This window comes from Nonomuraea fuscirosea, assembly GCF_035917475.1.
GTDB classification, from domain to species: domain Bacteria; phylum Actinomycetota; class Actinomycetes; order Streptosporangiales; family Streptosporangiaceae; genus Nonomuraea; species Nonomuraea fuscirosea.
In genome coordinates this window covers 3187606-3648978 of the sequence record NZ_CP109074.1, presented here as the reverse complement: position 1 = coordinate 3648978, position 461373 = coordinate 3187606, and the positions used below count along the sequence as shown (strand labels likewise).

Annotated in this window: 405 protein-coding genes and 16 pseudogenes (2 of these 421 cut by a window edge); 221 read left to right on the top strand and 200 right to left on the bottom strand. The window is 70.9% G+C overall.

Annotated features, from left to right (window positions below; genetic code table 11):
- Positions 1-825, top strand: partial view of an ATP-binding protein gene (locus OIE67_RS16475; RefSeq protein WP_326641182.1) — the final stretch only. 2436 nt of this gene lie to the left of the window's left edge; 825 of the gene's 3261 nt are visible here — the last part of the coding sequence; its start codon lies beyond the left edge, outside the window; the stop codon is at positions 823-825.
- A gap of 389 nt (positions 826-1214) precedes the next feature.
- On the top strand, positions 1215-1916 hold the full coding sequence (locus OIE67_RS16470; protein ID WP_326641180.1) for a hypothetical protein: 702 nt from the start codon (positions 1215-1217) through the stop codon (positions 1914-1916).
- Between the two features lie 75 nt (positions 1917-1991).
- On the opposite strand, the gene OIE67_RS16465 is transcribed toward OIE67_RS16470, so the two are convergent.
- On the bottom strand, positions 1992-2996 hold the full coding sequence (locus tag OIE67_RS16465) for a zinc-binding dehydrogenase (protein ID WP_326641178.1): 1005 nt from the start codon (positions 2994-2996) through the stop codon (positions 1992-1994).
- A gap of 345 nt (positions 2997-3341) precedes the next feature.
- On the opposite strand from OIE67_RS16465, the gene OIE67_RS16460 reads away from it, so the two are divergent.
- The 7 genes from OIE67_RS16460 to OIE67_RS16430 all read left to right on the top strand — a co-directional run bounded on the left by OIE67_RS16460 (position 3342) and on the right by OIE67_RS16430 (position 11842).
- On the top strand, positions 3342-6605 hold the full coding sequence (locus tag OIE67_RS16460) for an ATP-binding protein (RefSeq protein ID WP_326641176.1): 3264 nt from the start codon (positions 3342-3344) through the stop codon (positions 6603-6605).
- Between the two features lie 448 nt (positions 6606-7053).
- Positions 7054-7638, top strand: a complete 585-nt coding sequence (locus tag OIE67_RS16455; RefSeq protein ID WP_326641174.1) for a CHRD domain-containing protein — start codon at positions 7054-7056, stop codon at positions 7636-7638.
- Positions 7639-7776: 138 nt separating this feature from the next.
- On the top strand, positions 7777-9147 hold the full coding sequence (locus OIE67_RS16450; RefSeq protein ID WP_326641172.1) for a PepSY-associated TM helix domain-containing protein: 1371 nt from the start codon (positions 7777-7779) through the stop codon (positions 9145-9147).
- 83 nt (positions 9148-9230) lie between these two features.
- Complete coding sequence (locus OIE67_RS16445) at positions 9231-9659, top strand: MEKHLA domain-containing protein (protein ID WP_326641170.1); 429 nt, start codon at positions 9231-9233, stop codon at positions 9657-9659.
- A gap of 60 nt (positions 9660-9719) precedes the next feature.
- Positions 9720-9842 (top strand): hypothetical protein, encoded by a 123-nt coding sequence (locus tag OIE67_RS16440; protein WP_326641168.1) that lies wholly within the window; start codon positions 9720-9722, stop codon positions 9840-9842.
- A 164-nt stretch (positions 9843-10006) separates the two neighbouring features.
- Positions 10007-11242, top strand: coding sequence for an MFS transporter (locus OIE67_RS16435; RefSeq protein ID WP_326641166.1), 1236 nt, complete (start codon positions 10007-10009; stop codon positions 11240-11242).
- Positions 11243-11296: 54 nt separating this feature from the next.
- The gene (locus OIE67_RS16430) at positions 11297-11842 is read left to right on the top strand and encodes a peptidase inhibitor family I36 protein (RefSeq protein ID WP_326641163.1); all 546 of its coding nucleotides are present in this window, start codon (positions 11297-11299) and stop codon (positions 11840-11842) included.
- 76 nt (positions 11843-11918) lie between these two features.
- On the opposite strand, the gene OIE67_RS16425 is transcribed toward OIE67_RS16430, so the two are convergent.
- Entirely contained in the window at positions 11919-12464 is a 546-nt protein-coding gene (locus tag OIE67_RS16425; RefSeq protein WP_326641161.1) for a YbhB/YbcL family Raf kinase inhibitor-like protein, read from the bottom strand.
- A gap of 229 nt (positions 12465-12693) precedes the next feature.
- Between OIE67_RS16425 and OIE67_RS16420 the strand changes: the two genes are divergently transcribed.
- The 3 genes from OIE67_RS16420 to OIE67_RS16410 all read left to right on the top strand — a co-directional run bounded on the left by OIE67_RS16420 (position 12694) and on the right by OIE67_RS16410 (position 15874).
- Positions 12694-13761, top strand: coding sequence for an NAD(P)-dependent alcohol dehydrogenase (locus OIE67_RS16420; protein WP_326641159.1), 1068 nt, complete (start codon positions 12694-12696; stop codon positions 13759-13761).
- Positions 13762-14244: 483 nt separating this feature from the next.
- Positions 14245-15036: a hypothetical protein gene (locus OIE67_RS16415; RefSeq protein WP_326641157.1), complete on the top strand. Its 792-nt coding sequence runs from the start codon at positions 14245-14247 to the stop codon at positions 15034-15036.
- Between the two features lie 283 nt (positions 15037-15319).
- Positions 15320-15874 carry a DUF3307 domain-containing protein gene (locus OIE67_RS16410; RefSeq protein ID WP_326641155.1) on the top strand — a complete coding sequence of 185 codons (555 nt, stop codon included), beginning with the start codon at positions 15320-15322 and terminating at the stop codon, positions 15872-15874.
- Positions 15875-15950: 76 nt separating this feature from the next.
- Here OIE67_RS16410 and OIE67_RS16405 read toward each other — a convergent pair whose 3' ends face one another.
- Entirely contained in the window at positions 15951-16568 is a 618-nt protein-coding gene (locus tag OIE67_RS16405) for a GNAT family N-acetyltransferase (RefSeq protein WP_326641153.1), read from the bottom strand.
- A gap of 951 nt (positions 16569-17519) precedes the next feature.
- Between OIE67_RS16405 and OIE67_RS16400 the strand changes: the two genes are divergently transcribed.
- Both OIE67_RS16400 and OIE67_RS16395 read left to right on the top strand, forming a co-directional pair.
- Positions 17520-17930, top strand: coding sequence for a hypothetical protein (locus tag OIE67_RS16400; protein WP_326641151.1), 411 nt, complete (start codon positions 17520-17522; stop codon positions 17928-17930).
- Positions 17905-18051, top strand: coding sequence for a hypothetical protein (locus tag OIE67_RS16395; RefSeq protein ID WP_326641150.1), 147 nt, complete (start codon positions 17905-17907; stop codon positions 18049-18051). Before OIE67_RS16400 ends, OIE67_RS16395 begins: the two co-directional genes overlap by 26 nt.
- A gap of 70 nt (positions 18052-18121) precedes the next feature.
- Here OIE67_RS16395 and OIE67_RS16390 read toward each other — a convergent pair whose 3' ends face one another.
- The 3 genes from OIE67_RS16390 to OIE67_RS16380 all read right to left on the bottom strand — a co-directional run bounded on the left by OIE67_RS16390 (position 18122) and on the right by OIE67_RS16380 (position 21498).
- A complete protein-coding gene (locus OIE67_RS16390; protein ID WP_326641148.1) occupies positions 18122-18280 on the bottom strand; it encodes a hypothetical protein in 159 nt (52 codons plus the stop codon).
- Between the two features lie 27 nt (positions 18281-18307).
- A complete protein-coding gene (locus OIE67_RS16385) occupies positions 18308-19591 on the bottom strand; it encodes a CHRD domain-containing protein (RefSeq protein WP_326641145.1) in 1284 nt (427 codons plus the stop codon).
- 290 nt (positions 19592-19881) lie between these two features.
- Entirely contained in the window at positions 19882-21498 is a 1617-nt protein-coding gene (locus tag OIE67_RS16380; protein ID WP_326641143.1) for an FAD-dependent oxidoreductase, read from the bottom strand.
- A 363-nt stretch (positions 21499-21861) separates the two neighbouring features.
- On the opposite strand from OIE67_RS16380, the gene OIE67_RS16375 reads away from it, so the two are divergent.
- From OIE67_RS16375 to OIE67_RS16360, 4 genes are all read left to right on the top strand, one after another.
- On the top strand, positions 21862-22551 hold the full coding sequence (locus tag OIE67_RS16375) for a type 1 glutamine amidotransferase domain-containing protein (RefSeq protein ID WP_326641141.1): 690 nt from the start codon (positions 21862-21864) through the stop codon (positions 22549-22551).
- Positions 22552-22626: 75 nt separating this feature from the next.
- On the top strand, positions 22627-23061 hold the full coding sequence (locus OIE67_RS16370) for a VOC family protein (protein ID WP_326641139.1): 435 nt from the start codon (positions 22627-22629) through the stop codon (positions 23059-23061).
- A 555-nt stretch (positions 23062-23616) separates the two neighbouring features.
- Positions 23617-24459: a GNAT family N-acetyltransferase gene (locus OIE67_RS16365; protein ID WP_326641138.1), complete on the top strand. Its 843-nt coding sequence runs from the start codon at positions 23617-23619 to the stop codon at positions 24457-24459.
- 141 nt (positions 24460-24600) lie between these two features.
- Positions 24601-25572 carry an RNA polymerase sigma factor gene (locus OIE67_RS16360; protein WP_326641137.1) on the top strand — a complete coding sequence of 324 codons (972 nt, stop codon included), beginning with the start codon at positions 24601-24603 and terminating at the stop codon, positions 25570-25572.
- Between the two features lie 52 nt (positions 25573-25624).
- Here the strand turns inward: OIE67_RS16360 and OIE67_RS16355 are convergent, their stop codons facing one another.
- From OIE67_RS16355 to OIE67_RS16345, 3 genes are all read right to left on the bottom strand, one after another.
- Positions 25625-26059 carry an ester cyclase gene (locus OIE67_RS16355; protein WP_326641136.1) on the bottom strand — a complete coding sequence of 145 codons (435 nt, stop codon included), beginning with the start codon at positions 26057-26059 and terminating at the stop codon, positions 25625-25627.
- A 172-nt stretch (positions 26060-26231) separates the two neighbouring features.
- Positions 26232-26795: a YbhB/YbcL family Raf kinase inhibitor-like protein gene (locus tag OIE67_RS16350; protein WP_326641135.1), complete on the bottom strand. Its 564-nt coding sequence runs from the start codon at positions 26793-26795 to the stop codon at positions 26232-26234.
- Positions 26792-28186, bottom strand: a complete 1395-nt coding sequence (locus tag OIE67_RS16345) for an NADP-dependent succinic semialdehyde dehydrogenase (RefSeq protein WP_326641134.1) — start codon at positions 28184-28186, stop codon at positions 26792-26794. Before OIE67_RS16345 ends, OIE67_RS16350 begins: the two co-directional genes overlap by 4 nt.
- A 479-nt stretch (positions 28187-28665) precedes the next feature.
- On the opposite strand from OIE67_RS16345, the gene OIE67_RS16340 reads away from it, so the two are divergent.
- Together OIE67_RS16340 and OIE67_RS16335 are read left to right on the top strand one after the other, a co-directional pair.
- Positions 28666-29733: an NAD(P)-dependent alcohol dehydrogenase gene (locus tag OIE67_RS16340; protein WP_326641132.1), complete on the top strand. Its 1068-nt coding sequence runs from the start codon at positions 28666-28668 to the stop codon at positions 29731-29733.
- Between the two features lie 1071 nt (positions 29734-30804).
- Positions 30805-31869, top strand: a complete 1065-nt coding sequence (locus OIE67_RS16335) for a mannosyltransferase family protein (RefSeq protein WP_326641129.1) — start codon at positions 30805-30807, stop codon at positions 31867-31869.
- A gap of 67 nt (positions 31870-31936) precedes the next feature.
- Here OIE67_RS16335 and OIE67_RS16330 read toward each other — a convergent pair whose 3' ends face one another.
- From OIE67_RS16330 to OIE67_RS16320, 3 genes are all read right to left on the bottom strand, one after another.
- On the bottom strand, positions 31937-32332 hold the full coding sequence (locus OIE67_RS16330) for a hypothetical protein (RefSeq protein WP_326641128.1): 396 nt from the start codon (positions 32330-32332) through the stop codon (positions 31937-31939).
- 279 nt (positions 32333-32611) lie between these two features.
- Entirely contained in the window at positions 32612-33280 is a 669-nt protein-coding gene (locus OIE67_RS16325) for an IS3 family transposase (protein ID WP_326641126.1), read from the bottom strand.
- Between the two features lie 44 nt (positions 33281-33324).
- Positions 33325-34131, bottom strand: a complete 807-nt coding sequence (locus tag OIE67_RS16320; RefSeq protein ID WP_326641124.1) for a GNAT family N-acetyltransferase — start codon at positions 34129-34131, stop codon at positions 33325-33327.
- Positions 34132-34618: 487 nt separating this feature from the next.
- Between OIE67_RS16320 and OIE67_RS16315 the strand changes: the two genes are divergently transcribed.
- Together OIE67_RS16315 and OIE67_RS16310 are read left to right on the top strand one after the other, a co-directional pair.
- Entirely contained in the window at positions 34619-35140 is a 522-nt protein-coding gene (locus OIE67_RS16315; RefSeq protein ID WP_326641122.1) for a QcrA and Rieske domain-containing protein, read from the top strand.
- Positions 35141-35301: 161 nt separating this feature from the next.
- Positions 35302-35841 (top strand): fascin domain-containing protein, encoded by a 540-nt coding sequence (locus tag OIE67_RS16310; RefSeq protein WP_326641121.1) that lies wholly within the window; start codon positions 35302-35304, stop codon positions 35839-35841.
- Between the two features lie 60 nt (positions 35842-35901).
- On the opposite strand, the gene OIE67_RS16305 is transcribed toward OIE67_RS16310, so the two are convergent.
- From OIE67_RS16305 to OIE67_RS16290, 4 genes are read right to left on the bottom strand one after another with little or no spacing between them, the layout of a single operon-like run.
- Positions 35902-37275 carry an NAD(P)/FAD-dependent oxidoreductase gene (locus OIE67_RS16305; protein ID WP_326641119.1) on the bottom strand — a complete coding sequence of 458 codons (1374 nt, stop codon included), beginning with the start codon at positions 37273-37275 and terminating at the stop codon, positions 35902-35904.
- Positions 37272-38567, bottom strand: a complete 1296-nt coding sequence (locus tag OIE67_RS16300; protein ID WP_326641117.1) for an MFS transporter — start codon at positions 38565-38567, stop codon at positions 37272-37274. The genes OIE67_RS16305 and OIE67_RS16300 overlap by 4 nt, the downstream gene beginning before the upstream one ends.
- Positions 38564-40213: a hydantoinase B/oxoprolinase family protein gene (locus OIE67_RS16295; protein WP_326641115.1), complete on the bottom strand. Its 1650-nt coding sequence runs from the start codon at positions 40211-40213 to the stop codon at positions 38564-38566. Before OIE67_RS16295 ends, OIE67_RS16300 begins: the two co-directional genes overlap by 4 nt.
- Before the next feature lies 1 nt (position 40214).
- Positions 40215-42218 (bottom strand): hydantoinase/oxoprolinase family protein, encoded by a 2004-nt coding sequence (locus OIE67_RS16290; RefSeq protein ID WP_326641113.1) that lies wholly within the window; start codon positions 42216-42218, stop codon positions 40215-40217.
- 76 nt (positions 42219-42294) lie between these two features.
- Here OIE67_RS16290 and OIE67_RS16285 point away from each other — a divergent pair, with 76 nt between their 5' ends.
- Both OIE67_RS16285 and OIE67_RS16280 read left to right on the top strand, forming a co-directional pair.
- Positions 42295-44073: an ABC transporter substrate-binding protein gene (locus tag OIE67_RS16285; protein WP_326641111.1), complete on the top strand. Its 1779-nt coding sequence runs from the start codon at positions 42295-42297 to the stop codon at positions 44071-44073.
- 204 nt (positions 44074-44277) lie between these two features.
- Positions 44278-44922 (top strand): hemerythrin domain-containing protein, encoded by a 645-nt coding sequence (locus tag OIE67_RS16280; protein ID WP_326641109.1) that lies wholly within the window; start codon positions 44278-44280, stop codon positions 44920-44922.
- A 158-nt stretch (positions 44923-45080) separates the two neighbouring features.
- Here the strand turns inward: OIE67_RS16280 and OIE67_RS16275 are convergent, their stop codons facing one another.
- On the bottom strand, positions 45081-45500 hold the full coding sequence (locus tag OIE67_RS16275) for an ABC transporter permease (protein ID WP_326641107.1): 420 nt from the start codon (positions 45498-45500) through the stop codon (positions 45081-45083).
- A gap of 18 nt (positions 45501-45518) precedes the next feature.
- On the opposite strand from OIE67_RS16275, the gene OIE67_RS16270 reads away from it, so the two are divergent.
- Complete coding sequence (locus OIE67_RS16270) at positions 45519-45743, top strand: RidA family protein (protein WP_326641105.1); 225 nt, start codon at positions 45519-45521, stop codon at positions 45741-45743.
- A 267-nt stretch (positions 45744-46010) separates the two neighbouring features.
- Here the strand turns inward: OIE67_RS16270 and OIE67_RS16265 are convergent, their stop codons facing one another.
- A complete protein-coding gene (locus tag OIE67_RS16265; RefSeq protein ID WP_326641103.1) occupies positions 46011-46370 on the bottom strand; it encodes a CPBP family intramembrane glutamic endopeptidase in 360 nt (119 codons plus the stop codon).
- A 221-nt stretch (positions 46371-46591) separates the two neighbouring features.
- Between OIE67_RS16265 and OIE67_RS16260 the strand changes: the two genes are divergently transcribed.
- Genes OIE67_RS16260 through OIE67_RS16250 form a run of 3 tightly spaced genes read left to right on the top strand, consistent with a single transcriptional unit; the run spans position 46592 to position 49954 of the window.
- Positions 46592-48817, top strand: a complete 2226-nt coding sequence (locus OIE67_RS16260) for a hypothetical protein (protein ID WP_326641101.1) — start codon at positions 46592-46594, stop codon at positions 48815-48817.
- Between the two features lies 1 nt (position 48818).
- Positions 48819-49400, top strand: a complete 582-nt coding sequence (locus OIE67_RS16255; RefSeq protein ID WP_326641099.1) for a hypothetical protein — start codon at positions 48819-48821, stop codon at positions 49398-49400.
- A complete protein-coding gene (locus OIE67_RS16250) occupies positions 49397-49954 on the top strand; it encodes a hypothetical protein (RefSeq protein ID WP_326641097.1) in 558 nt (185 codons plus the stop codon). The genes OIE67_RS16255 and OIE67_RS16250 overlap by 4 nt, the downstream gene beginning before the upstream one ends.
- 104 nt (positions 49955-50058) lie before the next feature.
- Here OIE67_RS16250 and OIE67_RS16245 read toward each other — a convergent pair.
- Positions 50059-50803, bottom strand: a pseudogene (locus tag OIE67_RS16245) (globin domain-containing protein); the annotation flags it as partial.
- 657 nt (positions 50804-51460) lie between these two features.
- A complete protein-coding gene (locus OIE67_RS16240) occupies positions 51461-52447 on the bottom strand; it encodes an NAD-dependent epimerase/dehydratase family protein (RefSeq protein WP_326641095.1) in 987 nt (328 codons plus the stop codon).
- A 125-nt stretch (positions 52448-52572) separates the two neighbouring features.
- Here OIE67_RS16240 and OIE67_RS16235 point away from each other — a divergent pair, with 125 nt between their 5' ends.
- Together OIE67_RS16235 and OIE67_RS55750 are read left to right on the top strand one after the other, a co-directional pair.
- Entirely contained in the window at positions 52573-53016 is a 444-nt protein-coding gene (locus OIE67_RS16235) for a MarR family winged helix-turn-helix transcriptional regulator (RefSeq protein WP_326641093.1), read from the top strand.
- Positions 53017-53464: 448 nt separating this feature from the next.
- Positions 53465-53587 (top strand): annotated as a pseudogene (locus OIE67_RS55750) (IS982 family transposase); the annotation flags it as partial.
- 269 nt (positions 53588-53856) lie between these two features.
- Here the strand turns inward: OIE67_RS55750 and OIE67_RS16230 are convergent.
- On the bottom strand, positions 53857-55074 hold the full coding sequence (locus OIE67_RS16230) for a glycosyltransferase (protein ID WP_326641091.1): 1218 nt from the start codon (positions 55072-55074) through the stop codon (positions 53857-53859).
- On the bottom strand, positions 55071-55523 hold the full coding sequence (locus OIE67_RS16225; protein ID WP_106247049.1) for a GbsR/MarR family transcriptional regulator: 453 nt from the start codon (positions 55521-55523) through the stop codon (positions 55071-55073). Before OIE67_RS16225 ends, OIE67_RS16230 begins: the two co-directional genes overlap by 4 nt.
- A 408-nt stretch (positions 55524-55931) precedes the next feature.
- Between OIE67_RS16225 and OIE67_RS16220 the strand changes: the two genes are divergently transcribed.
- Positions 55932-57176 (top strand): cation:proton antiporter, encoded by a 1245-nt coding sequence (locus tag OIE67_RS16220; protein ID WP_326641088.1) that lies wholly within the window; start codon positions 55932-55934, stop codon positions 57174-57176.
- Positions 57173-58039 (top strand): alpha/beta fold hydrolase, encoded by an 867-nt coding sequence (locus tag OIE67_RS16215; RefSeq protein WP_326641084.1) that lies wholly within the window; start codon positions 57173-57175, stop codon positions 58037-58039. The genes OIE67_RS16220 and OIE67_RS16215 overlap by 4 nt, the downstream gene beginning before the upstream one ends.
- Positions 58040-58184: 145 nt before the next feature.
- Here OIE67_RS16215 and OIE67_RS16210 read toward each other — a convergent pair whose 3' ends face one another.
- Together OIE67_RS16210 and OIE67_RS16205 are read right to left on the bottom strand one after the other, a co-directional pair.
- The gene (locus tag OIE67_RS16210) at positions 58185-59273 is read right to left on the bottom strand and encodes an FAD-dependent monooxygenase (RefSeq protein WP_326641082.1); all 1089 of its coding nucleotides are present in this window, start codon (positions 59271-59273) and stop codon (positions 58185-58187) included.
- Positions 59270-59722, bottom strand: coding sequence for a GbsR/MarR family transcriptional regulator (locus tag OIE67_RS16205; protein WP_326641080.1), 453 nt, complete (start codon positions 59720-59722; stop codon positions 59270-59272). The genes OIE67_RS16210 and OIE67_RS16205 overlap by 4 nt, the downstream gene beginning before the upstream one ends.
- Before the next feature lie 189 nt (positions 59723-59911).
- On the opposite strand from OIE67_RS16205, the gene OIE67_RS16200 reads away from it, so the two are divergent.
- Entirely contained in the window at positions 59912-60070 is a 159-nt protein-coding gene (locus OIE67_RS16200) for a DUF998 domain-containing protein (protein WP_326641078.1), read from the top strand.
- A 151-nt stretch (positions 60071-60221) separates the two neighbouring features.
- Here OIE67_RS16200 and OIE67_RS16195 read toward each other — a convergent pair whose 3' ends face one another.
- The 3 genes from OIE67_RS16195 to OIE67_RS16185 all read right to left on the bottom strand — a co-directional run bounded on the left by OIE67_RS16195 (position 60222) and on the right by OIE67_RS16185 (position 62468).
- Positions 60222-60647, bottom strand: coding sequence for an STAS domain-containing protein (locus OIE67_RS16195; protein WP_326641077.1), 426 nt, complete (start codon positions 60645-60647; stop codon positions 60222-60224).
- Positions 60648-60738: 91 nt separating this feature from the next.
- The gene (locus OIE67_RS16190) at positions 60739-62028 is read right to left on the bottom strand and encodes an ArsB/NhaD family transporter (protein WP_326641075.1); all 1290 of its coding nucleotides are present in this window, start codon (positions 62026-62028) and stop codon (positions 60739-60741) included.
- A complete protein-coding gene (locus OIE67_RS16185; protein ID WP_106247039.1) occupies positions 62025-62468 on the bottom strand; it encodes a CBS domain-containing protein in 444 nt (147 codons plus the stop codon). The genes OIE67_RS16190 and OIE67_RS16185 overlap by 4 nt, the downstream gene beginning before the upstream one ends.
- Before the next feature lie 397 nt (positions 62469-62865).
- On the opposite strand from OIE67_RS16185, the gene OIE67_RS16180 reads away from it, so the two are divergent.
- Genes OIE67_RS16180 through OIE67_RS16170 form a run of 3 tightly spaced genes read left to right on the top strand, consistent with a single transcriptional unit; the run spans position 62866 to position 65959 of the window.
- The gene (locus tag OIE67_RS16180) at positions 62866-63528 is read left to right on the top strand and encodes a TetR/AcrR family transcriptional regulator (protein WP_326641071.1); all 663 of its coding nucleotides are present in this window, start codon (positions 62866-62868) and stop codon (positions 63526-63528) included.
- Complete coding sequence (locus OIE67_RS16175; protein WP_326641069.1) at positions 63525-64397, top strand: ABC transporter ATP-binding protein; 873 nt, start codon at positions 63525-63527, stop codon at positions 64395-64397. The genes OIE67_RS16180 and OIE67_RS16175 overlap by 4 nt, the downstream gene beginning before the upstream one ends.
- Positions 64394-65959 carry an ABC transporter permease gene (locus tag OIE67_RS16170; protein ID WP_326641067.1) on the top strand — a complete coding sequence of 522 codons (1566 nt, stop codon included), beginning with the start codon at positions 64394-64396 and terminating at the stop codon, positions 65957-65959. Before OIE67_RS16175 ends, OIE67_RS16170 begins: the two co-directional genes overlap by 4 nt.
- Positions 65960-66070: 111 nt before the next feature.
- Here OIE67_RS16170 and OIE67_RS16165 read toward each other — a convergent pair whose 3' ends face one another.
- From OIE67_RS16165 to OIE67_RS16155, 3 genes are all read right to left on the bottom strand, one after another.
- Entirely contained in the window at positions 66071-68503 is a 2433-nt protein-coding gene (locus OIE67_RS16165; RefSeq protein WP_326641065.1) for a PEP/pyruvate-binding domain-containing protein, read from the bottom strand.
- Positions 68504-68528: 25 nt separating this feature from the next.
- On the bottom strand, positions 68529-68975 hold the full coding sequence (locus OIE67_RS16160) for a hypothetical protein (protein ID WP_326641063.1): 447 nt from the start codon (positions 68973-68975) through the stop codon (positions 68529-68531).
- Between the two features lie 290 nt (positions 68976-69265).
- Positions 69266-70192 (bottom strand): AraC family transcriptional regulator, encoded by a 927-nt coding sequence (locus OIE67_RS16155; RefSeq protein WP_326641061.1) that lies wholly within the window; start codon positions 70190-70192, stop codon positions 69266-69268.
- Between the two features lie 141 nt (positions 70193-70333).
- On the opposite strand from OIE67_RS16155, the gene OIE67_RS16150 reads away from it, so the two are divergent.
- From OIE67_RS16150 to OIE67_RS16115, 8 genes and pseudogenes are all read left to right on the top strand, one after another.
- Positions 70334-71386, top strand: a complete 1053-nt coding sequence (locus OIE67_RS16150) for a saccharopine dehydrogenase family protein (RefSeq protein WP_326641059.1) — start codon at positions 70334-70336, stop codon at positions 71384-71386.
- A gap of 141 nt (positions 71387-71527) precedes the next feature.
- Positions 71528-71980 carry an NAD(P)/FAD-dependent oxidoreductase gene (locus OIE67_RS16145; protein ID WP_326641057.1) on the top strand — a complete coding sequence of 151 codons (453 nt, stop codon included), beginning with the start codon at positions 71528-71530 and terminating at the stop codon, positions 71978-71980.
- A 113-nt stretch (positions 71981-72093) separates the two neighbouring features.
- On the top strand, positions 72094-73239 hold the full coding sequence (locus OIE67_RS16140; RefSeq protein WP_326641056.1) for an FAD-dependent oxidoreductase: 1146 nt from the start codon (positions 72094-72096) through the stop codon (positions 73237-73239).
- A 5-nt stretch (positions 73240-73244) separates the two neighbouring features.
- Positions 73245-73847, top strand: coding sequence for a Rossmann-fold NAD(P)-binding domain-containing protein (locus tag OIE67_RS16135; protein WP_326641054.1), 603 nt, complete (start codon positions 73245-73247; stop codon positions 73845-73847).
- Between the two features lie 43 nt (positions 73848-73890).
- Positions 73891-74499: a TetR/AcrR family transcriptional regulator gene (locus OIE67_RS16130; protein WP_326641052.1), complete on the top strand. Its 609-nt coding sequence runs from the start codon at positions 73891-73893 to the stop codon at positions 74497-74499.
- Between the two features lie 492 nt (positions 74500-74991).
- The gene (locus OIE67_RS16125; protein ID WP_326641050.1) at positions 74992-76344 is read left to right on the top strand and encodes a TrkH family potassium uptake protein; all 1353 of its coding nucleotides are present in this window, start codon (positions 74992-74994) and stop codon (positions 76342-76344) included.
- Positions 76345-76522: 178 nt separating this feature from the next.
- Entirely contained in the window at positions 76523-77809 is a 1287-nt protein-coding gene (nhaA, locus tag OIE67_RS16120) for a Na+/H+ antiporter NhaA (RefSeq protein ID WP_326641048.1), read from the top strand.
- Positions 77791-78174 (top strand): annotated as a pseudogene (locus tag OIE67_RS16115) (ATP-binding cassette domain-containing protein); the annotation flags it as partial. The gene nhaA and the pseudogene OIE67_RS16115, both read left to right, overlap by 19 nt.
- Here OIE67_RS16115 and OIE67_RS16110 read toward each other — a convergent pair.
- Entirely contained in the window at positions 78123-78293 is a 171-nt protein-coding gene (locus OIE67_RS16110) for a hypothetical protein (RefSeq protein ID WP_326641046.1), read from the bottom strand. The pseudogene OIE67_RS16115 and the gene OIE67_RS16110 sit on opposite strands and share 52 nt — an antisense overlap.
- 6 nt (positions 78294-78299) lie before the next feature.
- Here OIE67_RS16110 and OIE67_RS16105 point away from each other — a divergent pair, with 6 nt between their 5' ends.
- The 4 genes and pseudogenes from OIE67_RS16105 to OIE67_RS16090 form a co-directional block, all read left to right on the top strand.
- Positions 78300-78695 (top strand): hypothetical protein, encoded by a 396-nt coding sequence (locus OIE67_RS16105; protein ID WP_326641044.1) that lies wholly within the window; start codon positions 78300-78302, stop codon positions 78693-78695.
- Between the two features lie 129 nt (positions 78696-78824).
- The gene (locus OIE67_RS16100) at positions 78825-79880 is read left to right on the top strand and encodes an FAD-dependent oxidoreductase (RefSeq protein ID WP_326641043.1); all 1056 of its coding nucleotides are present in this window, start codon (positions 78825-78827) and stop codon (positions 79878-79880) included.
- Positions 79877-80485, top strand: coding sequence for a TetR/AcrR family transcriptional regulator (locus OIE67_RS16095; protein WP_326641041.1), 609 nt, complete (start codon positions 79877-79879; stop codon positions 80483-80485). The genes OIE67_RS16100 and OIE67_RS16095 overlap by 4 nt, the downstream gene beginning before the upstream one ends.
- 809 nt (positions 80486-81294) lie before the next feature.
- Positions 81295-81630 (top strand): annotated as a pseudogene (locus tag OIE67_RS16090) (IS3 family transposase); the annotation flags it as partial.
- A gap of 18 nt (positions 81631-81648) precedes the next feature.
- Here the strand turns inward: OIE67_RS16090 and OIE67_RS16085 are convergent.
- The 3 genes from OIE67_RS16085 to OIE67_RS16075 form a co-directional block, all read right to left on the bottom strand.
- Positions 81649-82179 carry a hypothetical protein gene (locus tag OIE67_RS16085; protein ID WP_326641039.1) on the bottom strand — a complete coding sequence of 177 codons (531 nt, stop codon included), beginning with the start codon at positions 82177-82179 and terminating at the stop codon, positions 81649-81651.
- Positions 82176-82592: a hypothetical protein gene (locus OIE67_RS16080; RefSeq protein WP_326641037.1), complete on the bottom strand. Its 417-nt coding sequence runs from the start codon at positions 82590-82592 to the stop codon at positions 82176-82178. Before OIE67_RS16080 ends, OIE67_RS16085 begins: the two co-directional genes overlap by 4 nt.
- A 335-nt stretch (positions 82593-82927) precedes the next feature.
- A complete protein-coding gene (locus OIE67_RS16075; protein ID WP_326641036.1) occupies positions 82928-83395 on the bottom strand; it encodes a WD40 repeat domain-containing protein in 468 nt (155 codons plus the stop codon).
- A 375-nt stretch (positions 83396-83770) separates the two neighbouring features.
- On the opposite strand from OIE67_RS16075, the gene OIE67_RS16070 reads away from it, so the two are divergent.
- Positions 83771-83968: a hypothetical protein gene (locus OIE67_RS16070; RefSeq protein ID WP_326641034.1), complete on the top strand. Its 198-nt coding sequence runs from the start codon at positions 83771-83773 to the stop codon at positions 83966-83968.
- Between the two features lie 349 nt (positions 83969-84317).
- On the opposite strand, the gene OIE67_RS16065 is transcribed toward OIE67_RS16070, so the two are convergent.
- Complete coding sequence (locus tag OIE67_RS16065) at positions 84318-85037, bottom strand: hypothetical protein (protein ID WP_326641032.1); 720 nt, start codon at positions 85035-85037, stop codon at positions 84318-84320.
- 481 nt (positions 85038-85518) lie between these two features.
- Between OIE67_RS16065 and OIE67_RS16060 the strand changes: the two genes are divergently transcribed.
- On the top strand, positions 85519-87555 hold the full coding sequence (locus OIE67_RS16060) for a tetratricopeptide repeat protein (RefSeq protein WP_326645373.1): 2037 nt from the start codon (positions 85519-85521) through the stop codon (positions 87553-87555).
- 491 nt (positions 87556-88046) lie between these two features.
- Here the strand turns inward: OIE67_RS16060 and OIE67_RS16055 are convergent, their stop codons facing one another.
- The 5 genes from OIE67_RS16055 to OIE67_RS16035 form a co-directional block, all read right to left on the bottom strand.
- Complete coding sequence (locus tag OIE67_RS16055; protein WP_326641030.1) at positions 88047-89117, bottom strand: hypothetical protein; 1071 nt, start codon at positions 89115-89117, stop codon at positions 88047-88049.
- 283 nt (positions 89118-89400) lie between these two features.
- The gene (locus OIE67_RS16050; RefSeq protein WP_326641028.1) at positions 89401-89697 is read right to left on the bottom strand and encodes a hypothetical protein; all 297 of its coding nucleotides are present in this window, start codon (positions 89695-89697) and stop codon (positions 89401-89403) included.
- Between the two features lie 62 nt (positions 89698-89759).
- Positions 89760-90407: a site-specific integrase gene (locus tag OIE67_RS16045; protein ID WP_326641026.1), complete on the bottom strand. Its 648-nt coding sequence runs from the start codon at positions 90405-90407 to the stop codon at positions 89760-89762.
- Between the two features lie 411 nt (positions 90408-90818).
- Positions 90819-91160: a helix-turn-helix domain-containing protein gene (locus OIE67_RS16040; protein WP_326641024.1), complete on the bottom strand. Its 342-nt coding sequence runs from the start codon at positions 91158-91160 to the stop codon at positions 90819-90821.
- Positions 91157-92233, bottom strand: coding sequence for a tyrosine-type recombinase/integrase (locus OIE67_RS16035; protein ID WP_326641022.1), 1077 nt, complete (start codon positions 92231-92233; stop codon positions 91157-91159). Before OIE67_RS16035 ends, OIE67_RS16040 begins: the two co-directional genes overlap by 4 nt.
- A 233-nt stretch (positions 92234-92466) precedes the next feature.
- On the opposite strand from OIE67_RS16035, the gene OIE67_RS16030 reads away from it, so the two are divergent.
- The 5 genes and pseudogenes from OIE67_RS16030 to OIE67_RS16010 all read left to right on the top strand — a co-directional run.
- Positions 92467-93990 (top strand): ISL3 family transposase, encoded by a 1524-nt coding sequence (locus OIE67_RS16030; protein ID WP_456094160.1) that lies wholly within the window; start codon positions 92467-92469, stop codon positions 93988-93990.
- A 424-nt stretch (positions 93991-94414) separates the two neighbouring features.
- Positions 94415-94843 (top strand): hypothetical protein, encoded by a 429-nt coding sequence (locus OIE67_RS16025; protein WP_326641020.1) that lies wholly within the window; start codon positions 94415-94417, stop codon positions 94841-94843.
- Complete coding sequence (locus OIE67_RS16020; RefSeq protein WP_326641018.1) at positions 94840-97755, top strand: hypothetical protein; 2916 nt, start codon at positions 94840-94842, stop codon at positions 97753-97755. The genes OIE67_RS16025 and OIE67_RS16020 overlap by 4 nt, the downstream gene beginning before the upstream one ends.
- A 375-nt stretch (positions 97756-98130) precedes the next feature.
- Positions 98131-98967: pseudogene (locus OIE67_RS16015) on the top strand (IS5 family transposase); the annotation flags it as partial.
- Positions 98968-99425: 458 nt separating this feature from the next.
- Positions 99426-100262 (top strand): annotated as a pseudogene (locus tag OIE67_RS16010) (IS5 family transposase); the annotation flags it as partial.
- A gap of 501 nt (positions 100263-100763) precedes the next feature.
- Here the strand turns inward: OIE67_RS16010 and OIE67_RS16005 are convergent.
- From OIE67_RS16005 to OIE67_RS15995, 3 genes are all read right to left on the bottom strand, one after another.
- Positions 100764-101480 carry a hypothetical protein gene (locus tag OIE67_RS16005; protein ID WP_326641015.1) on the bottom strand — a complete coding sequence of 239 codons (717 nt, stop codon included), beginning with the start codon at positions 101478-101480 and terminating at the stop codon, positions 100764-100766.
- A gap of 258 nt (positions 101481-101738) precedes the next feature.
- Positions 101739-102617, bottom strand: a complete 879-nt coding sequence (locus OIE67_RS16000) for a pentapeptide repeat-containing protein (RefSeq protein ID WP_326641013.1) — start codon at positions 102615-102617, stop codon at positions 101739-101741.
- Positions 102604-103203, bottom strand: coding sequence for a type II toxin-antitoxin system Phd/YefM family antitoxin (locus tag OIE67_RS15995; RefSeq protein WP_326641011.1), 600 nt, complete (start codon positions 103201-103203; stop codon positions 102604-102606). Before OIE67_RS15995 ends, OIE67_RS16000 begins: the two co-directional genes overlap by 14 nt.
- A gap of 380 nt (positions 103204-103583) precedes the next feature.
- On the opposite strand from OIE67_RS15995, the gene OIE67_RS15990 reads away from it, so the two are divergent.
- The 4 genes from OIE67_RS15990 (at position 103584) to OIE67_RS15975 (ending at position 108417) form a co-directional block, all read left to right on the top strand.
- On the top strand, positions 103584-103898 hold the full coding sequence (locus OIE67_RS15990) for a hypothetical protein (RefSeq protein WP_326641009.1): 315 nt from the start codon (positions 103584-103586) through the stop codon (positions 103896-103898).
- A 661-nt stretch (positions 103899-104559) separates the two neighbouring features.
- Positions 104560-104724, top strand: coding sequence for a hypothetical protein (locus tag OIE67_RS15985; protein WP_326641008.1), 165 nt, complete (start codon positions 104560-104562; stop codon positions 104722-104724).
- Between the two features lie 96 nt (positions 104725-104820).
- The gene (locus tag OIE67_RS15980; RefSeq protein WP_326641007.1) at positions 104821-107526 is read left to right on the top strand and encodes an NACHT and WD40 repeat domain-containing protein; all 2706 of its coding nucleotides are present in this window, start codon (positions 104821-104823) and stop codon (positions 107524-107526) included.
- Positions 107527-107994: 468 nt separating this feature from the next.
- Complete coding sequence (locus tag OIE67_RS15975) at positions 107995-108417, top strand: WD40 repeat domain-containing protein (protein WP_326641004.1); 423 nt, start codon at positions 107995-107997, stop codon at positions 108415-108417.
- Positions 108418-108433: 16 nt separating this feature from the next.
- Here the strand turns inward: OIE67_RS15975 and OIE67_RS15970 are convergent, their stop codons facing one another.
- The gene (locus OIE67_RS15970) at positions 108434-108595 is read right to left on the bottom strand and encodes a hypothetical protein (RefSeq protein WP_326641002.1); all 162 of its coding nucleotides are present in this window, start codon (positions 108593-108595) and stop codon (positions 108434-108436) included.
- 256 nt (positions 108596-108851) lie between these two features.
- Between OIE67_RS15970 and OIE67_RS15965 the strand changes: the two genes are divergently transcribed.
- Complete coding sequence (locus tag OIE67_RS15965) at positions 108852-109355, top strand: hypothetical protein (RefSeq protein ID WP_326641000.1); 504 nt, start codon at positions 108852-108854, stop codon at positions 109353-109355.
- Here the strand turns inward: OIE67_RS15965 and OIE67_RS15960 are convergent.
- Positions 109303-110528, bottom strand: a protein-coding gene (locus tag OIE67_RS15960) for an IS3 family transposase (RefSeq protein ID WP_326645367.1) whose coding sequence is annotated in 2 segments (ribosomal slippage) — positions 109303-110216 and positions 110216-110528 — 1227 coding nt in all. Because the reading frame shifts where the segments join, the coding sequence is not laid out codon by codon here. The two genes, OIE67_RS15965 and OIE67_RS15960, sit on opposite strands and share 53 nt — an antisense overlap.
- A 63-nt stretch (positions 110529-110591) precedes the next feature.
- Between OIE67_RS15960 and OIE67_RS55455 the strand changes: the two are divergent.
- Both OIE67_RS55455 and istB read left to right on the top strand, forming a co-directional pair.
- Positions 110592-111311: pseudogene (locus OIE67_RS55455) on the top strand (Mu transposase domain-containing protein); the annotation flags it as partial.
- Positions 111312-111768: 457 nt separating this feature from the next.
- Positions 111769-112634, top strand: a pseudogene (gene istB, locus OIE67_RS15955) (IS21-like element helper ATPase IstB).
- A gap of 423 nt (positions 112635-113057) precedes the next feature.
- On the opposite strand, the gene OIE67_RS15950 reads toward istB, so the two are convergent.
- The 4 genes and pseudogenes from OIE67_RS15950 to OIE67_RS15935 form a co-directional block, all read right to left on the bottom strand.
- Positions 113058-114020, bottom strand: a complete 963-nt coding sequence (locus OIE67_RS15950) for a phosphotransferase (protein WP_326640998.1) — start codon at positions 114018-114020, stop codon at positions 113058-113060.
- Positions 114021-114335: 315 nt separating this feature from the next.
- A pseudogene (locus tag OIE67_RS15945) lies at positions 114336-114539 on the bottom strand (IS5-like element IS4811 family transposase); the annotation flags it as partial.
- Positions 114540-114663: 124 nt separating this feature from the next.
- Positions 114664-115134 carry a hypothetical protein gene (locus OIE67_RS15940; RefSeq protein WP_326640995.1) on the bottom strand — a complete coding sequence of 157 codons (471 nt, stop codon included), beginning with the start codon at positions 115132-115134 and terminating at the stop codon, positions 114664-114666.
- 331 nt (positions 115135-115465) lie between these two features.
- Positions 115466-116344, bottom strand: a complete 879-nt coding sequence (locus tag OIE67_RS15935) for a GNAT family N-acetyltransferase (RefSeq protein ID WP_326640993.1) — start codon at positions 116342-116344, stop codon at positions 115466-115468.
- 345 nt (positions 116345-116689) lie between these two features.
- Between OIE67_RS15935 and OIE67_RS15930 the strand changes: the two genes are divergently transcribed.
- From OIE67_RS15930 to OIE67_RS15920, 3 genes are all read left to right on the top strand, one after another.
- Positions 116690-116836, top strand: coding sequence for a hypothetical protein (locus OIE67_RS15930; RefSeq protein WP_326640992.1), 147 nt, complete (start codon positions 116690-116692; stop codon positions 116834-116836).
- 109 nt (positions 116837-116945) lie between these two features.
- Entirely contained in the window at positions 116946-117425 is a 480-nt protein-coding gene (locus OIE67_RS15925) for an RICIN domain-containing protein (protein ID WP_326640990.1), read from the top strand.
- 96 nt (positions 117426-117521) lie between these two features.
- On the top strand, positions 117522-117875 hold the full coding sequence (locus tag OIE67_RS15920) for a recombinase family protein (protein ID WP_326645365.1): 354 nt from the start codon (positions 117522-117524) through the stop codon (positions 117873-117875).
- Positions 117876-117910: 35 nt separating this feature from the next.
- Here OIE67_RS15920 and OIE67_RS55450 read toward each other — a convergent pair whose 3' ends face one another.
- Complete coding sequence (locus tag OIE67_RS55450) at positions 117911-118384, bottom strand: tetratricopeptide repeat protein (RefSeq protein WP_407674854.1); 474 nt, start codon at positions 118382-118384, stop codon at positions 117911-117913.
- Positions 118385-118443: 59 nt separating this feature from the next.
- Here OIE67_RS55450 and OIE67_RS15910 point away from each other — a divergent pair.
- Positions 118444-119945 (top strand): annotated as a pseudogene (locus tag OIE67_RS15910) (ISL3 family transposase).
- Between the two features lie 518 nt (positions 119946-120463).
- Here the strand turns inward: OIE67_RS15910 and OIE67_RS15905 are convergent.
- Complete coding sequence (locus tag OIE67_RS15905; protein ID WP_106247017.1) at positions 120464-121114, bottom strand: winged helix-turn-helix transcriptional regulator; 651 nt, start codon at positions 121112-121114, stop codon at positions 120464-120466.
- A gap of 85 nt (positions 121115-121199) precedes the next feature.
- Here OIE67_RS15905 and OIE67_RS15900 point away from each other — a divergent pair, with 85 nt between their 5' ends.
- The gene (locus OIE67_RS15900; protein WP_326640984.1) at positions 121200-121580 is read left to right on the top strand and encodes a nuclear transport factor 2 family protein; all 381 of its coding nucleotides are present in this window, start codon (positions 121200-121202) and stop codon (positions 121578-121580) included.
- A 244-nt stretch (positions 121581-121824) separates the two neighbouring features.
- On the opposite strand, the gene OIE67_RS15895 is transcribed toward OIE67_RS15900, so the two are convergent.
- From OIE67_RS15895 to OIE67_RS15885, 3 genes are all read right to left on the bottom strand, one after another.
- Positions 121825-122685, bottom strand: coding sequence for a cytochrome c biogenesis CcdA family protein (locus OIE67_RS15895; protein WP_326640982.1), 861 nt, complete (start codon positions 122683-122685; stop codon positions 121825-121827).
- Positions 122686-122693: 8 nt separating this feature from the next.
- A complete protein-coding gene (locus tag OIE67_RS15890) occupies positions 122694-123287 on the bottom strand; it encodes a redoxin domain-containing protein (RefSeq protein ID WP_326640980.1) in 594 nt (197 codons plus the stop codon).
- 95 nt (positions 123288-123382) lie between these two features.
- Positions 123383-123976 (bottom strand): DUF1707 SHOCT-like domain-containing protein, encoded by a 594-nt coding sequence (locus OIE67_RS15885; protein WP_326640978.1) that lies wholly within the window; start codon positions 123974-123976, stop codon positions 123383-123385.
- A gap of 109 nt (positions 123977-124085) precedes the next feature.
- Here OIE67_RS15885 and OIE67_RS15880 point away from each other — a divergent pair, with 109 nt between their 5' ends.
- From OIE67_RS15880 to OIE67_RS15830, 11 genes are all read left to right on the top strand, one after another.
- Complete coding sequence (locus OIE67_RS15880; protein ID WP_326640977.1) at positions 124086-124748, top strand: flavin reductase family protein; 663 nt, start codon at positions 124086-124088, stop codon at positions 124746-124748.
- Between the two features lie 346 nt (positions 124749-125094).
- On the top strand, positions 125095-126030 hold the full coding sequence (locus tag OIE67_RS15875) for an ABC transporter permease (protein WP_326640974.1): 936 nt from the start codon (positions 125095-125097) through the stop codon (positions 126028-126030).
- Positions 126027-126896: an ABC transporter permease gene (locus OIE67_RS15870; protein ID WP_326640972.1), complete on the top strand. Its 870-nt coding sequence runs from the start codon at positions 126027-126029 to the stop codon at positions 126894-126896. The genes OIE67_RS15875 and OIE67_RS15870 overlap by 4 nt, the downstream gene beginning before the upstream one ends.
- Positions 126893-127939 (top strand): ABC transporter ATP-binding protein, encoded by a 1047-nt coding sequence (locus tag OIE67_RS15865; RefSeq protein ID WP_326640970.1) that lies wholly within the window; start codon positions 126893-126895, stop codon positions 127937-127939. Before OIE67_RS15870 ends, OIE67_RS15865 begins: the two co-directional genes overlap by 4 nt.
- Positions 127932-128996, top strand: coding sequence for an ABC transporter ATP-binding protein (locus tag OIE67_RS15860; protein ID WP_326640968.1), 1065 nt, complete (start codon positions 127932-127934; stop codon positions 128994-128996). Before OIE67_RS15865 ends, OIE67_RS15860 begins: the two co-directional genes overlap by 8 nt.
- Positions 128993-131287: a CaiB/BaiF CoA transferase family protein gene (locus OIE67_RS15855; RefSeq protein ID WP_326640965.1), complete on the top strand. Its 2295-nt coding sequence runs from the start codon at positions 128993-128995 to the stop codon at positions 131285-131287. The genes OIE67_RS15860 and OIE67_RS15855 overlap by 4 nt, the downstream gene beginning before the upstream one ends.
- Positions 131288-131353: 66 nt before the next feature.
- On the top strand, positions 131354-132604 hold the full coding sequence (locus tag OIE67_RS15850; protein ID WP_326640963.1) for an amidohydrolase family protein: 1251 nt from the start codon (positions 131354-131356) through the stop codon (positions 132602-132604).
- Positions 132601-133653, top strand: a complete 1053-nt coding sequence (locus OIE67_RS15845) for a peptidyl-alpha-hydroxyglycine alpha-amidating lyase family protein (protein WP_326640961.1) — start codon at positions 132601-132603, stop codon at positions 133651-133653. The genes OIE67_RS15850 and OIE67_RS15845 overlap by 4 nt, the downstream gene beginning before the upstream one ends.
- Complete coding sequence (locus OIE67_RS15840; protein ID WP_326640959.1) at positions 133650-134876, top strand: cobalamin-independent methionine synthase II family protein; 1227 nt, start codon at positions 133650-133652, stop codon at positions 134874-134876. Before OIE67_RS15845 ends, OIE67_RS15840 begins: the two co-directional genes overlap by 4 nt.
- Positions 134877-135024: 148 nt before the next feature.
- Positions 135025-136575 carry an ABC transporter substrate-binding protein gene (locus OIE67_RS15835; RefSeq protein WP_326640957.1) on the top strand — a complete coding sequence of 517 codons (1551 nt, stop codon included), beginning with the start codon at positions 135025-135027 and terminating at the stop codon, positions 136573-136575.
- A gap of 13 nt (positions 136576-136588) precedes the next feature.
- A complete protein-coding gene (locus OIE67_RS15830; RefSeq protein ID WP_326640955.1) occupies positions 136589-137494 on the top strand; it encodes an SDR family NAD(P)-dependent oxidoreductase in 906 nt (301 codons plus the stop codon).
- Between the two features lie 49 nt (positions 137495-137543).
- On the opposite strand, the gene OIE67_RS15825 is transcribed toward OIE67_RS15830, so the two are convergent.
- The 6 genes from OIE67_RS15825 to OIE67_RS15800 are packed head-to-tail and all read right to left on the bottom strand — an operon-like array spanning position 137544 to position 142358.
- Positions 137544-138350, bottom strand: coding sequence for an amidohydrolase family protein (locus tag OIE67_RS15825; RefSeq protein WP_326645363.1), 807 nt, complete (start codon positions 138348-138350; stop codon positions 137544-137546).
- A complete protein-coding gene (locus OIE67_RS15820; RefSeq protein ID WP_326640953.1) occupies positions 138340-139329 on the bottom strand; it encodes an amidohydrolase family protein in 990 nt (329 codons plus the stop codon). Before OIE67_RS15820 ends, OIE67_RS15825 begins: the two co-directional genes overlap by 11 nt.
- Entirely contained in the window at positions 139326-139736 is a 411-nt protein-coding gene (locus OIE67_RS15815; RefSeq protein WP_106246991.1) for a lipocalin-like domain-containing protein, read from the bottom strand. The genes OIE67_RS15820 and OIE67_RS15815 overlap by 4 nt, the downstream gene beginning before the upstream one ends.
- The gene (locus tag OIE67_RS15810; RefSeq protein ID WP_326640950.1) at positions 139733-140494 is read right to left on the bottom strand and encodes an HpcH/HpaI aldolase family protein; all 762 of its coding nucleotides are present in this window, start codon (positions 140492-140494) and stop codon (positions 139733-139735) included. Before OIE67_RS15810 ends, OIE67_RS15815 begins: the two co-directional genes overlap by 4 nt.
- Before the next feature lie 2 nt (positions 140495-140496).
- The gene (locus OIE67_RS15805; RefSeq protein WP_326640949.1) at positions 140497-141429 is read right to left on the bottom strand and encodes a cupin domain-containing protein; all 933 of its coding nucleotides are present in this window, start codon (positions 141427-141429) and stop codon (positions 140497-140499) included.
- Positions 141430-141467: 38 nt separating this feature from the next.
- Complete coding sequence (locus OIE67_RS15800) at positions 141468-142358, bottom strand: DUF6282 family protein (protein WP_326640947.1); 891 nt, start codon at positions 142356-142358, stop codon at positions 141468-141470.
- Positions 142359-142493: 135 nt separating this feature from the next.
- Between OIE67_RS15800 and OIE67_RS15795 the strand changes: the two genes are divergently transcribed.
- The 5 genes from OIE67_RS15795 to OIE67_RS15775 are packed head-to-tail and all read left to right on the top strand — an operon-like array spanning position 142494 to position 147418.
- Complete coding sequence (locus tag OIE67_RS15795) at positions 142494-143288, top strand: CoA-transferase subunit beta (protein ID WP_326640945.1); 795 nt, start codon at positions 142494-142496, stop codon at positions 143286-143288.
- 2 nt (positions 143289-143290) lie between these two features.
- Positions 143291-144184, top strand: a complete 894-nt coding sequence (locus tag OIE67_RS15790) for an alpha/beta fold hydrolase (protein ID WP_326640943.1) — start codon at positions 143291-143293, stop codon at positions 144182-144184.
- Complete coding sequence (locus OIE67_RS15785) at positions 144184-144960, top strand: alpha/beta fold hydrolase (RefSeq protein WP_326640941.1); 777 nt, start codon at positions 144184-144186, stop codon at positions 144958-144960. The genes OIE67_RS15790 and OIE67_RS15785 overlap by 1 nt, the downstream gene beginning before the upstream one ends.
- 14 nt (positions 144961-144974) lie before the next feature.
- Positions 144975-146540: a class I adenylate-forming enzyme family protein gene (locus OIE67_RS15780; RefSeq protein WP_326640939.1), complete on the top strand. Its 1566-nt coding sequence runs from the start codon at positions 144975-144977 to the stop codon at positions 146538-146540.
- Positions 146537-147418 (top strand): CoA transferase subunit A, encoded by an 882-nt coding sequence (locus OIE67_RS15775; RefSeq protein ID WP_106246977.1) that lies wholly within the window; start codon positions 146537-146539, stop codon positions 147416-147418. The genes OIE67_RS15780 and OIE67_RS15775 overlap by 4 nt, the downstream gene beginning before the upstream one ends.
- 70 nt (positions 147419-147488) lie before the next feature.
- Here the strand turns inward: OIE67_RS15775 and OIE67_RS15770 are convergent, their stop codons facing one another.
- Positions 147489-148490 (bottom strand): aldo/keto reductase, encoded by a 1002-nt coding sequence (locus OIE67_RS15770; protein ID WP_326640935.1) that lies wholly within the window; start codon positions 148488-148490, stop codon positions 147489-147491.
- A 134-nt stretch (positions 148491-148624) separates the two neighbouring features.
- On the opposite strand from OIE67_RS15770, the gene OIE67_RS15765 reads away from it, so the two are divergent.
- The 11 genes from OIE67_RS15765 (at position 148625) to OIE67_RS15715 (ending at position 160114) form a co-directional block, all read left to right on the top strand.
- Positions 148625-150127, top strand: coding sequence for an aldehyde dehydrogenase family protein (locus OIE67_RS15765; protein WP_326640933.1), 1503 nt, complete (start codon positions 148625-148627; stop codon positions 150125-150127).
- A gap of 147 nt (positions 150128-150274) precedes the next feature.
- On the top strand, positions 150275-151360 hold the full coding sequence (locus OIE67_RS15760; protein ID WP_326640931.1) for a zinc-binding dehydrogenase: 1086 nt from the start codon (positions 150275-150277) through the stop codon (positions 151358-151360).
- 100 nt (positions 151361-151460) lie between these two features.
- Positions 151461-151964 (top strand): VOC family protein, encoded by a 504-nt coding sequence (locus OIE67_RS15755; protein WP_326640929.1) that lies wholly within the window; start codon positions 151461-151463, stop codon positions 151962-151964.
- Between the two features lie 52 nt (positions 151965-152016).
- The gene (locus tag OIE67_RS15750; protein WP_326640927.1) at positions 152017-153165 is read left to right on the top strand and encodes an alpha/beta hydrolase; all 1149 of its coding nucleotides are present in this window, start codon (positions 152017-152019) and stop codon (positions 153163-153165) included.
- A complete protein-coding gene (locus tag OIE67_RS15745) occupies positions 153162-154364 on the top strand; it encodes an FAD-dependent oxidoreductase (RefSeq protein WP_326640925.1) in 1203 nt (400 codons plus the stop codon). Before OIE67_RS15750 ends, OIE67_RS15745 begins: the two co-directional genes overlap by 4 nt.
- On the top strand, positions 154339-156069 hold the full coding sequence (locus OIE67_RS15740; protein ID WP_181308088.1) for an AMP-binding protein: 1731 nt from the start codon (positions 154339-154341) through the stop codon (positions 156067-156069). The genes OIE67_RS15745 and OIE67_RS15740 overlap by 26 nt, the downstream gene beginning before the upstream one ends.
- Positions 156066-156485 (top strand): FAS1-like dehydratase domain-containing protein, encoded by a 420-nt coding sequence (locus OIE67_RS15735; protein ID WP_326640921.1) that lies wholly within the window; start codon positions 156066-156068, stop codon positions 156483-156485. The genes OIE67_RS15740 and OIE67_RS15735 overlap by 4 nt, the downstream gene beginning before the upstream one ends.
- Complete coding sequence (locus OIE67_RS15730; RefSeq protein WP_326640918.1) at positions 156482-156895, top strand: MaoC/PaaZ C-terminal domain-containing protein; 414 nt, start codon at positions 156482-156484, stop codon at positions 156893-156895. Before OIE67_RS15735 ends, OIE67_RS15730 begins: the two co-directional genes overlap by 4 nt.
- A complete protein-coding gene (locus tag OIE67_RS15725; protein WP_326640916.1) occupies positions 156895-157785 on the top strand; it encodes an amidohydrolase family protein in 891 nt (296 codons plus the stop codon). Before OIE67_RS15730 ends, OIE67_RS15725 begins: the two co-directional genes overlap by 1 nt.
- Positions 157786-157815: 30 nt before the next feature.
- Positions 157816-159327 (top strand): FAD-dependent oxidoreductase, encoded by a 1512-nt coding sequence (locus tag OIE67_RS15720; protein ID WP_326640914.1) that lies wholly within the window; start codon positions 157816-157818, stop codon positions 159325-159327.
- A 79-nt stretch (positions 159328-159406) separates the two neighbouring features.
- Positions 159407-160114, top strand: a complete 708-nt coding sequence (locus OIE67_RS15715) for an IclR family transcriptional regulator (RefSeq protein WP_106246958.1) — start codon at positions 159407-159409, stop codon at positions 160112-160114.
- A gap of 173 nt (positions 160115-160287) precedes the next feature.
- Here the strand turns inward: OIE67_RS15715 and OIE67_RS15710 are convergent, their stop codons facing one another.
- Positions 160288-161097, bottom strand: coding sequence for an IclR family transcriptional regulator (locus OIE67_RS15710; protein ID WP_326640908.1), 810 nt, complete (start codon positions 161095-161097; stop codon positions 160288-160290).
- Between the two features lie 113 nt (positions 161098-161210).
- Here OIE67_RS15710 and OIE67_RS15705 point away from each other — a divergent pair, with 113 nt between their 5' ends.
- Both OIE67_RS15705 and OIE67_RS15700 read left to right on the top strand, forming a co-directional pair.
- Entirely contained in the window at positions 161211-162194 is a 984-nt protein-coding gene (locus OIE67_RS15705; protein ID WP_326640906.1) for an amidohydrolase family protein, read from the top strand.
- Positions 162195-162403: 209 nt separating this feature from the next.
- Entirely contained in the window at positions 162404-162988 is a 585-nt protein-coding gene (locus tag OIE67_RS15700; RefSeq protein ID WP_326640904.1) for a hypothetical protein, read from the top strand.
- Between the two features lie 122 nt (positions 162989-163110).
- On the opposite strand, the gene OIE67_RS15695 is transcribed toward OIE67_RS15700, so the two are convergent.
- Positions 163111-163911, bottom strand: a complete 801-nt coding sequence (locus OIE67_RS15695) for an alpha/beta fold hydrolase (RefSeq protein ID WP_326640901.1) — start codon at positions 163909-163911, stop codon at positions 163111-163113.
- 69 nt (positions 163912-163980) lie between these two features.
- Between OIE67_RS15695 and OIE67_RS15690 the strand changes: the two genes are divergently transcribed.
- Entirely contained in the window at positions 163981-164709 is a 729-nt protein-coding gene (locus OIE67_RS15690; RefSeq protein ID WP_326640899.1) for a winged helix-turn-helix transcriptional regulator, read from the top strand.
- Here the strand turns inward: OIE67_RS15690 and OIE67_RS15685 are convergent.
- On the bottom strand, positions 164626-165369 hold the full coding sequence (locus OIE67_RS15685) for an MBL fold metallo-hydrolase (protein WP_326640897.1): 744 nt from the start codon (positions 165367-165369) through the stop codon (positions 164626-164628). The genes OIE67_RS15690 and OIE67_RS15685 overlap by 84 nt on opposite strands.
- Positions 165370-165416: 47 nt before the next feature.
- Here OIE67_RS15685 and OIE67_RS15680 point away from each other — a divergent pair, with 47 nt between their 5' ends.
- On the top strand, positions 165417-165932 hold the full coding sequence (locus OIE67_RS15680) for an ArsR/SmtB family transcription factor (protein WP_326640895.1): 516 nt from the start codon (positions 165417-165419) through the stop codon (positions 165930-165932).
- Between the two features lie 177 nt (positions 165933-166109).
- Positions 166110-167324 carry an aminopeptidase gene (locus OIE67_RS15675; protein ID WP_326640893.1) on the top strand — a complete coding sequence of 405 codons (1215 nt, stop codon included), beginning with the start codon at positions 166110-166112 and terminating at the stop codon, positions 167322-167324.
- Between the two features lie 139 nt (positions 167325-167463).
- Here OIE67_RS15675 and OIE67_RS15670 read toward each other — a convergent pair whose 3' ends face one another.
- Entirely contained in the window at positions 167464-167766 is a 303-nt protein-coding gene (locus tag OIE67_RS15670) for a putative quinol monooxygenase (protein ID WP_326640891.1), read from the bottom strand.
- A gap of 126 nt (positions 167767-167892) precedes the next feature.
- Between OIE67_RS15670 and OIE67_RS15665 the strand changes: the two genes are divergently transcribed.
- The 9 genes from OIE67_RS15665 (at position 167893) to OIE67_RS15625 (ending at position 177722) form a co-directional block, all read left to right on the top strand.
- Positions 167893-169275: a glutamate decarboxylase gene (locus OIE67_RS15665; protein ID WP_326640889.1), complete on the top strand. Its 1383-nt coding sequence runs from the start codon at positions 167893-167895 to the stop codon at positions 169273-169275.
- A gap of 262 nt (positions 169276-169537) precedes the next feature.
- On the top strand, positions 169538-170083 hold the full coding sequence (locus OIE67_RS15660; RefSeq protein ID WP_326640887.1) for a methylenetetrahydrofolate reductase C-terminal domain-containing protein: 546 nt from the start codon (positions 169538-169540) through the stop codon (positions 170081-170083).
- Positions 170080-170991, top strand: a complete 912-nt coding sequence (locus OIE67_RS15655; protein WP_326640885.1) for a methylenetetrahydrofolate reductase — start codon at positions 170080-170082, stop codon at positions 170989-170991. Before OIE67_RS15660 ends, OIE67_RS15655 begins: the two co-directional genes overlap by 4 nt.
- Before the next feature lie 100 nt (positions 170992-171091).
- The gene (locus tag OIE67_RS15650; protein WP_326640883.1) at positions 171092-172519 is read left to right on the top strand and encodes an SAM-dependent methyltransferase; all 1428 of its coding nucleotides are present in this window, start codon (positions 171092-171094) and stop codon (positions 172517-172519) included.
- Positions 172519-173556: a uroporphyrinogen decarboxylase/cobalamine-independent methonine synthase family protein gene (locus OIE67_RS15645; RefSeq protein ID WP_326640881.1), complete on the top strand. Its 1038-nt coding sequence runs from the start codon at positions 172519-172521 to the stop codon at positions 173554-173556. Before OIE67_RS15650 ends, OIE67_RS15645 begins: the two co-directional genes overlap by 1 nt.
- 34 nt (positions 173557-173590) lie before the next feature.
- Positions 173591-174832 carry a methionine adenosyltransferase gene (metK, locus tag OIE67_RS15640; protein ID WP_326640880.1) on the top strand — a complete coding sequence of 414 codons (1242 nt, stop codon included), beginning with the start codon at positions 173591-173593 and terminating at the stop codon, positions 174830-174832.
- Positions 174829-175695, top strand: a complete 867-nt coding sequence (gene purU, locus OIE67_RS15635) for a formyltetrahydrofolate deformylase (protein ID WP_326640879.1) — start codon at positions 174829-174831, stop codon at positions 175693-175695. Before metK ends, purU begins: the two co-directional genes overlap by 4 nt.
- Before the next feature lie 72 nt (positions 175696-175767).
- Positions 175768-176709: a carbohydrate kinase family protein gene (locus tag OIE67_RS15630; RefSeq protein ID WP_407674897.1), complete on the top strand. Its 942-nt coding sequence runs from the start codon at positions 175768-175770 to the stop codon at positions 176707-176709.
- 110 nt (positions 176710-176819) lie between these two features.
- Positions 176820-177722: a VOC family protein gene (locus OIE67_RS15625; RefSeq protein ID WP_326640876.1), complete on the top strand. Its 903-nt coding sequence runs from the start codon at positions 176820-176822 to the stop codon at positions 177720-177722.
- Here the strand turns inward: OIE67_RS15625 and OIE67_RS15620 are convergent.
- Complete coding sequence (locus OIE67_RS15620; RefSeq protein ID WP_326640875.1) at positions 177712-179046, bottom strand: PucR family transcriptional regulator; 1335 nt, start codon at positions 179044-179046, stop codon at positions 177712-177714. The genes OIE67_RS15625 and OIE67_RS15620 overlap by 11 nt on opposite strands.
- A gap of 193 nt (positions 179047-179239) precedes the next feature.
- Between OIE67_RS15620 and OIE67_RS15615 the strand changes: the two are divergent.
- Positions 179240-179395, top strand: a pseudogene (locus OIE67_RS15615) (IS256 family transposase); the annotation flags it as partial.
- Between the two features lie 75 nt (positions 179396-179470).
- Positions 179471-180244, top strand: coding sequence for a class I SAM-dependent methyltransferase (locus tag OIE67_RS15610; RefSeq protein WP_326640873.1), 774 nt, complete (start codon positions 179471-179473; stop codon positions 180242-180244).
- Positions 180245-180401: 157 nt separating this feature from the next.
- On the opposite strand, the gene OIE67_RS15605 is transcribed toward OIE67_RS15610, so the two are convergent.
- Positions 180402-181244, bottom strand: a complete 843-nt coding sequence (locus tag OIE67_RS15605; protein WP_326640871.1) for a hypothetical protein — start codon at positions 181242-181244, stop codon at positions 180402-180404.
- Between the two features lie 480 nt (positions 181245-181724).
- A complete protein-coding gene (locus OIE67_RS15600) occupies positions 181725-182108 on the bottom strand; it encodes a hypothetical protein (protein WP_326640869.1) in 384 nt (127 codons plus the stop codon).
- An 80-nt stretch (positions 182109-182188) separates the two neighbouring features.
- Between OIE67_RS15600 and OIE67_RS15595 the strand changes: the two genes are divergently transcribed.
- Positions 182189-183385, top strand: a complete 1197-nt coding sequence (locus tag OIE67_RS15595; protein WP_407674852.1) for a sensor histidine kinase — start codon at positions 182189-182191, stop codon at positions 183383-183385.
- Positions 183349-184005: a response regulator transcription factor gene (locus OIE67_RS15590; RefSeq protein ID WP_326640865.1), complete on the top strand. Its 657-nt coding sequence runs from the start codon at positions 183349-183351 to the stop codon at positions 184003-184005. Before OIE67_RS15595 ends, OIE67_RS15590 begins: the two co-directional genes overlap by 37 nt.
- A gap of 121 nt (positions 184006-184126) precedes the next feature.
- Here OIE67_RS15590 and OIE67_RS15585 read toward each other — a convergent pair whose 3' ends face one another.
- The 6 genes from OIE67_RS15585 to OIE67_RS15560 form a co-directional block, all read right to left on the bottom strand.
- Positions 184127-185623, bottom strand: a complete 1497-nt coding sequence (locus OIE67_RS15585) for a hypothetical protein (RefSeq protein WP_326640863.1) — start codon at positions 185621-185623, stop codon at positions 184127-184129.
- A gap of 562 nt (positions 185624-186185) precedes the next feature.
- Positions 186186-186710, bottom strand: coding sequence for an SRPBCC domain-containing protein (locus OIE67_RS15580; RefSeq protein ID WP_326640861.1), 525 nt, complete (start codon positions 186708-186710; stop codon positions 186186-186188).
- A 36-nt stretch (positions 186711-186746) separates the two neighbouring features.
- Positions 186747-187475, bottom strand: coding sequence for an SDR family oxidoreductase (locus tag OIE67_RS15575; protein WP_326640859.1), 729 nt, complete (start codon positions 187473-187475; stop codon positions 186747-186749).
- Positions 187472-187966 (bottom strand): SRPBCC domain-containing protein, encoded by a 495-nt coding sequence (locus OIE67_RS15570; protein ID WP_326640857.1) that lies wholly within the window; start codon positions 187964-187966, stop codon positions 187472-187474. Before OIE67_RS15570 ends, OIE67_RS15575 begins: the two co-directional genes overlap by 4 nt.
- Before the next feature lie 39 nt (positions 187967-188005).
- Positions 188006-188587 (bottom strand): NADPH-dependent F420 reductase, encoded by a 582-nt coding sequence (locus OIE67_RS15565; RefSeq protein ID WP_326640855.1) that lies wholly within the window; start codon positions 188585-188587, stop codon positions 188006-188008.
- The gene (locus tag OIE67_RS15560; protein ID WP_326640853.1) at positions 188584-189516 is read right to left on the bottom strand and encodes an NAD-dependent epimerase/dehydratase family protein; all 933 of its coding nucleotides are present in this window, start codon (positions 189514-189516) and stop codon (positions 188584-188586) included. Before OIE67_RS15560 ends, OIE67_RS15565 begins: the two co-directional genes overlap by 4 nt.
- Positions 189517-189652: 136 nt before the next feature.
- Here OIE67_RS15560 and OIE67_RS15555 point away from each other — a divergent pair, with 136 nt between their 5' ends.
- Complete coding sequence (locus tag OIE67_RS15555) at positions 189653-190582, top strand: LysR family transcriptional regulator (protein ID WP_326640851.1); 930 nt, start codon at positions 189653-189655, stop codon at positions 190580-190582.
- Between the two features lie 180 nt (positions 190583-190762).
- Here OIE67_RS15555 and OIE67_RS15550 read toward each other — a convergent pair whose 3' ends face one another.
- Positions 190763-191401, bottom strand: coding sequence for a TetR/AcrR family transcriptional regulator C-terminal domain-containing protein (locus OIE67_RS15550; RefSeq protein ID WP_326640849.1), 639 nt, complete (start codon positions 191399-191401; stop codon positions 190763-190765).
- A 65-nt stretch (positions 191402-191466) separates the two neighbouring features.
- On the opposite strand from OIE67_RS15550, the gene OIE67_RS15545 reads away from it, so the two are divergent.
- The 5 genes from OIE67_RS15545 (at position 191467) to OIE67_RS15525 (ending at position 194713) form a co-directional block, all read left to right on the top strand.
- A complete protein-coding gene (locus OIE67_RS15545) occupies positions 191467-191802 on the top strand; it encodes a hypothetical protein (protein ID WP_326640847.1) in 336 nt (111 codons plus the stop codon).
- Between the two features lie 18 nt (positions 191803-191820).
- Positions 191821-193038, top strand: a complete 1218-nt coding sequence (locus tag OIE67_RS15540) for an FAD-dependent monooxygenase (RefSeq protein WP_326640845.1) — start codon at positions 191821-191823, stop codon at positions 193036-193038.
- 5 nt (positions 193039-193043) lie between these two features.
- A complete protein-coding gene (locus tag OIE67_RS15535; protein WP_326640842.1) occupies positions 193044-194234 on the top strand; it encodes an FAD-dependent monooxygenase in 1191 nt (396 codons plus the stop codon).
- Positions 194235-194295: 61 nt separating this feature from the next.
- Positions 194296-194466 carry a Glu/Leu/Phe/Val dehydrogenase dimerization domain-containing protein gene (locus tag OIE67_RS15530; protein WP_326640840.1) on the top strand — a complete coding sequence of 57 codons (171 nt, stop codon included), beginning with the start codon at positions 194296-194298 and terminating at the stop codon, positions 194464-194466.
- Between the two features lie 19 nt (positions 194467-194485).
- Entirely contained in the window at positions 194486-194713 is a 228-nt protein-coding gene (locus tag OIE67_RS15525; RefSeq protein WP_326640838.1) for a DUF2000 family protein, read from the top strand.
- A 24-nt stretch (positions 194714-194737) separates the two neighbouring features.
- On the opposite strand, the gene OIE67_RS15520 is transcribed toward OIE67_RS15525, so the two are convergent.
- Positions 194738-195586 carry an NAD(P)H-binding protein gene (locus OIE67_RS15520; RefSeq protein ID WP_326640836.1) on the bottom strand — a complete coding sequence of 283 codons (849 nt, stop codon included), beginning with the start codon at positions 195584-195586 and terminating at the stop codon, positions 194738-194740.
- On the bottom strand, positions 195583-196026 hold the full coding sequence (locus tag OIE67_RS15515) for a nuclear transport factor 2 family protein (protein WP_326640834.1): 444 nt from the start codon (positions 196024-196026) through the stop codon (positions 195583-195585). Before OIE67_RS15515 ends, OIE67_RS15520 begins: the two co-directional genes overlap by 4 nt.
- A gap of 129 nt (positions 196027-196155) precedes the next feature.
- On the opposite strand from OIE67_RS15515, the gene OIE67_RS15510 reads away from it, so the two are divergent.
- The 3 genes from OIE67_RS15510 to OIE67_RS15500 all read left to right on the top strand — a co-directional run bounded on the left by OIE67_RS15510 (position 196156) and on the right by OIE67_RS15500 (position 198221).
- Positions 196156-196974 carry a helix-turn-helix transcriptional regulator gene (locus OIE67_RS15510; protein WP_326640832.1) on the top strand — a complete coding sequence of 273 codons (819 nt, stop codon included), beginning with the start codon at positions 196156-196158 and terminating at the stop codon, positions 196972-196974.
- Between the two features lie 181 nt (positions 196975-197155).
- On the top strand, positions 197156-197701 hold the full coding sequence (locus OIE67_RS15505; protein WP_139630929.1) for a dihydrofolate reductase family protein: 546 nt from the start codon (positions 197156-197158) through the stop codon (positions 197699-197701).
- An 82-nt stretch (positions 197702-197783) separates the two neighbouring features.
- Positions 197784-198221 carry a hypothetical protein gene (locus OIE67_RS15500; protein ID WP_326640826.1) on the top strand — a complete coding sequence of 146 codons (438 nt, stop codon included), beginning with the start codon at positions 197784-197786 and terminating at the stop codon, positions 198219-198221.
- Between the two features lie 65 nt (positions 198222-198286).
- On the opposite strand, the gene OIE67_RS15495 is transcribed toward OIE67_RS15500, so the two are convergent.
- From OIE67_RS15495 to OIE67_RS15470, 6 genes are all read right to left on the bottom strand, one after another.
- A complete protein-coding gene (locus OIE67_RS15495; protein ID WP_326640824.1) occupies positions 198287-200791 on the bottom strand; it encodes a S8 family serine peptidase in 2505 nt (834 codons plus the stop codon).
- A 1-nt stretch (position 200792) separates the two neighbouring features.
- Complete coding sequence (locus OIE67_RS15490; RefSeq protein WP_326640822.1) at positions 200793-202022, bottom strand: beta propeller repeat protein; 1230 nt, start codon at positions 202020-202022, stop codon at positions 200793-200795.
- Between the two features lie 10 nt (positions 202023-202032).
- Entirely contained in the window at positions 202033-203235 is a 1203-nt protein-coding gene (locus OIE67_RS15485) for a S8/S53 family peptidase (protein ID WP_326640820.1), read from the bottom strand.
- Positions 203236-203249: 14 nt separating this feature from the next.
- Positions 203250-205652 (bottom strand): hypothetical protein, encoded by a 2403-nt coding sequence (locus OIE67_RS15480; protein ID WP_326640818.1) that lies wholly within the window; start codon positions 205650-205652, stop codon positions 203250-203252.
- A gap of 52 nt (positions 205653-205704) precedes the next feature.
- A complete protein-coding gene (locus OIE67_RS15475) occupies positions 205705-205893 on the bottom strand; it encodes a hypothetical protein (protein ID WP_326640816.1) in 189 nt (62 codons plus the stop codon).
- Between the two features lie 62 nt (positions 205894-205955).
- On the bottom strand, positions 205956-208883 hold the full coding sequence (locus OIE67_RS15470) for an ATP-binding protein (RefSeq protein WP_326640814.1): 2928 nt from the start codon (positions 208881-208883) through the stop codon (positions 205956-205958).
- 205 nt (positions 208884-209088) lie between these two features.
- Here OIE67_RS15470 and OIE67_RS15465 point away from each other — a divergent pair, with 205 nt between their 5' ends.
- The 3 genes from OIE67_RS15465 to OIE67_RS15455 all read left to right on the top strand — a co-directional run bounded on the left by OIE67_RS15465 (position 209089) and on the right by OIE67_RS15455 (position 211908).
- Positions 209089-209451, top strand: coding sequence for a DUF1622 domain-containing protein (locus tag OIE67_RS15465; RefSeq protein ID WP_326640812.1), 363 nt, complete (start codon positions 209089-209091; stop codon positions 209449-209451).
- A gap of 39 nt (positions 209452-209490) precedes the next feature.
- Positions 209491-210408 (top strand): NADP-dependent oxidoreductase, encoded by a 918-nt coding sequence (locus tag OIE67_RS15460; RefSeq protein ID WP_326640810.1) that lies wholly within the window; start codon positions 209491-209493, stop codon positions 210406-210408.
- 666 nt (positions 210409-211074) lie between these two features.
- A complete protein-coding gene (locus OIE67_RS15455; RefSeq protein ID WP_326640808.1) occupies positions 211075-211908 on the top strand; it encodes an SDR family NAD(P)-dependent oxidoreductase in 834 nt (277 codons plus the stop codon).
- Positions 211909-212615: 707 nt separating this feature from the next.
- Here the strand turns inward: OIE67_RS15455 and OIE67_RS15450 are convergent.
- The 6 genes and pseudogenes from OIE67_RS15450 to OIE67_RS15435 all read right to left on the bottom strand — a co-directional run bounded on the left by OIE67_RS15450 (position 212616) and on the right by OIE67_RS15435 (position 215635).
- Complete coding sequence (locus OIE67_RS15450; RefSeq protein WP_326640806.1) at positions 212616-213134, bottom strand: transposase; 519 nt, start codon at positions 213132-213134, stop codon at positions 212616-212618.
- Between the two features lie 7 nt (positions 213135-213141).
- Positions 213142-213267 (bottom strand): annotated as a pseudogene (locus OIE67_RS55445) (hypothetical protein); the annotation flags it as partial.
- 193 nt (positions 213268-213460) lie between these two features.
- Positions 213461-213715, bottom strand: a complete 255-nt coding sequence (locus OIE67_RS55440; protein ID WP_407674896.1) for a ThiF family adenylyltransferase — start codon at positions 213713-213715, stop codon at positions 213461-213463.
- A gap of 94 nt (positions 213716-213809) precedes the next feature.
- Positions 213810-214172 (bottom strand): annotated as a pseudogene (locus OIE67_RS55435) (FAD-dependent oxidoreductase); the annotation flags it as partial.
- A gap of 156 nt (positions 214173-214328) precedes the next feature.
- A complete protein-coding gene (locus OIE67_RS15440) occupies positions 214329-214529 on the bottom strand; it encodes a ferredoxin (RefSeq protein WP_219536478.1) in 201 nt (66 codons plus the stop codon).
- An 11-nt stretch (positions 214530-214540) separates the two neighbouring features.
- The gene (locus OIE67_RS15435; RefSeq protein WP_326640799.1) at positions 214541-215635 is read right to left on the bottom strand and encodes a cytochrome P450; all 1095 of its coding nucleotides are present in this window, start codon (positions 215633-215635) and stop codon (positions 214541-214543) included.
- A gap of 201 nt (positions 215636-215836) precedes the next feature.
- Here OIE67_RS15435 and OIE67_RS15430 point away from each other — a divergent pair, with 201 nt between their 5' ends.
- On the top strand, positions 215837-216502 hold the full coding sequence (locus tag OIE67_RS15430) for a TetR/AcrR family transcriptional regulator (protein WP_326640798.1): 666 nt from the start codon (positions 215837-215839) through the stop codon (positions 216500-216502).
- 177 nt (positions 216503-216679) lie between these two features.
- Here OIE67_RS15430 and OIE67_RS15425 read toward each other — a convergent pair whose 3' ends face one another.
- From OIE67_RS15425 to OIE67_RS15395, 7 genes are all read right to left on the bottom strand, one after another.
- Positions 216680-217474, bottom strand: a complete 795-nt coding sequence (locus OIE67_RS15425; protein WP_326640796.1) for an NUDIX domain-containing protein — start codon at positions 217472-217474, stop codon at positions 216680-216682.
- Positions 217475-217947: 473 nt separating this feature from the next.
- Positions 217948-218604 carry a TetR/AcrR family transcriptional regulator gene (locus OIE67_RS15420; protein WP_326640794.1) on the bottom strand — a complete coding sequence of 219 codons (657 nt, stop codon included), beginning with the start codon at positions 218602-218604 and terminating at the stop codon, positions 217948-217950.
- The gene (locus OIE67_RS15415) at positions 218601-220043 is read right to left on the bottom strand and encodes an N-acyl homoserine lactonase family protein (RefSeq protein WP_326640790.1); all 1443 of its coding nucleotides are present in this window, start codon (positions 220041-220043) and stop codon (positions 218601-218603) included. The genes OIE67_RS15420 and OIE67_RS15415 overlap by 4 nt, the downstream gene beginning before the upstream one ends.
- 529 nt (positions 220044-220572) lie before the next feature.
- Complete coding sequence (locus tag OIE67_RS15410; protein ID WP_326640788.1) at positions 220573-222144, bottom strand: multicopper oxidase family protein; 1572 nt, start codon at positions 222142-222144, stop codon at positions 220573-220575.
- A 7-nt stretch (positions 222145-222151) separates the two neighbouring features.
- On the bottom strand, positions 222152-222598 hold the full coding sequence (locus OIE67_RS15405) for a hypothetical protein (protein ID WP_326640786.1): 447 nt from the start codon (positions 222596-222598) through the stop codon (positions 222152-222154).
- 240 nt (positions 222599-222838) lie between these two features.
- Positions 222839-223468, bottom strand: a complete 630-nt coding sequence (locus OIE67_RS15400; protein ID WP_326640784.1) for an LUD domain-containing protein — start codon at positions 223466-223468, stop codon at positions 222839-222841.
- Between the two features lie 153 nt (positions 223469-223621).
- Positions 223622-224044: a YybH family protein gene (locus OIE67_RS15395; RefSeq protein ID WP_326640782.1), complete on the bottom strand. Its 423-nt coding sequence runs from the start codon at positions 224042-224044 to the stop codon at positions 223622-223624.
- Between the two features lie 132 nt (positions 224045-224176).
- On the opposite strand from OIE67_RS15395, the gene OIE67_RS15390 reads away from it, so the two are divergent.
- Positions 224177-225076, top strand: coding sequence for a LysR family transcriptional regulator (locus OIE67_RS15390; protein WP_326640780.1), 900 nt, complete (start codon positions 224177-224179; stop codon positions 225074-225076).
- Between the two features lie 462 nt (positions 225077-225538).
- On the opposite strand, the gene OIE67_RS15385 is transcribed toward OIE67_RS15390, so the two are convergent.
- Both OIE67_RS15385 and OIE67_RS15380 read right to left on the bottom strand, forming a co-directional pair.
- The gene (locus OIE67_RS15385) at positions 225539-226027 is read right to left on the bottom strand and encodes a MarR family winged helix-turn-helix transcriptional regulator (protein ID WP_326640778.1); all 489 of its coding nucleotides are present in this window, start codon (positions 226025-226027) and stop codon (positions 225539-225541) included.
- A gap of 273 nt (positions 226028-226300) precedes the next feature.
- Complete coding sequence (locus OIE67_RS15380; RefSeq protein WP_326640776.1) at positions 226301-226492, bottom strand: hypothetical protein; 192 nt, start codon at positions 226490-226492, stop codon at positions 226301-226303.
- Between the two features lie 7 nt (positions 226493-226499).
- Here OIE67_RS15380 and OIE67_RS15375 point away from each other — a divergent pair, with 7 nt between their 5' ends.
- Entirely contained in the window at positions 226500-226919 is a 420-nt protein-coding gene (locus OIE67_RS15375; protein WP_326640774.1) for a hypothetical protein, read from the top strand.
- A gap of 128 nt (positions 226920-227047) precedes the next feature.
- On the opposite strand, the gene OIE67_RS15370 is transcribed toward OIE67_RS15375, so the two are convergent.
- From OIE67_RS15370 to OIE67_RS15365, 3 genes and pseudogenes are all read right to left on the bottom strand, one after another.
- Entirely contained in the window at positions 227048-227302 is a 255-nt protein-coding gene (locus OIE67_RS15370; protein ID WP_326640772.1) for a hypothetical protein, read from the bottom strand.
- A gap of 5 nt (positions 227303-227307) precedes the next feature.
- Positions 227308-227487 (bottom strand): annotated as a pseudogene (locus tag OIE67_RS55745) (hypothetical protein); the annotation flags it as partial.
- Positions 227488-227762: pseudogene (locus tag OIE67_RS15365) on the bottom strand (ISAzo13 family transposase); the annotation flags it as partial.
- 294 nt (positions 227763-228056) lie between these two features.
- On the opposite strand from OIE67_RS15365, the gene OIE67_RS15360 reads away from it, so the two are divergent.
- On the top strand, positions 228057-229643 hold the full coding sequence (locus OIE67_RS15360; protein WP_326640769.1) for a (2,3-dihydroxybenzoyl)adenylate synthase: 1587 nt from the start codon (positions 228057-228059) through the stop codon (positions 229641-229643).
- Positions 229644-229658: 15 nt separating this feature from the next.
- Here OIE67_RS15360 and OIE67_RS15355 read toward each other — a convergent pair whose 3' ends face one another.
- The gene (locus tag OIE67_RS15355; protein ID WP_326640767.1) at positions 229659-230057 is read right to left on the bottom strand and encodes a hypothetical protein; all 399 of its coding nucleotides are present in this window, start codon (positions 230055-230057) and stop codon (positions 229659-229661) included.
- Positions 230054-232339 (bottom strand): excinuclease ABC subunit UvrA, encoded by a 2286-nt coding sequence (locus OIE67_RS15350; RefSeq protein WP_326640766.1) that lies wholly within the window; start codon positions 232337-232339, stop codon positions 230054-230056. Before OIE67_RS15350 ends, OIE67_RS15355 begins: the two co-directional genes overlap by 4 nt.
- A 372-nt stretch (positions 232340-232711) precedes the next feature.
- Between OIE67_RS15350 and OIE67_RS15345 the strand changes: the two genes are divergently transcribed.
- Genes OIE67_RS15345 through OIE67_RS15335 form a run of 3 tightly spaced genes read left to right on the top strand, consistent with a single transcriptional unit; the run spans position 232712 to position 236250 of the window.
- On the top strand, positions 232712-233836 hold the full coding sequence (locus OIE67_RS15345; RefSeq protein ID WP_326640764.1) for an acyltransferase family protein: 1125 nt from the start codon (positions 232712-232714) through the stop codon (positions 233834-233836).
- Positions 233837-233867: 31 nt separating this feature from the next.
- Positions 233868-235055 carry a cytochrome P450 gene (locus OIE67_RS15340; protein WP_326640762.1) on the top strand — a complete coding sequence of 396 codons (1188 nt, stop codon included), beginning with the start codon at positions 233868-233870 and terminating at the stop codon, positions 235053-235055.
- Between the two features lie 13 nt (positions 235056-235068).
- Positions 235069-236250: a cytochrome P450 gene (locus tag OIE67_RS15335; protein WP_326640760.1), complete on the top strand. Its 1182-nt coding sequence runs from the start codon at positions 235069-235071 to the stop codon at positions 236248-236250.
- A 3-nt stretch (positions 236251-236253) separates the two neighbouring features.
- On the opposite strand, the gene OIE67_RS15330 is transcribed toward OIE67_RS15335, so the two are convergent.
- The gene (locus tag OIE67_RS15330; RefSeq protein WP_326640759.1) at positions 236254-237033 is read right to left on the bottom strand and encodes an alpha/beta hydrolase; all 780 of its coding nucleotides are present in this window, start codon (positions 237031-237033) and stop codon (positions 236254-236256) included.
- 60 nt (positions 237034-237093) lie between these two features.
- Here OIE67_RS15330 and OIE67_RS15325 point away from each other — a divergent pair, with 60 nt between their 5' ends.
- Positions 237094-237597, top strand: a complete 504-nt coding sequence (locus OIE67_RS15325) for a helix-turn-helix domain-containing protein (RefSeq protein ID WP_326640757.1) — start codon at positions 237094-237096, stop codon at positions 237595-237597.
- On the opposite strand, the gene OIE67_RS15320 is transcribed toward OIE67_RS15325, so the two are convergent.
- The 3 genes from OIE67_RS15320 to OIE67_RS15310 are packed head-to-tail and all read right to left on the bottom strand — an operon-like array spanning position 237586 to position 240334.
- Entirely contained in the window at positions 237586-238830 is a 1245-nt protein-coding gene (locus tag OIE67_RS15320; protein ID WP_326640755.1) for a pyridoxal phosphate-dependent aminotransferase, read from the bottom strand. The two genes, OIE67_RS15325 and OIE67_RS15320, sit on opposite strands and share 12 nt — an antisense overlap.
- Positions 238831-238847: 17 nt before the next feature.
- On the bottom strand, positions 238848-239588 hold the full coding sequence (locus OIE67_RS15315; RefSeq protein WP_326640753.1) for an SDR family NAD(P)-dependent oxidoreductase: 741 nt from the start codon (positions 239586-239588) through the stop codon (positions 238848-238850).
- On the bottom strand, positions 239585-240334 hold the full coding sequence (locus tag OIE67_RS15310) for a thioesterase II family protein (protein ID WP_326640751.1): 750 nt from the start codon (positions 240332-240334) through the stop codon (positions 239585-239587). Before OIE67_RS15310 ends, OIE67_RS15315 begins: the two co-directional genes overlap by 4 nt.
- 160 nt (positions 240335-240494) lie before the next feature.
- Between OIE67_RS15310 and OIE67_RS15305 the strand changes: the two genes are divergently transcribed.
- Positions 240495-241700, top strand: coding sequence for a cytochrome P450 (locus OIE67_RS15305; RefSeq protein WP_326640749.1), 1206 nt, complete (start codon positions 240495-240497; stop codon positions 241698-241700).
- Positions 241701-241806: 106 nt separating this feature from the next.
- Here OIE67_RS15305 and OIE67_RS15300 read toward each other — a convergent pair whose 3' ends face one another.
- The 11 genes from OIE67_RS15300 to OIE67_RS15250 form a co-directional block, all read right to left on the bottom strand.
- Positions 241807-242250 carry a winged helix-turn-helix transcriptional regulator gene (locus OIE67_RS15300; protein WP_326640747.1) on the bottom strand — a complete coding sequence of 148 codons (444 nt, stop codon included), beginning with the start codon at positions 242248-242250 and terminating at the stop codon, positions 241807-241809.
- A 71-nt stretch (positions 242251-242321) separates the two neighbouring features.
- Positions 242322-242546 (bottom strand): MbtH family protein, encoded by a 225-nt coding sequence (locus tag OIE67_RS15295; RefSeq protein WP_326640746.1) that lies wholly within the window; start codon positions 242544-242546, stop codon positions 242322-242324.
- On the bottom strand, positions 242543-243826 hold the full coding sequence (locus OIE67_RS15290) for a lysine N(6)-hydroxylase/L-ornithine N(5)-oxygenase family protein (protein WP_326640744.1): 1284 nt from the start codon (positions 243824-243826) through the stop codon (positions 242543-242545). The genes OIE67_RS15295 and OIE67_RS15290 overlap by 4 nt, the downstream gene beginning before the upstream one ends.
- 2 nt (positions 243827-243828) lie before the next feature.
- On the bottom strand, positions 243829-252909 hold the full coding sequence (locus OIE67_RS15285) for a non-ribosomal peptide synthetase (protein ID WP_326640742.1): 9081 nt from the start codon (positions 252907-252909) through the stop codon (positions 243829-243831).
- A gap of 7 nt (positions 252910-252916) precedes the next feature.
- Positions 252917-263695 (bottom strand): non-ribosomal peptide synthetase, encoded by a 10779-nt coding sequence (locus OIE67_RS15280; protein ID WP_326640739.1) that lies wholly within the window; start codon positions 263693-263695, stop codon positions 252917-252919.
- A 55-nt stretch (positions 263696-263750) separates the two neighbouring features.
- Positions 263751-264785: a methyltransferase gene (locus tag OIE67_RS15275; RefSeq protein ID WP_326640737.1), complete on the bottom strand. Its 1035-nt coding sequence runs from the start codon at positions 264783-264785 to the stop codon at positions 263751-263753.
- Positions 264778-266034, bottom strand: a complete 1257-nt coding sequence (locus OIE67_RS15270) for a tryptophan 2,3-dioxygenase (RefSeq protein WP_326640735.1) — start codon at positions 266032-266034, stop codon at positions 264778-264780. Before OIE67_RS15270 ends, OIE67_RS15275 begins: the two co-directional genes overlap by 8 nt.
- 19 nt (positions 266035-266053) lie before the next feature.
- Positions 266054-266797, bottom strand: coding sequence for a tryptophan 2,3-dioxygenase family protein (locus tag OIE67_RS15265; RefSeq protein WP_326640733.1), 744 nt, complete (start codon positions 266795-266797; stop codon positions 266054-266056).
- Between the two features lie 118 nt (positions 266798-266915).
- A complete protein-coding gene (locus tag OIE67_RS15260) occupies positions 266916-268625 on the bottom strand; it encodes a non-ribosomal peptide synthetase (RefSeq protein ID WP_326640731.1) in 1710 nt (569 codons plus the stop codon).
- 39 nt (positions 268626-268664) lie between these two features.
- Complete coding sequence (locus OIE67_RS15255; RefSeq protein WP_326640729.1) at positions 268665-269375, bottom strand: FMN-binding negative transcriptional regulator; 711 nt, start codon at positions 269373-269375, stop codon at positions 268665-268667.
- A 17-nt stretch (positions 269376-269392) separates the two neighbouring features.
- On the bottom strand, positions 269393-270076 hold the full coding sequence (locus tag OIE67_RS15250; RefSeq protein WP_326640727.1) for an LmbU family transcriptional regulator: 684 nt from the start codon (positions 270074-270076) through the stop codon (positions 269393-269395).
- A gap of 181 nt (positions 270077-270257) precedes the next feature.
- Here OIE67_RS15250 and OIE67_RS15245 point away from each other — a divergent pair, with 181 nt between their 5' ends.
- Complete coding sequence (locus tag OIE67_RS15245; protein ID WP_326640725.1) at positions 270258-270899, top strand: TetR family transcriptional regulator; 642 nt, start codon at positions 270258-270260, stop codon at positions 270897-270899.
- Here the strand turns inward: OIE67_RS15245 and OIE67_RS15240 are convergent.
- A complete protein-coding gene (locus tag OIE67_RS15240; protein WP_326640723.1) occupies positions 270874-271497 on the bottom strand; it encodes a ScbR family autoregulator-binding transcription factor in 624 nt (207 codons plus the stop codon). The two genes, OIE67_RS15245 and OIE67_RS15240, sit on opposite strands and share 26 nt — an antisense overlap.
- A 188-nt stretch (positions 271498-271685) precedes the next feature.
- Here OIE67_RS15240 and OIE67_RS15235 point away from each other — a divergent pair, with 188 nt between their 5' ends.
- Together OIE67_RS15235 and OIE67_RS15230 are read left to right on the top strand one after the other, a co-directional pair.
- Positions 271686-272615, top strand: a complete 930-nt coding sequence (locus OIE67_RS15235) for a ScbA/BarX family gamma-butyrolactone biosynthesis protein (RefSeq protein ID WP_326640721.1) — start codon at positions 271686-271688, stop codon at positions 272613-272615.
- Between the two features lie 40 nt (positions 272616-272655).
- Complete coding sequence (locus OIE67_RS15230; protein WP_326640719.1) at positions 272656-273444, top strand: SDR family NAD(P)-dependent oxidoreductase; 789 nt, start codon at positions 272656-272658, stop codon at positions 273442-273444.
- On the opposite strand, the gene OIE67_RS15225 is transcribed toward OIE67_RS15230, so the two are convergent.
- Positions 273415-274194, bottom strand: a complete 780-nt coding sequence (locus OIE67_RS15225) for a MerR family transcriptional regulator (RefSeq protein WP_326640717.1) — start codon at positions 274192-274194, stop codon at positions 273415-273417. The two genes, OIE67_RS15230 and OIE67_RS15225, sit on opposite strands and share 30 nt — an antisense overlap.
- Before the next feature lie 159 nt (positions 274195-274353).
- On the opposite strand from OIE67_RS15225, the gene OIE67_RS15220 reads away from it, so the two are divergent.
- Complete coding sequence (locus OIE67_RS15220) at positions 274354-275223, top strand: ABC transporter ATP-binding protein (RefSeq protein WP_326645361.1); 870 nt, start codon at positions 274354-274356, stop codon at positions 275221-275223.
- Positions 275220-276104, top strand: coding sequence for an ABC transporter permease (locus OIE67_RS15215; RefSeq protein ID WP_326640715.1), 885 nt, complete (start codon positions 275220-275222; stop codon positions 276102-276104). Before OIE67_RS15220 ends, OIE67_RS15215 begins: the two co-directional genes overlap by 4 nt.
- 488 nt (positions 276105-276592) lie before the next feature.
- Here OIE67_RS15215 and OIE67_RS55430 read toward each other — a convergent pair.
- A pseudogene (locus OIE67_RS55430) lies at positions 276593-276853 on the bottom strand (peptidoglycan DD-metalloendopeptidase family protein); the annotation flags it as partial.
- A gap of 255 nt (positions 276854-277108) precedes the next feature.
- Between OIE67_RS55430 and OIE67_RS15210 the strand changes: the two are divergent.
- Together OIE67_RS15210 and OIE67_RS15205 are read left to right on the top strand one after the other, a co-directional pair.
- Positions 277109-277351 (top strand): hypothetical protein, encoded by a 243-nt coding sequence (locus tag OIE67_RS15210; RefSeq protein WP_326640713.1) that lies wholly within the window; start codon positions 277109-277111, stop codon positions 277349-277351.
- 134 nt (positions 277352-277485) lie between these two features.
- Positions 277486-279141: an acetolactate synthase large subunit gene (locus tag OIE67_RS15205; RefSeq protein ID WP_326640711.1), complete on the top strand. Its 1656-nt coding sequence runs from the start codon at positions 277486-277488 to the stop codon at positions 279139-279141.
- 85 nt (positions 279142-279226) lie between these two features.
- Here the strand turns inward: OIE67_RS15205 and OIE67_RS15200 are convergent, their stop codons facing one another.
- A complete protein-coding gene (locus OIE67_RS15200; protein WP_407674895.1) occupies positions 279227-280849 on the bottom strand; it encodes a SulP family inorganic anion transporter in 1623 nt (540 codons plus the stop codon).
- A 291-nt stretch (positions 280850-281140) separates the two neighbouring features.
- Positions 281141-281743 carry a TetR family transcriptional regulator gene (locus tag OIE67_RS15195; protein WP_326640707.1) on the bottom strand — a complete coding sequence of 201 codons (603 nt, stop codon included), beginning with the start codon at positions 281741-281743 and terminating at the stop codon, positions 281141-281143.
- Positions 281744-281808: 65 nt separating this feature from the next.
- Here OIE67_RS15195 and OIE67_RS15190 point away from each other — a divergent pair, with 65 nt between their 5' ends.
- From OIE67_RS15190 to OIE67_RS15170, 5 genes are all read left to right on the top strand, one after another.
- Positions 281809-283800: a HelD family protein gene (locus OIE67_RS15190; RefSeq protein WP_326640705.1), complete on the top strand. Its 1992-nt coding sequence runs from the start codon at positions 281809-281811 to the stop codon at positions 283798-283800.
- A gap of 84 nt (positions 283801-283884) precedes the next feature.
- Positions 283885-284214 carry a hypothetical protein gene (locus OIE67_RS15185; RefSeq protein WP_326640703.1) on the top strand — a complete coding sequence of 110 codons (330 nt, stop codon included), beginning with the start codon at positions 283885-283887 and terminating at the stop codon, positions 284212-284214.
- Positions 284215-284267: 53 nt separating this feature from the next.
- On the top strand, positions 284268-284864 hold the full coding sequence (locus OIE67_RS15180; protein WP_326640701.1) for an NUDIX hydrolase: 597 nt from the start codon (positions 284268-284270) through the stop codon (positions 284862-284864).
- 277 nt (positions 284865-285141) lie between these two features.
- Positions 285142-285801: a lysophospholipid acyltransferase family protein gene (locus OIE67_RS15175; RefSeq protein WP_326640698.1), complete on the top strand. Its 660-nt coding sequence runs from the start codon at positions 285142-285144 to the stop codon at positions 285799-285801.
- 49 nt (positions 285802-285850) lie between these two features.
- Positions 285851-287452 carry a penicillin-binding transpeptidase domain-containing protein gene (locus OIE67_RS15170; protein ID WP_326640696.1) on the top strand — a complete coding sequence of 534 codons (1602 nt, stop codon included), beginning with the start codon at positions 285851-285853 and terminating at the stop codon, positions 287450-287452.
- A gap of 3 nt (positions 287453-287455) precedes the next feature.
- On the opposite strand, the gene OIE67_RS15165 is transcribed toward OIE67_RS15170, so the two are convergent.
- From OIE67_RS15165 to OIE67_RS15140, 6 genes are all read right to left on the bottom strand, one after another.
- On the bottom strand, positions 287456-288316 hold the full coding sequence (locus tag OIE67_RS15165; RefSeq protein ID WP_326640694.1) for an alpha/beta fold hydrolase: 861 nt from the start codon (positions 288314-288316) through the stop codon (positions 287456-287458).
- 140 nt (positions 288317-288456) lie between these two features.
- Positions 288457-289104: a PadR family transcriptional regulator gene (locus tag OIE67_RS15160; RefSeq protein ID WP_326640692.1), complete on the bottom strand. Its 648-nt coding sequence runs from the start codon at positions 289102-289104 to the stop codon at positions 288457-288459.
- 88 nt (positions 289105-289192) lie between these two features.
- Positions 289193-290032, bottom strand: coding sequence for an alpha/beta fold hydrolase (locus OIE67_RS15155; protein ID WP_326640690.1), 840 nt, complete (start codon positions 290030-290032; stop codon positions 289193-289195).
- A gap of 51 nt (positions 290033-290083) precedes the next feature.
- On the bottom strand, positions 290084-290533 hold the full coding sequence (locus OIE67_RS15150; protein ID WP_326640688.1) for a hypothetical protein: 450 nt from the start codon (positions 290531-290533) through the stop codon (positions 290084-290086).
- A 186-nt stretch (positions 290534-290719) separates the two neighbouring features.
- Entirely contained in the window at positions 290720-291208 is a 489-nt protein-coding gene (locus OIE67_RS15145; protein ID WP_326640687.1) for a DinB family protein, read from the bottom strand.
- 26 nt (positions 291209-291234) lie between these two features.
- A complete protein-coding gene (locus OIE67_RS15140) occupies positions 291235-291861 on the bottom strand; it encodes a class I SAM-dependent methyltransferase (protein WP_326640684.1) in 627 nt (208 codons plus the stop codon).
- A gap of 130 nt (positions 291862-291991) precedes the next feature.
- Here OIE67_RS15140 and OIE67_RS15135 point away from each other — a divergent pair, with 130 nt between their 5' ends.
- Positions 291992-292591 (top strand): helix-turn-helix domain-containing protein, encoded by a 600-nt coding sequence (locus OIE67_RS15135; protein WP_326640682.1) that lies wholly within the window; start codon positions 291992-291994, stop codon positions 292589-292591.
- A 30-nt stretch (positions 292592-292621) separates the two neighbouring features.
- On the opposite strand, the gene OIE67_RS15130 is transcribed toward OIE67_RS15135, so the two are convergent.
- The 3 genes from OIE67_RS15130 to OIE67_RS15120 all read right to left on the bottom strand — a co-directional run bounded on the left by OIE67_RS15130 (position 292622) and on the right by OIE67_RS15120 (position 294947).
- Positions 292622-293092: an OsmC family protein gene (locus OIE67_RS15130; protein WP_326640680.1), complete on the bottom strand. Its 471-nt coding sequence runs from the start codon at positions 293090-293092 to the stop codon at positions 292622-292624.
- A gap of 217 nt (positions 293093-293309) precedes the next feature.
- Positions 293310-294140, bottom strand: coding sequence for an alpha/beta fold hydrolase (locus tag OIE67_RS15125; RefSeq protein ID WP_326640678.1), 831 nt, complete (start codon positions 294138-294140; stop codon positions 293310-293312).
- Positions 294141-294236: 96 nt separating this feature from the next.
- Positions 294237-294947, bottom strand: a complete 711-nt coding sequence (locus tag OIE67_RS15120) for a TetR/AcrR family transcriptional regulator (protein WP_326640675.1) — start codon at positions 294945-294947, stop codon at positions 294237-294239.
- A 170-nt stretch (positions 294948-295117) separates the two neighbouring features.
- Between OIE67_RS15120 and OIE67_RS15115 the strand changes: the two genes are divergently transcribed.
- The 3 genes from OIE67_RS15115 (at position 295118) to OIE67_RS15105 (ending at position 297190) form a co-directional block, all read left to right on the top strand.
- Positions 295118-295765, top strand: coding sequence for a dihydrofolate reductase family protein (locus OIE67_RS15115; protein ID WP_106251876.1), 648 nt, complete (start codon positions 295118-295120; stop codon positions 295763-295765).
- Between the two features lie 264 nt (positions 295766-296029).
- Positions 296030-296578: a dihydrofolate reductase family protein gene (locus OIE67_RS15110; RefSeq protein ID WP_326640672.1), complete on the top strand. Its 549-nt coding sequence runs from the start codon at positions 296030-296032 to the stop codon at positions 296576-296578.
- 159 nt (positions 296579-296737) lie between these two features.
- Positions 296738-297190: an SRPBCC family protein gene (locus OIE67_RS15105; protein ID WP_326640670.1), complete on the top strand. Its 453-nt coding sequence runs from the start codon at positions 296738-296740 to the stop codon at positions 297188-297190.
- Positions 297191-297436: 246 nt separating this feature from the next.
- Here OIE67_RS15105 and OIE67_RS15100 read toward each other — a convergent pair whose 3' ends face one another.
- Positions 297437-297718, bottom strand: a complete 282-nt coding sequence (locus OIE67_RS15100) for a DUF3040 domain-containing protein (protein ID WP_106251881.1) — start codon at positions 297716-297718, stop codon at positions 297437-297439.
- Between the two features lie 134 nt (positions 297719-297852).
- Between OIE67_RS15100 and OIE67_RS15095 the strand changes: the two genes are divergently transcribed.
- The 4 genes from OIE67_RS15095 (at position 297853) to OIE67_RS15080 (ending at position 304081) form a co-directional block, all read left to right on the top strand.
- Entirely contained in the window at positions 297853-298884 is a 1032-nt protein-coding gene (locus OIE67_RS15095) for an Rv2578c family radical SAM protein (protein WP_326640667.1), read from the top strand.
- Between the two features lie 251 nt (positions 298885-299135).
- Positions 299136-299258 (top strand): hypothetical protein, encoded by a 123-nt coding sequence (locus tag OIE67_RS15090; RefSeq protein ID WP_281262673.1) that lies wholly within the window; start codon positions 299136-299138, stop codon positions 299256-299258.
- Positions 299259-299353: 95 nt separating this feature from the next.
- Positions 299354-302464 carry a S41 family peptidase gene (locus OIE67_RS15085; protein ID WP_326640664.1) on the top strand — a complete coding sequence of 1037 codons (3111 nt, stop codon included), beginning with the start codon at positions 299354-299356 and terminating at the stop codon, positions 302462-302464.
- 159 nt (positions 302465-302623) lie between these two features.
- The gene (locus OIE67_RS15080; RefSeq protein ID WP_326640662.1) at positions 302624-304081 is read left to right on the top strand and encodes a glycosyltransferase family 4 protein; all 1458 of its coding nucleotides are present in this window, start codon (positions 302624-302626) and stop codon (positions 304079-304081) included.
- An 18-nt stretch (positions 304082-304099) separates the two neighbouring features.
- Here the strand turns inward: OIE67_RS15080 and OIE67_RS15075 are convergent, their stop codons facing one another.
- From OIE67_RS15075 to crcB (OIE67_RS15065), 3 genes are all read right to left on the bottom strand, one after another.
- The gene (locus OIE67_RS15075) at positions 304100-305020 is read right to left on the bottom strand and encodes a S1C family serine protease (protein ID WP_326640661.1); all 921 of its coding nucleotides are present in this window, start codon (positions 305018-305020) and stop codon (positions 304100-304102) included.
- Between the two features lie 145 nt (positions 305021-305165).
- Positions 305166-305525, bottom strand: coding sequence for a fluoride efflux transporter CrcB (crcB, locus tag OIE67_RS15070; RefSeq protein ID WP_106251885.1), 360 nt, complete (start codon positions 305523-305525; stop codon positions 305166-305168).
- Complete coding sequence (gene crcB, locus OIE67_RS15065; RefSeq protein ID WP_326640658.1) at positions 305522-305989, bottom strand: fluoride efflux transporter CrcB; 468 nt, start codon at positions 305987-305989, stop codon at positions 305522-305524. Before crcB (OIE67_RS15065) ends, crcB (OIE67_RS15070) begins: the two co-directional genes overlap by 4 nt.
- Positions 305990-306219: 230 nt before the next feature.
- Here crcB (OIE67_RS15065) and OIE67_RS15060 point away from each other — a divergent pair, with 230 nt between their 5' ends.
- Positions 306220-306933 (top strand): HNH endonuclease family protein, encoded by a 714-nt coding sequence (locus OIE67_RS15060; protein ID WP_326640656.1) that lies wholly within the window; start codon positions 306220-306222, stop codon positions 306931-306933.
- 10 nt (positions 306934-306943) lie between these two features.
- Here the strand turns inward: OIE67_RS15060 and OIE67_RS15055 are convergent, their stop codons facing one another.
- Positions 306944-307780, bottom strand: coding sequence for a GDSL-type esterase/lipase family protein (locus tag OIE67_RS15055; RefSeq protein WP_326640654.1), 837 nt, complete (start codon positions 307778-307780; stop codon positions 306944-306946).
- A gap of 218 nt (positions 307781-307998) precedes the next feature.
- Between OIE67_RS15055 and OIE67_RS15050 the strand changes: the two genes are divergently transcribed.
- Positions 307999-309228: an isochorismate synthase gene (locus OIE67_RS15050; RefSeq protein WP_326640652.1), complete on the top strand. Its 1230-nt coding sequence runs from the start codon at positions 307999-308001 to the stop codon at positions 309226-309228.
- A gap of 114 nt (positions 309229-309342) precedes the next feature.
- Here the strand turns inward: OIE67_RS15050 and OIE67_RS15045 are convergent, their stop codons facing one another.
- Positions 309343-309963, bottom strand: a complete 621-nt coding sequence (locus OIE67_RS15045) for a YigZ family protein (RefSeq protein ID WP_326640650.1) — start codon at positions 309961-309963, stop codon at positions 309343-309345.
- 81 nt (positions 309964-310044) lie between these two features.
- On the opposite strand from OIE67_RS15045, the gene OIE67_RS15040 reads away from it, so the two are divergent.
- The 3 genes from OIE67_RS15040 (at position 310045) to OIE67_RS15030 (ending at position 314134) form a co-directional block, all read left to right on the top strand.
- A complete protein-coding gene (locus OIE67_RS15040; protein WP_326640648.1) occupies positions 310045-310374 on the top strand; it encodes a hypothetical protein in 330 nt (109 codons plus the stop codon).
- Between the two features lie 110 nt (positions 310375-310484).
- Complete coding sequence (locus OIE67_RS15035) at positions 310485-312509, top strand: hydantoinase/oxoprolinase family protein (RefSeq protein WP_326640646.1); 2025 nt, start codon at positions 310485-310487, stop codon at positions 312507-312509.
- A complete protein-coding gene (locus tag OIE67_RS15030; protein WP_326640643.1) occupies positions 312506-314134 on the top strand; it encodes a hydantoinase B/oxoprolinase family protein in 1629 nt (542 codons plus the stop codon). The genes OIE67_RS15035 and OIE67_RS15030 overlap by 4 nt, the downstream gene beginning before the upstream one ends.
- On the opposite strand, the gene OIE67_RS15025 is transcribed toward OIE67_RS15030, so the two are convergent.
- Both OIE67_RS15025 and OIE67_RS15020 read right to left on the bottom strand, forming a co-directional pair.
- Positions 314124-315446 carry an MFS transporter gene (locus tag OIE67_RS15025; protein ID WP_326640642.1) on the bottom strand — a complete coding sequence of 441 codons (1323 nt, stop codon included), beginning with the start codon at positions 315444-315446 and terminating at the stop codon, positions 314124-314126. The genes OIE67_RS15030 and OIE67_RS15025 overlap by 11 nt on opposite strands.
- A complete protein-coding gene (locus tag OIE67_RS15020; protein ID WP_326640640.1) occupies positions 315443-316015 on the bottom strand; it encodes an ArsR/SmtB family transcription factor in 573 nt (190 codons plus the stop codon). Before OIE67_RS15020 ends, OIE67_RS15025 begins: the two co-directional genes overlap by 4 nt.
- A gap of 173 nt (positions 316016-316188) precedes the next feature.
- Between OIE67_RS15020 and OIE67_RS15015 the strand changes: the two genes are divergently transcribed.
- Positions 316189-317787: a glycoside hydrolase family 31 protein gene (locus OIE67_RS15015; RefSeq protein ID WP_326640638.1), complete on the top strand. Its 1599-nt coding sequence runs from the start codon at positions 316189-316191 to the stop codon at positions 317785-317787.
- Here the strand turns inward: OIE67_RS15015 and OIE67_RS15010 are convergent.
- The 5 genes from OIE67_RS15010 to OIE67_RS14990 form a co-directional block, all read right to left on the bottom strand.
- Positions 317729-318685 (bottom strand): hypothetical protein, encoded by a 957-nt coding sequence (locus OIE67_RS15010; protein ID WP_326640636.1) that lies wholly within the window; start codon positions 318683-318685, stop codon positions 317729-317731. The genes OIE67_RS15015 and OIE67_RS15010 overlap by 59 nt on opposite strands.
- Positions 318682-319287, bottom strand: a complete 606-nt coding sequence (locus OIE67_RS15005; protein ID WP_326640635.1) for a hypothetical protein — start codon at positions 319285-319287, stop codon at positions 318682-318684. Before OIE67_RS15005 ends, OIE67_RS15010 begins: the two co-directional genes overlap by 4 nt.
- A 3-nt stretch (positions 319288-319290) precedes the next feature.
- Positions 319291-320505 (bottom strand): macrolide family glycosyltransferase, encoded by a 1215-nt coding sequence (locus OIE67_RS15000; protein ID WP_326640633.1) that lies wholly within the window; start codon positions 320503-320505, stop codon positions 319291-319293.
- Positions 320502-321455, bottom strand: a complete 954-nt coding sequence (locus tag OIE67_RS14995) for a patatin-like phospholipase family protein (RefSeq protein ID WP_326640631.1) — start codon at positions 321453-321455, stop codon at positions 320502-320504. The genes OIE67_RS15000 and OIE67_RS14995 overlap by 4 nt, the downstream gene beginning before the upstream one ends.
- A gap of 249 nt (positions 321456-321704) precedes the next feature.
- Positions 321705-323546, bottom strand: a complete 1842-nt coding sequence (locus OIE67_RS14990) for a serine hydrolase domain-containing protein (protein WP_326640629.1) — start codon at positions 323544-323546, stop codon at positions 321705-321707.
- Positions 323547-323712: 166 nt separating this feature from the next.
- On the opposite strand from OIE67_RS14990, the gene OIE67_RS14985 reads away from it, so the two are divergent.
- On the top strand, positions 323713-325206 hold the full coding sequence (locus tag OIE67_RS14985) for a CehA/McbA family metallohydrolase domain-containing protein (RefSeq protein WP_326640627.1): 1494 nt from the start codon (positions 323713-323715) through the stop codon (positions 325204-325206).
- 132 nt (positions 325207-325338) lie between these two features.
- Here OIE67_RS14985 and OIE67_RS14980 read toward each other — a convergent pair whose 3' ends face one another.
- The 3 genes from OIE67_RS14980 to OIE67_RS14970 form a co-directional block, all read right to left on the bottom strand.
- Positions 325339-327921 carry an FtsX-like permease family protein gene (locus OIE67_RS14980; protein WP_326640625.1) on the bottom strand — a complete coding sequence of 861 codons (2583 nt, stop codon included), beginning with the start codon at positions 327919-327921 and terminating at the stop codon, positions 325339-325341.
- Positions 327918-331013, bottom strand: coding sequence for an ABC transporter permease (locus OIE67_RS14975; RefSeq protein WP_326640623.1), 3096 nt, complete (start codon positions 331011-331013; stop codon positions 327918-327920). Before OIE67_RS14975 ends, OIE67_RS14980 begins: the two co-directional genes overlap by 4 nt.
- Positions 331014-331192: 179 nt before the next feature.
- Positions 331193-331570: a MerR family transcriptional regulator gene (locus tag OIE67_RS14970; RefSeq protein WP_326640620.1), complete on the bottom strand. Its 378-nt coding sequence runs from the start codon at positions 331568-331570 to the stop codon at positions 331193-331195.
- A gap of 94 nt (positions 331571-331664) precedes the next feature.
- Here OIE67_RS14970 and OIE67_RS14965 point away from each other — a divergent pair, with 94 nt between their 5' ends.
- Positions 331665-332123: a hypothetical protein gene (locus tag OIE67_RS14965; RefSeq protein WP_326640618.1), complete on the top strand. Its 459-nt coding sequence runs from the start codon at positions 331665-331667 to the stop codon at positions 332121-332123.
- A gap of 23 nt (positions 332124-332146) precedes the next feature.
- Here the strand turns inward: OIE67_RS14965 and OIE67_RS14960 are convergent, their stop codons facing one another.
- A complete protein-coding gene (locus OIE67_RS14960; protein WP_326640616.1) occupies positions 332147-332803 on the bottom strand; it encodes a hypothetical protein in 657 nt (218 codons plus the stop codon).
- Between the two features lie 303 nt (positions 332804-333106).
- Between OIE67_RS14960 and OIE67_RS14955 the strand changes: the two genes are divergently transcribed.
- From OIE67_RS14955 to OIE67_RS14940, 4 genes are all read left to right on the top strand, one after another.
- Positions 333107-333469 carry a hypothetical protein gene (locus tag OIE67_RS14955; protein ID WP_326640614.1) on the top strand — a complete coding sequence of 121 codons (363 nt, stop codon included), beginning with the start codon at positions 333107-333109 and terminating at the stop codon, positions 333467-333469.
- A 26-nt stretch (positions 333470-333495) separates the two neighbouring features.
- Positions 333496-333900, top strand: a complete 405-nt coding sequence (locus tag OIE67_RS14950) for a helix-turn-helix domain-containing protein (protein WP_326640612.1) — start codon at positions 333496-333498, stop codon at positions 333898-333900.
- On the top strand, positions 333900-334373 hold the full coding sequence (locus OIE67_RS14945) for a DUF6941 family protein (protein ID WP_326640610.1): 474 nt from the start codon (positions 333900-333902) through the stop codon (positions 334371-334373). Before OIE67_RS14950 ends, OIE67_RS14945 begins: the two co-directional genes overlap by 1 nt.
- An 84-nt stretch (positions 334374-334457) precedes the next feature.
- Positions 334458-334790 (top strand): YnfA family protein, encoded by a 333-nt coding sequence (locus OIE67_RS14940; RefSeq protein WP_326640608.1) that lies wholly within the window; start codon positions 334458-334460, stop codon positions 334788-334790.
- Positions 334791-334844: 54 nt separating this feature from the next.
- On the opposite strand, the gene OIE67_RS14935 is transcribed toward OIE67_RS14940, so the two are convergent.
- The 8 genes from OIE67_RS14935 to OIE67_RS14900 all read right to left on the bottom strand — a co-directional run bounded on the left by OIE67_RS14935 (position 334845) and on the right by OIE67_RS14900 (position 347345).
- On the bottom strand, positions 334845-336764 hold the full coding sequence (locus OIE67_RS14935; protein WP_326640606.1) for a molybdopterin biosynthesis protein: 1920 nt from the start codon (positions 336762-336764) through the stop codon (positions 334845-334847).
- Entirely contained in the window at positions 336761-337981 is a 1221-nt protein-coding gene (locus OIE67_RS14930) for a molybdopterin molybdotransferase MoeA (RefSeq protein ID WP_326640604.1), read from the bottom strand. The genes OIE67_RS14935 and OIE67_RS14930 overlap by 4 nt, the downstream gene beginning before the upstream one ends.
- Entirely contained in the window at positions 337978-339723 is a 1746-nt protein-coding gene (locus tag OIE67_RS14925) for an NAD(P)H-dependent oxidoreductase subunit E (RefSeq protein WP_326640602.1), read from the bottom strand. The genes OIE67_RS14930 and OIE67_RS14925 overlap by 4 nt, the downstream gene beginning before the upstream one ends.
- Complete coding sequence (fdhF, locus tag OIE67_RS14920) at positions 339724-342699, bottom strand: formate dehydrogenase subunit alpha (RefSeq protein WP_326640600.1); 2976 nt, start codon at positions 342697-342699, stop codon at positions 339724-339726.
- A gap of 129 nt (positions 342700-342828) precedes the next feature.
- Positions 342829-344631, bottom strand: coding sequence for an aldehyde ferredoxin oxidoreductase family protein (locus OIE67_RS14915; protein WP_326640597.1), 1803 nt, complete (start codon positions 344629-344631; stop codon positions 342829-342831).
- Between the two features lie 68 nt (positions 344632-344699).
- On the bottom strand, positions 344700-345545 hold the full coding sequence (gene mobA, locus OIE67_RS14910) for a molybdenum cofactor guanylyltransferase (RefSeq protein ID WP_326640596.1): 846 nt from the start codon (positions 345543-345545) through the stop codon (positions 344700-344702).
- 117 nt (positions 345546-345662) lie between these two features.
- Positions 345663-346748 (bottom strand): hypothetical protein, encoded by a 1086-nt coding sequence (locus OIE67_RS14905; RefSeq protein ID WP_326640594.1) that lies wholly within the window; start codon positions 346746-346748, stop codon positions 345663-345665.
- A 3-nt stretch (positions 346749-346751) separates the two neighbouring features.
- On the bottom strand, positions 346752-347345 hold the full coding sequence (locus tag OIE67_RS14900) for an RNA polymerase sigma factor (protein WP_326640591.1): 594 nt from the start codon (positions 347343-347345) through the stop codon (positions 346752-346754).
- Between the two features lie 204 nt (positions 347346-347549).
- Here OIE67_RS14900 and OIE67_RS14895 point away from each other — a divergent pair, with 204 nt between their 5' ends.
- Entirely contained in the window at positions 347550-347798 is a 249-nt protein-coding gene (locus tag OIE67_RS14895; RefSeq protein ID WP_407674846.1) for a transposase family protein, read from the top strand.
- A 703-nt stretch (positions 347799-348501) separates the two neighbouring features.
- Here OIE67_RS14895 and OIE67_RS14890 read toward each other — a convergent pair.
- Complete coding sequence (locus OIE67_RS14890; protein ID WP_326640589.1) at positions 348502-349029, bottom strand: hypothetical protein; 528 nt, start codon at positions 349027-349029, stop codon at positions 348502-348504.
- Positions 349030-349063: 34 nt separating this feature from the next.
- Here OIE67_RS14890 and OIE67_RS14885 point away from each other — a divergent pair, with 34 nt between their 5' ends.
- Together OIE67_RS14885 and OIE67_RS14880 are read left to right on the top strand one after the other, a co-directional pair.
- Positions 349064-349882, top strand: coding sequence for a helix-turn-helix transcriptional regulator (locus tag OIE67_RS14885; RefSeq protein WP_326640588.1), 819 nt, complete (start codon positions 349064-349066; stop codon positions 349880-349882).
- Positions 349883-350041: 159 nt separating this feature from the next.
- A complete protein-coding gene (locus OIE67_RS14880) occupies positions 350042-350542 on the top strand; it encodes a hypothetical protein (RefSeq protein ID WP_326640586.1) in 501 nt (166 codons plus the stop codon).
- 215 nt (positions 350543-350757) lie between these two features.
- On the opposite strand, the gene OIE67_RS14875 is transcribed toward OIE67_RS14880, so the two are convergent.
- Positions 350758-351258, bottom strand: a complete 501-nt coding sequence (locus OIE67_RS14875; RefSeq protein WP_326640584.1) for a MarR family winged helix-turn-helix transcriptional regulator — start codon at positions 351256-351258, stop codon at positions 350758-350760.
- A 157-nt stretch (positions 351259-351415) separates the two neighbouring features.
- On the opposite strand from OIE67_RS14875, the gene OIE67_RS14870 reads away from it, so the two are divergent.
- On the top strand, positions 351416-352489 hold the full coding sequence (locus tag OIE67_RS14870) for a helix-turn-helix transcriptional regulator (protein WP_326640583.1): 1074 nt from the start codon (positions 351416-351418) through the stop codon (positions 352487-352489).
- A 148-nt stretch (positions 352490-352637) separates the two neighbouring features.
- Here the strand turns inward: OIE67_RS14870 and OIE67_RS14865 are convergent, their stop codons facing one another.
- Complete coding sequence (locus OIE67_RS14865) at positions 352638-353246, bottom strand: hypothetical protein (protein ID WP_326640581.1); 609 nt, start codon at positions 353244-353246, stop codon at positions 352638-352640.
- 159 nt (positions 353247-353405) lie between these two features.
- Here OIE67_RS14865 and OIE67_RS14860 point away from each other — a divergent pair, with 159 nt between their 5' ends.
- Positions 353406-353816 carry a hypothetical protein gene (locus OIE67_RS14860; RefSeq protein ID WP_326640579.1) on the top strand — a complete coding sequence of 137 codons (411 nt, stop codon included), beginning with the start codon at positions 353406-353408 and terminating at the stop codon, positions 353814-353816.
- A gap of 87 nt (positions 353817-353903) precedes the next feature.
- On the top strand, positions 353904-355742 hold the full coding sequence (locus tag OIE67_RS14855; protein WP_326640577.1) for an RIP homotypic interaction motif-containing protein: 1839 nt from the start codon (positions 353904-353906) through the stop codon (positions 355740-355742).
- A 181-nt stretch (positions 355743-355923) separates the two neighbouring features.
- On the opposite strand, the gene OIE67_RS14850 is transcribed toward OIE67_RS14855, so the two are convergent.
- The 4 genes from OIE67_RS14850 to OIE67_RS14835 all read right to left on the bottom strand — a co-directional run bounded on the left by OIE67_RS14850 (position 355924) and on the right by OIE67_RS14835 (position 364870).
- Positions 355924-361983 (bottom strand): RHS repeat-associated core domain-containing protein, encoded by a 6060-nt coding sequence (locus OIE67_RS14850; protein WP_326640575.1) that lies wholly within the window; start codon positions 361981-361983, stop codon positions 355924-355926.
- 580 nt (positions 361984-362563) lie between these two features.
- Positions 362564-363601 (bottom strand): LacI family DNA-binding transcriptional regulator, encoded by a 1038-nt coding sequence (locus OIE67_RS14845; protein WP_326640573.1) that lies wholly within the window; start codon positions 363599-363601, stop codon positions 362564-362566.
- 16 nt (positions 363602-363617) lie between these two features.
- On the bottom strand, positions 363618-363947 hold the full coding sequence (locus tag OIE67_RS14840; RefSeq protein WP_106251365.1) for a hypothetical protein: 330 nt from the start codon (positions 363945-363947) through the stop codon (positions 363618-363620).
- A 5-nt stretch (positions 363948-363952) separates the two neighbouring features.
- Complete coding sequence (locus tag OIE67_RS14835; protein WP_326640571.1) at positions 363953-364870, bottom strand: DUF6772 family protein; 918 nt, start codon at positions 364868-364870, stop codon at positions 363953-363955.
- Positions 364871-365024: 154 nt separating this feature from the next.
- Between OIE67_RS14835 and OIE67_RS14830 the strand changes: the two genes are divergently transcribed.
- Positions 365025-366329, top strand: coding sequence for an MFS transporter (locus OIE67_RS14830; protein ID WP_106251332.1), 1305 nt, complete (start codon positions 365025-365027; stop codon positions 366327-366329).
- A 6-nt stretch (positions 366330-366335) separates the two neighbouring features.
- Here the strand turns inward: OIE67_RS14830 and OIE67_RS14825 are convergent, their stop codons facing one another.
- A complete protein-coding gene (locus OIE67_RS14825) occupies positions 366336-366959 on the bottom strand; it encodes a TetR/AcrR family transcriptional regulator (RefSeq protein ID WP_326640568.1) in 624 nt (207 codons plus the stop codon).
- Between the two features lie 95 nt (positions 366960-367054).
- Between OIE67_RS14825 and OIE67_RS14820 the strand changes: the two genes are divergently transcribed.
- From OIE67_RS14820 to OIE67_RS14805, 4 genes are all read left to right on the top strand, one after another.
- Positions 367055-367963 (top strand): NmrA/HSCARG family protein, encoded by a 909-nt coding sequence (locus OIE67_RS14820; protein WP_326640566.1) that lies wholly within the window; start codon positions 367055-367057, stop codon positions 367961-367963.
- Between the two features lie 115 nt (positions 367964-368078).
- A complete protein-coding gene (locus OIE67_RS14815; RefSeq protein ID WP_326640564.1) occupies positions 368079-368378 on the top strand; it encodes a hypothetical protein in 300 nt (99 codons plus the stop codon).
- Positions 368379-368641: 263 nt separating this feature from the next.
- Positions 368642-369166, top strand: coding sequence for a zinc metalloprotease (locus tag OIE67_RS14810; protein ID WP_326640562.1), 525 nt, complete (start codon positions 368642-368644; stop codon positions 369164-369166).
- Between the two features lie 13 nt (positions 369167-369179).
- Positions 369180-369764 carry a hypothetical protein gene (locus OIE67_RS14805; RefSeq protein ID WP_326640560.1) on the top strand — a complete coding sequence of 195 codons (585 nt, stop codon included), beginning with the start codon at positions 369180-369182 and terminating at the stop codon, positions 369762-369764.
- A 47-nt stretch (positions 369765-369811) separates the two neighbouring features.
- Here the strand turns inward: OIE67_RS14805 and OIE67_RS14800 are convergent, their stop codons facing one another.
- The gene (locus OIE67_RS14800) at positions 369812-371467 is read right to left on the bottom strand and encodes a serine hydrolase (protein ID WP_326640558.1); all 1656 of its coding nucleotides are present in this window, start codon (positions 371465-371467) and stop codon (positions 369812-369814) included.
- A 220-nt stretch (positions 371468-371687) separates the two neighbouring features.
- Here OIE67_RS14800 and OIE67_RS14795 point away from each other — a divergent pair, with 220 nt between their 5' ends.
- The 12 genes from OIE67_RS14795 (at position 371688) to OIE67_RS14740 (ending at position 387157) form a co-directional block, all read left to right on the top strand.
- On the top strand, positions 371688-372647 hold the full coding sequence (locus tag OIE67_RS14795; RefSeq protein WP_326640556.1) for a helix-turn-helix domain-containing protein: 960 nt from the start codon (positions 371688-371690) through the stop codon (positions 372645-372647).
- Between the two features lie 810 nt (positions 372648-373457).
- Entirely contained in the window at positions 373458-374807 is a 1350-nt protein-coding gene (locus OIE67_RS14790; protein ID WP_326640554.1) for a sugar transferase, read from the top strand.
- Between the two features lie 2 nt (positions 374808-374809).
- A complete protein-coding gene (locus tag OIE67_RS14785; protein ID WP_326640552.1) occupies positions 374810-376093 on the top strand; it encodes an O-antigen ligase family protein in 1284 nt (427 codons plus the stop codon).
- Positions 376090-377622: a lipid II flippase MurJ gene (locus tag OIE67_RS14780; RefSeq protein ID WP_326640550.1), complete on the top strand. Its 1533-nt coding sequence runs from the start codon at positions 376090-376092 to the stop codon at positions 377620-377622. Before OIE67_RS14785 ends, OIE67_RS14780 begins: the two co-directional genes overlap by 4 nt.
- 5 nt (positions 377623-377627) lie before the next feature.
- Positions 377628-378320, top strand: a complete 693-nt coding sequence (locus OIE67_RS14775; RefSeq protein WP_326645357.1) for a polysaccharide deacetylase family protein — start codon at positions 377628-377630, stop codon at positions 378318-378320.
- Positions 378317-379417 (top strand): glycosyltransferase, encoded by a 1101-nt coding sequence (locus OIE67_RS14770; RefSeq protein WP_326640548.1) that lies wholly within the window; start codon positions 378317-378319, stop codon positions 379415-379417. Before OIE67_RS14775 ends, OIE67_RS14770 begins: the two co-directional genes overlap by 4 nt.
- Positions 379414-379989, top strand: coding sequence for a hypothetical protein (locus OIE67_RS14765; RefSeq protein ID WP_326640546.1), 576 nt, complete (start codon positions 379414-379416; stop codon positions 379987-379989). The genes OIE67_RS14770 and OIE67_RS14765 overlap by 4 nt, the downstream gene beginning before the upstream one ends.
- The gene (locus OIE67_RS14760; RefSeq protein WP_326640545.1) at positions 379986-381116 is read left to right on the top strand and encodes a GNAT family N-acetyltransferase; all 1131 of its coding nucleotides are present in this window, start codon (positions 379986-379988) and stop codon (positions 381114-381116) included. The genes OIE67_RS14765 and OIE67_RS14760 overlap by 4 nt, the downstream gene beginning before the upstream one ends.
- A complete protein-coding gene (locus OIE67_RS14755; RefSeq protein WP_326640542.1) occupies positions 381107-382309 on the top strand; it encodes a glycosyltransferase in 1203 nt (400 codons plus the stop codon). The genes OIE67_RS14760 and OIE67_RS14755 overlap by 10 nt, the downstream gene beginning before the upstream one ends.
- Before the next feature lie 1120 nt (positions 382310-383429).
- On the top strand, positions 383430-384620 hold the full coding sequence (locus OIE67_RS14750) for a carboxylate--amine ligase (RefSeq protein WP_326640540.1): 1191 nt from the start codon (positions 383430-383432) through the stop codon (positions 384618-384620).
- The gene (locus OIE67_RS14745; RefSeq protein WP_326640538.1) at positions 384605-385816 is read left to right on the top strand and encodes an NAD(P)-binding domain-containing protein; all 1212 of its coding nucleotides are present in this window, start codon (positions 384605-384607) and stop codon (positions 385814-385816) included. Before OIE67_RS14750 ends, OIE67_RS14745 begins: the two co-directional genes overlap by 16 nt.
- 21 nt (positions 385817-385837) lie before the next feature.
- Complete coding sequence (locus OIE67_RS14740) at positions 385838-387157, top strand: GEVED domain-containing protein (RefSeq protein WP_326640536.1); 1320 nt, start codon at positions 385838-385840, stop codon at positions 387155-387157.
- Positions 387158-387183: 26 nt separating this feature from the next.
- On the opposite strand, the gene OIE67_RS14735 is transcribed toward OIE67_RS14740, so the two are convergent.
- The gene (locus OIE67_RS14735; protein WP_326640534.1) at positions 387184-388071 is read right to left on the bottom strand and encodes a universal stress protein; all 888 of its coding nucleotides are present in this window, start codon (positions 388069-388071) and stop codon (positions 387184-387186) included.
- A 212-nt stretch (positions 388072-388283) separates the two neighbouring features.
- Here OIE67_RS14735 and OIE67_RS14730 point away from each other — a divergent pair, with 212 nt between their 5' ends.
- The 6 genes from OIE67_RS14730 to OIE67_RS14705 all read left to right on the top strand — a co-directional run bounded on the left by OIE67_RS14730 (position 388284) and on the right by OIE67_RS14705 (position 396248).
- Positions 388284-388883: a winged helix-turn-helix domain-containing protein gene (locus OIE67_RS14730; protein WP_326640532.1), complete on the top strand. Its 600-nt coding sequence runs from the start codon at positions 388284-388286 to the stop codon at positions 388881-388883.
- 172 nt (positions 388884-389055) lie between these two features.
- Positions 389056-390267 (top strand): MFS transporter, encoded by a 1212-nt coding sequence (locus tag OIE67_RS14725; protein WP_326640529.1) that lies wholly within the window; start codon positions 389056-389058, stop codon positions 390265-390267.
- A 149-nt stretch (positions 390268-390416) separates the two neighbouring features.
- Complete coding sequence (locus OIE67_RS14720; protein ID WP_326640527.1) at positions 390417-392420, top strand: sialidase family protein; 2004 nt, start codon at positions 390417-390419, stop codon at positions 392418-392420.
- 389 nt (positions 392421-392809) lie between these two features.
- Positions 392810-393511: a FadR/GntR family transcriptional regulator gene (locus OIE67_RS14715; protein ID WP_106251285.1), complete on the top strand. Its 702-nt coding sequence runs from the start codon at positions 392810-392812 to the stop codon at positions 393509-393511.
- A 137-nt stretch (positions 393512-393648) separates the two neighbouring features.
- Positions 393649-394431 carry an SDR family NAD(P)-dependent oxidoreductase gene (locus OIE67_RS14710; RefSeq protein WP_326640524.1) on the top strand — a complete coding sequence of 261 codons (783 nt, stop codon included), beginning with the start codon at positions 393649-393651 and terminating at the stop codon, positions 394429-394431.
- Between the two features lie 152 nt (positions 394432-394583).
- Positions 394584-396248 carry a serine/threonine-protein kinase gene (locus OIE67_RS14705; protein ID WP_326640522.1) on the top strand — a complete coding sequence of 555 codons (1665 nt, stop codon included), beginning with the start codon at positions 394584-394586 and terminating at the stop codon, positions 396246-396248.
- 72 nt (positions 396249-396320) lie between these two features.
- Here OIE67_RS14705 and OIE67_RS14700 read toward each other — a convergent pair whose 3' ends face one another.
- From OIE67_RS14700 to OIE67_RS14685, 4 genes are read right to left on the bottom strand one after another with little or no spacing between them, the layout of a single operon-like run.
- Positions 396321-397136 (bottom strand): carbohydrate ABC transporter permease, encoded by an 816-nt coding sequence (locus OIE67_RS14700; RefSeq protein WP_326640519.1) that lies wholly within the window; start codon positions 397134-397136, stop codon positions 396321-396323.
- The gene (locus tag OIE67_RS14695) at positions 397129-398007 is read right to left on the bottom strand and encodes a carbohydrate ABC transporter permease (protein ID WP_326640517.1); all 879 of its coding nucleotides are present in this window, start codon (positions 398005-398007) and stop codon (positions 397129-397131) included. The genes OIE67_RS14700 and OIE67_RS14695 overlap by 8 nt, the downstream gene beginning before the upstream one ends.
- A gap of 3 nt (positions 398008-398010) precedes the next feature.
- A complete protein-coding gene (locus OIE67_RS14690; RefSeq protein ID WP_106251277.1) occupies positions 398011-399255 on the bottom strand; it encodes an ABC transporter substrate-binding protein in 1245 nt (414 codons plus the stop codon).
- Between the two features lie 25 nt (positions 399256-399280).
- Positions 399281-400909, bottom strand: a complete 1629-nt coding sequence (locus OIE67_RS14685) for a beta-N-acetylhexosaminidase (protein ID WP_326640514.1) — start codon at positions 400907-400909, stop codon at positions 399281-399283.
- A gap of 214 nt (positions 400910-401123) precedes the next feature.
- Between OIE67_RS14685 and OIE67_RS14680 the strand changes: the two genes are divergently transcribed.
- Complete coding sequence (locus OIE67_RS14680; RefSeq protein ID WP_326640512.1) at positions 401124-402290, top strand: ROK family transcriptional regulator; 1167 nt, start codon at positions 401124-401126, stop codon at positions 402288-402290.
- Between the two features lie 121 nt (positions 402291-402411).
- Here OIE67_RS14680 and OIE67_RS14675 read toward each other — a convergent pair whose 3' ends face one another.
- Entirely contained in the window at positions 402412-402537 is a 126-nt protein-coding gene (locus OIE67_RS14675) for a hypothetical protein (protein WP_326640510.1), read from the bottom strand.
- A gap of 115 nt (positions 402538-402652) precedes the next feature.
- On the opposite strand from OIE67_RS14675, the gene OIE67_RS14670 reads away from it, so the two are divergent.
- From OIE67_RS14670 to OIE67_RS14660, 3 genes are all read left to right on the top strand, one after another.
- Complete coding sequence (locus OIE67_RS14670; RefSeq protein WP_326640508.1) at positions 402653-404128, top strand: discoidin domain-containing protein; 1476 nt, start codon at positions 402653-402655, stop codon at positions 404126-404128.
- A gap of 160 nt (positions 404129-404288) precedes the next feature.
- Positions 404289-405959, top strand: a complete 1671-nt coding sequence (gene ctaD / locus OIE67_RS14665; protein WP_326640506.1) for an aa3-type cytochrome oxidase subunit I — start codon at positions 404289-404291, stop codon at positions 405957-405959.
- Between the two features lie 117 nt (positions 405960-406076).
- Positions 406077-406823, top strand: coding sequence for a class I SAM-dependent methyltransferase (locus OIE67_RS14660; RefSeq protein WP_326640504.1), 747 nt, complete (start codon positions 406077-406079; stop codon positions 406821-406823).
- Positions 406824-406840: 17 nt separating this feature from the next.
- Here OIE67_RS14660 and OIE67_RS14655 read toward each other — a convergent pair whose 3' ends face one another.
- Together OIE67_RS14655 and OIE67_RS14650 are read right to left on the bottom strand one after the other, a co-directional pair.
- Positions 406841-407044 carry a MerR family DNA-binding transcriptional regulator gene (locus tag OIE67_RS14655; protein WP_326640502.1) on the bottom strand — a complete coding sequence of 68 codons (204 nt, stop codon included), beginning with the start codon at positions 407042-407044 and terminating at the stop codon, positions 406841-406843.
- A gap of 94 nt (positions 407045-407138) precedes the next feature.
- Positions 407139-408080: an oxidoreductase gene (locus tag OIE67_RS14650; RefSeq protein WP_326640500.1), complete on the bottom strand. Its 942-nt coding sequence runs from the start codon at positions 408078-408080 to the stop codon at positions 407139-407141.
- A gap of 96 nt (positions 408081-408176) precedes the next feature.
- Between OIE67_RS14650 and OIE67_RS14645 the strand changes: the two genes are divergently transcribed.
- From OIE67_RS14645 to OIE67_RS14635, 3 genes are all read left to right on the top strand, one after another.
- Positions 408177-408854 (top strand): DNA-binding response regulator, encoded by a 678-nt coding sequence (locus tag OIE67_RS14645; protein WP_326640498.1) that lies wholly within the window; start codon positions 408177-408179, stop codon positions 408852-408854.
- Between the two features lie 75 nt (positions 408855-408929).
- Entirely contained in the window at positions 408930-410333 is a 1404-nt protein-coding gene (locus tag OIE67_RS14640; RefSeq protein ID WP_326640496.1) for a hypothetical protein, read from the top strand.
- Between the two features lie 76 nt (positions 410334-410409).
- Positions 410410-411417 carry a MerR family transcriptional regulator gene (locus tag OIE67_RS14635; protein WP_326640494.1) on the top strand — a complete coding sequence of 336 codons (1008 nt, stop codon included), beginning with the start codon at positions 410410-410412 and terminating at the stop codon, positions 411415-411417.
- A gap of 14 nt (positions 411418-411431) precedes the next feature.
- Here OIE67_RS14635 and OIE67_RS14630 read toward each other — a convergent pair whose 3' ends face one another.
- Together OIE67_RS14630 and OIE67_RS14625 are read right to left on the bottom strand one after the other, a co-directional pair.
- A complete protein-coding gene (locus tag OIE67_RS14630) occupies positions 411432-411944 on the bottom strand; it encodes a GyrI-like domain-containing protein (RefSeq protein WP_326640492.1) in 513 nt (170 codons plus the stop codon).
- Positions 411941-412717 carry a MerR family transcriptional regulator gene (locus tag OIE67_RS14625; protein WP_326640490.1) on the bottom strand — a complete coding sequence of 259 codons (777 nt, stop codon included), beginning with the start codon at positions 412715-412717 and terminating at the stop codon, positions 411941-411943. Before OIE67_RS14625 ends, OIE67_RS14630 begins: the two co-directional genes overlap by 4 nt.
- A gap of 114 nt (positions 412718-412831) precedes the next feature.
- Here OIE67_RS14625 and OIE67_RS14620 point away from each other — a divergent pair, with 114 nt between their 5' ends.
- Entirely contained in the window at positions 412832-413551 is a 720-nt protein-coding gene (locus tag OIE67_RS14620; RefSeq protein ID WP_326640488.1) for a GntR family transcriptional regulator, read from the top strand.
- Here OIE67_RS14620 and OIE67_RS14615 read toward each other — a convergent pair.
- Entirely contained in the window at positions 413535-414182 is a 648-nt protein-coding gene (locus OIE67_RS14615) for an O-methyltransferase (protein ID WP_326640486.1), read from the bottom strand. The genes OIE67_RS14620 and OIE67_RS14615 overlap by 17 nt on opposite strands.
- A gap of 72 nt (positions 414183-414254) precedes the next feature.
- Here OIE67_RS14615 and OIE67_RS14610 point away from each other — a divergent pair, with 72 nt between their 5' ends.
- Positions 414255-414887, top strand: coding sequence for a TetR/AcrR family transcriptional regulator (locus OIE67_RS14610; protein WP_326640484.1), 633 nt, complete (start codon positions 414255-414257; stop codon positions 414885-414887).
- Between the two features lie 23 nt (positions 414888-414910).
- Here OIE67_RS14610 and OIE67_RS14605 read toward each other — a convergent pair whose 3' ends face one another.
- On the bottom strand, positions 414911-415582 hold the full coding sequence (locus tag OIE67_RS14605; protein ID WP_106251252.1) for a response regulator: 672 nt from the start codon (positions 415580-415582) through the stop codon (positions 414911-414913).
- The gene (locus tag OIE67_RS14600) at positions 415567-416685 is read right to left on the bottom strand and encodes a sensor histidine kinase (protein ID WP_326640482.1); all 1119 of its coding nucleotides are present in this window, start codon (positions 416683-416685) and stop codon (positions 415567-415569) included. The genes OIE67_RS14605 and OIE67_RS14600 overlap by 16 nt, the downstream gene beginning before the upstream one ends.
- A gap of 224 nt (positions 416686-416909) precedes the next feature.
- Between OIE67_RS14600 and OIE67_RS14595 the strand changes: the two genes are divergently transcribed.
- Entirely contained in the window at positions 416910-417935 is a 1026-nt protein-coding gene (locus OIE67_RS14595) for an ABC transporter ATP-binding protein (RefSeq protein WP_326640480.1), read from the top strand.
- The gene (locus tag OIE67_RS14590) at positions 417932-420175 is read left to right on the top strand and encodes an alpha/beta fold hydrolase (RefSeq protein ID WP_326640478.1); all 2244 of its coding nucleotides are present in this window, start codon (positions 417932-417934) and stop codon (positions 420173-420175) included. The genes OIE67_RS14595 and OIE67_RS14590 overlap by 4 nt, the downstream gene beginning before the upstream one ends.
- Before the next feature lie 218 nt (positions 420176-420393).
- On the opposite strand, the gene OIE67_RS14585 is transcribed toward OIE67_RS14590, so the two are convergent.
- Both OIE67_RS14585 and OIE67_RS14580 read right to left on the bottom strand, forming a co-directional pair.
- Positions 420394-421074: a response regulator transcription factor gene (locus OIE67_RS14585; protein ID WP_326640476.1), complete on the bottom strand. Its 681-nt coding sequence runs from the start codon at positions 421072-421074 to the stop codon at positions 420394-420396.
- A 149-nt stretch (positions 421075-421223) separates the two neighbouring features.
- Entirely contained in the window at positions 421224-422597 is a 1374-nt protein-coding gene (locus OIE67_RS14580; protein ID WP_326640474.1) for a sensor histidine kinase, read from the bottom strand.
- Between the two features lie 366 nt (positions 422598-422963).
- Here OIE67_RS14580 and OIE67_RS14575 point away from each other — a divergent pair, with 366 nt between their 5' ends.
- Positions 422964-423539, top strand: coding sequence for a dihydrofolate reductase family protein (locus OIE67_RS14575; protein ID WP_326640472.1), 576 nt, complete (start codon positions 422964-422966; stop codon positions 423537-423539).
- A 10-nt stretch (positions 423540-423549) separates the two neighbouring features.
- Positions 423550-424725 (top strand): acetate/propionate family kinase, encoded by a 1176-nt coding sequence (locus tag OIE67_RS14570; RefSeq protein WP_326640470.1) that lies wholly within the window; start codon positions 423550-423552, stop codon positions 424723-424725.
- A 62-nt stretch (positions 424726-424787) separates the two neighbouring features.
- Here OIE67_RS14570 and OIE67_RS14565 read toward each other — a convergent pair whose 3' ends face one another.
- Both OIE67_RS14565 and pta read right to left on the bottom strand, forming a co-directional pair.
- Entirely contained in the window at positions 424788-425234 is a 447-nt protein-coding gene (locus tag OIE67_RS14565) for a DoxX family protein (RefSeq protein ID WP_326640468.1), read from the bottom strand.
- 272 nt (positions 425235-425506) lie between these two features.
- On the bottom strand, positions 425507-427561 hold the full coding sequence (pta, locus tag OIE67_RS14560; RefSeq protein WP_326640466.1) for a phosphate acetyltransferase: 2055 nt from the start codon (positions 427559-427561) through the stop codon (positions 425507-425509).
- Positions 427562-427833: 272 nt separating this feature from the next.
- On the opposite strand from pta, the gene OIE67_RS14555 reads away from it, so the two are divergent.
- Positions 427834-429660 carry an adenylyl cyclase gene (locus OIE67_RS14555; RefSeq protein ID WP_326640464.1) on the top strand — a complete coding sequence of 609 codons (1827 nt, stop codon included), beginning with the start codon at positions 427834-427836 and terminating at the stop codon, positions 429658-429660.
- A 101-nt stretch (positions 429661-429761) separates the two neighbouring features.
- Here OIE67_RS14555 and OIE67_RS14550 read toward each other — a convergent pair whose 3' ends face one another.
- The 3 genes from OIE67_RS14550 to OIE67_RS14540 all read right to left on the bottom strand — a co-directional run bounded on the left by OIE67_RS14550 (position 429762) and on the right by OIE67_RS14540 (position 432069).
- Positions 429762-430088: a hypothetical protein gene (locus OIE67_RS14550; RefSeq protein WP_326640462.1), complete on the bottom strand. Its 327-nt coding sequence runs from the start codon at positions 430086-430088 to the stop codon at positions 429762-429764.
- 194 nt (positions 430089-430282) lie between these two features.
- On the bottom strand, positions 430283-430876 hold the full coding sequence (locus OIE67_RS14545; protein ID WP_326640460.1) for a CHRD domain-containing protein: 594 nt from the start codon (positions 430874-430876) through the stop codon (positions 430283-430285).
- Positions 430877-431019: 143 nt separating this feature from the next.
- The gene (locus OIE67_RS14540) at positions 431020-432069 is read right to left on the bottom strand and encodes an aldo/keto reductase (protein ID WP_326640458.1); all 1050 of its coding nucleotides are present in this window, start codon (positions 432067-432069) and stop codon (positions 431020-431022) included.
- Between the two features lie 48 nt (positions 432070-432117).
- Here OIE67_RS14540 and OIE67_RS14535 point away from each other — a divergent pair, with 48 nt between their 5' ends.
- Positions 432118-432513 carry a MerR family transcriptional regulator gene (locus tag OIE67_RS14535; protein ID WP_326640456.1) on the top strand — a complete coding sequence of 132 codons (396 nt, stop codon included), beginning with the start codon at positions 432118-432120 and terminating at the stop codon, positions 432511-432513.
- A gap of 71 nt (positions 432514-432584) precedes the next feature.
- Here OIE67_RS14535 and OIE67_RS14530 read toward each other — a convergent pair whose 3' ends face one another.
- Complete coding sequence (locus OIE67_RS14530; protein ID WP_326640454.1) at positions 432585-433769, bottom strand: RNA-guided endonuclease InsQ/TnpB family protein; 1185 nt, start codon at positions 433767-433769, stop codon at positions 432585-432587.
- A 176-nt stretch (positions 433770-433945) separates the two neighbouring features.
- Here OIE67_RS14530 and OIE67_RS14525 point away from each other — a divergent pair, with 176 nt between their 5' ends.
- Complete coding sequence (locus tag OIE67_RS14525) at positions 433946-434959, top strand: zinc-binding dehydrogenase (protein ID WP_326640452.1); 1014 nt, start codon at positions 433946-433948, stop codon at positions 434957-434959.
- Between the two features lie 29 nt (positions 434960-434988).
- Here the strand turns inward: OIE67_RS14525 and OIE67_RS14520 are convergent, their stop codons facing one another.
- Complete coding sequence (locus OIE67_RS14520; protein ID WP_326640450.1) at positions 434989-435141, bottom strand: adenine nucleotide alpha hydrolase family protein; 153 nt, start codon at positions 435139-435141, stop codon at positions 434989-434991.
- A gap of 109 nt (positions 435142-435250) precedes the next feature.
- A complete protein-coding gene (locus OIE67_RS14515) occupies positions 435251-435664 on the bottom strand; it encodes a universal stress protein (RefSeq protein WP_326640448.1) in 414 nt (137 codons plus the stop codon).
- Between the two features lie 311 nt (positions 435665-435975).
- Here OIE67_RS14515 and OIE67_RS14510 point away from each other — a divergent pair, with 311 nt between their 5' ends.
- Positions 435976-437427, top strand: coding sequence for a serine hydrolase domain-containing protein (locus OIE67_RS14510; RefSeq protein WP_326640446.1), 1452 nt, complete (start codon positions 435976-435978; stop codon positions 437425-437427).
- Between the two features lie 41 nt (positions 437428-437468).
- A complete protein-coding gene (locus OIE67_RS14505; protein ID WP_326640444.1) occupies positions 437469-438524 on the top strand; it encodes a glycoside hydrolase family 19 protein in 1056 nt (351 codons plus the stop codon).
- An 84-nt stretch (positions 438525-438608) separates the two neighbouring features.
- Here OIE67_RS14505 and OIE67_RS14500 read toward each other — a convergent pair whose 3' ends face one another.
- Positions 438609-439511, bottom strand: a complete 903-nt coding sequence (locus OIE67_RS14500; protein ID WP_326640442.1) for a tryptophan 2,3-dioxygenase — start codon at positions 439509-439511, stop codon at positions 438609-438611.
- A 167-nt stretch (positions 439512-439678) separates the two neighbouring features.
- Here OIE67_RS14500 and OIE67_RS14495 point away from each other — a divergent pair, with 167 nt between their 5' ends.
- Positions 439679-440110, top strand: coding sequence for an Lrp/AsnC family transcriptional regulator (locus tag OIE67_RS14495; RefSeq protein ID WP_219912400.1), 432 nt, complete (start codon positions 439679-439681; stop codon positions 440108-440110).
- Positions 440111-440149: 39 nt separating this feature from the next.
- Here the strand turns inward: OIE67_RS14495 and OIE67_RS14490 are convergent, their stop codons facing one another.
- The 4 genes from OIE67_RS14490 to OIE67_RS14475 all read right to left on the bottom strand — a co-directional run bounded on the left by OIE67_RS14490 (position 440150) and on the right by OIE67_RS14475 (position 444436).
- Positions 440150-440689: a DUF1062 domain-containing protein gene (locus OIE67_RS14490; protein ID WP_326640440.1), complete on the bottom strand. Its 540-nt coding sequence runs from the start codon at positions 440687-440689 to the stop codon at positions 440150-440152.
- A 324-nt stretch (positions 440690-441013) separates the two neighbouring features.
- Positions 441014-442363 (bottom strand): mannitol dehydrogenase family protein, encoded by a 1350-nt coding sequence (locus OIE67_RS14485; RefSeq protein ID WP_326640438.1) that lies wholly within the window; start codon positions 442361-442363, stop codon positions 441014-441016.
- Between the two features lie 52 nt (positions 442364-442415).
- On the bottom strand, positions 442416-443189 hold the full coding sequence (locus OIE67_RS14480) for a 6-phosphogluconolactonase (protein WP_326640437.1): 774 nt from the start codon (positions 443187-443189) through the stop codon (positions 442416-442418).
- Complete coding sequence (locus OIE67_RS14475) at positions 443186-444436, bottom strand: AGE family epimerase/isomerase (RefSeq protein ID WP_326640435.1); 1251 nt, start codon at positions 444434-444436, stop codon at positions 443186-443188. Before OIE67_RS14475 ends, OIE67_RS14480 begins: the two co-directional genes overlap by 4 nt.
- Positions 444437-444551: 115 nt before the next feature.
- Here OIE67_RS14475 and OIE67_RS14470 point away from each other — a divergent pair, with 115 nt between their 5' ends.
- From OIE67_RS14470 to OIE67_RS14450, 5 genes are all read left to right on the top strand, one after another.
- Positions 444552-445541: a LacI family DNA-binding transcriptional regulator gene (locus OIE67_RS14470; RefSeq protein WP_181308592.1), complete on the top strand. Its 990-nt coding sequence runs from the start codon at positions 444552-444554 to the stop codon at positions 445539-445541.
- A 64-nt stretch (positions 445542-445605) separates the two neighbouring features.
- The gene (locus OIE67_RS14465) at positions 445606-446388 is read left to right on the top strand and encodes a sugar isomerase domain-containing protein (RefSeq protein WP_326640429.1); all 783 of its coding nucleotides are present in this window, start codon (positions 445606-445608) and stop codon (positions 446386-446388) included.
- Entirely contained in the window at positions 446379-447629 is a 1251-nt protein-coding gene (locus OIE67_RS14460; protein WP_326640428.1) for a neutral/alkaline non-lysosomal ceramidase N-terminal domain-containing protein, read from the top strand. The genes OIE67_RS14465 and OIE67_RS14460 overlap by 10 nt, the downstream gene beginning before the upstream one ends.
- Positions 447626-448858, top strand: a complete 1233-nt coding sequence (locus tag OIE67_RS14455) for an N-acetylglucosamine-6-phosphate deacetylase (protein WP_326640426.1) — start codon at positions 447626-447628, stop codon at positions 448856-448858. The genes OIE67_RS14460 and OIE67_RS14455 overlap by 4 nt, the downstream gene beginning before the upstream one ends.
- Before the next feature lie 254 nt (positions 448859-449112).
- Entirely contained in the window at positions 449113-450603 is a 1491-nt protein-coding gene (locus OIE67_RS14450) for a sodium:solute symporter family protein (RefSeq protein ID WP_326640424.1), read from the top strand.
- 75 nt (positions 450604-450678) lie between these two features.
- Here the strand turns inward: OIE67_RS14450 and OIE67_RS14445 are convergent, their stop codons facing one another.
- Positions 450679-450876, bottom strand: coding sequence for a hypothetical protein (locus tag OIE67_RS14445; protein ID WP_326640422.1), 198 nt, complete (start codon positions 450874-450876; stop codon positions 450679-450681).
- Positions 450877-450951: 75 nt separating this feature from the next.
- Here OIE67_RS14445 and OIE67_RS14440 point away from each other — a divergent pair, with 75 nt between their 5' ends.
- On the top strand, positions 450952-451230 hold the full coding sequence (locus OIE67_RS14440; RefSeq protein WP_326640420.1) for a hypothetical protein: 279 nt from the start codon (positions 450952-450954) through the stop codon (positions 451228-451230).
- A gap of 847 nt (positions 451231-452077) precedes the next feature.
- On the opposite strand, the gene OIE67_RS14435 is transcribed toward OIE67_RS14440, so the two are convergent.
- Together OIE67_RS14435 and OIE67_RS14430 are read right to left on the bottom strand one after the other, a co-directional pair.
- A complete protein-coding gene (locus OIE67_RS14435; RefSeq protein WP_326640418.1) occupies positions 452078-452482 on the bottom strand; it encodes a hypothetical protein in 405 nt (134 codons plus the stop codon).
- Positions 452483-452634: 152 nt separating this feature from the next.
- Positions 452635-456240 carry an alpha-N-acetylglucosaminidase TIM-barrel domain-containing protein gene (locus OIE67_RS14430; protein ID WP_326640416.1) on the bottom strand — a complete coding sequence of 1202 codons (3606 nt, stop codon included), beginning with the start codon at positions 456238-456240 and terminating at the stop codon, positions 452635-452637.
- 131 nt (positions 456241-456371) lie between these two features.
- Between OIE67_RS14430 and OIE67_RS14425 the strand changes: the two genes are divergently transcribed.
- A complete protein-coding gene (locus tag OIE67_RS14425; RefSeq protein ID WP_326640414.1) occupies positions 456372-457562 on the top strand; it encodes an ROK family transcriptional regulator in 1191 nt (396 codons plus the stop codon).
- 122 nt (positions 457563-457684) lie between these two features.
- Here the strand turns inward: OIE67_RS14425 and OIE67_RS14420 are convergent, their stop codons facing one another.
- Complete coding sequence (locus OIE67_RS14420) at positions 457685-458047, bottom strand: peptidase inhibitor family I36 protein (RefSeq protein WP_326640412.1); 363 nt, start codon at positions 458045-458047, stop codon at positions 457685-457687.
- A gap of 286 nt (positions 458048-458333) precedes the next feature.
- Here OIE67_RS14420 and OIE67_RS14415 point away from each other — a divergent pair, with 286 nt between their 5' ends.
- Complete coding sequence (locus OIE67_RS14415) at positions 458334-459356, top strand: phosphotransferase family protein (protein WP_326640410.1); 1023 nt, start codon at positions 458334-458336, stop codon at positions 459354-459356.
- 10 nt (positions 459357-459366) lie between these two features.
- Here the strand turns inward: OIE67_RS14415 and OIE67_RS14410 are convergent, their stop codons facing one another.
- Together OIE67_RS14410 and OIE67_RS14405 are read right to left on the bottom strand one after the other, a co-directional pair.
- On the bottom strand, positions 459367-460212 hold the full coding sequence (locus tag OIE67_RS14410) for a metallophosphoesterase family protein (protein ID WP_326640408.1): 846 nt from the start codon (positions 460210-460212) through the stop codon (positions 459367-459369).
- Positions 460213-460257: 45 nt separating this feature from the next.
- Positions 460258-461373, bottom strand: the 3' portion of a protein-coding gene (locus tag OIE67_RS14405) for a PucR family transcriptional regulator (protein ID WP_326640406.1). The gene runs 375 nt beyond the window's last position; 1116 of the gene's 1491 nt are visible here — the last part of the coding sequence; its start codon lies beyond the right edge, outside the window; the stop codon is at positions 460258-460260.

Below are 461373 nucleotides of genomic sequence, written 5' to 3'. Positions count from 1 at the left end.
GCGTCCGCCGATCCGCTCGTACGCGCGTACGGCCTGCAGACGTGGGGACTGCAGCAGTTCACCGAGGGAGACAACGAGGAGGCGTTCCGCTGCCTGAGCGAGGCGGGCCGCATCCTGATGACCCGCGGCGGCCCGCGTGAGGAGGACCCCGTCTGGTACGACCTGAAACTGCTGATGATCGGAAAGCTCGCGGAGACGACCGCACTGCACGGAGACGTCGAAGGGGCGCGATCGTTGCTCACGATGCTGGAGGCCGCCGGCGACGACCCGTTCACCGTCACGGTGTGGGCCACCCACACGTCGAGGACGGAGGCGTTCATCGGCGACCCGGTCCGGGCCCTGCGCGCGGCCGAACGCGGGATCGCCGCGGATCCTCACTTCTCCTTCGTGTTCCTCGGCACCTACCAGCGGCTGGTCCGGTACTGGGCGCTGGCCAAGACCGGCCGGGATCCGGCCGGCGCGGCGGCGGAGGCCGAACGGCTCATCGCCACCAACCTGCTCGATCCACTGCGCGCGAGTGTCACGATCTTCATCGGACTCCTCTGTGAGATGTGGCTGACCGCAGGGGCGCTCGACCAGGCCGCCGCGGCCCTCGACCGGGCCGAGGACTGCCTCGGCCGCTATAACGAGGGCTTCGCGGAGGGCCTGCTCTTGCTGCTGCGGGCCCGGCTGCTGCAGGCGAACGGGAAACCCGTCGCCGAGGTCAAGGCGGTCGCCGACAGGTGCCGCAGACTGTCCGCCGAACGCGGCAACCACTTGTACGCGCGGCGCGCGGAAGAGTTTCTGGCCACCTTGGACCATCTGCCGAGCGGCGGTGCCGGATGAGTCTCGCGGTTTGAGGCTCGGAAATCGAACTTCCAGCATGGTCGGCGCATCTTGAGGGCCGGGGGATGATCACACGTCCCCCGCTCTCTCGTCCGCGTCCCGCGACGAGGCCGGCGAGCCATCACCGACACCATGGGAAGAAGACTCGTGATTGCCAGAGAACTCCTCCGCGCGCTCGGCATGAGCGACGCTACGAAGGGATGCTCCGGGCCCGCGCGAAGGACTTCGGCAAGCGGGATGCCTTCTCTTCGACCACGCTGGTCTTCCAGCACGGCGATTTCGAGAATGCCCGGCCGCCCGCCAGGAGCTGACCGCCGTCCGTGCCCAGGGCCTCCCGCGCCGCACCCCACCGGGAGGCCTTTCCCCTTGGCCGAACCTCGAGGAGAAACATGACGAGGCCCACGGCGGCCCGGTGGCTGTCCAGCCGCATCGCCATCGCGGCCAACTCCCGCCAGTTCGACGCACGCGTCAAGGCCTGCGTCGCGACCGCCGTCCGGGTGGACACGGAGGAGATCACCGTCCGGGAAGGCGGCGTCTGGGCCAGCCTGTATCGGCACCAGGTCCACCATCCCGGCGGGGACCACCTGACGTTCTGGGAGGTCGTCGACCGCTACACCGTTCCGCCTGAGAGGGAAACACTCCTGACACCAGGCGGCGTCGGCCAGACGGTACGCGTCTACACCTCTGGCACGACCGCGGCCGCCGTCTGGACGCGCATCCTGGCCGGGGTCGAGGGAGACTCCGACATCATGGCCGGCATCCTGCGGGAGTCATTGGCCGCGCGCGTGCGAAGGCTGGCGCCCTACCGCGACGACGCCGGTGTTCCCGATCGCATCCAGGACGGCGACGATCCACGTGATACCGGCCGGCAGGACGCTCTGGCCGAACTGGACGCGGCCCTGGAGGCCGAGCAGGCCACCGGCGAGGTCCCCAAAAGGCGGCTGCGCATGTACGCGGTGGCGATGTGGCGAGCCGGCAGACACAATGTCAAGGCCATCGCCGATCTCACCGGACTTGATCGATCTAACACGGTCTATCCCGCTCTGCGAGAGGCGGGTATCGACCCTGCGACCGACCGCATCCGCAACTGATCAGTGCTGAGGCCGGACGGCGTGCTCGGCCCCGGCACGACCGGTTTCGAGCCCGCCGGCCCGGCCTGTCGGTGGTCAGGGGCGCAGGATGAGACGGACCGGGTCGCCCTCCTTACGGGCCAGCCGGCCCAAGGCCACCGGAGCCTCCGCCAGCGGCAGAACGTCGCTGATGGACCCGGCCAGATCGAGCCGGCCGCGCACGCTGAGACCGATGAGCTGATGCAGGTGGTCCGGGTGGGAACCGTAGTGGCCGCGTACGGATTGGCCGAAGTAGGCCAGTGCGATGTCGTTGGGCACGGTCAGCGGCCCGTTGGCCAGGCCGACCACGATCAGCCGGCCGCCCTTGCCGAGGAGCAGCATGGCCTGCTCGCGAGCGGCGGCGACGCCGGCGAAGTCGAAGGCGGCATCCAGCCCCTGGCCGCCTGTCATGGTGCTGACGATCTCGCGCAGCCGGGGGTCGGCGGGGTCGAGGACGGCGTCGGCGCCGGCGCTGATCCCGCGCGCCCTGGCCGCCGGGAGGGGGTCGATGGCGATCACCGGGGCCGCGCCGATGAGGCGCAGCAGCTGCACCGCGTGGGCGCCGAGCCCGCCGATGCCCCAGACCGCCACCGCCTCGCCGGGCCGGACGGCCGCGGTGGCGCTGATGGCCGCCCAGGGGGTGGAGACCGCGTCGGGGATGATGCAGGCCTGCTCGAACGGCAGGCCGGCGGGGATGGGCGCCAGTGAGCGGGGAGTGGCCAGGGTGTACTCCGCGTAGCCGCCGTCGAAATCCACACCTCGGGTGCCGGATCCGTCGGCCTCACCGGCCTGCAGCACCACCCGATCCCCCACCGCCCAGCCGGTCACGCCCGCACCGAGGGCGTCGATGACGCCGGACACCTCGTGGCCGAGCGTCACCACATCGCCCTTCAGCAGCCTGGGCGTGAGCGTTCCATCGGTGAGGTGCACGTCGGACAGGCACACGCCGGCCGCACGCACCTCGACGCGGACCTGACCGCTGCCGGGCTCAGGCACCGGCACCTCCTCCATGCGTACCTCGCGGGAGGGGATGTGCAGCCGGGCTGCGAGCATCTCGGCCATGATCACCACCTTGGCTCCAGTCGAACCAGTCGGGACAGTCGGGACAGTCGGGACAGAGAACGGACGATCCAGGCATCCGGCGCGGCCGCCCGTCTTCTCGGCATCAGGATGCTTCGATCAGGCCGGAAGTTCGATTCTGCGAAGAGCCAGGTCCTGCGGATCCATCGCGGCCGTCCACCTTGGGCCGCGTTACCGGACCCGTGCGCATCGGCCTGCCGGCAATGGGGTGCGGCAGATTTCCTTGAAGGATTTCGGGCCGTAAACTCGTCCGCGCAGGGTTGGGTACGTGCGACCGTCTCCCGCACAGTCGATCCGCTGTCACATCAATCCAGGGGGTTGACCGGCATGCCTGTGCGAGACCACCCGACGCAGCCCGGCGGTTCGGCTCGGTCCGCATCCGGCAACCTGCTGCGGCTGCAGATTCTCGGGCCGTTGCGGCTCTGGCGTGACGGCGTGGAACTGGACGCAGGCCCCCGCCAGCAGGCTTACCTGCTCGCGTTGCTGCTGGCCCGGGAGGGGCGGCTGGTCAGCATGGGCGAGCTGGTCGATCTGATCTGGGACGACGACGCTCCGGCCAGCGCGGTCAACGTCATCCACAAGTACGTGGGCGCGTTGCGGCGGCTGCTGGAGCCCGCCCTGCCGATCCGCGGGACCGGCTCCTATCTGCGGCGCCGGAACAACGGCTATCTCTTCGTGGCCGGAACCGGCATGCTCGACCTGACCGTCTTCCGCGAGCGCGCCCACGCCGGCGAGGCTGCCCTCACGGAGCAGCGGCGAGAGGCGGCACTCGACTGCTATGTGGAGGCCATGGGGCTGTGGCAGGGCTCCGCGGGCGAGGGACTGGCCTACGGGCCCGCCGCCATGCCGATCTTCGCCGGGCTCTACAGCGAGTTCCTGTCCACCTGTACGGCGGCGGCGGAGCTGGCGGTGTCGCTGGGCCGGCCCGAACGCGTGCTGGCGCCGTTGCAGCTGGCCGCCTCGATGTCGCCGTTGCACGAGCCCGTGCACGCGAGCCTCATCTCCACCCTGGGCGCCGCCGGGCAGCAGGCGCAGGCGTTGTCGCTGTACCAGACGGTCCGTAACCGCCTGGCCGAGGAGCTCGGCATCGATCCCGGCCCGGCACTGCGGACCGCCCACCAGCACGTACTGAACGAGACCGTGGCGCCTGAGTCCGTCCGCATGACCGACGGCCAGCCTGCCGGGCAACCGCCCGCGTCCTGGCAGCCGGCTGCGGCCCCCGGGACGCAGCCCGCCACGGGTCTGGTCGGCCGGACCGAGGAACTCGCGGTGCTGCGGCGCGCGACCGAATCGGCGCTCGCCGGTGGCAGCGGGCTCGTCGTCGTGGACGGCGAGCCGGGGGTGGGCAAGACCCGCCTGCTGGAGGAGATCGCGGCCGAGGCGGAGGCGCGTGGCGCGCTCGTCGTGTGGGGTCGCTGCCTGGAAGGCGACGGGACGCCGTCGATGTGGCCGTGGGTGCAGGCGGTCGGCACGGTCCTGAACGCGCTGCCCGCCACCGCGCGGGACAAGTGGCTCGCCACCGAACTCAGCCGCCTCGTCGACCCCCATGACGACGGCTCCGCCGCACCGGCGATGCCGGACAGCGGCGCCCAGTTCCGCCAGTTCGAACGAGTCGCGGCCGCCGTCGGGGAGGCCTCGGCGCTGCGGCCGGCCCTGCTCCTGTTCGACGACCTCCAGTGGGCCGACGTCGCGTCGTTGCGGCTTTTCAGCCATCTGGCGACCCGGCTACCAGACCGCATCGCCCTCATCGGCGCGCTCCGCGATCACGCGCCCGCGCCCGGCACCCAGGTGTCGCGCCTGCTCGCCGCCGCGAGCCGGGTCCCCGGCCATCGCCGCATCCACCTCGGCCCTCTCAGCCCCGCCGAGGTGGCCGAGGTCGTCCGCGGCGAGACCAGTCAGTTCCCCGCCCCCGATGTCACACGCAGCATCCACGCCCGAACCGCGGGCAACCCGTTCTTCGTCCGGGAACTGTCGCGGCTGCTCGCTGACGGAGGCGTGCTCACGCAGGACGCCGTGGCCAGGGCGGGCGTGCCGTCGACGGTGCGTGACGTCGTCCGCGACCGGATGACCGGCCTCGACGAGGGCACTCAGCGCCTGCTCCAGGTCGCCGCGCTCATCGGCCGCGATGTCAGCCTCGCCCTGCTCGCTCGCGCGACCGGCCTCGACCTCCCGACCTGTCTCGACCGGCTCGAACCCTTGGAAGCGCTGGGCCTGCTCGGCCCGGCCGCCGACAACCCGTACGCGTTCCGCTTCACGCATGACCTGGTCCGCGAGTCGGTCGCCGAGACCACGCCGCTGTGGCGGACGCCCAGCTTGCATCTGAGCGTCGCCGACGCCCTGGAGCACTTCGACGTGGAGGGTGAGTCCGTCGCCGAGCGGCTCGCCTTCCATCTCTGGGCGGCCGGCCCGCTGGCGGACTCGGCGCGGACCGCGCACGCCATGGTGCGCGCCGGTCGCCGTGCGGCGGCCAAGTCCGCGTTCCAGGCCGCCGAGCGGCACCTGCGTCAAGCCGTGGAAGTCGCGCGGACGGCGGGTCTGGCGGAGGTGGAGCTGGCCGCGCTGTCGCAGCTCACCGCGGTTCTCGGAATGAGTTCGATGTACGGCAACCTCGTCCCCGAACTGCTGGAACGGGCCGAGCGACTGGCCCGTGACCTCGGCCAGGAGGTCGAGGCCACCGACTTCCTGTTCTCCCGCTGGGTGGTGCACCAGCAGGGCATCGAGCTCGATCGCAGCGGCCCGCTGGCGCGGCGGCTGCTCGACCAGGGCAGAGCCTCCAGCAATCCGATCGTGTACGCGTACGGTCTGGAGGCCTGGGGGCTGCACCAGTGGGACCTGGGCAATGCCGGCGAGTCCTTCCGCCTGCTGACCGAGGCCAATCGCGTCATGCTCCGCGACCTGGCCCGGCGTGAGGACAACCAGGTCCGCCACGACCTGCAGTTGCTCATGGCCGGCATGCTCGCGGAGATCTCCGCGCTGCACGGTGAGGTCGACGCGGCACGGGCGCTGTTCGACACCCTGGAGGCCGACGCGGGTGAGGAGCCCTACGCGGTCACGATCTGGTCCGCCATCGCCGTGCGGACCGCGGTGATCGTCGGCGACCCGGAGTGGGCGTTGCGCGCGGCTGATCGGGGGATCGCCGTGGATCCCGGCTTCTCCTTCGTCTTTCTCGGCACCTACCAGCGGCTGGCCCGGTGCTGGGCACTGGCCGTGACCGGCCGGGACCCGGCTGGAGCGGCCGCGGAGGCCGAGCGGCTCATCGGCGCGCACCTGCTCGACCCGCCTCGTTCGTGCGTCGCCACCTGGCACGGGCTGCTGGGCGAGATGTGGCTGGCAGCCGGAGCGCTCGCGGAGGCGGCCGCAGCCCTTGACCTGGCCGACCAGTGCCTCGACACCTACGGCCAGCGCTATCCGGAAGGTCTGCTCCTGCTCCTGCGCGCGAGAGTGCAGCAGGCGCTCGGCAAGCCCGTCGCGCTCGTCCGGGCCACCGCCGAAAGAGCCCGCGCGCTGTCCGCCGAGCGTGAGGCCCACCTGTTCGCCCGCCGCGCCGAGCTGTTCCTGGCGGAGCTCGGGGACGAGCCGCCTGCCCGTTGACCGCTTCGGGCCACCGCCAGGAGCGGCCTTGCCCGTGACGCGGACATGTGAGCTGAAGTGACTTCAGGGTGGCGGGGCGCTCGGAACCATGCCTCGCCAGGGCCCGGAAGCAGGGAATTCCCGCCGACAGGGTAAGACATTCCGTTGTGGAAGTGACCTCAGGACAGGCGTCCGAGAAATGGGGGAAATAAATTCCCTGACATCGGTAAGGGGTTTTTCCGGAGCTCCGGAAGAATGGTGCGAACAAAGATCGCCGATACTCGGCCGCTTTGATCAGCGGCGCATCCGATCATTGCGATCATGCATCTGAACTGCGGATTTGATGAAAGCGAAGACGGGTGTGGCATTCATCACACGCCTTACGTGAATTTATCCACAGAAACCCCACTAGTGTCCTTTCTACTGTCGTGAGTAACAACCAGATCCAAGGGACAGTCAGGAAAGGGTTATGATGAACATGTTTAAGCCGGTGAGCAGCGAGCGGATGTCGAGAGGCCGCAAGGTCGCTGGCGCGGTGGCGGCGGGATCCGTCGCGGCACTGGCTCTCGGCACCATGATCGCCGCACCCGCGGCCGCCGCTCCCCAGACCCCCCAGGCGGTTACGGCCACCTCCTCCTCGGCCGGCACCCACTCGGTCGCCTCGTTCAGGAAGTACTACTTCTCCGCCACGCTGTTCGGCAGGAACGAGGTGCCGGAGCGGGGCAAGAAGGTCAACGATCCGAACGGTGTGGCCGCGGCCAAGTTCCGGATCAGCGGAGACCGGTTCTACTTCTTCGTGCAGTGGCGTAACACCGGCAGGCCGACGGCCCTGCACATCCACCGCGGCAAGGCGGGCGTGAACGGCCCGGTGGTGATCGACCTGCTGTCCAACAGCCGACTGCGCGGCAACACCGCCTTCGGCTCGGTACGGGTCAAGAGCAGCCTCCTGCGCGACATCAAGGCCAACCCCAAGAAGTGGTACGCCAACCTCCACACCGCCCAGTTCCCCGACGGCGCCGTACGCGGCCAGCTCCACACCGGCAACCGCTGGTAGACCACCCACCCCTGCCGGGCATGCCACACCGACGACGGCATGCCCGGCCGGGCCATCCGCCGCGCGCCTTCGTCGCGCACGTGCCCCTACGTGCGTCCGAGTCAAACGGAGAACCGCTTCATGACTTCCCCTGCCGGCATGTCATCCCCGCCGGGGACGGCCGACGCGCCGCGACCGGCATCGCCACAGACGCGTGGACCGGCCTGGACGGACCTGCGTCCGCTGGTGCTGCGGCTGCACTTCTACGCTGGATTGCTCGTCGCGCCCTTCCTTCTGATCGCCGCCCTCACCGGCTTTCTGTACGCCGCCTCCCTCCAGATCGAGAAGGTCGTCTACGCGGACGAACTGACCGCGCCGGTCGGGCGAACGCCGCTGCCCCTGTCCCAGCAGGTCGCGGCCGCGCAAGCGGCTCAGCCCCGCGGCAAGGTCAGCGCCGTGCAACCGGCCGCCGAAGCGGGCCGCACCACCCGGGTCCTGTTCGACGCCCCCGGCCTGCCGGCCGGCACCAAATCGGCCGTCTTCGTCGATCCCTACACCGCGCGCATCCGCGGGACGCTGCCCAGCTACGGCAGCTCCGGCGCGCTTCCCGTACGGGCCTGGATCTCCGCTCTGCACCGCCACCTGCACCTCGGCGAGCCCGGACGCCTCTACAGCGAACTGGCGGCGAGCTGGCTCTGGGTCGTGGCACTGGGCGGCCTGCTGTTGTGGCTCACCAGGCGGCGGCGTCGTCGCCGCCAGGTGGTTCTTCCCGAACGCCGCACCAGCGGTGCCCGACGCGTCCTTTCCTGGCACGGCAGCATCGGCGTGTGGACCGTGCTGGGCCTGTTGCTGCTGTCGGCCACCGGCCTGACCTGGTCGACCTACGCCGGAGCGAACGTCGGCGCCGTACGCGCCGCTCTCGGCTGGCAGACCCCGGCGATCTCCACCGCTTCCGGGGAGCACGCCGCCCACCACCCTGGGGGCCACCTCCCGTCGGCCCCCGCGATCGGCGTGGATCACGTCGCGGAAACGGCCACGCGCGCGCGGCTGTCCGGACCGCTGGAGATCGCCTGGCCCGCCGCGGCCGGCGGTCCTTATCTGGTCAGCCAGATCGACAAACAGTGGCCCGTGCACCTGGACCAGATAGCGATCGACTCCGCCACCGGCCAGGTGACCGCGCGCCTGCCCTTCGCCGACTACCCGCTGGCCGCCAAGCTGACCCGCTGGGGTATCGACGCCCACATGGGGCTGCTGTTCGGTCTGCCCGGCCAGCTCCTGCTCATGGCGCTCGCGGCCGGCCTCATGACACTCATCGCGCTCGGATACCGTATGTGGTGGCGGCGACGACCGCACGGCGGCCTCCCCATGCCTCCCCCGCGCGGCGGATGGCGCCGCCTGCACTGGATCACCCTGACTCCCCTGGCGCTCCTGACCGTGATCGTCAGCGTCTTCCTGCCCCTGATGGGCATCTCCCTCGCCGCGTTCCTCATCCTCGACATCCTCCGGGGAAGACGCGTCAAGGCCGCCTGACGAGACGGACGACGCGCCCTCGCGGCTCCGGGCCGGTGGAGCTCCTGCTCATGCGGGAAATATCGACATAGAACGGTTTCGACGTGGATCATCACTTTTTCTCCCTGCTCGCGGACTGCCATCTGCGCTTCGTCGGCATCCCGCTCGCAGGCCCCGGCGCCACCGCACGCTGGTTGTACGAGGACGCGCCCTTCGGCGTCCTGGCTCATGACAGGGCGGACGATCCCCGCTTCACCTACGCCAACGTCACCGCCCAACGGTGCTTCGAGTACGACTGGGCCGAGTTCGTCGGCCTTCCGTCCCGGTTCTCGGCGGAGCCGGACCGGCGCGAGGACCGGCAGCGGCTCCTGGACGCCGTGCACGAGAAGAACTACGCGACCGGCTACCGCGGACAGCGCATCGCCAAGTCCGGCCGCCGGTTCTGGATCGAGGACGTCACGATGTGGAACCTGGTGGAAGATGGCGCGCTCGTCGGGCAGGCGGCCGTCTTCCCCCGCTGGCGTGACGCCTGATGACCCGGCCGGACTCCTGAGACCAGGTTCGCCGGCGAGCCGGCGGCGCTGGTCGAGAACATGTTCGCGAGCGTGTACGCCGCGCGGGGCGTGGGCGCGTCGGTCCCCCGCTCCGACCGCGCGACCGTACGCGGCTTCGACGCCGCCGGGCAGGCCGTCACGGTGGAGGCCACGCAAGCGTGAGGCCCGCTTCTGGGGACGCGCGGCCTGCCCAGAGGCGAGAGCCGGATTCACAGCGGCTTCACTCTTCTTCAACTCGGCCTCCGTAGCCTCGTGGGCCTGCGGATCCACGTGCCTTCCCACCGCAGCAACACCGTCCGCCCCCGGCGGCACCGAAAGGAGTGCTCGTGCTCACCAGCGCCTACCGAGCGCAGTGCGAGGCCGAGGAGGAGCGCCACACGCCTGAGTGCGCCACCAGGAGCACCAAGCTCACCCTGTTCGCACTCGCGCTCGGCACCTTCGCCATCGGCACGGGCGAGTTCGGCAGCAACGGCATCATCCAGCTCTTCGCCGCCGACATGAGCATCTCCATCCCGCAGGCGACGTACGCCGTGACCGCCTACGCGGTCGGGGTCATGATCGGATCCCCCGTGATCACGATCGCGGCCGCCCGGCTCAACCGCAAGCACCTGCTTCTCGGGCTCGTCGTGCTGTTCCTGCTCGGCAACCTGATGTCGGCGCTGTCGACGAACGTCGGCATGCTCATCGGAGCCCGCTTCATCACCGGCACCGTCCAAGGTGCCTACTTCGGCGCCGGCGCGGTCGTCGCCTCCTACGTCTACGGCCCGGGCAAGAGCGGAAGAGCCTTCGCGACCGTCATGGCCGGTCTGACGGTCGCGACGATCTTCGGTTCGCCCCTCGGCACCTTCGTCGGACAACAGGCCGGCTGGCAGGCCCTGTACGGCGTGGTCACCGGGATCGGATTGCTCGCCGGCCTGGCCATCCTGTCGTGGGTGCCGACCACTTCCGATCTCGACGGGGAACCTCTCTCCCATGAGCTGGGCGCCTTGCGCCGCCCCATGGTCTGGGTGATCATGGTCGTCGCCGCCCTCGGCATCTCGAGCATCTTCGCCGTCTACACCTTCATCGGGCCGTACATCACGGACGCGGCGATGGCCGACGACTCGCTGATCCCCATCGCTCTGGCGGTGTTCGGCCTCGGCATGGCGGCGGGCAACCAGGCCGGTGGGCGCCTCGCCGACCGCTACCCCCACCGGGGACTCGTGATCGGCTACTCCAGCGTCCTGCTGTTCCTGCTCGTGATCGTCATAGCGGGTGGGACGGTCTGGGTGCTCATGCCCGCGCTGTTCGGCGTCGGGGCGACCATGATGCTCGCCATCCCCACGATCCAGGTGCTGCTCACCACGTACGCCCCCGAGGCCCCCACTTTGATGGGCGCCCTCAATCTCGCCTCGCTCAATCTGGCCAACGCGCTGGGCGCCGTCGGCGGCTCGATCACCCTGGCCGTGGGCCTGGGCACCCTCTCGACGGCCTGGGCCGGGGTGGCGCTGACCGTCGCCGGTCTGCTCGTCTTCGCCGCCGTCGTCCCGCGAATGGCACCGCTCCGGCGCGGCCGTTCCTGACATCGTCGAGCAGGACGATCGTCAGTGCGCCCCCGTGGTACCTGGGCTTCCGGCTTGTTCGACGCATCTTGTGAGCGAGCAGGTGTCGCCGACTGCCGCCACCGCCCCGACCACGAAGGACATGATGATGACCACCACTGTCATCAGGCTGCTGACGCTCGGCGTGGCCGCCACCTCGAACGCGTTCCCAGGGGAAGGCGGACCGCCGTCAATGAGATCAGCTACGCGAACGGGAAGGTCGTCCACACCTTCGCCGCTCCGTCCGCCGACCGGCTCGACAAGAAAGCCTGGTGCAAGAAAGGCAGTTTCTGTTTCTGGGCCGGGGAGGACTTCACGACCGAGCCACCCCTGACGCAGATCGGGGTGTACCTGAAGTGCAACGAGTGGATGGACCTCGGCCGTCATGGCTTCAACGACATGATGTCGTTCGTCTGGAACAACACCGGCAGCCGGGTCAACCTCATCAACCATGACGACCGCGGCAAGCGCTCCAACGGCCACCGTTACGACAAGACTCTCGTCCGAGTTCAACAGGGCCAGGTGCTCGATTCGCTGGGCCGCTACAACGAGCAGGTCGACCACGTGAAGCGGTTCTGCTGACACCCGGAGGCCGGCCCGGACCGCTCCCGGTCAACGGACCATGCGGGACGGGAGTCCCACGCCTCGGCTGAAAGGCTCAGGCGGGGATTTCGGCGGTGGCCACCAGGATCGCCCGGCCCAGAACATGACTCGACATCACCCAGCCCAGCCACGCCGGCGTCGAACCAGCCGGCACACCGATGTCCTCGACATCAAGAGCATGCACCACCACGAAATAACGATCAGGCCCACTCCCCGCAGCCGGAGCCGCACCCATGAAACGCGCCTCACCCATGTCATTGCGCAACTGATAAGCCCCCTCAGGCAACCCCGACCCCCACTCATCCCCCGCCCCCTCCGGCAACCCCGACACACCACCCGCGACCCCCACCACCGCCCAATGCCAAAACCCCGAACCCGTCGGCGCATCCACATCCAGCACCGTCACCGCAAAACTCAACGACCCCTCCGGAGCCCCCCACCACGACAACTCCGGCGACACATCCCCACCACCCACACTCACATGCATCTGCGCCACCGGCCACGGATCACCATCACCCACCGTGCCACTCCTCACCCCGAACGCAGCCACACGCGGCAACCGCGCATACGGATCAGCACCCACCACGGCTCGAGTCACCATTTGTGGCCTCCCCCATCGGTCATCCCTTCCCAGGCTAAGGCCGCGGCTCGAACGGATTTCCACGGCGAGGTAATGGCTGTACCCCTTATGTACAGGTGAAGCTTGATACCAAAATCGAGCAAATGCGAGATTGCTTACCTTTTCCTCATGTTTATAGCGATTAGGGATACCTTGAGCCTGTACGCGAACTCCGTGTCTTGTGATCCGAACAGGATTGAGAGGAGGCGTCATGGACATGCGCGCAGCAAGGATGCACGGCTACAAGCAACCACTCCATATCGACGAGGTCCAGGTGCCCGAACCGGGCCCGGACGAAGTGCTGGTCAAGGTGCTGGCGTGCGGGATGTGCCGTAGCGACTACCAGCTCATCGACGGCTACTTCCCCCTCGATCTCACCTTCCCTTACATCCCTGGCCATGAGGTCGCGGGCGAGGTCGCCGAGCTGGGCTCGGACGTGCCCGGATCGACCGGCCTGTCCGAAGGGGACCGGGTGGTCGTCAACCCCGCCTGGGGCGACGGCACCTGCCGCCAGTGCCATGAGGGCAACGAACAACTCTGCACGGGAAGCGGCGGATGGATCGGCTTCGGCCCGCCCGGGGGATTCGCCGAGTACGTCACGGTCCCCAGCCGCCACCTCATCCGCATCGACGCGGACGCGGGGCTGGAGCCGCACCAGCTCGCACCTCTCGTGGACGCCGGGCTGACCCCCTATCGCGGTATGAAGAAGCTACGCGCGACCGGACGGCTCGGCCCAGGACGCACGGTCGTCGTCAGCGGCATCGGCGGGCTCGGAAGCTACGGCGTCCAGTACGCGAAGCTGCTCGGCGACGGCGCCACCGTGGTGGCCTTCGCCCGCAGCGACGACAAGCTCGACGTAGCCCGGCAGAACGGTGCCGACCACACCATCAACACCCGTGGCAAGACGCCCGACCAGATGCGGGCGGAGCTGAGGGAGCTGACCGGCCGGGGCGAGATCGACGGCGCCCTGGACTGCTCAGGAGCGCCGCAGTCCCTCGAGCTCAACGCCTCGCTCCTGGGAGCGGAAGGAGCTCTCGTGTCGGTCGGCCTGATGGGCACGAGCGTCGAATTTCCGATCTTCCTGTTCGTGTCCGGCGAACGGACGTTCTCGGGATCGTTCTGGGGCAACTACAACGACCTCACCGAGGTGCTCGCCCTCGCCGCCCAGGGCCGGGTCAAGCACACCGTCACACCGGTCGGGCTCGACGACATCAACGACCGCCTGGGCGCGCTCGGCCGGGGCGACGTGATCGGCCGCCAGGTCGTCGTCTTCGATTGACCATTCTCGTCGATGCCGATCAGGGTGCGGCCGGCGAACAGTCCACGCCGGCCCGCACCCCGCATCTAGAAAGACGCCGACGCGCACCGAAACAAAACAATTCCGTAACGGCGCTCCGGTCTTGAACCACCCACTCAGCGGACCGCCGTTCAGCGGACAAGAACTGTCCGGGCCTTTCACTTTTCCGGAATGCACGTCTCCCCGCGCGGGTGAAGTGTCCTCAGCGAAGGCATCCGCGCTGTCGGGGCAACTTCTCCTGTGTCAATGCTCGTCGGCGTCCGGTACCCGAAATTGTGTGAATAACCTGAACCCCGGGGCAGTGACGGCGAAGCCGAGCGCGTTTCCCCTCTCCTCCGACGGCCCGCAGGCGACCCGACAGCGGCCGACCAGGCCGGCTCTTGTGACGCTGCGGCCACGGCGGGCAGCGGCACGCCGTTCTGGCTGGACGAGCTGGGCATCGTGCCACCGGCCGAGGAGCGCGTCATGTTGGACGTACGGTACGGGACGCGTGAGTTCCGTCGCCGCCCCGGCGACCTCGACGGCGATCTGATCGTCGTCGTCGCCCCCACCCCTGGCAAGCCTCGCGGCGGAGTGGCACTGGCGATGGAGGACGACCGCTGGATCGTCACTCTGGTCGGCTACGGCCAGGCCCCGGACCCCAGCCTGGACGGGTTCGCCACGTTCGCGGCCGATCTGCCGGCACCCGATCTGCACCAGCTCGTCACCGCCGCCCAGCCCATCGGGGAGTTGCAGGTGTACCGGAACCCAGCCGGGATCAGGCGCCGCTACGAACAGCTGACCCGTTTCCCCGAGGGTCTGCTCGTGACAGGGGACGCCGTCTGCGCGTTCAATCCCAGGTACGGCCAGGGCATGACGGTCGCCGCGCTGGAGGCGCTGGAACTGCTGAAGCCCGACCTGCGACCCCTGCCGTTCTTCAAGCGGATCGCGAAGGTGGTGGACGGGCCGTGGCAGATCACCGTCGACGACGACGTTCGGCTGCATCACGCCACCAACGCCGTGAACCCGAAGAAACGCCTGCTCAACGCCTACCTGGAGCGTTTCCACACCGCCGCCGCTCGCGATCCGGAGCTGGCGTTGCGTTTCCAGCGGGTGGCCAACCTCTACGCCTCGCCGTCGTCGCTGATCACTCCCGGCTCGCTGGCCCGAGTGCTCCACAACGGCGCGCCGCCAGCGCTGGTGCCCGCGGCGGAGTCCGTTCCCGGAGGCGGGAGCGAACGCTCAACGAGGTTGCAACGATGGGTCCCTGGTATGTGAAAAAGTACATGGTCATCTTCGCCGGTACTCCGGCAGGCTGAGCCTGAGTCGGGGCCAGCGCCTCCCCTTCGTGCGAGCCTGTCCCTTCGGTCGTTCGGGGTCGGGGAACGCCTCGTGAAGATCGCTGTACTCCCCCGGAAGTGACGACCTGATCACGGGCCCGCAGGCCGCTCTGGTCCCTTGCCGTTGAGGGCTCGAGACTGGCCGGCCGAAGCTCAGCCTCTGGCGGAAGCGCGCAGCTGCCCCCTCCCTGTCTGCCAGGTACAAAGGAAAGGACCCCCCTGTGTCGGATGCCACCGCGGCCGCGTTCGCCGCCGTCATGTTCGCCGCTCTGTATGCGGGCCACCAGGTCGGTGATCATGTAGTGCAGAGCAGCGCTGTCGCGGCCGCCAAGAGCGTCCCGCATCCGGATGCGCTGGCCGCCGGAGTGCCGCCGTGGACCGGCTGGGGCGCCTGCTTACGGCACGTCGCCGGCTACGCCGCTACGCAGGCGGCGGCTCTGGCGCTGGTGTGCGTGGTGGTGCCGCTGGAGATCGTCAGCATGGCGACGGCGCTCGTGGTGTCGGCCAGCACACACGCCGTGATCGATCGCCGCTGGATCGTCCGCCGGTTGATCGAGCTGAAGAAGTGCCATGGCTGGGTGGAGGCGCCGTACGTGCTTGACCAGTCGCTGCACACGGGCGCGATGCTGATCGCGGTGGTGCTCTCGGTCGCGGTCAGCGACGTCACCGGACTGGTCATGGTCTCGGCAGGCGCGGGTGCGGTGGTGGGAGCCGCTCTGACGGTGGAGCGCCGCCTCGCGGCGCACACACGCGCCATGGACGCACTTTCCCGTTGAGCGGGCCTCACCCGGACGAAGCCGGGCGTCCTGGACCGTTCACGCCCGCGTCAGCTCACGTTCCTCGCGTACAGCCTCAGGCCCTGACGGTCAGCGGCAGGCGGGCTTCGATGACCCCGGGGTCGCCGGTGTAGCGAAGGGCGGCTCCGAGGCTGATCATGAGGCGGCGCATCCGCTCATTCTGCGCCATGATGCTGGCTCGGACCTCGGCCATGGCGCGCTCACGGGCGGTGTCGACGAGGGTGCGGGCGAGCTGGGCGCCCAGGCCGCGGCCCTGCCAGGCGTCCTCGACGAGCAAGGCGAGTTCGGCCGCGCCGGGTTCGGCGCAGTACATGAGGTTCGCCATGGCTCGCACCTGCCCGTCGTGGCAGGCCGCCACGGAGATGCCGCGACCGCGGTCACAGAGCCGGTCGAACATGCGCGGAGGCAGGCTCGGCATGGCGGAGAAGTAGCGGAAGCGGCGCGAGGCGGCAGAACACCGCTCGTGCAGGTTGTGGACCGCTTGGCGGAAGTGCGGCGTCAGAGCGTGGAGGTCAGCCTCGGTGCCGTCGGCCAGGCGCAGTGCGCAGTCGCCGACCGGCGTGTCGACCATGGGATGCGCGCTACGGACGACGGCTGGATCGATGCCGTCCGCCGGGGCGGAAGTGCCGGCCGCGAACTCGTCGTCGGTGGCGCGGAGGCGCATGAAGGGCATGAGGGCATTCCTTCGGTCGGTACTGCCGCAGTGAGAGACGTCCCAGACGTTAGAGCGGGCTGCCCGGCCGATCTACGCAGAAAGACGCATATGGTCTCATATGTGCTCAAACCAGCACTTTCCTGACCTCAGCGGCGTCGAGCGGCCCGGCTCAACTTCGTCCCATAGACGGACCGGCCCGGTACGTCCAGCCGCTCAAGCGTTGATCAGAAGGTTGCGCCCCTGCCGCGGTTTCCCTTGCTCAGCAGAGTGGCGGCCGGTTCGGGAACGCGGAGACGCCGTCAATCACGCTTCCGGCATCCGGCGGCGGCGCAGGATCGCAGCCCCCATCAAGGCGTCCCACCGAGCAAGCCCACGACCGGGACGTGGGAACGGCCGAAGTGGCGGCACCGGCCTGACGGTGTTCACCACGGTCCCACCTTCAGAGCCTTACGTGTCGTCTTGCCCGGACATGCCAGAGCCTAGCGTGGCCACACCGTCCTCCTGCAGGTGAAAGCACGTACAGACCCCTTTTCGGACGGTGATGTCGCCAGGGAACGCCCCCTGCGCGGGGCGCCTCCGGCGGTGCTCCGCACCCGGTCCGCAGACCCGCGCTCCACCGCTGCCGACCCCGATCCCGCAGGCCACCGGGGCGCGAGAAGGGGTCGCGGCAACAGAAGCCGGGCCTCCATCCGGCTCTCGGCGATGCGATCGTCGCGGTGTCCGTGGTCAGGACAGGGACGCTCGTCGCGGTGCCGACCTGGTCTTTCCCGCACCGGAGGGGCGACTGACCTTCCTTCATCCACCACGCCGGGCCTTCCTGGCCCCGCTCCGCCGCGCACCCCACCTCAGGAGTCCGGAACCCATGAGACTTTCATGCCCGCACGCCGTCATGCGCGTAGGCACCGTGTTCGCCAAGGCCGTGACCAGGGTTTCACCTCGGGCGAGCACGTTCGAGGCGGCCTGCGGCGCATGACGTTCCAGAACGAGGCCCGCGCCGCCTTCCGCCGCGGCGATCTCGCAGGTGTGCTGCGACTGGCGACGACAGAGGCGGAGCGGGCCCACCTCGAGGCGCGCAGGCGCCACCTCGCCAGCATCGACCTGTACGAGGCGCTGCGGCTGCCCGCGATGGTGATGGCCGAGCAGCACAAGCTGGCCCTGGCCGAGTTACGTCTCGGCAACCGTGATCGCGCCCGTGTCCTGCTGACTCACGTGCGTGACCAGGTGTTCCGCGAAGGCCACCGGTCCATGCTCCCCTACCTGGGGCTCGGCGCCTGTGCGCTGGCCTCGGCCGACGGCGATCACCAGCAGGCCGATGCTCGGCTTCACCTCCCGGGCCTACGACGCCGTCGGGCTGGTGCCCGACGCCGACGACGCCCGTGACCTCGCGGCGATCCGCGACCGCGCCGTCGCCGCCCTGGGGGAGGCGGGTCTGGCGGCGCATTGCGCGATCGGCGCCTCGTGGACGGCCGTCGACGCTTTCGGGCTCACCTGGGAGAGCTGAGCAGGGCCCCGCTCAGCCTCGGCTCCACTTCTGGGCGCGACGTCTCCGGGAAGCCGGATCGGGGGCGATGTCACACCTCGGGAGTGCACCCTCGCGTGGCGCCCTGTAGTGGCGGAGCCTCCTGGTCGGTGGCCGGTGAATCTTCGATCAGGGCGGTCGCGTACAGGAGACGGGCTCTGCGGAAGACCGCGACGGCGACCGTGGTGAGAAAGGTGACGCTGCTCCGCACAGAGGGCTCCTGGCATCGGGCGGAGCTTCAGCCGAGGAAGAGATAGTCGCTTCCGTAGGCGACCTTGACCTCGGAGCCGGGCTTGCACGCGCCGGTGGGAGCGACCCCGCCGACGGTGTTCAGGCGCAGAATCTGGGTGGCGTGCGCGAGCAGCCCGGTCTTCGCGCCCGCCTGGGTCGCGTCGAGGACGAGTTCGGGGATGTTGCCGTCGCCGTTCGGCGTCTTGGTGACGACCGTGCCGCGCACCGCGCTGCCGTCGGGGGCGATCCACTGCGGCGGACCGGCGGCCGGGGTCACGAACGAGTGGTCGATGCCACGCCGCAGCTTGGCCGTCACGCCGAGCTGGGTGAAGGCGAAGGATCCGGACGGCTGCCGGGTGCAGGAGTAGATCTGCGAGCCGCGCCGCACGTCGGCGGTGACGGCACGCGGATGCGTGAACTTCTGGTCGGACAGCTGGGCGCGGACCGCTCCACCGGTGAAGTCGGTCGTGTGCAGGTTCGTGTAGTAGCCGCCGGGTTTGTCGGTGATGCGCTTGGCGATCTTGCCGCTGAGTGGCGTCTCGCCGGCGACGCCGGTCAGGTTGGCCGGCAGGCTGCCCGCGAACAGGTCCGCGACCACCGGCCCGTTCTTGCCCGCCGTGCCCTTGTGCACGTGACCGTTGGTCACCGCGCCGAGCTTGGACCAGGAAGCGGTATAGGCGAGGGCGGAACCACTGCGGCGCAACCACCAGACGGCCTGACCGTCCTGGTCGCCGCGCTTCTTGCCGTCGTTCTCCTGGACCTCCTGAGCACCGCTCGCGCCGGCCGACAGCGTGGCCTGGTTGCTGCCGTGCAGTACCCCGCGCAGGTCGATCGGCTTGCTCAGCCGGTGGAACTGCCCACGCAGCGCACCCTTGGGGTGCTTCGCGTCGTGCAGGTTGGCGTAGAAGCCGTCGGGCCCAGCCAGCAGCGCGTTGACCACATCGGGCCCGGCCTTGACGGTACCGCTGACGCCGAGCACGCCCTTGGGCATCGGCGTGGTGATGAGGTTGAGCTTGATCTCGCCGTTGACGCCCTTGGCTCCCAGGTGGACATGAGCGGCGGTCGGCTTGCCGATCCTGTTCCATCGGATCGCGAACGTGATCTCGTCACCGCTGATCTTGAGGACGACCGTCGAGCGGCCGTCCTTGTCACCTGGCGTGCCCACTTCGCCGGCGCCGCGCAGCCCGGCGGCGAGATACACCTCGTCGCCGGATGCGTGCGCCGAAGCGGGAAGAGCGGACAGGGCAGAAGCCAGCAGAACACCTGGAACGACAACCTTGAAAATTGACATGCTGAAACCTCTCGAAAGACTGAATTAATCCGGTCAGCACCGAAAGACAGTACGCCCAGGACGCCGCGAGAGATCAGTCGAAACAGCCGGTAAAAATACACACAACGGCCGAGAGCAGCGGAGAATCCTCCGGCCGTGACCGGAAGGGCCGAGAATTGGGCATAGCGATCCTTCACGAGGCTTGAGCGCTACAAGTCAACCGCAGCGGCATCGTGAAACCCAGCACAACCGGGCTGTCCCCCGAAAACTCGGACGCCGGTGTCCACAGCCCTCTTTGAGAGGCCGCTACTTCAGCTGCCGAGGACGGTGTGGACGGAGGAGACGGCGCCCGCTCCTTCGCCGACCGCCGTGGCCACGCGCTTGGTCGAGCCTGAGCGGAGGTCTCCCACGGCGAAGACATGTGATGCGCTGGTCTGGAACGGCAGCCTGGTGTTGTGCCCGATCGCGGGCAGGCGGCTGTCGGTGAGGACGAAGCCGCCGGCGTCCTTGGTGACACCCTCCATCCACTCGGAGGCCGGCGCCGCCCCGATGAAGCAGAACAGTCCCCGGCAATCCAGCCGCTGCGAGCGGCCGCCGGCATTCGCGATGACGACCGACGTCAGCGCTTCGTCCCCGCCGAGTCGCCGCACCGTACTGCCGGTCCAGACGTGAATCCGCGGGTCGGCCAGGATGCGGTTGGCCAGGTATGCCGACATCTTCGCCCCCAGGTCGCCGGAACGCACCACCAGATGCACCGTGCAGCCGTGAGCGGCCAGCGACAGAGCCGCCTGCCCGGCCGAGTTGGCACCACCGACCACGGCCACCGGCTGCGAGTCGTACCGGCGCACCTCCAGCTCCGTCGCCGCATAGCGGATGCAGCCGCTCTCCTCGAAATCCGTCCACCGCGGGATCTCGAGGCGCCGGTAGTGTGCCCCGGTCGCGGCGATCACCGTAGAGGTCTCGATTCTGGAGCCGTCGGCGAGGAGCACGACCGGCCGCCGCTCCTCGGACAGGTCCAGCCCTGTGACCTTGCAGGGCGAGAAGATCTGCACACCGAACTTGAGTGCCTGAATCATCGCCAGCCGGGTCAGTTCCTCACCACTGACGCCCTGCGGGAAGCCCAGGTAGTTCTCGATCCGGGCGCTCGTCGCGGCCTGCCCGCCGAGCCCGCTGCCGTCCAGCAGCACGGTGGCCAGCCCTTCGGAGGCACCGTAGACGGCGGCGGCGAGGCCGGCCGGCCCGGCGCCGACCACCACGAGATCCGGGATGCACGCCGCAGGATGATAGGTCAGGCCGAGCGTCTCAGCCACCGTCCCTGGAGTGGCGCGGCGCAGCACCGTTCCGCCCGCCACCGCGACCGGAAGATCGTCCGTGGCCGCGCCGATCGATCTCATCAGCGCACGACCGGACAGCGACGTCGCATCGAGCCATGCATGCGGCAGCAGCATCTGCGTCACGAACGTTCGCAACCTGAGCGTCTCGGCAGCGTCAGGCTTGCCGACCACTTCCAGAGCGCTGCCGGCCGACGATCGCAGGAGATCACGCCGCGCCCGGAACGACTCGATCAGCACGTCCGCGATGTCGACCTGCTCGGCGAGAACCCGGCGCAACTCCGCCGCCGCGATCCGCACCACGGTCCCGGCCCTCACGACCCTGGCCGTCAGATAGACCTGCTGACCGGTGAGAAGATTCAGCTCGCCGAGGAACTCCCCCGGTTCCCGACGGTGGACCAGGTGTTCCGGCTCGACCACGGTGGCGTCCCTGAAGACGTCCACGGTCGCCGTCCGCAACAGGAAGAAGTCATAGGAACTGTCACCGGAGGCATACAGGTTCTGCCCCTCCTGGACCTCCTCCGGCTCGCCGTAGCGGGCGAGACGGTCCACCTGCTCCTCATCGAGGACGCGCGGGTTGCTGTCTTCGGTAGCCATGCCCGGCATGATAGGTCGCGCCGGTCGACGGCCACTTGACGGCGCACGGGTGACCCGACGATCTGCGGCCGGCCGCGTCCTTCGAGGTCAGACCCATCGAAGGGCGGTGGCCCCGCCTGCGCGCGCGGCCCATCCGTTCGCCCGCCACACCGGCGGGTTCCCGGCAGAACTCGGTAAGCGCCTGACCGGCCGTCGATCGTGTCGCCTCCAGGCATCAGACGCCGTGGAGTGACACCTCCACTCCGGGTCCATTCGCCGTCAACAGTGCTTTCAGTATTCGTCAAGAGTGCCCCCCGTACATTTCGGACAAGCGCGCGACGTCGGCGAACGAGAGTGTCCGCGAACGAGATGAGGAGCGAGATCGTGAAGGTTCTGATCGTGCTGACCTCGCACGACCAACTGGGGGACACGGGACGGAGAACCGGGTTCTGGCTGGAGGAACTGGCCGCGCCGTACTACCGGTTCAAGGACGCCGGGTGGGAGATCACGCTGGCCTCGCCGAAGGGCGGGCAGGCGCCACTCGATCCCAAGAGCAACGAGGAACAGTTCAAGACCGACCAGACGCGGCGGTTCGAGGCCGATGCTCAGGCCGAGGCGCAGCTGGCGGCGACAGTGCGGCTGGACACCGTGTCGGCCGATGATTTCGACACGGTGTTCTACCCCGGCGGGCATGGTCCGTTGTGGGATCTCGCCGAGGACGCGGTGTCGATCAGGCTGATCGAGCGGATCGCGGCGTCGGGCAAGCCGCTGGCGCTGGTGTGCCATGCGCCCGGAGTGTTGCGTCACGCGAGGAATCCGGACGGCAGCGCGCTGGTGGCCGGCCGGCGGGTGACCGGCTTCACCGACAGCGAGGAGGAGTTCATGGGCCTGACGAAGGTGGTGCCCTTCCTGGTGGAGGACGAGCTGATCGCCAAGGGCGCGGACTTCTCCAAAGCGGGCGACTTCGAGCCGTACGTGGTGACCGACGGACTGCTGATCACCGGGCAGAACCCGGCCTCCTCCGGCCCCGCCGCGACCGAGCTGGTCGCGCTGGCCGGCGACGGGGCGGCCTAGCGCGCCGATGCGCACTGTCCGGCCACGGCCGGCGGCACACCATCATCCACACCCACTCATGGACGAGGAACCCCAGTGAGCGACGCGATCGCACCCTCTTTCAGCGGCCTGCACCATGTCGCCTTCACCGTCCGGGACCTGCAGGCCAGCGTGGCCTGGTACCAGAAGGTCTTTCAGGCCGAGCTCGTGGACGGAACGCTCCCGCACTATGGCCGCGAATGGACCGGGTACGCCGAGCTCGTCATCGAGCCGCGCACCGGCCTGGCCATCGGACTGCATCACAACGCCGGCAACAAGGGCGAGGAGTTCGACGAGGTCCGCACCGGCCTCGACCACGTCTCCCTGCACGTGGAGGGGCGTGCGGGGCTGGTCGCGTGGTCGGACTGGCTCGACGGCCTCGGCATCGCGCACTCCGGCATCCAGAGCGTCAAGGAGCCCTTCGTGTACTCGGTCGTCGTCTTCCGGGACATCGACAACATCCAGCTGGAGGTCATGGCGGTCGGCGTCTGACTTCTGCCGTCACCTGATGCGAGCCGGCTCCCGCCTACCAGCGGAAGCCGGTTCGCGGTGTGCCGGACCGCCCGCCGGAGCCGCGGGGCACGCCGACGGTGATCGCCGTGAACGGCGTCCTGGAAGGCCCGGGTGGATGGCGGCTCAGCAGGGAAATGCGCTCCCATTCATTGGCCGATGGTGATCAGCGACTTCTGCGTAAAAATACTCGTACGACTCCCGTGTGATAAACGTCACGACGCCGGTCCGGCGAACCGAATCCGCTGTTGAGCCGGTTTACTGGCGATCGGCAACTCACCTGCCCTTACTGCTCGGCGTGCCGCGATAAGCCGGAACGGCGGCTCTGATCGTTTACTCGCGCCATTCACGACAGGGCGGCGATTTGCTTTTCGGGACGGCGCCGGGAAAGAATGTATCCGCCGGCCCGCATCAATAGCGACGCGGGCTGTGCCGACCTGCGGCTTCCGTCATTCCGACGTGACACCGCTGCGTTTCCCCTCATTATTCGGACCGAGCTGCTGTGCAGCCGTGGTCCAGCCTTGTCATGGAGAGTTCATGGTCACCTTCTTGCGTCCAGAGCCGTCCTGGGCCGAATGGTCCGAGGCCGAGGCCTTGTACCGGTTCGAGTCGAACGCGCCGGCCGAGGTGCGCGACGCCCTGGGCATCGAGTGCGCCCGGCTCGCGGGCGGAGTCCTCCTGTCGATGCGAGAAGATCCGGCGCGCTATTGGAGCAAGGCGCTGGGCTTCGGGTTCACCGGGCCGGTCACAGCCGATCTGATCGGCGAGGTCTGCGACTTCTACCGGGCGCGCGACGACTCCTCGGCCGTGCTGCAGCTCGCGCCCTCGGTGCTGCCTCCCGGCTGGGAGAAGATCTGCGCCGACCACGGCCTGTATCGGGGGACGTCCTCGGTGAAACTCGCTCGGGACCTGTCGCTCAGCGTGCCGGCCGCGTCCGCCGGTCCGCCGGTCGAGCGCGTGGACGCGCGCAGTGCGGAGGAATGGGCCACGATGCTGATGCGCGGGTTCGACATGGCCGAGAAGCCACTGGTGGCGATGACGGCCGCCTTCGCCGCGCGGCCCGACGTCCGCGCCTACGTGGTCCGGTACGGCGGAGAGGTGGTCGCGGCGGCCGGAATGTACATCGGCGGAGAGACGGCGCAACTCCTGGGTGCCGCCACGCTGCCGCCCTATCGAGGGCGCGGCGCCCAGAGCGCGATGCTGAGGATGCGCATCTCCGACGCCATCGCGGCCGGCTGCCGGGTGATCTTCACCGAGACCGGGGCCGAGGCACCGGGTACGCACAACTCGTCCCTGCACAACATGAAGAGGGCGGGGTTCGTACCCCTGTACGAGCGCGTCAACTGGGCAGTGAGCACGCGGTCCTCGACCGGGAGATAGGGCGCTCGGCGCCCGGAAGCGGCCTCGCGCCACGCGGATGCCGAGCATCACTCATGCCGGCCGCGCACAGATGGATCCCTGTGGCCGAGCTCGTCAACCGGCCGCGAATGAGTACTTCTCCGCACTCTGGAAGGAAGCTTGTTGAGTGGCCTGCGCGAGACCGTCACGGACGTCGACCTCGTCCACGAGGCTCAGGCCGGTGACGTCCATGCACTCGGCTTGTTGCTGGTCCGGCATCAGGCGGACATGCGAGCGGTGGCGTTGAGCATCCTCGGATGCGGTCCCGATGCCGAGGACGCTCTCCAGGACGCCATCATGATCGCGATGCGCCGTATCGGGGATCTGCGTGATCCTGCCGCCGTGGCACCGTGGTTGCGGGCGATCGTCCGCAACGCCTGCCGGATGCAGCTTCGCGCCGCGACACCGATACCGGTTGAGGATGTCGAGACACTGACTTTTCCTCGGGGGGAGCCCGACCCAGAGGAACTGCTGCACGGTCATGCCCTGCGGGACTGGGTCTGGCACGCCGTCGATGAGCTTTCGCCCCGTCTGCGCCTGGTGACGATGCTGCGTTACTTCACCGACGTCACCGCCTACGAGCACATCGCGCAGTTGTGCGATGTGCCGGTCGGCACCGTGCGCAGCCGGCTGAACCAGGCACGGACCAAGCTGTCGCAAGCGCTGCTGGCAACGGCGAACATGACTCACGACGACGTGGCCGTGCAGGAGAAGGTACGCCGCAGGCAGGCGGAGGAAACCCTGCGGGCCGCCCGGCACGGCTCCTTCGCACAGGCGCTGAAAGACCTCTGCTCGCCCGAGGTGGAGGTCACCACGATGAAGGGTAAGCGAGTTCAGGGCATCGACTGGCTGCTCGGCGCGATGAACCGCGACCTCGAGGCCGGCGTACGACAGAACTCCGCCAATGTGGTGGTCGGCCGCGATGTCGTCATCTGGGAGAACAGCCTCATCAGCCCACCCGACGATCCGTTCCACTGCCCACCGGCCGTCATCTGGGTGAACTTCCTCCAGGCGAACCGCGTGCGGGAGATCCGGCTGTTCCACCCGCACCGCGACGAGGACGCCGTCTGCCGATGCTGCCACGGCCGCCGGTGACGGCCACGGCGCGGATCACGGCCGTCCTGCCCCGCCCGGAGAGGGCACGGCACTAGGCCGGAATCTTCGTCCTGAACGGTATGCCGAGCTGGGCGTACAACTCCAGCTGGTCGTAGTAGTCACGGTCGGTGGTGATGAGGCCGTTCTCGATGCTGCACACCGCCACACCGCGCACCGCGATGTGCCGGCCCGTGGCCTGCAGCACGCTGCCGTCGGCGAGCAGGAAGGGCCCCTGGTGCGTGCCGGTGTACATGTACTCGGTGACGGCGGGATCGTCGAGCAACGGTTTGTTCCAGGCGGTGAACTTGATGTCGGGGAACCCTTCGAACAGATGCTCGTAGTACCAGCTGATCTGCTCTCTGCCCTCGGCCAGCCCCGTGGGTGAGACGAGGACGGCCCGCGGGGCGAAGCAGCGGACTATGCCAGGCACATCGTGCTGGTTGAAGGCGTCCACGACCGTGTCTTTGAGCTCCCGGGCACTGGTCATCAGCACCCACCCCCGTTCGCACTCCAGGCGTATATGCCCAGGTTAACAACCGGAATCGGGCAGAGAGAAGGCCGCCGTCCCCCGGCTGGCCACCCGTGCTGCGCTCACCGCGCCGGCCGCCGGGCGTCCTCGTCCAGCGACTCCGGCTTTCCGTCGGGCGCCGTCATGGCCCTCAGGTGCCGCCCTCCGCCTGGGCGGGGATTTCGGCGGTGGCCACCAGGATCGCCCGGCCCAGAACATGACTCGACATCACCCAGCCCAACCACGCCGGCGTCGAACCAGCCGGCACACCGATGTCCTCGACATCAAGAGCATGCACCACCACGAAATAACGATCAGGCCCACTCCCCGCAGCCGGAGCCGCACCCATGAAACGCGCCTCACCCATGTCATTGCGCAACTGATAAGCCCCCTCAGGCAACCCCGAACCCCACTCATCCCCCGCCCCCTCCGCCAACCCCGACACACCACCCGCGACCCCCACCACCGCCCAATGCCAAAACCCCGAACCCGTCGGCGCATCCACATCCAGCACCGTCACCGCAAAACTCAACGACCCCTCCGGAGCCCCCCACCACGACAACTCCGGCGACACATCCCCACCACCCACACTCACATGCATCTGCGCCACCGGCCACGGATCACCATCACCCACCGTGCCACTCCTCACCCCGAACGCAGCCACACGCGGCAACCGCGCATACGGATCAGCACCCACCACGGCTCGGACGTTCATGACGAGGCTCCTTCGTCGCCGATCCAGACGGTCTTGAGGTTGCAGAACTCCCTGATGCCATGGGCGGCGAGCTCGCGGCCGTAACCGGAGCGCTTGATCCCGCCGAACGGCAGTTCGGGGTAGGAGACCGTCTTGCCGTTGATGAAGACCTGGCCGGCCTCCAGGTCGGCGATGAACCGTTCCTGCTCGGCTTCGTCAGCGGTCCAGGCGTTGGAGCCCAGCCCGAAATCGGTGGCGTTGGCTATCTCCAGGGCATGGTCGATGTCGGCCGCCCGGTACAGCGAGGCGACGGGGCCGAAGACCTCCTCCAGGTAGATCCGCATGCCGGGGGTGATGTCGGCGATGACCGTCGGCGGGTAGAACCAGCCGGGGCCGTCGAGACGCCGTCCGCCGCACAGTACGCTCGCCCCGGCGGCGACGGCGTCGTCCACCAGTTCCTCGATGTCGGCCCGGCCCTGTTCGGTGGCCACCGGCCCGACGTCGGTGGACGCCTCGAACGGATCCCCGACCCGGAGATCGCGCATGCGGGAGACGAACTTCTCGGTGAAGGCGTCGTAGACGTCGGTGTGCACGATGAAGCGCTTGGCCGCGATGCACGACTGCCCGTTGTTCTGCACTCGCGCGTCCACCGCCGTCGCCACGGCGCGCTCCAGGTCCGCCGAAGGCATCACGACGAACGGATCGCTGCCACCCAGCTCCAGCACCGTGTGTTTGACCTCGTCGCCGCAGATCGCGGCGACGGAACGGCCGGCGGGCTCGCTTCCCGTCAGCGTCGCGGCGACCACGCGCGGATCACGCAGGATCGACTCCACCCTCCGCGAGGAGACGAGCAACGTCTGGAAGCAGCCTTCGGGGAAGCCGGCCCGGAGGAAGGCGCTCTCCAGGTACAGCGCGCACTGCGGGACGTTGGAGGCGTGCTTGAGCAGCCCGACGTTACCCGCCATCAGCGCCGGGGCGGCGAAGCGCATCACCTGCCACATCGGGAAGTTCCACGGCATGACCGCCAGCACCGGGCCCAGCGGCTGGTACCGGCCCAGGGCACGCGTCGCACCGACCCGCGACGGGTCGGCCAGTGGCTCATCGGCCAGGAATCCGGCCGCGTGCTCGGCGTAGTAGCGCATGCCATGAGCGCACTTGAGCGCCTCGTTCCTGGCCGCGGCCAGCGTCTTGCCCATTTCGGTGCTCATCAGCTCCGCCGCCAGGTCCGCTTCCTTCTCGAACAGGTCGGCGGCGGCGTACATGCACGCGGCCCGCTCCTCGAAGCCGGTGGTGCGGTACGTCCTCCATCGTTCGTCCGCGAGAGCGATCTTCTGCTCCAGCTCGGCCTCGCCGAGCTCCTCGAATGTCCTGACCGTCTCACCCGTCGCCGGGTTGACTGTGGCGATCGCCATGACATGGTCTCCTTTTCGCTCGCCGGCCCGAAGGACGTGCGACGGGCCATCGCCCCGGCACGTCTCGCACCGGGCGCCGGCGGCTCACCTGACGCTCCGACCCCCGTCGACGCCACCGGTCACGCCGCTCGTTTCGTGCCTGCACGTTGGCGCCTACCCGGTCCCCGCAGCCTCAGGCGTCGGCCGGGCGGCCACCTCGCTGATGTCCGCACTGTAAGGGGTCCGTACTTGACGACCAGTGAACGAAGGAAACCCGCCGCCCATCGCGACCGGGCGTCCCGGCGACCAAGCTGTTGAGGACGCCATCGCACCAACGATTTCGCGGTGAAACTTCTGGCCTTTACCCGGGAAACGGTGACCGCCAGGTTCGACGCTGCTGAATCGGCCGCGAAAACGGTTCAGTCAGCATCAACAAGCCTTCCACTTGCCGCGGTTAGCGTCACTCGACGACAGCGACGAACGAAGGACGAGGAGGCGTCATGAGGATGCGCGCGGCTCGAATGCACGGGTACAAGCAGCCGTTGCAGATCGATGAGGTTCCGATTCCTGAGCCGGGGCCGGGCGAGGTGCTCGTCAAAGTCGCGGCGACCGGCATGTGCCGCAGCGACTACCAGCTGCTGGACGGCTACTTCCCGGTGGAACTGGCCTTCCCCTACATCCCCGGCCATGAGGTCGCGGGCCACATCGCGCAGGTGGGTCCAGGTGTGCCGGCGTCGGCGGGCCTGGCAGAGGGCGACATGGTGGTGGTGGACCCGGCATGGGGAGATGGGACCTGCCGTCAATGTCACGAGGGCAACGAGCAGCTGTGCACGGGCAGCGGGGGGTGGATCGGGTTCGGTCCGCCCGGAGGGTTCGCGGAGTACGTCGCGGTGCCCAGCCGGCACGTGGTCGGTATCGGCGCCGGCGTCGATCTGGAGCCGCGGTATCTGGCGCCGCTGGTGGACGCTGGGGTGACCCCGTACCGGGGGATGAAGAAGCTCCAGGCCACCGGCCGGCTGGGGGCGGGGCGGACGGTGATCGTCAGCGGGATCGGCGGGCTGGGTAGTTACGGCGTGCAGTACGCGCGGTTGCTCGGGGGCGGTGCGACGGTGGTGGCCTTCGCCCGCAGCGAGGACAAACTCGCGGTGGCGCGGGAGAACGGCGCCGATCACACGATCAACACCCGGGGTAAGACCAGTGATCAGATCCGGGCCGAGCTCCGGGAGCTGACCGGCCGGGAGGAGGCCGATGGGGTACTGGACTGTTCGGGGGCTCCGGAGTCACTGGCGCTCAATGCCTCGCTGCTGGCGTACGAGGCGACCTTGGTGTCGGTGGGGCTGATGGGGCAGCGCGTGGAGCTGCCGTTGTTCCCGTTCGTGTCCGGCGAGCGCACGTTCACAGGATCGTTCTGGGGTAACTACAACGACCTCACCGAGGTCCTGGCCCTGGCCGGGCAGGGGCAGATCACGCATACGGTCACGCCGGTGCGGTTGGACGACATCAACGAGCGGCTGGATGCGCTGGCACGCGGCGATGTGATCGGCCGCCAGGTCGTCGTCTTCGACTGACACCCGCGGTGAACCGGCCGCCGCACCAGGACAGCCGCGCGGACCGCAGGCAGGCTGCGGCGTCATGGATCATGCCGGGCAGGTGCGTTGGCACCTGCCCGGCCGCTGCTGTGTCGGCGTCCGGTCCGCCTGGCCGGCTGTGGCCGGCCTGCCGGCGGCCGCTCTTGTGCATCCGGCCGCGCACCGCGCCGTCTTGAGCAGGCGGACGCTTCTGATGCGAACGGAGCCGTCGCGATCGTTCACCTTCCGCGTTTTTCTATGCGGCGCGACATTCATGATGTCGTTCGACCGGATGAATGGCCTCACGCCAGGCGTCCGGAGAATGGGGGAACAAATATATTTCGGGACCTGGCGAGGCGTGCGATATCGAGATCATTCACGCTGAGCGTCCTTGACGAATTGCTCAAGCAATGCCATCATCCCTGTTCAGGCTGCCAAGCGACCGAGGTCCGCTGACGATGAGCTGATACGAAAACGACCTCGCCCAAGCTTGTGACGGCTGTCACACACGTCATGTGATCAACTCGCGGAAATAGCGTTATGGCCATTCCTGCTGTCGGCGGCGACACGCATCGGCCCGAGCGATCCAGCGGGCAGCAGAAAGGGTTCAGGCCAACATGAAAAGCAATTGAGTGACGGGCGGGTTGTGTGACGGTGAGTGTCCCGATCCTCCTGAACAGCCCGCAACTCTCTTTCTCTTGACATTCGTGCACAAGGCATGATCAGCCCTTGGATCTGATTCCCGTCCCGGCTGCCGCATGTTCTTTTCCGTCATGCCCGCCACGAATGGAACGACCTCCGGACGGCCCTCGGCCCCGGCTTTCATGGACGGCTGCCTGACAGCGCCGAATCCTCCCGTCCCGAACAGCGCGGCGGGACATGCGTTCTGCAACGCGCCCGTTGTCGCCATGACCGCTGTCTTCGCGGATGAATCTCCCCTTGCGACCGCCAGAAAAGAAGGATGGCAGTGCACAGATATGAACAGCGGAACAACACGTGCGGCGCGCCACAATACGGTGGTCGAGCCTTAGAGGGTGCTCGCGGCCGGCGCACACCGACCTCCGCACTTTCATGATCACTCGTTCCGGACGGCTGGACGCGCTGCTGATCTGGTTCGGCCTGCACGCGGGGATCATGGTGACCACGCTGCTCGGGGTGGCACTCGCCGACTATCTCGGCAGGTGGCGCCAGTGGGACGTCGTGTTGTTCGCCACGATCGCCGAGCACGGTTACGACGGTGATCCCGCCAAGCCGCACGATCCCGGGCTGCCCGCGTTCTTCCCCGGGCTGCCGCTCCTGATGCGGCTGGTCCACCTCGTGGTTCCCGACTGGACGGCAGCAGGTTTGCTGATCTCGCTGGTGGCCGGGGCGGTGGCGGTGGTGGCACTGGCCCGGCTGGCCGAGGCCGAAGGCGCCTCGGGATGGATGGCGGTGGTGGCGCTGCTGCTCTTCCCGACGGCGGTGTTCCTGACGGCGGGCTACAGCGAGTCGCTCTTCCTCGCCTTCGCGATCCCCGCCTGGCTGGCCGCCAGGCATGGCCGCTGGCCACAGGCGGCGATGCTGGCCGCGGGAGCCTCATGCGTGCGCATCACCGGATTGTTCCTGGCAGCGGCCCTCGTCGTGGAGTTCTGTGTGCGCAAGGAACCGCTGCGGAAGACGGGGTGGCTGGTGCTGCCGCTGGTGCCGCTGGGGGCGTACTCGGCCTACCAGTACAGCAGGCTGAGTGACTGGCTGGCCTGGATGCACGCGCAGGAGGCCGGTTGGGGACGCCGCTTCACCTGGCCGTGGGAGGCGTGGGCGACGTCCTGGCGCGAGGCCATGGGGCACGGCGACTTCTCCGTGGGGTTCAGGATGGAGATCGTCGGCGCGGTGGTGTCGGTGTGCGTGACGGTCCTGCTGCTCGTGCTGCGCAGGTGGAGTGAGGCCGTGTACGCGGGGGCGCAGGCCACGGCTCTCCTCGTCTCCTCGTACTACCTGTCGGTCCCGCGTTCTCTGCTGCTCTGCTTCCCGCTCTGGCTGCTGGTGGCCAGGGTCGCGACCAGGCGACCGTGGGTGATGGCCTTGTACGCCCTGATCCTCGGACCGCTCATGCTGTTCCACGCCAGCCTCTTCCTCAACGGACGCTGGGCCGGCTGACCCCGCTGGTGGACGACAGCGGTAGGGACGTCGATATGTCGTGCGGGCCGCCGGCCGGTCGACCGCGTCAGGGCGTCACGGGCACGTCGCGAAGGGGCGGCGCGTCACCGATGGTGACGTCCATCGCGGTGACCTCAGGTCCGGGAGCGGGGAACGTGTACGTACGCACGCCGGTCTCGCCCACCTCAAGAGGCGGATCCTGCGTCCGGTGTGGCCGGTTCGCCGAGTCCGGGACGGTCAGGTAGCGCTTGCGCCCGGCATCGTCCAGGAGACTGATGGCCGAGGGACCGTCGCCGATGAACGTCTCCACCGAGACGCGCCCGTCCTGTTCGGAGTGCGGCGTGATCGACAACACCAGATCGAGCAGGTCGCCCCGGCGTCTGAGCGCCAGCACCCCGAATTCGGCGGTGTGCGCGACAGCCGCCTTCAACGTGACCCTCGCCGGCAGCTGGGGGGCCGTCACCGACCGGTGACTGGCGGAGCCCGGACTCCGCCGTGGTGGCGGCGATGCACGGCGGGGCACGGGTGGCGAGATGAGATGAGGAGCGATCACGGATGGATCGGCGCCTCTCCCGGGCACCGAACAGGACGTCAGCGTCAGGGGTAACACCGCTGCGGCGATCCATCTGCGAGCCGGCAAGGTTTCTCCTTCGAAGATCGATGACGTAAGCGTCTTGACCGTCACGCGGCCCGGCGACCGCCAGGCCGGTTCGGGTATCGCGTCCGGGCCAGGGCCGGCCGGTCAGCGCCGATCGGGAGTGTCAGCGCGGTTTTGTGCGGCTCCGTCCGCACGATCCTGGACGGCGTCCTGCCGACGCCTCTCCCGGCCCCGCGCACCCTGCAGCCCGGCTTCACGCATGAGCCGTGCGACGCGCTTGCGGTTGACCTCTTCCCCCAGGTCGACCCGCAGCCTGGCGTAGACGCGCGGCGAGCCGTAGCAGCCGTTGGAATCGGCATGTATCTGCCGGATCATCTTGGTGAGCTCTTTGTTACGCAGGGCACGCGCCGGCTCGGGACGCCCGAGCCAGTCGTAGTACCCCGAGGTCGACACATGGAGGAGCCGGCAGGCCACCGCGACCGGAACATGGCCGTCGGCGAGCTCGCGGATCAGCGAATAGAGCACCTTGGGAGAACACTTCCGTAAGGCGAGATGGACGGCCCGCTTGAGGACATCGTTCTCCGTCTGCAACTGCCTGGTGCGCCGGCGAAGGTCGGCGAGCTTCTTCCTGGTCGCGGTGGACAGTTGGTCACCGGCGCCGGATCTGGCGTCGGCGTCGTCCTGTTTCAGCCACGCATGCAGGCACGAGCGGCTGATGCCCAGATCTTTGGCGAGCTGAACGAGCGGTCTGTCGCCTCGCCGCGCGAGCTCGATCGCGCGGCGGCGAAGGTCGGGAGAGTGCGCAGGGGGCACGGACGACGTCCTTTCCTGGTGAACGAGCCGGCTGCTCAGCCGGTTCAGCCGAACGCCTCGACGCCGATGCGGCCCTGCTCCGCCCGGCTTGGCGATCGGACCAGGCGATCGGCGCCGTCAGATCGCCAGACCCAGTTCTCCCGCGTGTAGAGCGGCCGCATCCCCGCCCTGAGCATGTTGTTCAACGACGAGTTCGAGCCGCCTTCCGCGGGTTGGCCCGTCTCGGCGACGAGCCAGCGGCAGCCCGCCTTCACGGCCTCCTGGGCGCGTGCCGCCAGCAGGGCTGACTGCGCCCCGCGGTTGCGGTAGCCGGGGAGGGTCGCACCCGTGTTCAATGAGCCGACCTTGCCGTGCAGGAACAGGTTCGCGCCGGCCACCATCCGGTCACCGTCCCAGGCGGCGAAAGGGCGGAAGTCGGGATGTGCCGCCGCGGCCGCGATCATCTCGCCCATCCCCTGCTCCGGCATGCCGAAGCCACGAAGCACGACGGACGCCCATTCCCGGAGGTCGTCGAAGCCGACGGGTTCGACGCGCAGGGCGGTCCGCACACCGGCGGTGAAGAAGTCGATCGGACACCACAGCTTCACGATCTTCCCTTCCGGCCGCAAACCGTGCCGGGCGCGGAGGTCGTCCCAGTCCCGCGGCAGGACGGCGGGGGCGACCTGGATGACCGCCATCTTGCTGCCTTCGTCCTGGTAGAAGTCCAGGACACGATCGAGGAGCTCCCCGGTGACGGGTTCGTCGAAGCCGAACCCGAGCGCCTTGTTCCAGTAACCCGTCGGGTCGTTGCGCATCGCCAGGGCGACGCCTCCGCCGATATGGGTCGTCGCGATGCCGAGTTCGGCGCGCACCTGCGACGGAGCGCTCGACTCATATCGATACATGAACTCCGCCTCGACGCCTTCGGCGAGAGCAGTCTGTTCTGCGTGCCACATGTTCTTTCCTGCTGGTCCCCGCGTGACATCCCTTTTCCGGCGCCGCGGGTGCGGGCCGCCGAGGGATCTGACGCAGACAAGATGCGCTGATCAAGCGGAAAGTTCGATTTCCGCTCGATCAATCTGCGGGCTTTCCGCCGCGAGATTTCACCATGTTCGACCGCACGGAGAGCAGGTGATAAGTTCCCCCGGGAAGTCCCGGGACGTGTGGAAAAGTACATGGTCATCCTCACCGGGACTCCGGCAACCTCCTTCAGGTCCCGCTCAGAGGCCGCCTTCTGAGCGCTGCCCCGCGAGGGCCGAAACGACTATCTGACATTCCCCTGCTGTCACGGCACGCGGCTTCGGCGTGTGCCGCGATCGACGGCGCGGGAAACATCCGAAGGGCGAACGCATGTGCACGATGTCTGATCAGGGGTGCCCGGCGCACCGCGTCATGACCGATGCTCAGCCGGAGGACCGGAGCGCGGCAGGCTCGTCCCGCCGCGCCGCCATCGTGGGTGTGGGGGGCGCCGGTCTGATGACCGTCCTGGCCGCCTGCGCCGGCAGCGGCCAGACCAGCGCCGGCATCGGCTCCTCCGGCGCGCGGGCCTCCGCGCCCGCCGCCGGCGGCACCGGCACGCCCCCCGCCACGCGGGCGGGTACCGTCCTGGCCAAGACCACGGACATTCCCAAGGAGGGCGGCAAGGTCTTCCCGGACCAGAAGGTCGTCGTCGTCCAGCCGTCCGCCGGCGAGTTCCGGGCCTTCAGCGCCGTCTGCACCCACCAGGGGTGCACGGTGAGCGACGTCTCCTCCGGCATGATCAACTGTCCGTGTCACGGCAGCATGTTCTGGCTGGACGGCAAGGTCATGGGCGGTCCGGCGACCAAGCCGCTGCCCGAGGTGGCGATCAAGGTCGACGGCGACACCATCTCGCTGGTCTGAACACATCGAACCGCACCACGGTCGGCCTCCCGCGACCTCAGTCGATCACGCAGAGTGACCAGTCGAAACCGACTCTCGACGCCCTCGGTGGACGGGGCGCCTGCAGAGCTCTGCCATCAGCCGCCGCGGAAAGCGGCGCGCCATCACAGAAAGCAGGAAGCATGAACCTCGCACGTATCTCCCGCACGATCGGCATGACCGTGGCGGCCGGAGCGATCGCGCTGACCGCGGTGCCCGCGGCGAGCGCCGCCACCGCCGCCGCGCCCATCGGCTGTTTCAACGGCTGGATCGGCGCCTGGGCGAACAACCGTCTGGTCAGCGCCGAACTCGACTGGGAGGGCGCCGGCTACGGCGCGCTTCTCGCCCGGACGGCCACCGCCAAAGAGGGTGATTGGGAGCAGTTCGAGATCTGCCTGGGCAGCAAGTACGACACCATCCGCTCGTTGGCCTCGTCACGTTACGTGAGCGTCGAAGTGGACTACACGGGCTCCAAGAAGAGCATGCTCCGCGCACGCGCGACCGCCGTCGGCCCCTGGGAGAAGTTCGACGTCGTGTGCCGGACCAACTCCTACTGCACCATCAAGTCGCTGGAGAACAACAAGTACGTTTCCGTCACGGACTCCACCGTGCTCCGCGCGACTTCGACGTCGATCGTGTCCGACGCGAAGTTCGGCATCGAGCACCAGGACCAGATGGACTGAGAACCGGCCCTTTCGCCGGGGCAAGGCGGCTGACGTCCTGTCCCGGCGAAAGGAAAGGGGTCACTCGCGGCCGGCCACCCGGTCGGCCAGCCGGGCGATCGGCGCGGTGGTGACGCGGCCGCCCGTCGTCTCCTGCCTGTCCGCCTCCCGGTAGGCGGCGTACATGCCCTGCACCCCGAGCCAGCGCAGCGGTTCCGGCTCCCACTTCCTGACCGACCGGCCTACCCAGGGCAGGCCGGTCAGCTCACTCCGCCGTCCCAGGACGAGGTCGCGCAGCGTGCGACCGGCCAGGTTCGTCGTCGCCACCCCGTGGCCGACGTAGCCGCCCGCCCAGCCCAGCCCGGTCCGGAGATCCAGCCCCGCGGTGGAGCACCAGTCGCGCGGCACCCCGAGCACCCCTGACCAGGCGTGCGCGATCTCCGCCCTGGCCACGGCGGGGAACAGGCGGACGAGCGCCTCGCGCAACTGCCGCACGGTGGAGGCGTGGGTGCGCCCGTCGTGGTCCGTCCGCGACCCGAACCGGTAGGGCCGGCCGCGCCCCCCGATCGCGATCCTGCCGTCCGCGGTGCGCTGGGCGTAGATGTAGGCGTGGGACATGTCGCCGAGCAGTTCCGCCCCGCGCCAGCCGATCCGTTCCCACACCCGGTCGCCGAGCGGCTCGGTGACGATCAGCGAGGAGTTCATCGGCAGCCACGTGCGCCGCTCGCCGGGCAGGCCGGCGGTGAATCCCTCGGTCGCCCTGATCACGTACGCCGCCCGCACCGTCCCGTATGGCGTGACCGCCTGGTGCGGCGCGATGTCCGTCACCGGCGTGGACTCGTGGATCCGCACGCCGAGCCGCTCGACGGCGTGGGAGAGCCCCTGCACCAGCTTGGCGGGCTGGACACGTGCGCAATGAGGAGTGAAGGAGGCTCCGAGCGCGCCCGCGACCCCGATCCTGGCGACCGTCTGCTCGGCGTCGAGGAGCGTCACGTCGTCCGCCCACTCGCGGGCGGCGGCGACCTGGGCGCGCAACCGGGGAAGGTGGGCGGGGGCGTGCGCCACACGGAGCAGGCCGTCCTTGACGATGTCGGCCTCGATGCCCTCGGCCGCGGCGACCGCGATGATCTCGTCCACGCTGGCGTTCATGGCCTGTTGCAGGTCGATGACGCCCTGACGGCCGTGCGTGGCGGCGAAGCGGCGACGCGAGCCGGCCAGGGCCGCGGTGATCCAGCCGCCGTTGCGCCCGGACGCCCCGTAACCGGCGAACACGCGTTCCAGCACGACGATCCTGAGGCCGGGATCGGCCTGCTTCAGGTAGTAGGCGGTCCACAGGCCCGTGTAGCCGCCGCCGACGATGCACACGTCGGCTTCGAGGGAGCGTTCGAGCGGCGGGCGTCTGGCGGGCAGGCCGATCTCGCGGTACCAGTAGGAGACCTCGCCGTTCACCGTCACAGCGCCGCCGCCTGCGCGGCAGGCATCGCGGCGGCCTGCTCGCGCGCACGTCCGATGCGCAGGCAGATGAGGGTGAACGCGTAGAACACCGCGGTGACGAGGGCGACCGGCCAGTAGTGACCGCCGCTCCACCCCAGCGACGCCGTCGAGAACAGCGGCACCAGCCCGCCTCCGATCGCTCCGGCGAGCTGGTACGACAGGGACATTCCCGTGTACCGCACGCGCGGCGCGAAAAGCTGGGCCACGTACGCCGCTCCCACGGAGTAGGTGGCGGTCACGCCGACGAGCCCGACCCCGACCCCGACGCACAGCCACAGGGCGCTGCCGGTGCCGAACAACCAGAACGGCGGCACCGCCCACAGCAGCCCGGCGACCGCGCCCCAGGCGATGACCTTGCCCTTGCCGTACCTGTCGCCCATCGAGGCGAAGACGAACATCAGCGCCGCCTCCACCACCGCGGCCACGATCTGTCCCGCCAGCGCGGTCGACCTGGACAACCCGAGCTGGGTCGTGGTGTAGGCGAGCATGAACGTGGTGAGCACGTAGTAGGCGGCGAAACCGCCGACGAAGATGCCGAGGCCCACCACGATCTGCCGCCAGGACGTCCGCAGGCACTGCACGATCGGCAGGACGTCGGAACGCGGGGCGGAATGCTCGAAGTCCGGCGTCTCGGCGACCTTCATCCGTACCACGAAGCCCACCACGACCAGCACGATGGAGATCAGGAACGGCAGCCGCCAGCCCCACGCCGCGAACTGCTCGGCGCTCAGGGTGCCGTTCAGCACCGCGAACATGCTGGTGGCGAGGAGCAGTCCGACCGGTGAGCCGATCTGTGCGAACGCCCCAAAGAACGTGCGCCGCTCCCGCGGTGCGTGCTCGACGGAGAGCAGCGCCGCGCCGCCCCACTCGCCGCCGACAGCCATGCCCTGGACGAAGCGCAGCACGACCAGGAGCAGCGGAGCGAGGTTGCCGATGCTCGCGTGCGTGGGCACGAGGCCGACCAGGAAGGTGGCGATGCCCATCATGAGCAGCGTCCAGACCAGCGACTTCTTGCGCCCGATCCGATCGCCGAAGTGGCCGAACACGACGGCGCCGAGCGGCCTGGCGATGTAGCCGACGGCGTAGGTGGCGAACGCCGACAGCACGCCCGCGACGGGCGACAGGGTGGGGAAGAACAGCTGGTTGAAGACCAGGGCGGAGGCCGTCGTGTAGATGAAGAAGTCGTACCATTCGATGCTGGTGCCGAGCGCCGAGGCGAGCGCCACCCTGCGCATCTGCGGGGAGGTGGTCATCGGGGGGTCTCCTTCGTGGTCAGGCCGTCGCGCAGGTCGGCCTCGCGGTGTGCGTGCGGACGTTCGGCGGGTGAGCCGTAGCCCCCGCCGCCCCCGGTGCGCAGGCTGACCCGCTCGCCCGCGGCGAGGGTCACCGCGTCGATGTGGGACAGCCGCTGCACGGTTCCGTCGGACCGGGTGACCTCCAGGCCGCCGGTCGCGCCCTCCTCGCCGCCGAACAGGCCGCGGGCGCCGTAGCGGTGGCGATCGGAGTAGGCGGAGAAGGTCACGCCGTCCCTGGTGGCCTCGTACGTGCGGACGAAGCCGAGCCCCCCGCGCGTGCGGCCGTCCCCGCCGGAGCCGGGCAGCAGCGCGAACTCCGTCACCCGGAAGTGTGAGTAGTCGATCTCCAGTGCTTCGACGGGAGCGCTGGAGCAGTTGGAGATGGGATTGTCGAGGCCGTCGGCCCCGTCACCGGCCGGGCCCGCGCCCCACCCGCCGCCGAGTACCTCCATGACGACCGCGTACTCATGGTTGTCGGGATCGAGGTAACTGAGCGCCGCCGCGCTCGTGGTGTCGTAGCCGGTGGCGACGACCCGATCGGGCAGGGCCTCCGCGAGCGCCCTGATGACGGCGTCGAAGGCGCGGCTGGCCGGGGTGAGCCTGGCGCGCACCGCGGCGGGCGCGGCCGGGTTGAGAATGGACCCGTACGGGGCGGTGACCGTGATGGGCCGGTTGCAGCCCTCGTTGAAGGGGATGTCCTTGTCGCGCAGCAGGCCCCTGATCGCGCTCTGCACGGAGGAGACCGTGGAGGCGAACGGGCAGTTGACGTTCGCGGGGACCTGCGGGTCTGTTCCGGTGAAGTCGACCTCCAGGTCCGAGCCGCGCACCCGCACCGCGACTCTGACGTGGTGCCGGTCGCCGCCCCAGGTGGAGGCGTCGATGATCTCCTCGGCGGTGTAGTCGCCGTCGGGGATCTCGGCGATGGAGTCGCGTAGCCGTCGCTCGGCGTAGTTCTGCAGTTCGTCCATCACCGCGGCGGTCAGCTCGAAGCCGTGCCTGGTGACCAGCTCCCGCAACCGTTCCGCGGCCACGTTGCTCGCCGCGAACTGCGCGTTGAGGTCGCCGACGACCAGGTCGGGGACGCGGACGTTGAGGCGGAAGAGCTGCTCGACGAAGCCGCCGTGCCAGTCGCGTGAGACGGAGAACGGCCGGCCGGGCAGGCGCAGCCCCTCCTGGAAGATCTCCTTGGCGTTGACGGTCAGGCCGGGTTCGCCGCCGCCGATGTCCACGTGATGGGCGACGCTGGCGCCGAACCCGGCCAGCCTGCCCTGGTGGAAGATCGGGGTGAACAGGTAGATGTCCTGCAGGTGCTGGCCGCCGCGGAAGGGGTCGTTGTAGAGGATCGCGTCGTCGTCGGTGAGGGTGGCCGGGTCGATCTCGGCCAGCACGGCGGCGATCGCGTGGGAGATGCCCGCGGCCATGATGGGGATGGCCTCAGCCTGGCTGACCACGTTCCCGCGCGGGTCCACGAGCGCCACCGCGAAGTCGCGGGCTTCACGGACCACGGAGGAGAAGGCGGCGCGCCGCAGGTTCGCGGCCATCTCGCGGGGAATGGCCGCCAGGGCGGTGCCGACGATGTTCAGGGTCACGGGGTCGACGGGCATGTCAGGCTCCTCGAGTCAGCCGGAGGTTGGTGGCTTCGTCCACGGTGGCGGCCCAGCCGGGCGGCACGTAGGTGGTGGAGGTGTCCTCCTCGACCACCGCCGGTCCTTCGACGCTGAAGCCGGGCGGCAACGAGGCGCGCCACACGAAGGCGCACACGCGCTCCTCGCCGCCGATCACGACCGGCAGGGCCTCGTGCCGCTCGCCGGGTTCCACCGCGACGGCGGGCAGGCTCGTGTCGGTACGCGGCACCCGCAACGTCAGCCGGTAGGTCACTACCTGCACGGCTTTGTCCGGAGTGCTGTGCCCGTAGCGCTGCGCGTGCGTCTCGTGGAACAGCCGAGCCGCCTCCCGCGGGCTCACGCCGGACGGCACCGGCAGGGTGAGCTCGAATCCCTGCCCTCGGTAGCGCAGGTCCAGCTCCTGCTCGACGACCACGCCCTCCGGGCCCACACCCTGCTCGGCCAGTTCGGCCATGCCGTCGGCGAGCAGTTCGCCGAACACCTCGGCCAGCTCGCCGGGTGCCAGCCCGTCCAGCTCGTCGACCCGCGTCACCGCGAACCGGCGCTGGAAGTCGGAGCTGAGCAGGCCGTAGGCGGACATGAGGCCGGCGTGCGGGGGGACCAGCACGGTGGTGATGCCGAGTTCGTCGGCGACCGCCGCGGCGTGCAGCGGGCCGGCGCCGCCGTAGGCGACGAGGGTGTGCTCGCGCGGGTCGTGCCCGCGTTCGGTGGACACCAGGCGGATGGCGCCGGCCATGGCGACGTTCGCGATGCGGAAGATGTCCTCGGCGAGCTGGCCGGGCGTCCGTCCGAGCTCTGCCGCTGCGACACCCAGCGAGGAGAGCGCGGCCTCGCGGTCCAGGGTGTGCCGGCCGCCGAGGAAGTGGCCGGGGCGGATCAGGCCGCGCACCACGTTCGCGTCGGTCACCGTCGGTTCGGTGCCGCCACGGCCGTAGCAGGCGGGTCCCGGATCCGCTCCCGCGCTGCGCGGTCCCACCTGGAGCATGCCGCCGGGGTCGAGCGCCGCGATACTGCCGCCTCCTGCGCCCACGGTGGCGATGTCCACCATCGACAGCTTGACCGGGATTCTGTCGATCATCGACTCGGTGGTGATCTGTGGCCTGCCGCCGGTCACCAGGCAGACGTCCGTGCTGGTGCCGCCCATGTCCATGGTGACGATGTCGTCGATCCCGGCCGCCGTGGCGACCGCCACCGCCCCCGCCACGCCGGCCGCCGGGCCGGACAGCAGGACGTGGATCGGACGTCGCCGCACGTAAGCGGCAGGCACGACACCGCCGTTGGACTGCATCATCGACAACTCGCCCATGCCGCGCTCGGCCAGGGAACGTTCCAGGCGGCTGAGGTAGCCGTCGACGGTCGGCTTGACGAAGGCGTCCACCGTGGTGCTGCTGGCCCGCTCGTACTCGCGGAACTCGGCCACGACCTCGCTGGACAGCGACACGTCGAGCGCGGGTGCGATCTCGGAGACGATCTCGCGTACGCGCTGCTCGTTGGCCGGGTTGCGGTAGCTGTGCAGGAAGCACACCGCGATCGAGGTGACGCCGAGCGCCGCCAGCTCGGCGACCGCGTCACGTACCGCCCGCTCGTCGAGCGCGATGAGCGGCTTGCCGCCGGCGTCCAGTCTCTCGGGCACTTCGCGTACCAGCTCGCGGCGCACCAGGGGGCGCGGCTTGCGGTAGTGCAGGTCGTACATGACGTCGCGGTCGTGCCGCTGCAGTTCGAGCACGTCACGGAAGCCCTGGGTGACGATGAGGCCCAGGCGCGGGCCCTTGCGTTCGAGCACGGCGTTGGTCGCCACAGTGGACCCGTGCAACAGCGGCGCACTCCGCAGATCGACGGCCTGGAGAGCGCCGATCGCCTCCAGCACCGCGAGCGAGGGGTCGGAAGGAGTGGAGAACACCTTCCCCGTCGCCGCGAGCCGCCCGGAATCGTCCAGCAACACCAGGTCCGTGAAGGTGCCGCCGCACTCCACCCCGAGTCTCATCGCGTTCCTCTCTCTTGGATGGAGAAAAGGTGACACGGACCACCATCTGCGGCAATACGTCATTTACCCTATGGAGATGCCGCATCGACCGAGCTATGAGGAGGCGTCCGAGTGCCCGCCGGGCATGGCGCGCGTCTCCGCCGACGGCCAGGTCGAGCGCCTTGACCACGCCGGACCCGACCTGCGCGGCCGGCCGCTGCTGGCACGGGCCGCCACGGCACTGCTGCGGTCGGGCCGGGACGCGGTCACGTTCGTCGCGATCGAGCCGGGCGCCGGCCCTCCGGCCGCCGAGAGCGGTGAGGTCTGGTCGCACGTCTGCATGACGGTCACCCGGGAGACGGGCGACGTCGTGGTCACGGCGGCGCAGGTGAGGCCGCCGTACGGGCTGACGCCGCGCGAGCTGGACGTGCTGACGCTGCTGGCGGGCGGCCTGACGAACACCGCGGTCGCCCGGTACCTCGGCACCAGCCCGCGCACGGTGTCCAAGCAGGTGGAGAGCGTGCTGGCCAAGCTCGGGCAGGCCACGCGCAGCGGCGTGGCCGCCTTCGCCGTGGATCACGGGCTGCTCAGGCTGCCCGTTCCCGGACCGTGCCCCGAGCTGACGGCGCTGGCCGTGGGCGCGGTCGACCGGCTGATGCGTGAGCCCGGGCCGCTGCCCCGGTTCGCCACCGCCGGTGTCGCGCCGCGCAGATCCCCGACGCCCTACGAGATCGGGCTGCTGCTGCCGCTGGTGGGAGCGTCGAGCCAGGACGGCGAACAGATGCGGCGCGGCGCCGAACTGGCCGTCGAGGAGCTGAACGCGCGCGGCGGCGTCGCGGGCAGGCCGCTGCGCACGTACGTGAGCGCGGTGGACTCGCTCGACGCGGACTCGGCCGCCGCGGGGCTGGCGGAGCTGGCGGCCAGGCAGGTGCCGGCCATCGTCGGCGGCTACCTGCTGACCGACGAGCGCGCCTCCTACGAGCTCGCGGCCGACTACGGCGCTCCGTACCTGAACATCGGCACCAGCGACCTGCAGGCCGAGTGGGTGCGGGACGAACCGGGCAGATTCGGGCGGATCTTCCAGACCGGCCCCACCCGCGGCAACTACGGCAAGGGCTTCGCGCGCTTCCTGCGCGGAATGCGGCTGCGCAGGCGCAGCGTCGGGTTCGTGGAGACGACGATGCCCGACACCCAGACCTTCAGCGAGGAGACCGCCCGGCTGGTCGAGCGGGCGGGGCTGAGCATCGACTTCCTCATCCGGATGGAGCCGCCGTACGACGACTGGAGCCGGGTGCTGCGGGCGATCCGCGAGCACGCACCGGGCTCGGTGATGGTCACCCACCACCTGCCGGAGCAGGCGGCCGCGTTCCAGCGCGCGTTCGCGGAAGAGCCCGCGCCGACGCTGGTCTACATGGTGTACACGCCTGCCGTACCCCAGTACCTGGAACTCGCGGGCCAGGCGGCCGAGGGCGTGGTCTGGGCGACCGTCACCGGCCGGTACGGGGACAGCCGCGGGCGCGCGTTCGCCGAGCGCTTCGCCAGGCGGTACGGAGCGGCGCCCGGCAGGTCGGCGGCCAGCGTGGCCTACGACCAGATCAACCTGCTGGCTCTGGCCTGGTCGGCGCACGGACGCCCGCACGACTTCGGGCGCGTGGCCCGCAATCTGCGCACCATGGTCTACCGGGGAGTGAACGGCGCCTACGATCTCGACAGGGGCGGGCAGACCAGCGCGGCCTTTCCCGACGAGATTCCCGATCCCTCGCTCGGGCAGGCTCATCTGGTCTTCCAGATCCAGGACGGGCGGCATCGGGTCATCGCGCCGACACCGTACGCGGAGTCGACGTTCCGCCTCCCGCCGTGGATGCGCGCCGGCTAGCTTCTCGCGCCTTTCCGCGCGGGCCCACCGGGCCCAGCGAGGACAACATGCAGCCGAAATCGAACTTTCGGCCCTGTCACCGCATCTTGCTGTCCGGGAAGGTTGGGCCGATCCCGCTGCCGGGACGGTCGTGCCTGATCAGGACCACGGGAACAGCCGCGAAATGAGGTCGTAGTGAACCAGCCCATGGCTGACGTACGGGACATGTTCATGGTGCACACGATGATGCGCCGGGAGTTCGGGCTCCTTCCCCAGCTCGTACGCGAGGTGACCGCGGGCGACACGCATCGCTCGACGGTGGTGGGGAGACATGCCGCGCTGATGTGTGTCGTCCTGCATCTGCACCATGAGGGAGAGGACCTCATTCTCTGGCCGCTTCTGCTGGAGCGCGGTGGTGCGCAGGCCTCGATCTTCGTGCCGAAGGTGGAGGATCAGCACCACGGGATCGAGGCCGCCCTTGAGGAGGTGAAGAAGCTGTTGCCGGCGTGGACGGCCACGGCTCGCAACGGTGAGCGTCTCGCTGAGGCCTTCGAGGTGCTGCGCGACCGGCTGCTAGAGCACATGGCCGTGGAAGAAGAGGAGATCCTTCCGCTGGCCGCGAAAGTCGTCACCGCCGCGGAATGGGCCCAGCTCGGTGAGCACAGCCTGTCGAACAGCCCGAAGAAGGACCTGCCCCTCGTGTTCGGTATGGGCATGTACGAGGGTGATCCCGACGTGGTCAAGGAGGTGCTCTCTCATGCGCCGCCGGCGGCCCGGCTCATCATGCCGCTGCTCGCCCCACGCCTGTACGCTCGCCATGCCAAACGCCTCTACGGCACCGCCACCCCGCCCCGTGCGGGCCGGCAATGAGGCCGCCGCAGAGCGGGCGGGGTGGCGGTGCCGGCGTCGGCGAGGGCCAGGCCGATGACCTTGGTCACCATCGCGTCAGTCCGCTGCTCGCCGGACGGCCGTCCACCTGCCTCCCTTGAGGACCAGCACCGCCGCCGCGGCGAGCGTCCAGGCGGCGATCACGGCCGGGTCGGCCCACGGCCACGGCCGGCCGGGTCCAGCACGGCGAGCAGCCTGTGGGAGAGGTGCTTGAGCGGGAATTTGCGGACGAACGCCACCACCAGCGCGCCGAGCACCGTGAGGCACGCGACCCCGGCGACGATCGCGCCGAGCATCCCGGCGATCATGGCGGGCTCGATCCGCACCCCGCAGCCGAGAACGGCCACGGTGGCGAGCACGGCGGCGGTCGCCGAGGTGACCAGCAGCGCGGTGACGAGATTGCCCGCCTGGTAGGCCCAGGCGGGGAGCGGGGTTCCGGAGAGCCGTTCGAGCACGCCGCGTTCGCGGTCGCCGGCGGTTCGCTCGGCGAGGTTGACGTACGAGGCGACGCCCACGGTGTAGGTGATCATCGCGCCGAGCATGAACGCCGGCAGGCGCACGCCCGACCCCATGCCTGCATGGACAAGGTCCTGGACCACTACGGTGCCAGCCGGAATCAGATCGTCTCGCAGACTCTGTATGTGGTGAACCTGCGGCAGAACTTCGAGGTGACGGCGAGGGGGAACGTGGACTACTTCGGCGACCACCGCCCGGTCAGCACGATCGTGGGCGTCACCGGCCTGGGCTTCCCTGACCAGCTCATCGAGATCAGCTTCATCATCGACACGAAGCTGCCCGTCTGAGGCCCTGGCGCGGGTCCCATGAACATGTGCTCAGGCAGTATGAGGCGAGCTCGGCCTCCAGGTCGAGCACGCCGTAGAACTGCGGGTCACGCGGGAGCCCCACATCGCCGCGAGCCTGCGCCAGTCGTTCCTGCGAGATGACCTGCCTCCATGGCAGCCGCTGGAGCCGTCGCGGACACCGGTCGAACGTCACCATCTCTCAGGACTTGGGTCAGGACCAAGGTCTCGCGGCCGGCTCGGCTCAGGGGACGGCGTCGTGGCCGTGCGTCACTCTCTCATTTGAGGTGACCAGGCGCCTGCGGCCGGACCGTCCGGGCGCGCCCTGCCCGCCTTCCAGGTGACCGCGATGACGACGGCGCCCGCGGCCATGATGACCCGAGCCGCCACGGTGGCCAGTGACCACCAGGCGATCCACGACAGGGCCCGGTGCGCCTGGAGCAGGGCGGGCCAGTGCCAGACGGCCCACACCACGCCCACGATGAGGGTTGTTCCCAGCGCGCCGCACCGTTCTCGCAGTGCATCGACGGCGTAGGCGGACCAGCCGAGTTCCTCGCACAAGGCGCTCACGAAGAACGCGGCCGCCATCGCCAGTACCGGCACCAGAGCGAAGAACGCCACGCTACGCATGATTCACGGCTCCTCCACGGCGACACGACGGGCGAGCCGGCGGTGTGACGGGGTCGCGTAGGCCGGCGCGGGGGTCCACCAGGCAGACGGGCGGCGGCACCGACCAGACGCGACCCTCCCAAGATCCACATCCGCGCGACGGCTCTCCCGCCATGCCGTGGAGGAATAGCCGTTCTCGCATAAGGCGGGACGGGACGCGGCGGTTCTGCGACAGTCGCGGCGTGGACACCGCCGTGGAAATGGATGCCGGCACCCTGATGCGGCTACGGCGCGACGAGGTGTTGCGGTGGAGCTACGCGGCCGCGCTGCGCAACGTGCCGCAGCTGGCGACGCCCTCGGCGCTGGTGCTCCTGCCGATCGGCGTGGTCGCGCTGCTGTTCGTGATCCCGCCGGCCGGTGACTCTCTGGTGGTGGTCGACGGGCGGCCGGAGCTGGTCGGCCCCGCGTCCGTGCCGCTGCTGGTCTGGGGCGCCGCGGTGCTGGTGGCCTGGACAGCCGGGCAGGTCGTGGTGTTCCCCGCGACGGTGGTCCTCGCCGCGGGCGCTCTCACCGGCCGGCCGGTGTCCGTCGCCGCCGCGATGCGGGCCGCCGCACGGCGGCTGCCCGCCACGCTCGCCCTCGTCGGAGTGGCCATGGTCATGCTGGCGGCGATCCTGGCCGCGGGCTTCGGCATACTCACGGTGAAGGAGGACGCGTTCCCGTCGATCGTCGTGATGGCCGCCCTGGCGCTGCTCGCGGTGCCCGCCGTGCTGGCCGTGCCGGTCGTCGTACTGGAGGGCCGGTCCGCCGTACGGGGGGTCGGCCGAGCCTACCGGTTGGCAGCGCGGCGCTTCTCGAAGAGCGTGCTGACGGCGGTGTTCGGCGCGTGGGCCATTCCCGCGCTGGCCTCGTGGGCCGCGGACGCGGCGATCCCCTCGATTCCCGGCCCCGCCATGCCGATCCTGCTGGGGCTGGCCGGCTCCGTGCTCGCTCTGGTCGTCACGCCTTTGCAGGCGGCGGTGATCACTGGCGTGTTCCTTCATCTCACGGCGTTACGCTGCAACGAAGAGAGCGACCCGGAGATCACGTGTGTGCTGCGGAGTCTGCCCGCCGTCCCCGAACGCCCGCGTCGGCTGGTGCCGATGCTGGTCGCGTCCCTCGTTCCCGCTCTCCTGTACGGCGCCACCGTGCTGGTCAACCCGCTCGGCTGGCCGGAGGTCCGCAAGACGGTCGTGACGTGGTCGTGGAGACCCGGTCTCGTGGACGACGGCCGTGTCCGCCCGCACATGGGTGCCCTGCGCTCCGAGATCCTCTGGGGCCTGCACGCCTGGCCCGGATCGCACGTGACGGTGCTGATCCACGACCTTAACGCGCCGGCACTGCTCACCTGTGCCGATCCCGCATGTGAGAGTCCCACGTACGAGTACGCCGAGCCGAACACCCGCACCTTCCTGGCCCCCGCCACGGCGGGCGCCTGGCTGAGCGACGGGCGCTTGGCCATGACGCTGTGGCGGCGGATCGGCGCGCAGGAGCCGCCATCGCTTCAGCTCGAACTGCTGATCTGCGACGCTCGCGGATGCGCGCCCGCTTCAGATGGCACGGCCCTGGCGCGGCCGACCGGCCCTTTCCTCGACGGCGCGCTCATGGCGCTGGCCCCGCGCCCCGGCGGCGGCCTGGTCCTGGCCACGGCGGAAGAGGAGCCCGAGGACGAGGACTCGGACCGGCACCTGATCCGCCTCGTCTTCTGCCCGGACCTGACGTGCGCGCGCCCCTCCGCGAAGGAGATCGCGCGCATCGGCACGCATGGCGGCAGCGGCCGGCTGAACGACTACACCGTCGACGTACGACCGGACGGCCGGCCGATCGTCGCGCTGCTCAACGGCGCGACCGGCGCCCTCGACCTGCTGTCGTGTGAGGATCCCTCCTGCGACCGGCTGCGTTCGGCCCAGCCCGTGGCCCCGGGCCCAGAACGGAACATGAGCCAGTTCGACCGGCGGCCGGGTCTGACCATGGTGGTACGCCCGGACGGCCGGCCGTTGATCGCCTACCAGGACGGGGACGGCACCGTCAGGCTGCTCGACTGCCTCACCTGGGACTGCACGCGGACCGAAGAGGCCGCTCTGAGCGGGGCGGTCGACCAGCGAGCCACGCCGGCGCTGGTGCTGGACCGGTCGGGCCGGGCACTGGTGGCCTTCCACGACCGGGTACACGACCGGATCATGCTCGCGACGTGCGAGGGCGTCCGGTGCGTGAGCGCGCCGGTGAGCAGGACGCGGGAGGACACGTGGACCCGGCTGGCGATCACGCTCGACTCGCGGGGACGACCGATGATCGCCTGGGGAGACGGCAAGGGTGAGCTCCATGAGGGCGACTGGCAGTTGATGCTCGCCACGGTGACCCGCCCCTGCCGCTGCTCCCTCCCCCGGCCGCGCCCGCCCCAGCCGAACGCGACCGACCAGCCAGGCTGAGGTGATCGCCGGGCACCGCAGAAGATCCGCCCTCACCGCCGTTCTGCTGCTCGTACTGAGCGCCGCCTGCGCCTCCGCGCCACCGCCGCCGCCGCGGGACACGCGGCCGCTGGGGGACATGACCGCGAAGCCGCTGGCCTGCGACGGCCTGATCTCCGCCCGCGTCCTGCGCATCATCGTCGGGACACTCCCCATCCTGACGACCACTACCGGGCTGCCCGACAAGCGCCTGCCCAGAGGCCGCTACTACTCCTCGTGCAACGTCAAGGTGGACGACGCCCGCGAATGGGCTCTGGACGTCGGCCTGAGCGATCCGTTCCGGGGCACCCCTGAGGAACTGGCCGACACCATGGCCTTCGACAGGGGCCGTCCCCTGCCGGAAGAGCTCGGCCCCGGATACAGCGCCACCGTGCCCGAGGGGAAGGAACCGGCCTTCGCCTACGTGTACGGCTGGACACCCGGCCACGAACGGCTCCTGTCGATCCGGATCCTCCTGGGCGCGGCGCGCGACTCCGAGGCCGACGCCATCGAGCTGTTCCGCTACCTCAAACCGATCATGCTGAACCAGGAGAAGCCCAGATGACCGGGCCCGCCCGCGTGACGTTCCTCCTGCTGCTGACGGCGTGCCTGGCCGTTCCGCCGGCTTCGTCCCCTCCGCGCCCACCCCAGCGCCCCGTCGAGCCGCTGAACGTCCTCGGCGACGGGCCGAAGGTGTGCGACGTGATCTCGCGCCGGGCCGTCGAGCGGGTCCTGGGCCTGCGGTTCTTCGTCGTCCGCAGGACAGCCTGGAGCATCTACGACGACGACGTGACGTTCGCGTGCGCCGTTCACTCCCGGCCGGACAGCCCAGTCGTTCTGCGGATCGAGGTTCAGGACCCGTCCGGGCTCTCCCTGCGTGCATTGCGGGAAATCCAGGCCGGGCACGACCCCCTGCCCGAGGACGCGCTGCCGGGCTTCAGCGAGGACGACGGATCTCTCAGCGCGAGCGCCTGGACGTGGACGCCGAACGGCGGCCGGCTCCTCACCGTGTACCTGGCGGACGGCGATCCGGCAAGAGACTCCGCGGCCGACGCGGCGCAGTTCGCGCAGCAGCTCCAGCCTGTGCTCCTGCTGCGGTCACTGCGCGGCTCGCGATGACCGGGACGGGTGAGGGCACGGCACCGCGGCGCGCCGGTCATCATTCTCGGCCAGGAAGCGCCCGAGCAGGTGGCGCCTATTCGCCCTCAACGCATGGCTGGGCCCGGCGAGCGGTCGGCGTGCAGCAGCAGGACGCGGCGGCGTGAGCCGGTGACGGCCAGGTGATCGAGCATCGCCACGATCGGCGTGCAGCCGATGCCCGCCGACACGAGCATCAGCGGCGCGTCCCCGTCCTCCAGCGTCACGTCGCCGAACGGCGCCGACAGGGTCAGCTCATCGCCGGTCCGTACGATGGCGTGCAGCAGCGTGGACACCTCCCCGGCCGGATCACCGTCGAACCGCGTCCGGCGTCTCCTCTTTCCGGTCGGCCACCCGCCACTGCCGCCATGTGGCGCCGCTGCGCGCGCCGGCCTCGGCGTAGATGCGCGCTTCCTGCGCGATCAACGCCCCGGCCATCAGCCAGTACACCTCGTCCCAGGCCGCGGCGACCTCCGGGGTGACGGCCTCGCCCAGCACGTGGGCGATCGCCCCGAACAGGTACTTGTGCACGATCACGTACTGGTCGTCGGTGCCGCCGACGGCGGTGTGCTTGTGGACGATGCGGGCGAGCAACTCGTCGGGGCGCTCGTCCGGATGCTCGAGGAGCCTCGTGGCGAACACGGCGATGGATCCGGCCAGTGCCCGGCGCTGCTCACCGTTGGCCTGATTGCCGCGGTTGAACAGACCGTCGAGCAACTCGGGCCGCTCGGCGAACATCGTCTCGTAGAAACGCGCGGTGATGGCGTCGAGCGAGGCGCCGACGACCGGCAGCGTGGCACGGACGATCGCGGCTGAATCCGCGGACAACATGGAGGACCCCCTGGACAGGCGAGGGACATGAGGCCCACGCACTAGGCGGGCCGTGAATCAGGCTAGGAGCCCGAGCGTGTCCGTTCAGTAGGCCGAAGTAACTGCAGGGCCGAAAGTCCCTTATCGGACGTTTCCCTGTCGGCGCGGCATGGCCGCTCCGCTGAACGGTGAGGCATGAGGCAGGGCCCGGCACAGGGGACGGACGGCCATGCCATACGATCGCCAGCAACCTGGGCCGGGCCGGCGGCGTCAGCCGATGTCCGAGCAGCCCGGCCGGGTCGATCCCGACCGTGTGCCCGTCGCCGCCCGCCACGACGACCGAGATCCGGGCGGGGCGGTGCTCGGACACGTCGTCGAGCAGGCGCGGGATCTCCATCGGGATACCGGCGCCGATCAGCACGTAGTCGGCGCCGGCCAGCATCGCGCCGTACACGGCCGCCGGGGTGGCGAGCTGGATCTTCTCCAGGTAGTTCACCCCGACGGGGCCGTCGTGGCCCTCCTTGGCCAGGAAGACCTCGGCGAAGTTGGCCACCACGGCCAAAATGTCGCGTTCTGCCGTGTTCACGGCAGGGACCAAAGTCCCTTGCAGCGCGTCCGATGGACCGTTTCGCCACTTCGGCCGTCAGCGCCCGCAGCCCTGTGCCGCGCCCTCCCGGCTCAGGAGAAGCTCATCTCCGCCAGGCCCTTCTCCAAGGTCACGTCGGGTGAGTAGCCCAGCTCTGTCCGCGCGGCGGTGATGTCGTAGGAACGGTCCCGGCCGGTGAAGCTCACCAGCCAGTTCGTCAGTGGGGGCGCCGACTTGCGCCGCAGCAGGCGTGCCGTGCGGTCCAGCATCGCCGCCATGGGCGCCGCCATCGTCAGCGGGACGCTGCGGCTCCTGGACAGGTCCACGCCGCGGGTCGCCAGCAAGGGAGTGAGGAAGTCCCGGATGGGGATCGGCGTACCGTCCGTCACGTAGTAGACCCCGCCGTGGCGGCCCCGTGTGAGCGCGAGGATGGTGGCGCCGGCCAGGTTCTCGACGTGCACGAAGTCGACGATGTGCCGGCCGTGATCGATCCAGGCGAAGCGTCCTGCCTCGGCGACCTCGGCCATTTCGTCGATCGTCGTCATTCCGCGGCCCCAGATGAACGGCGGGCGGAGCACCACCAGCTCGGTGTTCCCGCCGCGGGCTTTTAGGAGCGCGCGCTCGGTGGCCAGCTTGACCCGGCTGTAGGCGATGTTCGGCCGGCCTTCGGGTGTCGACTCGTCGACGACGGGAAGACGCTGACTCCCTGTGGAGACGGACGCGGCACTGGTGAGCACGAAGCGTCGCACCCCGGCCGCGACGCTCGCGGCGTGCAGGGCGACCGTCGGCACGTGATTGGCGTGTTCGAAGAGCGAGTCGGGCCCCCAGAACTCCATGTGAGCCGCGACGTGCACGACCGCGTCGGCCTTCCGCAGCTCGGCGAGCCAGCCCGGCGCCGGGGAGTCCGTCCGGCGGAGGTCGTGCAGATCGCCGGGAACGGGCTCGGCTCCCGCCGCACGTACGCGCTGAATACTCCTGCCCGATCTGGCGAGTGCCAGGACCTCATGCCCTTCGGCGATGAGGCGGTGGACGAGAACGCCGCCGACGAAACCGCTGCCGCCGGTGATGAAGATCTTCATGCTCCCGCTCCTCGTGGTTGATGGCGCACCCCGCGCCAATACATTGGCATCGAATATTTTGATGTCGATGTATTGGCGTCAATGTAACCTCTCGTACGATGGGTGCGTCAAGCAGGAGGTGGGCGATGCCGAAGAGCGTGACCGCCGCACAGGTCGCCGACGAGTTCAGTCGTACGGCGAAGGTTCTCGTACGCCACTTCAACGAGCGGCTGGGCGAGCACGGGGTGTCGACGCCGAGGTCCCGCCTGGTGGTGGAGGTGGCACGTTCACAGCCTGTCCGTCTGACCGAACTCGCCCTCGCCGTCGGCATCGCCCAGGGGACCGCCTCCACCCTGGTCGACGCGCTCGTCCGCGACGGACTGCTCGAACGCCAGACCAGCGCGGGCGACCGCCGGTCCGTGCTCCTTCGCGTGACAGCGCAAGGGGCCGCACTGGCGCAGGACTGGACGGCCGGCTATGAACGCGCGGCGGAAGAGCTGTTCGAGCCGCTCACCGCCGAGCAGATGTCGACACTGGTCGACATCCTGCGGACTCTCAGCGCCGACGGGACGCCGGCCACCGGCGACTGACGAGCGAAGCCCCGCCGAGGCGAGACGACGGGACCGATGACGCGGATGTCGCGAAATCACGGAGCCGCGCGCGAAGTCCACGGCGAGCGGCCGGCCGGCGTACGCCGGCGGCTCGAAACCGGTCAGGTAGCGGAGCACCTCGAAGGCGCCGAACGCGCCCAGCAGCCCGGCCACAGGACCGATGCCGCGGTTGGGCCGCGGCAGGCGCTCACCCCGGGATGGATCGACCACACCGTTCCGGTGGTGACGGCCATACCTCCGCGGACGAAGGGCACCCCGGCGCGGACACAGGCCTCGTTCACCCACAGGTCGATCCGGTTCGGCCGGTCCACGCCCGAGGCGACCACTTCCGGGCCGGTACGGCGGATCAGCTCCGCGATGCCCGGCCAGGTGCGGGTCGTGTTGGTGAACCGCGCCGAGTTTGATGGAGGCTCTGGTGTGCTGTCTCGCGGCGGCCCGGATCGGTCATCTGTTCCCGCGGTTGCCCTCCCAGGCCGTCTGCAACCGGCAGCCGCGAGAGCTGGGCCCGCGGATGCCGGCGGCGGCCTTGTGGATGGCCCGCCAGGTCCCGGCCTGCCCTGTTCGTACCGCGACTCCGAGCGGCTGCCATCGTGAAGCGAGGCGCACAACTGGGACCACGGGACCACGTTGGTGGCGACGCGCTCGCGCCCGCCCGGAACTCCGGGTCAAAGCGCCGCCGCGTGACTGCTGCCACGACCGAACCTCTCCCGGTTCGGTCTCCACGCCATGAGGGTAAGGCCATGACCCGGTAATGCATCGGAGAGCCGATCCGACCTCCGGCAGCGCCGGCGCGACGATTCCGAGCGCTGGAACCCAGCCTCACGGCCGGGCCGCGTCCGCGCGAGTGATGCGGGTGACGGCGGCGGCGATGCCGTCCTCCGCTCGGATCGGTCTGGCGAGCGCGCGGGCGGCCGGTGCCAGCGCGACCGCCTTCTCGATCGCGGCGGCCAGCCGGTCAGGCGTGAGCCGGCCGGTGATGGGTGGCGGCGCGACGCCGAGGTGGTTCAGGCGTTCGGCCCAGAACGGCTGGTCGCCCAGGAAAGGACGCACCACCTGGGGGATCCCGGCGCGCAGCGCGGCGGCCACCGTGCCGATGCCACCGTGGTGTACGGCGACGGAGACGCGCGGGAGCAGCCAGGCGTGCGGAGCCTCCTCGACCACCAGGACGCCGTCCGGCTGTGAACCCGGTCGCAGGGCGCCCCAGCCGGTGGCGAGGATCGCGCGGTGCCCGCTGAGCCGGACGGCTTCCAGCACTGCGGAGGCCAGCGCCTCCGGGTCACCGCTGAAGGAACTGCCGAACCCGGCGTAGATCGGCGGGTCTCCGGCGTCGAGGAAGCGGGCCAGTCGCTCAGGCGGTTCCCAGTCGTCAGCGGGCATCGTCCAGAAGCCGGTGGGATGCGCCTGAGCGGGCCAGTCGGCGGGTGCCGGGAGCAGGTGCGGACTCCAGGCGTGCAGCACGCCGCCCTCCTCGACCAGGTCGGCAACCGGCGGGAACCTCCGGGGCAGGCCGAGGGCCTCGGCCCGCCAGTCCCGCACCGTGCCGCGGTAGGGCGCCTCGACGGCGGAGGAGACGCGCCAGCTCGCCCGGTTGAGCGCCCGCGGCACCCGTACCGGCAGGATGGGGGAAGGGAAGGCGGCGGTGGGCAGGTAGAGCGGCAGCAGCAGACCGGCCAGAGCTGGGACACCGAGCTTCTCGGCGACGTGGGGGCCGCCGAGCGACTTGGGGTGATAGACGACCACGTCGGCCTCGTGCGCGGTGAGCGCGGCCTGGTCGTCGAGCAGGCGACGCAGCATCGGCCTGACCGTGCGGGCGGCGGTGATGGCTGCCCGTACGCCCTGCCCCTGGACCTTGTCCTGCAGCGCGAGCATCTCGTCGTTCAGCGGCGCGAAGTCCACCCCGCGGGCGGCGGCGAGCGGCTCGAAGCGCCGGGGCGCCGCCAGGAGCGGCCGGTGCCCGGCGGCCAGCAGCCCGCAGGCCAGGGCGAGGTACGGCTGAACGTCGCCGCGACTGCCCGCAGTGATCAGTAACGGTCTCATCGCTGCTCCTTGAGCTCGTCCCACTCGTCCAGCAGACGAGGGAAGCGGTCCATCATGAACGCGTACATGTCGCGCATGAGCTCCAGCCGCCGCCGGCGCTCCGGGTCGTCGCCCACCGCGCGCAGCCCCTGCTCGGCCAGAGCCAGGAAGCCCTCGAACTCGGCCATCTTCGCGCGGAAGGCACGGGCGAAGACGTCCTCGGCCAGCCGGTAGCGGTCGCGCCGCTCGCCGCGCACCCGGAACCGCTCGATGAGGCCCGCCTGTTCGAGTTGCCGCAGCGCGACGCTCATGCTGCTCTTGGCCACGGCCAGCGCCTCGGTCAGCGCGGGCGCGTCGGCGCCGGAGGTGTCGGCGGTCAGCAACCAGCCCATGACGCGGCCCGAGGTGCGGCTCAGCCCGAGCCGCTCGTAGAAGAGCCCGGCGTTCTCTACAAACTCATCAACGCTCACCAGCCGAGCATATCGCTCTGTTCGGATAGTTCCGAACCAACCGTGTCATCGTTGAGTCCAGTACCCCGGCCGGACTGTCGAGGGATCGGCGTCCGGCCGGAGCGTTCAAGCGGTCGCTGTTTGGGCGGTGCTCGGCATCGTGGTGACGGCGGAGTCGGGCTGGAATGTCACCGACGCGGCTAGGAGTCTTTGCTCTCTTCGCCCGGTTCACTGCTCCGCCCAAGCTGAGTTGACAGCTCCTTCATTTCGAACTGTCGTATCTGGTCACCCTTGGGGAGCGACGAGCACCACCGTGATGGCAGCCCCTGCTAGGGTGGGGGCGGAGCGCCGGGAAGTCTGGTCGGCAAGATCGTGTGAGTCAACCGACTGGAAAGGCCGTTCCATGACGACCCCCATGTGGCACCTGTGATGGGTGTGCTGCTGACCGCGTTCGCAGGTGTGCTGCTGCTGGCGGTGCTGCTGTCCAGTCTGGCGCACCGGACCATCCTGTCCACCGCCGCGTTGTTCCTGGTGGCCGGGTTCGTGCTGGGTGACGGCGTGCTCGGTGTCATCTCGCTGCGGCCCGGTGACGACCTGGTGGCGACGCTGGCCGAGCTGGCGTTGTTCACCGTGCTGTTCACCGACGGCATGCGGGTCGGCTGGGCCGAGTTGCGCAGCGCCTGGCGGCTGCCCGGCCGGGCGCTCGGCTGGGGCCTGCCGCTGACCTTGGTCATCACCGCCGCCGGGGCGCACTACCTGCTCGGGCTGGGCTGGATCGAGTCGCTGCTGATCGGCGCCATCCTCGCGCCCACCGACCCGGTCTTCGCCGCCGCCCTGGTCGGCAACGAGAAGGTGCCGCCCCGGCTGCGGCAACTGCTCAACGTCGAATCCGGCGTCAACGACGGCCTGGCGCTGCCGTTCGTCATCCTCTTCCTCGCGGTCGCGGCCGGATCCGAGGACCTGCACCTGGGAGAGCTGGGCCTGGAGCTCGGGCTCGGCATCGTCATCGGGGTCGCCGTCCCGTGGGTGGCGATCAAGCTGGAGCGGACCCGCTGGTTCGCCGCCTCCACCGCCTACGAGCCGCTCAACGCCCTGGCCATCGGCCTGCTCGTGCTGGCCGTCGGCAAGGCCACGCACGGCAACCTGTTCCTGGCCGCGTTCTCCGCCGGGATCACCGTGGCCACCTTCGGGCCCCGGCAGCGCGAGTCGTTCGAACACTTCGGCGAGCTGATCGCCGAAGTGTTCAAACTCGCCGCGCTGCTCGTGTTCGGCGCTCTCATCACCCCCGCGCTGCTCGGCTCGGTCGGCTGGCAGGGATGGCTGTTCGCGGTGCTCGCGCTGATCGTGGCCCGCCCCGTCGCGATTTGGCTGTCGTTCCTGCGCTCAGGACTGGGCGTACGCGAGCAGGCGGCGGTGGCCTGGTTCGGGCCCAAGGGATTCGCCTCCGTGGTCTACGGGCTCCTGGTGCTCGGCTCCGGCATCGCCGCCGCCGTGCCGGTGTTCCAGCTCGTCGCCGTCACCATCGTGCTGTCGATCCTGCTGCACTCCTCCACCGACATCGTGGTCGCCCGCTGGTTCGACGACGAGCGGGATCTCCCGGCCTGGTACGGCACCGTCACCAGCAAGATCCGCCGGCGGGAACGACCTCCCCACCAACCCGAGAAGACACCGTGACGACCACTTCCCAAGCTTGTTCCGAGCGCGCCAGCGTCGTCGCCGAGCTGACGGCGGGGCCGGTGGAGTATCGCCTGGAGGGAGACGGGCCCAGGACGGTGGTGCTGTTCCACGGCGGTCACATGCGGGCGGGGCTGGCGTTAGGCGAGGAGGTCTACGCCGACGCCGGCTGCTCGGTGCTGGCCCCTTCGCGTCCCGGATACGGGCGGACGCCGCTGGCCACCGGCACCACGGCGGCCGGCTTCGCCGACGCCACCGCCCAGCTCTGCGAGGTTCTGGGGATCGACCGCCTCGCCGCGGTCGTGGGGATCTCGGCCGGTGGGCGCACCGCGCTGAGCCTGGCCGCCCGCCACCCGCACCTGGTCGAGCGGGTCATCCTGCAGAGCTCGGTCGGATTTCTGCCCTGGCCCGACCGGCTGACCCGGCTGGGCGGCCGGGCGGTTTTCGATGGGCGGGTGGAGGCCGGCACCTGGGCGATCCTGCGGCTCCTGCTCCGCGTGGCGCCCTCCTTGGGACTGCGTCTGCTTCTCCGTGACCTGTCGGTCCTGCCCGTGGGTCAGGTGCTGAGGAACTTGTCCGCCGCCGAGCGCAGCCTGCTCATCTGCCTGTTCGCCTCGATGCGATCGGGTCGCGGCTTCGTCGCCGACATGCTCCCCGTACCGGACTGCGCCGCGCAGGTCACCCAGCCCACACTGGTCATGGCGGCCCGCCACGATCGGTCGGTGCCCTTCACCCATGCCGAGTCCCTGGTCGCGACGATACCGAGCGCCGAACTGGTGGTCAGCCAGGCCGACAGCCATATGATCTGGTTCGGCCCCGGCTATTCGCGCCTCGCCGCGAGAATCGTTGCCTTCCTCGCCTGAGGTTGCGCCGGCGCCGTCATCTGCGAGGGCTCGTCGTATCAGGCGTGTGTGGTCGGCTCCGGCAGGCGCGGTGACCGCCACCGCCAGGTGGCGTTGCCGTCGGCCGCGATGCCGCGACGCCACACCGGTGCGGGCATGAGCCGGATCATGGCGGCCAGAGCCCGGTGCGCCGCCGCGGACGTGGTGCGGCGACCGTCCGCGCGGGCGCCGCGGGCGGTGGCCTGGGTACGGGGCCGGCGCTCGGTGTCGTAGCGGGCCAACGCGGCGTCGATGCCGGCCTCGGCGTGCAGGGCGGCGGCCAGCACGACCGCATCCTCGATGGACGGTCCGGCGCCCTGACCGCGGTGGGGCTCATCGCGTGGGCGGCATCGCCCAGCAGCGCCACCCGGCCGCGGACGTACGTGGGCAGCGGGTCCAGGTCGCGGATGTCGATGTGGATCACGGCCTCGTCCGGTGTGGCCGCGATCAGGCCGGGGATCGGCTGATGCCAGGCCGCCAGGCGGCCGGCCACCTCCGCCTTCTCCCGCGCGTGGCGCAGGTCCGGCCGGTCGGCGGTCGTGACGAAGGCCCAGTAGGTGCGGCCGCGGCTGATCGGGTGGATGAGGAAGTAGCCGTCTGAGCCCATGGTGACGCTGCCCGACAGTCCGTCGGGGGGCGTCGTGACGTCCTCCGCCGAGGCTCCCCAGCCGCTGGTCTCCGCGACGCCGAGCCAGGCGGTGCGGCCCAGGAAACGCGGGGCAGACGCGTCCGGCCACACCATGCGGCGTACGGCGCTGCGGATGCCGTCAGCGCCGATCACGAGGTCCGCGCCCGCCTCGCCGCCGTCCCAGGCGACCGTCACACCGCGGTCGTCCTGGCGCAGACCGGTGACCTCCGTGCCGGGATGGACCCAGCCGGCGGGCACCGCCTCCAGCAGCAGCCCGTGCAGGTCGGCGCGGTGGAAGGCGAGCAGCGGCGTCACGTCGCCCCGGCGGGCGCGCTGCAGGTAACGGCCGTCGGGCAGGCGCAGGTTGCCGGCCGAGTAGGAGGGCGCCCCCTTGGCACGCGCCTGCTCACCGACGCCGAGCTCGTCCAGGGCTCGCATCGCGTTCGGGGACTGCGACATGCCGGCGCCGATCTCACCCGGCGCGGAGGCGCGTTCCAGTACGGTGGCCCGCCAGCCGATCCGCCGCAGCGCCAGAGCGGCGGCCAGGCCGCCGATGCCGCCGCCCACCACGATCGCGTGCCCGTTCATGTCTCCTCCCCGGGAAGTGGCGCGTTCTGGAACACCTTGGCCATCCATTCGAAGGTGGTGTGCGCCTGGCGAATGCGTTCGGCCCGCTCGTCGTCCGGCCCGACCAGATCCAGGCCGTCGCGGGTGATGTCCAGGAACGAGGTGAGACCGGCGATCTGCTTACGCACCACCACCGTCCATGCGTCCCCGGCCATCCGGTAGTAGACGGTGCGCTCGCCCGGCCGGGTACGCCAGGCGAGGAAACCCATGCTGGACAGCAGCCGCAGGTTGGAGGTCAGCGAGGCGCGGCTGGCGCCGATGGCCTGGCTGATCTCTCCGGCGGACTGCTCCGGTGGATCACACACCATCAGCCAGCCGAGCACCCGCCCGGCGATCGGTGGCACCCCGTCGCGAGCCAGGTACATGGCCACCCGCTCCACCCATTCCAGCAGCGGATCCTGTTCCGTCATACCGCCAAACCCCCCTCTTACAGTAATTTCATCATAAGCTAAATAGATGTATCACATGCAAGGTGAGCCGGGAAGTCTGGTCGGCCCGCGGCGTTGGTCGCCACGGAGAAGTGGAGGGTTCACCGATGACCTCTCATGCTCTTGCGGCGCCGCTCGGCAGCGGCATCGTCGCCGGGGTGCTGACCCCGGTTGCTGCTCTGGGCCGACGGCGCCACCCGGCCCGCATACAGCCTGTGGCACCACGGCGCCAGCCAACTGGGCACCGGCGAGCGCGCCTGGTTGCAGACGATCAACTTCGTGCTCGGCGGCCTTCTGCCGCGTCGCCGTGCCTGGTTGCGGCGCACCTGATGGCACGCCACTTACTTGGGCGATCTCGCGAAGGTGGCGGAGAACCAGTGCCGGGTTGGCCGGGTGCAGGTCGTCGTCGTCAGTGGGGTGCAGGTCCTGACCAGTGGCCCGGCTCCGGATCATGACCCTGGTCACGTGCGGAGCCGGCGGATCAGCTGCTTGCGGTGCCGCCGGAAGCGTTCAGGCCGGAGAAGGCGTCACTGATCGTCGCCGCGCGCTCCAGGCCGTGGACATCTGCGTCGAGAAGGCGGTGGCCGCCGGCGATGACCAGCCGCCCGCCTGCTTCGCGCGCTCGATAGGTGGCGGTACGCAGAACGCCGAGCCCAGCCTCGTCCATCAGGGTGACCCCGCCGATGTCCATGATCACCTTTGGCGAGACGTGTGTGGCCAGCGTGCTGACGACGTACATCTGGAGCATGTCGACGGATGGGCCGGCAAGAAGGCCTTTCAGCTCGATCAGGAGGACATCCCCGCGGATGCGAACCCTGACGGAGAAGTCGTCCGAAGGGGAATTTGCGGGCTGGGGTGGGGCATCAGGCGGGCTTTCGGTCTGGCCGGAGTGCTCGTTGTCAGTCAACGATCTCACGCTCCTTCGGTGGCGAGCCGGACGGCAGTGCCAACGCCGGTATCGGCCGGTACCCGAGCGCCGGAGCCGAGGGACCGCAGCCTCACAGGTAGCGCAGCCACAGGTACGGCACGCACAACGCAATCGTCACCACGGTCACGACCAGGCCATAGCGGGTGAACTGCCAGAAGCTGATCGGGGTGCCGTTGCGGGCGGCGATGCCCAACACGACCACGTTGGCCGCCGCGCCCACCGCTGTGGCGTTGCCGCCGAGGTCGGCGCCGAAGGCCAGTGCCCACCAGAGCACCTGGGCGTGCTCATTGCCGCCGTTGGCCTGGACGAGCTCGGCGACGATAGGGCTCATGGTGGCCACGTACGGGATGTTGTCCACGATCGCCGACAACCCGCCCGATGCCCACAGCAACAGCATCGTGGCGAAGCCCAGCTGCCCCTGGGTGGCTTCGGCCGCCGCCTTGGCGATCTGCGGGATCACCCCCGTCTCCACCAGCGACCCGACCATGACGAACAGCCCGGCGAAGAACACCAGCGTCGGCCACTCGACTTCGCGGATCGCCTCCTCAGCGGTGACCCGGGTCGCGGCCACCAGCACCCCGGCACCCAGCACGGCGACCACCGACGGCTCGTAGTGCAGCACCGGGTGCAGCACGAACGCCGCCATGACCAGCGCCAGCACGGCCAGCGACTGCCACAGCAACCGGCGGTCGGCGATGGCCTCCCGCTCGTTCAGCGCCATGATCTCCGCTGCCCGTTCTGGGTCGTAGACGAAGAACTTGCGGAACAGGAAACGGCACATACCGACATATACGATCATCAGCACGACGACCATCGGCGCCATGTGCACGAGGAAGTCGTTGAAGCTCAGCCCGCCCCGGCTGGCGATGATGATGTTCGGCGGGTCGCCGACCAGGGTGGCGGCCCCGCCGATGTTCGAGGCCATCGCCTCGGCGATGAGGAACGGCGCCGCCGGCAGCGCCAGCCGCTCGCACACCAGGAACGTCACCGGCGCGATCAACAGCACCGTGGTGACGTTGTCCAGCAGCGCCGACGCCAAGGCAGTGATCACGACCAGCAAGACCATCAGCCGGTACGGCCGCCCCCTGGCGCGCTTGGCCGCCCAGATCGCCAGATATTCGAAAACGCCGGTCTGCTTGAGCACACCGACGATGACCATCATGCCGAGCAGCAGGAAGATGACGTTCCAGTCGATGCCGGTCTCTTCGGAGAAGAAGGCGGCCTCGGCGTCGGTGGCGTGGATCAGCAGCATGATCCCGGCCCCGCCGAGCGCTGCCGCGACGCGGTGGATCTTCTCGCTGGCGATCAGCGCGTAGGCGCCGAGAAAGACCGCCACCGCCGCCCAGGCAGTGACCGTCACGCGGACACCGCCCGGTCCAGCAGCGTCTGCAGGGTCACGGCGCCACGTAGCTGCCCGTCGTCCACCACGGCCACCAACGGGCTGCGCGTTCGGGCCATCAACGCAGCCATCTCGAGCAACGTGGCATCGGGATCGGTGATGGGAAGCTCACGAGGCCGGGGCGGCAGCGCGTCGCGCACCGTACGGTCGGCCAACGACCGCAGGAACCGGTCGGCGTGTTCCTCGTCCACCACCCGCGCAAGCGCAGGATCTTCCTGACAGTAGTCCGGCACCGCCAGGCGCAGCACCTGTGTGCCGGGCAGGACACTCAAGGGCAGCCCTTGTTCATCGACCACGATCAGCCCGGGCAGCCGCTGCTGGGCCAGCAGCCGAGCCGCCGCCGCGATGGATGTGTCCAGGGTAACGGTCGGAAAATCGGTGATCAGATCGCGCGCACGCATCAGGAAGCCTCGCTCGGGTACGACGACAGCAACTCGCCGACCAGACTTCCCGGCACACCTTCCGACAACGTATCAACAAAGATCCGAACCGGGCTGCTCGCCCTCGCCTCTGGCGGCCCGCGATGGCTTCGCTGCCGACAGAGATCCGCAGGTTCGACCGCTGACTTGTGGTGGACAAGGAGAACAACTCAGCCAGCCGGACAGGAACAGCGTGGGGCGCCACCGAACGCTGGGTGCACGTCCGCTCGATCTTCGGGCAGCAGCGTCCCATCCCCGGGAGCGGGAGACAGCCGCACCGCACCTGTTTCGGCCGGTCAGCTTTCCGGCCGAGCGTGACCAACACCAAGAATGCAATATAGACTTATGGTTAACCATATGTTCATATAGTATCCGGGTTATGCATTCAACGAGTGATCGGCCGCCCGAGGACCTGACCGCCCGCGCGCGGATCAGGGACGCGGCCTTGGCGGAATTCGCCGAGCGCGGTTTCAGGGGCGCCACGATCCAGGCCATCGCCGACGCCGCCGGCGTCTCGGTCGGCCTGGTGCAGCACCATTTCGGCTCCAAGGCGAGCCTGCGGGAGGCTTGCGACGCGCACGTCCGCGACACCGTGCTGGGCGCCGCCGGCCAGGTCCAGGACGGGGCGGACGTCACCCCCGAGTTCCTCCGGGGGATGTACCAGGCCAGCGAGCTCAGCGTCCGCTACCTCGCGCGCGCGCTCGTCGAGGGCTCCCCCATCGCAGCGGCGATGTTCGATGAAGGCGCCGAAGCCGCCGAACGGTTCCTGACCCAGAACTGGCCGGACGACTTCCCCGAGGACGAGTCGAAGGTCCGCGAAAGCGCCGCGGTCATGGCAGCGATGCACCTCAGCACGATCGTGCTTCACGAGCATCTGTCCCGGCGGTTCGGCACCGAAGTGCTGAGCCGGGCGAACCTCGCCCGGCTCAGCATGGCCATGACCGAGGTCTACACACACCTGGGCGAGTGGATCACCTCAGGGCCGGGAAGCCAGATCCGCCAGGCTGTCGCCGATCACCACGGCAAGGAGCACCCTCGATGACCGATGTGATCAGAATCCAAGGGCTGATCAAGAACTACGGCCGGATCCGCGCGCTGGACGGCCTGGACATGACCGTCCGGGAAGGAGAGGTCCACGGGTTCCTCGGCCCCAACGGCGCCGGCAAGACCACGACTCTGCGCATCCTGCTCGGCCTGCTGCGCAAGAACGGCGGCGACGTCCAGCTTCTGGGCGGCGACCCATGGTCACAAGCCGTCGAGCTGCACCAGCGGCTCGCCTACGTTCCCGGCGACGTCACCCTCTGGCCGAGCCTGTCCGGCGGCGAGGTGATCGACCTGCTCACCCGGCTGCGGGGCCGCACTGACGCCAAGCGGCGCGAGGAACTGATCGAACGGTTCGCCCTGGATCCACGCAAGAAGGCCCACACCTATTCCAAAGGCAACCGGCAGAAGATCGCGCTGATCGCCGCGCTCGCCTCCGACGTGGAGTTACTGCTGCTGGACGAACCGACCTCCGGACTCGACCCGCTGATGGAGGCGGTCTTCCGCGAGGTCATCACCGAGGAACGGCGCGTGGGCCGCACGGTGCTGCTCTCCAGCCACATCCTCGCCGAAGTCGAGATGCTGTGTGACCGGGTCAGCATCATCCGGGACGGCCGGATCGTGGAGGCCGGCACGCTCGCGCAGCTCCGCCATCTCACCCGCACCTCGGTCACCGCCGAACTCGCCAGAATCCCGGCAGACGGCCTGCCCGGTGCTCACAATCTCAGCATCGACGGTCATCGCGTGCGCTTCCAAGCCGACACCGCCCACATCGGGGACGTGCTGGCCCGGCTGACTGACTACGGCGTGCGCGACATCACCGCCCAGCCTCCCACTCTGGAAGAGCTGTTCATGAGGCGCTACCGATGAAGACCCTGCCACCGAACACTGCGGCGCTGATCCGGCTGATCCTGCGCCGCGACCGCGTCTGGCTACCCCTGTGGATCGGCTCGGTCGCCCTCTTCGTCGCCACCACGGTGGCCACTATCCAGCAGTTGCTCCCCACCGCGCAAGCACGCCTGCACTACGCGCGCGAGATCGCGGCCAACCCCGTCATCCTCCTGATGCAAGGGCCGGCCTACGGCGACAGCCTCGGCGCCGCCGCCGCCCAGCAGCGCGGCGCCGCCACCATGATCTTCGCCGCGCTGGCCAGCGTGATCCTCCTGGTCAAGCACACCCGCTCCGACGAGGAACAAGGACGGCAGGAACTCATCGGCTCGGCCGCCGTAGCCAGGCAGGCCCCGCTCACCGCCGCCCTCATCGTCGTGCTGGTCGCCAACGCCGTCCTGGCCGTACTCATCACCGTCGTCTGTGCCGGCGCCGGGCTACCCCTGTCCGGCTCCCTCGCCTGGGGGCTGCTGGCCGCCTCAGGCGGCTGGGTCGCCGCCGCGCTGGCTGCGGTGGCCGTACAGATCACCCAGAGTGCCCGAATCGGCGGATCCGTGGCCTTCACCGTGTTCTTCGTGGCCTACCTCCTCCGAGGCGTCAGCGACGTGGGCGGACCGGGCACCCAATGGCTGGGCTGGCTGCTGCCGACCGGATGGATCCTGCGCACGCACCCCTTCGGCGGCGAGCGATGGTGGGTGTTCCTCCTGGTCGCGGCATTCGCCGCGGCTTTGATCGGCGCCGCGTACGCACTGTCGGCCCGCCGCGACCTCGGCGCCGGCCTCGTGCCGCCACACCCCGGCCCCGCCCAGGCAGCCCACGGCCTGCGCGGGCCACTCAGCCTGGCCTGGCGGCTGCACCGGGGCACGGCCCTGGCCTGGATCGCGGGAGCCGCCTTCATCAGCGCGGCGATCGGGCTGGGCGGGCACAGCGCCATCGCGACGTTCGGTCAAAGCGGAGGACTGGACTTCTGGGCCGGACGGACAGGAACCGACGATCCCGCGGAGATCTTCTTCGAACTCATCGTCTACAAACTGGCGGTGTATTCGCTTTCCCTGTACGGGATCATGACGGTGCTGCGTCTGCGCAGTGACCAGGCCACAGAACTCTTCCTGTCCAGCCCGGTGAGCCGGGTCCGGTGGGTGGCCGGCCATCTGCTGTTCGCGGTGGCCGTGCCCGTCGCCGTCCTGATCACCGCCGGTCTCGGACTGGGCCTCGGCGACGGTGACTTCGCCGGCGGCCTGGCCATCACGACGGCCGTCCTGCCCGGTATCTGGGTCATGGTCGCCATCGCCGCGGCGGCATTCGGGTTGTTGCGGCGGGCAGGAACGGTCGTGGCATGGATCGCCCTGGCGCTGGCCGTCGCGGTGGAAGTCGGCTGGGAGGTCGGCCTGGTCGACGACACGTTCTTCTTGATCTCCCCGTTCGCGCACATTCATTACTCGGCCGATTTCGGGCTGGGCGCCTTGTCCGGGCTCACCCTGGTGGCGGCCGGCTTGGTGGCAGTGGGCCTGTACGGGCTTCGCCGCCGTGATCTGGCCCTGTGAACCCCCGTGGGCCGGGCGTGAACATCCGGCTCGGCTGTCAGTCGCGCGCCGTCGGCCGGCGACCTGCTGGAGGCACAGCACCACGCCGCCGCCCATGACACCCCGCGACGGTCATTCGGGTTCCACGCGCACGGTGCCCGCTGCGCCGTCGATCGTGATCAACTGCCCGGTCCTGATCTCGTGTGTGGCGTCGCGGACGCAGATGACGGCGGGGATCCCGTACTCGCGGGCCACCGTAGGGCCGTGCGCCACCGGGGAACCGGTTTCGGTCACCAGGCCGGCCGCGGTCATGAACAGCGGGGTCCACCCAGGATCGGTGGTGGGGGCGACCAGGATCTCCCCCGGTTCGATGCGCGCGCCGGCCGGGTCACGGATCACCCGCGCCCTGCCGGTCGCCTGCCCGGCGGCTCCGGACATGCCGGTCAGCACGCCGTCCTGGGCGGGCTCGGTGGGGGCGAGCGCCTCCAGGTCGGTCCCGTCGGACAGAAGCGCGCCGGGTACGGTGCGCCGGCGCAGCTCCCGTACATACTCGGCGCGCCGCATCGCGGCGACTTCCCGGTGGTCCGTGCCGCGAGCGGCGGCCCGCGCCTCCTCCAGCGTCAGGAACATGATGTCGTCGGCGCGCTCCAGCCGGCCACGGTCGGCCAGGTCCGCGCCGGCCAGGAGGAGTTGGCGCCGGCACGCCTGGATCACGGGCAGCCAGGCGAATTTCGCGATCTCCCGCAGGCCGGTGAGCTGTCGCGAGCGGCGCATGAAGAACGCCGCCAGCCGGCCGCGGATGGGGCGCCTGCGCCGTGCCCGCCGCGACAGCGTCTCTATCATTCGCTCCGCCCGGGCCGCCGCCGCCATGAACCGGACGTCGGGCGCCTGCTCGGGATCTTCGACGCGCAGATAGTTGGCGATGGTGGCGAACAGCGGCGCGGGGTCGTCGGCCCAGCGGGGCACGCCGACGTCGATCTCGGCCGCCGCGCGCATGCCGTACGCGGCCAGAAAGCCGCCCATCCCGATGTCGGGAAGCTCGCCGGCGAAGTACATGGCGGCGAGATCCTCCGGTGGGGTGCCGAGGAACAGGTCGCGGTGCTCGCGTGCCCGCACCGCCAGGCCCCACAGCTTGAGGTCCATCTGCGTGGTCACGTTGTACGGCATGCCGCCGAGGACCGTGTCGAGTTCCTCGTCCGTGGCAACGCCTTTGAGCAGCGCGGCCGGGAGCGTCCCGACGATCATGCCTGCCGTCAGCGGCCACACGATCCCGTGCATGTCGATGCTCATGACCGCCTTGTGGGAGTCCTCGACGACCCAGCGCAGCCGTTCGGCGGCCGTCGCGGACTCGCCGGGCGGGACGATCATCCGCTTGATCTCCGCGACGCCGCGGTGGGCGCGGGCTCGCGCGAGAGCCGGGTTGGACAGACTCGACACCACTCCGGCCAGCCCGGCGGGCACCATCCGCACCATGCCCTTGACCACGCTGCCGAGATGCAAGGGCAGGCCGGGCCGCGGCGCGAACCGCGGATCGTCGAGCATGCGCAGCACAGCGCCCTGCACCCTCGGTCCGTAGACCTCCAGGGAGGTCCCGAGGCGTTCGCGCATGGCTTTGCTGCGCAGGAAGTCGGTCACGTCGAAGTAGAGCCGGCCACCGATCGGCACCATCCGGGGCAGCGGGTCACGCCGGTCGACCTTGGCTCCCGCGGCCTGGAACCACACGCTACCGCCGGTCTTGAGCAGCGACACGCCCATCGGGGTGCACGGGCGGAGCATGCCTTGAATGTGGCCGAATTCCAGGTAGAGCCGTGTGTCTCCGGTGTCGGGCGGCAGCGGGAAGAGCGTGGTGATCGGCCGCGACTGCAGCAGCCACAGCGTGCCTTCGGCGTCGATCGCCCACTCGATGTCCTGCGGCGAGCCGAGATGCTCCTGCAGCCGCTGCCCGGCCGCACGCAACCCGCCGAGTTGCTCCGCGTTCAAGCACCCGCCGTCATCCGGTACGGCCGGTATCCGCTGGTCGAGCACGTAGTGGTCGGGCACGACGGTGCCTTCGACGATGGCGGTGCCCAGGCCAGGAGCCGCGTCGACGACCATCTCGGAGCGGCAGCCGGTGATCGGGTTGGCGGTGAACAGCACCCCGGCCGTGACCGGGTCGATCATCCGCTGCACCACCACGGCCATGGCCGCCTCGCCGATGCCCGCGGCGGCGCGGTAGGCGACGGCGCGCTCGGTGAACAGGGAGTCCCAGCAGCGGCGTACCGCGTCGATCAGGTCGCTGGGGCCTTCGACGTTGAGAAAGGTGTCCTGCTGGCCGGCGAAGCTGGCCTCCGGCAGGTCCTCGGCGGTGGCACTGGAGCGCACCGCCACCCGGCCCCCGCCGAGCCGCTCGTATGCCTCGACCAGCTCCTCTTCGGGCAGTTGCCCCGCCCGGTAGGCCTCGACGGTCAGGCAGAAGCCGTCGGGGACGCGCTCCCCCGCTCTGATCATCTTCCCGAGCCCGGCGGCCTTGCCGCCTACGAGGTCGAGCATGGAGCCATCTATGTCAGACAGCCGGATCAGTTTCATCGCGCCTTCTCCCCAACAACCGACATCATTCGCGAACCATGCCGACCAGGCTTCCCGGCGCTCCATTGCGGACGTTAGCACCGCCGAAGTTCGCACACCAGAGCAGCGCCGCACCACTCAGACAGGAAGTTCCTGGGCCCTCCAGGACATCGGACGAGCGGGGCAGCGGGCCCGGCCAGCCGGGCGAGGCCCGCTCTCCCGAAGGCCGGCAGGCGCTCGTGCACGCCTCAAGCACCCTGTTGAGGTGGGCGCGCAGTTCGGCGAGGGCGCGCCGGCGCTCTTCCGCCGAGCTCCGCCGCACCAGCACGCTGGTGCGGCTTTGGAAGAAGTCGTGGTCGTCGTAGGAACGCCGGGCAGTTCGCGAATGACCAGCGACGGTGCCGATCATGGAACGGCGGGCCGCAGCGTGGTCCGCGCCGTCCACGTTGATCGTCAAGGGCGGCCGGCTGCGGATCTGCCGCAGGGCCGCCATGTCGAGGGTGCGGAGCGGGAAGCCGTCCTTGCGCTTGTCGGAGGGGAAGCGGCCGTCGGCGAGGACGGTCCGGGACCTCCTCGTGTCCCGACCGCCGGGCCTCCGTTGCCCACCACGTGGTCACTGCTGAGCGGGACCTGCGCTTGTCGGCGCCGTTGATCGGCCGCGGCGCCACCTGCTTGACGCCGCCACCGTCACTGATCAGGACGGTCTTCGGGGGCAGCACGCGGAGGAAGCCCTTCCCGTCCAGTTCGGGTATCGGCCTGGTCGGCGGGCTCAGGATGCCCTCTTCAGCCGGCGTGGTGCCGGTAGCCGCCGGGCGGTAGCCCGTACTGCCGTTTGAAAGCATGGGTGAAGGTGTACTGCGAGCTGTAGCCGACCTGCTGGGCGATCGTGTGGACGGGGACGTCGGAGGTGCGCAGGAGCCGGGCCGCGGTGGTCATCCGCCACCATGTCAGGTAGGTGAGAGGTGGCCGGCCGACCAGCCGGGTGAACCTCCGGGCGAAGGCGGCGCGGGACAAGCGTGCCCGCGCGCCCAGCTCCACGACGGTCCATGGCCGGCCGGGGTCTCCGTGGATGGCACGGAGGGCGGCGGCGACGGCGGGATCATGCAGGGCCGCGGCCCAGCCGGTGGCGGAGTGGCCGGAGACGCGCTGTTCTTCGAACCATGCGCGCAGGATGTAGAGCAGGAGCAGATCCAGCAGGGTGAGCAGGACGGTGTCGGAGTCGGGGCGGGTGTCGCCTTCCAGCTCCACGCCGAGGAGCTCGACCGCGGCGCGAAGCTCTCTGTGCCGCCCTACCCGCGTCGGCAGGTGGATGACCTCGGGCAGGTCGTTCAGGAGCGGATGCGGCCCCAATCCGTCCAGGAGGTAGGCGCCGCAGAGCATGATCACCGTTGGCGGCCGGCCGGCTGCCGCTTCGCCGCCGCCGCCCTCGTGGACTTCGGTGAGCGTGGCCGGCGGCTCGCTCACCGGCGTGGTGGGGTCGTCGGCCAGACCGTGCGCGGATCCACGTGGCAGGAACGCCACGTCGCCCGGCCCGAGCGCGATCGGCTCACCCTGCGAGGGGAGCAGCCAGCACGTTCCCTGGAGAACGATGTGAAACCCGGCGGACGGCACCGGCGCGAACCGCTCGGCGAAGGGAGCGGACCTGGTCACCCGGCCCGAGTGGGGCCGACCGGTACGCGCCGCGCTCACCACATCAGACAGCACGTCCACGCAGCCAGCGTAACCAACGACGACCTTGCTGGGAGACGATGACGCAAACGCAAGAGCGGATCACGCATTCAATCGTCTTGCGTCGGCGCCGTACCGTGCTGGTTACTGAGCGACCGCGCAGCTCCATCATGAGGAGACGACATGAAGATCGCCGTTTATGGCGCGAGCGGATACCAGGGCAAGCTCGTGCTCACCGAACTGGCACGACGCGACATCGAGCCGGTCCTGGCCGGACGTGACCTCACGCGCCTGGAGCAGGCCGCCTCGGCGGCCGGCCTCCTCGACGCGGAACGCCGCGTGGCCGGCACCGGCGACCATGCGGCGCTGGTGCGCGCGTTCCGCGGCTGCGACGGCGTCATCAACTGCGCCGGACCCTTCACCTCCTCAGGTGAAGCCGTGGTCCGCGCCGCGATCGCCGCCGGCTGTCACTACGTCGACACCTCGGGCGAGCAGCTCTACATCAAGAAGATCTTCGACACCTTCGCCACGGAGGCGCAGAACGCCGGGGTCACCGTCGTACCCGCCGCCAATGACGGCTGCGTCCCGGTAGACCTCATGGCCCGCGTCCTGGCCGACCACCTCGGCTCGGTCGAAGAGATCATCACCACCCACGTGATCGTCGGGGGCGGCGGCATGTCGCGCGGCTCGCTGCGCTCGCTGGCCGAGACGATCGACGCCGTCAAGGCGGGAGGCCTGACCTACGACGACGGCGACTGGCGCCCCGGCATGCCCGCCCGCCGCACCGCGATCAGGCTGCCCGGACAGTCGGAGGCGACGCCGGTGATGGCCTTCCCCGTGCCGGAGGTGGTGACCATTCCCCGTCACATCCGCGTCCGGCATGTCGAGGGCCTGACCGAGGCGGCGCTCGGCGACCGGCTGAACATCCCGCTCACCCCGGAGATCATCGAAAGTCTGCCGGAAGGGCCTGAGGAGGACAGCCGCCGCAGCCAGCGCTTCACGTACGTGATCGACGCCTCCGGCACCGACGGCCGCCGCGCCCGCGGCATCGTCCAAGGCCCCGACACCTACGGCACCACCGCGGTGATCGCCGTCGAAGGCGCCCGCCGTCTCATCGTCGAGCCGGCCAAGCCGGGAGTACTCGCCCCCGCCCAGGCCTACCATCCGATCGCCTTCCTCGACGTTCTCATCTCGCATGGGATCCAGTGGATCACCGAGGATGCGTCGGCAACCTGACAATGATCCTCTCCGGTGACGATCTGTGACGGACGACCCAGCCAGCCACGGTGTGACCCATGCCACACGGCGTTCCTGTCAGCGATCGTGGCGCTGTGCCGCTCAACTCACCAGGAGCAAGTGACGCGACAGGAGCAACACATGAAGCACCGCATCGTCGTCCTCGGCGCCGGCTATGCCGGGGTCTACGTGGCCGGGAACCTGGCCCGCCGGCTCTCCGCGGCGGACGTGCAGATCACCGTGGTCAACGCCGTGCCGGACTTCGTCGAGCGGCTGCGGCTGCACCAAGTGGCAGCCGGCCGGTCAGTTGCGGCCCTGAGGCTCGACGCCGTCTTCGCGGGCACGGGGATCCGGCTGCGCGTGGCCCGGGTGAGCGCCGTCGACCCCGAGCGCCAGGTCGTCGCCGTGGCCGACGCCGAGGGCGGCGGCGAGCTCGGCTACGACACGCTGGTCTACGCGCGGGCCGGGTTCAAACCCACACCCGCCAAGCGGCGGTTGGCCGGCGGTACGTCCGCCGTCCACTACGCGCGCGTCAACGGCGCCCCAGCCCTCGTCTTCGTGGTCGGCGACCGCGCCTCTGCAACGCTCAGGTAGCGGGAAACAGCCCTGACCTCACCTGAACCGCAGGTCGAGCAGATCCCCGCGCCCCATTTGAAAACAAATCTACTATCTGTTTTTATGGACACAACGGAAGGGGGTACGCGGACATGCGTGCCATCATCATCGGAGCGGGAATCGCCGGACTCGCCGCGGCGCTGCGCCTGCATCAGGCCGGCTGGGACACCCTGGTGGTCGAGCGGGCCCCGGCGCGGCGCGGTGGCGGCTACGGGGTGACGTTCGGCGGCATCGGTCACGACGGGGCCGAGCGGATGGGCGTCCTGCCGGAGCTGAGGCGGCGCGCCTTCGTGACGCGCGAGCTGGTTTACCGCAGGCCCAGCGGCGAGCGCCGCTTCGCGCTCAGCGGCGAGACGATCGCGGCCACCATGGGCAAGAAGTCGTTCAACATCCTGCGCGGCGACATCGAGGGGGTGCTGTACGAGGCCGTCGCCGATCACGTGACCATCCGGTTCGGCACCACGATCACGGCCGTCGAGCAGGACGCGGACACGGTGCGAGTCTCGCTCGGCGATGGCGGCACCGAACGTGCCGACCTGCTCATCGGCGCCGACGGGCTGCACTCGGCGACGCGGGCCCTGGTGTTCGGCCCCGAGGAGGACTACCGGCTCGACCTGGGGCACCGGGTGGCGGTCTACATGCTGAAGGAGCGACCCGAGGGTCTGCCTGCCGAGACGACCGGCTCGATCAGCGCGGGCGGCCGTACGTTCGCGATGATGAGCGTCGGTGACGGCCGTACGGCCGCCTTCTTCGGCTACCGCACCGATGGCGGCCGGGCGGGGTCGTCGCTGGAGGAGCTGCGCACCATCTACGGCGACATGGGATGGCTCGTCCCCCAGGCGCTGGAAGGGCTTGAGACGGCCGAATCGGTCTACTTCGACAGCATCAGCCAGATGGTGGTGGATCGGTGGAGCAAGGGCAGGGTCGTGCTGCTCGGTGACGCGGCCTGGTGCGTGACACTGTTCGCCGGCTATGGCTCCTCGCTGGCTGTCGGCGGTGCCGACCGGCTGGGCGCGGCCCTGGCGCGGCACGGCGACGACGTCCTGGCCGCGCTGGCGGAGTGGGAGGCGGAGCTGAGGCCGGAGGCGGAGAAGAAGCAGCGGCTCGGCCGCCGGGTGAAGGGGGTCTACGCCCCGCGCAACCCGCTGCTGCTGGAGCTGACCCAGCTTCCGCTGCGGCTGTCGTCGTGGGGGCCGGTGCGCCGGCTGGTCGAGCGCAAGTTCCAGCTGGCGGGCTGATCGAGATGGCGATGCACGTACTGGTCATGGGCGGCACCCACCACGTGGGCCGCGCGCTGGTAGAGGCGGCGCGGCGACACCGTCACCACACTCAACCGCGGCGGCTCGAACGCGGCGGTCCCGTGCTCGCCCCCGGACCGGCCGGCGCGGCCCTGCAGTACATCGACGCCATCGACCTGGCGGCCTGGATGCTGGCGGCGGCAGAACGTGGCATCGGCGGGGCGTTCAACGTCGCCGGGCCGGCCGGGCACACCACGATCGGCGACCTGCTCACCACGGCCTCGCAGGTGATCGGCTCCGACGCCGAGCTGGTGTGGGCGCCCGCGGAGCTGCTGGAACGGGAGGGCTTCCCGTTCGGCATGGAGTTCGGGCTGCGCTACCCCGGCAACCCCTGCCCGACGGGCATCCACGACGCCGACGTCTCGGCCGCCCTGGCGGCGGGGCTCATCCTCCGGCCGCTGCGCGAGACCCTGGCCGACACGTCGGCCTGGCTGCGGCGCGAAGGCGATCCCGCCCCTCGCTCTGACGCTCCGTCCCCGGCCCAAGGGTTCGACCCGGCTCAGGAGCAGCACGTCCTGGAGCTGGTCCGTCCTCGCCGCACATCATGAAAACATCTGATCGACATGTTTCCACCTTCGGAAGGTGAACCTCATGCCTCCCGCCTTCTCGGCCGCGGAAAAGGCGCACATCACGCGGCTGCTCCTGGACAACGGGCTGCGCCTGTTCACCACGCAAGGGCTGCGCAAGACCTCCCTGGAGGATCTGGTCGCCGGGACCGGCATCGCCAAAAGCACCTTCTACGTCTTCTTCGACTCCAAGGAGGCGCTCTATCTGGAGCTGATGCTCGCCCAGATGGCCGAGGTCAAGAGCAGGGTCATCGACGGAGCATTGCGCAAGGAGCCCGGCACCCGCGCCGGGCTGCGCGCCTTCCTGCACGCCACACTGGCCGAGCTGGACGGCAACCCCCTCTACAGCAGACTGATGACCCACCCCGAGGAGATGGAGGCGGTGGCCAGGAAACTGGACCTCGAACGCGTCACCTCCGCCCCGGACAACCCGGTCACCGCCCTGGCGGCCTACCTGACCGAGCACAACGACGACCTCGCCGGCGACGACCCAGAGGTGATCGTCGGCGTATTGCAGGCCGTCCTCATGATGCCGCTGTACCGGGACCGGCTGGCCAGCCCCGAGCTGTACCCGAAGATCCTCGACCGGCTCGTCGACCTCGTCGCCACCGGCCTCACCCAGGTGAAGCAGTGACGAGGCCGTCGCCCGCCTCTGACAGAGATGATGGAGGTGAGCGTCTCCCGGCAGGGTTTGACCCAGCCTCCGACTGACTTCGGGTCCTTGAAGGGGATCTGTCGGCCCTGTCAGGAGACGCCCATGCACGCGTCACGGGCGCGCCGCACAGGTGCCTGGCGACACGTACGCCATGCGGACTCTGCGCCCAGGGGTTCCCAAAGCACTCGAAACCGCCTCGTCGTACTCCTCCCGAACCACTACCGGTGCCACGTGCCCGATCCCCGACGTACAGCTACCAGCCAAGCTGCTTACGCAAGCGGGAGATCGATCAGTGCACGCGCTCGGCACGGGCCGGCTTGTTCCGCTCGTGCGCCGCACTGCGCTACGGTATGGCCCGGAGTGCCGGGAAGTCTGGTCGGCGACGTCTATGGCCGCGCGACCGAACGGAACCTCCGCGATGGATGACGGCGTTGTCAGCCTGTCCGGCAAGCCGCAGCGCCGGGCGATCTCATGATGCGGCGCCGCCCGGCTGTGCCGGGCCGTGGCCGGCATCCGACCGTGGTCATCGCGGCCGGGTTCGGCTCGGCAGTGCTGATCGGGACACTTCTGCTCGGCACCCCGCTGGCCACCGCGGAAGGGGACAGCTCCCACTGGCTCACCGCGTTGTTCACCGCCACCTCCGCCGTCTGCGTGACCGGCCTGGTCGTGGTCGACACCGGGACGCACTGGTCGGTGTTCGGTGAAGTGGTGATCGTCCTGCTCATCCAAGCCGGCGGGCTGGGCATCATGACGCTCGCCACGCTGATCATGGTCATCGTCGCCCACCGCGTCGGCCTGCGGGCCAGGCTGTCCGCCCAGTTAGAGACCAAGTCGGTGGTCGCCGCCGATCTGCGTCACGTGCTGCGCAGGGTCGTGACGTTCAGCCTGATCTGCGAGGCGGCCATCGCCGCCGTTCTCGCCGTACGGTTCATCACCGGGTACGGCGAGCCGCTGGGCCGAGCCGTCTATCTCGGCATCTTCCACGGGGTATCGGCGTTCAACAATGCCGGCTTCGCGCTCTGGCCGGACAACCTGATGCGCTTCGTCACCGACCCGTGGATCTGCCTGACCATCGCCCTGGCGGTCATTGTCGGCGGCCTCGGCTATCCGGTCGTCTTCGAGCTGCTGCGCACCTGGCGATACCCGTGGCGCTGGTCTGTACTGACCCGCATCACTGTCGGATTGAGCGCCCTGCTCCTCGTCGTCGGCACCCTCGCGTTCCTGATGACCGAGTGGCGCAATCCGGGCACGATGGGCCCGCTGGACGACTCGGGCAAGCTGCTGGCCGCCTTCTTCGCCGCCGTCATGCCGCGCTCCGGCGGCTTCAACACCCTCGACATCAGCCAGATGTACCCCTCCTCCTGGCTGGTCACCGACGTGCTGATGTTCATCGGCGGCGGCAGCGCCGGAACCGCGGGCGGCATCAAGGTCACCACATTCGGCTTCCTGCTCTTCATCATCTGGTCCGAACTGCGCGGCGAGCATCAGGTCAACATCGGCCACCGGCGGCTGCCCTCCGCGACTCAACGTCAGGCACTGTCCATCGGCCTGCTAGGCATCATCCTGGTCACCCTCTCCACCTGGCTGTTGCTCATCATGACTCCACACGGCCTCGACCAGGTGCTGTTCGAGGTCATCTCCGCCTTCGCCACCAACGGCCTGTCCACCGGCATCACCGCTGACACCTCCCTGGCCGGGCACGTGCTGCTCAGTGTGCTGATGTACATCGGCCGCATCGGCCCGCTCACGCTGGGGTCGGCTCTCGCGCTGAAACAGCGCACCCGCCGTTACGAGCTGCCAGAGGAGAAGGTGATCCTTGGCTGACAGCCGACCAGCGGCCGGCCGAACATCCTGCTGCCCGTGACCGGGGCCACAGGGGGAGACGCGCAGACCGACAAAAAGGGATATTCGCTTACAGAAGTGAAATTCGGGTAGATTGGGGCGCGGTGTGCCGGGAAGCCTGGTCGGCTGTTCTGTCGCCGACCCTTCCTGGAGTCCCCCCTTGACCCAAGCACCGCCACGTGGTTTTCGCCTGTTCAGCCCCGGTTCCTGGAGTGAAGCCCGACGTGTCGTCGACATCCTGCGCGCCGAAACCGTCGGGGGCGCGCTGCTGCTCGCGGGCGCGCTGCTCGGCATGTTCTGGGCGAACTCGCCCTGGTCCGAAGCCTACGAAGGGCTACGCGCCGTCAAGATCGGCCCCGCCGCCCTGCACCTGGATCTGAGCCTGGCCACCTGGGCCGCGGACGGGATGCTGGCCGTCTTCTTCTTCGTGGCCGGCCTGGAGCTCAAGCGCGAGTTCGTCGCCGGAGACCTGCGCGATCCCCGGCGCGCCGCCATCCCGATCGCGGCCGCGGTCGCCGGGGTGCTCGTGCCCGCCGCCGTCTACCTGCTCATCACGAGCGGCGCCGAGGCGGAGGCCGCCAAGGGGTGGGCGGTGCCCACCGCCACCGACATCGCGTTCGCGCTGGCGGTGCTCGCGGTCATCGGCCGCCACCTGCCGGCCGCGTTGCGCACGTTCCTGCTCACTCTGGCCGTCGTCGACGACGTGCTCGCCATCGTGATCATCGCTCTCTTCTACACCGAGCATCTCGCGCCGCTCCCCCTGCTGGCCGCGTCTGCTCCGCTGGCCGTCTTCGCCTTCCTCGTACGGCGCGGGGTTCGTTCCTGGTGGCTCCTGCTGCCGCTGGCCGCGCTGGCATGGGGCCTGGTTCACGCGTCCGGCGTGCACGCCACCATCGCCGGAGTCCTGCTCGCCTTCACCGTTCCCGTCGCCGTGGGCAGGCGACCGGGTCCGGGCCTGGCCGAGCATTTCGAGCACCGGTTCCGGCCTCTGTCAGCGGGCGTGGCCGTGCCGGTGTTCGCGTTCCTGTCGGCGGGCGTGCCGCTCGGCGGGCTCGACGGCCTGGCCGAGGCGCTGACCGACCCTGTGGCCCTCGCCGTCGTGGCCGGACTCGTCATCGGCAAGCCCGTGGGGGTGATGGCGGCCACCTGGCTGATGGCCCGCTTCACCCGGGCCGACCTCGACGAGAACCTGGCCTGGGTGGACGTGCTCGGGCTGTCGATCCTGGCCGGCATCGGCTTCACCGTCTCCCTGCTGATCGGCGAGCTGGCCTTCGGCATCGGCAGCGAACGCGACGGCCTGACCAAGATCGCGGTGCTGACCGGCTCCCTCGCCGCGGCCCTCCTCGCCGCCGCGATCCTGCGCCTGCGCAACAACGCGTACCGCCGCATCGAGCAGGCCTCCTTGGTGGAAGCGGAAGGCTCCGTGCCCTGGACGGGCTCGGCCTGACCGTACGGACCGGCGAGGTGCACGGTTTCCTCGGCCCGAACGGCTCGGGCAAGACCACGACTCTGCGCATCCTCCTCGGTCTGCTGCGCGCCGACTCCGGTCACGCCGAACTGCTCGGCGGGCATCCGTGGCGGGACGCCGTCGAGTTGCACCGGCGGCTGGCGTACGTGCCAGGCGACGTCGTCCTGTGGCCCGCGCTGTCCGGCGGGGAGGCCATCGACCTGCTCGGCCGGTTGCGCGGCGGGCTCGACCGGCGGCGCAAGGCGGCGCTGCTGGAACGCTTCGACCTCGATCCCGGCAAGAAGGGCCGCGCCTACTCGAAGGGCAACCGGCAGAAGGTGGCCCTGATCGCCGCGCTCGCCAGCGCACCCCCGACGGTCTGACCGGCCTGGCCGGCGTGCACGACCTGATCGCCGACGGCCCGCGCGTACGTTTCCAGGCGGATGGCGAGGCCGTGGCTCGCCGGCGCTGGAGCCTGAGCCATCTGACCATGGCACTCGGCGGCAGCGCGGTGGTCCTCGCTTCGGGCGGGCTGGCCGCCGGGATCGCGCACGGTCTGCGAATCGGAGACCCGTTCGGGCAGGGTGGCCGCATGCTGGGCGCGGCCCTGGTCCAGGCCCCCACCACGTGGACGCCGGCGGGGATCGCGATGCTGCTGTTCGGGCTGCTGCCCCGGTTGACCGCGCTGGCGTGGGCCGCGCCGGTGGCCTTCGTGCTGCTCGGTCAGCTGGGCGAGTTGCTCCAGCTGGACGACTGGGTGCGAAGCCTGTCTCCCTTCGCCCACGTGCCGCGAACTCTGGGCGGGCCGATGGACCTGGGACCACTGCTCTGGCTCGGCATCGTCACGGCCGTACTCCTCCTGGCCGGAATGGCGACTTTTCAATGACGTGACGTGCGGGGCGGCTGAGGTGGCGCCGGCGGTGCCGGTGTGGTTGCGCCGCAGTCGCTGGACGCTCCTGCGGTCTGCGCGTTATATTGTTTACGATGCCGTTCCGTAAATAAAATGGAGTGCACCGTGGAACCTGACGTTCTCGTCGCCGGGGCCGGGCCGGTGGGGCTCGCCCTGGCATGCGCACTGCTCCAGCACGGCGTCTCAGTACGGGTGCTGGACCGGGCTCAGGCGCCGGCCACCACGTCGCGAGCCAACTTCGTCCACGCACGCGGCTCGGAGGTGCTCGACCGGCTGGATGCGCTCAGTGGCCTGCCCGAGGAGTCAGTGCGGGCCATGCCCATCACCAACTACGCCGGCGACCGCCCGATGATGCGCGTTCGCTTCGGCGATCCCGGCCTGCACACCGCCGCTCCCCCGATGATGATCTCCCAGGCCCGCGTCGAGGCGCGGTTGCGCGACCGGCTGGCCGAGCTGGGCGGGCGGCCGGAATGGGGCTGCGCCCTGGTGGGCGCCGGCCAGGACGCCGACGGCGTCACCGCCGCGCTGGGCGACGGCCGCACCGTGCGAGCGCGCTGGCTGGTCGGCTGCGACGGGACCGGCAGCACCGTACGCGAGCTCGCCGACATCGGCTTCCCCGGCGTCAAGGTCAGCGAGCGTTTCCTGATCGTGGACGCCCGCCTCGACACCACCCTCGACCGCTCCGGCGCCAGCGGCTGGGTGCATCCGGAGGGCATGCTGGGCGCCATGCCGATGCCCGGCGGCCAGTGGCGGCTGCTCGCCTACGACCCCGCCTTCCGGCAGGACAAACCCACCGAGGAGCAGATCGTCGAGCGGATGCGCCACATCCTGCCCGAACGCACCCACGGCCTCGGCGGCCGGCTGCTGGACGCGTCCTGGGCGTCGTTGTTCAGCGTGCACCGCCGCCTGGCCGACACCTACCGTCAGGGCCGGATCCTCCTGGCCGGTGACTCCGCGCACGCGCACGCCCCCTTCGGCGGGCAAGGCATGCTGACCGGCATCGGCGACGCGTCCCTGTTCGAGGCGGCCCGGCGGCGGCTCGGCGAGCACGTCGTCCACCTGCGCCCGGTGGACCCGCTGCCCGCTATGCTCGTACGCCCGGACGCCCACCTGGCCTGCACGGGCGACCCCACCCGTTGGCTGGACGGAGCACTCGCTTGACGGACCGCCGAGGACGCGGACGCCCCCGCGACCCCGAGACCGACGTCGCCATCCTGCGCGCCGCCCTCGACCTGTTCATCGAACGCGGCGTCGAAGGCACCAGCATGGAACAGATCGCCAAACGGGCCGGCGTCGGCAAGCTCACCGTCTACCGCCGCTGGAGCACCAAGGAGGAGCTGATCGCTCAGGCGGTCGAGCAGACGGTCAGCGCCGACCTGGTCCCCTCCCCCGACGACATCCAGGCACTCGACCCGCAGCAGATCATCGAAGGCGTCATCGAGGCGGCGGCGGAGATGACCGCGAGCCCGGCGTTCCGCGCACTGACCGCCCGGATGATGGGCTCGGCCGTCAGCCACCCCGAGCTGATGGCCGTCTACTGGAAGCACCACGTCCTGCCGCGCCGTGAGCTGGCCGCCGCCCTGCTGCGGCGCGCCCAGCAGGACGGCACCGTGGCCGCCGACGCCGACCTCGACGTGCTGATCGACATGATGGCCGGCGCGGTGACCTGGCGCGTTCTTCAGCCCGACCCGCCGGACGCCGCCGGCATGCTCGACTTCCTCAAGGCCGTCTACCGGCAGGCGGGACTCTACCGGCCCTCACCGTAACGGCGTGCGCGACCGCTCGCGACGAGCTCGGGACGCGGCCGCCATGGCGCCTTCTCGCGTCACTGGAAAGGTCGTTCTCGGCAGCGGATCCTGCAGGTGACGGTGCCGTACCAGGCCCACCTCTCGGGTCGGCCCGACCCGACACACGGTAGCTCTGCGTAGTCGACGGACCTCGCGGACATGCTGGGCCTCCTCGGACTCGCTCTGGTCGACACGCTCTAGGTAGGTCAGCCGGCCATCAGTCTTGATCAGGAGGTCGGTGTGGTCGGAGAGCTGCTGATAGAACTCGATCGGCCGCACTACCGCGCGTCAGACTCGGAGCCGGGTCGGTCCGTCGGAGCCGATGGTGCTGCGATCGGCGTAGGACCGGCCGTCTTCTACGACCGCGCCGAGACGGTACGGATCGAGCACGTGGTGCCCGACGACTGGCAGGAGGCGGTGGCCGGTGCGCGGGGTGATCACCCGGGGTCTGGTGCGAGGAATTCTGTGCCGGTGTCGTATCCGGGCTTCCACCGATCGTCTATGAAGTGAGGGCCAAGCCGACAACGGCATGTCGCAGTGGCGGCTCATGGTCAGGCGAGGTGAGCCCGAACGGGAATCTCGCGGGGCCCCGCCTGGCTCTCACCTCATCGACCGAGCCCGAAGGAACGCCTCATGCATCCCACCCTGAACACCATCGACATCGTGGTGTCCGACCTGGACGCCTCGATCGCCTTCTATGCCCGCCTGGGCATGGAGTTCAAGCTCGACGAGCACTCGTCCGAGCACGCCGGCTGTGACCTGCCGAACAGTGGTTCGCCGACCACGCCGGCAAGATCACTCACCATACGCATCTCAAGCAGTACACCTCGATCGCCTTCGGCCAGCAGTGCGAGCAGGCCGGAGTGCGCCCCTCGACAGGGCGGACCGGGACGTGCTTCGACAATGCGATCACCGAAAGCTTCTTCGCCTCGCTGGAGTGCGAACTCATCGACCGGCGCACCTTCCACACCAGGTCAGAAGCCTAACGGGCCGTCTTCAGCTATATCGAAGGATTCTACAATCCACGCCGCCGCCACTCCGCCAACAGCTACTTCAGCCCTGCCGAATATGAACGCCGACACGCGCTCAAGAACGCCCAAGATCTCGACTATGCTGCCGCGTAGTCGCAAGCCCTGATGTGTCTACTGAACCGGGGCAACTTCACGCCACGCGGTGGCCCGCCCGGCCAGCGCCTCCAACGACAGGACCGTGGCCAGTTCCGGCTGCAGCGCGACCGCCAGCCCCGCCAGGCCGCTCTCGATCGCCTGGGCGGAGTCGGCCGTGATCCACCACACCGGGTTCAGGCCTTCACCATCCGGCCTCACCGCCTGGGCGAGCGCGTAGTGCGCGGCCAGCGTGGACTTGCCCACCCCGCCCAGGCCATGCACCGCGGCCACCACCACCTCACCCCCGCCACGCAGCGCCGCCTCCAGTCGCGCCAGCTCCTCACCGCGACCGGCGAACGTGCGCGTGTGCCGAGGCAGATTCACCAGCCGCGACGCCGCAGCCACCTCGACCACCGGCCGCACCGCCGCCTCGGGCACCACCGTCTCGTTGATGAACTGGTCGCCCCCGGCCTGATAGGCACGGCCGTGGCCGAAGGTGGTGGCTTCCATCTGGATCTGCGGCTGCCGGGGGCCGGGATCGCCTGCGGCCGGCGGGGGCACGCTCATCGTTCGGTGATGGTCTGGTCCCGGCCGGACTGATACACGCGGCCCGACCCCGACGCCTCTGCCTGCATCTGCACGTTCGTCGCGTTCGCGCCGGTGGAGGTGATCCCGCTGTTGTCACCGCTGATCGCGATCGACCCGGGCCCGGAGGCGGACGCCGACGTGCCGAACGTCGCCACCAGCACCCGCAACTCGGCTTCCGCAGCCGGGTCGTCCTCCAGCAGGTCACTCAGCCGCAGCCGCCACGCCGCCTCCTGCTCGGCCCGGGCCTGCTCCAGCCCGGCACCGGTCCTGCCGGCGAGCTCCTGCCGCGAACGCTCCAGCCGCTGCACCGCGACCTCCCGCCGCTCGGGCCGGCCCCGGCTCAGCAGCCGGGCGAAACCCTGCTCGGCCGACGCCCACGCGTCGGTGGTCATCGCCGACACCAACGCCGTACCACCAGCCGCGGCCAACGCCGCTAACGCCTCCCCCAACATCCCCGCCCCTCCTCGGTCTCGCCCTCTGGCCCTGTGTCCGGGCTATCGCCACGAACACGTTCCGCATTACTCCGATAACCGACTGATCATGACCTGAGGTTCCCCAGCCTGCCACCGAAGGTCAGCGCGAATGCCTGACATCGCAGATATGCATGGGGAGCCACCGGCGTTGCGGCGAGCTTCCGCAGGGGCAACACCCCCGGTTATCGCAGATAGTGACTCACTATCTGCGATACCAAGGCCACTGGTCATGATGTCGCGACCTGGGCCGAAGATCAGCGAGGGACCGTTCTCCCCGGCCAGCTGCCGAGGTCCTCCAGCCGCACGATTCCGTCATCGTCGCCACTGCTGCGAAAGAAGCTCTTAGCAGGCCGCCCGCCGCATACGAGCGCTTTGCCGTCGGCGGTGAACACTACTGCGGTGAATTCTCCGGTGTTGTCGAGATTGGGCGGGTCACCGACCAGCTGTTGAGTGGCCGGATCCCACAACCGCACCGAGTAGTCGCCGCCTTGCTCTTCGAAGTATCCGCTGCTGGCCAGGAGTTTGCCGTCCGGGCTGAACGCCACCGCGTCGACGGATCGGGTGCTGGCCATCGGGTCACCGACCGGCTGACGGGTGGCCGGATCCCACAACCGCATCTGGCCCTGGTTGTCCTGGTTGCCGCCGCTACCGACGGCCAGGAGTTTGCCGTCTGAGCTGAACGCCACCGCGTTGACCGATTGGGTGCTGCGGAGTTTGCGCAACTCGCACGCGAACCTGCGCCGCCGGCCCGGCCCCTGACCCCTCCTCAGGACGCCCAGATTTTCCTCGGCGAGCGCGGATCGATTGTCTGGACTGATGAAAGAGGGGTGCCAGACAACTGTCCGGTCCCCAAGACTGAGGACCCGCCGGCGTCGCGGCGCCGCAGCGATGCCGACGCGGCCGCCGACCGGGGGCAGGGCTGTGACCTGCGTGTTCCGGCTCAGGCTGGAACAGGGTGACGGGCGTCGCCGCCGTGTTGTGCACTGGGATCTCCCAGCCGCGCAGCGGCGCAGGCGTCTCCTGGTGGTTGCCCTCAAGGGACGCGATCTGACGGACGCGGCGGGATATCACGCATCGGAAAAACGAGAGGTGACGGCATGACCAGTATGACACTCAGATGGGCCGCGATCGGGCTGCTGACCGCAGCCGGACTCGCCCTGGCCGTCGGCCCGGCAGCCGCCGACGAGCACTGGCCCAGGGGCGGCGGGGTCGCCCCGATGAGCGAAGACCCCTGGCCCAGGGGCAGCGGGGTCGCCCCGATGGGCGAAGAGCCCTGGCCCAGGGGCAGCGGGTAGTTCCCGGCTGAGTTCCTGGCCTCGGTCTTGATCACAGTCCGGAACCGGCCCAGCGAGGGGCTGTGGGCCTGGTGTGCGGGAAAGGTGAGCGGGCTCCGTCCTCGGGTGCTGCCCGGGGCGGGGCGCCGCTGGTAAGCGAGGCAGGCAGATGCTCCGCCCGTTCCAGGCCCGAGGGGGAGGAGGTGGCCAGCGCGGCGCGTGATCTGGCCATGTGCGCGTGGCTGAAGACACGCTTTCAGCGCCGACGGTGCAGCGGGGTGACGTTCGGCTTATGTGTGCTGGCCCCCATCTGAACCGACATAAGCGGAGGCTGTCTCCGTTTCGTAGATACCTTGGTCCATCCCCGTGATCATGGGCGGTTCGTCAGGGGCCGGGAGTCAGCTTTTGTCACGTCCCGGTGTGCGCCTGGCGGTCGAAGCGCGGCGGTCAGTGGCGTGGCTTCAGCCGGGTCGATGCCTCCGGGGTAGGAGTTGCCGAGCGCGACGACGACGTCCAGCACCGCCCCGTACAACCGACCGAACTCCCAGTGCCGATCGGCGAGTTGCCCGCCGGCCTCCAGTTCGCGCGCGAGCTCGGCGAGCTGCTTGCGCCACTCCTCCGCCGTCGCGGGCAGGCGCGGCACGGGCGCCTCCTGCTGCTGCGGTGCCGCCGCGGGCGCGGGTCGAGGTCGCAGGAATGAGCGCAGCGCGCGCTGCCCGCGGGCCCGGCGCGCCACGTTGATGAACTCCGCCGCCGCCTCCTCCATCGCCTCGCGCATAGCGAAGAGGGTGTCGGACAGCTCGCCGGAGTCGATGCCGTGCGCATCGCGCAGGCGGGCCAGGTCGGCCTGCATGCCGACCAACTCGATGCACGCCTCGCGCGCGTCGGCGGGCAGTTCGTCGCGCGCAGCCGCCAGCGCGGCGGCGCTCACGTACCCGGCCATCGTCTGCCGGTACCGGGTGGCGGCCTTCTCCAGCACGCCGTGCTCGGCTTCGGACAGGCGCAGGTTGACCCGCTTGACGCGCTGGCCCTGGCCGCGTTCGCGGGTCCGCCGGCGGCGTGCCGGGGGCAGTTGCTCGGCGTCGGCCATGCACGCCTCCCTTCGTTTGGGGAACCCAACGTACTATCTTGCTCCGTCGACCCCAGTGGGTTCAGCGTGAATGAACGTCTTCACGACGGAACCCACTGGACTTCGGCAGCTCATGATCAGGATCGGGTGGAGTTCAGCGTGGATGTTGGGCGTCCCGAGATGTCAGTGGGCGACGACACCGGATGACAGTCGGGACGACACGAGTTGTCAGTAGATCCGTCACTTCCCGTGGTGGATCTACGCGTCACCTTTGGGGCGTCATCGAACTCCACCAGATTCCACGGGCGTGATCATCTCTAGCATCAACTTCTGCACTCAGTTCCCGAAGGCCGGGAGTCACGGTTGAATGGCCGGTCTCGTTTGGGGCGATTCAGGATGGGAGTCTGGGTGGTCAAGGCTGCCAGACAGGGGAGCGGGTGGGCAGGTGAAGGGGAACCGGGTGGTGAGGGTCGGGTTCCTAGCTACGGCGGGAGTCTTGCTGGTGGCCGCGCCGTCGGTGCTGGCGGTGGCCGGGGTGAAGGACTGGCGATGGTTGACTCTGGTGGCGGTCGTCGGTCCGGTCGCAGCCCTGTTGTCGGGGGTATGGCAGGAGCGGTTCACAAGAGCCGTGCAGGTCCGAGACGAGCGAGCCTGGGAGTTGGCCGAAGGCAGTTACACATTGGGCGGGAAACTGCCACGGGTCCGGGACGTGGATCCGATCGTGCTCGGGGTGCATCCCGCACCGACGAGGGAACCGGGCCCTGGCCGTGATCGGGTTCCGGTTTACATCGATCGGGACACCGATCGCGGTTTGCGGGCGCGGCTGGGCGGGTCAGGATTTGTGCTGCTAGTGGGTGACTCCACGGCTGGGAAGTCGCGGGCGGCGTTCGAGGCGATCCGGGCAGTGCTCCCCGACCACATGTTGATCGTCCCGCTGGGCCGAGAAGCGGTATCAGCCGCAGTACGCGCCGCCGGGTCGGCGCGGCGGTGTGTACTGTGGCTGAACGATCTGGAGTTCTACCTCGGAGCGGGCGGCCTGTCGTACAAGCAGGTCGCCGAGATGCTCGCCGGAGAGGGGCACCACCGGGTGATCGTGGCGACGTTGCGGACCGCAGAAGAGGATCGACTCACCGCCGCAAGCGAAGAGGAAACGGCCCGGCAGCTTCAACGCGACACCCAAGCGGTACTCGATCTGGCTCACCGGATCTTTCTCGAACGACAGTTCACCGCAGCGGAGCGGACCAGGGCCGCAGAGGCGGCAGGAGCAGATCCCCGGATCGCTGACGCGCTCACCCATGCCGATACCTGGGGGATCGCCGAGTACCTGGCGTGTGGGCCGCGGCTGTTGCGGGAATGGGAGAACGCCTGGTCCCGGGGCGCGCATCCACGGGGAGCGGCGTTGATCGCCGCAGCCGTCGACCTGCGCCGCGCGGGCTACCTCTCGGGCGCGCCTAGGCCCCTGCTGGAGGAAGCGCACGCTGGCTACTTGGAGGCGCGTGGTGGGGCACGGTTACGCCCGGAATCCATGGACGAAGCCTGGCGGTGGGCCACCCAGGTTCGGCAGACAGGCAACCCCTTGCTCCAAAGCACCGGCGACGACGACCACGTCGAAGTGTTCGATTACCTCCTGGACGTCACCCAACGCCGCAGCCCGGCAGGGGATCACGTCCCCGCCGAAGTGATCACCGCCGCGCTCCGGTACGGCGATGCCGCCCAAGCCGCTGACCTCGCCACTACTGCCTATAACATGGGCCGTTATCAACTCGCCGCCACTGCCTACCAGTACGCCCTCAACGCCAATCTCGACCAGCACGGCCCCAAGCACCCCGATACCCTGACCAGCCGCAGTGACCTCGCCCTCGTGTTGTGGGCGTTGGGTCGGCCGGCGGAGGCAGAAGCCGAGAACCGGGCGGTCCTTAAAGTCCGGTCACAGCTGCTGGGTGCCGATCACCCCGGCACTCTGACCAGCCGCAGCAACCTGGCCCTGGTGCTTTGGGAGGTGGGCCGCTTGGCGGAGGCAGAGACTGAGAACCGGACAGTCCTGGAGGTTCAGAAGCGGCTGTTCGGGCCTGACCACCCCGACACCCTGACCAGCCGCCATAACCTCGCCAATGTACTGCGGGACCTTGGCCAGTGGATCGAGGCCGAGACTGAGAATCGGGTCGTCTTCGAAGCGCGGACGCGGCTGTTCGGGCCTGACCACCCCGATACCCTGACCAGCCGCGATAACCTCGCCTATGTGCTGCGGGACCTTGGCCAGTGGACGGAGGCCGAAGCTGAGCACCGCGCAGTCCTGGAGGCCCGGATGCGTCTGTTTGGGGCTGACCATCCCGACACCCTGACCAGCCGCAGCGATCATGCCGTTGTGCTGCGCGACCTGGGCCGACCAGCCGAGGCCGAAACTGAGCACCGCGCAGTCCTGGAGGCACGGACACGCCTCTTCGGCGCTGAAGCCCCCGACACCCTGACCAGCCGCAGCAACCTTGCCGCTGTGCTGCGCGACCTGGGCCGACCAGCCGAGGCCGACGAACTAGGCTGAACCGAACTGACAGCAGTCGCGGTGGCAACACCACCCATAGTGTGCCCCTTCCATCCGGCTGGTGGTACTGCGTGGAGGCTCTTCCACCGGCAGAACGCGGGCTGCCTACCAGGCGGTGACCGTCCACCTGCCCGCACTGGCCGATGTGGGTGTGCCGCCGAGGGGCGTGGCCTCTTCCGCGACGCGGCACAACTGCTCAAACACGCGACCGCCCGCGGCTACCCCCACTCCGCTCTCATCTACCACATCGCAAAGTTCACGCCGGCAGCCGCTACCCTGCCCGCTGGGTCGCAGCACACGTCAGCTTCGACGAACCGCTCGCGGTGAGCCAATTGCTGGTCTGGACTGCTACCGCGAGTTACTGACATCCCGTGTCGCGCCGACGGCAATCTCCTGTCGCTCAACAGTGGAGCGTCACGAGATGTCAGTGGGACACGGCACCGATGACAGTCCGCAGTAGGTGCAGGAGCCCCACCAGAGGATGACAGTGTTCAGGAAGCCAGCAAGTCCAGTGCGAAGCCGTAGCAGAAGATGAAGAGGCCTAGCCAGCGGAGCGAGATGCCAGGCTCCTTCCGATCAAACACCACCACGAAGAGCCCGGTTACCAACCGCAGCGGCAGGATCGGGAGCTCGGAGGGCACTCTCCTCCACCGTTCCTGCGGTATCAGATATGACAAGGACCCGACCATCAGCGCAGTCCCCAAGAGAAGCGTCCAGAGGTCGCCGCCAAAGTCAGGCGCGCCGACCGACAAGAAGAGTAGGCCGTAGCAGCCCAGCACAAAGATCCACTGCATCGACGACTGGAACCGACGTCTCCGTTTCCACCGTCCGGCAGCCTTCGGGTCGAGGCGCGTCTTCACGAAGGTTTTCACCTCGCGGAGCATGGTCTCGTAGTCAGCGTCGGGAGAGTCGTGCACCTTCCCGTAAAGCGCTTGGTAGTCCTCCACGCTGAAGGAGACTCCAAGAGGAACTTCGTCTACCATGTCCACCCGATAGGCCGGGCCGGGCATTGTTGTCTGGTGGCCGCTGAACGCGGGGCCGAGGATCCGATCACGTCGCATGATGTGATCTCGTAACCACTGCTCTTCGTCCAGGTGTTTGACCGGAAGGAACAGCCATTCCGTCCATGAGTTGACGACACTCGTCCATCCCCTCGCCCGCTTGCCCCCTTTGCGCAGGCGATCGGGCCCGAGTAGGTCGAGCACAACCAGCAGGCCCGCCACGAACTGCATGACTTTGCCGTATCGCCCCCACCAGAACATGCTGGTTGATCCCAGCAGCAGTTTCTCGGGCGACTTACCCTGCAGCCAGTCGCTCACAATCGCCCCGAGCCCGTTGGCGATGCCCAGAGCAATCAGGGTCGCGGTGACCAGAACGGCGAGTGCAAGCCACAGCCAGACGCGGCCCTTAGGGCTGAGGCTTCGTGCCCAGAAGATGAGGCCGCCAATGATGAAGAGGCCGGCTGGCCAGAGGATTAGCCAGCGATTTCCAAGGCTCTGGTAGGTCAGCGAGACGCTCATCACGAAAAGCGCTGGGATTACCACCCGAGAAAGGCTCGTCATGCAGGCATGGTGGCAGACGGCGAGTTCAAGCAGAAGCGTGTCGTACAGATGATCACTGTGCCCGTGACCGACGTCGCGGGCGTGCTCTTCGAGAGGCTATGGCCCGAAGCCGCATGATGCGGTTCTGGCGGTATGTGGCACAGAATCTGGCCGTCGGCGCGGCGGCTAGCCTGCACGCCGGACTGTGGTGCTTCCTGGGCGTGGGATGACCTGGATGATCGACGATGATGAGTTACGGACATCCCTGCTACTTTCCTCCGGCGCTGTCCCGACGCTCCAACATTCAGCTCAACATGTCCTCGATAGGTCGCTCCAGCAGACTTCGGGCGATGTCCGCGTACTCGATGGCGGTCTGCGAACTGAGGTTGAAGACCAGCGCCAGGTGCAACGGATCCGCGTTGACCACGAGTGCTTCCTGGAGGACACGGTCACCTCGGATCTGCTCAAGCCGGACGCCGAGAAGCAGTAGACGCCAGGTCAGGTAGTAGTCGCTGACAGGCTCGGTGCTGGCAGCGGATTTCCACGAGATCAGGACATGGCGGTTGGGCGTATGCGGCCACTTGTGATGGCGCTCATGCAACCAGTCGACGAGGGCGCGGTGCGCGAGATCGGATAGCTTCTGGTAATGGCCGCGGAGCCGGATCAGCCGCTGGGCAGGTCGATGTCGCCAAGAGTCAGGTGGCGAATGGCGCTCGCGCGCATGGCGTAGACGGCGGCCAAGGCGACGACCAGGCGCTGTTCTGGAGTCACCGCTGTCCTCTTCACTTCGGCGATCTTCGCGTCCGTCATGGGCTGCAATACGCGCCTTGGCGCCCGGCCGACGCTCAAGCGGCGGGTCGGGTCGGCGAAGATCAGGCGGTGGCGCTTGGCGAACTGAAACAGTGACCGCAATGCGGTGAAGGTGCCAGCGCGCTGGTGGCCGCTTAACGCGTCCAACACCTGGGAGACGTCGTTCTCCGTGATCTCCCGCAGCTGGTTCCGGGTTTCCGACCAAGCTAAGAGGTGTGGTCGGACTCGTCCGAAGTAGGCATAGAGCGTTGACTCCGATCGAGCCTTGGTGCGCGCACTGCCCTCCAGGAGGACGATCAGCCAGGCACGGACGTCGGCGCGAAAGCCCTCCGGAAGCAGGCCGCTTTGGCGTTCGATCCACAACCGCATCGTGGACACGGTGTCGTCGAGGAAGAGGCCGACCTCGTCGAGGACCGTGCGCGCCAGCCGGGCGCCGCTCGAACCACCGAGTTCGGTGTTGAGCTGAGTGCGGCGGACCGGCTGTCCATCCGGGTGCCCCATCGAAGATGCGAACCAGACCAGCCAGCGCCGGGCGGAGAGTCCAGCTCGCTGCCTCGGCGGCCTCGGCCACCCTCTGCAGCACGGCGCGGTGCGTGAACGAAATGGTCAGCTCACCGGTCACGTCATCGAGGTGAACCGCTGATGCGGGCTGCCGACTGGTCCTTGCTGGCCGACACCTTTCGCAGTTCAGCCGGGGCCGCCCAACGCGACGCTCAGAGGCATCGCGGTCCACGACGCCTCCGCACGTCCGGCATGGTTCGCTGGCCTGGTGGCCAGGGGGAGTTCGCCGCTTCTCGGTTCGCGATGGCCGACAGGAGCGGCAATACAGGCGCGGTCGTCCGCCGCGGCGGCTCGTGCTGGACTCGATCGGGCCTCCGCACCCTGGGCATGGCCCGCCGGCTGGCTCCGCCCTCACCGCGGCGGGAGCGACCGACCGGTCTGCGCCCTCGGCTTCACCATCCGGGGCAATTCCATGACGGCGCTGTCATGGCCGACGGCGCTGCGTTCCTCCGACCGCGATGGGGGTGCCGGCACAGCCTCGGGTTCAGCAGTGATCAGCTCGCTGATCTCGCACTGGAGTACCGCGCAGAATGCGTCCAGTTCTTCTGGACGCAGCACGCTGGGTCGACCTGACCACAGCCCGGACATCTTTCCGACGCTCATCTCCACGCCGCGCTCGGCGAGCATGCGTCGCAGCTCGCTGGCCTTCCAGATGCCTCGGTTGGCCGCCGCCAGGCGCAAGTTCCACTTCATCGAATCAGCCCTTCCCACCGCTGGGCGCCGCGTTGCTGGCCGCGCATGATCGCGTCCTCGATGCGGGTTCCGTGCACGTGGATGTAGCGCATCGTCGTAGAGATCCAGGAATGTCCTAGGAGCTCCTGGAATGCGAGGATGTCCACGCCTGCCCGGTAGAGCTGGCTGGCGCAGTAGTGCCGCAGCACGTGCGGGGTCAGCTTGCCCGTCCAGCTCGGCAAGTGCCGGTCGACCGCCGCCGCCAACGCGCGCCGGACAACATCAGTGCCTGCGCGCGCTCCCGGTCCGTCAATCTGTCGACGCTCCGAGGGAAACAGCGGCGCGCCCGGCAGGGAGTGGTCGGTGTCGAACTGGCTCCAGACATCCTGGACGAACCACGTCAGTACGCTGTCGGCTCCGTTGATCAGCGGGACCAGGCGCTGTTTCGGCCCCTTCCGGCGAGAGCCTTTGCCGTGCCGGACATTGAGCTTGCCGAAGCGCCCCAGCTCCCAGCGCACGTCGTCCAGATCGAGCATGCAGGCTTCGTTGATCCGCAATCCCACGTCCGCCGACAGGCGGGACACCGTGTAGTTCCGGGCTGCTGGCGCGAACTTGCGGCAGGATGCCAGCTCTTCGCGCCAGCCGGCGAACAGCTGCTCGATCTCCGCCTCGGTCGGCGGGACACGGATCTGCGCATCGACCGACATCCGGGGGCGGTTCATCTCGTCGATCGGGCACTCGACCACGCGGCCCGTCAGCTCGTGTAACGCGACCTTGTGACGCAGTTCCAGGAACTCGAAGTAGGTCACCAGCACCTGTGCCCGCGCCGCCCGGGTCGCCGTCGACGCGTTGCGCAGAACGGTGCCGAAGTACCGGTCCGCGTCCCTGGGTTCCATCTCCCACAGCGGCCGGTCGAACCACTCTCGGATCAGCTGGAGGTGGCTGACGTCACCTCGGATCGTACTGTCGGCCAGCCCTGCGGAGAGTCGCGCAAGGACGAACTCGGACAGCACGTCCAGCTCGAAGTCGGCGAGTTCCTCCTCTGTCGCGGGCCCTCTCACGTCCCGCAGAGGCCGCACCACCGCCAGCGTCAACTCGCCCTCTCGATGTTCACTGTGGCTGAAACAGCTTCAACCGGGGCATGATCTTTTCACCCAAGACCGTCTCTCTTCAAGTCGATCTAGAGACCATCTCGTATCGGTGCTTGTGGGGGTGCAGGTGTAGCGATGCCCCTTCCGGCCACACATGGGACTGTACGGTTTTCGGCTCTGTCGCAGATTCGGTGGTGACGGAAGGTGCCGTAACGCCACGCTAAGTTGTACTCGGTGTGGACGATCTTGTGCGTACGGTGTTTTCGGGGTTATCGCCGCTGGTCGTAGAAGACGTGGCGGACGAGGGCGAGCAGATTCGGGTACGTGCGCGAACCCCGGACGGCTCGGTCGCCTGTCCGGGCTGCGGGGCCGAGACGGCGCGGGTTCACGGCTATCACCAGCGTTGTGTGGCCGATGTCCCGATCGACGCCCGCCGGGTGCTGGTGGTGGTGCGGATCCGCCGCCTGGTCTGTCCGACCCGCGGTTGCTGCCAGACCTTCCGGGAGCAGGTGCCCGAGGTGCTGGAACGCTACCAACGCCGCACCCCTCGCCTGACCTCCCAAATCGGCGCTGTGGTTCGTGAGCTGGCAGGACGCGCCGGCAAAAGAGCGTTATCCGCGCTGGCCGTGCGCTTATCGCGGCATACCGCCCTGCGCCTGCTGTTGCGTCTGCCCCTGCCCCCGCCGCGGATCCCCCGCGTGCTGGGCGTGGACGACTTCGCGCTGCGCCGACGGCACCGCTACGCCACCGTACTGATCGACGCCGAGACCCGCGAGCGCATCGACGTCCTGCCCGGCCGCACCGCCGACGTCCTGGAAGCCTGGCTGCGCGCCCATCCCGGGGTGCAGATCGTGTGCCGGGACGGCTCCGGCGCCTACGCCGAAGCGATCCGCCGCGCCCTCCCGGACGCCATCCAAGTCGCCGACCGCTGGCACCTGTGGCACAACTTCAGCGAGGCCGTCACCAAGGAAGTCGCCGGGCACAGTGCCTGCTGGGCCAAGGCCGGACCACCGATCAAGGACGGCAAACGCGCGCAGACCACGCGCGAGCGCTGGCAGCAGATCCACGACCTGCTCAGCAAGGGCGTCGGCCTGCTGGAATGCGCCCGCCGGCTGAACCTGGGCCTGAACACCGTCAAACGCTACGCCCGCGTGCCCGAACCCGAACGCCTGCAACGCGCTCCGCAGTACCGGCCCACCCTCGTCGATCCCTACCGCGACCACCTTCGGCGCCGCCGTGCAGAAGACCCCACCGTCCCTGTCTTACACCTGTTCAACGAGATCAAGGCCCTCGGCTACCCGGGCAGCTTCAACCTGCTCTACCGCTACATCACCCAAGGCCGCGTCGAGGCCGACCGCCTGCCCATCTCACCCCGCCGCCTGGCCCGGCTCCTGCTCACCCGGCCCGACAATCTCAAAGACGAGCACAGGCGCCTGCTCGACGACCTCATCACCACCTGCCCCGAGATGATCGACCTGGCTGAACTCGTCCGCGGCTTCGCCGACCTGCTCCGGCCACGCGAAGACAACGCCGACCGCCTCGAGGCGTGGATCGCCACCGCCCGCGCCGCTGACCTCCCTCACCTGCACGCCTTCATCCGCGGCCTCGACCAGGACCGCGACGCCGTCCGCGCGGCCGTCGCCCTGCCCTTCCACAACGGCGGCACCGAAGGCGTGAACACCAAGACCAAACGCATCATGCGCCAGATGCACGGCCGAGCCGGCTTCACGCTGCTCCGCCATCGCATCTTGTTGGCCTGACTCTCCGTCACCACCGAAAGAGAGACAGAGCCGAAAACTGGACACACCCAACTACCTGGCCTTGGGTCAACTCCACTGTTTGCTGAGCGACGAGTTTCTGTCGGTGGAAACGACAGGTTCTTGGCAGTGGCTCGCGACAAGTTGATGTCAGTGAGGGTGACCGTCAGTTACTGTGCTCTGGAGGCGAAGCCGGGTGGTGTGCTGCCCGGAAGCCGTCTCGCGGTGCACGGGTGTCGGCTGGCGCGCTGGGCCGGTGGTCGAGACTGAAACGAACATCGTCGTCCAGGCTGATGCGGTGCGGCCCGTTCTGGCTGTGGAGCAGGCCGCTGTCCTTCAGGGCTTGTTCGGCGCGGCTGCGCAACGATTGAATGATCCCTCCCCGGGATGGACACTCGTGGCAGGCTTTTACCCCCGAGGAGATCCGATGCTCGCAGAGGCCCTGTCCGCCCTGGCTGCCACCGCGGCCACCACCCTGGTAGGCGCGATGGCCACAGACGGATGGGAGAGCGCCAAGTCGCGCTTCTCCCGCCTGTTCTCCAGACGCGGCCAGGCCGAACTGGACAGGATCGACGCCCAGCTCGACACCAACGCGGGCCGGGTGGCGCGGAAGGACGAAGATCGGGTCCGCCAGGCGCTGATCGGCGTGTGGCAGCTGGAGGTCGAGGATCTGCTCGAAGAGCATCCGGAGCTGGCCGGCGAGCTGCGCGACCTGGTGACCGAGCTGCAGGCCGGGCTCCCCGAGAAGTCGATGACGTGGGTACAGAACAACATCGCCCGCGACCACGGCAAGCTCTTTGCCGCCCAGGGTGGCAACATCATCATTCACGGCGACATCGACGACCCGGCTCGGTGAGCGAGCCGATCTTCCAGCAGACGGTCCGGTCGGAGGCCGGCTTCGCATACGGCGTCATCGGCGCGGACCTGCACGTCTTTCAGGACGCGGGTCCCGTCTACACGCTGATCGAGCGGGCAGGACGACCGACCGTGGACGCCGCCTGGCTGCTCGAACAGCCCAGCAGGCTGCTCGACGCCCGCTACGAGGTCGTCGCCTTCGACGGGCGCGAAGCCGAACTCGCCGACCTGACCTCGTGGCTGGAAGGGCCGCAGCTGGCGGCGCGCTGGTTGCACGGCCCGGGTGGCCAGGGCAAGACCCGCCTGGTGTCCGCGTTCGCCGACCTGGCGGCCGAGCGCGGCTGGAAGGTCGTGACCGCCGTCCACCGTGCCGTCCCGTCTCCCGGCAGCCAGGACCTGCTCCCCGGGGCGGCGCCCGGCGTGCTGCTGATCGTCGACTACGCGGATCGGTGGCCCCTGTCCCATCTGAGCTGGCTGTTCGCCAACGCGCTGCTGCACGCTTCTCCAAGCGCGCGGGTGCTGCTGGTGGCCAGGTCGGTGCGGTCCTGGCCGGCGCTGCGTGCCGTACTGACCGAATATGGCGCGCGAACCGGCGACCTGCTGCTCGGACCGCTGCCCCGGACGGCGATCGACCGTGAACGGGTGTTCGCCGCCGCTCACGACTGCTTCTGCGAACGGTACGGCCTGGCCGTCCCGGATGCGGTTGCCCCGCCTCGCCTCGACGGCCCCGGATTCGAGCTCGTGCTGACCCTGCACATGGCCGCCCTGGTAGCCGTCGACGCGCGCGCCAGAGGCGTCAGCCCGCCTGGCGATCCGTCGGAGTTCTCCGCCTACCTGCTCGACCGCGAACGCCGCCACTGGACAGAGCTGCACGGCAACCAGGCTCTGTCGACACCTCCGCAGGTGATGGCCAGGACGGTGTTCACCGCTGTGCTGACCGGCGCCCAGAGCTACGAGGCGGCGGCAGGGGTGCTGGGCGGGCTGGGCCTGCCGGGGCACCCGCACGAGTTGATCGACGATCATGCCGTCTGCTACCCGCCGGCCGAGCTGGATCGGGTCCTGGAACCGCTCTACCCCGACAGGCTGGCAGAGGACCTGCTGGCGCTGGCCCTGCCCGGCCACGCGGCCGGCGACGGCGCCGACCCGTGGACGCCGGGCGCGACCGCCGGATTGCTGGCCCACGACGGCGACCCACCCGCCTACGCGGGACGGGCCATCACCTTTCTCGCCTCGTCGGCCACGAGGTGGCCGCACGTGAGCAAGAGCCTGGCCGACGTCCTTTCCGCGGATCCGGCGCTGGCGCTGGCTGGAGGTGGAGCGGCGCTCACCGCGCTCGCCGAGGTACCGGGCCTCGATCCGGCGGTGCTCGACGCGGTCGAGAGGCTCTTCCCCGAGCGCAGGTACATTGACCTCGACGCTGGAATCGCTGCCGTCACTGAGCGCGTCGCCGCCCACCGCCTGGCCACCGGCGTCGACCCGGCCATGCGAGCCGAGCTGCACGCCACTCTCGCGCGCCGCCTGCTGGTCGTCGACCGCACGCTGGACGCCGTCACCCATGAGGAGCGGGCCATCGAGGGCTACCGTGCCCTCGTGGGAGAGGACCCGGCCCGGTTCACCGGCTCCTTGGCCACCAACCTGAACAACCTCGCCAACCTGCTCATGGGCACCGATCGCGACGAGGAGGCCATGTCGGCCGTGGAGGAAGCGGTGGATCTGCTCCGCGGCCTCGACGACCCGTTCAATCTGGCGATGGCGCTCGGCAACCGCGCAATACTCGCCTATCAGCTGGACAGGAACAGCGAGGCGATCGAGTCGGCGCAGGAGGCCGTGCAGAACCACCGGCTGGCCGTAGCCGCCGCTCCCGACGACCTCGACCTCCAGGGCGGCCTGGCCATGGCCCTGGGCAATCTCGCGAACCTGCGGATGACACTGAAGCAGGGCGAGGAGCAGGCGATCGAAGCCTCGCAGGAGGCGGTGACACTGAGCAGGCGGCTGGCCGAGGCGGACCCTGACGCATTCGGACACAGGGTGGCGGCGATGCTCGGCGCGCACGCCGTCCAGCTGTTCACCGTGGGACGCCACGACGAAGGGATGCGGGCCGCGATCGAGGCAGTGGCGCTGGCGCGTGAGACCGTCGCCAGACACCCGATCCGCTCCTTCCAGTCAGCGCTGGCCAGGAACGCGGTGAGCCTGATGGGCATGTACCAGCGGCTGGAACGGTGGGAGGAGGCCCTCGCCATCGGCCAGGAGCACCTGGCCGGCATCCGAGACTTCGGCGGTCCCCTGCTCACCAACGCGCTGGCCGGGATGATGACCACATTCACCGCGCTGCGCAGGCAGGAGGAGGCCATGCCCTACGCGCAGGAAGCAGCGGAGCGGCTGCGCGCGGCCGTCACAGAGGCAGATCCGGCCGATCCGGACGCAGAGGCAGCGGCCAGGCTGGAGCTGGCGCAGATGCTCAACCAGTACGTCACACTGCTGGTCGCGCTACGCAGGAAGAAGGAGGCCGTGGCCGCGGCCCGCGAGAGGGTCGCGCTCTACGAACGGCTCGTCCAGGACGTCGGCGTGCTCAGAGCGGTGATCGACCTGCATCTGGCCCGCGCGCAACTGGCCAGTGTCCAGGGCAAGCGCCAGCGTGCGGCGACCGAGGCGCGGGAAGCGGCGCGGCTGCAGGACCAGATCGACAACATGTTCCCCAACCTGTTCGCGAACCTCCTCGGCCTCGGCCGGGACGAACCGCGAAGGCGTGCCATGGACCTGCGCACCAAGGTCAACCTGGTGGCTGCGCCCGCGCTGGGGGCGGTCGCCTTCGTCATCAGTTTGACGGCCGGGAGGGGGCCGCTGGAGGCGACGCTCAGCGGGGTCGCGGTGGCGGTCCTGTTCTGGCTAGCCCGGCCACGTCCTCGAAGATGAGGCCGGCGCTCTCTGTGGCCTCGAGGTCACCTGGAGAGCCAGGGTGAAGCCCTCGGCGCCGCTGTTCATCTAAGATTTCCATCCACCTGTCTGATCACACTCTGCTACTGACGCTTAGCATCGCGGCCCGCTGACACTCTCCTGTCGCTCAACACTGTTGGAGATCAGGGGCCTCTTAACGTCTATCTTGCTGCTTCACCTCTTAGAGCCTGCTGACGAAGGATTTGGTCGCTGAGGCCGGATCACAGGGGATGCCCTGGTCGAGCTCTTCGAGCGATACGCCTGCGGACAGGAGCGGGCTCCTGATAGCTGAGGTGTTGTCTACGCAACTCGGCAACCAGGAGCCCGTGGTTGTCTGTTTACACGCCCGCGTCCGTGAGCGCCAGTGGTTGCGCCTCACCGGGATGCCGATGTCATGACCGCAAGCCGTCATATCCGCCGGATCTGACCGATGCCGAATGGGCGGTGCTCGAAGGCGAGGCGCGGGCGGTGATGGCCGAGCTGGTCCAGGCCACCGGCAGGCCGATGGTGCATGACCTGCGCGCGACACTCGACGCGATCAACTACGTGACCAGGTATGGGATCGAATGGCGGGCCCTGCCGGTGGACTTCCCGCCGCATGAGGCGGTCTACGCCTTCTTCCTGCGGTGGTCCCGGCGTGGTCTGCCCGAACGGCTCGCCGGGCGCTTACGCGGCCGGCTGCGCATCCTGGCCGGACGCGCCGAGCTGCCCACCGCCGGGTGCATCGACTCCCAGACGGTCAAGGCGGCCGAGACCGTCGGCGCGGCAGCCTGCGGGTACGACGCGGGCAAGAAGATCAAGGGACAGAAGCGGCATATCGCGGTCGACACGCTCGGACTGCTGTTGTGCGTGATCGTCACCGCCGCCTCCGTCCAAGACCGTGACGGCGCCCACCCGCTGCTGGCCCGGCTGCGGGAGAAGTTCTCCGCCATCGCGCTGGTCTGGGCGGATGGCGGCTACGCCGGGCGCCTGCTCACCTGGGCACGCGACGTGCTCCACCTGACCGTCACGATCGTCAAGCGCTCCGACGATCTGCGTGGCTTCGTCGTGCTGCCGCGCAGGTGGGTGGCAGAAAGGACGTTCGCCTGGCTGGTCCGCTACCGCCGCCTGGCGCGGATCCACGAACGCAAGCCCGTCCATCACGAGGCCATGATCTGGTGGGCCACCGTGCACCAGATGACCCGCCGACTGACGCGCGAGCTGGCGGGCCTGCCATCTCCGAGCCGCTGGGGCGACCCGCCACCGCTACCGGTCTTGTCCAGCCCCGACCGGCGCGGCAAGGTCTTGCAGCTCCTGGCCGCCCAGCCGTGGCGAGCCTGGCGAGGAAGTGAGCTGGCCGCCATCCTCGGGATCGAGAACGTCAACAGCTTCCGCGTTCAGCTGTCCCAATGGTCCCACCAGGGCTACATCAACAAGATCGGACCGGCTCTCTACGGGCCCATGCCCGCCAGCACTTAAGCCTTTGTCAGCAGGCTCTTAGAGCCTGCTGACGAAGGATTTGGTCGCTGAGGCCGGATCACAGGGGATGCCCTGGTCGAGCTCTTCGAGCGATACGCCTGCGGACAGGAGCGGGCTCCTGATAGCTGAGGTGTTGTCTACGCAACTCGGCAACCAGGAGCCCGTGGTTGTCTGTTTACACGCCCGCGTCCGTGAGCGCCAGTGGTTGCGCCTCACCGGGATGCCGATGTCATGACCGCAAGCCGTCATATCCGCCGGATCTGACCGATGCCGAATGGGCGGTGCTCGAAGGCGAGGCGCGGGCGGTGATGGCCGAGCTGGTCCAGGCCACCGGCAGGCCGATGGTGCATGACCTGCGCGCGACACTCGACGCGATCAACTACGTGACCAGGTATGGGATCGAATGGCGGGCCCTGCCGGTGGACTTCCCGCCGCATGAGGCGGTCTACGCCTTCTTCCTGCGGTGGTCCCGGCGTGGTCTGCCCGAACGGCTCGCCGGGCGCTTACGCGGCCGGCTGCGCATCCTGGCCGGACGCGCCGAGCTGCCCACCGCCGGGTGCATCGACTCCCAGACGGTCAAGGCGGCCGAGACCGTCGGCGCGGCAGCCTGCGGGTACGACGCGGGCAAGAAGATCAAGGGACAGAAGCGGCATATCGCGGTCGACACGCTCGGACTGCTGTTGTGCGTGATCGTCACCGCCGCCTCCGTCCAAGACCGTGACGGCGCCCACCCGCTGCTGGCCCGGCTGCGGGAGAAGTTCTCCGCCATCGCGCTGGTCTGGGCGGATGGCGGCTACGCCGGGCGCCTGCTCACCTGGGCACGCGACGTGCTCCACCTGACCGTCACGATCGTCAAGCGCTCCGACGATCTGCGTGGCTTCGTCGTGCTGCCGCGCAGGTGGGTGGCAGAAAGGACGTTCGCCTGGCTGGTCCGCTACCGCCGCCTGGCGCGGATCCACGAACGCAAGCCCGTCCATCACGAGGCCATGATCTGGTGGGCCACCGTGCACCAGATGACCCGCCGACTGACGCGCGAGCTGGCGGGCCTGCCATCTCCGAGCCGCTGGGGCGACCCGCCACCGCTACCGGTCTTGTCCAGCCCCGACCGGCGCGGCAAGGTCTTGCAGCTCCTGGCCGCCCAGCCGTGGCGAGCCTGGCGAGGAAGTGAGCTGGCCGCCATCCTCGGGATCGAGAACGTCAACAGCTTCCGCGTTCAGCTGTCCCAATGGTCCCACCAGGGCTACATCAACAAGATCGGACCGGCTCTCTACGGGCCCATGCCCGCCAGCACTTAAGCCTTTGTCAGCAGGCTCTTAAAGATCGTTGTGTTTCTGGGGTTCGGTAACTGGACTTTCCTCTTCGGCTCCTGAGCCACTGATCGCCGGAAGAGTTGGCCGTCGCGTGACGGTGTCACGTCCCCCGTGTAATGGCACGGGTTGTAGAACGCGGGAGCGCGCGCCCGCACACCTAGGCGCCTACCCGCGTGGCCACGCACGTGTCCGCGCGCGTGGGAGCGCCCCGCTGTGGCCTCACAGGTCGACGATCACGGTGGGGCGGGGGTGGCCGGCGTCCTCGCAGTCGCCGATGAGGATCAGGTGGAAGGTGGCTTGCTCGTGGAGGTGGGCCGGGTCGACCTCGCTCTGGCGGCCGTGGAAGTACCGGTACAGCTTCACGCGGCCGGCCCGGTGCAGTTCGGTCAGGGCACGGCGGGCGGCCTCGGGCGTCAGGTGCAGTTGCTTGGCCAGGGAGGCATAGGAGGTGACCAGCGGGCCGCCGACGATGCCGGCGGCGCCGGTCCAGATATCGCGGGCGAGGTAGCCGGTGACGTCGGCCGGGATGTCGGCCGCCGGCGGGGTGGTCTCCAGCTCGCCGAGCATGGTGGCGGCTTCGGCGAGCGCGGTGGCCAGGCGCTGGCGCGCGTTCCAGACGATGCCGGGCCGGGTGGCCGGGTCGCCGGTGGCGATGACGCCGATGAGGTGCTCGATGCGTTCGGTCCAGCCGGTCCAGTCCAGGGTGTGCTGCTGGCCGGACTGCAGGCGGGCGTCGGCGCGCTCGAGCTCGGCGACGCGCTCCTCGATGTCGCGGGCGAAGTCGCGGCGGTCCTTCTCCCGCTCGCGCAGCTCGGTCAGCTCGGTCAGGTAGCGCACGTCGAGCGGCGGCCCATCGACGGCCCAGTCGTCATCGTCGTCTCCGGCGACGGTGCCGGGGGCGGGGCGGTTGCGCTCGGCCTCCAGCTCGGCGACCACCGCGTTCTCGACCGTGTCGTAGAAGTCGGCGGCCAGGTGGTGTCGGCGTACAGGTATTTGTGCAGACCCTCGTACGAGTAGTTATACAGAGCGCCGATCAGCCAGAGCGCGTTGGTCATCGTGGCGCCCGCCAGGACTCGTTCCGCGGATGTTCAGATCGCCGGCGGAGACTTCTGCTGCGCTCCTGCCACGTCGTCCGGCAGGCCGAGCACACCGTTCAGGTGGGCATCGTCGAAGTTCGCCCTTGTTGTCACCGCATCAGTGAGTCTGGGCCCCGTCGAGAATCGCGCCAGACAGATCCGTCCGGGTGAGGCGAGCGCGGGTGAGGTTGGCTCTCCATAGGTTCGCGCGAGAGAGATCTGCTCCGGTCAAGTCCGCGTCGGTGAGGTCGGCTTGAGCAAGGTCAACGCCGCCGAGTTGCGCTCCTGCGAGATCCGCGCCCGCAAGATGCGCCTCTGCTAGATCGACTCGTCCACGATCGGGATCGTCATGATTGACGTTCCGGCGGCCTATCACGGCCACCGCCGCCTGTACGTCCGCCCTCAGCCGTGGCCGACCCTCCAACGAGGCCGGCGCATTCGCTGCCTGCCCGTGCGTACCGTGGCCGGATTGGCTGGCCGGGGCAAGGCGGGAAGGCTCGCGTACGAAGGCGGTAAGCACCTCTAACACCGTCGGATGATCGCGCACCGAGTCACGGGCGATCCGTTCCAGCGCGTAGACACCACCCAGCCGAACGGCCAGTTCCGACGAGCCGAGTTGCTCGATCGCCTTGGTGTATCGGTCAGTGACCAGGCCCTGCTCGCCAAGAGCAAGAGTTCGTTGGCCCACCTCGTAGGTGCGCCGGGCGGTGTCGGCATTTCGAGCGGTGTAGAACACCGCCACGAGCGCCACTACTCCCGTCGAAAGCGCCAGCCCTCGACCCCGGATCGCGTCCAGTGCCTCGGCCCGTTCCTTGCCCGATAACCCCGTCACATCGTCGACGTGCTCCAGGACCCACCCAGCCCCGGGGCCGAGCAACCAGATCAAGCCCGCCAGCAGAATCAGGCCGGCAACCGCCAAGAACGCCAGATCCAGCCTTCGTATGCGGACGGCCGTGCGTGAAGCCGCCATCGCCCGCAACTTCTCAGCCAGCCGCACTTTCCGCCTCCACCCCGCTGGGCCTTCGCGACACGAGGGCCAGGCCCGGATCGTACTCGGTCGATCGAAGACGCAGCCAGGGGAAACGATCACCGGCGGAACCCGGCGACAACTCGTCGAACGTTCCTTGCCCTGCCTCACCTCTGCACGTTGGCCTGTACGTGCTTGTGCACTTCCAGGTGTACGCCGACAGGTGGTCGAGCACCGTCCACACGCGCTGGTGGGCGCGGGCCCACAGCACCTCGCGGGCCTCCAGCACGGCGTCGGCGGCGCGATGCAGCCGTTCGTAGTCGCGCCGGGTCCGCTCAGCTTCGGCGAGGCTCTGTTCGACGGTGTCGGCCAGCTGGGCGCGGGTGCGGGCGGCCTCGGCCGGCACCACCGCGGCGATGCGGGTGCGGTGCTTGGTCAGGTAGGTGATCTCGTCCAGGTAGCGGGCGCGGTCGGCCAGCTCGCCGAGCTGCCCGCGCGCCTCGCGGATGCCCAGCTCCCGCTCCGCCGGCGGCGCGACCTCCGCAGCGTCTTGTGTGGCGGATGGTGCGGTCACGTCCCCGGCGGCGGCGCTGTCGTTGTGAGCCATGGGGAACATGTGTACACAATGCGCACCTTGTGCCGCCGGGGTTTCGCGCTGGTCGTCATCGGCCGCGCATCATCTCAATTAGCCAGGCCCGGTCGGCGGCCGCCGTGGCATCGGCCTGCTGCCCGCCGGGTTCGAGTGAGATGTCCGGTTTGGCCCGCCGGTAAGAATCGCGCCGCACGGCCCAAACGAGCGACATCGCCGCAGGTCACCGTGCGCGACGGTGTCACCCGCGCAAGGCAGGTTTTCGGTCCGGGCGTTCGGGGATGAGTCAGGCGCTCTGCGGCACGATAATGCTGGATCGGGCGTTTCCGCAGGTCGCGTTGCTTGCTAAGTGCTTTTATGTCAAGCCGTCCGGGGAGCTCCTGGTTTACGCAGCGTCGCTTTGGGGCGTGCGGCACGATTCTTACCAGCACCCCATCTCGGCCGGCACGAAGATCGGCATCGGTCGCGGCGAGGACTGGGCGGTGTCCAGCGCGTCCGCGAGCCCGTACAAGGGCGTCCGGTCCTTCTTCAACTACGGCTGGCCCGAAAACGAGGACCAAGTCGCGGTCACCTTCGTCTGGCCGGACAACACCAAGAGCCGGTGGTGTATTCACCGCGCCGAGGACGGGGACCTCGGCGAGGGACACAGCACGATCAGCATCGGCGTGACCGTCATCAAGATCGACTGGATCAACGCCTCCCAGGCGCCGTGCAACGAGTAGGCCCGCGTCTCCCGGTGACGACGGCTGCACCGGTCCGCACGAGGCTTCCCCGTCAAGTCCGCCTGTTGACGTTCTTGTCGCTGTCTCGCCGGCGTCTGTGCGGGCTCGCAGAGCCGTGCGGCCTTGCCGCGGAGCTTGCGCAACTCGCATGTGAAACCCGCACCACCGGCCCGGCCCCGGACTCCAACGGCCTGCTCAGGACGCCCAGTGCTTCCCCACGAGCGGGCCACCGATTGTCTGGACTGATGAAAGGGGGCTGCCAGACAACTGTTCGGACCCCAAGACTGAGGACCCGTGGCGGGATTGTGACCTGTGTGTTCCGGCTCAGGCTGGAACAGGGTGACGGGCGGCGACGCCGTGTTGCGCACTGGATTTCGCAGCCCCGCAGCGGCGCAGGCGTCTCCTGGCGGTTGCCCCAAGGGGCGCGATCTGACGGACGCGGCGGGACATCACGACGTATCGGAAAGACGAGAGGTGACGGCATGACCAGAATGACACTCAGATGGGCCGCGATCGGGCTGCTGACCGCAGCCGGACTCGCGCTGGCCGCAGGAAGTACTTGACACATAACTGAGGGCTACCAAAGATAACCGAACTTATCTGGGGTTGTTGGCCTCTTCTTGCAGGTGAGAGCGATATGATCTTGTTTGCCATGTAAGGCATGTCGGCTGATCTTCTCGGTACCCAGATATTGGCCGAGGTGACGGAGGTGGGCGACGTGGTCGAGGTGGGCTTGGAGGGCCTCGGCACCCTGCGCATCCACGTCGTCGCCAGGCCCGTGCCGATCCCCGAGGTGTACGGCGTGCAGCCCAGCGTCTCGGACTAGGTGATCTCCACGGCGTCCGGCGGCGACTGGGAGATTCGTGGCATCAGGCCGCCGCTTCGCCGGTGAGAGCCTCGCCCGCCGCGTGATAATGCGGTCATGCCGCGAGCGCCATGGGCCTTCCTCTTCATCGTCTCCTTCGTGCTCGTGGGCGCCGTGGCCTGGTGGATGGCCGACGACGGCCTTGAGATCAACGACGCCCGCGCCAGCGTGCTCAGCCTGGTCGTAGGTCTGTGCGCGCTGCTGCTGACCCTGGTGGGGATGCTGCGGCGCTGGCAGAGCCGCAGCCGCGACGACCGCCTCTCGGGACCCCGCACGACCGACCCGGTGACGCACGCGGGCTATCTGAAGCAAATGATCCTGGCCGGCGCGGTCGCCGGGGACGACGCGCTGAGCAGGCCGCAGGTCCTGCCACTGTCGTGGACGAGCGCGGCGCCGGAACTCGGCGACGGCGTGCCCGCCCCGCCAGACGGCAGCAGGATCAAGGGGCGCAAGCGCAACCGCCTCGACGTCGGCTTCCGGCGCGCCATCCGCGATCTGGCCGCGCACTACCGGCGTATCGCTAATGGCCGCCTGGTCATCCTGGGCGAGCCGGGCGCGGGCAAGAGCGTGTTGTCGTTCATGCTGGTCCGCGGGCTGCTGGAGGAGTGGCGGCCCGGCGAGCGGGTGCCACTCCTGCTGTCGGCGGCCTCTTGGGACCCTACCCGGGAGAAGCTGTGCGAGTGGATCGTGCGGACTCTGGCCGTCGCCCATTACAGCGGAGCGCGGGAGATACCGCGCAGCCTGTTCGACCATGACCTGCTGCTGCCTGTCGTCGACGGCCTGGATGAGATGCCGGAGTTCACTCGGCGCCTGGCGGTGCGGGCGGTCAACGAGGCGCTCGCACGTGACCGTCCGATCGTGCTCGCCTGCCGTACGACCGAGTACTCCGAACTCATCGGCACCGGCAGCCCGCCGCTGCGCCAAGCACCGGTCATCGAGCTCGAACCGCTGAACATCTACGACGTGACGGCCTACCTGCGCGCCGTGGACTGGGCCGACGCGGCCCGCCTGGAGCCCCTCTACGCGCACCTGGACGCGAACCCGGGCGGCGTGGTCGAGGCGGCGCTGGCCACGCCGCTGACGGTGTCGATGCTGCGGAGCGTCTGCGAGCGCGGAGGCGACCTCGATCCCGTGCTGCGCCTGCCGTCGCGGGCGGCGGTGGAGGACGCGCTCATCGGGGCCGTTGTCGGCGAGCCCAGCCGGGCACGGCGCTGGCTGTCCTACCTGGCCGAGCACCTGCACGAGCATCGCGAGCGTGAGCTGGCGTGGTGGCGGCTGAGCGGGCGCCTGCTGTCGCCCTGGGCGGTCATCGGGCTGGCGGTGCTGTGCGGCGTCGCGCTCACGCTGCTGTCCTGGGCATGGATGCTGATCTTCGGCGACTGGGAGGACACCGGCCTCAACACCGCGCTTCTGCTCGGCGCCTACATCGGAGGCGGGTTCGCGATCCTCGCGATCATCGCCTGGTATGCCGGCGACGCGGCGGCTACCCCCCGGCGGCTCGCTCCTACCGCGGCCGGGGCGGCCGCGCGGCTGCGCCAGGGCATGGCGACCGGCCTGGCCCTGGCCGCCATCCCGGTCCTGCCGGTCCTCATCGGCATGGGCGTGGTCATCACCCTCGCGTACGGCTGGCCGCCCGAGAACACCGAGTTCTACCTGTCCGCTCTGGCCCTGGGCCTGGCGGCGATGGTCGTGACGGGCTTGGCGCTGGCCGTGCACCGGTGGCTGGATGGCTCGCCGGGGCGATCGGGCGAGGCGGGGCCGGTGGCGCTCCTGATCGAGGACCGGCGCTCCAGCCTGGTCTCGGCCGCGGTCGCGGGCGCCGTGGTGGGGTTGGGAGCGGGTCCGGCCTTGATTGTGGCGCTGGTGGCGGTGCAGATCATGCAGGCGCTGGTCACCGGCTGGTCCGGAGAGCCGTCGCTGAGGGAGCTGATTGCGTCGGTCTTACCGGAGGAGTGGAGTGACCCGCTGCTGCTGGGCGCGGTTGTGCTGCTGCCGGGGATCGTCTTCGCGTCGCTCACGTTGCTCACTCGGGCTTGGGCCCGGTTCGTGTGGGTGCGGTTCGTGCTCGCCTTACGCGGGCGCCTGCCGTGGCGGTTCGTGACCTTCCTGGAGGATGCGCACCGGCAGGGGCTCCTGCAGCACTTCGGCGGGGAGTATCGGTTCCGGCACATCCGGATGCAGGACTGGCTGGCCAGCACTGCGCTGAGGCCGCCCGAGCCGAGCCCGCGGCGGCGCCGGCTCGGCAGGATCGTGGTGCTCGCGGGCGTCGCGGTCGCGCTGGTCGTATGCGTCGCCCTGGTCCGCGCGTTGCCGCCCGACGGCTCCTCGCGGACCCTGCTGACCGGCATAACCACCAACATGCGCTTCCTCGACGGACGGACCATGGTGGTGAAAGGGGTGGACGGGCGAATGCAGCTGTGGGACCTGGAGACCGGGCGTCCCATCGGCCGCAGCCTGCCCGGCGCCGGTAACGTGACCTTCAGCACCGCGGGTCGTCTGGTGGCCACGCTCGAATCGCCGGCGAACCTGTCGATCCTGGACCTGCGGACCGGGGCGGAGCTATGCAGGACCGTCCTGCCCAGAATCAGCGCGGACCCCCTCCTGCTCTTCAGCCCTGACGGCCGCGTCCTGCTCACGGACCTGGAGCCCGGCAACTACCAGCTGTGGGAGCCGCGCACCTGCACCCGGATCGGCGGACCCATGCGTCAGGGGCCGACCGCCCCACGTTCAGTCCCGACGGCGGCGTGCTCGTCGTCAGAGTAGGAGGCAGCGAGACGCTCACGCTCTGGAACACCCGGACGGGAGCCCGCATCGACGACGGAACCATCGCCGGCTCATCGCACTTCACCCCTGACGGCAAGATCCTCGTGACGGTGAACGGCACGCATATGTGGCTGTTCGACTCCGCGACGGGAAAGGTCCTCGACGGCCCGCTGCCCGGGTACAGCCCGATGCCCGTGGCACCGGTCGACAGCAGCCGGGCCTACTTGATCCGCTGGAGTCGCCCAAGCGGTTCACTGGCGGTCAGACGGCTGTGGGGAGACCAGCGCACCTTCACCTTCCCCGGCGTGCTCGCCGAGGACATCGCCGACGGTGTGCTGGCGGGCGTGCTTGCAAACGGGCAGATCCGGCTGTGGAGCCTGGACGACGGCAGCCCGCTCGGCTCCATCGACACCGGCCACCCCCGTGTCGACGGGGACAAGCGTCGAGCTCAGCTCCGACGGGCGAAACTTGCGCCTGGAGGACACGGGCGGTCGCGGCATCGAGTACTGGGACCTCGGGCGACGGGTGCGCGTGAGCTTCGTGGAGATGTCGGGGAATGTGGAAACGCGGTTCGTGCCCGGCACGCGGACGGCGGTCGTCGCCGAACTGTCGAGAGATGGCCGCCGCATCAGCCGCCTCATCGACCTCGACACCGGCGAGACGAAGCCTGTCACCATCCCCGATGGCTGGACGAACAACCGAGGCAACCAACTCGCCTGCAGATCCGCGGACAGGCGGACGATTGAGGTGTGGGACCTCGCCACCGGCCGGCGGACCACACTGACCGGCCACACCAACGAAATCTACAACCTGGCCTACAGCCCCGACGACCGGCTGCTAGCCAGCCAGTCGTCGGACGACACCATCCGCCTGTGGCACGCCCCGGGCTGAGCGCCCTCACGCCGTTCTACCTGACCCCGACCTGCCGGTGGTAGGCCCCGATCGCCGGCAGCCGGGTCGGCTCCTCGGCGGGTGAGTCGAAGAGGCGCAGCTCGAAATCGCCCCTCCCCGGAGCGAACGCCGCGCCCAGCTCAATCAGCTCGTCCAGGGCGTCAGGCTCGCCGGGCACGATCGACGGGAACTGCCGTGGTGCGCCATCGGATGCCCGTTGACGGACCCGTTCGCCGGTGATCGCCAGGTCAGGGTCACGACCGCCAAGGGCATCCGCCGGCCGCCGGCTGGTTCTGTCGGTGACAAGTGACAGCGTTTGCCGGTCTCCTGCGACAGCGATCGTTTCCGGGGGAAGACGATGTCGTTGAGAATTAATAGCGCTCGACAGCTTGCGGTGAGAGCATTGGTGTGCTTCTCGGGATGAGGTGGCGCCGGTGCAGTCCAAGGTCGAGTTGTACGCGGCGATCCGCCGCGATTCTCGAGCGGGGCTGTCCATCCGGGCCATCCAGAGCAAGCACAATGTGGGCTTTCGCACCATGGAGAAGGCGCTGGCCTCGGTCTGGCCCGAGCCGCGCAAGCCGCTGCCGCCCCGGCCATCGAGGCTGGATTCGTTCAAACCCCTGATCGATCAGATGCTGCGGGCGGATCTGGACGCACCGCCCAAGCAGCGGCACACGGCCAGGCGCATCTTCGACCGGCTGGTGGAGGAGCATGAGGCGGCCGGGGTGTCGTACGGGATGGTCCGCGTCTACGTCGCCAAACGCCGTCCGCAGATCCGGTTAGAGGTGGGCCGGGGGCCGGCGGAGGTCTTCATCGAACAAAGCCACCAGCCCGGCGTCGAGGCCGAGGTGGACGGGGCTTCCCCCATGAACGCGAACACCAATTTCAGGCGGCAGGCCCCAGACTATCTGCCATCATCTCGTAGGCGATCGGGCTGAGTTGGCCGAGGCGGGAGTGCCGTCGGACCGTGTTGTAGCGGGTGATCCAGCGGAACACGGCCAGGCGGGCGGTCCGGGCGTCGGGCCAGTGGTGCGCACCCTGCAACGTCTCGCGTTTGAGGGTGGCATTGAAGGACTCGGCCAGCGCGTTGTCGGCGCTGGTGCCGACCGCGCCGCGCGAGCGGGTGACGCCGAGCTGGCGGCAGGCCCGGGCGAACTCCCGCGAACAGTACTGCGCCCCGTTGTCGCTGTGAAAAACCGCGCCGTCCAGGCGGCCGCCCCGGGTATGCGCGGCTGCCTGCAGCGCGTCGATGACGAGCTCGGTGCGCATGTGGCCGGCGATCGACCAGCCTGCCAGCCGGCGCGAATACAGATCCACGACCGTGGCCAAGTACAGGAAACGGCCGCCGCCGACGGGCAGATACGTGATGTCGCCGACGTAGCGGGTGTTCGGCTGCGCGGCGGTGAAGTCGCGCTGGATCACGTCCGGCACCGGGGCCGCGTCCGGCTCCGGGATGGTGGTGCGGATCTTCTTGCGCAGCCGTAGCCCGGCGATGCCGTGCTCGCGCATCACCCGTTCCACCCGCTTGTGGTTGACCTTCATCCCTGCTGCGCGCAGCTCGGCCGTCATCCGGGGCGAGCCGTAGGTGCCGTCGTGCTCGGCGTGGATTCGCTGCATCCGCTCGGCCAATTGCGCGTCGGCCTGGCGGCGGGCCAGCCGTGCCACAGCGCCCTTGAGCCACCGGTAGAAGCCCGAGCGAGACACCTGCAGCACCCGGCACAACCGCTTCACCCCGTAGAGCGCCTTGTGATCCTCAACGAACTGGAAGCGGTTCACCAGTTCGTCTCGCCCGCGAAAAGCTTGGCCGCCTTGCGCAGGATGTCCCGCTCTTGCTCCAGCTCCCGGATCCGCGCCTTGAGCTGCTTGTTCTCCTCTTCTAGCACGTCGTCCGAGGGTACGTGCCCGCCCGACGCGGCCTTACCTGCCGGGGCCGCGCCGGCTCCACGTTGTCCGCCTTCGCCCCTGGCCTGCGCGGCGCGCACCCAGACTCGCAGCGTCTCGCGGCTGACTCCGAGGTCCCTCGCGATCGACGTGATCGTCCGGTCCGGCCTCGACAACACCAACGCCACCGCGTCGGCCTTGAACTCGGGCGGGTAGTTCTTCATCACCATCAGTGACATCTCTTCCCCTGGATCTCAAGATCCAGTCTCCGAGGTGTCCTCGTTCAAGGGGGAATGCCCGAGTTCGGGGACGTGTGGATCCGGCCGGCGGGCGAGCTGACCCGGTGCTACCTGTTCGCCTTCCGGCTGTCCTGGTCGGGCAAGGCCGTGCACAGGATGTTCCTCACCTGTTCCCAAGAGGCGTTCTTCGAGGGGCACGTGCACGCGATGACCGCGCTGGGCGGGCTGCCCACGGGCAAGGTGCGCTACGACAACCTCAAGCCCGCGGTGGCCAAGGTGCTGGGCTTTTCCCGGGCCCGGGTGGAATCGGAGCGATGGGTCGCCTTCAGAAGCTGGGCCGGTATCGACGCCTTCTACTGCCGCCCGGGACTGATCGGCGCACACGAGAAGGGCGGGGCGGAGGGGCAGATCGGCTGGTTCCGCCGCAATCACATGGTGCCCGTCCCTGAAGTGAGCTCGATGAATGAGCTCAACGCGCTGATCGACCGCTGGGACGTCAAGGATGAGCAGCGCCGGATCCGGATGCGCCCGCAGACCATCGGCGAGCGCTTCGCTCATGAGCAGAAGCTGCTGGCGCCGTTGCCGGTCGAGCCGTTCGAGATCGGCCGGCTGCTGACCCCGCGCGTCAATCTGCACGGGCAGATCAGCGTGCGCACCAACCGCTATTCGGTGCCGATCCGGCTGGCCGGGCACGAGGTGCGGGTCATGCTGTTCGCCTCCCACCTGGTCGTCTACCACAAGGGGGTGGAGGTGGCCCGGCACGAGCGGCTGATCGCCAAGGGCGGAGCCCGGCTGGAGTTGGACCACTACCTGGAGGCGCTGGTGCACAAGCCGGGCGCGCTGCCCGGCGCGACTGCGCTGGAGCAGGCCCGGGCCTCGGGCACGTTCACCGCCGCGCACGAGGCGTGGTGGGCGGCCGCGCGTCGCAAGCACGGGGACGCGGCCGGCACCCGGGCGCTGATCGAGGTGCTGCTGCTGCACCGGCACCTGGAGCATCGCCACGTGGTGGCCGGGATCGCGGCCGCACTGACGGTGGGGGCGCTGACCGCTGATGCCGTCGCGCTGGAGGCGCGCAAGGCCGCCCAGGCCGACGACGATCCCGTTCCGGGGCCGGTCCCGCCCCGGCCGGAGCGCCTGGCCTGGCTGGATGAGCCGGCGGTGGTGTCGCTGACCACCCGGCGGCTGGCCCAGCTGCCGCCCGATACCCGACCGCTGCCGTCAGTGGCCGTCTATGACCAGTTGCTGCGCCGCCGCCCGGCGGCCGGCCCGCATCCGAGGGAGAGTCATGACCACCTTTCACCGCCGCGGGCTGACCGAGGAAGCCGCCGAGGCCGCCATCTACCAGGCGTGTCAGAAGCTGCGGCTGCCGACCATGCGCGGCCAGTTCACCGACCTGGCCGGTCAGGCCGCCCGCGAGCAGATGAGCTACCTGGGTTTCCTGGCCGAGCTGCTGATGGCCGAATGCGACTACCGCGCCCGCAAGGCCTCCGACCGGCGGATCAAGATGGCGAACTTCCCACGGCAAAAATCGCTGCGCGAGTTCGACTTCGACGCCAACCCCCACGTCGACCCGGCCGTCATCCACACGCTGGCGGATGCGACTGGGTGCGCAAGCACCTGCCGCTGTGTCTGATCGGCGATTCGGGGACGGGCAAGTCGCACCTGCTCATCGCGCTGGGCACCGAGGCCGCGATGGCCGGGTTCAAGGTCAAGTACATCCTGGCCGCCAAGCTGGTCAACGAGCTGGTCGAGGCCGCTGACGAGAAGGTGCTGACCAAGACGATCGCCCGTTACGGTCGCGTCGATTTGCTCTGCCTGGATGAGCTGGGCTACATGGAGCTTGATCGTCGCGGTGCCGAACTGCTGTTCCAGGTTTTGACCGAAAGGGAGGAGACCAGCAGTGTCGCGATAGCCTCAAATGAGTCGTTTTCGGGATGGACCAAGACATTCACCGAGCCTCGGCTCTGCGCGGCCATCGTGGACCGGCTCACCTACGGCGGCAACATCATCGAGACCGGCACCGACTCCTACCGGCTCACCCAGACCAATCGCGCCCAGGCCGAAGCCGCCGCAGTGGCGAGCAAGGCCGCCGGCTAACCCTTCTTCCTGCCCTTCCTCGACAACGCCCTGGCCGGCTGCTGGGAGGAGCGGGTCAAGATGCAGCGCCCGCAGCGAAGCGAGGACGAACGATCTTGATGCGGGACGAGCCGCGGCGATCGTCGCAGCGTCGAGGAAGAGCGCCAACGACCAGCTGGGAGCCCCCTCATGACCACGTCGAACGCGCCCTCGCCAAAGCCCTCACGGAGATCGTCATCAGGCTTGATCTCAGCGACGACGACGTCATCGCGCCGAGGGGCTCCAGCCGGTGATAGCCCTCCTGCAAGGTCTCCCTGAGCAGGACCGGCAAGCCCTCGTCGAGTCGCCCGCGCTCCTGAGGCAATCTGTCAGGACTCTGGAGGTCCATGCATGTCCGTCGGGCACGTCGGCGCATCGCCCATGAGGCTCTCGTGACGTGCGGCGTCAGTGGTTGAGCTCGTTGCGCAGATCGGCGAGCGCGATTCGGTCGTCCTCGCTGCCGGTGTGCGGTGCTTGGAACCAGCGGGCGTATTGCTCTATCTCGGTCAGCCGCCACTCCAGTTCGAACAGCTCGATCATCTCGGGCTCGCCGCCGAGGGCCCGTCGGTCGTGTTCGGGCAGGTGGAAAAGGTCCCGCTCGTGCGGGGCGAGCGCGAACGACTCCCAGTCCACCAGCACGAGTCCGGAATCTGTGAGTATCTGGTTGGCGTGGTGTGGCTCGCCGTGCGTCGGCACCCAGCGGTCAAGGGCTGCCAGCGCCTTCTCGGCGAGCTCGGCATACCGTGACGCCCAGCCGGCGATCGATTCGGCAGAATCAACGATCAGGCGACGAGCGTCCTCTCCGAACGGGCCCGTGTTCCACAATTCTGTGGCGGCATGCGTCAGCTGGCCGGAGAAGTCCGGTGTGATCCGCGTTTGCCAGCGTGGCAGCGAAACCGGCGCGGGGGCGCTGTGCAACTCGGCGAGCAGCCGTTTCGTCTTGGCGGTATGGTCGGGTCGTACGGCCTCTACCTCGTCGGGCGTGCGCCCCGTCGCCCAGGGAACGACGCTGAGAATCCCCTCGGCCAGGCGGATCGTGAAGCTCCCGTTCGTGGATCGGACCGGTGCGAGCACCCCGAGAAAGCCTCTCGCTGCGAGCTCGGACGCCGCCGCGTATGCTCTCTCAAACAAGTCGGGGGTTCGATGCCCGCCTGGCATGTCGAGCGTCGCGAAGAGCGCGGGCACACCATCCTGGTCGATCCGCCAGTGGTGCGCCCCGAATCCCACCGGCAGATAGGCGGCGCTCTCCGCAACTGGAAGCCAGCCATCCCGCACCGCAGAAAGCACAGCATGATCGGTCGGCGACAGAGGCGAAGTGAACATGTCTTGATCCTCCCACAGCAGGCCCCGCACACCCTCTTTCAGCACTCACGTGAACACGCTAGGTGAGTAGTCGAGCCTCCGGGTGCTGCTACTTGTCACCGACATTCCGGGCCCGATCAGCCCCCGAGTGCTGTCCAAACTGACCGACAAACGCTGCTGCTACTCACCAGCAAAGTCACTGCGCCTGCGGCGGCTGAGGCGAGAAGCGCGGCCGCAGCCAGAGCCGCGCGCAGCACTCGGGAGTGTCGGACCGTCATACTCCCGTATCGGGAAACCCCGGACGGATATGACCAGGACCCGGGCATCCCCGGCCGCCTGGGCGCGTGAGAGGGGTTCTCAGGCGGCCTGCGGCGCGGGGGCTGGCTTCCGGACCCAGGCGGATGGCTTTTTCCTGGTCAGCCGCCTGGTCATGAGCGTGATCGCCGCCACGGTCAGGTGGGCCTCGCTGTGCGAGGGCTTGCGTTCGAAGTCGATGACGTTGCGTCGGGCATTCATCAGCCAAGACAGCGACCTCTCGACGATCCACCGTCGCGCGAGCACCTTGAATCCCGTCTGACCAGGCCGTTTGGGCCCTCCGCTCCCGAACGTGTCCCCAGCCGCCAAGTAGCTGATCATTGGTGTCGGGATGAGGACGAGCGGCTGGGGATGTTTCTACCCGCAGGTGAGGTCGCGGCTTGCGGGTATTGGATTACGCCTCGGTTGCGCCGGCGAATGCCTCGAGTTCGCTGGGGATGTCTGGTCCGGCCGGGACGTACACGATCTCGGTCACTCCGGCGGCGCCTGCCTCGTCGAACCGGGCTGCGATGGAGGCGGCGTCACCCGTCCAGCCGGGCTCCAGGATCGCTGGGCCGGCGGCGGTCACGATGGCGCGGTCGCGTTCGGTCAGCTGGGAGAGATGGCCCTGGTGGACAACGAGGTGCCGTTGGTTCTCGGGGCGTTCGGCTTCGATGGCGGTACGCCAGGCCTTGCCGCCGGGCAGGGCATCGACCGCTTTGCCGGTGTTCTGCCACACGGCGTGAACGATGCTGGCGTAACCAGGGCCGGCGGCCTCGATGACCTGCGGGCTGGCGTGATCCTCACCCGCCCTCATGACGGTGCCGAACCTGAGCAACGCGCACTGTGCCCATCCACGATCGCGTTCCGCCGGGGCGCTGGTCATGACGACGCCGGGCGCGTCGAGCTCTCGCGCCGCCGTCAACCCTTTCGGTCCGGCGGGGGTTTCGCAACCTGCGCTGGAAGATGCCTTGTCCGGCCGGTGCGCCGAAACCTACCCGGCCGGGCCCAGGACGCCCGCCCGGCTCGCCGAACCACCACCGCGCACCCCGTCACGACGTCGGACGCATCCTGGCCACCGGCGAAGCCCACACACGTCCCACCCACCACAAGAAGGGAACCGAACCCCGACGCGCCACCTGATCTATCGCGCTGTGCAACCGCTTGATTGATCCCCGTTGCCGAGAACACGAGGATCAGAGGTTGAGAAGACGATTTCAGCGGACGAAGGTCACCGTACGCGCGAAACCGCGGAAGCCCAGCGACTCGTAGGTCCTGCGCGCCATCGGATGGCCGTCGTCGCCCCGGGGCACCACGAAGGCCGACCGCGCGCCCAGCCGCCGCGCGGCGTGCAAGGCAGCGAGCGTAGCAGCGCTCGCCAGGCCCAGCCGACGGTGCACCGGATCGGTACCCACAGGCTCCAGCAGCGCCGCCCGGTGCTCCTCATCCAGCCAGACCAGGCAGAACGCCACCGGCGTGCCGTCCGGCGCCTCGACCAGCCAATCGAGCTCGGCGCGGTAGGGCCAGGCCCGCATGACCTGGCGATAGCTCTCAGCGGTGACCCGCGAGGGCGGCAGGCCCGGCAGCGAGAACGCGGCCCGGTGCACCGCCGCCCTGGCCTCGGCGTCCTGCTCGCCGCGCACGGCGCGCAGGGTATGGCCAGCAGGGACCTTCGGCTCGGGCAGGGCATCGAGGTCGAGGCGCATGTGGGTGAAGAACACGCCGGACTCCTGCGCGCGGTATCCGTGCCGGCGCAGGACCGCTGCCAGGTCCGTTTCGGACTCCAGCAGCGTGACGTCGCGCTCCAGACCCTCCACCGCGCCGTCGGACCAGCGCAGAATCTCCTCCGCCAGCTCGGGGTAGGCCGGGTCGAGCCGCAGGTCGAGAGTGCCGGGGCGCTGCGCCCACGCCCACGCGACGACCTGACCGTCGTGCTCCCACAACGACGTGGGCCACTCCGGCTCCCTGCCGACGTGCTGGAAACGAGACCAGGCCAGGTCTCCGATGTGCCAACGGCTCTCGGGCGACCAGAGCCGCCGGGTCAGGTCCTGCATCGCGCGCAGGTCGCCGGGTCCTTCATAATCGCGCCGTTTCATCCGGCAAATCCTACTGACCCTAGACGATCAGTCCGGTCTCGAACGTAGTGATGCACACCTCGACGATGAGTCGGTGGCCACCTGTCGTCTCCCGCGTCGACATGGCCACAGCTCGATATGCGCGTTCCATCACCATTGGTGTCTGTCAGGGCAAACGCGAAGACCAGAGGTTAAAAGACAAGGTAGGAGGGTGTCTCGAAACCTCCTAACGATCTTTCGGACGAGGCCAACGTACCCCGGCTTCGCCGTACCCGCGGCGATTGGTTGCAGCCGAGAAGCGCGAGGCACGGAACAGGACAAGTCCGCTCGGCCGGGTAGGCACCCGCGACCAGGTGAACCCCCGCGGTGGTGGAGGCGACGGCCGAGGAAGGCATCGACATCTCCGCCGGTGGCGGTGGCGTCAAGCTCGGCGCACAGACCTGCGCCCGTGTCACCGCCGACACCGACCCCACCGCCGACGCCGTTCTCGCTGATCTCGCGCGGCACGGTTGACCGGTAGCACAAAGCAAATCTGAAGCCGATCTGAAGCCACTGGGTGTTTGACTGGCGGTCGCTGTCCCAACGGCAGCAGAGTCACGACAATGGGAAAGGGCGAACAGCCATGAGCATAAAGATTGCGCGGCGCGTCGCGATCGTTGCCGCGGCCGGGTTGGCGCTCGGCACGGCGCCCCTCGCGGCCGAAGCGCACACGGGCACCGTGACCGAGGACATCGCGGCCGTCGCGGGGGACCGTCTCGCCAACAACGGCACTGGTCGCTGCCTGATCGATACCGCCGGCCTGTCCGGCGCCTACACCGGTAGCTGCGCGACCGGCCGCCGCTACTGGCAAGCTGTCCAGGATGATTTTGGCTCACGCATCTACAACACCACGAGCGGGCGCTGCCTGACCCATCAAGGCGCGAGCGCCCTGTTGACCGCGTGCACCGGCGCCTACAACCAGATGTGGTACCGCCTGTCGGGCGCCTTGCTGCAGAACTTCGCCAGCGGCATGTGCCTGCAAGGGGCGACCGCGGGCGGCGGCACCTGGATGGCGTCCTGCGGCGTAAGCAACGAGTACCAAGGCTGGATCAATATCGGCTGAACGAGATGAACGCGCAGATCAGCACCCCGTCCTTTACGGCGTGGATTCCTCTTTCCCGTCCCGCAGACAAGGTCTTTTCTCGCTGCCTGAAGATCGCTGGAGAGGCTTAAGCGCGAGATCGGCTTCACCTCGCTGCATGAGAACCTCGACACCACCACGCCGGGCGGCCGGCTCATCTTCCACGTCTTCGCCGCGCTCGCAGAATTCATCCGCGAGCTCATCGTGGCCGGCACCCGCGACGGCCTAGCCGCCGCCAAAGCACGCGGCCGCACCGGCGGCCGTCCCACCGTCATCACCCCCGAACTGCTACGCGCCGCCCGTGACATGCTGCCCAACCCCGAAAACTCCATCACCTCGATCGCCAAGCTGCTGGGTGTCAGCCCGGGCACGCTGTACAACCACATTCCTGATCTACGCGAGCTACGCACGAGCCAATGGAATGTCTCCTGATCTAGCTCTATATGGGATGCCCTCTTGACAAAGGACTACAGTTCCCATAGGGGTCGAAGACCCAGATCTTCATCGCGCACCTGCTGCACGGCCTCTAGGCTTCGCCGGGTGGTCAGTGTGCGGGGGTGGTGCTCACCGAGCACTTCCCGCCGGACCGCCAGTATCTCCCGAAACTCCTGCTCGGCCTCCCCATGTCGGCCCTGCTCGGCCAGCACATAAGCGACCCCATTCCGAACGGTCAGTGTGTCGGGGTGGTGCTCACCGAGCACTTCCCGCCGGACCGCCAGTACCTTTCGGTACGCCCGCTCGGCCTCCCCGTACCGGGCCTGCTCCGTCAGCACGTAAGCGATCCCATTCCGGACTGCCAACGTGATGGGATGCCGCCCGCCCAGCACCTCTAGCACAATGGCCAGGACCGCCCGGTACTCCTGCTCAGCCTGGGACTGTACGGTTTTCGGCTCTGGCCCACTTTCGGTGGTGACGGAACGTGATAGTTCGTGTCGGTTCATGGCTATCTCGAGGTCCTGTGTCAGCGTGACGCCGGTGTGACGTAAAGGATCTTTCAGGGTTGGTGCTCCCGCATCTGGCCGACTTGGTCATTGGCAGCGTTCGGTCCGGGGCCAGGGGGATCGTGGTGCATGTCGCCTCCACGGGCGCGCCGGTGGCGTGTCCCGGCTGCGGGGCAGCCGGGCGGGTGCACGGCTATGTGGATCGGCAACTGGCGGACCTGCCGTTAGCCGGGCAACGGGTGCTGGTGCGGCTGAGGTTTCGGCGGCTGAGGTGCGCGCAGGTCGGGTGCGAGCGGCAGACGTTCCGGGAGCCGCTGCCCGGGCTGGCCGAGCCGTATCAGCGCCGCACGATCGCCTTGACCACGCAGGTGGGGGCGGTGGTACGGGAGCTGGCCGGGCGGGCGGCGTCTCGGCTGCTGGCCGTGCTGGGAGTTGGGCTGTCACGGCAGAGCGCGATCCGGTCGTTGCTGGGCCTGCCTCTGCCGGTCCGTCCGGTGCCGGCGGTGATCGGGGTGGACGACTTCGCGCTCCGCAAACGGCACCGCTACGCCACCGTGATCATCGACGCGATCACGCGGGAGCGCATCGACGTGCTCGCCGATCGTCAGGCCGACACCCTGGAAGCGTGGTTGCGTGCTCATCCCGGTGTGCGGGTGGTGTGCCGTGACAGCAGCGGCGCCTACGCCGAGGCGATTCGCCGGGCCCTGCCTGACGCGGTGCAGGTCGATGATCGCTGGCATGTCTGGCACAACCTGGCCGAGGCCGTGGTGAAGGAGGTCGGCGCGCACTCGCTCTGCTGGGGCAAGAGCGGTCCGCCGCCGAAAGAAGGGATGCGGGCCGCCACCACGCGCGAGCGCTGGCAGCAAGTTCATACCCTGCTCGACCAGGGTGTCGGGCTGCTGGAATGCGCACGTCGCCTGGGCCTGGCGCTCAACACCGTCAAGCGCTACGCCCGGGTCGGTGAACCCGAACGGCTGGTGCGCGTGCCGAAGTACCGGCCCACGTCGACCCGTTCCGTGACCATCTGCGGCAACGCCGGGCCGAAGATCCCGCTGTGCCGGTCCAGCAGCTCCTCGCTGAGATCAAGGAACTCGGCTACACCGGCAGTCAGAACCTGCTCTACCGCTACATCAACCAAGGCCGCGTCGAATGCGATCGGCCCGCGATCTCGCCCAAGCGTCTGGCCGGCCTTCTCCTCACCGAACCGGGCAAGCTCACGAACGACCAGGCCGAGCGACTGGATGCCGCCATCGCCGCCTGCCACGAGATGACCATGCTCGCCGGACTCGTCCGGGACTTCGCCGCTCTCCTCGACCCCCAACAGGGCAACGACCAGCTCCTGACAGCCTGGATCGAACAAGCGCGCCAGGTTGGCCTGCCCCACCTGCACGCCTTCACCCGCGGGCTGGACTACGACCGGGACGCCGTCAACGCCGCACTCACCCTCCCGTTCCACAATGGCGGCACCGAAGGCGTCAACACCAAGACGAAAATGATCAAGAGGCAGCTGTACGGCCGAGCCGGCTTCGCGCTCCTCCGCCATCGCATTCTGCTCAGCTAACCACGGTCCGTCACCACCGAAAGTGGGCCAGAGCCGAAAACTGGACACACCCCCCCTCATCGCTTCAGCCAGCGCGGCCGCAGGGTCTGGCACCGAGCACAGCACCATGGCGAACACCACCGCGTCCACGGCGCCGACGGCGAGGGGGCAGGTGTTCGGCGAGAGGCCGCCAACAGGGGCCGCCGCTTGCTCGCCATCGCCGCGCTCATGGCGGTCACCAGGTGACCGGCAGCGCGGTCAGACCGCCAGTCAGCACCGCGCCGCAGCGTCCGCATGATGTCAGCCGCCTGTGCGAAGTGCGGCCTAGACCGGAGCGCACCTGCCGATCAGCTTGATCGTTGCGGGGAATCCACGTAGTGGTGGGCGTTCGTGCGCCACGTTCGCCACAGCGCGAGAATCGCCGTGTCGCTCTGCCGGGCCGGGAAGGCGACCCATTCCCGCATGGTCCGCGTTCCCATGGTCACAGAGGCGGCGGTTCCGCGTCGATCTCCTCGAGAAGGTGCGACGTGCCTCGACCGTCAGCCATCGGCGGGTCCTCTGTTCGGGAGAAGGCGGTCGAGTGCCGCCGCGGAGCCTTCGACGATCAGCCCTTCGGTCTTGGCCGTCGCAGGGGTCATCAGTCCGGTGAAGAGCGCGACGAGTACCTGCGGCGGCGCGGTGATCGTGGCGTCGGGTCGGCGCTCGGTCGAGCAGGGACGTACGTCGATGCGGCCGTGGTCGGCGGTGATGTCGCAGCCGTCGTGCAGGTCGCCCAGGCGTACGGTGACGGCTGGGTCCTCGGGTGAGCCGTCGCGGCACAGGTGGCGCAGCGGCAGCGTGAACCAGTGCACCCTGAATGCGTCGCCGGCCGGCGGGGCGAGCATCAGGGGCGCGCCCCAGCGCGTCAGTTCGCGCACGACGCCGTCCAGGTCCTGGCCGCGACTGGTGAGCCCGATCAGCGAAGCGGCGACCGGTGGCGGCTCATCGTGGCGAGCGATCAGCCCGGCCGACTCCATCTCACGCAGGCGATCGGCGAGGAGGTTACTGGCGATGCCGGGCAGTCCGCGTCGCAGGTCGGAGAACCGGCAGGGCCCTTGGGTGAGCAGTTCGCGGACGATGAGCAGCGTCCAGCGGTCGCCAACCAGGTCCAGCGCACGGGCCATCGAGCAGTACTGGTTGTACGAGCGCATGGCTCCACTCTATCTCGCCATGGTTGCTCTTCTCAACTTCATGGTTTAGTTTCTCAACCACCAAGCGACGATCGAGGGAGACCGCATGACCGTCATCACCGGCACCGCCCCTCCCCTGCTCAAGGCCTACTACCAGGTCCTTACGGGCGGGATCGAGAACTACGACGAGGGCCGGGAACTCGCGCCCCTGCTGGCCGACGACCTCGAGTTCGAGGGCCCCCTTGCCGGACACGTCACCGGGGCGGCCCGCTTCCTGCAGGGCGTCAAAGGATTCATCGCCAACGTCGGCAAGATCGAGATGATCCAGGAGGTCCACGGGTCCGAAGGCAGCGCCGTTCTCTACGACGCCCACCTGCCCAAGGGCATCGTCAGGTTCGCCGAATTCTTCACCTTCGCCGACGGCAAGATCCAGCGGCTTCGCCTCCAGTACGACCCCGCCGCCTACATCGCCGGCGGAGGGGGCTGACCACGCCCAACCCCGGCGCCCGCCGGCCTTGTCGCTCATCGCCGACCCGGGGCCGGGCGGCCGTCCAGGGGTGCCAGCCGTCGTGCGCGGCGAGGTCGTTGAACGGCCGAGATGGTGGACGCGGCGATCGGACCAGCCGGTGGAGCGAGCGCACCACGCTCGGCGTCGCCACCAGGGGCGCCGTCATGAGCCTGGGCACCGTGACCGGACCGGCGACCGCACTGCCGCCTGCGGCGACAGGCTGTCAGCGGGCACGATCGCGGCGACGTGCCGCGCGTACGACCAGCGTCACCACGGCGAGCAAGAGGAGAAGCACGAGCGTGAGCCATCCCGGGCCGAGCCCGGCCACCCAGCCGGCGACGGTCGACTGCACGGCGGTCACCGCGCCCACGATCGGATCGTCCGCGTCCTGGCCCGCGAAGACGCGCAGCTCGTACCAGCCGTAGTACAGGACGTACAGGCCCGCGAGGGTGAGCAGGCCACCGCTGGCCCTGGACACATACGGCAGCAGCCGCCGCAACCGGGCCACCACGGCGGCGCGGGCGAGCGCCACCGCCAGCGACAGAACGGCGACGATCAAGCCCATGCCCAGCGCGTAGGCGGTGAAGGCCGCCACCCCACCGCTTACTCCGCCGCCGGACAGCGCGGCGGAGGTGACCGCCAGGAACGGCCCCGCCGTGCACGACAAGGAGGCCACCGCATACGACAGGCCATAGCCGTACAGCGACAGCGGTGAGGTCGTGGGACGGCCGGTGGCCAGGCCCGGCAAGCGCAGCACCAGCTCCCGGCCGGACAGCAACCACAGACCCAGCCCCACCAGAACCGCCCCGATGACCAGGGTCGCCCACGGCAGGTGGCCGCCCACCGACACGGCCAGCACGGTCACGACCAGCCCGAACAGACCGAAGACGGTGACGAATCCGGCGGTCATCGCCGCCGCCAGGACCAGTGCCCGGCGAACGGGGCCGGCTCCCCGGTCGTTGATCAGCAAGGTGAGATAGGCCGGCAGCATGGCGAAGCCGCACGGATTGAACGCGGCCACCATCCCGGCGGTGAGCGCCAGGGCCAGCGGCGCCTGCGACACACCGGTACCGAAGGAGGACATCGATTCGGCTACCGGGCGACCAGAGCGCGCAGGTGCTCCTCCAGCTTGTCCCGGCCGAGTGGACCGGATACCTTCTCCGCCGAGCCGTCCGGTTTCATGAACACGAAGGTGGACTGCTCGCTGACGCCGAGCTTCGTCCATACCGCGCCTTCGGCGTCGGCCAGGTGCACGAGATCGCCGGTCCCGGTGCGCTGGACGAACGCCTGCATCGCCGCCTGGGTGTCCAGTCCGGCGACTCCGACGAACGCGACATCGCCCTGCCGGGCGGCCGCCGCCTTGACGGCGGGCGCGTCCGACAGGCACTTGGGACACCACGGCGCCCAGAACCAGAAGGCGACGGGCCTGCCCGCCAGGCTCTCCCCCCGAAAGGCCTTGCCATCCAGCGTCTGGGCGGTGAACCGCAGTGCGGCGGGCACCGGAGCCTCGCCCGCCGACTGTTCCGGACCCGGCGGGGAGACCGGCGGGGAGACCGGCGGGGAGGCCGCCGATGCCGAGGTGTCCCCGGCCGCGGGTCCTGGTTCGTCGCGGGCCGCGGTGCCGCAGGCGGCGGCCAGCAGGGCGAGCATCGCCATCGTGGCGGCCGTCGTTCGCCTGGTGCTCATGCCGGCCACCCTAGAAGCGCATCGCCGCGTCACTTCTTACAAGGCGATGACGGCCACGGCAGCACCCACCACGCGAGATGGCGCCGAACACGCCGTCACCCATGAAGGCGGCGCTGCTTGCGGCGTTCCCAGGCGTTGCGGTGCCGGATGACCACCCCTCCGGCGCCGCCGGTGCCCGAGAGGCGGACCAGTGGTGTCCTGGGGAGCCGCTGCGATGTCGTCTTGTCCTTGAACCCTCCGAGGCCCCCGTCCATCCGGGAGGTGTCCGCGGCCCAGCCGTCAGGGATGATGATGGTGATGCCGCCCATCTGGCCTTCCGCCTCGATCCTGATCTCGGGCAGCCGGCATTCGACCTGGGTGAAGTCGAGCTTGGCGGCGCCCATCCCGCCGTGGATGATGATGTGCCCGGGCACCTCCCAGCGCCCGGAGCGGGTCACGCCGTGCATGCCGCCCTTGAGGACCAGCGGCTCCTGGTTCACCGGGACGTCCGGCGGCAGATCGGCGGTGAGCCGGGCCAGGTCGGCGTACGTCTTGGCGTTCAGCGCCAGGTCGAGCCGCGCGTCCAGCTCGTCGAGGTCGATGCGGCCCTCGACCGCCGCCGTGTTCAGCCGTTCCACCACCGCTTCGCGCTCGTCATGGGAGACGCGCCACTCGTCACGGCCGACAGGTTGAGGAGGGCCAGCAGTCATATCCCAATAATAGGGACAGGTGCCGCCCATCGCGGTGAAGCGGTGAAGACGCCGGCGACCCGTGACACTTCGGCGGATGGCGAAATGTCCCGATCTTAGGCTGCGCTGCATGAATGCCGCACCCTTCCACGCCCTGCCCGCGCAGGCAGCCGCAGCCCACGTAGTGATCGAGCCGAGCATCCTGTACTTCGGGACGCCGGTGGTGCTCCTCTCGACGGAGAACGAGGACGGCTCGTTCAACCTCGCCCCGATGTCCTCCGCGTGGGCGCTCGGGCAGACGGTCGTCCTCGGACTGGGCCGCGAGGGGCAGACCGCGCGCAATCTCGGCGAGCGACCCGACCTGGTGATCAACCTGCCCGGCCCCGCTCTGTGGCCGGTCGTGGAACGGCTGGCGCCGCTGACCGGCCGGAATCCGGTGCCCTCCACCAAGGCGAAGGGCTGCCGCTTCGAGCCGGACAAGTTCGGCGCGGCGGGCCTGCACGGCGAAGCTTCCCACGTGGTCCGGCCGCCGCGCGTCGCCGAATGCCCGATCCAGCTGGAGGCCCGCGCCGAGCGGGTACGGCCGGACGTCCACGGCACCTTCGTCATCGTCGAGGCTCTCGTCCGGAAGGTGCACGCCGATCCCCGGCTGCTCGTTCCCGGCACCGACCACGTCGACCCCGCCGCCTGGAGCCCGCTCGTCTACAACTTCCGCCACTACTTCGGGCTCGGCCCGGAGCTCGGCCATTCCTACCGCACCGAGACCCCCCGCAGGTCCGCGGCAGAACAGTGAGCCAGGGCGCGTCCTGTGGCTGAGGACGAAGAGTACGGTCGCCTCCTGTACTGCAGCCCGAGGCGCCGCGCGACGTCGTCCGCTATACGTGGGAGACACCCACCCGCCGCCGACGTCTGACACGGCGGCGTTTCGAGTGGTCAGCGCCCTGCGGCAGAGGCCGAGTAACGATCCCGAAACCGGCCATTTACGCCACGGCCCCCTCTTGACGCCACCTTACCCGCAGGGCAGCATGGCGTTTACATCTATTGCACAATTTGTCCCATTATCGGACAAAGTCCTGTGGATCGAAGTAGTACGAACTTCGTTCCGCCCATGGTGGACGGAGGTGACGGTGAGCCCACGCATGATCATTCGCCGGCTCGGCGGCAGTCTGCTGGTCTTGTGGCTTGTGTCGATACTCACCTTCCTGCTGGTACAACTGATCCCCGGCGATCCGGCCGAGGTGATCGCGGGTGAGAACGCCACCGTGGCAGAGGTGGCCCGGATCCGCACCGAGCTCGGCCTGGACAAGCCGGTGCTGGAGCAGTACTTCAACTGGTTCACCGGCGTCCTGCACGGAGACCTCGGCCACTCGCTGTCCACCAACCGATCCGTCGTCTCGACGATCGCGGAGGCGGCGCCGGCGACGCTGGTCATCACCACGATGGCGCTCCTGGTCGCGGTCGTGATCGGCGTCTCGGCCGGGGTGGCCGCGGGGCTGACGCAGGGAAGCTGGGTGGACCGCGCGGTGTCGACGCTCGCCACGCTGGGCATCGCGATGCCCAGCTTCTGGCTGGCGATGGTGCTCGTCTCGCTGTTCGCGCTGACCAATCCCTGGCTGCCGGCGACCGGATACGTCGACATCAGGGAGGGGTTCGGGGTCTGGCTCTCGCACGTCGTCCTCCCCGCCACGGCGCTCGGGCTCGCCACCGCCGCCGAGCTCGCCAGGCACACCAGAGGGTGCGTCGCCGACGTGCTCACCCGCCCGTACATACGCACGGCGCGGGCACGGGGAGCCTCCGGCGCCTGGCTGGTGCGCAAGCACATCCTGCGCAACTCGGCCATCCCCGTCGTGACCGTGCTCGGCCTGCAGGCCGGACGGCTGTTCGGCGGTGTGATCGTGGTGGAGGCGGTGTTCGGGATCTCCGGCCTCGGCTCCCTGGCCATCAACTCGGTGCTGCAACGAAACTATCCGATGATCCAAGGATATGTCCTGCTCAGCGCCGTGATCGTGGTGTTGATCAACCTCATCGTGGACCTGGCCTACGGCTGGATCAACCCGAAGGTGCGTACCGCATGACCACGATGACCACGGCGGCCACGCGGCGCTCCCGCCCGCTCAACGTCGTCAGCACGATCGTGCGCCGCCCGGCCAGCGCGGTCGCCGTCGGATTCGTCCTCCTCCTCGTCTTCCTCGCGGTCGCCGGGCCACTCGTCTCGCCGCACGACCCGGAGGTCCAGGACCTGGGCAACCGGTTCGCCGGCCTCAGCTCGACGCACCTGCTCGGGACCGACGAGTTCGGCCGGGACGTGGCCAGCCGGATCATCCAGGCCGCCCGCATCGCCGTCACCGCGCCGCTCATCTCAGTGGGCGTCGCGTTGCTCATCGGGCTGCCGCTCGGGCTGTGGGCGGGGCTGCGCCGCGGTGTCGTGGACGCCGTCGCGGGGCGGCTGGCCGACACAATCCTGAGCCTGCCCGCGCTGGTCGGGGCGCTGGCCATCGTCGCCGTGCTCGGCCCGGGGCTGGTCAACGCCATGCTCGCGGTGGGCATCATCTTCGCGCCCGGCCTGTTCCGCGTCGTGCGCGGCGCGACGCTGGCGGTCGCGGAGGAGACCTTCGTGGAGTCGGCGGTGGCGATCGGCTCCTCCACCCGGCGCACCCTCTGGGTGCACATCCTGCCCAACATCGCCGCTCCGCTGCTGGTCCAGGTCACGATCCTGATGGGGGTCGCGCTGCTGGCCGAGGCGAGCCTGAGCTTCATCGGCCTCGGGGTCCAGCCGCCGGACGCGAGCTGGGGCTCGATGCTGAAGGCCGCGTACACCAACCAGTTCGACTCCCCCTTCTCGGTGGTGCCATCCGGGGTCGCGATGGTGCTGACCGTCCTCGCGTTCAACACGATCGGCGACTCGATCCGTGACGCCGTCGGCCTCAGGAGGCGCACATGACCCCGGGACCGGGACAGCAGAACGGCACCGGACAGCCGTCAGGCGGCGAGCCGCTGCTCTCCGTCAGAGGGCTCACCATCGATCTACCCGGCGGCGCCGTGCAGCCGGGGCTCGTCGAGGACGTCACGTTCGACGTGCACAGGGGCCGCGCGGTCGCGCTGATCGGCGAGTCGGGCTGCGGCAAGTCGCTGACCTCCATGGCGATCCTGGGGCTGCTGCCCGCCGCCGTGCGCGTCGTCGCCGGTTCGGTCCTCTTCGACGGCGTGGACCTGCTCACCTGCACCAGGCGCCAGCTCCGCCGGGTCCGCGGCGGGCCGGTCGGCATGGTGTTCCAGGAGCCGATGAGCAGCCTCGACCCGACGATGACCGTCGGCGACCAGATCGCCGAGGTACGGCGGCTGCACCTGGGCGAGCGGCGCTCGGTGGCGCTCAAGCGGGCGGGTGAGCTGCTGGAGCGGGTCGGCATCCCGAAGGCGGACAAGAGGCTGCGCTCCTACCCGCACGAGATGAGCGGCGGCATGCAGCAGCGCGTCATGATCGCCGCCGCCATCGCCTGCGAGCCGAAGCTGCTGATCGCCGACGAGCCGACCACGGCGCTCGACGTCACGATCCAGGCCGAGATCCTCGAACTGCTGCGTGAGCTGCGCCGCGACCTCGACCTGGCCGTCCTGCTGGTCACCCATGACCTCGGCGTGGTCGCGGACTTCTGCGACGACGTGGTCGTCATGTACGCCGGTCACATCGCCGAACGGACCCCCGTGGACGGACTCTTCTACGAGCCGAAGCACCCGTACTCCAGCGCCCTGCTCAGCGCCGTGCCGCAGTCGGGCCGGGCGCGGACCAACCTGACCGTCATCAAGGGGCGGGTCCCGTCGGCGGGACAGTTCCCGGCGGGCTGCCGGTTCGAGCCCCGCTGTGAGCACAGCGTCGACTCCTTCTGCGGACGGCCACAGGCCGACACCGCGCTGAGCGACGACCATCGGACGCGATGCGGCCGGGTGGCCGGCGGGGAGCTGACTCTGAAGGGGGCCGTCCGTGGCTGAGGATCAGGTGGTCGTGCGGGTGAGCGGCCTGACCAAGTCGTTCCCGCTGCGCCGCAGCCTGCTGGGCCGGACGCTGGAGAGCGTACGGGCCGTGGACGGCGTCGACCTGGAGGTCAAGGCCGGCACCACGGTCGGCATCGTCGGCGAGTCCGGGTCGGGCAAGACGACGGTCGGCCGTCTGATGGCCAGGCTGCTCACGCCGGACGGCGGAACGGTCGAGGTGGAGGGCAAGGACGTCACCCGGGCGCGCGGCCGGGAGCTGAAGGAGATGCGCGGCAGGCTCCAGGTCATCTTCCAGGACCCGTACGGCGCGCTCGACCCGACCAAGACGGTCGGCCACGCCGTCGCCGAGCCGCTGCTGGTCCACGGCCGGATCGGCCGGGGCGAGATGCGTGAGCGGGCCGCGCAGCTGCTCGGCCGGGTCACGCTGGATCCGGCGTTCGCGGACAGGTACCCGGACGAGCTGTCCGGCGGGCAGCGCCAGCGGGCCTGCATCGCCCGCGCGCTGGCGCTCTCGCCGAGTGTGCTGGTCGCCGACGAGCCGACCTCCGCGCTGGACCTGTCCACCCGGTCGGAGATCCTCAACCTGCTGCTGTCGATCCAGGAGGAGACCGGGCAGGCGCTGGTGCTGGTGTCGCACGACTTCGCCACCGTACGGCACCTGTCGCACCGGATCGCGGTGATGTACCTGGGCCGGATCGTCGAGGAGGGGCCCGCGGCGCAGATCGCGGAGAACCCGCGGCACCCGTACACCAAGGCGTTGCTGTCGGCGGTGCCCGTTCCCGATCCGGACGCGCAGCGGTCGCGGCGGCGCATCGTGCTCCACGGTGACCTGCCCGATCCGGCGAGCCCTCCGTCGGGGTGCCGTTTCCGTACCCGCTGCCCGGTCGCGCAGGACGAGTGCGCGCACCTGGACCCGCCGCTGCTGCGGATCGACGGGGAGCACAGCGTCGCGTGCGTACTGCACCGGCCGGCACCCGCCGCGCCTTCGCAGCCGGTGGAGGACGGCGCGATGTTCGGCGAGTACTCGTCGGACCCCCAGGAGACGGCACGATGACCGGCTCCGAGGGGGTCCTGCACGGGATCAGGGTCGTCGACCTCGGCCATCACGTGGCCGGGCCGCTGGCCGCGATGCTGCTCGCCGACCAGGGGGCAGACGTCGTGCGCGTCGATCGCCCGGGCGTCGAGCCGCCGGTCGAGGACGCGTTCTTCAACCGCGGCAAACGGCGCATCACCCTCGACCTGAAGAACGGGCGGGATCTGGAGATCGCGCGTGACCTCGTCCGGCGGGCCGACGTCCTGGTCGAGAACTTCCGGCCGGGGGTGATGGACCGGCTCGGCCTGGGCTGGGCGGAGACGAGCGCGGCCAACCCGCGGCTGGTCTTCTGCTCGATGCCGGGCTTCGCCGCCGACGACCCGCGGGCCGGGGTGCCGGGCTGGGAGGGCGTCATCGCGGCCGCGACCGGCAACTGCCGGATCCGGGCCGGGCACGCGCCCGACGGCTGGGACGCCACCCGCCCGACCTATACCGCCCTTCCCGTCGCGTCGAACTTCGCCGCGTTCTGCGGGGCCTTCGCGATCGTGGCGAGCCTGACCGCCCGGCACCGGAGCGGTCGTGGTGATCGCATCGAGGTGCCGCTGTTCGACGCCATGTTCGAGGCCATCGGCGGGAGCGGCGCGTACCCGGTCGAGCGCGGGCTGCCGCCGGAGCGGGCGATCAGCAGCAACGGGAGCGGCACCTACCGCTGCGCCGACGGCCGATATGTGCAGTTCAACCCGATCGGGGCGACGACCCGCTTCCTCACCTGGTTCCTCGACGCGGCCGGGGTGACGGCCTGGGCGGGCGAGGGGCTCACCGACCGGCCCCGGCTGGATCAGGATCCTGAGCTGCGGCTGCTGCTCCAGGAACGGCTGACCGCGCTGTTCGGCACCAGGACCGCGCTGGAGTGGGAGGACCTGGCGAACGCGGCCGGCGTGCCGCTCGCCGCGGTGCGGACGACGGACGAGTGGCTGGACAACGTCCACGCCCGTGCCGCCGGGCAGGTCGTCGAGGTCGAGGATCCGCTGCTCGGGACGACGGTGCTGCCGGGCTCGGCGCTGTGCCTGTCGGCGGCTCCCCCGCTCCGGGCACGGCCGCGCCACCTGCCCGACGCCGACCGCGCCGGCATCCTGGCGGACCTCGGCACACCACTCCCCCAAGCGCCTCCTGCCGAGGCGGGCGGCGGGCTCCCGTACGAGAGGCTGCGGGTGGTGGACCTCACCCAGATCCTGGCCGGGCCGAGCGCGGGCCGCATCCTGGCCGAGTTCGGCGCCGACGTCGTCAAGATCAACGCGCCGCAGCGGCGTGTCGGCGCGCACGGCTTCGTCAACCGCGGCAAGCGGACGGCCCTCGTGGACGTGAAGTCCGGCGCGGGCCAGCGGGTCCTGTGGCGCCTCATCGACCAGGCCGACGTCCTGACCTGCAACTTCCCCGAGCGGACCGCCGAACGCTACGGCCTCGGCTACGAGCACGTGCGGGCCCGCCGCCCCGGCATCGTCTACGCCTCGGTGAGCTGCTACGGACCGGGCGGCCCGTGGGCCGGCCGCCGAGGGTACGAGACCCAGGGCCAGGCCGCGACCGGCATCATGACCAGGACCGGCGGTGCCGGCCGCCCGGCCGTCCTCGGCCCCTACAACCTGCTCGACTACGGCACCGGCACCATGGCCGCCTTCGCCACCGCGCTGGGCCTCTACCACCGCGCGGTCACCGGCGAGGGTCACCACGTGCGCACCTCGCTCACTCAGACAGGCCTCTACCAGCAGGCGAGGTACGCGATCCGCACGGCGACCACGACGAGCGCCGAGCCGCGCGGCCCGGAAGCACTCGGGACGGACCCGTGGCACCGCTTCTATCGGGCCGCCGACCGCTGGTTCTTCCTCGGGGCGACCCGCGCACAGCTCTCGGCGCTGCCCGCACTCAAGCAGGCCCTGGCGGCGGACGACGCGGAAGCGGCCCTGGAGGCCGTCTTCCGCACCGGCGACGCGGCCGGGTGGGTCGAGCGCCTGACCGCGGCCGGGGCGGGCGCGCACGCCGTCACGCCGCTCGCGGAGCTGATGACCGACCCGTACGTCCGCTCCAGCGGGCTGGCCGTCAGTCAGGTCTCCGAGGAGGCCGGCGAGGTGGTGATGCCCGGGATCGCCATCCGGGTCCGGCACAACCCGCCCCGCCTGGGACATCCGGTACGCCGGCCGGGCGCCGACGGGCTGGAGGTGCTGGCCGGGATCGGGCTGGCCGACTCGGCCGACGCGCTCGAACAGGCCTGGGCCGTGCAGTTGACCGCCCTGCCAGGGGGCTGGGACCCCTTCTGACCGCGAGACGAGCAAACCGACACCACCCCCCCGGCTCGCCGAGCGGGACCCCTGACAGGAGGACTAATGGACGACGCCCCGGCCATCCGGTGCGACCTGCTGATCAAAGGCGGACGGGTGCTCGACCCCGGCCAAGGACTCGACGGCGTCATGGACGTCGCCGTGACCGCCGGGCGGATCAGCGCGATCGGCCCAGACCTGCCGGTCGCCGAGGCACGCCGGGTGATCGACGTCAGCGGCCCCGGCCGCTACGTCGTCCCCGGCCTGATCGACCTGCACACGCACGTCGCACACGGGGCGATCACCCCGGGCGTGGGCATGGAGGGCTGCGACCCGGACGTCATCGGCGTCGGGTCGGGAGTGACGACGCTGGTGGACGCCGGGTCTGTCGGGGTGGCCAACATCGGGGTCTTCTCCGCCTACATCCAGCCGAACGCCCGCACCCGCGTCATCCCGTTCCTCAACATCGGCAGCTTCGCCCACACCATGCCGACCATGGTCGACGTCAACAGCATGCACGAGATCGACCCGGTCGCCATCGCCAAGTGCGTCGCCGCCAATCCCGGCCTGGTCCAGGGCATCAAGCTGCGGCTGGTCGGGCCGCTGATCGCGGAGAAGGGCAAGGACGTCTTGGCCGCGGCGAAGGCGGTGGCGCGCGAGCACGGGGTGCCGCTCATGGTGCACATCGGCGACCTGTCCGCGCGCCGCCGCCCCGACCCGCACCTGCTGGAGCCGGCCACCCGGTTCGCCGTCGAGCAGCTCGACGCCGGGGACATCCTCACCCACCTGTGCACCCCGAACCACGGCGGCGTGACCGACGCCGCGGACCGCATGATGCCCGCCCTGCTCGCCGCCCGCGAGCGCGGCGTCGTCCTCGACTCGGCCCTCGGCCGGGGCAACTTCGGCTACCGGGTCGCCCGCGAGCAGCGGGCGCTCGGCCTGGCCCCCGACACCATCAGCAGCGACCTGACCCTGGCCGGGCAGAGCTTCCACTCCCTGCTGGAGTGCATGGCCAAGTTCATGGCCGTCGGCTACGACCTGCCCGACGTGATCAGGATGACCACGGTGAACGCCGCCCGCGCGATCGGCGCCGCGGCCGAGCTCGGCGCCGTCGCGATCGGCCGGGAGGCCGACCTGACCGTGATCGACCTGGTCGAGGGCGACTTCGCGTTCACCGACACCGCGCAGGAGGTCTTCCACGGCGGCTTCGGCCTGCGGCCGGTGCACACCGTGCGGGCCGGCGCCCTGGTCCCGCCAGGGTGGGGGACGCATCCGTGGGGCTGGCTGCCCGCGCCGCGCTCCGGGGCGGCGTCATGACGGCGATCACGCGCGGGCGCGAGCGGCGCTTCGAGGTGGACGCCGGCTGGGAGCGGCTGCCCGGGGGCCTGGCCCACGCGGACGTCGCCGCGGTGGACGTGGACGCCGGCGACCGCGTCTACCTGTTCACCCGCTTCGACGGGCAGGTCATCGTGTACGAGCGCGACGGCACGTACGTACGGAGCTGGGGAAAGGGTGTCTTCACCACCCCGCACGGCCTGACCGTAGGCCCGGACGGGAGCGTCTACTGCGTGGACGCGGGCGACCACACCGTGCGCAGGTTCACCCCCGACGGCAGGCTGCTGATGACGCTGGGCACGCCAGGAGCGGCCTCGGACACCGGCTTCGTCTCCGGGCAGCCCGCGCGCGTGCACAGCGTGGAGGGCGTCCGGTACGGCGGGCCGCCGTTCAACCGGTGCACCGCTCTCGCCGTCGCGCCGGGCGGCGACCTCTACGTGAGCGACGGGTACGGCAACTCCCGCGTCCACCGGTTCACCCCCGACGGCGAGCTGATCGCCTCGTGGGGCGAGCCCGGCACCGGCCCAGGCGAGTTCCACCTGCCGCACTGCCTGGACATCGCCCCGGACGGGCGGGTGTTCGTCGGCGACCGCGAGAACGACCGGATCCAGATCTTCACCCCGGACGGCACGTTCCTCGATGAGTGGACCGACGTGCGCCGGCCGTGCGACCTCACCATCGCCCCGGACGGCTCGGTGTACGTCGTCGAGCTGTGGCGGCCGGAGGGCGGCAGCTCCTTCACCCACGGGAAGACGGAGCGGGACCAGCCCGCCCGGCTGACCGTGCTCAACCCGTACGGCGAGGTGATCGAGCGGTGGGGCGACTCCTCGGAGCACCGCACGGAACCGGGCAACTTCATCGCCCCGCACGGGATCGCGCTGGACTCCCACGGCGACCTGTACGTCGCGGAGGTCACCTACAGCTTCGCCATCAGACCCGGCCGGGTCGCGCCCTCGTGCGACCGGCACCAACTGCAGAAGTTCCTGCGCGTCGGCGCGGGAGCAGACACCTCGGCTAGGAGACACGCATGAGGCGCGGAAACCGGCGGATCCTCACCACACACGGCGGCAACCTGCCGCGCCCGTCCGATCTCGACCGGCTGATCGCCGGAGGGGACCGGAAGGCGATCGACGCACGCCTGCCCACCGCCGTGGGCGAGGTCGTGGACCGGCAGCTCGCGTGCGGCCTGGACACGGTCAACGACGGCGAGTACGTCAAGGCCGCGAACATGGCCGGCTACAGCGGCTACATCCACGCCCGCGTGACCGGCTGGGAGACGCTGCCCATCGACCCGGACGTCCCGCCCAAGCGCGAGTACGTCGCGGCGCGCGACAAGGCCGACTTCCCCGGCACGTACGCCTCCGGCCTGTGGCTGGCCGGCTCCGGAGGGCCGGTCAGGCCGGGCTTCTCGACTCCCGGCGCCGTGCCCAAACTGCCGACGACCGGCCGCGTGTGCACCTCCGCGATCACCTACATCGGCCAGGACGCCATCGCGCGCGACATCGCCGCGCTCAAGAAGGCGGTGGCGGACAGGCAGGCCGGCAGGGAAGCGGCAGGCCACGAGGCAGACGGCTTCATCGCCGCACTCGGCCCGCTCAGCCTGGGCGCGGGAGCCAGGAACGCTCACTACCCGAGCGAGGAAGAGTACATGTTCGCCGTCGCCGAGGCGCTGCGCGAGGAGTACAAGGCGATCACCGACGCCGGGCTGATCCTGCAGATCGACGAGCCGGAGTTCGCCACCACCTGGCAGTTCCACCCCACCTGGACGGTCGAGGACCTGCGGCGCTACCTGGAGTCCGCCGTCGAGATCATCAACCACAGCATCGACGGGCTGCCCGCCGAGCAGATCCGGATGCACACCTGCTGGGGCAGCGGCCACCGCCCGCACACGCAGGACATCGGGCTGGAGCACATCGCGGACCTGCTGATCAAGGTCAACGCGCAGGGCTACGCCATCGAGTCCGGCAACGTCCGGCACGCGCACGAGTGGCGGGTGTGGGAGGACGTGAAGCTGCCCGAGGGCAAGATCCTCATCCCCGGCGTGGTCAGCCACGCCACGGACCTGGTCGAGCATCCCGAGCTCATCGCGGAGAGGCTGACCAACTTCGCCAGTGTCGTCGGGAAGGAGAACCTCCAGGCGGGGACCGACTGCGGGATCGGATCCCGGGTGGGCCACGAGGAGATCGTCTGGGCGAAGCTCGCCGCTCTCGCCGAGGGCGCCCGGCTCGCCAGTAACCGTCTGTGGGCCGGCTGACCCGCACCACCACCTCACTCACCACCGCCTCACTCACCACCGCACCACTTACCACCGCACCAGGACCTGACGGGGCACAGTTCAGCGGCACGGCTGAAGCCAGGTCACCAACGACATCAGCTCGCTTCTGAAACATGGAGGCTAAGCCGTGAAACGAGCAGCACTCAGATCGGCCGGCGCGATCCTCGCCACCGGCCTCGCCACCGGCCTCGCCCTCGCCGGGTGTGGCGGAGGGACGTCCGCCCCGCAGCAGGGCGGCGGAGCCGGCACCCCCGACGCTTCGGCCATCCTGAAATGGGCCGTGCCGGGAATGCCGACCTCCTTCGACCCGCGCAAGGCGGCGCCGCTGGACCCGGTCTTCCTCGACGTGGTCTACGAGAGCCTGGTCGCCAGGAGCGCCGCCGGTGAGATCAAGCCGGGCCTGGCCACCGAGTGGAAGCTCTCGGACGGCAACAAGGTCATCACCTTCAAGCTGCGGGAGGGGGTGAAGTTCCACAACGGCGAGGAGTTCAACGCCGACGCGGTCAAGGCGTCGCTGGAGGCGTACAAGAAGAGCGGCGCGCTGGTGACGACGCTGGCCACGCTGGACAAGGTCGATGTGGTCAGCCCGACCGAGGTGAAGCTGACCTTCACCGAGCCCGCCGGCTACATGATCAACGTGCTGGCCGGTGAACCCGGCATCGTGGTCGCGCCCGGCGCCCTGGACGACCCTGACCTCGGCACCAAGCCGGTCGGCACCGGGCCGTTCCAGCTCGCCTCGTTCGCTCAGGACAAGGTCACCTTCAAGAAGTTCGACGGCTACCGGGACGCCGCCAAGACCGGCATCGGCGGCCTGGAGATGGCGGTCTACTCCGACGAGGCGACCCGCCTGCGGGCCGTGAAGTCGGGACAGGCCGACGGCACCTCGATCACCCCAGGGCAGATCAAGGAGTCGCAGGCGGCCGGCATGACGGTCATCCAGGCGCCCAACACCCAGTCCAACGCGATCCTGCTGAACACGAAGATCAAGGAGCTGGCCGACCCCAAGGTCAGGCAGGCGATCCTGTACGCGATCGACCGCGAGTCGATCAGCAAGAGCCTGTACGCGGGCGCCTGCGCGCCGGCGGTGCAGCCGTTCCAGAACGGCTTCTGGGCGAACGTGCCCGAGCTGAACGACGTCAAGCCCTACTACGACCCGGAGAAGGCCAAACAGCTCCTGGCCGAGGCCGGGCTGCCGAACGGCCTGGACCTGCAGGTCGAGGTCGGGCCCAACACCCAGTACCAGACGCTGGCCCAGGCGCTGCAGGCACAGCTGCAGAAGGTGGGGATCAGGGTCAAGATCAAGGTCCTCGAGTTCCAGCAGATGATCACCGCCCGCAGGACCGGCAACTTCTCCGCCACGGTGGCGCTGCTGCAGGCGGGACGGCCCGACCCGACCCAGTTCGTCAAGGACTTCTACACCAAGGGCGGCGCGTACAACCCCGGCGGCTACAGCCTGCCGGGCATTCCCGAGCTGCTGGCCAAGGCGCGGGTCAGTGACGTGAACGAGGAGCGGGCCACGCCCATACGGGAGATCATCACCAAGGTGTTCGAGGCGGGGCCGCCGGTGATCCCGGTCTGCGGCGTGACGTACGTGGCGGCCTTCCGCAAAGGCGTGACCGGGATGGAGCCGCCGGTGATGGGCGACTACGACTTCGCCTCGATCAAGATCAGCACGTGAGGGACCTGAGTAGATGACGGAGAGGAAACCAGTGCGGCTGGACGGCAAGGTGGCGATCGTCACCGGATCAGGACGAGGGCTCGGGCACGCGTACGCGCTGGCCTTGGCCGCGGCGGGCGCCGCCGTGGTGGTCAACGACCTCGACGCGGACGTCGCCGAGAAGACCGCCGAGGAGATCAGGGGCGCGGGCGGGCGGGCCGTGGCCGAGGTGTGCGCGGTCGGCACGGCCGAATCGGCCGACGCGCTGGTGGGACGGGCCGTCTCCGAGTTCGGCCGGCTGGACGTGATGTGCACCAACGCCGGCGCGCTGCGCGACCGGACGCTGGTCAAGGTCACGGACGAGGAGTTCGACCTCGTCGTGGACAGCCACGTGCGCGGCACGTTCACCTGCGGCCGGGCTGCGGTGCGCCGCTTCCGTGAGCAGGGCGGCGGCGGCCGGCTGATCCTGGTCGGCTCGCCGGCCGGCCAGTACGGCGGCTTCGGGCAGACCGCGTACGCCGCGTCCAAGGCGGCCATCATCGCGATGGTCCGGGTGTGGTCGGTCGAGACGACGAAGCTGGGCGTGACCGTGAACGCGATCGTGCCCACCGCCCTGACCAGGATGGCCGCGACCATCCCGTCGCTGACCGAGGCCGTGGCCGCGGTCGAGGCCGGCGGCCCCGTCCCGGCCGACCTGCGGCGGCGCGGGATCGGCACGGTGGAGGACGTGGCGCCCCTGGTGGTCTACCTGTCCTCGGACGAGGCGGCCGGGGTCACCGGGCAGTACATCGGCTTCGGGGGCGACAAGTTCGCGATCTGGGCGCATCCGAAGGAGGCGTTCGTGACGCATCGGGACGGCGGGTGGAGCGCGGACCAGCTGGCGGAGGACTTCGCCGGGTTCGCGGAGCACCTGCAGAGCCACACGCCGCCCGGACGGTGACCGCACGCTGAAGGCCCACCCCGGAGCGGGGTGGGCCCCAAGCATGGGATCAGGCGAAGTAGAACTCGTTCGCCGCTTGTGAGATGCGCCGGCGCAGGGCCGGGTCCGGGACGATCCGGGCGAACGACTCCACGGCGTCGCGGTAGGTGACCGGCTGCCGCGCGCCGACGAACGGCGCGTCGCTGCCCCAGAACACGTGCTCGGGCCCGGCGGCGGCGAGCAGTGTCGCCGCGTACCCGGCCAGCGTGTCCGTGCCGACGCCGAAGCGGTAGCCCGCCGACAGCTTCACCCACACCCGGCCGGTCTCCAGGGCACGCAGCAGCGCCGCCCCCGGCTCCCCCGCGTACCCGGCGCGGCGGTCGGGGTCGCCGAAGTGGTCCACGACGACCTTCACCCCGGAGCGGACGAGCCGGTCGAGCACCGGCGGCAGCCGTTCGCCCTCGATGTTCAGCTCGACGTGCCAGCCGAGGTCCGCGACCCGGAACAGCAGCCTGCGGTAGGCCGGGTCGCCGAGGTCGGGCAGCTCCGCGAGGCGACGCCACTGGAACCGGATGCCGCGCACGCCGTCGGAGCGCATGCGTTCGAGGGCGTACCGGTCCACGCCGGGCTCGACGATGACGGTGCCGCGCAGCCGGTCGTGCTCGCGCAGGGCGCCGATCGTGTAGTCGTTCAGGTCGCCGAGCAGGCTCATCGCCGAGATCACGGCGCGCCCGACGCCGTGCTCGTCCATCGTCGTCAGGAACTTCTCCACGGGCAGGTCCACGTCGGGGCGGGTCCAGGCGCGTGCCGCGAGCGGCAGCGCGCTGGTGAACAGGTGAACGTGCGCGTCCACCAGCGGCGCGCCGTCATCCGGCATGTCCACCGGCCTCCGCGCCGCCCTCACCGGCCTTCGGGCCGGCCTCGTCGACCTCCGGGCCGCTCTCACCGGCCTGCGGGCCGGGTTCGCCAGTCTGCGGGCCGGGTTCGCCAGTCTGCGGGAGTGACGGGAAGCCGTAGAGTGCGGCCGCCGTCCCGCCGAGAACCAGGGCGGCGTCCCGCGCGGGCAGCCCGGCGACCGACTCCCGGGCGATCCGCGCCATGTCCGCGTACGTGCCGGCGGTCTGTGTGACGTCGGACCCCCACAACACCCGCTCGGCGCCGAACCGGGACACGAGCCACTCCACCACCACCGACGGCGCGACGCCGGCGGCGCTGATCCGGGCGAAGTTGAGCGTGGTCACCTTGACGTGCACCTGCGGCAGGTCGGCCAGCGCGAGCAGCCCGGCCGCGCCGGGGAAGGGCTCGGCGCGGCCGGCCTCGACGCTGGCGACGTGATCGAGCACGACCGGCGTACCGGGGAACGCGCGGGCGACGGCGGGCAGGGCGCGCAGGCTCTCGTCGCGGTTCCAGCGGTAGAGGTGCAGGCACATCGACAGGCCCAGCTCGCTCACCTGCCGCCACACCTCCAGCGCCGCTGGCCCGGCGAACCAGCCCGGGCCCGGCGTGCCGCCGTGCTGGTTGCCGCCGGGCGAGGTCAGGCGCATGGCCACGGCGCCGCGCTCGGCCCAGCGCCGCACGGTCTTGGCGGCGTCAGGTGCCTGCGCGTCGATGACGCACATGGCGCGCAGCCGGTCGGGGTGGCGGGCCGCCGCGTCCACGACGTAGCTGTTGTCGTAGCCGTACACGTGCGCGCGCTGGACCGCGACGGCGGCCGACAGCCCGTCGGCGTCGAGCGCGGCCAGCAGCCGCTCCGCGGTCATCGGGTCGTGGCGGACGGCGTCGCTGACCGTGCCGCCGGGCGGGTCGTAGGGGTAGGCCGGGTCGTCGGTCACCAGATGCGCGTGTGAGTCGATCATCGGATGCGCTCCCAGAGCAGGACGGGGGTGGGCGGCTGGCCGTCCGTCCGGTCGGCGCGCAGGGTCAGCCGGTCGCCCGCCACGACGGCCAGGCGGACCAGCTCGGTGCCGATCCAGTTGGGGTAGATGCCGGCCTCCACCTGGTGCACGATGCGGTCGCCGAGCCAGGTGTAGCGTCCCGCGTACCCGCCGAAGGTCCGGACGGCGGCGAGCTTCTCCTCGTCGGTGGTCCAGCGCCAGTTCTCCGACGACAGGGGCGGGCGGTCCCCCGCCATGTACTGGACCGACATGTAGCCGTCGGGGCCGTAGATGAGCAGGCCGAGCGGGGTGTCCCCGAGCGGGCGGGCGCCCTCGCCGGGCGCCCCCTCCATGTAGTAGTCCGCCAGCCGCCAGGTGCCGACGATCACGCCGTCTCCTGCTTCCTGAACGCCTCCGTCATCGTGTGGGCCGTACGGGCGAGCATGGTCGCGTCGTTGCCCATGATCAGGAACTGATGCCCGTGAGCCGCGGCCCGATGAGCCGACGCCGCGTCCACGCAGGCCGCGCCGCAGGGTTTGCCCGCCGCGGCGGCGGCCGTACGGGCCCGGTCGAGCGAGCTCCGCACCATGGGGTCGTTCATGCCGACGCCCAGCGCGAGTGACAGGTCGCCGGCCCCGAGGAAGACCGCGTCCACCCCGGCCACGGCCAGGATGTCGGCGGCGGCGTCGATGGCGGCCGGGCTCTCCAGTTGCGGGATGCAGACGACGTCCTCGTTGCCGGTCCTGACGTACTCGGCGCGCGGGGTCAGCCCCCACCGGCCCGCCCGGCTGGTGCCGCCCGCCCCCCGCTGGCCGAGGGGCGGGAAGCGGGTGGCCGCGACGACGCGTTCGGCGTCGGCGGCCGAGTCCACGCGGGGCACCAGGATGCCCCTGGCTCCGGCGTCCAGGATCCGCCCGATCGTCGAGCCCTGGTGATCGGGCACGCGGACCAGCGGGTCGACGCCGTACGCCGAGGCCGCGCTGATCATCCGCGCCGTCATGGACAGGTCGAGCGGCGAGTGCTCCAGGTCGATGACCACGAAGTCGAACCCGGCGCTGGCCATGATGTCGACGCTCTCGACGGTCGCCAGCTTGATCCAGGTGCCGAGACGCGGCGTGCGCGCCGTGGCGGTGTCGAAGAAACCCATGCTCAGCTGACCGTGACGTGCTCGGGGGCGGGGTACTCGTCGGCGTTGAGCACCCATCCCTGCTTGGCGGAGAAGTCCGCGCGCGGCGGGCTGAAGATGTCGATGAGCAGGTGGGCGCCCTCGCCGAGGGCCTGGCTGGTGTGCACGGTGGGCGGCGGGATGATCGCGACGGCGGGGCTGCCGACGCTCACGTGGTCGTCGTCGCGCCACTGCGACAGCTTGGAGGTCCAGGGCGTGCGGACGTGATGGACGTAGTCGCCGGCGACGGTCAGCGAGCACTGCTCGAAGTCGTCGTGGTGGTGCGGCGAGAGCCGGTCGGGGTTACGCGGCCCGTTCCTGGGGTCGCCGAAGTTGACCATGAAGGCGCTGGACCGGAAGATCCGGCCGAACCGGCCCGGGTCCAGGGGATGATCGGCGTTGCGGTAGACCCGCAGGCGGTACCCGGCGGGCGGCTCGGGCCACGGCTCCAGCAGCGCGACGCGCGGGTGCGGCGCGGCGTAGTCGTCCGCGTTGACACAGCGCGGCAGCACGTCGGCGGTCCGCACGTCGAACAGCCTGACCACCTCGGCGTCGGTGTGAGCGGTGACGGCGCTGTCGCCGGGCGGCACGATGACCACGCCCGCCCCGCTCACCTTCTGACTGTCGGCGCCGGCCGTCACCTCGACCGTGGCGCCGTCGTGGGGCAGGACGATCACGTACTCGTGGCGCTGCTCGGCCGGGCCGCGCCGGAGGGTGTCCCCGGCGGCCAGGCGGCTGAAGGCGAGCACGAAGTTCTGGCCGCGGACGTACCAGGTTCTGCTGCCCAGCTCGCTCTCCTCGCCGGGCGGCAGCGTGAGGAACTCGTAGGTGGCGAAGGCCGCCACGGGGGCGTTCGGGTCGATCGTGGTCGTGGTGGCGGTGTTGAGCGCGGAGCGGGGGTCGCTGGGGCTGTACATGCGATGCGTCCTTCTGTTGGCCGGTCCTGGGCGAACGGTCAGTCGTCCAGGCCGAGCAGGTACGAGGGGTTGACGCGGACGATCTGTTGCAGGTCCTTCTCGGGGAGTCCGAGGTCGAGCAGCGCGGACCCGACCCTGATGAAGGAGTCGACGGGGAACGGGCGGCCGGCCTGCCCGAGGTCGGAGGCGAGGACGGTGTGCTCGGGGCCCACCTGCTCGATCCAGTCCATCAGCACCTCGGGGCCCCACTTCTTCTGGGCGACCTCGGGGTCGTACATGCTGGTCTCGTGCTCGATGTAGGCGCCGAGCTCGACGAACTCGCGGCACTGGGCGGGATCGGAGCCGATCACGAAGTTCGGGTGGCCGACCACCATGCGCCGCACGCCCGCCTCGCGCGCGGCGGTGAACACCTCCCGGATGTCGTCGGGGGCCATGTGCCCGGCCGACAGCAGCGCCCCGGTCTCGGCGATGATCTCGATGACCCGGCCGACCTCGGGGATCAGCGCGCCGTCGGGGCCGCGGACGTCCACCTGGGTCATGGTCAGCGGGACGGTGGGTTTGGGGAAGCCGCCGCCCGCGTTGTGATGGTCGATGTGGGCGCTGGAGGAGATGGTGGGGAACCACACGCACCGGCCGCCCATGCGCAGCGACATCTCCACCGCGTACGGGTTGATGCCGCCGACCTGGGCGTTCAGCGCGATGCCGCCGTACACGGCGGTGCTCACACCGGCCAGCCGGTCGGCCATCGCGAGCAGGTCCATCACGGTGTTGTGGTGGTGGGACTTGGCGAGGAAGGCCCGCATCCCCAGGCGTTCGCCGTCGCGGGCGGCCTCGACATGGTCGAAGCGGCGCGGCAGCGGGTTGGGCCCGGAGTGGCAGTGCAGGTCCACCAGGCCGTGCAGGACACGCTCGATGGCGGGTCGGGTCATGGTTGTTCCTCCTGCGCGGCCACGGGTGCGGCGACCCTTGACATGGACCCCGCTGCGAGAGCATTGTTACAAATTACGGACTTACTGTACGATAATTGCGAATCGATGGTCTGACAAGAAGTAAGAGGGGGCCACGTGCCGGAGCCGAGCTACACCTGGGCCGAGATGATGGCGATCTCCATCTCGCACGAGATGCAGGACGGCGACTTCGGCTCCGTGGGCGCCGCGTCGCACATCCCCGCCGCCGCGCTGCGCCTCGCGCAGCTCACCCACGCGCCCAACCTGTCCTTCTTCTGCGGCGGCAGCGGCGCGATGAACCCCAAGATCCAGCGGCTGACCGAGTCGTCGGCCGACTACCGCAACCTGGTGACCAGTGAGTATCACTTCAGCCTCGACGACGTGGTGGACTTCGAGACCGCGATGCGCTTCGACTTCGCGTTCCTCGGCGGCATGCAGATAGACAAGCACGGCAACCTGAACATGGCCATGATCGGCGACTGGGACAAGCCGAAGGTCCGCGGGCCGGGCACGATCGGCCTGATCTTCCTCGGCGGCTTCAAGACCAGCTACATCTACACCGAGCACCACTCGCCGAAGATCTTCGTCGACAAGGTCGACTTCATCAGCGGCGCCGGCTGGCTCGACGGCGGCGACGCCCGCAGCAAGGTCTTCCGCCCGGAGTCCGACGGGCCGCGCCGGGTGTTCACCCCGCTGGGCGTCTTCGACTTCGAGCCGGAGAGCAAGCGGATGCGGCTGATCAAGGTCCATCCGTGGACGAGCGTGGCGAAGATCCAGGCGGCGACCGGTTTCGAGCTGCTGATCGCCGACGACCTGCAGATCGTCGAGGCGCCGGACGAGCACGAGCTCGACCTGCTCAGAACGCAGGTCGACCGCGAGGGCGTGCTGCGCCGCTACCCGTCCGCGGCCTGAGCGTGGGCTCCCCTCGCGGGTGGGCCGATCGGTACGTCCTCGCCGACGGCGTCACCACCCACTACCTGGAGGCCGGGGACGGGCCGCCGCTGGTCCTCCTGCACGGCGGCGAGTACGGCGCCTCGGCCCTGCTCGCCTGGGAGAACTGCATCGAGGCGCTGGCCGAGCGGCACCGGGTGCTGGCGATCGACTTCGTCGGTTTCGGCCTCAGCGACAAGCTGCGCGACTTCGGCGGCGGCCAGCGGCGGCTCATGCGGCGGCAGATCGCCGCGGTGCTGCGCACGCTCCGCGTCGAGCAGGCGGTCTTCATCGGCACGTCGCTCAGCGGGCGGATGCTGCTCGACCTCGCCAACCGGCCATCGGCGGAGTGGCCGATCCGGGCGATGGCCGTGGTCGGCACCGGTCTGGCCGCTCCCGTGGAGGCGGCCCGCCTGACGCTGGAGCGGTTCGACGGCACCCTCGACGGCCTGCGGCCCTCCATGGACGTGCTCTTCCACGACCCGCGCTGGCGGGACAGCGAGGACTATCTGCGCCGCCGCCATGAGTCCTGCATGGTCCCCGGCGCGTGGGAGACCGCCGCGGCGGCGAGCCTGCGCGCTCCCGGGCGGGACGGCGGCGAGCGGCGCTCGCACGTCCGCCCGCCCGCCCGCGACTACGGCGGCGTCGCCGTGCCCACCCTCCTCGTCCGGGGGCAGCACGACCGGCTGGTGCCCCCGAAGACGTGGCAGGAGCTGGCCGCGCAGATCCCCGGCTCCCGCACGGTGACCATCGAGGACAGCGGCCACTACCCGCAGATCGAGCGGGCCGGCGCGTTCCTGGACGCGGTGCTGGACTTCCTCAAGGACCCGATCCCCGACGACGCGCCCCTCAAGGGCGCGGGCGGAGGCGAGGCGTGATGGGCGAGGTGCACCTCGAAGCCGGCGGCGACGGGCCCGCGGTGCTGTTCCTGCACGGTTCGGGCGCCTCGGGAGCCGTCTGGAGGCCGGTGCTGAACGAGCTGCGCGAGCGCCGCATCCCGTGCCGGTGGCTGGTGGCCGACCTGCCGGGGCACGGCCGCTCGGCCCACCGCCAGGACTACTCCCCCGACGGTTACGCCGACCCTGTGGCCAAGGCGCTCACCGGCCTGCTGCCGGACGGCTCCCCGCTGACCGTCGTCGGGCACTCGCTCGGCGGACTCGTCGGGATGACCCTCGCGGACGGCACCCGCGGCCTCACCGTCGCGTCCCTGACCGTGGTCGCGATGAAGGTGGCCTGGACGGAGGAGGAGCTGTCCCGGCGCTCCGCACTGGCCGCCAAGCCGCCCCGGATCTTCGGCGACGAGGAGCAGGCACGCGAGCTGTTCGGCCGGGTGTCGGGAGTGCGCGGGCCCGCGTTCACCGACGAGGACCGTAACAGCGGGATCACCCGCCAGGACGGCGGCCACCGGCTGTCGGCGGACCCCGGCATCACCCGGGCCGCCCCCGCCACCGGCCCCGAGCTGGCCGCCCGCATGAGCCGGGTGACCTGCCCGGCCGAGCTGGCCTGCGGCGACCAGGACCCCGGCATCGACCCGGATGACATGGCCGCGGTCCTCGGCCACCCGGTCACCGTGCTGCCCGGCGCGGGGCACAACGTCCACATCGAACGCCCCGGCCTGGTCGCCGACCTGGTCGAGCGGGCACTCGGCCGCTGACGAACGGAACCCTCATGCGAATCGAGAGACTGCTGCGGCAGAACGCGGTGCGCCGCGGCCCGATGACCGCCGTCATCTGTGAGCAGACCCAGTTGTCCTGGGCCGAGCTGGACGTCGAGTCCAACCGCCTGGCCAACGCGCTGATCGGCCTGGGCTACCGCGCCCAGGAGCGGATCGCGCTGGTGCTGTCCAACTGCCACCACATCGTGACGGCCTTCCACGGCGCGTGGAAGGCCAACCTGGTCACCGTCGGGATCAACACCCGGCTGACCGCGCCCGAGATCGCCAGGATCCTCACCCACTCGGGCGCCTCCCTGATCGTCTGCGACACACCGGCCGCGGTCGAGGCGGCGAGCACGGTGCCCGGCGTCCGCGGCGTCTACACCGTCGGCCTGGACGGCGAGTCGTTCACCGACCTGGTCGCCTCGGGCGCCCCTGACGAGGTGCCGGAGACCGGCACCGGCGACGAGCTGCGCTCGCTGCGCTACACCAGCGGCACCACCGGCGCGTCCAAGGGCTGCATGGCCACGCACGACCAGCAGGTCGCCAGCACGGCCAACTACCTGTGCGAGGTGAACGTCCCGCGCGGCGGCCCCACCTGGATCTCGGTGCCGCTGACCCTGGGGGTCGGCGCGTCGTTCGTGACGACCACCGCCTACCTGGGAGTCCCGCTGCTGCTGCGCCGGCGGTTCGACGCGGCCGGCTTCGTGGACGACGTCGGCAAGTACGGGGTCGAGCACGCGTTCCTGGTGCCCACGATGCTGGTCGACCTCGTCCGGGCGCTGCCCGAGCTCGACCTGACCCGCGCGAGCCCGCTCAAGCTGGTGGGCTACGGCGGCGCGTCGGTGTCGTGGAGCCTGATCCGCTCCCTGGCCGAGGCGCTGGACCTGGAGTTCTACCACGCGTTCGGCGCGACGGAGGCGGGCGGCTTCGTCGCGCTGCTCACCCCCGACGACCACCGCAACTTCCTGCGGACCGAGACCGCCTCGATCGTCCCGGTCGGCCGTCCTGCCGCGTTCGCCGACGTCAAGATCTTCGACGCGGAGGACAAGGAGGTGGCCGTCAGGGAGACCGGCGAGATGCGGATCCGGGCGGCCAGCGTGTTCTCCGGCTACTGGAGCCAGCCCGAGGCGACCCGCGCCGTGCTCAAGGACGGCTGGCTCCGGCTCGGCGACATGGCCTGGCGCGACGAGCGCGGCTACATCTACCTCGCCGACCGGGCGCAGGGCGTCATCCGCTCGGGCGCGCAGAACGTGTACGCCGGCGAGGTCGAGGCGGTGCTGCAGGCCTGCCCGGGCGTCGAGCGCGCGGCCGTGATCGGCGTCCCGCACGAGCGGTTCGGGGAGTCGGTGAAGGCACTGGTGCAGCGGGTGCCCGGCGCGGACCTGACCGAGCGGCAGGTCCTCGACTACTGCGCCGAGCGGCTGGCCGGGTACAAGCGGCCGCGCGAGGTGGAGTTCGTGACCGGGCTGCCGGTCGACGAGGGCGGCAAGATCAGAAGGGCCGAGCTCAAGCGCGTCACCGGTACGCGCCCGCTCGGTGAGGCGACGACCAGCGAGGGTGAGGGACTCAGGCGATGAGCGCGAGCAAGGTGACGACCCCGGAGGAGGCGGTCGCCGGCATCCCGGACGGAGCCACGATCGCGCTGGGCGGCGTGCACTCGCACAACGGCCCGATGGCGCTGGTCAACGCGCTGATCCGGCGCGGGGTGAAGGACCTGGAGCTGATCCCGACACCGAGCGCCGGCCCGCCGGTGGACATGCTCATCGCGGCCGGCTGCGTGCGGCGGCTGCACGTGTCGTACGTGGGGCTGGAGTTCCTCGGCATGGCGCCGAACTACCGGCGGGCCGCCGAGAGCAAGGCCATCGAGATCGTCGAGGCGGACGAGGCGTGGATCGTGTACGGCTTCCGCGCGGGGGCCAGCAGACTGCCGTTCCTGCCGCTGCCCGCGCTCTACGAGGGCACCGACCTGCCCAAGGTCAACGACGGCATCAGGACCACGACCGACCCGTACACCGGGAACACCGTGACCACGATCCCCGCCCTGCGCGCCGACTACGGCCTGTTCCACGCCCAGGTCACCGATCGCAAGGGCAACGCGCAGATCTTCGGCCAGCGGCGCTTCGAGGACGTGATGGCCAAGGCGAGCGACCACGTCGTCATCAGCTCGGACGAGATCCTGGACGAGTACGCCCCGGCCCCCGATCCTCGCCTGGTGTCCATCCCCGGCGCGATCGTCGAGAGCGTCGCCCACGCGCCCTACGGCTCGCACCCGCTGTCCTCGCCGGGACACTACGGCTACGACCGGGAGCAGCTCGTGGAGTACCGGGACCTCGCGGCCCAGGACCGGACCAAGGAGTACCTGGAGAAGTACGTGTACTCGGTGGACGACCACCTGGGCTATCTGGACAAGCTGGGCGCCCGGCGGCTGCTGGGGCTCCAGCAGACGTTCCGCTGAGCTCCGGAGAGAGCTGTGCCCCTGATCGGCGGCTGTGACCGGCGATCAGGGGCTCCTCCCACCAGGCGGCCTACCAGGCGTAGGCCTCCGGCGCCGGTCCCGGGCCGGGGAAGACGGCGTCCAGCCGTTCCAGCGTCTTGTCGTCCAGGCTCACCTCGAAGGCGCGGGTGGCGGCGTCGAGCTGCGCCAGCGTGCGCGGTCCGATGATCGGCGCGGTCACGCCGGGCCGGCTCAGCAGCCAGGCCATGGCGACGTCCGCCGGGTTGTGGCCCAGTTCGTCGCACAGGTCCTCGTACTCCTGGATCTGGGCGCGGTGCCGGTCCAGCTTGATCAGCCGCTTGCCGCGGTGCGTGGCCACCTTCGCGCCGGGCAGCGGCGCGCCCATCGCGTTCTCCCGCTCCTTGCGCAGGATGCCGCCGAGCAGGCCCGCGTCGAGCGGCGACCACGGCATGAAGCCGACGCCGTAGTGCGCGCAGGCGGGCAGGACCTCCAGCTCGGCGGTGCGTTCGAGCAGGTTGTAGATGGTCTGCTCGCTGACCAGGCCGGTGTGGCCGCGCCGGGCGGCCCTCTCCTGCCCGCCGGCGATGTGCCAGCCGGGATGGTTGGACGAGCCCACGTAGACGATCTTGCCCTGGGTCTTGAGCACGTCCATCGCCTCCCAGATCTCCTCCCAGGGGGTCGATCTGTCGATGTGGTGCATCTGGTAGAGGTCGATGTGGTCCGTCTTCAGCCGCCGCAGTGACGCCTCGCAGGCGCGCCGGATGTGCAGCGCGGACAGGCCCGCGTCGTTCGGCCACGTGGACATGCGGCCGTAGAGCTTGGTGGCCAGCACGGTGCGCTCGCGGCGCCCCCCGCCGGTGGCCAGCCAGCGGCCGATGATCTGCTCGGTCAGGCCCTCGCCGAACTGCCAGCCGTACACGTCGGACGTGTCGATCAGGTTGATGCCCAGCTCGTGGGCACGATCCATGATCGCGAACGCGTCCTCCTCGGTCGTCTGCGTGCCGAAGTTGTCCGTGCCGAGGACAAGCCGGCTGACCGTCAGGCCGCTGCGGCCGAGGTTCGTGAATTCCACGAGGTCTCCTGACGTTAGGAGTTCCATTTATCGGACGATGAGTCCTATATGTGAATACTGATGGTAGCGTTGGCGCGTAGGCGAGGTAAAGAGTGCCGGCCCTTTCGCGCAGGCACTGCCAAGGAGGTCGCTCCATGAGCCCGGACCTGTCCGAACACATCGCCGTCGCCGACCTCCCGCCGGCGCACGGCTTCCTCGCCGGAGCCCTGCGCGGTGGCGGCGGGCCCGAGTTCACGACCTGTCACCCCGGTGACGGCTCGGTGCTCGCGACGGTCGAGGCCGCCACGGACGCCTTCGTGGACGAGGCCGTGGCCGGCGCCGTCGCGGCCCAGCCGGACTGGGCGCGCACCTCACCGCACGAGCGGGCGCGGATCCTGCGCGCGGCGGCCGACCTCATCGAGGCGCGGGCTGGGCGGCTGGTCCACCTCGTCGCGCTGGACAACGGCAAGACGCTCGCCGAGGCGTGCGGGGACGTCTTCGTCGCGGCGGCGCACCTGCGCGCCGCGGCCGGATGGGCGGCCACACTCGAAGGCGTCACGCTGCCGGCCGACGGGTCCACCCTGCGGATGACCTTCCGCGAGCCGGTGGGGGTGGTGGCGGCGGTCATCCCGTTCAACACCACGTTCATGTTCGCGGCGCAGAAGGCGGGGCCGGCGCTGGCCGCCGGCAACGCGATCGTGATCAAGGCGCCCGAGCTGAGCCCGCTGGCGGCGCCCGTGTTCGCCGAGCTCCTCACGGCCGCCGGGCTGCCCGCCGGGCTGGTCCAGGTGGTGCAGGGCGCGGGCGAGGTCGGCCGCCGGCTGGTCGAGCATCCCGGGGTGAGCATGGTGTCGTTCACCGGTAGCACGGCGGTCGGCCGGCAGGTGATGGGCTCGGCGGCGTACGGGATGAAGCGCGTGCTGCTGGAGCTGGGCGGCAAGTCGGCGAACATCGTCTACGCCGACGCGGACCTCGATGCCGCCCTGCACGCCGCCGTCGGCGGCGTCTTCCGCAACGCCGGGCAGCGCTGTTTCTCCGGCTCGCGGCTGCTGGTCGAGGAGCCGGTCGCCGACGCGTTCACGGCGCGGGTCGTCGAGGTGGCGCGCTCGATCAGGGTCGGCGACCCGTTCGCGGCCGAAACCCAGCTCGGCGCGCTCATCTCGGCCGAGGAGGCCGCCAGGGTGCGGGCGATGATCGACAAGGCGGTGGGCCAGGGGGCCCGGATCCTGACCGGCGGTGACGCGCCGCCCGGCGTCCACCCCGGCGGCGCCTTCGTCGCGCCGACCGTGCTGGAGATCCCCGCCGGGCTGCCGCGCGTGCCCGACATCGTCTACGACGAGGTCTTCGGGCCGGTGCTGACCGTGCAGCGCTTCAGCGGCGCGCGGCAGGCGGTCGAGCTGGCCAACGACTCGCCGTTCGGGCTGGTGGGCGGCTGCTGGACCCGCGACCTGGACCGGGCGCTGACCACCGCCAGAGCCGTGCGGTCCGGCTACTTCTGGATCAACTCCTACGGGGCGCTGGCGCTGGACGCCCCGATCGGCGGCGTCGGCCTGTCAGGGGTGGGCCGGGAGCTCGGCCGGGTGGGCCACGAGGCCTACACGGAGCTCAGGACGGTGATCGTGGACACCGCCGCTGCGGACGCACCCCGCTGGTACTGACCTCAACCCCGGTCCCGCCCCAGCACCGATCCGCCGACCCGCACCCCGCCTCCGCCCTCACCCCGATCCGCACCCCGCTTCCGCCCCCCCGCACCGATCCCCTGACCCGCACCCGCTTCGTCCCCGCACCGATCTGAGGAGTGGCCCATGTCCGCGCACTACCGAGGCGCCGTCGTCCGGCGGCCGCACGGCCCGCTGAGCTTCGAGGACATCCCCCTGCGCGCGCCGGCCGGCGACGAGGTGCTGATCAGGGTGACCGCCTGCGGGCTGTGCCACAGCGACGTGCACTTCATGCACGGCACGTCGGGGACGGACTTCCCGTACCTGGTCGGGCACGAGGTGGCCGGCGTGATCGAGGCCCTGGGGCCGGACGCGGCGGGCGTCGCCGTCGGGGACAGCGTGGTCGTCGCGCCCATGGTGGCCTGCGGGGAGTGCCGGCACTGCCGGGCGGGACGGCCCGAGGCGTGCCCATCGAGGCTGCCGCGCCGGCCGAAGGTCGGACTCGGCGACGGCGTCGCCGCGACCCCCGTGCTCGGCGTCGGCGGCCTGGCCGAACGGGTCATCGTGCCCGCCAGGCAGGCGATCGCCATCGACCCGAGGGTCCCGCCGAAGATCGCCGCGCTGCTCGGCTGCGGCGTGCCCAGCGGGTTCGGCGCCGCCGTGAACACCGCGCAGGTCGGCCCGGCCGACGACGTGGTGGTGATCGGGTGCGGCGGCGTGGGCGTCGCGGCCGTCGCCGGGGCCGTGTACGCCGGGGCGCGGCGGATCATCGCCGTGGACACCAACCCGGACAAGCTCGCCGCCGCCGAACGCTTCGGCGCCACCCACGTGATCGACGCGTTCGGCGAGGACCCGGTCGAACGGGTGCGGGAGCTGACCGGCGGCGCGGGCGCGGACGTCGTCCTGGACGCGGTCGGCGGCCCCGCCACCTTCGCCACGGCCGACGCGCTGCGGGCCCCCGGCTCGCGGCTGGTGGTCGTCGGCGCGCCCCGGCAGGGCGACACGGTCGAGCTGCCGCTGCGGCGGCTGTTCCTGAACGGGGGCTCGATCAGGGTCTCCATCTGGGGGGACTGCGTCGCCTCCAGGGACCTGCCGCTCCTGGCGGGCCTCTACCTGGACGGCCGGCTCCCGCTGGACGAGTACGTCTCCGGATCGTTCGGCATGACCGACGCGCAGGAGGGCTACGACCGGCTGCTGGCCGGAAAGGCGCTGCGCATCGTCCTGGTCATCTGAACGCCCGATCGTCCGGACAGTTGACAAGCGGACATCTACCGCCCGACAATCAACTCAAATTTCGGACTGTTTGTCCGATAATTGACACAGACAGGATCAGATGATGGCCACAGCAGATCTCCGCACTCCGCGCTCGCTCAACCACATCGCCTATCCGACCTGGGACTCCCAAGCGACGCACGACTTCTACACCGAGGTGCTGAAGTGCGAGCTGCTCACCGCGATCCAGCTCGACGAGGTCCCGTCGAACGGCGCCAAGACGCCGTACCTGCACACCTTCTTCGGCCTGGGCGACGGGAGCGCCATCGCCTTCTTCGAGGTCGACGACATGCCCGACCCGGGCCCCGACTCGGTGCCGTCGTGGGTGCGGCACATCGCGCTCAACGTCGACTCGATGGAGGAGCTGCACGAGTGGAAGGCGCACTTCGCCGCCAAGGGCGTGGAGAGCGTGGGCATCGTCGACCATGACGGCGTCTGGGAGTCGCTGTACATCTTCGACCCCAACGGTGTGCGGATCGAGCTCACGTACCAGACCCGCGAGCTGAACGCCGACGACGCGAAAGCGGGCGTCGAGACGCTGCGGAAGTGGACCTCACGCGGGTAGCGCGCGCCGCCGACCCACCACCTGCCTTTCTTGCGCTGATCAGGAGCCGCCCGTGCTGTCCCGCGAACTACTGCCCATCCCGATGTCCCAAGGCGGACGCCTGGACATCAACTCCGGTGTCGCCCGGATGAGCGGGAAGATCTGGGCCACCCTCTGGAAGGACGACCGGCGGCAGCCGACGACCGCCGTGCTGATCGTGCATCCCGCCTCCAACTTCATCGGCCACTACGCGCTGGAGGAGCTGGCCTCACGGGGCGTGGCCGCGGTCGGCCTGGCCACCCGTTACGTCGGCAACGACTCCGCGCTGATCATGGAGAACTGCGTCCTGGACGTCGGCGCGGCGATCCGGCGCCTGCGCGAGCTGGGTTACGAGCGGGTGGTCCTGGTCGGCAACTCCGGCGGCGGCGGCCTGGCCGCGCTCTACCAGGAGCAGGCCGAGCACCCCACCATCACCCACACGCCGGCCGGGGACCCCGTGGACCTGGCCGGCGCCGGCCTGATCCCGGCCGACAAGATCGTGATGGCCATGGCACACCCCGGCCGCGCGGTCGTCTACACCGAAGGGCTCGACGCGGCCATCACCGACGAGCGGCGGCCCTTCGACCGCGACCGGTCGCTCGACATGTTCGACCCGGCCAACGGTCCCGCGTACGGCGAGGAGTTCGTCGAGCGCTACCGCGACGCCCAGATCGAGCGCAACCGCCGGATCACCGGCTGGGCCGCCGAGCAGATCGAGGCGCTGCGCGAGCACACCAGGGAGTCGCCGGCCGGCCTGAAGGAGGCGCCGGACGACCTGCCCTTCGTCGTCCACGGCACCGCCGCCGACCCGCGCTTCCTGGACCTGGCCCTCGACCCGTCCGACCGCAAGGCCGGCACCCTGTGGGGCTCCCCCTGGGTGGCCAACTTCCAGCCGGCCTCGCTGGGCCATCTCACCAGCCTGCGCTCCTGGCTGAGCCAGTGGAGCTACGACCGCAGCCGGGCCAACGCCTACCTCGCCCTCCCCCACGTGCAGGCGCCGGTCATGGTCGTCTACGGGTCGGCGGACTGCGCGGCCTTCCCCAGCCACGCCCGCACCATGTACGAGGCCGTCGCCCACGACCGCCGCGAGCTGGTCGAGATCAAGGGCGCGGACCACTACTTCCAGGGCCGCCCCGACCTGGCCGAGACCATGTGCGAGCACATCGCCGAGTGGAGCCGATGATGGGCGTTCACGACGTGGCCGTGGTCGGCGCCGGCCCTGTCGGGCTCACCGCCGCGCTCGCCCTGGCCCGGCGCGGCGCGTCGGTCGTCGTCCTGGAGGAGAGCGAGCGGCTCAGCACCGAGTGGCGGGCCTCCACGTTCCATCCGCCCACCATCGAGATCGCCCGCGACCTCGGCGTCGTCGGCACGATGTTGTCGAGCGGCATCGTCGCCAGGAAGTACCAGGTGCGTGACCGGCGCGACGGGCTGATCGCGGAGTTCGACTTCGGGCTGCTGGCCGGCGAGACCGACTATCCGTTCAGGCTGCAGCTCGAACAGTACAAGTACACGCAGATCATCAAGGACGCCATCGAGGAGCGGCACGACCGGGTGGACATCCGGCTCGGGACCGGCGTCGTCGGCGTGAACCAGGACGACGGCGAGGCCGCGCTGACCACCGCCTCCGGCGAGCGGGTCGCGGCCCGCTGGGTGCTCGGCGCCGACGGGGCGCGCAGCACCATCCGCAAGGCGCTGGGCACGCCGTTCGAGGGACTCACCTACGATCACCGGTATCTCGTGCTGAGCATCGACTACCCGGTGGAGACCCTGCTGCCCGGCATCTGCGACGTCAACTACATCGCCGACCCCGTAGAGCACCTGCTGGTGCTGCGGGTGCCCGACCTGTGGCGGGTCGTCATCTCGGTGCCGCCCCACGTCACCAGCGAGGAGGCGGTCTCCGACCCGTACGTGGCCGAGCGGCTGCGCGGCCTGTTCGGCGACCACCCCGAGCTGCCGCTGCGCGAGCGGAAGATCTACTCGGTGCACCAGCGCGTGGCCGACACCTTCCGCCAGGGCCGGGTGCTGCTGCTGGGCGACGCCGCGCACGTCAACAGCCCGATGGGCGGCATGGGGCTCAACGGCGGCATCCACGACGCGTTCGACCTGTCCATCCAGCTCGGCGCGGTGCTGAACGGCGAGGCCGGCCCGGACGTGCTGGACGCCTGGGCGCACCGCAGGCGCAAGGCCGCGATCGAGGCGGTCAGGGAGCTCACCCACCGCACCACCACCGCCATGGCCGAGCAGGACGAGGTCGAGCGGCGCAGGTACCAGCGTCAGATGTCGGAGATCGCCGCCGCTCCGCCACGGGCGCGTGACTGGATGATGGACGCCGCGATGATCTCCAATGTACGGACCCATGACCTCCCACCCCGTGCCGGATGAGCGGCTGGCCGCGTACCGCAGCGAAGGAGACCGGATGGCCCACGAGCCGAACGACCTGCCCGAACCCGCCGAGCTGAAGATGAGCGTCGCCACCGCCCTGCGCGCCGCGGCGCAGGCGGCGGGCGATCGGCCCGCCATGATCCAGGGCGAGCGCACCGTCGGTTACGCCGAGCTGGACGAACGCGCGGCGCGGCTGGCCGGTGCGCTGGCCGGGCACGGGGTCGGCCCCGGCTCGACCGTCGCCATCGGCCTGTACAACTCCTTCGCCTACCTGGAGACCATCGTCGCGGCGTTCAAGCTGGGCGCGCGGCCGGTCAACATCAACTACCGCTACCGCGCCCCCGAGCTGCGTTACGTGCTCGACTACACCGACGCGGCGGCCTTCGTGCACGACACGAGCCTGGCCGCCCACGTCCGCGAGGTGCCGGGCGACCGCCTGCTCCTGGAGGTCGGCGCGGAGGCGGAGCCGCTCGCGCCGGTCGTTCCGTTCGAGCGGGCCGTCGAGCACGAGCCGGTCCACCGCGACGCCGCCGCCGGCTCGCCGCACGGCATCATCCTGCTCACCGGGGGCACGACAGGCCGGCCCAAAGGCGTCATCTGGGACCGTGACGGCCTGCTGGGCATCCTGCGGGGCGTCTTCCGCCAGGCCGGGCTGGAGCCGCCGCAGACGCCGGACGAGGTGCGGACGCGGGTCCGCGAGCTGCGCGCGAAGGGCGGCCCGCCGGTCGTGCTGCCGATGTCGCCGCTCATGCACGGCACCGGCCTGTTCCACGCGCTGCGCACCCTGCTGGCCGGCGGGACGATCTGCTTCTGCACCTCCCGCTCCCTCGACGCGGAGGAGGTGTGGCGGACCGTCGAGCGGCACGCGGTCACCGAGATGGTGATCGTCGGGGACGCGTTCGGCCGGCCGCTGGTGGACGCGCTGGCCGCCGCCGAACGGGCGGGGCGGCCGTACGACATCGGCAGCCTGCGCTCGATGACCAGCTCCGGCGTCATCTGGAGCGCCGAGGTCAAGCGGGAGCTGCTGCGGCGCGGCGGAATGACGCTGATCGACAACATCTCGGCGTCCGAGGGCGGGCCCTTCGGGCAGGCGCTGGCCCGCTCGGAGGCCGACGTGGCCGACGGACGCTTCACGCTGTCCCCCGTCGCCCGGATCCTGGACGAGAACGACCAGGACATCAAGCCGGGCACCGGGCAGGTCGGGGTGCTGGCCAGCGCGGGACCGCAGCCGGTCGGCTACCTCAAGGACCCGGAGCGGACCGCCAGGGTCTGGCGGACCATCGACGGCGTCCGGTACGCGGTGCCCGGCGACCTCGCCTCGCTGGACGCGGACGGCAGGCTGATCCTGCTCGGCCGCGGCGACGGCGTGATCAACACCGGCGGCGAGAAGGTCTTCCCCGAGGAGGTCGAGGAGGCGCTGGTGACCCATCCGAACGTCTCCGAGGCGGTGGTCGTCGGCGTGCCCGACCCGCGCTGGGGTCAGATCGTGGTCGCCGTCGTCGCGCCCGCGGACGCGCTGGCCGAGGTGGAGGACGAGGCGCTGAGCCGGCACGTGGGCGAGCGGCTGGCCGGGTACAAGCGCCCGCGCGCCATCGTCCGGGTCGAGGCCATCCCGCGCAGCCCGGCGGGCAAGATCAACCGGCCGTCCGCGCGGGAGCTGGCGGTCGGCCACCTGCGCCCGGCCACGAAGGAGTCGACCCTGTGACCGATGTTCCCTTTCCGATCGAGCAGGGCCACGTGCGGGCGTTCGCCCGCGCCCTGGGGGAGGACGCGGACGTCGTCCCGCCCACCTTCCCGATCGCCTTCTCCCAGTTCGACCCGGACTGGCCGTTGCGCATGAAGCCCGGCGAGCCATGGAACGGCTCAGGGGCCGACGCGGGCCGCTCCTCCGGCGGAACCGGCGGCCTGCACGCGGAGCAGGAGTTCGAGTACTTCCGACCGATCCGGGTCGGCGAGACACTGACGGCCCGCAAGCGGCAGGGCCGGACCTGGCACAAGAGCGGCCGGGCCGGCGTGCTGAACTTCGCCGAGCGGCACGTCGACTTCCACGACGCCGACGGCAACCTGGTGGCCCGCTCCACCTCGGTCTCGGTGCGGATCACGAAGGAGGAGCCCTCATGACGGTGACGGCAGGCCGGCAGGTGTCCCAGGTCGTCGTGACGGACCTCAAACGCACCCAGATCGTCATGTACGCGGGCGCCTCAGGCGACTACAACCCGCTGCACACCGACGAGCCGTTCGCCACCGAGATCGCCGGGCATCCGACCGTGATGTCCCACGGGATGCTCACCATGGGCCTGGCCGGCCGGGTGCTGACCGAATGGTTCGGGCACGAGAACGTACGGCGCTACCGCGCCAGGTTCAAGGCCCCCGTCTGGCCCGGTGACACCATCACCGCGACGGCGGTCGTCACCGACGTCCAGACGGTCGACGGGCAGCGGCGCGCCGAGCTCACCCTCACGGCGGTGAACGCCGACGGCGTCGAGGTGCTGTCCGGCACCGCCACCGCGATCATCGACGAGGAGGCGTGATGACGATCGACGTCACCTCGCTGGACGCGATCGACGTGCACACCCACGTGCACACCTCCGTCCGCGAGGCCCAGGGGCCCGGCGACGGCAACGACAGGTTCGCGGCGATGGCCGACTACTTCAAGGCCGGCGAGGTCAGGAAGTTCACCGTCCCGATGATCGCCGAGTACTACCGCGAGCGGAACATGGCGGCGATCGTCTTCGGCGTCGACTCCATGTACCTCAGCGGCCGCGAGCAGGTCCCCGGCAACCAGGAGATCGCCGAGCAGGCGGCCCTGCACGCCGACGTGCTCATCCCGTTCGCCAGCATCGACCCGCACCGGGGCGCGGCCGGCGTGCGCGAGGCCCGGCGGCTGATCGAGGAGCACGGGGTGCGCGGCTTCAAGTTCCACCCCACCACGCAGGGCTTCTTCCCGAACGACCGGATGGCCTACCCGCTGTACGAGGTCATCGCCGAGCACGGGCTCGTCGCGCTGTTCCACACCGGCCAGACCGGCGCGGGGGCGGGCACGCCGGGCGGCGGCGGGCTGCGGCTGAAGTACTCCAACCCGATGCACGTCGACGACGTGGCCGCCGAGTTCCCCGGCCTGCGGATCATCCTGGCGCACCCGTCGTTCCCCTGGCAGGACGAGGCGCTCGCGGTCGCCATGCACAAGCCGGAGGTCTACATCGACCTGTCGGGCTGGTCGCCGAAGTACTTCCCGCCGCAGCTCATCCAGTACGCCAACACGCTGCTCAAGGACAAGGTACTCTTCGGGTCGGACTTCCCGATGATCACTCCGGAGCGCTGGCTGGGCGACTTCGCCAAGATCGGCATCCGCGACGAGGTCAGGCCGAAGATCCTGAAGGAGAACGCGGCCAGGCTGTTCGGGCTCACCGGACAGGCATGAGGCGCACGTACGGTCCAGGAGGAGGTCAGCATGCACCACACCGGTCCCTTTGACCGGACCGTCGACGTCGTCGTGCTCGGCCTGGGCGACGCCGGCGCGGTCGCCGCGGTGACCGCCCACGACGCGGGCGCCGAGGTGCTCGTCGTCGAGAAGCAGCAGGCCGCGGGGCACCGGCCCAACAGCCGTTACGCGGCCGGCTTCTTCCTCGTGCCGGAGGACGTGGAGGGCGCGATCGCGTACCTGTCGGCCATGTACGCGATCAACGGCGAGCTGTCCACGGTCGATCCCGCCCTGATCCGCGCCTGGGCCGAGGAGACGGCGGCCAACCCGGCCTGGCTCGACCGGCACGGCGGCACGTACGTGAAGATGAACATCCACGGCGAGCACCCGTCGCTGCCCGGCCACGAGTCGATCAGGGTCTACAAGGCGCAGCCCTCGGGCGCGCCCGAGGGCTACACCGGCTGCCCGATGCACGGCTTCCTGCGCGGCCTGATCGCCGAGCGCGCCATCGAGGTGCGGTACGGGACCGCGGCCAGGTGGCTGCTGACCGACGCGGCGGGCGCCGTCGTCGGCGTGGAGACCGAGTGCGACGGCCAGGTGCGGCGGATCGGCGTGCGCCGCGGCGTCGTGCTGGCCGTCGGCGGCTACGAGTCCAGCGAACGGCTCAAGCGGCAGTACCTGCCGATCTCCCCCGCGCACTTCTACGGTACCGAGCACAACACCGGCGACGGCATCACCATGGCGATCGAGGCCGGCGCGGAGCTGTGGCACATGAACGTCTGGCCGGGGCACTTCGTGGCCAGGTTCCCCGGCGGCGGCTACACCGGAGGGACGGGCATCGACCTGTGGGGGTCGGGCCGGTTCGGGCCGGCGGACGACGTACGGGCGCCGGGCTCGATCTTCGTCGACGGCACGGCCCGGCGCTTCATCCGCGAGCCGGGCCGCCAGCACGCCGCCAACCTGGAACTGCTGGCCATGGACGCCGACTCGCTCACCTATCCGAGGATCCCCACCTGGTGGATCTTCGACCAGGAGCGTTTCGAGCGGGCGACGCTGGTGCCGACGTACTCGGGGCCGGCCGGGCCGGTCGGTGACTACACCTGGAGCGAGGACAACATCGCCGAACTGCGCGAAGGCTGGATCCAGTCGGCCGGTTCCATCAAGGAGCTGGCGGTGGTCTGCGGGCTCGACCCCGCCGCGCTGGAGCAGACCGTCGCGCGCTACAACGAGCACTGCGCGAACGGCGTCGACGCCGACTTCGGCCGTGATCCCGTCACGCTGACCCCCCTCGGCGGCGACCGCTACTACGCGGTCCCGCTCTGGCCCGGAGGGTCCCACACCGTCGGCGGTCCACGCCGTGACGCGAACGCTCGTGTCGCCTCGATTCGGGGAGGTTCGATCAGCCATCTCTACTCCGCCGGAGAGCTAGGATCACTACACGGCCTGCTCTATCCGACCGGCGGTGGCAGCATCGCCGAGTGCCTGGCATTCGGCCGGATCGCTGGACGCAACGCGGCAGCCGACCGGGTAGGTGGAAGTTGACGCTCGAGGTGAGATCAGGCCGGCTTCATGCGGGCACAGCGGATGTCGGTGGCACCGACGGCGGTAGGGATGGCGTGACGTGAGCACTGGTGATCGCGCCGGCGAGGGCGCGAGTCAGGGCAGCGGGTCCCAGACCCTGGATCGGGGCCTGCGGCTGCTGGAGCTGCTCGCCTCGGAGGACCGCGACATGACCGTCGCCGAGCTGGCCACGTCGCTGGGCATGCACCGGCAGGCCGTCTACCGGCTGCTCACCACGCTGCGCCTGCACCGCCTGGCCGCGGAGGGCAGTTCGGGGCGCTACCGGCTCGGGCTGGGCGTGATCCAGCTCGCCAGGCAGGCCAACCCGCAGCTCCGTCGCGCGGTCGTCCCCTACCTGCGCACGCTGGCCGAGGAGCTCGGCGTCACCACGCAGTGCGTCGTGGCCGAGGGGGCCGACGCCGTCGTGCTGGCGGTCGTCGAGCCGCCCGACGCGATCTTCCACCTGTCTCAGCGCAGCGGCGCCCGGCACGCCCTCGACCAGGGGGCCAGCGGCCTGGCCATCATGCTGTCCCGCCCGCCTCAGGCCGGCGACCCGCCCGCGGTGACCGAGGCGCGCGAGCTGGGCTACGCGGTGTCGCGCGGCACCCTGACCCCGGGCGCGGTGGGCGTCGCGGTGCCGCTGTACGACAGCGAGGGCCACTCGCTGGACGCCAGCCTCGGCATCGTGTCGATGGTGGACCTGGAGGTCGAGCGGACGGCCAAACGCCTGCTGGAGGCGGCGGCGCAGATCACGGCCCGCGAGCTGTAGCCCCGCTCGGGGCCGCACTCGCGGGATCCGGCGCTCTGCCGGGGACGCGCCGGATCGGCCTTTCATGAGCCGGTCTCGCAGGTGTCGTTCATCGCACGAGCTGGCCGATCCGGCGAGTGGTGTTCATCACCCGAGTTGGCCGATCCGGCGAGTGGTGTTTCGTCGCGCATGAGCTAGCCGATCCGGCGGGTGTCGTTCATCGCGCGCGAGACGGCGCGCGCGGTGGCACGGACGGCGGGCACGTAGATCGCCGCGTCGAAGTCGGCGCTCGGCGCCACCACGGACACGGCGGCGACGACGCCGTCCGCGTCGCGGATCGGCGCCGCCGCCGTGGTGTGCGGCTCGGGCCCGGCCTTGCTCCCGATGGCGTAGCCGCCCCGCCTGACCTCGGCCAGCACCCGGCGCAGACTCTCGGCGGTGCGCACCCCGTCGTAGCTCTGCCCCTCCTCGAAGCGCTCGAGGAAGTGCTCCTGTACGTCGGCGGGCGCGTGGGCGAGCAGCACCAGGCCGACCCCGGTCCCGGTCAGGGGCATACGGCCGCCGACCCGGTAAAGCGCCGGGCTCGCGTCGTGCGCGGACAGCCGCTCCACCAGCGTGGCCGCGTCGCCGTCGCGTACCGCCAGCAGGATGTGCTGGCGGGTGACGTGGAACAAATCCTCCAGGTACGGCATCGCCACGGCCCGCAGCCCGTGCCCGCGCGGGGCGAGCGAGGCGATCTCCAGCAACCGCAGACCGATGACGTAACGACCGTCGTCGAGGCGCTCCAGCGCTCCGGTCTCGGTCAGCTTGCGCGCCAGGCGCAGAGCGGTGCTGCGCGGCAGCCCCGTCCGCTGAACGAGACCCGCCAGCGACAGGACACGGTGCTCGGCGTCGAACGCGCCCAGCACCGCGAAGGCCCGGTCGATCACCGCCTCCCCCGCCTTCTGCACCGGCACGGCTACCCCCGGCCCGAAGCCCGCCTCGGGCAGATCTGACGCCGCCACCACACATCTCCGTTCCACTCAGTGGCATCCATCGTGCCACTCAATGGTCACTCTCCCTAACCTGAAGACACCGCACACCGCCACGCACCGCGGCCTGACAGGGGGAACCATCCATGAAAACGCCGGGCCTGATCGACGTCCACGCCCACTTCACCACGCCCCACTACATCGAGGCCGCCAAGGCAGCCGGCCATGCGCGACCCGACGGCATGCCCGAGACCTACTGGCCGAGATGGACCGCCGAAGAGCACCTGGCCTTCATGGACGAAGCCGGCATCGCCAAGGCGATGCTGTCCCTCTCCTCACCGGGAGCCCACTTCGGCGACGACCTGGCCGCCCGCCGCCTGTCCCGCGAGATCAACGAGTTCTGCGCCCGAACCGTACGAGACCGCCCGGGCCGATTCGGCCAGTTCGCCACCCTCCCCCTACCCGACGTGGAGGGCGCGCTGACAGAACTCGCCTACTCCTTCGACGAACTAGGCGCCGACGGCGTGGCCCTGCTGTCCAACCACGCCGGGATCCGGCTCGCCGACGAACGGCTCACGCCGGTGCTGGCCGAACTCGACCGCCGCGCCGCCGTCGTCCTCCTGCACCCGACCACCTGCCCCGGCCACGAGGCACTGTCGTCGGGACGCCCCCAGCCGATGATCGAGTTCCTCTTCGAAACCGCCCGCACGGTCATCGACTTCATCCTCAGCGGCGCCGCCACGAGGTTCCCCCGTATCCGCCTGATCGTCCCCCACCTCGGCGGAGTGCTGCCCCTGCTCGCCGAACGCGTCGAAGCGTTCCGTACGATCAGCGGCGAACCGGCCGACCGGATCACGGTCACCGAAACGCTCGGCCGCTTCTTCTACGACCTGGCCGGCATGCCGTCGCAACAACAGATCACCGCGCTCACCGCCATCGCCGCCCCGGACCGCCTGCTCTACGGCAGCGACTACGCCTGGACGAAACGCGACCTCGCCCTGCACCTGCTGACCTCACTCGACAAGACATTGTCCGCCGAGCACGAGAACTGGCGATCCCTCACCACCCACAACGCCGAGTCACTCCTCTCCCCCTCCCATCCGCGCCCCCAGGAACGGCGCATGGTCTAAAAAAGCACGGTGGGGCAACATGGTCTTCTATGAGCCGCTTACCCGTGCGCCGTTCTCGCTCTCGCGCCTCGGGACCCTCCGTACGACCCTCGGCCCGCTCCATCCGCAACGTCGCACGGAGGGCACGGTCAAGACCGAAGGGCAAGCTGCGCGATGTCCGCTGGAACGTCCAGTGGTGGGCCGCACTCGCCACCGTTCTCGCTGGACTCATGTCCTTGCCCGCCCTCGCCATATCGATGAACGCGCTCGGGGTTGCGGAGCAGCAACGGCTTGACGCGCGGAAGGTCGCGGAGCAGCAAAGGCTTGACGCGCAACGTCAGAAAACCGAGGAGGACAACGCGGTCAGGCGGGCATACGTCCAACGCATAACCTACGACGGCACGGACGATGTGTTCTTCGATGACGGCGACCTCGTCTTCACCAACGGCAACACCTCATTGGCCACGACACGCATCCTGCTCAGATTCACCCATGACAAGGGGGCTGGTGCGGCCGCGAAGTGGACCTACAGCCTGATGGAGTTCCGGGTACCGGCCTGCACGGAGGCGACTTTCCGCATCACCAAGGCGCTTGAGGACGAGATTCAAACCGAGGACGTGGCGTTTTCCGACGTGGTAGCCGAGAATTACGCGTCGGTCCTCAACCCTCATGACAACCAATGGTGGTATGTCCTGGGATTCGCCGACCAGGTCCCTGAACCTCTCACCCACGGAGACCAAGTCTTCCAGAAACAACAGTCGATGAGCGTTTTCACCGAGCCGGACAAGAGCCGTGAGCTTTCGGGATGCGCATGATCAGCCTGCGGTCCGCCCGCGCGGAATAGGCGCAGCACTCGGCCACGGACTTTCCCCATGGTCAGGAACACGCGCCAGCACCGGACCGGCTCACGTTCGGGCGATGGGCAGCAGTTCCTCGGTCAAGACCGGAAGAACCCGGTGAGCGCAGGGCCGAGGATCTTGGCGTTGACCATGTGCTCGCGCACGTCGAGAGTCCGGCGCTCGGCGTGGGGCAGGCACGCGGCGATCGCATCGGCGGCCTGGCCGAAGAAGCCGCCCGGAAGACCTGCCATATGCGGGTCGACGCCCGCTCCGGTGGCCACCAGGACCGGCTGATCGATCGTGGCGAGCCGCGTGGCGGGCGGAGGCCCCTCCCCCAGGCAGGCGGCATCGTAGGCCAGGGTGTGCGCGAGGTTCAGCAGCGGCGGCCACATCGGTGAGCCTTCCGCCCCGGCGATGTCCTGCTCGGACGCGCCGGCCAGCCGCATGAACAGCTTCAGCGCCTCGCCGTGCTCTCCGTCGGCGAGCGCGACGCGCAACTGCCTGACGTACGCCTGCCAGGCCTGGACGGCGGTGTCGCCGATCGCGTAGGGCACGTCGAACACGGCGACCTTGCCGATGGGCAGTCCGGCCGCCGCCGCCTCCAGCACGAGCGCACCACCGGAGGAGGCGCCGAACAGATGCGCCGGCCCGCCGACCGCGTCGATCAACGCCGCCAGATCCTCGATCTCCCGTTCCAGCGCGTACGGCTGCACGTCGCCGCTTCCGGCGCGGCCACGGCGAGCGTAGTTGACGGCGGTGAAGTCTTCGGCCAGCTCCTGGGCCAGCGGCCGGTTCTCCGCCCCGTCGTCCAGCCCGCCGCCCACCAGGACGACGACCGGACCGCTGCCGACCCGCTCGTAGACGATCGACGTACCGTCTCGGGAGGTGACCTGCGGCATCGTCTCTCCTCGCTTCGTCTATACTCCTACTTCAGGAGAGATTACTCCTAGAAGAGGAGAAACTGTAGCGTGACAGGTTCCCGTAGTTATGGAGATCTGTGTGGCATCGCCCGGGCTCTGGATGTCGTGGGTGAGCGCTGGGCCCTGCTGATGGTGCGTGAGCTGATGTTCGGCCCCAAACGCTTCGTGGATCTGCATCGCGGGCTGTCCGGAGTGAGTCACAACGTGCTGTCGCAGCGCCTGCGGGAGCTCGAGGACTCCGGCGTGGTCGCACGTCGCGTCCTGGGGCCGCCCGCTGGAGCACGCGTCTACGAGCTGACCCCGCGCGGCCGGGAGCTCGAGCCGGTTCTGCTGGCGCTCGGCCGGTGGGGCAGCTCCATCACACCTGCGAGCCCGTCGGCGACCGAGTTGAGCACGGACGCGCTGGCTTTCGCCCTCAAGACCACGTTCGTCCCCGCCGCAGCGGGCGATCTCTGTGGCCGTTACCAGCTGCGCCTTGGGAGCGACACCTTCTCCGCGGAAGTCGCCGACGGGCGGCTGCACATCGCCCGAGGCGAGATCTCCGACGCCGCGGCCACGATCACCTGTGAAGTGCGCGTCCTGCAGGACCTGGTGTTCGGCGGCCGGGACCTCGATGCCGCCGTGCACGCTGCGGACACCACGGTCACCGGCGACACATCCACCCTGCGGCGCTTCCTGCGCTGCTTCGATGACTCACGAAAGGTCGAAGCTGAGACCGGACGTGGCGATGCCGATCTCACCGTCGTATCCGGCCCCAGCGGCGGCTCGCGCGGCTGAGGCGTCCGTGCCCGGCTGCAGGTGCGTCAGCACCAGGTGCCCGGCATCGGCTTCCCGGGCTTGCCGGCCTGCCTGACGGGCGCTCGTCAGGTAACGCCGGGAAACCTCCGGAACCCGCTCCACATGGGTGGCCTCGGCCAGGAGCAGGTCAGCGCCACGCGCCAGTTCCACCCTGTCGGGACTCGGGCCGCTGTCGCCGGTGTACGCGAGCACCCGTTCGCCCGCTGTCAGCCGGATGCCGGCATTGGGTATGGAGTGCGGCAGCAGACGGGTCTGCATGCGGAAGGGGCCGATGTCGAATCCGCTGCCGGCGGTGAACTCGTGCAGCACATAGGCGTCGGTCAGCACCCCTGGGCGGTCCAGCGCGAGCACCGCGTCCAGAGCGCCGGGCAGGGAGTACACCGGCAACGCCGCCGGCGGGTCGTCACGCATGGTGCGCGCCCGCAGCAGTGGGTTCAGGTCGGCGCAGTGGTCGGGATGCCCGTGGCTGATGAACACCGCGTCGATCTGATCGGCGCCGACCCGTTCCAGCAGCCGCGGCACCGTCGCATGGCCAAGGTCGACGAGCAGCCTGAACCCGTCGTGCTCCACGAGGTAACCACTGCAGGCCTGGCCCGCGGCCGGCCACGCCCCGCATCCGCCCAGGATCGTCAGCAGCACCCGTGCACCCTAGCGGATGTCGCTCGTTCTCGGATTATAATCCCAAGGTGTCTTGGGAAAATCAGGATGACCTTGTCCCCCTGCGCGCCCTGGCCAACCCGCTGCGCATCCGCATCGTGTCGCTGCTCACCGGCACGTCGATGTCGGCCACCGAGGTCGCCGACGAACTCGGCATCGCGCACGCCTCGGCCAGCTACCACCTGCGCCAGCTGGCCAAAGCGGGCTTCCTCCTGCAGACGGACGAGCGGCCGCGGGCAGGCAGGGGCCGCCCGCGACTGCGCTACCGGTACGACCCGTCCAGCGGCGAGCGCCTCGACCGGTCCGAGGGACGGCAACTCGTCCACCAGGCGATGAGCACTGACCTGGCCAGACGCCTGGCTGAGACTGATCGCCCGCGCACGTCCATGGACGCCGAGGTATGGCTGCCCAGGCCTGTCTGGGAGGAGATCGTCGGCCTGGTCGACCAGGCCGTGGCGCTCCTGCACGACAAGGCCGGACCACCGCACGACGGCGTCAAGGTCAGCATGACCGCGCTCCTGCTCGAACTGCGTGACGAACGATGATCGCCCGCCTGCTCGACTGCACGGCCGGGCGGGTGACCGACAGGATCCCTCAGCACTGCCCTGGCCCTCGTCGACCGGTTCGGCCCGGCTGAAAGCTTCGCCCTCGCTGGGGCCGGGTCCGCCGCCGGAGCGCTGCCGTTCCTGCCTACGCGCCACAACGAACACGAAGGAGCCCTCTTGACCATTCCCCCCACTGACCTGTCCGGCTATGCCGACGTCGTGTTCGATGTGGCCGTGCCCCTGCTGCCGGACGACCGGGTGCTGATCAACGCCGAGATCGAGCACGCCCCGCTCGCCCGCGCCCTGGCCGAGGCCGCCTACGCCAGAGGCGCCCGGTACGCCGACATCTGGTACTTCGACCCGCACGCCAAACGATCCCGCGTCCGGCACGCCGACACCGCGACCTTGGCCGAGGTGCCCTCTTGGCTCGACGCCCGCAACGACGAGCTGGAACGGCACGGCGGCATCATCGTCAACATCCGCGGCGCCGCCGCCCCCGACCTCCTGGCCGGACTGGATCCGATACGCGTCGGCCTCGATCGCATGCCGTCGCTGACCTCACGGCAGCGGCTCCAGCTCGGCAACCTGGTCCGCTGGACGATCGTCCCCTACGCCACCCCCGAATGGGCCCGTGCCGTCTTCGGCGAACCCGACCAGGGCAGGCTGTGGCGCCACCTGCGCCGCATCCTCCGTCTCGACGAACCCGATCCGCGCGCGGCGTGGCGGCAGCGCATCGCCGAACTGCTCGATCGCGCTCGACGGCTCACCGAGATGCGCCTGGACGCCGTACGGTTCGAGGGCCCCGGCACCGACCTGACCATCGGCCTGCTCCCGGACGCCCACTGGACCGCCGCCCGCCTGGAGGACGTCAAGGGCCGCCCGTTCCAGGCCAACCTGCCGACCGAGGAGGTGTTCACCACCCCCGACCACCGGCGCGTCGACGGCACGATCCGCGCCACCCGGCCGCTGTCCCTCGACGGCACCGTCATCCGCGACCTGGAGCTGACCTTCGCCGACGGCGTCGTGACCGACGTCAGAGCGAGCGCCGGAGCCGACCTCGTCCGCGCGCACCAGGCCACCGACGCGGGAGCGGCCCGGCTGGGCGAACTCGCTCTGGTCGACCGCTCCTCGCGGGTGGGCGAAAGCGGCATCACCTACCTGGAGACCCTGCTGGACGAGAACGCCACCTGTCACCTGGCCTGGGGCGCCGGGCTACCTCCTGGCGTACCCGCCCACCTGCGTTCGGACGATCCCGCACGGCTGGACGCGGTGGGCGTGAACACCTCGCGCGTCCACGTCGACTTCATGGTGGGCGGCCCGGACGTCACGGTCACCGGCCTGGGCCCCGGCGGGGAGGTGGTACTCCTGCGCAACGACACCTGGGACTTCTGACGCCCCGCCACTCGGTCGGAAACAGGTATGTCAGTCGCAGCCACACCGCCGACGGTCTTCAACAAGTTGCTCTCAGCAGTGACAACGCATGAGGGCCATCGGCCGTGATGTCTCCGGCCAGCTGGCGCCCGCACTCGGTTCAGGTCAGCGAGCGCACGTCCGCGACGTCGTACTCGGCCACCGAGGCGGAGAGAATCGCGGCGCGCTGGGTGCCGCTGGGGCCGCTGCCGCGGAACTCCTCGACGGCCGCCCGCGACTCCCAGCGCTCGAAGATTTGGATACGGCGGACATCCACCGGGTCCGCACTGATGACGAAGTCAAGGCAGCCGGGTGCGCGTCGGGCCAGCTCGACGACCCCCACGCAGTACCCGGCCCAGCCCCGAGGTGAGAATCTCCTCCACCAGGCCCAGTGCCTTAAGCACCATCCCCGGCGTGAGGCCATCCACGAGCCGGTCCGCCATGGCGGCGGCCCTCACCGTGTCCGTCCGTTCTTTTGCCTGTCTGTAGCTTTTCGCTGCTCGAGATCGGGGCACCGCTCGCTTAGCGGGCACGGACAGGGGAGGCACTGGTGGCGCTGCACCGCGTCAAATTCACCGAGGACATCGACGACTCCAGTGATCTGTTCGTCGGCCCCGTGAGCTCTCAGGCCCTGCCCAAGGACGCGATGCCCGAGGCACACGCACGGCCCGACGCCGTCTACGAGGCCATCCACCAGGAGTTGTCGCTGGACGGCAACGCGGCCCAGAACCTCGCGACGTTCTGCACGACCTGGTCAGAGGACCAGGTACGGCGGCTCATGGGCGAATGCCTCGACAAGAACGTGATCGACAAGGACGAGTACCCCCAGACGGCCGCCATCGAGTCGCGCTGCGTCGCCATCCTCGCCAGGCTCTGGCACGCCCCCGGCGGGCACGACACGATGGGGTGTTCGACGACGGGATCCAGCGAGGCCGCGATGCTCGGCGGCCTCGCGCTCAAGTGGCGGTGGCGGGAGCGGCGTAAGGCCGAACGCCGGCCGTACGACAGGCCGAACCTGGTGTGCGGGCCCGTCCAGGTCTGCTGGGAGAAGTTCGCCCGCTACTTCGACGTCGAACTCCGCCAGGTGCCGCTGGAGCACGGCGCGACCGGGCTGCGCCCACACCAGCTGGAGCAGTACGTCGACGAGAACACGATCGGGGTCGTCGCCATTCTGGGCGTCACGTTCACCTGCGACTACGAGCCGGTCAAGGCCCTGGCCGACGAGCTCGACCGCATCCAGGCGAGCACGGGCCTGGACATCCCCATCCACGTGGACGCCGCCTCCGGTGGGTTCATCGCGCCGTTCCTCCACCCGGAGCTGCCCTGGGACTTCCTCGTCGAGCGGGTCGTCTCCATCAACTCCTCCGGGCACAAGTACGGCATGGCACCGCTGGGCGTCGGCTGGATCATCTGGCGGCAGCCGGAGCTGCTGCCCAAGGACCTGATCTTCTACGTGGACTACCTCGGCGGCGTCATGCCCACGTTCGCGCTGAACTTCTCCCGGCCCGGCGGAGAGATCATCGCCCAGTACTACCTGTTCCTGCGCCTGGGCAAGCAGGGCTACCGCCAGATCGCCGAGGCGTGCGCCGCCACGGCACAGTACCTGGCCGAGGAGATCGCCGCGATGGGTCCCTTCCGGCTTCTGTACGACGGGAAGGGCGCGCTGCCGGCCGTCTCGTACACGCTCAAGGACCCGGCGCACGCCCCCTTCAGCCTCTTCGACCTCAGCGATCAGCTGCGCATGCGCGGCTGGCAGGTCCCCTCCTACCACCTGCCGGCCGACCAGCAGGACACCGTCATCCAGCGCGTCATGATCCGGCACGGCATCGGCCGCGATGAGATCTCACTGCTGGTCACCGACCTCCGGCACGCACTCGCCCGACTGACCGGCGCTCCAGCGAGCAACGCCGAGCGCACAGCGTTCCACCACTGACGGTCGGTGGCAGAGAACCGTCTCCACACTTTCAGGGGGTTGACAGACGGCAAGCTCGCCCAGCATCAGGTCGCCCTCGACTCCTGAGCGGTGAGAGCAAGGCGTGGTTGTGAGCTATCACAATGAACGTCCCCTCAGTGTTGGTGTGCGGGCCTAAGACACGCGTTGAGCACTCTGGCAGCCTCGATCTCAGCGGTCGAACGACATTCGTCGAGCGGTCCTCGGGCCGCGTCGGCAGCCGCTCATCCGGAGGGAGTTGGTCGTGGGCGAGCAGCGTGCAGGTGGGGATGGCCGGCCCCGCCCCGTGGTTCCCCGGCTCGGGGCTCGGATCAGCTACGCCCTGCACCCTGTTCTTGCCGCCAACTCCCTGTATCGGAGGCTCGGCGCCTGGCTCGAACGCAGGCGGCCGGCCTACCGGTGGTTTACCAGGGTGGAGCGGGTGGCGAAAGAGCGGATGTACGGCTGCCGTATGTGCGGTCAGTGCGCGTTGCCCGACACCGGCTACACCTGCCCGATGACCTGCCCGAAGCAACTGCGCAACGGCCCATGCGGCGGTGTGGCCGCCGATGGCCGCTGCGAGGTCCATCCTGAGCTGGCCTGCGTCTGGGTGACCGCGATCGAGCGGGCACAGGGCGCCGGGCACGCCTCCGATCTGGATCTGTTGCAGCGCCCGGTGGATCACCGCGAATGGGATCGCAGCTCGTGGGTGAACTACTGGCAGGGGCGCGACGACGGGCTGGGGACCGCGCCCAGCGAGGACGATCCTCGTCCGTTGCTGCGACGCGAGTTGGGGTTGAGGCCGCGATGAGCGGGCTGCGTGCCGCATTCGAATCCGGCAGGTTCGCCGTCACCGCCGAGATCGGCCCGCCGAGAGGGGCCGACGCGGAGGCGGTCACGCGTAAGGCGGATCTGCTGCGGGGCTGGGTCGACGCCGCGAACATCACGGACAACCAGGGGGCGAACGTCAGGATGTCGAGCCTGGCCGGGAGCCTGCTCGCCCAGCGCGCCGGTGTCGAGCCGGTGATGCAGCTGACCTGCCGCGATCGTAATCGGATGGCGCTGCAGTCGGACCTGCTCGCTGCGGGCGCCCTCGGCATCCCGAACCTGCTGCTGCTGACCGGCGACCATCCCCGGTTCGGCGACCATCCCGAGGCCAAGCCGGTCTTCGATCTGGACGGGCTGCAACTCGTCTGGGCCGCGCGCACCCTGCGGGACGACGGCGTGCTCATGTCCGGCAAGGCCGTCTCCCGACGCCCGGCCTGGCTGATCGGCACGGTCGAGAACCCGTTCGCGCCTCCGCTGGAGTTCAGGGCCCGCCGGCTGGCGAAGAAGGTGGCCGCGGGCGCGGAGTTCGTCCAGACGCAGTACGTGTTCGACTTCGAGGTGTTCGAGCGCTGGATGGCGGACCTGCGGGATCTCGGAGTCACCGAACGCTGCAAGATCATCGCCGGCGCCGGCCCGATCCGTTCACTGCGTGCCCTGGAGCACCTGCGCACTGCCGTCCCCGGCGTGCATGTTCCCGACGAGGTCGGCCGGAGGTTGCGCGGGGTGCCCGCCGAGCGGGTCGAGGAGGAGGGGATACAGGTGTGCGTGGAGACCGTGCAGCGGCTCGCCACGATCCCCGGCGTCGCGGGCGTGCATCTCATGGCGCTCGGCTTCGAACACGGCGTGCCCGACATCTTACGGCGGGCCGGTATCCCCGGTCTCCGACCGTAGCTTTCCGATCAGAACCGCCACCACCCGATGGAGGGCACAGGTCATGCTCGTCGACTTCCGGCCTCACTCTCGAACCAGCGGTACGAGTCCCCTGGACCTCATGACCTCGCTCGCACCCGTCATCGAGGCGTTGCAGGAGGTCTCCATGGACCTCGGCAAGGTCCGGCTCGTGTGCGACTGGGTCCAGTACAAGTCGAACTTCCGCAACGTGGTCGACCTCCGGGCGATCCTGCCGCGCCCGGAGCTGAGCGCCGGCCCTGGCCCCGCCGTCGTGCCGCTGGGTGTCCGGGACGACGACGTAGAGATCGCGGTCGACGTACGGCGTAGTCCCGGCATGTCCGTCGCGCAGGTCGCCGCGGCACTGCGGCGGGAGGGTAGTCGCATCTGGCTGGAGGACTGGGGGCCGGGAAGCCGCAGTTGCGTGTGGGACTTCAACACCCGCTACTGGAAGGACCTGGACCTGTGGGAGAAGTCCACCGGTCGAGGGTACGAGCAGGCCCTGCCGGGCGGTGCCAGCGACGCGCACAACCACGACGCCGCGCGCGAGGTGATCCGTGACCTCTTCGAGGTGTGGGACGCGCTGGCCGACGGTGACGCGTTGCCCGAGGAGCTCTACGTCGTCGAACTCGGGGTGGGCAACGGCACCCAGGCGAAGGTTTTCCTGGACGAGTTCCGCGCCCTCGACGCCGGGCACGGACGCGACTACTACCGGCGCCTGCACTACATGATGTGCGACTACTCCCCGCATGTGCTCGATCTGGCCCGCGAGGCGGTGGGCGAGCATCAAGCGCGGATCAGCTCGTTCGCGCTCGACGCCACGGCGCCGTGTACCACGCTCGGTTTTCTCAAGTACAAGGTCTTCCTCGTCTACATCTCCAATGTCTACGACAACCTGCCGACCGATGAGGTCGCCCAGCTGGGTGGCCGGACCTACTGCGTCCAGACGCGCGCCTACCTCGACGACACCGACGTGGCCGGGCTCGCCGAGTCGGTGGGGGTCGCACCGGATGCGCTGCCGGCTCTGGTGCACAAGCTGCTGCGGCTGGGGCCGGGGCTGCTGGCCGAAGCCGACCCGGCCCGATTCGCCGACGTGGAAGCCGCGGTCGCCTTCTGGCGGGTGGCGTGGGACATGGTCCGGCTGGAGGAGCGCTACGTGCCGCTGACCGGTCTCGACCTGTACTCCCTGACCCCGGCCATGAGCGGGGAACTGCTGCGGCCGCTGCTCGAGTCCGGCGCTGACATCCGCATGCATGTCAGCAACGGGGCGATGGCGAGCTTCACCGACAGCCTGAGACTGCTGCATCCGTTCGGCAGGCTTGTCTGCCATGACCTGTTCGTCACCGACGTGCACGCGTACCGGGCGAACTTCCGAGGGCCGGGAAAGTACGAGGGATCCGTCGTCAACTGGGTCAACGGGCCACTGCTGGCGCATGTGGGCCGGCGCAACGGCTTCGACGTGCACTACGCGCCCTTCTCCCATCGGGTGGGCGGGAACATCATCACGATGACGGCGCAGGTGAGGGACTGATGCCGGAGCTGATGAGCGGACTACCGCTGCTTCCCACCAGCGTCGTGGGGTCCTACCCGGTGCCGGAGTGGATGGAGCGGTTGAAGACCGACTACTACCGCGGCCGGATGAGTCACGCGCAACTCCAAGATCTGCATGACATGGCGATCAAGGCAGCGCTCCGCGACCAGGAACTGGCCGGTATCGACATCGTGTCCGACGGCGAACTGCGCCGCGACAATGACATCGACTACTTCCTGGCCAGGATGCCTGGCATCGACATCCCGCAGACCTCGAAGGACTTCTACTTCGACTACTACGAGGCCAAGGTCAGCGAGCGGCTGCCCGTCCCGGTCACGGCGCCGATGATGCTGGCCGACGACTTCGCCTTCACCGCCGAGCAGACTTCAGGGCCGGTCAAGTTCTCCTTCACCGGGCCGTTCTCGCTGTCGCGGCGCATACAGAACGAAGCGTACGACGACCCCCATGAGCTGGTGCTGGCGATTGCACGTGTGCTCAACGGCGAGGCACGCGCGCTGGCCGCACGCGGTGCGCGGCTCCTGCAGATCGACGAGCCCTTCCTGGCCGGATACCCCGGTGAGGTGGAGACCGCGATCAGAGCCGTGAACATCGTCACCGAGGGCGTCGACGTCACTTGGGCGCTGCACATCTGTTACGGCAACCGCTACGCGCGCCCCTCATGGGAGGGCCATTACGACTTCTTGTTCCCCGCGGTGCTCGATGCCAAGGTCGACCAGTTCGTCCTGGAGTTCGCCCGCAAAGGGAACGCAGATCTGCCAGTGATCGACAAGTTCGGCCCGGGCCGCACGATCGGGCTCGGCGTCATCGACGTCAAGTCCGCCGAAGTGGAGACCCCGGAGGCGGTCGCGGCCCGCATTCGGAGTGCGCTCAGTTTCGTCCCGGCCGACCAGTTGGTCATCAACCCCGACTGTGGACTGCGCAACATCTCCGCGCCCGTCGCCAGGGCCAAACTCGCGGCCATGGTCGCCGGAGCCGCCACGGTGCGGTCTGAGCTGACCGGCGCCGTCACCCCCTGAACTCCCTCGAACCATCGCAAAAGGAGCCTGCGCCATGAGTCAGCCGGGAATCGACAACGACTATGTGTTCACCTCCGAGTCCGTGACCGAGGGCCACCCCGACAAGATCGCCGACGCGGTATCGGACGGCGTGCTGGATGCGGCGCTGACCCTTGACCCCAACTCCCGGGTCGCCTGCGAGACCCTGATCACCACTGGCATGGTCGTCCTGGCCGGGGAGATCACCACGCCGCAGGTGCTCGACTACGCGCAGATCGTCCGGGACACCGTCAACCGGATCGGCTACGACAACGGCGACTACGGCTTCGACGGTCACTCGTGCGCCGTCCTGGTGGCGCTCGACAAGCAGTCACCCGACATCGCGCAGGGCGTCGACCTGGCGCGCGAGCACCGCAGCGACCGCTCCGGCGACGAACTCGACCGCGCGGGCGCCGGCGACCAGGGCATGGTGTTCGGCTACGCCACCGACGAGACGCCGGAACTCATGCCGATGCCGATCGCGCTGGCGCACCGCCTGTCCCGCAGGCTTGCCGCAGTGCGCAAGGACGGGACGCTCGGCTACCTGCGCCCGGACGGCAAGACGCAGGTGTCGGTGCGCTACCGGGGTGATGTCCCCATCGGCGTGGAGCAGGTCCTGATCTCGACCCAGCACGCCGAGGAGACGCCCCTGGAGCAGATCCGCGAAGATCTCTGGCGTCATGTCGTCTCCGAGGAACTGCCGGCCGAATTGTACGACGCCGACGTCCTGCACCGTCGCCTGCTGGTCAACCCCACCGGCAGGTTCGTCATCGGCGGCCCTGCCGGTGACGCGGGCCTCACCGGCCGCAAGATCATCGTTGACACGTACGGGGGGTTCGCCCGGCATGGCGGCGGCGCCTTCTCCGGCAAGGACCCTTCGAAGGTCGACCGGTCCGCCGCCTACGCGGCACGCCACGTCGCCAAGAACGTCGTCGCCGCGGGCTTGGCCCGCCGGGCGGAGGTGCAGGTCGCCTATGCCATCGGGGTGGCCCGGCCGGTGTCGGTGCTCATCGAGACGTTCGGCACCGAGCGGGTGAGCCGTTCGCTGATCAGGAAGCTGGTGGCCGAGCACTTCGACCTGCGTCCCGCCGCGTTCCGCAAGTACCTTGGGTTGCACAGCCCCATTTACCGCCAGACCGCCGCTTACGGACATTTCGGCCGTACGGACCTCGACCTGCCGTGGGAGCGGACCGATCGGGCCGATCTACTCCGCCGGGAGGCCGCGCTGTCCGCCGACTCCGTTCCGGCCACGCTGTGACCCCCACGGATCCCGATGTCGGCCGGCTGGTCGTGTCCTGCACCGATCGGCCGGGCATCGTCGCCTGCGTCTCGTCGTTCCTCTACCGACGTGGCGCCAACATCGTGCAGTCCGACCAATATTCCACCGGGGCCGCAGGCGGCCGCTTCTTCCTGCGCGTCGTATTCCGCCTGACGGGGTTGGACAAGGAACTGCCCCGGCTGGAACGGCAATTCCAGGAGGAGGTCGCGGCGCGGCTCGGCGCGGACATCCGTTTCCGCGCCGCCTCCGCGCCGACCCGGGTGGCGCTCTTCGTCTCTCGATACGACCACTGCCTGCTGGACCTGCTCTGGCGGGCCCGCCGGGGAGAGGTCCCCATCGAGGTGTGCCAGGTCATCTCCAACCATCCGGACCTCGCCGACGAGGTGGCCTCGTTCGGCGTGGCGTTCGAGCACGTCCCGGTGACCAGGGCCACCAAACCGGCGGCCGAGCAGCGCCAGCTCGACCTCCTGCGAGGCCGGGTCGAGCTGATCGTGCTGGCCCGCTACATGCAGGTGCTTTCGGCCGACTTCCTGGACCGGGCCGGAGTACCGGTGATCAACATCCACCACTCCTTTCTGCCCGCCTTCGCCGGTGCCGGACCGTACGAGCAGGCTAAGGAGCGCGGCGTGAAGCTCATCGGGGCGAGCGCGCACTACGCCACCGAGGAACTCGACGAGGGACCGATCATCGAGCAGGACGTCGTCCGGGTGTCGCATCGCGCAAGTGTGCAGGAGCTGACGCGGCGCGGCGCTGACATCGAGCGGACTGTGCTGGCCAGAGCCGTGGCCTGGCACTGCGAGGACCGCGTCCTGGTGAACGGCCGCACCACCATCGTCTTCTGACCGTATTGCTGAGGAGTAGCCGTGTCCGCAGGGACGACCGCCGTGGTCGGATCGATCGCCACCGACCACCTGATGCACTTTCCCGGCCGCTTCGCGGAACATCTGGTGGCCGACCGGCTCAATCGGGTGTCCCTGAGCTTCCTGGTCGACGATCTCGTCGTCCACCGTGGCGGGGTCGGCGCGAACATCGCCTTCGGCATGGGGGTTCTGGGGCAACGGCCGGTGCTCGTGGGAGCGGTTGGCGCCGACTTCGCCGGCTACCGGGCGATCCTGGAACAGCACGGCGTCGACTGCGGCGGCGTCCTCACCGTCGAGACGGCCCACACCCCGCGCTTCACCTGCACGACCGATGACGAGCAGTGCCAGCTCGCGTCGTTCTACCCGGGGGCGATGACGGAGACGAAGAACATCTCCCTCGTCCCGATCGTGGAGCGGTACGGCATCGAGCTGGTGCTGATCGGCGCGAGCGATCCAGACGCGATGGTCGCGCAGACCAACGAGGCCAGGGCACTGGGCGTGCCGTTCGCCGCCGACCCCTCGCAGCAACTTCCTCGCCTCGACGGTGACCAGTGCCGAGCGCTGGTCGACGGCGCGCGCTACCTGTTCACCAACGAGTACGAACTGGAACTGCTGATCCGCAAAACCGGCTGGGAGGCCGACGAGCTCACCGACCGGGTCGGCCTGCGAGTGACCACCCTGTCCGACCGAGGCGTCGATATCGTGAGCCGCGACGGCAGCGCACTGCACGTCGACGTGGTGACGGCCCGGACGATCGCCGACCCGACCGGCGTCGGCGACGGATTTCGGGCCGGTTTCCTGGCCGGCGGGAACAGCGGGCTGGGGCTGGAGCGGGCCGCTCAGCTCGGGGCGCTGGTCGCCACGCTGGTGCTGGAGACGCACGGTGCCCAGGAGTGGGTCATCGACGCTGACACCGGCGTGGCCCGGCTGCGTGAAACCTACGGCGAGCAGGCGGCGGCGGACATCGAGCCCGTGCTACGTGCAGCCCGGACCTGAGCAGCGGCGCCGGCTTTCCGGCCACGTATCCTTGCCGTGGCCGTCGGCTTCCGGCCACGTATCCTTGTCGTGGCGCATCCTGTGCGCCACGAAGTGCAAGGAGATGCGGCATGCGAAGCCTCGGGTACGTCGGCGTGCAGTCCGCGTCGGCGCGGGATTGGCTGGACTTCGGTCCGCGTGTCTTCGGCTTCGAGACCTACCAGCTTCCGGACGGCACGGTCCGGGTGCGCTGGTGCGACCGGTCGCACCGCCTCGCGATCCACCCGGGTGACTCCGATCGGCTGCTCTATCTTGGCTGGGAGATCGGCGCCGAGGAGTCTCTGGAGGACGTCGCGGCCCACCTGAGCGCCTCCGGGTTCGAGGTGACGGCGGGTTCGGCGCGTCTGGCGGCGGCTCGCTCGGTCGAGCGGCTCATCGCCTTCATCGACCCCTTCGGCCTTCGGCACGAGTTCTTCGTCGGCCCGCAGGAGACGGCGGGCTCCTACCAGGGGCAGCGGCCGACGTCGCGGGCCGTCACGGGAGCGCTCGGCCTCGGCTTCGTCGTGCTGTGGGTGCCCGACCTCCAACGGGGGCTCGACTTCTACGCCAAAGTGATGGGCATGAAGGTGTCCGACGCGATCAACCTCGGCGCACACCTCGGCGAGATGTGGTTCCTGCGCTGCAACCCGCGCCACCACAGCATTGCCCTGCTGGAGGGAACCGACACTCTCCGGCTTGAGCACCTGATGATCGAGGCGACCACGCTGGAGGAGGTGGAGATCGCCTGGGAGCTTGCCCGGCGCGAGATGGACGCCTTCGTCAGCCCCGGCCGCCGGCTGTCGGACAACATGTTCCTGTTTCGCGTGCACACCTCGACCGGCTTCAATGTCGGCTACGGGTGGGGTGCGACCCAGCTGGATGACGAGGAGAGCTGGATCCCGCGGTACATCGACTCGTCGACCGGCGCGGGCGTCGTCTATTCCGCCGCCGCCGTCGTGACGGCGAGCGACCCTTCCGCCGAGGTCAAGCACTGACCTCAAGGGCATCGATGATCTCCAAGGCGACCTGCACGGCGAGGCGGTCGCGATAGGTGTTCAGGTCCAGCCCGGTGATCTCCTCGATCCGGTGAATTCGATAGGTGACCGTGTTGGGATGCACGTGCAGGAGCTTAGACGCCCGTTGCGGGCTGTTGTTCTCCTGGAAATAGCAGATCAGCGTGGCGATGTACTCCGAATGGTGCTTCTTCTCGTGGCGCAGCACCTCGCCGAGGATGTCAGTGGCGAACTCACGCAACGTCTCGATGTCGGGCACCTGGAGCAGCAGGCGGCTGATGCCGAGCTTGTCGAAGGCGACCACGGCGCCGCGCCGGCCGAGCCGCCGGATCACCTCGATGGTCCGCCGTGCCTCCTCGTACGAGCGAGCGATGTGCGCCGGCTCGCGGAACGCGCCACCGACGCCGATGGACACGCCGACATCGGGGAACAGCGCCCCGAGCCGCTGCATGCACAGAGTGCCGAGCTGCTCAGCCCGGGTGGTCGAACCCCGCGAGGTGTTCTCGGTCAGCACCACGACCACCTCGTCGGTGCGTACGGAGGTGATCGCATCCGGCGACTGGGCGAGGAACAGTCGGGCAGCCGCACCGGCGGCGCGTTCGGCGACCAGGGCGCTGCGCTGGGTGTCGCTCGCTGGGGACTCGAGAATGATCGACAAGACGCGGTGCTCACGCTCGGTGTCGTAGCCGAGATGCTGCGCCCAGCGCGTGACCTCGTCGTTGTCCCGGCCCGATCCGGACAGCAGACCTTCGACGAGATCGTCACGGACCTGGCTGGCCGCCGAGAAGAAGACCCGCTCGCGGGCCAGGATGACCCCACAGATCGTCGCGGCATGCTCGGCGATCAGCAGGTCGATGTCCTCGCCCTGGTCGGGGGCCGCCGCGACGAGTGAGACGAGATAGGCGGGCACGGTGTCGCCGACGAGGATCGGGGCCACTATGCGGGCGCGGCCGCGCGCCGGGTCGGGCAGGCGGAGCGGCTGGCGGGACTTGCCGGCGCTGACGAGCATGTGCGCCAGCCGGGGATGGATCAGATGATCATGGACGTACTGGAAGGCACTGGCATCGCTCTGTCCGGGTGAGGCGGCGGCGAGGATGCCCATCTTGTGGCTGATGACAGCCACCGTCACGTCGGTCCGCTGGGCGATGAGGTGGGCGACCGTAGCGATGTCGGCGTCCTGAAGAGCTAGCCCGGACAGGTGACGGTAGATCTCCACCAGGTCACGAAGAGTCCGGTTTTCCTGGATGATTTCGGTAGAACCGCTGGTGACACTGGTTCGGCCGGTGAACGGTGACTGTACGGCCATGAGTGAATCCTAAGTGTCGAACGCCAGGGTGCCATGTGCTTGACGACAAAAAGTACGTCCTCATGCTGTGCTACAGCCCACATCACGCATCCGCCCATTTACCCGGTCTGGGCCTTTGCTGACTGGTGCGGTCAATCCCCGTAGCAGTGCAACATCACATCGGGCTGCGTACGCCAGGTCAGCCGAGGTCGACGCCTCAGCGATCCTGCCGCCCTGGTGCCGCAAGAGCCCGGCCATCACCGAGGTGCTGCCGCTGCTCTACCCGCACGGCCTGTCCACCGGCGACTTCGCGCTCGACCAGTTCCTCGGCACCGCTCACGGCCTGTTGGCACCGGTCATCACCAAACTGAGGTTGTCCTTGCGAAAACCCTTGGTGCCCGGCTTGCTCCGATGATGGACTGACGTCCCGCCGTGAGTCTGCCGCGTGACGGAGGTAGTGGTTGTGACGGAATATGACGTGCTTGCCGAGGTGTATGAATGGCTCATCTCGGATGCGAAGTTGCCTCCAGCCGAGTTCGCTGCGTCGTTCGATGACGTCCTCAGTCTCCTGCCGTCGAACGCTCACGTCCTCGACTGTTCGTGCGGAACCGGACAGCTGGCGGTTGGCCTCGCCGCTCGTGGCATGCAGGTTGTCGCAACTGACGCCAGCGAAGCGATGGTTCGTCGGACTGCAGAGTTGTCTGAGGAGTTCGGGACATCCGTCCGGGCCATGCGGGCGAGCTGGGAAGAGTTGCCCGACCATTTCGAGGACGACACGTTCGACATGATGTTCTGCGTTGGCAACTCGCTGCACCATGCCGCGGGCGCGACAGGCAGGGGTGCTGCTCTGAAGTCGATGTCACGGCTTCTGCGCCCTGGCGGGCGCTTGGTGCTCACCTCCCGCACTTGGGAACTCGTGAGGGCCAGAGGTTCCCGGCTGGACATCAGCGACCGACTCGTCCGCCGGAACGGTCGCGATGCCGTCGTGGTCTACCGCTGGGAGATTGCGCCGCATTGGGAGGAGGAGCACCACATCGAGATTGCGATCGCGCAAGTTGATGCGACTGGGCTGGTTCTTGTCCGCTCGGAACTGCTGTCCTGCTGGCCCTACCGGTACGAGGAACTCGAAGCCGAGCTGCACCGGGTCGGACTCCGGACGGAAGTGAGCACGTTCGATCTTGAGGCCGAGAACTATATGGTGGTCGCGAGCAAGGTCTAGACACCGGTTCAGGCTGCTTTGAGCAGGGATGACGCAATCGCGGGTACCTGGTGACAGCTTCGTCAACGACAGGCCGAGAAGGACCATCACGCGGCCGTGCTGCCCCGGGCCGTCCTGCCGTCCTGCGGCACCGCCGCGCGGGACGCCCCCGGACGCCTCACTCCGCGACGATCATCCCCAGGTCGTAGGAGCTGTCCTTCAGCGCCAGCCAGGCCAGCTCCCACGCGTTCATCGGGCGCACGTCCCGCAGCACCGGGAGCAGGTCGTCCTTCGCCGGCTCGCCCGTCACCTCCACGAGCGCGTTCCCCCGCACGGTGACCAGCGTCGAGCCCAGGTCCAGATGATCGCCCCAGATTCCCGGGGCTAGTTCCTTGCACGCGCCCCGCACCCCGGAGCCGCAAGCCTGCCTGGCCGTCAGCCCATAGGGTGCCTGGACGGTGACGGCCACCTCCAGACCATCGCGCCGGCGCTCGTAGTGCAGGAAGAGGATCCCTTCCTCCTCGTTGACGGAGTCGAGACGGTAGTCCGGCTGGTCGGTGGCGATGACGGGCACGTGTTCACGTGCCATCGTCTGTGCGGCGACCAGCGCCGAGAGGGGTCTGTCTCCCAGGACTACGGCGATGCCGAGGACGAGGACCGTCCCGATGGTGGCCAGGCGCGTCCCCTTGCTCAGCGGCAGCGCCGTGGCCCCGGCGAGCAGGTAGCCGGCCGCTCCTATCCCCATGAAGGCCACAAGGCTGCCCCACCCGCCCATCTCCGCGATCTCGGCGGGCCGGACCGGAGCCGCGATGAAGCCCATGACGATGAAACCCGGTCCCAGGATCGAGATCAGCCACCACCAGGGCAGCCGGCCCCAGAGAGTCAGCAGCATGCCCGCGGGCAAGGGCATGGCCAGCATCGCCAGGAACACGAGGATGTCGTCATCCACTACTTGCGCCAGGGCGGCTTCCCCGATCCCGATCACGGCCCCCACCAGGGCCGCCCGGATTAAGGCGTTCATACCCCGATCATGGACCATGATCGGGGATGGGCGTCAAGCCTTGGGCTTCAGCGTCCACGTCGAACACCGGACGGCATCGGCGACCCCGACCGACCCTCGGCCGACATCCGCATCGGCTATGCTCGCCGCTCCTCCCTCACCCAGGAACTCCAATCCCAGCTCGACGCCCTGGCCGCGCACGGCATCGGCCGCAACAAGATCTTCTCCGAGAGAACCTCCAGGCGCGTCAGGGTCCGGCCGCCATCGACGCGACGCGGAAGCGGTTGCGCGGCGTCCTCCGGTGAGCTTCCCTGATCATCCGGTCCTGGAGGGCGACGGGAATGGCGCGGTCGGCGGAGCGTGCAGCAGCAGGCCGAGATGTAGACCAGCCGGCTGACCAGGTGCGGCACGCCGTCGGCGACGCCGGTGATGGTGATGCCGCCCAGGCTCTGGCCCACCCGGCGGTCACCGCGGCGGCGGCCTGGAGCAGGGAGCGGCGGTTCATCGGACAGCCCTCAGGTGAGTGCGGACGGCCGGACGGGTGAGGGTCCAGGCCAGGGCGATCAGGACGACGCCCTGGATCGCCTGCTCCACCCGTACCCACATCGGATAGGGCGTGTCGGGCAGCAGGGTGAGCACCGCGATGCCGGCAGAGCCCGCCATCGACACCCAGAGCAGCCGCCGGTAGGCGCCACGGTGACCCTCGCGTACCCGCGCGGCCCAGCGCAGCGCGAGCAACGACAGGGCCAGCACGCCGACGGCTCGGATCCAGACGACCGGGTTGACGAGGGACGGCGACACGAATTGCAGGACCGCCGTCGCGACGACGAGCGCGGCACTGAGGACGGAGAATATCTGCATGAGCCGCAGGGGTGTGTTGGTCATGCTCCGACGGTAGGAAAACCGGGCGCAGGGGAACATCCGTCCAGACCCCGAGTTGGATGGGGCTGGCCCCACCGGTGAGGATGAACGGTGTGCGACGGCTGGCGGAGGTGTCGGGACGGTCGATGGCGTGGCTCGCGCTCAAGGCGTCGGCCCGGTCCCTGGCGTTGCTCGCGCTCAAGGTACCAGTCGCCCTGCTGGTGGCCCTGCCGGTGCTGGTCCTGCTGCGGCTGAACGGCGTGGTGCTGTTCCCCGCGCTGCTCGTGCTCGTGTTCGCCGGCCGCCGCCTGGCCGACGTGGCCCGCCGGCTGCAGGGACGGTGGGCCGGTATGGGAATCGCCCGGCCGTACCTGCCCCGCCCCGAGCTCCAGCCGACCCCGCAGCGCTGGTACTGGACCGGCTACGACTACCACCGCTCCCGGCTGTGGGCGGCGGTGTCGTCGTGGTTCAACTGGGTGCTGCGCGACCCGGCGACGTGGCGGGACCTGGTCTGGATGGCGCTCGACCCGGTCATCGGCACCGTCCTGCTCGCGCCGGCCGTCGCGGGGTGGTCGCGGCCGTTGCGGTGGCACGCCCGGTGGACCCGCGCGCTCCTGTCCCCCACCGACCAGGCGATGCTCACGGCACGCGTGCGGGAGCTCGCCGAGACCCGTACCGAGGCCCTCGACGCCCAGGCCGTCGAGCTGGAACGCATCGAACGGGACCTGCACGACGGCGCGCAGGCCCGGCTCATCGCCATCGGCCTCAGCCTGAGCCTGGCCCAGCGGCAGCTGCGGGACGATCCCGACGGGGTCGAGGAACTGCTCGCCGAGGCGCGCACGACGGCGGCCGACGCCCTGCACGCCCTCCGCGACCTGGTGCACGGCATCCGCCCGCCGGTCCTGTCCGAGCGGGGCCTGGTAGACGCGCTGCGGCTGCTCGGCCTGGAGCATCCCCTGGCCGTCACCGTCGAGACGGAGCTGCCCGGCCGCCTGCAGCCGGCGCTGGAGTCCGCGATCTACTTCGCCACGGCGGAGCTGCTGGTCAACGTCACCAAGCACGCCCGCGCCCGCACCGTCCGCGTCAGCCTCGAACACCAGCGCGGCACCCTGCGGGTGACGGTGACCGACGACGGCGTCGGCGGCGCCGACCCCGCCCGCGGCACCGGCATCCAGGGCATACGACGCAGGCTGCGGCCGTTCGACGGTACTGTCGATCTCGACAGCCCACCCGGAGGCCCGACCGTCGCGACGCTGGAGGTGCCGTGCGCGTTGTCCTCGCCGAAGATCTCTACCTACTGAGAACCGGCATCGAGCGGCTGCTGTGCGGGCACGGCTTCGACGTCGTCGCCACCGTGGACAACGGCCCCGACCTGCTCGCCGCGCTCCTGGAGCACCGGCCGGACGTCGCCGTCGTCGACGTCCGCCTGCCGCCGAGCCAGACCGACGAAGGGCTGCGCGCCGCGCTCGCGGCCCGCCGCGAGGTGCCGGGGCTGCCGGTGCTGATCCTGTCGCAGTACGTCCAGCAGCTCTACGCCCGCGAGCTCCTCGCCCACGGCAGCGGCGTCGGCTACCTCCTCAAGGACCGCGTCCTCGACACGGACGACTTCGTCGACGCGGTACGCCGCGTGGCCGCCGGCGGCACCGCCATCGACCCGGAGGTCATCTCCCAGCTCCTCACCCCCGGCCGCGCCCCGGCGGGGCTGACCGCGCGAGAGCTGGACGTGCTGGCGCTGATGGCCCAGGGCCTGTCGAACGCGGTCATCGCCCAGCGGCTGTCGCTCAGCGAGGGCTCGGTCAGCAAGTACACGACGCTGATCTTCGCCAAGCTCGGCCTCGCCCCCTCGCCCGACACCCACCGCCGCGTCATGGCCGTCCTGGCCTACCTCAACCAGCTCGACCTCGGCACCTCACCCCCTTGAGCCGCCCGGCCGCGGCTCCTCCAGGCGAGGGATGAATAATCGTCTCGATGCTCACCTGGTTCCTCGTCGGCGCACAACGCCTCGATGGGCTATCTGCACCATCCGGACAGCTGGGCCGCGCTCACGCCGCCGGCGGGGCGTAGCCGAGCAGGCCCTCGTTGACGACGCCCTGCCCTTCGCAGTCGGCGGCGGTCGACACGAAGTGGTCGCCGAAGCCGGGGATCTGGCAGCGGTAGAGCGGGACGTACGCGCTCGACGGACGCGTTTGGTGGATCCAGCCCTCCGTCTGCACGATCGTCGTCTGCTTGCCCTCGCAGCCGGGATCGACGGAGATGAAGTAGTCGTCACCGCCCGCCTTGCAGTTGTACAGCGCGCGGGTGCCGGAGTGCGGCGCCGACCACAGTGTCCAGTTCCCCTCGCGGGTGTAGCCGGCGGGCGGCGTGCCGGTGGTGACCAGGTGGTGGTGGTCCTTGACGTACCGGACGAACGACTTGCGCACGGGCGTGCGGCCGTCCGCGCAGGTCACCTTGCGGCGCATGACGCGGGCGTTGTCCCAGTTCGGCTTGAGGCTGGGCCACTGCAGGTAGTAGAGGGAGAAGTCCGTGCCCAGGTCGGTGGGGTCGGAGCCGTTGCCGACGGGCGTCACGTACGCGTTGAAGTAGCCGGGATCGCGCGCCACCGGGAAGCCGGCCGACCATCCGGCGAGGCCGTCACCCGAGGTGGACAGGACGATCTCGCGCTCGGAGACGCCGGCGGCCATGACGTAGGCGTCCATGGCCTCGCTGCGGACCACCTGCGGGCCCCAGGCCATGGGCCGGCCGGGGTTGATGTCGGCGGACGATCCGCCCCACGCCGGCTCGTCCCATTTGCCGCCGCCGCTGTACTTGTGCCAGGGCACGACCGTGCCCTTCTGCGCGGCCGCGACCACGTCCTTGAGGGGAGCGCGGGCCACCGACAGGCTGGCCGGCACCTGCTTGCCGTCGACGAGGCGGTGGTCGGCGAAGTAGAGGTGCAGGTACCGGACGCCGTCGCCGCCCTCGACCACGGTGAGTTGGGGGATGCCCAGATCGGCGTTCCAGGTGGTCCGGTCGATGGGGATGTCGGGCTGCACCACCTTGCCGAGGTAGGTGGTCACGCCGGTGGCGGGGTTCAGCCGGCCGAGGTGGAGTTCGGCGTAGAACTGGTCGCCCGCGACGCGCCGCTCCAGGTGGAGGGTCTGCAGGACGATCCCGGTGCCGGGGTCCCGGTAGACCGCGCCGCCGCCGGCCCAGATGTAGCCGTCGGGCACGCCCTGGAGCTGGGTGGAGAAGGCGACGCCGTCCCGTACCGGGTCGGCCAGCGTGCCCTTGACGGTCACGTTGCGCTGCGGGCGCGAGGTGACGCCGCCGCCGAAGGCCGCCGCGATGTGGAAGTAGTACGTGCCCCCGCCGAGGGCGGTGACGCCGAACGGGCCGTCCGGCCAGCCGTTGAGGCCGAGCCGGTCGCGGGTGGCGTCCGACACGGCCACTTCCGGCTGGCCGACGACGAACGCGCCGCACCCGGCCGAGGCGGCGGCGGTCTTCTTCGTGCCGGCCGGCGCCGGTGTGCCGTGCAGGGTGATGACGGCGCCGAGGGTCACGGCGAGCGCTCCATACCAGGCGTGCAACAGATCTCCAGATGTCCGGCCAGGTCGTTGGCGCAGGATCTTACGGACCGATCTCCGGCGTCACCGGACATATCAGCAAATATGGAAACGTCCTGATCACTCGCTCTCGCCCGCGCCGAGCAGTTCGGGCGCGGCCCGGCCGGCCGGTCGGCGGCGCGGGGCGGCCAGGTCGTGGGCGGAGCGGGCCAGATCATGACGGACTCGCGCGGGTCCCCAGAGATACGACCGCGCGAGTGGTCCAGCGGTACACCCACTCCGGCTCAAGGACCCCGGTTCTGCTCGCCGGAGAACAAGCGCCTGCGGCGACAACCTGCCCGCGCTCTGGGCGACCAACGCGCCCAGCAACCGCCTGCTCGACATCGCGATACGGCAACGATCGACCCGCACTGATCGCCGGCACGACAACCTGCGGGACCACGCCGGCAACGCCGACCAAGGCTCCCACGGCGGCTACCCCGGCCGGCTCGTCGAAGGAGCCAGGACCTACGGCTGGACCGAGGCCCTCAACGGCACAGAGCTGCCCGAACCTGGGCGCTCAACGGTGAAAGGAGCTGCGGTGGAACCCAGGATTCGCGACCTCCGCCTCTGCGGCGCGGGCGAGTCGTTCGACCCAGTCCTGGTGATAGCGGTAGAGCGCACCGGGCTGCTTGCGCCCGAGCTCCTCAAGGAAGAAGGGGCCCTGCTGCGTTTCCTCGGTCAGCACGTGACACCCGTCATTCGTGGGCGTGATCACCCAGCCGTGGTACGCGCTCGAACCGGTCTCGTCGCCGTCGACGACCGTCTCCCACGCGAGCCTGCTGAAGGGCTCGCACTCCGTCACGTTGAGACTCATCGGGAATCCAACCGTCACCCGGCTGTACCTGGTTCCGAGAGCCAGTTCAGGCTCACCGCTCAGGATCTTGACCTGATCTTCGGGGGGAAAGTAGCTCGACCAGTTCTCGGCGTCGACGAGCAGCTTCCACACCACTTCAGGGGGCGCCTTCACGTCAATGTCGTTGAGAGCGTAGATGGCCGACGCTTTCGGGTCGTACTGCTCGGGCCAATTCACTTTGTCGTACACAATCCACTTCTCCTTGTTCGTCGTGTGTGCCGGAAGTCAGGCCCAGCGCCCGCCGCCGTCGACATGGAGGGTCTCGCCACTGATGAAGGGGTTGGTCAGCAGCGCGCGGGCTGCGCTTGAGACGTCGGAGGGCCGTCCGACGCGGCGGGCCGGTGTGGTGGCCGCGACGTGCTGGAACAGTCGTTGTGTGTCGGGTACCGCGGTGTCCCAGGCGCCGGTGGTGATCACGCCAGGGGAGATGGCGTTGACGCGGGTGGGCGCCAGCTCGACGGCGAGGGCGGAGACGAGCGTGGTGACGCTGCCGTTGGTGGCCGCCATCGCGACGCCTCCCGGTGCCGGTCGCCAGGCCCCCAGACCGGAGAAGAACAGCAGCGAACCTCCCTCGGCGATCAGCGGGGCGAAGTGCTTGGCCAGCAGGATCGGACCGACGACCTTGGCGTCGAAGGCCGCGAGCAGCGCGCGACGTTCAAGGGAGGCGACCGGTCCGGGGGCCCGTTCCGTGGCGACGCTGACGAGATGGTCGAGCCCGCCGGCGGTCCCGGCCTGATCCGCGGCCGCCCGGATCGACTCCTCGTCCGAGAGGTCGAGGGCGATGGCCCGGACGGTGTCACCGATGGCCTTCGCCGCGGCGGCCGTCCTCCCGGCGTCCCGGCCCGCGAGCGTGACTCGCGCACCCTCCTGGAGGAGATCGGCGGCCAGCGCGGCAGCGATGTCCGAGCCGCCACCCACGATCAGAACGTCCTTGTCCTGCAGCGAATATGTCATGCGGAAAAGCCGCCGCGCTCGGTCGCGACCTTGGCGAGCGCAGCGAGAAGTTCCTCGTGCGTGCGCCAGAAGACGTCGGGAGCCTTCTTCGCCAATTCGATCCAGAACGGCCCCTGCATCGTCTCTTCGGTCCAGAGATGGCACCCCTTCGGCGTGGGTGTGATGATCCAAGCGTGATAAGCCTTCGATGCTTCCGCGGTCTTGGGATGGCCGCCCCAGGCGATGCGCGTCACAGGCTCGAACTCCTGCACGGACGCGAAGACGTCCTGGCCGGCCAGATTGGTCTCGAACGGCGTGCCGAGGCGCAGCGTGTCATGGCCGTCGAGCAGCTGGACATGCTCGACGCCAGGATAGAAGCGGGGCCAGGCCTGGGGATCCACCAGCAGGGACCAGACCGTTTCAGGAGAAGCCGTGACCTCAAGCTCGTTGGTGAAGTGGATCGGGGAGCGGCTGGGGACCATGGCCTCCGGCCAATGCACTGCTTCGAACACATCAACCTCCAGATGGTGAAGGGAACGGGCGAGCGCTCATCAGAGCTCGCCGGGCACCGCGAATCGATAGAACACACCTCCTATCGGGGCCACACCCATGAGAAGCCAGACCGCGTTCTCGAAGTCGCGGGCACGGGAGAGGTCCCCGACGCGTACGGGGTCGTAGCCGGCGTCGCGGATGAGGCGCTCGGTGATCTCGCGGGCGGCCTCGTCGGCGACGTACCCATTGCTCGGCCGTACTCGCTGCTCGCGCACTGCGCCGAACAACGATCCGAAGTTCATGTTGAAACTCTTGGCCACCGGGCCGCCCGTGAAGGATTTCACCTCCTCGGCGTACGACGGAAAGTCTCCGTGGCGCGCGGGCAGGATGTTCGTCGCGTCGATCGCGATCTTTCCCTCAAGCCCCGTGACCTTGCTCAAGGCGGGCGAGATCTGGTCGCCGGGCACAGCTACCAGGACGACGTCCGCGTCCGACACATCCCCGCCATCACGGCCGAGCTCTTCGACGTCGTGTCCTGCGGCCCGCCACAGGCCGGCCAGCCCGCCACCGATCGTTCCTCTTCCGATTGTGACAATCTTCATTTCAGTCTCCTTCTGCTTGAACGGGTGTGAAGCCTTCACACACCGCTGAGTGCCACCGAATCCCTGACAGCGTCGAGACCGGCGGCATGCGAAACGATGGGCTCGTATCCGAGCTCGGCTGCGGCCTTGTCCGTCCGCAGGATGCACGGCTGCCCGAGGAACCATCGAACGGGAACCGGAACCTCGCGATCCGCCGTCTCCGCATCGAGGTCGGGGGTCGGCGCATCGACGCCGTAGATCGCGAACATGGTCTCCATGAACTCGCGCAGGGTGACGCGGCGCCGGTCGGTGATGAAGTAGGCCTGGCCTGGCCGGCCCCGCTGCCATCCGAGCATGAGCCCCTCGACGGCGTTGTCGACGAACGTGACGTCGGTCGTGTGCCGGCCTCCGTCGATCCAGGCGAACTGCCCCGCCTTCGCCGCCGCGACCAGGCCTTCGATGAGGATGCTGCCGGGGCCCCAGACGAACCTCGGACGGATCGACACCGTGGCGAAATCCGGGGTGTTCGCGTCGAGCACGATCTTCTCGGCAACGGCCTTCACCGCACAGTAGGCGGCTTCCGAGTCCGGCCGCAGCGGCGCGGTCTCGTCGGCGTCCACCAGCGGGTCGCCGGCGAGGAGCGCGGCTTCGCTCCCGCAGTGGACGAACCGAGGAACCCGCGCGAAGCGGGACGCATCGACGGCTGCTTGGGTGCCGTGAACCGTCACAAGTTCATGGCGCGCATGGTCTGCGGTGATGTCCGTCTCGGCAGCGAGGTGAAACACCACGTCACTGCCCGTCACCTCGTCCCGCCACGTGGCCGGGTCGGTCAACTCGCCCCGGACGGGCTGCGCGCCCAGCGTCGCCACCTTCGCGGCCGACGCCTCACTTCTGACCAGAGCACGGACCGAGTGCCCCTCGTCGAGGAGCCGGCGTACCAGCACCTGGCCGATGAACCCAGAACCGCCCGTGACGAACGCCTGCGCCATGAAACTCTCCTTCTCCTAGTGCGGGTTCCCTCGCTCGCCTTGGACGAGAAGGTGTCGTGAGGTGGAGCAATCGATGACCCTGAAGGGATTCCCTCGGAGATATTCATACTTCGAGGCCATGCCATAGAATTCTTGGATGGCTTCTCTTCGGGCGCTGGAGTGCCTTGTCGCGGTCGCGGACTCCGGGTCGATCACCCAGGCCGCCCGGCTGCTGCATTCGTCGCAGCCCGCCGTCTCTCATCAGCTCGCGACGCTGGAGCGCGAGACAGGAACGACCCTGCTTCGCCGCGAGCCCCGGGGGGTCAGGCTCACTCCCGCCGGACGGGCCGCCGTAGCGGATGCCAGACGGGCGATCGAAGCGGCTGCCTCTGCGGTGAGGTCGGCTCGTGCCGCCGGCGAAGCGACCGGAGGGTCGCTGCGGCTGGCTTGTGCGCAGAGCCTGGTGTCCGTGCTCGCCCCGGTCATTCGCGAGTGGCATCGCCGCCACCCGGAGGTGGCGATCAGCCTGCGTGAATCCACGTCGCCGGACGAGCTCCACGGCCTTGTCGACTCCGGCGAGGCCGACCTGGCTTTGATGCCCGCTCCCGTGCCCGGCCGTTTCACGACCACCGCCGTCGCCGAGGAAGAGATCGTGCTGACGGCACCCACCGGCCATCCCCTGGCCGCACGGCCGGCTGTGTCCCTGGAGGATCTCGAAGGTGCGCCACTGGTTCACTTCGCACCGGAGAACGGCCTCAGCGCCTGGCTCGATCGCTCGTTCGCCCGCGCCGGGGTCCGCCCGGAGCCTGTCATGAGGACAGCGGTGACCACCGCGGCACCGCAGCTCGCCGCCGCCGGCCTGGGAATCGCCGTGTGCCCCGTGAGTGCGGTCAGCGATGGTTTTCCTGGCGCAGTGCGATCGTTCTCACCACGATGGGTCAGACGGCTGGTGGCGGTGACGTCCGCAGAACCGGATCCACTCGCCGCCCGATTCATCCGCAACCTGCGCAATCACGGCGTGCATGTGCCTCGCGACGTGCGAACCCAACTCGCGGCGGACAGCCCGACGTCCGCGAAGACGCGATAGGTCATGTGGTCACGGGCGGCGGCGCCGTGAGGCTTGGCCCCGCCGTCCAGAGGCGCATTCGAGGGGTCGTCGCAACGCAGCTGATCAATGCCGGCGACAGCCGGCATCGTGAGGTGGTCACCCCGGGATCTTCACGTCAGGCCCGGCGGCGGCTCGTGCCGGCTCGCAGGCACGGATGACTCACGCGTCCGGTCGGGCGGCGAGCCCGTCGAGGACGATGCCGAGATGCCGTTCGAACCGCTGGTCGCCGTCGTCGTGGAGGTGCCCGGCCTCCTTCACCAGTGACGCGCCTTCGCCGAGCCAGGCGTCGCGCTCGGTGGTCGAGTAGCGCGTCGGATCGGTCTCGGTGGACTGGCGTCGCTCCTGCTCCTCGATGACGAAGCCGACGACGAACGCGGTGACCACGTCGACGGCGTCGTCGGCGTCGACGGGCTTCCAGCCGGCCCCGGTCCAACGTTCGAACAACGGCTCCTTCATGCGGACCACGTCCGGGTCGGTGATCCGGGTGCCGCTGAAGATGCGGGCCCCGTCGCGGTGGCGCAGGTACTCCGAGCGCAGGACTCGGGCGTAGGCGGTGAGGTCGTCGCGCCAGCCGTCGCCGGGCGGGACCGCGGCGAAGGCGCTGCTCACGCGGCGCATGACCTCGGTGGCCATCTCGTCGAGCAGTTCCTGCTTGTTGCGCACATGCCAGTAGAGGGCGGGGGCGCGGACGTCCAACCGGGAGGCGAGCGCGCGAACGGTGAGGGCGTCCATGCCCTGGTCGTCGAGCAGCTCAAGCGCCGCCGTGATGATCCGCTCCCGAGTGATGCCCTTGGTCATGGTTGACAACTTAACACTGTTCAGGCACGCTGACCGCAGCGCTGAACTTAGTTAAGGAGAATCTGATGCGCGCTGCAGTCGTCACCGTCCCCGATACGTCACCCGTCTGCGGTGACTTCCCCGAGCCGGGGGTCCCACCCGGTCACGAGCCGTCGCACCTCGCCGGTGCCGGCCTGCACAACATCGTTCGCGGGCCGGCCACCGGGGGGCACTACAGCCACGGGCAGCCGACGTACCCGCTGGTGCCGGGCATCGACGCGGTCGCTCGCACCGGCGACGGCTGCCTGGTCTACACCGGATACGCGCGTCCGCCCTTCGGGACGATGGCCGAGCGGCTGGTCGCTCCCTTCCAGGCGGAGGTTCCGGCGGGGGCGGATCCCCGTTCAGCCATCAGAACGTGATCGGAGAAAGGAAAAGCCATGCAGAAGAGGGCACTAGTGGTCGGGCTCGGGATCGCGGGAATGTCCGCGGCCATCGGGCTGCGCCGGGCCGGTTGGACGCCGGTGATCGTCGAACGCGCGCCCGAGCGGCGCACCGGGGGCTACTTCATCTTCATGTTCCCGGAGGGTGTACAGGCCGCGGCCGACCTGGGGATCGCCGAGCACCTGCACACCCGCAACCCGGAATGGCGACCGGGCGGGAACTCGTGGTCGGTGGATCGCCGGGGCAGGCGGAAGCCGGCTCTGGGGTTGCTGGACGCGCCCAGCGGGGTGGCAGCGGTGCTGCGCGGCGACATCGAGGCCGCGTTGTGGCAGGGCGTCACCGGCAACGAGACCGAGGACGCGGTCGAGGTGCGGTTCGCGACCACTCCGGTCGAGATCACCGACGGCGCCGACGGGGTGCGGGTCCTGCTTGAGGACGCCGGCACCGGGAAGCGGTACCGCGAGAACTTCGATCTCGTGGTCGGCGCGGACGGGATGCGCTCGAGCGTGCGCCGGATGGTGTTCGGTCCGGACGAGGACTACCTGGCGAACTGGAAGGCGATGATCTGCGCGTTCCAGCTGAAGGAGCAAGTGCCCTCCTACGAGGCGGGCGACAGCATCATCGTCTCGCGCCCCAGGCGTGCGATGTGGGTGTTCGGACTCGCCGACCACGCGCCCTGCGCGTGGCTGACCTACCGCACCGAGAACATCCCGGACCGGTTCGCCGGGCCGTCGATCGAGCAGGTGCGCGCAGCCTTCTCCGGGATGGACGACGAACCCGTGGTCCGCCACGTCCTGGAATCCCTGGAACAGGCCCCCGACCACGTGTTCGACTCGATCCACCAGGTGAAGATGCCCCGGTGGAGCACGGGCCGGGTCGTACTGGTGGGGGACGCGGCCTGGTGCATGAACACGTACTCGGCCATGGGCTCCTCGTCCTCGCTGCGCGGCGGCACCGCGCTGGGCGTGGCCCTGCGGGAGCACCCCGACGACCTCGCCGCCGCGCTGGACGCCTGGGAGACCGGCCTGCGTCCCTACATCACCAAGCAGCGGCGCTCCGCACGGGTCAAGCAACAGCGGTTCGTCCCCTCCAGCCGCCCGGTCCAGGTGCTGGTTTCGGGCGTTCTCGAGCTGATCCGCAGGGTCGTCCACCGCCGGCTGGCAGCGGGCTTCACCGCGGCGGAGGCCACTGCCCCGGCCGGCACGGCGCGGTGACGGCCGTGCGGAAGAGGGCGTTGGTGGTCGGGCTCGGGATCGCGGGGATGTCCGCGGCGATCGGGCTGCGCCGGGCCGGGTGGACGCCGGTCATCGTCGAACGGGCGCCGGAGCGGCGTACCGGGGGCTACTTCGTCGGGCTGTTCCCGGAGGGTCGGCAGGCCGCGGCCGACCTGGGCATCGCCGACCACCTGCACACCCGCAACCCGGAACGGGCGACCCGGGCGAATTCGTGGTCGGTGGATCGCCGGGGCAGGCGCAGGCCGGCTCTGGGATTCCTGGATCAGCCCGGGGAGCCGGCAGCGGTGCTGCGCGGGGACATCGAGGCCGCGCTGTGGCAGAGCGTCACCGGCGTCGAGGTGCGGTTCGGGACCACTCCGGTCGAGATCACCGAGGGTCCGGCCGAGGCGGAGGTCCTGCTCGAGAAGGCCGGTGCGCGGTACCGCGAGAGCTTCGACCTGGTCGTCGGCGCGGACGGGATGCGCTCGAGCGTACGCCGGCTCGTGTTCGGTCCGGACGAGGACTACCTGACCACGTGGAACGCGATGATCTGCGCCTTCCAGCTGAAGGAGCAGGTGCCGTCGTACGAGGCGAGTGACAGCATCATCATCGCGCGCGCGAAGCGGGCGGTGTGGGTGTTCGGGCTCGCCGACCACGCGCCCACCGCGCTGCTGACCTACCGGACGACGGACATCCAGGAGCAGTTCAGCGGGTCGCGGATCGATCGGCTGCGCTCGGTCTTCTCGGGCATGGACGATCCCGTGGTGCGGCACGTCCTGGACTCCCTGGAAGACGCCCCTGACTACCTGTTCGACTCGGTGCACCAGGTGCGGATGCCGCGGTGGAGCAAGGGTCGGGTCGTACTGGTGGGGGACGCGGCGTGGTGCATGAACCTCTACTCGGGCATGGGTGCCACGTCCTCGCTGCGCGGCGGCGCCGCACTGAGCGCGGCCCTGCGGGAGCACCCCGACGACCTCGCCACCGCTCTGGACGCCTGGGAGGCCAGGCTGCGTCCGTTCATCACCAAGCACCAGCGCACCGCGCGGCTCAAGCAGCAGATGTTCGTCCCGTCCAGCCGCCGGGCCGAGGCGCTGCGGTCGGTCCTCCTCGGTCTGGTCCGCAGGATCCGCGGCCGCCGGCCGGCGACGGGCGCGGGCGGTCCGCGAGCCCGGGCGATGTCCGGCACGTCGCGGTGAGAACGACGTCCGCTCCGAGAAGGGAGCCCGATCGGCGTTCGGAATCCCGATCGTCGTGGCGGTGCACTCCGCCGCGCGCGGCCCGGCGATCGGGGGCTGCCGGATCAAGCCGTACCGATCCGTCGGCGACGGCGTGGCCGACGCGTTGCGGCTCTCCCGCGCGATGACGCTCAAATGCGGGCTCGCCGAGTTGCCGCACGGCGGCGGCAAGAGTGTCGTGGTCCCTCGGTGACGCACCGCTGACGCCGCCGGTGCGCGAGAACCTCGTGCTCGACCAATCCCACCGGCTCGCCGGCGAGCGGGAACAGCTGAACGTACTGTGCCTGACCGAAACACTCCGCCGTGCCCGCACCTACGACGCATACCTGACCGACCTCGCCGCCACCACCGAGTCCGACGCCGACCTCGTCGGCGTGATCGTCGCGGGCCCGCGCAACCAGGTCACCAAACTGACCAAGCGGCTTCCCCCGCTGGCCTGAGGCAACGGGCACCCAGCCCCGCGGTCACTTCGCGCGCCACTCGTTCCCGTGCTCCGAGACGAATCGCGCGAAGGTGCGGGGCGGCAGGCCGGTCAGGTCGAGCACCGTAGTGCTGACGCGGTCTTCCCGCCCGCTCCGGATCCCGTCCTCGACGGTCGCGAGGGCGGCGGCGAACCCGGCGGGCAGGCCGGCGGCCCGGTAAGCCGCGGCCTGCTCGTCCGGCTCGATCCGCCGCACCCGGATCCGGCGGCCCGTGTGGACGGTGATGGCTTTCGCGGTGTCGCCGTAGCTCAGGCTTTCGGGCCCGGTGAGCAGGAAATCGCCGCCCCCGGCGCGAACTTCGGGATCCTCCAGCAAAGCCGCCGCGGAAGCCGCGATGTCCCGGACGTCGATCCACCCCACCTTGCCGTCGCCGGCCGCGGTGCGGATCTCGCCGAGCCGGTGGATGCGCTCGCCCAGCGGGTGCGGGCGCAAGAAGTTCTGCATGAACCCCGAGGCGCGCAACACCACCCAGCCCGGCTCGGCTCGCACCTGCGCCGCCAGTTCCAGCGCGCTGGGCGCGTTCGGCAGGACGATGGCGGAACCGAGCAGCACGACCCGGCGGACGCCGGACAGCCGGGCCCGGCGCAGGAAAGGCTCCACCAGGGGCAAGGGGTCGACGCTTTCCACCGGGGGAACCAGGAAGACCCGATCCATGCCGCGCAGCGCGGCTTCGTGCGTACTCGGGTCCGCCCAATCGAATCGGATCGCGTCGGGATCGGCGGTGGCAGGGTGCCGGCTCGCGATCCGCACCGGTACTCCCGCATCGCGAAGCTGGTCGACCAGTGCCGCACCGGTCTTCCCGGTGCCGCCGGTCACGAGCACCCCGGTCACGAGACGGCGTCCCGTTCGAGCGAAGCGATCAGCTCGGGCAGCCGCCCGGCCGCGCGAGCCGCCGCCAGCGGGCTCCAATAGTCGCGATACACCGTGATCCGTTCCTCGCGCACGGTCAGCACGACGACGTAGTCCAGCCGGTAGCGCTCGCCGGTGCGCACCGTGCGGCCCTCGGCCGTCCACTCGATCACCGCGGTATCCGTGTCTTCGGTCGGACGCACGGTGAGGGCGGCGGCCTCCCGCATATCCAGCAGTTCCGGGTATCCGGCGAGGTAATCGCGGACTTCTTCGCGCCCCTCCAGGCGCCGCGGCGCGTCGCCGACGGCGAAGGGGAATTCCGCGATGCCATCCGCCGCCCAAAGATCCGCGACGGCGTCCATGTTCTTCTTCAGCATCAGGTCGAGCAGCCGCCGAAAGACTTTCTCCGGTGCACTGGGCACGTCATCCTCCTCGGGAGATTCCGCTTGCCGGACCAGCGTGCCCAGCCGACAAGCACCGGGGGAACCCACGCCTCAGCCCCGGACTGTCAGTGGGAGGTTAAGCCGGCTGCCCCATGGGATGATGGCGGTGTGTCCGGACAAGAGCTCGCCGATTTCCTCCGCCGCCGCCGGGAAACCCTGCGACCGGAAGCCGCCGGGCGGGCGCACGGACCGGGGCAGCGCGCCCGGAGGACCCCTGGTCTGCGCCGCGAGGAGGTGGCGGCCCGGGCTCAGGTGTCGGTCAGCTACTACGAACGGCTGGAGCAGGCACGTGCCTCCCGCCCGTCTCCGCAGGTGCTCGACGCGCTGGCGACCGCCCTCCAGCTCACCGGAGCGGAGCGCGAGCACCTGGCCGGGCTGGCCGGCCAAATCCTGCCCCGTGCGCACCGCGAGCCCGAACGCATCCCCGCTGAAGCGCGTGCGCTCCTCGACCGGCTCGGCGCCATTCCGGCCTACGTCGTGAACAGCAGGCAGGACATCGTCGCCTGGAACCGCGCGGCGGTGGCCTTGATCACGGACTTCGGCCTGGTGCCGCCCGGCGAACGCAACGCCGTCCGGCTCGCCCTGCGGCTGACCGGCACCCTTTGCGCCGCCGCACCGGAGGCGGAAGCGACTTTCGCGCGGCAATCCGCCTCGCAACTGCGCACGGCCGTCCTGAAACACCCCGCCGACCGTGCGCTGGCCGAGCTGATCAACGAGTTCGCCGCCCACGACGCCGATTTCGCCGCCGGCTGGCGTGACCACGACGTGCGCCCCATCACCGCCGTCCGCAAGCGGGTTAACCACCCGGCTTTGGGAGAATTGGAGCTGGATCGGACCACCCTGCTGTTCCCGGGCACGGGACACACCCTGGTGATGTACACAGCCGAGCCGGGCAGCTCGAGCGCCGCCGCTCTCGAGCGTCTCTGACGGCGTCGTCGCTTGTGGTCGCGATTTCTGGATCGCCAGTGCGCCGGGTGTGCGACATGCTCGATCGACCGCTAGTTGGCACCGCCGTCGACCGTCTGTGGCGCTGAACCGGTCGCTTCACCGATGAGTTTCGGCCTGCCGGGTGGTCAGCACCAGCACACCGAGACGAACGGAGCATCCCATGGGCAAGGTGCGCTGGCATTTGATGATGTCGTTGGACGGGTTCGCGGCCGGCCCTGGACACTCGATGGACTGGATGTCCGGGGTGAGGGTCGGCCCCGACACCCATCATGAGTCGATCGCGACCCTGGGTGCCGTCCTGGGGGGTCGTCATGGCTACGACGCGCTCGCTGAGCGGCATCCCGGCCAGGCGAGTAAGCAGCCGTACGGCGGCGCGTGGAGTGGCCCGGTGTTCGTGCTGACCCACCATCCTGAGGACGCGATCCCGGACCCCGGCGTCACGTTTCTCACCTGCGACGTGGCCGAGGCGGTCGCGATCGGGCTGGCCGCGGCGAAGGGCAAGGATCTGGAGATACACAGCCAGGACATCGCCCGGCAATGTGTCGAGCGCGGTCTGATCGACGAGTTCCGTGTGCATCTGGCACCGGTCATGCTCGGCGCCGGAGTCCGGCTGTTCGACTGCCCCGGTATCGAGCCGGTCCGGTGGGCCCGGATTCACGACGGGGACCCCGCACAGGCCGTGGACCTGCGATACCGACCAGCCTGACATCTGCACCCTCATCCTTGACGACACGGGTTTGATCACGCGGCTCTTCCCGCGCCCGGCCCAGCCTGCCTCCGGAGCCGACATGCCATACGCGCCGCCCTCACCTCTCACCGCCCTGCTGATCGCCGGAGCCGCCGCGCTGCTGGCGGCCTGCTCGGCCCAGGTGCGGTGCGGGCCGTGCGGAGGGAGCGGCGTGCAGCTCCTGATGGAGGGAACGGTCGCGGTGCAGGGACGCACGTACGAAGTGTGCGACCCGCGCGGCGCCTGCGAGAAGGGCGAGCTGCCTGTCATGCGCGCCACGCCGGCCCTGGCCTCACCCGTTCCGGTCGTGTTCGTCCCGTTGCCAGGAGATGCCACAGACCATTCACGCCAGACGATCGACGCTGTGATCCGCGACGGCGCCGGCAGGGTCGTGGGACGCGGACAGGCGACTTTCCCCGAGTATCGGCCGCTCGAACAGAAGGAACCATGCCACTGCTCTGAGGCCCGTACCGATCTGTCCATCCAACAAAGCGCCTGAGATCCACCGAGCCGCTGCCCCCGGGCGGTCTCCGTCCCGGGGGCAGCGGCGCGCGGCGGTGGGGGTCAGGGCGCCGCGGGACGACAGGTGCGGTCGCCGACGAACAGGTCGTCGACGGCCCACCAGCCGGACAACTGGCCCCGGTAGTGGAGGCGAATCCGCACGTCGGCCTGTCCGGCCGCGGCCGGCAGCGGGACGACGTGGACGGCCGGTCCCGGAGCGCCGGGGAAGCCCTTGGCCGACCACACGGTCTTCCAGGTACGGCCCCCGTCCACGCTGAGGTCGACGCCGGTCGTGGAGTTGACCGCCGGTTTCAGGTCGTGGGCGAACTCCAGGGTCGCCGAGGCCCGGTCGGTCAGGTCGTAGGAGGGGCTGGTCAGGTAGGTGTCCTGGAGGTGGCCCTTGCCGGAGTGCAGGGAGTCGACGATGGCGAACCCGCCCGCGCCGCCGGTGTGGTTGCCCCGGCCGCCGGCGTCGGTGAAGACCCAGCCGGGCTGATAGGCGTAGTTGGGGATGCGGGGGTCGACGTTGGTGACCGTCCAGCCCTTGGGCGCCGTGGCGGCGTCGAACGGCTCGGTGCTGCCGTCGCGGATCACCTCGTAGCCGCGGGCGACGCAGGACAGGGAGACGGTCAGGCCGAGGTCGAGCCGCCGTCCCGTCTCACCCATGGTGACCTGCTGGACGGACGGGTCGTAGCCGGGCTCCGTGGCGCGGGTGGTGAGGGTGTAGGTCATCGACGGGAGCAGGGACAGGGTGTAGGCGCCGGTGCCGGGGTCGGACTCGGCGTTCCAGGTGTGGCCCTTGCCGTCGTCGGCGGTGATCTGCGCGGCGAGCCCGCGGCCGAGGCCGGAGCCGTCGGAGACGGTGCCGGTCAGGTCGATCCGCTCGGTCTGGGGCAGGGCGACGTCCAGGGTGAGGGTGTCGTCCCTGGCCAGGGTGGCGGTTTTCGTCGTGGTCCGGTAGCCGAACGCCTCGGCCTTGAGCTGGTACTCCCCCGCGACGAGGGTGTAGCGGTAGTCGCCGTCGGCGCCGAGGGTGGAGGTGCGGGTCAGCGGGCCGGTAAGAGTGACGGTGGCGCCCTCGACCGGCCGGCCGGTGGTCGCGTCCGTGACGGTGCCCGACAGCGTGGCGGTGCCGCGCGTTCCGGCCTCGACCAGGGCCAGGGCGTCGAGGCGGCCTTCGCCGTAGACGGCGTTGTCGGCCGCGGTGCCGCCGCAGCTGGTGTCGTCGGTGTCGATGGCCGACAGGTCGAGCAGCAGGCGGGTGGCCGCGGTGTCGCGTACGTACTCGGGGCGGGCCGACCACAGCAGCGCGACCGCTCCCGCGACGTGCGGCGCCGCCATCGAGGTGCCGTTGTAGAAGGCGTAGGCGCCGCCGGGCACCGAGGAGCGGACGTTCACGCCCGGTGCGGAGATGTTCGGCTTGATCTCGCCGTCCTGGCCGGGACCGCGGCTGGAGAAGCTCGCGATCTTGTTGTCGACGTCGTACGCGCCGACCGAGTAGTTGATGACGCGCCCGCCGGGCGATCCTGACGTCTGGCAGCCGGGGCCGTCGTTGCCGTTGGACCAGATGCCCATGATGCCGGAGGCCGCCCAGGCGAGCTGGATGTCCTCCATGAACGGCTGGGTGGTCAGGCTCGCGCCCCACGAGTTGTTGACGATGTGCGGGCGCTTGGACGCGTCGGGGTCGGCGCCGGTGGAATCGGTGGGCGCGAGCATCCACTGCGAGGACGCGACGAGGGCCTCCTCCGAGCATTGGTCGGTGGTGCAGCCCTTGGCGGCGATCCAGCGCACGCCCGGGGCGACGCCGATCTGGTTGCCCTGACCGTCGTCGCCGGCCATGGTGCCCATGGTGTGGGTGCCGTGGGAGTTGTTGTCGCACGGCGCGTCGCTCGGGCACTCGCGCAGCGGGTCGTACCAGTTGTAATCGTGGGTGAAGGTGCCGTCCGCGTTGGTGCCCCGGTAGCTCTTGACCAGGGCGGGGTGGTCGTACTGGACGCCGGAGTCGATGTTGGCGATGACGATGTCCTCGCCGCGGCGCCCGGTCCGCGCCCACACGTCGTCGGCGTTGATGTCGGACACCCCCCAGGTGAGGCCCGTCGCGGCGGCGGCCCCGGCGGGCGTGCTCCGGATCGGCTCGGGGATGGTGTATGTGACTGGCGTGCGGATCTCCTCGACCCCGGGTAACTTCGCGATCTTCTTGGCCAGCGCCTGCGAGGCGTTCTTCACGTAGACGGCGTTGGTGACCCAGAACGCCGTGGACTTCACTCCCTCCGCCTTGAGCAGCTTGCGCAACGGCTCCTGGTCGCGGTCGGCTCTGGCGTGCAGCCGTTCGACCACGTCCCGGCCGCGGGCGGTACGGCCGGCGATCTTCTTGGCGGGGGCGAGGTCGGCCTTGCCCGACATGCGCACCCAGAAGTCCGTGGTGGCGCGCGCGTCGAAACTGGCCAGCACCTCCGGCGCGATCACCGGGTCGTCCGCGGCGGCGTGTGCGGGGACGGCGCCTGACAGGGCGGTGGCCAGCAGGGTCAGGGCGCACGCCAGCGCGGGTGACTTACAGGGGTTTCTCATGTCACTTTCTCCCGCAGCTCAGGTGGGCGATCAGGCGGCGCGGCAGCAGCTGCGGGTAGCCGATGTCGGAGGGCTCGGTCCGGGTGGAGGTGCCGGTCACCCACACGTCGTCGGGGCCGCTGCCGTCCACGTCGTGGAAGATGAAGCCGAACGCCTCCGGCTGCTCGCCCTGAGGCTTGGCCTCCTGCCAGGAGGAGCCGTCCCAGTGCTGCACGTGGAACACGCCCATGCTGCTGTCGTTGGTGAGGGCCCACAGCCGGCCGGGGGCGGGGGCGTACAGCTTGAAGATGTCGCCGCCGTAGGGGCCCGGCTCGGGCGTGGGCACGGTGGTCCAGCTCTGGCCGTCCCAGTGGAGCAGGAGCGGCCTCGGGCTGCTCTGGCTGCCGGAGATGCCGGAGACCCAGACGTCGTCGGGGCCGGAGGCGTCGAGCGCGTACAGCATGCCTTCCGCGCCGGGGTCCGGCAGCGCGACGTCGGCCCAGGCCCTCCCGTCGTGGTGCAGGACCATCGGCTGGTACGAGCCCGTCTGCTCGTTCTTCTGGAAGCCGGCGGCCCAGACGCCGCCGCCCGGCACCGCCTTCACCGACGTCAGGGTGGCGGCGGCGCGGCGGGCGGCGGGGTGGTCGGCGCTCGTCCATTCCGTGCCGTCCCAGCGCTGGATGAGCGCGCCGCCGGCCGGCCCCTCGACGCGGCCCACCGCCCACGCCTGGGAGGAGCTCACCGTGGCGACGTCCGCCAGCCAGGACGGTCCGGCCTCCGGGCTCTGCGACGCGCCCGCCGGGGTGAGCGTCCAGCGGCCGCGGTCGAGGCGGGCCAGCACGCCCGTCCCGTCCGGCTGGAAGGAACTGTGCAGGTTGACCAGCGACCAGCCGCCGCCGGGGGTGAACGAGCCGGCGCCCACCTGGAAGAGGTTCCCGGTACGCGCGGGCACCGGGATCTGGGGGCCGTTCTCGACCAGCTCGCGGCCGTTCCAGCGCAGCGACCTGGCGCCCTCTTCGAGCTGTTCTGAGAAGCGCACGTCGTCACGCGAGATCACGTCGACGTCGACGACGCCCTCGCTCGCGGGCGCGTCGAGCATCGTCCAGGCCGGTACGCAGTCCGTCCCGGCGGTGGCCGGAGCCTGCGTGGCGGAGGTGGCGGCGGTGCTCAGCAGGGCGGTCAGGCCGGCCGCCACTGTGGCCCTGACAGTGACGCTGCGCAACCGCCTGCGGGGGGATCGTGGTGTTCGCATCAGGGTCCTCCTAGAAGGCGCCGGTGCCGTTGGGGGTGCCCATGCCACTGGGCCCGTCGTAGCCGCGCGCGGCGGTGCAGATCTTGCCGCCGCCGCAGGCGCCGTTGCTTCCGGCGGTGATGTCGTTCAGGTACTGGGCGGAGGCGTAGAGCCGCTTGCCCGCCGGGGTGGCCGAATCGGTGCCGGCCAGGCCGTACACGCCGGCGATGAACGCCGCCGCGACGGGGGTGCCCGCGGCGGTGCCCCAGCCGCCCAGGCTGGTGCTGTAGACCTGGACCGGGGTGTCGGCGGAGCCCACCGCCGCGACGTCGGCCACGGTGCGCCGGCTGCCGCACGCTCCGGCCGGCTGCCAGGCCGGACGCGTCACGTACATCGAGCAGCCGGAGGCGGTGTCGCGCCAGACGGACTCGTTCCAGCCGCGCGTGGTGGCGGGGTCCCGGTAGAGCTGGGTGCCGCCGACGGCGATCACCGACGGGTAGGCGGTGGGGAGGATCTGGCGGCCGCCGTTGTTGAAGCCCTGGCCGGAGGGGGCGACGACGGTGGTCGGCGCGTGGTCGAAGTGGGCGGCCAGGGCGTTCTGGCCGTCGTACTCGGCCACGCCCCACATGGGCACGACGGCGGTGGCGCCCTGTGCGGCGGCCTGGTCCACGGCCGCCGCCATGCTGGCCAGAGAGGGGTCGTCGGCCTGCACCAGCAGGAGCTTGCAGTTCGGGCAGGCCGCCGCGGCGAGTTGCAGCCCGACGCTGCTGTGCACCGCCCAGGCCGGACTCGGGGCGGGCGGTGTGTCGCCGCCCCGCTGGTTGATCTTCTTGAAGCACGGGAAGTCGGCGTCGCACGGGGGCATGCCGTTCGCCTTGCGGTACTCGGCCAGCTCGTCCCCGGCCGCGGGGTTGTCGTACGGGGTGACGACGGCCACGCTCTGGCCGCCGCCCAGCCAGTCCGCGGGCAGCCGGTAGGCCTCCTGGAGGTCCCCGGCGGTCAGGGGGCCGCGGCCGGCGGTGACACGCGGCAGCGGCTGGTCGCCGCCTCCCCTGCCGGCGCGCAGGAGGCACGTCGCCGGCCCGGTGTCCTCGGCGTCGCGGGGGCAGGCCGCGCTCGTGGCGGGCGGCGCGGCGGTAGCTGCGGCGGATGTGGTGAGGAGGGTCAGCGGGGCGATCGTGGTGAGCAGCATCGCCGCCACGCCCCCGAGCGTCGTCCATCGATGGGTGCGCATGTCAGGTCTCCCGGTCAGCCGGCGAGCCGGTAGGCACGGATGTTGGTCTGGGTGACGGTGCTGCCGTCACCGGCCCGCGCCTTGACCCGCAGCGACACCCAGCGGACCGGCTCGGAGTACTCCGGATGCGTGATCGGCGCGGTGAACGTGCCGTCGCGCCCGGCGGTGGCGGTCTTCGGAGCCGACCAGGTCTGGCCGTCGTCGTACGACACCTCGACCGTGGCCCGCACGCCGGTGGGCCCGGCCTGGTGCTCCTGGCGCGAGACCCGGAACGCGACGTCGAACCGCTGCCCGGCCCTGGCCCGGGAGCCGAGGTCGAGCGACAGGTTCCAGTGCACGAACAGCAGCGGCAGGAAGGAGCATGGGCGCGTGGTGTCGGCGCACCGCACGGTACGGGGCAGCCTGGCGGCGGCGTCACGCGGGCCGCTGCGGAAGGTCCACTCGGTACGGCTCGGCGACTGGGGATTGCCCTGGGCGGCGAAGTCCCACACCAGGCGGTAGCCGGCCGGGCGCGGCGCCAGCGGCAGCGACAACGGCATGGGCCGGTAGGGCCGGTAGCCGCCGGCGCCCAGGTCGAAGGCGAGCTCGCCGTCCCGGTAGAACGTCGTCCGCGACGCGGCGTACGCCTCCGACGTCGAGTGCAGCGGCGTCGAGTCGGCGAAGCCGTTCAGGTAGACCGAGCCCAGCGAGCCCTGCCGGCACGCCAGGCACACCTGCAGCAGCGGTTCGTCCACCGTGGTGCTCGGGCCGCCGATGCCGAGCAGGGTCTCCTGCACGTAGGTGGCGGCCGCCGACGGCGTCCGGGGGCCGAGGTTCCACACCTCTTCGATCGTCTGACCGGGGCGCAGCTTGCGGCGCTCCCCGAGGATGACCTCGTTGGTGTCGGCGGCCATGACGTGCTGCCAGTACGTCTCGTTCGGCCTGGTGCTGTAGACGTAGTCGACGCGCTCGCCGGCGGCCGGCAGGTAGCCGTGGCTCGCGTCGGACCACCCCCACGGCAGGAACACGAAGGACGCCCGGGACACCGGTCCTGGCGAGGCGGCGTCGGACGCCGTGTCGTAGAGCGTGGAGCGCACCGTGGCCAGCTCCGACTTCCTGACGGCCGGCGTCAGTGTGCGCGGCACGGCGTCGCCGTAGGCGAACACCAGCTTGTACGTCGCGCCCATCTCGGGCCCCGAGTCGGCGTTCTCGGCCAGCAGCGTGAAGCCCGTGAACTTGAAGTCGCCCTTCTTGACCCGCTTGGTCGGGGTGACGTAGAGGTCGGGGTTGCCGGTGACCGGGTCGGAGTAGGTCTTCCAGATGAAGCCCGCGAGCAGTCCTGAGGGGCTGATGCCCGTCTCGTCTCCCGCGGCGCTGGTGCGGACGAACGACAGGGAGTCGGAGCGGATCAGCGGCGCCCGCGGCGGCGAGGCCAGCGTCGGCCGGTAGCGGACCGCCTTCCTGGCGTCCAGCACCACGCTGGTGTCGGCGCCGACCCGCACCTCGGGCTCGATCACCAGGGCCGTCTCCGACGTGAGGTCGGTGGCGGGGGCGGTGAGCACGCTGGCCATGATGCTGTAGGTGCCTTCCGGCACCATGAACGACTTCTTGCCCTCACCCGGGTAGGCGAAGGCGAAGGTGGCCAGGGCCCCGTCGCCGACGTTCTGGACGGCTCCGATCATCGTGCCGGGCGTGCCGTCCCTGGCGATGGAGTCGACGGTCAGCATGTGGTAGCTCAGCTCCCCGCCGGCCGCCTTGGCGGTGGGCGCGTCGGCGGGCTTGTCGGCGGCCAGCGGCGAGGGCGGCGGCTCGGGAGCGCCCTCGGGGGCGGCCAGCTCGATCCGTTCGATTCCGGGCAGGGTGCCGACGGCGTCGCCCTTCGCGGCGCGCCAGGTCTCTGCCAGCAGCCTGCCGAGCACCGGGGCCTCCTTCTTGGTCACCGTCGCGGTGGCCGCGCTGCCGGCGGCTGCGGTGACGCTGGTGGCGGGCAGGGCCTCGGCCTGGGCACGGCCGGCCTGTACGGTGACCGGGAGGGTGGCGCTGCGCTCGTCGTCCAGCTTGGCCCGCACCAGGTAGCCGACGTTGAACAGGCGCAGGTCGATGGTCTTGCCGAGGTACGGCACCGCTTCTGACGGCACGACGTAGGTGTCGCCGCCGAGGGTGAACTGGGAGAACGTGCCTCCGGCCGGGCCGCCGCCGGGGAGCCTGCTGACCTGCTGGCCGCCGCGCTCGTCGATGTCGACCTGGAAGCGGTCACCGGTCAGCAGGGTCACCGTCGAGGTGCTCGCCTCAGGCGCTGTGGTGGCGGGTTCGGTGGCGTGGGGGGTGCGGTCCAGTGGCGGGGCGGCCGCGGCGGGTGCGGCTCCCGCCGCCAGCGTCAGCGCCAGGCCGGCCGTGACCAGGAGGCGTGCGGAACCTAACCGGTGGTGGATTGTCATGTCTGTCCCGCTTTCTGACCGCGCCTGTACGGCAGGCGCACGACGTGCTGGTTCACAGCGGCTCGTGTGCGCCGTCGGGCGCCGCCTCGCTCAGGAGGCCCTCATCGGAAACGGCATCCGGCTCGACGTCGGGCCCCTCGTCGGGCCGCTCATCGGGCCCCTTGTCGGGCCCCTTGTCGGGCGCTGCATCCGGCTTGAGGTCCGGCTCGACGTCCGGTTGATCGTTAGGCATGAAGATCATGATCAGGCGGACCCGCCGACGTCGCGAGTCGGCAAATCACCCAATTAATGGTGAAAAGCGATCTATGTCGGTGTCTCGTCCAGCAGTCCGTCGGCGGCGGCCGTGGTGACCAGGGCGGTGCGCGTGGTGACCGACAGCTTGCGCATGGCCGCGCTGAGATGGCGCTCCACCGTACGCGGCGACAGCGTCAGGCTCTCCGCGATGCGCTTGTTGGTCCATCCGAGCGCCGCCAGACGGACGATCTCCACCTCACGCGGGGACAGGCGGTCGCCGTACCCCTTGCGCCCGCCGCGCCACGGCCTGGCCACCTCGACCCCTTGCTCGCGCAGCAGGTGGGCGACCCGGTCGGCGTCCCAGCGCGCGCCCAGCGCGGCCAGTTCCCGCTGGCTCTCCTCCAGCACCTTCAGCGCCCGCTCGCGCTCGCCCGCGTCGAGCAGGCGGCGGCCCTGGCGCTCGGCGGCGAGCAGCGCATCGTAGGGGCGGGGCAGTGCCGCCCACATCGCCGCGGCCCGGGCGAACAGGCCCGCCGCCTCTTCCGGGCCGGCGGCGACCATGGCCTGGCAGGTCACGACCGCCGCGGCGACGGCCGGAGCGTCACGTCCCGCCATCCCGGCGGCGAAGGCCGCCGCCAGACCGGCCCGCTCCTCCGTCCGCCCGACCGCCGGCAGCGCGTCCAGGTGGACCGGCAGCAGCTCCGTGGCCCACAGCCACACGTCCTTGCGGACGATCATCTCCAGCAGCGGTTCGGTGATCTCCAGCGCGGCCTCCGGCTCGCCGCGCGCGAGCAGGATCCGGGCCAGCGCCACGTCGGGGAAGATGAACGGGTCCGCGTGCCCGCGCGCCAGGCTGGCGGCGAGGACCTCGCGCAGCCGCTGCTCGGCCCGCTGCGGTACGCCGCGCGCCAGGTCCAGGCAGCCGAGGAGCATGCGGGCCTCCAGGCGGGTCGCCTCGTCGGCCGTCTCCGAGCCGGCCAGCTCGGCCGCCACGTCGTCCAGGCCGTCCCAGTGCCCGGCGTGCCAGGCCAGGTGCGCCCGCGCCAGCCTCAGCGCGTCCTCGATCCGGCGGTAGCCCGCCCGTTCCACCAGCGCCGCGGTGGAGTCCAGATAGGCGCGGGCGTCGTCGTGCCGGCCCCATAACGTACAGAACTGACCGGCCATCAGCCGCCCCCGGGCGATCTCCTGACGCTCCAGGCGGCTGTCCCCGTCGGCGGGAAGGGCGCGCGCCACGCGCCAGCCGTCCTCCTCGCCGAGGCAGAGCAGCGCCGCGGCCTGGTGGGACAGGAACGCGGCCCGCTCGACCGGCAGGCCGACCAGCGGGAAGAGCTGCTCCGCCCGGCCGGCCCACTCCAGGTGGCGGGCACGCGGCCAGGCGCGGATCATCGGATTGGCCAGCAGGAGCATGGCCTGGACGGCGAGGTCGGGCCGGTCCGCCAGATCCGGCATGGCGGCCTCCAGGCCGGCCATCGCGGCCTCGAACTCGCCGAGGTGGAAGCGGAGCCGCCCCAGTCTCAGCCCGAGCTCTCCCCTGGCCCCGGCCGGCAGCCCGGGATGCGCGAGCGTCTCCTCCAGCGCGGCGCGCACCCTCTCCCCCAGCCCCAACAGCGGCTCGGCGGTGACGGAGACGGCCGCGCCGAGCCGCCCGGCCAGGCGGACCAGGCGCTCCACCGGATGGTCGGCGGCGGTCAGCAGGTCCAGCATCATGACGACTGTGGTGTGGCCGTCCCCCGCCTCCATGGCGAGTTCGGCCGCCGCCTCGGCGTAGCGGCACCACTCCTCGACGTCGCCGGACTCGCGGAAGTGGTGGCACAGCCGTACGACGGGAGGGTGCTCGCCCTCGCGCAGGGCCAGGGCCGCGCGGTGGTGCAGCCGTCGGCGCGACGGGATCGGGATCGCCTCGGCGACCGCGCGCGAGGCCAGAACATGATTGAAGCCGAACGCACCCCGGCCGGACTCGCGCAGCAGGCCCGAAGCGAGCGCGCCGGCCAGGCCGTCCTGGACGGCTGCCTCGTCGAGGTCCGCGACCGCCGCGATGAGCGCCTCGCCGGCGGGCGTCTCCAGTACGGCGGCGGCCTCCAGCACGGCGCGGGTGAGCGGGTCGAGCCGGGTCACGCGTTCGAGGACGGAGTCGCGCACGGTGGGCGGCACGCGCAACTCCTCGGTGATACGGCGGCGCCAGCCGCTCTCGGACCGGAAGATGTCGCGCCGGGCGCGCAGCAGGCGTACGGTCTCCTCCAGCGCGAGCGGGATGCCGCCGGTGTGCTCGTGCAGGAACGCCGCGAAGTGGTCGGACACGTCGGCGGTCGCGAACATCGACTTCACCAGGGCGCCGGTCTGCGGCACGTCCAGCGGCTCCAGCGCGATGCGTTCCCAGGACATGTTCCTGGGCGGGCGCGAGGTCAGGCGCAGCAGCGGCGAGCCCTCGCCGACCTCCAGCGGCCGGTAGGTGACCACGATCGAGCGCGCGGCGCCACGCGAGGTGGTGAGGGTGAGCAGCCAGTCGAGCGTGGCCGCGTCCGCCCAGTGCGCGTCCTCGACCACCAGCACGTCCACTCCGAGCGCGTCGATCAGCTCGCCGAGCGCGCGGAAGAGCCGGTGGCGGGTCTCCTGCGGGTCGGGCAGCGCCTCCAGCGCCGGCGGCAGCCACGACGCCCACTCGGGGAACAGCGTGCGCAGCGCACCGGCGAGCGGGCTCAGCGCCAGCTCGCCCAGGCGCTCATGGAAGGCGCGCAGTCCGTCCACCACCGCGCCGAGCGGGAACGGTTCCCGCAGGGGCGGGCAGGCGGCCATCAGCACGGTACGGCCGCGTAAGCCGGGATCGGCCAGGCACTCGTCCAGCAGACGGGACTTGCCGATGCCCGACTCTCCCTCGACGAGCACGAGGGCGTGTTCCGACACCGCGGCGACCATCGCGGCCATGGCGTCGTCGCGGCCGATGAGCGCCGGCGGGAGCGCGTCCGAGGGCGCCCTCCGCCGAACATGAGTTTTGTTCATCCCTTTATGGGTGTATATATCACGTCCGAACCTCGCCGCTGATCCGGCCGAGCGGCGAGTAGATGATCCCCGCCGCCGCGGTGGCGCTCAGGGCGCCTGCCATGAGCCTGCGCAGGTCCTGACAAATGGGTTCTTCGCGGTCCTTCACCGAAGAGCGGATCCCGCGTGGGCGTATCCCGGTTCGCGCTCGGGCAAGTGTCCTGCCGTGGACGCGGATTTCGCCGACCTGGTCGAAGCGGTCGGCCGGGCAGTCGACCTGGCCGGGGTCGCCATCATCGCGCTGGGGGCGCTGGCCGCCACGGCGCGCTTCGGCCTCGACGTGCGGCGGCGGCCGCGCTTCCATGACGCCTACCGCGCCTACCGGCAGGCGCTCGGCCGGGCGATCCTCCTGGGGCTGGAGTTCCTCGTCGCCGGGGACATCATCCGCACGGTGGCCGTCGCACCGACGTTCGCGAGCGTCGGCGTGCTCGCACTCATCGTCGTGGTCCGTACCTTTCTCAGCTTCTCGCTGGAGATGGAGCTGGAGAACCGCCTGCCCTGGCACCCGCGCCCCGGACAGAGCGCCTGACCTTCGCTACGAGCTCATACGAGGAAGGGGCCGATCCCGATGAAAGCCATCGTGGTGACCGACCAGGCCGCGGGAACGGCCGGAATGACGCTGGCGGAGCGGCCTGAGCCGCCGGCGGCGATCAACGACGTCATCGTGCGGATTCATGCGTCGGGCTTCGTCCCGACAGAGATGGAGTGGCCATCGACCTGGACCGATCGTGCCGGCCGCGACAGGACACCGTCGATCCCCGGCCACGAGCTGGCCGGAGTGGTCACCGCCCTCGGCTACGGCACGACGGGGCTGTCGGTCGGGCAGCGGGTGTTCGGCCTCGCCGACTGGCACCGCGACGGCACCCTCGCGGAGTACGTGGCGATCGAGGCACGCAACCTCGCACCACTGCCCGGCGACGTCGACTTCACGGTAGGCGCGTCCCTGCCCATCTCCGGTCTGACCGCGTGGCAGGGGCTGTTCCAGCACGGCCACCTTCAGTCCGGCCAGACCGTCCTCGCCCATGGCGTGGCCGGGGCGGTCGGGACGATGGTGACCCAGCTCGCACGTGAGGCCGGCGCCTACGTCATCGGCACCGGCCGCGCCGCCGACCGTGAGAAGGCGCTCGATTTCGGCGCGCACGAGTTCATCGACCTCGGCAACGACGCGCTGGAAGACGTCGGGGGCGTCGATCTGGTCTTCGATGTCATCGGCGGCGACGTCCAGAGGAGCTCCGCGGCTCTGATCAGATCCGGCGGGACGCTGGTGTCGGTCGTAGGCCCGGTCGAGGCCCGCCCCGCTGATGGCCTGGCGATCGATTTCGTGGTCGAGGCCGATCGCACCCAGCTGGGTGAGATCGTGCGGCGAGTCCGGGACGGGCGGCTGCGTACGAACATCGGAACCATCGCGTCCCTCGACGACGCGGTCGCGACCTTCAACTCGACCGAGCGACGCAAGGGGAAGACGGTCATTCACATACGCTCGTAGGGAGTGATGGAACGCCCTCATCGGTCACGAGGATGGTTGCGGACGGGGCTTCTGGCACGTTCACCAACCCCGGCTTGCTCGGCCCCAATTACGTCGGCAAGACCATCCCCATGCGCACCGTGATCACCATCAGGGAGAACGACCGGCACACCTTCGACATCTAGCTCACGCCACCTGGCCAGTCCGAACGCCTGATAGACCGCGTCATCCACGTCCGAAAGTCGGCATGGACGACGGCCGGACGTGAGGCCGTGGGGACTCCCGGGCCGATTGCGGCCGTCGCACGAAGCTGTGGCATGAGGTCGAAAGTCGGTGGCCAGGTTCCTCCCACGGTCTCTCGCGGTCGCGCAGTCGGTGCCAGCGAGCGGCACGGCGGAATCCGTCGTCGGCTCGCTGCGCTCTTCCATACCGGCTCCTGCTTGTCCGCTCTCGATCTCGGCCTCCACGCACAAGACGCCGCGTCTCACCACCGTGTGACATCCCGGATCGTGGCGCATGTCACACGACGGCGCTGTCACGGGGAAGGGGGTCGCCGGCGCCTCATGTTTGGTCAGGACGCCGCGTGAACGTTTCCGCGCGGCGCACATCTCCATGAGTGATCGCCCTGGACTGGCGCGCGGTGACCGCCGCACGACTACGCGGCCTGGGCGGGAACGGAAGGACATCATGAGTAAGGTTTGGTTCATCACCGGCGCGTCGCGCGGGCTCGGCCGTAGCTTCGTCGAGGCCGCCCTGTCCCGGGGCGACCAGGTCGCCGCGACCGCCCGCACCATGGCGAGCCTGGACGACCTGGTCACCGCCTACGGCGACGCGCTGCTGCCCCTGGAGCTGGACGTGACCGACAAGCCGGCCGTCTTCGACAGCGTGAAGCAGGCCAAGGAGCACTTCGGACGCCTGGACGTCATCGTGAACAACGCCGGCTTCACCCAGATCGGCGCGGTCGAGGAGCTGAGCGAGCAGGAACTGCGCGACCAGATGGAGACCAACCTGTTCGGCGCGGTGTGGGTGATCCAGGCCGCCCTGCCTCACCTGCGCGAGCAGCGCTCCGGGCACATCATCCAGCTCTCCTCGGTGGCAGGGATCGTCGCCATGCCGCTTGTCGGCGCTTACCACGCCTCCAAGTGGGCCTTGGAAGGCCTCAATGAGGCCCTCGCTGGTGAGGTCGCCGCGTTCGGCGTCAAGGTGACCATCATCGAGCCGGACGCCTTCGCTACCCGGGATGGCGACAACCCTCTCGACTACGGCCACATGGCGCGGATGAACCCGGCCTACGACGAGCTGCGCCAGCGTCTCGGGACCACCGCGCAGCAGCCGACGGGCGACCCGGCCGCCGCCGCCCACGCGCTACTCACCCTCGCGGACACCGACGACCCGCCCCTGCGCGTGCTGTTTGGCAGGGACTTCTACCCCATGATCCAGCAGGCGTACGCGGACCGGCTCAAGACCTGGACCGACTGGCACGGCCTGTCGGCGCAGGCGCACGGCCCGCTCGACGCCTGACGTCCACGGCCTTCCTGCGCCGCCGTACCCGGCGTGAGTGGTCCGGCTCGGGCGCCACTGCGCAGACGGGATCAAGGATTCTGGTAGAGGTCTGGAATCCCGTCATGGTCGGAGTCGGTCATCTCGGAGTGGTGGATTCGCCGGTAGACGTGGCAGATCGGTGCCGTAGCACGCAGCCTGTCGGCGTCGCCAGGCCCGCCCGGATGGCGAGGGCGCCGATCACGCTGGTAACCGCGACCGAGCCGCGCGGGCCGATCAGCCAGGCTTCCGTTCTCATGAGGTTCTTCGCGCCCGGAACGCCCCCGTCTCGGAGGGGTGGTCAGCGTCGAATGCCAAGGAGAGGCGAGACGGTCCGCCGACCGGGGAACAGTTGATCGGCCTGGGTGCCGTGTGTCACGTGTCCTCCACGATGCTCGGGCGGCTGCTGGGAGCCGCACACGTCATGATCGGATACCGCGGCCAGGATCCGCTTGTAAGCGCCATCGTCCGTACGCCTTCAGAGCAATGTTCTGCGCTGAAGGCCGAGAACCGGGCACCGGCGTGGCCGGCCCCGGTTCCTACGCCTCGATCCCGGCGTTCGGATTCCGGGCGGCCGAGGACTAGTAGTACTTTGTTGGTTCGTCAGGGTGAGCGCTGGTCGCAGGTGGGACAGCGTGCACTCCAGGTGGTTGACAACACCTGGAGAATGGCCAGGATCTTGTAGAAGGTCAGCCCACGCGAGCCGCTTTTGGGCTGGTCAACCGCAGTTCGTTGAGGAACAGGTGGGCAGCCGAGACCAAGGTGACATGCCGATGCCAGCCGTTCCAGGAGCGGCCCTCGAAGTGGGTCAGCCCTAGGCCGGTCTTGAGCTCGCGGTAGTCATGCTCGATGCGCCAGCGGATCTTGGCCAGGCGGACCAGGACCCGCAGCCCGATGCCGGCCGGCAGGGTGGACAGCCAGTAGCCGGTGGGCTCGGGCTCGCCGGGTAGCCATTCGGCCAGAAGCCGGCATTCGGGCAGATGCCCGTCGCCATCACGGGGGATGTCGCTGTGGGCTGGTCGTACCCGCAGCACGAGGAAGCGTGAGCGCAGTGTGGCGGTCGGGTTGTCCTTGCTGGTCTTGGTGACCTGCCGCCAGCTCACCCGGCGCAGGCTGCCCCGTCCGGCGGCCAGGGACAGCTCGCGCAGGCTGGAGGGCGTGCTGCGGTACTTGGCCACCGGGTGGCGGCCGTTGCCGAACCAGGGCACCGTCCCGGGGACGACATCGGCAGCGTACGCGCTGGTGCCGCCCTTGACGGCGACCCCATACGGCAGGGCCGCGCGCGGTCAGGCCCAGCCGCAGCGCGCTCACATCGCCGTAGCCGGAGTCGGCCACCACCAGCCCCCAGGCGGCCAGCTCATCGAGCTTCTCCAGCGCCTGCTGCCACTTGGGGTGGTGCGCTGATCGTCAGGGATGTGGCAGCGCCGTGCCCGTCAGACGGGTGCTCTCGGCGCGTACGATCTCGATCTTCGCTATGGTCACCTCCCTCCGCACACTGTGCAGTCCGGATTGCGCTGCCACTCATCCGGCTGGTTCACCGCGCAACCGGAGGCGAAGTCGAGGACGAGTGGCCGACCGGCGTGTGCCGGCGGCCGACGAGCTCAACGAGCTGTTGCGGGCCGTCGATCGAGGTGTCGATCGTCTCGCGGGGTCGAACGCGCGCACCCCGCTCCGCAGCGCGCGCCACCTTGCGAGCGTCGACGTCCGCCCAGCGGTACAGGTACTGCCGCGCGAAGTTGCGCGGCTCCACCCGATCGCGGTCGAGCAGCGTGAACCTGCCTACGCCCAGACCGGCCAGATGCTGGATGACGGAGGAGTTCAGACCGCCGGTGCCGAGCCAGCAGCTCCGAAACGGACTTGCCGAGTGCCCGCACCATCGGCGCGGCGGCCGGATCGGCTATGACGATCGACAGGCCGATGTCGCGGGCGATCGCGGCGGCCCCGGCCCCGATGAACCCGCCACCGATGACCACCATTCGCGATTCCGGCCGCCTCCGCGGTCGCAGTGTCAGCGTGTCGTCCAGAGTGCGCAGATAGTGGACGCCGGGCAGGTCGTCACCGGGCAGCCGCCCTGCGGCCGCGCAGGTGGCGATGATCAAGCCGTCGTAGTCGACCGGCTCGCCTTCGGCCAGCGTGAACTCCCGCCGGTGCGGATTCAGGCTGGTTGCGGTGGCGCCCAACCGCAGGTTCAGGTCCAGCTTGTCAGCTTTTCGCCGCTGCGCAGCCGCAGCCGTTCCGGTTCCCACTGGCCCGACGGCAACTGCTTGGACGGTGAGAGCTGGCCATAGGGCAGATGGATTCGCTGCCCAACAGCGCGATCCGGCCGGTGAAGCCGCGTTGTCGCAGGGGGTCCGCGGCACTGATGCCCGCCACGGACGCGCCCACAAGGACAATCCGGTCCACTATGGTGATCCCTCGATCGAGATCGCCTGTCCCGGACACACCATGGCTGCTTCCTGGACGGATTCGTGTTGCTCCGAATCAGCGTATGGATGCAACAGAACCGCGATCCCGTCCTCCTCTCGCTGATCGAAGAGCTCAGGAGCGGTAAGCACGCATTGGCCTGAACCGCAGCATTTTCCCTCGTCCAATGTGATCTTCATGGAGGCGTCTCTTACCAGGTCACCGGCAGCCGGTGGATGCCGTAGACGAGTGCGTCACTCTTGAACGGCAGGCGCTCTACCGTGTCCGCCAGTGCCAGGTTCGGGATCCGTGCGAACAGCGTGTTCAGCACGACCTCCAGCTCCAGCCGCGCCAGGTTCTGTCCGAGGCACTGGTGGATCCCGAAACCGAAGGCCAGGTGGTGCCGTGCACCGCGGTCGATGTCGATCTGATCCGGCCGCGTGAACACGTCCAGATCGTGGTTGGCGGCCGCGGCCGCCACGATGACGCCGTCGCCGGTGCGGAAGGTGACGCCGTCCAGTTCGAAATCCTCGACGACCACCCGGGAAGTGGCGTTGTCGACGATGGAGTGAAAGCGCAGCAGCTCTTCGACCAGCTGCGGGGTCCGCTCGGGCCGCTCCCGCAACCCGGCCAGCAGTTCCGGATCGTCCAGAAGCGAGGCCACGCTCAGCGAGATCATGTTGGCGGTGGTCTCGTGACCGCCGACCAGTAGCAGTAGCCCGATCCCGGTCAGGGTCTCGCGGTCATAGGCGTCGATATCGCGGTACTTGTCGATCAGCCGACTCAGCAGATCCTCGCCCGGCTCGGTCTCCTTGCCTACGACCAGGCCGTTGATGTATTGGCGCAACCACAATGCGGTGTCACGTCGCTGTTCGCTTGTCGAGTTGCGACTGAGAATGATCTTTGTTCTGCCCTGGAACTGACCGCGATCAGCGTAGGGCACTCCCAGTAGCTCGCAGATCACCAGCGACGGTACCGGCAGCGACAAGGCCTCCACCAGGTCGGCCGGCAGCGGTCCGGCCAGCATCTCATCGATGGATCGGTCGGTGATCCGCTGGATCGCCGGACGCATCTGCTTGACTCGCTTGACGGTGAACTCATTGGTGATCATGCGCCTGTGCTGGGAATGCTCCGGCGGGTCCATGGCAACGATCGTGCCCTTCAGTGGCACCGAGGCCACCCCGGGAATCAGTTGCGGAAAACCGGGGTTCGCGCGGTTCGAGCTGATCTTGTCACTGGACAGGAATTTTCGCGCGAAGGCGTGCCCGGTGATCAACCACGCTTGCTTGCCGTCTTGCAGGGTCACCCGCGAAATCGGTGCCTCCCGTCTGACTTGCTCGTACTGCGGCGGCGGACCGAATGGGCAGGAGCGGGGCATCGGGAATGCCGGCGGAGCCTGAGTGACGGAATTTGTCATGATGTCACCTCTCGAAATAAGGAACCTTGAGTTCCTTATGCTCAGGCTAAGCTCAGCGATCAGGGAACGCAAGGTTTCTTAGGAGTTGTGATGCCGAACACGCCGAGGACGGCACCGTCTGCGGGTGAGACCATGTCGCGCCGCCGGGGGACCGAGCTCGAAGACGCCATTCTGGCCGCGGCTCGCGAGGAACTGGCCGAACTGGGTTACGCGAAGTCCACCATGAGCGGTATCGCGAACCGCGCCGGTACCAGCAAGGCCGTGTTGTACCGCCGCTGGAGCAGTCTGCCCGAGCTGGTGCTGGACACACTGCGGAGCCGGTTCACCAACGTGCCGGTCCCCGACACCGGTGATCTGCGCGACGATGTGCTGGACCTCTTGCGTCAGGCGCAAACGAACCTCGGCGACACCCGCCGCGACACGGTCTCTGGGCTGATCGCGGACACAGTTCACGACCCGCGGCTGGCACAGCGATTGCGGGACCTCATCGCCAACTCTGCCCTGTCGGACGCTGTGTCCACGGTGCTGAAGCGCGCGGCCGAACGCGGTCAGATCCCGCCCGGCCCCTGGCCGCGACGGGTGATCACCCTGCCGATCAGCCTGCTGCGGGACGACTTCGTGGTCTTCGGGATCTGGCCATCCGATGCCGACCTGGCCGCGGTTGCCGACGAAGTCTTCCTTCCGCTGCTGGGTTACGCGTTACCTTCCAGCGTGGTTCGAAACGGCGATCGTCCGTCGAGCGAGCATCGAGGGTGATGCGCACCACTGATTGACGCTGTCAGAGTACGGTTCGCGACTCTATGTTCTTGAGGTCGCAGTGTGATCGCACGGATTCGTAACCGCACCATCGGTTTCCACCGCGTTGGTGAGCAGGGTCAGGCACCAGGCTTGCTCGCTCTGCCCGGTCAGGTGCGGGAGAACCCCGTCTCAAGGTCAAGGCCTCTGAGTTATCAAATCGTGACGCTCCCTCAGCCAGGGGAACAGCTCAAGGACCTGTAGGCGGCTGTCGGGCGTCAAGTTCTCTGCTTCTCGGACCTGCTGTTCGGTCAGCCAGACGACCTCGGTCTCCGGCTCTCCGACGTCCGCGACGAACAGTGACACGAAGACCGCGTCGTGGTGCATGTGCCGGGCAGCCGTGTGGTTGTCCGGCGAAGCGGCCGCCCTAACGGTCCAGAAGGGCGCCGGATCGGATGCGTGCGGGTAACCCGGCGGGGTTGGCCACGCCGGGCCTGGCAGGACCTTCGACTCACAGCCGAGTTCCTCGATGGTCTCGCGGAAAGCCGCCTGCCACAGCGATTCGCCGTGCTCGACGTGGCCGGAGGCCGGGAAGTAGCCTCCGAGACGCCGGTGATATGCGAATCCAGCCAACCAAACGTCCTCACCACCGCAGGCTTTGAAGACGAGGTTGGAAACGGTGAGCTCTGACACCAACCCCTCTGTGTGGTCGGCTACTTTCTTGTGGTCTGCGGGCATGGCCTCGGTACTCCTTCGTGGGGTTGGTGGCAATGCGGGACCGGGGATCGCGCGCATCCCCGCATAGACGCCACGCTCCTTTCCGGGCTTGAGCTGTTCGACGACCTCCCGAACCGGCTCAGGCCAGACCTTGACGCGCGCCGGAAGGTGCTCAAGCAGCGCTCCAGTGGTCAGCAGCCCGTGCCGCGCCGCCCACACCAGGTTGGGCAGACTTCGCCAGCCCGCCTCCTGCGGGTCGGCCCCGGCCTCCAGCAAACGGCGGCCCCGTACCAGCCGTTCTTCCAGATCGCGCTGCGCACGCTGGTGAATCAGAGCTAGGATCGCCGCGGCCTGCCGATAAGGCTCGCCCGACCTCAGCCCGTACTGCTGACGAAGGTGCCCCTCCCATTGGAAATGTCCCTCGATCAGGTCGGCATTGTGCCCGGCCAGGCGCGCAGGTGAGTGTGGCGAACAGCCCGAACCTGCCGGGATGGGCCTGGGCCAGCCCGGCGCCGAACTCGTTCACGGTGCGTGCCATGGCCGAGGCGTCGGTGCCGTCGCCCAGATGCACGCCCGGCGTGCTGACGGACAGGATCGCGGCGGCGATGCCCTGGCGGTCCATCAACTCCAGCGCCAGTGCAGGGCTCCACTCAGGCAGCTCGCGCCCGCCGGGAGCGTGGACCCCATGCTCGCGCAGCCAGCGCGCGTAGTCGGCGGGGATCATGTGCTGCTGGACGTCGATGTACCGGTCATGCGGGTTCTTGCCCTTCTTTCTGTCGATGGGGCACCTCGGGGAGCCGCAGCAGCCGGTCGGCTTGGCGGAGGACAGCCTGTAGGTACTGGCGTGTGGCGGCGGGGTCGGCTGGTGTGTCCAGGTTGATGAGCATGCGGTACATGGCCGCGCCGACGACCATGTCGATCACGGTGTCGATGTCGGCGTCGGCGGCCAGCCGGCCGTCGCGGCGGGCGCGTTCCAGCGCGGCGTGGATCAGCTGGCGGCGGGGCTGGATGTACTGCTCGTGGTAGGTGGCCAGCAGCGACGGCTGGGTGACGCTGGAGCCGATGAGCTGGGCGAGGATCGCCCGGAAGCGGGCGTCGCCGAAGGTGTGCACCCAGGAGTCCATGAGCCGTTCGTCGACCGGCTGCGTCGTGGCGTCGGTGGTGGCCCAGATGTCGTTCTCGGGGACGAGGGCGCGGGCCTGCTCGATCGCCTGGGTGAGCAGTTCCTCCTTCGATGACCAGCGCCGGTAGACGGTCACCTTGGCCACACCGGCGCGCTTGGCGATCTGCTCGAAGTTCGCGCCCTCCAGGCCGCGCTCCACGAACAGCTCCAGCGCCGCCTTCATGATCGCCTCGTCGGCCTCGGGGTCACGGGGCCTACCCCGGGTGCGCCGCGTAGAGGTCATCGGAGCTCCACCCGTCCCAAGCCCATACCGGACGCCGGCGGCACGAAGTGGGGGGTGTGCCCGGGCCGCAGCCGCCAGTCGGAGATGAGGACGGCCTCCATGTATCGGCGCAACTCCCGCAGCCCCTCCTTGCCGGGCGTCCCGTGGGCGAACGCGGAGACGACCAGGTCGGACTGGTAGCGGGTGTTGTCGTGGGCGAACAACGGCACGGCGACGGGGTCGGAGGCCAGCAGGGTCTGGATGCGCCGGGCCGCCTCGATCTGGTGGGTCGTGTCGGTGCCACCGATGGTCATTTGGCGAACCTGATCTGTGGCCAGGTGGGGCAGTGTGTAGAGGGTGTCGCCCATGAACAGCACGCTGCCGGCGTCCAGACGCAGGAGCACGCACATGTGGCCGGGCGAGTGGCCAGGGGTGGGCAGCAGGATGAGGCTGCCATCACCGAAGTGGTCCTGGCTGTCGGGGAAGGCGCCGAAGGCGCCGGAGTCGAAGGCGGGGAAGGAGAGGTTGTTCTTGGCCAGATCGAAGGAGTACGGGTAGACCGTGCCGTGGTCCCAGTCGCGGCGGTCCATCACCACCGTCGCCTGGGGCAGGTAGCGCAGCCCTCCCGCGTGGTCGTCGTGGACGTGGGTGAGGAACACGGTGGTGATCTCCTTGGTGTCGTAGCCGAGCCGGGCCAGGCGGACCCGCAGGTCCTGCGCAGGGGTCATCTGGTACTCGTCGCGCTGGGTCAGCAGGCGCGAGACCATCTGGTTGTGGTTGTAGTACCCGTCGTGATCGTGTGCCTGTTCCCAGTTGACGCCGCTGTCGACCAGCAGAAGGCCGTGCCGGGGGTGGTCGATGAGGTAGGCGTAGACCGGCACCGCGATCTGCGCCTTGTCCACAAGGGTGCGCACGTAGCCGTTCAGCCCCTCCCAGCCGTCCAGACCGCCGTAGAACTGACCGTAGGTGACGATGGTGTCGCCGGTGTGAATGGGGAACACCCGCACGGCGCCGTCGACGATCCGCCGCCGCGCGCCCGGGGCGCGCACGGCTGCTTGCCGCTCCTGCTCGCCCCGCGCCAGCACCTCGCGTCGCTGCCGTTCCACCCGATCGATGGACAGTCCGCTCAGCACTCCCAGCACCAGCCCGGCACCGCCTGCTAGGAAGGCACGCCTGGTACTCCGGGCACCCCGGCCGCCCGCCACCCGGCGTCCGCGCAGGAAGGTGACCGCCACCCATGCCAGGCATGCGGTAGCGGCCAGGGCGAGCAGCACCGGCAGGTCCGTAACGTAGTAGACAACCCCGAGGTAGAGCCCCAGCGTGCCCAGGCCGACCGGAACCCCGATGAACGCCAGCACCCGGCGCCGCGTGGACAGCCGGCCGAGCACACCGGGCCACAACAGCCCGACCACCAATCCGACCAGCAGCAGCCCGTAGACCACCAGCGGCAGCACCGGCATGTCCTTCAACCGCAGGACAACCAACCAGGCAGCGCCGACCGCAAAGGCTGGAACGAGTAACCCGATCTTGCCTAGAGACTTCAACATCCGGCCACCTTATTTCGTAAACGCATGCGGATGCGTTTACATAATAGTGCAGCCACGATCACCTCGCGCCGCAGTCCTGGTACGCAAGAAGCGGGGTGGGATCCATTCGATGAGAGGATCGAGGCGGGTACGTTCGGCCACCAGGCACTAGAGGAGCCCGACGGTGTGGGCGCCGGTGCCGGGCGTGGCCTCATTGGTGCTGTCCCGAAGTGACGGCCACAGGACGGCGGCCTGCACCTTCAGGTGCGTCGTGAGGTGACGGCGCAGCTGCTCCCCTCCGGTTTAGATCGGGTTCAGGCTTTGGGTCACGTCGCGTGCGGCCCAGCGATGCGAACGAGCCCGCAGGGTCTTCCCGCCCACGGACCCGCCGGGCTGAGCCCGCGGATGAGGTGATTCACCCTCTGGCTGCCGGTTCAGGTCAGCGATCAGGCTGCCGAACTGGTTAGATGATCTCGAGGTTGGCCATCATCCCCATGTCTTCGTGCTCGGCGTTGTGGCAGTGGAAGAGGTAGCGGCCGCGGTAGCCGTCGAAACGGGTGATGATCTCGGTCGCTTCGCCGGGCTGTAGTGAGACGGTGTCCTTGAGGCCCGCGTCGTGGGGTAGCGGAGCTTTGCCGCCGCGCGACAGCACCCGGAAGCCGACCAGGTGCAGGTGGACGGGATGGTGGACGTCGGCGATCAACCGCCACACCTCGACGTCGCCGAGGCGGGTGGTGACGTCGGTGCGGGCGGGGTCGAACGCCTTCCCGCCGATCAGCCAGCCGTGGCGGCCGTGCATCCGGCCGGCGCGGAAGGAGAAGTCGCGCACCCGGACGGCGTCCGAGCGGCGCCAGGCCGGCAGGTCGGTCGAGAGCTCAGGGGGGATACGGCTGGGGTCGGTGGCCTTGCGCGCGACCCGGAAGGCAATCACGTCACGGGTCCGGCCGGAGCCCAGCCGGTTGATGAGCCGGATGCGGCCGCCGACCGGGATCTTGGCGAAGTCGATGATCACGTCGTAGCGTTCGGCGGGCGCGATCGGCAGGTTCGGGTGGGTGACGGGTGCGGCGAGCAGCCCCTGATCCGCGCCGACCTGGACGAGATCGAGGCGTTGCCCGTCGTCGGTGACCGCCTGGAGGTCGTAGTGGCGGGCGTTGGAGGCGTTGAGGATACGCAACCGGTAGCGGGCCGCGTCCACCTCGTGGATGGGCCAGGGCGCGCCGTTTACCAGGATCACGTCGCCGAGGACGCCGCCGAGGTAGGCCTCGCGGACTCCGGGCCGTTCCCGCAGCGTGCCGTCGAGGGCGGGGTAGGTGAATTCGCCGTGGCCGTCGAACGCACGGTCGGTGATCATGAGTGGCAGCTCGCGCGGCCCGGAGGGCAGGCCGAGCGAGTCCTCGGCGTCATCGCGGACGATGTGCAGCCCGGCCAGACCCCGCCAGATCGCCGGGGCGGTGAAGTCCATCCGGTGGTCGTGATACCACAGCAGCGTCGGCCGCTGGTCGAGGGGGAAGGTGTAGTCCCGCGTCAGCTCGGACGTCACCGCCCGCGGATCGCCCATCCCCGCCATGCCGTGCATCATGTGGGCGGTTTCCTGCCAGCCTTCGGGAACGACGAGGTCGGTGGGGTATCCGTCGGAGGCCGCCGGGGTGCGTCCGCCGTGCAGGTGCACGACGGTCGGCACGGGCAGCTCGTTGCGATGCGTGACGGTGACCGGCCGGCCGCGGCGCGACTCGATCGTCGGCCCCGGGAACGTTCCACCATAGGTCCACGCCGACGTCTTGACACCGGGCAGAATCTCCAGGATCGCCTCGCGCTGGGTGATCTGGTAGCGGTCCACACCTGCGGCGGTGCTGACCGGCTTTAGCACCGCGGGGATCGGCAGCGGCACCTGGAAGACGGGCGGCAGCGGCACGGCGCTGCGCAACTGTTCACCAGTGGCCGCCGGATGCCGCGACAGCCCGGCCGAGGTCGCCAGCCCGGTGACCGCCATTGCCCCGAGCGTCCCGCCGATGCCCAGCACCCGGCGTCTGGTCATGTCCTGCTCACGCACCGTCGGCCGCCGCCTTCCCCGCGTTCCGCACCTTCGCTCGCAGCGAGAGCGGCCAGCACCATACCGCGATGAACTGCACGACGAGCCCGGTGACGGTCAGCACCCCCAGCGGGAGGTGCAACCACAACGCGCCTTCCATCCCGGCGAAGTACTGCACCGTCTCGGCCACCACCACGGCCAGCGTGGCGAGGAACGGCCGGACCCGCCGCAGCCGGACCCAGACCATGATCGCCGCGATCAGCTGCAGGTAGCCGGTGGAGGTGACGACGTTGGCACCGACCTCATGCAACCGCAGGCCGTCGTAATTACCGCTCAGATACACACCGGCGAACACCGGCTGACCGACGATCGCGACCACGTGCGCGCTGACAACCGCCCGCAATACCCACCAAGCGGGTCTCGTCTTTTGCGCGGCGTCGGATCGAGCCGACAGTGTCATCTCAAAGGGCCTTTCTCGGGTCGGCTCGGATAGGGCACGGCCGCTGCGCAGAGCGCGCCGATCGGCCGGTGTTCTGGGTGGCGGCGTCCCGATCCCGCTCGGCCGAACCGCGGAATCGGGACGCCCACACGATCGGTGCGCACGGGGCTTGCCATTACTGAAACAGGCCAAGCTGTTTCATCTGGCTCTGCCGAATTGGGGTCTCTGCCAAGTCGGCCCCCCAACGAGGAACGCCGGTGTTCAGAATCCGATGGCTTCGCGGAGCAGCAGGACGGTGCCGCGACCGGGGTGGGGTTCCGCATTGAGGATGAGAAGGCGGTTGACGGCGCTGGGCTGCCCGTAGACCTTCAGGGCACGCTCGTCTTCCAGCGGAAGGCAGTGGTCTTCGACGCGCCGCAGCGCGGTGCCCAGGTCGGGTACCACCTTCTGCGCCCCGACGATCCAGATCGCGCGGGCCGCAGCGCCCGAGTAGCCGGCCAGCTGGCTTCCGCTGGCCGAGGCGGCCACCAGGGATCCGGTCTCGGTGACCGCGGCGACGCTGCCCACGATGACGTCGGGGCAGGCGAGCATCCGCCAGATCTCGGCCAACTGGGTGGCGCGGTCCATGGTCCTGGTGCGTGCCTTGACCGAGTCGTATCGCCCGCTGCCGTTGAGGTCGTCATCGATGCCCGACAGGCGGAGGGTCTCGCTGGCGCCGGTGAATACGGTGGCTCCCTCGGGGATCAGCTCCTTGACACGCGTGCGCGCGGCGACGGCGTCATCGAGGATCTCGACCGTGAAACCGTGTGCGGTCAGCGCGGCGGCCGCCCGCTCCAGGCACTGCGCGGACGCCGCATCGGTAAACGATGTGTCCTGAACTGACGTGGTCATGATGTCGCCGGACTTCCTGTTCGCTGGATGACGTATTGAAATGGGATGCCTGGCGCCGACCGCTCGGGTCGACATTGGGTCAGGCCAGGGCCGGGTCGAAGGCCGCCGCGCGGTGGGCGGCCCATTGGGCATAGGTGAAGGCCGGTCGCCCGGTCAGGGCTCGAGGTCGGTCACACCTTTGCCGCTGAGGATGTCGAGCGGCACCGAAACCTGGTCATGCGTGATCAACCAGTTGCCGTTGATCCGCTGGAAGCAGTAGGTGACCCTGACCCACATGCCGCTCGTAGCCGCTCCGTTCGTGAACGTGCCGCTGAGCCGGGCGAAGGCGTGCCCGAACGCCACCTCGTCGCCCACGGTGAGCGTCAGGTTGCGAACCTCGTAGGTCACGCTTGCGAAAAACTCAAATACCTTCGCCCAGTTCTTGAGCTTCGCCGCCACCCCTACGTGTTGGAGCGGCGGCTCGACGTCGAAGGACACGACGTCCTCCGAGTAGAGCCGCCCCAGGCCCTCGAGATCCTTGGTCCGGAGCCCTTCGATGATCTTGTCGACCTGCCGGCGGATCTCAGCTTCAGCCATTTCGTATTCCGTGGGCATCGCTACCCGCCTTCCCTTCGCTATGGAATCTCGTCTTCCGACACACCCAAACCTATGACTGCATAGCTATTCTGTCTAAGATCAGTATTGCTATAGAGTTATGCCTCGGGAGACATGATGGAGCTGAACTCGCTCAGGCAGTTCCTGGTGGTGGCTCGGCTGGAGCACCTCAGCCGGGCCGCCGAGGAGCTTCACATCGCTCAGCCGTCACTGAGCCGGACCATCGCCCGGCTGGAGAGCGAACTGGGTGTCCCGCTGTTCGACCGGAGCGGCCGGCTCCGGCTGAACGACACCGGCAAGCTCTTCCGCGATCACGTCGAGCGCGCCCTGGGCGAACTCGACGCGGGACGGCGCGCCGTCGCCGAGGCCACCAGTGAGGGCTTGGGCAGCGTGCGTCTGGCATCGGAGACCTTCCTCACCCTCACCGGGCCGCTGGCGGCCTACAAACGCGCCCACCCGTCGATCGAGATCGAGCTCCACTGGTCACCGGCAGACGACATGGCCCGCCGCCTGCGCGCCCAGGACGTCGACCTCTGCGTCGCCTCCCAGCCGATCCAGGCCGAGGGGCTGGAGGCGATGAAGCTGTTCGACGAGCCGGTGGGCGTGGGCATGCCGCTCGATCATCCGCTGGCGGGCCGTACGTCCGTGACCATCGAGGAACTCGCCGACCAGCCCTTCGTTACCGCCCGCAGAGGGCACTGGCTACGCCACCTGCTCGATCGGCTCTTCGCCACGCGGAACCTCACCCCGAGGATCGTCTGCGAGAGCGACGAGCACAGCGCCATCGCCGACCTGATCAGCGCGGGACTCGGCATCGGCCTCATCCCCGCCTTCGCCGCCCGCCTCAGCATCACCCCCGCCCCCGTCGCCTGGATGCCCGTCGACAGCCCCGACTGCCGCCGCACACTCACCCTCTACTGGGGCGCCGACAGCCACCTGTCGACCGCCGCCCGCCTCATGCGCACCACGATCACCAGCTGGACCTGGACCACTGGAGAACCCGAAGCGGAGTGAAGGAGGCGCCGGATGGCGTCGATCTCGAGGTTCCTGCCAGGTATGCCTGAGGGGTTGTCAGCGCCGAGGTGTGCGCACGCCTTCGCGGTAGCTGGGCAGTGTGGGCGTCCAACCCAGTTGGCCTTGGCCTTGGCGTTGGACACACGCATGGAGGTGTCGATCATGAGGGTGGCGAAGTACGGTGCGGCCAGCCGGATCACCCAGGCGGGCCGGCGCCGGGTTGGTTTGGTTTGCGCCGCCTTGGGTCATCGGTGAACATTCGGCCCAGGTGACGGGCTCGTCATCGACGAGTACGGCGCCGAAGAGATGTACCAGATCCGCGTGGGGCTGAAGGACGACCTGGACAACGCCACGACCGCCGCACCGGGCGATGGGGATCTCGCCTATCCCGACCTCGAGTTCGACACCGACCACAACGCCCCCTATCTCCTTGAGAAGGACGAGATCGAGGCGAAGGTCCGGTCAGTTTCGCGGTCCGTCGTTCGGTTGTGGGTAGCGGTGTTCCAGCGCGGCCTCGTAGGAGCGGAGCGCGGTGACGACGGTCGCGCGTTCGGCGGGTGACAGGCCGCTCATGACGTGTTCCCACGCATTGGCGCTGCCGGAGAGCCAGGCGCGGATCGGTTCGGTGTAGGCCGGGGCGATGGCGATGATGCGGCGGCGACGGTCGGCGGGGTCGGCGGTCCGTCCCAGGACACCTGGCCGCACCAGCTCGCTGACCATGAGGCTGACGGTCGTCGGCGCCACCTCGAGCCGATCGGCGAGCTCGTTCACGCTGGCAGGGCCGTCGTATTCCAGATGGGCCAGCATGGCCAGGTGCCGGGGTGCCAGGTCGAGGTCCCGCAGCTCGGGCGGCATCGGCAGGCGTTTGGCGCGGCCGACGAGCCGGGGCATGAGCAGCAGCAGCGTGCGGACGGCCTCATTGACGGCGATACCACCCGGCTCGGTGGACATCGGCAACCCCTCCCCGATACCTTTGGATTCAAAGCCTTTAGGGTTAAAGTAAACGAGGTCTACTGTGCCGCATCTGACCGCCCATCTTCCAGAGACCAGGCTGGCGGGCAACGAACCCGAGCTCGTGAAGGCCCTGACCGAGGCGATCGTCGGCGTCTACGGCGAGTGGGCGCGGCCGCTGGTGAGCATCCGGCTGTCCGGCGTTCCCGCAGGCCGCTTCGCCCAGGGGGCGTGTCCGTGGACACCAGCGCTTCGGTCACGTTGGGCGTCCGGTCAGGCGTGTTCGAACGCCCCGACGCCGCCGAGATCACTGCCCGCCTCGGCGCCGCTCTCACCGACGCGATCACCTCGGTCCTGGGCGAGGAACTCCGCCTCGGTCCGCGCCTCCAGTGGGTCGGGCTGACAGTTATGGCCCTCGGCATCCTCGATGGCGGTGGGCGGAAGATCCCGCGGCTCCGCTCTCACCTCCCCCATGCGGAGCTCGCGCGCGTGTGCCCGTTCGCGCGCGCTCGTGTTCCCTGTCGCGGCGCGCTCGCTCGGTCAGAAGCTGTCGGTGCGCGCGATCAGCTGCACGGAAACTCGTCTCCGCGGTGAGGACGTCCTGCTTGATGGCTGGATCGGCGACTCCGCACGCGTGCAGGAAGCGGGCGAGCAGTTCTGGATGCGGGGGGTGGGTCCCCGCGATGAACTGCGACAGGACGACTTCCGTGACTCCCACCCGCTCGGCCAGCTCGGGAAGAGGACGATTCGCCTGATAGGCGATGCCGGCCAGGGTCGCCGTGAGGCCGGTGCGCCGCACCGTCTTCTGCCACGCGTCTACGGCCTGCTGCTGGAGGACATCTCGAGGCATGGAGGCAAGGAGCCCTCGGTCCAGCGGTGGTTCCTGTGCTGACGGGTGTTCCATGAGCGCCAACTGCTTCTGGAACGCGCGTGACAGTTCGGCCTCTTTCGGTGAGAGGGACGGGTTCGGCCTCACGCCCATCTCGGGCCTCCGCGGTCGTCGTCGCGCTTTGGCAAGCGTCAGATGATCTCGCTGCCGCCGACGCAAACGACGAGGCTCACCGCCAGGGCGGGAGCAGCGTCGTACCCCTGGCTCACCAGCCCCGTGCGGCGCTGCAGGCGGACGGCGCGGTCGGGGTTGATGCCCGGCTCGGCCGGCGCGAGCGCCAGGACACACAGGTGCGGTTCGGCGTGGACGCTTGCCCTCTTCGAAGAGGATCTCTCCACTGACACGGCCCGCACGGCCGCCAGCGAGCATGTGGTCTTCTGCGCCATTTCCGTTACTGATGTTGTGCCCGGCATGCTGGTGGCGGTTGGTCTGGCAAGGATCGAATCGTGCTCTTGATCGGTCGGCCGGTGTGGTCGTTGTGCCAGATCGCCGTGGTCAGAGCCAGAATCTTGATGAAGATGCGGACGATGACGCCGGCCGGGGTGCGGGCGCCGTGTCGTTCGACGTTGATGTCCAGCTCGACCAGCGCCAGCAGCGCCGCACGTGCCAGCAGCGCGGTCTGGGTGATCGGCTTACGGCCCCCACCTACGCGACGGACCCGACCCAGCACCGGCGCACCGTCGCCGAGTTCATGTAAGCCTCGCGAGACCGTGCCCGTGCTCACCCCGCCGCCCGGGCGACCGCCTCGATTCCTCCATGCCCGCGCATCTGGGCTTCGGCCCCCATCAGCAGCCGCCGCTGACGCTCGTCCAGATGAGGAAAGCGCAGCCGAAACTTCACCGCCAAGCTCGCCGAGCCACCCGCCCATCGCCCATACCCACACCATGACAGGCCTGCCCCAACACGCCAGCCTGCCGAGACTGGTAACTTTCCTGCGGCTCCCTACTTGGCACCGTGTCCGGAGGGTCAGGGGCACCTCACACAACCATTGGGCCGACCACGCCCGGCAGCTGCGCCAGCACGTGAACGTCCTTGGGAACAACCGGGCGAAAGATGTCGGCAAGACATCGGCCCCGGCCAGGGCGGCGCTGTGAGCATGTGAGCAAGAGAAGCTGCCCCCTGCCTGAAGGGAAAGCGATCATGCTCGACGGCTTCGTCCCGTGGCCGGAGCAGGTCGCCGAGGAGTACCGCCGAACCGGGTACCGGCTCGGGCGTCCGCTCGGCGACCTGCTCCACGAGTCCTGCGCGCGGCACGCCGACCGCGTGGCCGTCGTCTGCGGCGAGCGCAGGATGACCTACGCCGAGCTGTCGCGGGCGGCGAACCGGATGGCGTGCGGCCTGCTGGAGCTGGGCGTCAAACCGCTGGACCGGGTCGTGGTGCAGCTGCCGAACGTCCCGGAGTTCGTCGTGCTGCTCTTCGCGCTGCTGCGCGCCGGCGCCATCCCCGTCCTGGCGCTGCCCGGGCACCGCCGGGCCGAGATCACGAGCGTGCACGCCCATTCGGGCGCGGTGGCGTATGCGATCAAGGACGAGTTCGGCGGCTTTGACTACCGCGGGCTCGCCCGGGAGCTCCCCTCGCCCGGGCACGTGCTGGTCAGCGGCGAGGCGCAGGAGTTCACCGCCCTCGACACGCTGGAGGGGGGCGAGCGGGAGCTGCCCGAGGCCGACCCGGGCGATCCGGCGTTGTTTCTGCTGTCCGGCGGGACGACCGGGTTGCCCAAGCTGATCCCGCGCACGCACGACGACTACGGCTACTGCATGCGGGCGACGGCCGCGGCGATGCGGGCCGGCTCCGACCTGGTGTACCTGGCGGTCAACCCGGCGGCGCACAACGCGGCGCTCGGCTGCCCGGGGGTGCTGGGCAGCCTGCTGCTCGGCGGCAAGGCCGTGCTCACCTCCAGCGTGCGGCCCGACGAGGTCTTCCCACTGGTCGAGCGGGAGGGCGTCACCGTGACCACGATCGTGCCTGCGGTGCTGCGGCTGTGGGCGGACGCCGGGCCGCATGGGCACGACCTGTCCCGGCTCACGCTGCAGGTCGGCAGCGCCCCGCTGGATCCCGCGCTGGCCCGGCGGGCCCGCAAGTCCCTGGGGTGCGGGCTGACCCGGTGGTTCGGCCTCAGCGAGGGCCTGCTCACCCACACCCGGCTGGACGATCCCGAGGAAGTGATCGACGACACCGAGGGCCGGCCGCTCGCGGAGGCCGACGAGATCCTGGTCGCGGACCCGTCAGGAGCGCCGGTGCCTGACGGGGAGGCCGGCGAGCTGCTGGTACGCGGCCCGTACACGATCCGCGGGTACTACCGGGCGCCGGAGCACAACGCACGCTCGTTCACCCGCGACGGGTACTTCCGCACCGGCGACCTGGTCTGGCAGCGGCCCGACGGCAACCTCGTGGTCGTGGGCAGGGTCAAGGACATGATCAACCGCGCGGGTGAGAAGATCTGTCCTGAGGAGGTGGAGCGCTGCCTTCTCACGCACCCGGCGGTGCGGGACGCCGCCGTGCTCGGCGTGGCCGACAACGCGCTCGGCGAGCGCGCCTACGCCTTCCTCGTGCTGGGTGACGACATCCGCCCACCCGCACTGAAGGCTCACCTGCGCGAGCGCGGCCTGGCCACGTACAAGATCCCCGATCGGATCGTGCCGGTGGCGGAGCTGCCGCGTACTCCCATGGGGAAGATAGACAAGAAGGTGCTGCGCGACGGCGTCACCACCCGGCGCGCCTCCTGAACGCGCGGCGCCGGGTCAGGCGCGGGCGGCCCTGCGGGCGCGGTCACGCAGCCGGCGGGCCGCCAGGTGGATGGTCGAGAAGTGCCGGGCGGCGTTGGCCCGCATCGGCGCGGGGACGTCGGCGAGCCCCCGGTAGAGCACGCACGACAGCTGCAGGTAGCTCATGAACAGCGCGAGCTCGTCCACCAGCGGGTCCGGCCGCCCGTCCGCGGTCACCGCCAGCGGCCCCCGCCAGCCGTCCACCAGCTCCAGCAGGGTCCGCTGCCGCTCGATCAGAACGGGCAGCACCTCGCCGAGCGGGTAGGGACCGGAGCCGCGCATGGGGTGCGCGGCCAGAACGGCGGCGATCGCGTCGGCCGCCTCGCCGACCGTGTCCGCGAGGCGGCGCCGGTCGGTGTCGGGTGTGGTGGTCATAGCGTGCTCCCTTTCAGGGCTTGGCGCAGGTGGAGTGCGGTGGGCGAGCCGGCGACGTCGAGCAGCCCGGCGGGCGGGCCCTGGTAGAGCAGCCGGCCGCCGCGGCTGCCTCCCTCGGGGCCGAGTTCGATCAGCCAGTCGGCGTGGGCGACCACGTCGAGGTTGTGCTCGATCACCACCACGGTGGCGGCGTAGGAGTCGACCAGCCGGTCCAGCGTGCCGAGCAGCCGCTCCACGTCGGCCAGGTGCAGCCCGCTCGTGGGCTCGTCCAGGACATAGGTGGCGCTGCGGTTGCTCAGGTGTCCGGCGAGCTTGATGCGCTGGCACTCACCGCCGGACAGGCTGGTGAGCGGCTGGCCGAGCCGCAGGTAGTCGAGCCCGACGTCGCCGACCGCGGTCAGCACGGGCACGACCTTGCGGTTGGCGGCGAAGAACTCGCGGCCCTCGGCGGCAGTCAGCTCCAGCACGTCGCTGATGTCGAGGCCGCGCAGCTTGTAGCCGAGCACCTCGTCGGTGAATCGTCTGCCGTTGCAGGTCTGGCAGGTGAGCGTCACGCCCTCCAGCGAGGCGAGGTCGGTGAACACCACGCCGAGACCGTTGCAGGTCGGGCAGGCGCCGGAGGAGTTGGCGCTGAACAGCGCGGGGCTCACGCGGTGCGCCTTGGCGAACTCGGCGCGGATCGCGTCGGCGATGCCGGTGTGGGTGCTGACGGTGGAGCGCCGGTTGGCGTGCGGCATCGACTGGTCGACGATCACCGTCTCCGGATGCTGGACGCGGAAGGCGCCGTTGATCAGGCTGGACTTGCCCGCGCCCGCCACGCCGCAGAGCACGGTGAGCGCCCGCTCGGGGATCTCCACGGTGATATCGCGCAGGTTGTGCATCCGGGCGTTGGCCACCATGAGCATGCCCGCCGGGGTGCGTACGCGCTCCTTCAGCCGGGTGGCGCCGGTCATGCACCTGCCGGTGAGCGTGCCGGAGCCGGCCAGCTCGGTGACCTGGCCGGCGAAGACGACCTTGCCGCCCGCCGCGCCCGCGCCAGGGCCGATGTCGATCACATAGTCGGCGGCGGCGATCACGTCGCGGTCGTGCTCCACCACCAGGACCGTGTTGCCCTGGTCGCGCAGTGCGTGCAGCAGGTGCGTCAGCCGGTGCACGTCGCGTGGGTGCAGGCCCATGCTGGGCTCGTCGAAGACGTACAGCATGTCGTTGAGGCTGCCGGACAGGTGCCGGACGATCTTCACCCGCTGCGACTCGCCGCCCGAGAGGGTGGCGGTGCGGCGCTCCAGGCTGAGGTAGCCGAGACCGATCTCCACCAGATGGCCCACGCGCGAGATCAGCGCCTCGATCACCGGCTTGGCCTGCGGCAGGTCGAGCGCGCGCAGGACGCTCACCAGTTCCTCGGCCTCCATCGCGGCGTAGTCGGCGATGTTACGGCCGTTGATCTTGCAGTCCAGGGCGAGCGCCGACAACCGGGTGCCGCCGCAGACCGGGCAGGGCACCGAGGTGATGAAGCGGGCGACCATCTGTTTGGTACGGGCGCCGAGCTCGCGGTCCGCCTGCACGAAGCGGCGGCGGAACTTCACCACCGCGCCCTCGTAGGCCATGTTGACCCGCTGCCCGCCCACCTCCAGCGGCACCGTTCCGTCCGTGCCGTGCAGCAGCTCCTCGCGCTCGGCCGGTGTGAAGTCCGCGATCGGCTTGTCCGGGTCGAAGCGGCCGGAGGCGGTCAGGAGGTACCAGTCGCGCGAGCCGACCTCGAACACCGGCGCGCGCAGAGCGCCCTCGTTGAGTGACTTCGCCGGGTCGAGGAAGGCGTCCATGTCGATGCCGACGACCTCGCCCAGGCCCTCACACTCGGGGCACATGCCGGCGGGCATGTTGAAGGAGAACGCGTCGGCATAGCCGACGAACGGCTTGCCCGCGCGGGAGAACAGCAGCCGCATCAGCGGCGCGATGTCGGTGATGGTGCCGACCGTGGAGCGCGGCCCGCCGGAAAGTGGCCGCTGATCCACCGCCACGGTGGCCGGCAAATGCTCGATCAGCTCGAAATCCGGGCGAGCCGAGCTGGGCAGGAAATTGCGGACGAATGCCGGTAGCGTCTCATTCCATTGCCGTTGCGCCTCGACCGCGACGGTGTCGAAAACCAGCGACGACTTTCCTGATCCGGATACTCCGGTGACGACCGTCAGTGTGCGTTTGGGGATCTCCACGTCCACGGCGTCCAGGTTGTGCTCCCGAGCGCCGGTCACCCGGATCCATTCCGGCACCGATGCGATGTCCACGCGCCGTCCAGCATTCACGACTTCGACCCTTTCCTTGAAGTCTTTCTTTGAGAGTATGCCGCTCTCAGACCCGGAAAATGGGGGACGAGCGGGCGTGAACTCTCAATCGACGGTATCGCCACCGTCCTGGCCAGCGCAAAGAGGCGGCGCGCGCCGCTCAACGCCCTGGACGCGTTGACGAGCGGAAGCACGGCGTGGAAACAATGAATCGCCGTGTCGGGCCGTGGGGCTGCGACGCGTTTATTCGCTTCGAGCGTGCTCGCACACCCGGAATAGCCGCGTTTGCGGCGGCCGGGAACGGATGTCCTGTCGCCGGGACACCCTCCGACGAGTCCCGTATGGACGAGTCCCGCAAGCGAGAGGGAGAATCGCATGACCTCCACGACCGTCTCCAGCCGTTTACCGTCGCTGACCGGCCTGCGCTTCGTCGCCGCGTTCTGCGTCCTGCTCGAACACCTCAACATCATCGCGGTGTTCGTTCCCCCGGCGCGTGTGGCGGTGTCGTTCTTCTTCGTGCTGAGCGGCTTCGTCCTCACCTGGTCCTCCAGGCCGGGCGACACGTCCGGATCGTTCTGGCGGCGCAGGTTCTGGAAGATCTTTCCCAACCACACGGTGAGCTGGGCGCTGATGCTGGTCATCCTGGCTGTCACGGGCGTCTCGCTGGTGCCGGGAGTGCTGCCGCCGGGGGTGACGCCGCCCCTGCCCGCCGCCGCCAACCTGACGTTGCTGCACTCGTGGGTGCCCTCGTTCGACTACATGTTCAGCGTCAACCCGGTGAGCTGGTCGCTGAGCAGTGAAATGCTCTTCTACCTGCTGTTCCCCGCGCTGCTGCCGCTGGTGCTGCGCATCCCGGCGCGGCGGCTGGCCCTCGCCGCCGTGGGACTGGTGGCGCTGGCCTGGCTGATCCCGGTGGTGTCGCTGACCTTCTCCGGCCCCCAGCTGATGCCCGGGTTGCTGCAGAGCCAGTACTGGTTCGCCTACTTCTTCCCTCCCGCCCGGCTCCCGGAGTTCGTGCTCGGCATGGTGCTGGCCCGGATGGTGATCCACGGTTTCACCCCGAGGCTGGGTGTGGCGCTGACTGGCGCCGCCACGTTGCTGTTCCTGTTCGTGGCGACGGTCACGGGGCTACCCGCGCCGTTCATGTTTGCGGCCGTGACCGTCGTGCCCGTGGCCTTGGTGGTGCTGGGCGGCGCCTCCATGGACGTCCGGCACGCACGCTCACTGTGGGCCACCCGGGTCATGGTGTTCCTGGGCGAGATCTCCTTCGCGCTCTATCTCATTCACCCGCTGGTGAACCTGGTCTTCAACCAGCTCACGCAAGGCCGGGTCCGGGCGGCGCTGGGCGACGCCGGCACGAACGTGATCGTCATCGCGCTCTGCCTGGTGGCCGCCTGGGTCCTATACCGGACCGTGGAACGGCCACTCATGCGGCGGTTCGGCTCGTCCCGCCCAGCCGCGGCCCCACCACTCGAAACCCCCCGGGCCCAGGAGGCCTGATCCCCGTCCACCTTCGACGACAAGGACCGTCATGACCACGACATCCGCACAGTGGGACACCGACGAACGCCAATTCTGGCTCCGCGGCGAGCAGCCCACGGACTGGGTCGACTTCGACGAGGCCATCGGCGTCTGGCGGGTCTTCGGGTACCCGGAGGCCCTGCGCGCCTTCACGGAGATCGACACCTTCTCCTCCAACACCGAGCGGCTGGCGCCCATGGAGGTCCAGTACACCGAGGGCAACCTCGTGGAGATGGACCCGCCGCAGCACGGCAAGCTGCGCAAGCTGGTCACGCATGCCTTCACCCCGCGCATGGTGGCCAACCTGGAGCCCCGCGTCCGGGAGATCACGAACGAGCTGCTCGAAGCGACCGGCGGGTCCGGGCGCATCGAGCTGATCAACGACCTGGCCTACCCGCTGCCGGTCATCGTCATCTGTGAGCTGCTGGGCATCCCCGCCGATGACCGCCACCTGTTCAAGCGCTGGGTGGACGAGATGATGGCGCAGACGCACGAGTACTCCTTCTCCGAGCCCAACGAGCTGCAGGAAAGCAGCATGCAGCACGCCATGGAGCAGATGGGCCGGCTCGTGGACTACATCTGCGAGCACGCCGAGGACCGGCGCCGCAAACCCCGCGAGGACCTGCTCAGCAGCCTCGTCCACGCCGAGGTGGACGGCCGGCGGATGAGCAACAACGAGGTCGCCATCTTCGCCAATTCCCTGCTGGTCAACGGGCACCTGACCACCACGATGCTGCTGGGCAACTCGGTGTTGTGCCTGGACGCCCATCCCCGGCAGTTCGCTGAGGTGCGCGACGACCGCTCGAAGATCCCCGGCGCGATCGAGGAGGCCCTGCGCTTCGTCACCCCCGCGCCGGTGCTCGGCCGCGCCACGCTGCGCGAGACCGAGCTCGGCGGCCGCACCATCCCCGCGGACCAGATCATTCAGGTCTGGGTGGGCGCGGCGAACCGGGACCCACGCCAGTTCGACCGGCCGGACGAGTACGACCTCCACCGCGACCCCAATCCGCACCTGACCTTCGGGCGCGGCATCCACTTCTGCGTCGGTGCGGGCCTGGCGCGCCTGGAGAGCCGCGTGGTGATGGACATCCTGCTCGACCGCTACAAGAGCTTGCGCAGCGACCCGGACGAGCCGCCGGCGTTCCTCACCAACCCGTACGTCACGGCCCTGCGCTCGTTCCCTCTGCTGGTCGCCTGAAGGAGAAGCCGTCATGACCGTCCTCACGGATCGATGGAACATCAATCCGCAGCACTTCTGGCTGCGCGGCGAGAAGCCGCAGCAGCCGGTCGCGTTCGACCCCGCGCTCGGGCTCTGGAACGTCTACGGCTACCAGGAGGCGGTGGCCGTGCTGGGCGATCCGAAGACCTTCTCCTCCGACACCACGCGGCTCGTGGCGGCCGACATCGACCCCTCGCTCAACGACGGCGTGCTGTTCCAGATGGATCCGCCCGCGCACCGCAAACTGCGTAACCTCGTCAGCCACGCCTTCTCCCCGAAGATCGTCGCAGGGCTCGAGCCACGCATCAGCGGGCTCACCGCCGAACTGCTCGACGAGGCCGCGGAACGGGGCCGGCTGGAGCTCGTGGGCGACCTCGCCTACCCCCTGCCCGTGATCGTCATCGCCGAGCTGCTCGGCGTCCCCGCGAGCGACCGTGACCTGTTCAAGGGCTGGGTGGACCGGCTGTTCGAGAGCACGCACCAATTCTCGATGGCCGAGGAGCCCGCGGGGCTGGAGACCCATCTGGAGATCACCACGGCGATGACCGGCTACCTGCGCGAGCACGCCGTCGAGCGCAGGCGACGACCGCGCGGGGACCTGCTGTCGGAGCTGGTGCTCGCGGAGGTGGACGGCGAGCGGCTGAACGACAACCAGATCGTCAACTTCGCCAACATCCTGCTGATGGCCGGGCACATCACCACGACGATGCTGCTGGGCAACACCGTGCTCTGCCTGGACGCGCATCCGGAGTGGTTCGCGGCCGTACGCGCCGACCGGTCCAGGCTGCCGGCGGCGCTGGAGGAGACGCTGCGCTACTTCAGCCCGTTCACCGCCGCCGCGCGCTCCACGACGACGGAGGCGGAGGTGGCCGGCCACACCATCCCCGCCGATAAAATGATCATGGTGTGGGTGGCCGCGGCCAACCGCGACGGGCGGCAATTCCCCGACCCTGACACCTTCGATCCCTCTCGCGACCCCAACCCTCACCTGGGCTTCGGTCGCGGCGTGCACTTCTGCCTGGGCGCGCCGCTGGCCAGGATCGAGGCCAAGATCGCGCTCGAGGTGCTGCTGGAGCGCCATCCGATGCTGCGCACCGACGCCGCCGACCCGCCGTCGTTCGTGCCCGCGCCGGACATGAGCGGCGTCGAACGCCTGCCGCTGCTCACCGCATGAACATCATCGCCGCATCAGTGCGAGCACAGGATCCCCGAGCGGCGTGCCGCGGCGCCCGAGATCCAACGGCAGGTCGAAGTGGTTGCGCCCGCGCGCGATGAAGGAGACCAGCTCCGGCGTCCGCGAACCGGCAGCGGCGACGAAGCCGTGGTGCTGCCGGGTGAACGCCGCCGTCTCGTTGTCACCCACGGCGACGACCAGCGGCGGCAGCCGGTCCGGCAGCCGCCGCAGGGGGCTGTTGCGCGCCGCGGCCGCCGCGTCCAGCCCCAGCGCCGCGTTGACGTACGTGTGGCGCAGCTCGCCGAGCTCATAGACGCCGCTGAGCAACACCGCGCCGGCGACGGGAGGCCCGTCAAGGAGGGCCATGGTCACCAGGTGAGCGCCCGCCGAGCTGCCGCTGAGGTGGACCGGTCCGCGGGCGCGCGCGGTCAGCCACCGCACGCCCTCCCGCACCATGGCGACGATCTCGTCGAGCGGGTAACGGGGCGCCAGCCCGTAGCCAAGCGCGGCGAAGGCCATGCCCTCGCGCCGGAAGTCGGCTGCCGCGAACGCGGACTCCTCCCTGCCCAGTTCCTGCCAGTAGCCGCCGTGCACGTAGACCATGAGGGGCGCGTCAGGGGAGTCGCCGGGGAAGAGGTCGGCGACCTGCTCGGGCCGGGTGCCGTAGCGGAGGCGACGGTAGCCGGCGGCCCGCGCGGCGCGGCTTCGCCGCGCGTACTCCTCCAGGTAGACCCGCAGGTCGGCGACGCATGTGCTGGGCGAGTAGTCGCGGTCGAGGCTCACGGCGCCCACCCCCTTTCTCCGAGTTTCTCTGAGACGAATGCTGATGATCCGGGAGGCGAAGTGTCCAAGAACTCGGCCGAGGTGCGGTTCGTCCGCTGGCCGGCGCAGGCGGAGCTGCGCAATCACTGCAGAAGCGAGGGGATTCCGTGCCTGCTGGTCGTGGAGGGCGGCGCACGGCCTCCGGTGTGCAGCGACCCGCGGGAGGACTGGGTCCGCGCGCCGATCTCCCGGCCGGACCTGGAAGCGCGCGTCGCGGCACTGCGGCAGCGCGTCCACGACCGGCGCAACCCGGTGCTCGACGCCACGGGCACACTGCTGTTCGACGCGCGGTCGGTCACCGTATCCAGCACGCACACTGAGCTCATGGCGCTGTTCGTGGAGCGGTTCTGCGAGGTCGTCTACCGCGAGGAGCTCATCGGGCGGCTGGCCGAGTGCGGGCAGCGCCCGACCAGGAACGCGCTGGATCTGCACATCATGCGGTTACGCCGCCGGGTGGGCACGGTCGGCCTGGCCATCAGGACGGTATGGGGGCTCGGCTACCTGCTGGAGCCTTCACACGTGTGAGGCGTCGCACTCGGCCACGAAATCCAGGAGCCGCTCCACTCCCTCGCGCAGCACCTCGGGGCCGACGCAGAAGGCGATCCGCACGAGCCGATGCGACCACGGCGCGGGGGCGATCGAGCGAACGGCCCCTGCGCCGTCCAGACCGGGCCGGAGCGCGAACCCGGTGCCGGGCACGACGGCCACGCGCCGCTCGCGCAACAGGCGCGCCGCGAACGTCTCGGCGTCCAACCCCGAGCGGGCGATGTCCAGCATGGCGTACCAGCCGCCCGACGGCAGCTCGGGCAGCAGGCCCGCGGCCACCAGGGCGGGCAGGACCGCGTCCCGGTTGCGCCGGACCAGCTCGCCGTGCGTGTCCGCGGCCTGCAGGCATCGCATGGCGGCGATCCCGGCGTGCTGGACCGGGGTGGACGGGCCGATGATGTTCGCCTCCTGCACCACGCGCAGCGTGCTCGCGGTCCGCTCATCGGCCGTCACCACGTAACCGAGCCGGTAGCCGGTCATGGCCATGCTCTTGGAGAAGCTGAACGTGCTGTGAACGATGCGCTCGGACTCCGGCAGCCCGCGTTCCAGCGACGCCGGGGAGACGTGCTCGCCGTCGAAGACGAAATGCTCGTACGCCTCGTCGCTGACGATCCGCCAGCCACGCGACCTGGCCGCGGACAGCAGCCGGCCCACAGCGGCGGCGTCCATGACCACTCCGGAGGGGTTGGCCGGAGAGTTCAGCAGCAGCACGCGGGTCGCCGGCCCGGCGGCGGCCAGGACGGCCTCGAGGTCGGGCCGGTAGTCGGGGCCGAGGGGGTAGAACACCGGCCGCAGTCCGGCGAGCAGGGCCTGCTGAAGATGGACCGGCCAGTGCAGATCGGGCAGCAGGATCTCCGCGCCCGGCTCGGCAATCGCTTTCAGCAGCGATGCCAGACCCTGACACGATCCCGGAGTGACGAACACGCGCGAGACGGAGGCGTCGATGCCGTTGGCGATCCTGAGCTTGGCGACGATCAGCTCGCGCAGCTCCAGGAGGCCGTCCACCGGTGTGTAACGGGTCTCGCCGCGCCGTACCGCGGCCACGAGCGCGTCGCCGACCTCGGGCGGCGGGTTGAAGTACGGCTCGCCCACGTGGAGCTTGGCCACCTGCTCGCCGGTGCCCCGTTCCTCCTCTGCGGCCGCGTAGAAGATCTCGTGCAGCCACGACAGCGGGATCGTCGAGGCGATCGGCACCGGGCTCAGCATGGTCATGGTCTCCTCCTGGGCAGTCATGTGGTGCGGCCCCCGTCCACCGGGATGAGCGCACCGGTGATCCATCCGGCGAGGTCCGGGTCGAGCAGTTGGCAGACCCACCTCGCGATCTCCTCGCCCGTCCCGAAGCGACCCATGGGAGTGGCCGACAACAGGTTCTCGCGCAGGTCCCGCGTCCCCTCCGGCGTCAGCCCGAGCTCCTGCCACATGGGAGTGTCCACGGGGCCGGGCAGGACGGCGTTGACGCGCACCTCGGGGGCGAGCTCGCGGGCCAGAGAGCGGGTCAGGCTGTTGAGCGCGGCCTTGCTGGCCCCGTAGCAGGAGCGGCCGGGCATGGACAGGACACCGCCCACGGAGGAGACGTTGACCACCGCGCCGCCCACGGCCCGCAGGTGGGGCAGCGCGCATCTGATCAGTTCGGCGGGGGCACGCACGTTGACGGCCAGCATCCGCTCGAACTCCTCCGGGTCGGCCTCCTCCAGGCGTCCGAAGCGGGCCAGTCCGGCGTTGTTCACCACGCCGTGCAGCGCGCCGAAGCGCTTCACGGCCGCGTGCACGATCCGGCCGGCCGCGCCCGGCGCGGCCACGTCCTCCGGCACGGCCTGCGCCGCCTCGTCGGTGGCGAGTTCCTCCAGCGCCCCGCGCCGCCGCCCGACGGCGGTGACGAGCGCGCCCTCCTTCAGCGCCCGTTCCGCGATGGCCCGGCCGATGCCGGTGCCCGCCCCGGTCACCACCACCGACCTGCCCTGAAGACTCATACCGGCGTCACCTGCACCGTGTCGGCGACCAGTCCGGCGAGATCCTGCCTGAGGTGGAAGTGACCGCCGGGCCGGACCCACAGAGCGAAGTCTCCCGTGGTGACCCGCGCCCACTCGGGCTGTGTCGACTCCTCCACGAGCGGATCACCGTCGCCGTGGTAGCAGCGGACCGCGCAGGACAGCGGTGCCGTCCCTGGGCGCGGCCGGTAGGTCTCGCTCGCCCGCACGTCGGACCGCAGCATGGGCAGCAGGACCGAGCGCAGCTCGGTGTTGCCCGCGATGTCGGCGTCGATGCCGCCGAGCTCGCACAGCGTCGTCCAGAACTCCTCGTCCGCCCCCAGATGGGTTCGCCCTCCCGCGGCCAGCTCGGGCGGCGGCGAGCTGGAGACGCACAGCCGCAGCGGCTGCACCCCCGCATCGCGCAGCGCCAGCGCCGTCTCGTAGGCGACGAGCGCGCCCAAGCTGTGGCCGAACAGCACGCAGGGCGTCTCCCGCGCCGTCTCCAGCAGTTCGGCGGCGGTACCGGCGGCCATCGTCAGGACGTCGCCCACGGGCCGCTCACGGAACCTGTCTCCCCGGCCGGGGTACTGGACGGCCAGCAGCCGCACCTCGGGCGGCAACGCGGGCGCCCACTCCGCGAAGAACCCCGCGGATCCGCCTGAGTGCGGGAAGCACACCACGCTCAGCCCGGGACGCTCCACCACGGTCAGCGACCGCAGCCAGCGCTGTTCCCACGTTCGCACCATGACCTCCTCCTCCGTCGCGGCCGTCCCTTTCCCTGACCACTGTTCCGGTCGAAGGAGACGAAGCCGGCGTTCGCGAAAGATGTGGGCAAGAGATCGGGCCCCCGGCGGTCGCCGCGGCGACCATGGCGGAGTGACGACGGCAGGGAAAGGAGCGTCCCACGTGAGCCCGTCACTCGATCTGACCGACCCGGCCGCGTTCGTCCGGCACGACCCCCACGCGTTCTGGCGCGAGACGCGCCGGGAGCATCCGGTGTACTGGCACGAGCCGTCCGGCGGGCGCCCCGGTTTCTGGGTGGTCTCCCGCTACGCCGACGTGCTGGCCTGCTACGACGACTGGAAGCGGCTGAGCTCGGCCCGCGGGACGGTCCTCGACGTGCTGCTGCGCGGCGGCGACTCCGCGGGCGGCAAGATGCTCGCCGTCACCGACCGGCCGCGCCACCGGCATTTGCGCAACCTGATGCTCCAGGCGTTCTCGCCGCGGCGGCTGGGCGAGGTCGCCGCGAAGGTGGAGGCGCGGACCGCCCGCCTCGTCGCGGCGGTGACCGAGCTGGGCCGCTTCGACTTCGCCGCCGAGGTGGCCGAGCACATCCCGATGAACACGATCTGCGATCTGCTGTCCATCCCGGAGCAGGACCGCAAGGAACTGCTGCAGTGGAGCAAGTCCGCGCTGTCGTCCGAGCGTCCCGACAGCGCGGAACTGGACTCCCTGGAGGCCAGGAACGAGATCGTCCTCTACCTCATGGACCTCGCCTTCGAACGCCGCGCCCACCCCGGCGACGACGTGATCAGCATGATGGCCGGCGCGGAGGTGGAGGGCCGCCCGCTCACGCCGGAGGAGATCGCGCTCAACTGCTACAGCCTGCTGCTCGGCGGCGACGAGTCCTCACGGATGTCGGGCATCGCCGCGGTGCTGGCCTTCGCCCGCGACCCCGGTGAGTGGCGGCGGCTGCGCGAGAGCTCGGTCGGCCTGGACACCGCCGTGGAGGAGATCCTGCGGTGGGCCACGCCGGGCATGCACTTCGCCCGCACGGCGCTCGTCGACCTCACACTCGGCGGGCGGCGGGTACGCGCGGGCGACATCGTCACCATGTGGAACACCTCGGCGAACAACGACGAGACCGTCTTCACCGGCCCGCGTGTCCTCGACCTGGGACGCCGGCCGAACAAGCACCTCACCTTCGGCCACGGACCGCATTTCTGCGTGGGCGCGTTCCTCGGCCGGACCGAGCTGCGTGCCCTGCTGGAGTCCCTGGTGGCGTGCGTCGGCGAGATCGAGCTCGACGGCACGCCCGCCCGCATCTACTCGAACTTCCTGTACGGGTACAGCACTCTGCCGGTCCGGTTCCTGCCGCGCGCTCAGGCGTAGCGCGCAGCGCGGGCCCGGCCACGCGCTCAGGCGTAGCGTGCGCGCAGCGCGGGCCCGGCCACGCGCTCAGGCGTAGCGTGCGCGCAGCTCGGGCCCGGCCACGCGCTCAGGCGTAGCGTGCGCGCAGCTCGGGCCCGGCCGCGGGCCCGGCGCGGAAGACATGGTCGTCGGTGTCCACGCGACGGCCGGTGCGCCGGTCCACCACGACGGGCTCCACCTCCTGCCCGGTGCGGGCGTCCACCAGGACGAGACCACGCCGGCCCGGTTCCAGCTCCCGGTTGCCCCAAGCGGCCAGGACGAGGATGAGCGGACGCAGCGACCGGCCGAGGTCCGTCGGCCGGTATCCGTCGCGGTGCGGGGCGATGAGGCCCACCGCCACGGCCGCGTCCAGCCGTTCCCGCAGGGTCGCGGCGGTGACGCCGAGGTTCTCCCCCATCCGCCGCGCGTCGTGGACGCCGTTGAGCGTCTCGTGCAGCAACTCCAGCGTTCGCCAGTCGCCGATGCGGTCCACGGCCCGCGCCAGCGGGCAGTTCTCGATGCGTGCGGCCATGCCGACCTCCGAATCGCCCGGCCTTTCCGGGGGTGGCTCCCCGGGGCCGGCGGCCTCTGGGGAGCGCTCGGTCAGTTCGGGTCGGCCGCCATGGCCTCACGCAGGCTGCGCGGGCGCATGTCCGTCCAGTGCTGCTCGACGTACTCCAGGCAGGCCCCCCGATCCTCCTCGCCGAAGACCACCCGCCAGCCGGCCGGCACCTCGGCGAAGGACGGCCACAGCGAGTGCTGCTCCTCGTCGTTGACCAGGACGTAGAACCGGCCGTCGGTGTCGTCGAACGGGTTCGTGCTCATCATCGGACTCCTTTGCTCCGGTGTTCCAGGATCGAGGCGACGATCTCGCCGCTCCTGACCGCGATGTTCGACAGCAGCGAGGAGCTCAGCCCGTGGCTGTGCTCGGTGCCGCCCTGCAGGTAGATGCCGCAGTCCAGGTCGGGGCCCGTCACCATCCGGTAGTCGCGCTCGACGCGGTAGCGGCCGGTCTCGTCGCGCAAGCAGTGCTCGTCGAGCTCGCCGAGAACGCGGCCCGGGTCCATCGGGTCGTAACCGGTGGCGAAGACCACCAGGTCGACCTCGAAGTCGTCGTGGTCGTCGGTGAGCAGCGAGTGCACCGAGATCCTGGTGTCGTCGGCGACGCGCTTGACGCCGCGCACCCGGCTCATCGGCAGGAACGACAGCCGCTTGGTGCCGCGCAGTTCCTCGTCGTAGGCCCGGCGGTGCAGTCCCTGGATGACCTCGTCGTCCACAACGGAGTAGTTGGTGTTGCCGTGGTAGCGCCAGATGGCCCGCTTGGACGGCTCGGAGCTGTCGAAGTAGACGTCCACCGCGGCCGGATCGAAGACCCGGTTGGCGAAGGGGGTGTCGTCGGCGACGCAGTAACCGTAGGAGGGCATGACGGCGAAGACGTGCGCGCCCGGCACCTCGTCGTAGAGGAACCTGGCGATCTCCGCTGCGCTCTGCCCGGCGCCGACCACCGCCGCGCGCCGGATCTCGCCACCGTCCCAGGCGCGGAAGTTGTCCAGGAACTCGGAGCTGTGCCAGACCCGCTGATCGCGCTCGACGCCTGGCGGCAGCCTCGGCCTCAGCCCGGTGGAGATGACGACGTTGCGGGCGAGGATGCGCCACTCGCCGCCCGCGTGAGCATGCCTTCGCAGCTCCACCTCGACGCAGCCGCCGGACCGGTGCGGCGGCCGGCGCAGGGCGACCACCTCGGCGTTGTAGACGGGCCGCTGGGTGAGCCGCGATTCAGCCCACTCCAGGTAGGCGTGGAACTCCTCCCGCGTCGGGAAGAAGTCCTGGTTGTTGATGAACTGGGGCAGCCGCCCGGCCGCGTGCAAGTAGGAGACGAAGCCGAAGCGCGAGCGTGGGTTGCGGAAGGTGGCGAGGTCCTTCAGGAACGAGACCTGCATCTTCGCCGAGGGCACCAGCATGCCGCGGTGCCAGCCGAGCGACGGCTGCCGTTCGAAGAAGACCGCGGAAAGGTGCTCGGCCTCCTCCTCCAGCGCGATGGCCAGCGCGAGGTTCGACGGCCCGAACCCGATGCCCACCACGTCGTAGGTGTCGTAGCTGGACGCCACGGTCAGTCCTCTCCGAGTGCGAGATTGACGATCCTGCATATCTCAGCCGCGTGTTCCGGCCGGTACATCTCCTGGTGGGTGCAGCGGATGTCGTGCTGCTGGAGTTTCCCCTCGACGTGGGGCCGCCACAGCGCGGCGTAATCCTCGGGGTTCAGCAGCGCGTTGAAGAACAGCGTGGTGCCGCGGTAGACCGGCGAGCGGAACCTCTTCATCATCGCGGTGTGCTCGACCATGAGCGAGGCCGAGGTCTCGACGATGAGGTCGTACTCGTCCATGTCGTCGAGGTGACGCATGTACTTTTCGAAGAACTCTCTGACCTCGCCGGGGTCGGGGTCGTCCGGCGCGTGCCGGGTGAAGTAGCTCGCCGGCGCGCAGTCCAGCAGGCCCAGCAGCGCGACCTCGTGGCCGCGGCGTTGCAGCTCGGCTGCGGCGGCGTGCGCGATCGTGCCACCCAGCGACCAGCCGAGCAGGCGGAACGGCCCCTCCGGCTGGACGGTGAGGAGCTGCGCGAGGTAGTCCTCGACCATCTCCTCGATCGAGCCGGGCCGCGGGTGCGAGTGGTGGAAGCCGCGGGCCTGCACGCCGTAGACGGGATGGTTCTCGCGCAGATGCGCGGCGAAACCCATGTAGGGCCAGCACAGCCCGCCACCGGAGTGGAACCACCACAGCGGCGGCTGCGACCCACCGGTTCTGATCGGCAGCACGACGGCGAACGGGTCCTGGCTCTCGGGCGGGTGGGCGGCGTCCAGGTGCACGGCCAGCTCGGCGACCGTGGGTGCCTGGAAGACCGTCCTGATCGGCACCTCGACGCCCAGTTCGGCGCGGATGCGCCAGGTGAGGCGGATGACCCGCAGCGAGTGCCCGCCCATGGCGAAGAAGTCGTCGTCGACGCCGATCCGGTCCAGGCCGAGCACTTCGCTGAAGAGCTTGGCCAGCGCCTCCTCCCGGCGGTCGCGCGGCGCCCGGTAGACGCCGCCCGCGAACTCGGGCTGAGGCAGTGCGGCCCGGTCGAGCTTGCCGTTGCCGGTCAGCGGCAGCCGGTCGAGCACCACGAACGCGCTCGGCATCATGTACTCGGGCAACCTGCCGGTCACACGTTCGCGCAGCGCGGCCAGCAGCACTCCGACACCGCGGGCGACGGTCGGGGTGTTGACCAGCCGCTCCCGCACGCCGCTGGGCCGGAAGACGCCGTCCACGCAGGTCTGCGCCGACGGGGTGAGCACCGCCTCGAAGCCGCCGGGGTCCGTCGCCGACCAGGTGCAGCGTGCGGTGAGGCCGCGCGCCGCGCCCCATGCGCTCAGCGCCTCAGGGTCGACGCCGCCCGCCGGCCCGGCCTCGCTGAGCAGGCGGGCGTTGGGCAGCCCGGTCAGCCGCACCGGGCCCTCGGGACGCAGGTCGGCCAGTGCCATGACGTCCTCGCCCCACATGAGCGCAGGGACGTCGGCCGCTTTCAAGGGTCGCACCGGCTGCTTGTGCAGCACGACCTCGTAGCGGTGCCTGGTCAGCTCGTTGTGGTGGCCGCCGCGTTTGAGCTGGACGTCCACGGCGCCGACGGCGGCGTTGCGCGCGGCCCAGGTCGTGAAGAACTCAGGGTCGAGGACGAGCTCCTTGTCGGCGAGCACGGCCCGTTCGACCGCGGCCCGCACGACGGCCGGGGGGTCGTCGGGATGCTGGGCCCGGTGCACGGCGGTGTGGAAGGCTCGCAGCGTCGCCAGGTTGCGCACGTCGCCCACGACGACCCGGCCGCCCGGGGACAGCAGACCCATGGCGAGGTCCAGCACGTGGGCCAGGTAGCCGGCGTCTGGGAAGTACTGCACGACGGAGTTGAGCACGACGGTGTCGAAGTGGCCGACGGGCAGGCCGGCGGCTTCCTCGGCCGGCTGGCAGCGCAGTGTGACGCGCTCGCCCCACGGCTGCCTGGCCACCTGGCCGCGCAGCCGGTCGATGACGGAGGCGGAGAAGTCGGTGCCCCAGTACTCCTCGACGTGCGGCGTCAGCGGGGCCAGCAGCAGGCCGGAGCCGACGCCGAGCTCCAGCACCCGGCGCGGCCGGTGCGCCAGGACACGCGCCACGGCCGCGTCACGCCAGGCCCGCATCTCCTCCTGCGGGATCGGACGGCCGGTGTAGGAGCTGTTCCAGCCGGTGAAGTCGGCGCCGAGCGGGCCTGGCCGCACCTCGCCGCCCTCGTACATGGAGTCGTAGACCTGCCGCCACTCGCGGACGTGCTCGGCCGCCTCGTCGCCGGAGGCCAGCGCGGTGCCGGGCACCACGTAGGCGACCAGCCTGCGGTCCCCCGGGCGGTCCTCGCGGGCGATCACCGCGGCCTGGGCGACCCCGGCGTCCTCCAGCAGCACCGCCTCGATCTCGGCGGGCTCGATGCGGAACCCCCTGACCTTGAGCTGGTCGTCCACGCGGCCCAGGTACTCCAGCCGGCCGTCCGCGTTCCACCGGACGAGGTCACCGGTGCGGTACATGCGCTCGCCGGGCCGACCGTGGCGGCAGGCGACGAACCGTTCGGCGGTGAGTCCAGGGCGGCGGACGTAGCCGCGGCCGAGCCCTTCACCTGCGAGGAACAGCTCGCCCGCCACGCCCGGCGGCGCCAACTCCAGGCTCTCGTCCAGGACGTAGAGCCGCATGCCCCGCATGGGCTCGCCGATGGGCACGCTCTTCGCGCCGGGCGGCAGGGCGCGGACGCGGTGGCGGGCGGCGAAAGTGGTGGTCTCGGTGGGGCCGTAGCCGTTCACCACGGTCAGGCCGGGACGCAGCACGCGCCGTACGGCCTCGGGCGGCAGCGCCTCGCCGCCGGCCCACACCTCCTCCACGCCGGCGAAGCAGCCGGGGTACTCCTCGGCCATCACGGCGAACAGGCCGGCCGTCAGCCACAGGCCGGTGACCCCGCCCTGCTCGACGGCCTCGGCCATGGCCGCCAGAAAGAGCTTGCCGGGCGGGGCCAGCACGAGCGTGCCACCCGAGGTCAGCGGCGTCCACAACTCGTAGGTCGAGGCGTCGAAGCTGTGCGGGGAGTGCACCAGCACGCGCCGGTGCGCCCGCCCCCAGCAGTCGTCGAGCGCGAGGTCCGCGACGTTGCGGTGGGTGATCTCCACGCCCTTGGGCCGCCCGGTGGAGCCCGAGGTGTACATCACGTAGGCGGCGTTGTCCGGGCGCACCCGCACCTCGGGCGGCGGCCCGTCCGGCAGCCGGGCCCCGTTGTCGGCCGCCCACTCCTGGTCCAGTACGGCCACCGGCTCAGCGTCGCGCAGCATGTAGGCGACGCGCTCCGGCGGGAAGTCCGGGTCGATCGGCACGTACGCCGCCCCGCTCTTCACCACGCCCAGGATGGCCGCGACCAGCAGCGGCGAGCGTTCGAGCAGCAGGGCCACCCGCCGCTCAGGACCCGCGCCACGGCCGATCAGGTGCCGGGCGATACGGTCGGACCAGCGGTCGAGCTCGGCGTAGGTCCACTCGTCCCCGCCGGCGGTCATGGCCGTGGCGCCCGGGGTGCGGCGTACCTGGGCGGCGAACAGTTCGGGCAGGGTCCTTAGGGTGTGCCGGGCGGTGCCCGCCCGCTCCAGCAGTTCCTCGCGCTCGCCCGGCAGGAGCACGTCGCCGTCGCCGATGGTGTCGCCCGTGTGGGTGACGAGGTGGCTCACGAGGCGGGCGAAGCGGGCGGCGACGGCCTCGGCCGTGCCGCGGTCGAACAGGTCCTTCGCGTACTCCAGCGTGCCCGCGCCGTCGGGGGCGAGGTTGAAGAACAGGTCGAACTTGGCCCTGCGCGTGGGCACGGGCTCCAGCCTGACGTCCAGGCCCGGCATCGCGCTCGCGCTCGGGGCGTTGTTCTGCCAGGCGAACATGACCTGGAACAGCGGGTGGTAGGCGGTAGAACGCTCGGGGTTCAGCAGCTCCACCAGGTCCTCGAAGGGCACGTCCTGGTTGTCGTAGGCGGCCAGCGCCTTTTCCTTGACGCGGCCGAGCAGCTCGCTGAACGACGGCCGTCCTGACAGGTCCACCCGCAGCACCCAGGTGTTGACGAAGAAGCCCACCAGGTCGGCCAGCGCCTCGTCGGTGCGGCCGGCGATCGGCGAGCCGATCGTCACGTCGTCGCCGGCGCCGAGCCGCCACAGCAGCACCGCCAGCGCGGACTGCAGCACCATCGGGACGGTCACACCCTGCTCCCTGGCCAGCTCCTCGACCCGGGCCAGCACGGCAGGATCCAGCCGGACGCCGACCGCGTCGCCGCCGTTGCCTGCCACGGCCGGGCGGGGACGGTCGGTGGGGAGCTGGACGGGCTGCGGCACGCCGTCCAGCTCCCCGCGCCAGTAGCGGGTCTGCGCCGAGACCAGGCTGTCCGGGTCGTTCTCATCACCCAGCAGCTCGCGCTGCCACAGCGTGTAGTCCGCGTACTGGACGGGCAGCCCGGCCCAGCTCGGGGCTGCGCCCGCGAGCCGGGCGGCGTAGGCGGCGGACAGGTCGCGGGCGAGCGGGGCGGAGGAGCCGCCGTCCCCGGCGATGTGGTGGACCAGCAGGACGAGCACGTGCTCGCGCGCCGACCCACGGAGCACGCTCGCCCGGACGGGAATCTCCTCCGCCAGGTCGAACTCGTGGTCCACGGCGCGGGCGACCGCCGGCGCCAGCTCGTCGGGAGCGGTGACGGGCAGGTCGAGCACGACCTCCCCCGGCGGGACAACGTACTGGTACGGCATGCCCTCAGCATCCTCGGGAAAGATCGTGCGCAGGCTCTCGTGCCTGGTCACCACGTCCAGCAGCGCGGCGCGCAGCGCCGGCACGTCGAGCTCGCCGGTCAGGCGCAGCACGATGGGCAGGTTGTACGTCGGCGACGGCCCCTCGAAGCGGTGGATGAACCACAGCCGGCGCTGCGCGAACGACAGCGGCAGCCTGGCCGGCCGTGGCATGGGGTCGAGCCGGGGACGCACCCGCCGCCCTCCGCCGATCCGGTCGGCCAGCCCGGCGGGCGTGGGCGTCTCGAACAGGTCCCGGATCGGCAACTCGGCGCCGAGGACGGTGCGGATGCGGCTCACCAGCCGGGTGGCCAGCAAGGAGTGGCCGCCCAGGTCGAAGAAGCCGTCGTCGGCGCCGACCCGGTCCAAGCCGAGCACCTCGGCGAACAGCCCGCAGAGTTTCTCCTCGCGCGGGGTGCGCGGGGCGCGGCCGGTGCCGGAGCCGGACCGGCCGGGCGCGGGCAGCGCCCCGCGGTCGATCTTGCCGTTGGCGGTCAGCGGCATCCGGCCGATCGCGACCACGGTGGCGGGCACCATGTACTCCGGCAGCCGCTCCCGCGCGTGCGCGCGCAGCAGCGCGCCGAGGGTGCCGATCTCGCGGGCGGCAGTGGGCTGGTTCGTCCACGTCCGGCCGTCGCTCGCGACCGGGACGAAGGCGCCGGAGCAGACCTGGTCCGCTGGCACGTCGCCGGGCAGCAGGATCGCGTCGAAGCACTCAGGCCCCGCCGGCGACCAGGTGACCAGGGCGCTCCTGCCCCTTCGGCGCGCCCAGGCGGCCAGCTCGTGCGGGTCCAGCGCGGGGCCGGCGGGCGGCGGGCCCGCGAGGACGGACAGCGCGCGGGCCGTCGCGGCCTCTGCGGCGAGACGGGCGTTGGGGATGCCGGTGACGCGCACCGGCCCGGACTCCGGGACGTCGTCCAGCGCGGTCCACGGGACCGTCTCCAGGTCGTCGAGCCGCGTCGGCCGTACGGGCTGCTTGTGCAGCACGACCTCGTAGCGGTGCCTGGTCAGCTCGTTGTGCCGGCCGCCCGGCTTGAGCCGGACGTCGAGTGCTCCGGCCGCGTTCGTCTCTGCCCAGGCGGTGAACCAATCGGGGTCCACCACCAGTTCCCGTTCGACCAGCAGCGCCTGCTCCACCAGGGCGCGCACGGCGGGGGCCGGCTCCTCCGGCTGCCGTCCCCGCTGCACGGCCGCCTGGAGCAGCGGCAGGGTCGCGGCCCGCCGGATGTCGCCGAGCACGATGCGGCCGCCGGGGGCCAGCAGCCGCCAGGCCAGGCGCAGCACCCGGTCCAGGTAGCCGGGGCCGGGGAAGTACTGGGCGACGGAGTTGAGCACGACGGTGTCGAAGTGCCCTTCCGGCAGGCCGCTGACGTCGTCGGCCGGCCGGCACAGAAGCCGGACGTTCCTGCCCACCTCGGGCCGCAGCCGCTCGATCACCGACGGGGAGAAGTCGGTCGCCCAGTACTCCTGCGTCCGCGGCGCGATCCTGGACAGCAGCAGGCCGTTGCCCGCGCCGATCTCCAGCACCCGCCGCGGCGACCACCGCGTGACGCCGGCCACCGCCGCGTCCCGCCATTCGCGCATGTCCTCGACGGGGATCGGCTCGCCGGTGTAGCTGGATGTCCAGACCGAGAAGTCGTCGGCCCACTCCTTCGCGGCGGAGTCCGCGTACGCCTGGTCGTAGACGTGCTGCCACTCCTCGACCTGGGCGGCGGCCCCCTCTTCGCCGCCGGCGACGGCGGGAACCACGTAGGCGACCAGACGCCGGTCGTCGGCCTCGCCTTCCCTGGCCACCACGACGGCCTGCTCGACGAGGGGGTGTGCGGTGAGGACGGTCTCGATCTCGCCGGGTTCGATGCGGTGTCCGCGGATCTTGACCTGGTCGTCCAGACGGCCCAGATACTCCAGCTCCCCGGCCGCGTTCCAGCGGGCCAGGTCGCCGGTGCGATACATCCGCCCGCCGGGTGGCCCGAAGGGGTTGGCGACGAACCGCTCGGCGGTCAATCCTGGCCGGTTGTGGTAGCCGCGGGCCAGGCCGTCACCGGCGATGTAAAGCTCACCCGGAGTCTGGGTGGGGACGGGTTGCAGGTAGTCGTCCAGGACGTAGACCTGGGTGTTGGCGATCGGCCGGCCGATCGTCGGAGGTCCGGTCACAGTGACGGCGGTGGACCAGATCGTGGTCTCCGTCGGCCCATAGAGATTGATCAGCTCGGCCCCGTGCTCGCACAGTTGCACGGCCAGCGGAGCGGGTAGCGCCTCTCCCCCGGTCAGCAGGCGGATGCCGGTGAGCAGGGCCGGGTCGTGGGCGGTCATCATCTGCCACAACGACGGAGTCGCCTGCATGACCGACACCGCATGCCCGGTAAGCAGGCCGGCGAGCACCTGCGGATCAGACCGTTCGGCGAGAATCACCTGACCACCGCAGATGAGAGGACCGAACAACTCCAGCGCCGCGATGTCGAAGGCGACGGTGGTGACCGCCAGCAACCGATCCCGGCCGGTCAAACGGCAGCGATCTCGCATGTCGGTGAGGAAGTTGACCAGCGCCTGCCGGCTGACCACCACACCCTTCGGGACCCCGGTCGAGCCGGAGGTGTAGATGACATAAGCGGCGTTACCCGGCGACACCCGGCGCACCGGATCAGTGTCCGGATAGCCGGCCAGATCAGACGCCAGCTCCTCGGCTCCCAGTTCCAGAACAGGTGCGGCGTCACCGAGCACGAACTCCACCCGAGCCGGCGGATACGCCGGATCCAACGGCACATACGCGCCACCGGTCTTGGCCACGGCCAGCAACGCCACCACCAGCTCAGCCGAACGCGGCAACCGCACCGCGATCCGCCGCTCCGGCCCCGCACCCCGCTCGACCAGCCAGTGCGCCAGCCGATTGGCCCAGCCGTTCAACTCCCGATAAGTGAACGTACGCCCACCGAAAGTCAACGCCGGCGCCTCAGGACTGAGCGCGGCCTGCTGTTCTACCAGCTCCGCCAGGGACGTACGCGGCAGGGGCACGGCGGTGTCGTTGGCGTCCTGCACCAAGTGCCGTCGTTCGTCCGACGTCATCACGCGCACCGATCCCACAGAGGCGGCCGGGTCTGTCACGACCTGGCGGACGACGTCCGTGAACCGCTCGGCCAGCCGCTCGGCGGACGCCGGGTCGAACAGGTCCTCCGCGTACTCCAGCGTTCCTTTGCCGTCCGGCGAGAGGTTGAAGAACAGGTCGAACTTCGCGGTGCCCGTGTCGACCGGCTCGTACGTCACCCGCAGGCCGGGGAAGTGGCTGTCGGCCGGGGTGTTGTTCTGCCAGCCGAACATGACCTGGAAGAGCGGGTGGTAGGCGGTCGAGCGCTCGGGGTTGAGCAGTTCCACCAGCCGTTCGAAGGGCACGTCCTGGTTGTCGTAGGCATTCAGCGCCTTGCGCCGCACCTCGTCCACCACCTGCTCGAACGTGGGGTCGCCGGACAGGTCGACGCGCAGCACCCACGTGTTGGTGAACAGTCCGATGAGGTCCTTGAGTGCTTCGTCGGTGCGGCCGGCGATGGGCGAGCCGATCGCGACATCCGTTCCCGCCCCCAGCCGGTGCAGCAACACCGCCAACGCGGCCTGCAACACCATCGGCACAGTCGCCCCCCGGCCCCGAGCCACCCCCTCCACCCGCGCCAGCAGATCCGGCCCGAGCCCGAACCCCACCGTCCCACCCCGATAACCGGCCACCGCCGGACGCGGCCGATCCACCGGCAACCGCACCGGCTGCGGCAAACCCGCCAGCTCCCGCCGCCAATACCCCACCTGCGACGCCACCAGCCGCTCATCACCCAGCAACTCGTGCTGCCACAACGTGTAATCCGCGTACTGCACCGGCAACTCCACCCACCCCGGCACCCGCCCCGCCAACCGCGCCCGATACGCCACCGACAGATCCCGCGCCAACGGCGCCGCCGACTCCCCATCCGCCGCAATGTGATGCAACAACAACACCAGCACATGCTCACGAACCCCCACCCGCACCAAAGTCGCCCGAACCGGCACCTCCCCCGAAAGATCGAACACATACCCCACCGCCTCCGCCACCGCCGCCCCCACATCCACCGGCTCCACCACCGGCAACCCCACCACCACCTCCGCAGCCGGAATCACCCGCTGACCCGGCACCCCACCCACATCCTCGACGAACACCGTCCGCAAACTCTCATGCCGCCCCACCACATCACCGATCGCCGCCCGCAACGCCACCACATCCACATCACCGCACAACCGCAACACCACCGGCAGGTTGTACGTCGACGACGAACCCTCGAACCGATCAATGAACCACAACCGACGCTGCGCGAAGGAGAGGGGGATCATGATGTGCTCACCTTTCGGTCATCCTGCGGAGCGGTGCCCTGACGGACGTGGACAGCTCCTGCCGGCGTCGCGCCAGCTGGGCTACGGACGGGGACTCGAAGAGCATCCGGATCGGCACTTCGAGGCGGAGTGTCGCGCGGATGCGGCTGACGAGCCGGGTCGCGAGCAGGGAATGCCCGCCCAAAGCGAAGAAGTCGTCGTCCACACCGACCCGCTCCACCCCCAGCACCTCCGAGAACAACCCGCAGAGCACCTCCTCCTCACCCGCCGACGGCGCCCGATACACCGACACACCGAACTCAGGAGCAGGCAACGCCGCCCGATCCACCTTCCCGTTCGGCATCAGCGGCAGCGCCGGCAGCACCACGACGGCGACGGGCACCATGTACTCCGGCAGCCGCTCGCGCACGAAGCTCCGCAGCGCCTCCTCCTGGGCCTGGCCCACCACATAGGCCACCAGCCGCCCGTCACGTGCCACCACGACGGCCTGCTCGACGAGGGGGTGTGCGGTGAGGACGGTCTCGATCTCGCCGGGTTCGATGCGGTGTCCGCGGATCTTGACCTGGTCGTCCAGACGGCCCAGATACTCCAGCTCCCCAGCCGCGTTCCAGCGGGCCAGGTCGCCGGTGCGATACATCCGCCCGCCGGGTGGCCCGAAGGGGTTGGCGACGAACCGCTCGGCGGTCAATCCTGGCCGGTTGTGGTAGCCGCGGGCCAGGCCGTCACCGGCGATGTAAAGCTCACCCGGAGTCTGGGTGGGGACGGGTTGCAGGTAGTCGTCCAGGACGTAGACCTGGGTGTTGGCGATCGGCCGGCCGATCGTCGGAGGTCCGGTCACAGTGACGGCGGTGGACCAGATCGTGGTCTCCGTCGGCCCATAGAGATTGATCAGCTCGGCCCCGTGCTCGCACAGTTGCACGGCCAGCGGAGCGGGTAGCGCCTCTCCCCCGGTCAGCAGGCGGATGCCGGTGAGCAGGGCCGGGTCGTGGGCGGTCATCATCTGCCACAACGACGGAGTCGCCTGCATGACCGACACCGCATGCCCGGTAAGCAGGCCGGCGAGCACCTGCGGATCAGACCGTTCGGCGAGAATCACCTGACCACCGCAGATGAGAGGACCGAACAACTCCAGCGCCGCGATGTCGAAGGCGACGGTGGTGACCGCCAGCAACCGATCCCGGCCGGTCAAACGGCAGCGATCTCGCATGTCGGTGAGGAAGTTGACCAGCGCCTGCCGGCTGACCACCACACCCTTCGGGACCCCGGTCGAGCCGGAGGTGTAGATGACATAAGCGGCGTTACCCGGCGACACCCGGCGCACCGGATCAGTGTCCGGATAGCCGGCCAGATCAGACGCCAGCTCCTCGGCTCCCAGTTCCAGAACAGGTGCGGCGTCACCGAGCACGAACTCCACCCGAGCCGGCGGATACGCCGGATCCAACGGCACATACGCGCCACCGGTCTTGGCCACGGCCAGCAACGCCACCACCAGCTCAGCCGAACGCGGCAACCGCACCGCGATCCGCCGCTCCGGCCCCGCACCCCGCTCGACCAGCCAGTGCGCCAGCCGATTGGCCCAGCCGTTCAACTCCCGATAAGTGAACGTACGCCCACCGAAAGTCAACGCCGGCGCCTCAGGACTGAGCGCGGCCTGCCGCTCGATGAGTCCGGCGAGGTCGGCCGTCTCGACGGGTGCTGTCGTGCGGTTGTGCTCGTGCACGAGTCGCCGCCGCTCCTCGTCGGCCAGCACCTCCACGTCCGGGATCGGGACGGCCGGGTCTGTCACGACCTGGCGGACGACGTCCGTGAACCGCTCGGCCAGCCGCTCGGCGGACGCCGGGTCGAACAGGTCCTCCGCGTACTCCAGCGTTCCTTTGCCGTCCGGCGAGAGGTTGAAGAACAGGTCAAACTTGGCCGACCCCGGAGAGACCTGTTCCATGACGGCTTCGAGCCCCGGCAGGTCGAGGTGGGGCCACGGGGTGCTCTGCCAGGCGAACATGACCTGGAAGAGCGGGTGGTAGGCGGTCGAGCGCTCGGGGTTGAGCAGTTCCACCAGCCGTTCGAACGGCACGTCCTGGTTGTCGTAAGCGGCGATCGCCTTGCTCCGGACGTGGGCGAGGACGTCCTCGAACGACGGCCGCCCGGACAGGTCCACCCTCAGCACCCAGGTGTTGAGGAAGAGACCCACCAGGTCGGTCAGGGCCTCGTCGGTGCGGCCGGCGATGGGCGAGCCGATCGCGACATCCGTTCCCGCCCCCAGCCGGTGCAGCAACACCGCCAACGCGGCCTGCAACACCATCGGCACAGTCGCCCCCCGGCCCCGAGCCACCCCCTCCACCCGCGCCAGCAGATCCGGCCCGAGCCCGAACCCCACCGTCCCACCCCGATAACCGGCCACCGCCGGACGCGGCCGATCCACCGGCAACCGCACCGGCTGCGGCAAACCCGCCAGCTCCCGCCGCCAATACCCCACCTGCGACGCCACCAGCCGCTCATCACCCAGCAACTCGTGCTGCCACAACGTGTAATCCGCGTACTGCACCGGCAACTCCACCCACCCCGGCACCCGCCCCGCCAACCGCGCCCGATACGCCACCGACAGATCCCGCGCCAACGGCGCCGCCGACTCCCCATCCGCCGCAATGTGATGCAACAACAACACCAGCACATGCTCACGAACCCCCACCCGCACCAAAGTCGCCCGAACCGGCACCTCCCCCGAAAGATCGAACACATACCCCACCGCCTCCGCCACCGCCGCCCCCACATCCACCGGCTCCACCACCGGCAACCCCACCACCACCTCCGCAGCCGGAATCACCCGCTGACCCGGCACCCCACCCACATCCTCGACGAACACCGTCCGCAAACTCTCATGCCGCCCCACCACATCACCGATCGCCGCCCGCAACGCCACCACATCCACATCACCGCACAACCGCAACACCACCGGCAGGTTGTACGTCGACGACGAACCCTCGAACCGATCAATGAACCACAACCGACGCTGCGCGAAGGACAGCGGCAGGCGGGCGGGCCGTGCGGCGACCGCCCGCAGAGGGGGCCGGACCGCCAGGTCCGGGGTCAGGTGGCAGGCCAGCTCGGCGACCGTGGGGGCCTGGAAGACGGCCCTGATGGGGACCTCGACGCGGAGTGTCGCGCGGATGCGGCTGACGAGCCGGGTCGCGAGCAGGGAATGCCCGCCCAAAGCGAAGAAGTCGTCGTCCACACCGACCCGCTCCACCCCCAGCACCTCCGAGAACAACCCGCAGAGCACCTCCTCCTCACCCGCCGACGGCGCCCGATACACCGACACACCGAACTCAGGAGCAGGCAACGCCGCCCGATCCACCTTCCCGTTCGGCATCAGCGGCAGCGCCGGCAGCACCACGACGGCGACGGGCACCATGTACTCCGGCAGCCTGTCCCGGGCGAAACCGCGCAGGACCTCGCCCTCGACCCGGCCCACCGCGTACGCCACCAGCCGGTCGTCCCGCGCCACGACCACTGCCTGCTCCACCAGCGGATGCGCGGCCAGAGCCGCCTCGACCTCGGCTGGTTCGATCCGGAACCCCCGGATCTTGACCTGATTGTCCAGACGGCCCAGATACTCCAGCTCCCCGGCCGCGTTCCAGCGGGCCAGGTCACCGGTGCGATACATCCGCCCGCCGGGCGGCCCGAACGGGTCGGCGACGAACCGCTCGCCGGTCAACCCCGGACGGTTGTGGTAACCGCGTCCCACGCAAGCGCCGGCGACGTAGAGCTCACCCGCGGCGCCGGACGGCACCGGCTTGAGCCCGGGGCCGAGCACGTAGACGCGCATGTTGCCCAGCGGCCTGCCGATGGGGGCGCCGCCGCCGCTCCTGGTGGCGGCCGTGCCGAGCAGGCAGGTCGTGGCGTAGAAGGTCTCCGTCTGCCCGTACGCGTTGACGATCTTCGCGCCGGGCAGCGCCGTGCGGGCCTGCCGGACGAGTGAGGCCGGCAGCGCCTCGCCCGCGAACACGACCGCGTCGGCCGTGACCCGCCCGTCGAGCCCGCCGACGAGCTCGGCGAAGGCCGACGGGACCGTGCTGATCACGCCGCCCGTCCAGGCGTCGTGCTCGCCGAGCACGAGCACGTCCCGGACGATCTCGGCCGTCCCGCCCCGGCAGAGCGTGCTGAACAGCTCGAACACCGACACGTCGAAGCTGATCGAGGTGCCCGTGAGCATCCGGGCGCGTGGCGGCAGGCCGAGGACGTCGTTCAGGCGCAGCACACCGTTGACGACGTTGCCGTGCGTGATCGCGACGCCCTTCGGCTCGCCGGTGGAGCCCGAGGTGTACATCAGGTAGGCGGTGTTGCCGGGCAGAAGCCCGGTCCGGGGGGCGTGCTCGGGTCCGGAGCCGAGTTCGCCGAGGTGGATTCGCGGGATGCGCGTGTCGTGCACCGCCCGCTCGGTGGCGGGATCGGTGAGCAGCAGCGCGGGACGGGCGTCGGCGAGCACGAAGTCCAGCCGGCTGCTGGGGAATCCGGGGTCGATCGGCAGGTAGGCGGCGCCCGCCTTGAGCACGCCGAGCACGGCCACGACCAGCTCCGCGGACCGGGGCAGGGCCAGCGCCACCACGGTCTCCGGGCCCGCGCCGCGGGCGATCAGGTCGTGGGCGAGCCGGTTGGCGCGGGTGTCCAGCTCGCGGTAGGTGAGGGCGCGCCCGCCGGACGTCACGGCCGGGGCGTCGGGCGTCCGTTCCACCTGGCGTTCGACGAGGCCGGGGATGGTCAGCGGCGGTGTCGCGACGGCGGTGTCGTTGAGCTGGTGCAGCAGCCGGTGGCGTTCGCCGGGTTCGAGCAGGTCAAGCTGCGCGGGACGGGCCTGCGGGTCGTCGGCCAGGTGCCGGAGGACGCGCACGAGGCGGCGCGCCAGCCGGTCGGCGTCGGCGCCGGAGAGCCGGTCACGCTGGTACTGCACGGTGAGCCGCAGGTGGGGGTCGGCGGTGGCGAGCAGCGCCACCGGGTAGTGGGTCGCGGTGAACGGCCGGACTCCGGTGACCGCGAGGCCGGCCGTGGCGTTGGCCTCGTCGAGGCCGATCCGGTCGACCGGGTAGGACTCGAACACGACCAGGGTGTCGAACAGGGTGCTGAGGCCGGTGGTCCGCTGGATGTCACCGAGCCCGATGTGGTGGTGTTCGAGCAACGCCGCCTGCCGTTCCTGCACACGGGCGAGCATCTGCGCGAAGGTGTCGGCGGGCGCGCAGGGCACGCGGACCGGCACGGTGTTGATGAATAGGCCGACCATGTCCTCGACACCGGGCAGCGCGGGTGTCCGGCCGGAGACGGTGGTGCCGAACGTCACGTCCGTGCGTCCGGTCAGCTCGGCCAGCAGCACGCCCCAGGCTCCCTGCACCAGCGTGTTGAGGGTGACGCCCAGCTCGGCGGCGCGGCGTGAAAGGGCGGCGGCCACGTCCGGGGGCAGCGGGACGTCGGTCTGGCCGATGCCCGCATCGGCGGTGCGGGCGGGCAGGCTCGCCGCCAGCAGCGTCGGCTCTGCCACCCCTTCGAGTTCGCGGGCCCAGGCCCGCAGCGACGCGTCGTGATCGCGGGAGCGCAGCCAGGCCAGGAAGTCGCGGAACCCACCGGCCCTGGGCAGGCCGTCCGGCTCGCCCTGCGCCGCGTAAATCCGCAGGAGATCCTGCATCAGGCGCGGGAGTGACCAGCCGTCGAGGAGGGCGTGGTGGGTGCTGAGGACGAGCTCGGCCCGGCCGGCGCCGAGCGTGACGAGCGTCAGCCGCAGCAGCGGCGGGGCGGCGGGGTCGAAGCGGACGCCGCGGTCCCCCGCCAGCAGGCGCTCCAGCTCGCGGGCGCGCCCGGCCTCGTCGAGCCCGGACAGGTCGTGCTCGCGCCACGGCAGCCGGACTCCGTCCACCACGAGCTGGGCCAGGTCGCCGGCCTCGTCGGCGGCGAACGCGACGCGCAGGTTCGGGTGCCGGTCGAGCAGCGCCTGCCCGGCCGCGCGCAGCCGCGCCGGGTCGAGCGGACCGTCAAGGCGGAGAACCAGCTGCATCTGGTACGCGTCAGCGCCCGCACCGGTGAGCATCGAGTGGAAGAGCATGCCGGACTGGAGGGGCGTCAGCGGCCAGACGTCGGACAGGCCGGGCCATGCGTACTCCCATGCTTCGAGCTGGTGCCGGCTCACGCCGGTGAGGGTCAGGTCCGAGGGCGTCAGGCCGCCCGCGTCCGGCGTGGCGGCGTGCTCGGCGAGTGCCGAGACGGCGGCGGCCCACAGCTCGGCCAGTTCCTCCACCTCGTCGCGGGACAACACCTCGTCCGGAAAGGTGAACAGCGCCGTCAGCGTCTGCTCGCCGGTGATCAGGGCGTCCACCTGCAACGCGGCGGGGACGGGCAGCGCTGGGTCGGGCATGGCGACGAGTTCTGGCCATTCCGGCGCGGGCCCCCAGGCGTCGCCGTCCAGGTCCTCGGAGAGACGTCCGAGATAGTTGAAGATGATCTGCCCCTCGGGACGGCGGCTCAGCTCGGCCGCGGTCTCCTCATTGAGGTGGCGAAGCAGGCCGTACCCGATGCCGTGGTCGGGAAGGGAGCGCAGTTGCTCCTTGACCGCCTTGATGGCGGCTCCGGCGGCGGGACCGGCGGCGAAGGCCTGCTCGACGTCGATCCCGTCCAGGTCGAGCCGGGCCGGGTGGACGCTGGTGAACCAGCCCACGGTACGGGACAGGTCCGCGCCCGGCGCCACGTCCTCCTCGCGGCCGTGCCCCTCCAGCCGGATCACGGCGGAGGTGCCGGGCACGCCCTGGCGGCGGCGGTGGCGGAGCAGCGCCAGCATGAGCGCGGCCAGCAGGCCCTCGTCCACACCCGCGCGGAAGGCGGCGGGCCACCGGGCCAGCAGGGTACGGGTGATCGCCGGCGTCAGCCGGGCGCGCACGGTCGAGGTGGCCGAGGCGACGTCGCGGGCCGGGTCCAGCGGACGCGCGCCCAGCGGCGGCTCGTCGGTGGCGACGACGTCGAGCCACGCCGGCAGCTCGTGCCCGCGGCGGGCCGCCTCCGATCGCAGCGCGTGCGACCAGCGGCGCATCGAGGTGCCTCCGGGCGGCAGGGCCGGGGGCCGCCCCGCGTGCACGTCCGCCCAGGCCGCGGCGAGATCGGGCAGCAGAATGCGCCACGAGACGCCGTCCACGACGAGGTGGTGAGCGAGAATCACCAGCCGCCCACCGGCCCGGTCGTCGGGGCGGTCATCGGCGTGATCGTCGGGGCGGCCGGGTGGGTCGAGCCAGATGAAGCGCAGCATCGAGCCGTACTCAGGGTCCAGCTCGCGCTGGGCGGCCTCCAGGGCCGGCAGGACCTCCTCCGGGTGCTCGACACGGCGGATCAGGCGGGCCACCGGCACCGTGCCGGTCGGCTCCACGCGCAGGTCGCCGCCATCGAGCCGGGAGCGCAGCACGTCGTGGTGGTCCACCACGGCGGTGAGCGTCGCGACCAGGCCGGTGTGATCGATCTCCGGCGGCAGGGTCAAGGCCATCCACTGTGCGAACCGGGCGAACGCGGAGCCGCCGCGCGCGACGGTCTCGCGGGCCACCGGCAGGAGCGGCATCGAGCCGGTCGCGCCGCCTTCCAGCTCCTCCAGCACGCTCCCCTGGCCGGCCTGGATCGCGTCGGCGAGGTCGGTCACGCTGCGACGCTCAAAGACGTCACGCGGGCTGAGCGCGAGGCCGCGGGCGCGGGCACGGGAGACGACCTGGATCGCGCGGATGCTGTCGCCGCCCAGGGTGAAGAAGTCGTCCTCGGCGCTGACCCGGTCCAGGCCGAGCACCTCGGCGTAGATCTCGGCCAGCGCCTCTTCTGCGAGGGTGCGGGGAGCGACGTAGTCGCCGCCCGCGAACGCCGGCTCGGGCAGTGCCCGCCGGTCGAGCTTACCGTTGGTCGTCAGCGGGAGCCGGCCGAGCAGGACGAACGCGGCGGGGACCATGTACTTGGGCAGCCGTCCCGACACCCACGCGCGCAGCTCCGCGGCATCGGCGCCGGCCCGGAAGTCCACCTCCTCCCCGCCGCCGATGCCGCCCGCGGCCTGCGGCACGACATAGGCGACGAGTTGCTTGCCGCCGGTCCCCCGGCCTTCGCGGGCGATCACCGCGGCCTGCGCCACGCCCGGGTGCCGTTCCAGGGCCGCCTCGATCTCGGCGGGCTCGATGCGGAAGCCCCGGATCTTGACCTGGTGGTCGGCGCGTCCCATGAACTCCAGGCGGCCGTCGGCGGCCCAGCGCGCCAGGTCGCCGCTGCGGTACATGACGGTGCCCGGCGGCCCATACGGGCAGGCGACGAAACGCTGCGCGGTGAGCCCGGCCCGGCCGTGGTAGCCGCGGCCGACGCCCGCGCCGGCGACGTACAGCTCTCCGATCACGCCGGGCGGCACCGGGGTGAGGCCGGGGCCGAGCACGTACATCCGTGTGTTGCCGATAGGGACTCCGATGGGGCTGGCGCCGCGTTCGGCGAACTCCGCCCGCATCTCCAGATAGGTGACGTGGACCGTGGTCTCGGTGATGCCGTACATGTTGACCAGCACCGGGGCGCCAGGCGTCTCGCCGGGGTACCAGCCGCGCAGCCGAGCCGGGTCCAGCGCCTCGCCGGCGAAGACCACCATGCGCAGTCGCAGGCCCGAGGTGTCTTCGGGCCGGTTGGCCGACAGCTCGTAGAAGGCCGAGGGCGTCTGGCTCAGCACCGTCACGCCGTGGCGGAGCAGCAGCCGCCACAACGCGTCAGGCGAACGTACGACGTCCCATGTGGCCAGGACGATGCGGCCGCCGTGCAGCAGCGCGCCGCACATCTCCCACATCGACACGTCGAAGGCCTGCGAGTGGCAGCACGACCAGACGTCGTCCGGGCCGAAGCGGCACCACTGCTCCGTGCCGGCGAACAGCGCCACGAGGTTGCGGTGAGTGATGGCGACGCCCTTGGGCGTGCCCGTGGAGCCGGAGGTGTACATGAGGTAGGCGACGTTGCCCGGACGGGCCCGCGCGGGCAGGTCGCCCTCGCCGCCCTCCTGGCGGGTGATGTCGATGCCGAGGCGCGGCGTCCCGGCGGACCAGGGCACGGCCCGGTCTCCGGCCGCGTCGGTCACCAGGACGTGCGGCCGGGCGTCGGACAGCACGTAGTCGAGGCGGCCGCTCGGGAACTCGGGGTCGATCGGCAGGTAGACGGCGCCGGCCTTGTAGACGCCGAGCAGGGCTGCGACGAGGTCGGCCGTGCGGGTCACGGCCACCGCCACCACGGACTCGGGCGTGACGCCGCGCCCGACGAGGGCATGCGCCAGCCGGTTGGCGCGCGTGTTCAGCTCACCGTAGGTCAGCGTCACGTCGCCGGCGACCACGGCCACGGCGTCCGGCCTGGCCGTCGCGTGGCGTTCGAACAGCTCGGCGACGGTCGCGCCGGGCAGTGGCACGGCCGTGTCGTTGAAGTCGGCGAGCAGCCGCCGCCGCTCGTGGTCGGCCAGGAGCTCGATCGAGCCGGCCGGGGCCTCGGGGTGCGCGGTCAGGGCGCGGACGGTGGCGATCAGGCGTTCGCTCAGCGTGGCGGGGTCGTCCTCGCCGTAGAACGCGGCCGGGGCGTCGACCCGTACGTGCAGATCGCTGTCGTGCCTGCCGTCGAAGTAGGTCGAGATCATCAGTTCGTCCACCGAGCCGAACGAGCCGCCAGCGAAGTAGGCCGTACTGCCGGCGAGGTCCAGTCCTTCGACGAAGGGGATGATGTTGACGATCGCGCCGAACGGGCTGCGCACGGCTCCGGCGCGGCCGGTCTCACGCTGGATGTCGGAGACCTGGTGCGTGGCGTGCCTGAAGACCTCGGTCTTGGCGCGCTGGGTCGCGTCGAGGATGGCGGGAAGGCCGGCGGTCACCGGCACCTCGATCTTGATGGGTACGAGGTTCGACAGGACGCCGGGGGTCCGCCGCGTGGCGCCGAAGCGGTTGTTGACGGTCACGGTGAACAGCGGCTCGGGAAGGTCGCACATGTGGCGGAAGAAGACGGCCGCCGCCGCCATCAGTAGCGTCGGCAGGGTCACGCCGTGCGAGCCGGCCAGCCCTTGCCAGGCGTCGGCCTCGTGCCGCGGCACGCGCGCGGTATGGCTCCACACTCCTGTACGGCCGGCGTCGGCCCCGGCGGACGCGGGAGCGGGGGTGCCGGGCAGGCGGGCGGGGGCGGGCGTGTCCGGCAGGTAGCGCCGCCAGAACTCCGCGTCCCTGGCGAAGCGGTCGGAGGCCCGGTAGCGCGCGTCCCGTTCGTGCAGCGCGGCGGGCTCCTCCACCGGCCAGCCGGGAGCGGGGTCACCCTTCCGCATCGCGGTGTAGACCTCGGCGATCCGGCGCGAGACGAGCGTGAGCAGCCCGAAGGCGTCGGTCACGACGTGGTTGCAGACCAGCACGAGGAACGACCGCTGCTCCCCCAGCGTGAGCAGGCCGGCGCGGAACAGCACGTCCCGCTCCAGGTCGAACGGCCGGGCCGCGAGTTCGGCCACGTAGGCCCGCGCCGCAGCCTCCGGGTCGGCCGCCCCGCTCAAGTCTTCGGCGAAGGGCTGCCACGCGCCGAGGTCGCGAGGCTCCTGGCGCAGCCGTCCGGCTTCCTCGCGGAAATTGACCAGGACGGTGCGCGCCTCGGTGAGCACGGCCCGCAGCGCGGAATTCAGCGCCGCACGGTCGAGCTCGCCCTCGACGTCCCATACGGCGGCCACGTTGTTGGGCGGATCCGGCCGCAGCCGCTGTGCCAGCCAAAGACTTTCCTGCGCCGCCACCACGCCGATCGAAGCCATTCGGGACACCCTCCTCAAAGGTCTTTTACAGCCTTAATCTCCGCAGTCCGGGGAGTCAATTGCCGGCGCCATTGTCCTGCTGACCGGACATCGTTCTCCCTGGTCCTCGGAGTTTTCCGACGAGTAATGCCGAACGTGTCCCGTGCTCAATTTCCGTCAGTGCGAATCCGCCCGCCGCGAACAATCGCCGCCATTCGCCGGCCGTCCGTTCGCGCCCGCCGAGCAGCACCAGCATGTGCAGATCGAGGATCTTTTCCGGGTGCCGGGCGTCGTCCTCGGGGATCACCTGCTCGACGACGAGCAACGTGCCGTGCGGCGGCATGGCGGCGGCCACTTCGCGCAGGATGCGGAGCGCGGCGTGGTCGTCCCAGTCGTGCAGAATCTGCGCCAGCACGTAAACGTCGCCGCCCGCCGGCACGCCGGTGAAGAAGTCGCCGCCCACGACGGCGCAGCGTTCCGCCGGAACGTCGGCCTCGCCGGCCACGTGCGGCAGGTCGAACAGCACGCCGCGCAGGTGCGGGTTGCCCGCCAGTAGCGTCCTCAGCAGTTCGCCGGTGCCGCCGCCCACGTCCACGACGGTGCGGGCATCGCTCCAGTCGCGTTCGACCAGCGGCTGCATCCGTACGGTGACCAGGCCCGCCTGGGCGGTGTCGAAGGCGGCCGACTCGGCGGGGTGCGCGCGCAGCCACGCGAACATGGGCTGCCCGAACAGCTCGTCGAAGGCCGGTTCGCCGGTGCGCAGCGAGTGCCCGGCGAGGCCCCATGCCCGGTAGGGCTCGCCGGCCATCAGCGTGACCAGGTGCCGGAGGGAGCCTGGCCGGTCGGCGCGCAGGTACGCGCCCGTCGCGGTGAGGGCGAAGGTCCCTCGCGGCCCCTCGGTGAACAGCCCCTCGGCGACGAGCACGCGCAGGAACCGGACGAGCGCGTCGGCGTCCGCCCCCGCCCGCTCGGCCAGGTCGCCCGCCTCGGCCGGCCCGTCCGCGAGCAGGTCGGGCACGCCTGCCTCGGTAACCGCGAAGATGGCCTGCGAGACGATGTAGCCCATGATCGCGTGGCGCAGCTCGCGGTAACCGTCCTCGTGCTCAGGCATGCCTGCCTCCTGGTGACAGCGCGGGGAACAGCGGGCGTTCCGCCGCCTCCCGCAGGTAGTCGGCGCCGGAGCTGCCGCCTGTTCCCGGCACCCGACCGATGATCTTGAGGGTGATTCCCCAGTGCGTGCGTTTCATCGCCTGCCATGCCTCGTCCAGCCCCGCCATGGCCGCGGCCAGGCCGTCCAGCGGCGGCCCCGCGCCCGCCGCCAGGTACTCCTCCTGGAGGGAGCGGCCGGGGCGCGGCCTCTCGTCCAGACGTAACAGCTCCATGGGAAGTTGCTCGGTGGGCAGTGGCGCGCTCAGGCGCTCCACCTCGCGGTAGGCCCGTGACTGGATGGCGCTCCGGCCGTCGGTGGACGACCGGATGAGCGCGAACGACTCCTTCGGCATGGTGGTCAGCACCCGGTAGAGGCTGCCGGTGGCCGCCACGCGGGCACCGGCGTCGCGCACCTCGGCCGTCGCCGCCGCCGCGTCCCCGCCGGCGAGAGCCGCCACCGCCCGTTCCAGGCAGCGCGCCACCTGCCGGTAGACCAGCTCGAACACCTGGATGCTGCGGATGAACATCACCTCGTCGTGCAGCGGCGTCATGGGCAGCAGCGTGATCTCGGCGGCCAGCCGCACGGCGGGCGGCACGGCGTCCAGGGCGAGCAGGGCGAGCTCCCCGGCCCGGTCGGCGGCGGGCGCCGGCGGGAACCGGGCCGTCACCCCGGCGGCTCCGGGCGCCAGCTCGCCGGCCCGCGCCAGGGCGCGCAGGCAGGCCCGGAGCCTGACCTCCTGCGGGGAGCGGCGCTCCTGTCCGGCCGCCGCGACGGCCTCGAAGGCCAGCAGATCGGCCAGCAGCGCCACCTGTTGCAGGTCGAGGCCTGTGTCAGGGCCTCCGGCGGCGGTCTCGGCCACGCGATGCAGCAGGCGTATCGCGCCGTAGGAGTCGTAGTCCCCGTCCTCCTGGTCGAAGGTGCAGGGCAGCCAGGAGGACAGGATCAGCCCGTCGGCCGCCCTCCCGCCGCGGCCGCCCCGCGGGCGGCCCTGCTCGGCCAGCACGCGCAGGGCCTTGACCAGCTCGGCGTCCACATGACCGCGGCCGACCGCCTGGTAGTGCCGCACGATCGGGCGGAACGGGAACGTGGCCGGGCGAGCCTCCTCCTGCCAGTCCGCGAGGCTGCTCAAGGCCGACGACGAGCACCTCGCCGTCTCGTCCAGTGCCCGCGGGCTCAGGCCCCCGACCCCGACCTTCGTCGTGACTCGCATCCGATGTCCTTCCGCCGGCTCACTGGGGATCGGGCACGTGCCACAGTTCGGGGAACGACGGCGTGAAGACCGTCGAGCGCAGGAACTCCGCGCCGGTCGAGCCGCCCGTTCCGGATTTGTCGCCGATCACCCGCCGGGCCAGGACGGCGTGCCGGAACCGCCACTCCTGGAATGCCTGGTCCAGGTCCCGCAGTCCCTCACACACCTGCGCCGCCACCGTGTCGTCGCGTTCCAGCATCCGCAGGGCCAGTCGCACGTCGTGCGGCGGGTACCCACAGGCCGCCAGGTACTCGAGAAAGGATGCGAACAGCCGGGGCCGGCCCGCTCGGTCCTCGATGCGCGCCCTGGCCCGGCTGCTCTCGGGGAACTGCCGCGCCACGTCGCCGTCGCACCGGCCCAGCACCAGCTCGATCTCGCGGAACTGGGCCGAGTAGAAGCCGCTGCCGCCCAGCCGCTCGCGGAAGGCGTCGAACTGCCCTGCGGTCAGCGTCTCCAGTGCCTCCATCTGCGCCGTCAGCACCGCGAATCCGGCGCGCAGCCGCCGCAGCGTGCGCAGGGCGTGGCCGCTGTCGGCCGCGGACAGGGCCATCTGAAGACCGCCGAGCTCGTGCAGCATTTCCTTGAACCACAACTCGTGCGACTGGTGGACGACAACGAACAGCAATTCGTCCGGCTGCCCGGTATTCGGCTTCTGCAGGTCCAGCAGCGTGTCCAGGGACAGATATTCACGGTACGCGCGATACGCGGAAAGAGCGCTGGTCATACATCTTCACTAGCACGGCCGCCGGAGTCCCCGAGCAAAACCTTTCATCAGTCATTCACGCCCGGCCCGCGCGGACGAAAAAGCGCCCCGGAAGGCTTCCGGGGCGCTGTCGCGCGGCTCAGGAACCGGCCTGCACCAGCCCTTCGATATCGGCCAGGGTGGCCGCCTCGAAAATGCTTCTGATGGGCACCGAAACGCCGAACTCCCGGCGAATTCTCCGGGCCAGTAAGGTGGCCAGCACAGAATGGCCACCCAGGTCGAAGAAGTTGTCCTCGGGGCGCGCCTCCGGCACGCCGAGAATCTCGGCCGCCATGCCGCACACGTCGTCGCATCCGGAGGCGCGCGCGGGGGCCCAGCGCAGGGCGGCGCGGTCGATCTTCCCGTTGGGTGTCGTGGGGAAGCTCGCCAGCACGACCACTGCGGCGGGAACCATGTGCGCGGGCAGCGCGGCGGCCAGGTAGGTGCGCAGATCCGGCCCGGTGACCGGATCGCCGGGCCGAATCTGGACGTAGGCCACCACGCGAGCCTCCGCGAGCCCGCCCTCCACGACGGCACAGGCCAGTTCGACCGCCGGGTGCGCAGTGAGGCGGGCCTCGATCTCGCCCAGCTCGACCCGGAAGCCCCGGATCTTCACCTGGTCGTCGGCGCGCCCGGTGAAGAACAGCTCGTCGTCGGCCCGGCGCCGGCCACGATCGCCCGACCGGTACATGCGGGACCCGGCGGGCCCGTACGGGTCGGCGACGAACCGGGCGGCGGTCTCCGCGGGGCGGCCGAGGTAGCCCCGGGCAAGGCCGGGCCCGGCCAGGTACAGCTCCCCCTCGGTGTCGAGGGCCGCCTCGCCGAGGCGTTCGTCCAGCACGTGAACGGCACTCCCGAGCAGGGGACGGCCGATGCCGATCTCCTCGTGGCCGGTGATGGGCCCCATGGCGATCCCCACGGTGACCTCGGTGGGGCCGTACCCGTTGAACATGCGCCGGCCCGCGGACCAGGTCCGGGCGAGCGGCCGGGTGATGGCGTCGCCGGTGGACATGACGACCCCGTCCGGCAGCAGGCCGTCGGCGTCGGTGACGCTCAGCGCGACCGGCGGCAGGGTCGCGTGGGTGACCGCGTTTCTGATCATCGTGTCGTGCAGCGACGGCCCGGGCAGCAGGTCGTCGGCGGGGGCGAGCACGAGCGCCGCACCGGACAGCAGAGCGAGGGAGATGTCCCAGAAGGCCGCGTCGAAGCTGATCGAGGCCCACTGGAGCACCCGGTCGCCCGGCCCTGCACCGAGCTGCGCGGCCTGGCTGGCCACGAGGGCGGCCACCCCGGCGTGCGTCACCGCGACGCCCTTGGGCCGGCCGGTAGAGCCGGAGGTGTAGATCACGTACATCAGGTGCTCGGGACGGAGCGGGGTATGGCGTTCGCGGTCCGTCAGGTCGTAGGACGGCTGCGCCGCGACCGCGGCGGTGACGGCGGGATCGTCGGCCAGGAGCTCGGGCACGCCGGCGCAGGGAACGCTCACCTGCGACGAGCGCACGAGCAGGACCGGCCGCGCGTCCTGGAGCATGAAGGACAGCCGCTCCACGGGGTAGGCGGGGTCGAGGGGCAGGTAGGCGCCGCCCGCCTTGAGTACCGCCAACAGCACGGTCATCAGCCCGGCAGTGCGCGGAACCGCGACACCGACCAGCGTGTCAGGGCCGACGCCGACCGCGACCAGCCGCCTGGCCAGGCGGTTCGCGTCGGCGTTGAGGCGGGCGTAGCCGACCGTCCCGCCGGGCGAGATCAGGGCCGGTTCCTGACCCACGCGGGCCACGGTCGATTCGAACAGGTCATTGACGGTGCGCATGTCCACTCGCGTTTCCTGGTTCGGCGCTTGCTACGGCTGCTATGACGCTCCGCGGCCCGGCCTCTCCTGGACCGGCGCCGAGTCGCGGGTGGTGGGCTCCGCCCGGTCGGTGAGGCGGCCCATGAGCTGCGCCACCTGATGGGGTCCGCAGGAGGGCCGCTCGGCGAAGGAGTTGCACACGCGTTCACGGATCTCCGGCCGCTGCTCCTGGCTGAGCTTAAACATGCCCTCGGCGCGGGTCACCGTGATCCGGAACGCGCCTACTCCAGGCAGGATGCGCCGAAAATAGCCGAGCGATGCGGTCATGTCCCAGCCTGTCCCGAACGCCGCCTCAAAGGCGCGCACCGTTGCGCATACCACCTGCAGCGTCTCGATCTCGCCGCGAATGGGGTGGAGCGCGCCGTGCACGTGGACGGAGGTGAAGTTCCAGGTCGGCGCCGCCGGGGTGACTCCGTAGACGGTCGGCGAGACGTAGGCGTGCGGGCCGGTGAACGTCACCAGCACCGGCATGTCCGGCTCCAGGGCCTTCCAGTGCGGATTCGCCCGGTTCATATGCCCCAGCAGCACGGCGCCCGACATGTCGTCCACCCACGGCTCGGGGCCGGCTGGGTCAGGGATGATCGGCACGTGGGTCGCGTAGGGGCCGGCGCAGGCGGGCCCGTTGGTGGCCAGCAGCGCCAGCGGGTTGCCGCGGACCAGCTCGGCCGTCCAGCCACTCTCCGGTTGCCGGTAGGGACCAGGGACGAACATGCCACGTGGTCCTTTCCTCAGGCGGTCTTCCGGTCGGCACCGTCCCGGCTGCTCGACGCGTCGTCAATGATCCGCACGATCCAGTCCATGAACGGCATGTGGGCCGCCTCCGACGCCTGCATCCACCGGTCCCTGCGCTCGGAGTCCAGACTCAGAGTCACCTGCACGTGGGACCCCGAATCGGCCTTGGCCAGCTTCCGCGTCCGCTTGCGCAACTCCTGCCGGAGCCGGCGGGCCGACCATCCCTCCCGCTCGGCGCGCGCGAGCCAGAGATCCTGCTCCGGCTCCGGCAGCGAGGCGGCCTCGGCGTGGTGCTGGAGACTCAGGCTGTCCCGTCGCCGGGACGGCGGGAACTTCCTGGCTACCCAGGCGTAGTTGCGCAACGTCTGGTAACGGAGCGAGGTCTCCTCGCAGACGACCTGGTAGCGGCCGGGAAACTGTTCCTCGCCGTAGACCAGCCAGTCAGCCAGCCACCAGCAAGAGGAGTCGCTGATCCGCCGGATCTGATCCCCGATCCGGCGCCAGGACTCGAAGCCGAGCCCCGCGGGGATGTGGAGTTCGACACGGCCCGCGTAGACCCCCGCGTCGATTCCCAACCGGCCGCGGGCGGCGCCCTGCCCGCCTGTGTGGACGCCCGCGGCACCGGCTCGCAGCCCTGGAGCCGGCCCTGGACGGGCTCGTCGGTTGACGGCAGCACTCACAGTGATCGCATCCTTCCTCCTCGAAGGGCGAGCGATTGGTCACGCGATCGTCAGCTAAAACCGTCCGGTTGGTTTTGTCAATATGTGCGACATCCAGGAGGATTGTGAAGTATGTCCAGGTCAGAGGGTTCTTCGAAAACAGCGCAGACGGTATGTTCAGCTGAAGGTGAGGGACAATGCGATGATCCAGGAACGCGCCGAACTCACCCGAAATAAGATCATTTACGGTGCCGCGCAGGCTTTCGCAGAGTACGGCTACGCCAGCACGTCCCTCACGCAGATCGTGCAGCTCAGCGGCACCACCAAAGGCGCGCTGTACTTTCACTTCGGCTCCAAGGAACGGCTCGCCGAGGAGATCCGGGAGCGCGCCAACGAAATCTGGACCGGCATGGAGGACCTCGCGTCCTGCCGTTGCGACGGCCGCGTCGCCGTCCAGGCGCTGATCGACTTCACCCACGTGTTCGCCCGTAACCTGGCGAGGGACACCGTCTTCCGCGCCGGCTTCCGGCTGGACGGCGAGCACAGCACCCCGCGCGAGCGCTGGATCCCGATGATCCGACTGCTGCTGGACGAGACCGGCTCGGCCTCGGACGGAATGGAGACGATCCTCGTCGCGCTCGTGCCCGGTGTGGATGCGCTCTCCCGCCACCGTCCCGGCCGGATCGGCGCGCGAACGATCACCGCCGTCTGGGAGACCCTCCTGCCGGTGCTGACCACGAAGCCGTCGGACTACCTCCCCTCCGGCCGGCCGCACCCCCACCCCGACGACCCGCTCGGCTGCGCGGGCCGACCCCCCGCTAGCCGGCCTGGGACATCAGGATGACGCTGCGCCCCTCGGGCAGCAGCCCGTTGAGCAGCACCTGCCACATCGTGTCGAGCCGCTGCACGAGGTCATCGCGGCGGCTGTAGATGAACGACAGGATCTGCGTGCCGTAAAAGGCGCCGTTGATGAACCTGGCGCACGCCTCCGCGTCGAGGTCGTCGCGGATCTCGCCGCGATCCTTGGCCTCGTTGAGCAGCTTGACCAGCACGAGGTCCCAGTCGGTGAACGCCTCCACAGTGGGGCTGCCGAAGGTGCCCTCCGCCACCAGCCGCACGCCTGCCAGGTGGATCGGGTTCTCCTTGATGAGCCGCGCGTAGGCGTAGGAGAGGTTGACCAGCGTGCGCAGCGGCGTGGCCCCCTGGGCGGCGACGGCCTCGGCCAGCCGCGCGCCCTCCTCACGATGGGCGGCGATGACGGCCTGCGCCAGCTCCTCCTTCGAGGAGAAGTGGAAGTACACCGCGCCCTTGGTCACTCCCGCGTGGGCGATGATGTCCGCCGTGCGCGCACCGCGGAACCCGTCCGCGGCGAAGACCTCGGCCGCCGCTCGGAGCACGACAACGCGAGTACGTTCGGCGCGCTGCTGAAGCCGTCGTGCCATGCGACCACCAAGTACAGAAAGCCGACCCTTGCCCCGCATCATACCCATCCGTCCGGGAGCTACGATGCGAAATTTCCCGTTGAGAGCGGTTCGTGTGACCGGAAGATACAGAAATCTGGCTCACTGTAGTCAAAAACAAGGATACCGGTAGGTTTGTTTAGACCATCCTCTCGGGAGGTGACATCCGCATGGGGCTCACCGGATCCGGTCTGAACGCGCTGCACCTGAACCACGAAGGAAGCCTGTTCGAACAGACCATCCCCCGTCAGCTCGTCCACCGGACCGCGGTCACTGAGGTGCTGATCACCGGCTTCAGTACGGACGGCGCGGGCACCTATCTGCTGGGCGCCCAGTGGCCGCTCTGCCACCGCTTCTATCGCAGCGCCGACGGGCGCCACGACCCGTTCCTGCTCGTCGAGAGCGTGCGCCAGGCCGGGCTGCTCATCGGGCATGCCGGCTACGACGTCCCGGCCGGGCACGCCTTCGTCATGGACCACCTGGCCTTCGAGATCTCAGCTGACGCACTCGCCTGCGACACGACTCACAGCGACGTCGTGCTGTCAGCGTCCTGCAACCCCCGCAGGCGCGGCGGGCGCGCGCTCAAGGGGCTCGACTTCACCATGGAGCTCTACCGCGGCTCCCGGCACGCGGGGACGGCGCGGGCGCGGGCGCGCTGCATCAGCCCCGCCGTGCTCGCCCGACTGCGCGCGGGCCAAGCCAAACGGTTCGGCCAGCCGTTCTCCCCCGGGCCCCCTGTGCCCGCCGAGTCGGTGGGCAAGGCGAACGCCGAGGATGTCGTCCTCGCCGCCACCGGCGACGCCGAGATCTGGACGCTGCGCTGCCGCCCGCATCCGGTCCTGTTCGACCATCCCATGGATCACGTGCCGGGCAACCTCATGATCGAGGCGATGCTCCAGGCGACCCGGAACCGGTACTGGCCGCACAGAGTGAGCGTCCGCGCCCTCAGCGCCGATTTCCACTGCTACGCCAATCTCGACCGGCCGGTCACCGTACACGCCGCCGACCCGATCGGCGACGACAAGCCCTTTCTGGTCTCCCTGACTCAGGACGGCGAGAACGTGGCCGACGGGCTGATCACGACGACGACTCTGAACTGACCACCTCAAACCCTGAACCGGCGACCTGACGGAGACGACCATGACCGACAGCGGGCTCCTGACCGGCAAGGTCATCCTGATCACCGGCGCCAGCAGGGGCATCGGCGCGGCCGCCGCCCGGCTGTTCGCCCGCGAGGGCGCAGCCGTCGTCCTGACCGCGCGCGGCGAACGCGAGCTCGGCGATCTCGTGGACGAGCTGACCGGCCAGGGCCACGAGGCCGTGCACGTGGCGGGCGACGTCACCGTTCCCGGAGACGCCGCCCGCGCGGTCTCCGCCGCCCTCGACAGGTACGGCAGGCTGGACGCGGCCTTCAACAACGCCGGCCGCGGCGGCGGCCCTGACGCCCTGCACCTGATCAGCGCCACGACCTTCGACCAGGTGGTGGCGGTCAACGCGCGCGGCACCTGGCACTTCATGCGCGAGGAGATCGGAGCCATGCTGCCCCGCGGCGGCGGTTCGATCGTCAACAACGCGAGCGTCGCCGGGCTGCTGGCCGGGCCCGTGTCGGCCGCCTACGTGGCAGCCAAGCACGCCGTCGTCGGCCTCACCAAAGCAGGCGCGGCCGAGTACGGCGCGCGCGGGATCCGGATCAACGCCGTCGCCACCGGCGTGGCCCGTACGCCCATGAGCGAGGCGTGGATGGCGGTCAGCCCCGGGGTGGAGCCGTCTCTGGCCCAGACCGCTCCGCTGGCCCGGATGGCGGGCGCCGAGGAGATCGCCGAGGCCGCGGCGTGGCTGTGCAGCGACCGGGCCTCCTACATCACCGGTGCCACCCTCACCGTGGACGGCGGGCTCAGCTCATGTGTCCTGCAGCAGGCGCGCGTCTGAGAGGAGGCCGCCGTCGTGAGCGTCCATGCTCAGGTAGCCGTGCAGGACGGCGGTGCCCTCCAGCATCGCGGCGGCGGTCCGGGTGAGCGCTCGCCGCCGGTCCTCGATCGCGACGCGCAGGGCCTGGGTGCTCCCGGTCGTGCGCAGTTCGTCGAGCAGGGCTCTGATCTGCGGCAGCGGGTGACGCCCCTGCCGCAGGATGTGGATCATCCGGGCGTCGCGAACGTCGTCGGGCCCGTACCGCCGATAACCGGTGACCCGCTCGCGTTCCGGCGTGAGCAGCCCGGCGGCCTCCCACACCCGCAGCGCCGAGGTGCGCAGCCCGAGGCTCCGGGCAACCTCACCAATCCGCGTCACGCCTCTCGCGGGGACCGGGCCGGGATCGCTCGCCACCGCCTGCAGGGCCTCACTGGTCGACCGGAGCGCCATCCGCCGACCGTGCAGGTCCGCGTGGAACTCGTCGATGAGGGCAAGGGCCCTCGGCACGTCGCCCGCATGGATCGCCAGCATGATCGAGCGGGCGTTGTCCCAGCCGAAGCCCTTCGCCAGCGACCGGTAGGCGAGCAGGGCGGCCCGGTGCCGGGCGTCGAAACGCCGGTAGCCCGAGGGCGTGCGCTCGGTGGGCGGCAGGATGCCGGCGTCCGCGTAGTTGCGGATCTGCTGAGTGGAGACACCTACCTCACGCGCCAGGTCCACCGGCCGCAACCTTGTCCGGTTGCCGTCGGCGGGAGTTGAGGGTTTCGCTGCCATCAGGTCCTCTTATCGGCGCTCAGGGGCGCATCAACGTTCAACGTAGCACTTCAATGAGAGACTTTAAGTATGGACATCACGCACCGAAAAACCGCAGACATATCGGAGAAGGGCCGAGCACACCCCACGACCCCCGTGATCCAGACCCGCGCCCTGCGCATGCGGTACGGGACGACGGACGTGCTGCACGGCGTCGACCTGCGTGTCCACCCGGGTGAGGTGGTCGCCCTGCTCGGCCCGAACGGCGCGGGCAAGACCACCACCATCGAGATCCTCGAGGGCTTCCGCCGTCGCTCCGCGGGTGAGGTCGAGGTCCTCGGCACCGACCCCGACCAGGCCGACGACGCGTGGCTCGCCCGGATCGGCATCGTCCTGCAGTCCTGGCGGGACCACGGCAAGTGGCGTGCCCGTGAGCTGCTCGATCATCTCCACCGCTTCTACGTGCCCTTCCGGGAGCCGTACGGGGCGGATGAGCTCCTGCGCCTGGTCGGGCTGGCCGACCGGGCCGACGCGGTGATCGGTACCCTCTCGGGCGGCCAGCGCCGCCGGCTCGACGTCGCCATCGGGCTTGTCGGCCGCCCGGACCTGCTGTTCCTGGACGAGCCGACCGTCGGCTTCGACCCCCAGGCCCGGCGCGACTTCCACGACCTCATCCAGAGCCTGTCGCACGGGCAGGACACGGCGATCCTGCTCACCACGCACGACCTCGACGAGGCCGAACGGCTCGCGGACCGGATCGTGATCCTCGCGGGCGGGCGCATCGTGGCCGACGGCACCGCCGCGGAACTGGCCGCTCAGGTGTCGAGCGAGTCGGAGGTCCGTTACACCCTCGACGGCGTCCCGCACACGAAGTCCGTCCAAGACGCCACCACGTACGTCCGCGAACTGTTCGTCGAGCACGGCGACGCCGTCGGCAACCTGCGGGTGCGCGCGGTCAGCCTGGAGGACGTCTACGTGAGCCTGGTCCAGGAGTTCGAGTCGGGGCGGCGCACGCAGCCGCCGGTGAAGCTGATGGAGGTGGCCCGATGACCCCGGCCAAGGCCATGGGAGCGGCCGCGAACGCCCGCACGACCGCCGCGCGGGCCGGCCTGCAGCGTGGCTGGATCGAGTTCCGCCAGACGATGACTAGCGGCCAGGACCTCTGGTCGGTGATGTTCTTCCCGGTGGTGACCCTGGTGGTCATGTTCCTGCTGCGGCACAATACCGTGCCCGGCACCGGCTTCTCCCTCGGTTCCCAGGCCCTGCCGGGCATCCTCGGCATGAATGTCGTGCTCAACGGCATGATGATGCTGGCCCTGTCGCTCACCATGGACCGCGAGGACGGCACGCTGCTCCGCGCGAAGGCCACCCCGAAGGGGATGACCGGCTACCTGGTCGGCAAGGTGACCAGCCGGGCCGCCACCGCCGTCATCGGGTTGCTGGTGCCGCTCGTCCCCGCGGCCTTTCTCTTCGGCGGACTGGACCTCGGGCGCGCGTCGGCCTGGGTCACCCTCGTCTGGGTGGTGGCGCTCGGTCTCGTCGCGGTGCTGCCGTTCGGGGCGATCCTCGGCTCGCTCTTCGGCTCCGCCCAGGGGGTCGGCTTCGTCACCTTCCCGATGATGGTCCTCATGGGGATCTCCGGTGTCTTCTACCCCATCAGCGGCTTCCCCGAGTGGTTGCAGTGGGTCGGGCAGGCGTTTCCGCTGTACTGGCTGGCGCTGGGCCTTCGCTCGGCGATGCTGCCGGAAGCGATGGCCGTCGCCGAGATCGGCGAGTCGTGGCGGCACCTGGAGACGGCGGCCATGCTGGGGCTGTGGGCGGTCGCCGGGTTCCTGCTGGCTCCCCTGGTGCTGCGGCGCATGGCGCGCCGGCAGTCGGGCTCGGTCGTGGAGGAGCAGCGACGCAAGGCCATGCAGCAGCGTACGACGTGACCGGCGCATGGACGTTCAGGTGACAGTGTGGAGCTGCTGACCACCGCCCCGACGCCGGCCATGGGAGTGTGCGTGCCGCTGGTCGCGTACGCGAGCCGCCGGTACGGTCCTGCTCGTAGGGGCACCGCAGGGCGGACCAGGGCACGGAAGCCCTGCGGTGCGGTATTTTCGCGCGGCGATCTGGCTGCTCGTTCGGGCGACTGTCTCGGATCACGGCTCCGAGACATCGCGCTTCCTACGTCATGACGGCTTCGTTGGCGCGCAGACCCAGGCATTGGTTGGCATACTCGGACGCCGGCTTGGCGCTCAATGCGTTCCTGTAGCATTCGGCTTCCCGCTCGTGGGCTGAGCGAAAGTCGACCACTCTTGGCGCATTCCCATTCTGAAAGAACCGCACAACCAGCACGATCTCGGTGTTGATCGTCGCCTTGAAGTAGTCGTAGAGGTCCCACTCCGTTATACATATTGTTGCGGCGCTCGCCTAGGGCAAGGTGAAGATGTGGTGGGATGCCGGCGAACTTGACGATCCTGCCGATGACCTGACCGCGTGTGACCACAGAACCTACCGTGACGCTTGCTTTTAAATGCGCATAGAAAGCGCCGGCGCCTCCGCCCGAGGTGGGATTATGGCGGATGGAGATCTGATCTCCGTAGATTCCTCCTCGAGGGGACGCGGGGGTGAATATACTTGTGAATTTGCCCTCGTAAGCGGCTCGCATTTCCGCTCCTGGCGGCGCTCCGAGGTCCATGCCGTGAGAGGTGACCCAGAGAGAGCCCGTGTGTCCTCCTTGGCCTGGACCGCCGTAGAAGTTTTCGTCGGCATCAGCAGTGAAGGGATTCGAAATTTCAAGATCGAACGATGCCATGGCGTCTCCTCGTTTAGGACGCTTATACCGGCAGTGCGCCGCCGGGTGCGTGTCGCGAACTATTGCTGGTCCTGGTAACCGATTGAGCTTCAGCGACGGACCGGCCCCGTCGTCGGATAGCGACACTTGCGGGTCAGCATGTTCGACGCATTCCATGACGTGACGCCGGGGCCGGGATATCGCTATCTACCAGTTGATACCGATACCGATGCCGCCGAAGCTGATGCCGCCTCTGACGAGGGCAGACCGCTGCTGCGGTTCGATCGTCTCCGCGATCAGGCCGATCGGACGGGCACTCCGGCGCCGCTTCGCCAGCGGAAGTCCGTGTCGAGGCCATTGGCCAGCGACCTTTTCCTGATCGCGTCAGGGAGGCTGGCCTGAGGGACGTTCGCGGATGTGAGGATGGTTGCCCACGCCTGCCGAAAGGGTTTCCGCAGCTCAGTGGCACTATGGAATGAACGACAGCCTCACGGCGGTTGCAGGAGAACAGTCGTTCATGGAAGAAGGCGTTTCGCATGTCAGCGCAGGCCCGTGCGGCCCGGCTCATCGTGCAGGCTCTGGAGGCGGAAGGCGTCGAGTACGTCTTCGGGATCCCGGGCGAGGAGAATATCCACTTCGTCGACGCGCTCACCGACTCCCCCATCCGCTACGTCCTCGTACGTCACGAGCAGGGCGCGGCGTTCATGGCCGAGATGTACGGCCGGCTGACCGGCAAGGCGGGGGTGGCCTCGGCCACGCTCGGGCCCGGCGCGATCAATCTGCAGCTGGGCGTGGCCGACGCCACCACCAACAGCACCCCGGTCGTGGCGATCACGGCGCAGGTCGGGCTCGACCGGATCTACAAGGAGTCGCACCAGGTGGTGGATCTGGTGTCGCTGTTCCGGCCGATCACGAAGTGGTCGGAGCTGGCGCCGTCGGCGCAGGCGTTGCCCGAGCTGATCCGTAAGGCGTTCAAGACCGCCCAGACCGAGCGGCCCGGCGCGGTCTACCTGGCCATTCCCGAGGACGTGGAGTCGGCGCCGCTGCCGGAGGGGTTGCATCCGCTGCCGGTGAACGTGGTCCGGCCGCAGGATCCGTCGCCCTCGCAGGTCGCGCGGGCGGCCGAGGTGCTGGCCGGAGCCCGCCGGCCGATCGTGCTGGCCGGGCACGGCGCGAGCCGGGCGGGCGCGTCCGAGGCGCTGGTGCGTTTCTCCGAGCGGCTGGGGCTGCCGGTGGCGACCACGTTCAACGGCAAGGGCGTGTTTCCCGACGATCACCGGCACGTGCTGGGCGCGGTCGGCTTCATGCGGCACGACTATGTGAACTTCGGCTTCGACGAGGCCGACGTGCTCATCACCGTCGGGTACGAGCTGCAGGAGTTCGACCCGGTCAAGATCAACCCGAAGCGGGACAAGAAGATCGTCCATGTGCACCAGTTCCCCGCCGAGGTGGACGACCACTACCCGGTCGCCGTCGGCGTACAGGGGGACATCTCACGCTCGCTGGACGCGCTGGCGGGAGCCGTGGACCGGCGCTTCGAGATGGACGGCACCGGAGAGCGGATCCGCCGCATGCTGCGGGAGGAGCTGGAGCAGGGGCGCGAGGAGGGCGGGTTCCCGCTGTCGCCGCGCCGGGTGGTGACCGACATCCGGGAGGCCATGGGGCGCGAGGACATCGTGCTGGCCGACACGGGCGCGGTGAAGATGTGGATGGCCCGCATGTATCCCACCTACGAGCCCAACACGATGCTGGTCTCCAACGGGCTGTCGTCCATGGGGTTCTCCGTGCCGGGCGCGCTGGCCGCCAAGCTGGCCTTCCCCGGGCGCAAGGTGCTGGCCGCGACGGGTGACGGGGCGTTCCTGATGAACTCGCAGGAGCTGGAGACGGCGGTTCGGGAGCGGATCCCGTTCGTGGTGCTGGTGTGGGTGGACGGCGCGTACGGGCTGATCGAGTGGAAGATGGATCTGGAGCTCGGCCGCGACTCCCACGTGGCCTTCGGCAACCCCGACTTCGTCAAGTACGCGGAGAGCTTCGGGGCCCGGGGGTATCGGGTCACGAGCGCGGACGAGCTGCTGCCGACGTTGCGCAAGGCGCTGGACGATGACGTGGTGTCGGTGGTCGCGGTGCCGGTCGACTATTCGGCGAATCTGGAGCTGACCGACAAGCTGGGCGAACTCACCGGCCCCTTCTGAGCCTCGGGGGCCGCGCGGCGCGGTCGGCCGCACCTCGGGGGCCCACGCGGCGCGGTCGGCCGCGCCGCGCGAGCCGGTCAGCCGGTCAGCCGGCCAGGCGGGGCACGATGCCGGAGGTGTGCAGCCGTTCGCGGGCGGCCTCGATGGCCGCGTCCGTGGTGGCGAACACCTGCCCGGCCTGCACCAGCCGGGCGATCACGCCGAGCGCCTCCAGCGGCTGGTGGCCGTCGTCGGGGATGCCGGAGACGTACACCAGGATCCCGCGGTTCTCCAGCCGGGTGATGGCGTCGCCGAGGGCCCGGGCGCCGCTGGCGTCGATGGTGGTGACGCGGCGCAGCCGCAGCACCACGACGGACACGTCGGTCACGTCCGACAGCTCCCGCAGGAACCGATGGGCGGCGGCGAAGAACAGCGGCCCGTCGAGCCGGTAGGTGACGATGTGCTCGGCGAGCAGCGCGTGCTCGTCCTCGGTGTGCTGCGGCTGCAAGTCGTGGCGCAGCGGCTCGTGATGCAGGCGCAGGTTGCGGGCGATCGCCCGCAACGCCAGCGCTCCGGCCACCACCAGGCCGAGGATGACGGCCAGGACGGTGTCGAGGGTGAGGGTGGCGACGGCGGTCAGGACGAGCACCAGGCCGTCGCCGCGGGTGCTGCGGAACATGGCGCGTACGGCGTCCTTCTCCACCATCCGCACGGACGTGGCCAGCAGCACGCCGGCCAGCGCGGCGAGCGGGATCCTGGCGACGAGGCCGGCGGCCAGGTAGACGACGGCGCCCAGGATCAGGGCGTGGGACAGCGCCGCGAGCCGGGAGTGGGCGCCTGAGCGCACGTTGACGGCGGTGCGCACGATGGCGCCGGTGCCGGGCATGCCGCCGAACATCGGGGTGACGAGGTTGGCGACGCCCTGGCCGAACAGCTCCCTGTCGGGGTCGTGCCGGTGGCGTCCGGTCATGTTGTCGGCCACGGCGGCCGACAGCAGCGACTCCAGCGCCGCCAGCGCGGCCACGGCGACGGCCGGGGCGAGCAGGGACGGCAGCACCTGGAGGTCGAGGAAGGCCAGCGACGGCGCGGGCAGCCCGGCGGGCAGGTGGCCGATCCTGGCCAGCGGCAGCCCGGCCAGCTCCACGACGAGGGTGACGGCGGCCACGACGACGAGCGAGAGCGGCCAGGCGGGCCGTACGCTCGCCACCACCAGCAGCACCGCCGCGACGGTCAGCGTGGTGGACATGGCCCACCAGTGCGGCCTGGACAGGAAGTCCATGACGGCGTGCCAGGCCACGACGGCGATCCTGTCGCTGTCGTGGGCGGGGACGCCGAGCGCGTGCGGGAGCTGCTGCAGCCCGATGACGCCGGCCATGCCGACGGTGAAGCCCGCGACGACGGGCGCGGGCACCAGGGCCATGTAGCGGCCGGCCCGCGCCAGGGCCAGGGCGACGAGGAGCAGGCCGGCGAGCAGGCCGACGGTCAGGACGCCGCCGGCCCCGTGGGCGCTCATGATCGGCATGAGCACGACGGTCATGGCGCCGCTGGTGCCCGACACCTGCAGGGCCGAGCCGCCGAACAGCGCGGCGAGTGAGCCGGCGACCACGGCGGTGGCCAGGCCGGAGCTGGCGCCGAGGCCGGAGGAGATGCCGAAGCCGAGCGCCAGCGGCAGCGCGACGATCGCCACCGTGAGCCCGGCCAGCAGGTCGTTGCGGGGACGCTCGCGCATGGCGGCCAGCGCGGCGCGTTCGGGCAGCACGTTGCGGACGCGGCCCCAGCCCGCGGCGATCACCGCGGTCACGTTGTGTCACCGTTCGAGCCGATCCTGTGACTGCATGCACGCATGAAAGGTTCGCCCATGATCACTCCCTTTGGGTCAAGACAACCCCACGTTGTCCCCAATTGCATACTTTTGCAATTAGTGAAGAGGTCGTCAGCGTATCAACTACACCGGCTCTCACCTGGTTAAACTCGGCGGGCGCGGGTGTTCGCCAGACGTGAAACGCCTGCCGCGCGAAGGTCAGGCGGACAACATCGCGAAGGCCCGGCCGGCCGCGCGGACCGCCTCCCGCTCCACCTCGGCCATCGGGCGCCCCTCGGCGAGCATCGACCAGTTGCGGCGGGCCAGCACCCGCTGCGTGGCCATCACCTGGCCGGCCAGCAGCGCGGCCGTCAGGTCGTCATGAGTCGCCGTCAGCGCTTCCGCCAGGGCCTCCTCGTCGCGGGCCATGTGCTGGTGCAGCCGCGCCAGCAGGCTCGGCGCGGTGGAGAACACCAAGCGGTGGTAGGCCACCACCTCCGGATGGTCGTTGAGCCCCGTGACGGGATCGTGCGCGGCCAGCCGGTCGAGGAAGTGGCGGCGCAGCGCCTCCAGCGGACTCCGGCCGGGCTCCCGCTCGCGCACCACCCGGGCCGACTCCCCCAGGTGGTCGGCGATGCGGTGCAGGACCAGGTCCTCCTTGGACGGGAAGTACTTGAACAGCGTCGGCTTCGAGACCCCCGCCGCCGCCGCGATCTCCGTCACGGGGACCGCGTCGAAGCCGCGCTCCAGGAACAGCCGGATGGCCGCCGCCGAGATGGCCTCGTGCACGCGCCGCCGCTGCAGCTCCCGCAGTCCCGTCATGGACGCACTCTACCAAAGTGTTAACCTGGTCAATCTCTTAACCCGGTTAACGTTTTGGAGGTGTGATGGGAACGCTCGACGAGGAGCGCGAGCACGTCGAACGCTGCAGGTCCGGCCTGCGCAGGATGCTGGACGGCGCGCGGGACAACGTGATCGTCGGTGAGACCGTGGCCGGCGACCGCTACAGCGCCGAACGCCTGGGACGCCACCTCAAGAGCCTGGCCAAGGAGCTGAGCGAGGAGCCCGGCGGCCCGCCGTTCTTCGGCCGGCTCGACTTCGGGCCGGACTCGGCCGAGCACAACGGGCGCGCGTACCACATCGGCAGGCGGCACATCACCGGCGCGCACGGCGGCCCGCCCGAGGTGATCGACTGGCGCGCGCCGGTCGCGCGGGCGTTCTACCGGGCCAGCGCCCGCGACCCCCTCGGCGTCGCCGTACGCCGCCGTTTCGGCTGGTCGGACGGCACCTTGACGAGCTTCGAGGACGAACGGCTCGCGCGCGGTGAGGAGGGCGGGGGCACGATCCTCGCCGCCGAGATCGAGCGGCCCCGCGTCGGCCCGATGCGCGACATCGTCGCCACCATCCAGCCCGAGCAGGACGATCTCGTACGCGCGGACCTGGACGCCTCGATCTGCGTCCAGGGCGCGCCCGGCACCGGCAAGACCGCCGTCGGCCTGCACCGGGCCGCCTACCTGCTCTATGCCCACCGCCGCCGCCTCGGCCGTGACGGCGTGCTGGTGCTGGGCCCGAACCGGGCCTTCCTCGGCTACATCTCCGCCGTCCTGCCCGCGCTCGGGGAGGTGGACGTCGAGCAGACCACGCTGGAACGGCTGCTCGGGACGGTCCCCGTCACGGCCGCCGACGAGGAGGAGGCCGCCGTGGTCAAGCACGACGCGCGCATGGCCCTGGTGCTGCGCCGGGCCCTGTACGGCCGCGTCGGCAAACCGGTCGAGCCGGTCGCGGTCGCCGACGGCTCCTACCGCTGGCGCGTGCCCGAGGATGAACTGCGCCGCATCGTGGACGACACCCGGCGTGAGTCCCTCCCGTACGGCGTGGGCCGCGAACGGGTCAGGGCCCGCGTGGTGGCGGCCGTGCGCCGCCAGGCCGAGTCCCGCGGCGCGACGGCGAACGCCGCCTGGCTGCGCCGCATCGGCCGCGGCGTCACCGCGTGGCTGGACGGCGTCTGGCCCGCCGTCAAGCCGCAGGAGATCCTGTACGAGCTGCTGCGCGGCCCGTCCGGCGACGCCCCCGACCCGGCGCGCGGCGTGCTGAGCGAGGCCGAGCGCGCGGCGATCACGTGGGACAGGTCGCCCCGCAGTGTGAAGAGCGCCAGGTGGACGGCGACCGACCTGGTGCTGCTGGACGAGCTCGCCGGCCTGATCGAGCGCCCGCGCGGCTACGGGCACGTCATCGTGGACGAGGCCCAGGACCTGTCGCCGATGGAGTGCCGGGTCGTGGCCAGGCGCAGCGAGCACGGCTCGCTGACCGTGCTGGGCGACCTGGCGCAGGGCACCACGCCGTGGGCCGCCACCTCATGGGCGCCGCGGATGGAACTGCTCGGCAAGCCGGACGGTGAGGTGATCGCCCTCACGACCGGCTTCCGGGTGCCGGCGGCGGTGGTGGAGCTGGCCAACACGCTGCTGGCGGCGCTGGAGGCGGAGGTGCCGGCGACGCGCTCGTACCGGACGGACGGCCGGCTGCGGGTGACGGCCGTCGCCGGGCTGGGCGAGGGGGTGGTCGCGGCGGTGCGCGACGCGCTGACGTTCGAGGGCTCGGTCGGGGTGATCGCGGCCGACGCCGAGGTGGAGGCGCTCACGTCCGCGCTGTGGAACGACGGCCTGGACGTGAGCGGCCGGCTCAGCGTCGTGCCTGCCTCGCTGTGCAAGGGCCTGGAGTACGACCACGTCGTCGTGGCCGAGCCGGCCGCCATCGCCGAGGCGGAGCGGCGCGGCCTGAACCGCCTGTACGTGGCCCTCACCCGGGCCGTCTCCCGCCTCGACGTCGTGCACGCCCGCCCGCTGCCGCCGCAGCTCCGCCTGCCCGCGGCAGCCGCCTGAAATGGGCAGATGCCGGAAACGCGTGGCTCGACAGGGCCTGCCGTTCGGTGTGTGATGTGGTTCACCGTCAGGAAGGAGCCGCCCGTGACCTCTCCGCAGGACCCGCCCCCAGGCGACGACCCGCCCGCGGACGAGTCCGGCGCGCCGCCACCGCCTCCCCCACCGCCTCCCCCACCGTCTCCGCCCTCTCCCGCGCTCCGGCCGCGGGTGAGCGACCAGGTCCTGTCGATCATCGGGTTCGTCTGCGCCGTGGTGGCCGTCCTGTACATCCCGGTGCTGTTCGGCCTGGCGGGCGTGGTGCTGGGCATCGTCGGCCACACCCGCGGCGAGCCCCTGGGCCGCTGGGCGGCCATCGCCGCGGGCGCGGCCATGCTCGCCGGCACGATGCTCAGCATCCTGCTGGTCCCGCGCTGACGTACGGCGGCGGGGCCGGAGTCGCGGCCGGGTTCGCGTGCGATCCTTGAGGGGTGCTTTCGCCCATCGACGCGCTGCGCGAGCAGGTCACCGCCCGTCTGTCCGCCTTCGACCGCCGGCAGGTCCCGCCGGCCGGGGGCGTGCGCCGGGCCGGCGTCACCGTGTGCGTGCTGGAGGACGCCGGGGGCGGCCCGTACGTCATCGTGATCAGGCGGGCCGCGCGCGGCCGCAACCCCGGCCAGTGGGCGCTGCCGGGCGGGCGGGCCGACGACCGCGAGCGGCCCGAGGCGGCGGCGCTGCGCGAGCTGGCCGAGGAGACCGGCGTCACCGGGGTCGAGGTGGCCGGGCTGCTCGACGACTTCGTCACCGACTCGGGGTTCGTGATCACGCCGGTGGTGGCGTTCGGCGGCCGGCAGGAGCCGGTGCCCGATCCGCGCGAGGTGGCCTCGGTGCACGCGGTGCCGGTCGAACGCTTCCTGGCGCCCGGGGTGCCGCGCTGGAAGGGCGAGCTGCTGCAGATGCCGCTGGGGCCCTCCATCGTGATCCACGCGCCGACGGGGGCGATCCTGTGGCAGTTCGCCGAGGTGGCGTTGCGGGGGCGCGAGCAGCGGGTGTTCGACGTGGCTCAGCCGCACTGGACCAGGACCTGAGGGCCCGCGACCTGTCGAAACCACGCTCAAAGCGGAAGCCGCGATTACCTATCGTGCCGGACGGTGTGCTTAACTCAAGATTGCCGATGTGGTCTGTGTCCCCCGGGCCGCAAATTACCGCCTTCACGGAATACCGTTCGGCTGGAGCCGTGTTGTGCACCTCGCCGAGGAGGCGACCGCCACATCGGCCTAAAAGCTTTCCCAGGCGTCCCGCCGCACCGGCGGGACGCCTGCTTTATTGTGGGGTGGCCGCCCGCCCGATGATCAGGAGAGCTCGTTGCTGTACGAAGTGGTCAAGTTCGCCTCCGCGCCGCTCGCCAACGCGATGTGCCGGCCGCACATCTCCGGCGCGGCGCACGTGCCGCGGACCGGCCCCGCGATCCTGGCCGTCAACCACCTCTCGATCCTCGACTCGTTCCTGCTGCCCGCGCTGCTGCCCCGCCACGTGACGTTCACGGCGAAGAACGAGTACTTCTCCGGCAACCCCGTCTCCGGCTTCTTCATGCGGCTGGGCGGCAGCCTGCCGATCGACCGCGAGAGCGCGCACGCCGCGCAGGCCATGCTCGACGACGCCGCCGCGCTGCTGGAGCGGGGCGAGTTGTTCGGCATCCATCCCGAGGGCACCCGCTCCCCCGACGGCCGCCTCTACCGCGGCAAGATCGGGGTGGCCTGGCTGGCGCTGAAGACCGGCGCGCCGGTGCTGCCGGTGGCGCTGCGCGGCACCGAGAAGGTGCTGCCCGTGGGGGCGAAGGTGCCCAGGCCGGCCTCCATCGGCATCACGATCGGCGCGCCGATGCGATTCGAGGGCGACCACACCAAGGCACGCGACCGGCGGCGGGTGACCGACGAGATCATGGCGGCCATCCAGCGGCTGTCGGGGCAGGAATACGTGCCGACCTACGCGGCCAGTTACAAGGCGTCCAATGGCATGTCATAACGCGACGCCGGGCACGGACACCCGGCGCCGGGAAACGGGAGGCTGATCAGTGGCACGGGGCCGTACCATCGCGATCGTTTCCGGCGCCACCGTGCTCGCGGTGGGGGCCGCGGCCGGCGGGGCCTACTACGTGCTGCACACCAGGGGCACCCCGGCCGAGACCGCGCAGCGCTTCGCCGCGGCCTGGCAGGCCGGCGACAAGAGCGCCATGACCCGCGAGCTGGCCACGCCGCAGCAGCTGGACGCCTACGACCAGCAGCGCAGCGCGCTCGCGGTCGAGTCGGCCGCGATCAAGCTGGGCCGGGTGGCCGAGGGCGACGGCCGCGCCACCGTCCCCTACACCGCCACGCTCAACCTGAAGAACCTGGGCGAGTGGACCTACGAGGGCGAGATCGGCCTGGTGGTGGCCGACCGCACCTGGAAGGTCGACTGGAAGCCTGCGACGCTGCACCCGTCGATGACGCAGGGAGCGGCGTTCTCGCTCAAGACCAACTGGCCCGGCCGCGCCGAGATCACCGACGCCTCCGGCGAGCGCATCGACACCGGCGCGGTCGGCGGGTCGGTCCAGCAGCTCGTCGGCTACCTCGACAAGGCCACCAAGAAGGACGTGGCCAAGCTGGGCTCGGCCTACAAGGTCGGGCAGGCGGTGGGGCGCGGCGGGCTGCAGGAGACCTTCCAGAAGCGGCTGGCCGGCCGGCCCGCGACCGAGATCCGGCTCGGCGACAAGACGCTGAAGACCATCGAGGGCGCCGACGGCGAGCCGGTCGAGACCACGCTCGACCCCGAGGCGCAGGCCGCCGCCGTGACCGCGATCAAGACCGTCAAGAAGCCCGCCTCGCTGGTCGCGATCAAGGCTTCGACCGGCGGGATCCTGACCGTGGTCAACAACGTGGGCGGGTTCAACCGGGCGCTCGACGGCCGCTACCCGCCGGGCTCGACGTTCAAGGCGGTCACCGCGATCGGGCTGCTGGCGGCCGGGATGTCGCCCGAGGACAAGGTGACCTGCCCCATGTACGCCACCGTCGGCGGGCTCAAGATCCGCAACTCCGACAAGGAGGAGTTCGGCAGCCTGTCGTTCCTCGACTCCTTCGCCCACTCGTGCAACACGACCTTCGCGCCGCTGGCCGAGCAGAAGCTGGGCGCCGACAAGCTGCTCCAGGCGGCCGAGGACGTCGGCTTCAACCAGCCGCTCAACATCGGCGTGCCCGCCGCCAAGCCCAGCTTCCCCAAGGCCACGTCGGGCGCCGAGCTGGCCGCCGAGTCGTTCGGGCAGGCCAGGATCACGGCCAGCCCGCTGACGATGGCCTCCGTCGCCGCGGCCATCGCCGACGGCACCTGGCGGCCGCCGACGCTGGTGCCCTCGATCAAGCAGAAGGCCGACGAACGCGAGCTGCCCGGCCGGGTGAAGTCCGGGCTGCACACGATGATGTCGGCCGTGGTGACCAAGGGCACCGCCAGGTCGGCGGGCCTGCCCGCGGGCACCCACGGCAAGACCGGGACGGCCGAGTACGGCACCGGCGAGAAGCTGGAGTCGCACGCCTGGTTCATGGGGTTCAAGGGGGACGTCGCGTTCGCCGTGGTCGTCGAGGGCGGGGGCGGCGGCGGGGCCGTCGCCGCCCCCGTGGCGGCGACGTTCCTCAAGCACCTGTGAAGTTCAGGCGTTCTGCAGGAAGCGCCGGATCTCGGCGGCCACCCGCTCGGGGCGGCCGCGCTGGGCGGCGTTGGAGGTGGCGCTGTGGTCGAGGCCGTCCATGAGCACGTGGCGGGCGCGCGGCAGGACCCGCTCCAGCCCGGCGAGCGCCGTACGCAGGTAGGCGGGGCTTCTGGTGCCGCCGAGCAGCAGCACCTCGGCCTGTATCGGACGGTACAGCTCCAGGTCTCCCGCGGCCCGCGCCGCCAGCTTCAGGTCCTGGCGCAGCGTCGGCGCCAGCTGGCCGAACGAGGGCTCGTCCCCGGTCTCCTTCTGGCTCCTGAGCATCAGGCCCGTGAGCAGTTCGAGCAGCGGGCGCGGCAGGGCGTTGAAGATCGGCGGTCCCAGCCGGGCGGCCTTCATGCCGGTGACGAGCGCGGCCGCGGTCCGGCCCGCGGCCAGCTCGCGGTCCAGGCGCGGCAGGCAGCCTGAGGGGAAGGCGTTCGCCTCTTCGAACAGCGGCGGCTCGAAGACGACGGCCTTGCGGACGTCCGGGCGTTCGAGCAGGGTGCGCAGGGTGATGATCGCGCCTGAGCTGACGCCGGCGACGTACGCCGCGCCCGTGGCGTCGAGCAGTGCCTCCAGGTCCTCGATCTCGCGCCTCAGGCCGTAGCCGGGGCCGGCCGGACCGCTGCGGCCCCGTCCGCGGCGGTCGGGCAGGTAGCAGGTGAAGGCGTCGGCGAGGGCCTGGGCCAGCTCGATCTGGCTGTGTCCCGTCTGCATGGCGCCGTGCAGGATCACCAGGCCGGGGCCGCGCCCGACCTCGTGGTAGCCGATCTCGGTGCCGTCGGCTGACGTGACGGTGCCGGTGGTGGTCGTGGTCATGAGGGCTCCCAGTGTTTCGGTAAGGGAAGCGAGCCCGGCTATCGTGGGATCTGCCATCTCGTGGCCGGGGCTCCGCTTCGCGGGTTCTTCGGTTCGCGATGTCTCCCGGCGGTGGTGTTGCAGCACCGCCGCCGGGCTTCTCACGGCTCGGTGGCGCCCCTTTCCGCCAGTTCTTCGAGGCCGGGCGGCGTCTGGCCGGTGCGGTGGAAGGCGCGCCAGGCGTCCAGGTCGGGGAAGGTGCCGCCGGTTAGCTCCGCCAGCAGCGAACGCACCCAGCCGGCCTGCGCCTCCAGCATCGCCAGCGCGTACTCGGACTCGATGAGGAAGAGCCTGGGCAGCTCGCCGCGCCGCTCCTCCAGCGCCCGCCGGTCGGCCTCGATCCGCTCCTCCAGCGCCGCGAGCCGCCGCCGCAGCAGCGGCGTCACCTCGTCGGGGGTCAGGCCGCCCATCACCGACAGGCCCGCCTCGAACGAGGACGGCTCCCGGCGGGGGGTGGACAGCAGCTCGCGGGTCCAGTCCTCGGCCTCCCTGCGGCCCGCCTCGGTGACGCGGTAGACGGTCCGCTCGGGGCGGGCGCCCTGCCGGCCGCTCTCCACCGCCTCCAGCAGGCCGTGTTTGTCGAGGTTGCGGATGACGGTGTAGAGGGTGCCCCATTTGATGGGCATGTCCTGGTCCTTGCCACGGGAACGCAGGATGGAGGCCATCTCGTACGGGTGCATCGGGCGTTGGACGGCGACGGTGAGCACGGCCAGGGCCAGCAGGTTGCTCACCGGACGCCGCTTGGTCATGCCGCACTCTCCATCATTTCGTATACTCGTCTGCGAGTATACGGCGGCGAGTATTCGACCGGCAAGGCGTTCCTGAAGCCCTGTTGCTTCAGGTGCTGGACCAGAACCGGTCGAGTTCGGCGCAGATGAAGTCGGTGCGCTCCTGGAACACCCAGTGACCGCACTCCTCGATGACGCCGCCGTGCGCGTTCGCCGCGATGGCCTTGGCGCTGTCGACGCAGTGGGCGCCGAACGACGACCGGCCGCCCCAGGCCATCATCGGCACAGTGAGCCGGTCCGCCGTCAGCCGCCTCGTCTGCTCGGCCGCCTCCGGGATGGAGCCGTACAGGTTGAGGCTCGCGCGCAGATTGCCGGGCTGGCGCAGTTGCGTCACGTACGCCTGGATCTCCGACTCCGGCATCGCGGTCGGGTCGTAGGCGAAGTCGCGGAAGAAGTGCCGCAGGTACTGCTCCTCGCGGCCCTCGACGAGGAAGCGGGTGACGTCCATGTTCATGTGCATGACGAGGTGCCAGTACGCCACCCGGGGATCGACGTAGCCCGGGTAGTCGAGGCCGAAGAACGGCGTCTCGATCGCCGACAGCGACAGCGCGCGATCGGCCGCCAGGTAGGCGAGGGCGACGGAGGCCGGTCCGCCGAGGTCGTGACTCAGGATGTGGAACCGCTGGGCCTGCTCGGCGTCGGCCAGGCCCAGCAGGTCGGCCGCGATCGTCATGGGGTCGTAGCCGCTGAACGGCTTGTCGCTGTCGGCGAATCCGCGCAGGTCCGGGGCGATGAAACGGTACTTGTGGCCCAGCCGCTCGATGAGGATCAGGTACTCGCGGTGCGTCTCCGGCCAGCCGTGCAGGCACAGAACGGTCGGCCCGTCACCGGCGGTGACGTAGTGGAGCCGGACGCCGTTGGTCTCGGCTCGCTGGTGTTTCACGTCCATCAGAACCCCCCGTCCTGACATTTCCCACTCTGTCCCATGCGCGGGCAACGATCAGGCAACCGCCGTGCCTGCACGCGCTCGGCGTACGGCATGGGCGGCGGCCAGGAGCGAGATGCCCAGCCAGATGGACGGGAGGTCATGGGTCTCCTGGGGAAGCGTGTCGAAAGCGACGACCAGGAAAGTCTCGCTGTTCAGCACTCTTCCTGCGGCGTTCGCCAGGACATTCACGCACCCACCGGCGACGAGAAATCCGGCCACGGACTGAGCGAACCACCGGGCGCGCCATTTTCCCGTCAGCGCCACCAGCAGGGCCGGCAACGCGAACAGCAGAAGCGCCGACTCGATGACCGCCAGCCAGAACAGCGCCGAATTGCCGCTCACCACCATCGAGGCAAGGGCGGCGAGGCCGAGACCGGCGTCCGAGCTGGCGATGTCGCAGGTGCCGGGCGCTGTCCTGGCCCAGCCGCACGGGGAATACATCGTCGGCAGCAGCGCGAACACGGCCGCCGCTAATCGCCATAAGGCCGGTCGCATATTCCCACCTTTTGCAGAGTTCCCGTCAGACGGAAAGGAGTATGCCAGGCAAGAGAATGGCACCAGGCCGGTCAGCGGTCCGGCCTCATGGGTGGCGCTCGGAGAAAGCGGCGCCATGCTGCCGGATTCCCCTGGAGATGGCGCTGTGTTCGGTCAGCGGCCGGTGGTGCCGTCGATCAGTTCGCGCAGGATGTCCGCGTGGCCGGCGTGGCGGCCGGTCTCCTCGATCAGGTGGGTGAGCGCCCAGCGGACGCTGGGGGCCGGACGGCCCGGCCGGGGCAGCGGGGCGCCGAGGTCGGTGCAGCCGTCGAGGACGTCGTTCGCGCGCTCGACCGTCTCCCGGTAGCGGCCGACGACGTCGGCCACGCTGTCCGCCGGTGCCGCGTGGAACGTGGCCTGCCAGCCGGTGACCTCCTCCCCCAGGAACGTGGCACGTTCGACGAAGGTGAGGTGGTTGAGCAGGCCGAGCAGGTTCGTACCGGATGGGACGGCGGGCGTGCGGACCTGTGGTTCCGGGGCGCCGTCGACCTTCGCGACGATCGAGGCGCGCAGGTAGTCGAGGAAGCCGCGCAGCACCTCCATCTCGCTGCCTCCGGTACGGGGCGGCGGGGTGTCACGACGGCGCCGGGAGGCGGTGGGCATGGTGGTCTCCTTCGTACGGGAACGGGTCAGGCTGTGCGGCGGATGAGGAGGACGTGGTCGGTGACCTCGGCGGTGCGGCCGCCCGGTCCGGTCGCGATCCGGCGGGGTGTGTCGGCGCGCTCGACCGTCCACGCCGCCGGGTCCAGTCCGATGCCGGCGGCGACCTCCTGCGGAGTCGGGTGGTGGACGTCGGGGTCCTGGTTCCATGACCACGGCATGGTCGAGCCGTGGTCGACGATCAACAGCCGCCCGCCCGGACGCAAGGCGTGCGCGGCTGTGCGCAGGACGGTCGCCCGGTCCACGTCGAACGGGGTGTGCAGGTAGTGGGCGCAGATCAGGTCGAACTCGCCCTGCGGGAAGGACTCGTGCAGGGCATGACGTTCGATCACGATCCGGTTGTCCAGACCGGATGAGCGGGCGAGGGCGGCAAGCCGCTCGACCGTGACGGCCGAGATGTCGACCGCGGTGACGCGCCACCCCTGGCGGGCCAGCCACAGCGCATCACCGCCGTCACCGCAGCCGAGGTCCAGCGCGTCACCAGGCGGCAGGCCGGCCACCGTCTCGGTGAGGCGGTCGTTGGGGCGCGGGTCGGTGGCGGCCGGCCGGGCCGCGTAGACGCCGTCCCAGAACGTGCTCATTTCGGTAGTGCTCATCGGAACTCCTCTGCTGGCGGGTGGCCGCGCTCATCGGAACCTTCGGAACTGGCCCAGGTCGGAACGCGCTCAGTCTCGCCAGACCCGTCCACATCGGCACGCTTTCTTGCGGTTCTGGCAAGATGGGCTCGTGGACGGGGGGACAGAGGAGGTGCTCGGCGCGGTCGGGCCGCGGCTGCGGGCGCTGCGCCGCGCGCGCGGGATCACGCTGGCCGATCTCGCGGCCACGACGGGGGTGTCGGAGAGCACGCTGTCGCGGCTGGAGAGCGGGCAGCGCCGGGCGACGCTGGAGTTGCTGCTGCCGCTGGCCCGCACCTACGACGTCCCGCTGGACGACCTCGTCGGCGCCCCGCGCACGGGCGACCCCCGGATCCACCTGAAGCCGATGCGGCGGCACGGGATGATCTTCGTTCCGCTGTCCCGGCGGCCCGGCAGCACGCAGGCGTTCAAGATGATCATCCCCGCCCGGCCGGACCCGCTCGAACCGACCCCGCAGACACACGAAGGCTTCGAGTGGCTGTACGTGCTCAGCGGCCGCCTGCGGCTGGTGCTCGGCGAGCGTGACCTGACGATGACGGCCGGCGAGATCGCCGAGTTCGACACGTCGCTGCCGCACTGGCTGGGGAGCGCGGACGGCGGCGCGGTCGAGCTGCTGATCCTGTTCGGCCTGCAAGGGGTACGCGCGCACGTACGCGCCCGCCCTCGACGGTCGTCCGACGAGGAGAGCTAGACGCGGCGGGGGCGACCGCCGGCGGCGAGGTCAGGCGGCCGGGTGGACGGTCGGTTCGTGGCGAACCGGGAAGTTGACCGAGGCGGCGATGTAGCAGGACTTGTGGGCGTCGGCGTGCAGGGCGAGGGCGGTCTCGGTCATCTCGGGCGTGGCCACCGTCACCACCGGGTGGAGCACCACCTCGGTGAAGTGGCCTCCGTCCGCGGTCTCGGCCATGGTGCCGGTCGCCGTGTCGGCGTACGCGGTGACGACCACCCCGGCCATGGCGCACTTGTGCAGGTACCAGAGCATGTGACACTGCGAGAGCGAGCCGAGCAGGAGCTGTTCGGGGTTCCAGCGCGCCGGGTCGCCGCGGAAGGCGGGGTCGGCGCTGCCCGGGATGGCGGGCGGGCCCTCGGCCGACAACTCGTGCTCGCGGCCGTAGTCGCGGTAGCCGCTGGTGCCCGTGCCCTTGTCGCCGGTCCAGGTCACGACGGTCTGGTACGTATGCTGGCGGCCCATCGACGATCTTCCTCACTGCCTGGGTCCCCTCCGGTGGGGGCTCCGGATCACGCTATCGAAACGGGCCGGGCATCCTCTCAACCGGGCATGGCGCCGTCAGTTGACCGGATCGTCGAGGACGATCACCGTCGTCTGCTCGCCGTCCAGCCGGTCGATCTCGATGCCGACCCCGGTGGCCGCCTCGATGAAGGCGAGCGCCGTGGCACGCCGGCGGGTGTCAGAGCCGGTGGCGGAGCCAGTCCAGGCCGGATTCGGCGTGGGTGACGATGGTGAAGTGGCTGTCGCCCGCGCAGAGGCGCAGTTCGGCGCTCGGGCAGTGGGCCGCCAGCCACTTCCCGTGAGTGGCGGGGATGATGCGGTCCTCGGTGCCGTGCAGGAGGAGCGTCGGGGCCTCGATGACGGCGGGGTCGCAGCCCCAGGCGTGGGTGTAGGAGACGTCGTCGTCGATCTGGCCGTACGGTCCGGCGTCGAGGGCGGGCTCCGAGACCTTTCCCAGCCATCCCCACGGCCCCTCGAACAGCCCCAGGTCCGCCTCGGTGAACTCGCAGTCGTAGGGGAACCCGGACGTCGCCAGCGCCGTGCGCACCTCCCGGCCCGCCGCCGCCGTGCCCAGCGCGGCCACCCCGGACGGGACCATCCCCGCGAACCAGTCGAGACCTTCCACGCCGTACGGGGCGATGCCGGCCAGGCTCAGCACCGCCTGGACGCGCCCGCCCAGCCAAGCGGCACATCCCAGGGCGAAAGTCCCGCCGCCCGAGTACCCGGCGACGGCGAACCGGCCGAGGCCGAGGGCGTCCGCGACCGCCGCGGTGTCGCGGGCGACCGAGGCCACGGTGCGGCCGGGGTCGGGGCTGGAGCCGCCGTAGCCCGGCCGGTCGAAGGACACCCAGCGCAAGCCGAGCCGGTCGGCCGCGGCGAAGAGCGGCTCCGGCGGCGCGCCCAGGTTCGGCGTGCCGTGGTGCCACACGACGGGCAGCCGTCCGTTCTCCCCGCTGTCGTAGACGTGCAGCGTGCGACCTGCGCCCACCGGGATGTCTCGTTCGATCATCTTCGGCACTTTATCTTCCGTACGGCGGGTGCGAGCTTCCCGCGAGGTGCCGCTCCCGCCGCCGGCACGACGTCTCGATCAAGGCGGCCAGGCCGGTCAGCGCTCCGGGGTGCGTTGCGCGATGGCGTGCTCGAGTCCGTCGAGGATGGCGTTCAGGCCGAACTCCCGGGTGGTGGCAGGCGAGGGGACGGCCTGAGTGGTGGCCAGCAGCGGGAACCGGTCGGCGTTGCGGAGCAACAGGTCGCGCATGACCGGGCCGGCCTCGCCCGCCGTCCAGACCTGGGTGCCGGGGCCGGCGGCCGCGTGGGTGGCCCGGATGTGGTTGGACACCAGCATGATCGCCTCAAGGCGTTCGCGTCCGGTCAGCGGGGTGCCGGCCAGGGCACCGAGGGCGCTCTCCGGCCAGGCGGTCTCGCGCGGGCCCATCACCCGGTCGCCCGCGGTGATGGACGGCAGCCAGGGATGCAGCCGCCAGGCGGCGGAAAGTTCGCGCGCGTACTCCTCCAGCTTGGCCCGCCACCCGGTCACCCCGCCCAGCTCGGGCGCCTCTCCGACGGCCGCCTCGATCATGACGGCGATGAGTTCGGCCTTGTCCTTGACGTAGCGGTACAGCGCCATCTTGGTGAAACCGAGTTCGGCCGCGATGCGCTGCATGGAGACCGCCTCCAGACCCTCGGCGTCGGCCACCTTGACCGCCGTGTCCGCCACCTGATCCAGGTCGAAGGCGGCCCTGGGGCCCCTGCTGGACGGTTTCCGCAACCCCCACAGCAGCTCGGCCACCGCTTTCCGATCCTCGTTCACCGGCATCGCCACACTCCCTCTTGCCATCCCCAGATAACTGTATCTACTATACACAGTGTCCGAGGGAAACAGTTTCCCTCGGAGAAGGAACCGGCACGTTCGTGCCACATGTCGCGCTGCCCTGGACGGATTCACGGCCGAGCCGGAACGTCCTGAGCACGGAGAAGGGAAAGGTCATGGGTGAGCTTCGCGTCCACAACTTCGCCATCTCGCTGGACGGCTTCGGCACCGGCGAGGGCCAGTCCGCCGACGCCGCGTTCGGCCACGCCGGGGAGCGCATCCACGACTGGATGTTCGCCACCCGTTACTGGCACGAGATGGGCGGCGTCCGGCGCGGGAGCGTCGGCGCCGACAACGCGTTCGCCACGATGCACAGCTCCGGCATCGGTGCCGAGATCATGGGCGCCGGCAAGTTCGGCCCGCCCGGCTGGCAGGACGATCCCGGCTACAAGGGCGCGTGGGGGCCGAACCCGCCCTTCCACACGCCGGTCTTCGTGCTCACCCACCGGCCGCGGCCCTCCGTCGAGATGGCCGGCGGCACCACGTTCCACTTCCTCGACGCCCCGCCCGCCGAGGCGCTCAAGATCGCCCTGGAGGCGGCCGGCGGCCAGGACGTACGCCTCGGCGGCGGTCCCTCCGTCATCCGCGACTTCGTCGCCGAAGGGCTGGTCGATCAGATGCACCTCGTCCAGGTCCCGATCCTGCTCGGACGCGGCGTCCGGCTCTGGGACGGCCTGGAGGCGCTGGAGGAGGCGTACCACATCGAGGCGGTCTCCACGCCCAGCGGCGTCACCCACCTGACGTTCACCGCCAAGAAGCGCTGACCACGGTCCCCGCTTCCCCTCACCTGCTCCACGCGCACGACGCCATCGCCCGGGTTGCCACGGGTGCCGCGAAGGCGGCCGGTGGACAGCCCGGCCTGGCCGCATCCCGACGGTGAAGGATCGCGGCCCCTTCGGACGATCGGGCGTCTCAGATTCGCCTTCGGACGGGCTGATGCCCCCGGCCACGGATCGGGCCGGCCCGCCGATGAATGTCGCCGTCATGCAACCGCGTCAGTTCGACGCGATGTCAAGACAGGAACCCACATGGGAACGATCAGCAGCTCCACGTTCGTCAGCCTGGACGGCGTGGTCAACCACATGGACAAGTGGCACTTCGACTACGTCGACGACGAGTCGGGCGCGCTGGCGCTGGAGCAACTCCAGGCCGCGGACGCGATGCTGATGGGCCGCAAGACCTACGAGGTGTACGCCGGCGCCTGGCCGGAACGGGATGACAAGTACGCGGACGCGATCAACGCCATCCCGAAGTACGTCGCCTCCACCACCCTCGGCGAGCCGGCCTGGCACAACACCAGCGTGCTCGGCGGAGACCTGATCGAGGCGGTCCGGGCACTGCGCGCCGAGGAGGGCAGGTCGATCCTGATGCACGGCTACGGCCCGGTGGCCAAGGCCCTGCTGCGGGCGGACCTGCTCGACGAGCTCCACCTGTGGGTGCACCCCCACCTGGCCGGGATCGGCGACGCGGACGATCTCCTCCTCCACCAGGGCCTCACCAAGAAGCTCGAACTGACCGCGACCCGCACGCTCGGCTCCGGCGTCATCGTCCTCACCTTCCGCAACCCCGGCGCGTGACCACCCCGAGCGAAGCCAGGCCGAACGCGACCATCCCGCACGAAGCCGGGCCGAGCATCACCGCCCCAACCGGAGCCACGCCCAACGAAGCCGGGCCGAACGAAGCCGGGCCGAGCGCCACCATCGCGAGCGGAGCCGGTTGGAAAGGAGCACGGCCATATGCCTGAGACGCCCCAACGAGAGGCGGGCGGCGGATTCACCGTGCGGCGCCGTCTGCACGCCGGCGCCGAGCGGGTCTTCGCGGCCTTCGTCGAGCCGGGCAAGCTCGAACAGTGGTTCGTCGTGCCCGGCCATCACACGCCCGCAGACCGGATGCGGGTCGACGCCCGGCCGGGCGGGCGGCTCGACGCGGTCATGATCTCGGACGCGGACGGCGCGGAGATCCCCTTCGGCTTCGTCTACGCCGACGTGGACCCGCCACGCCGGGTGGTCCTGCGCTTCCAGGAGCCGCGGGAACTGGTCACCGTGACCCTGTCCGACGCCCCCGGCGGCGTGGACCTCACCTACGAGTTCGTCTCCTGGCCGGGACCGGCCGACGAGAAGGCGTCCCAGCGCGGCGTCGACGACATGCTCGACCTCATCGCGGCGGGGATCCGGCAGGGCCGGATCTGACGCCCGACCGACCGCGACAACCTTCCCGAACGCCCGTGACGAGCGGGTAAGCCCGGATCACCCACCCGAGCCGGTGACTTCCATGGGCTCGGGGATGACGTCCACCAGCGCGCCGTTGCGGTGCACGGTGATCGGCAGCGGCCCGGTGTGGCGGGCCTGTTTGGGGGCGCGCGGCATCACCGCACGGACATGATCTTCGGGTGCGTCGGACCGGCCGGGCTCAAGCCGACGCCGGCGGTGCTGCGTTCAGAAGGAGACTGCCAAGGCCAGGGCCGTGGCGGCCTCGTGGCTGAGAACCATGACCAGCAGCGTTGCGACCAGCGTGGCGATGAGCAACCAGCTGACGACGATGATGACCGTCGAGCGGCGCGGCCGGTGCCTCGGCCCCGGCTGCCCCTTCGACCTCTCCTCGCTGCGACGAACCCGCTCGTTGAACGACTCGAGCCGGGCGACGAGTCGGGGATCGTCATCGACGAGGTGCTGCTCGATCTGGGCCAGCATTCGCTCCTCGTCCTGCGACCAGGCCATGGGTGCACCTCCGGAACGCAAGCTCTGTGGCGTCTTTCTGCCCAACCCTGAAGATCATTAGCCCCCGCCTGACCCAGTAATTGCCACCTCTTTTCGGTTTGCGATCATGCTCGAACCTTTGTTCTAATCATGGCATGCGCTGGGACAACCTGCGCCTGGCCGGGTCCGGCCGGGACGATCCGGCCGCGCCGCTCTTCGCCCGCGGCGCGGTGACCCGAACGTTCGACACGCCCGATTTCGCCGGGATGACCTTCTACGAGATCCGGGCCAGATCCATCATCAACCGCGTTCCCGAGGCCAGCCGGGTCCCGTTCGAGTACACGATCAACCCGTACCGCGGCTGCTCGCATAAGTGCATTTACTGTTTTGCCCGAAAAACGCACGAATATCTAGATTTGGATTCCGGAGCGGACTTCGACTCCAAGATCGTGGTCAAGGTCAACGCCGCCGAGCTGGCCCGCAAGGAGCTGGCCTCGCCGCGCTGGGGCGGTCACCACGTGGCCATGGGCACCAACGTCGACTGCTACCAGCGCGCCGAGGGGCGCTACCGGCTGATGCGCGGCATCCTGGCCGCGCTGCGCGACGCCGCCAACCCGTTCTCCATCCTCACCAAGGGCACGCTGATCCTGCGCGACCTCGACCTGCTGACCGAGGCCGCGGACGTGACCGACGTCAGCGCCGACGTCTCGGTCGGCTTCGTGGACCCGGAGATGTGGCGCGCCGTCGAGCCGGGCACCCCCAATCCGCGCCGCCGCCTGGAGACGTGCGCGTCGCTCAACGACAACGGCATCGCCTGCGGCGTCCTGATGGCCCCGATCCTCCCCTACCTGACCGACTCTCCCGCCCAGCTCGACCGCACGGTCAAGGAGATCGCCGAGGCGGGCGCCACCCACATCGCCCCGATAGTGCTGCACCTGCGTCCAGGGGCCAGGGAGTGGTGGCTCAGCTGGCTCTCGCGCGAGCACCCGCGCCTGGTGCCGCGCTATCTGGAGCTGTACGGGCGGGGCTCCTACGCGCCCAAGTCCTACCAGCAGCGAGTGACGGGCCTGGTCAGAGAGCTGGCCGAACGCCACGGGGCCGGCCGGGGCACCCCGGCGACGGCCCGCCGCGCCCCGTCCCCCCGCCCGGCGACCCCACCTGAGCCGGAGCAGTTGCGCCTGCTCTGATCCGCGACCCGAGACATCTCCGGCTCGGGGCTCCATCCGGCCACGCCCCTAGGCGCCCGGGCGCGGACTCGGGCGGGTGAGGACTCGGGCGGGTGAGGACTCGGGCGGGTGAGGACTCGGGCGGGTAAGGCCGCGCTGGGCCGCTTATTCGGGAGCCGGAAAGGTGGTATGTCGGGTTTCGTCGTTTGATGGGTATTAACGGCCGTGGTGCACCAATACGGGGCATCTCGTCCATTCGGGGGGAGAATTCCATGGCTGACACGAAGAAGAAACCCGCTTCCAAGTCCGGCAAGTCGAAGAAGCAGGCCATCAAGACCAGCCGGCAGGCCAAGGAGACGAAGCGGGACAGCCAGAAGCCGTCCGGCGAAGAGTGACCATCCGGGCAGCCCGCTGAGGCTGCCCGACCGGTGACCTGATCGGACGGCCGTGGCCGGCGGCCCGGCCGTCCGATCGACCGTGGAGCTGCTCCATGTCGGCTTACCTGCGCTTCCCGGCCGTCTTCCAGGACGTGGTGGTCTTCGCCGCCGAGGACGATCTGTGGATGGTCTCCGCCCTGGGCGGGCGGGCCTTCCGGCTGACCGCGGGGCTGGCCGAGGCCGGCTATCCGCGCATCTCGCCGCGCGGCGACCAGCTCGCGTTCGTGGGACGCGAGGAAGGCCCCGAAGAGGTGTACGTGATGCCGTCCGGCGGCGGCGCGGCCCGCCGGCTGACGTTCCACGGCGCCCGCTGCACGGTGACCGGCTGGGACCCGGAAGGCCGCATCCTGTACGCCAGCGACCAGTCGCAGCCGTTCGAGGGCCGCAAGTGGCTGCACCGGGTGACGCCGGGCGGGGTGCCGGAGCGGCTGCCGTACGGACCGGCGAACTCGATCGCGTACGGACCCGCAGGCATGATCGTGCTCGGCCGCAACACCGCGGACCCGGCCCGCTGGAAGCGCTACCGGGGTGGAACGGTCGGGGACCTGTGGATCGACCCGCGCGGCGACGGCGAGTTCAGGCGGCTGATCAGGCTGCCGGGCAACCTGGCCTCGCCCTGCTGGAGCGGCGGCCGGGTGTGTTTCATCTCCGACCACGAGGGCGTCGGCAACGTCTACTCCTGCGACCCGGGCGGCGGCGATCTGCGCCGGCTCACCCATCACGACGACTACTACGCCAGGAACCTGTCCGGCGACGGGCAGCGCCTGGTCTATCACGCGGGTGCGGAGCTGTTCCTGCTGGAGCCGGGCGAGCCGGCGCGGCGGCTGGAGGTGCGGCTGGCCAGCTCCAGGACGCAGCTCAACCGCAGGTTCGTCGAGGCCGCCGACTATCTCGACAGCGCCAGGCTCAGCCCGGACGGCAGCGCGCTGGCGATCACGGCGCGCGGCAAGGCGTACGCGATGGCGGACTGGGAGGGCCCCGTACGCCAGCACGGCCGTCCCGACGGCGTCCGCTACCGCTTCCTGACCTGGCTGAACGACGGCGTCCGGCTGATCGCGGCGGCCAGCGACGACGGCGACGAGGAGCGGCTGGTCGTCCTGGAGGGCGGCGAGGGCGGCCAGGGCACGGAGGTGGCCCGGCTGGGGCGGGTCAACGAGCTGGTCCCCGATCCCGCGCACGACCGGGTGGCGGTCGTCAACCACCGCGACGAGCTGCACGTGCTCGACCTGGCCACGGGCCGCTCGGAGCTGGTGGAGGCCAATCCGCACGGCCCGCCGGAGGATCCGGCGTGGTCGCACGACGGCGAGTGGCTGGCGTACGCGAGCCCGTCGAGCTCCCGGTCCACCGCGATCAAGCTGCACCATCCGGCGACCGGCCGCACGGTCCCGGCCAGCGAGCCGGCGCTCAAGGACTCGATGCCGGCCTTCGACCCGGAGGGCCGCTACCTGTACTTCATCGGCCAGCGCGTCTTCTCCCCCGTCTACGACCAGCTCCAGTTCGACCTGGGCTTCCCGCTGGGCACCCGCCCGTACGCGGTGGCGCTGCGCGCGGACGCGCCGGACCCGTTCGTGCCCCGGCCGCGCCCGCTGGAGGAGCCGAAGGACGACGACGAGGAGGGCGAGCCGGAGCCGCTGCGCGTGGACGTGGACGGGCTGGCCCGCAGGGTGACCGCGTTCCCGCTGCCCGAGGGCCGTTACGAGCGGGTGGCGGGGCTGAAGGGAAAGGCGCTGATCCTGACCAGCCCGCTCGAAGGGGACGACACGCTGCACCTGTTCGACTTCGCCAGCGGGCACAACGAGCTGTTCGCCGAGGACGTGGACGACTTCGAGCTCGGCCGCGACCACAAGACGCTGCTGTACCGGGCGGGGAGCCGGCTGCGGGTGGTCAAGGCGGGCGAGGTGCCCGGCGACGGGGAGAGTCCCGGGCGGGAGAGCGGCTGGATCGACCTGTCGCGGGTCAAGGTGTCGGTCTGCCCGGTGGTGGAGTGGCGGCAGATGTTCCGCGAGGCGTGGCGGCTGCAGCTGGAGAACTTCTGGACCGAGGACATGGCGGGCGTGGACTGGCCGGCCGTGTACGAGCGCTACCGTCCGCTGGTGGACCGCGTGACGACCCGTGGCGAGTTCTCCGACCTGCTGTGGGAGCTGCACGGGGAGCTGGCCACCAGCCACGCCTTCGAGAGCGGCGGCGAGTACCGGCCGGGACCCGACTACACGCAGGGCAAGCTGGGCGTTGACTGGCAGTATCGCGCCGGCGTCTACCGCATCGGCGCGCTCGTGACCGGCGACCCGTGGGACCCGAAGGCCACCTCCCCGCTGAACCGGCTCGGCCTCGACGTGCGTCCCGGTGACGCCGTGCTGGCCATCGACGGCGCGCCGATCGGGGCGGCGGCCACCCCGAACGAGCGGCTGGTCAACCAGGCGGGCGAGGAGGTGGAGCTGACACTGCGGCGCGGGAAACGGGTGTTCACGGTCACGGTACGCGCCCTCGCCGACGAACGACCGGCCCGCTACCGCGACTGGGTGAACCTCAACCGCGCCCGGTGCCACGAGCGCTCCGGCGGCCGGGTCGGCTATCTGCACGTGCCCGACATGGGGGCCGAGGGGTTCGGGGAGTTCCACCGGGGCTTCCTGGCCGAGTACGACCGGCACGCGCTGATCGTGGACGTGCGCTTCAACGGCGGCGGCCACGTCTCGGCGCTGCTGCTGGAGAAGCTGGCCAGGCGGCGGCTGGGCTACGACTATCCGCGGTGGGGCGATCCCGAGCCGTACCCGCCCGAGTCGCCGCGCGGCCCGATCGTGGCCGTCACGAACGAGTGGGCGGGCTCGGACGGCGACATCTTCAGCCACACCTTCAAGCTGCTCGGCCTCGGCCCGCTGGTCGGCAAGCGCACGTGGGGCGGCGTGATCGGCATCTGGCCGCGCCACCGGCTGGCCGACGGGACGGTCACCACGCAGCCGGAGTTCTCCTTCGCCTTCGACGACGTCGGCTGGCAGGTGGAGAACTACGGCACCGATCCCGACATCGAGGTGGACATCACCCCGCAGGACTATGCGAGGGGTGTGGACACGCAGCTGGAACGGGCGATCGACGTCGCGCTCGACCTGCTGGCCGACAATCCGCCGCATACTCCTGATCATCGGCACAGGCCGCGCATGCAACCTTAAGTATCCCCAGAGCGTCTAAAGATCATAGGTGGGGTAAGCGCACAGGGGATGAAAGCAAATGCGCTCCACCGACGAACAGGTATGAGGCCGGTGGTGAGGTGAGCCCTCCCCTCCGGCCACGTGTGTTGAGCCTTCTTCCGCGAAAAGGGGATCTGTTAAGTGCGCGCACTGGCACGCAAGGGCAAGTCGGCGATGGTCCGGCTCTATCGGGGGTACAACCGGCGCAAGAGACGCGAGGCGCCGCCGCCCTCGATCCGGCGGGTACGCATTTTACTGCTGCACGCCAACGGGATGGGGGGCACCATCCGCACCGTGTTCAACCTGGCCAGTTACCTGGCCGAGGAGCACGATGTGGAGATCGTCAGCGTGCTGAAGGAGGCGGAGGCGCCGTTCTTCCCCATCGATCCCCGGGTGAAGTTCCGTTTCCTGGACGATCGGCTCGATCCCGGCATCGACCCGGTGCGCGCGATGATGTCGAAGCTGCCGAGCCGGCTCATCCCCAAGGAGGAGTCGGCGTACCACAGGTTCAACCTCTGGACCGACCTCAAGCTGGCGCGTTACATCCGCTCGCTGGACACCGGCGTAATCATGGCCACCCGCCCGGGGCTCAATCTCGCGCTCGCCCAATTAGCCCAGCCCGGCGTGATCACGATCGGGCAGGAACATGTGGCGTTGCGTACTCAGGCCGAATCCATCCAGGAGCTGATCAAGTGGCGATACCGCCGCCTGGACGCCCTGGTCACTCTCACCAAGGCCGATCTGGCCGACTACCGCGAGACGCTGCCGAAGAAGCCGCGCAAGCTGATTCGCATCCCCAACGCCGTGCCGCCGATGACGGGCGAGGTGTCCAAGCTCGACGCCAAGGTGGCCGTCGCGGTCGGCCGGATGACCCGGATCAAGGGCTTCCACCGGCTGATCACCGCCTGGGAGACCGTCGCGGCCGCGCATCCTGACTGGAAGCTGCGCATCTTCGGCGCGGGGCCGCAGGAGGAGAACCTGGCCAGGCAGGTCGTCGAGGCGGGGCTCGAGGACAAGGTCGAACTGCCGGGGCCGACGACCGACGTGGGCGGGGAGCTGGAGAAGTCGTCCATCTTCGTGCTCAGCTCGCGGCACGAGGGCTTCCCCATGACGATCCTGGAGGCCATGGCGAAGGGGCTGGCCATCGTCAGCTTCAACAGCCCGCACGGGCCCAAGGAAATGATCAAAAACGGGGTGGACGGGCTGCTGGTCAAGCCCCGTACCAACGCCAACCTCGCCGCCGCGATCATCCGCGTGATCGAGGACGAGCAGTTGCGCCGGGACCTCGCGGCGCGCGCGCAGGAGACGGCGCACAAGTACGATCCCGACGTCGTCGGGAAGAAGTGGGACGCGCTGCTGGAGGAACTGCTGGCGCGGCGCGACGGCTCGTGGGCCGCGGCGCGCAAGAACGCGGATCCGGCCCAGGCGTCCTCCCGGCAGGAACAGGCCGCGGCGTCCCCCGCGCGGGAACAGTCCCCGGCCCAGACGTCCCCCGCGCAGGAACAGTCCCCCGCCCAGGAACAGTCCCCCGCCCAGGAACAGTCCTCCGCGCAGGAATCGTCCCGGGCTCAGGAGCAGCTCGCGCCTCCGTGCCCGTGACGAGTGGGTAGGCCCGGATCACACGCCCGAGCCGGTGAGTTCCACCGGCTCGGCGATGACGTCCACCAGCGCGCCGTTGCGGTGCACGGTGATCGGCAGCGGCCGTCCGATCGCGTCGGCGAACATCAGCCGCTGCAGGCTCTGCGCGTCACCCACCGGGGTACGCCCGGCGCTCAGCACCAGGTCGCCGGCGCGCAGCCCGGCCCGGTGCGCGGGCGAACCCGGCACCACCTCGACCACGCGCAGGGCGCCGTTCTGCCCGGTGCTCTCGCGCAGGTGCTCGGGCAGCGGCGCGGGGGAGGTCACCAGGCCGAGGAACGCCCGCCTGACCCGGCCGTCCCTGATCAGCGCGGCGATGATGGAGCGGGTCGTGGCGTTCATCGGCACGGCCAGCCCGACCCCGATCCCGGCCACGGCGGTGTTGATGCCGACCACCCGCGCCCGCGCGTCGGCCAGCGCTCCGCCGGAGTTGCCCGGGTTGAGCGCGGCGTCGGTCTGGATGACGTCCTCGATCAGGCGGGTGGCGGAGCCGCTGCGCGCGGGCAGCGACCGCCCCAGCCCGGACACCACCCCGGCCGTCACCGAGCCGGTCAGCCCGAGCGGGTTGCCCACGGCCACCACGAGCTGGCCGACCACCAGCCCGTCGCTGTCGCCGAGCTCGGCGGGCGGCGGCGTGGCGGTGCGCGCCCTGATCACGGCGAGGTCGGACAGCGGGTCGCGCCCGACCACCTCGAAGTCGCCGGACACGCCGTCGGCGAACGCGACGGTCCCGGTCCTGGAGTAGCCGACCACGTGGGCGTTGGTCAGCAGGAACCCGTCGCCGGTGAACACCACGGCGGAACCGCTGCCCCGCCCGGCCCGCACGCTGGCCACCCTGGGCAGCAGCTCGGCGGCCACGGAAGACACGACCTGGGAGTAGGCGTCGAGGGGATCGGCCACCGTGACCTCCAATATGATTACTGGATTACACGGTAACTCTCCCGGTCAGAACCTGAGCGAGCTCCGTTCAAAGGGAGGTCCGTTCAGAGCGGGTCCGTTCAAAAGGGCGACCGTTCAAAGGGGGACCGTTCAGAGCGGGGGCCGTTCAGAGCAGGGCCTGGGCGAGGGCGGCGCCGCAGAAGGCCGCGCCGAGCCCGGCCACCACGCTGGCCACCGCGTTGGCGACCGCGTGGAAGCGCGCCCCTTCCTCCATCAGCCGCACCGTCTCGTACCCCAGCGTCGAGTACGTCGTCAGCGCCCCGCAGAACCCCGTGCCCGCCAGCGCCATCACCCCGTCACCCAGCGGCAGTGCCGCCAGGAACCCCAGCACCGCCGACCCGCTCACGTTCACGGCGAGGGTCCCCCAGGGGAAGACCGTGTCGTGCCGCGCCTGCACCGCCCGGTCCGCCACGTACCGCAGCGGCGCTCCGACCGCGGCTCCCAGCACGATCAGCACGAGCGTCATCGGGCACCGTTCCCGGGTACGAGGCCGGCGGCGCGGCGGGTCAGCCACATGCCGGCCGCCACCGCGGCCACCGCCGCCGCCATCGTGGCCACCAGGTAGGCCAGGCCGGTGAGCGGCGCGCCCGCCTCGACCGCCCGCCGCACGTCCACCGCGTACGTCGAGAACGTCGTGTACCCGCCCAGCACCCCCACCCCGAGGAACGGCCGCACCAGGCGGTGGGCCGGGCGGACCTCCGTGATCAGCACCATGAGCACCCCGATGAGCAGGCAGCCGGACACGTTGACCAGGAACGTCGCCCACGGGAAGCCGGCCGGGCCGGTGGGCAGCGCGGTCTGGACGGCATGGCGGGCCAGCGCCCCGAGCGCGCCGCCGGGGGCGATCACGGCGAGCACCGGCAAGAGCGGCTCGGCCCGCTGCGCCGGAACGTGAAGATCGACATCGGGGTCGACAGGACGATCAGTCACACGACGCAGGCTACCGCCGCCGCTGCGGACGCCCTCCCCCAGCCCCGTCCGCCACCTCCCCCGACGCACTCCACCGACGCACTCCCCCGGCCTCTCCACCGCCCCTCCGGACGCACTCCCCCGCCCCATCCGCTCGTCGCGGTGAGATGATCAGTCACACAACCCTTCCCGTGTCAAAAGCGCCGATGCCGGGAATTTCTCTAGACAACCTGGAGCTCACGGAGGTCTGCTTGAGCACCAAGGACGCGGTCGCCGTCCTCGCCGGAGCCATCGTCATCGTCTCGTTCATCGGCACTGCCAAGACCCCGCCGGCCACCGCGGCCAGCCCCCTGGGCAACATCAGCGGCACGCTGCCGGGTCTGGCCCCCCTCACCTCCCCCGACGACAGGCGCGAGGCCCGTGGCCTCATCAAACGCCTGCGCGTCAAAGATTTCGGCCCCAACACCGGATACCAGCGCACCCGGTACGGCGGCAACTGGGCCGACGACGCCACCGGGGTGCCGTACGCGCGCAACGGCTGCCGTACCCGGGACGACCTGCTGGCCCGCGACGGCCGGAACGTGAAGTACCGCAAGGGGTCGAGCTGCGAGGTCGTCTCGATGGAGCTGACCGACCCCTACACCGGGCGGCTCATCCACTGGCACAAGGACAACGCCGCCGAGGTGCAGGTCGACCATGTGGTGCCACTCAACTACGGGTGGCGCATGGGGTCGCGGCGCTGGTCGATGACGAAGCGGCTGGACTTCGCCAACGACCCGCTCAACCTGCTGCCCGTGGACGGCGAGGCGAACGAGCACAAGGACGCCTCGGGGCCGTCGGGCTGGCTGCCCCCGCGCCGGGGCATCAGGTGCGCGTACGTCACCCGGTTCGCGCAGGTGGCGCTCAAGTACGACGTCCCCGTCACCCCGGCCGACAAGAAGACCATGCTGGCCCAGTGCCGCTGAGCCGCCGCGGCTATCGCGGGTCGATCCAGTCGAAGCCGCGCCGGAAGGTCTGCTCCGCCAGCACCCGCTGCCCGGCCGTGTTGGGGTGGAAGTAGTCCCACTTGCTGACCTGGTCGAGGGTGAAGGGGTAGGCGAAGACCGCTCCCCCGTCGGTGCGGCAGGCGGGCCCGTACGCGGCACACGCCCCGGCCGCCGCCCGGTTGTAGTCGATCACGCGGGCCCGGACCCTGGCCCGGCGCTCGGTGTCGGCTCTACGGGTGGAGGTGGGCCGGACCAGCAGGCTCTGGCAGATGCGGCCGACCTGCCAGAACGTACGGGCCAGCGGGTTGTTGCGCCCGGCCTGCCACAACCGCCGCACGTCGGGGATGCTGGCCACGAACACCCTGGCCCGCGGCAGCCCCGCGCGCAGCTCGGCCAGGGCGGTGTCCAGCCGGCGCCGGTAGGTGGCCACCGGGGTCATCGCCTGCTCGGTGCGGGCGCAGGCGTCGACCGCGCCGATGAGGATCGTGACGTAGTCGGCCTTGGCGGCCACCGCCTTGCGTACCTGGCCGAGCAGGTCGGCGCTGGTGGAACCGGGGACGGCGAAGGTGAGATTGTGTTTCTGGAGCGTTCCAGACAGCTTCGACAGGCGCAGGTAGTGGCTGGAGACGGCGGCGTGGTCGCCGGTGGACCAGGAGCGGGCGGTGCAGGAGACGTACCAGCCGCAGGCGTTGAAGCCGGCCGAGATGGAGTCGCCGAGCGCGGCCATGATCTCGGGGACGGGCTCCGCCGGAGCGGCGGCGTGGGCCGGGACCGAGGCGGTGAGGACGACGGCGGCGGCCAGCGCGGGCCCGAGGCGAACGATCATGGCCACCAAGGTAGATAGCCGATCACCCCGCCACTATGGCTACACGGCAAGGTCCGCCAGTTCAGGACCGACTTCATATCCCCGCTTGACAGGCCATAGGCGATCTGGTGATACCCAATACCTAACGGCATCCCGCTTTTTCCTGGTTCGTTGCCCGTAACCTCGCATTCACGGGGGTCCGAGTCGAACGTGTTCAGTTCCCGCATAGAGTGTCTTGGGTGAGTGTCGCGCTCGGAACAACCCGCCCGCTGCCGGTTCGCACCACCCTTGTCGGCGACCCCGGTGACCTGCTGGCCTCCCTCCCCAGGACGGCCCCCTACGCCTGGATCAGGAACGGCGAGGGCCTGGTCGGATGGGGTGAGGCCGCCCGCGTGACCGTGCCTCCCGGCCCTGGCCGGTTCGCCTGGGCCCGCCGGTGGCTGGCCGGCGTCCTCGGTGAGGCGCACGTCGACGACGCCGTGGGCGCGCCCGGCTCCGGCGCGGTCGCCTTCGGCAGCTTCACCTTCGACGAGGACGCCCACGGCTCCGTCCTCGTGGTCCCGCGCGCCGTGCTGGCCCGCCGTGACGGCCAGGCCTGGCTGACCACCATCGGGGACGCCCCGCTGGAGTCGTTCACGCCGATCCGCGACCCGGGCCGGATCAGCTACGGCGACGGCAGCCTGAGCGCGCCCGAGTGGGAGCACGTCGTGGCCCGCGCCGCCAAGCGCATCCGCGAGGGCGAGCTGGAGAAGGTGGTGCTGGCCCGCGACCTGGTCGCCACCGCCGAGCGGCCGATCGACGTGCGGCTGCTGCTGACCCGCCTGGTCCGTCGCTATCCCGAGTGCTACACGTTCTCGGTCGCGGGGCTGGTCGGGGCCACGCCCGAGCTGCTGATCCGGCGTACGGGGCAGGAGATCGAGTCGCTGGTGCTGGCCGGGACGACGCCGCGCGGCACCGGCGCGGCCGACGACCTCGCCCGCGGGAAGGCGCTGCTGGCCTCGACGAAGGACCGGCACGAGCACGAGTGCGCGATCGCCTCCGTACGCCAGACGCTGTCGCCCCTGTGCTCCTCGCTGACCACGCCCGACGAGCCCGAACTGCTGGTCCTGCCGAACGTGCAGCACCTGGCCAGCCACGTCACGGGACGGCTGGCCGACGGGGCGTCGGTCCTGGACGTGGTGGCGGCCATGCACCCGACGGCGGCCGTCGGCGGCACCCCGACCCCCACGGCGATCGAGGTGATCCGCGAGCTGGAGGGCATGGACCGGGCCGGTTACGCCGGTCCCGTGGGCTGGATCGACGCCAGGGGCGACGGCGAGTGGGGCATCGCGCTGCGTTCGGGCCTGGTCGAGGGGCGGCGGGCCCGGCTGTTCGCGGGGGGCGGCATCATGGGCGACTCCGATCCGGCGGCCGAGCTGGCCGAGGCGCAGGCGAAGTTCCGGGTCATGCAGTACGCCCTGGAGGGCTGAGCCGGGCGGGCCCGTGATCAAGCGGGCCCCTGACGAGGCAGGCCCGTGATCAAGCAGGCCCCTGACGAGGCAGGCCCGTGATCAAGCAGGCCCCTGATCAGCAGGTCAGGCAGGTCAGGCGGGTACGTGGAGGTCGGCGCCCGGCGTGACGCGGGCCCGGCCGGCCGTCAGCGTGGCCACCCAGTCGGCGAACGCCGCGACCTCGTCCAGCCCCACCGCCACCGCGAAGGTGACCTCCCCCGCGTACGTCACCTCGCGCACCGCGTGGCGGGAGGCGCGCAGGTCGTTCTCCACCCGCCCGGCCTGGTCGTGCGCGACCGCGACGTGCACGAGCCTGGCCGGCACCATCCGGACGGGCTCGGCCCGGTCGAGCGTCTCGGTCACCGCCCCGCCGTAGGCGCGCACCAGCCCGCCCGCGCCCAGCAGGGTGCCGCCGAAGTAGCGCGTCACCACCGCCACCACGTCGCTGAACCCCCGGCCGACCAGCGCCTGCACCATGGGCGTGCCCGCCGTGCCGCCGGGCTCGCCGTCGTCGTCGCCCTTCTGGACACGCTCGCCGATCACGTACGCGGTGCAGTTGTGGGTGGCGCCGGCGTGCTCGGCGCGGCGGGCGGCGATGAAGGCCGCCGCCTCCTCGACCGTGCGGGCCGGGGCCACGGCGCAGATGAAGCGCGAGCGCCGCGCCTCGGTCTCGTGCTCGACGACAGTCGTGAGTGTGAGGTACGGGGCAGACACATTCGACAGGGTATGCCGTTGCCGGGGGCACTCCGGGAGCTAGCATGCCGACTATCCATCAGGACCTTTAGGGAGGGTCTCATGGAAACGGCGCATAATGTCATGCCCTATGTCATGGCGGCGATCGACGCCTTCGGCACGGGTGTGCTGGCCAAGACCGGCGAGCTGGCCGCCGACACACCCGCCGCCCGCGGCTCGCGCATCCTGCAGCGGGTGTTCGGGCGCGGCGACGCCCGGGCCAGAGACCTGATCGATCGGGTGGCGGGTGCCAAGCCGGACGACGAGGCCGGGCCGACGGCGTTGCGGCTGGCGATCGAGGAGGCGTTCCAGGCGGATCCTCTCCTGCGGCGCGAGGTCGCGGCGATGCTGCCCCGGGAGGGGGATGACGCCCGGTTCGCGGCGTCGTACTGACTCCTGCGACCGGCCCCTGTGATCGGCCCCTGCGACCGGCACTGCGGGGCGGGTCGCGTTGTGCGGGACGCACAGCGGGGCCCGATCGGGTGCGGCATACGGTGGCGCGCATGACTTATCGCGTCGCCATGGACATCGGCGGCACCTTCACCGACGTCGTCTGCTACGACGAGCGGTCGGGGGCCGTCACCGCCTCGAAGGCGCCCACCACGCCGGGGGATCTCGCGGAGGGAGTGTTCGCCGCGCTCGGGCGGGTCGTGGCCGACCCCTCGGCCATCTCGTTCTTCGTGCACGGCACCACGCAGGGCCTGAACGCGCTGCTGGAACGCAAGGGCGCCCGCGTGCTGCTGCTGACGAGCCGGGGGGCCAGGGACGTCTACCAGATCGCCAGGGGCAACCGGGACCGCATGTTCGACCTGCGTTACCGCAAGCCGGCGCCGCTGGTGCCGCGCCAGGACGTGATGGAGGCGGGCGGGCGGCTGGACTACCGGGGGCGGGAGCTCGTACCGCTGGACGAGGAGGCGGTGCGGGCGGCGGCGCGGCGGGCCCGCGCGGAGGGTTTCGACGCGGTGGCGGTGTGCCTGCTGTTCTCCTTCGCCGATCCGGCGCACGAGCTGCGGGCCGGGGAGATCCTGCGGGCCGAGCTGGGCGAGGACGTGCTGGTCGTGCTCTCGCACGAGGTGGCCAGGGAGTGGCGGGAGTACGAGCGGACCTCCTCGGCGGTGATGGAGGCGTACACCGGGCCGGTGGTGCGCCGTTATCTGGGCCGGATCGAGCGGCGCTTCGCCGAGCGGGGGCTGGCGGTGCCGGTGCACGTCATGCAGTCGTCGGGCGGGCTGGTGAACGCGTCGTACGCGATGCGCCGGCCGTTGCAGACGCTGCTGTCGGGGCCGGTCGGCGGGACGATGGGCGGGGTCGCGGCGGCCCGCCTGCTCGGGCGGGGCAACGCGATCTGCGTGGACATGGGCGGCACGTCGTTCGACGTGTCGCTGGTCGTGAACGGGCGTCCGGACGTCAGCGCGGAGGCGCGCATCGAGGGTCATCCGGTGCTGATGCCGGTCGTGAACCTGCACACGATCGGCGCGGGCGGGGGGTCCATCGCCTACGCCGAGGCGGGCGCGCTGCGGGTGGGCCCCGAGTCGGCGGGGGCCGTTCCCGGGCCCGCCTGCTACGGCCGGGGCGGGACTCAGGCCACCGTCACGGACGCGAACGTGGTGCTGGGGCGGGTGGATCCGGCCTGGTTCGCGGGCGGGCTGATGACCCTGGACGCCGAGGCGGCCGGGATCGCGGTGGCGGAGCTGGCCGGGGAGCTGGGGCTGGATCCGCTGCGGCTGGCCGAGGGCGTCTGCGACGTGGCCAACGCCAGGATGGCGCAGGCGATCAGGACGCTGACGGTGGAGCACGGCGTCGAGCCGCGCGAGTTCGCGCTGGTGGCGTTCGGGGGCGCGGGGGCGATGCACGCGGTGTTCATCGCGCGTGAGCTGGGGATCTCCGAGGTGGTGGTCCCGCGCTTTCCCGGGGCGTTCTCGGCGTGGGGGATGCTGGAGGCGGACGTGCGCAGGGATCTGACGCATCCGTACTTCCGGCATCAGGACACGCTGGACGGTGCCGACATGTCCGGAAATCTCATGAAACTGGAGCAGGACGCGTTCGAGGCGCTCGCCGGGCAGGGCGTGCCGGAGCGGCGGCGGCGGGTGGAGCACGCCGTGGACATGCGTTACGAGGGCCAGGACTACACGCTCACCATCCCGCTCCGCGACGCGGCCGAACCCGCCGGGCCCGGGTTCGCGGCGGAGATCGCGGCCCGCTACGCCGAGGCGCACACCAGCCGGTACGGGCACGCCACGCCCGAGGCGCCGGTGGAGTTCGTCATGCTGCGCAGCACCGGGTTCGGCTCGTTCCCCCGTACGGCCGCCCCCGCCCCCGGCGCCCCTGAGCAGGCGGAGCCGCACGTACGGGATGTGATCTTCGACGGCGCCGTGCACCGCACCCCCGTGCTGCGCCGCTCCGCCCTGGAAGGCGAGCTGGCCGGGCCCGCGATCGTGGTGGAGGAGACCGCGACCACGGTCGTGCCGCCCGGCTGCCTGGTCACCGTGGACGACAACGGCTTTCTCATCGTGAAGGTGGACCAGTGATCGACCCCGTCACCACCGAGATCATCCGCTGCGCGCTGCTGCAGGCGGCGGAGGACATGAACACCACCCTCATCCGCAGCTCCTACACCCCCGTCATCTACGAGGCCAAGGACTGCGCGGTCGCGCTGCTCGACCGCGAGCACCACGTGCTCGGGCAGTCGTCCGGGCTGCCGATCTTCCTGGGCAACCTTGAGGTGTGCACCCGCGAGACGGAGCGCCTGTACGGGCCGGAGGTCTGGCAGGAGGGCGACGTCTGGGTGCTCAACGACTCCTACATCGGCGGCACCCACCTCAACGACGTGACCGTCTACGGGCCGATCTTCTGCGACGGGGAGCTGGCCGGGTTCGCCGCGTCGCGGGCGCACTGGCTGGACGTCGGCTCCAAGGACCCCGGCGGCTCGATGGACTCCACCTCGATCTTCCAGGAGGGCCTGCGGATGGGCCCGGTGAAGGTGTACGCGGGCGGCGCGCCCTGCCGCGACCTGCACGAGGTGATCGCGCGCAACGTGCGCTTCCCGCACGCCACGCTCGGCGACCTGCGCGCCCAGGTGAGCTGCGCCATGACCGGGCAGCGGCGGCTGCGCGAGATCGTCGGCCGCTGGGGCCTGGAGACGGTGACGGCCGCCCGTGACGAGATCTTCGCCCAGACCGAGCGCATGGAGCGGGCGGCCGTCGCGGCCATCCCCGACGGCGTCTACGAGGCGTCCGGCCATCTCGACAACGACGGCATCGACCTGGACACCCCGCTGCCGGTGACCGTGCGCGTCACGGTGTCGGGCGAGTCGATGCACGTCGACCTGACCGGCTGCGCCGACCAGGCGCTCGGGCCGGTCAACTGCGGGGCGGCGCAGGCGGTGGCCGCGGTGCGGGTCGGCTACAAGCTGCTGGTGTCCGGCGAGGTGCCGCTCAACGGGGGCTCGTTCCGGCCGCTGTCGGTGCTGACGCGCCCCGGCTCGATGCTGGCCGCCGAGTCGCCGGCCGCCTGCCAGTACTACTACTCGCATCTGGGGCTGCTCATCGACCTGGTGGTCAAGGCGCTGGCGCCGGTGCTGCCGGACAAGGCGGCCGCGGCCTCGTACGGGGACTCGATGATCGTGCAGTTCACCGGGACGGATCCGCGTACCGGGAAGTTGTACGTCTCCCAGGAGGCCACGGTCGGCGGGTGGGGTGCGTGGGAGGGCGGCGACGGCGAGAGCTGCCTGATCAACAACGTCAACGGGTCACTGCGGGACATGCCGATCGAGGTGCTGGAGACGCTGTTCCCCGTGCGCGTCACCCGTTACGAGGTGCGTCCAGGCACCGGCGGGGCCGGGACGTGGCGCGGCGGCGACGGAGTGGTGCGCGAGTACGAGTTCTGCGGCGACACGTCGCTGTCGCTCTGGTTCGAACGGTCGGTCACCCCGGCGTGGGGGCTGGCGGGCGGCGCGGCGGGCGCTCCGCCGCGGGTCACGCTCAACCCCGGCACGGACGGGGCGCGGGAGATGCTCAAGGTGAACGCTTTGCCCGTACGGGCGGGGGACGTGCTGCGGTGCGAGTCGGGCGGGGGCGGCGGCTACGGCCCGCCCGAACACCGCTCCCCCGAGGCCACGGCGGCCGACCTGGCCCAGGGCCTGATCACTCCCTGACCCCGACCCGCCCCTCGACTCCGGCACTCCCGTCCGAGGCGGGGCCGTCCGAGGCGGGGCCGTCCGAGGCGGGGCGGGCGCGGAGGCGGTCCATCTCCCGCCACTCCGGGCGCAGGCCGGTCAGGCCGAGGGCGAGCACGTAGGCGGCCCCGCAGGCCAGCAGTACCGGGGCCAGCCCCGCCACCGTCACCGCTGCCCCGGCCAGCAGCCCGCCCAGCGGGACGCCGACGTACGAGAGCGAGGTCTGCAGCCCGCCCACCCGGCCCAGCAGGTGGCGCGGCACCCGCTCGAACGAGACCGCCCCCAGGATCGGGTTGAGGAACCCGCCGCAGAACCCGCCCACCGCGAACACCGCCACGATCGCCACCACGGGCAGGTCGAAGGCCAGGAGGAGGAACCTCGGCGGCCCCGCGACCAGGAACGCCACGAAGAGCACCGGCCGGCGCGGCAACCGGTGCGCCACCGCCGCCGCGACCAGGCTCCCGCCGACCGCCGTCAGGCCCATCACGCTGCCGCACAACCCGAGCAGGACGGGCCCGTGCCCGCTCTCCTTCGCCCACACCGGGCCGAGCACCTGCCCGAACGCGGCGTCGAGCAGGTTCGTCACGCAGACCATGGCGATCACGGTGAGCAGCAGCGGCTCGCCCCGCAGAAACGCCATCCCCTCCCCGAAGCGCCGCCAGTACCCCTCGTCGCTCCCGGTAGCGGGCCCGGGCGTACCGGCGCTGTGCCCCATCCCCCTCGGCAACGCCAGCCCCACCACCATCGACCCGAGCGCGAAGAGGACCGCGCTCAGCCCCAGGCTCGGCAGCGCCCCGAACAGCCCGACCACCGCTCCCCCTGCGGCCGGCCCCACGGTCTGCGCCAGCCGCTCGGTCACCCCCATCAGCCCCGTGGCCCGCTCCAGCGGCATCCCCGCCCGCCCGGCCGCCTCAGGGATCATGATCTCCTTGGCCAGGTCCCCCGGCCCGCGCCCGGCGCCGATCACCACCACGAGGGCGATCAGCGCGCCCATCGGCAGCGCGCCCAGCGCGTCCAGCAGCACGACGGCCCCGGCCGCCACCGCGCTCACCACGTCGGCGGCCAGCGAGATCCGGCGCGGGCCCACGCGGTCGACCAGCGGCCCGGTCAACGCCTTGACCAGCACGTACGGGACCATCTCGGCGAACGCCACCACCCCGGTCCAGGCCGCGCTCCCGGTGGTGACCAGCACGTACCAGGGCAGGGCGATGGCCGACACCCGCGTCCCGGTCAGCGCCACCGCCGTGGCCGCCAGCACCCCGGCCAGCGGCCGGAACCGCCCGCCGGTCACGACGGTTCCGGCAGAACCTGGGTGATGACCGACACCCGCGCCGATCCCTCGGGCCCGTCCTCCCCGGGCAGGTCACGCCGGTAGCGCGCGATCACCTCTTCCAGCTCGCCCCGCAGCCGCAGCCCCTCCTCCGGCGTCAGCCGCAGCGCGAACGAGCTCAGGTCGAGCACGCTCCCCCACGCCCCCGGCATGGTCAGCATCTCGTTCACCGCCCGCTGGGCGCGCAGCCCGTACAGGGCCACGATGGACTGCATGTACGCCAGCACCGCCTCCGGCTCCGTCCTGGCCAGCTCCTCGTCGGACAGGCGGGTGATCTGGTGCACCGACCGCCACCACCGCTCCCGCGCGTTGCCCCGCTCGGCGTCCTCCTCCACGAACCCGGCCGCGCCGAGCCTGCGCAGGTGGTAACTGGCCGTCCCGGAGTTCACGCCGAGCCGCTCGGCCAGCCGGGTGGCGGTGGACGGACCGTGCTTGCGCAGCAGATCGACGAGCTGCACGCGTACGGGATGGGCCAGGGCCCGCAGGCCCTTGGCGTCGAGGACGACGACGCTCCTGTCGGGATCACTCATGCACCCGACTCTAAACTGCAAACACTTCTTCGCAAAGAGTTCTTCGCGAAGAAGTGTTTGCGATCGTGGTGGGGAGGGGTCGGTTGCCGTGGCCGCCGGGGGCGTCCGCTAACGTCGGCGCCGCGCGAACGACGCGGGTCGCGTACGGCCGCCCGCCTGCAGAAGAGGTGCTGATGACGATCTCCCGCCCTGAGTCCGGTCCGCTGGCCGGGTCGTTCACGGAGTTGTCAGGGGATGAGCTGGAGCTGGTGCTGGAGGACGGTGAGGGGTGGTGGGGCGGCGCCGCCGAGGACGGGCTGTCGATGCCGTTCGGGACGGGGGCGTTCGCCCGTGATCTCGGCTCGCCCCGGGGGCACGGGTCGCGCGACGCCGCGCCGTCCAATCAGAGCGGGCCGGTGCTGGTGTCGACGCGTGGGCGGGTGGTCTGGTCGGAGTGGCCCTTCGCGTTCGCGTTCGAGGACGGCCTGCTGCGGTTGTCGGGGCGGGACGTCCTGGTCGGCCGGGGTGGTGGGGCGTTGCGGGAGGCGTTCCTGGCGGCCTCGCGCCGGTTCTTTCCGCCGTCCGGGCGTGCTCCCGCGCGGGAGTTGTTCTCCGGGCCGCAGTACAACACGTGGATCGAGCACCCGTACACGCCCACGCAGGAGACCGTCCTGCGGTTCGCCCGTGACCTGCTGGAGAGCGGGATGCCGCCGGGCGTGGTGCTGATCGACGACTCGTGGGCGTGCGACTACGGCACCTGGCGGTTCGACCGTGCCCGTTTCCCCGACCCGGCGGCGATGATCGAGCAGTTGCACGCGTGGGGCTGCCGGGTGATGTTGTGGGTGGTCCCGTTCGTCAGCCCCGACTCCGCCGCCTTCCGCGAGGCGGAAGGGCGCGGCCTGCTCCTGCGGGACCGGACCGGCGAGACCGCGATCCGCCGCTGGTGGAACGGGTTCAGCGCCACCCTCGACCTCACCGACCCGGCCGCCGTCCGGTGGATGACGGACCAGCTCGACGCCCTCGTCGAGGAGACCGGCGTGGACGGGTTCAAGTTCGACGCCGGGGACGTCCGCGACTACCGGGCCGACGACCTCACCGCCGCTCCGGCCGAGCCGGTCGATCTGTGCGAGGCGTGGGCGCGGGTGGGGCTGCGGTATCCGTTCAACGAGTTCCGCGCCTGCTGGCGGATGGGCGGACAGCCGCTCGGGCAGCGGCTGCAGGACAAGCCGGCCCTGTGGGGCCCGGCCGGGATCGAGTCGCTCGTTCCCGAGATGCTGGCCCAGGGCATGATCGGCTATCCGTTCGTCTGCCCGGACATGATCGGCGGCGGCGAGATCGGCTCCGTCGGCGGGCAGAGCGCGGTCGACCAGGAGTTCTTCGTCCGGTACGCCCAGATCGCCGCGCTCAGCCCCATGATGCAGTTCTCGGTCCTGCCCGTGCGTGTCCTGGACGACGAGCACCTCGCCGCGGTACGTGCCGCGCTCGCCGTCCGGGAGTCCGTGCTGCCGCTCATCCTCGGGCTCGTGGACGAGGCTGCGAAGACCGGCGAGCCGATCGTGCGCCCGATGGCGTATCACGCGAGCGGGCTGGACGACGTGACCGACCAGTTCTTCCTCGGCCCCGACCTCGTCGTGGCACCCGTGACGGCGCAGGGCGCCACCGAGCGGATCGTCGCCCTGCCGCCGGGGCGCTGGCGCGGCGACGACGGCGCCGTGGTCGAGGGGCCGGCCCGGGTCACGGTGCCGTGTGATCTGTCTCGAATCCCCCGGTTCGAACGCCTGGCCGAGGGGTGAAGTCCCGGATGAGGCCGATCACGGTGTCGGCGGTGTGGTCGAGATGGCTGCGGCCGTCGGGCAACAGGGCCGCCGGGCTGATGTAACTGCGCCGTCCGAGGTGGGTGGCCGGGTCGAGCCGGTGCACGGTGATCTTGCCCGCGCGGACGGCCGCGTGCCAGCCGCTGCGGTGGAACAGCCGCCAGCGCTGGGGGAAGATCCACGTGCAGACCCGTTCGATCCAGTCTCCGCCGCTGGTGAGCCGGTGCAGGTGGCGGGCGTGGGTGAGGTCGTTGGCGCCGTTGTGGAAGCCGCCGAGGGTGATCAGCAGGAGCGGGGGACGCAGCCGGGCGTGCAGTTCCTCGACCGCGCCGGTGGCGACCTGCGCGCCGCCGCTGTAGCTGAGCAGCACCACGGGGACGCCGCTGCCGGGCCGGTAACCCGCCAGGCGCAACTGGTCGGCGATCTGGCCGCCGACGGCGCGGTTGTACAGCGGGCGGTAGCGGTGGTCGGCCGCGACGAAGATCTGCATGACGTTGTGCAGGAACAGCAGCAGCCCGGCGCGGCGGCGCAGCCACGCCCACAGGGGGCGGTCGGCGAGCGGGGCGGCCAGCGGCGAGTACGGCTGCACCTGGCCCAGCACCCGCAGCGCCGGCGCCCCGGCGATCAGGGCCTTGACCAGCCGGCCGCCGTCGCGCGTGTCGTGGAAGCGGCGTTTGCCGATGCCGTCCAGGTAGACGAGGTAGGCGTCCGGCGGCCGGTCGGGGTCCGCGCCTCTGGCGTGGGGCATGCCGTACGGGAGCTCGCAGCCGGGTCTCCGCCAGCCGGCGGTGTACGCCATCACCTCGTGCCGGGCGAGCAGGGCCTCGGCGAGCAGCACCGCGCCGAACACCAGGACGAGGAACGGGAACTCGATCATGCGGGCACCTCCCTGCTGATCCACGCCACGAGGCGCCTGACCGCTTCGACGGCGAGGCCGAGCCCGACTCCCGCGACGGCCACGCAGCCGGCGGCGGTCCACCAGCCCAGGTCCGTCAGGGCCGCGAGCGGGGCGACCAGGCTGGCCCCGACGGCGGCGAAGAGCAGCAGGTGCAGCAGGGGGCCGAGCAGCGGGAACGCGAGGACGGCGGCGAGCAGGAGCGGGGCCGCCAGCGCCGGGGTCCAGGTCAGTGTGGTGGTGGCCGGCGGGGGTGCGGGCTGCGTCAGGCCGGCCAGGGCCGAGGCGGTCAGGGGCCAGAGCGCGAACACGGAGCCCTCCACGACGGCCCCGGTCAACAGCAGCAGGACCGCGCCGGGCCTCGACGTGCCGGGCCTCGACGGGCCGAGAGGGCTCAGCGTGCCGGCACTCGACGTGCCAGGTCTCGACGCGCTGGGTCTCGGCGGGCCGAGAGGTCCCGGCGTACCGGGACTCCATGCGCCGGGTCTGGACGCGCCGGTCCGGCGGGCCAGCAAGGGCAGCAGGCGGCCGGCGGCCTCCGACAGCCCGGCCAGCAGCAGCAGGACGGCGACGGCGGGTGACATCGCTCAGCGCTCCCGCCGCGCGCCCACCGGAACCGGTCCGGCGGCCGGCCGCAGATGGCGCTCGATCTCGTCGGCGGCGCGCAGGTAGCCGCCGGCCTCGTGCTGGGCCACCCGCAGGGCGGCCGCCGACTCGCGGAAGCGGGGCTCGCCGAGCAGGCGGCGGGCCAGGGCCTGCACGGTGCCCGCGGTGGCCTCCCCGGTACGGAGTGACAGTCCGGCCCCCAGCTCGACCACCCGCCGGGCCACGAGCGGCTGGTCGGCCCCCTGCGGGACCAGCAGCATCGGCACCCCGGCGTACATGGCCTCGTTCACGCTGTTCATCCCGCCGTGCGTGACGAACAGCGCGGCGCGCTCCAGCACCTCCGGTTGCGGGACGAAGCGCCGGGCCAGCACGTTGCCCGGCAGCTGGCCCAGCGCGGCCGGATCGACCGCTCCGGTGGAGACGACCACGGTGCCGCCCAGCGGTGCCAGCGCGTCGGCGAACGTCCGCAGCAGCCGCGGGCCGGCGTTGAACACCGTGCCCAGCGAGGCGTACAAGACGGGAGCCCGCAGGGTGTCGGCCGGGAACGACGGGTCGAGGGGCCGCGCGCCGACGCTCGGGCCGACGAACCGGTACGACGGGTCGAAGCCGTGGGCGCCGGGCTGGAACGCGCGGGAGGTGAAGACCAGGTTGAGCGGCTCGCGTACGTTCGCCAGGTCGAGCAGCGGCAGCCCGCGCGTCCGATGGCGGCGGTGCAGCGCCCACCGCGAGCGCAGGAACCCCAGCGCGACGCCGGGGTTGGCCAGCGCGGAGGCCAGCAGGTCCGCCGAGCCGCGGGTGGGGCTCGGCGTGTTCCGGTCGAACGCGAACGTGGTGAACAACGCCGCGGCCGGCACCCGGAGCTCGCGGGCGGCGACCGCGCCCCACGGGCAGGCGGAGCCGTGCACGATCAGGTCGGGCCCGATGCCGCGCAGGTCGGCGAGCACGGCGGGCAGCAGGCCGGCGCAGGCACGGGCGAGCGCGTCCAGCATCGTGATCGGCAGCGGCGGGTCGGGCAGCGGCTGGTCGCCGCCGGGATAGAGACGCACGGTCGCGCCGGTGGCCTCGATCTCCTCCGCGAACGCGGGCGAGGTGTGATAGGTGACGCGGTGACCCCGGCGGACGAGCTCGGCGGCGAGCGGCAGAGTCGGGTTGACGTGGCCGTGCAGGGCGATGTTCAGGAACGCGATGGTGCTCATCGGGCGGCTCCCGAGGCGGAAGGGGTGGAGGTGGCGGCTCCGGCGCGGTAGAGGCCGGGCCCGTTGACGCGCAGCCCGTCGAGGAAGCGGCCCGCCTCGGCGGACGCGGTGCCGATCAGCCGCTCGGCCTGGCCGAAGTCCCACGGGGCCGGCCAGGTCTCGATGCCGGTCGGCACCACGACGGTGGGGATCCGGCGCGACACCTCGTGCAGGTCGCGCTCGATCTGATGGCGCAGCAGCAACTGGCCGGCCCTGGCCGCGACGGCGCCGGCCCACCGGGGCGGGACGACGGCGCGCGGCGCCCCGCTCTCCGGCCCGGTCGACAGCACGACCACGCTGGCCGCCCCGGCCTGGAGCGCCGCCCGTACCGGGACGAAGGCCACCACGCCGCCGTCCACGAGCCGGCGGCCCGCGCGATCGACCGGCGGCAGGATGCCCGGGATGGCGGCGCTGGCCAGCAGCGCGGTCTCGAGGTCGCCGTGGTCGAGCAGCGCCTGCTCGCCGGTGGCCAGGTCCATGGCCACCGCGGTGAAGGGCAGCGCCAGTTGCTCGATCCGCGCGGGCAGCCCGGCCCTGGCGATCAGCCGGCGCAGGCCGCGGTCGGTGAGCAGGCCGGCGCGGGTGGGCAGGGAGCCGAGCGGGAACACCTCGCGGCGGCGGACGTGGGTCCACACCCGGGCCAGCCAGGGTGCGGCCTGCCCGGGGTGGGCGGCGGCGATGGCTCCGTTGAGCGCGCCGACCGAGGTCCCGACGATCAGGTCCGGTACGAAGCCGCGCTGCTCCAGGGCGTACCCGACGCCGACCTGCGCGGCTCCGAGCACTCCCCCGCCGCCGACCACGACCGCCACGGGGCGGGGCAGGGCGCGCAGGCCCGCCGTCGCCGAGGTCGTCTCCAGGGCGGGCGGGGCCGTGAGCCGGGGAGGCTGAGCCCGGCGACAGGTGATGGTCATGGTCCGCCCTCTCTCACCGCGGCGCCCGACGAGCGCCGGATCAGGTCCGTTCCTCGGCCTGGACCGGGCGGCCGCGAGAGATCCGTGCCGCCGCCGGCCGTGGTGATCGAGTCCGGTCCCGCCGGCGGCTTCTACCGTTAGTATCACATGATACCGTCGCGTTCGTAACTAATCGGAGAGTGTGACTCGTCACTCGCGGGGGGCCGGACGGAACAGGCCGGCCGGCCCGGAGCCGGATCCCTGGGCCGGTCAGGGCCAGCCGTACACCTTCTTGACCGCGGCGGCGATCTCGGTGACCAGACTCGTGCTGCTGCCGTTGGCCAGGATGGCGAAGCCGGCGCCGAGCCGCGGGTAACCGGTGAACAGGGATTTGAAACCGTAGTTGGAGCCGTCGTGGTTGTAGGAGAAGCGGTCGGTGCCCGCGCCGGCGATGAACAGGCCGCGGCCCATGCCGGGCTGGGGTCCCTGGCTGAGCAGCGTACGGACCGAGGTCCTGCTGAGCGGTCCGGTGATGTCGCCGGAGGCGGTGTAGGCCCGGTTGATCCAGGACACCATGCGGCACAGGTCGAGCACGTTGGTGTAGAGGCCGGCGGCGGCCGACTCCGGGTAGCGGTTGCGTCTGCCGGGGATCACCGTGCCGGTGGTGGTGTGGCCGGCGGCCAGTTCGAAGGCGGGGGCGAGCGCGTACGAGCTGGTGGTCATGCCGAGCGGGGCCAGCACCTCCTGCTGCATGTACTGGGCCAGCGTCATGCCGCTCTGCTGCTCCACCATCCGCTGCAGCAGCACGAAACCGGCGCCCGAGTAGTGGTATTCGGCGCCCGGCGTGGTGGTCAGCTCGATCTTCTGCGTGTTGCCCGCGCCGTTCATGACCTGCAGCAGTGTGGGAACGGTCGCGTCGGGGCCGTACCCGGGGAAGCCGCCGCCGCCCGCGTCGAACCCGGTGCAGGCGCCGGCCGGGGTGGTGGAGCCGCGCCCGATCACGCCCGCCCGGTGGGTCAGCAGCCGGTCGATCGTGGGCGCCTCCGTGGAGGTGACGCAGGAGCGGCGGGGCAGGGTCCAGCCGAGGTAGGGGCGGACGTCGGCGCCGAGCGCGATCTTGCGTGTCTGGAGCAGGCGCAGGACGCCGATCGCGGTGACGGCCTTGCTGATCGACGCGGCCTGGAACGCGCTCTCGGGATGGGCCGCGCCCGAGCCGCCCGCCTCCAGCCGACCGTATCCGGTCGACCAGGCGATCTTGTTGCCGGTGACCACCGCGATGGCCACCCCCGGCGTCTTGTACGCGCTCATCCGCTGCCAGATCGTCGACCCGCCGACCGCGTTCTCGACCTGGCGCGCCTTGTCGGCGGGCAGCGCGGGCACCTTGCCGCGTGAGGCCAGCGCCCACCCGCCGGACGGGGCGAAGGCCACGTTGTGCACCTGCCAGCCACCGTCGGCCAGGGTGTTCATCCGGTCGAAGCACGCGTCGGGAACGCCTCGGGCGTGGAACTCGTCCTGCGCCACGACCGCCCAGCCACCGGCGCGGGGGAAGGCGACGCGGGTGATGCGGCGGCCGCCCTGGGTGAGGTTGCGCAGCATCTGGTAGCACTCGTCGTCCACGCCCTTGGCGTGATAGCCGGCGGAGGCGGTCACCACCCAGCGGTCGCCTCCGGCCGGCGGGAAGGCGACGTCCACGACCTGCTGGCCGGCCTCATAGAAGGCGTCGATGCGCTGCTCGCACGCCGCGGGGACACCGCGCGCGGTCACGCCACGGTCGGTGGTGATCACCCAGCGGTCGCCGCCCTCGGGCGGGAAGGCCACACAGTGGACCTTCCGGCCGGCGGCGGCGAGCGCGCCGAGCTCGGTGAAGCAGGCGTCGGGGACGCCGCGGGCGAAGTAGCGGCCGTCCTGGGTGACCACGACCCAGCCGCCCGAGGGGGTGAACGCGAGCGCGGTGACACCGTACGGGGCCAGTTCGCCCAGCTTGGTGTGCGCCTCGGCGGGGATGCCGGCGTCGTGACAGGGGAAGCTCGCGGCCTGGGCGGGGGTGACGTGTCCGGTCGCGGCGCTGAGGCCGGCGGCGCCCGCGAGGGCCAGGAAACGTCTGCGGTGCATGGGGGACTCCTTCTCACGACGGGGCAGCGATGATCTTAGCCCGATACCTCCCGGAGCCGAGGCGCAGCGCAGTGTTAGCAGCGTCTCCTGCGGCCATTCATGTCGCGTTCATGCCTCTATTGGAGGTTTGTCAGCTGTCACCCTTATCTGGAGGAAAGGCAGCACTGTGAGGAACAAGAAGGCCGAGGAGACCGAGCACTCCGGGCTTTCCCGACGCCGCCTGGTCAAGTACGCCGGTGTCGGCGCGACGCTGGCCGCGGCGGCTCCCCTGGTCGGCGGCACCCCGGCGCAGGCGGACGACGAGCGTACGTTCGGCAGCGGCGGCGGCGCCGGCCGGAGGTGGCGGGCGGGCGATCACCACGTCCACTCCGAGTACAGCGGCGAGTTCGACACCAAGACGAGCCCGCCGACCTTCCACAAGGGCGCGGACGCGGTCTACCCCATCGTCACCAACGCGATCATGGCCAAGCATTTCGGCCTGACCTGGGCGATGTGCACCGACCACGGCGGCCCGACGCATTCGAAGGTGAACCTGGAGCAGGCCTATCCCGATCTGCTGCGGTCACGGGTGCTGGTGCCGGAGGTGCTGCAGTTCTGGGGGATGGAGTTCGACGCGCCGGCGCTGGACCACCACACCTTGATGATCCCGCACCACGACGGGGAGGCGCAGCAGCTGTTCGAGCTGGAGAGCCGCTTCGCCAAGCACGACGCCTTCCCCGCCGACCCGGGGCGCGACACCGAGGCCAAGATGGTGGAGTTCCTCAAGGCCGCCCGTGGCATGGGGCGCAAGCCGCTGGTGATCGCGCACCACGCGTCCCGGTCGGCGACCGGGCTCGGCGTGTGGGGGCAGGACACTCCGCGCGAGTTCCGCAACGGCAACAACGCCGCCCCCGACGTGTACGTGGGCTTCGAGGGCGCCCCCGGTCACCAGGCGGGGCCGCTGAACGGCGGCGCCCGCGGCGGGTACGGCAACCACCCCACCTACGGCGGTTTCGACCAGATGACCGCCCGCGTCGGCGGCCTGTGGGACTCCCTGCTGGGCGAGGGCCGGCACTGGTGGATCACCGCCACCTCCGACTCCCACGTGCACTGGACCAGGGGCGGCTCCGACTTCTGGCCGGGCGAGTACAGCAAGACGTACGTGGCGGCGCGGCAGGACTACGGCGACATCATGGACGGCCTGCGGGGCGGCCGGATCTTCGTGACCACCGGCGACCTGATCACCGCCCTCGACGTGACCGCGAGCAACCAGGGCCGCCGGGCCACGGTGAGCGAGACGCTCGTCGTCAACGGCCGGGGCCGCACCGACGTCGAGGTGGAGATCCGCTTCCGGCCCCTGGACGGGAAGAACGGCAACGGCGACCGTCCCGAGGTGCGGCGGGTCGACCTGATCACGGGCCAGGTCACCGGCGTGAGCTCGGACCTCGACGCCGCCACCAACCCCACCACGAAGGTCGTGGCCCGCTTCGGTCCCGGCGACTGGCGCCGCCAGGGCAAGGAGGTCGTCATCCGCCACACCCTGCGCGACGTGGGCCAGGACAGCTACCTGCGGGTGCGCGGCACCAGCACGGACGAGATGGAGCCGCAGGCCGACGGGAAGGAGAGCCCGTGGGAGGACCTGTGGTTCTACTCCAACCCCGTCTTCATCCGCGTCCGCTGACACCCTGACCGGTGCGGCCCACGACGGCCGCCCCGGTGCCCGTCCCCATCGCCGGCCGGGCGGAGGGCCCGGGTCAGGCGTCGCCGTCGGGTCGCGCGTCCGGCCCGGTCGCCGCACGGCAGGGCGTCGCGCTCAGGCGTCGCCGACGCGGAGGGCGGCGTCGAGGGCGCGCCGGCGGCTCATGGCGGTGTGCGCGTACGCCCCGAGCACGGCGCACAACCCCAGCCCGGCCGCCAGCGCCACGGGCGTGAGCAGGCCGGGCGGGTGCTCGGTGACGGGCAGGCCGCCGGCGAACGCGGACATGTCCACGCCCGGCCCGAGCGCGGCCGGCAGGCTCAGGCCCAGCGCCAGGCCGACCGGCGCCGTGACGAGGACGACGGGCAGCAGCTCCAGCAGGGTCAGCCGCCGGGCCTGCCGGTCGGACAGCCCGAGCGTGCGCAGCAGCGAGACCGTCCTGGCCCGCCCCGCGGCCCCGGCGACCAGCGACAGCACGATCGCGACCAGCGCGTACGCCCCCAGCGCCACCGTCACCACCACCATCGTACTGCGGACCGTGCCGGTGAGCGGGTCGGCCCTGATCTCGGCCAGCGCCGCCTCCTGCGTCTCGACGGTGGCCGACGGCACCAGCCGGGCCAGCTCGGCGGGCGTGATGTCGCCCTTGATCAGCAGCGTGTCGGCCGCGGGCCAGGGCAGCACCTCCTGCGACACGAGGAGGAACTGCCCGCCGGAGTAGAACCCGGGCACCGCGTCGATCACGCCTTGGGCGTTCAGCCGTACCGGCGACAACCAGGTGATCTCGAACGAGCCCCGGCTGTCCAGGGCGGGCGAGAGCAGCGCGGAGCTCTTCGAGGACAGCTCCGGCAGCGCGATGGGCGCGTCCGCGTTGACCCGCCGCCACGCCGCGAGGTCCACGGCGACGGCGTACGGCCACTCCCCCGTGGCCTTGACCTGCACCCGGCCGGTCAGGGCGAGCGCCACCTGCTCGACGCCGGGCGCTCGTCGCACCCGATCGACGACGTCGGCCGGGATGTTCCCCTCCGACGTCAGCTTGATCGGCGCACCCACCCGCTGCCAGGACGCCACCTGCTGCGTGGTGCCGATCCCGTCGTGGACCACCGCGGCGAACACCGACAGGCTCAGCGCGGGCAGCAGGATCAGCACCGGCAGCGCGCCCGCGGACCGCTCCCTGGCCGCCCTGGCCAGGCCCAGGAACGGCACGGCCGCCCGCCCCCGCGCGGCCAGCCGGACGAACAGCCGCAGCGGGTACGGATGACACCGCAAGGTGATCAGCGCGGCCGCGACCGTCAGCGCGACCGGGATCAGCAGCAGGAACGGATCCTGCTGCGCGGTGCCGGACGGCCCCCTGGCCCGCAGCAGGTACGCCCCCGCCAGGGCGAGCACGACGACCAGCGCCTCCACCGTCAGCCGCCGCGCGGACGGCCGGGCGGCGACCAAGTCGGCCCGGCGCTCGTTCAGCGGCGCGCGATGCGCGAGCACCACGCGCGTCACGGCGAACGCCACGGCGGCGACGGCCACGGCCGCCGGCCCGGCGTGCACGATCGGCGGCACCGGTCCCGGCAGCAGGTACGACAGGGCGTACCCGAGCAGAGCCGCGGGCCCCACCGCGAGCGCGGTCAGCGCGGCCCCGGCCGCCGCCACCTGCCGCAGCGACGCGCCGCGTGCCCGCGCCAGGGCCAGCGTGAGCTCCATCCGGTCGGTCAGCAGCCGCACGCCCAGTGCGATCACGCCGAGCGCGACCGCGAACAGGCCGCCGAGCACCAGGTACATGATGGTCTGCGCGGCCGACAGCGCGGCCTGGAAGGCGGCCAGCAGCTCGGGCAGCCCGGTGACGACGCGGTAGGTGATGCTGCCCGTCCCCTGGACGTCCACCTGTCGTTCGAACTCGGCGAGCGCGGCTTCGACGCCCGGCACGCCCAGCGCGTTCGCGGCCCGCCCGTCGAGGGGGAGGACCCAGCGGTAGGACAGGGTGCGTTCCCTGTTGGTCAGCGCGCCGAGCCCGTCGTCCGACATCAGCGTCGTGGTGTGCAGCTCCTCCGGCGCGTCCAGCGGCACGATCCTGGTGACGTGCAGGACGTCGGCGTCGTGGCTCCAGGCGCGGTCGGCCGGGTCTCTGGCCTTGAAGACGCCGACGATCTTCGCGGCGGTGTGCACGCTTTCGCCGAGCATCAGGGTCCGGCCGACGCGCAGCCCCATCCGGGCCACCGCCTCCTCCACGACGCCCACCTCGATGACGGGGATCGTGCTGCCCGCGTACTCCATCGTGGAGGGCCTGCCGGGCGCGCGGCCGCCGACCCACTCCACCCGCCGGTCGGCGTCGGACAGCCAGCCGAGGTTGGCGAAGGCACGGACCCCGCTCGCGCCGGCGACGGGCGTGCGGGAGGTCTTGGCGCTGATGTGGCCGCCGGGCCCGATCAGCGGCCGCAGCGGCTCGGGCAGGAGCCGGCGCCAGCGCCGGCCGCCGTCCTCGAACAGCTCCCGTGAGCGCAGCTCGCCGGGTGGCAGGACCGGGGCGCCGGTGACGGCCACGTCGGCCCGCACCGCGGGAGCTCCGGCCAGCGACCGGCGCAGGGCCTGGTCGAACGAGCCCTGCATCGTCCTGGGCAGCCCGGCGAGGAGCAGGCAGGCGACCGCCGTCAGCACGGCGATCAGCGCGAACGTGCCCGCGTGCGCCCGTACGCCCAGGGGGATCGTCACCGCTCCTCCAGCGTCTGTCCCCGCCACACGCGCCGGGCCAGCCCGGCGACGATCGCGACCAGCACCGCCGTGACCAGGACGAGCATCGCGGCGACGGCGGCCCAGGGAACGTGGAACAGCACGCCGGGCGTGACCTCCGACGCCTGCCCGGTCAGGACGACGCGCGGCACGACCAGGCCGCCGACGAGCACGGCGAGCCCGGTGCCGGCCGCGAGCGACAGCCCGATGACGAACGCCTGCTCGGTGAGCAACATCCCGAACACCTGGCGGAAACCGGCACCCAGGGCCCGCAGCACGGCGAACTCGGCCCGCCGCTCCCGCGCCGCGACCACGGCGTTCACCAGGAACCCGAGCACCGCAAACCCGAGTGCGGCGGCGAACCCCAGGGTGAGCGCGCCCTGGAGCGCGCCGGCCAGCGGGTCGTCGCGCAGCTCGGCGGCCAGCTCCCGGCGGTCGATCACGGTCACGTCCCACTGGGGGTTGCGGCGCAGGAGCTCCCGCGCGGGCGCGGTGCCGGCCGCGGCTAGCCACCATTCGGTGGCGGGCCTGGACGGCCGCGCCGCGGCCAGCTCGTACGCCTGCAGTGTCTCCCAGTCGGCGAGCACGGCCTCCTGACCGGGGGCGCCGGTGGGCATGCTCGTCACGATCCCGGCCACCACGATTGGGACGACCCGGCCGGCCAGCCGTACCGTCCCGCTCCGGCCGACGTCCAGCTTGAGCGTGGCGGCCAGGCCGGGCGTGATCACCACGGGCAACGGCCCAGGCTCGCCGCGCTCCCTTGGAGGCCCCGGCTCTCCGGACGCCCCGCCCTCGCCCGAGGACCGAGGCTCGGCCGGTCGGTTGAAGGTGACGACGCCGTGGGGACGCGAAACGGCCCTGGTCACGGGCACGTCCTGCCCGTCCGCGCTCAGCCCGGTCAGCCTCGGCCCGGCCTGCTCACCCGCCACGAGACCCCGTACCGACAGCGGATAGGCGATCCGCCCGGCACGCCCGGCCAGCGGGGCCAGATCGACCTCGACCAGGTTGGGACCCCACTTCAGCTCACCGAGCGGCAGGTCGCGCCATACCCCCAGCGCGTCGGACAGCACGAGCCGGCCCGTCGCGGCGGCGCGGGTCTCGACCCGGACGGTGAGGGCGCGCGGCCGTCCCGGCAGTTCCAGCCGGCCCGCCCGATCGCCGGGCAGCGCCCGCGCCAGCTCGGCCACGCTCAGCTCCGACAGGTCGGGGCGCAGCCGGAACAGCTCGCCGAGCCGTCCCGCTTCCAGGGCGAGCAGCAGCGCGCTCTCGCCGCCGACGTCGGTCTGCGCCCGGAAGGCGGGCGAGACGGAGGTGACGCCGGGCAGCGCCGTGAACGCCGTGCCCCGGCCGAGCGCCCCCAGCTCGGGCCCCTCGGCCGGCCCGGCCAGGCGCAGGTCGGCCGACGCCCGGTGGTCGGCCTGGTCACGTTGCGAGTCCTGCCAGGTGGAGGTGGTGGCCATGGACACGACGCCGATCGCGATGGCCAGGGTGAGCAGCAGCGCGGGGCCCGCGTACTTGAGCGGCCGCCGGCTGACCTGCCAGGCCCCCATCGCGGGGACCAGCGTGGGCCGTCCGGACGTCACCCGTTCGGCCAGCTTCGACACCCGCGGCACCAGCCGCAGCCCCAGTAAGCCGCCGGCGAGCAGGGCCAGCGCGGGCCCGGAGATGATCAGCGGGTCGATGCCCAGCCCGCCCGCCGCCGTCTCGGTGACCGGCGCGCCGTAGCGCTGGAGCTGCCAGATCGCCAGCCCGGCCACCGCCAGCAGCGCCAGGTCCGCGCCCGCCCCCTGGATCAGGCCGCGCCGGCCGCCGCGCCCGCGCGCCGTCTGCTCCTCCACGTACGTACGCCGCGAGCCCGCCACGGCCGGCAACGCCAGCAGCACGGCCGCGGCCAGCGCCACCCCGCACGACACGAGGAACGTGCCCGGGTCCGCGACCGGCTCCAGCCGTACCCCCGACGCCCTGATCCAGGGCAGCAGGCCGATCAGCGCGAGCAACGGCGGCCCGAGGAACGGCGCCACGAGCGCACAGGGCAGCGCCACCAGCAACGCCTCGCCGCCCGCCAGCGCCACCAGCCGCATCGTGCCCGCCCCGCGCGAACGCAGCAGCGCCACCTCCATCCGGCGGTGCTCGGCCAGCAGCCGCGCGGTCAGCATCAGCGCGTACGCCGCCAGCAACAGCACCTGCAGCACCGAGATCAGCATGGTCGACCGAGCCACCAGCGAGGCGGTACTGAGCTGGGTGAGCAGCTCGGGCAGTTCACCGGCGGTCACGCAGCTCACGCAGCCGGCCTTCGACAGCCGCTCCCCCACGCGGCCGACGGCCTCGGCCAGCGGGCGCAGCCGCTCGGGCGTCAGCGCGCCGAGCTCCGGCTCGGCCGCCCAGACGGCCCTGACGCCGGTGGCGAAGCGCCCGACGAACGTCTCGCTCGCCACCATCAGCGGCCCGTACGTGGTGTACTCGCCGCGCTCCACGCCCCGGCGCAGCAGTTCCTCACCGGCCCAGCGTTCTTCGGCGGGGTCGTCGAGCCGGAAGACGCCGACTACGCGGACCTGGACCGGACGCCCGTCGAGCCGCGCCTTGGGAACGATCTCGGAGCCGGTCCTGAGCCCGGTGGCCGCGGCCGCCGCCTCCGAGATCACCGCCTCGACGCGTCGCCCTCCGGCCCGCGGCCACCTGCCCGCGACCAGCCGCGCGTGCCGCTCGAGCCCGTCGTGACTGCCGAACCGCAGCAGTTCGGGCAGTTCCTCGCCGTCCTGCCCCGGCATGACGTAGGAGTCGGAGCGCAGGCTCGTGGTGATCGCCGGCGCCGCCCCGTACGCCGCCGCGAGCTCACCACGGACCAGCCGGTCGTACGTCGGGAAGGTCCTGGCGTCGACCTGGGCGCTGATCGTGGTGGTGGTCTGCCGGTACGAGGCCGTCTCCAGCGCCCTGCGTACGCCCGCGCCGGCGATGGAGGAGGCGTACATGGTCAGTGCGACCAGCGTGGTCGTCGCCAGCAGGATCGAGACCGTCGCGGCCAGGAGGAGCGGCGGCTCACCGAGTGCCCGCTTGACGACCAGCGGCCCCCGCATCCCCTGTCCCCTTCCCCCCAGACGCCGAACCCGGCCCGAGCCCTTCAGCCGGCGACCATCGATGCTTCCGGCAGTTTGGGCGGTTTCAGCCAGCGCACGAGTATTTCAGGCGGCGTGCCTGATACGCGAGCCCACAGCCATGTCAGTCGGGGTGCCTGATAGGCGAGCCCGCAGCTACGTCAGTCGGCGTGCGGATAGGCGAGCCGGCATCGGCCGGCCCGGCAGTCACGCAGGGTCTCGGCCGCGCCGCGCCGGGCCCTGGTCAGCTCGGCGATCCTGGCGTCGATCCGCTCCACCACCGCCTCCAGCCGCCAGCGCTCGCTGTCGCACGTGGCGCCGCCCCGGTCGTGGGCGGAAAGGGCGTCGACGATCTCGTCCAGGGTGAACCCGAGTTCCTGCAGGCTCTTGGCCATCCGGATCCGTTCGACCGCGGCGGCGTCGAAGACGCGGTAGCCCGAGGGCCTGCGCCGTGCGGCGGGCACGATGCCGCGCCGCTCGTAGAAGCGAACCGTGTCCACGCTCACCCCGGCCTCGTGAGCCACCTGCCCGATCTTCACCCGCAACCCCTTGACTCTGGACCTGAGTCCAGACTCTACGGTTCAGATGGCGGCATCGCAAGAGAGCCGGCGACCCCACCAGAAAGGGCCCATCATGGACATCCCACCCGCTTCCACCCCGATCATCTGCGACATGACCACCGCCCCCGACACACCCCAGGAGCGCCTGGACGAATACCGCCACCTGTTCGCCGAGCACCTCATCGGCCGCGAACGCACCACTCAGGGCATCCGCTTCCGCCTGAACGCCGAACCGGGTGTGGCGGCCTGGGCCCGTGACCTGGCCGCCCGGGAGAAGGCCTGCTGCGCCTTCTTCGCCTTCGACGTCACCGTGGAGGGCGACGAGGTGATCTGGGACTGCGCGGTCAGCGACGACGACACCGCCCGCGCCCTCCTGGAGGAGTACTACCTCCTCCCCGACCTCGCCCACCAGAGCCCCGAAGCCTTGGAACACCACCTGGCCGCCAAGGGCCTCCACTTCACCACCGACCCGGCCCACCCACACCGGCACCCGCCGGCCCAGCACCCAGACGGAAGCCCTGATGGTACCTGAATCCGTGAGACCGGCGACGTCTATCAAATTTCGGTACCGGTCGGGTCGAAATGGCCGATCACCGCCTTTTCCACCTCCCCCGCGGCGATGACGGTCCCGGTCCCATCAGCGGCCCGGGCCCCGCTCCACTCCTTGCCGCACGGAAGCGACAACTTCATTCTCTTGTGCTGGTTCGCGTATTTGGCAACGTACTCGTTGCCCTCTTCAAACGACTGGTTCGAACTCAGTACGTGGGGGATCCCGGCTGTGCTGATGTACATCAGCTTGTTGGGCACGTAGAGCCTGACGTTCTTGGCACCCCGCTCGGCGAGCGCCTCGGCCAGCTTGTACGCCTTCTCTCCGATGAAGCACGCCAGGACGTACACGGTCCGTCCGTCGAGTTGGTTGCCGAACTTCCGCACCATCTTGTCGGCGAAGGTCGGGAAGTCCATTCCGCCGATCCACGGCCCGGAGGCGGCTATCCCGGCGTGGGCCAGGACGTAGATCGGTTCGCCCTTCTCCAGCTTCGTCGCGTACGGCGTTCCAGCCTGCTCTCGCGAATACGACACGTCCCGGCTCTTCACGTGCGACTTCACGGCGCGGTTGCCTTCCAGGTGGTTGATATCCGCCTGTACGGTCTCGGGCAGTGTCTCCTTGCCGTCGTACGTGGTGTCCGGCTGCCCCTCGATCACCCAGAGCACAGGGCCCTCCTCTGCCTCGACGGCATGCCGCCCCGTTGACGGCATGCCATCAGTCACGAGGCGAAGGGGCCACGGGTTGATACCGCGATCGGCACCCTTCTCACCGCCTCGGGCCCGAGCAGGCACTGGACCGTGAACTGCGGATGCTGCACAGCAGACTCCGCCCAGCACCCAGGCGGCACTCTCCGCCCGCTCCTGAGATGCTGGTCAGGCCAAGCCCTTCATTGCGCAGGTACAGCCGAATCCTTGCCGGTACGTTAGTGGCCGGCGATGGCGCTGTGACCGGCGGTGAAGGGGTGGCCCGTGGAGGAACGGTCCAAGGGCAAGTGGCGGTTGTACGCCACTCCCGCTGGAGCCGACGTCGTCAGCAAGGAGATCCGCGAGGTCCTGCAGGGCAAGCCGCCTGCCATCGAACTCGGGCATCTGATGTGGCGGATCGAGCATGAGCAGGTGATGGGCCGCGACGTGAGGACGCTGGGCAGAGGTCTCAGCGAAGCTCGCCTCAGCTACAGAGGCGACGAGTACCGCCTGTACTACGCCGTGCTCACGGACGGGGAGCATCTTCTCTTAGGTCTCAAATTCCACAAGAAGGGAAGCCGCGGAGCGCAGGACCGTGCCATCGAGACCGCGAGGGATCGACTGGCAGAGTGGCAGCGCAGAATATAAGGTAAAACCGATAAGTGGAGGTAGGCATGGACCACGACATCGCCGCGCTGCTCGGTATCGACCTGGATGATCCCGATGTCCAGCGGGAGAGCGCAGCCGTCGAGCGCGACATGCGTCTCATCGAGTCCCTCGTGGGCGTGCGCAAGCAACTCGGGCTGACGCAGACCGAGGTGGCGGACCGGATGGGGCGGAGTCAACCCGCGGTGTCCGACTTCGAGCGAGTCGGAGGAGATCCACGCCTGTCCACGGTTCGCCGGTATGCCTTGGCGATCGGTGCGGAGGTCCACCACCTCGTTAGAACGGAAGGCGCCGCCACGTACGGCACCTCGTCGACGTCTGCGAGTGTGGTGATCGAGGGACTGACCGGCCCGGTGGCCCCCTCGCCCACTCGTGGTGCCAACGCGCTGGAGCTGAAGAGGGCTGTCGCCTGATGCAGGGGTTCCTGGTCCTGTCCGATGCCGCGAGTACGGACGCGGCCAGCGGGAAGATCAATCTGCTGGGAGCGGGCTGGTCCGTCACAGGGCCCGCGGTGCCGATGTCGGCCGTGGCCGGGTTCCTGCGGGTCCCGTGGGAGAAGGCGACGCGGAAGATCCGCTTCGCTCTGCGTCTGCTGGACGAGGAAGGGGTACCGGTCCGTCCGTTCACGGACAGCGACGGGCCTTTGGTCTTCAGTGGCGAGATCACTCCCGATCCCGATCACCTGGAGCCGATAGCGACGCGAGTACCGTTCAACCTCAGCTTCGCCATTCCGATCCCGCCACTGCCGCTGGAAACCGGGCGCGTCTATGAGTGGGTGATGGAAGCGGAGGAGACCAGAGTCGCGTCGGTTCACTTCGCCGTACGAGCCGAGCAGCCCATGAACGGGGCGGAGAAGGTGTCAGAGATGAGTTCCTCCGCCCGGTGATGAGCAGGCCACCGTCTCGCCATGCGCCAGGACCGGCACGGCTCCGGTTCCTGATCGTAAGCTGCCATTGGAGCGCCACCTGTCATGACGATCGTTCGCTCACTGATGTTGTTCGCGCTGGCGGCGCTCGCTGAGATCGGGGGTGCGTGGCTGGTCTGGCAGGGGGTGCGGGAGCAGCGCGGGCTGGTGTGGATCGGGGCCGGGGTGGTCGCGCTCGGCCTGTACGGGTTCGTCGCCACGTTGCAGCCGGACGCGAACTTCGGCCGCATCCTGGCCGCCTACGGCGGTGTCTTCGTGGCCGGATCCCTGGCCTGGGGCATGGTCGTGGACGGTTTCCGGCCCGATCGCTGGGACGTCGCCGGGGCGTTGATCTGCCTGGTGGGTGTTCTGGTGATCATGTACGCCCCGCGCGGCTGAGAGCGGCGGCTACCCGGTTGACGGATCGCCTCATCGGCGACCCGTCGACTCCCGTCAGCGGACGCGGCGGCCTGTTTCGGCGCAGGAGTAGCCGCCCAGGGCCTCCACCCCGGCACGGAACTCCGGCTGTTCCAGCAGCTCCCACAGCGGAGCCAGCAGTTCCTCCTCCAGGGTCCCGGTACGCAGCACCAGGTCGTACGGCTCCCGCGCCACCGGCACGAAGTCGAGCCCGAAGGCGCGGGCGGCGGCGAGGATGCCGAGGCCGGCGTCCGCGCGGCCGGCCGCCACGGCCGCGGCCACGGCGAGGTGAGTGTGCTCTTCGCGGGAGTAGCCGGACACCTCGCGCGAGTCGATGCCGAGGCCGGTCAGCTCGTGGTCGAGCAGGGCCCGGGTGCCGGCGCCGCGTTGCCGGTTGACGTAACGCAGGTCGGGTTTGGCGAGGTCCTCGATGCCGGTCAGGCCGAGCGGATTGCCGGGGGCGACGATCAGGCCCTGGTCGCGGTGGACCAGCCGGATCACCGCGACGTCGGCGTCCGTGCCGAGCAGCCGGTCCACGTACGGCAGCGTGTACCGGCCGGTGGCCGGGTCGAGCAGGTGGGAGCCGGCCACGTGGCAGAGGCCGTCGCGCAGGGCCACCAGGCCGCCGAGGGAGCCGACGTTCGACGAGGCCAGGGTGATGAGCGGGTCGGCGGCGCGCAGGGCGGAGGCGGCGAGGTCGAGCACCATGTCGTGCGAGCCGATGGCGACGATGGTCCGGCCGATCTCGGACAGCCCGCGCAGCAGCTCGACCCGGACCTGCTCCCCGGCGTGGTGGCCCTCCACCCCCGAGGGCACGACGAGCAGGCCGTCGGCGCGGACGAGGGAGGTGAGCACGCCGGCGCCCCTGGGCAGCGGGGTGGCCACGAGGCGGTCGCGGACCCGGCCGAGGCGGACGCGGACCCAGTCGTCCATGCCGATGGCCGACGGCAGCTTCCTGGCCAGGTGCGCCGTGGCGGACGGGCGTTCGCGCGGCGCGGCGCCCTCCAGTTCGGCGAGCGCGGGTGCGGCGAAGATGTCGAAGGTGAGCGCCGCCGACACCGGATAGCCGGGGACGCCGATCACCGGCGTCCGCCCGGCCGCGCCGAGGACGACGGGATGGCCGGGGCGCACGGCGACCCCGTGGACGGCGACGACGCCGGCCCCGGCGACGACGCGCGCGGTGTAGTCGTCACGTCCGGCGCTGGAGCCGGCGATGAGCAGGACCAGGTCGGCGTCCTGGGTCGCCTCCATGAGCATCGCGGTGATGGCCTGCGGGTCGTCGGGGACGATCTCCGTGACCCGAGCCTCGCAGCCCGCCTCCCTGGCCTGCGCGGCCAGCATCATCGAGTTGGTGTCGAGGATGTCGCCGGGGGCGAGCTCGGCGCCGACCGGGCGGATCTCGTCGCCGGTCGGCACGATCACCACGCGGGGCGCGCGGCGGACGCCGACCTCGACGATCCCGGCCGCGGCGCAGGCGGCGACGTCGACGGGGCGCAGCCGGTGTCCCTCGGGCAGCAGCAGCTCGCCGGCGCTGATGTCCTCGCCGATGGAACGGACGTGCTGGTACGGAGGTACGGCCGCCCGCAGCTCGGCCTCCCCGTCCGGGGTGCGGTGGACGTGCTCGCGCATGACCACGGCGTCGTACCCCTCGGGCAGCGGGTCCCCGGTGTCGACGACGGCGAAGTCGCCGGCGGCCAGCAGCACCGGCGTGGTGTCGGCCGCGCCGACGGTGTCGGTGGCGCGGACCGCGATGCCGTCCATGGCCGCGGCGTCGAAGGCGGGCGAGGACCGCAGCGCCCACACCGGCTCGGCGGTGACGCGGCCGACGGCGGCCCCGACCAGCATCCTGACCGGATCGACCCGTGCGGGGCAGCCGGCCGCGGCGCGGGCCTCGCGCCAGACGGCGAGCGCCTGTGCCGCGGGCACGTCGGAGACGAAGGGACTTTCAGCGCTCATCTGTACAGGGTGACCTCTACCTCGGTGCCCGCGTCCAGCCCGGTGGCCGGTTCCGGCACGATCACGTAACCGTCGGCGCGGGCCAGCACCGACAGTAGCGCCGACGGGCCGAAGATCGGCTCGGCCACGCCGTCGCGTACGGCGACCTGGACCACGTCGAGGCGGCCAGCCGCCGAGGCGAGGTCGCGGGAGAGCCGGGCGCGGGTGCCCGGCTGCGGCGGCGGGTTCTCGCAGCCGGCGATGCGCCACAGCAGCGGCACGCCCACCTGGCCGAACACCACGAGGGCGGACAGCGGGTTGCCCGGCAGCCCGATGAGCGGCACGCCGGAGCACTCGGCCAGCAGTGTGGGTTTGCCGGGTTTGATGGCGATGCCGTGGCACCAGACGTCGCCGATCGCGGCGACCGCGCCCGCGGTCTCGTCACGCGCGCCGACCGACGAGCCGGCCGAGACGACGACCAGGTCGGACTCGGGCAGCACCGCGGTCAGCCGGTCCTTGAGCGCGCCGGGCTCGTCGGGGACGATGCCGGCGATCCACGGCTCGCCGCCCGCGTCGGCGACCAGCCCGGCCAGCGCGGAGGCGGTGGCGTCGCGCACCTGCCCGGCGGCGAGCCGGGCGGTGCCGGGCGGCACCACCTCGTCGCCGGTGGACAGGATCGCCACCCGGGGGCGGCGGTGCGCGGAGACCTCGCTCACCCCTGCGGCGGCGAGGAAGCCGAGGTCGGGGGCGCGCAGCGGCCGGCCGGCGGGCGCGAGGACGCCGCCGCGCGTGACGTCCTCGTCGGCGCGGACGATGCCGGCGCCGGGCGCGACGGGCCTGGTCACCTCGATCGTGCCGGGCATCGTCTCGGCGGTGTACTCCACCATCACCACCGCGTCGGCGCCGGCCGGGATCACTCCCCCGGTCGGCATCGCGACGCACCCGCCCGGCCGTACGGCCACGTCGGGCTCGGCGCCCATCCGCACCGCGCCGAGCAGGTCCAAATAGGACGGGAGCCCGTCGGAGGCGCCGTAGGTGTCCGCCGCCCCGACCGCGAAGCCGTCCACGGTGGAACGGGCGAAGCCGGGCAGGTCGGCGGGCGACGTGACGTCGGCGACGGGCACCCGGCGCAGCGCCCGCGCCAGCGGGACGCGCTCGGCCGGCGTCCGGCGGGAGGGCCGGAACCCCTCTCGGACCTCGGCGAGGGTCCTGGCGGTGAAGAACTCCTTGCCGCTCAACGGTCCGGCTGCTCCGCCGAGCCGCCGGGACGGGGCTGCGGCCGGGCCGCCGCGCCGCCCTTGTCCAGCCCCAGCACGGACACCACCGGACCCAGCGCCACCTGCCCGAGCCCGCAGATGGACGTCTTGCGCATCGTCTCCTCCAGTTGCAGGATCCGGCCCTTGCGCGCCTCGTCGAGAGTGCCGGACCCGGAGTCCAGCGTCTCCCGCAGCAGCTCGTGCGCCTTGGTGGAGCCGACCCGGCAGGGCACGCACTTGCCGCACGACTCGTTGCGGAAGAAGCGCAGCACGTTGGTCGAGGCGGCCAGCAGGTCGGTGCCCTCGGCCAGCACCACCAGCGCGCCGGAGCCGAGCATGGTGCCGGCCTCGGCGAGGGTGCCGAAGTCGAGTGCCAGGTCCAGCCGGTCGGGGCCGATGAAGTTGGAGGACGCGCCGCCCGGCTGCACGGCCCCGACCTCCGCGCCGCCGAGCACGCCGCCGGCCAGGTCGATCAGGGCGCGCACCGTGGTGCCCATCGGCACGCAGTAGACGCCGGGATGCTCGACGTGCCCGGAGACGGCGAAGAACTTCCAGCCGACGCTGTCGCCCTCGCCCTGCTCGGCCCACCATTCGGCGCCGCGTTGCAGGATCACCGGCACGTCGGCGAAGGTCTCCACCGAGTTGATCAGCGTGGGGCGGCCGTGCAGGCCGTAGTTGCCGGGGAAGGGCGGCTTGTTGCGCGGCTCGCCGCGGTGCCCCTCCATGCATTCCAGCAGCGCGGTCTCCTCGCCGAGGATGTAGCCGCCGGGCGAGACGAAGATGTCGACCTCCAGCCGGCGGCCGCTGCCGCAGGCGTCCGCGCCGATCACGCCCGCCTCGCGCAGCGCCGTGAGCTCCGCGCGCAGCACCCGTTCCTCGGGGCCGTACTCGTGCCTGATGAAGATCCAGCCCTGCTCGGCGCCGGTCACGGCCATGCCGAGCAGGAGTCCTTCGATCACCAGGTGCGGCTGGTCGGTGAGGATCTGGCGGTCCTTGAACGTGCCGGGCTCGGACTCGTCGGCGTTGCAGATCGCGTATTTGACGCCGCCCGGGTCGGTGGCGGCGACCAGGCCCCACTTCCGGCCGGTGGGGAACCCGGCGCCGCCCATGCCGCGCAGCCCCGAGGCCTCCAGCGTGGCGACCACGCTCTCGGCGCTCACCTCGCCGGCCAGCAGCGCGCGCAGGCTGGCGTACCGGGACGCGAGGCCGGACCCGGCCGGGTACGGGTCGTTCGGCCAGGGTTCGGCACGCCCCGTCACACCGGCCTCGTCCAGCTCGGCCTCGCGGGCGGCGGCCACGAGCGCGTCGACGCCGGCGGCCGGCGCCGGGTGCTCGTTGACGGCCACGGCCGGGGCGCTGTCGCAGCGGCCCAGGCAGGAGACCTCGTTGAGCTCGATCTCGGTGTCGTCGCCGTAACGGGCGCGGATCTCGGCGATCCGGTCGTCGGCCGAACGCAGCCAGCACGACAGGTCGTGGCACACGCTGACCTGCACCTTGGCGGGCGCCGTCGTACGGAAGTGCGGATAGAAGGAGATGAGCCCCTGGATCTCGTAGAGCGGCCTGCGCATGGTGCGCGACAGCTCCTCCAGCTCCTCCCTGGGCAGCCAGCCCAGCCGCGCCTGGATGGCGTTGAGCGCCGGGATCAGCGACGGGCCGGGGAACTTGCCGGCCCGCGCCTCGACGCCGGGGACCCGCGGACGTCCCACCTCGAAACTCAGGGTCATTCAGACACTTCCCATGCCGTTCAGAGGTCCGGTACTGAGCGATTCGGCCTCCCGACCGCCCAGCGCCTCGACCTGGATCGCGCAGAACTTGAACTCGGGGATCTTGCCGAAGGGGTCGATCTCGTCGATGGTCAGCAGGTTCGCCGCCGCCTCACGGAAGTGGAACGGGATGAAGCAGTTGCCGGCCTGCTCCCGGTGGGAGACGCGGACCTGCAGTTCGATGGAGCCGCGCCGGGAGCGCACGCGGGCCATCTGCCCGTGCGACAGGCCCCGGTCGGCGGCGTCCTTGGGATGCATGTAGACCTCGGCGATCGGCGAGATCGCGTCGAGCGCGTACGACCGCCGCGTCATCGATCCGGTGTGCCAGTGTTCGAGCAGCCGTCCGGTGTTGAGCACCAGCGGGAACTCCGCGTCGGGCAGTTCCTTGGCCGGCAGCCACTGCGCCGGGACCAGGTGGGCGAGCCCGTCGTCGGTGTTGAACCGCTCGTCGAACAGCACCACGGTGCCGTCGGAGTGGTCGGGGTCGGCGTTGGGGTAGAGCTTTCCGCTCAGCCCCAGGTTGTCGTGGCGCAGGTTCGCGTACGACGGCATCAGCGCCACCATCTCGTCGAACACCTCGCTGGCCGAGGAGTAGGACCAGTCGAGCCCGATCCGCCGGGCGATGTCCTGGATGATCTCCCAGTCGACCCTGGCCTGGCCCGGCGGGTCCATCACCTTGCGGCCGAGCTGCACCCGCCGGTCGGTGTTGGTGTAGCTGCCGTCCTTCTCCAGGTACGACGACGCGGGCAGGATGACGTCGGCGAACTCGGCGGTCTCGGTCAGGAAGATGTCCTGGACCACCAGGAAGTCCAGCTGCGACAGCGCCTTGCGCACCTTGTTGATGTTGGGGTCGGACAGGAACGGGTTCTCCCCCAGCATGTACATGCCCCGGACCCCGCCCGGCTTCAGCACCGAGCCGATGATCTCGGTGACGGTCAGGCCGCGTTCGGGGTCGAGCCGGGTGCCCCACGCCTCCTCGAACCTGCGCCGGGTGCCGTCCCGGTCGACGCCCTGGTAGTCGGGGTAGAACATGGGGATCAGCCCGGCGTCGGAGGCGCCCTGGACGTTGTTCTGCCCGCGCAGCGGGTGCAGCCCGGTGCCCGGCCGGCCCACGTTGCCGGTGATCGAGCAGAGCGCGATCAGGCAGCGGGCGTTGTCGGTGCCGGTGGTGTGCTGGGAGATGCCCATGCCCCAGTAGATGACGCCGGCCTTGGCCTCGCCCCAGACCCGCGCGACCTCGCGGATCAGGTCCGCGTCGACGCCGGTGATCTGCGCGGCGCGCTCGGGCGGGTATTCGTCGACCGTGCGCACCAGGTCCTCGAAGCCGGAGACGCGGGCCCTGATGAAGTCCATGTCGATCAGGCCGAGCCTGATCACCTCGTGCATGATCGCGTTGTAGAACGCCACGTCGGTGCCGGGCTTGACCTGGCAGTGGTAGTCGGCGTGCTCGGACACGGTGCTGGCGCGCGGATCGACGTAGACGATCTTCGTGCCGCGCCGGCGAGCCTGCTTGAAGAAGGAGCTGGCGACGGGGTGGTTCGCCGTCGGGTTGGAGCCGGTGATGATCACGACGTCGGCGTTGGCGACGTCGCCGTACGTGGTCGAGACCGCGCCCGAGCCGACCCCCTCGAACAGCGCCGCCACCGACGAGGCGTGGCAGAGCCGGGTGCAGTGGTCGACGTTGTTGGTGCCGAACCCGGCCCTGATCAGCTTCTGGAAGAGGTAGGCCTCCTCGTTGGAGCACTTCGCCGAGCCGAACCCGGCGATGGCGCCGGCGCCCTGCTCCGCGTGGATCTCCTTCAGCCGCCGGGCGATGAGGTCGAGCGCCTCCTCCCAGGTGGCCTCGCGGAAGTGCGGCAGCACCTCGTCGTAGTCGACCAGGCCGCCGGGCTTGCGCCGGCCGTCCTTGCGGTTCTTGCTCAGCCCCGAGCCGCGTCCGCCGCCGCTGCGGCCGCCTCCGCCGCCGCCCCGCCCCCGGTCGTTGCGACCGTCGCCGCGCACGTCCGCCGACAGCGGGCCCTTCGGGTAGGAGGAATCCACCCTGATCAGCGGCACGGTCAGCCGCTGCGGGGAGGCCGCGTAGTCCCAGCCGTAGCGGCCCTTGACGCACAGCCGGCTCTGCGAGCCCGGCTGGTCGCGGCCCTCGGCGAAGGCGATGGCGCCGCGCTCGCGGTCGACGTAGTAGGTGAGCGCGCAGCCGACGCCGCAGTACGGGCAGACGGTGTCGACCGCGTCCAGTTCCTCGCGGGGCCTGATGGGGACGTCGTTGATCGCCTTGTTGGTCAGGGCGCCGGTGGGGCAGGCCTGCACACACTCGCCGCAGGTCACGCACGAGCTGGCGCCCATGGGGTCGTCGAGGTCGAAGGAGATCGTGGTCGAGTAGCCCTTGCCCGAGCGGCCGATGACGTCGTTGCCCTGGATGTCGTCGCAGGCTCGTACGCACCGGTCGCAGAGGATGCACGCGTCGTGGTCGACCGCGATGACCGGGTTGGAGGTGTCGAGACCGCGGCCGGAGCCGCACGGCAGGCCGGCCGTCTCCTTGGCCACGTCGAACCGGTCGGCCAGGTCGAGCAGCAGGTTGTCGCCGGTGGTCGTCTGCTTCGGGTCTTCCTCGCGCGGCGGCTGGTCGGACAGCAGCAGCTCGGTCAGCGTGGCGCGGTTGCGTTCCAGCTCGGGGGTGCTGGTCCTGACCTCCATGCCGTCCTCGCAGGGGCGCACGCACGCGGCGGCGAAGGCCCGCCCGCCCGTGTCCACCACGCACATGCGGCACACCCCGACCGGGTCGTAACGCTCGTTGTGGCACAGCACCGGGATGTCGATGTCCACCGACTTCGCGGCGTCGTAGATGGTGGTGCCCTCGGGCACGCTCACCTCGCGGCCGTCGATCTCGACGGTCACGGTCCGTATGGCGGTCGCCGGCTCCTCGATCGTCGTCATCTCAACCTCATCTTGAGAGCACCGCAATTCGGCATACTGAATACGGCATACACTATGTCAGGCAATGTACCCCTTCGGGTGGCCGATCTTCTACCCTCATCTGGTCCGTTCCACGACACGGCGGCTCATCTACCCGTCGAGCAGGAGTTCCGCGAGGTCGGCCGGGGCGACGCGCCCCTCGGCGTCGAGGCCGCGGGCGGCGTAGTAACCGGCGACCATCGAGCGCAGGCGGCCCTCGTCGAGCGCCGCCAGGCGTCCTGAGCCGAGCTCCAGCGGCGTCTCCAGCATCCGCGCCGGCAGCGTGTCGTCGGCCGCGGTGGCGCCCTCGCGCTGGTTGAACGCGCGCTTGGCCCGGACGATCCGCCGGGCGGTCTCGCGCAGCTCGGCGGCGTCGACCGGCCAGCCGGTGACCAGGGCGAGCAGCCCGGCCCACTCCGTGAAGGGGTCGTCGAAGACGCCGCGCAGGAACTTGCACAGGATCATCGAGTCCATGACGGCGGCGCGGTCCTCGGTGCCGACCGCGGCGGCGACGTGGGCCGCACCGCCGGACAGCCGGTCGAGCTCGCCCGACAGGTCGGCCTCGTAGGCTCCCGACCGGTTGTGGTCGGCTCCCCTGGCGTTCACCGCGAGGCCGAGCGCCATCGCCTGGAGGCTGCGCGGCTCGTATCCGGGCAGTTCCAGCCCCTTGACCTGGGGCGCGAAGTCGATCGACGAGCCGCCGACCACGACGGCGGCCCGGCGAGAGCCCTGCGCCAGCAGCTCGCCCAGGCCCGGCGACCGCTCCCCGATCGCGTCCAGGGCGCGGATCAGGGCCGAGCCGTCGCCGAAGCGCAGCCACGGCTCGTCGAGCAGGCCGCGCTCGACGCACTCCATGGCCCAGGCGATCGTGCCGCCCGCCGAGATCGTGTCGATGCCCAGCTCGTCGCAGCGGGCGCTGGCGGCGAACACCTCGTCGGGGTCGGACACGCCGCACAGCGGGCCGAGCGCGAAGACGTTCTCGTACTCCATCCGCTGCTGGCCGCCGCCCTTGCGCGAGTAGATGTGCTCGCAGCCGATGGAGCAGGACGCGCAGCTGTTGCGGGCCACGCCGCGCAGCTCGTGCAGCTCCTCGGCGGCCAGGCGGGGTGCGCCCTCGAAGGTGGCCGCGGTGAAGTTGCGCGTGGGCAGGGTGCTGACGGCGTTGAAGGCCAGCAGGTTGGCCAGCGTGCCCAGCTCGCGGTATTTCGCGGTGGCCGGGCCGAAGCTGCGCTCGCGCAGGTCGCGGGCGGCGGCCAGGACTCCCGCCGGGTCGGCCACCGACACCTTGGCGGCGGCTCTGACCAGCACCGCCTTGATGTTCTTCGCGCCCATCACCGCGCCGAGGCCGCCTCTGCCCGCGTGCCGGCCGTCATGGCTGATGGTGGCGTAGCGCACCTGCCGCTCCCCCGCCGGGCCGATGGCCGCGCTGCGCCAGTTGCGGCCGAAACGCTCTCTCGCCGCGGTCTCGGCCTGCGCCGCGGTCAGCCCGGCGAGCTCGGGCGCCGGCTCCAGCCGTACGTCGCCGCCGTCGATCAGCAGCACCGACAGCTCGTCGGCCCGGCCGCGGATCACGATCGCGTCATGCCCGGTCAGCTTGCCGGCGATGGCGAACCGGCTGGAGGCCAGGGCGTCGGTCAGCAGCCCCGTCAGCGGCGACTTGGCCACGACCGCGAACTTCGCGCTGGTCGTCAGCGGGGTGCCGACCAGCGAGGAGAAGACGAAGGCCAGCGGCGCCTCGGGAGCCAGCGGATCGACGCCGGGTGGCGCCAGGCGGTGCAGCAGCCACGTGCCCAGGCCCACACCGCCCAGGTAGGAGCGCAGCACCGGCTCGTCCAGCGCGATGGGGGCACCGCTCGCGTCGCGGCCGGCGACGTCCACGAGCAGCGCTTGGCCGAAGAACCCGCCAGGTGCCATGTCCCGACTCTACGACGCGCCACGAGGAGACGATCCCCTGGCCCACCCTCCCGGGGCTGCTCGCCCTGTCAGCCGCCGGCGTCGGCGGACAGGAAGGAGACCGTGTCGCCGGCCACGAGTGGCAGGGCGCCGTCCCTGGTGACCTGGTCGCCGTTGAGCGCGGCGACCACGTGGCGGTCCAGGGTCAGTCCGGCCGCGGTCGCGGCGGCGCCGAGGGTGGCGGCCGGGACGGTGCGCGGCCGGTGGCTCCCGTTCCTGGCCAGCGCGCCGAAGCACTCCACCGTGACCTCGGCCGGCGGCCGTTCCCTGGCCGCCGCGTAGTCCTCGGGGGAGTTGACGTTCACCACGGACTCGAGCTCAGGGTCGTGCCGCGCGAGCCCGCTGTCGGCCAGCAGCTCGCCGTCGTTCAGCTGGACCGCCTCGCAGTGCTTGAAAAGCATGCCCGGCCGCAGGTCCCCCGCCGCCAGCAGCTCCGTGACCAGTCCGGCCAGAGCGGTCCGGTAGCCGGCGGCCAGCGGCTGCCGGAACCCGCGGGCGACCGGCAGCGCGACGTCCGCTCCCCCGTCCATGGCGCGCAGGACCCGGCGGACGAAGGCCGGATGCAGGAAGGGCAGGTCGGTGGAGCACACGAACGCCACCTCGGCCCGATCCGCCACCGCCGCCAGCCCCACGGCCAGCCCCTGCATGGGCCCCAGCCCCTCCACGGGGTCCTCGACGACCGTCACTCCCGGCGGCAACGGCGGCAGCTCCTGCCCGGGTGCGGCCACCACGACGACCGGGCCGTCGACCGCCCTGCCGACCACCGCGGCGGCCCGGTACAGCAACGTCGAACCATGCCATTCCAGCCACGCCTTCGGCCGCCCCATCCGCGAGGAGCGCCCGCCCGCGAGCACGACACCGGCAGCAGTCTGCATGCCCGCATGCTAGGCCACACCACGCGGCACACCGGCCGGGCCCCGGCATTCAGCTGGCCGGCCGGGCCCCGGTGCTCAGCCGGGCCTGACGCGCAGCCGGCCCGCCGGACGCGGCGCTCAGCGGGGGCGTTGCCCGGCCTTCTGGACGACGGCGGCCTCGACCAGCGCGTTCCAGTCGCGGATCTCCCCCTTCCGCCACTCGCCGAACGCCGGCTCCCGGTGGTCCCTGACCACGATGGTGCGGTAGCCCAGGTACGCGTACGTCTCCGAATCGATGAAGATCTCGTCGCGCAGGTATCCGTCCAGGACGTGGTAAAGGGTGACGCCGCGCCGCTTGAGCAGGTCCGACGCCGTGTCCTCGTACCGCACGCCGGGGATCGCGGCGAGGGCGCCGTACATGGCGGCGCGCAGCCTGGGCGGCAGCGCGGCGTCCCTCATCCCCATCGCGATCAGCTGGAACGCCCACCTGTCGCGCTCCACGCGGGTGAGAGCGGGCGCCGACTCCGCGGCGATCCGCCTGGCCTCTTCCCGGCTCTTCCCCGTGGCCTGCGCCCGCTGCCGGGCGCGTTCCCGCAACGACGCGCGGTTCCTGGCGTCCTCCTCGTCGACCGTCGCGTAGACGCGGGCCAGCAGCTGACCGGCGTCGGTCGGCAGGGCGAGCAGGTAGCGGTACGTCACCTCGAACTCCGACCCCTTGTGCACCTTGAGACGGCCCTGCTCGATGGTGGCGAACGCCCTGTCGTCGAAGCGCCGCCACTGCTCGTGGGTGCCGGTCTGCTCAGGACGGCCGCGCAGCCACTCCCCGGCGTCCGTACGGGTCACGGCGCTCACGCTCTTCACATAACCCCACTGCGTGGGTGAGAGCGCCCATCCGGCTTCGGCGCCGGCCAGCAGGGCCGCGTTGTCCGCCACGTCCTGCGCGTCGGCGACCGGCCGCAGCCGCAGCTCGGCGGTGGCGGACGGCCGGGCCGGGGAGGGCCGCGGATCCACGCCCGCGCCGGGGGCGACCGTCGCGGCCACGGCCACGACGGCGGCGGCCGCTCCGGCCAGGCTCAGCCCCCACATCGGCCGGATCCGGCGGGCCCGGCGGCTCCGGCCGTCGCGCATGTGCGCGTCCAGGCGGGCGCGGGCCGCGTCGACGGTCGCCTGAGCGGGTTCCGGCTGGGCGTCGTGGTGGCGGCGCAGCTCTCGCAGTTCTTCCATGGTTCAGGCCTCCTTCGCCACGTGACCCAGCGTCCTGCGGAGCTTGGCTCTGGCCCGGTTCACCCGCGAGCCGACGGTGCCGATCGGGACGCCCAGGGCGAAGGCCGCCTCCGCGTAGCTGAGATCGGCGCAGGCCACGAGCATCAGCGCGTCGCGGTCCCGCTGGGACAGCGCTTTCAGGCCGCGGGCCAGCCGTGGGCGGAGCAGCTCGGCGGAGACGCGGTCCGTGACCTGTTCGGCGTGGCCCTCGACGTCGTCGCGGCCGGCCGCGCGGCCGAGCGCCCGGTAGTGGCGCAGCTCGTCGCGGCGGTGGCGGGCGATGAGGTTGGTGGCGATGCCGTACAACCAGGCTTTGGCCCGCGCGTGGGTCAGATCGTAGCGGGCGCGCCGGTCGAAGCCGATCAGGAACGTCTCCGCCGCCACGTCGTCGGCGGCCGCGGGCCCGAGGCGGGCGGCGGCGTAGCGGTGGATGGCGGTGAAGTACCGGTCGAAGATCACCGCGAACCACTCGGGCTCGTCGCGCGACTTGGCGATGACCGACGCGTCGTCCGTCTCCGCCGCCACCGGCCTCGGCGGATGGGGGTAAGGGTCATGCATCCGGCGCCTTTCTCGAAGGAGGGTCGGCGCTTATTGCCCGATGCGGGCCTTCTTGTTCGCGGTTTGTTCACCGCCGGCCTCCTGCGACCCCCGGACAACGCCCGCCAGGCCCTGGTCACGGAGCACCTCGTGGGTACGGTTGAAGCGCACCTGTGCGTCAGGGGCACCTTGCGTGACCTCCCATAGCGCTCCGTTGAAATCGGGGTGCCGGTGCAGAAGCGCGGCCAGGCCCGGCTCAGCGACGACCAGCACACCTACAACAAGGTGCTGCGGGGCCTGCGCGGCGTTGGCGAACGTGCGAACGCCCTGCTCACCGTCACCTTCAAGGCCCTGCGCCGAGTCGGCCTCGATCCCTGGCGCATCGGGCAGATGGTCCGAGCCGCACTCGTGCTGCTGCACCGGGAGCACGAGTGGACCATATCGGCATCACACAACGCGATCTTCGGTTACTGAGAACGACTCAGTGGATCGTAATCATCCCGCAGAACGATGCGTACCTCCTGGACTTTCCTCATCTGCTCGTCTGGTCATGCAGACGTCACCGAGCCCGTAGTAAAGCTCGCCGGTGATGTGGGCTTGCTCCAGGAACTCAACGTAGGCCTTGCGACGGGCCACACGAATCTGACCATGATGCTGGCTTGGCCGACCCTTCGGCCTGGATTCGTGCTGCGCGGGCGTTGCTCGGCCTTGCGACCCATTCGCCGGACGACCGGCCCGCTCCTCCGACGGCAAAGGGGCCACCCGTACTGGAAGGGCACAAGGCTCAAGAAACGGAAGCCTCTCGGCAGCCCAAGAGTCCAGCAATACAAGAGCAGCAACCCTTAGACGGTTCACGTGACGCCCGGGTTCTATTCGCACTCTGGTCGACCTGCTGGAGCTGGACCTCGCCTATGTCCCCGACGACGCCCAGATTCCGGCATCCGCCGCGCTCATCGAGCACATCCTCACCTAGTCACGCCGCCGGCTCCCGAGAATCCGGGGCATCTTTCCATCCGGCAGCCCGACCAGTTCTATCACCGCCAAAAGCGATGTGGGTGCGGCCCGGCAGTAGTTCGCTCTCAACCAGGAGCAGGACTGCAGTCATGTCGATCCCTCGCACGTTGATCACGGATCTCGTGCAGGCCATCACCCACATAACACGCTTTTGCCGGGCAACTCAGAGGCGTGACGCCTTGACCCTGTTCTCGAAGATCATGAGGTTAATAGAGTGACCCGCTTCGGGTTCACCGCGCAGCGGTTCTCCTGGGTCGTCCCACCCCTTGTTCGAGGCTCGCACGAAGTTGCCCTGCCCGGGAACGTGACGCTGCCAGATGTACCAGAGGACGTCCTCGTTGGCCGCGTTCACGATCAGGAGGGCATGCCCGAGCAACTGAGGCTGGCTTGTGGCCCATGGCACCCAGCAGTTGCCGACGTTGATCGAACTCTCTGCCGGGATAAAGCGATTGTTGCCGGAGTTCTCCAGGTTGACGAAGAGTACGTCTGCGTCCAAGACGTTGAACACGTTCTGGACTCCCGTAATCGTCATACAGACCCTCCCTTTTCTGGTTGGATGAGTAATGATCTCGGCGTCCTTACCGTAGGACACGACACCAATCTTTCGATACTGAGGAAAATGAGTATTGACATGCCGCTCGTATGATGCTTGGAGTGATTGAAGAGGGAGGGAGAGGAGGCCGAAGATCATGGCTAGACTTTCGGCTGGGGACTATCGAAGCCTATTGGAACTGGCGACCATTGCCCTTGAAAGAGTCGGCCCGGATTTCCCAGAGACTACGGTGAGCGCTCGACTTCGAGAGCTGTTCGATGTCGATGTCGTGGGCTCTGGGACCATCGATCTGGTGCACGCCAGAAGTCGGCGATGGGGCACCAGTCCAGCTGCGGTCTCGCTGGGACATGGACGGAGCTTTCACGAGATCGCCGTCCACCACCCATTGACCCTCGCTTATCGTGACGCCCAGCAAGCGGTACCCCTGCGACTCAGCGACGTCACCGACTCGACACCCGACCAAGGCTCTCTCCACCAGCGTTGGCTTGGGGCTGGCGTGCCTCGCATTCTCACGATTCCGCTGGTCGTCACGGCAGACCGCATCACTGCTCTCGCGCTCATGCGCACCGGTCCGGACTTCGACAGCCGACATATGCGCATGGCCAAGCAACTACAATCCGTTCTTGCCGGAATCTGCGCCCTACGATCGGGCGGAGACCTCGGCGACCGAGAAACACCAGTTCATTTCACGGGTTGCCTGGACGAGGCCTCCGGCATCCGGCTCACTGATAGAGAGAGTGCCGTACTCGATCTTTTGGGCACTGGTTTGATCGCTACGGCAATAGGTCGTCGCCTTGACATATCACGTAGCACGGTGGAAAAACACATCCAGCACATCTATGAGAAGCTCAACACCAACGACCGCATCAGCACCGTCCTGAAAGCTCAGGCACTGGGGTTGATCGCCTCAACCGGATCTGATGCGGGCCAATCAGTTTGTCGCGGTCCTTCACCCAAGGTGGGAACCCGCCTTCTGCATGGCCAGGGCTGATGCATTCTCAGGGTGATGGGACGCGCGGCGCGTTGAGGCCGGGCGGTTGAGGGCACTCCGGGGTAAAGATGGCAAACGCGACCCCTGATGATCGTTGGGTGTCTACGCCAGTCGATCAAGAAAAGGGGGCGCGTTCGTCTGCCATCATGCCTGATCGACGTGCTCGCCCGCATCTTGGAGCACGTCACCGTCGCCGACCCACTGGGGGACCTGCCCAATCTGCTGACCCTGGCCCAGGTCTTGGATGCCATCCCCGACCCGCGCCACCGTCGCGGACACCGCTACCGACTCGGCCCACTGCCGGCGTCATCCCTGCTCGCCGTTCTCAGCGGAGCGACCTTCCTCGCAAAGATCACCCGGTTCATCTCCTGCATGGCCCCGAGCTACCCGACCAAGCCGATCCGCCCAGCCCGCCGCGAGATTCGCCACATGAAGATCTCCGCCGTCCGCCCCAACCTGTCCTTTCCCCACGCCGCCCAGGCCATCCGGGTCACACGCCGCTGCATCGACCACCGCACCGGCAAGACCACCATCATGGCGATCTACCGCCATCACCAGCCTTCCACCAGGCCGGATCACCCACACTCAACTCGCCGCCCTAATCCAAGGGCGCTGGAGCATCGAAGCCCTGCACCACATCCGCGACGTCACCCACCCTAAGAGGCCTCCCGCGTCCGCACCCCGCATCATGACCAGCCTCCGCAACTTGGCCATCGGCCTGGCGCGCATAATCGGCTGGACCAGCATCGCCGCCGTCACCGACCACCGCAGCCATCCCACCGACGGCCTTCAACTACTCGGTCTCACGACACGAGAACGCTTCAACCCTAGGCCGGCTGTGAGGCCCGGCGGGCGCTGTCCGCATTGGGGGTCGCTCAGCCCCATGCGGGGTCTTGCGCCAGCTTCTCCGCGATCCGGTCGTGGAAGCTCTTGCGCTCCAGGGCCCGCTCGATGTCGGTGACGACGCGCGACAGCGGATAGGGGATCTCGCTCTCGATCTCGGCGACGGCGGCCTCGGTGGCCCGCCACTCGGCCGCCAGGCGGTCCACGACGGCGCGGGACTGGTCGGTCAGCATCACCTTCTTGCTGCGCGCGTCCTCGCCCTCGACGGTGTGGACCCAGCCCGCGTCACGCATGGCGGCCACCTTCTGGCTGAGCGCCGAATGGGTCCGGCCGACCGATTCGGCCAGCTCGGTGATGGTCATCGGGCCTCGGGCGTGCAGCCGGAGCAGCTCCATGACGAAGCTCGGCTTGAGGCCCGTGATGCGTTCGCCGGTGTAGATCCGGGCGATGTCGGCGTCCATGGACGCCTGCAACTGGCGCAGCGGCCGCCAGAGGCTCTCCTCGGTGGGATCTTGCACGTGGGGATCGGTCATGGTTACATTGTATCAGTACTTATATAAGTACTGATACACAAACTTTTCCGCACCGGACGCGCTCCCACTCGTCGCCTTTCCACGAAATTTCCCAATAAAGTCGCCGGGGAAAATAAAGCCGTTGCCCGGCCGGGTTTCGCGCGATCAGAATATCGACGTGGTAAGCGAGCTTTCCGGATTCGGAGCCGGTGACGGGCGGGTCGCCGGCGCGCTGTGTGCCGCCGTCGGGCAGGCCGGCGGGCCAGTCGCGGCGGGGGCGGCCCTGTCCCAGATCATCGGACGATGCGTGCCGCACGACGCGCTGCGCCTGGTCGGCCTCAACCCGGCGGCCGGGATCGGCCTGGGCGCCTTCAGCTTCTGGCACGACTACCATCCCGCGCTGATCAGCGCCCTGGTGCTCAACAACTATCTGCGCGGCGATCCCTGCCCGACGTCCCTGCTCGCCCGGCGCGCCGAGCCGACGGCGGTGGTGGGGGCCGGAGGTCACGGGGACGCAGGCATGCGCGAGCTGCTGGCGTCCCATGGAGTGAGCGGCGAGCTCCGGCTGCTGATCAGGGACCGGCACGGGCCGTGGGGCCTGCTGGGCCTGCTGCGCGCCGAAGGCGCCAGGCCGTTCGGGCCGGAGGAGTGCCGGCGGGTGCGGCAACTCGTCCCCGCGCTGCTGACGGCGCTGCGCCGCTACGTCACGGCGGGGCCGCTGACCGCCACCGCTCCCGCACTCCCGACCGGCGTCATCGTGGTCGGCCCCGACCACACCGTCAGATCGGTCTCGCCCCAGGCACGAGCCTGGATGCGGCTGATGTGGCCGGGCACGGGCAACGGGGTGCCCGACTGGATCGCCGACCCCTTCTGGGTCGGACTGTCCCTGCACGCGCGGGCCCACGCCCGCGACAGCCGGGCCTGGCAGCCGGTGCTCTGCACGCCCGCCGCCAACTTCGGGCGCTCGATCCTCGTTCACGGCCAGCCGCTGGACGAGGGCGATGACGGCGACGTCGCCATCCTCATCCAGGCGGCCAGCGGCAGCCTGCTGCTGCCGTCGTTCTGCGACTGGTACGGCATCACCCCGCGCGAACGCCGCATCCTCGAACACCTCTACGACGGAGCCGCCCCGAAGCAGATCGCCCGAGCCCTCGACGTGTCCGCCCACACCGTCAACGACCACCTGAAGTCGGTGTACGGCAAGACCCGCGCCCAGGGCCGGGACGAGCTCATCGCGGCCATCTCCGGCTGAGCGCCGCCCGCACGCGACGACCCTCAGCCGGCGGCCCTCACCCGACTCCCCTCAGGCGACGACCTTCACGCGACGACCCTCAGCGGGCGGCTCTCAGGTGGCGAACCCCGGACGGCGAGCCCAGACGGCGACCTTCAGGCGACGGCCCTCAGGCGACGATCGAGACGACCCGGCCGATCGCCTGGCCGGCCGCGACCAGCTTGATGATGTCGTCGAGGAAGGGCGTGAAGTCGGCGTTCACCCTGGCCTCCCAGTGCCAGGACCAGCTCCGGTACAGGTCCGCCCAGTACGTCTGCATGAAGGTGTTGATCTCGGACTTGCCCCAGTCGTCGTCCCGCGAGCCGGACTCGAAGGTGCCGTGCACCCGGCCCGTGTGCCCGAAGGTGTAGATGTTGCCCACGGCGTCCTTGACCACCCAGACGAACGCGGTGTCGTAGCTGATCGCGCCGGACACGTGGAAGTGCCCGCTGAAGTTGATCGACCCCGTGTCGCTCAGGCCCAGGTTGGCCCACCCGCCTACGGCCACGCCGTCCTTGAAGCCGATGCTGGCGTTCCAGGGCCCGAGCTGCTGACTGTCCATGGCCGCCGGCAGCCCGATCCCGGACGCGCTCGCCACCCGCCGGCCGAGCCCGCCCTCGGCGGGCGGCTCCGGCATGTGCAGCGAGGCGCCGACGGACGCGCGCACGTGCGGCGCGGTGTCCCATTCGCGGAGGGTGGCGGCGAGCCCGTTCGCCTCTTCGGCGGTGAATTCTGACATTTCCTGTTCCGTCCTTTCGTGCCATTCTCGTTCCCTGCCCTTCCAAGAATGGGAAATCGGGCGGGCGAGAGACATCCCCAGTTTTCGGGATTGCCCGTGGGAGACGGCGTCGGGCCGCACGTGCGCATTTTCCCCACGGTGCTGGGTAACGCCGGACGCATGGCATACACACCCGATCAGGAGCACCGCCGCCCGGACGGCGCCGACGACCGTGCCGTACGGGCCGCCGGCATGTTGTCGGAGGCGCTGGAGACGGTCGAGCGCGCACGGGGGCACCTCTACTCCTTCCACCAGCTCACCGGCTCCGCCCACGCCACCGCCGATGAGGTCGTCCAGCTGCTGCGCGAGGCCGGACACGACGACCTGGCCCAGCGCCTGGCCGCCGACCTGGTCGGCCGGGACGTGCTGGCCGGACGCTGGACGTTCCAGATCGTCGAGGAGTACGACGACGGCTACTACACGACGTTCCGCGACCTCGAACGCCAGGTGCGCGACCGGCTCATGGGCGGGCGCCGGCACGTGTACGAGGCGGAGCTCAAGCAGCGCTCCCAGGAGGCCGGGGAGGCGTAGCGCGGCAACGCGATCCTGGCCTCACGGTGAGTCCTCGCCCGTCGGGACTGCGGCACCATCGAAGCACCGGCGGAGCGGAGGCGGCACGTGGGCGGTCTGGTCTTGGTGGTCCTCTCCGCGGTGGCGGCCGGTGTGGCGTCTGGCGGGCTCTCCCTGCTCCTGCTGACCCGCCACCGTGACCGGCCGGTGGAGACCCGCCGCCGTCACCGGCCGGTGCAGCGGCGCTCGGCCGATCCTCGTCCGCGCATCCCCGCGAACAGCCGGTGGACGATGTGCGAACGCGGAGGGCCGTCGCAGGAGTGGGAGTTCATCGGCTCCGTGTCCGGGGCGCATTTCGCCAGGGAGATGGAGGCGTTCCTGCTCCCCGCACGCGACCAGGGCCGTCATCCCTCGCTCCGGGCACACGTGGCCGGGGAAAGGGAGACCCCTCAGCCGACCGTAGAGCCGGAGATCATTCTGATCAGAGAGTGCGCCGGCATACAGATCGGCAGGAACAACTCGCAGATCACCATGTACGACATCGTCGTACCCGAATTCTCGCTCGACCTCGGCGAGGCGCCCTTGGCGGCGTTGTTCGCCCTGATCTCGCGGGCGCGGCGGGACGGCTTCTTCACCGACCTGCGCATTTCCGCTCCTTCGCCCTCTCACGGGTCGTCCGCCGAGTCGGTCACGAGTGCGCATCCGGACGGCAGGCGGCTGATCGTCATCCAGCGGTCCTACGGTGTGCAGATCGGCGACCGGTGCTTCCAGCGCAACACCTTCACCCTGCTCGTCGACGGTCTGAGCATCCGCCTCGACAGCCTGCATCTGGGGAGCAGGCGGCTGGAGGAGATGCGGCGCGTGCTGGCGGACCCCTCGGACAGGTCCGCCGCCGCCAGGGTGGCGCGGGACATCGTCGACGAGGCGTTCGCCACGCTCATGGCGCGACTGGAACGGGAAGCCGAGCGTCTCGCCAGGGAGGCCAGGATCACCGGCCTGCGGTCGCTCTACCGGCGGTTCGGCGTGTCGATGGGCTTCCACAACAAGGTCCGGGTCCGGTGGCGTTTCGACGTCGGCGCGGTGCGGCTCGGGCGTCTCAGCCGCTCGCTCGCCGAGCAGATCCTGCGGTACGCGCGAGGCCGGGCCCGTCAGGCCGAGAAGGAGGCTCGGTCCCGTACCAGGGAACGACCACGGTGGACCTGGGCCAGAGAATCCCGCGAACCCCGAGCCCGGGACAGCGGGAGATCCCCGGACGAGCGGGCCCGCGTCGACGATTTCGATCGGCGGACGGCGGACACCGGGGACCGGTCCCGCACGGGTCCGCGGCCTTCCGGCGAGCGGGAGGCCCGCACCGGCCGGTCGGAGTTCCACGACGACGGCCCGCACGAACGGTTCAGGTCACACGAACGGCCCGAGCCACACGAACGCCCCGGGCCGGACGAACGGCCTGAGCCACATGAACGGCCTGAGCCAGACGAACGGCCTGAGCCAGACGAACGGTCCAGGCCGGGAGGACGACCCGCTGGGGGATCCGCCCCCTCCGCCGCTGCACAGCCGCCGGCACATGAGCAGCCGCCCGCCACTCGCCGGCGCTCTCTGCCCGGCCCCGCGCAGCAGAGTGAGAACGGCAGCGGGAATGCCGCATCGCGTGACGAACCGCTGTCCGGACCGGCACGTGACGATCGGGACGACCACCCGGCGGGATCCCGCGACCTCACGTCTGCGGCTGGAGCGCCGGAGTTCGAGCCCGCGCCGCCGGACACACCCGGGCACTGGTATGTCCGTGAAGAGGATCACCGCGCCACGTTGGAGATCGACGGGTCGACGACGCCGCCTCAGGATCATCTCGATCCGGGACGCGGCCGAGGACGCGACTCAGGACGCGGGCGCGAGCTGGGACGTGGGCCCGAACCGGGTTCATGGTACGACTCGGGATTCGAACGATGACGCGCGAGGTGGAGCCGCACCCACCTCACCGAGCCGATGCCCGCCAGGCTCCGCGACGGTCGCCGGACATGGCGGAGCTCCCGTGCCGGACGGTGGTCGGCACCGTCCGGACGGGAGCTCCGTCGTTCTCTCATCGATCGCGCCTACACCGTGTCACGCTGCGGTCACACGGCAGAGGCGGTTACGGGCCCGCCGGCGGCCGGAAGATCTGCCAGATGCGCCAGAGGATCGTCGGTGCCTTCGAGGACGGAGTGTCCGACGTGTACGGCTTCGACGCCGGGCCCCATCCGGTGCCCTGGTCGGCCATCTCGTCGGCCATGCTCCGGGCCGTCCCCTGGTGGTTGCCCGTGGGACGTACCCTCCCCAACTGCTCGTCGATCGAGCGCTTCTGCGCCTCGGACAGCCCGCGCGACTGGCCGGTGCTCTGCTGGCTCGGCGGGTTGCGCCGGGCCTTGGCCGGGGTGTTGCGCTGGACCGCCCTGCGGCTGCTCGGGCGGACGGCGGGCCGCTGCCGGATCCTGACCTTGGGCCTGCTCGCCCGCCTGGTCACGGCCCTGCGCGCGGCCGCGGCTCGTCGCTTGGCCGCGGCGGCCCTGCGTTGTGCCGCCGCCGCCCTGCGCTTGGCCGCGGCGGCACGTGCCCGCTGCCTGGCCAGTGCGGCCTTCTTCCTGGCCTCCAGCGCCCTCTTCTTCTTGGCGGCTTCCGCGGCTCTCTTCCTGGCCGCGGCCGCGGCCTTCTTCTTGGCCTCCGCGGCGGCCTTGCGCTTGGCCGCCTCGATGGCGCGCTTCCTGGCCAGCGCAGCGGCCCTGCGCCTGGCCGCGGCCAGTGCCGCCCGCCGGGCAGCCGCGGCGGCGGCCCGTCTGGCGGCGGCCTGGGCCAGCTTCCTGGCGATGGCCCTGGCCGCGATCCGCGCCGCGATGCCGACCACGAACCAGACCAGCTGGCCGTCGGGGTCGCTCATGGTGACGGGGCTGTTGCTGGCGTAGGCGTAGGCGTTGAGCTGCTGCGGGTCGCTCTCGTCGATGATCGGGTCGACCGACAGGAAGCGGCCGTTCTTAGGGTCGTACTCGCGGGCGCCCAGGTGGACGAGGCCGGTGGTCGCGTCCTTGGTGCCGCCGACGAACCCGCGCTGGCCCGGCCACCAGGGTGGCGCGGTGCCCCGGTCCTCACCGAACGGGGTCTGCCTGCGGATGGCGACGTCTCCCGTGCCGGCGTTCACCGCGGCCTGCGCGGTGCCCTGGTGGTCGCCGGCCAGGAAGTAGACCTGGTCGTCCGGCGTGCGGACCGCGATGGCCTCGCCGCCGATCGTGTAGTAGCGGGTCTGCTCGACGACGTCCTTGGCGTAGTCGAGGCGCAGCTCCATGTCGTCGATGAAGAGGGTGGCGTCCGTCGGCGTCTTGCGGAGCAGGCGGTCGCCGTCGGCGTCGTAGACGAACGAGGTGGTCTTGCCGGCCTCGGTCACCGACTCCAGGTTGCCCTCGGCGTCCCACACCAGGTTCTGGTCGGAGGTGCCGACCTTGCGCCGGGTGGTGTTGCCGGCCGCGTCGTAGGCGAACACGTCCGCCCCGACGGCCTGCAGCGCGTGCGGCTGCTTGCCGCCGGCCGCGGGATAGGTGTAGTCGCGCACCTGCTCGCCCGCGCCGCCCCAGGCGTGCTTGGTCTCCTTGGTCCGGTTGCCGGTGGCGTCGTAGGCGTAGCTGACCGCGTACGGGGCCACGCCGCCGATCTTGCCGGACTGGGGTGAACCGCTCGCGCAGTCGTCCGTGGCCGTCCACGCCGAGGTCAGGCGGCGCAGATGGTCGTACTTGAAGCACTGCGTGTCCTGGGCGGCCCGGTCGGCGATCTTGGTGATGTTGCCGGCCGCGTCGTAGGTGTAGCCGAGGTCCAGGTCGCTGGCGGACGCCCCGGCCCGGTCGAGCCGCATGCCGGTCAGGTAACGGGTGCTCTCGTCGTGGGTGTAGGTCATCCAGGTCTTCTTGGTGCCCTCACCCAGCTCGTACTGGAGGATCTCTCCCATCTTGGAGTAGCGGGTCGCGCTCACGTACGCCGACAGGCCGGTGACCTTGACCGGCTGGCTGAGCCCGTCGTAGCTGTAGACGACCTGCTCCTCGGCCAGGCCTCCGCCCGCCGGGAAGCTGACCGACTGCACCTGGTCGTCGAGCGTGTAGCGGGTGTTGAGCTGGTAGGTGCCGGCCAGCTTGCCCTCACGGGCCGGGATGGTGACGGTCTGGCGCAGGGCGCGGTAGTCGGCGTCGATGGTGTTGATCTCCGCCGTGTACGCCTGCCCGCCCACGTACCGGGTGCTGGCGTGCAGTTCGCCCTTGGCCAGCGCGTCGTACTTCCACTCGGCCAGCAGCGTGCCGCTCGCCGAGCCCTCACGCATCTGGGTCTTGCGGCCCAGGGCGTCGTAGCCGTACCAGAGGGTCTTGCCGCGCGAGTCGGTGGTGGTGACGATCTCGTCGGCGTCGTTGTACGTCGTGGTCGTGACGCCCTTGTCGGGGTCCTCGGTCCTGATCTCGCGTCCGCGCAGGTCGTAGTGGTGCTTCCAGACGTTGCCCGCCGGGTCGGTGACCGTGGACAGGCGTCCCGCGTGGTCGTAGGTGTACTTGGTGGCCTCGTAGTCACCGGTCGGGGTCGCGCCCTTGTACTGGCGCAGCTCGATCAGCCGGTCCTCGGCGTCACCGATCCGGGTGGTCGCGGTGCCTCCCGGGGGCGGGGTGACGTGCAGCCGGTCGCCCTCCTCCTTGGCCGAGACCCGGTACTTCTCCGCGCCCTTGGCCTTGAAGACCTCGGCGTTGACCTCCCCGGTGCCGTCGAACAGCGACACGACCTGGTTGGGGACGGCCGAGTCGGCCACCGCCAGCAGTTCGGTGGCGGGCGTGCCGGTGGCGAAGTAGCCGGTGTTCTTCTTGTACTCCTCTCCTTGGGAGTTGTGGAAGGTGTCGGTGATCGTGCGGCCGTCCCGCAGGGCGGGGTCCTGCGTCTGGTCGTCCGTGGGCGCCGGCTCCTGGGTCTGGCGCTCGCGCATCAGGCCGTCGTAGAGCTCGTAGCTGGTGGTGTAGCCGCCGTCCGCGCGCAACGTCTTGGTGGTGACGTAGCTCGGGCCGTCGGTCCGCGTCGTGTAGGCGTACTCGGTGCTGGGCGACTGGCCGGACGCCTTGCTCCGGTCGGACTGCCAGACCTTGATCAGGCGGCCGAGTGCGTCGTACTCCATGTCGACGCGGCGGTTGTTGGCGTCGATCTCGGCGACGGGCTCGCCCCAGGCCGGTTCGAGCAGGGTGCGCTCGGTGTGGCCGAGGTCGTTCGTCTCCGTGGTCTCCGTCGCCGGGGCGCCGGAGGCGGGGCTGTAGGTGGTCACGGACTTGGTGCCCACGGGGTCGGTCTCGCTGGTCTCGCGGCCGTAGGCGTCGAAGGTGCGGACGGTGCCGTTGATCGTCTGGCCGTCCGCGGAGACGAGCTCCTGGACGGAGGTGACGTCTCCCTTGGTCGGCGGCTGGCCGTGGGCCTGGCCGTCGTACTGGACCTTCTCGTCCGAGAGCACCTCACCGGCGGCCAGCGTGGACACCGAGGTGTCGCAGTTCGCGGCGACCTTCTGGACCCGGCTGGGGTAGTCGATCATCCAGGAGGTGTCGTTGCGGGCGTAGGTGTAGCGGATGCACTGGTCGTCGTCCGCGCTGGCCAGGTCGCCCTTCTCCTCGACCGTGGTGAGCAGGCCCTTGGCGTCGTACGAGCGCTCCTCGCCGGTACGCCGCCACTTGCCGTCCGTCATGGCGGTGCGGGTGACCATGGACTTCGGCTGGACCACGTGCGCGGCCTTGGTGATGCCGCCCTGGGTGGACTCGGCCGTCTTGACCGACCACGGCTCCTCGGCGGTCGCGGTGGCGATGGCCCCGCCGTCGCCCTCGTACATGATCTCCTCGCGCTCGAAGCCGGCGAGCTGGTCGAGGTCGTCGAGCTTGCCGCCCTCGGAGTCGACCACCTGCACGTTGCGCTTGGAGCCGTCGGCCTGCTTGTCGCCGTGCATGCCGCGGAAGAAGCGGAACTCCGTCAGCGTGCGCTTGGTGTCCTGCCCGTCGCCCTCGCGGACGCGGACCCGGCCGAAGCCGCGGTAGTCGGCCCACGTGCGGTGCTCGGGCTTGACCAGGTTGGTCTCGGCGTAGTGCCAGCCGGCGCCGTCCAGGTACTCGTAGTCGGTGACCACGTTCGGCGAACCGGCCACGCGGTCTACCTCGACGGTCTGGGTGACCAGGTACTTGTGGAACCAGTCGGTCACCTCGGCCTCGTTCGGCGGGGCCCAGCGCTGCGGGAAGCACCGCCTGGTGTTCTTGTCCGCCGCCGGAACGTCGCCCGGCTTGCAGTCGGCCGCGGAGTAGTTGATCCGCAGCTCACCGCCGGACTCGTTGTCGATCGCCTGGACCCGCCACTTGACCAGCGGCGCGCGGCCCTCGTCGGAGTCCACCCGGTTGGGCAGCTGCACGCCGATGAACTTCACCGGGGGCAGCGAGATCGTGCCGCCCACGTGACCGGTCTGCTGCACCGAGGCCAGCCACAGCGCCGGGCTCATGCCGTCGCCGGAGGCGGGGAACTGGTGGGCCAGCGTCCAGGAGTCCACCGGGTAGTACTGACCGGCGGCGTTGCGGACCTGGGTGGTGACCTTGGTCAGGCGCTTGCGGGTGAAGAACGTCGGCGCGAGCCGGTCGGTGCACTTCACCCCGGAGTCGCAGATCTGGTCGAACGGGACGTCCGGCCAGTGGCTCGCGGTCTCCTTCTTCAGCTCGGCGGCCGCGCAGGTGATGGTGCCGCTGGGCAGGCAGCGCTCGGCGACGTCGAACACCACGCGGGCGGCCGGCGTCTTGGTGAACAGCTCACCCTTCAGGTAGCCGTAGTCGATGCGGGTCAGGTAGGCGGCGCGGTCGTACACGGTGCCCTGTTCGGGCTTCATGTGCCGGCCGTAGTAGTTCTTCTCCTGGGTGTACCAGTACGTGGTGGCGTTGCCGTGCGTGTCCACCTCGTAGTCGAGGTTCCACCGGTAACCCTGCTGGCACCAGGCGTTGGCCGGGGTGCCGCTGTAGCACGGCTCACCGCTGTTGTTGCCGAACACCGGCACCGTCTGCACCGACTTGGTCTCCGGCTTGCCGCTGGCCCAGCCGGGCAGCCGGTTCAGGCCGAAGGTGTACTGGGTGCCGTCGTCGGTGGTGACCCGCCAGTACTCGCCGTTGTTGTCGCCGTTCGTGGCACCGGTCAGCAGCTCGATCCTGGTGCCGTCGTCCCGCTTCGGCCGCCACTGCTTGGTGGTGGCGTCCTTGACCAGCTCGACCGACGAGTCGCCCAGCGACATGGTGGCGTTGTCCTGGTCCCAGCACAGGTCGCCGGTCTTCTTGCCGTCGATCATGCAGGACTTGTAGCGGCGCTCGATGTAGCCGCTGGGGTTGAGTTCGAAGCCCTCGCCCGCCCAGGACGCCTGGTTGTTGGTGGAGGCGGTGCGGCCGTCCACGCTCTGCGAGGAGTAGCCGAGCGACACCCCGGGCTCCTCGCCGCCCAGGGACGGGGGCGTGCGCATCTCGTAGCCCCAGGTGAAGTCACCCGACTGGGTGCCGACGCTCCAGTCGGACGAGGCCGACAGGGAGGTGGCGGCGTGGTCGCCGGACGGGCCCGAGGCCGCCGCGGTCAGCGCGTACAGGCCGCCGGTCTGGACCTCGGCGCTCACCGTGCCGGTCTTGGCGTTGTTCTCGCTCTTCACCGGCTCGGGCGCGGCGCAGCCGGGCGCGCCGGTGAGCGCGCACTCCTCCAGTTTGACCAGCCGGAGCCGGGAGCCGTAGTCACCGCCGTAGGCGTGACGGAAGCTGGAGTAGTCCACCTCCACCTGCGTCTTGACCGGCTTGGCCGCGGCCGTGGCCGCCATGCCCTGGCCCGGGGTGATCCGCATGGCCAGGCCGAGCAGGTCGCTGTCGAGCAGTTCGACGCCGATGGGGGTCGCCGCCTGGGCCGTCCTGGCGCTGGTGCGCGCCAGCCGTACCGGGAAGCCGGCCGCCAGGGTGGCGGCGGCGGAGCCGCCGAGCTCCGCCTTCTGCGGTCTTGGCCAGCTGACTTCCGGTGGCGCCTTCCAGGCCTGCTGGGCGGCGGGATCGGCCATCGGCGGCTTGACGGGGACCTTCCCGCCCGTCACCGGGGCCTCCTTCTGCGTGGCCGGCGCCGAGCGCGGCGCCGCGTAGGCGGGCATGGCGTAGGCCATCTCCACCATCAGGACGACCGCGAGGACGGGAGCGAGTCTGCGTGGCCAGCGCGATTCCGGCTTGGCCTCGTCTCTCGCGAAGCGATTCCAGGACGCGTCCGGATGGTCCGGTTCCTGAGGGGATTGCCGAAGGCCGTTCCATCGGGGGTCCGGCAGCTCTAACTCACTCGGCTGATCCATCTAGCTCCTCCAGGGGGTGTGCGGGGCGGCCGGCCGAGCGGGCTGTGCGGTGCTCAGCCGGTCAACGAGGGCGCGCGGACCCGGTGGGGTCACGCTGGATGAGGAGGCGATCTCTGCGGTGCGGCCGGCCCCTTCCGCCGGCAAGACGGGCTCGACGTCCGGCGGACGAGCCGCCGTCCGGGCGTCCTGAGCTGGGGTTATGTCCGGGAAACGGACACCCGGGCATGATCCACGATTTCCGCTCGATGATCGAATCATCGCCGCGAACACCCGCCAGTCCTGACTTTTGCTCTTTCTGCTCAAAAAATTTTCAGTGTAAAGACATCTCTGTAAATTTTCGTCGGACCGGCGTCGGCGGGCCGGTCAGCCCGCCGATCGGCGCCCGATCAGCCCGTCCACCCGCGTTCAGTCAGCCTGTCGACCGGCGTTCGATGAGCTCGGCCGGTAGGCGGGTGCTGGTACGGGGACGGTCCGGCTCGGCGATCCGGCGCAGCAGCAGATCGACCGCGGCCGTGCCCGCCTCGTCGGCCGGCAGCCTGATCGTGGTCAGGGCCGGCTGCAGGTAGGCCGCGAACGGGTGGTCGCCGTACCCGAGCACGCGCACGTCGTCGGGCACCGTCAGGCCGCACTCCCTGATGGCACGGTAGGCGCCGAGCGCGAAGTAGTCGTTCGCCGTGATCAGCAGGTCGGGATGGTTGTCCCGGGTGATCAGGTTGGCCGCCAGCGCGTACGCGTCGTCGGGGCGCCACGGCTGGGTGGCCCCGCTCGTCCTGTGGGTGGGCACCTTGAGCACGAGCGCCTGCTCGCGGGCGATGCCCAGCCGGTCGAGGGCGCGCCGGAATCCCACGATCCTGGCCGCGACCGTGCTGATGCGCAGGTCCTCCTCCAGCAGCCAGATCCGCCGGACGCCGGGACCGGCCGACCGGACCACCGCGTCGGCGATGGCCGACTCCGCGTCGATGCCGACGAAGTCCAGGCCGCGGCCCGGGATGTCGCGGCTGAGCTGCACGACCGGGATGCCGGCCTCGCCCAGCCCGTCCCACACGTCGCTGCTGAGCTCGGTGGCGACGCCCAGCACGCCGTCCACGCCGAAGCGCAGGAGCTGCTGAACCGCGCGTTCCTCGTTCTCGGCCGAGTCCTCGGTGACGAGGAGCAGCACGGAGTAACCGGCCGCGCGGCACTCCCGTTCGACGGCCGAGATCAGCGCGGCGTAGAAGGGGTTGGACGGGTTGGTGATGACCAGGCCGACGACCATGGTCCGGCCGGACACCAGCGAGCGGGCGTGACTGTTGGGGACGTATCCGAGCCGCTTGGCCTCGGCGCTGACCAGCGCCCTGGTGGCCTCGCTGACCTGGTCCTTGCCGGCCAGCGCACGCGAGACGGTGTTCGCCGACAGGCCCAGCCGGTCGGCCACATCGCGTAGCGTCACCCGTTGCGAACGTGCCATCCCGTCATCCTCCGGCTCAGCTCTTGCCCACCAAGTAGATCCGCAGTCTGGCAGCAGGGGCGTCGTCACCGGAAACCCGGCAGCGCACCCGCAGCCACTGGCCGAAGCCGGTGACGAGCCAGCTCGTCATCCCTGGCGTCTCCACGCGGACCGGCGGCGTGTCGGCCGGGCACCAGGTCAGGCCGTCCGGCGAGATCTCCGTGGTCAGCTCCAGCGTGCCGGTCAGCTCGTGCGCCTGGACGAAGAAGCGCGCCTCGCCGGCCCACGGGAGCTCGTACGGCTCGGTGGCGAGCTCGTCGCGCACGAGCGCGGAGCGTTCGAGGACCGCGGTCATGGTCGATCGCATCGTCGTCACCAATCCACCGAGATGAGCACGGAGTCGAGGAAGAGGAAGTTGCGGATGCCGGCGTGGGTCCGGACGGAGAAGTAGAAGTTGAGCAGGTTGTCCAGAGTGCTGTAGCGGTCGGGGTAGACCGGCACGGGGACGTCGCTCATGTCCATGACCCGGTCGTTGAGGCGCAGCTCCACGTTCTTGCGGGTGCGGGTGTCGATGTCCCAGCGCAGGTAGTGCCAGTTGATCTTCGTGGGCACCTCGTTGACGCACAGTTCGAGGGGCTCGTCGAAGGTGCGCCAGTCGTCCGGGTCAGGGGCGGTGAAGTCGGCCGCGTACGGCAGCGCGAACTTGCCCTCCTGGTGGTCGCGCGGCGTCGGCTCGGGCACCACCGGATACATCCACCGCTGGGTCATCTCGCCCGCCAGGTTCGTGTTCTGGTAGCGGATCACGTTGTGGTAGCGCACGCCGTTGTCGGCGCAGATGTCGGTGGCCACGGTGAACGCCCCGAACTGCGACTCCGACGGGTGCCGGTTGCCGTCCCAGGCCACGCTGGCGGGCAGCTCGTGGCCCACGGTCGCCTCGGCCTTGAACGCGAAGTACGTCTCGATGCGCACGCGGCCCCGCCCGGCCATGGTGAGCCGGCGGATGCCGGTGGCCGTGTGACCCTTGTGGGGGCGGGTGGCCAGCTTCAGCGCGTACTTGCCGCTGAGCGTGCCGTGCGTGCCGACGTCGAAGAACGAGCAGTTGGACAGCTGCGGCGGCCGGAAGTCGCGCATATGCTCGTCGACCGTGCCGAGGTCACCGCTGCCGTCGTAGTTGCCGATCAGCTCGGTCCAGCCGTGGGTGGTGGAGTCGAAGCGGTCGAAGCAGAGGATCCGGCCGAGCGGATCGTACTTCGACAGGCCGGCGTCGATGACCGGCGCTGCGCGTTCCATGCGTGGTCCTCTCTCATTAGCGTTCACGTGAACAGCGGGATCGGCGGAACCCTTGACCTGTTGAACAGGACACTCGTAGTGTAACGCCCACATTAACGTTAATGGTCCGATTGGTTATGAGGCAATCGGCACGTTGTGATGAGGGAGTTGAACGATGACGCTGCGGGTCAGCCGGGCCACGATCGCCTCCACTGTGGGCACCGCGCTCGAGTGGTACGACTTCTCGCTGTACGGCACCGCCGCGGCGCTGGTCCTGCCCCTCGTGTTCTTCCCGTCCGGGGACCCGGTGGCGGCGACCCTGTCCTCGCTCGCCACGTTCGCCGTCGGGTTCTTCGCCCGGCCGGTCGGCGGCATCGTCATCGGCGTGCTCGGCGACCGCGTCGGCCGCAGGACGATGTTGTTCGTCACGCTGCTCCTCATGGCGGCGGCGTCCACGCTGATCGGCCTGCTGCCCTCCTACGCCGCCATCGGCCCGGCCGCGCCGATCATGCTCGTGGCGCTGCGCGTGGTGCAGGGACTCGGCGCGGGCGGCGAGTACGCCGGGGCCATGCTGATGTCGGCCGAGCACGCCGAGACCAGGTCGCGCGGGCTGAACGCCAGCGCGCCGACCCTCGGCAACGCGGTCGGCTCACTGGTCGCGACCGGCGTCTTCTTCCTCGTCTCCGCGCTCATGTCGCACGAGGACTTCATCGCGTACGGCTGGCGCATCCCGTTCCTGCTCAGCGTCCTGGTCGGCGTGGGCGGCGTGATCGTGCGGCTGAAGGTCTCCGACACCCCCGAGTTCCGCGAGGCCAAGGACAGCGGCGGCCACGCGCCGGCTCCGCTGCGGGCGCTGTTCGCCACCTCCGGCCGCAAGATCGTGCCGGGCATGCTCATCAGCGTCGCGCCGAACGTGATCAGCTATCTGCCGTCCGTGTACGCGCTGACGTACCTGACCACGCACGTGCACGCCCCGTCGTGGATCGGCCTGACCGCCGTGGTGATCGCCAACCTGGTCAAACTGGTCACCGTGCCGATCGCGGGCCTGCTGTGCGACCGGTACGGGCGCCGCCCGGTGATGGTGGCCGGCTCGGTCTCGGCGGCGGTGCTGTTCTACCCGTTCTTCTTCATGCTCGACACCGGCACGCCCGTGGTGATCTGGGCCGCCTTCGTGATGATCTTCACGCTCTGCAACGACCTGACGCTCGCCTCGCAGGCCACGATGATGTCGGAGCTGTTCGACGTACGGCACCGCTACACCGGCGTCACCTTCACCCGGGAGATCACCGGCGCCGTGGTCGGCGGCTGCATCCCCTTCGTGGCGGCCTGGCTGGACGACTGGTCCGGCGGGCAACTCTGGCCCATCGTGGTGGTGTCGGGGCTGCTGTGCCTGCTGTCGGCGCTCGGCACCCGCTTCATCTCCGAGCCCGCCCACCTGCGCCGCACCGCGCCGGCGCCGAGCGGCAGCCCGGCTGCGTAACGGCGCCTAACGCACCTCCTGAGCGGGACGGTGGCGGACCTGGTCCGCCGCCGTCCCGGCGTCGTTCCCGGGAAGGCGGGGGCTGATCCCCTGGACGGCCAGGGCGAGCAGCCGGTGCGCCTCGGCGACCGGGTCGGGGTGGCGCTCCGTGGCCAGCGCGATGCCCGTGACCAGGGCGACGAGGTCGGCGACCGTCACGTCCTGCCCCACCGCGCCGGCCTTGGCCGCGTTGCGCACCAGCGGCTCGACCGCCCCGCCGATCTGGGCCGCGCAGGCGTTCGCGTGATCGGCCCCGGCCTGGCCGTCCGGGACCAGCACGTCGGCCATCCCGCGCGCGGAGGCGGCGTACGTGGTGAGCGCGCCCAGCCACTCCAGCAACGCCGCCCGCGCGTCGGCCGCCCCCTCCAGCTCCCCGGCGCGGGCGCACAGCGCCTCGACCCGTTCGTGGAAGACCGCCTGCAACATCGCCCGCCGGCCGGGGAAGTGCCGCCGCACGGTGGCCGAGCCGACTCCCGCGACGCGGGCGATCTGTTCCAGGGAGGCTTCCGCGCCGTGCGCGGCCACCTCGGCCTCGGCCACGGCGAGGATGCGCGCGTAGTTGCGCTGGGCGTCCGCACGCCGGACGGTCATGGCGTCATCTCCGAACTTGCTAACTGGCGGGGGCCTCCGTATCGTACCAATCCGTAAACGGCGGGCCCCGCCGTTTCGTTTCCCGGAGGAGAACCATGTCCGCACAATCCGCACCCGCCCTGGTCATCGGCAGCACCGGCCTGCAAGGCGGCGCCACCGCCCGCGCCCTGCTCGCGGCCGGCGTCCCCGTACGGGCGCTGGTCCGCGACCCCGCCGGCGACCGGGCGAAGGCCGTCGAGGCGCTCGGCGCCGAACTGGTGCGAGGCGACCTCGACGACCGCGACTCGCTCAAGAAGGCGGCCGAGGGGGCTCGCGCCGTCTTCTCCGTCCAGATGCCCGACATGAACGGCCGCGCCTTCGAAGGCGAGGTGGAGCAGGCCGTCAACCTGATCGAGGCGGCGCGGGCCGCCGGCGTGCCGCACTTCGTGCACACCTCCGTCTCCGGAGCCGGCCAGCACACCAGCTGGGTCAAGGACGACTGGGCCTGGATGGAGCCCTACTACACCGCGAAGGCCGGCATCCAGGACCGGGTGCGTGAGGCGGGCTTCGAGCGCTGGACGATCCTCAAGCCGGCCTTCTTCATGGAGAACATCCGCCCCTCCGTGCGGATCCTGTTCCCCCGAGGGGTCGAGAACGGGCTGGTGACCCTGCTGAAGCCCACCACCGAGCTGCGTCTCATCGCCGTGCACGACATCGGCGTGGCGGCGGCCACGGCCATCACCGAGCCCGAGCGGTTCGACCGGGTCGAATTGGAGCTGGCCGGCGACATCCAGTCGATGACGGCCATCGCCGAGATCCTCTCCCGCCACCTGGGCGTCGAGCTGACCGCGCCCGACATGACCCCGGAGGAGGCGGTCGCGGCGGGGATGCCCGACATGGGCTTCGGGCAGGCGAACGCCAACTACCGCAGTCAGCCCGCTCGTCCGGAGTACGCGCGGGCCCTCGGCCTGCCTCTTACGACGTTCGAGGAGTGGGCCCGGCAGAATCTGCGGCCCGGTTCCTGACCGGTTCCGGCCGTCTCCTGACATCCTCGAAGAAGCCGGCGACCAGGTCGGCGGTGCTCACGTCCTGGTTGGTCCTGCCGATCACGGCGGGCCCCTTGGCGGGGCCGGGGATGGTGTGGCCGCCGCCCCGCTGCGCAAGGACGCCGCCCGCAACTGGCACCGCATCGTCGAGGTGGGCCGCCGGTTCGTGGACGAGGGGACGCCGATCCAGCTCAACGACGTAGCGCGGGCCGGCGACGACCCCTACGCGGGGCTGCGCGACTTCCTGTACGCCTCCGTCGACGCGCTGCTCGCCGACGCCTCGCTCTCCCCGGTGTTCGCCGCGCCCGTGAACGTCCTGCCGCACACGGCCGAGCTGAAGCGACGGCTGGCCGACCTGTCCGGGCGGATCCTGGACCGGGTCCGCGCGAGCTGACCGCTTCCGGCCCGGCTTCCGCGACCACCTCCGGCCAGTTGCCGTCCGGCGTCGCGCGACCGCCGTCGGGCCTGGCGATCGTTTAGCTCACGGTCTTCTTGACACGTGATCATGCAGGCTTGCATACTCCCTTCCAAGCTCTTCGAAAAGCTTTTTCCTTTCTCTCCCCGCCCGTTGGGCCTTACCTTTTCCCGGGTTTATCAGGCTCGGTCTCCCGCATTCAGGCGCAGCATTCTCGGACACGCAGGGAGTGACCTTTCGACATGCCTTCGAAAGCGCTGGGACGCACCGCACGACGGGGGCTCGCCACCGCCGCCGTGCTGGGGTTGATGCTGACGACGGGCGCCAATCCGGCGTTCGCCCACTGGAACGGCACCGGCCAGGACATCGCCAGCATTCATCTCCGCCCCTACAGTTACAACAGCGCGTGGCAGACGCCGATGAACAAGGCGCTGTCCAATTGGAACGCCACGTCCAGCCCGGCCAACTTCTACAAGAACTCGAATTCGGGCTCCACCATCACGGCGAAGTCGTACAGCAACACCTGGTACGGGCTCTACCAGAGGTGCGGCGGCATGTGCATGTACATCAAGCTGAATTCCCGCACCATCAACCGGGACGCCTCGAACTTTGCCAACTTCGTCACCAGCACGCTCGTCCACGAGTTCGGGCACGCGCTGAACCTCGCGCACAACTCGGGCACGTCGATCATGAACACGAGCCGCAACCGCAACTCGATGACGAAACCCCAGCCGCACGATGTCAGCGACGTCAACGCCTATTACTAAGGGAGGCCGTCCGGTGCTACGACGTCTCGGCGCGCTCGTCCTGACCGCGCTCTTCGTGACCGCGTGCTCGTCCCACGACGAACCCGTTCTCTACCGTGCCGACTATCCCCAGTACGAGAGCGCCGACGCGCTCTTCGACAAGGCGAGCCTGGTCGTCGAGGCCCGGGTCGTCGGAGCGCCGCGTTACCTGCAGGAGGTGACGGCGCCCGACCTCACGACGACGGACCCGCAGCTCAACCCCGAGGCCGGGGCTCCCGCCGAGGCGGCCGCCGGCCAGCCCGAGCCGCCGCCCACGGTCATCACCGTCTCCACCGCCCAGGTGCTGAAGGTGTTCAAGGGCGAGGCCGAGGTGGGACAGACCATCGAGGTCAAGGAGCTCGGCGGAGTCTTCGACGGCGTCACGTACGAGGAGGAGCACACCAGCGGGCTGAAGCAGGACAGCGGTTACGTCCTGTTCCTGGAGACCTTCCCCGACTCTCCGGCGGCACTGCTCAATCCCGTGCAGGCCAAATATCCGCTGGACGCCTCGAACAATCCGGCGCCGCTGCCGGAGAACACCATCAAAGTGACGCGGGCCGAGCTGGAGACGATGTCCTGACCGGTCTGTTCGTGCCGGGGGCCCGTAGGCGTACGGGCCCCCGGCATTCACGCCGTCGGCAGCCCGACCGCGTTGGGCGCGTCGGCCTCGAAGTATTCCGTGGTGGCGTAGGGGCCGGCGTGGTCCTCGAAGAAACGCCTGACGGCGTCGATCGAGTCGTGGACGATGACGTTCACCGCCCTGGTGCCGTCGGTGCTCGCCACGGCCATCGTCCATCGGGCGCCCTGGGGAAGCCGGCCGTACGCCATTTTGACGGATTCCCAGAAACCGTCACCGTCGGAAACGGTGGAGACGGCCATGACGTGCACTGTGGCGCCTTTCTCGTCGATTCTCGGATGAACGCGGCAGTTGAGGTGGAGGTAGCGGGCAGCGCCGTTATCGACGTCGTAGAGGGCCAAGGTCTGCGGGTCTTCTAGGGGGTCGTCGGAGAGCATGAGGAAATGGGTGTCGCTGATCGGCAGCAGCTCATGGTCGAGCTGGTCCGGCTTGCCGAGAAGTCGCGCCTCCATGGGATCCAGGGTGTGTTTCAGGTGGAGTCTTCCGTCCTCCGCCGTCACGTCGTAGCGGGTGCCGGGGCGTTCGTAGGAGCCCTCGTACCTGGACAGGTCGAGCACCAGGGCCGGGTCCGGCTCCGGCAGGCCGGGGATCGTGGCCGCGCCGAGGGCGGACAGGATCTCGCCGAACACCTTGCGGTAGAAGCTGTCACGCGGCCCGGCGTTCGCCAGCATCGCGACGGCGAGGCCCGGCTCCGGCAGGATCCGCAGCCGGGCGCTCTGGCTGACCGCGCTGCCGTCGTGGGCGTAGACGGTCTGGCCGTTCCAGTCGCAGACGATGAGACCGAGCGCCCATTCCGGCCCGAACGTGTACGGGTCGGGTACGGGGACCCGTGACCGCGTCATCTCGCGGATGGCGTCCGGGGAGACGATGGCGGTCCCGTTCGGCGCCCTGCCCTCGTCGAGGAAGACGTGCGCCATCGTGAGCAGGTCCCCCACCGTCGTGCTGATGTTGCCGCCGGGGCCGAAGGCGCGCGGCAGATGGGTCAGCGGTGAGCGGACGGGCCCCTCTTCGAGGGACCTGATCAGGTAGCCGGTCGCGGCCAGGTCCTGGTCCACGCGCTCGGGCCTGGTGCTCGTCGAGGTCAGCCCCAGCGGGCCGAACAGGCGGTCCCGCATGATGTCGTCCCACCGCCTGCCGTCGCTCACCTCCATGATGCGGGCGAGGATCGCGTAGCCGAGGGCCGGGCTGTAGCCGTGCGTGTGGCCCAGGGGGTGGACCTGCCGCGCGTCGGCGATGTTCGCCACCATGCGCTCGTACACGTCGTCGTCCTCGCCCGGATCTCCGTAGCTCTCCTCGATGCCGCTGGTGTGGTTGAGGAGGTGGCGGGGCGTGACCCGGGCCGTGGCCTCGGGGTCGGCGACGCGGAAGCCGGGCAGGTACGTCCGCACCGGCTCGTCGAGGGCGACCCTCCCCTCGTCGACGAGTCGCATGAAGGCGAGGGCCGTCCAGGTCTTCGACACGGAGCCGCACTGGTAGACGGTGCCGGTGGTCGCGGGCTCCCGCGTGGCGACGTTCCTGACGCCGACCGCGAAAGCGGTGATCTGCCCGTCTTGGAGGACGCCGATCGTGGCGCTCGGGATGCGGTATTCGGCCAGCAGCTCCGCGATGCGGGCTCGCATCAGGGGCACGTCCAGCGGTTGTGTCATCAGGGGGTCCTTTGTCCGCCGCGAATCTTTCCAGGCGAGTGAAGGCTACGTAGCGTTTCATGTCTCGTCAATAAATCTGCAGCTAGGCGAGGCTGTTACCTGGCCTTTCTCATGGAATCGTTGCAACAACAGTGACGGGAAACGCAATTCACGCCGGACGATCGTTGCAATGTACTGTGGGTGAACGCACCCGTGAACCGAACCGGCAGAGGATGAGTCGATGCCCGGAGGCAGGCTGACCCACGACGATCGCCGGCGGATCGCGAGCTGGCTGGCCGAAGGGCTCGGATACGCCGAGATCGCCCGGCGCCTCGGCCGGCCCACCTCCACGATCAGCCGCGAGGTGGCCCGCAACCGCGCCCCCGGCGGCTACCTCGCCGACCGCGCCCAGCAGGTCGCGGGTCGGCGTGCCCGCCGCCGCAGGCCGGCTCAGGACGGCGAGCCACCGGCCGGGGAGGAGGCGTCCGTACGCGAGTTCGTGGAACGGTTCGCGGCCCTGCTGGCCGGGACCGGCCTGCCCCGGATGCCCGCGCGCGTGTTCTCCTGCCTGCTCACCGCGGAGGCCGGCAACCTGACCTCCGCCGAACTCGTCCGCCGGCTGAAGGTCAGCCCCGCGTCGGTGTCCAAGGCCGTCGGCTACCTCGAAGGGATGGAGCTGGTCAGGCGTACCCGCGACTCCGGCCGCCGGGAGCGGTACGTCATCGACGACGACGTCTGGCTCCGCGCGTTCGAAGCCGACACCGGGGCGCACGGCGAGGTGGCGGCGGCCGCGCGGCACGGGATCGAGATCTTCGGCGCCGGCACGCCCGCCGGCGCCCGGCTGGGGCGGATGGCGGAGTTCTTCGCCTGGATCCACGAGCAGATGCACGGCAGCGACCTCACCGACGCCGCCGTGCAGGACGGGCTGACGGTGCTGGCCGCGCTGGTGCACGCCGCCCGCCCCCTCACCGTGGCCGACCTCGCCGCCGCGCTCGGCTGGCCGGCCCGGCGGGCGGCCGGCGCCCTGGACGCGATCAGCCGCCGGCCGGCCCTCTCCGACCCGCTCGCCGTGGCGAGGACCGGGTGCGGCGCGTACGCCGTCGCTCCGAGACCTGACCGCCTGAGCTCCGCCCAGCGTGACGCGCTGACCGCCAGTGCGCGCTCACCCCGGGACAAGCCGGACGAACCCCTGCAGAGTTAGCCCTTGATCGGCGCGGGACGCCCGAACCAGGCCACAGGTTCACTTGCGCTCAACCAAGAAAGCTTGATTGTGGCAAGCGGGGTGGCTCGTCACGCATTCGCCTCCGTGAACCTAATTTCGGTGATGACGCATCTCTTCGGAGCCGAGGGAATCCCGTGCTGCATCACATCCTGGAGGACGGCCGCGCGCCGACCGCCACCGGTCTCGTCCCGGCTGTCGGCCTGGCCGCGCACGCCACCGCCAGGTCACTCGCACACGGGCACGAGCGATGTCTGCCGGCGCCGGGGGGCCGGCGCGCGGTGTAGCCGGCTTGCGCACCGGCATCGGTACCGGCATCGGCTGGGGCGCGACGACCCACGAGGGACCAGCCGGCGACGCCGTCTCGGGCAATGATGCGGATCCATCCTGCCGCGCGATCGAGGCGTCTCCGCACGACGCACCGCCGCCGTCCGGCCCGCCACCGTGCGACGCCGCCGGGTGACGCCACCGTGCGCCGCCCCCGGTGATGTGGCCGGGTGATGTGGCCGGAGGATGTGGCCGTCCCGCCGCGTCAGCGGCTGCGCGGGCGAACCGACCGAGTGACCGGCTCCGGCCGGCCCTTCGCCGAGTCGTCGCGGCACGCCGTACCGGCCTGACCTGCCCGCGCTCCTACCCGAGCGGGCGGGCCCGCTCGGACTGAGTGTCATGTCGTGAGCGTCCCGCGCCCGCCTGAAGACGGCACCGGCGCGAGCGCGCGGGCCTCGGCCCGCGGGCGGATCGGGCCGACCGATCAAGCGTTGACCTGGTCGAACTAGCTATTCCGGAGAATCAGTGGCTGTAAGTATCAGGGCCGGCCGCCAGATCGCCTGGCGGGCCGGAGCCCAGACGGCGGGGCATCGGCGGGCTGTCCAGCCGCTCGGCCTGGTGGGCGTGGACGTGGTGTGCATGACGTTCGCCGCGGCCGGCGCCGGACCGGACCTGCGCCGGATCGCCGTCGCGGGGATCGTCGTGCTGGCGCTGAACGGCGCCGGCCGGGTCTACCAGCCGCGGGTCGTGCCCTCCTGCCTCGATCGCGGCCTCTGGCTGGCGGGATCAGGACTGGTGAGCGTCCTGGTGGCGTTCTGGGGCGCGGCGTCGCTGGTCGAGGTCACGCTGTTCGCGGGGCTGTTCACCTTCCTCGCGGTCTGCGGCAGGAGCGTCCTGTGCCTGGCGGTCCGCAGGGCGCGCGAGCGCGGCAGGTCCGCGCCCACGCTGGTGGTCGGCGCGGGCGCGCACGGTCACCGGCTCGCGGACCTCCTGCTGACTCATCCTGAGCACGGGCTGCTGCCGGTGGGCTTCCTGGACGAGGGCGCGGGAGAGAGCCGGTGCGTGCCCGTACTCGGCGGGCTGAGCGACGTCACCGACATCGTGCAGACCCATGGGGTGCGCGCGGTGGTCATCGCGGGAGCGGTCCGGCAGTCGTTCGCGCGGACGGCGCGGGCGCTCGGCTGCGAGGTGTATCTCGCGCCCGACCCGGGCGACGTGATCGTCGACTTCGTCGCGCTGCGGGAGCACGTGCGCAGCTTCCCGCTGCTGCGCATGCGTCCGGAGGCGCAGCGGCGGGCCACCTGGCCGGTGAAGCGGGTGCTCGACGTCGCGGTGGCGCTGACCGGGCTCGTCCTGACCGCGCCGATCCTCGCGCTCTGCGCCATGATGGTCCGCTCGGAGGTCGGCCCGAAGCTGCTGTTCAGGCAGCAGCGGGTGGGGCTCGGGGGCGGGCCGATCGAGCTGCTCAAGCTCAGGACGATGCGGCCGGCCGACCCGCACGAGTCGGCGACGCTGTGGAGCATCGCCGACGACCACCGGGTGGGTCCCGTCGGCAGGTCGCTGCGCAGGACGTCGGCCGACGAGCTGCCGCAGCTGTGGAACGTGCTCCAGGGCAGCATGAGCATCGTCGGCCCACGTCCGGAGCGCCCTCATTTCGTGGAGCAGTTCTCCCGCACGATCCCCGGCTACGAGCTGCGGCACCGGCTGCCGGTCGGGCTCACCGGCTGGGCCCAGATCCACGGGCTGCGGGGTGACACCTCGATCGAGGACCGCGCCCGCTTCGACAACTTCTACGTGGACGGCTGGACCCTCCGCTCCGACATCAAGATCATGATGCGGACGATGTGGTGCCTGCTGCGCCGGAGCGGGAGCTAGCGGTGCGCGTCCGCCTCCGGCCCAGCCTGCTCGCCGCCGCGCTGGTGCTGCTGACGTGTCTGCCCGCCGGCCACGAGGAGCTGTCCTCCGGCGTGCGGCCGACGGCCGCCGACGTGATGTCGCTCGTGCTGGCGGTGGCGGCGGTCGCCGTCCTGCTGTCCCGTCCGGCGGCGGAGCGGCTGCCGGCCCGCGTCCTGGTGTTCGCGCCGGTCGCGGCGGCGGCCGGCGTCTCGTTGCTGGCCTGCGCCGACGTGCTGGCCGGTGTGCCGGGTTATGTCAGGTACGTCCAGGTTTTCGTGGTCATTCCGCTGGCCGTGCTGGTGGCGGTGCGCGACCGTACGGACACGCTGATCGTGGGCGGGGCCCTGGTCGCGGCGGCCGCCACGCAGGGCCTGGTCGGCTGCGTCCAGGCGATCACCGGCACCGGGGCGTCGTACGCGGGCGAGCAGGTGCGGGCCGTCGGCACCTTCGGCGCGCCGGACGTGATGGGCATGGCCAGTGTGGTCAGCTTCGGGGCGATCGTGCTGCTGGGGGCCGGGCTGACCCTGCGGGGCCGGCGCCGCGCCGCCGCCCTGACCGCGGCGGCGCTGCTCTGCGTGCCGCTGGCCCTGTCGCTCAGCCGCGGCACCTGGCTCGCGCTGGCCGCCGCGGGCCTGGTCGTGCTCTTCCTGCACAGTCGCGTGCTCGCCGCCCGGGTGGTGCTGGCCGGCACGGCGGCGGCGATCGTGCTGGCGCTCGGCGTCGGCACGGGGCCGGACCTGCTGGGGCGGCGGCTGGACTCGGTCGCCTCCTCCGTGTCGCAGCCCGACCAGTCGCTGCGCGATCGGTACAGCCTGTGGCGGACCGCCCTGGACATCTGGCTGGAGCACCCGGTGACGGGGGCGGGTCCGCGCGGCTTCGCGCGGTTGCGCGACACGTACGCGCCGATCGAGCTGTCCACCGGGAGCGACACCGAGGACCCGGTGCACGGCTTCGAGCGCCGGCCCCTGCTGTCGCCGCACAACATGTACCTGCTGACGCTCAGCGAGCAGGGACTGCTCGGGCTGGCCGCGCTGGCCGGATGCCTGGGGTCGCTGGCGTGGTGGGCGGTGCGGGAACGCTCGCTCGTCGCGGCCGGCCTGCTGACCTGGCAGCTCGTCGACTTCTGCTACGGCGACATCGGCGGCGCTCCCACGCTGGTCATGTCCGTGGCACTGGGCCTGGCCCTGTCGCTCGTCACCCGCCGCGAGACGTCCACGTTCTCCGGCGCGCGGGCGGATGCCGGCGTCGGCGGTGGTCGGCGATGACGGCGACGGCCGCCCCTCGGGCGGCGAAGGCCGTCGGCGTCACCGCCGTGCTCGTCGGGCTCGGATCCGGGCTCGGGTTCGTCCGGGATCTGACGCTGGGGACGACCTTCGGCGCCGACGCCGAGACCGACGCGTTCCTCGTCGCCTGGACGATCCCCGAGACCGCCGCTCCGCTGCTGATCGAGGGGGCGATGGCGTTCGTGCTGGTCCCCCTGTTCAGCCGGGCGCTGGAGGCGGGCGACGACCTGCGCAAGCTGGTGTCGGCCACGATGCCGGCGCTGTGCCTCGCCCTGGCGGCGCTCAGCGCGGTGACCGCGGCGGGCGCGCCGTGGCTGGTCGGCGTACTCGCCCCCGGCATCCCCCGGGCCGACCTCGCCGTCGGCTGCATGCGCCTGACCTCGATGACCATCCTGACGTTCGGGCTGGCGGGCTACCTGAGCGCGGCCCTGCGCGCGCAGCACACGTTCGCGCCGCCGGCCGCCATCTACCTCGCCTACAACGCGGGGATCGTCGGCTGCGTATGGGCGCTGAGCGGCCAGGGCGCGTTCGGGGCGGCGGTCGGCGTGGCCGTGGGCGGCGTCGCCATGGTGGCCGTCCAGGCCCCGGCGTTCGCGCTGCGCCTCGGCCGGTCCCGCCGAGCCCCCGGTGACGGACCCGCCGGCGGGGTGGCGTTGTCGTGGGGGGTGTTCGTGCCGGTCGCGGTGTTCACGCTGACCCGCCAGTGCCAGGTCTTCATCGAGCGGTACGTCGGTTCGTCCCTGCCGGCGGGCTCGATCTCGCACCTCAACTACGGGCAGAAGCTGTCCCAGGTCGCGATGGTCGTGTCACTGATCGCGGCGACGGTGAGCTTCCCGCGCCTGGCCCGCGCCATCGCCGCCGGCGACGGCGCGGCGGCCCGCCGGACGCTGCTCGCCGACCTGGTCGCCGCCGCCGCGATCGTGCTGCTCGCCACGGCGGTGCTGCTGGTCTGCGCCCGGGACGTCGTCACCGTCCTGCTGCGGTACGGCGCCTTCACGGAGGCCGACGCCGCGGCCACGGCGGCGATCATGCGGGTGTACGTGCTGGGGCTGCTCGGTCAGGCGGTGGTCGGCGTCGTGTGCCGCGCCTACTTCTGCGCCGCGCGCGCCTCCTGGTACCCGGCCGTGGCGATGGCGGCGGGGCTGGCCGTGATGGCGGTGCTGGCCCGGCCCTCGTGGGGCGTCACGGGGATCGCCGCGGCCAACGCGGCCGGGATCACGGTGACCGCCGTCCTGCTGCTCGTCCGGCTGCGTACGCGCATCGTCGCGCTGCCGCTGCGCGATTCCGCCGGGCCCGTCGGCCTGCTGCTGCTGTCAGCCGTGGTCGCGGCGGCGGCCGGCTGGGCGGCGCGGGCCGCGCTGGCGGGCCTGCCCCAGCCGGTCGTCCTGGCCCTGACGGGCGCCGCGATCACCGCCGTCTTCTGCGCCGTGGCGGTGAGCACCGGGGCCCTGACGACGCTCACCCACCCCTCCGGAGACACCCGATGGACCAGATTGCGAGGTGGCGCGTGACCACCATGCCGCTCGTGCTCATGTACCACTCCGTGGAGCGGTACGACAGCGACCCGTACCGCGTCACCGTCTCCCCCGGCCGCTTCGCCCGGCAGCTGGGCTGGCTGGCCCGGCACGGCCTGACCGGCGTCTCGATGCGCGAGCTGCTGCGCCGCCACGCCGAGGGGACCGCGCGCGGCCTGGTCGGGCTGACGTTCGACGACGGGTACGACGACTTCCTCGGCGAGGTCGTCCCCCTGCTGCTCAAACACCGGTTCACCGCGACGGTGTTCGTGGTGTCCGAGCTGCTCGGCGGGCACAACGGCTGGGATGCCGGCGGCCCGCGCAAACGGCTCATGGACGAGGACGGCGTGCGCCGGGCGGCGAGCCTGGGCATGGAGATCGGGTCGCACTCGGCCGGGCACCGCTCGCTGGCGGGACTGAGCGAGGCCGAGCTCCGTCACGAGGTCACCGCCAGCAAGGCCACGCTGGAGCGGGTGCTCGGCGACGAGGTGAGCGGATTCTGCTACCCGTACGGGCACGCCACCGCCCGGGAGGTGAGCGCCGTCCGCGCGGCCGGGTACGGCTACGCCTGCGCGATCTGGCGCAGCCCGCTCAACGGCAGGCACCTGCTGCCCAGGACCTACGTCGGGGAGCGCGACGGCGGCCTGCGGCTGAGCGTCAAGCGGGCCCGCCACCGGGTCAGGTGGGGCCGGTGAAGGTCCTGCACGTCATCACCGGGCTGGCGGCCGGCGGCGCCGAGCAGCAGCTGCGCGTCCTGCTGCCCCGGCTGCGGGCCCGGTGCGAGGTGGCGGTGCTGACCGGGCGCGGGGTGCTGGCCGACGCCATCGAGCGCGACGGCCTGCCCGTGCACCGGATCGGCATGCGCGGCAACACGGACCTGCGGGCCGTGGGACGGCTGGCCCGGCTCATGCGCGGGCGGCGCTACGACGTGGTGCACACCCATCTGTACCGGGCCTGCGTGTACGGCAGGCTGGCGGCGCGGCTGGCCAACGTGCCGGCCATCGTGGCCACGGAGCATTCGATCGGGCACGAACACATCGAGGGCCGCAGGCTCACCCGCCCGGTCAGGGCGCTCTACCTGGCCAGTGAGCTGCTCGGGCACGCGACCGTGGCCGTGTCGCCGACGGTCGCGGAACGGCTGTCGCTCTGGGGCGTGCCGCGCTCGCGCATCGTGGTGATCCCGAACGGCGTCGACGGCGCGGCCTTCGGCTTCGACGCGGAGCTGCGCCGCCGTACCAGGGAGCGCCTCGGCCTGGACCCGCGTGCCTTCGTGGTCGGCGGGATCGGCCGGCTGGAACCCGGCAAACGCTTCGACGTGCTGGTGGAGGCGGTGTCGGCGCTCGGCAGGGCGGTGCTGCTGCTGGCCGGCACCGGGTCGTGCGAGCCGCGGCTGCGCCGGCTGGCCCGCGACGCGGGCGCGGAGGACCGGGTGATCTTCGCCGGCGAGTCCACCGACGTGCCCGCCCTGCTGTCGGCGATGGACGTGCTGGCCGCGCCCTCGGCGGAGGAGGCGTTCGGCCTGGCGGTGGTCGAGGCGCTGGCCGCCGGCCTGCCCGTCCTGTACGGCGCCTGCCCGGCCGTCGAGGACCTGCCGCCGGGCGCGGCGCCGGGCGCGAGACGGGTCGCCCCGGACCGGCTGGCCACCGAGCTGGCCGCACTGGCCGCCCGGCCGCCGGAACGGCTCCCGCCGCCCGAGGCCGTCCGCTGCTACGACGTCCGCCACCAGGCGGACCGGCTGGAGTCGCTGTATCTGCGCCTGCTGGGCGCGGCACCCGAGGAGGAGAAACGATGAACTGGACCCCGGCCCGCCTCACGGGCCCGCTGTCGCGCTGGTGGCTGCCGTTGTCGCTGACGACGGGGCTGCTCGGCGGCCTCGCGTACACCCTGGCCGGGCAGGCCGTCTACACCTCGGACGCGTACGTCGTCGTGGTGGCGGGCGGCGAGGCGACGCGGGCGGGCGACTACGCCGCCGCCTACGCCCGGGTGGCCGCGCAGCCCGGCGTGCTCGGCGTCGCCGCGGCCGACCTGGACGGCCTGAGCGTGGCCGCCTCGCCCGACGCCCCGCTGATCCGCCTCACCGCGGCGGCCCCGACCGCGGCGGAGGCGGCCGGCCGGGCCGACCGGCTGGCGACCGCGCTGATCGCGTACGCCGGCACCCACGCCAGCGACACCCACGTGCGGCTGGCCCCCTTCGCCGGCGCCTCCTCCCCCAGCCGTCCCTCCGCGCCCGTGCCGCTGGTCAACCTGGCCGTCGGCGGCTGCGGAGCGGTCCTCGCGGGTGGCCTGCTCCGGCTGGCCGCGCCGCCGGCCCGCCGCCGCGCCGTACGTGAGCAGATGCCCGAGCCGGTCGGGGCGAACGCGTGAGCGCCGCACCGTCGCGGACCTCGCGCGCGGGGCTGACGGTGCAGGTGGTCAGGGAGGACGGCGACCTGGCCGCGCTGTCCGCCGACTGGACGGACCTGTACGCCCGCAGCTCGGCCGCCACGCCGTTCCAGTCCTACGGCTGGCTGTGCTCCTGGTGGCGGGCGTACGGGACCCCGGGACGGCTGCGCGTGTTCCTGGCCCGGCGGGGCGGGCGGCTGGTGGCGGCGGCGCCGTTCCTGCTGGAGCGTCGCGGCGGCTGCCGGGTGCTGACGCCCGTCGGCGCGGGCCAGGCCGACTTCACCGACATCGTCGTGGACGACCTCGAAGGCGACGCGGGCCTGCGTGAGCTGCGCGCCGGGATGCTCGCCCAGCCGGGCTGGGACGTGATGGACCTGCCCGAGGCGCGACCGGGCGCGACCGTGCGCAGGCTGGCCGAGCTGTGGGAGGGCCGGGCCTGGTCGCTGCCCGCGTCCACCTGCCTGCAACTGCCCGGTCAGCCGATCGAGCAGGTGCTGGCCGGGCTGAACAGCCGCCGGGGGCACCGGCTGCGGCACGCGCTGCGCAAGATCGACGCGCTGGACGCGCAGGCGGTCGCGGTCGGGGCGGACCAGGTGGAGGGGTCGGTGGCCGAGCTGCTGCGGCTGCACGCCATGCAGTGGGAGAGCCGGGCCATCAACGTCCAGCACACCGAGCGGCGCTTCCGCGACCATCTGGCCAGGGCGGTGCGGACGCTGGTGGTGGAGAATCAGGCCACGCTGACGGAGTACCGGGTCCGCGGGCGGCTGATGGCCTGCGACTTCGTGCTGGTCGGCAAGGACTTCGTGGGCGGCTACCTGTACGGGGCCCATCCCGACCTGCGGGCCGAGGCCGACGTGCTGACGATGTTGCTGCGGCACAACCTGGCGCTCACCCATCGGCTGGGCCGGCCCGTGCTCAGCCTGCTGCGCGGCGACGAGCCGTACAAGACGAAGTTCGGCTGCGAGGCGGTGGTGAACCAGCGGGTGATGCTCGGGCGCGGGCTGCGCGCCGCCGCCTACGCCGCGACCGCGAACGCGCGCGCGACCGGCCGGGAGCTGGTCAAGCGGCGCTGCCCGCGGCTGGCGCGGAAGGTGGCGGCATGGCAGTGAGGCCGGGCGTCCTGCACGTCACGCAGCCTGTGGACGGCGGGGTCGGGGCGTACGTGGCCACGGCCGCCGCCGACCAGATCCGGCGGGGCTGGCGGGTCGCGGTGGCCTGCCCTCCTTCCGGGTGGCTCGCCGGCGAGCTGGCGGGCTCCGGCGTGCCGTGCCTGCCGTGGGCGGCGGGCCGGGCACCCGGGCCGGGCGATCTGGCGCGGGCGGCGGGGCTGGCCGGGATCGTCCGGCGGTTCGCCCCCGACGTCGTGCACCTGCACTCGTCCAAGGCCGGGCTGGTGGGCAGGGGCGTGATCAGGGGCCGGGTGCCGACGCTCTTCCAGCCGCACGGCTGGTCATGGCTCGCGGCGGGCGGCCCCGTGGCCGCCGCCGCGCTCGCCTGGGAGCGGCTGGCCGCGCGCTGGGCCGATCGGGTGATCTGCGTGGGCGCCGGCGAGGCGGACCTGGCCTACCGGCACGGCGTCCGCGGGCGCATCGTGGTGGTCCGCAACGGCGTCGACCTGCGCCGCTTCCCGCCCGCCTGCTCGCGCGAGCGGGCGGCGGCCCGCGCCCGCCACGGGATCGGCGAGCGGACGCCGCTGGCCGTCTGCGTCGGCCGGGTCTCGCGTCAAAAAGGGCAGGAGGTGCTGCTGGCGGCGTGGGAGCGGGTGACCGACCGCGACGACCAGGCCCGGCTGGCGATCGTCGGCGGCGGCCCGCTGCTGCCCGCCCTGCGGTCGCGCGGCGGGCCGCGCGTTCACTTCGCCGGCGGCGTGAGCGACGTCAGGTCCTGGTACGCCGCGGCCGACGTGGTCGTGCTGCCGTCGCTCTGGGAGGGGCTGCCGCTGACGGCGCTGGAGGCGCTGGCGACGGGACGGTCGCTGGTCGCCTCGGCGGTGCCGGGACTGACGGAGGTGGTGACCGGCGCGACCGGCTCGCTGGTCCCGCCGGGGGACGCGGGGGCGCTGGCGGGGGCGCTGCTGGCCAGGCTCGGGCAGCCCGCGCTGACGGCGGCCGAGGGTGCGGCCGCGGCGGCGCTGGCCGGCGGCTTCGACGTGGACAGGTCGCTGGACGAGCTCGCCGCGCACACGCTGGAGGCGCTGGGCGGGGGCGAAGGCACCGGGGTGGGGGCGGCGCGCAGCCGGTCGCGGAACACCTTCGACGAGCGCGGGTTGGCCCCGCACCGCCAGACGCCGTGGGGACAGTAATCGGAGATCGAGTGATAGGCCACGTTGTGACTGCCGATCCAGTCGAGCATCCGCCGGACGTAGGCGGAGCGGTCGCCTCTGCGGAACAGCCCCCACTCGGGGAAGGAGAGGGGCTTGCCGTGCCGCGCCGCGAACTCCGCCTGGGCGCGCAGGCCGTACGGCTGCTTGACGTAGTCGGCGAACCCGCGGCCGGGCCCCTGGTCGTAGCTGTCCATGCCGATGATGTCGACCACGTCGTCACCCGGGTAGCACTCCGTCCACGGGATGGCGTCGTGCCCGCGGCTGGGCGCGAAGTCGAAGCGGAAGCGCTGGCCGGGCATCGAGCGCATGGCGGCGACGATGCGCCGCCAGTAGCCCTTCCACGCCGGCGGGTCGGGCGCGCACCGGCTGGAGTAGGTGGTGCCGTTCATCTCCCAGCCGAGGACGATGATCGTGTCGCCGGCGCCGGAGGAGACCAGCTTCCAGGCGAGCCGGCGGAAGTGGTGGTCGTGCTCGCCGCGCGCCCCTTCGCTGAGCCGCCGCGCCACGACGCTGTCGGGCAGCCCGGCCTCGTTGGGGGCGACCATCGGCACGTTCAGCGCCAGGACCCGGCCGGGGCGGGCGGCCCGCCAGCGGGTCCAGGGCTCCAGGACGAACGGGGCGCCCGCGATGGCGTCCCAGCGGTCGCCGGGCAGGTACGTGCGCCCGACCGTCACCGTGTTGCGCAGCCACGACTCGAAGCCGGGCAGGTACTGCGGGCCGCGCCAGTCGGAGGAGAGGAAGACGCCCAGCGCCGCCGGCGGGCCCTGCGGTGGGCCCTGCGGTGGGCCCTGTGGCGGGCCCTGCGGCGGGGGGCTCGCTGGAGGGCTCGGCAGTGCGGGGCCCACTGGAGGGCTCTGCGGCGCGGGGCTGTGCGGCGGGGGGCTCTGCGTCGGGTCGGCGGACGGCGTGCCCAGGCCGAGCGTCGTGCCCGCCATCGTCCCCGCGACGATGGCCATCGCACAGTGCCGATAGCCCTTCCTGATCACCGTCGCGGTGTCACCTCGCGTTTCCTCCATATAAGGCAGGTAGCCGCAAACCGGATATTCAACTCACGATTTGCCCGATCCATGGCTTTTCCTGGAAGAGCAGGACGTTCACCATGCTTGATCGCACCGTTCCGGCGCTCGTGCTGCGGATCGACGACAACGTCTTCCACCACGGCACTCTCGGCGCCATCCGGTCCCTCGGCAGGGCCGGCGTCGAGGTGCACGGGCTCATCGACGACCGGCGTACCCCTGCCTCCCGCTCCCGCTACCTGGCGCGCTCACACGCCTGGCCGCGCGACCGGGACGTCATCCGCACGCTCCGGCAGGTCGGCGACCGCATCGGCCGCCGCTCGGTGCTGCTCGCGATGGACGACGCCGCCGCCATCGCGGTGGCCGAGCACGCGGCCGACCTGCGCTCCCGCTTCCTGCTGCCCGGCCAGGCGCCCGGGTTGCCCCGCGTGCTCGCCGACAAGCGCCTGCTGGCCCGCCTGTGCTCCGCGCTCGGGATCCCGCAGCCGGAGTCGCGGGTGATCACCGGCGAGCGGGACGCCGCCGCGGCCGTGGCCGACTTCGGCCTGCCGCTGGTCGCCAAGTGGGCGCGGCCCTGGCTGCTGCCCGCGGGCCACGGGCTGCGCAACACCAGCCTGGTGCGGCAGGCCAAGCACGTGCTGCCGCTGCTGCGGCACCTGCCGGGCAACGACCTGCTGTTCCAGCGCTTCGTGCCGGGCGGGCGGCACTCGGACTGGTTCTTCCACGGCTACTTCGACGAGAACTCGCGCTGCCTGTACGGCGGGGCGGGCCGCAAGGAACGCTCGTACCCGCGCGGCGCGGGCCTGACCACCTACGGCCGCTGGCTGCCCAACCCGGCCGTCGAGCGGATCGCCCGCGACCTGGCCGCGACGCTGGGCTACCGCGGCGTGCTGGACATCGACTTCCGGCACGACCCGGCCACGGACGCCTACCAGCTGCTCGACTTCAACCCCCGGCTCGGCGCCCAGTTCCGGCTGTTCACCGACTCCAGCGGCCTGGACCTGGTACGGGTCGCGCACCTGCACCTCTCCGGCCGGGCGGCGGCGCCGGGGCGGGCCGGGCACGGGCGGACGTACGTGGTGGAGAACTACGACCTGCTCACCGCCGGTCCCGGCTGCCTGCGCGCCCTGTGCTCCGGCGACGAGCTGGCCTGGCTCTCCCCCGACGACCTGCGGCCCTTCGTGGCCATGGGCGGGCGGACGGTGCAGCGCGGCCTCGACCGGATCACCCGGTCACCGAGACGGCGAAGGAGGAAAACATGGGAACCCCGGTGATCGACGTGGCGATCGTGGGAGCGGGCCCGTACGGCCTCTCCGTGGCGGCGCACGCGCTGCCGGCCGGGCTGGACGCCCGGGTGTTCGGCCGGCCGATGCACGCGTGGGAGCGGCACATGCCCAGGGGCATGCTGCTGAAGTCCGAGGCGGACGCCTCCCACCTCGCCGACCCGGCGCGGCGCTTCGGCCTCGACGCCTTCCACCGCCACGCCTTCGGCGAGCCGGTGCCCGTGGAACGGTTCGCCGCCTACGGCCGGTGGTTCCAGGCGCGGGCGGTGGGCACGGCCCTGGAGGAGCAGGAGGTGAGCTCCGTCGGCCTGGACGGCGGCCGGTTCGCCGTGACCCTGGCGTCAGGGGAGGTGGTCCCGGCCAGGACGGCGGTGCTCGCGCTGGGCTTCCTGCCCTTCGCCTACCGGCCGCGTTCCCTGGCCGCGCTGCCGCCCGAGGTGTGCACGCACAGCTCCGACCACGCCGACCTGAGCGCCTTCGCCGGCCGGGACGTGACCGTGGTGGGCGCGGGGCAGTCCGCCCTGGAGACCGCGACGCTGCTGGCCGAGGCCGGCGCGAGCGTCCGCGTCCTCGCCCGTACGGACGCGCTGGCCTGGAACGACGTCCCCGCGCGGCGGCGCTCGACGCTGGCGCGCCTTCGCGCGCCCCGCTCCGCGCTCGGCAGCGGGTGGCCCTCCGTCGCCTGGTCGCGGCTGCCCGGCGCGGTCCGGCACCTGCCGGCGGCGGCCCGCGGCCACATCGTGCGCACCACGCTCGGGCCCGCCGGCTCGTGGTGGCTGCGCGAGCGGTTCGACGGAGCCGTCACGGTGACGCTGGGCACCCGGCTGATGGCCGGCGAACACCGCGACGGGGTGCGGCTGCAGCTCCGGGACGCCACGGGCGCGCGGACGACCATGGTCACCGAGCACGTCATCGCCGCCACCGGATACCGGGTGGACGTCGGCAGGATCGGCGTCCTCAGCGAGGACCTGCGCCGCGCGGTGGCGTCATCGGGGCCGGGCCCCCGGCTCAGCCGCACCTTCGAGACGTCCGTCGCGGGACTGCACCTCGTCGGGCTGGCGGCGGCGCCGACGTTCGGGCCGGCCATGCGGTTCGTGTGCGGCTGCGACTTCGCCGCCCGCCGGGTGACCAGCGGGCTCGTCAGCCGTCTGCGCGCACCATCACGGACCACCACCAGGCACAACTGAACCAGCAACACGGGGGAAAGAATGATTTGTCGCACCATGGTGGCCTGCGCGGCCACCACCTTCCTGAGCCTCCCGGGCATGGTCACCGGCGCGCATGCCGAGAACACCTTCCCGGACATCCCGGCCACCGTTGCCGAGACCGCCTTCCCGGACGTCCCGGCCACCGTCGCTCATGCCGAAAGTGCCTTCCCGAGCGTCCCGGCCGCCATCACCGGCACTCAAGCCGGGAACGCGTCCTCGTCCTTCACCAACTCGGTCACCGCCGCCGTGGGCCGCACGCCCTCCGGGGTCCGGGTGACCGTGACCAAGACCATGATCGGCAAGTCCCGGGTGGCCTCGGCCAAGGTCCTGCGCGCCGACCCGGCGGCTCCGGACGACGAATACCTCATCCCGGCCAACGCCAAGACGACGGCCGGGTTCGTCGACCTCTACGAGCACTTCGCGGCCCGGCCCGGCGCCTGGAATGACGTCGCCACCCTGACGTTCACCTTCTCCAGACCCGTACGCGACCCGCATCTGCACGTCTTCGGCACCGGCGGCTCCTCGGGCGACGCCGGCGACCACGACGACTACTGGCCCGCCATCGAGCTGACCGGCGGCACCCCGGCCACGCCCGCCTTCGCCCGCGTGGCCGGCTTCCCCGGCTACCGGACCACCGCCACCGCCATCGAGCCGGAATGGACGTATCCCACCGGCTCGACCACCTGCGGCGTGGTCTACGCGTGCGGGACGGTCAAGGTGAGCGGCATCGTCAGCTCGTTCACCGTCAAGCTGCGCGCTCACGACGACCGCCAGGGGAAGGGCGGGCCGACCCCGCAGTTGTGGGCCGCCTTCAAGCTCTCCCTGGCCGAGGACGACTCCGACGCTCCCGCCTCCTACGGCGCGGCCTCCCACGCGATCACCCGCTCGTCCCTCGGACGGACGGTGACCGCCGACCACACCGACGCGGTCAGCATGACGCCGCGCGCCCTGCCCGCCGGCACCGACGCCGACGACGCCGTGACCGTTCCGCGGGCGCGCATCGCACCCACCGGCAAGGCCTACACGCTCGCCGTCCCCGTACGGGCCGGGTCCCCGTCGCGGCTGAACGGCTGGATCGACTTCAACCGGAACGGCCGCTTCGACGCCGTGGAGCGGGCCACCGCCAAGGTCAGGGCGTCCGCCACCACCGCCACGCTGCGCTGGACCGTTCCGCAGCCGCTGCACACCGGCGTCACCTGGATGCGGCTGCGGCTCGCCACACAGGGCGCGGTGACGGCGTCACCGACCGGGTGGGCGGACAGCGGCGAGGTCGAGGACCACCAGATCGAACTCGCCCGCCACTGCCCGTGCACGAACTGACCTCGCAAGTCACGACTCCGGGCCGGTCACGGTTCTGGCGGCTCCTCGGCGTGGGGCCGGACGACCGCGACCGGGCAGGTCACGTGGTGCAGCACGCCGTGGCTGACCGAGCCGAGCACGGCCGAGGCGAGGCCGCCGAGCCCGCGTGAGCCCACGACGACGAGGTCGGCCGTCCGGCCGGCCTCGATGAGCGCGGTGATCGGGTGAGCGCACACCTGCTCGTCGGTGATGACGATGCCGGGGTCGCGCTCACGCCGGCCCGCGATCCGCTCGGCCACGCGGTGGAACTGCGCGGCCATGATGTCCTCTATGAGGCCGTCGTAGGGCACGGCGTAGGGGGCGGCGTACGCGGAGAACAGCGGCAGCTGCCAGGCGTACACCACATGCAGTTGCGATCCGCGGGCGCGGGCCTGCTCGACGGCGTAGTCCAGGGCGACCTCGGCGTGTTCGGACCCGTCGTAGCCGGCCACGACGCGGTCGTACCACAGCGGGGTCGGCGCGCGGACGATCACGACGGGCCCGGTGGCGTGCCCGGCCACGGCCAGGCCGACGGAGCCGAGCAGCATCCCGGCGAACCCGCCGCGCCCGCGGCTGCCCAGCACCACGCTGTCCGCCGAGTGCGACTCGGTGAGCAGGGCCCTGACGACGTCGCCGCCGAGCAGGTCGCCGCTCACCTCGACGTCGCGGGTGAGCTCCCGCCCGCGGCGGACGGCCGCCTCCAGGATGTCGGTGCAGGACGCGGTGCTCTCGTCGTGGACGCGCGGCTCGCACACGCTCGCGTCGTGAACCTGCGGCTCGCACACGTGCACGACCCGCAGCGCGGTTCCGCGCCGCTGGGCGTCCACCGCGGCCCACTCCACCGCCGCGATCGCCGGGGCCGACCCGTCCACCGCGGCGACGACGTGACCCTTCATCAGCGCGCTCCCTCAAAGAGCCGATCCCCTCTCTCTCCATCATCACCCCGCCGGCTCCCCCTATGCCGACAAACAGGACACTCTTCCGTTGAGTCTGATTTATCCGACAAAAGGGTTATTTCTGGCATTGCATGAGACGCCCGTCTGCGCCCAGCCCCGCATTCCAAAGGATTCCTTGACATCCGCTCCCCGCCGAGCAGATGATTCCAAGCATGTCTTTGGAATCCTGGAGGGAACGGCCGCGGCAGGTACTGGACGACCCTGCCGCCCTGCGCGCGTTCGCCCACCCCGTCCGCCTGGCCCTGCACGAGCTGCTGATGCGGGCCGGCGCGATGACCGCCGCCGACGCCGCCCGCGAGGTCGGCGTCAGTCAGGCGCTGGCCTCCTACCACCTGCGGCAACTCGCCCGATACGGCTTGGTGGAGCAGGCAGAGGCCCGCGACGAGCGGGAACGTCCGTGGAAGGCGACGTCACTGACCCAGAGCTGGTCCGACACCGGCACCGACCCGGAAACGTCGGCCGCCCGCGGCCTGCTGGAGCAGGTCATGGCCGAACGGGCACTGGGCCGGCTGGCCGAATGGCAGGAGCGCCGCGCGGACGAGCCGGACACCTGGCGGAACGCCGGCGGAATCGGCAACTCCTACCTCTACGTCACCCCTGAAGAGCTCGCCGCGCTGGACGACGCGGTCGGCCGCCTGCTGGAGCCGCTGATGGCGCGAATCGCCGACCCGTCCGGACGACCGGAGGGCGCCAGACCCGTCCTGCTCACCACCCTCACCATCCCGCTCCGCACCACCGAAACCGGTGACTGACCCCGGCCACGCCGTCCCGCGCCACGGCGAAGAAGCAGCGCGGACCGCGACCACCGCGCAGGACAGGGAAGTGCCAGGACGCGCTACAAGCGCTCCGCAGGACGCGGCAGCACTGGAGCGGGCCACAACGCCGCAGGTCGCGGGCGGTTCGGGCGAGCCGCTGGAGCGGTCGGTGGGTGGGATTCGGGACCTGCTCGGGGCGAATCGGGACTACCGGCGGCTGCTTTCGGCCGGGCTGATCTCGCAGACCGGTGACTGGGTCGTCAGCACCGGCCTGGCCTACCACGTCTACGTGCTCACCGGCTCCACCCTGTCCAGCGCCGCGATGCTGCTGGCGGGCCGGTTACCGGACGTCCTGCTCGGCTCGGCGGCCGGCGTGCTCGCCGACCGGTGGGACCGGCGCAGGCTGCTGGTGATCGCGGACGTGCTGCTCGCGCTCGGGCTGCTGCCGCTGCTGGCGGTACGCGAGCCGGACCAGGCCTGGATCGTCTACGGCGTCGCCCTGTGGACGGGCGTGGTCAGCACGGTCCTGATCCCCGCCCAGAAGGCCCTCGTGCCGCAGATCGTGTCGTCCACGCAGCTCGTCAGGGCCAACGCGCTGCAGGGGCAGACCGGCCAGGCCGCCCGGCTGCTGGGCGCGCTGGTGGGCGGGGCCGCGGTGGGCGCGGGCGGGCTGGCCGCCGTCGTCTGGATCGGCGTGGCCGGCTTCGTGGTCTCCGCGCTGCTGCTGTCCGGGCTGCGCGGGCCCGCCCGTACTCCGGCCGCGACGACGATCGGCGGGCAGTGGGTGTCGGGGCTGCGGCTGGCCGGCTCCGACCGTGGGGTGCGCCTGCTGGTCACGTACATGGTGATCACAGGGCTGGGCGAGGGCGTCTTCGCGACGCTCGCGGCGCCTTTCGTGGCCGACGTGCTGGACGGGTCGGCGGACGCGTACGGGCTGTTCCTGTCGGCGCAGGCGGTCGGCGGGATCGTCGGCGGCCTGCTGATCGCCGCCCGCCTCGGTGACGTCACCCCTCGGGTGCTGTTCGGGTGGGGAACGGTCGTCTTCGGCCTGGCCGACCTGGCACTGTTCACCTACCCGCTCATGACGCGGGAGCTGTGGCCCGCCTTCGCGCTGATCGCCCTGGCCGGGCTGCCCGCCGCGGCGGCGATGGCGGGGCTGACCACGTACGCCCAGACGGCCACCGGGGGCGACCGGCTGGGCGCGGTCTTCGGGCTGCTCGCCAGCGCGCATGCCGCGACGTCGCTGCTCGGGATGGCACTGGCGGGCGTACTGGGAAACCGGCTCGGCATCGTCCCGATGCTCTGCCTGCACGCCGGCGGCCTGATCACGGCCGGCACGCTCGTCGTGGCGGCCTCACGTCGTTCCTCCCAGCACCCTTGACCCACATTCAGTAACGCGGCCGCCCTGCGCCGTCACGGGCCCGTAATGCCTTCGTCCTTCGTGAACATTCTCCGTTTACCCTCTGTTTAACGTCCAACGTTGGACGTAGGATGTCCCATCTCAGAGCTCCCTGGCGAAAGGGCGAAGACATGCACGAGGGGTATCCCCCGGAGGGCCGTACCGGGCGCTCATGGCGGCGCCGGGCGGGCGCCGTCACGATGCTCGCGGGCTTACTCACCGGCGCGTCCGTCGCGCCGGCGGCCGCGGCGCCGACGCCGGCCCCCGCGACGCCGACCGTGACGGCATCGTCGACAACGCCGGCGACCACGCCATCGACGGCCACTGAGACGACACCGGCCGAAGGTCCCGAGACGGGTGCGAGCGGCGGCGGCGCGCCGTTCGCCGACGAGCAGGTCCTCTACAAGCAGGGCGACTTCGGGTACGCCTGCTTCAGGATCCCCGCCGTCGTACGGGCCGCGAACGGCATGGTCCTGGCCTTCGCCGAGGGACGGGTGAAGGACTGCGGCGACGACGAGGACATCGACCTGGTGTTGCGCCGCTCCGCCGACGGCGGGCGGACCTGGGGCCCGCTGCAGGTGGTCTCGGAGGGCAACGGGACGACCCACGGCAATCCGGTGCCGATCGTGGACCGGCGTACCGGGCGGGTCGTGCTGGTGAGCACCCACAACGGCGCGGAGCCGTGCCCGAACGGCTGCGACCGCGACCCCTGGGTCCAGTACAGCGACGACCACGGCGCGACCTGGTCGGCCGCCAGGGAGATGACCGAGGGCAAGCGCCCCGAGTGGAACTTCTGGTACGCCACCGGCCCGATGCACGGCATCCAGCTCGAACGCGGCCCGCACGCCGGCCGGCTGGTCGTCGGGGCGAGTTACGAGAACTGGGACCGGGTCGGCGCGCACGCCTACGGCACGCACCTGCTCTACAGCGACGACAGCGGCGTGACGTGGCACATCGGCGCCGAGACATCCTACGACGACGGCTCGATCATCGCCCAGGAGGTCACCGTCGTCGAGCTCAACGACGGACGGATCTACGCCTCGGGCCGCGAGCGCGGCACCGCCAAGGGCAACCGGGCGTACGCGATCAGCAGCGACGGCGGCGAGAGCTGGGACGGGCCGATCCGCACCATGCCGGCGCTGGCGACGACCGACGTGCAGGGCTCGCTGGCGCGCTTCAGTGACCGGCGCGTCCTGTTCTCCTCGCCGATGCACCCGGGCGCGAGGGAGGCGATGGGGATCCGGTCGTCCTACGACGAGGGCCGCCGCTTCGAGACGTGGGACGAGGGCAAGGTCTTCCACTGGGGGCCGTCGGCGTACTCGGACATGGTGCGGCTGGACGGCGACGAAGCGGCGCTGATGTACGAGGCCGGCGCGGTCACGCCGTACGAGCAGATCCGGTTCACCCGGTTCAACGAGGCGTACCTGGAGACGCCGAACGGCACCCCGCCCGGCATCCCCGGCCCGCCCGCGCCCGGCCCGACGACGCCGGACGTGTCGCCGGCCCGCAACCCGGCCTACGTCCGCGGCGGCGCGCAGCCCGTCGAAGGGCGCTTCGGGAAGGGGCTCGCCCTCGACCGGGTGGACGACCGGGTGGAGGTGCCGTTCGACGACTCCATCGACCTCGGCGCGCAGGACTTCACGCTGACCACCTGGATCCGCTACGCGGAGACGGCCGGATCGCACGCGATCCTCTGGTTCCACCGGGTGGACCGGGGCACCAACCCGCCTGGGCTGTGGCTGCGGGCCGAGCCGGCCGGCAACCGCATCAGGGCGGTCCTGTCCGTGGACCGGTTCGACGTGACCGTGCAGTCGCCGGGCGCGTACAACGACGGGCAGTGGCACTTCGTCGCGCTCCAGCGGGCGAGCGGCGAGCTCAGGCTCTCGGTGGACGGTGTACAGGTGTCGTCGGCGGCGGTGCCCGGCGGGTCGCTGACCCTCGGCAAGGAACTCGGGCTCGACGGGATCCACATCGGGCAGCGACTGGACGGCGCGGACCGCTTCCGCGGCACACTCGACGAGGTACGCGTCTACCGGCGCGCCCTCTCCGGCGCCGAGCTGGACCTGATCAGGCAGCGCAACCTGCCCATCGGCGGCCGGCTGGGCCTGCGGCTCCCGTTCGACACCGTCAACTGAGAACCAGCGGGAGCTGAGAAGCGGCGGTAGCTGGGAAACGGCGGCGACAGACCGGCGGCATCGGCTGAGGAGCGACGTCAGCTGAGCGACACGAAGGCGACACAGAGGCGACACAGAGGCGACGGCGCCCGCGGAACCCGCGGGCGCCGCGCCTTCGCGGTCGTGAGCCGCCGCCCTCCCGCACTCGCAACGGCGCCGCGCCTTCGCACGACGATCGTCAGGCGACACCCGGCGGCCTGGACATCCCATGTCCGGTACGAGCGCGAACGGGCGGCGTTCCCCCGATGGCCCGCCCGTGTAGTCGGCGTAAACTCTTCCGCACCGCCTGGCCTTCCGGGACCTGGAGGTGGGATGTTCGACACAAGGTCTTGGACGAGCCTGGAGGCAGCATGCCCACGCGTGACGGCGCGTCGCTTCAGGAGCGCATCGTCGCCCTGATCCACGAACGCGGGCTGGCCCCCGGGTCCCCCATGCCCACCGAAGTGCAGCTGATGGACCTGCTCGGGGCGAGCCGCAACAGCGTCCGCGAGGCCGTGCGGGCGCTGCGCGCGCTGGGCATCGTCGAGATCCGCCACGGACATGGGACGTTCGTCGGGCACGCGTCGCTCGACGTGCTGACGCCGTCGCTCGCCTTCCAGGTGCGTTCGGGACCAGGCGGCGGGATCCAGGCGCTGCGCGACCTGGTCGAGGTCCGCGAACTGCTGGAGACCGGGCTGATCGGGCAGGTGGCCAAGAGCGCCAGCGTCACCCGGCTGGCCGCGCTGGACGCCCTGGTCAACGGCATGGACAGGGACCGGGAGGCGGACCGGGCGTTCCACGCGCTGCTGTACGAGTCGAGCGGCAACGAGCTGGTGCTGCAGCTGATCGGCCTGTTCTGGGACGTCTACCACGAGGTCGAGCCGACGCTGGACCCGCCGGAGGAGCGGACCGCGGAGATCGTCGCGAACCACCGCAGGATCGTGGCGGCGCTGCGCGCCCGGGACGCCGAGGCCGCCAGGGAGGCGATGCGGCTGCACTTCCGCGACGTCAAGGCCCGCATCGCACGGGCGAAGACCGGGACCGAGGAGCCGGCGGACAGCCCTTGCCGCTGAGATCCGGGCGCCATCGGTGCGGGCCGGCGGGCTGGACCCGGCGACGGCCCTACGCCACCCGGCCGGGTGGGCGACACGCTGAGCCAGGTACTGTCTGTGCCTGCATCCGCCCTGGTCCCCGGCCTGACACTGTCTCTATGACGACAAACACTCAGCTCGCACCCATCGGCCTGCTCACCGGCAAGGTGGTGTTCATCACCGGCGCCAGCCGCGGCATCGGGGCGGCCGCGGCCCGGCTCTTCGCCGCCGAGGGCGCCGCGGTCGTGCTCGCCGCCCGCGGCGAAGACGCCCTTCGGGCGATCGTCGACGACATCCGCGCGAAGGGAGGCGTCGCCGACGCCGTCCCGCTCGACCTGGCCGACCGCGAGAGCGTCCGCGCGGCGGTCGCGCGCGTGGAGGAGCTGCACGGACGGCTCGACGGCGCGTTCAACAACGGGGCCGCGATCCAGCAGCCGGGACCGCTGGACACGACCGGCGAGGACGACATAGACGAGCAGTTCGCGGTCAACTTCCGCGCCCACTGGACCGCCATGAACGCCGAGGCCGCCCTCATTCGGCGGAGCGGTGGCGGGGCGATCGTGAACACCTCCAGCATCGGCAGCCGCCGCGCGAACCCGGCCCTGCCCGCGTACGGGGCGATGAAGCGCGCGCTCAACAGCATCACCGAGACCGCCGCGGTGACCTGGGGGCCTGACGGCATCCGGGTCAACGGCATCACGCCGGGCGGCACCGCCACGGAGATGATCGACACGTGGGAGGCGGCGACTCCCGGCATCATCGACCGGGTGACGTCCTCGATCCCGCTCGGACGCATGGCCGAGCCTCGCGAGATCGCCGAGGCGGCCGCATGGCTGCTCAGCGACCGCGCCTCGATGGTGACCGGCGCCATCCTCCCGGTGGACGGCGGCGCCGGCGCCTGAGAACGGGCGGCTCGGGCGGAAAGGCGAGCGTCCGGGGGCCTGTGCGTGGAAGGTCGGTGTTCTGGGCCGGTGGGCGGGTCGTACGGGATAGCCTGGGGCGTGATCGTTTCGAGGTGGCGGGGGTACCGGTGACGGGATCCCGGGTGTTGGGCGTGGACGGCCAGGGGCGTATCGGCGAACATCAGGTCGAACGGCTCCTCGGCGAGGGCGGGCAGGGCGCGGTCTACCTGGCCAGATCGCCCGTCGGCGGGCACGTCGCGATCAAGGTGCTGCACGAGCGGCTCGCCGGCGATCCGGAGGTCCGGCGCCGGTTCCTGCGCGAGGCGGAGGTCGCCGCCAGCGTCGCCCCGTTCTGCACGGCGCGGGTGATGGGCACCGGGATGCTGGGCGAGCGGCCGTACATCGTCAGCGAGTACGTCCAGGGCCCGTCGCTCGACGAGCTGGTCAAGCGGGACGGGCCGCGCGTCGGCGGCGGGCTGGACCGGCTGGCGATCAGTACGCTGACCGCCCTCGCCTCGATCCATCGCGCCGGGATCGTGCACCGCGACTTCAAGCCGGCCAACGTGATCCTCGGCCCCGAAGGACCGGTCGTGATCGACTTCGGCATCGCCAGGACCCTCGACACCATGACCACCACCAACCACGTGGCCGGGACGCCCGCGTACATGTCGCCCGAGCAGCTCGGCGACCGGCCGCTCACGCTCGCCTCGGACATGTTCTCCTGGGCCGCCACGATGGTGTTCGCGGCGACCGGGCGCAGGGCCTTCACCGGCTCGAACGTGCCCGCGGTGATGCACTCCGTCCTGCACGGCCCGCCCGATCTGTCCGGGGTGCCCGAGCCGCTGCGCACGATGGTGGCCGCCTGCCTGGCCAAGGACCCGGCCGACCGCCCCGCCGCCGACCACCTGCTGCGCAACCTCACCTCCGGCGACGTACGCGCCGCCGCCGCGTCCCCGGGAACCGCGTCTCCGAGCAGTGCGCACCTCGGCACCGAGCACACACTCGTGGAAGGCATGCGGCCGCCGGCCGCGTCCGCCGTCCCCACCGCGCCCGCGGGCCTCGACGGAGCGAAGGCGCGGCGCGGGCGTTCGCGCCGGTTGCCGCTCGCGGCCGCGGCCGTCGCGGTGGCACTGGCCGTGACGGCGGGCGTGCTGCTCGTGCCCTCCTGGACGGCCGCCAACCAGGGCGAAGGAAAGAAGGCCGCCCCGCTGGTGATCGGCGGCAGGACGTACGCGACGGTCGACGTGACCGACGGCTTCGACGGCGCCCAGACCGGCTACGACCGCTACCAGCCCTTCGGCGCCGAGGCGCTGCCGGTGATCAAGGCGGAAGGCGGCAGGCTCAGCGGCACCAGCCAGGGCCCGTTCTTCGGCTGGTTCGCCCTGCCGGGGGCGCCGTCCTCCGGCGACACGGTCAGCCTGGTCACCCTGGGCGCGATGGCGGGCACCGGCGAGCCCGAGGACAGCGTCTTCGTCGGCCGGGTGAAGGACGCGGGCACGTACATCGGCGCCTGGTACAACAACACCCGCAAGGAGAGCGGCATCGACGTGCGGATCGGCGGCGAGTTCCGGCACGGGAGCAACAGCGCCGAGTTGTCGCTCGTGCCCGGTGACCGCCTGGCCCTGGTGCTGTCGGGCGGCACCACGATCACCTCGTACGCCGAGACCGGCGGCACCTGGCGGAAGCTGAACACCGTCTCCGTGGACCTGCCGGGCACGGCGGAGGAGCGGGCGCGCTGGCGTCACGGCTTCGCCCTGCGCGGCACGACCGGCACCATCACCCTGGACGCCGCCGAGGGACGCACCGCCGCCGGCTGACCCGGCGGACCGGCGGCGACCGACCGGCAGCGGATGGCCGGCGGATGGCCGACGCCGGCGCGCGGGCCGGGGTCAGCCCTTCGAGCCGGTGAAGGCGATGCCGGCGACGAGATGCCGTTGCAGGACCACGAACAGCGCGATCACGGGCAGGGAGGCCACGACGGATCCGGCGAAGAGGATCGGGAAGTTGGTCTGGAACTGCCCCCGCAGCGAGGCGAGCCCGGCCGACAACGTCATCATCTCGGGGTCGGTGTTGACCACCAGCGGCCACAGCAGGCTGCTCCACGACCACATGACGGTCAGCAGGCCCAGCGCCAGCAGGCCCGGCCGGACCAGGGGCAGCATGATGTGCCAGTAGATCTGCAGCGGGTTGGCCCCGTCGAGGCGCGCGGCCTCGTCCAGTTCCCTGGGCAGGCTGAGGAAGAACTGCCGGAGCAGGAACGTGCCGAAGGCTCCGAAGACGCCCGGCGCGATCAGCGCCTGGAGGGTGTCGAGCCAGCCGAGCTCCTGCATGATCTCGTAGCGGGGGATGATGAACAGTTCTCCTGGCACCATGAGCACGGCCAGGAACAGCAGGAAGACGGGGCCCCGGCCGGGGAAGCGCAGCCGGGCGAAGGCGTAGGCGGCCAGCGAGCAGAGCAGCAGTTGCCCGGCGGTGACGGCCGCGCTGACCGCGACGGTGTTGAGGAACTGCCTGGCCAGCGGCACCGAGCGGAAGGCGTCGGCGAAGTTCGACCACTGCCAGGAAGGCGTGAACTTCGGCGGCACGCGCAGCGACTCGGGCAGGGTCTGCAGCGACACCACGACCTGCCAGGCGAAGGGCGCGAGCATGAGCAGCGCGCCCGCGGCCAGCAGCACGTGGGCCGGCCAGGTTCTGGGCCTATTCATGGTGCACCCACCTCTTCTGCAGCCTGAACTGGATCGCGGTCAGCACGAGGATCAGCCCGAGCAGCAGGACGGCGATCGCGGCGGCGAGCCCGCGCTGGTTGTACACGAAGCCCTTCTCGAAGAACAGGTAGACGATCGTGCGGCTGCCGCTCAGCGCCGGGCTCTTCAGGTCGATCATGAGGAAGACCAGGTCGAAGACCTGCAAGGCGTTGATCATGGTGATCACGATGACGAAGAAGGTGGTCGGTGTGAGCAGCGGGAGCGTGATGTGGAAAAACTGCCGCAGCCGTCCGGCGCCGTCGATCGAGGCCGCCTCGTAGTAGGGGCGCGGGATGCCCTGCAGCCCCGCCAGGAACAGCACGGCGTTGTAGCCGACGGTGCTCCAGACGCCGACGACGGCGATCGCGTAGATGGCGAAGTCGGGGTCGCCCACCCAGTAGGGCCCGTCGATCCCCACCTTGCTCAGCAGGTAGTTGATCGCGCCGAAGTCGCCGTTGAAAAGGTAGCGCCAGGTCAGGCCCACGGCGGCGGGCATGGTGACGACCGGCAGGAAGTACAGGGTCCGGTAGAGACCCAGGCCGCGCAGTCCCGGCACGTTGAGCAGGGCCGCGATCACCATGGCCAGCGGAACTCCCGCCAGCACCAGCACCGCGTACAGCAGAGTGTTACCGAGCGCGCCCAGCGTCTCCTCATCGCCGAGCAGTTCGGTGAAGTTGGCCGTCCCCACCCAGGTGTGGCCGCCGAAGACGCCGGACTCGGTGAAGCTGAGATAGATCGTCTGAACGATGGGCCACAGGTAGAAGACGGCCAGGCCCAGCGCCATGGGGGCGATGAGCAGGTAGCCCCATGCCCACTCGCGCGTGGAGTGCATCCGTTACTCCTCGGCCAGGATCTCGTTCATCCGCGTCGCGATCTCCTTGGCGACGTCGGCGACCGGCCGCTTGCCCGACCAGGCGTCGGCGAGCAGCTTGTTCTGGACGTCCTGCCACCGCGCGGTGTTGAGCGTGGCCGGGTAGGGCACGCCGTGCGGCATGGAGGCGTCGTAGGTCTCCTTCAGGTGGAAGGAGGGAAACGCCGCGAACCAGCCGTCCTGTGTCCCGGGGCGGACCGACAGGGCGCCGCCCCCGCTGTCGCTGAGGATCTTCTGGGCCTGATCGGAGGAGACGAATTCGGCGAAGGCCGCGGCCTCGCGCGGGTGCTCGCTCTTGGCCGAGACGGAGTTGGCCAGGCCGAGCAGGATGACGGCCTCTCGTGCGGGGCCCTTGGGCAGCGGGGCCACGTCGACCCGCGCGCGCATCTCGGGGTCGGCCCAGTAGGTGGAGGCGAACCAGACGCCGCCGTAGTACATGCCGTACTTGCCGGACTGGAAGAGCTGAATGGGGTCGGTGTCGGTGTAGACCTCGGCGACGGGGGCAAGCTTGTCCTCGATCAGGCCGGTCCAGAACTCCAGGCCCTGGATGGAGGCGGGGTCGTCGAAGCCGCTCTTCCCGCCGTCCGGCGAGAGCACGTGGCCGCCGGCCTGGATCATCGTGTTGTAGAAGCCGCCCTGGTCCCACATCGGGGCCAGGATGCCGAACTGCTGTTTCGCCGGGTCGGTCAGTTTCTTGGCCGCGGCTTTGACGTCGTCCCAGGTCCAGTCCGCGGTCGGGTACGCCACACCGGCCGCGTCGAAGATCTTCTTGTCGTACCAGAGGGCCGGGATGCTCACGTTGTGCGGCAGCGCGTACAGCTTGCCGTCGTGACGGTAGCCGTTCACGACCGCCTCGGGCAGGCCCGCCGCCTTGGACCCGTCGAGCGGGGCGATGACGCCGCCGTCGGCGTACAGGCGGACGTTGAGGCTGTTCATCCAGAAGACGTCGGGGGCGGCGCCGCCTGAGGCGGCCGTCTGGAGCTTGGTCCAGTACTGTTCCCACGGAGTGATCTCCAGCTTGACCGTCACCTTCGGGTTGGCCTGCTGGAAGGCGGCGATGATCTTCTCGGCGGCGGCCTGGTCGTTCTTGTCCCAGATGGCGTAGCTGATGGTGGCCTTGCCGTCGGCGGCCGGTTCCGCTGAGGCGCCGCAGCCGGCCGTGAGCACGGTCAGGCCGAGCAGTCCGGCCAGGGGGAGGCGAAAACGCATGGGGTTCTCCAGGTTGGGGGGTGGGTCAGGAGCGCAGGTTCGCGGTCCAGGCGGCGAGCTTGCCGTCGATCTCCGCCCTGGTCCGGGGGTGGCCGGGGGCGTCGGGACGTCGCTGCCAGGGATGCGGGCCGGCGGCCGGGCGGTATTCCACGCCCAGCGCGTCGAGCCGCTTCTCGTGCACGGCGAGGCGGGCGAGGAAGTCCTCGAAGTCACGCTCGCCGCTCCACACCGCCTCGGCGAAGGCGGCCAGGCGGGGGAAGGCCATGTAGTCGAGCAGGCGGGGCGAGTCGATGTGCTCGGTCCACAACGCCGCCTGGGCGCCGAGGATCCGGCCGCGCTCCTCGCCGGTGAGGCCGGCGGGGAACGGGTCGAAGGCGTGCACCGCCCGGAGGGACGTCACGCTGCCGATGGGCACCGGCTCCTGCTCGCCCTCGGCCTGGCGGAAGTCCAGGTAGGTCTCGGTGAAGGGCTGGACGACCACGTCGTGGCCGGCTCGCGCGGCCATGGCCGCGCACGTGTCGCCGCGCCAGGCGGCCACGGTGACTCCCGGCGGCAGACCGCCTTCCATGAGCTCGTCCCAGCCGAGCGGCTCGCGTCCCCTGGTCAGCAGGAAGTCGGTGAAGTGCCGCATCAGCCAGGTCTGCAGCTCGTCGGCGTCGCGCAGGCCCAGTTCGCGGATGCGTTCCTTGGCGGGGACGCTCTCGTTCCACTGGGTCTTGGGGACCTCGTCGCCGCCGACGCACACGTACCGGCCGGGGAAGAGCTCCAGGACCTCCTCCAGGACGTCGGTGAAGAAGGCGATCGTGCTGCCGGCGACGTTGAGCACGTTCTCGCCGACGCCCCATTCGGTACGCACGTCCAGCGGGGTCTCGAGATTGCCGAGCTCCGGGTAGGCGGCGATGGCGGCCTGGGTGTGGCCCGGCAGGTCGATCTCCGGGACGATCGTGACGAACCGGTCGGCGGCGTAGGAGACGATCTCCCGGATGTCGTCCTGGCTGTAGTGGCCGCCGTGCGGGCGCCCGTCGGAACGGCGGTTCCGCGCGGCTCCCAGCGGCGACTCGCGCCGCCAGGAGCCGACCTCCGTCAGCCTGGGGTACTTCCTGATCTCCAGCCGCCAGCCCTGGTCGTCGGTCAGGTGCAGGTGCAGGACGTTGAGCTTGTGCGCGGCCAGCAGGTCGATGTAGCGCAGGAGGTCGTTCTTGGGCAGGAAGTGGCGGGCCACGTCGATGAGACAGCCGCGCCAGCCGTGGCGGGGTGCGTCGGCGATCGTGGCGGCGGGGAGGGTCCATGTCCGGGTCCCCGTGCGTCCTTTGCGGAACGCGGCGGGGCCGAGGAACTGGCGCAGCGTCTGCGCCCCGTAGAAGGCGCCCGCCGCGGCCGTGGCCTCGACGAGCGCAGACTCCGCCGTGATCGTGAACCGGTACTCCTCCGGCCCCAGCCCTCCGGTCAGGCGGAACTCGATCCCGCCCGGCCCTTCGGGCAACGGCAGGCCGGTGGCCGGCTGAAGAGTCTCGCGCAGCCAGGCCGCGGCCCTGGCCAGCGGCGGATCGGCGGTCAGCGGGGTCGCGGCGGTCATGGTGAAGCGGCCCTCGGCCGGGGTGAGGCGGGACGGGGCGGGGATCGCCGCCAAGGGACGTGCCGGATTCGTCGTCACCGAGTGTGCACCGTCCGGATCTCGCGGGCCCGCTCGGCGGCCCCATCGGCGACGGCTGTGGTCATGGTCATTCCGCTCCCCGACTTATGGTGGAGTCCATAGATAGTCACGGATCAGCTCTTGCAGTCAAGACCCTCCGTACCGGATGATCCAGCTAGCGGAATCGCTTCGGATCGAAGATAACGCAGAGACCGACATTAGTAAGGAGCGACCTGTGCAGGTCAGCGGCGGTGACCTTCAGCGGCTGCGTCAGCTGAACTCGCTGGGCAGCATCCGCGCCCTGCGTGAGGCTTCCGGCCCGCTCACAGTGAGCGAGCTCGCGGCGCGCACCGGGCTGTCGCGCAACTCCGTCATCGACGTCATCACCGGCCTGCACGAATGCGGCTGGATCGCCGAAGTGGAGCCCGTTCCCGGCGGGATGGGCCGGCCCGCCAAGCGCTACCGCTTCCGCGCCGACGCCGGTCACGTGCTCGGCATCGACATAGGAGTGCACAAGGTCCTCGCCGTGATCACCGACCTGGCCGGCCGGACCGTGTCCAGCGGCCGGGTCGCCGTCGACCCGCACGCCGCCCGGCCCGAGCGCCTGGAGGCCGTGTGGCGGGCCGTCGACGCCGCGCTCGTCGCCTCGGGCCTGAGCGGGACCGACCTGTGGGGCGTCGCCGTCGGCAGCATCGGCGTCGTCGACCGGGAGGGCACGGTCACCCGCGTCGAATCCCTGCCCGACTGGCCAGGGGTCGACCTGGCCGGCCACCTCGGGCAGCGGCTGTCCTGCCCGATCACGGTCGAGAACGACAGCAAGCTGGCCGCTCTCGCCGAGCAGCGGCTGGGCGTCGCGGCGGGCGTCAGCGACCTGGTCTACCTGCACGCCGGCCGCCGGTCCGGGGCCGCGCTCATCCTCGGCGGCCGCCTGCACCACGGCTTCGGCGGCGCCACCGGTGAGGTCGGCCTCATGGAGATGACCGGCTGGCGCACCATGGCCACAGACCTGGAGAACTCTCCCGCCGCCCGGGGCGCCCCGCCCGAGGACGCCGCCAGGGTGGTCTTCACGGCCGCTCGCGCCGGCGATCCCGCCGCCCTGGCGGCCGTCGACGCCTACGCCCACCATCTCGCGCTCGGCACGGCCGCCATGGTCCTGACTCTGGACCCGGAACTGGTCGTCCTCGGCGGCGGTTTCTCCCGCTCGGCCGATGTCCTGCTGCCCGCCCTCCGGCGCGCCCTCGAACCCCACTGCCTGCGCGTCCCCGACATCCGGCCCTCGACGCTGGGCGAGGAATGCGCCGCACTCGGCGCGGCCTGCCTGGCGCTGACCCACGTGGACGAGCACTTCTTCTCGCCCGACGGTTCGATCTCCCGCCCCTCGGCGCCCCGACGCCTCGTCTGACCCACCCCCCTTCGCAGAAAGAGACGCCCATGCGCGGATCAGCCGTCCCTCCCCTGGCCGCCGCGGTCTTGGCCCTGACCGGCCTGCTCGCCCCGGTCTCCGCCGCCGCGGACCCCATCGCCTATCGCCCGCCCACTCCCAGGCCCGCCGCGTACCAGCTGGACTGCGACGGCGACGGGCCGGGCAGCACCTGCACGGTGCTCGCCACCGGCAGGCCGAGCCCCGGCCACGTGGAGGAGTTCGTCATCACCGTCAGGAGCGGCGAGCAGGTGTGGGCCCGCGACACCCTCTACAGCCGGGACGGGCACGCGCGCAGCCGTCCGTTCGTGCTGCCCGAGCAGGACGTGACGGTCAGGGCGCTGGTGACCTCTTTACCTGAGGGACACGCGGGCACGCCGCTGCGGCTGATGTCGTGGAACCTCTTCGTCGGCGGCACGATCAACGGCCAGGAGAAGACGGGCGAGAACCTCAGGCAGATGATCGAGTACCTCAACGACGTCGATCCCGACGTCCTGTTCGTCATCGAGGGCTACGGCTCGGGGCAGAAGATCCTCGACGGCCTGAACGCCGGGCGGCCGGCGGATGACCGGTTCACCGGCGTGCGGCTCACCAGGCCGGAGGACTACAGCGCCAACGGCGACAACCTGTGGCTCTACACGAAGCTGAAGGTCGAGAAGGTCTATCCGCGCTACGCCGACGCGGACATCTCCTCGTTCAACCTCGGCGGTGCCCGGCTTGGCCTGCCGGACGGCCGGCATGTCCACGCCTTCAGCATGTGGACCTGGCACGAGATCTCCGCCAACTGGGACGTGCACGAGGCGGCCGTGCAGAACCTCTACGGCCGGCCGCGGACGAAGACCGACGCCCAGCTCCTCGACGACGACCGCTTCCGTCGCGTCGCCATGGGCAGAGCCATCCTCGGCAAGGCCCTGCCGTCCTTCATCGGCGACGACGACGCACCCGTGCTCATGGGCGGCGACCTCAACGCCTGGCCGTACCTGGACTGGACCGACCAGTTCAGGAACGCGCGCGGGCACGCGGGGATGGTGCTGCCGTGGCCGCTGACCAAGATGTACGCCGACGCCGGCTTCGTCGACACCTTCCGTCACGCCAACCCCGACGCCGGACGGTATCCGGGCCGCACGTGGAGCTCGCTCAGCGGTTACCGCTCCGCGCCGGCCCGCATCGACTACATCTTCGCCCGCGGCGCCGTCCGCGTTCTCGGCTCCCGCATCGACGACCGCCGCCTGCCCGCCCACCAGGGCAGCGCCCTCGACCAGACGTACCCGTTCTACTCCGATCACAGCTCGGTCGTCACAGACGTGGTGATCCGCGGCAACGGAACGGGCCCCGACCGTCCGGTGGTCAGCGAGGAGCCCGAGCACGCCCCCGGCGTCTGGCCCGCCACCCCGCCCGGCACGCCGATCCCGCCGGCCGAGCTGAGCGCGACGGCGACCACCTTCAAGCCCGGTGCCGGCGAACCGTCCAGGGCGGTCGACGGCGACGTCACGACCGATTACCACTCCGACTATCCCGAGATCGCGCCTCAGCCGCACTTCGTCACGGTCGACCTCGGGCGGGTCAGGGAGCTGTCCGCGGTCCGGTTCCAGCCCAGGCTGGGCTACGACATGAACGGCACCGTGCTCAAGGGCGTGGTGCAGGTGAGTGACGACGGGACGACGTTCAGGGATGTCGAGCGGGTGGAGTGGCCGCGCATGACGGCGCCGAACGACGTCGACATGAAGGGCGTCCCGGCCAGGTACGTGCGGCTGCGCGTGGACTACGGCATGGGCGGCGCCTCCTCGCTCGCCGAGATCATCCCGTACGAGAAGTCCTGACGACGCCCGGCGCCGGCCCCTGCGGCGGCCGGGCGTCGTGCGGCATATGCCCAAGTGCATAAGGGTAAGGAGATCTCAGACTTCCGGTCGGCACCGCCGGCGCCGTCCGCCCGCTTCCCCCGAAGGCCAGTTGTCGTCGTGCCAGAGGGGACCCGTTCGGATGACCGTACAGAAGCAGCGTGCGGACGTGCCGCCGCCCAGCCCGCCGGCGCCGCCGGAGCGCGCGGGCCGGCTGATCGTCAGCTGGCTGACGTCGACCGACCACAAGGTGATCGGCTACCTGTACCTGATCACCTCCTACTCGTTCTTCACGCTGGCCGGGCTGATGGCGCTGGTGATCCGCAGCGAGCTGGCCCATCCCGGCCTGGCGCTGGTGAGCAACGAGCAGTACAACCAGTTGTTCACCATGCACGGCACGATCATGATGCTGCTGTTCGCCACCCCGTTGTTCGCGGGGTTCGCCAACGTGGTGATGCCGCTGCAGATCGGCTCGCCGGACGTGGCCTTTCCCCGGCTCAACGCGGTCAGTTACTGGTTGTTCCTGTTCGGCGGGCTGATGGTGGTCACCGGGTTCGTCAGCTCCGCCGGGGCGGCCAGTTTCGGCTGGACCGGCTACACGCCGCTGTCGCACGCGACCTTCTCCCCCGGCGTCGGAGGCGACCTGTGGGTCATGGGGCTGGCGCTGTCGGGCCTGGGCACGATCCTCGGCTCGGTCAACTTCGTCACCACGATCATCTGCATGCGGGCGCCGGGCATGACCATGTTCCGGATGTCGATCTTCACCTGGAACGTGCTGCTGACCAGCGTGCTCGTGCTGATGGCGTTCCCGGTGCTGGCGGCGGCGCTGCTGGCGCTGGAGGCCGACCGCAAGCTCGGCACGCACATCTACGACCCGGAGAACGGCGGGCCGATGTTGTGGCAGCATCTGTTCTGGTTCTTCGGCCACCCCGAGGTGTACATCATCGCGCTGCCGTTCTTCGGGATCATCACCGAGGTCATCCCGGTCTTCAGCCGCAAACCGGTGTTCGGTTACATCGGCCTGGTCGGCGCCACCATCGCCATCGCCGGGCTGTCGATGACGGTGTGGGCGCACCACATGTTCGCCACCGGGCAGGTGCTGCTGCCCTTCTTCTCCTTCTTCACCTTCCTCATCGCGGTGCCGACGGGGGTGAAGTTCTTCAACTGGATCGGCACGATGTGGCGCGGGCATCTGACGTTCCAGACGCCGATGATGTTCGCGATCGGGTTTCTCGTCACCTTCCTGCTCGGCGGGCTGACCGGCGTCATTCTCGGTTCGCCGCCGCTGGACTTCCACCTGCACGACTCGTACTTCGTCGTCGCGCATTTCCATTACGTGGTCTTCGGCACGGTGGTGTTCGCGATGTTCTCCGGATTCTATTTCTGGTGGCCGAAGATGACCGGCAAGATGCTGAACGACACCATCGGGCAATGGCATTTCTGGCTGCTGTTCATCGGGTTCCACACCACGTTCCTGATCCAGCACTGGATCGGCGTGCTCGGCATGCCGCGCCGCTACGCCGACTACAGCGCCGCCGACGGTTTCACCCTGCTCAACCAGATCTCGTCCGTCGGGGCGTTCATCCTGGGCGCCTCGACGCTGCCGTTCCTCTACAACGTCTGGTACACGTGGCGTCACGGGAAGAAGGTCACCGTCGATGACCCCTGGGGCTTCAGCAATTCCCTGGAATGGGCCACCTCGTGCCCGCCGCCCCGGCACAACTTCACCAGCATGCCGCGCATCCGTTCGGAACGGCCCGCGTTCGACATCCACTATCCGCACAGCAGGGCCGGCGCCGCCGAACTGGACTGAGCACGAGGACGCTCGCCCGGTGCCGATCAATGTGGTGGAATGGCGCTCGGAACGACCTCTCGCACGGCACGGGGCGGCGCGACGACTGCGTCGGTGCCGGCCGGAAAGGCAGCGTCCATGTCCAGCGCGCAGTTGTACGACACCATCGGAGCCAGCTACACCGTCACCCGGCGTACCGAACCGCGCATCGCGGCGCAGATCGAGGCCGCGCTCGGCGACGCCAGGACGGTGCTGAACGTCGGGGCCGGCACCGGCTCCTACGAGCCTTCCGACCGTTACGTCCTCGCGGTCGAACCGTCGGCGCTCATGCGCTCGCAGCGCCGCCCCGGCGCGGCGCCCTGCCTGATCGGGTCGGCCGAGCGGCTGCCGTTCGACGACGGGTCCTTCGACGCCGCGATGTCCGTCGCCTCCATCCACCACTGGCCCGACCCGATCGCGGGCCTGCGCGAACTGCGCCGGGTCGCCCGCCGGGTGGTGGTGTTCACGCACGACACCACCGAGGCCGGCTGGCTGCACCGGTTCTGGCTCACCCGCGACTACCTGCCCGAGGTCGGGGACCTGGTGTCCGGCCGGCCCTCGATCACCGAACTGGCCGACGCGATCGGCGCCAGGACGGAGCCGGTGCCCATCCCGTGGGACTGCGCCGACGGCTTCTTCGAGGCCTACTGGCGCCGGCCGGAGGCGTACCTGGACGAGCAGGTCCGCCGCGGAATGTCGGTCTGGACCAAGGTCGGGCCGCAGGCCGAACAACGCGCGGTGCACGCCCTCCGCACCGACCTCGACTCGGGCCGCTGGGCCGCCCGCAACGCCGACCTCACCGACCTCGACACGGCCGAACTCGGCCTCCGCCTCCTGATCGCCTGACGGGGCTGCGAGCGGGGTCAGGTGAGGGGCTGCTCCTCGGTGGGGCAGGTGCCGGGCCACAGGTGGAGCCGGCGCAGGTCGTTCTCGCTGTAGACGCGCTGCCCGCCGACCCGGCGCACCGGGGTGGCGAAGAGGCCCTCCTTCTCGTAGAAGCGCAGGGTGTGCACGCTGAGGCCGGTGCGTTCCGCGGCCTGGCCGACGGTGAAGGACGTGGACGGCATGTGCCCCAGCCAGTCCGACCCGCGCCCGCGCGTGGACGTCAACACGTCGGCGGTCCGCCCGCTCGGCCGGCCGGTCCGGCCCCGCGCCGCCGCGTCACCCGGCCGTGGCGATGCCGTTGAGCAGTGCCAGCTCCTCCTCGCTCAGCCGCAGGCCGCCCGCGGCGATGTTCTCCTCCAGGTGGGTACGGTCGCCGGTGCCGGGGATGGCGAGGACGTGGTCGCCGCGGTGCAGGGTCCAGGCGAGCCGGACCTGCGCCGGGGTCGCGCCGTGGGCCGCGGCGACCTTGGCGACCTCGTTCTCGCCGGTCGTGTCGTGCCCTCCGTTCCCGGCGGCGCCGGGGAGGCCACCGGGCACGGCGGCCGCGACGGCGAAGAAGGGCACGAAGGCGATGCCGTGCCGGCCGCACAGGTCGACCAGGGCGTCGTCCTGCCGGTCCGTCAGGCCGTACCGGTTCTGCACGCAGACCACCGGCGCGATCTCCATCGCCTCGGCCAGCTGCTCCGCCCCGATGTTGGAGATGCCGAGATGCCGGATCAGTCCCGCCTCGCGCAGTTCGGCCAGGGCGCCGAAGTGCTCGGCCACGGAGCCGGCCTCTCTCTCCAGCCCGGCGCCCCAGCGCAGGTTGACGACGTCGAGGCAGTCGAGCCCGAGCTGGCGGATGTTCTCCTCGACCTGGGAGCGCAGCTGGTCCGGCCGCGCGTACTCGAACGCGCCGTCACGGGACCGCCCCGCGCCCACCTTCGTGGTGATGACCAGCTCGTCGGGGTACGGCTGCAGCGCCGTGCTGATCAGCTCGTTGACCGAGCGGGTGGGCAGGAAGTAGAAGGCCGCGGTGTCGATGTGGTCGACGCCGAACTCGATGGCGCGGCGCAGCAGGGCGACGGAGTCGGCGCGGTCCCTGGGCCGCTCGTCCCAGGGCATGCCGGCCAGGCGCATCGCGCCGTACCCGATCCGGTTGACGGTGCGGTCGCCGAGGCGCCAGGTGCCCGCCGCGGCGGCGGACGGGGTGCTGTTCAGGTTGCTGTCGATCGTCATGAGTCCAGCCTGCGGGCAGCGCTCGCCACCCGTACGGGAATGGCAACAAGCTGCCGGGCCGCCCACGGCGCGGACCGCTGAGGCAGAATCAGTGGTGTGCTGACGAGCGACGAACTCACGCGCGTGAGCGAGACGGTCACGATCGTGTACGGCGAAGAGGAGCTGTTCCGGCGGGCGGGACATCTGTTCACGGCCGCCACCGACTTCGCCTGCGCGGCCGACGGCCTCGCCGGCTGGATGACCGACCACCGGGCGGACACGCTCGCCGCGGCGACGAAGAGCCACATGCGCGGCATGCGCGTCCGCAAGCTCTACCGGCCCGAGCTGCTGCTCAACTCGGCGTCCGCGCGCGAGCTGGCGCGGCGCCGCGACGAGTTCGGCGCGCAGATCCGCATCACCACCGAGGAGATCAACGAGACGGTCGTCCTCGACCGCCGGGTGGTGATCCTGGCGGGCGACCTCAAGGCCGGCCGGCGCGGCTACAGCGTGATCAGCCAGCCGGAGATCGTCCAGGGGGTGATGTCGCTGTTCGAGACGGCCTGGCGGTCGGCGACCGACCTCGCGGTCTACGACGCCCAGGTGGCCGAGATCCGCGAGCTCGCGCCCTCGGTGCTCGACCTGCTCAGCGAGGGGGTCAAGGACGAGGCGGCCGCCCGCAGGCTCGGCCTGGGCGTGCGCACCTACCGGCGCCGGGTGGCCGAGCTGATGGCCGCGCTCGGCGCCGAGTCGCGGTTCCAGGCCGGCGTACGGGCCCGCGAGCTCGGCCTGGTGTAGCCCGGCATACCGGCGGCATACCGGCGTCTCCTAGGCTGACGCGCGCTCGTTCACGATCATGCCGAAGGAAGTCTCGTGTCCCGTCTCGCGTTCTCAGGGCTCATCGCCGTGCTGCTGTCCCTGCTCCCCGGTGTGGCTCGGGCCGAGACCCCCGCCGTGATGGGGACCGCGGGGAACCTCATCCGCGAGGCGCAACCGCGGGCCGACGGGATCAGGCACGTCGACTCCAAGGCGATGATCGCGGGGTTGAAGGCGCTCAACGCCAACACGTACGTCTACCCGATGGCCGGCGACAACGTGCACTGGGACGACCTGCGCCGCGAGTTCCTGCCGGCAGCGGCCGCCGCCGGGATCGACGTCTGGGTGCTGGTGTACTCGCCGAGCCAGGCGGTCTGCTGCGTCTCCCGGCCGTACAAGCACGACTACGTGACCTGGGCCCGCGAGATCGCCACCGCCTCCAAGAGCCATCCGAACCTGACCGGCTGGACCGTGGACGACTACGGTTACGATCTCAAGACGTTCACGCTGGCGTACGTCAAGCAGATGACCGCGGCCGCCGAGGCGGTCAACCCGTCGCTGAAGTTCGTCCCCACCGTCTACTACGGCCAGTTCACCGACGCGTTCATCGCCGAGCAGATCCCGCTGCTGGACGGAGTCGTCTTCCCCTTCCGGGACGAGCCGCATCGGGACACCTCGTGGACGTGGAGCCTGTCGTACCAGGTCAAGCAGCTCGCGAAGCGGCTTCCCGGCACGGACGTCTACCTGATGCCGTACGCCCACCCGCTCAGCCACGCTGCCCAGAAGCCGACGGTCGCCTACGTCGAGGCCGTCACCAGGAAGTCCCTGGAACACGTCCGCGCCGGGGAACTCGCCGGGGTCGTGCAGTACAAGCTTCCCTTCCTCGCCGCCGACGCCGGCTGGACGCGTCCCGCGACCGACAACCTGGCCCGCACCGGCGACGGGCGGCTGAGCTTCGTCGTCCAGACGAAGACCGCCACCGAGGCGGGCATGTCGTGCGGCGCGAGCCGGCAGGTCAAGCTGACGTCCGGCGCGGCCAAGCGGAGCGTGAGCTTCTGGCACCGGGACGGCCGGGGCGCCGGGCACCCCGCCGGATACCACGTCAAGCAGCTGCTGCTCAACGGCCGGGTGGTGTGGCAGCAGGACGTCACCGCCGACGGCACCGCCTGGCAGCGGGTCACGGTCGACCTGACGGCCGCGCTCGCCGGGGCGACGAGCGCGACGCTGGAGTGGCGGCTGTACGAGCGCAAGGGTGTGAGCGACTACTTCGTCGACGCCGGTGTGGACGACATCGTGGCCACGGGTCTGCAGCTGAGCGACCCCGGCGTGGAGAACGCCGTCGTGTGGACCGCGGGCCTGGTCAGGAAGGGCGGTCCGGTCTACTGTTCCGCCCAGGTGTACCACCAGGACTACGGCGCCGAGCTCGGCGCGCGACTGGCCGGGCTGTACGCCGCCGCGTAGCCGTACGGGATCCTCGCCCGGATCGGGACGCGAGCGGCTTGCGTCTCAAGTGGCTTGAGGTAGCACAGTGGCATCCATGAGCGACCGTGAGCTGTACCCCATCGGCGACGCCGCCCGCCGCAGCGGGCTGAGCGTGAGCGCCGTCCGGTTCTACGCCGATGCCGGCCTCATCGAGCCCACCCGGCTGAACGAGGCCGGTCACCGGATGTACGACATCCAGGCCATCGCCCGGCTGGAGCTCGTCCGCACCCTGCGTGAGCTGGACACCGACCTGGCCGAGATCCGCCGCCTGCTCGACGGCGGCACGACCCTGCACGACCTGCTCACGACGCACCTCGGGATCGTCGAGCGCCAGGAGCGCACCCTGCGGGCCAGGCGGGCGGTGCTCAGGACGCTGATCAAGCAGGGCGGCACGACCGCTCAGGCCGATCTGATGCACAAGCTCGTCTCGATGACGGACGAGGAACGCGAGCGGACCATCGACGACTTCTGGAACGAGGTCGGCGCGAACCTCGACGTGCCCGACGGCTTCGTGGACCGGTTGCGGGCGATGCGCCCGGTCCTGCCGGCGGATCCGACGGCCGCCCAGCTCGAAGCCTGGATCGAGCTGGCCGACCTGGTGTCGGATCCGGCGTTCCGCGACGCGGTCCGCGCCTACCTGCGGGACACGTACGCGGCGCCGGAGGCCAGGACGCTGGCGACCGGGCCGTTCCAGGAGTTCATGCACGGGAGCGGGGCCGCGCTCATGGAGGAGCTGCTCGCCGCGCACCGTGCGGGCGAGTCGCCCCTGTCCGGCCGCGTGCAGCGGACGGTCACCCTCTTCCTGGAGGCGGTCACCGCGCTGTCCGGCACGCCCCTCACGGCCGAGGCCCGTGACCGGATGGCCGACGGTTACCGGCAGATTCCCGGCATCCTCCGTCAGCTGGACGAGGAGGACGCCGCCGCCGGCGGGCCCGGGTACGGCGACACCCACGGCCGGTACCTGGCCCTGGTGGCGGCGATCAACGGGACCACCGGGCAGGACCACGACCCCATCCCCTACGTCTGGATCGCCGACGCCATGCAGGCCGTCCAGCCCGTGTGATCCGGAGGTGCGGATCAGCGGGTCACCGGCTGCCTCAGGATCGTCCTGGGCTCGGGATCGGTGAACGCGGTCAGGTAGATCTCGTGGTGCGGGCCGTTGCGGGCAAGACCGTGCTCGGCCATGAACGCGTCCATCACGTCGAGCGACGCCTTCTCCTCGCTGTAGGGGCCTTCGTGCAGCAGCTCGACGCACTCGCCCTCGGTGAACGTGACCACCTGCACGCGGTCCACGGCCGCGCAGGACGCGCGGGCCCGTTCACGCGCCGACTCGGCCGCCCCCGGATCAGGCGTGGCGGGCAGCGGCAGCAGCAGGTGCCAGCGCCACTGGTCGCGCGGCACCTCCAGCGGCTGCCGGGAGGTGTCCTCCACCCACCACCGGCCTTCCAGCGGGCTCGCGGCACCGCCCATCGCGGCGGCCACGGCGTACAGGGCGCCGATGGCGGAGACGTGCTCGGCGCCGCCGGGCTCGCCCATGCCGGTCACGTTCAGGCAGGTGACGGGGCCGCAGTGGACCACGCGCGGGGTCATCGTTCCTCCAGGGGGATCATCAGGTGGGTGATCAGCCGGTCGGGCGGGGTGGTGGCCGGGTCGGACACGTACACCTCGCGGATCGGGCCGCGGACGGGACACAGCCGCTCGGCGCACCACGACAGCAGCGCGTGCGCGGTCAGCCCGACCTGGTCGTACGGGCCGACGTGGGTGGCTCGGGCGAACCGGCCGCCCGGCAGCACGTCGAGCTCGGCCCCCGGCACCGGCTCCTCGCTGACCAGCGCGACGGTGACGGGAACGGGCTCGCCGAAGTCGAGCGGGAACAGGCCGATGAGCTCGGGAGCGGCGACGGGCGCCGCCGCGGCCAGCAGGCCGGCGACGGCGGCCGAGGTGGCCCGGCCGATGTCGGACGAGTCCGCCGCCGTGGTGGTGACCACCGCCACCCGCCGCGCCGGCTCCGTGACCACCGTGACGGGGGCGGACGGCAGGCCCTCCGCCATGACGCGCTCCAGGGCACCCAGCGTCGACCGGCGCCTGGCCAGCTCGGCCTCCAGCCGTTCGTGCACCCCTTCCAGTACGCCGGAGCTGCCGGACAACACCTGCGCGATGACCGCGAGCGGCACGTCGAGCGAGCGCAGCAGCCCGATCGACAGCGCGTCGCGCGCCTGCTGGGGCCGGTAGTAGCGGTAGCCGGTGTGCTCGTCCACGTACGCGGGCACCAGCAGCCCGAGCTCGGCGTAGTGCCGCAACTGTTTGACGCTCAGCCGGCCGAGCCTGGCGAACTGCCCGATCGGCAGCAGGTCCTCGTCCATGCCCCCAGCATGGCGTCTCCCTCGGAGGGAGAGTCCAGCCCACTGTCGTATCGCTCCCGTACGTCCCGCTTGCTTATAACCTGTGACGTCATCGGACAGCGAGACGGGACGGCGATGAGCGGATCGGCGGCGGAGCTCTGCACCACCAAGGCGGACATCGCCTACCTGCGGGTCAAGGAGCTGATCCTGTCCGGGACGCTGGCTCCTGGGTCGGTGATCGCCCAGGCCGGGCTCGCCCGTGACATCGGCATCAGCACCACTCCGCTGCGTGAGGCGCTGCGCCGGCTCAAGAGCGAGGGGCTGGTGGAGCTCGACGCCCACCGGGACGCCCGCGTGGCGCCCCTGTCCGCCGAGGAGGCCCGCGACCTGCTGGAGCTGCGCCGCAGCCTCGATCCGCTGGCCGTCGCGCTGGCCGCGGAACGGCGCACCAGGGCCGACATCGCCGCCATACGCGCCGCCCACGAGGGTTTGGCGCCGCTGCCCGGCGACCCGGCCCGCGAGCGGTTCGCCGCCCACCGGGCGTTCCACGCCGCCCTCTACGCCGCCTCGCACAACGATCTGCTCGTCCAGTCGCTCGACGGCCTGTGGGACAAGTCCGACCGCTACCGCCGCCTCGCCCTGGCGTCGGGACGCGACCGGCGGAACCGCGACCGTACGGCCGCCGAGCACGAATCCCTGCTGGAGTACGTGATCGCCGGGGACGCCGACGCGGCGGCGGCCGTCATGCGCGAGCACGTCGACACCAGCCTCGGCGCCCAGGCCGCCCGGCGCCTGCACCGGGCCGCGGCGAGCCCCGCCGGCCAGAAGAGGGACGGCGTCAGGCCCGGCAGCTGATCTCCATGCCGTCCTCCACCGGAAACTCGACGGTGACGTAGCCGTTTCCCGGGTCGCGGACGTAGGCCAGGTACTCGGCCATGCTCGCGAAGCTGCTGTCGTCGGCGGCGACGAGGGCACCGGGAGCGAGACGGTCTTCGAGCAGCCGCAGCACCGGCAGGCAGAGGTCCTTCCAGCCGTCGAGCAGCAGCAGGCCGATGGGCCCCTCGATGCCGGCCAGGGTCTCGAGCGCGTCGCCCGCCAGGACCGTCACGTGCCCGGCCAGGCCGGCCCGCTCCAGGTTCGCGCGCGCGGCCTCGACCTTGACCTGGCTGAGCTCGGTCGTCCACACGTGGCCGGTGCCGTTGTCGGCGACCGCGGCGGCCAGGTGGATGGTGGAGATGCCGTACGAGGTGCCGAACTCGACGACCGTCCCGGGACGGCCGTGGCGGGCGAGCGTGTAGAGCAGCCGGCCGGCCGACCTGGAGATCGGCATGTACTCCCCCGCCAGCGCGTCGGCCCGCTGTCTCGCCGACGCCTCGGCGATGGGGATGTCCAGCGGCCACGGCGCGGGATCGGCCTCCTCCCGGTCGGCGGCGGCGAAGAGCCGGTCGAGCACGGCGGCGGTCTCGGGTGTGCTGAGTGTGTTCATGACCGCTACCGTAGACGCACCGTTGCGTCTAGGCAAGGTGATAGGCTGAGGCGATCGACGGAAGGGAACCCGATGGGCGCTGACGCCGGCGGCACCACCGACAAACGCGGCGCCACCACGGCCAGACACACCGGCAACCGGCACGGCCGCAGCGAGGAGGCCCGCCAGAGCGTGCTGGAGGCGGCCGACGACCTGCTGGTGGAGGTCGGCTACACCCGGCTGACCATCGAGGGGATCGCCGAGCGCGCGGGCGTGGCCAAGCAGACGATCTACCGCTGGTGGCCGTCGAAGAACGACATCCTGATGGACGCGTTCGTCCAGGACGTCGCCGAGGACCTCGTCCCGGCGGACACCTCCGACCTGCGGCGGGACCTGCGCGCTCATGCCCGGAAGGTCGCCCTCTTCCTGACGAAGTCCGACGCCGGCGCGGTCTTCCGCGCGCTCACCGCGCAGGCCCAGCACGACCCCGCGCTCGCCGCGCGGCTGCGTGCCGAGCACCTCGGGAAGCAGCGCGGTTACGACCGGCTCCCCTTCGAGCGCGCGGTCGCCCGTGGCGCGCTCGATCCGGGCGCCGACCTCGATCTCGCCGTGGACCAGGTCATGGGGCCCGTCTACTACCGCGTCCTGGTCACCGGCCAGAGCGTGCCGGAGGAGTTCACCGACACGCTCGTGGACGCCGTGCTCGACCGGCTCACCGGCGCCTGACCCGCACCCGGCACCGCTGCGGGCTACTTCGGTGGTCGCGGCGGGGCGGGCGCGGCCTGGAGATAGGCCAGGACCGCCATGACGCGCCGGTTGTGGTCGTCGGACGGAGGCAGCCCGAGCTTGGCGAAGATGTTGTTCGTGTGCTTGCCGATCGCCTTGTCGGTGACCTGGAAGCGGGCGGCGATGGCCAGGTTGGACATGCCCTCCGCCATGAGCGTGAGCACCTCACGCTCCCTGACGGTCAGGGCGGCCAGCGGCTCGTCGCGGACGTGCCGGGTCAGCAGCTGCGAGACCACCTCTGGATCCATCGCGGTGCCGCCCGCGGCCACCTGGCGGACCGCGTCGACGAACCGGCCGACGTCGCCGATCCGGTCCTTGAGCAGGTAGCCCACCCCGCCGGAGCGGTCGGACAGCAGTTCCCTGGCGTACAGCTGCTCCACGTACTGCGACAGGATCAGCACGGGTAGGCCGGGGACCCGGCGGCGGGCCTCCAGGGCGGCGCGCAGCCCTTCGTCGGTGAAGCCGGGCGGCAGCCGTACGTCGATCACGGACACGTCAGGGCGGTGCCTGACCAGCGCGTTGAGCAGCATGGGGCCGTTGTCCACGGCCTCGACCACGGTGCAGCCGTGCGCCGTCAGCAGGCGTACCAGACCGTCCCGCAGGAGGGCGAGATCTTCGGCTATGACAACGCGCACGGCACCTCCATGGTCAGCTCGGTGGGTCCGCCCGGTGGGCTGCTCACGGTGAGCGAGCCGTCGAAGGCGGACAGGCGGTCCTCGATGCCCCGCACGCCGGTGCCGCCGGCCGGGCGGACCCCGCCGCGGCCGTCGTCGCCCACGGTCAGGCGGAGCACGCCGCCGGTGTGCCGCAGCCGGATCCAGGCGCGGGAGGCGCCGCTGTGCCTGGCCGCGTTGGTCAGCGCCTCGGCGGCGGCGAAGTAGACGGCCGACTCGACCGGCGGCTGCGGGCGGCCGGGCAGGTCGAGGTCGACGTCCACGGGCATGGGGCACGACAGCGCGGAGGCCTCGATGGCGCCGGACAGCCCGCGGTCGGCCAGGACCGGCGGATGGATGCCGCGTACCAGATCACGCAGGTCCGTCAGGGCCTGACCGGCGAGCTCCCGCGCCTCGTCGATCATCCGGGCCAGCTCGTCCGGGTCGCGGGAGCCGCCGGCCAGGCCCAGGTGCATGCGGACGGCGATGAGCTTGGCCTGGGCGCCGTCGTGCAGGTCGCGTTCGATGCGGCGCACCTCGGCCGCGTGCGCGTCGGCCACCGCGGCCCGGGACGCGGTCAGCTGCCGGATCCGCGCGTCCGGCTCCTGGCCGCCGTCCAGCAGCGCTCGGGCCAGCCGCGCCTGGCCGGTGCGGAACAGCGGAACGGCGGCGACCACGAGCGCCGCGATGGCCGCGGTGGACAGGCTGAGGGCGAACGTGTTCAGGACGCTCGTCTCGGCCGGTTTCAGGCGGAAGAAGACGTATTCCAGTGCGGCCAGCATCGCCGCCAGCGCCGCCACCGGAGCGGGGCCCGTGACGCCGTGGACGGCCAGCCACGCCAGTTCGCGCCACGCCGGCCGGTGACCCTGAGTGTCGTGCCCGCCGAGCACCCCTCCCGCCCAGCGACGCTGGAAGGCGGCCAGGCGGTGGACGAGCGCGAGCACGAAGCCGAGCGGCGCGCGGCCGATACGGCCCAGCGGCACCAGGACGCCGCTCGCCGGCACCAGGCAGAGCAGTGCCAGCGCCGCCAGGCCGGTGACGGCGTTCAGGCCCAGCGCCCCCAGCCCGGCCACCCCGTTCCGCACGGACCTCCTCAGCCCGCCGGACGCGGATCGTCTTCCCCTCACGGCTGCCAGTCTGCCGTGCTCGCGAGGTGAAGACGGTAGGGCCAGGCCCACCCTCCGGGGTGGCCGATTCCCACCCCGGAGGGTGGGCCGGCGCCCATGGGAACCGGCTCTCCGGCGCGCGAGGCTGGCCGGGCTCGATCGGAACGAGCCGATCGAGCCTGGCCGGACGAAGGGGACGCGGCGTGATCGAAGTGAGGAATCTGACCATGAGGTACGGGGGCCGGCTCGCCGTGGACGACCTGACGTTCACGGTGGAACCAGGGTTGGTCACCGGGTTCCTCGGCCCGAACGGCGCGGGCAAGTCCACGACCATGCGCGCCGTGCTCGGCCTGGAGCCGCCCGGCGCGGGCGAGACGCTGGTGAACGGCCGCCCGTACGCCTCGATCCCCCGCCCCATGCGGTCGATGGGGGCGCTGCTGGACGCGGGAGCGGTGCACGGGGGCCGCAGCGCGTACGCGCACCTGGCCTGCCTGGCCCGCAGCAACGGCATCGGCCGCGCCCGCGTGGCCGCCGTCCTCGACCAGGTCGGCCTGGCGGACGTGGCCGGCGCGAAGATCAGCGGGTTCTCCCTGGGCATGCGCCAGCGCCTGGGGATCGGCACGGCGCTGCTCGGCGATCCCGGCGTGCTGATGCTGGACGAGCCGCTGAACGGGCTGGATCCCGAGGGCATCCGCTGGCTCCGGGACCTGCTGCGTTCGCTGGCGGACCAGGGCCGTACCGTGCTGCTGTCCAGCCATCTGATGAACGAGACGGCGCTGACCGCCGACCACGTCATCGTCATCGGGCAGGGCCGGCTGATCGCCGACACCTCCGTGACCGCCCTGGCCACGCACTTCCGTGGTGACGTGCTGGTCCGCGCCTCCCACCCGGAACGGCTCGCCGCCGTCCTGCACGCGCACGGGGCGGCGGTGACGGACGAGGACGACGGCGCCCTGTCCGTGCGTGACCTGGACGCGGCGGGGATCGGCGCGCTCGCGTTGTCCGCCGGGATCGCCCTGGCGGAGCTGACGCCGCGTGGCGCGTCCCTGGAGGAGGCGTTCATGCGGCTCACCCAGGACAGCACCGAGTACAGGACCACGAGCATGACGGCGGGTACGGCGGCGGGCACGGGACCGAGGACGGCGCCCGGCCCGGCGGCGCGCACGGACTCGGGGACGGCCCCGGATTCGGCCGCGGGCACGACCGGCGCGAAGGAGGCCGTGCGATGATCGACGTGATCGTCTCCGAGTGGATGAAGCTCCGCTCGCTCCGCTCCAACCTCTACCTGCTGGCCTGCTCGGTGGCGGCCGTCCTGGCCTGCGCCGGGATCGCGTTCATGATCGGCCGCGGGTTCGACCACCAGACGGCGGCCGAGCAGCTGGCCTTCCCCGGCAACGGTGACGGTCTCGGCAACGGCATCGCGGTCGCCTACTTCGTGTTCGCCCTGCTGGGCGCCCTGGCGATCACCTCCGAGTACGGCACCACGATGATCTGGACGAGCCTGGTGGCCGTGCCGCGCCGGCAGTTGCTCCTGCTGGCGAAGGTGCCGGGGCTGGCCGTGGTCGCGCTGGTGGCGGGGCAGGTCCTGGCGTTCGCCATGCACGCCGTCTCCATGGCGGTGCTCGGCGACCGGGCCGGGCAACTGCTCCGCGAGGGGGTGACGCTGGGCACGCCGCTCTCCGAGCCGGGCGTGCTCGCCTCGGTGATCGCCGCCGGGCTGTCGATGGCCGCGGTCGCGCTGATCGGGCTGGGTGTCGGGGCCGCCGTCCGCTCGACGCCGGGGGCTCTGGTGGTGCTGACCGTGATCATCGTGGTGCTGCCGGTGGTGGCCAAGACGCTGCCGATGCCGCTGCGCGCTCAGGCCGGCTTGTTCATGATCGAGAATCTGCCCCTGCAGATCGCCGGGACCGGTGGCGGGACCCTGCCGCCCGTTGCGGCCGCCGGGCTGCTGGTCGCGTACGTGATCGCCGCTCTGACGGCGGGCGCCGCGCGGATCGCGGTGACCGGGCGGCGGATCAAGGCAGTGGCGATCGGTGTGGCCGCGACCCTCCTGGTCTCGGCGGTGCCCGCCGTCGCGGCCGGCCCGCCGGATTCCGGCCGGTCGGCGCTGGCCTGGGCGGACTGCGCGGACGAGAAGCTCGTCAAGGAGATGCGCTGCGCCTCGATCGACGTACCGGTGAACTGGGCCCGGCCGTCAGGACGGAAGATCGGCCTGACGGTCGCGCTGCTGCCGGCCACCGGCGCCCAGCGCCGGACGGGCACGGTGTTCGCCATCCCCGGCGGCCCCGGCGGCTCGGGCGTGGAGGACCTGAGCGCGAACGCGGGCAGCTTCGCCGAGCTGCGCGACCACTTCGACGTGGTCAGCGTCGAGCCGCGCAACACCGTCGACAAGGGTGTGCTGTCGTTCGACTGCCTGTTCTCCGGTCCGTGGATCACCTGGCCCGACAGCCCCCGGGAGTGGGCCGAGCTGGGGCGGCGCAACCGGGCCGCGGCGCAGCGCTGCCGCGCCGCCGACCCCGAGTTCTTCGACCACATGGACTCCGCCTCCGTGGCGCGGGACATGGAGGCGATCCGCGTCGCGCTGGGCGAGGAGCAGCTGAGCTTCATCGCCAACTCCTACGGCGGCAGGCCCGGGATCGACTACTCCCGGCTGTTCCCCGGCCGGGTGCGCGCCATGGTGTTCGACGGTGCGATGGACCCGTTCCTGGACCGCGCGGTGGGCCGGCGCTCCCACGAGGAGGCCTTCACCCGCTTCGCCGCCTGGTGCGCGGCGAACACCACGTGCGCGCTGCACGGCCAGGACGTGGGCGCGGTCTGGCGGGCGTTGGTGGCGCGGGCCGACCGCACCCCGGTGCCGGTCAGGGGCGAGCCGGCGAAGGCGGCCTACAGCGGGCTCGACATCAAGCAGGCCGCCGCCCCCAGCGTCATCGAACCGGGCCCGGAGCCGGAGTTCCCGCGGTGGACCCAGCTCGCCGAAGCGATCAAGCGGGCCGCCGGCGGTGATGCCTCCGGGTTCGCCGATTACGTACGGCAGAGCACGAAGAGCCCGAAGGTTCCCTCGGCCACCGGGATGAACATGACCCACTGCCTCGACGGCATCGTCTTCGATGACTACGAGGAGTACCGCGCCAAGCGCCGCGAGGGCGAGCGCCTGCTGCCGAACCTCGCCGGGATCGAGCTCTGGCACCCGCTCGGCTGCGTCGGCTGGCCGACCCCCGTCACCAACCCGCCCGCGCCGCTGCCCGCCGGGAAACTGCCGCCCTACCTGGGCGTCGGCTCCTGGACTGACTTCGGCCAGTCGGCGGGCATCGTCCGGCGGGTGCCGGGCTCGGCCGCGATCCAGTACCTCTCGACCGGCCACGGCCTGTACAACGCCGGCAATTCCTGCATCATCGCCCACGTCAACCGCTACCTGATCAGCCTGCGCCTGCCCGCTCCCGGCACGGTGTGCCGCCCGCCCGCCACCTGAGCGTGGCGTGTTCCGAGGTGACATCGGGATGAAGCCGCGATGAAGCCCCGGCGTGGTGTCATGAGGACCGGCGGGGCCGGCAAGCTGCGGAAGTCGGCCGGCCCCGGCCGAAGCCACGGCGGCGTCCGACGGGAAAGCGGGCGGGTTCTCCATCGGCCCCGGGTACTGCGCCGATCCGTACTGCTTCCCCGAAGGTCAGTGGATGCCGTACGGCTGAGTCACCCCAGCCCGGCGTCGTGCACGATGAGGGCCAGCTGAACGCGGTTGTCCAGGTCCGCCTTGGTGAGAATGCGGGAGATGTAGCCCTTCACGGTGCCCACGCTCATGTGCAGCTCACCCGCGATCACCGCGTTCGGCTTGCCCTGGCCGACCGCCAGCGCCACCTCGCGCTCCCGCTCGCTCAGCCGCTCCAGCACCTTGCGGGCGTCGCCACGCCGCCGGTCCTCCTCCTCGGGCATCAGGTGGGCGATCAGCCTGCGCGTGACGCTCGGCGACAGGATCGGCTCTCCGGCCACGACCTTCCGTACGGCGTCCACGATGCCCTCCGGCGGGGTGTCCTTGAGCAGGAACCCGCTCGCCCCCGACCGCAGCGCCCTGAAGACCAGCTCGTCGGCGTCGAACGTGGTGAGCACCACCACCTCGGGCGCCCCCGCCCGCGCCCGCAGCCGCCGGGTCGCCTCGATGCCGTCGAGGCCGTTCATCCGGATGTCCATGAGCACGACGTCGGGCCCGTGCTCGGCCACCGCCCCCTCCACCTCGCCGCCGTCGGCCACGGCGCCGACGACGTACAGGTCGGGGGCACCTTTGAGCATCAGCGTCAGACCGGCCCGCACGAGGGCGTCGTCGTCGACGATCAGCACCCGGATCGGCGCACTCGGGTCGGCTCTCACCCGGATCATGTTAATCCTTACCGCGACCCGGCCACGCCCTCACCGCAACCGTCCCTTCACCCACAGCCACATCCGCACCGCAACCACGTCCCGTACTCGCCCCGCCCTCACCACGTCCACGCCCTCACCACGCCCACGCCCTCACCACGCCCCAGCCATCACCGCGGCCACGGCAGCCGGGCCGCCAGCCGGAATTCGCCGTCCGCCGTCTCGCCGCACTCCAGCCGCCCACCGGCCAGCGTCGCCCGCTCCGCCAGCCCGACCAGCCCCGTCCCGGCCCCGCTCCCCGACAACCCCGCCGGACTCGTCTCGGCCTCGCTCCCTGACAACCCAGCCGACCCTGTTCCAGCCGGCGCTGCCTCAGCCGAGCCCGACCCCACACCGCTGTCGGCCGTCGCGCCCGATCCCGCCGGCCCTGGCCGCGCACCGCTCTCCCCCAGCGCGCCCGACCCCGCCGGCTCCGGCTCCGTCCCCCGGCCGTTTCCCGTCAGGGCAGCCGGTCCGCCCGGCAGCGGGTTGCGTACCTCGACCACCAGCTCACCTTCCCCCGCACCCCCCACCACCACCGTGACGGGCTGACCGGGCGCGTGCTTGCGCGCGTTCGTGAGCCCCTCCTGCACGATCCGGTACGCGGCGCGGCCCACCACGTCCGGCGCCTCGGACAGACGTACCCCATGAGCACGAAGCTCGACCCGCATCCCGGCCCGCCGCGACTCCTCCACCAGAGCCCCGAGATCCTTCCCCTGATCCATCGGCGCCCCGGCGTCCGACGAGGAGCCCGGATCGCGCAGGACCGAGATGACGGCCCGCAACTCCTCCAGCGCCAGCCGGGCGCTGAAGCGGATCACCCCGGCCGTCTCCGCGACCTCGCCCGCCGTGGCGTCCGGGTTGAACTCCAGCGCCCCCGCGTGCACCGCCAGCAGCGACAGCCGGTGGGCGAGCACGTCGTGCATCTCCCTGGCGATCCCGAGCCGTTCGGCGCGGCGCGCCTCCTCGGCGCGCAGCCGCTGCTCGGCCTCCGCCCGGCGAGCCCGCTCGGCCAGCGACAGCAGCAGCTCCCTGCGGGTACGCGCGAGCATCCCCCACGCGGTCACCGCGGCTCCGAACAGCACGCCGACCAGCGCCCACACGGGGTACGGCGCGAGCCCGGGCGGCCGCACCGCGAACCTGACCAGCGTCGCCACCACCCCCGCGACCCCCATCATGATCGCCACGCGCGGCCGCCGGTAGAGGGCGGCGAGCAGCGCGGCGATCCCGGCCGCCACCGACGCGGAGGCGGCGGGCACCGACACGGCGATCACCATCAGCCCCGCGGACACGGGCCACCTCCGGCACAGCCACACCCCCGCGCAGGCCACCACGCCGCCCACCAGGTCGGCGACCAGATGCCAGCCGGGAGCGCCCGCCAGATCCCCCAGGACCACCGCCACCGCCGCGGCGAACGCCGGCACGAACCCGGCCAGGCCCACCATCCAGCCGGGACGCGGCCTCATCCCGCCGATCCGCACTTCATCCGCGCTGGTCAGGAACACAACCGCCGATCGTAGCCCGCCCCGAAGCCCCGCGTAAGCAACCAAGGTCACCCATGGACCACGACCAAAGCCACCAGCCATGGCATCCAAAGCACCTGAGCAAGCAACTAACGGCTGCCACAGTCCGGACGCCCGTCAGCAGAGACGAACCCCCGGCCCCCGCCACGCTGTCCGCATGCCCCCGGGCGGCCCGAAGCGCGGCCGGCACGCCGCGGGCCGGTGCTCATCCGCGCGCCGACACCCCCGCAGAAAACCTCGTCCAGAAATTTCCCGAAAAACCATGCGCGGGATGTACAGAACGCCACCACGGCACCGACCTACCTACGAAGCAAGCCACAAAGGCTGAAAAGAACCAGGAGCCGAGACATGCGTAAGATCATTCACTGGGTGCACACCTCGATCGACGGCCACATCGACGGCCCGAACGGCGAGTTCGACTGGCCCGTGATGGGCGAGGAGCTGTCGGCCTACTCCGAGACGCTGAGCGACCGTTCCGACACCTTCCTGTACGGGCGCGGCGTCTGGGAGGGCATGGCGGCCTTCTGGCCGGAGGCCGAGTCGATGTCGGACCACCCCCACGTGCTCAAGTTCGCACCGCTCTGGCGCAGCACCCCGAAGATCGTCTTTTCCCGGACGCTGGAGAAGGCCGACTGGGCCGAGCGGGTCATCGGCGAGCACGACTTCGCCGAGCAGGTCGCCGAGCTGAAGCGCCAGGACGGCAAGGACCTGCTGCTGACCGGCGGCTCCGGCCTGGCCGCCGCGCTCACCGAGCACGGCCTGATCGACGAGTACCACATCGCGGTGCACCCGCTCGTGCTGGGCGGCGGCCGGCCGCTGTTCGTCCCGCGTGCCGACCGGCTGGGCCTGCGGCTGGTGGAGTCGCGGGTCTGCGACGGTCAGGTGGTGGTGATGCGGTACGACCGCGACGCCGCCGCCCAATAAGCTCGGCGGCATGGACACCCCCATCCTCGTCCTGAACACCGGCTCCTCCTCCGTCAAGTACGAGCTCGTCGACCCGGGCACCCGGGGCCGCGCGGCCAAGGGCCTGATCGAACGCATCGGGCAGGAGCGGGGACGGCTCACGCACCGCAACGGGGACGACCCCCCGTACGTTCGTGACCGTCCCTTCCCCGGTCACGGGGAGGCGCTGGACGCGTTGATGGAGGCGTTCGCCGCCGCCGGCCCCGATTTGGCGCCGGTAGCGGTCGGACACCGGGTGGTCCACGGCGGCGACCGCTTCACCGGAGCGGCCCTCATCGACGACGACGTCATCGCCGCCATCGAGGAGTTGTCACCCCTCGCGCCCCTGCACAACCCGGTCAACCTGACCGGCATCCGGCTGGCCCAGAAGGTCTTCCCCGACGTGCCGCAGGTGGCCGTGTTCGACACCGCGTTCCACCTCACGCTGCCGCCGGAGGCGTACACGTACGCGGTGCCCCGCGACTGGCGCGAGCGGCTCGGCGTGCGCCGCTACGGCTTCCACGGCACCTCGTACGCCTACGTCTCCCGCCGCGCCGCCGCCGTCCTGGGCCGTGACCTGGCCGAGCTGAACCTGATCGTGCTGCACCTCGGCAACGGCGCCAGCGCCACCGCGATCTCCGGCGGCCGCAGCGTCGACACCTCCATGGGCCTGACCCCGCTGGAGGGCCTCGTCATGGGCACCCGCTCGGGCGACGTGGACCCCGCACTCGGCGGCTACCTCGCCCGTACGAACGGCATGGACGCCCAGCAGGTGGAACACGCCCTCACCCACGACAGCGGCCTGCTCGCGCTCGCCGGGACCGGGGACATGCGGGAGGTACGCGCCCGCGACGACGACGAGGCCAGGCTCGCCCTCGCCGTCTACACCCGCCGCATCCGCAAGTACGTCGGCGCCTACTACGCCCTCCTCGGCCGCGTCGACGCGATCGTCTTCACCGGCGGCATCGGCGAAAACGACCCCCTTACCCGCGCCGCCGCACTCAAGGGCCTCGACCGACTCGGCATCACCGTGGACACCGAACTCAACGAGTCGGAGCACCGGGGCGAACGCGAGGTGTCACCACCCACCGCCGAGGTGCCCGTCCTGGTCATCCCCACCGACGAGGAACAGGAAATAGCACACCAGACTCTGACTCTGCTGACCTGAGCTCGGGCTCGTCGCGCGACCGTGGCGACCTTCGGCCGCGTGCCCCGCCTCATGGTCCGTCGTCATGTCCGCTCTTCCGCGACCAGCCGCGAGGGCGTGAACGCGGCCGACAGGGCCCAGCGGCCGGGGCCGAGGACGGCGATGAGGAGGAAGCCCCAGCAGAACAGCGCGGCCTTCTCGCCGCCGTTCTCGATCGGGAACAGCGCCTGCGGCTGGTGGACGACGAAGTAGGCGTACGCCATGGTGCCGGAGCAGATGACGGCGGCGGCGCGGGCGGCGAGGCCCAGCAGGACGAGGATGCCGCCGACCAGTTGGATGACGGCCGCCCACCAGCCCGGCCACTGCCCGAAGGCGGGCGCCTGGCCCTCGGGCCCGCCCAGCACCTCGAAGAGCGTCGCCGCGCCGTGACAGGCGAACAGCAGCCCGATCACGATCCGGTACAGCGCCAGGAACAGCCCTTGATCCTTGAACAGGGAATCCACGAAGGCGGCCTTTCTACGGGGGTTCACGTGGTGGACCGGGCGTCGGCGACGCTGCGAACGCCGGTGATCTGCCGTGCGACTTTTGGGAGCGCTCCCAAAAGCAAGGGTCTCCGCCGCCCGGTCCGACCGTCAACGCCTCACCCGCCCCAGCGAACCCCGTCCGACGGCCGGCACACGCCTCACATGGCGGAACACCTCGGCCGCCGGCCCGTCAATGCTTGAAATTTTCATCAAATCCCGCCGTGAAGCCCTCACGATCGAGGTGTCACGAAAGAGCTCGGAGTAGACGCGCCTCGCCGTCAGGCGTCGGTGTCGACCGGCGGGGCGTCGGTCACCTGGGCGGCCGTGACGGCGACCGTGGTGACGATGTCGGCCACCGTGGCGCCGCGGGACAGGTCGTTGACCGGCTTGCGCAGGCCCTGCAGCACCGGCCCCACGGCCACCGCGCCGGCGCTGCGCTGGACGCCCTTGTAGAGGTTGTTGCCGGTGTTCAGGTCGGGCACCACGAAGACCGTGGCGCGGCCGGCCACCTGGCTGTCGGGCATCTTGGTTCTGGCCACGGCGGGGTCGACCGCGGCGTCGTACTGGATCGGCCCCTCCACCTGCAGGTCGGGGCGAAGGTCGCGGACCAGGTCGGTGGCGGCGCGGACCTTGTCGACGTCGGCGCCCGCGCCGGAGGCGCCCGTCGAGTACGACAGCATGGCGATCCTGGGATCGACGCCGAACAGCGCGGCGGTGCCGGCCGAGGCGATCGCGATGCCGGCCAGCTGCTCGGCGGTCGGGTCGGGGTTGACCGCACAGTCGCCGTACACGAGGACCCGATCGGCCAGGCACATGAAGAACACGCTGGAGACCAACCCCAGGCGCAGGATCTCGAACGCGGGCCTGATCGTGTGCGCGGTGGTGTGCGCCGCGCCCGACACCATGCCGTCGGCCATGCCGGTGTGCACCATCAGCGTGCCGAAGTAGGACACGTCGGTGACGGTGTCGCGGGCCAGCTCGACGGTCATCCCCCGGTGTGCCCTGACCGCCGCGTACTCGCGGGCGAACCGCTCGCGCAGTTCCGCGTCGAAGGGGCTGAGCACCCGGGCCGCGTCCAGGTCGAGGCCCAGCTGGGCGGCCCGGGTCCTGATGCGTGCCTCGTCGCCGAGCAACGTCAGCTCGGCCACGCCGCGGCGCAGCAGGGTGTCGGCCGCGCGCAGGATCCGCGGCTCCTCGCCCTCGGGCAGCACGATGTGCCGGCGGCGGGCCCGTGCCCGGTCCAGGAGCTCGTACTCGAACATGAGCGGCGTGACGACGTCGGTCTTGGCGATGTCGAGGCGGTCGAGCAGCAGCGGCCCGTCGACGTGCTCTTCGAAGACGCGCAGCGCCGTGTCGATCTTCCCACCGGCCTCCGGCGTGAACCGGCCCTCCACCGCCGACAGGCGGGTGGCGGTGTCGAAGGTGTCGTGGTCGGTCGCGATCACCGGCAGCGGGATCACCATGCCGCGCAGCAGCCGGTCGACGGAGGGGGGCAGCTCGCTGCCGCCGGTCAGCAGCACCGCCGACAGGGCGGGGAAGCCCGCCGTGGTGTGTGCCGCGATCAGCCCCGGCAGGAGGGCGGCGGCCCGGTCGGACGGGATGATCACGGTGGCGCCCTCGGTGAGGCGGTCCAGGATGCTGGGCAGCGACATCGCGCCCACCATGAGGGCGCTCGCCTCGCGTCCGAGGCCGTCGCGTTCGCCGAGGAAGAACCGGCCGTCGCAGGCGTCGAGCAGGTCGGTCACCGTCGGGGCGCGCAGGGAGGGGGTCTCCGGCAGGACGAACACCGGCGTCGGATGCTCGATCGGCAGCGGCCCCGGCGCGTCCGCCCGGGTGACGACGACCGCGAGCTCGCCGGCGTGGTGGTGCGTCAGCTCCCTGGACGACAGCTCGACCGCGGCGGCGATCTGGGCGGCCGTCCTGTTCCTGCCGCTCACCACGTTGACCACGGGAGTGCCCAGGTCGGCGGCCAGCCTCGCGTTGAACCCGAACTCCGTCGGCGCCCCCACGTCGGTGTAGTCGGTGCCGATCACCACCACCGCGTCGCACCGTCCGGCCAGGGCGCGGAAGCGGGCCACGACGTCGCCCGCGGCCCGCTCGACGTCGGCGTGCACGTCGTCGTAGGTGACGCCCGCGCACGCCTCGTAGGGCAGGGCCAGCTGGAATCTGCTCCGGACGGTGTTGATCAGGGCGTCCTCGCGGCCGGCCCGCACCACCGGCCGGAACACGCCCACGGTCTCCACCTGCCGGGACAGCAGTTCGACCAGGCCCAGGGCCACGGTTCCCTTGTTGCTCTCCGCCTCACCGGCGGCGACGTACACGGCACGCGTCATGCCCCTCATTCTCCGGGACCCCGGCGGCACGAACGTCAGCAGGCACCGGAAGCGGACGGCACCGCGGCGAAGTGCGTCTTGTGAGAGGACCGGTCGGCGCGGTAGAAACGGGCGACCACACTTCACCGCACCCGATCCGGCCACGCCCGTTCGAGAGAGCGCTCTCTCAAACGGAGGCGAACCCACCAGTCCCCCTGTGAAAGACGGACCGAATGGCAACGACGATGCCCCAGCCATCCCGTGGCAGGCGGCCGCGCATCGGCCTCACGCTGATGACCGCCGTCCTGATCTCCTCCTTATCGGCGGGTACGAGCCCGGCCGGCGCCGCCTCACCGCCGCACGCCACCCCGAACCTCGGCCAGAACGTCACCGTCTTCGACCCCGGCATGCCGGTCGCCGACATCCAGGCCGTCCTCGACGCCGCGCACGCCGCCCAGGTCGACGACGAGATGGGCGTCAACCGCCACGCGTACCTGTTCAAGCCCGGCACGTACGGCACCGCCGAGCAGCCGTTGCAGATCAAGGTCGGCTACTACACGGAGATCGCCGGCCTGGGCGCCTCCCCCACCGACGTCGTCATCAACGGCAAGGTCGAGGTCTACAACCGCTGCCTGGCGGACGGCGGCACCGGCAACTGCCTCGCGCTGGTCAACTTCTGGCGCACCCTGTCCAACCTGTCGATCAACGTGAACGCGGCCGGGCAGGACGGCTGCCGTTCTTCGGCCAATTTCTGGGCCGTCTCGCAGGCGGTGTCCCTGCGCCGGCTCGACGTCACCGGCGGCACCCTGTCGCTGATGGACTACTGCACCGCCGGTCCGCAGTACGCCAGCGGCGGCTTCATCGCCGACTCCAGGCTGCCCGCCGTCACGAACGGTTCGCAGCAGCAGTGGCTGACCCGTAACAGCGAGGTCGCCGGCTGGTCGAACGGCGTGTGGAACCAGGTCTTCTCGGGCGTCGTCGGCGCACCGGACGAGGCCGGCTTCCCGGACCCGCCGTACACCACGCTCGACACCACGCCGCTCAGCCGCGAGAAGCCCTACCTGTACGTGGACGCGCGGGGCCGGTACAACGTGCGGGTGCCCGCCGCCAGGAGGAACACGCGCGGCGTCTCATGGGCGGCCGGCCTGACGCCCGGGCGTACGCTGCCGATCAGCGACTTCTACGTCGCCAGGCCGTCCGACTCGGCGCAGGACATCAACCGGCAGCTGGGCCGCGGCAAGAACCTGCTGCTCACCCCCGGCGTGTACGACATCGCGCGCAGCATCGAGATCAGGCGCCCTGACACGGTCGTCCTCGGGCTCGGCCACGCCACGCTGACCGCCTCCCGCGGCTCGACCCCGATCGACGTCGCGGACGTCCCGGGCGTCGTCATCGCGGGCGTGACCATCGACGCCGGCCCGCGCAAGTCACCGGTGCTGCTGCGGGTGGGCGCCAGGCACGGGCACCGCCACGGCTCGCCGGCGAACCCGTCGAGCCCGTCGAACCCCACGACCCTCTCGGACGTGTACTTCCGCGTCGGCGGCCCGCACACCGGCAGCACGGACGTCGCGCTGGAGGTGAACAGCGACCACGTGCTCATCGACCACACCTGGGTGTGGCGGGCCGACCACGGAGTCGAGGGCTTCACCGACACGCAGCGCTGGAACAGCAACCTGGGCCGCAACGGCGCCGTCGTCAACGGCGACCACGTGACCGCGACGGGACTGTTCGTCGAGCACTTCCAGCAGTACAACACGATCTGGAACGGCGACGACGGCACCACGATCCTGTACCAGAACGAACTGCCGTACGACCCGCCGACGCAGGCCGACTGGATGAACGGCGCGGTAGAGGGCTGGGCCGGCTACAAGGTCGGCGACCGCGTCAGAAAGCACCGCCTGTACGGGGCGGGGGTCTACGTCTTCAACCAGAACAACCCGCAGATCCACACGGAGAACGGCTTCGAGGTGCCACGCCGGCCGGGAGTGCGGCTGCACCACATCATGACCGTCAACCTGAGCGCCGGAGTCATCGACCACGTCGTCAACGGCGAGGGCGAAGCGGCCGACACCACCAAGGTCGGCGCCCCGGTGTACGTCACCGACTATCCGGCACCCTAGAGCCCGGGTGAGAGAGCCGCGCTGGGGGACCACGCGTCCCCCAGCGCCTTCTCCGGAGAAGCGGTCACGGCCGCCTCGCCGGTCGGGCGTGTGGTTCAGACTTACAAGGCGTGCACCCATGCGTCGGTGATGTGGCAGCCGTTCGGGTCACCGCTGACCGAGGATTCGGGTCCGATCAACTGGTTCTGCGCTTTGTAGACGACGGGACCGTGGATTTCTCTCGTATAGGGCCAGTGCGCCGAGGCGCAGGAGACCCGTACCTGGTAGGAGCCGAATCCGGAGTAGCAGATGCTGCTTCCCACGTTGTTCTCGATGTACGACCCGCAGTCCCACACCTCGGCGTGCGCGGGTGCGGCCGCGAGCATGCCCGCGGTCGACAAGGCCATGGCCATCGTGGCGGCGAGCACAGTTTTTCGGACGAGCTTCATCTTTTCCTTTTCTCGGGCCCGGGAAATTCACGTGCAGAGCCGATGGTACGGAGCGCCGGAATCGCCGGGATATCCGGTGAACGAATTCTCTTTTACGCGATCCGGATGGCCGGCTTCCCCGCCCCTATAACCACGAAAGCCGGCCCGTCACCACGAGGGTGACGGGCCGGCCGGGTCATGCGGGGGGCGGCGGTTTACCAGGGGCCGCCCTTGTGGAGCTGGCCGCGGACCGCGCCGTCGGGGAACTTGGCGGTGTGCAGGTTCGCGTACCAGTTCTTCGGGTTCTTCTTGATGCCCTTGAGCAGGCTGCTCTTGACGTTGACGGAGCCGAAGCTGGTGTTGCCGCGGATGCGGCCGTTGGACAGCAGGTCGATGACGACGGGGCCGTTCACGCCCGCCTTGCCCCGGTGGATGTGGAAGGCGGTGGGCCTGCCGGTGTTCTTCCACTGGACGAAGTAGTAGAAGCGGTTGCCGTGAATGCGGAACTTGGCGACCGCCACCCCGTCGCGGTCGTTCACCTTCTTGCCCGGCTCACGTACCTCGTTCCGGCCCAGGAGGCCGGCGGCGAAGTAGTACTTCCGCGCGAAGCCGGCCGGCGCGGCCGCGCCGGTGGAGCCGGTCGTGCTGACCGAAGTGTGCGTGTGACCGTGCGCGGGCCGGCTCGCGGCGGAGGCGGGGCCGGCGATCATCGCGCCCGCCGCCACCGTGAGCACCGCCGCCGTCGCGGCCGACCGGGCCGCGCGCAACCGCGCCGCTCGCCCCTTGCCCAGGCTCTGAGACTTGTTCATCGTGTTCCTTCCACCCGTCTTTCGCGGCACTTGGTGGCCGCGTTCAGAAGGTACGGATCACCGGGGTGGGCGTTCTGCGTAGAATGACGCAGATGACTTATGTGTGATCGGCATCACCAAGACGGCGACCCAGGAACGTCCGGTCAGCTCGCGGCGCGGTCGCCCACCGGGCGGCGGCGCAGGAGCGGGTCGGTCAGCGGCGCGGGGCTCCAGAGGCCGACCGGGTGGTAGACGTCGGTGCCGGGCGGCACGAGCTCGTCGATCCGGTCGAGCACGGCGTCGTCGAGCACCAGTGAGGAGCCCCTCAGCAGGCCCTCCAGCTGCTCCATCGTGCGCGGGCCGAGGATGACCGAGGTGACCGCCGGATGGGCCGCGACGAAGGCGACGGCCAGCTCCGGCAGGGTGCTGCCGAGCTCGTCCGCCAGCTTCACCAGCTCCTCGACGACCTCCAGCTTGGCCGCGTTCACCGGGATGGACGGGTCGAAGCGCTCCGGCGCCCGCGCGGCGCGGCCCCGGGTCAGGTCCATCTGCTGCCCCTTGCGGTAGCGGCCGGTCAGGAACCCCCAGCCCAGCGGGCTGTAGGTGAGCACGCCCAGGCCGAGCCGCTGCGCCGTGGGCAGCACGTCGCCCTCGATGCCGCGGGCCAGGATGTTGTACGGCGGCTGCTCGGTGCGGAACCGGTACAGGCCGCGCTGCCTGGCGACGTGGTACGCCTCCACCGTCTCGTGCGCGGGGAAGGCCGAGCTGCCGAACGCGCGGATCTTGCCCTGCCGCACCAGATCGGTCAGCGCGGAGAGGGTCTCCTCGATGTCGGTCCGGTGGTCGAACCGGTGGATCTGGTAGAGGTCGATCCAGTCCGTCCGCAGCCGCTTGAGGCTGGCCTCGACCGCGCGCACGATCCAGCGCCGCGAGTTGCCGCCCCTGTTGGGCCCCTCCCCCATCGGGAAGTGCACCTTCGTGGCCAGCACCACCTCGTCCCGCCGCCCCTGCAGCGCCTTGCCGACGATCTCCTCGGACTCGCCCGCCGAGTACATGTCGGCGGTGTCGACGAAGTTGATCCCGTGGTCGAGGGCGGTGTGAATGATCCGGATGCTGTCGTCGTGGTCGGGGTTGCCGGCCGCGCCGAACATCATCGTGCCCAGGCATTGGGTGCTGACCTCGATGCCGGTGCCGCCGAGGATGCGATATCTCATGCCTCGGAACCGTAGAATCTAGAGCGGGCTCTAAGTCAAACTGGCGGCATGTCAGGGTTGAGCATCGGCCAGGTCGCCGAACGCACGGGGCTGAGCGTCCACACTCTCCGCTTCTACGAGCGGGAGGGGCTGCTGACCCAGCCGGTACGCCGGGGCGTCGCCGGGCACCGGGTCTACGACGAGGACGACATCGGCTGGCTCGACGTGTGCATCCGGCTGCGCGCCTCCGGCATGCCCCTGACCGACATCCGGCGTTACACCGAGCTCGTCCGGGCCGGCCAGGGCAACGAGGTGGAACGGCTGGAGGTGCTGCGCGCGCACCGGGAACGGGTGCTCGCCCAGATGCACGACCTCGACGAGTGCCTCAAGCTGATCACCGAGAAGGTGGCCGTGTACGAGGGGCGGCTGGGGCTGCGGGACGACCTCCGGGAATGTGCGCCCTGATCTTCGAGCTGTCCCCTCGCTGGAAGCAGGTGACCGTGACTCCTCCGCTCCTTGAAGGGAGCGGCTTCTCGCTAAGCCGCTTCCGCAGCGTCGCGAAGGGCAAGCCCTGCCCTGAGGACGTTGACCGCCGCGTTCCCGTCGGCGTGCGCGGCATGCCCGCACGCCGTACAGACGAACTCCGCTTGGGTGACGCGGTTCTCTTTCGCGCAGTGCCCGCATCGGGCACAGGCGCGGGAGGTGCCGGCGGGGTTCACTGCGATCAGCTCTCGACCGGCGCTCTCAGCCTTGTGCGCGAGGATCGTCAGGAACACCCCCCAACCCGCGTCCAGGATGCTCCGGTTGAGACCGGCCTTGGCGGCGACGTTGCGGCCGGGGGCCTCGATCGTGCCGGACGCCGAGCGGGTCATGTTGGTGATCGGCAGGTCCTCGTGCACGATCAGGTCGTAGTCGCCGACCAGCGCGAGCGCGGCGTTGTGCGCGTAGTCGAGCCGCTGGCGGCGCACCTTGCCGTGCAGCGCGGCAACGCGGGCCACCGCCTTGCGCCGCCGCTTGGAGCCCCGTTTCTTGCGGGCGAGGTCGCGCTGCGCCGTCGCGAGACGTTCGGCGGTTGCGGCCAGGTGGCCGGGGTTGGCCAGGTGTTCCCCGCCGGAAGTGGTGACCAGCCAGGCCACACCCATGTCGATCCCGGCTACCGCGCCCGTGGCGGGAAGCGGCTCGGCGGGCACCTCGTCACACGACAGGACCACATACCAGCGGGAGGACTTCCGCTTCACGCTGATCGTCTTGACCCGGCCTCTGACCGGCCGGTGCTGATGCACCCGGACGTGCCCGACGCCCTGCAACCGCACGAACGTGGCGGTCGGGTGCTCGGGCTGGGAGTCCCACCGGCAGCCGTCGCCATCCTTCGGCCACTCCACCGTGTCGAACCGGCCCCGGCCCTTGAACCGGGGAAACCCCGGCGTACGGCCAGTCTTGACGCGTTCGAAGAACGCGCAGAACGCCTTGTCCAAGCGGCGCAACGTGGCCTGCTGGGAAGAGAACGACCACCGGCCCTGCCCGCCGGGGTCATCGCCGCGGATGTGCTTCAACTCGGCCGACTGGTCTGCGTATCGGACACTCACGCCCGCCCTGGCGTAGGCGGTGCGCCGGTGCTCCAGCGCGGCGTTGTACAACTGCCGGTGCTCCTCCACACACTGCGCGAGCGCGGCGGCCTGCTTGCTGGTGGGGCGCAGCAGGTACCTGTACGACCGGCGCACCCCCACCCCTCACGTTCGGTAACGAGACAACCACGCTATCGCCTTGCACCGACAAAACCCGGGAGGAAATCTGTGATGCGCGGACCTGGTAGGTCAGGGCACACTCGGACCTTGGCGGCCCTCCCGCCCCCGATTCCCCCGTCGCCTAAAAGCGACGGCCCCCTCGGGAGGGGCTGATGGTCGAGATGCTCGCAGCCCGGCTGCACATCCCCTCCCGCGAGGTGCGCGTGGAGGAGGTGCCGGTGCCGGAGCCCGGCCCAGGACAGGTGCGCGTCGAGGTGCGCGCGGCGGGGGTGTGCCTGTCCGACGTGCACCTCGCCGACGGCACCCTCACGCCCAGCCTGCTGAAGGGCGAGACGGTGACGCTCGGCCACGAGGTGGCGGGCGTCGTGGACGCCCTCGGGCCGGGCGTGGCCGACTGGGCGGCGGGAGACCGGGTCGTGCTGCAGGCCGGTGAGAGCGACCGGTTCGGCACCGTCTACACCCGCGGCGTCGACTACGACGGCGGTTACGCCCAGTTCGCGCTGGCCACGACTCGTACGCTGGTGCCGATCCCCGGCAGCCTGCCGTTCGAGCAGGCGTGTGTCATCCCCGACGCCGTCTCCACGCCCTGGGCGGCCATCACCGTCACGGCCGGCGTGCGGCCCGGTGAGGCGGCGGCGGTCTGGGGCGTCGGCGGGCTGGGCGCGCACGCCGTACAACTGCTGCGTCTCGTCGGCGCGGCGCCGGTGATCGCGATCGACCCGCTGCCCGCGGCCAGGGAGCGGGCGCTGGGGCTCGGCGCCGACGCCGCGCTCGACCCGGCCGACCCGGCTCTGCGCGACACGGTCGGCGACCTGACCGGCGGTCTCGGGCTGGACGCCGCCTTCGACTTCGCCGGCGTCGGCCCGGTGCGCGAGCAGGCGATGCCGCTGCTCGGCAGGGGCGGACGGCTGGTCGTGGTCGGGCTGGCCAACGAGCCGCTGGCGGTGCCGAACGACGTCACGCTCGCGTACTTCGGCCAGTCCCTGCGCGGCAGTTACGGCTCGGCTCCCGAACACGTGCAGCAGCTCGTCAGGCTCGCCGTACGCGGGCGGCTCGACCTGTCCGGCTCGATCAGCGACGTGCTGCCGCTGGCGGAGGCGCCGGCCGCCCTCGACCGGCTGGCCAGGAAGGACGGCGCCCCGATCCGCCTCGTCCTGCGCCCCTGACCCGGCCTCGACGCGCGGGTCCGGCGTGGTCAGGCGCGGACCACCCCCAAGGAGCGGCCGGTGTGGTCAGGCGCGACCACCCCAACGATCCGCAAGAGCAGGCTCATCCGGGCGGCGTCGTCCGCCGTCCACTCCACGGCCGCCCGTGACGGCGCCGAGCCGTCCGCTCCGACGATGATCACGGTGTCCTCCCTCTGTCAGCTCCACCGACCGCGTTCGACGCTCTTGGTCCAGAGCCCGGGTCGCCGACACGCGGGGCGAAGCGGAACGCCGAAGCTGAGGGCGGGTCGCCTACCGGGGACGTACCACCGCGACCGGGCAGGTCACGTGGTGCAGCACGCCATGGCTGACGGAGCCGAGCACCGCCGAGACCAGGCCGCCGTACCCGCGCGAGCCGACCACGACCAGGTCCGCCGTGGCCCCTTCCGCCGCGAGGACGCTCACGGGGTGCCCGGAGACGGTCTCGCAGGTGATCTCGACATCGGGGTGCTTCTCCCGCCACCGCTCCACGCTTTCGGCCACCGCACCTGACTCCTCCCGGTAGACGTCCACGAGCAGGGTGTTGTACGCGGTGGCCTGCGGCGAGAAGACGGGCGTCTGCCAGGCGTGCACGACGTGCAACGGCACGCCGCGGACGCGCGCCTGCTCGACGGCGTACTCCATGGCCGCCTCGGAGTGCGGTGAGCGGTCGTACCCGATGACCACGCGTGCCGGGCAGCGCCCGGGTGGCCACCTCGACGCCGGGGGCGGTGCCGCGCGCCCGGTCGGCCGCGATGGCCAGCGGACCCGAGGGGTCATCGCGCACCTCCACTGCTCTCGGGCCTGTGCCCTCAGCTTCGCCCGGCGGGACGGGGCGGCCCCCGGGGACAAGGTCCCGCGCGTCAGTGCCTTTGGTCCTCAATCCACCCAGAAGGCAGCGCGGGCCTGTGTCCCGGCGCTGGGATGGCGGGTTTCCGCAGGGAAGACGGAGGCGGACCGCAATGGTGGCGGGCCCGGGGCGTGGCTAGCTTCGTCGGATGCTCATCAACGTGCTCGCCGCGATCAGCCTTGCCCTGACCCCAGCCCCTTCCCCGCCGTCGCCGGCGTCCGTGGACGCGTTCGTCGCGCGCTACCGGGAGGCTACGGGGCTGCCGGGCGCGGCGGTCGCGATCGTCAAGGGCACGGAGGTCGTCCACGTCGCGGGGTACGGCCGCACCTCGACCGGCGAGCCGGTGACGGCGGACACGCCCATGGCCGTCGCCTCCGTCAGCAAGTCCTTCACCTCGCTGGCCGTGATGCGGCTGGTCGAGCAGGGGCGGGTCGAGCTCGACCGGCCGGTGCGCGGCTATCTGCCGGAGTTCACCATGGCGGATCCCCGCGCCGCCGCGATCACCGTACGGCAGCTGCTCGACCAGACCTCCGGCATGGCCGACACCACGTTCCGCGAGAAGAGCCTGCCCCAGCCGGAGACGCTGAAGGGCTCCGTGGACCGGCTCAGGACGGCGAAGCTCGCCGCCGCCCCGGGCGCCGTCTTCAGCTACCACAACACCAACTTCCAGGTCGCCGCCCGCCTGGTCGAGGTGGTGAGCGGCGAGCCGTTCGCGTCCTACCTGCGCGCCCACGTGTTCACCCCGCTCGGCATGAACTCCAGCACCACGATCGACCGCGAACGCGACCTGCCCGCCAGTGCGCGCGGCCACCTGGTCGTCCTCGGCCGGGCCGTCGCCCTGCCCGAGCCGCCCGGGTTCGGCAACGGCTCGGGCGGCGTGGTCAGCACCGCCGGCGACATGGCCCGGTGGCTGATCGCGCAGAACGGCGGCGTCCTGACCCCCGCGAGCATGAAGGAGCTGCGCACCCCCTCACGCGCGAACGAGAGGTACGCCCTCGGCTGGTTCCTCGGCCGGACCCCGCACGGCGCCCCCACCGTGCACCACGGCGGCGACCTGTTCACCTCCACCGCCGACCAGCTGCTCATGCCCGGATCCGGGTACGGCCTCGCCGTCATGGCGAACACCGGCATGACCCACTCCGACGCCCACGCCCTGATGGACGGCCTGGTCGCGCTGATCGAGGGAGACACGCCGCGGGTGCCGTCCGCGCCGCCGTACCTGCCGGTCGATCTGGTGTTCCTGCTGCTGACCCTGGTGACCGCCGGGCTGGCGGTGCGCGGTGTGGCCCATTCCCGGCGCTGGGCCGGGAGGTGCACCGGGTGGCGGCGGGTGCGGCTGGTGGTCTGGCTGGCGCCGCTCGCGCTGTGCCTGTCGGCCGCGCCGGTCTTCCGCGTGCTGGCCCGCGGCGGCGACATCATGTGGATCCAGGTGGTCTACCTGTACCCCACGTTCATGGTCTGGCTGGTGACGGCCGCGGTCGCCGGCACGGTGGTGGCCGGGACGCGGCTCGGCTGGTCCTTCGCCCCGGCGGCCAGGGAGCGCGGGCCGGACCGCGCGAGTCTGACTTTGGGCCTTGCGCGGTGGCAGCTCCATCGTTAATCCTTAGGAAACTTTCCTATGAAATCCGAGGAGTGGCGCACGTGCGAAGGATCCTGACCCTGCCGGCCGTCTTATCACTGGTCTGGGGGGTGCTCGCGGTGCTGCTGCCGTCCGCGGCGAACGCCGCCGCCTGCGCGACGGCGTGGAACGCCGGGGCGGTCTACACCGGCGGCGCGGTCGCGTCGCACAACGGGCACAACTGGACCGCCAAGTGGTGGACCCAGAACGAGACCCCGGGCAGCGCCGACGTCTGGGGCGACCAGGGCTCCTGCACGGGAGGCGGCAGCGGCGGGACGGCCTGCTCCTACCCGAACTGGGTGGCCGGGCAGTTCTACGCCGTCGGCAGCATCGTCCGCTACACCGACGGCAACCACTACATCGCCGTCCACGAGAACCCCGGCTACGACCCGGTGATCAGCCACTGGTACTGGGACCCCTACACCTGCTCCGGCGGCCCCACGAACCCGCCCGACCCGTCGGGCTTCGTGGTCGGCCAGGCCCAGTTCGACCAGATGTTCCCCGGCCGCAACTCCTTCTACACCTACAGCGGCCTGGTCTCGGCCCTGAGCGCCTTCCCCGCGTTCGCCAAGACGGGCAGTGACACCGTCAAGAAGCAGGAGGCGGCCGCGTTCCTGGCCAACGTCGGTCACGAGACCGGCGGGCTGGTGCACATCGTCGAGCAGAACACCGCGAACTACCCGCACTACTGCGACCCGAACCAGTCGTACGGGTGCCCGGCCGGGCAGGCCGCCTACTACGGCCGCGGCCCCATCCAGCTGAGCTGGAACTTCAACTACAAGGCGGCCGGCGACGCGCTCGGCCTGCCGCTGCTGACCAACCCCTGGCTGGTGCAGCAGGACGCGGCCGTGGCCTGGAAGACCGCCCTGTGGTACTGGATGACGCAGAACGGCCCCGGCACCATGACGGCGCACAACGCGATGGTCAACGGCCGCGGCTTCGGCGAGACCATCCGCAGCATCAACGGCAGCATCGAGTGCAACGGCGGCAACCCCGCCCAGGTGCAGAGCCGGATCAACTCCTACCAGCGCTTCGCCCAGATCCTGGGCGTCTCCCCCGGCGGCAACCTCAGCTGCTGACGGGTCAGTCCCGCCGCTCCGCGCGTGCGCGGAGCGGCGCTTCCCCGGGCTCTGCGCCGCGCCTCCCGCATGCGGATACGGGCATCACATGTGGGTACGGGCGGACCAGAGCTCGGGGAAGACCACCCGGGCCATGCTGCGTTCGAGCCAGGCCAGCCCGTTGGAGCCGCCGCTGCCCGGCTTGGCGCCCATCGCCCTGCGCACGGCCGCCACGTGCTGGTAACGCCAGTCGCCGAACCGCTCGGAGACCTCGGCCAGCGCGTCACCGAGCGCCCGCAGCCCGTCCCCGCCCACTGCGTCACCCTCCAGGTCCGCCGCGGCGTCGTCCTGGTAGACGCGCACCCAGGCGCGCTCGACCGCCTCGTGGGGCTCGTACTCCGCGCCGAAGTCCCGGCCGAGCACGGCCGCCGGCAGGTCGTGGCCGCGCCGGGCGAGCAGCGCGGTGGCGGCGTCCCAGACGCTGGGCTCGTCGAACGCGCGCCGCAGCGCCTCCTCCCGCGCGCCGCCCCTGAACGGCCGCAGCAGCGCCCCGCTCTTCAGCCCCAGCCGGAACTCCACCAGCCGGTACATGCCCGACTGCAGCCCCGATGCCTCCCCGAGCCGGTCGCGGAAGCTGTTGAAGTCGGCGGGCGTCATCCAGCGCAGGCCGAGCCAGCCGGCGTTCGCCGCCTCCAGGTGCAGGGCGGTGCGGCGCAGCGCCGCGACCGCGTCCCGTACCCGGTCCGCCCGCAGCGACTCCCTCGCGGCGAGCAGCTCGTGGGCGACGAGGTTGAAGTACAGCTCCATCACCTGCGTGATGACCAGGAACGACATCTCGCCCGGGGCGTCGGTCAGCGGCCGTTGCAGGTCGTGCAGGACGTCGGTGCGGACGTAGGCGTCGTAGGGGATCTCCCGCTCGAACTCGAGGGTCGGCAGCCCGCCGCTCATGCGGGCCCGCTCGGCCCGCTCGGCCGCCGAGACGGGGCGTACCCGTCCTGTCGTCTTCATCGCGCCGCGCTCCCTTCGTTGTGTCGGCGTGTGTCGGCACCTCATGATGGTGCGGCGACAGCACTCTAAGGAATGCCGTCCGAACGGCCTTCGCCGTGGATCGGTTCACGTTCGTCATCCATCTCGGGCATGCTGTTGCCGAACGAAAGGAGCCGCTGGTGGACGCCATGGACTGGGAGTTGCTGCGCGAGCTGCAGGAGAACGCGCGGCTGTCGTTCAACGAGTTGTCGCGCCGGGTGCACCTGTCGCCGCCGGCCGTGGCCGAACGGGTCCGGCGGCTGGAGGAGGCGGGGGTGATCACCGGCTACCACGCCACGGTGGACCCGGCCCGGGCCGGCTGGACGGTGTCCGCGTTCGTGCAGCTCACCTGTTACGGGCCGACCTGCGTGCTGCGCGATCCCGAGGTGGCGACCTGGCCGGAGGTCAGGGAGATCCACCGGGTGACCGGCGACGTGTGCAGCATCCTGAAGATCGCCGTGCCGTCGATGGCGGCGTTCGAGCGGCTGATCGACCGGCTCGCCGCCTACGGCAAGCCGTCGAGCACGATGATCTTCTCCAGCCCGCTCGCCCACCGCCCCATCACCGCCGCGCCGGACTGAGGCGGGTGGCCGGGAAGGGCTCCGGCCACCCGCGTCCGGTCAGTCCACGGGCATCACGGTGAAGGCGAACCCGGTGCTCACCGTGCGGCGCAGCGGAAAGTCGCCTTTGACGCGGCGCCGCACGTCGTTCCTGCTGAGGCCGAGGGCCCGCGCGATGAGCCGGTCAGGACGCACCGGCACCGGATCGTCGAAGCCGACCTCCACCCGCACCGGCCACGGCTCGTCCAGCGGCACCGGCGTGAGGTCCAGCCGCCAGGCCCCGCTCCAGTCGAGGGTGTAGCGGTTGCGCTTGGCGAACGCCGGATCGAACAGCGTGGACACCACCAGTTCGGGATCGTTGGCGTGGTAGCGGTCGAGCGCGGCCGGATCGACCGTCCTGACCGGCACCCGCTCGTGCACGGTGAGCTTGCTCGTCCGGTCGCAGGACACGCAGCGGACCAGCAGCCACACGTCCAGCACCTTGCCCTGGGCGTTGATCCGGAACCTGCCCTCGCCGGTGGTGGCCGACTCGGACGGGCAGTCGACGCAGCGCGTCGACAGCAGGGGCAGCCTGGTCCGGCGGACGACCCAGGGCAGCACGATATGAGGTTGTGAAGACATGATCTCTCAAGACCTGACACGAGGCCGGTTACGCGCGGCCTCAGACGCTGAACGACCGGGCGCACGCGGGCAACCCGGCGGAGCCGGCCACCCGGGCCGGCTGGAAGAGAGCGGAAGTACGTGTCAGGTCTGGCGAGCAGGCGGGGTCACGCGGTTTATGTCCTCTGTCCTCACGATGGCGGGCCGCAGGCAACCTATGGGAACACCGGCGCAGGGCTCAACCGGTTTTCGGCCGCACCTGGGACGCTCAGCGCCTTAGGCGAAGGCGTTCTCGGGGAGCGGTCAGGCGTTCTCGGGGAGCGGTCAGGTGTCGAGGGTGCGGAGGGTGGCGGCGAGGCCGTCGGCGGTGAGGCGGTGCAGGCCGTCGGTGACCAGGTCGCGGAAGACCCGGTCGTCCCTCAGGTCGGGACCGAAGATCTCCTCGATCGCCAGCAGGCGCTCCACGGTGGCCGCGGCGCCGGCGCCCGGGTCGCCGGTGAGCCGGTCGGCCAGAGGGTCGTCCAGCTCGCGCGCCGTCGTGACGTACCGCATCCAGCCCGCCACCGCCAGCGCGATCAAGCGGGGCTCGTGCCCGGCGGCCAGCCGCTCGCGGGCCGGGTCGAGCAGGCGTTGGGGCAGTTTCTGCGAGCCGTCGGCCGCGATCTGCGCGACGCGGTGCCGCAGGCCGGGGTTGGCGAACCTGGTCAGCAGCGACCGCTTGTATCCGGCCAGGTCGAACGCGTCGAGCCCGTGCAGGGTGGGCGAGAGGTCCTCGTCCATGAGCCGGCGCAGGTATCCGGCGAACGCGGCGTCGCCCACCGCCTCGGACACGTGCTCCGCGCCCGACAGGTAGGCGATGGCCGAGTGGCTGCCGTTGAGCAGGCGCAGCTTCATCCGCTCGTACGGCCGGACGTCCCCGACCAGCAGCGCGCCCGCCCGGTCCCAGGCCGGGCGGTCGCCGGCGAAGTCGTCCTCGATCACCCACTGCGTGAACGGCTCCGTGACCACCGCGCCGAGGTCGCGCACGCCGAGCCTGGCCTCCATGTCGTCGAGGTCCGCGGGGGTAGTAGCAGGGACGATGCGGTCGACCATGCTCGCCGGGAAGGTGACGTTCTGCTCGACCCACCTCAGCAGCGGCGGCTCGCACAGCTCGGTGACGAGCGCGGCGAGGGTCGCGCCGTTGCCGGGCAGGTTGTCGCAGGAGACGACGGTGAGCGGGCCCGCGTCGGCGGCGGCCCGGGCACGCAGCCCGGCCACCAGCCGCCCGATCGCGGTGGGCGGCCCGTCCGGCCTCGGAGCGCGGCGGTAACCCTTCTCCGTGATGGTCAGCGTGACGACCGCCGTCTCCGGCGCGGCCAGGCGGGTGGCGAGGTCGTCGCCCGGGACCAGCACTTCGCGTACGGACCCGATCACGCGGACGTCGTCCCCGGCGCGCACGCCGTACAGGCAGTCCTGCGGGCGCAGCAGGCCGGCCACGGCGGTGCTGCGCTGGCTGGCCCCGCAGATGCCCCACCGGTCGTCGCCGGTCGCGGCCACGGCCAGCTCGGTGTAGACGGCCTGGTGGGCCCGATGGAAGGCGCCGATGCCCAGGTGCACGACGCCGGTGGCGCGCGGCTCGGCGAGCGGGCGCGCCTCGGCTGCGACCCTGGACAGGGTGGCACGGCTGAGCCTCACCACCGGGGCACGCTCCCGTCCACGAGCTGCCAGGCGACGATCCCGGTGAGCTTCACTGGTAGGCCTCCACGTCCGCGAAGAGCGTACAGGCCGGGTGGGTGCGCAGGACCGAGGCGGGGCAGCGCTCGGAGATCGGCCCGTCGAGCGCGGCGGCGAGCGCCGCCCGCTTGTTCCGGCCCGGCACGGTGGCGACCAGCGTGCGCCCGGCCATCAGGGTGGGCACGGTCAGCGTGACCGCCCGCGCGGGCACGTCGGCGAAGGTGGCGAAGCAGCCGTCGCTGACCTGCTGCGTACGGCAGGCGTCGTCGAGCTCGACCACCTTGACCGCGAGGGGGTCGGCGAAGTCGGCCACGGGAGGGTCGTTGAAGGCCAGGTGGCCGTTGTCGCCGATGCCGAGGCAGATCAGGTCGATCGGGCCCTGGCCGAGCAGCCCGGCGTAGCGGGCGCTCTCCGCCTCCGGGTCGTCGCCGGGGTCGATCACGTGGACGGCGCCGGGGCGTACCGCGTCCCAGAGCTCTTCGCGCAGGAAGCGGCCGAAACGCTGGGGGGCGTCGGCGGGCAGGCCGATGTACTCGTCCATGTGGAAGACGGTGACCCTGGACCAGTCGATCCCCGCGGCGGCGCGCAGGCCGGCCAGCGTCTCCCGCTGCGACGGCGCGGCCGCGAAGACGGCCCTGGCCGCGCCGCGCGCGGCCAGGGCCGAGCGCAGGGCCTCGGCCGCGACCCGCGCGGCGGCGGCGCCGGCCGCCGGCCGGTCGCGGTAGATCCGGGCTTCGAGGTTGCCGGCGGTCCGTTCGATCACGGGGCCGGAGTTGGTGGCCGTCACGGCTGCTCCCCTGGTGCTCCGGCTGCGTGGAGCTCGACGATCTGCATGAGGTTTCTGGCGATGTGGTACGGATCCTTGACCGGCAGGGCGACGACCTCGTCGAGCGGGACGCCGGTCCGGTCCCTGATCTGGATCCACTCCGCGCCCTCGGCCCCGCCGGGGAAGGTGCGCAGCGTGTAGTCCCAGACGCGCTCGAACCAGCGGGCCGCCTCCCGGTCGCCATAGCGCTCGGCCGCCAGGCGGGTGGCGTACGCGGCCTCGGTGTGCACCCACCACAGCTTGGTGGACCAGGTCCGCCTGACCAGGTCCTCGTACGGGCCCCCGTACGGCCGGCCGGAGACGTCCACGTAGCGGAACAGCCCGCCGTGCTCGTCATCCCATCCGGCCCGGCACAGCGCGGACACGGAGGCGAGCAGGCCGGCGTGGTCGCCGGTCTCGCCGAGCAGTTCGCCGGCCTCCAGCGCCATCCAGATCCCCTCCAGCGCGTGGCCGGGGGTGCGGTGCCGGGCGAGGATCGTGTCACGCAGGCCGGGGTCGGGCACGAACGTCTCGGTGAACAGCCCGCCGTCCTCCCGGTGCGCGAGCATGGCCCGGCGCGCGGCCCGCAGCTCGTCCAGGCCGGCCTTCCCGCCGGGCCCGGCCAGGTGCGCGCGGGCCTGGTCGAGCCGGGCGTTGAGCACGATCATGCGCGCGCCGAACCCCGAGCATCCGGGCGGCAGCGGGTACGGCGGCGTCGGCGGGTCGCCCGCTTCCACGTCGTCCGCGACCCGCTGGACGATCCGGTCGATCACGGGCAGGTGTTCGGGCGAGCCGGTGGCCACGGTGAGCTCGGACAGCCCCATGGCGACGAAGGCGTCGGCGTAGACGCTGCGCTGCGCGGGCAGCGGCAGGCCGTCCTCGCCGAGCGCGGGCCCGCCTCTCTCGTCCAGGACGTACGCGCAACTGCCGTCGGGGCGGACGGCGTGGGCGAGGAGGAAGGACGCGCCGCGCTCGGCGTGCCGGACGAGGGCGGCGGCGTCGGCGGTGAGCAGGCCGCGCTCGGCGAGCCTGGCGGCGCGGGCCAGCAGCCACACGAACCGGCCCTGCGACCAGGTGAACTTGTCCGTCGACAGGCGGCGCCGGCCCCGGTTGTCGAAGCAGGTGTGGAACCCGCCGTGCTCGGTGTCGATGCCGTGGTCGAGCCAGAAGGGGAGGATGACGTCTTCGAGTTGCCCGCGGGCGACCCGCTCCGGCTGCTCCGAACTCATACCGTCCTTTCACCGGGACTGTTCGCCGAGGAATAATGAAAGCGATTGCATGGATTCTGGCTTCGCTAGAGTACTTCGGTCAACCCCGGTCGAGCCCACCCCCGAGGAGCGTGCCGTGAGCAAGCCGACGATCTACTCGATCGCCCAGCGGTGCGGCGTCTCCGCCGCCACGGTCTCGCGCGCCTTCAACCGCCCCGAGCTGGTCAGCGCCCCGGTCAGGGAGCAGATCATGGCCGCCGCCCGCGAGCTGGGCTACCAGCCGAGCTCCGCCGCGCGCGGCCTGGTCACCGGGCGGGCCGAGATGATCGGGCTGGTCGTGCCCGACATCACCAACCCGTTCTTCCCGCTGCTCGTCCGCGCGATCCAGCGCACCGCCGAACGGATGGGCAGCTCGGTCATGCTGATAGACGCGGAGGAGAGCGCGGCGGCGGAGGTGCGCCACGTCGCCCAGCTGCGCAGCCGGGTCGACGGGGTGATCGTGGCCTCGCCGCGCTCGTCGTCGGCGGCGCTGCGCGAGGCGGCGCGGGGCCTGCCGTGCGTGCTGCTCAACCGGCCGCTGCGCGAGCTGTCCTCGGTGATCTGCGACAACACCAGCGCGCTCTTCGACGCGGGCGAGCATCTGCACAAGCACGGGCATCGTTCGTTCGCGCTGCTCGCGGGGCCGAGCGCGTCGTGGGCGGCGGCCCGGCGCTCACAGGCGATCCGCAGGTGGGCGCGGGGGCGCGGGGTGGAGCTGATCGAGCTCGGCCCGTTCCGCGCTACGTTCAAGGGCGGCAGGCAGGCCGGCGCCGCCTTGCTCGCGACCGATGCCACGGCGGCCTTCGCGTTCGACGACCTGACCGCGTGCGGGGTGCTGGCCGAACTGGCCGGCCGGGGCGTCTCCGTGCCCGGCGAGCGCAGCGTCGTCGGGTGTGACGACGTGCTGCTCGCCAGGACCGTGACGCCGAGCCTGACGACGGTGACCGCGCCGATGGACGATCTCGGGGCGACCGCCGTACAGGTGCTGACCAGGCAGATCGAGACGCCCGGCGGGCCGGCCGAGCACGTCGCGCTGCCCGGCGTGTTCGTCGCGCGCGACTCCACGGGGCCGCGTTCCACCTCTTGACCGGGCTTCTGTCTTGGTCTTGAATGCCTGCAATCGCTTTCATCGGTCATGAGGGAGCCTGTAGGTGCAAAACGGACGGCACGTGTCGCTCATGCGGACGTACGCCGAACAGGTCGCGGGCCTGATCGGCCGGATCGAGACCGAGGAGGCCGACGCCGTGGGGGCGGCGGCCACGCTCATCGCCGACCACCTCACCGGGCACCAGGACGCGGAGCGACTGATCTACGTCTACGGTCCTGGAGGGCATTCGAACCTGGCCGCGCAGGAGGTGTTCTTCCGCGCCGGCGGCCTGGTGAACGTCAGCGCGATCCTCGACGAGGGCACGCTGCTGTCCGGCGGCGCGCTGCGCTCGATGGCGATCGAACGCACTCCCGGCTACGGCCGCGTGGTCATCGAGGACAACCGGCTCGGCGCGGGTGACCTGCTCGTCCTGGTCAACGCGTACGGCATCAACGCCGCGCTCATCGACGCGGCCCTGACCGCCCGCGAACGCGGCGTCACCCTCATCGGCGTCTCCTCCAGGGAGCACGCCGACAGGACCGCGCCCGATCATCCGGCCAGGCACCCGACCAGGCGCAACCTGCACGACCTGGTGGACCTGCACATCGACACGAAGGTGCCGGTCGGTGACGCCGTGCTGGAGGTCGAAGGGGTGCCCGAGCGGGTGGGCGCGATCTCGACGTTCGCCAACGCGTACGCGCTCAACGTGCTCATGGCGGCGGCCATCGCCGAACTGGCCGGGCGCGGCGCCGTCCCCGAGATCTGGCGCAGCGGGAACGCGCCCGGCGGCGACGAGCGCAACGCGCTCTTCCAGGACCGTTTCCGCGGGCGGGTGCGATGGCTGTGACGCTGCTGGCCGGAGCCGCGGTCGCGGACCTCACGCCGCCGGTCGGCGGCTCGCTGGCCGGTTACGCCGCCCGGCAGTCGCCGTCGGCGGCGGTGCACGATCCGCTGCTCGCCACCGCCGTGGCGGTCTCCGACGGCGCGGCCACATCCGTCGTGATCTGCGCCGACCTCATCGCGCTCGACCCCGATACGGTACGAAACGTCGCCGCCGACCTGCACGAGCGCACCGGGATCCCGGCCGAGGCGGTGGCCGTGGCGGTCACCCACACCCACGCCGGGCCCGCCGTGACCAGGGGCGGCATCGGCGGTGTCGCCGATCCCGCCTACGTCGCGCACGCCCGCGCGCGGCTGGCCGACGCCGGGGCCGCCGCGCTCGCCGCGCTCACGCCCGCCGTGATGCGCCGGGGCCACGGCACGTTGCACGGCGTCGCGCACAACCGGCGCGGCGCGGCCCTCACCGATCCGGCGGTCCCCGTCGTCCGGCTGGAGCGCGAGAACGGCGAGCCGATCGCCACCGTGTTCTCCCATGCCTGCCACCCGGTGACGCTCGGCCCCGACAACCTCAGCGTCACCGCGGACTGGCCCGGCTACGCGCGGCGGCACGTCGAGTCCGCGATCGGCGGCGTGGCCCTGTTCCTCCAGGGTTGCTGCGGCCAGCTCAACACCGGGCACGCCGCGGTCGACAGCCTGCGGCCCGGTGTCGGACCGCTGCCCGGCCGTACGTTCGAGGCCGCACACGGGAACGGGACCATGGTCGGGCAGGCCGTGCTCGACGCCGGCACGCGAGCGGTCACGGGGCCGGTGTCGGCGGCCGCCGCGCCCGTCGCCCTGCCCGTCGGGGACCCGCTCACCCCTGCCGAGCTGCGTACGCTGGCCGGCGAACCCGGCGGGATCTGGGCCGGCTGGGCCCGCGCCCAGCTCCGCGACCCCGGGCCTGCGGCGGTCGAGGTGCAGGTGGCCGTGCACCGGTGGGCCGGCGTGCCGCTGGTGTTCCTGCCCGGCGAGCCCTTCGTCGAGTTCGCCCTGGAGCTGCGCGCCGCGCTGGGCGATCCCGGGCTGCTGGTCGCCGGGTACACCGGCGGCGTGCCCGGCTACCTGCCCTATCCGGAGTCGCATTACGGGGCCGGCGGGTACGAGATCGAGGAGGCTCACCGCGCCTACGGGCTGCGGGCCGCGTTCACGCCCGAGGCGGGTCGCCTGGTCATGGCCGCCGCCAGGGAACTGCTCGGGGAGGCGGGATGAGCATCGAGGGCGAGCGTTCGGTATCTGTCGAGGGCCGCCTGACGAACGGACGTCCCGTGCACGTCGAGGGCGGGCTCGCGGACGAGCCGCCCGTACACGTCGAGGGCCGTCTCGCGGACGGGCGTTGCGTGCGGGTCGAGCTGGACGGGTCGCGGATCGCCGCCGTCAGCGACCTCACCGACGTCGGTGGCACGTCCGATGCGCTCATCCTGCCCGGGCTGGTGGACCTCCAGGTGAACGGATACGGCGGGCTCGACTTCAACGCCCCCGACCTGTCGCCCGGCGACGTGTCCGACCTGGTACGCGAGCTGTGGCGGCGCGGCACCACCACGCTGTGCCCCACGATCATCACCGCCCCGGAAGCCGCCATCGTGCGCAACCTGCGGGTGATCGCGGCGGCCCGCGAGGCCGACCCGCTGGTCCGGCACGCCATTCCCGCCGTGCACGTGGAGGGCCCGTACCTGGCGGCCGAGGACGGGCCGCGCGGCGCGCACGACGCCCGCCACCTGCGCGATCCCGACCTCGCCGAGTTCGCGCGCTGGCAGGAGGCGGCCGGCGGGCTGGTGCGGATCGTCACGCTGGCCCCCGAACGGCCCGGCGCCGCCGGCTACATCGCCGGCCTCGCCCGGCAGGGCGTCATCGCCTCCATCGGCCACACCGCGGCCACCCCCGCCGACATCGAGGCCGCCGTACGGGCGGGCGCCCGTCTCTCCACGCACCTGGGCAACGGCGCCCACACCATGATCCGCCGGCATCCCAACCACCTCTGGGCGCAGCTGGCCGAGGACCGGCTCGCCGCGACGTTCATCGCGGACGGGCACCACCTGCCCGCCGACACCTTCACCGTGATGCTGCGCGCCAAGGGGGTGGGCCGTTCGCTGCTGGTCAGCGACTCCGTCGCGATGGCCGGCCGCGCGCCCGGCGACTACACGACCCCGGTCGGCGGGCGGGTCACCGTCCGGCGGGACGGCCGGGTGACGCTGCCCGGCGGCGAGCTGCTGGCCGGGTCGGGCAGCTCACTGCTCGAGTGTCTCGCCTGGGCGGTCACGCGGACCGAGGTGGACCTCGGCACCGCCGTACGGCTGGCTGCGGCGAACCCGTCCCGGCTGCTCGGCCTCGACCGGGGCCGCGTCGAGCCCGGCGCGCCCGCCGACCTCATCGTCACCACCCCCGACCTGTCCTCCGTCCTGCACACCTTCGTGAACGGAGTCCCCGTCCACCCCTCCTGACCTGCACCCTTCGACTTGCACCTGCTGACCCACCTTCCTGACCTGCGCCCGTTGACCTGCACCTTCGGACCGCATCCCCAGCCCCGCACCCGTTGACCCGCACCTTCTGACCGCATCCCAGCCCCCCACCCGTTGGCCTGCACCTCCGGGCCCGCACCTCCAGACCTGCACCCTTTGACCGCATCCTTCCTCCCCACTGTCATCCGCACCCCGTACCGCTCCCCCGCTCCCCCACCCCCGACCTGGGAGATCTCATGGGCTTTCTCGACTGGCTAGTGATCTGCGGCTACTTCGTCGTGATGATCGCCATCGGCGTCTGGGCGAAATCCCGCATCCGCGACGCCCGGGACTTCTTCACCGCCGGCGGCAAGATGCCCTGGTGGCTGTCCGGCATCTCCCACCACATGTCGGGTTACAGCTCCGCGGTCTTCGTCGGGTACGCGGCCATCGCGTACACCGCCGGTTTCACCCTGTACGTCTGGTGGGCGATCGGCATCACGTTCGCCATGGTGATCGGGTCGTTCCTGTTCGCGCCGCGCTGGCCACGGCTGCGGCAGCGGCTCGGGATCATCTCGCCGCTGGAGTACCTGGCCACCCGCTACAACGTGCCGGCGCAGCAGGTGCTGGCGTGGAGCGGCACCGCGCTCAAGGTCTTCGACGTGGGCGCCAAGTGGGCGGCGACCGCGCTGCTGCTGCAGGTGTTCGCGGGCGTGCCGATCGCCTGGGGCGTCCTGCTCACCGGCGGGGTCACGCTCGTCTACTCGACGATCGGCGGGCTGTGGGCCGACGCGCTCACCGACCTCGGCCAGTTCGTCATCCAGCTCGTCGCCGGGATCACCATGTTCGTCGCCGTGCTCGCCCAGCTCGGCGGGGTGACGGCGATCTGGACGCTGTGGGACCGGCTGCCCGAAGGGCACGGCCAGCCGTTCAACGACAAGTACACCGTGGGCTTCGTCCTGGTCTACCTGCTGATCAACACGCTGTCGTACAACGGCGGCACCTGGAACCTGGCCCAGCGCTTCATCGCCGCGCCCACCGGCGCCTCGGCCAGGCGGGCCGCGCTGTTCTCGGCGGCGCTCTACCTCTTCTGGCCGCTCGTGCTGTTCTTCCCCATGTGGGCCGCGCCGATCCTGCTGCCCGGCCTGTCCGAACCCGACCAGTCGTACGCGCTGCTGACCCAGCAGTTGCTGCCCGGCGGGCTCATCGGCCTGGTGCTCGCCGGGATGTTCGCGCACACGATGGCGATGACGTCGTCCGACGCCAACGCGATCTCCTCGGTCGTGATCAGGGACATCATCCCGTCGGTGTGGAAGCGGGCCGGCCGGCTCTCGTCCCAGTCCGAGCTGCTGGCAGGGCGGGTGTCGACGTTCCTGTTCATCGCGCTGTCGATGGGCATCGCGCTCACCGCGGACAGCTTCGGCGGCGTGCTCGGCCTGCTGATCCTCTGGTTCGGCGCGCTCGTGGGGCCGATCGCCATCCCGATGCTGCTCGGCATGCTGCCGGCCTTCCGCCGCTGCGGCCCGGCGGCCGCGATCGGGTCGTGGGCGGCTGGGCTGGTGGTCTTCGCCCTGGTGAAGTACGTCTTCCCCGGGCAGACGCAGACCGTCGAGGTGGCGGCGCCGGTGCTGACCTCGCTGGCGGTGTTCGTCCTCGTCGGCCTCGCCGCCCCGGTCCGCGACCCCGAGGCCGACGCCCTGATCGACTCCCTCAGCACCGAACACCCGGAGACCACCGACGCCCCCTGATCCTCCGCCGTCCGGGCCGGTACCGACACCGAGGCCGGCCGGGGCGGGGGCCGAACGGGGCCGAGGGCGTATTTGTCATACCTGGCGCGTACCGTGCCCACCATGACGAATGCGCATGCGCCGCTCGACGGCGAGCGATGGCAGCCTGGAGATCTTGTCGTCGACGCCGGCGGCGCCCTGTTCACGCGCGCCGGCGCTTTTGACGATCACGAACGAGGTCTGCCATGGGGGCGTCCGGGTGAGGTGACCCGCCGGGACGACGGTGGCGTTCATGTGCCCGAAGGCGTGGTGGCGGAGTCGGTGCCTGTCCGGCCCCTGACGTTGTTGCTCCGCGACGGACGCCCGGCCTTGCCCGCCATACCGGCCGATCCCGCGGCGGTCCTGGGCACCCAGGCCCGGCAGACCGCGACCGCGGCGGGCGTCGGCGGCCTGTTCCTGGCCGCCACCGCGTTCGACCCCGACGGCGGAGGCGACACCAGGGCGGCCAAACTGCGCGCGGAGCTGCTCGATCACGTCGTGGTGGTGGACAACGCGGAGGAGCTGACGGCGATGTTCGGCGGTGTGGCGGACGGTCTGCTGGTGGCGCTGGCGGACTGGCATGCGCGCAGCGTCGGGGAGAGCGCCTGAGTGCTGCCGTGACCTGCTGGTTCTCACAGGGCGGGCAAGTCGGAGGAATTGTCGGTGGCGTCCTGGACAGTGACAGGTATGACCGAGTCGCCAGTGAGCCATGCCGTGACCCACCCCGCCAACACCGATCCCCCACCCGAGCCGGCCCCGGACGGGATGAGAAGCCGCCCGCCCGAGACCATGGGAAGGGCACCTGAGCCCGACGAGATGCGCCACCATTCGCCCGGAACCCCGGGCAGGGCTGCTGCGGAGCCGGATGGGGCAAGCCACCGTCCATATGAGACCGCAGGTCGGGCTTTTGCCGAGCCGGACGGGACGAGCTCCCGTCCGCCCGAAACCCCAGGCAGGACTTTCGCGGAGCCGACGGGGTCGAGCCGCCCGTTCCCCGAGCCCCCAGGAAGGACACCTGCGGAGCTGGACGAGACGAGACCCCGTTCGACGGAGACCCCCGGAAGGGCTCCGGCAGAGCCGAGCGGGGTGAGGGGCCGTTCGATGGAGACCATCGGGAGGGCTCCGGTTGGGCCGGACGGGGTGAGGGGCCGTTCGCCTGAGACGGCGGGAAGTGCTCCCGAGGGAGCCGAACAACCGCTCACCTGTCCCCGCTGCCACGGCGTGATCGTCGGCGCGCAGACCTCCGCCTATACGACCGCCCGTGCGCGCCTGATCGTCACCAACGGATATTGCCAGGGCGACTGTGCGGGGCGCGATGCCTGAGCCGCGCGAACCGGCGCCGGGAGGTGCCGCGCCTTCTCGATGATCAGAGGCGGCGCGGACGTCCGGTCAGGTGGCGGTGTGCCCGTGCCGCAAAGTGCGGTCAAGTGGTGGTGAGTCCGCGACCGGGGTGTGATCAGGTGGTAGCCGGTCCGCGGCCGGGGGCGCGGTCGAGTGACCCTGGGCCGCGGCTGAGGGTGCGGTCGAGGGCGATGCGGGTTAGCCAGCCCAGGCCGGCCGTGAAAAGGGGTGGCCAGACGATCGGCCCGAAGCTGTAGACGACCAGCACCGCGAGCGGGATCCACACCCGGTTCACGGCCTGGTACAGCACACCCGGCGGGCGGACGCCGGCGAGCCGGGTCAGGTCGGGGAACGCGAAGAACAGCAGCGCGGCGGCCGTGGTCGGCAGGCCGTACTTCTGGCTCTCGAAGACGGCGAACGCGGCGAGGAAGAGCGTGAGAGCGCCCCAGGCGATCCGCCTGACCAGGCCGCCCACGCCGGAAGCGGGCGTGGACGCGGCCTCGGGAGGTTCGGTGGTCACGCGTACAAAGTACCGCCCGGGTGGATCATCCGGACGGCGTACTCGTGGGGCCGCACACACGACCGTGGCCGGCGACCCCGCCCGGATGGGACGGGGCAGGGGACGCCGGCCGGACGGGGGCGGGGCAGGGGACGCCGGTCGTAGGGGGTGGGTCAGGGGGTCGGGGTGCCGTAGACGCTGACTTCGGTGAGGTGGAAGGAGAGGTTGGCGGTGTTGTGGGTGCCGACCACGCGGACGTACCGGGCGCTGGCCTCGGTGGTCATGGTGTCGCCGGCGTCCGTCGCGGCGCGGGGGCCGCGCCGGCCGCCGAGGGTGTACCAGGTGGTGCCGTCGAGGCTGCCCTCCAGGCGGTATTCGTAGTGGCGTCCGCCGCTGACGTAGTTGCGGACGTTGACGCGTGAGATGTCGTCGGTCTCACCGAGGTCGACCTGCCACCAGGTGGTGTCCCAGTTCATCTGAGAGGCGAAGTACGGGGAGTTGGCGCGGTTGCCGTCGTTGGCGTATGCGGGGCCGCGGCTGGGCTCCGAGCTGAGCGCCGTGACCGGTTTGCGGAGGCTGCGCAGGGTGTCGCCTGAGCTGTCACGCGCGGTGGACGGCGCCGGTACGGGCTCGGTCAGCACCGAGATCGCCTGCCGGCCGGTCTGACGGGTGGCGGCGCTGACGAACACCCCGACGTCGAGTGCGGCGGCTCCCGCGCCCGGTACGGCGGCCGCCCCGACCACGGTCCAGTTCTGGCCGTCGGTGCCGCACGAGCCGGTGAGCCGGTCGCCCGACCTGCCGATGCGCACCCGTACGGGCGGCGTGAAACCGCCCGCCTCCGCGCTGGAGTCGAGCCGGCCGTCGCCGTCGGAGTCCCAGCTGAACAGGCAGCCGTGACCCGGGGTGACAGCGATGTTGGCGTAGCCGGTGGCTCCCGGGGTGGCCAGGTCATCGCTCACCACGAGCCCGGAGCGGGTGTACTCGGCGGCGCCGTCCTGGACGAGCACGGTGCTCTGGAGCTGCTGCCCGTCGGCCAGGACGTCCGGGCGGTAGGCGGCGGCCAGTTCGTTGGTCTCCCGCCACAGGTCCGCCCCGCCCGCCGCGATGCCCACCCCGTCGCCGGTGGTGGCGAACTCGGCCTGGGTGTTGCTCATCGTCCGGTACGAGGAGGGCACGATCCCGGCGATCAGCAGGCCGGCCGAGGCCGTGTCCCGCCGTGTCCCGCCGGACTGCCGGCCGCTTCCGTCCGATCGCCAGTCGGCGGTGACGTTCAGTTTCGGGGTCGTGCCCGGGGTCTCGGCGGCGGGCACGGTGACCGTCCAGGTCGTGGTGAACGTGCCGCCGGCGGCGACGCGGTCGGTGCGGGCCGGGGAGGTGGCCCGCACCCGGTACCCCCGGGGAACCTCCAACCCGAGGGTCACCCGCCCGGTGGGCCGCAGCGTGTTGGTGTTGCTGAACGCGGCCGTCACCCGTACGTTCTCACCCGCCTTGACTCCCCTGCGGTCGGCCTCGACGCTCACCGCGCCGTCCGGCAGCGCGGCCACCTCGCCCGCCAGAGCATAGGCGTCGCCGCGCGGCTCGGCGGCGAGCTTGGTGCCGGCCCTGGACCAGTCCTCGGCCACGGCCCGCCAGTCGATCGGCTCGGGGTAGTCGGCGCCCGAGCGCAGCGCCGCCTTCAGGCTGTCGAAGAACAGCTGCCAGCGTTTCGCGTAGTACTGCCCGACCAGGCCGTTCATCTCCCTGCGGGCGTAGTCCTGCAGGTCGGAGCCGGCCGCCCAGAGCGTCACCAGCGACTTGAGGTTGTAGTCCAGGGTCGCCGCCTCGGCCGGGGTGGCGGCCTGGCGGCGGGCCTCCTTCTGCCACGCGCCGAGCAGGAAGTTCTCGTCGGTGCCGAGCAGCCGGTCCATCAGCCGCATGCCGTCCATCCACTGGCCGGTGAGGCGTTCGAAGCGGTCGAGGTCCCTGGCCCGATAGGCGGCGCGGATCTCGGGCAGCCGCAGCCTGCTGTGGTTGGCCAGCACCTGGCGGGCGACGTCCACGAGGTCGTAGCGGTAGGCGCCCGAGCCGCGCAGCCGCCGGTCGACCTGCAGCAGCTCGTCGAGGGCCCGGTCGAAGGCGGCGATGTCGTACTGCAGGGGGTAGCCGGTGTTCGCCAGGCCGGGCTGGTCGTCGTACAGGCCGGTGACGTGGCGGGTGTCGGCGGCGGCGGGCCAGCTGTAGACGGTGTCGAGCAGGATCCGCCAGGCCGCCTTGGCGTGCGGGTCGTCGCGGCCGTACCGGGCGGTGGCGTAGTCGTCGAACCAGCGGGGCATGTCGGCGCGGCCGTCCTGCCACGGCAGGTCGGTGAAGAACGCGAGCGCGGCCGGGTTGTTGTCGATGGCCTCCGGCATCAGCGCGATGCCGTTCATGGCCGTGCCCTGCTTCTCCCGCCAGGCGTGGAACTTCTCGTTCCACACGGTGAGCCGGGCGCCGAGGTTGACGTGCCCGCCGAAGTTCCAGATGGTACCGAACGCGTATCCGGTGCCGAAGAAGTCCTTGTCACGGTCGGTGACGCCGGACTCCTCGCTGATGCCGTCGACGATGAACATCTTGCCCCGGTCGATCGCCTGGAGCGTCGCGGGCAGCGGGTTGTTCTGCCAGCCGAGGATCGCCCAGAGGGCGTCGGGGTGGGCGGTGTTCAGCGCGCGCTGCACGGCCTGCGAGGCCCGCGCGACGTCGACCTTGCCGGGCGTGCCGCCCTCGTGCAGCAGGTCCATCTTGTACATCGTGCTGGGGCCGAACAGCTCGGTCTGGACCCGGTAGAACGTGGCCGCGACGCGTTCGAAGATCGGGTCGGTCGGGTCGAGCCAGTGGGGGCGTTCGAGCTTGTTCCAGGTGCCCTGCGGGACGGTGTTGGCGGCCGGGTTGTGCGCCTTGAAGTCGGTCGGCACCGTGCCGAAGTAGCCCGGCAGCACGGGGACCATGCCCAGCGAACGCAGCCGGTCGGCCATCCTGCGGCCGAGGTCGATCCGCTGGTCGATGAGGTGCTGGGAGACGGGGCCGTCGGTGCAGCACATGTTCTGCAGCAGCCACCAGGCCTGGTGGCCCGGCTGCGGGATCCACGCCCGCATCTCCTCGTCGGTGTAGCCGAACTCGGTGAACGTACGCTGGTAGACCGCCTCCTGGCCCTCGTACACGAGCACTTCGTTGATCCCGTGCAGTGCGAGGACGTCGATCCGGCGCTGCCACTCCTGCCAGCTCAGGTACGGGCCCGCGTAGCCCTGATTGGTGTCGTTGAGCGCGAAGCGGTGATCCACCGAGGAGTCCCTGGCCAGGCGGGACGCCGGCAGCGGGAGGCGGTGCGGCAGGTCGGTCTGGGAGCCGTTGATCGCGATGTCGGCGTGGGCCACGTGGCGCAGGTAGTGGCCGAAGCCGGTGAGCTGGACGGCCGGGGTCGTGCCGGCGACGACGAGACGGCCGCGCTCGGCGTACACCTCGAACCTGTCCTCGCCTGTGCCCTTGTCGATCGTGCGCAGGGTGACCTGGGCGGCGCGCGGGGCGCCGATCAGCCGCTCCAGGGCCTGCGCCGCCGGACCGCCTGAGCTGCCTGACCCGCCTCCGCCGCCGGGGCGCTCGGAGGAGGTGGCGGGAGGCGAGGTGGGTGGCGCGGGCGTGGCGGCGACGGCGGCCGGTTGGGAGACGAACGGGGCGGCGAGCACCGTGAGCAGAACGGCGAGCGCCGCCGCCAGACGGTGTCGTAAGCGGTATACGGGACTCTGTGGGGGGCGGGAGTGGGGCATGATGACGGCCACCTCTGGTGAGCAAAAGTCCGATATGTAAGGACTTTTCGTAAGATCGCTGCGGAAATATACTCAGCTGCGGTCCGCCCGAGGTCAAGATCTGCGGGGAAACGGATGGTCGAGGGGTGCGCATGCAGGAGGAGAGGCCGCCGGGGACGCCGGTGCTGCGGAGGATGAACCGGGCAGCGGTGCTCGACGCGATCCGGCGGCAGGCGCCCGAGCCCGTACGGGTGGCCGAACTCGCCCGGCTGACCGAGCTCACCCGCCCGACGGTCGCCCAGGCCGTGGAGGACCTGCTGGCCGCCGGCTGGTTACGGCAGCACGCGCCGCGACCGGCCGCCGTGGGCCGGCCGGCCACCCGGTTCTCGCTGAACGGCCGGGCCGCGCCCGTTCTGGGCCTGGACGTCGGCCCGCACACCGTGGCGGCGGCCGTCGCCGACCTGGCCGGCGAGCGCCTCGCCGAGGTCCGCCGACCGGTCGGGCACGGCGACGCCCGGCATCTGCTCCAGGCGGTGGACGAGGCGGCGCAGGAGGCGCTGGCGACCGCCGGTCTGGCCACCGACCAGGTCAAGGCCGTCACCGCGGCCACCCCTGGCATCGTCGAGGCGGGCACCGGCCGCGTCCTGTTCGCGCCGAGCGTGCCGGGCTGGTCGGAGATCGACCTCGCCGGCCGGCTGCGGGACCGGTTCCGGTGCGCGGTCACGGTGGAGAACGACGCCGACCTCGCCGCCCTGGCGGCCGCCCGGCGACACACCGACGCGGGCACTCTGCTCGCGGTCCAGTGGGGCGAACGGCTCGGGGCCGGCGTCGTCATCGACGGCCGCCTGCACCGGGGCGCGGGCCAGGCCGGCGAGATCGGCTTCATCCGTCCCTCCGGTCAGACCGGCAGTGGCGGGGGCGGCGATGGGCGGGGGCCGCTGGAGCGGGCGATCGGAGCCGAGGCGATCGTCGGTCTGGCCCGTCGCCACGCTGCCGGGCGACCGGGGTCGGGTCTGGCCGAGGTGACGGACGCGGCCGCCGTCTTCACGGCCGCCGCCACGGGTGACGTGCTCGCCGCCGAGGTCGTCGACCGGGTCGCCGCCGTCTTCGCCGAGGCGGTCGCGCCCGCCGTCCTGGTGCTGTCGCCGCACGCGATCGTGATCGGCGGCGGCATCGCCCGGGCCGGCACGGTCCTGCTGGAGGCGATCGTCGGACACCTCGAAGGGCTGACGCTCACGGCGCCCCGGGTGGAGCTGTCGGAGCTGGCCGAGGGCACGGCGCTCACCGGCGCGATCCAGATGGCGCTGGACGAGGTGTGGCGACACGCCCTCGCCACCTGCTGACCGCGCCAGGCCGCCGGTGACGGGCGGGTCGCGGTGGGCGGCTGGGTGAGGGAGACCCAGCCGCAGGTGACAGACCGGTCACGGACGGGGGGCCGGGTGAGGGAGGTCCGGCCGGTAGCGGGTCAGCAGTAGCGGGCGGGGGCGATGCGGTCCATCACGCCGCCGAACCGGCCGCGATAGTTGGAGCTGTAGTCGCCACCGGAGGCCAGCCGTTTGGCCCGCCAGTTCCATTCGGTGTCGGCGGTGTCGACGAAGCAGGCCCCGCTCGTGGCCACGAACGACCCGACGTTGTCGGCGTGCGTGCCGCCGATGAACCGGTTGCCGTTGGCCTCCCACCAGGTGTAGACGGCACCCGTGTAGTTGGCCCCCGTCCACAGGCACACGTGGGCGTGGCAGGCCGGGACGGCCGCCCGGGCGGGAGCGGCGGGCGCGGCCACGACGGCGGCGGCGAGGACCGGAGCGAGGAGCAGGCTGAGGGATTTCATGGGGGATTCCTTTCGCTGACTGCGTGGACATCCCGCACGCTATACGCAACGTGATCGAACGAACACGTTAGGTTAGCCACTTCTTACTTCAAGGCCTGAATCAGATCGGGGCGCGCGTGATCTGTGCAGGTGAGGGCGCATCCTGCCCTGCCGCGCCACGAGAAGGAGGCCGTATGCGATCATTCCGCCGTACGGAGTGGACCCGGGTCATGCCCCTTACCGCTGGTCGGCTCGCGGCTGGCGAAACCGCCTGGCCGTCCCGTCCCGGCGGTGGTTTGATGCGCGGATGGAGATCTCTCAGGAGGCACGGGCCGACGATCCGTGGCCCGGATACTTCGCCGGCCGGGGCCACCCGGGAGCGCTCCGGATCGGCTCCGGCGCCGAGGGCGTCGTCTACCGGCTCGGCCTTGGCCGGGTCGCCAAGGTGTGGGCCGGCCGGCCGCCGATCGAGCTCACCCGCCGGGTGTACGCGGACCTCGCGCGGCGCCGGCTGCCGTTCGCCACCCCGGAGATCTTCGAGGTGGTGGAGCACGAGGGCGTGCTGGTGACGTACGAGCGCGAACTGCCGGGCGCCCCGATGGGCCGCGACCACCCCGAGGAGGAGTTCGGGCGGGAACTGCCCGCCCACCACGCGGACGCGCTGCTCACCGTGCTGCGCGGGCTGGCGTCGGTGCCGGGCACGGACGCGATGCGCCGGCTGACGTTCCAGGGCGACGACCGCCCGCTGTGGCAGGGGCACGACCGCTTCCAGGACGCGCTCGCGGCCCTGGTCGGCCGGGCGGTGGCCCGCAACGGCGACGCGCTCGCCGCCCTGGTCGAGCGGACGGCGGGCCGGCCCGGCGCCGCGCCGGCCGCGCGGGTGCGGGACTACGGAGCCGCACCGGCCTCGCGGGCGCCGGACTTCGGCGCGGGCGTCAAGCGCACGCTGGACGCGCTGCGGTCGCTGCCCACCGGCCCGGTCACCGCGATCCACGGCGATCTGGTCCCGCCCAACATCCACGTCGACGCCGCCGGCCGGCCGGTCGCGGTGCTCGATTTCGGTTTCTGTACGACCGCGGGCGACCCGGCGTTCGAGGCGGCGGTCACCGCGGCCTTCTGGGACATGTACGGCCCGTACGCCGAGGAGCACGCCACGGAGCTCACCCGGCTCTTCGCCGACCGGCTCGGCCACCCGCCGGAGACCCTCGCCGTCTACCAGGCCGTGTACGCCCTGATCAGCTACGACCTGTTCGGCATGGGCGCCGACGACGGCCACTTCCGCTGGTGCGCGGCGCTGCTGCGGCGCAATCTCGTGTTCACCGCCTCCTGATCAAGGGCGCTCAGCTCTCGGGCAGGACCTCGCGCAGCAGGCGGCGGACGCCGGGGCGCGGCTGCCACTCGCGCGGGTAGCCGAGCGAGACCTCCTCGAAGCGGACCCCGTCGTACCAGGTGACGCGCGGGATGTGCAGGTGACCGTAGATCATGGCGGCGGTCGGGTAGCGGCGGTGCCAGTCCCTGGTGGCCGTGGTGCCGCACCACTGCGCGAACTCGGGGTAGCGCAGGACGTCGGTCGGCTCGCGGACGAGGGGATAGTGGTTGACGAACACCAGCGGCACGGCGTCGTCCAGCTCCGCCAGCCGCCGCTCGGTCAGCTCCACCCGGGCGCGGCACCAGGCGTCGCGGGTCGGGTACGGGTCGGGGTGCAGGACGTATTCGTCGGTGCAGACCACGCCGGTGCTGTGGGCGTAGGCCAGCGCGCTCTCCTTGGTGTGGTGGCCCTCGGGCAGGAACGTGTAGTCGTACAGGAGGAAGAGCGGCACGATCCGCACCGGCCCGCCCGCGCCCTCCCACATTGGGTAGTCGTCCTCGGGGGTGAGGACGCCGAGGTCGCGGCAGATGCTCACCAGGTGCTCGTAGCGGGCCACGCCGCGCAGCCCGTCGGGTTCGCCGGGCCTGGCCCACAGCTCGTGGTTGCCCGGCACCCACACGACGCGCTCGAAGCGCCCGGCCAGCAGGCGCAGCGTCCACGTGATGTCGGTCAGCCGCTCGCCGATGTCGCCCGCCACCAGCAGCCAGTCGCCGGGGGCCAGGGGTTTCAGCGCTTCGACGACGGCTCTGTTCTCGGGATAGGCGACGTGCAGGTCGCTGACCGCCAGCAGCTTGGCGTCCGTACGGGGAGCGGGCACCGGGTGTCTCCTCTTCCGGGGATGGCCTCTACGAGCATGCCATGATCAGCTCAGCATCACATGGCAGGCGAGCTGGAGCGCCAGCCGGGTGGCGGCATCGTCGAGGTCGAAGCCCGCCGATCTGATGCGGTCGAGACGGGTGGTGATCGTGTTGCGGTGCACGCCCAGCCGCTCGGCCGCCTTCAGCGCGCCGCCCTCGTCCAGGACGGCGGCCAGCGTCTCCAGCAGCGTGCCGTCCCTGTCGATCTCCAGCAGCGGGCGCAGCACGACGGCTGCCGGAGCGCGCAGGACGCCGGTGGGCAGGGCACCGAGCAGCTCGGCCGGGCCCATCCGGTCGGCCCGCACCACGGCGCCCTCCCCCGCCACGTACGCCGCCGCCTCCGCGCCCAGCAGCGACTCCCCCACCGCCTGGAGTCCGTCGACCTGCGCGCCGACGCCTCCCGCGCACGGCCATGGCAGCGTACGCAGGCAGTGGTAGAGGCGTTCCGCCAGCTCCTCCGGACCGGACGCGGACCAGCCCGCCCACCCCTCACCCCTGACCAGCACCGGCACCTGACCGAGCGCGCCGGTCACCAGCGCCTGCACCAGCGACGCGTCGGCGGCCGGCGTGAGCAGGCGGAGCTGGTAGGCGGTGATCGGACCGCCGACCGGCCAGCCCAGCGCGGTCGCCGCCACCCGCGCCTCGCCGGACTCGCCGGGCTCGCCGGACCCGCTGCGCTCGCCGATCTCGCCGGACTTGCCGGACTCGCCTGCCTCGCTCATCTGGTTGCCGATCAGACGTTCGGCGAGTGCGGCCTGGAGGGCGAAGTCGCGGGCGGCGGTCAGGCTCTCCTGCGCCGTCCAGGCGGTCAGCGGCGCCACCGCCAGGCCCAGTACCGTACGCACGACCGCCGGCCAGCCCGGCGACCGCGACGACCCGCCGGCCACCAGGGTGCCCAGCACACCGCCCTCCCGGTCGGGCACCGTCACCTCGGCCGACCAGCGCCCGGCGGCGGCGTCGCGGCGGCCCGCCAGGGGCCGGCCGTAGCGGTCGAGGAAGGCCACCGACGTGCCGGGCAGTTCGGCGTTCAGCACCCCGAGCACCCGCCGCGCCGACGCTCCCGCCTCGGCCAGCCGGGTGGCGCAGCGGGCGACGAGCTGGGTACGGGCCGCGTCGGGACG

What these genes read in the sequence shown, in the direction of transcription:
- OIE67_RS15460 (WP_326640810.1), top strand. Translation starts at nt 209,491, where the DNA reads ATGAAAGCCATCGTGGTGACCGACCAGGCCGCGGGAACGGCCGGAATG.
- OIE67_RS15595 (WP_407674852.1), top strand. Translation starts at nt 182,189, where the DNA reads ATGAACGGTGTGCGACGGCTGGCGGAGGTGTCGGGACGGTCGATGGCG.
- OIE67_RS14425 (WP_326640414.1), top strand. Translation starts at nt 456,372, where the DNA reads ATGCAGGAGGAGAGGCCGCCGGGGACGCCGGTGCTGCGGAGGATGAAC.
- OIE67_RS16455 (WP_326641174.1), top strand. Translation starts at nt 7,054, where the DNA reads ATGATGAACATGTTTAAGCCGGTGAGCAGCGAGCGGATGTCGAGAGGC.
- OIE67_RS15600 (WP_326640869.1), bottom strand. Translation starts at nt 182,108, where the DNA reads ATGACCAACACACCCCTGCGGCTCATGCAGATATTCTCCGTCCTCAGT.
- OIE67_RS16265 (WP_326641103.1), bottom strand. Translation starts at nt 46,370, where the DNA reads ATGCGTAGCGTGGCGTTCTTCGCTCTGGTGCCGGTACTGGCGATGGCG.
- OIE67_RS15495 (WP_326640824.1), bottom strand. Translation starts at nt 200,791, where the DNA reads ATGAGAAACCCCTGTAAGTCACCCGCGCTGGCGTGCGCCCTGACCCTG.
- OIE67_RS15760 (WP_326640931.1), top strand. Translation starts at nt 150,275, where the DNA reads ATGTCCGCGCACTACCGAGGCGCCGTCGTCCGGCGGCCGCACGGCCCG.
- OIE67_RS15850 (WP_326640963.1), top strand. Translation starts at nt 131,354, where the DNA reads ATGGACGACGCCCCGGCCATCCGGTGCGACCTGCTGATCAAAGGCGGA.
- OIE67_RS16135 (WP_326641054.1), top strand. Translation starts at nt 73,245, where the DNA reads ATGGCGATGCACGTACTGGTCATGGGCGGCACCCACCACGTGGGCCGC.
- OIE67_RS16240 (WP_326641095.1), bottom strand. Translation starts at nt 52,447, where the DNA reads ATGAAGATCTTCATCACCGGCGGCAGCGGTTTCGTCGGCGGCGTTCTC.
- OIE67_RS14620 (WP_326640488.1), top strand. Translation starts at nt 412,832, where the DNA reads ATGAGCGGATCGGCGGCGGAGCTCTGCACCACCAAGGCGGACATCGCC.
- OIE67_RS15935 (WP_326640993.1), bottom strand. Translation starts at nt 116,344, where the DNA reads ATGAAACGGCGCGATTATGAAGGACCCGGCGACCTGCGCGCGATGCAG.
- OIE67_RS14780 (WP_326640550.1), top strand. Translation starts at nt 376,090, where the DNA reads ATGACGGCGACGGCCGCCCCTCGGGCGGCGAAGGCCGTCGGCGTCACC.
- OIE67_RS15395 (WP_326640782.1), bottom strand. Translation starts at nt 224,044, where the DNA reads ATGGCTGAAGCTGAGATCCGCCGGCAGGTCGACAAGATCATCGAAGGG.
- OIE67_RS15825 (WP_326645363.1), bottom strand. Translation starts at nt 138,350, where the DNA reads ATGCCGGATGACGGCGCGCCGCTGGTGGACGCGCACGTTCACCTGTTC.
- OIE67_RS16315 (WP_326641122.1), top strand. Translation starts at nt 34,619, where the DNA reads ATGTCTGATCAGGGGTGCCCGGCGCACCGCGTCATGACCGATGCTCAG.
- OIE67_RS15645 (WP_326640881.1), top strand. Translation starts at nt 172,519, where the DNA reads ATGCCGGAGCTGATGAGCGGACTACCGCTGCTTCCCACCAGCGTCGTG.
- OIE67_RS16270 (WP_326641105.1), top strand. Translation starts at nt 45,519, where the DNA reads ATGGACAAGGTCCTGGACCACTACGGTGCCAGCCGGAATCAGATCGTC.
- OIE67_RS16105 (WP_326641044.1), top strand. Translation starts at nt 78,300, where the DNA reads ATGGCACTCGGCGGCAGCGCGGTGGTCCTCGCTTCGGGCGGGCTGGCC.
- OIE67_RS14695 (WP_326640517.1), bottom strand. Translation starts at nt 398,007, where the DNA reads ATGCACTCCACGCGCGAGTGGGCATGGGGCTACCTGCTCATCGCCCCC.
- OIE67_RS15980 (WP_326641007.1), top strand. Translation starts at nt 104,821, where the DNA reads ATGCCGCGAGCGCCATGGGCCTTCCTCTTCATCGTCTCCTTCGTGCTC.
- OIE67_RS14660 (WP_326640504.1), top strand. Translation starts at nt 406,077, where the DNA reads ATGTCCAGCGCGCAGTTGTACGACACCATCGGAGCCAGCTACACCGTC.
- OIE67_RS14570 (WP_326640470.1), top strand. Translation starts at nt 423,550, where the DNA reads ATGGACACCCCCATCCTCGTCCTGAACACCGGCTCCTCCTCCGTCAAG.
- OIE67_RS15700 (WP_326640904.1), top strand. Translation starts at nt 162,404, where the DNA reads ATGTCCTTGCCCGCCCTCGCCATATCGATGAACGCGCTCGGGGTTGCG.
- OIE67_RS14555 (WP_326640464.1), top strand. Translation starts at nt 427,834, where the DNA reads ATGACCGCCGTCCTGATCTCCTCCTTATCGGCGGGTACGAGCCCGGCC.
- OIE67_RS55450 (WP_407674854.1), bottom strand. Translation starts at nt 118,384, where the DNA reads ATGAACCGACACGAACTATCACGTTCCGTCACCACCGAAAGTGGGCCA.
- OIE67_RS16420 (WP_326641159.1), top strand. Translation starts at nt 12,694, where the DNA reads ATGGACATGCGCGCAGCAAGGATGCACGGCTACAAGCAACCACTCCAT.
- OIE67_RS15295 (WP_326640746.1), bottom strand. Translation starts at nt 242,546, where the DNA reads ATGATGAGCACGAACCCGTTCGACGACACCGACGGCCGGTTCTACGTC.
- OIE67_RS15415 (WP_326640790.1), bottom strand. Translation starts at nt 220,043, where the DNA reads ATGCCGGTGCTGCCGCTGGTGGTCTACGGGCTGCTGCTGGTCGGATTG.
- OIE67_RS15390 (WP_326640780.1), top strand. Translation starts at nt 224,177, where the DNA reads ATGATGGAGCTGAACTCGCTCAGGCAGTTCCTGGTGGTGGCTCGGCTG.
- OIE67_RS14700 (WP_326640519.1), bottom strand. Translation starts at nt 397,136, where the DNA reads ATGAATAGGCCCAGAACCTGGCCGGCCCACGTGCTGCTGGCCGCGGGC.
- OIE67_RS15220 (WP_326645361.1), top strand. Translation starts at nt 274,354, where the DNA reads ATGCGGTACGGGACGACGGACGTGCTGCACGGCGTCGACCTGCGTGTC.
- OIE67_RS14675 (WP_326640510.1), bottom strand. Translation starts at nt 402,537, where the DNA reads ATGACGAACTCCTCCACGTGGCCGGGGCTCGGCCTGCCGGTGGCGAGC.
- OIE67_RS15335 (WP_326640760.1), top strand. Translation starts at nt 235,069, where the DNA reads ATGACCGTCCTCACGGATCGATGGAACATCAATCCGCAGCACTTCTGG.
- OIE67_RS14585 (WP_326640476.1), bottom strand. Translation starts at nt 421,074, where the DNA reads ATGATCCGGGTGAGAGCCGACCCGAGTGCGCCGATCCGGGTGCTGATC.
- OIE67_RS15830 (WP_326640955.1), top strand. Translation starts at nt 136,589, where the DNA reads ATGACGGAGAGGAAACCAGTGCGGCTGGACGGCAAGGTGGCGATCGTC.
- OIE67_RS15210 (WP_326640713.1), top strand. Translation starts at nt 277,109, where the DNA reads ATGTTCGACGCATTCCATGACGTGACGCCGGGGCCGGGATATCGCTAT.
- OIE67_RS14900 (WP_326640591.1), bottom strand. Translation starts at nt 347,345, where the DNA reads ATGCATGACCCTTACCCCCATCCGCCGAGGCCGGTGGCGGCGGAGACG.
- ctaD (WP_326640506.1), top strand. Translation starts at nt 404,289, where the DNA reads ATGACCGTACAGAAGCAGCGTGCGGACGTGCCGCCGCCCAGCCCGCCG.
- OIE67_RS15040 (WP_326640648.1), top strand. Translation starts at nt 310,045, where the DNA reads ATGGAAACGGCGCATAATGTCATGCCCTATGTCATGGCGGCGATCGAC.
- OIE67_RS15125 (WP_326640678.1), bottom strand. Translation starts at nt 294,140, where the DNA reads ATGATCGAACGAGACATCCCGGTGGGCGCAGGTCGCACGCTGCACGTC.
- OIE67_RS15870 (WP_326640972.1), top strand. Translation starts at nt 126,027, where the DNA reads ATGACCACGATGACCACGGCGGCCACGCGGCGCTCCCGCCCGCTCAAC.
- OIE67_RS15300 (WP_326640747.1), bottom strand. Translation starts at nt 242,250, where the DNA reads ATGGCCGCACGCATCGAGAACTGCCCGCTGGCGCGGGCCGTGGACCGC.
- OIE67_RS14830 (WP_106251332.1), top strand. Translation starts at nt 365,025, where the DNA reads ATGACGCTGCGGGTCAGCCGGGCCACGATCGCCTCCACTGTGGGCACC.
- OIE67_RS15190 (WP_326640705.1), top strand. Translation starts at nt 281,809, where the DNA reads ATGGGAACGCTCGACGAGGAGCGCGAGCACGTCGAACGCTGCAGGTCC.
- OIE67_RS15005 (WP_326640635.1), bottom strand. Translation starts at nt 319,287, where the DNA reads ATGTCACCCGCCGTCGCCGTCCTGCTGCTGCTGGCCGGGCTGTCGGAG.
- OIE67_RS15780 (WP_326640939.1), top strand. Translation starts at nt 144,975, where the DNA reads ATGCGAATCGAGAGACTGCTGCGGCAGAACGCGGTGCGCCGCGGCCCG.
- OIE67_RS15230 (WP_326640719.1), top strand. Translation starts at nt 272,656, where the DNA reads ATGACCGACAGCGGGCTCCTGACCGGCAAGGTCATCCTGATCACCGGC.
- OIE67_RS15400 (WP_326640784.1), bottom strand. Translation starts at nt 223,468, where the DNA reads ATGACCACGTCAGTTCAGGACACATCGTTTACCGATGCGGCGTCCGCG.
- OIE67_RS16140 (WP_326641056.1), top strand. Translation starts at nt 72,094, where the DNA reads ATGCGTGCCATCATCATCGGAGCGGGAATCGCCGGACTCGCCGCGGCG.
- OIE67_RS14630 (WP_326640492.1), bottom strand. Translation starts at nt 411,944, where the DNA reads ATGACCCCGCGCGTGGTCCACTGCGGCCCCGTCACCTGCCTGAACGTG.
- OIE67_RS14690 (WP_106251277.1), bottom strand. Translation starts at nt 399,255, where the DNA reads ATGCGTTTTCGCCTCCCCCTGGCCGGACTGCTCGGCCTGACCGTGCTC.
- OIE67_RS15240 (WP_326640723.1), bottom strand. Translation starts at nt 271,497, where the DNA reads ATGGCACGACGGCTTCAGCAGCGCGCCGAACGTACTCGCGTTGTCGTG.
- OIE67_RS15900 (WP_326640984.1), top strand. Translation starts at nt 121,200, where the DNA reads ATGACCGTCATCACCGGCACCGCCCCTCCCCTGCTCAAGGCCTACTAC.
- OIE67_RS15110 (WP_326640672.1), top strand. Translation starts at nt 296,030, where the DNA reads ATGGGAACGATCAGCAGCTCCACGTTCGTCAGCCTGGACGGCGTGGTC.
- OIE67_RS15985 (WP_326641008.1), top strand. Translation starts at nt 104,560, where the DNA reads ATGTCGGCTGATCTTCTCGGTACCCAGATATTGGCCGAGGTGACGGAG.
- OIE67_RS14825 (WP_326640568.1), bottom strand. Translation starts at nt 366,959, where the DNA reads ATGACCGTCCGGCGTGCGGACGCCCAGCGCAACTACGCGCGCATCCTC.
- OIE67_RS14735 (WP_326640534.1), bottom strand. Translation starts at nt 388,071, where the DNA reads ATGAAGGGTCACGTCGTCGCCGCGGTGGACGGGTCGGCCCCGGCGATC.
- OIE67_RS16145 (WP_326641057.1), top strand. Translation starts at nt 71,528, where the DNA reads ATGAAGCACCGCATCGTCGTCCTCGGCGCCGGCTATGCCGGGGTCTAC.
- OIE67_RS16130 (WP_326641052.1), top strand. Translation starts at nt 73,891, where the DNA reads ATGCCTCCCGCCTTCTCGGCCGCGGAAAAGGCGCACATCACGCGGCTG.
- OIE67_RS15430 (WP_326640798.1), top strand. Translation starts at nt 215,837, where the DNA reads ATGCCGAACACGCCGAGGACGGCACCGTCTGCGGGTGAGACCATGTCG.
- OIE67_RS16045 (WP_326641026.1), bottom strand. Translation starts at nt 90,407, where the DNA reads ATGGGGCACCCGGATGGACAGCCGGTCCGCCGCACTCAGCTCAACACC.
- OIE67_RS14850 (WP_326640575.1), bottom strand. Translation starts at nt 361,983, where the DNA reads ATGGTGGAGATGGCCTACGCCATGCCCGCCTACGCGGCGCCGCGCTCG.
- OIE67_RS15100 (WP_106251881.1), bottom strand. Translation starts at nt 297,718, where the DNA reads ATGGCCTGGTCGCAGGACGAGGAGCGAATGCTGGCCCAGATCGAGCAG.
- OIE67_RS15800 (WP_326640947.1), bottom strand. Translation starts at nt 142,358, where the DNA reads ATGACCCGACCCGCCATCGAGCGTGTCCTGCACGGCCTGGTGGACCTG.
- OIE67_RS15315 (WP_326640753.1), bottom strand. Translation starts at nt 239,588, where the DNA reads ATGAGTCTTCAGGGCAGGTCGGTGGTGGTGACCGGGGCGGGCACCGGC.
- OIE67_RS14800 (WP_326640558.1), bottom strand. Translation starts at nt 371,467, where the DNA reads ATGACACAACCGCTGGACGTGCCCCTGATGCGAGCCCGCATCGCGGAG.
- OIE67_RS15260 (WP_326640731.1), bottom strand. Translation starts at nt 268,625, where the DNA reads ATGCGCACCGTCAATGACCTGTTCGAATCGACCGTGGCCCGCGTGGGT.
- OIE67_RS15255 (WP_326640729.1), bottom strand. Translation starts at nt 269,375, where the DNA reads ATGTTCGTCCCTGGTCCCTACCGGCAACCGGAGAGTGGCTGGACGGCC.
- OIE67_RS14810 (WP_326640562.1), top strand. Translation starts at nt 368,642, where the DNA reads ATGCCTTCGAAAGCGCTGGGACGCACCGCACGACGGGGGCTCGCCACC.
- OIE67_RS15785 (WP_326640941.1), top strand. Translation starts at nt 144,184, where the DNA reads ATGGGCGAGGTGCACCTCGAAGCCGGCGGCGACGGGCCCGCGGTGCTG.
- OIE67_RS14925 (WP_326640602.1), bottom strand. Translation starts at nt 339,723, where the DNA reads ATGACCCTGAGTTTCGAGGTGGGACGTCCGCGGGTCCCCGGCGTCGAG.
- OIE67_RS16230 (WP_326641091.1), bottom strand. Translation starts at nt 55,074, where the DNA reads ATGAGACCGTTACTGATCACTGCGGGCAGTCGCGGCGACGTTCAGCCG.
- OIE67_RS15845 (WP_326640961.1), top strand. Translation starts at nt 132,601, where the DNA reads ATGACGGCGATCACGCGCGGGCGCGAGCGGCGCTTCGAGGTGGACGCC.
- OIE67_RS15370 (WP_326640772.1), bottom strand. Translation starts at nt 227,302, where the DNA reads ATGGCGCAGAAGACCACATGCTCGCTGGCGGCCGTGCGGGCCGTGTCA.
- OIE67_RS16180 (WP_326641071.1), top strand. Translation starts at nt 62,866, where the DNA reads ATGCATTCAACGAGTGATCGGCCGCCCGAGGACCTGACCGCCCGCGCG.
- OIE67_RS16285 (WP_326641111.1), top strand. Translation starts at nt 42,295, where the DNA reads ATGCCGCATCGACCGAGCTATGAGGAGGCGTCCGAGTGCCCGCCGGGC.
- OIE67_RS14415 (WP_326640410.1), top strand. Translation starts at nt 458,334, where the DNA reads ATGGAGATCTCTCAGGAGGCACGGGCCGACGATCCGTGGCCCGGATAC.
- OIE67_RS15730 (WP_326640918.1), top strand. Translation starts at nt 156,482, where the DNA reads ATGACGGTGACGGCAGGCCGGCAGGTGTCCCAGGTCGTCGTGACGGAC.
- OIE67_RS14495 (WP_219912400.1), top strand. Translation starts at nt 439,679, where the DNA reads ATGGACTGGGAGTTGCTGCGCGAGCTGCAGGAGAACGCGCGGCTGTCG.
- OIE67_RS16040 (WP_326641024.1), bottom strand. Translation starts at nt 91,160, where the DNA reads ATGAAGTGGAACTTGCGCCTGGCGGCGGCCAACCGAGGCATCTGGAAG.
- OIE67_RS15160 (WP_326640692.1), bottom strand. Translation starts at nt 289,104, where the DNA reads ATGACCAAGCGGCGTCCGGTGAGCAACCTGCTGGCCCTGGCCGTGCTC.
- OIE67_RS14975 (WP_326640623.1), bottom strand. Translation starts at nt 331,013, where the DNA reads ATGCGGGGGCCGCTGGTCGTCAAGCGGGCACTCGGTGAGCCGCCGCTC.
- OIE67_RS15410 (WP_326640788.1), bottom strand. Translation starts at nt 222,144, where the DNA reads ATGACCAGACGCCGGGTGCTGGGCATCGGCGGGACGCTCGGGGCAATG.
- OIE67_RS15560 (WP_326640853.1), bottom strand. Translation starts at nt 189,516, where the DNA reads ATGGCGCAGGCGTTCGTCACGGGCGGTTCTGGGTTCATCGGCCAGGTG.
- OIE67_RS14755 (WP_326640542.1), top strand. Translation starts at nt 381,107, where the DNA reads ATGGCAGTGAGGCCGGGCGTCCTGCACGTCACGCAGCCTGTGGACGGC.
- OIE67_RS16335 (WP_326641129.1), top strand. Translation starts at nt 30,805, where the DNA reads ATGATCACTCGTTCCGGACGGCTGGACGCGCTGCTGATCTGGTTCGGC.
- OIE67_RS15215 (WP_326640715.1), top strand. Translation starts at nt 275,220, where the DNA reads ATGACCCCGGCCAAGGCCATGGGAGCGGCCGCGAACGCCCGCACGACC.
- OIE67_RS16205 (WP_326641080.1), bottom strand. Translation starts at nt 59,722, where the DNA reads ATGACGGAACAGGATCCGCTGCTGGAATGGGTGGAGCGGGTGGCCATG.
- OIE67_RS16170 (WP_326641067.1), top strand. Translation starts at nt 64,394, where the DNA reads ATGAAGACCCTGCCACCGAACACTGCGGCGCTGATCCGGCTGATCCTG.
- OIE67_RS15020 (WP_326640640.1), bottom strand. Translation starts at nt 316,015, where the DNA reads ATGAGTGATCCCGACAGGAGCGTCGTCGTCCTCGACGCCAAGGGCCTG.
- OIE67_RS14765 (WP_326640546.1), top strand. Translation starts at nt 379,414, where the DNA reads ATGAACTGGACCCCGGCCCGCCTCACGGGCCCGCTGTCGCGCTGGTGG.
- OIE67_RS15285 (WP_326640742.1), bottom strand. Translation starts at nt 252,909, where the DNA reads ATGATCCCCCTCTCCTTCGCGCAGCGTCGGTTGTGGTTCATTGATCGG.
- OIE67_RS15455 (WP_326640808.1), top strand. Translation starts at nt 211,075, where the DNA reads ATGAGTAAGGTTTGGTTCATCACCGGCGCGTCGCGCGGGCTCGGCCGT.
- OIE67_RS16125 (WP_326641050.1), top strand. Translation starts at nt 74,992, where the DNA reads ATGATGCGGCGCCGCCCGGCTGTGCCGGGCCGTGGCCGGCATCCGACC.
- OIE67_RS15200 (WP_407674895.1), bottom strand. Translation starts at nt 280,849, where the DNA reads ATGCGCGAGCGTCCCCGCAACGACCTGCTGGCCGGGCTCACGGTGGCG.
- OIE67_RS15340 (WP_326640762.1), top strand. Translation starts at nt 233,868, where the DNA reads ATGACCACGACATCCGCACAGTGGGACACCGACGAACGCCAATTCTGG.
- OIE67_RS16400 (WP_326641151.1), top strand. Translation starts at nt 17,520, where the DNA reads ATGACGTTCCAGAACGAGGCCCGCGCCGCCTTCCGCCGCGGCGATCTC.
- OIE67_RS14720 (WP_326640527.1), top strand. Translation starts at nt 390,417, where the DNA reads ATGCACGAGGGGTATCCCCCGGAGGGCCGTACCGGGCGCTCATGGCGG.
- OIE67_RS14420 (WP_326640412.1), bottom strand. Translation starts at nt 458,047, where the DNA reads ATGAAATCCCTCAGCCTGCTCCTCGCTCCGGTCCTCGCCGCCGCCGTC.
- OIE67_RS15130 (WP_326640680.1), bottom strand. Translation starts at nt 293,092, where the DNA reads ATGGGCCGCCAGCATACGTACCAGACCGTCGTGACCTGGACCGGCGAC.
- OIE67_RS16065 (WP_326641032.1), bottom strand. Translation starts at nt 85,037, where the DNA reads ATGGCCGACGCCGAGCAACTGCCCCCGGCACGCCGCCGGCGGACCCGC.
- OIE67_RS15035 (WP_326640646.1), top strand. Translation starts at nt 310,485, where the DNA reads ATGACTTATCGCGTCGCCATGGACATCGGCGGCACCTTCACCGACGTC.
- OIE67_RS14795 (WP_326640556.1), top strand. Translation starts at nt 371,688, where the DNA reads ATGCCCGGAGGCAGGCTGACCCACGACGATCGCCGGCGGATCGCGAGC.
- OIE67_RS16220 (WP_326641088.1), top strand. Translation starts at nt 55,932, where the DNA reads ATGGGTGTGCTGCTGACCGCGTTCGCAGGTGTGCTGCTGCTGGCGGTG.
- OIE67_RS14905 (WP_326640594.1), bottom strand. Translation starts at nt 346,748, where the DNA reads ATGGAAGAACTGCGAGAGCTGCGCCGCCACCACGACGCCCAGCCGGAA.
- OIE67_RS14575 (WP_326640472.1), top strand. Translation starts at nt 422,964, where the DNA reads ATGCGTAAGATCATTCACTGGGTGCACACCTCGATCGACGGCCACATC.
- OIE67_RS15235 (WP_326640721.1), top strand. Translation starts at nt 271,686, where the DNA reads ATGGGGCTCACCGGATCCGGTCTGAACGCGCTGCACCTGAACCACGAA.
- OIE67_RS14745 (WP_326640538.1), top strand. Translation starts at nt 384,605, where the DNA reads ATGGGAACCCCGGTGATCGACGTGGCGATCGTGGGAGCGGGCCCGTAC.
- OIE67_RS15385 (WP_326640778.1), bottom strand. Translation starts at nt 226,027, where the DNA reads ATGTCCACCGAGCCGGGTGGTATCGCCGTCAATGAGGCCGTCCGCACG.
- OIE67_RS14775 (WP_326645357.1), top strand. Translation starts at nt 377,628, where the DNA reads ATGCCGCTCGTGCTCATGTACCACTCCGTGGAGCGGTACGACAGCGAC.
- OIE67_RS15355 (WP_326640767.1), bottom strand. Translation starts at nt 230,057, where the DNA reads ATGACCACCACACCCGACACCGACCGGCGCCGCCTCGCGGACACGGTC.
- OIE67_RS16440 (WP_326641168.1), top strand. Translation starts at nt 9,720, where the DNA reads ATGTTCGCGAGCGTGTACGCCGCGCGGGGCGTGGGCGCGTCGGTCCCC.
- metK (WP_326640880.1), top strand. Translation starts at nt 173,591, where the DNA reads ATGAGTCAGCCGGGAATCGACAACGACTATGTGTTCACCTCCGAGTCC.
- OIE67_RS16085 (WP_326641039.1), bottom strand. Translation starts at nt 82,179, where the DNA reads ATGAGCGTGCCCCCGCCGGCCGCAGGCGATCCCGGCCCCCGGCAGCCG.
- OIE67_RS14475 (WP_326640435.1), bottom strand. Translation starts at nt 444,436, where the DNA reads ATGAGTTCGGAGCAGCCGGAGCGGGTCGCCCGCGGGCAACTCGAAGAC.
- OIE67_RS15405 (WP_326640786.1), bottom strand. Translation starts at nt 222,598, where the DNA reads ATGACACTGTCGGCTCGATCCGACGCCGCGCAAAAGACGAGACCCGCT.
- OIE67_RS16250 (WP_326641097.1), top strand. Translation starts at nt 49,397, where the DNA reads ATGACCGGGCCCGCCCGCGTGACGTTCCTCCTGCTGCTGACGGCGTGC.
- fdhF (WP_326640600.1), bottom strand. Translation starts at nt 342,699, where the DNA reads ATGACGACGATCGAGGAGCCGGCGACCGCCATACGGACCGTGACCGTC.
- OIE67_RS16160 (WP_326641063.1), bottom strand. Translation starts at nt 68,975, where the DNA reads ATGGCGGCCCTGCGGCAGATCCGCAGCCGGCCGCCCTTGACGATCAAC.
- OIE67_RS15820 (WP_326640953.1), bottom strand. Translation starts at nt 139,329, where the DNA reads ATGATCGACTCACACGCGCATCTGGTGACCGACGACCCGGCCTACCCC.
- OIE67_RS15890 (WP_326640980.1), bottom strand. Translation starts at nt 123,287, where the DNA reads ATGAGCACCAGGCGAACGACGGCCGCCACGATGGCGATGCTCGCCCTG.
- OIE67_RS15810 (WP_326640950.1), bottom strand. Translation starts at nt 140,494, where the DNA reads ATGGGTTTCTTCGACACCGCCACGGCGCGCACGCCGCGTCTCGGCACC.
- OIE67_RS15575 (WP_326640859.1), bottom strand. Translation starts at nt 187,475, where the DNA reads ATGACATATTCGCTGCAGGACAAGGACGTTCTGATCGTGGGTGGCGGC.
- OIE67_RS14965 (WP_326640618.1), top strand. Translation starts at nt 331,665, where the DNA reads ATGGACATCCCACCCGCTTCCACCCCGATCATCTGCGACATGACCACC.
- OIE67_RS14540 (WP_326640458.1), bottom strand. Translation starts at nt 432,069, where the DNA reads ATGAGATATCGCATCCTCGGCGGCACCGGCATCGAGGTCAGCACCCAA.
- OIE67_RS15225 (WP_326640717.1), bottom strand. Translation starts at nt 274,194, where the DNA reads ATGGCAGCGAAACCCTCAACTCCCGCCGACGGCAACCGGACAAGGTTG.
- OIE67_RS14460 (WP_326640428.1), top strand. Translation starts at nt 446,379, where the DNA reads ATGGCTGTGACGCTGCTGGCCGGAGCCGCGGTCGCGGACCTCACGCCG.
- OIE67_RS16185 (WP_106247039.1), bottom strand. Translation starts at nt 62,468, where the DNA reads ATGCGTGCGCGCGATCTGATCACCGATTTTCCGACCGTTACCCTGGAC.
- OIE67_RS16355 (WP_326641136.1), bottom strand. Translation starts at nt 26,059, where the DNA reads ATGACCAGTGCCCGGGAGCTCAAAGACACGGTCGTGGACGCCTTCAAC.
- OIE67_RS14590 (WP_326640478.1), top strand. Translation starts at nt 417,932, where the DNA reads ATGATCGACGTGATCGTCTCCGAGTGGATGAAGCTCCGCTCGCTCCGC.
- OIE67_RS14990 (WP_326640629.1), bottom strand. Translation starts at nt 323,546, where the DNA reads ATGCACCGCAGACGTTTCCTGGCCCTCGCGGGCGCCGCCGGCCTCAGC.
- OIE67_RS15895 (WP_326640982.1), bottom strand. Translation starts at nt 122,685, where the DNA reads ATGTCCTCCTTCGGTACCGGTGTGTCGCAGGCGCCGCTGGCCCTGGCG.
- OIE67_RS15115 (WP_106251876.1), top strand. Translation starts at nt 295,118, where the DNA reads ATGGGTGAGCTTCGCGTCCACAACTTCGCCATCTCGCTGGACGGCTTC.
- OIE67_RS15630 (WP_407674897.1), top strand. Translation starts at nt 175,768, where the DNA reads ATGCACTTTCCCGGCCGCTTCGCGGAACATCTGGTGGCCGACCGGCTC.
- OIE67_RS14610 (WP_326640484.1), top strand. Translation starts at nt 414,255, where the DNA reads ATGGGCGCTGACGCCGGCGGCACCACCGACAAACGCGGCGCCACCACG.
- OIE67_RS15670 (WP_326640891.1), bottom strand. Translation starts at nt 167,766, where the DNA reads ATGGCCTCACGCCGGGGATGGTGCTTAAGGCACTGGGCCTGGTGGAGG.
- OIE67_RS15490 (WP_326640822.1), bottom strand. Translation starts at nt 202,022, where the DNA reads ATGCGAACACCACGATCCCCCCGCAGGCGGTTGCGCAGCGTCACTGTC.
- OIE67_RS15085 (WP_326640664.1), top strand. Translation starts at nt 299,354, where the DNA reads ATGTCGGCTTACCTGCGCTTCCCGGCCGTCTTCCAGGACGTGGTGGTC.
- OIE67_RS15755 (WP_326640929.1), top strand. Translation starts at nt 151,461, where the DNA reads ATGATGGCCACAGCAGATCTCCGCACTCCGCGCTCGCTCAACCACATC.
- OIE67_RS16405 (WP_326641153.1), bottom strand. Translation starts at nt 16,568, where the DNA reads ATGCCCTTCATGCGCCTCCGCGCCACCGACGACGAGTTCGCGGCCGGC.
- OIE67_RS15550 (WP_326640849.1), bottom strand. Translation starts at nt 191,401, where the DNA reads ATGACCAAGGGCATCACTCGGGAGCGGATCATCACGGCGGCGCTTGAG.
- OIE67_RS14840 (WP_106251365.1), bottom strand. Translation starts at nt 363,947, where the DNA reads ATGCGATCGACCATGACCGCGGTCCTCGAACGCTCCGCGCTCGTGCGC.
- OIE67_RS16385 (WP_326641145.1), bottom strand. Translation starts at nt 19,591, where the DNA reads ATGTCAATTTTCAAGGTTGTCGTTCCAGGTGTTCTGCTGGCTTCTGCC.
- OIE67_RS14535 (WP_326640456.1), top strand. Translation starts at nt 432,118, where the DNA reads ATGTCAGGGTTGAGCATCGGCCAGGTCGCCGAACGCACGGGGCTGAGC.
- OIE67_RS14510 (WP_326640446.1), top strand. Translation starts at nt 435,976, where the DNA reads ATGCTCATCAACGTGCTCGCCGCGATCAGCCTTGCCCTGACCCCAGCC.
- OIE67_RS15470 (WP_326640814.1), bottom strand. Translation starts at nt 208,883, where the DNA reads ATGAACAAAACTCATGTTCGGCGGAGGGCGCCCTCGGACGCGCTCCCG.
- OIE67_RS15855 (WP_326640965.1), top strand. Translation starts at nt 128,993, where the DNA reads ATGACCGGCTCCGAGGGGGTCCTGCACGGGATCAGGGTCGTCGACCTC.
- OIE67_RS15880 (WP_326640977.1), top strand. Translation starts at nt 124,086, where the DNA reads ATGAATGCCGCACCCTTCCACGCCCTGCCCGCGCAGGCAGCCGCAGCC.
- OIE67_RS15120 (WP_326640675.1), bottom strand. Translation starts at nt 294,947, where the DNA reads ATGCCGGTGAACGAGGATCGGAAAGCGGTGGCCGAGCTGCTGTGGGGG.
- OIE67_RS15650 (WP_326640883.1), top strand. Translation starts at nt 171,092, where the DNA reads ATGACCTCGCTCGCACCCGTCATCGAGGCGTTGCAGGAGGTCTCCATG.
- OIE67_RS14865 (WP_326640581.1), bottom strand. Translation starts at nt 353,246, where the DNA reads ATGTCAGAATTCACCGCCGAAGAGGCGAACGGGCTCGCCGCCACCCTC.
- OIE67_RS14455 (WP_326640426.1), top strand. Translation starts at nt 447,626, where the DNA reads ATGAGCATCGAGGGCGAGCGTTCGGTATCTGTCGAGGGCCGCCTGACG.
- OIE67_RS15475 (WP_326640816.1), bottom strand. Translation starts at nt 205,893, where the DNA reads ATGATCTTCATGCCTAACGATCAACCGGACGTCGAGCCGGACCTCAAG.
- OIE67_RS15505 (WP_139630929.1), top strand. Translation starts at nt 197,156, where the DNA reads ATGGGCAAGGTGCGCTGGCATTTGATGATGTCGTTGGACGGGTTCGCG.
- OIE67_RS15555 (WP_326640851.1), top strand. Translation starts at nt 189,653, where the DNA reads ATGGCTTCTCTTCGGGCGCTGGAGTGCCTTGTCGCGGTCGCGGACTCC.
- OIE67_RS14430 (WP_326640416.1), bottom strand. Translation starts at nt 456,240, where the DNA reads ATGCCCCACTCCCGCCCCCCACAGAGTCCCGTATACCGCTTACGACAC.
- OIE67_RS15805 (WP_326640949.1), bottom strand. Translation starts at nt 141,429, where the DNA reads ATGTACAGCCCCAGCGACCCCCGCTCCGCGCTCAACACCGCCACCACG.
- OIE67_RS16365 (WP_326641138.1), top strand. Translation starts at nt 23,617, where the DNA reads ATGGTCACCTTCTTGCGTCCAGAGCCGTCCTGGGCCGAATGGTCCGAG.
- OIE67_RS16350 (WP_326641135.1), bottom strand. Translation starts at nt 26,795, where the DNA reads ATGAACGTCCGAGCCGTGGTGGGTGCTGATCCGTATGCGCGGTTGCCG.
- OIE67_RS14650 (WP_326640500.1), bottom strand. Translation starts at nt 408,080, where the DNA reads ATGACGATCGACAGCAACCTGAACAGCACCCCGTCCGCCGCCGCGGCG.
- OIE67_RS14655 (WP_326640502.1), bottom strand. Translation starts at nt 407,044, where the DNA reads ATGCCGTCCACGTCCTTCACCGTCGGCCAGGCCGCGGAACGCACCGGC.
- OIE67_RS15765 (WP_326640933.1), top strand. Translation starts at nt 148,625, where the DNA reads ATGAGCCCGGACCTGTCCGAACACATCGCCGTCGCCGACCTCCCGCCG.
- OIE67_RS14525 (WP_326640452.1), top strand. Translation starts at nt 433,946, where the DNA reads ATGGTCGAGATGCTCGCAGCCCGGCTGCACATCCCCTCCCGCGAGGTG.
- OIE67_RS16300 (WP_326641117.1), bottom strand. Translation starts at nt 38,567, where the DNA reads ATGACCACCTCCCCGCAGATGCGCAGGGTGGCGCTCGCCTCGGCGCTC.
- OIE67_RS14945 (WP_326640610.1), top strand. Translation starts at nt 333,900, where the DNA reads ATGCAGGGGTTCCTGGTCCTGTCCGATGCCGCGAGTACGGACGCGGCC.
- OIE67_RS16080 (WP_326641037.1), bottom strand. Translation starts at nt 82,592, where the DNA reads ATGACCACCGACGCGTGGGCGTCGGCCGAGCAGGGTTTCGCCCGGCTG.
- OIE67_RS15010 (WP_326640636.1), bottom strand. Translation starts at nt 318,685, where the DNA reads ATGATCGAGTTCCCGTTCCTCGTCCTGGTGTTCGGCGCGGTGCTGCTC.
- OIE67_RS14820 (WP_326640566.1), top strand. Translation starts at nt 367,055, where the DNA reads ATGTCCGCACAATCCGCACCCGCCCTGGTCATCGGCAGCACCGGCCTG.
- OIE67_RS15205 (WP_326640711.1), top strand. Translation starts at nt 277,486, where the DNA reads ATGTCAGCGCAGGCCCGTGCGGCCCGGCTCATCGTGCAGGCTCTGGAG.
- OIE67_RS16295 (WP_326641115.1), bottom strand. Translation starts at nt 40,213, where the DNA reads ATGCCCGTCGACCCCGTGACCCTGAACATCGTCGGCACCGCCCTGGCG.
- OIE67_RS14500 (WP_326640442.1), bottom strand. Translation starts at nt 439,511, where the DNA reads ATGAAGACGACAGGACGGGTACGCCCCGTCTCGGCGGCCGAGCGGGCC.
- OIE67_RS15725 (WP_326640916.1), top strand. Translation starts at nt 156,895, where the DNA reads ATGACGATCGACGTCACCTCGCTGGACGCGATCGACGTGCACACCCAC.
- OIE67_RS15500 (WP_326640826.1), top strand. Translation starts at nt 197,784, where the DNA reads ATGCCATACGCGCCGCCCTCACCTCTCACCGCCCTGCTGATCGCCGGA.
- OIE67_RS14635 (WP_326640494.1), top strand. Translation starts at nt 410,410, where the DNA reads ATGAGCGACCGTGAGCTGTACCCCATCGGCGACGCCGCCCGCCGCAGC.
- OIE67_RS16310 (WP_326641121.1), top strand. Translation starts at nt 35,302, where the DNA reads ATGAACCTCGCACGTATCTCCCGCACGATCGGCATGACCGTGGCGGCC.
- crcB (WP_106251885.1), bottom strand. Translation starts at nt 305,525, where the DNA reads ATGACGCTCGTGCTGATCGTGCTGGGAGCCGCGGTCGGAGCGCCGCTG.
- OIE67_RS14450 (WP_326640424.1), top strand. Translation starts at nt 449,113, where the DNA reads ATGGGCTTTCTCGACTGGCTAGTGATCTGCGGCTACTTCGTCGTGATG.
- OIE67_RS15000 (WP_326640633.1), bottom strand. Translation starts at nt 320,505, where the DNA reads ATGAGCACCATCGCGTTCCTGAACATCGCCCTGCACGGCCACGTCAAC.
- OIE67_RS14860 (WP_326640579.1), top strand. Translation starts at nt 353,406, where the DNA reads ATGGCATACACACCCGATCAGGAGCACCGCCGCCCGGACGGCGCCGAC.
- OIE67_RS15055 (WP_326640654.1), bottom strand. Translation starts at nt 307,780, where the DNA reads ATGATCGTTCGCCTCGGGCCCGCGCTGGCCGCCGCCGTCGTCCTCACC.
- OIE67_RS15195 (WP_326640707.1), bottom strand. Translation starts at nt 281,743, where the DNA reads ATGACGGGACTGCGGGAGCTGCAGCGGCGGCGCGTGCACGAGGCCATC.
- OIE67_RS16460 (WP_326641176.1), top strand. Translation starts at nt 3,342, where the DNA reads ATGCCTGTGCGAGACCACCCGACGCAGCCCGGCGGTTCGGCTCGGTCC.
- OIE67_RS15875 (WP_326640974.1), top strand. Translation starts at nt 125,095, where the DNA reads ATGATCATTCGCCGGCTCGGCGGCAGTCTGCTGGTCTTGTGGCTTGTG.
- OIE67_RS15310 (WP_326640751.1), bottom strand. Translation starts at nt 240,334, where the DNA reads ATGGTGCGAACGTGGGAACAGCGCTGGCTGCGGTCGCTGACCGTGGTG.
- OIE67_RS15745 (WP_326640925.1), top strand. Translation starts at nt 153,162, where the DNA reads ATGATGGGCGTTCACGACGTGGCCGTGGTCGGCGCCGGCCCTGTCGGG.
- OIE67_RS14740 (WP_326640536.1), top strand. Translation starts at nt 385,838, where the DNA reads ATGATTTGTCGCACCATGGTGGCCTGCGCGGCCACCACCTTCCTGAGC.
- OIE67_RS14950 (WP_326640612.1), top strand. Translation starts at nt 333,496, where the DNA reads ATGGACCACGACATCGCCGCGCTGCTCGGTATCGACCTGGATGATCCC.
- OIE67_RS16465 (WP_326641178.1), bottom strand. Translation starts at nt 2,996, where the DNA reads ATGGCCGAGATGCTCGCAGCCCGGCTGCACATCCCCTCCCGCGAGGTA.
- OIE67_RS14915 (WP_326640597.1), bottom strand. Translation starts at nt 344,631, where the DNA reads ATGGCACCTGGCGGGTTCTTCGGCCAAGCGCTGCTCGTGGACGTCGCC.
- OIE67_RS16025 (WP_326641020.1), top strand. Translation starts at nt 94,415, where the DNA reads ATGCTCGCAGAGGCCCTGTCCGCCCTGGCTGCCACCGCGGCCACCACC.
- OIE67_RS15925 (WP_326640990.1), top strand. Translation starts at nt 116,946, where the DNA reads ATGAGCATAAAGATTGCGCGGCGCGTCGCGATCGTTGCCGCGGCCGGG.
- OIE67_RS16345 (WP_326641134.1), bottom strand. Translation starts at nt 28,186, where the DNA reads ATGGCGATCGCCACAGTCAACCCGGCGACGGGTGAGACGGTCAGGACA.
- OIE67_RS16235 (WP_326641093.1), top strand. Translation starts at nt 52,573, where the DNA reads ATGCCGAAGAGCGTGACCGCCGCACAGGTCGCCGACGAGTTCAGTCGT.
- OIE67_RS15275 (WP_326640737.1), bottom strand. Translation starts at nt 264,785, where the DNA reads ATGCCTGAGCACGAGGACGGTTACCGCGAGCTGCGCCACGCGATCATG.
- OIE67_RS16425 (WP_326641161.1), bottom strand. Translation starts at nt 12,464, where the DNA reads ATGGTGACTCGAGCCGTGGTGGGTGCTGATCCGTATGCGCGGTTGCCG.
- OIE67_RS16280 (WP_326641109.1), top strand. Translation starts at nt 44,278, where the DNA reads ATGTTCATGGTGCACACGATGATGCGCCGGGAGTTCGGGCTCCTTCCC.
- OIE67_RS15145 (WP_326640687.1), bottom strand. Translation starts at nt 291,208, where the DNA reads ATGCCCACCGCCTCCCGGCGCCGTCGTGACACCCCGCCGCCCCGTACC.
- OIE67_RS15705 (WP_326640906.1), top strand. Translation starts at nt 161,211, where the DNA reads ATGAAAACGCCGGGCCTGATCGACGTCCACGCCCACTTCACCACGCCC.
- OIE67_RS15905 (WP_106247017.1), bottom strand. Translation starts at nt 121,114, where the DNA reads ATGCGCTCGTACAACCAGTACTGCTCGATGGCCCGTGCGCTGGACCTG.
- OIE67_RS15605 (WP_326640871.1), bottom strand. Translation starts at nt 181,244, where the DNA reads ATGAACGCCTTAATCCGGGCGGCCCTGGTGGGGGCCGTGATCGGGATC.
- OIE67_RS16110 (WP_326641046.1), bottom strand. Translation starts at nt 78,293, where the DNA reads ATGGCTCAGGCTCCAGCGCCGGCGAGCCACGGCCTCGCCATCCGCCTG.
- OIE67_RS14835 (WP_326640571.1), bottom strand. Translation starts at nt 364,870, where the DNA reads ATGGAACGCGCAGCGCCGGTCATCGACGCCGGCCTGTCGAAGTACGAT.
- OIE67_RS16150 (WP_326641059.1), top strand. Translation starts at nt 70,334, where the DNA reads ATGAAGATCGCCGTTTATGGCGCGAGCGGATACCAGGGCAAGCTCGTG.
- OIE67_RS15420 (WP_326640794.1), bottom strand. Translation starts at nt 218,604, where the DNA reads ATGACCTCTACGCGGCGCACCCGGGGTAGGCCCCGTGACCCCGAGGCC.
- OIE67_RS15440 (WP_219536478.1), bottom strand. Translation starts at nt 214,529, where the DNA reads ATGAAGATCACATTGGACGAGGGAAAATGCTGCGGTTCAGGCCAATGC.
- OIE67_RS16450 (WP_326641172.1), top strand. Translation starts at nt 7,777, where the DNA reads ATGTCATCCCCGCCGGGGACGGCCGACGCGCCGCGACCGGCATCGCCA.
- OIE67_RS16055 (WP_326641030.1), bottom strand. Translation starts at nt 89,117, where the DNA reads ATGACGAGCCTTTCTCGGGTGGTAATCCCAGCGCTTTTCGTGATGAGC.
- OIE67_RS15270 (WP_326640735.1), bottom strand. Translation starts at nt 266,034, where the DNA reads ATGCGAGTCACGACGAAGGTCGGGGTCGGGGGCCTGAGCCCGCGGGCA.
- OIE67_RS14875 (WP_326640584.1), bottom strand. Translation starts at nt 351,258, where the DNA reads ATGACCGATCCCCACGTGCAAGATCCCACCGAGGAGAGCCTCTGGCGG.
- OIE67_RS16380 (WP_326641143.1), bottom strand. Translation starts at nt 21,498, where the DNA reads ATGGCTACCGAAGACAGCAACCCGCGCGTCCTCGATGAGGAGCAGGTG.
- OIE67_RS14845 (WP_326640573.1), bottom strand. Translation starts at nt 363,601, where the DNA reads ATGGCACGTTCGCAACGGGTGACGCTACGCGATGTGGCCGACCGGCTG.
- OIE67_RS15320 (WP_326640755.1), bottom strand. Translation starts at nt 238,830, where the DNA reads ATGACCATGCTGAGCCCGGTGCCGATCGCCTCGACGATCCCGCTGTCG.
- OIE67_RS16175 (WP_326641069.1), top strand. Translation starts at nt 63,525, where the DNA reads ATGACCGATGTGATCAGAATCCAAGGGCTGATCAAGAACTACGGCCGG.
- OIE67_RS15485 (WP_326640820.1), bottom strand. Translation starts at nt 203,235, where the DNA reads ATGCGCACCCATCGATGGACGACGCTCGGGGGCGTGGCGGCGATGCTG.
- OIE67_RS14545 (WP_326640460.1), bottom strand. Translation starts at nt 430,876, where the DNA reads ATGAACAAGTCTCAGAGCCTGGGCAAGGGGCGAGCGGCGCGGTTGCGC.
- OIE67_RS15720 (WP_326640914.1), top strand. Translation starts at nt 157,816, where the DNA reads ATGCACCACACCGGTCCCTTTGACCGGACCGTCGACGTCGTCGTGCTC.
- OIE67_RS15265 (WP_326640733.1), bottom strand. Translation starts at nt 266,797, where the DNA reads ATGACCAGCGCTCTTTCCGCGTATCGCGCGTACCGTGAATATCTGTCC.
- OIE67_RS15620 (WP_326640875.1), bottom strand. Translation starts at nt 179,046, where the DNA reads ATGGCCGTACAGTCACCGTTCACCGGCCGAACCAGTGTCACCAGCGGT.
- OIE67_RS15995 (WP_326641011.1), bottom strand. Translation starts at nt 103,203, where the DNA reads ATGTTCCCCATGGCTCACAACGACAGCGCCGCCGCCGGGGACGTGACC.
- mobA (WP_326640596.1), bottom strand. Translation starts at nt 345,545, where the DNA reads ATGCAGACTGCTGCCGGTGTCGTGCTCGCGGGCGGGCGCTCCTCGCGG.
- OIE67_RS15360 (WP_326640769.1), top strand. Translation starts at nt 228,057, where the DNA reads ATGCTCGACGGCTTCGTCCCGTGGCCGGAGCAGGTCGCCGAGGAGTAC.
- OIE67_RS16290 (WP_326641113.1), bottom strand. Translation starts at nt 42,218, where the DNA reads ATGAGACTCGGGGTGGAGTGCGGCGGCACCTTCACGGACCTGGTGTTG.
- OIE67_RS16070 (WP_326641034.1), top strand. Translation starts at nt 83,771, where the DNA reads ATGACCAGTATGACACTCAGATGGGCCGCGATCGGGCTGCTGACCGCA.
- OIE67_RS16165 (WP_326641065.1), bottom strand. Translation starts at nt 68,503, where the DNA reads ATGAAACTGATCCGGCTGTCTGACATAGATGGCTCCATGCTCGACCTC.
- OIE67_RS16210 (WP_326641082.1), bottom strand. Translation starts at nt 59,273, where the DNA reads ATGAACGGGCACGCGATCGTGGTGGGCGGCGGCATCGGCGGCCTGGCC.
- OIE67_RS15280 (WP_326640739.1), bottom strand. Translation starts at nt 263,695, where the DNA reads ATGGCTTCGATCGGCGTGGTGGCGGCGCAGGAAAGTCTTTGGCTGGCA.
- OIE67_RS14890 (WP_326640589.1), bottom strand. Translation starts at nt 349,029, where the DNA reads ATGATCTTCGGCCTCCTCTCCCTCCCTCTTCAATCACTCCAAGCATCA.
- OIE67_RS15345 (WP_326640764.1), top strand. Translation starts at nt 232,712, where the DNA reads ATGACCTCCACGACCGTCTCCAGCCGTTTACCGTCGCTGACCGGCCTG.
- OIE67_RS15655 (WP_326640885.1), top strand. Translation starts at nt 170,080, where the DNA reads ATGAGCGGGCTGCGTGCCGCATTCGAATCCGGCAGGTTCGCCGTCACC.
- OIE67_RS14995 (WP_326640631.1), bottom strand. Translation starts at nt 321,455, where the DNA reads ATGACCATCACCTGTCGCCGGGCTCAGCCTCCCCGGCTCACGGCCCCG.
- OIE67_RS15105 (WP_326640670.1), top strand. Translation starts at nt 296,738, where the DNA reads ATGCCTGAGACGCCCCAACGAGAGGCGGGCGGCGGATTCACCGTGCGG.
- OIE67_RS15840 (WP_326640959.1), top strand. Translation starts at nt 133,650, where the DNA reads ATGAGGCGCGGAAACCGGCGGATCCTCACCACACACGGCGGCAACCTG.
- OIE67_RS16340 (WP_326641132.1), top strand. Translation starts at nt 28,666, where the DNA reads ATGAGGATGCGCGCGGCTCGAATGCACGGGTACAAGCAGCCGTTGCAG.
- OIE67_RS15885 (WP_326640978.1), bottom strand. Translation starts at nt 123,976, where the DNA reads ATGACTGCTGGCCCTCCTCAACCTGTCGGCCGTGACGAGTGGCGCGTC.
- OIE67_RS15140 (WP_326640684.1), bottom strand. Translation starts at nt 291,861, where the DNA reads ATGAGCACTACCGAAATGAGCACGTTCTGGGACGGCGTCTACGCGGCC.
- OIE67_RS15695 (WP_326640901.1), bottom strand. Translation starts at nt 163,911, where the DNA reads ATGCCGCAGGTCACCTCCCGAGACGGTACGTCGATCGTCTACGAGCGG.
- OIE67_RS15775 (WP_106246977.1), top strand. Translation starts at nt 146,537, where the DNA reads ATGAGCGCGAGCAAGGTGACGACCCCGGAGGAGGCGGTCGCCGGCATC.
- OIE67_RS15245 (WP_326640725.1), top strand. Translation starts at nt 270,258, where the DNA reads ATGATCCAGGAACGCGCCGAACTCACCCGAAATAAGATCATTTACGGT.
- OIE67_RS15095 (WP_326640667.1), top strand. Translation starts at nt 297,853, where the DNA reads ATGCGCTGGGACAACCTGCGCCTGGCCGGGTCCGGCCGGGACGATCCG.
- OIE67_RS14715 (WP_106251285.1), top strand. Translation starts at nt 392,810, where the DNA reads ATGCCCACGCGTGACGGCGCGTCGCTTCAGGAGCGCATCGTCGCCCTG.
- OIE67_RS14940 (WP_326640608.1), top strand. Translation starts at nt 334,458, where the DNA reads ATGACGATCGTTCGCTCACTGATGTTGTTCGCGCTGGCGGCGCTCGCT.
- OIE67_RS15740 (WP_181308088.1), top strand. Translation starts at nt 154,339, where the DNA reads ATGACCTCCCACCCCGTGCCGGATGAGCGGCTGGCCGCGTACCGCAGC.
- OIE67_RS14935 (WP_326640606.1), bottom strand. Translation starts at nt 336,764, where the DNA reads ATGAGCGCTGAAAGTCCCTTCGTCTCCGACGTGCCCGCGGCACAGGCG.
- OIE67_RS14625 (WP_326640490.1), bottom strand. Translation starts at nt 412,717, where the DNA reads ATGGACGAGGACCTGCTGCCGATCGGGCAGTTCGCCAGGCTCGGCCGG.
- OIE67_RS15545 (WP_326640847.1), top strand. Translation starts at nt 191,467, where the DNA reads ATGCGCGCTGCAGTCGTCACCGTCCCCGATACGTCACCCGTCTGCGGT.
- OIE67_RS15480 (WP_326640818.1), bottom strand. Translation starts at nt 205,652, where the DNA reads ATGACAATCCACCACCGGTTAGGTTCCGCACGCCTCCTGGTCACGGCC.
- OIE67_RS15015 (WP_326640638.1), top strand. Translation starts at nt 316,189, where the DNA reads ATGACGATCTCCCGCCCTGAGTCCGGTCCGCTGGCCGGGTCGTTCACG.
- OIE67_RS14550 (WP_326640462.1), bottom strand. Translation starts at nt 430,088, where the DNA reads ATGAAGCTCGTCCGAAAAACTGTGCTCGCCGCCACGATGGCCATGGCC.
- OIE67_RS15155 (WP_326640690.1), bottom strand. Translation starts at nt 290,032, where the DNA reads ATGGACGTGAAACACCAGCGAGCCGAGACCAACGGCGTCCGGCTCCAC.
- OIE67_RS15940 (WP_326640995.1), bottom strand. Translation starts at nt 115,134, where the DNA reads ATGACCAGCGCCCCGGCGGAACGCGATCGTGGATGGGCACAGTGCGCG.
- OIE67_RS14730 (WP_326640532.1), top strand. Translation starts at nt 388,284, where the DNA reads ATGTCTTTGGAATCCTGGAGGGAACGGCCGCGGCAGGTACTGGACGAC.
- OIE67_RS16470 (WP_326641180.1), top strand. Translation starts at nt 1,215, where the DNA reads ATGACGAGGCCCACGGCGGCCCGGTGGCTGTCCAGCCGCATCGCCATC.
- pta (WP_326640466.1), bottom strand. Translation starts at nt 427,561, where the DNA reads ATGACGCGTGCCGTGTACGTCGCCGCCGGTGAGGCGGAGAGCAACAAG.
- OIE67_RS14750 (WP_326640540.1), top strand. Translation starts at nt 383,430, where the DNA reads ATGCTTGATCGCACCGTTCCGGCGCTCGTGCTGCGGATCGACGACAAC.
- OIE67_RS15375 (WP_326640774.1), top strand. Translation starts at nt 226,500, where the DNA reads ATGCGGAGCTCGCGCGCGTGTGCCCGTTCGCGCGCGCTCGTGTTCCCT.
- OIE67_RS15165 (WP_326640694.1), bottom strand. Translation starts at nt 288,316, where the DNA reads ATGACCACGACCACCACCGGCACCGTCACGTCAGCCGACGGCACCGAG.
- OIE67_RS15540 (WP_326640845.1), top strand. Translation starts at nt 191,821, where the DNA reads ATGCAGAAGAGGGCACTAGTGGTCGGGCTCGGGATCGCGGGAATGTCC.
- OIE67_RS14445 (WP_326640422.1), bottom strand. Translation starts at nt 450,876, where the DNA reads ATGAACGCCACCGTCGTCCCGGCGGGTCACCTCACCCGGACGCCCCCA.
- OIE67_RS16415 (WP_326641157.1), top strand. Translation starts at nt 14,245, where the DNA reads ATGTTGGACGTACGGTACGGGACGCGTGAGTTCCGTCGCCGCCCCGGC.
- OIE67_RS14615 (WP_326640486.1), bottom strand. Translation starts at nt 414,182, where the DNA reads ATGAACACACTCAGCACACCCGAGACCGCCGCCGTGCTCGACCGGCTC.
- OIE67_RS15865 (WP_326640970.1), top strand. Translation starts at nt 126,893, where the DNA reads ATGACCCCGGGACCGGGACAGCAGAACGGCACCGGACAGCCGTCAGGC.
- OIE67_RS15090 (WP_281262673.1), top strand. Translation starts at nt 299,136, where the DNA reads ATGGCTGACACGAAGAAGAAACCCGCTTCCAAGTCCGGCAAGTCGAAG.
- OIE67_RS14710 (WP_326640524.1), top strand. Translation starts at nt 393,649, where the DNA reads ATGACGACAAACACTCAGCTCGCACCCATCGGCCTGCTCACCGGCAAG.
- OIE67_RS15625 (WP_326640876.1), top strand. Translation starts at nt 176,820, where the DNA reads ATGCGAAGCCTCGGGTACGTCGGCGTGCAGTCCGCGTCGGCGCGGGAT.